423 protein-coding genes, 3 pseudogenes, 2 CRISPR repeat arrays and 3 riboswitches (2 of these 431 only partly in view) are annotated in these 461,373 nt (G+C 44.5%); of the genes and pseudogenes, 216 read left to right on the forward strand and 210 right to left on the reverse strand.

All coding sequences use genetic code 11. The features are described from left to right. The 4 genes from C9I99_RS02605 to C9I99_RS02620 all read left to right on the forward strand — a co-directional run. Nucleotides 1-1,355, forward strand: partial view of a glycogen/starch/alpha-glucan phosphorylase gene (locus C9I99_RS02605; protein WP_107347282.1) — the 3' portion only. It extends 1,105 nt beyond the left edge of the window; only the last 1,355 of its 2,460 coding nucleotides appear in the window; its start codon lies off the left edge, out of view; the stop codon is at nt 1,353-1,355. Nucleotides 1,356-1,438: 83 nt separating this feature from the next. Next, nucleotides 1,439-3,622 carry a 4-alpha-glucanotransferase gene (malQ, locus tag C9I99_RS02610; protein ID WP_107347283.1) on the forward strand — a complete coding sequence of 728 codons (2,184 nt, stop codon included), beginning with the start codon at nt 1,439-1,441 and terminating at the stop codon, nt 3,620-3,622. A gap of 16 nt (nt 3,623-3,638) precedes the next feature. Then, entirely contained in the window at nt 3,639-5,819 is a 2,181-nt protein-coding gene (glgB, locus tag C9I99_RS02615) for a 1,4-alpha-glucan branching protein GlgB (RefSeq protein ID WP_420849216.1), read from the forward strand. Nucleotides 5,820-6,049: 230 nt separating this feature from the next. Continuing rightward, on the forward strand, nt 6,050-7,633 hold the full coding sequence (locus tag C9I99_RS02620; RefSeq protein ID WP_243734290.1) for a methyl-accepting chemotaxis protein: 1,584 nt from the start codon (nt 6,050-6,052) through the stop codon (nt 7,631-7,633). A gap of 116 nt (nt 7,634-7,749) precedes the next feature. Here the strand turns inward: C9I99_RS02620 and C9I99_RS02625 are convergent, their stop codons facing one another. Both C9I99_RS02625 and C9I99_RS02630 read right to left on the reverse strand, forming a co-directional pair. Next, nucleotides 7,750-8,412, reverse strand: a complete 663-nt coding sequence (locus C9I99_RS02625; RefSeq protein ID WP_107347284.1) for an START domain-containing protein — start codon at nt 8,410-8,412, stop codon at nt 7,750-7,752. After that, complete coding sequence (locus tag C9I99_RS02630) at nt 8,412-9,593, reverse strand: glycosyltransferase family 2 protein (protein WP_244916297.1); 1,182 nt, start codon at nt 9,591-9,593, stop codon at nt 8,412-8,414. Before C9I99_RS02630 ends, C9I99_RS02625 begins: the two co-directional genes overlap by 1 nt. 308 nt (nt 9,594-9,901) lie before the next feature. On the opposite strand from C9I99_RS02630, the gene C9I99_RS02635 reads away from it, so the two are divergent. Beyond that, complete coding sequence (locus C9I99_RS02635) at nt 9,902-10,804, forward strand: hypothetical protein (RefSeq protein WP_243734293.1); 903 nt, start codon at nt 9,902-9,904, stop codon at nt 10,802-10,804. Nucleotides 10,805-10,898: 94 nt separating this feature from the next. Here the strand turns inward: C9I99_RS02635 and C9I99_RS02640 are convergent, their stop codons facing one another. Beyond that, nucleotides 10,899-12,548, reverse strand: coding sequence for an ABC-ATPase domain-containing protein (locus C9I99_RS02640; RefSeq protein WP_107347287.1), 1,650 nt, complete (start codon nt 12,546-12,548; stop codon nt 10,899-10,901). A 204-nt stretch (nt 12,549-12,752) separates the two neighbouring features. Between C9I99_RS02640 and C9I99_RS02645 the strand changes: the two genes are divergently transcribed. Continuing rightward, nucleotides 12,753-12,992 (forward strand): hypothetical protein, encoded by a 240-nt coding sequence (locus C9I99_RS02645; RefSeq protein ID WP_243734294.1) that lies wholly within the window; start codon nt 12,753-12,755, stop codon nt 12,990-12,992. Between the two features lie 51 nt (nt 12,993-13,043). Here the strand turns inward: C9I99_RS02645 and C9I99_RS02650 are convergent, their stop codons facing one another. Genes C9I99_RS02650 through C9I99_RS02660 form a run of 3 tightly spaced genes read right to left on the reverse strand, consistent with a single transcriptional unit; the run spans nt 13,044 to nt 15,374 of the window. Then, nucleotides 13,044-14,381, reverse strand: coding sequence for an ATP-binding protein (locus tag C9I99_RS02650; RefSeq protein ID WP_107347288.1), 1,338 nt, complete (start codon nt 14,379-14,381; stop codon nt 13,044-13,046). Then, nucleotides 14,371-15,030 (reverse strand): response regulator transcription factor, encoded by a 660-nt coding sequence (locus tag C9I99_RS02655; protein WP_107347289.1) that lies wholly within the window; start codon nt 15,028-15,030, stop codon nt 14,371-14,373. The genes C9I99_RS02650 and C9I99_RS02655 overlap by 11 nt, the downstream gene beginning before the upstream one ends. Continuing rightward, nucleotides 15,027-15,374, reverse strand: a complete 348-nt coding sequence (locus C9I99_RS02660; RefSeq protein WP_107347290.1) for a PepSY domain-containing protein — start codon at nt 15,372-15,374, stop codon at nt 15,027-15,029. Before C9I99_RS02660 ends, C9I99_RS02655 begins: the two co-directional genes overlap by 4 nt. A 264-nt stretch (nt 15,375-15,638) precedes the next feature. On the opposite strand from C9I99_RS02660, the gene C9I99_RS02665 reads away from it, so the two are divergent. Beyond that, nucleotides 15,639-17,525, forward strand: coding sequence for a methyl-accepting chemotaxis protein (locus C9I99_RS02665; RefSeq protein ID WP_107347291.1), 1,887 nt, complete (start codon nt 15,639-15,641; stop codon nt 17,523-17,525). A gap of 78 nt (nt 17,526-17,603) precedes the next feature. Here the strand turns inward: C9I99_RS02665 and C9I99_RS02670 are convergent, their stop codons facing one another. Beyond that, a complete protein-coding gene (locus C9I99_RS02670; RefSeq protein ID WP_208113346.1) occupies nt 17,604-19,232 on the reverse strand; it encodes an AMP-binding protein in 1,629 nt (542 codons plus the stop codon). A gap of 670 nt (nt 19,233-19,902) precedes the next feature. Here C9I99_RS02670 and C9I99_RS02675 point away from each other — a divergent pair. Both C9I99_RS02675 and C9I99_RS02680 read left to right on the forward strand, forming a co-directional pair. Further along, nucleotides 19,903-20,364 carry a TetR family transcriptional regulator gene (locus C9I99_RS02675; RefSeq protein WP_107347293.1) on the forward strand — a complete coding sequence of 154 codons (462 nt, stop codon included), beginning with the start codon at nt 19,903-19,905 and terminating at the stop codon, nt 20,362-20,364. A 109-nt stretch (nt 20,365-20,473) separates the two neighbouring features. Beyond that, entirely contained in the window at nt 20,474-20,665 is a 192-nt protein-coding gene (locus C9I99_RS02680; protein ID WP_107347294.1) for a hypothetical protein, read from the forward strand. Between the two features lie 79 nt (nt 20,666-20,744). On the opposite strand, the gene C9I99_RS02685 is transcribed toward C9I99_RS02680, so the two are convergent. The 4 genes from C9I99_RS02685 to C9I99_RS02700 all read right to left on the reverse strand — a co-directional run bounded on the left by C9I99_RS02685 (nt 20,745) and on the right by C9I99_RS02700 (nt 25,213). After that, on the reverse strand, nt 20,745-22,076 hold the full coding sequence (locus tag C9I99_RS02685) for an NCS2 family permease (protein WP_107347295.1): 1,332 nt from the start codon (nt 22,074-22,076) through the stop codon (nt 20,745-20,747). 40 nt (nt 22,077-22,116) lie between these two features. Next, nucleotides 22,117-23,217, reverse strand: a complete 1,101-nt coding sequence (locus C9I99_RS02690) for an adenosine deaminase family protein (protein ID WP_107347296.1) — start codon at nt 23,215-23,217, stop codon at nt 22,117-22,119. Nucleotides 23,218-23,383: 166 nt separating this feature from the next. Beyond that, nucleotides 23,384-24,304 carry a LysR family transcriptional regulator gene (locus C9I99_RS02695; protein ID WP_107347297.1) on the reverse strand — a complete coding sequence of 307 codons (921 nt, stop codon included), beginning with the start codon at nt 24,302-24,304 and terminating at the stop codon, nt 23,384-23,386. 117 nt (nt 24,305-24,421) lie between these two features. Beyond that, on the reverse strand, nt 24,422-25,213 hold the full coding sequence (locus tag C9I99_RS02700) for a M48 family metallopeptidase (protein ID WP_107347298.1): 792 nt from the start codon (nt 25,211-25,213) through the stop codon (nt 24,422-24,424). Between the two features lie 93 nt (nt 25,214-25,306). Between C9I99_RS02700 and C9I99_RS02705 the strand changes: the two genes are divergently transcribed. The 4 genes from C9I99_RS02705 to C9I99_RS02720 all read left to right on the forward strand — a co-directional run bounded on the left by C9I99_RS02705 (nt 25,307) and on the right by C9I99_RS02720 (nt 27,943). Then, complete coding sequence (locus C9I99_RS02705) at nt 25,307-25,744, forward strand: hotdog fold thioesterase (RefSeq protein ID WP_107347299.1); 438 nt, start codon at nt 25,307-25,309, stop codon at nt 25,742-25,744. Beyond that, the gene (locus C9I99_RS02710; RefSeq protein WP_107347300.1) at nt 25,741-25,974 is read left to right on the forward strand and encodes a DUF3389 domain-containing protein; all 234 of its coding nucleotides are present in this window, start codon (nt 25,741-25,743) and stop codon (nt 25,972-25,974) included. Before C9I99_RS02705 ends, C9I99_RS02710 begins: the two co-directional genes overlap by 4 nt. Nucleotides 25,975-26,246: 272 nt before the next feature. Then, nucleotides 26,247-27,155, forward strand: coding sequence for a phosphotransferase (locus C9I99_RS02715; protein ID WP_107347301.1), 909 nt, complete (start codon nt 26,247-26,249; stop codon nt 27,153-27,155). A gap of 152 nt (nt 27,156-27,307) precedes the next feature. Then, complete coding sequence (locus C9I99_RS02720; RefSeq protein WP_107347302.1) at nt 27,308-27,943, forward strand: putative ATP-dependent zinc protease; 636 nt, start codon at nt 27,308-27,310, stop codon at nt 27,941-27,943. Nucleotides 27,944-28,029: 86 nt separating this feature from the next. On the opposite strand, the gene C9I99_RS02725 is transcribed toward C9I99_RS02720, so the two are convergent. Then, complete coding sequence (locus C9I99_RS02725) at nt 28,030-28,851, reverse strand: DUF2797 domain-containing protein (protein ID WP_107347303.1); 822 nt, start codon at nt 28,849-28,851, stop codon at nt 28,030-28,032. Between the two features lie 303 nt (nt 28,852-29,154). Here C9I99_RS02725 and C9I99_RS02730 point away from each other — a divergent pair, with 303 nt between their 5' ends. Further along, nucleotides 29,155-30,801: a hypothetical protein gene (locus tag C9I99_RS02730; protein ID WP_107347304.1), complete on the forward strand. Its 1,647-nt coding sequence runs from the start codon at nt 29,155-29,157 to the stop codon at nt 30,799-30,801. Nucleotides 30,802-30,881: 80 nt separating this feature from the next. Here the strand turns inward: C9I99_RS02730 and C9I99_RS02735 are convergent, their stop codons facing one another. The 3 genes from C9I99_RS02735 to C9I99_RS02745 form a co-directional block, all read right to left on the reverse strand. After that, nucleotides 30,882-33,260, reverse strand: a complete 2,379-nt coding sequence (locus tag C9I99_RS02735) for a fatty acid cis/trans isomerase (RefSeq protein WP_107347305.1) — start codon at nt 33,258-33,260, stop codon at nt 30,882-30,884. A 281-nt stretch (nt 33,261-33,541) separates the two neighbouring features. Then, complete coding sequence (locus C9I99_RS02740; protein ID WP_166645354.1) at nt 33,542-34,816, reverse strand: winged helix-turn-helix domain-containing protein; 1,275 nt, start codon at nt 34,814-34,816, stop codon at nt 33,542-33,544. A gap of 198 nt (nt 34,817-35,014) precedes the next feature. Next, nucleotides 35,015-35,467, reverse strand: coding sequence for a DUF3069 domain-containing protein (locus C9I99_RS02745; RefSeq protein ID WP_107347307.1), 453 nt, complete (start codon nt 35,465-35,467; stop codon nt 35,015-35,017). Between the two features lie 338 nt (nt 35,468-35,805). Here C9I99_RS02745 and C9I99_RS02750 point away from each other — a divergent pair, with 338 nt between their 5' ends. The 5 genes from C9I99_RS02750 (at nt 35,806) to C9I99_RS02770 (ending at nt 39,557) form a co-directional block, all read left to right on the forward strand. Next, nucleotides 35,806-36,753 carry a GGDEF domain-containing response regulator gene (locus C9I99_RS02750; RefSeq protein WP_107347308.1) on the forward strand — a complete coding sequence of 316 codons (948 nt, stop codon included), beginning with the start codon at nt 35,806-35,808 and terminating at the stop codon, nt 36,751-36,753. 250 nt (nt 36,754-37,003) lie between these two features. Then, entirely contained in the window at nt 37,004-37,675 is a 672-nt protein-coding gene (locus tag C9I99_RS02755) for a YceH family protein (protein WP_107347309.1), read from the forward strand. 69 nt (nt 37,676-37,744) lie between these two features. Further along, complete coding sequence (locus C9I99_RS02760; protein WP_420849218.1) at nt 37,745-38,077, forward strand: GIY-YIG nuclease family protein; 333 nt, start codon at nt 37,745-37,747, stop codon at nt 38,075-38,077. Between the two features lie 177 nt (nt 38,078-38,254). Further along, nucleotides 38,255-38,794: a YaeQ family protein gene (locus C9I99_RS02765; protein ID WP_107347310.1), complete on the forward strand. Its 540-nt coding sequence runs from the start codon at nt 38,255-38,257 to the stop codon at nt 38,792-38,794. A 118-nt stretch (nt 38,795-38,912) separates the two neighbouring features. Beyond that, entirely contained in the window at nt 38,913-39,557 is a 645-nt protein-coding gene (locus tag C9I99_RS02770) for a YdcF family protein (RefSeq protein WP_107347311.1), read from the forward strand. A 68-nt stretch (nt 39,558-39,625) separates the two neighbouring features. On the opposite strand, the gene tenA is transcribed toward C9I99_RS02770, so the two are convergent. The 6 genes from tenA to C9I99_RS27380 all read right to left on the reverse strand — a co-directional run bounded on the left by tenA (nt 39,626) and on the right by C9I99_RS27380 (nt 44,707). Next, complete coding sequence (gene tenA, locus C9I99_RS02775) at nt 39,626-40,291, reverse strand: thiaminase II (RefSeq protein ID WP_107347312.1); 666 nt, start codon at nt 40,289-40,291, stop codon at nt 39,626-39,628. Nucleotides 40,292-40,322: 31 nt separating this feature from the next. Continuing rightward, complete coding sequence (locus tag C9I99_RS02780) at nt 40,323-41,282, reverse strand: ABC transporter substrate-binding protein (protein ID WP_107347313.1); 960 nt, start codon at nt 41,280-41,282, stop codon at nt 40,323-40,325. A gap of 50 nt (nt 41,283-41,332) precedes the next feature. Beyond that, on the reverse strand, nt 41,333-42,169 hold the full coding sequence (locus C9I99_RS02785; RefSeq protein ID WP_243734295.1) for an ABC transporter permease: 837 nt from the start codon (nt 42,167-42,169) through the stop codon (nt 41,333-41,335). Next, a complete protein-coding gene (locus C9I99_RS02790; RefSeq protein ID WP_107347833.1) occupies nt 42,162-42,932 on the reverse strand; it encodes an ABC transporter ATP-binding protein in 771 nt (256 codons plus the stop codon). The genes C9I99_RS02785 and C9I99_RS02790 overlap by 8 nt, the downstream gene beginning before the upstream one ends. A gap of 20 nt (nt 42,933-42,952) precedes the next feature. Next, a complete protein-coding gene (thiD, locus tag C9I99_RS02795) occupies nt 42,953-43,780 on the reverse strand; it encodes a bifunctional hydroxymethylpyrimidine kinase/phosphomethylpyrimidine kinase (protein WP_107347314.1) in 828 nt (275 codons plus the stop codon). 60 nt (nt 43,781-43,840) lie between these two features. Further along, nucleotides 43,841-43,937, reverse strand: a riboswitch (TPP riboswitch). A 197-nt stretch (nt 43,938-44,134) separates the two neighbouring features. Further along, on the reverse strand, nt 44,135-44,707 hold the full coding sequence (locus C9I99_RS27380) for a PhnA domain-containing protein (RefSeq protein WP_107347315.1): 573 nt from the start codon (nt 44,705-44,707) through the stop codon (nt 44,135-44,137). 254 nt (nt 44,708-44,961) lie between these two features. On the opposite strand from C9I99_RS27380, the gene C9I99_RS02805 reads away from it, so the two are divergent. Both C9I99_RS02805 and C9I99_RS02810 read left to right on the forward strand, forming a co-directional pair. Next, the gene (locus C9I99_RS02805) at nt 44,962-45,459 is read left to right on the forward strand and encodes a hypothetical protein (RefSeq protein ID WP_107347316.1); all 498 of its coding nucleotides are present in this window, start codon (nt 44,962-44,964) and stop codon (nt 45,457-45,459) included. A gap of 215 nt (nt 45,460-45,674) precedes the next feature. Then, on the forward strand, nt 45,675-46,895 hold the full coding sequence (locus tag C9I99_RS02810; protein ID WP_107347317.1) for a S1 family peptidase: 1,221 nt from the start codon (nt 45,675-45,677) through the stop codon (nt 46,893-46,895). Between the two features lie 93 nt (nt 46,896-46,988). Here the strand turns inward: C9I99_RS02810 and C9I99_RS02815 are convergent, their stop codons facing one another. After that, complete coding sequence (locus C9I99_RS02815; RefSeq protein ID WP_107347318.1) at nt 46,989-48,275, reverse strand: cytosine deaminase; 1,287 nt, start codon at nt 48,273-48,275, stop codon at nt 46,989-46,991. Between the two features lie 11 nt (nt 48,276-48,286). Beyond that, a complete protein-coding gene (codB, locus tag C9I99_RS02820) occupies nt 48,287-49,528 on the reverse strand; it encodes a cytosine permease (RefSeq protein ID WP_107347319.1) in 1,242 nt (413 codons plus the stop codon). An 809-nt stretch (nt 49,529-50,337) separates the two neighbouring features. On the opposite strand from codB, the gene C9I99_RS02825 reads away from it, so the two are divergent. After that, the gene (locus C9I99_RS02825) at nt 50,338-51,003 is read left to right on the forward strand and encodes a response regulator transcription factor (protein WP_107347320.1); all 666 of its coding nucleotides are present in this window, start codon (nt 50,338-50,340) and stop codon (nt 51,001-51,003) included. 40 nt (nt 51,004-51,043) lie between these two features. On the opposite strand, the gene C9I99_RS02830 is transcribed toward C9I99_RS02825, so the two are convergent. The 3 genes from C9I99_RS02830 to C9I99_RS02840 form a co-directional block, all read right to left on the reverse strand. Next, nucleotides 51,044-51,307 carry an Lpp/OprI family alanine-zipper lipoprotein gene (locus C9I99_RS02830; protein WP_036821101.1) on the reverse strand — a complete coding sequence of 88 codons (264 nt, stop codon included), beginning with the start codon at nt 51,305-51,307 and terminating at the stop codon, nt 51,044-51,046. A gap of 177 nt (nt 51,308-51,484) precedes the next feature. After that, nucleotides 51,485-52,078 (reverse strand): SCO family protein, encoded by a 594-nt coding sequence (locus C9I99_RS02835; protein WP_107347321.1) that lies wholly within the window; start codon nt 52,076-52,078, stop codon nt 51,485-51,487. Beyond that, nucleotides 52,075-52,335 (reverse strand): hypothetical protein, encoded by a 261-nt coding sequence (locus tag C9I99_RS02840; protein ID WP_107347322.1) that lies wholly within the window; start codon nt 52,333-52,335, stop codon nt 52,075-52,077. The genes C9I99_RS02835 and C9I99_RS02840 overlap by 4 nt, the downstream gene beginning before the upstream one ends. A gap of 552 nt (nt 52,336-52,887) precedes the next feature. Between C9I99_RS02840 and ansB the strand changes: the two genes are divergently transcribed. Continuing rightward, nucleotides 52,888-53,949, forward strand: a complete 1,062-nt coding sequence (gene ansB, locus C9I99_RS02845; protein WP_107347323.1) for an L-asparaginase 2 — start codon at nt 52,888-52,890, stop codon at nt 53,947-53,949. 187 nt (nt 53,950-54,136) lie between these two features. On the opposite strand, the gene C9I99_RS02850 is transcribed toward ansB, so the two are convergent. After that, the gene (locus C9I99_RS02850) at nt 54,137-55,048 is read right to left on the reverse strand and encodes a polyprenyl-phosphate transporter (RefSeq protein WP_107347324.1); all 912 of its coding nucleotides are present in this window, start codon (nt 55,046-55,048) and stop codon (nt 54,137-54,139) included. Nucleotides 55,049-55,209: 161 nt separating this feature from the next. Between C9I99_RS02850 and C9I99_RS02855 the strand changes: the two genes are divergently transcribed. Further along, on the forward strand, nt 55,210-55,647 hold the full coding sequence (locus C9I99_RS02855) for a GtrA family protein (protein WP_208113337.1): 438 nt from the start codon (nt 55,210-55,212) through the stop codon (nt 55,645-55,647). On the opposite strand, the gene C9I99_RS02860 is transcribed toward C9I99_RS02855, so the two are convergent. Together C9I99_RS02860 and C9I99_RS02865 are read right to left on the reverse strand one after the other, a co-directional pair. Continuing rightward, nucleotides 55,634-56,902, reverse strand: a complete 1,269-nt coding sequence (locus C9I99_RS02860; protein ID WP_243734296.1) for a sensor histidine kinase — start codon at nt 56,900-56,902, stop codon at nt 55,634-55,636. The genes C9I99_RS02855 and C9I99_RS02860 overlap by 14 nt on opposite strands. Before the next feature lie 2 nt (nt 56,903-56,904). Then, the gene (locus C9I99_RS02865; RefSeq protein ID WP_107347325.1) at nt 56,905-57,579 is read right to left on the reverse strand and encodes a response regulator transcription factor; all 675 of its coding nucleotides are present in this window, start codon (nt 57,577-57,579) and stop codon (nt 56,905-56,907) included. Between the two features lie 168 nt (nt 57,580-57,747). On the opposite strand from C9I99_RS02865, the gene C9I99_RS02870 reads away from it, so the two are divergent. The 4 genes from C9I99_RS02870 (at nt 57,748) to C9I99_RS02885 (ending at nt 61,215) form a co-directional block, all read left to right on the forward strand. After that, nucleotides 57,748-58,767 carry a glycosyltransferase family 2 protein gene (locus C9I99_RS02870; RefSeq protein WP_107347326.1) on the forward strand — a complete coding sequence of 340 codons (1,020 nt, stop codon included), beginning with the start codon at nt 57,748-57,750 and terminating at the stop codon, nt 58,765-58,767. Beyond that, nucleotides 58,764-60,200 (forward strand): ArnT family glycosyltransferase, encoded by a 1,437-nt coding sequence (locus C9I99_RS02875; RefSeq protein ID WP_107347327.1) that lies wholly within the window; start codon nt 58,764-58,766, stop codon nt 60,198-60,200. Before C9I99_RS02870 ends, C9I99_RS02875 begins: the two co-directional genes overlap by 4 nt. Nucleotides 60,201-60,366: 166 nt before the next feature. After that, on the forward strand, nt 60,367-60,618 hold the full coding sequence (locus C9I99_RS02880) for a hypothetical protein (protein ID WP_107347328.1): 252 nt from the start codon (nt 60,367-60,369) through the stop codon (nt 60,616-60,618). Nucleotides 60,619-60,816: 198 nt separating this feature from the next. After that, the gene (locus C9I99_RS02885; protein WP_107347836.1) at nt 60,817-61,215 is read left to right on the forward strand and encodes a VOC family protein; all 399 of its coding nucleotides are present in this window, start codon (nt 60,817-60,819) and stop codon (nt 61,213-61,215) included. Between the two features lie 73 nt (nt 61,216-61,288). Here C9I99_RS02885 and C9I99_RS27125 read toward each other — a convergent pair whose 3' ends face one another. Together C9I99_RS27125 and C9I99_RS02890 are read right to left on the reverse strand one after the other, a co-directional pair. Further along, nucleotides 61,289-61,459, reverse strand: coding sequence for a hypothetical protein (locus tag C9I99_RS27125; RefSeq protein ID WP_166645355.1), 171 nt, complete (start codon nt 61,457-61,459; stop codon nt 61,289-61,291). Between the two features lie 282 nt (nt 61,460-61,741). Continuing rightward, complete coding sequence (locus tag C9I99_RS02890) at nt 61,742-62,053, reverse strand: DUF3081 family protein (RefSeq protein WP_107347329.1); 312 nt, start codon at nt 62,051-62,053, stop codon at nt 61,742-61,744. Between the two features lie 267 nt (nt 62,054-62,320). Here C9I99_RS02890 and C9I99_RS02895 point away from each other — a divergent pair, with 267 nt between their 5' ends. Next, on the forward strand, nt 62,321-63,499 hold the full coding sequence (locus C9I99_RS02895) for an amino acid aminotransferase (RefSeq protein ID WP_107347330.1): 1,179 nt from the start codon (nt 62,321-62,323) through the stop codon (nt 63,497-63,499). A gap of 99 nt (nt 63,500-63,598) precedes the next feature. Here C9I99_RS02895 and C9I99_RS02900 read toward each other — a convergent pair whose 3' ends face one another. From C9I99_RS02900 to C9I99_RS02910, 3 genes are all read right to left on the reverse strand, one after another. After that, a complete protein-coding gene (locus tag C9I99_RS02900) occupies nt 63,599-64,402 on the reverse strand; it encodes an alpha/beta fold hydrolase (RefSeq protein ID WP_107347331.1) in 804 nt (267 codons plus the stop codon). Nucleotides 64,403-64,675: 273 nt separating this feature from the next. Beyond that, entirely contained in the window at nt 64,676-65,047 is a 372-nt protein-coding gene (locus C9I99_RS02905) for a YgiW/YdeI family stress tolerance OB fold protein (protein WP_166645365.1), read from the reverse strand. A 95-nt stretch (nt 65,048-65,142) separates the two neighbouring features. Continuing rightward, nucleotides 65,143-65,979, reverse strand: coding sequence for a CPBP family intramembrane glutamic endopeptidase (locus tag C9I99_RS02910; RefSeq protein WP_107347837.1), 837 nt, complete (start codon nt 65,977-65,979; stop codon nt 65,143-65,145). A gap of 100 nt (nt 65,980-66,079) precedes the next feature. On the opposite strand from C9I99_RS02910, the gene cobU reads away from it, so the two are divergent. From cobU to C9I99_RS02930, 4 genes are all read left to right on the forward strand, one after another. Then, nucleotides 66,080-66,601 carry a bifunctional adenosylcobinamide kinase/adenosylcobinamide-phosphate guanylyltransferase gene (gene cobU, locus C9I99_RS02915; RefSeq protein WP_107347333.1) on the forward strand — a complete coding sequence of 174 codons (522 nt, stop codon included), beginning with the start codon at nt 66,080-66,082 and terminating at the stop codon, nt 66,599-66,601. Then, nucleotides 66,602-67,225, forward strand: a complete 624-nt coding sequence (locus C9I99_RS02920) for a histidine phosphatase family protein (protein ID WP_107347334.1) — start codon at nt 66,602-66,604, stop codon at nt 67,223-67,225. It begins immediately after the preceding gene. 10 nt (nt 67,226-67,235) lie between these two features. Next, nucleotides 67,236-68,723, forward strand: a complete 1,488-nt coding sequence (locus C9I99_RS02925) for a cobyric acid synthase (RefSeq protein WP_107347335.1) — start codon at nt 67,236-67,238, stop codon at nt 68,721-68,723. A 67-nt stretch (nt 68,724-68,790) separates the two neighbouring features. Next, nucleotides 68,791-69,324 carry a GNAT family N-acetyltransferase gene (locus C9I99_RS02930; RefSeq protein ID WP_166645356.1) on the forward strand — a complete coding sequence of 178 codons (534 nt, stop codon included), beginning with the start codon at nt 68,791-68,793 and terminating at the stop codon, nt 69,322-69,324. A 72-nt stretch (nt 69,325-69,396) separates the two neighbouring features. Here C9I99_RS02930 and C9I99_RS02935 read toward each other — a convergent pair whose 3' ends face one another. The 4 genes from C9I99_RS02935 to C9I99_RS02950 form a co-directional block, all read right to left on the reverse strand. After that, a complete protein-coding gene (locus C9I99_RS02935) occupies nt 69,397-70,290 on the reverse strand; it encodes an amino acid ABC transporter permease (RefSeq protein ID WP_107347337.1) in 894 nt (297 codons plus the stop codon). A 27-nt stretch (nt 70,291-70,317) separates the two neighbouring features. Continuing rightward, nucleotides 70,318-71,094, reverse strand: coding sequence for a transporter substrate-binding domain-containing protein (locus C9I99_RS02940; RefSeq protein ID WP_420849219.1), 777 nt, complete (start codon nt 71,092-71,094; stop codon nt 70,318-70,320). A gap of 100 nt (nt 71,095-71,194) precedes the next feature. Further along, nucleotides 71,195-72,025 carry an amino acid ABC transporter permease gene (locus tag C9I99_RS02945; protein WP_107347339.1) on the reverse strand — a complete coding sequence of 277 codons (831 nt, stop codon included), beginning with the start codon at nt 72,023-72,025 and terminating at the stop codon, nt 71,195-71,197. A gap of 10 nt (nt 72,026-72,035) precedes the next feature. Next, nucleotides 72,036-72,773, reverse strand: coding sequence for an amino acid ABC transporter ATP-binding protein (locus tag C9I99_RS02950; RefSeq protein WP_107347340.1), 738 nt, complete (start codon nt 72,771-72,773; stop codon nt 72,036-72,038). Between the two features lie 289 nt (nt 72,774-73,062). Between C9I99_RS02950 and aroG the strand changes: the two genes are divergently transcribed. Then, complete coding sequence (gene aroG / locus C9I99_RS02955) at nt 73,063-74,115, forward strand: 3-deoxy-7-phosphoheptulonate synthase AroG (RefSeq protein ID WP_107347341.1); 1,053 nt, start codon at nt 73,063-73,065, stop codon at nt 74,113-74,115. 57 nt (nt 74,116-74,172) lie between these two features. Here the strand turns inward: aroG and C9I99_RS02960 are convergent, their stop codons facing one another. The 14 genes from C9I99_RS02960 to C9I99_RS03030 form a co-directional block, all read right to left on the reverse strand. Further along, nucleotides 74,173-75,264 (reverse strand): tetratricopeptide repeat protein, encoded by a 1,092-nt coding sequence (locus C9I99_RS02960; protein ID WP_107347342.1) that lies wholly within the window; start codon nt 75,262-75,264, stop codon nt 74,173-74,175. Between the two features lie 22 nt (nt 75,265-75,286). Further along, nucleotides 75,287-76,252: a type II secretion system F family protein gene (locus C9I99_RS02965; protein WP_107347343.1), complete on the reverse strand. Its 966-nt coding sequence runs from the start codon at nt 76,250-76,252 to the stop codon at nt 75,287-75,289. 1 nt (nt 76,253) lies between these two features. After that, complete coding sequence (locus tag C9I99_RS02970; protein ID WP_107347344.1) at nt 76,254-77,225, reverse strand: type II secretion system F family protein; 972 nt, start codon at nt 77,223-77,225, stop codon at nt 76,254-76,256. Further along, a complete protein-coding gene (locus C9I99_RS02975) occupies nt 77,225-78,601 on the reverse strand; it encodes a TadA family conjugal transfer-associated ATPase (protein ID WP_107347345.1) in 1,377 nt (458 codons plus the stop codon). Before C9I99_RS02975 ends, C9I99_RS02970 begins: the two co-directional genes overlap by 1 nt. A gap of 2 nt (nt 78,602-78,603) precedes the next feature. Then, nucleotides 78,604-79,839, reverse strand: coding sequence for a CpaE/TadZ family protein (locus C9I99_RS02980; protein ID WP_107347346.1), 1,236 nt, complete (start codon nt 79,837-79,839; stop codon nt 78,604-78,606). Nucleotides 79,840-79,847: 8 nt separating this feature from the next. Continuing rightward, nucleotides 79,848-80,339, reverse strand: a complete 492-nt coding sequence (locus tag C9I99_RS02985) for a TadE/TadG family type IV pilus assembly protein (RefSeq protein ID WP_243734298.1) — start codon at nt 80,337-80,339, stop codon at nt 79,848-79,850. Further along, complete coding sequence (locus C9I99_RS02990) at nt 80,336-80,782, reverse strand: TadE/TadG family type IV pilus assembly protein (protein ID WP_243734299.1); 447 nt, start codon at nt 80,780-80,782, stop codon at nt 80,336-80,338. The genes C9I99_RS02985 and C9I99_RS02990 overlap by 4 nt, the downstream gene beginning before the upstream one ends. Further along, nucleotides 80,779-82,080, reverse strand: coding sequence for a pilus assembly protein TadG-related protein (locus C9I99_RS02995; RefSeq protein ID WP_107347348.1), 1,302 nt, complete (start codon nt 82,078-82,080; stop codon nt 80,779-80,781). Before C9I99_RS02995 ends, C9I99_RS02990 begins: the two co-directional genes overlap by 4 nt. 292 nt (nt 82,081-82,372) lie before the next feature. After that, nucleotides 82,373-83,842, reverse strand: coding sequence for a type II and III secretion system protein family protein (locus C9I99_RS03005; protein ID WP_107347350.1), 1,470 nt, complete (start codon nt 83,840-83,842; stop codon nt 82,373-82,375). A gap of 26 nt (nt 83,843-83,868) precedes the next feature. Continuing rightward, the gene (cpaB, locus tag C9I99_RS03010; protein ID WP_107347351.1) at nt 83,869-84,639 is read right to left on the reverse strand and encodes a Flp pilus assembly protein CpaB; all 771 of its coding nucleotides are present in this window, start codon (nt 84,637-84,639) and stop codon (nt 83,869-83,871) included. Next, nucleotides 84,632-85,951, reverse strand: coding sequence for an AAA family ATPase (locus tag C9I99_RS03015; protein ID WP_107347352.1), 1,320 nt, complete (start codon nt 85,949-85,951; stop codon nt 84,632-84,634). Before C9I99_RS03015 ends, cpaB begins: the two co-directional genes overlap by 8 nt. 22 nt (nt 85,952-85,973) lie before the next feature. Continuing rightward, nucleotides 85,974-86,480, reverse strand: a complete 507-nt coding sequence (locus C9I99_RS03020; RefSeq protein ID WP_107347353.1) for a prepilin peptidase — start codon at nt 86,478-86,480, stop codon at nt 85,974-85,976. Nucleotides 86,481-86,488: 8 nt separating this feature from the next. Beyond that, nucleotides 86,489-86,698, reverse strand: coding sequence for a Flp family type IVb pilin (locus C9I99_RS03025; RefSeq protein ID WP_107347354.1), 210 nt, complete (start codon nt 86,696-86,698; stop codon nt 86,489-86,491). A gap of 285 nt (nt 86,699-86,983) precedes the next feature. Beyond that, nucleotides 86,984-87,505 carry a DUF4136 domain-containing protein gene (locus C9I99_RS03030; protein ID WP_107347355.1) on the reverse strand — a complete coding sequence of 174 codons (522 nt, stop codon included), beginning with the start codon at nt 87,503-87,505 and terminating at the stop codon, nt 86,984-86,986. A 492-nt stretch (nt 87,506-87,997) separates the two neighbouring features. Between C9I99_RS03030 and C9I99_RS03040 the strand changes: the two genes are divergently transcribed. The 4 genes from C9I99_RS03040 (at nt 87,998) to C9I99_RS03055 (ending at nt 90,320) form a co-directional block, all read left to right on the forward strand. Beyond that, nucleotides 87,998-88,489, forward strand: coding sequence for a hypothetical protein (locus C9I99_RS03040; RefSeq protein ID WP_107347357.1), 492 nt, complete (start codon nt 87,998-88,000; stop codon nt 88,487-88,489). 77 nt (nt 88,490-88,566) lie between these two features. Then, nucleotides 88,567-89,373, forward strand: a complete 807-nt coding sequence (locus C9I99_RS03045; RefSeq protein ID WP_107347358.1) for a crotonase/enoyl-CoA hydratase family protein — start codon at nt 88,567-88,569, stop codon at nt 89,371-89,373. Nucleotides 89,374-89,413: 40 nt separating this feature from the next. After that, nucleotides 89,414-89,998 carry a rhomboid family intramembrane serine protease gene (locus C9I99_RS03050; protein WP_107347359.1) on the forward strand — a complete coding sequence of 195 codons (585 nt, stop codon included), beginning with the start codon at nt 89,414-89,416 and terminating at the stop codon, nt 89,996-89,998. Beyond that, nucleotides 89,982-90,320 (forward strand): DUF1840 domain-containing protein, encoded by a 339-nt coding sequence (locus tag C9I99_RS03055; protein WP_107347360.1) that lies wholly within the window; start codon nt 89,982-89,984, stop codon nt 90,318-90,320. The genes C9I99_RS03050 and C9I99_RS03055 overlap by 17 nt, the downstream gene beginning before the upstream one ends. Nucleotides 90,321-90,329: 9 nt before the next feature. Here C9I99_RS03055 and C9I99_RS03060 read toward each other — a convergent pair whose 3' ends face one another. The 5 genes from C9I99_RS03060 to C9I99_RS03080 form a co-directional block, all read right to left on the reverse strand. Then, a complete protein-coding gene (locus C9I99_RS03060) occupies nt 90,330-90,977 on the reverse strand; it encodes a DJ-1/PfpI family protein (RefSeq protein WP_107347361.1) in 648 nt (215 codons plus the stop codon). Nucleotides 90,978-91,102: 125 nt separating this feature from the next. Next, entirely contained in the window at nt 91,103-91,453 is a 351-nt protein-coding gene (locus C9I99_RS03065; RefSeq protein ID WP_107347362.1) for a putative quinol monooxygenase, read from the reverse strand. A gap of 143 nt (nt 91,454-91,596) precedes the next feature. Continuing rightward, nucleotides 91,597-93,507 (reverse strand): bifunctional metallophosphatase/5'-nucleotidase, encoded by a 1,911-nt coding sequence (locus C9I99_RS03070; protein ID WP_107347363.1) that lies wholly within the window; start codon nt 93,505-93,507, stop codon nt 91,597-91,599. A gap of 184 nt (nt 93,508-93,691) precedes the next feature. After that, a complete protein-coding gene (locus C9I99_RS03075; protein ID WP_107347839.1) occupies nt 93,692-94,816 on the reverse strand; it encodes an endonuclease/exonuclease/phosphatase family protein in 1,125 nt (374 codons plus the stop codon). A gap of 219 nt (nt 94,817-95,035) precedes the next feature. After that, nucleotides 95,036-96,304, reverse strand: coding sequence for an O-acetylhomoserine aminocarboxypropyltransferase/cysteine synthase family protein (locus C9I99_RS03080; RefSeq protein WP_107347364.1), 1,269 nt, complete (start codon nt 96,302-96,304; stop codon nt 95,036-95,038). A gap of 217 nt (nt 96,305-96,521) precedes the next feature. On the opposite strand from C9I99_RS03080, the gene C9I99_RS03085 reads away from it, so the two are divergent. Together C9I99_RS03085 and C9I99_RS03090 are read left to right on the forward strand one after the other, a co-directional pair. Next, nucleotides 96,522-97,766: an anaerobic sulfatase maturase gene (locus C9I99_RS03085; protein ID WP_107347365.1), complete on the forward strand. Its 1,245-nt coding sequence runs from the start codon at nt 96,522-96,524 to the stop codon at nt 97,764-97,766. A 14-nt stretch (nt 97,767-97,780) separates the two neighbouring features. Beyond that, nucleotides 97,781-99,277 carry a sulfatase family protein gene (locus C9I99_RS03090; protein WP_107347366.1) on the forward strand — a complete coding sequence of 499 codons (1,497 nt, stop codon included), beginning with the start codon at nt 97,781-97,783 and terminating at the stop codon, nt 99,275-99,277. A gap of 60 nt (nt 99,278-99,337) precedes the next feature. On the opposite strand, the gene C9I99_RS03095 is transcribed toward C9I99_RS03090, so the two are convergent. Then, entirely contained in the window at nt 99,338-100,009 is a 672-nt protein-coding gene (locus tag C9I99_RS03095; protein WP_107347367.1) for a Crp/Fnr family transcriptional regulator, read from the reverse strand. Nucleotides 100,010-100,330: 321 nt separating this feature from the next. Between C9I99_RS03095 and C9I99_RS03100 the strand changes: the two genes are divergently transcribed. After that, nucleotides 100,331-101,950, forward strand: coding sequence for a peptide ABC transporter substrate-binding protein (locus tag C9I99_RS03100; RefSeq protein WP_208113339.1), 1,620 nt, complete (start codon nt 100,331-100,333; stop codon nt 101,948-101,950). A gap of 57 nt (nt 101,951-102,007) precedes the next feature. Here the strand turns inward: C9I99_RS03100 and rodA are convergent, their stop codons facing one another. Further along, nucleotides 102,008-103,090 carry a rod shape-determining protein RodA gene (gene rodA / locus C9I99_RS03105; RefSeq protein ID WP_107347369.1) on the reverse strand — a complete coding sequence of 361 codons (1,083 nt, stop codon included), beginning with the start codon at nt 103,088-103,090 and terminating at the stop codon, nt 102,008-102,010. A gap of 84 nt (nt 103,091-103,174) precedes the next feature. Continuing rightward, nucleotides 103,175-103,648 carry a hypothetical protein gene (locus tag C9I99_RS03110; protein ID WP_107347370.1) on the reverse strand — a complete coding sequence of 158 codons (474 nt, stop codon included), beginning with the start codon at nt 103,646-103,648 and terminating at the stop codon, nt 103,175-103,177. 235 nt (nt 103,649-103,883) lie between these two features. Between C9I99_RS03110 and C9I99_RS03115 the strand changes: the two genes are divergently transcribed. Together C9I99_RS03115 and C9I99_RS03120 are read left to right on the forward strand one after the other, a co-directional pair. Beyond that, on the forward strand, nt 103,884-104,357 hold the full coding sequence (locus tag C9I99_RS03115) for an outer membrane lipoprotein (protein WP_107347371.1): 474 nt from the start codon (nt 103,884-103,886) through the stop codon (nt 104,355-104,357). An 89-nt stretch (nt 104,358-104,446) separates the two neighbouring features. Then, complete coding sequence (locus C9I99_RS03120; RefSeq protein ID WP_107347372.1) at nt 104,447-105,109, forward strand: alpha/beta hydrolase; 663 nt, start codon at nt 104,447-104,449, stop codon at nt 105,107-105,109. Nucleotides 105,110-105,192: 83 nt separating this feature from the next. Here C9I99_RS03120 and C9I99_RS03125 read toward each other — a convergent pair whose 3' ends face one another. The 4 genes from C9I99_RS03125 to C9I99_RS27130 all read right to left on the reverse strand — a co-directional run bounded on the left by C9I99_RS03125 (nt 105,193) and on the right by C9I99_RS27130 (nt 107,129). Next, complete coding sequence (locus C9I99_RS03125) at nt 105,193-105,819, reverse strand: 3'-5' exonuclease (protein ID WP_107347373.1); 627 nt, start codon at nt 105,817-105,819, stop codon at nt 105,193-105,195. A gap of 51 nt (nt 105,820-105,870) precedes the next feature. Continuing rightward, nucleotides 105,871-106,293, reverse strand: a complete 423-nt coding sequence (locus tag C9I99_RS03130) for a DUF3859 domain-containing protein (protein WP_107347374.1) — start codon at nt 106,291-106,293, stop codon at nt 105,871-105,873. A 130-nt stretch (nt 106,294-106,423) separates the two neighbouring features. Beyond that, on the reverse strand, nt 106,424-106,846 hold the full coding sequence (locus C9I99_RS03135; protein WP_107347375.1) for an Hsp20/alpha crystallin family protein: 423 nt from the start codon (nt 106,844-106,846) through the stop codon (nt 106,424-106,426). 106 nt (nt 106,847-106,952) lie between these two features. Continuing rightward, nucleotides 106,953-107,129, reverse strand: coding sequence for a hypothetical protein (locus C9I99_RS27130; RefSeq protein ID WP_166645357.1), 177 nt, complete (start codon nt 107,127-107,129; stop codon nt 106,953-106,955). Between the two features lie 77 nt (nt 107,130-107,206). Here C9I99_RS27130 and C9I99_RS03140 point away from each other — a divergent pair, with 77 nt between their 5' ends. Further along, on the forward strand, nt 107,207-107,656 hold the full coding sequence (locus C9I99_RS03140) for an AraC family transcriptional regulator (RefSeq protein ID WP_107347376.1): 450 nt from the start codon (nt 107,207-107,209) through the stop codon (nt 107,654-107,656). 452 nt (nt 107,657-108,108) lie between these two features. Then, entirely contained in the window at nt 108,109-109,278 is a 1,170-nt protein-coding gene (locus C9I99_RS03145; RefSeq protein ID WP_107347377.1) for a sodium:proton antiporter, read from the forward strand. Between the two features lie 141 nt (nt 109,279-109,419). On the opposite strand, the gene C9I99_RS03150 is transcribed toward C9I99_RS03145, so the two are convergent. Beyond that, on the reverse strand, nt 109,420-110,805 hold the full coding sequence (locus tag C9I99_RS03150; protein WP_107347378.1) for an MATE family efflux transporter: 1,386 nt from the start codon (nt 110,803-110,805) through the stop codon (nt 109,420-109,422). An 83-nt stretch (nt 110,806-110,888) separates the two neighbouring features. Between C9I99_RS03150 and C9I99_RS03155 the strand changes: the two genes are divergently transcribed. Continuing rightward, the gene (locus C9I99_RS03155) at nt 110,889-111,791 is read left to right on the forward strand and encodes an AraC family transcriptional regulator (RefSeq protein ID WP_107347379.1); all 903 of its coding nucleotides are present in this window, start codon (nt 110,889-110,891) and stop codon (nt 111,789-111,791) included. Between the two features lie 90 nt (nt 111,792-111,881). On the opposite strand, the gene C9I99_RS03160 is transcribed toward C9I99_RS03155, so the two are convergent. Further along, complete coding sequence (locus C9I99_RS03160; RefSeq protein ID WP_107347380.1) at nt 111,882-112,232, reverse strand: hypothetical protein; 351 nt, start codon at nt 112,230-112,232, stop codon at nt 111,882-111,884. Nucleotides 112,233-112,671: 439 nt separating this feature from the next. Between C9I99_RS03160 and C9I99_RS03165 the strand changes: the two genes are divergently transcribed. The 13 genes from C9I99_RS03165 (at nt 112,672) to C9I99_RS03225 (ending at nt 124,745) form a co-directional block, all read left to right on the forward strand. Further along, nucleotides 112,672-114,702 carry an alpha-amylase family glycosyl hydrolase gene (locus tag C9I99_RS03165; protein ID WP_243734300.1) on the forward strand — a complete coding sequence of 677 codons (2,031 nt, stop codon included), beginning with the start codon at nt 112,672-112,674 and terminating at the stop codon, nt 114,700-114,702. Between the two features lie 111 nt (nt 114,703-114,813). Then, nucleotides 114,814-115,134, forward strand: a complete 321-nt coding sequence (cutA, locus tag C9I99_RS03170; RefSeq protein WP_107347381.1) for a divalent-cation tolerance protein CutA — start codon at nt 114,814-114,816, stop codon at nt 115,132-115,134. Between the two features lie 105 nt (nt 115,135-115,239). Next, on the forward strand, nt 115,240-116,187 hold the full coding sequence (locus tag C9I99_RS03175; RefSeq protein ID WP_107347382.1) for a YbgA family protein: 948 nt from the start codon (nt 115,240-115,242) through the stop codon (nt 116,185-116,187). Then, the gene (locus C9I99_RS03180) at nt 116,177-116,998 is read left to right on the forward strand and encodes a MerR family transcriptional regulator (protein WP_107347383.1); all 822 of its coding nucleotides are present in this window, start codon (nt 116,177-116,179) and stop codon (nt 116,996-116,998) included. The genes C9I99_RS03175 and C9I99_RS03180 overlap by 11 nt, the downstream gene beginning before the upstream one ends. Then, nucleotides 116,985-118,427, forward strand: coding sequence for a deoxyribodipyrimidine photo-lyase (gene phrB, locus C9I99_RS03185; protein WP_107347384.1), 1,443 nt, complete (start codon nt 116,985-116,987; stop codon nt 118,425-118,427). Before C9I99_RS03180 ends, phrB begins: the two co-directional genes overlap by 14 nt. Nucleotides 118,428-118,474: 47 nt before the next feature. Next, a complete protein-coding gene (locus C9I99_RS03190) occupies nt 118,475-118,906 on the forward strand; it encodes a nuclear transport factor 2 family protein (protein WP_243734301.1) in 432 nt (143 codons plus the stop codon). 2 nt (nt 118,907-118,908) lie between these two features. After that, complete coding sequence (locus C9I99_RS03195) at nt 118,909-119,649, forward strand: SDR family NAD(P)-dependent oxidoreductase (RefSeq protein ID WP_243734325.1); 741 nt, start codon at nt 118,909-118,911, stop codon at nt 119,647-119,649. Beyond that, nucleotides 119,646-120,983: an NAD(P)/FAD-dependent oxidoreductase gene (locus tag C9I99_RS03200; protein ID WP_107347386.1), complete on the forward strand. Its 1,338-nt coding sequence runs from the start codon at nt 119,646-119,648 to the stop codon at nt 120,981-120,983. The genes C9I99_RS03195 and C9I99_RS03200 overlap by 4 nt, the downstream gene beginning before the upstream one ends. Beyond that, nucleotides 120,983-121,831, forward strand: coding sequence for a DUF1365 domain-containing protein (locus tag C9I99_RS03205; protein ID WP_107347842.1), 849 nt, complete (start codon nt 120,983-120,985; stop codon nt 121,829-121,831). The genes C9I99_RS03200 and C9I99_RS03205 overlap by 1 nt, the downstream gene beginning before the upstream one ends. Nucleotides 121,832-121,838: 7 nt before the next feature. Then, on the forward strand, nt 121,839-123,077 hold the full coding sequence (locus C9I99_RS03210; RefSeq protein WP_107347387.1) for an SAM-dependent methyltransferase: 1,239 nt from the start codon (nt 121,839-121,841) through the stop codon (nt 123,075-123,077). Between the two features lie 53 nt (nt 123,078-123,130). Further along, on the forward strand, nt 123,131-123,625 hold the full coding sequence (locus C9I99_RS03215) for a DUF2878 family protein (RefSeq protein WP_166645358.1): 495 nt from the start codon (nt 123,131-123,133) through the stop codon (nt 123,623-123,625). Between the two features lie 54 nt (nt 123,626-123,679). Further along, complete coding sequence (locus C9I99_RS03220; protein ID WP_107347389.1) at nt 123,680-124,201, forward strand: chalcone isomerase family protein; 522 nt, start codon at nt 123,680-123,682, stop codon at nt 124,199-124,201. A gap of 10 nt (nt 124,202-124,211) precedes the next feature. Further along, nucleotides 124,212-124,745 (forward strand): DUF3833 domain-containing protein, encoded by a 534-nt coding sequence (locus C9I99_RS03225; protein ID WP_243734303.1) that lies wholly within the window; start codon nt 124,212-124,214, stop codon nt 124,743-124,745. Nucleotides 124,746-124,834: 89 nt separating this feature from the next. Here the strand turns inward: C9I99_RS03225 and C9I99_RS03230 are convergent, their stop codons facing one another. Next, nucleotides 124,835-126,544: a DUF2813 domain-containing protein gene (locus C9I99_RS03230; RefSeq protein ID WP_107347390.1), complete on the reverse strand. Its 1,710-nt coding sequence runs from the start codon at nt 126,542-126,544 to the stop codon at nt 124,835-124,837. Between the two features lie 226 nt (nt 126,545-126,770). Here C9I99_RS03230 and C9I99_RS03235 point away from each other — a divergent pair, with 226 nt between their 5' ends. Then, nucleotides 126,771-127,163: a VOC family protein gene (locus C9I99_RS03235; RefSeq protein ID WP_107347391.1), complete on the forward strand. Its 393-nt coding sequence runs from the start codon at nt 126,771-126,773 to the stop codon at nt 127,161-127,163. 44 nt (nt 127,164-127,207) lie between these two features. On the opposite strand, the gene C9I99_RS03240 is transcribed toward C9I99_RS03235, so the two are convergent. Next, entirely contained in the window at nt 127,208-127,948 is a 741-nt protein-coding gene (locus C9I99_RS03240) for a YeeE/YedE thiosulfate transporter family protein (protein ID WP_338069653.1), read from the reverse strand. Nucleotides 127,949-128,314: 366 nt separating this feature from the next. Between C9I99_RS03240 and C9I99_RS03245 the strand changes: the two genes are divergently transcribed. Next, nucleotides 128,315-130,078, forward strand: a complete 1,764-nt coding sequence (locus tag C9I99_RS03245) for a bifunctional metallophosphatase/5'-nucleotidase (protein WP_107347393.1) — start codon at nt 128,315-128,317, stop codon at nt 130,076-130,078. Between the two features lie 377 nt (nt 130,079-130,455). On the opposite strand, the gene ribB is transcribed toward C9I99_RS03245, so the two are convergent. Together ribB and C9I99_RS03255 are read right to left on the reverse strand one after the other, a co-directional pair. Next, entirely contained in the window at nt 130,456-131,133 is a 678-nt protein-coding gene (ribB, locus tag C9I99_RS03250; protein WP_107347394.1) for a 3,4-dihydroxy-2-butanone-4-phosphate synthase, read from the reverse strand. A gap of 158 nt (nt 131,134-131,291) precedes the next feature. Further along, nucleotides 131,292-131,464, reverse strand: a riboswitch (FMN riboswitch). Between the two features lie 93 nt (nt 131,465-131,557). Beyond that, nucleotides 131,558-132,502 (reverse strand): hypothetical protein, encoded by a 945-nt coding sequence (locus C9I99_RS03255; protein WP_107347395.1) that lies wholly within the window; start codon nt 132,500-132,502, stop codon nt 131,558-131,560. Nucleotides 132,503-132,772: 270 nt separating this feature from the next. Between C9I99_RS03255 and C9I99_RS03260 the strand changes: the two genes are divergently transcribed. The 10 genes from C9I99_RS03260 (at nt 132,773) to C9I99_RS03305 (ending at nt 142,442) form a co-directional block, all read left to right on the forward strand. Then, the gene (locus tag C9I99_RS03260; protein WP_107347396.1) at nt 132,773-132,964 is read left to right on the forward strand and encodes a hypothetical protein; all 192 of its coding nucleotides are present in this window, start codon (nt 132,773-132,775) and stop codon (nt 132,962-132,964) included. A 312-nt stretch (nt 132,965-133,276) separates the two neighbouring features. Beyond that, nucleotides 133,277-133,558 carry an HlyU family transcriptional regulator gene (locus tag C9I99_RS03265; RefSeq protein WP_107347844.1) on the forward strand — a complete coding sequence of 94 codons (282 nt, stop codon included), beginning with the start codon at nt 133,277-133,279 and terminating at the stop codon, nt 133,556-133,558. 442 nt (nt 133,559-134,000) lie between these two features. Beyond that, nucleotides 134,001-135,557: a Re/Si-specific NAD(P)(+) transhydrogenase subunit alpha gene (gene pntA, locus C9I99_RS03270; protein ID WP_107347397.1), complete on the forward strand. Its 1,557-nt coding sequence runs from the start codon at nt 134,001-134,003 to the stop codon at nt 135,555-135,557. Between the two features lie 10 nt (nt 135,558-135,567). Next, nucleotides 135,568-136,944: a Re/Si-specific NAD(P)(+) transhydrogenase subunit beta gene (pntB, locus tag C9I99_RS03275; protein ID WP_107347398.1), complete on the forward strand. Its 1,377-nt coding sequence runs from the start codon at nt 135,568-135,570 to the stop codon at nt 136,942-136,944. Between the two features lie 265 nt (nt 136,945-137,209). Beyond that, on the forward strand, nt 137,210-138,649 hold the full coding sequence (gene vxrA, locus C9I99_RS03280) for a sensor histidine kinase VxrA (protein ID WP_107347399.1): 1,440 nt from the start codon (nt 137,210-137,212) through the stop codon (nt 138,647-138,649). After that, nucleotides 138,624-139,286: a response regulator transcription factor gene (locus C9I99_RS03285; RefSeq protein WP_107347400.1), complete on the forward strand. Its 663-nt coding sequence runs from the start codon at nt 138,624-138,626 to the stop codon at nt 139,284-139,286. Before vxrA ends, C9I99_RS03285 begins: the two co-directional genes overlap by 26 nt. Nucleotides 139,287-139,327: 41 nt before the next feature. After that, nucleotides 139,328-140,155, forward strand: a complete 828-nt coding sequence (locus tag C9I99_RS03290) for a DUF2861 family protein (protein ID WP_275937909.1) — start codon at nt 139,328-139,330, stop codon at nt 140,153-140,155. Nucleotides 140,156-140,257: 102 nt separating this feature from the next. Next, nucleotides 140,258-141,487: an NnrS family protein gene (locus tag C9I99_RS03295; RefSeq protein ID WP_243734305.1), complete on the forward strand. Its 1,230-nt coding sequence runs from the start codon at nt 140,258-140,260 to the stop codon at nt 141,485-141,487. Between the two features lie 67 nt (nt 141,488-141,554). Next, complete coding sequence (locus C9I99_RS03300; RefSeq protein ID WP_107347402.1) at nt 141,555-141,725, forward strand: YoaH family protein; 171 nt, start codon at nt 141,555-141,557, stop codon at nt 141,723-141,725. Between the two features lie 201 nt (nt 141,726-141,926). Further along, a complete protein-coding gene (locus tag C9I99_RS03305; protein WP_107347403.1) occupies nt 141,927-142,442 on the forward strand; it encodes an HD domain-containing protein in 516 nt (171 codons plus the stop codon). A gap of 68 nt (nt 142,443-142,510) precedes the next feature. On the opposite strand, the gene nadE is transcribed toward C9I99_RS03305, so the two are convergent. Further along, nucleotides 142,511-143,347 (reverse strand): ammonia-dependent NAD(+) synthetase, encoded by an 837-nt coding sequence (gene nadE / locus C9I99_RS03310; RefSeq protein WP_107347404.1) that lies wholly within the window; start codon nt 143,345-143,347, stop codon nt 142,511-142,513. A gap of 182 nt (nt 143,348-143,529) precedes the next feature. Here nadE and C9I99_RS03315 point away from each other — a divergent pair, with 182 nt between their 5' ends. Both C9I99_RS03315 and C9I99_RS03320 read left to right on the forward strand, forming a co-directional pair. Beyond that, nucleotides 143,530-144,051 carry a nicotinate-nicotinamide nucleotide adenylyltransferase gene (locus C9I99_RS03315; protein WP_107347405.1) on the forward strand — a complete coding sequence of 174 codons (522 nt, stop codon included), beginning with the start codon at nt 143,530-143,532 and terminating at the stop codon, nt 144,049-144,051. 50 nt (nt 144,052-144,101) lie between these two features. Next, nucleotides 144,102-144,563, forward strand: a complete 462-nt coding sequence (locus C9I99_RS03320; protein ID WP_107347406.1) for a hypothetical protein — start codon at nt 144,102-144,104, stop codon at nt 144,561-144,563. 4 nt (nt 144,564-144,567) lie between these two features. Here C9I99_RS03320 and C9I99_RS03325 read toward each other — a convergent pair whose 3' ends face one another. Then, nucleotides 144,568-145,209 (reverse strand): hypothetical protein, encoded by a 642-nt coding sequence (locus C9I99_RS03325; RefSeq protein WP_107347407.1) that lies wholly within the window; start codon nt 145,207-145,209, stop codon nt 144,568-144,570. A 236-nt stretch (nt 145,210-145,445) separates the two neighbouring features. Between C9I99_RS03325 and C9I99_RS03330 the strand changes: the two genes are divergently transcribed. After that, complete coding sequence (locus C9I99_RS03330; RefSeq protein ID WP_107347846.1) at nt 145,446-146,825, forward strand: sensor histidine kinase; 1,380 nt, start codon at nt 145,446-145,448, stop codon at nt 146,823-146,825. A gap of 32 nt (nt 146,826-146,857) precedes the next feature. Here the strand turns inward: C9I99_RS03330 and C9I99_RS03335 are convergent, their stop codons facing one another. Continuing rightward, nucleotides 146,858-147,334 (reverse strand): hypothetical protein, encoded by a 477-nt coding sequence (locus C9I99_RS03335; RefSeq protein ID WP_243734306.1) that lies wholly within the window; start codon nt 147,332-147,334, stop codon nt 146,858-146,860. 241 nt (nt 147,335-147,575) lie between these two features. Between C9I99_RS03335 and C9I99_RS03340 the strand changes: the two genes are divergently transcribed. The 11 genes from C9I99_RS03340 (at nt 147,576) to C9I99_RS03390 (ending at nt 159,178) form a co-directional block, all read left to right on the forward strand. Next, nucleotides 147,576-149,669 (forward strand): TonB-dependent siderophore receptor, encoded by a 2,094-nt coding sequence (locus tag C9I99_RS03340; protein WP_107347408.1) that lies wholly within the window; start codon nt 147,576-147,578, stop codon nt 149,667-149,669. Nucleotides 149,670-149,863: 194 nt separating this feature from the next. Then, the gene (locus C9I99_RS03345; RefSeq protein ID WP_107347409.1) at nt 149,864-150,625 is read left to right on the forward strand and encodes a DUF3450 domain-containing protein; all 762 of its coding nucleotides are present in this window, start codon (nt 149,864-149,866) and stop codon (nt 150,623-150,625) included. Between the two features lies 1 nt (nt 150,626). Next, nucleotides 150,627-151,973: a MotA/TolQ/ExbB proton channel family protein gene (locus tag C9I99_RS03350; protein ID WP_107347410.1), complete on the forward strand. Its 1,347-nt coding sequence runs from the start codon at nt 150,627-150,629 to the stop codon at nt 151,971-151,973. Beyond that, nucleotides 151,973-152,533, forward strand: coding sequence for a MotA/TolQ/ExbB proton channel family protein (locus C9I99_RS03355; RefSeq protein WP_107347411.1), 561 nt, complete (start codon nt 151,973-151,975; stop codon nt 152,531-152,533). The genes C9I99_RS03350 and C9I99_RS03355 overlap by 1 nt, the downstream gene beginning before the upstream one ends. Beyond that, the gene (locus tag C9I99_RS03360; protein ID WP_107347412.1) at nt 152,533-152,937 is read left to right on the forward strand and encodes an ExbD/TolR family protein; all 405 of its coding nucleotides are present in this window, start codon (nt 152,533-152,535) and stop codon (nt 152,935-152,937) included. Before C9I99_RS03355 ends, C9I99_RS03360 begins: the two co-directional genes overlap by 1 nt. Next, nucleotides 152,937-153,554 (forward strand): energy transducer TonB, encoded by a 618-nt coding sequence (locus tag C9I99_RS03365; protein ID WP_107347413.1) that lies wholly within the window; start codon nt 152,937-152,939, stop codon nt 153,552-153,554. The genes C9I99_RS03360 and C9I99_RS03365 overlap by 1 nt, the downstream gene beginning before the upstream one ends. Further along, nucleotides 153,551-154,729 (forward strand): tetratricopeptide repeat protein, encoded by a 1,179-nt coding sequence (locus tag C9I99_RS03370; RefSeq protein ID WP_107347414.1) that lies wholly within the window; start codon nt 153,551-153,553, stop codon nt 154,727-154,729. The genes C9I99_RS03365 and C9I99_RS03370 overlap by 4 nt, the downstream gene beginning before the upstream one ends. Before the next feature lie 346 nt (nt 154,730-155,075). Continuing rightward, a complete protein-coding gene (fusA, locus tag C9I99_RS03375) occupies nt 155,076-157,091 on the forward strand; it encodes an elongation factor G (protein ID WP_107347415.1) in 2,016 nt (671 codons plus the stop codon). 136 nt (nt 157,092-157,227) lie between these two features. Continuing rightward, nucleotides 157,228-157,758, forward strand: coding sequence for a GNAT family N-acetyltransferase (locus C9I99_RS03380; RefSeq protein WP_107347416.1), 531 nt, complete (start codon nt 157,228-157,230; stop codon nt 157,756-157,758). A gap of 120 nt (nt 157,759-157,878) precedes the next feature. Continuing rightward, nucleotides 157,879-158,064: a hypothetical protein gene (locus C9I99_RS03385; RefSeq protein ID WP_133638210.1), complete on the forward strand. Its 186-nt coding sequence runs from the start codon at nt 157,879-157,881 to the stop codon at nt 158,062-158,064. A 280-nt stretch (nt 158,065-158,344) separates the two neighbouring features. Further along, on the forward strand, nt 158,345-159,178 hold the full coding sequence (locus C9I99_RS03390; protein ID WP_107347418.1) for an alpha/beta hydrolase family protein: 834 nt from the start codon (nt 158,345-158,347) through the stop codon (nt 159,176-159,178). A 73-nt stretch (nt 159,179-159,251) separates the two neighbouring features. Here the strand turns inward: C9I99_RS03390 and C9I99_RS03395 are convergent, their stop codons facing one another. Then, nucleotides 159,252-160,040 (reverse strand): class I SAM-dependent DNA methyltransferase, encoded by a 789-nt coding sequence (locus C9I99_RS03395; protein WP_275937906.1) that lies wholly within the window; start codon nt 160,038-160,040, stop codon nt 159,252-159,254. Nucleotides 160,041-160,413: 373 nt separating this feature from the next. Here C9I99_RS03395 and C9I99_RS03405 point away from each other — a divergent pair, with 373 nt between their 5' ends. Beyond that, nucleotides 160,414-162,177 (forward strand): ABC transporter ATP-binding protein, encoded by a 1,764-nt coding sequence (locus C9I99_RS03405; RefSeq protein WP_107347420.1) that lies wholly within the window; start codon nt 160,414-160,416, stop codon nt 162,175-162,177. Beyond that, nucleotides 162,171-163,955, forward strand: coding sequence for an ABC transporter ATP-binding protein (locus C9I99_RS03410; RefSeq protein ID WP_107347421.1), 1,785 nt, complete (start codon nt 162,171-162,173; stop codon nt 163,953-163,955). The genes C9I99_RS03405 and C9I99_RS03410 overlap by 7 nt, the downstream gene beginning before the upstream one ends. Nucleotides 163,956-164,044: 89 nt before the next feature. Here the strand turns inward: C9I99_RS03410 and C9I99_RS03415 are convergent, their stop codons facing one another. The 3 genes from C9I99_RS03415 to C9I99_RS03425 form a co-directional block, all read right to left on the reverse strand. Beyond that, complete coding sequence (locus C9I99_RS03415; RefSeq protein WP_107347422.1) at nt 164,045-165,649, reverse strand: ABC-F family ATPase; 1,605 nt, start codon at nt 165,647-165,649, stop codon at nt 164,045-164,047. 321 nt (nt 165,650-165,970) lie between these two features. Further along, complete coding sequence (locus C9I99_RS03420; RefSeq protein ID WP_107347423.1) at nt 165,971-166,771, reverse strand: Cof-type HAD-IIB family hydrolase; 801 nt, start codon at nt 166,769-166,771, stop codon at nt 165,971-165,973. Between the two features lie 146 nt (nt 166,772-166,917). Further along, nucleotides 166,918-168,153 (reverse strand): SGNH/GDSL hydrolase family protein, encoded by a 1,236-nt coding sequence (locus C9I99_RS03425; RefSeq protein ID WP_107347424.1) that lies wholly within the window; start codon nt 168,151-168,153, stop codon nt 166,918-166,920. 973 nt (nt 168,154-169,126) lie between these two features. Between C9I99_RS03425 and C9I99_RS03430 the strand changes: the two genes are divergently transcribed. From C9I99_RS03430 to C9I99_RS03470, 9 genes are all read left to right on the forward strand, one after another. Continuing rightward, nucleotides 169,127-169,753 (forward strand): PepSY-associated TM helix domain-containing protein, encoded by a 627-nt coding sequence (locus C9I99_RS03430; RefSeq protein WP_107347425.1) that lies wholly within the window; start codon nt 169,127-169,129, stop codon nt 169,751-169,753. A 24-nt stretch (nt 169,754-169,777) separates the two neighbouring features. After that, a complete protein-coding gene (locus C9I99_RS03435) occupies nt 169,778-170,299 on the forward strand; it encodes a DUF2271 domain-containing protein (RefSeq protein ID WP_107347426.1) in 522 nt (173 codons plus the stop codon). A 42-nt stretch (nt 170,300-170,341) separates the two neighbouring features. After that, a complete protein-coding gene (locus C9I99_RS03440; protein ID WP_107347427.1) occupies nt 170,342-171,178 on the forward strand; it encodes a DUF4198 domain-containing protein in 837 nt (278 codons plus the stop codon). A gap of 77 nt (nt 171,179-171,255) precedes the next feature. After that, on the forward strand, nt 171,256-171,585 hold the full coding sequence (locus tag C9I99_RS03445; protein ID WP_107347428.1) for a hypothetical protein: 330 nt from the start codon (nt 171,256-171,258) through the stop codon (nt 171,583-171,585). After that, nucleotides 171,582-172,199, forward strand: coding sequence for a DUF6162 family protein (locus C9I99_RS03450; protein ID WP_243734307.1), 618 nt, complete (start codon nt 171,582-171,584; stop codon nt 172,197-172,199). Before C9I99_RS03445 ends, C9I99_RS03450 begins: the two co-directional genes overlap by 4 nt. Nucleotides 172,200-172,240: 41 nt before the next feature. Then, nucleotides 172,241-173,161, forward strand: coding sequence for a metal ABC transporter solute-binding protein, Zn/Mn family (locus C9I99_RS03455; protein ID WP_208113340.1), 921 nt, complete (start codon nt 172,241-172,243; stop codon nt 173,159-173,161). Further along, the gene (locus tag C9I99_RS03460; protein WP_107347430.1) at nt 173,161-173,913 is read left to right on the forward strand and encodes a metal ABC transporter ATP-binding protein; all 753 of its coding nucleotides are present in this window, start codon (nt 173,161-173,163) and stop codon (nt 173,911-173,913) included. The genes C9I99_RS03455 and C9I99_RS03460 overlap by 1 nt, the downstream gene beginning before the upstream one ends. Next, nucleotides 173,913-174,788 (forward strand): metal ABC transporter permease, encoded by an 876-nt coding sequence (locus tag C9I99_RS03465; protein WP_107347850.1) that lies wholly within the window; start codon nt 173,913-173,915, stop codon nt 174,786-174,788. Before C9I99_RS03460 ends, C9I99_RS03465 begins: the two co-directional genes overlap by 1 nt. A gap of 5 nt (nt 174,789-174,793) precedes the next feature. Beyond that, entirely contained in the window at nt 174,794-175,690 is an 897-nt protein-coding gene (locus tag C9I99_RS03470) for a metal ABC transporter solute-binding protein, Zn/Mn family (RefSeq protein WP_243734308.1), read from the forward strand. A gap of 73 nt (nt 175,691-175,763) precedes the next feature. On the opposite strand, the gene C9I99_RS03475 is transcribed toward C9I99_RS03470, so the two are convergent. After that, entirely contained in the window at nt 175,764-176,849 is a 1,086-nt protein-coding gene (locus C9I99_RS03475; protein ID WP_107347431.1) for a hypothetical protein, read from the reverse strand. A 313-nt stretch (nt 176,850-177,162) separates the two neighbouring features. On the opposite strand from C9I99_RS03475, the gene C9I99_RS03480 reads away from it, so the two are divergent. Then, a complete protein-coding gene (locus tag C9I99_RS03480; protein WP_244916298.1) occupies nt 177,163-177,447 on the forward strand; it encodes a hypothetical protein in 285 nt (94 codons plus the stop codon). A gap of 191 nt (nt 177,448-177,638) precedes the next feature. On the opposite strand, the gene C9I99_RS03485 is transcribed toward C9I99_RS03480, so the two are convergent. The 5 genes from C9I99_RS03485 to C9I99_RS03505 are packed head-to-tail and all read right to left on the reverse strand — an operon-like array spanning nt 177,639 to nt 182,639. Next, nucleotides 177,639-178,568: a hydroxymethylglutaryl-CoA lyase gene (locus tag C9I99_RS03485; RefSeq protein ID WP_107347433.1), complete on the reverse strand. Its 930-nt coding sequence runs from the start codon at nt 178,566-178,568 to the stop codon at nt 177,639-177,641. Beyond that, nucleotides 178,561-179,403, reverse strand: a complete 843-nt coding sequence (locus C9I99_RS03490) for an enoyl-CoA hydratase-related protein (RefSeq protein ID WP_208113341.1) — start codon at nt 179,401-179,403, stop codon at nt 178,561-178,563. Before C9I99_RS03490 ends, C9I99_RS03485 begins: the two co-directional genes overlap by 8 nt. Nucleotides 179,404-179,431: 28 nt before the next feature. After that, complete coding sequence (locus C9I99_RS03495) at nt 179,432-181,036, reverse strand: carboxyl transferase domain-containing protein (RefSeq protein ID WP_107347434.1); 1,605 nt, start codon at nt 181,034-181,036, stop codon at nt 179,432-179,434. 9 nt (nt 181,037-181,045) lie between these two features. After that, nucleotides 181,046-182,215 carry an isovaleryl-CoA dehydrogenase gene (locus tag C9I99_RS03500; protein ID WP_107347435.1) on the reverse strand — a complete coding sequence of 390 codons (1,170 nt, stop codon included), beginning with the start codon at nt 182,213-182,215 and terminating at the stop codon, nt 181,046-181,048. A 31-nt stretch (nt 182,216-182,246) separates the two neighbouring features. Continuing rightward, complete coding sequence (locus C9I99_RS03505) at nt 182,247-182,639, reverse strand: MerR family transcriptional regulator (RefSeq protein ID WP_107347436.1); 393 nt, start codon at nt 182,637-182,639, stop codon at nt 182,247-182,249. A gap of 167 nt (nt 182,640-182,806) precedes the next feature. Here C9I99_RS03505 and C9I99_RS03510 point away from each other — a divergent pair, with 167 nt between their 5' ends. The 7 genes from C9I99_RS03510 to C9I99_RS03540 are packed head-to-tail and all read left to right on the forward strand — an operon-like array spanning nt 182,807 to nt 190,450. Beyond that, nucleotides 182,807-184,009, forward strand: coding sequence for a thiolase family protein (locus C9I99_RS03510; RefSeq protein ID WP_107347437.1), 1,203 nt, complete (start codon nt 182,807-182,809; stop codon nt 184,007-184,009). A gap of 13 nt (nt 184,010-184,022) precedes the next feature. Continuing rightward, the gene (locus C9I99_RS03515) at nt 184,023-185,531 is read left to right on the forward strand and encodes a CoA-acylating methylmalonate-semialdehyde dehydrogenase (protein ID WP_107347438.1); all 1,509 of its coding nucleotides are present in this window, start codon (nt 184,023-184,025) and stop codon (nt 185,529-185,531) included. Between the two features lie 30 nt (nt 185,532-185,561). After that, nucleotides 185,562-186,722 carry an acyl-CoA dehydrogenase family protein gene (locus tag C9I99_RS03520; RefSeq protein WP_107347439.1) on the forward strand — a complete coding sequence of 387 codons (1,161 nt, stop codon included), beginning with the start codon at nt 185,562-185,564 and terminating at the stop codon, nt 186,720-186,722. A gap of 25 nt (nt 186,723-186,747) precedes the next feature. Further along, on the forward strand, nt 186,748-187,530 hold the full coding sequence (locus C9I99_RS03525; protein ID WP_107347440.1) for an enoyl-CoA hydratase: 783 nt from the start codon (nt 186,748-186,750) through the stop codon (nt 187,528-187,530). A 45-nt stretch (nt 187,531-187,575) separates the two neighbouring features. Then, nucleotides 187,576-188,757, forward strand: a complete 1,182-nt coding sequence (locus C9I99_RS03530) for an enoyl-CoA hydratase/isomerase family protein (protein WP_107347441.1) — start codon at nt 187,576-187,578, stop codon at nt 188,755-188,757. Next, the gene (mmsB, locus tag C9I99_RS03535; RefSeq protein WP_107347442.1) at nt 188,754-189,659 is read left to right on the forward strand and encodes a 3-hydroxyisobutyrate dehydrogenase; all 906 of its coding nucleotides are present in this window, start codon (nt 188,754-188,756) and stop codon (nt 189,657-189,659) included. Before C9I99_RS03530 ends, mmsB begins: the two co-directional genes overlap by 4 nt. A gap of 32 nt (nt 189,660-189,691) precedes the next feature. Continuing rightward, nucleotides 189,692-190,450, forward strand: a complete 759-nt coding sequence (locus C9I99_RS03540; protein WP_107347443.1) for an SDR family oxidoreductase — start codon at nt 189,692-189,694, stop codon at nt 190,448-190,450. 327 nt (nt 190,451-190,777) lie between these two features. On the opposite strand, the gene C9I99_RS03550 is transcribed toward C9I99_RS03540, so the two are convergent. Then, entirely contained in the window at nt 190,778-192,796 is a 2,019-nt protein-coding gene (locus C9I99_RS03550) for an alkyl/aryl-sulfatase (protein WP_107347445.1), read from the reverse strand. 118 nt (nt 192,797-192,914) lie between these two features. On the opposite strand from C9I99_RS03550, the gene C9I99_RS03555 reads away from it, so the two are divergent. Beyond that, the gene (locus tag C9I99_RS03555) at nt 192,915-193,817 is read left to right on the forward strand and encodes a LysR family transcriptional regulator (RefSeq protein WP_107347446.1); all 903 of its coding nucleotides are present in this window, start codon (nt 192,915-192,917) and stop codon (nt 193,815-193,817) included. 40 nt (nt 193,818-193,857) lie between these two features. Here the strand turns inward: C9I99_RS03555 and C9I99_RS03560 are convergent, their stop codons facing one another. The 3 genes from C9I99_RS03560 to C9I99_RS03570 all read right to left on the reverse strand — a co-directional run bounded on the left by C9I99_RS03560 (nt 193,858) and on the right by C9I99_RS03570 (nt 196,587). Then, a complete protein-coding gene (locus tag C9I99_RS03560) occupies nt 193,858-194,409 on the reverse strand; it encodes an NUDIX hydrolase (protein WP_243734309.1) in 552 nt (183 codons plus the stop codon). Between the two features lie 2 nt (nt 194,410-194,411). Continuing rightward, complete coding sequence (locus C9I99_RS03565) at nt 194,412-195,461, reverse strand: GGDEF domain-containing protein (protein ID WP_107347447.1); 1,050 nt, start codon at nt 195,459-195,461, stop codon at nt 194,412-194,414. A gap of 148 nt (nt 195,462-195,609) precedes the next feature. Beyond that, nucleotides 195,610-196,587, reverse strand: a complete 978-nt coding sequence (locus tag C9I99_RS03570) for an alpha/beta fold hydrolase (protein WP_243734310.1) — start codon at nt 196,585-196,587, stop codon at nt 195,610-195,612. A 149-nt stretch (nt 196,588-196,736) separates the two neighbouring features. Here C9I99_RS03570 and galE point away from each other — a divergent pair, with 149 nt between their 5' ends. Next, nucleotides 196,737-197,753 (forward strand): UDP-glucose 4-epimerase GalE, encoded by a 1,017-nt coding sequence (galE, locus tag C9I99_RS03575; protein ID WP_107347449.1) that lies wholly within the window; start codon nt 196,737-196,739, stop codon nt 197,751-197,753. A gap of 105 nt (nt 197,754-197,858) precedes the next feature. Here galE and C9I99_RS03580 read toward each other — a convergent pair whose 3' ends face one another. Beyond that, complete coding sequence (locus C9I99_RS03580; protein WP_107347450.1) at nt 197,859-198,470, reverse strand: DUF2238 domain-containing protein; 612 nt, start codon at nt 198,468-198,470, stop codon at nt 197,859-197,861. A 290-nt stretch (nt 198,471-198,760) separates the two neighbouring features. On the opposite strand from C9I99_RS03580, the gene C9I99_RS03585 reads away from it, so the two are divergent. Beyond that, on the forward strand, nt 198,761-200,101 hold the full coding sequence (locus tag C9I99_RS03585) for a DEAD/DEAH box helicase (protein WP_107347451.1): 1,341 nt from the start codon (nt 198,761-198,763) through the stop codon (nt 200,099-200,101). Between the two features lie 79 nt (nt 200,102-200,180). Here the strand turns inward: C9I99_RS03585 and C9I99_RS03590 are convergent, their stop codons facing one another. The 3 genes from C9I99_RS03590 to pdhA are packed head-to-tail and all read right to left on the reverse strand — an operon-like array spanning nt 200,181 to nt 203,390. Then, complete coding sequence (locus C9I99_RS03590) at nt 200,181-201,329, reverse strand: dihydrolipoamide acetyltransferase family protein (protein ID WP_107347452.1); 1,149 nt, start codon at nt 201,327-201,329, stop codon at nt 200,181-200,183. Next, nucleotides 201,326-202,309, reverse strand: a complete 984-nt coding sequence (locus C9I99_RS03595; RefSeq protein WP_107347453.1) for an alpha-ketoacid dehydrogenase subunit beta — start codon at nt 202,307-202,309, stop codon at nt 201,326-201,328. The genes C9I99_RS03590 and C9I99_RS03595 overlap by 4 nt, the downstream gene beginning before the upstream one ends. Continuing rightward, the gene (pdhA, locus tag C9I99_RS03600) at nt 202,302-203,390 is read right to left on the reverse strand and encodes a pyruvate dehydrogenase (acetyl-transferring) E1 component subunit alpha (RefSeq protein WP_107347454.1); all 1,089 of its coding nucleotides are present in this window, start codon (nt 203,388-203,390) and stop codon (nt 202,302-202,304) included. The genes C9I99_RS03595 and pdhA overlap by 8 nt, the downstream gene beginning before the upstream one ends. Nucleotides 203,391-203,782: 392 nt before the next feature. Between pdhA and C9I99_RS03605 the strand changes: the two genes are divergently transcribed. The 3 genes from C9I99_RS03605 (at nt 203,783) to C9I99_RS03615 (ending at nt 205,805) form a co-directional block, all read left to right on the forward strand. Beyond that, a complete protein-coding gene (locus tag C9I99_RS03605) occupies nt 203,783-204,235 on the forward strand; it encodes a hypothetical protein (protein WP_243734311.1) in 453 nt (150 codons plus the stop codon). 93 nt (nt 204,236-204,328) lie between these two features. After that, the gene (gene trxC / locus C9I99_RS03610) at nt 204,329-204,763 is read left to right on the forward strand and encodes a thioredoxin TrxC (RefSeq protein WP_107347455.1); all 435 of its coding nucleotides are present in this window, start codon (nt 204,329-204,331) and stop codon (nt 204,761-204,763) included. A gap of 127 nt (nt 204,764-204,890) precedes the next feature. Next, nucleotides 204,891-205,805, forward strand: coding sequence for a cation diffusion facilitator family transporter (locus C9I99_RS03615; RefSeq protein WP_107347456.1), 915 nt, complete (start codon nt 204,891-204,893; stop codon nt 205,803-205,805). A gap of 773 nt (nt 205,806-206,578) precedes the next feature. On the opposite strand, the gene nagZ is transcribed toward C9I99_RS03615, so the two are convergent. Continuing rightward, the gene (gene nagZ, locus C9I99_RS03620) at nt 206,579-207,583 is read right to left on the reverse strand and encodes a beta-N-acetylhexosaminidase (protein WP_107347457.1); all 1,005 of its coding nucleotides are present in this window, start codon (nt 207,581-207,583) and stop codon (nt 206,579-206,581) included. A 376-nt stretch (nt 207,584-207,959) separates the two neighbouring features. Here nagZ and C9I99_RS03625 point away from each other — a divergent pair, with 376 nt between their 5' ends. After that, nucleotides 207,960-208,439: a DUF1097 domain-containing protein gene (locus C9I99_RS03625; RefSeq protein WP_107347458.1), complete on the forward strand. Its 480-nt coding sequence runs from the start codon at nt 207,960-207,962 to the stop codon at nt 208,437-208,439. Between the two features lie 57 nt (nt 208,440-208,496). Here the strand turns inward: C9I99_RS03625 and C9I99_RS03630 are convergent, their stop codons facing one another. After that, nucleotides 208,497-209,447 carry a precorrin-2 dehydrogenase/sirohydrochlorin ferrochelatase family protein gene (locus C9I99_RS03630; RefSeq protein ID WP_107347459.1) on the reverse strand — a complete coding sequence of 317 codons (951 nt, stop codon included), beginning with the start codon at nt 209,445-209,447 and terminating at the stop codon, nt 208,497-208,499. A 334-nt stretch (nt 209,448-209,781) separates the two neighbouring features. Here C9I99_RS03630 and C9I99_RS03635 point away from each other — a divergent pair, with 334 nt between their 5' ends. Together C9I99_RS03635 and C9I99_RS03640 are read left to right on the forward strand one after the other, a co-directional pair. Beyond that, nucleotides 209,782-210,903, forward strand: a complete 1,122-nt coding sequence (locus C9I99_RS03635; protein ID WP_107347460.1) for an efflux RND transporter periplasmic adaptor subunit — start codon at nt 209,782-209,784, stop codon at nt 210,901-210,903. Nucleotides 210,904-210,905: 2 nt separating this feature from the next. Further along, nucleotides 210,906-214,058: an efflux RND transporter permease subunit gene (locus C9I99_RS03640; protein ID WP_107347461.1), complete on the forward strand. Its 3,153-nt coding sequence runs from the start codon at nt 210,906-210,908 to the stop codon at nt 214,056-214,058. A gap of 106 nt (nt 214,059-214,164) precedes the next feature. Here C9I99_RS03640 and C9I99_RS03645 read toward each other — a convergent pair whose 3' ends face one another. Further along, nucleotides 214,165-215,316, reverse strand: coding sequence for a S1 family peptidase (locus C9I99_RS03645; RefSeq protein WP_166645359.1), 1,152 nt, complete (start codon nt 215,314-215,316; stop codon nt 214,165-214,167). 299 nt (nt 215,317-215,615) lie between these two features. Next, on the reverse strand, nt 215,616-216,710 hold the full coding sequence (locus C9I99_RS03650; protein ID WP_107347463.1) for a S1 family peptidase: 1,095 nt from the start codon (nt 216,708-216,710) through the stop codon (nt 215,616-215,618). Nucleotides 216,711-217,044: 334 nt separating this feature from the next. On the opposite strand from C9I99_RS03650, the gene C9I99_RS03655 reads away from it, so the two are divergent. Then, the gene (locus C9I99_RS03655; protein WP_107347464.1) at nt 217,045-217,869 is read left to right on the forward strand and encodes a DUF5718 family protein; all 825 of its coding nucleotides are present in this window, start codon (nt 217,045-217,047) and stop codon (nt 217,867-217,869) included. Between the two features lie 70 nt (nt 217,870-217,939). Here the strand turns inward: C9I99_RS03655 and C9I99_RS03660 are convergent, their stop codons facing one another. After that, nucleotides 217,940-218,932, reverse strand: a complete 993-nt coding sequence (locus C9I99_RS03660) for a lipid A deacylase LpxR family protein (protein WP_107347465.1) — start codon at nt 218,930-218,932, stop codon at nt 217,940-217,942. A gap of 219 nt (nt 218,933-219,151) precedes the next feature. On the opposite strand from C9I99_RS03660, the gene C9I99_RS03665 reads away from it, so the two are divergent. Next, a complete protein-coding gene (locus tag C9I99_RS03665) occupies nt 219,152-220,003 on the forward strand; it encodes a sulfurtransferase (RefSeq protein WP_107347466.1) in 852 nt (283 codons plus the stop codon). Between the two features lie 94 nt (nt 220,004-220,097). On the opposite strand, the gene C9I99_RS03670 is transcribed toward C9I99_RS03665, so the two are convergent. Next, nucleotides 220,098-220,916 carry a phosphate ABC transporter substrate-binding protein gene (locus C9I99_RS03670; RefSeq protein ID WP_107347467.1) on the reverse strand — a complete coding sequence of 273 codons (819 nt, stop codon included), beginning with the start codon at nt 220,914-220,916 and terminating at the stop codon, nt 220,098-220,100. A gap of 104 nt (nt 220,917-221,020) precedes the next feature. Continuing rightward, a complete protein-coding gene (locus C9I99_RS03675) occupies nt 221,021-221,890 on the reverse strand; it encodes a GGDEF domain-containing protein (RefSeq protein WP_107347468.1) in 870 nt (289 codons plus the stop codon). 524 nt (nt 221,891-222,414) lie between these two features. Here C9I99_RS03675 and C9I99_RS03680 point away from each other — a divergent pair. Continuing rightward, nucleotides 222,415-224,070: an ATPase RavA domain-containing protein gene (locus tag C9I99_RS03680; protein WP_107347469.1), complete on the forward strand. Its 1,656-nt coding sequence runs from the start codon at nt 222,415-222,417 to the stop codon at nt 224,068-224,070. 14 nt (nt 224,071-224,084) lie between these two features. Further along, nucleotides 224,085-225,533, forward strand: coding sequence for an ATPase RavA stimulator ViaA (gene viaA / locus C9I99_RS03685; protein WP_107347470.1), 1,449 nt, complete (start codon nt 224,085-224,087; stop codon nt 225,531-225,533). A gap of 120 nt (nt 225,534-225,653) precedes the next feature. Here the strand turns inward: viaA and C9I99_RS03690 are convergent, their stop codons facing one another. Further along, nucleotides 225,654-226,748: a transporter substrate-binding domain-containing protein gene (locus tag C9I99_RS03690; protein WP_107347471.1), complete on the reverse strand. Its 1,095-nt coding sequence runs from the start codon at nt 226,746-226,748 to the stop codon at nt 225,654-225,656. A 286-nt stretch (nt 226,749-227,034) separates the two neighbouring features. On the opposite strand from C9I99_RS03690, the gene C9I99_RS03695 reads away from it, so the two are divergent. Further along, entirely contained in the window at nt 227,035-228,441 is a 1,407-nt protein-coding gene (locus C9I99_RS03695; RefSeq protein WP_107347472.1) for an NfeD family protein, read from the forward strand. A 72-nt stretch (nt 228,442-228,513) separates the two neighbouring features. Next, the gene (locus tag C9I99_RS03700; protein WP_107347473.1) at nt 228,514-229,287 is read left to right on the forward strand and encodes a slipin family protein; all 774 of its coding nucleotides are present in this window, start codon (nt 228,514-228,516) and stop codon (nt 229,285-229,287) included. Between the two features lie 68 nt (nt 229,288-229,355). Here C9I99_RS03700 and pelG read toward each other — a convergent pair whose 3' ends face one another. From pelG to C9I99_RS03735, 7 genes are read right to left on the reverse strand one after another with little or no spacing between them, the layout of a single operon-like run. Next, on the reverse strand, nt 229,356-230,726 hold the full coding sequence (pelG, locus tag C9I99_RS03705) for an exopolysaccharide Pel transporter PelG (RefSeq protein ID WP_107347474.1): 1,371 nt from the start codon (nt 230,724-230,726) through the stop codon (nt 229,356-229,358). Then, entirely contained in the window at nt 230,707-232,257 is a 1,551-nt protein-coding gene (gene pelF, locus C9I99_RS03710; RefSeq protein WP_107347475.1) for a GT4 family glycosyltransferase PelF, read from the reverse strand. Before pelF ends, pelG begins: the two co-directional genes overlap by 20 nt. Continuing rightward, nucleotides 232,254-233,222: a tetratricopeptide repeat protein gene (locus C9I99_RS03715; RefSeq protein WP_107347476.1), complete on the reverse strand. Its 969-nt coding sequence runs from the start codon at nt 233,220-233,222 to the stop codon at nt 232,254-232,256. Before C9I99_RS03715 ends, pelF begins: the two co-directional genes overlap by 4 nt. Beyond that, complete coding sequence (locus C9I99_RS03720) at nt 233,185-234,531, reverse strand: PelD GGDEF domain-containing protein (protein WP_107347477.1); 1,347 nt, start codon at nt 234,529-234,531, stop codon at nt 233,185-233,187. The genes C9I99_RS03715 and C9I99_RS03720 overlap by 38 nt, the downstream gene beginning before the upstream one ends. Nucleotides 234,532-234,576: 45 nt before the next feature. Continuing rightward, nucleotides 234,577-235,107, reverse strand: a complete 531-nt coding sequence (locus C9I99_RS03725; RefSeq protein WP_107347478.1) for a hypothetical protein — start codon at nt 235,105-235,107, stop codon at nt 234,577-234,579. A 28-nt stretch (nt 235,108-235,135) separates the two neighbouring features. Then, on the reverse strand, nt 235,136-238,645 hold the full coding sequence (locus tag C9I99_RS03730; RefSeq protein ID WP_107347479.1) for a tetratricopeptide repeat protein: 3,510 nt from the start codon (nt 238,643-238,645) through the stop codon (nt 235,136-235,138). 22 nt (nt 238,646-238,667) lie between these two features. Beyond that, entirely contained in the window at nt 238,668-241,400 is a 2,733-nt protein-coding gene (locus C9I99_RS03735; protein WP_243734314.1) for an endo alpha-1,4 polygalactosaminidase, read from the reverse strand. Nucleotides 241,401-241,672: 272 nt separating this feature from the next. On the opposite strand from C9I99_RS03735, the gene rlmF reads away from it, so the two are divergent. Continuing rightward, nucleotides 241,673-242,677: a 23S rRNA (adenine(1618)-N(6))-methyltransferase RlmF gene (rlmF, locus tag C9I99_RS03740; RefSeq protein ID WP_107347480.1), complete on the forward strand. Its 1,005-nt coding sequence runs from the start codon at nt 241,673-241,675 to the stop codon at nt 242,675-242,677. 59 nt (nt 242,678-242,736) lie between these two features. Here rlmF and C9I99_RS03745 read toward each other — a convergent pair whose 3' ends face one another. Then, a complete protein-coding gene (locus tag C9I99_RS03745; protein ID WP_107347856.1) occupies nt 242,737-244,368 on the reverse strand; it encodes an electron transfer flavoprotein-ubiquinone oxidoreductase in 1,632 nt (543 codons plus the stop codon). A 153-nt stretch (nt 244,369-244,521) separates the two neighbouring features. On the opposite strand from C9I99_RS03745, the gene C9I99_RS03750 reads away from it, so the two are divergent. Together C9I99_RS03750 and C9I99_RS03755 are read left to right on the forward strand one after the other, a co-directional pair. After that, nucleotides 244,522-245,295, forward strand: coding sequence for an electron transfer flavoprotein subunit beta/FixA family protein (locus tag C9I99_RS03750; RefSeq protein ID WP_107347481.1), 774 nt, complete (start codon nt 244,522-244,524; stop codon nt 245,293-245,295). Next, a complete protein-coding gene (locus C9I99_RS03755; RefSeq protein WP_107347482.1) occupies nt 245,295-246,224 on the forward strand; it encodes an electron transfer flavoprotein subunit alpha/FixB family protein in 930 nt (309 codons plus the stop codon). The genes C9I99_RS03750 and C9I99_RS03755 overlap by 1 nt, the downstream gene beginning before the upstream one ends. A 54-nt stretch (nt 246,225-246,278) precedes the next feature. Here the strand turns inward: C9I99_RS03755 and C9I99_RS03760 are convergent, their stop codons facing one another. Then, nucleotides 246,279-247,241 carry a LysR family transcriptional regulator gene (locus tag C9I99_RS03760; protein WP_107347483.1) on the reverse strand — a complete coding sequence of 321 codons (963 nt, stop codon included), beginning with the start codon at nt 247,239-247,241 and terminating at the stop codon, nt 246,279-246,281. Between the two features lie 307 nt (nt 247,242-247,548). On the opposite strand from C9I99_RS03760, the gene C9I99_RS03765 reads away from it, so the two are divergent. The 3 genes from C9I99_RS03765 to C9I99_RS03775 all read left to right on the forward strand — a co-directional run bounded on the left by C9I99_RS03765 (nt 247,549) and on the right by C9I99_RS03775 (nt 249,849). Continuing rightward, nucleotides 247,549-248,925 carry an MATE family efflux transporter gene (locus C9I99_RS03765; RefSeq protein ID WP_107347484.1) on the forward strand — a complete coding sequence of 459 codons (1,377 nt, stop codon included), beginning with the start codon at nt 247,549-247,551 and terminating at the stop codon, nt 248,923-248,925. Between the two features lie 123 nt (nt 248,926-249,048). Next, nucleotides 249,049-249,318, forward strand: a complete 270-nt coding sequence (locus C9I99_RS03770; RefSeq protein ID WP_107347485.1) for a type II toxin-antitoxin system TacA family antitoxin — start codon at nt 249,049-249,051, stop codon at nt 249,316-249,318. Continuing rightward, complete coding sequence (locus C9I99_RS03775) at nt 249,319-249,849, forward strand: GNAT family N-acetyltransferase (protein ID WP_107347486.1); 531 nt, start codon at nt 249,319-249,321, stop codon at nt 249,847-249,849. Between the two features lie 61 nt (nt 249,850-249,910). Here the strand turns inward: C9I99_RS03775 and C9I99_RS03780 are convergent, their stop codons facing one another. Continuing rightward, nucleotides 249,911-250,321 (reverse strand): SPOR domain-containing protein, encoded by a 411-nt coding sequence (locus C9I99_RS03780; RefSeq protein WP_107347487.1) that lies wholly within the window; start codon nt 250,319-250,321, stop codon nt 249,911-249,913. A 336-nt stretch (nt 250,322-250,657) separates the two neighbouring features. On the opposite strand from C9I99_RS03780, the gene C9I99_RS03785 reads away from it, so the two are divergent. Together C9I99_RS03785 and C9I99_RS03790 are read left to right on the forward strand one after the other, a co-directional pair. Then, a complete protein-coding gene (locus C9I99_RS03785) occupies nt 250,658-251,041 on the forward strand; it encodes a LexA family protein (protein ID WP_107347488.1) in 384 nt (127 codons plus the stop codon). Nucleotides 251,042-251,044: 3 nt separating this feature from the next. Beyond that, nucleotides 251,045-252,346: a Y-family DNA polymerase gene (locus tag C9I99_RS03790; protein ID WP_107347489.1), complete on the forward strand. Its 1,302-nt coding sequence runs from the start codon at nt 251,045-251,047 to the stop codon at nt 252,344-252,346. A gap of 485 nt (nt 252,347-252,831) precedes the next feature. On the opposite strand, the gene C9I99_RS03800 is transcribed toward C9I99_RS03790, so the two are convergent. The 4 genes from C9I99_RS03800 to C9I99_RS03815 all read right to left on the reverse strand — a co-directional run bounded on the left by C9I99_RS03800 (nt 252,832) and on the right by C9I99_RS03815 (nt 257,892). Beyond that, the gene (locus C9I99_RS03800; protein WP_107347491.1) at nt 252,832-253,782 is read right to left on the reverse strand and encodes a YeiH family protein; all 951 of its coding nucleotides are present in this window, start codon (nt 253,780-253,782) and stop codon (nt 252,832-252,834) included. Between the two features lie 119 nt (nt 253,783-253,901). Next, complete coding sequence (locus C9I99_RS03805) at nt 253,902-254,225, reverse strand: YdbL family probable chaperone protein (protein WP_107347492.1); 324 nt, start codon at nt 254,223-254,225, stop codon at nt 253,902-253,904. 18 nt (nt 254,226-254,243) lie between these two features. After that, the gene (locus C9I99_RS03810; protein ID WP_107347493.1) at nt 254,244-254,459 is read right to left on the reverse strand and encodes a YnbE family lipoprotein; all 216 of its coding nucleotides are present in this window, start codon (nt 254,457-254,459) and stop codon (nt 254,244-254,246) included. A gap of 106 nt (nt 254,460-254,565) precedes the next feature. Then, nucleotides 254,566-257,892, reverse strand: a complete 3,327-nt coding sequence (locus tag C9I99_RS03815) for an intermembrane phospholipid transport protein YdbH family protein (RefSeq protein WP_107347494.1) — start codon at nt 257,890-257,892, stop codon at nt 254,566-254,568. Between the two features lie 389 nt (nt 257,893-258,281). On the opposite strand from C9I99_RS03815, the gene C9I99_RS03820 reads away from it, so the two are divergent. Next, complete coding sequence (locus C9I99_RS03820) at nt 258,282-259,559, forward strand: NRAMP family divalent metal transporter (RefSeq protein ID WP_107347495.1); 1,278 nt, start codon at nt 258,282-258,284, stop codon at nt 259,557-259,559. A 145-nt stretch (nt 259,560-259,704) separates the two neighbouring features. Here C9I99_RS03820 and C9I99_RS03825 read toward each other — a convergent pair whose 3' ends face one another. Further along, a complete protein-coding gene (locus C9I99_RS03825) occupies nt 259,705-260,064 on the reverse strand; it encodes a hypothetical protein (protein WP_107347496.1) in 360 nt (119 codons plus the stop codon). A gap of 445 nt (nt 260,065-260,509) precedes the next feature. On the opposite strand from C9I99_RS03825, the gene C9I99_RS03830 reads away from it, so the two are divergent. After that, complete coding sequence (locus tag C9I99_RS03830; protein WP_107347497.1) at nt 260,510-261,406, forward strand: LysR family transcriptional regulator; 897 nt, start codon at nt 260,510-260,512, stop codon at nt 261,404-261,406. A 36-nt stretch (nt 261,407-261,442) separates the two neighbouring features. Here C9I99_RS03830 and C9I99_RS03835 read toward each other — a convergent pair whose 3' ends face one another. Continuing rightward, on the reverse strand, nt 261,443-264,136 hold the full coding sequence (locus C9I99_RS03835; RefSeq protein ID WP_107347498.1) for a bifunctional acetate--CoA ligase family protein/GNAT family N-acetyltransferase: 2,694 nt from the start codon (nt 264,134-264,136) through the stop codon (nt 261,443-261,445). 164 nt (nt 264,137-264,300) lie between these two features. Beyond that, the gene (locus tag C9I99_RS03840) at nt 264,301-264,810 is read right to left on the reverse strand and encodes a DUF2301 domain-containing membrane protein (protein ID WP_107347499.1); all 510 of its coding nucleotides are present in this window, start codon (nt 264,808-264,810) and stop codon (nt 264,301-264,303) included. Nucleotides 264,811-265,014: 204 nt separating this feature from the next. Between C9I99_RS03840 and C9I99_RS03845 the strand changes: the two genes are divergently transcribed. From C9I99_RS03845 to C9I99_RS03870, 6 genes are all read left to right on the forward strand, one after another. After that, the gene (locus C9I99_RS03845) at nt 265,015-265,545 is read left to right on the forward strand and encodes an SPOR domain-containing protein (protein WP_107347857.1); all 531 of its coding nucleotides are present in this window, start codon (nt 265,015-265,017) and stop codon (nt 265,543-265,545) included. A 189-nt stretch (nt 265,546-265,734) separates the two neighbouring features. Further along, entirely contained in the window at nt 265,735-266,091 is a 357-nt protein-coding gene (locus C9I99_RS03850) for an ArsR/SmtB family transcription factor (protein WP_107347500.1), read from the forward strand. 64 nt (nt 266,092-266,155) lie between these two features. Continuing rightward, nucleotides 266,156-267,187: an ACR3 family arsenite efflux transporter gene (arsB, locus tag C9I99_RS03855; protein ID WP_107347501.1), complete on the forward strand. Its 1,032-nt coding sequence runs from the start codon at nt 266,156-266,158 to the stop codon at nt 267,185-267,187. A gap of 213 nt (nt 267,188-267,400) precedes the next feature. Beyond that, complete coding sequence (locus C9I99_RS03860; protein WP_107347502.1) at nt 267,401-268,393, forward strand: D-alanine--D-alanine ligase; 993 nt, start codon at nt 267,401-267,403, stop codon at nt 268,391-268,393. 138 nt (nt 268,394-268,531) lie between these two features. Beyond that, on the forward strand, nt 268,532-268,705 hold the full coding sequence (locus C9I99_RS27650; RefSeq protein WP_107347503.1) for a YhfG family protein: 174 nt from the start codon (nt 268,532-268,534) through the stop codon (nt 268,703-268,705). Then, nucleotides 268,695-269,333 carry a putative adenosine monophosphate-protein transferase Fic gene (locus C9I99_RS03870; RefSeq protein WP_107347504.1) on the forward strand — a complete coding sequence of 213 codons (639 nt, stop codon included), beginning with the start codon at nt 268,695-268,697 and terminating at the stop codon, nt 269,331-269,333. Before C9I99_RS27650 ends, C9I99_RS03870 begins: the two co-directional genes overlap by 11 nt. Before the next feature lie 81 nt (nt 269,334-269,414). On the opposite strand, the gene C9I99_RS03875 is transcribed toward C9I99_RS03870, so the two are convergent. After that, nucleotides 269,415-270,386, reverse strand: coding sequence for a tyrosine-type recombinase/integrase (locus C9I99_RS03875; RefSeq protein ID WP_107347505.1), 972 nt, complete (start codon nt 270,384-270,386; stop codon nt 269,415-269,417). A gap of 168 nt (nt 270,387-270,554) precedes the next feature. Here C9I99_RS03875 and C9I99_RS03880 point away from each other — a divergent pair, with 168 nt between their 5' ends. Then, the gene (locus C9I99_RS03880) at nt 270,555-270,935 is read left to right on the forward strand and encodes a DUF3319 domain-containing protein (protein WP_243734315.1); all 381 of its coding nucleotides are present in this window, start codon (nt 270,555-270,557) and stop codon (nt 270,933-270,935) included. Nucleotides 270,936-271,022: 87 nt separating this feature from the next. Here C9I99_RS03880 and C9I99_RS03885 read toward each other — a convergent pair whose 3' ends face one another. Beyond that, nucleotides 271,023-271,514, reverse strand: coding sequence for an ATP-dependent zinc protease family protein (locus tag C9I99_RS03885; protein WP_107347506.1), 492 nt, complete (start codon nt 271,512-271,514; stop codon nt 271,023-271,025). Between the two features lie 117 nt (nt 271,515-271,631). Continuing rightward, the gene (locus C9I99_RS03890; RefSeq protein WP_107347507.1) at nt 271,632-272,237 is read right to left on the reverse strand and encodes an HAD family hydrolase; all 606 of its coding nucleotides are present in this window, start codon (nt 272,235-272,237) and stop codon (nt 271,632-271,634) included. A gap of 117 nt (nt 272,238-272,354) precedes the next feature. Between C9I99_RS03890 and yciH the strand changes: the two genes are divergently transcribed. The 3 genes from yciH to C9I99_RS03905 all read left to right on the forward strand — a co-directional run bounded on the left by yciH (nt 272,355) and on the right by C9I99_RS03905 (nt 275,105). Beyond that, nucleotides 272,355-272,678, forward strand: a complete 324-nt coding sequence (gene yciH, locus C9I99_RS03895; RefSeq protein WP_107347508.1) for a stress response translation initiation inhibitor YciH — start codon at nt 272,355-272,357, stop codon at nt 272,676-272,678. Nucleotides 272,679-273,090: 412 nt separating this feature from the next. Then, nucleotides 273,091-274,443 carry an ISNCY family transposase gene (locus C9I99_RS03900; protein WP_107347859.1) on the forward strand — a complete coding sequence of 451 codons (1,353 nt, stop codon included), beginning with the start codon at nt 273,091-273,093 and terminating at the stop codon, nt 274,441-274,443. Nucleotides 274,444-274,661: 218 nt separating this feature from the next. Continuing rightward, on the forward strand, nt 274,662-275,105 hold the full coding sequence (locus C9I99_RS03905) for a helix-turn-helix domain-containing protein (protein ID WP_243734616.1): 444 nt from the start codon (nt 274,662-274,664) through the stop codon (nt 275,103-275,105). Nucleotides 275,106-275,132: 27 nt separating this feature from the next. Here C9I99_RS03905 and C9I99_RS03910 read toward each other — a convergent pair whose 3' ends face one another. The 4 genes and pseudogenes from C9I99_RS03910 to C9I99_RS27135 all read right to left on the reverse strand — a co-directional run bounded on the left by C9I99_RS03910 (nt 275,133) and on the right by C9I99_RS27135 (nt 277,483). Beyond that, nucleotides 275,133-276,161, reverse strand: coding sequence for a glycerophosphodiester phosphodiesterase family protein (locus C9I99_RS03910; RefSeq protein ID WP_107347509.1), 1,029 nt, complete (start codon nt 276,159-276,161; stop codon nt 275,133-275,135). Nucleotides 276,162-276,523: 362 nt separating this feature from the next. Further along, nucleotides 276,524-277,026, reverse strand: a pseudogene (locus C9I99_RS03915) (ATP-binding protein); the annotation flags it as partial. A gap of 87 nt (nt 277,027-277,113) precedes the next feature. Next, the gene (locus tag C9I99_RS03920) at nt 277,114-277,362 is read right to left on the reverse strand and encodes a hypothetical protein (RefSeq protein ID WP_133638247.1); all 249 of its coding nucleotides are present in this window, start codon (nt 277,360-277,362) and stop codon (nt 277,114-277,116) included. Beyond that, the gene (locus C9I99_RS27135) at nt 277,340-277,483 is read right to left on the reverse strand and encodes a hypothetical protein (protein ID WP_166645444.1); all 144 of its coding nucleotides are present in this window, start codon (nt 277,481-277,483) and stop codon (nt 277,340-277,342) included. The genes C9I99_RS03920 and C9I99_RS27135 overlap by 23 nt, the downstream gene beginning before the upstream one ends. 482 nt (nt 277,484-277,965) lie before the next feature. Here C9I99_RS27135 and C9I99_RS03930 point away from each other — a divergent pair, with 482 nt between their 5' ends. From C9I99_RS03930 to C9I99_RS03935, 3 genes are all read left to right on the forward strand, one after another. Next, the gene (locus tag C9I99_RS03930) at nt 277,966-280,038 is read left to right on the forward strand and encodes an alkyl/aryl-sulfatase (RefSeq protein WP_107347511.1); all 2,073 of its coding nucleotides are present in this window, start codon (nt 277,966-277,968) and stop codon (nt 280,036-280,038) included. A 259-nt stretch (nt 280,039-280,297) separates the two neighbouring features. Then, nucleotides 280,298-280,450: a hypothetical protein gene (locus tag C9I99_RS27140; RefSeq protein WP_166645452.1), complete on the forward strand. Its 153-nt coding sequence runs from the start codon at nt 280,298-280,300 to the stop codon at nt 280,448-280,450. Between the two features lie 147 nt (nt 280,451-280,597). After that, entirely contained in the window at nt 280,598-280,954 is a 357-nt protein-coding gene (locus C9I99_RS03935; RefSeq protein ID WP_107347512.1) for a TraR/DksA family transcriptional regulator, read from the forward strand. 20 nt (nt 280,955-280,974) lie between these two features. On the opposite strand, the gene C9I99_RS03940 is transcribed toward C9I99_RS03935, so the two are convergent. Then, on the reverse strand, nt 280,975-281,439 hold the full coding sequence (locus tag C9I99_RS03940; protein ID WP_107347513.1) for an NUDIX hydrolase: 465 nt from the start codon (nt 281,437-281,439) through the stop codon (nt 280,975-280,977). A gap of 348 nt (nt 281,440-281,787) precedes the next feature. Here C9I99_RS03940 and rpoS point away from each other — a divergent pair, with 348 nt between their 5' ends. The 3 genes from rpoS (at nt 281,788) to C9I99_RS03955 (ending at nt 283,704) form a co-directional block, all read left to right on the forward strand. Then, nucleotides 281,788-282,663 carry an RNA polymerase sigma factor RpoS gene (rpoS, locus tag C9I99_RS03945; protein ID WP_107347514.1) on the forward strand — a complete coding sequence of 292 codons (876 nt, stop codon included), beginning with the start codon at nt 281,788-281,790 and terminating at the stop codon, nt 282,661-282,663. Nucleotides 282,664-282,839: 176 nt separating this feature from the next. After that, entirely contained in the window at nt 282,840-283,067 is a 228-nt protein-coding gene (locus tag C9I99_RS03950) for a hypothetical protein (RefSeq protein ID WP_107347515.1), read from the forward strand. Nucleotides 283,068-283,167: 100 nt separating this feature from the next. Next, entirely contained in the window at nt 283,168-283,704 is a 537-nt protein-coding gene (locus tag C9I99_RS03955) for a YceB family lipoprotein (RefSeq protein ID WP_243734615.1), read from the forward strand. 41 nt (nt 283,705-283,745) lie between these two features. On the opposite strand, the gene C9I99_RS03960 is transcribed toward C9I99_RS03955, so the two are convergent. Together C9I99_RS03960 and chrA are read right to left on the reverse strand one after the other, a co-directional pair. Then, nucleotides 283,746-284,051, reverse strand: a complete 306-nt coding sequence (locus tag C9I99_RS03960; protein ID WP_107347516.1) for a hypothetical protein — start codon at nt 284,049-284,051, stop codon at nt 283,746-283,748. A 202-nt stretch (nt 284,052-284,253) separates the two neighbouring features. Continuing rightward, nucleotides 284,254-285,399, reverse strand: a complete 1,146-nt coding sequence (gene chrA, locus C9I99_RS03965; RefSeq protein ID WP_107347517.1) for a chromate efflux transporter — start codon at nt 285,397-285,399, stop codon at nt 284,254-284,256. Between the two features lie 344 nt (nt 285,400-285,743). Between chrA and C9I99_RS03970 the strand changes: the two genes are divergently transcribed. After that, the gene (locus C9I99_RS03970) at nt 285,744-286,670 is read left to right on the forward strand and encodes a LysR family transcriptional regulator (RefSeq protein ID WP_107347861.1); all 927 of its coding nucleotides are present in this window, start codon (nt 285,744-285,746) and stop codon (nt 286,668-286,670) included. A gap of 89 nt (nt 286,671-286,759) precedes the next feature. Then, nucleotides 286,760-287,320, forward strand: coding sequence for an OmpA family protein (locus C9I99_RS03975; RefSeq protein ID WP_107347518.1), 561 nt, complete (start codon nt 286,760-286,762; stop codon nt 287,318-287,320). Between the two features lie 55 nt (nt 287,321-287,375). On the opposite strand, the gene C9I99_RS03980 is transcribed toward C9I99_RS03975, so the two are convergent. Continuing rightward, nucleotides 287,376-288,485 carry a 1-acyl-sn-glycerol-3-phosphate acyltransferase gene (locus C9I99_RS03980; protein WP_107347519.1) on the reverse strand — a complete coding sequence of 370 codons (1,110 nt, stop codon included), beginning with the start codon at nt 288,483-288,485 and terminating at the stop codon, nt 287,376-287,378. Between the two features lie 272 nt (nt 288,486-288,757). Between C9I99_RS03980 and C9I99_RS03985 the strand changes: the two genes are divergently transcribed. Continuing rightward, nucleotides 288,758-289,441, forward strand: coding sequence for an AraC family ligand binding domain-containing protein (locus C9I99_RS03985; RefSeq protein ID WP_107347520.1), 684 nt, complete (start codon nt 288,758-288,760; stop codon nt 289,439-289,441). Between the two features lie 83 nt (nt 289,442-289,524). Here C9I99_RS03985 and C9I99_RS03990 read toward each other — a convergent pair whose 3' ends face one another. The 4 genes from C9I99_RS03990 to C9I99_RS04005 all read right to left on the reverse strand — a co-directional run bounded on the left by C9I99_RS03990 (nt 289,525) and on the right by C9I99_RS04005 (nt 293,330). Further along, on the reverse strand, nt 289,525-290,427 hold the full coding sequence (locus tag C9I99_RS03990) for a L,D-transpeptidase family protein (RefSeq protein WP_107347521.1): 903 nt from the start codon (nt 290,425-290,427) through the stop codon (nt 289,525-289,527). Nucleotides 290,428-290,687: 260 nt separating this feature from the next. Next, nucleotides 290,688-291,821, reverse strand: coding sequence for an acyl-CoA desaturase (locus C9I99_RS03995; RefSeq protein ID WP_107347522.1), 1,134 nt, complete (start codon nt 291,819-291,821; stop codon nt 290,688-290,690). Between the two features lie 168 nt (nt 291,822-291,989). Continuing rightward, a complete protein-coding gene (locus C9I99_RS04000) occupies nt 291,990-292,475 on the reverse strand; it encodes an acyl-CoA thioesterase (protein ID WP_107347523.1) in 486 nt (161 codons plus the stop codon). A gap of 177 nt (nt 292,476-292,652) precedes the next feature. Further along, nucleotides 292,653-293,330 carry a hypothetical protein gene (locus C9I99_RS04005; RefSeq protein ID WP_133638246.1) on the reverse strand — a complete coding sequence of 226 codons (678 nt, stop codon included), beginning with the start codon at nt 293,328-293,330 and terminating at the stop codon, nt 292,653-292,655. A gap of 270 nt (nt 293,331-293,600) precedes the next feature. Here C9I99_RS04005 and C9I99_RS04010 point away from each other — a divergent pair, with 270 nt between their 5' ends. From C9I99_RS04010 to C9I99_RS04020, 3 genes are all read left to right on the forward strand, one after another. Beyond that, on the forward strand, nt 293,601-294,449 hold the full coding sequence (locus tag C9I99_RS04010) for a lipase family protein (RefSeq protein WP_107347525.1): 849 nt from the start codon (nt 293,601-293,603) through the stop codon (nt 294,447-294,449). An 83-nt stretch (nt 294,450-294,532) separates the two neighbouring features. Then, nucleotides 294,533-295,261, forward strand: a complete 729-nt coding sequence (locus C9I99_RS04015; protein WP_107347526.1) for a nitroreductase family protein — start codon at nt 294,533-294,535, stop codon at nt 295,259-295,261. A gap of 90 nt (nt 295,262-295,351) precedes the next feature. After that, nucleotides 295,352-295,852: a hypothetical protein gene (locus C9I99_RS04020; RefSeq protein ID WP_107347527.1), complete on the forward strand. Its 501-nt coding sequence runs from the start codon at nt 295,352-295,354 to the stop codon at nt 295,850-295,852. Nucleotides 295,853-295,957: 105 nt separating this feature from the next. Here C9I99_RS04020 and C9I99_RS04025 read toward each other — a convergent pair whose 3' ends face one another. The 8 genes from C9I99_RS04025 to C9I99_RS04060 all read right to left on the reverse strand — a co-directional run bounded on the left by C9I99_RS04025 (nt 295,958) and on the right by C9I99_RS04060 (nt 303,468). After that, on the reverse strand, nt 295,958-296,770 hold the full coding sequence (locus C9I99_RS04025; protein WP_107347528.1) for an alpha/beta fold hydrolase: 813 nt from the start codon (nt 296,768-296,770) through the stop codon (nt 295,958-295,960). 36 nt (nt 296,771-296,806) lie between these two features. Beyond that, entirely contained in the window at nt 296,807-298,177 is a 1,371-nt protein-coding gene (locus C9I99_RS04030; protein WP_420849243.1) for an MATE family efflux transporter, read from the reverse strand. A gap of 106 nt (nt 298,178-298,283) precedes the next feature. Then, complete coding sequence (locus C9I99_RS04035) at nt 298,284-298,862, reverse strand: nucleoside triphosphate pyrophosphohydrolase family protein (protein WP_107347529.1); 579 nt, start codon at nt 298,860-298,862, stop codon at nt 298,284-298,286. Between the two features lie 103 nt (nt 298,863-298,965). Beyond that, nucleotides 298,966-299,322: a YibL family ribosome-associated protein gene (locus tag C9I99_RS04040; protein WP_107347530.1), complete on the reverse strand. Its 357-nt coding sequence runs from the start codon at nt 299,320-299,322 to the stop codon at nt 298,966-298,968. A gap of 493 nt (nt 299,323-299,815) precedes the next feature. Beyond that, complete coding sequence (locus C9I99_RS04045; protein ID WP_107347531.1) at nt 299,816-300,601, reverse strand: HAD family hydrolase; 786 nt, start codon at nt 300,599-300,601, stop codon at nt 299,816-299,818. Between the two features lie 25 nt (nt 300,602-300,626). Beyond that, nucleotides 300,627-301,910 carry a TRAP transporter large permease gene (locus C9I99_RS04050; protein ID WP_107347532.1) on the reverse strand — a complete coding sequence of 428 codons (1,284 nt, stop codon included), beginning with the start codon at nt 301,908-301,910 and terminating at the stop codon, nt 300,627-300,629. Nucleotides 301,911-301,924: 14 nt separating this feature from the next. Then, nucleotides 301,925-302,383, reverse strand: a complete 459-nt coding sequence (locus C9I99_RS04055; protein ID WP_107347533.1) for a TRAP transporter small permease — start codon at nt 302,381-302,383, stop codon at nt 301,925-301,927. A 65-nt stretch (nt 302,384-302,448) separates the two neighbouring features. Further along, nucleotides 302,449-303,468, reverse strand: coding sequence for a C4-dicarboxylate TRAP transporter substrate-binding protein (locus tag C9I99_RS04060; protein ID WP_107347534.1), 1,020 nt, complete (start codon nt 303,466-303,468; stop codon nt 302,449-302,451). A 271-nt stretch (nt 303,469-303,739) separates the two neighbouring features. On the opposite strand from C9I99_RS04060, the gene C9I99_RS04065 reads away from it, so the two are divergent. From C9I99_RS04065 to C9I99_RS04075, 3 genes are all read left to right on the forward strand, one after another. Continuing rightward, complete coding sequence (locus C9I99_RS04065) at nt 303,740-304,444, forward strand: glycerophosphodiester phosphodiesterase family protein (protein WP_107347535.1); 705 nt, start codon at nt 303,740-303,742, stop codon at nt 304,442-304,444. 32 nt (nt 304,445-304,476) lie between these two features. Then, nucleotides 304,477-305,223: a DeoR/GlpR family DNA-binding transcription regulator gene (locus C9I99_RS04070; RefSeq protein ID WP_107347536.1), complete on the forward strand. Its 747-nt coding sequence runs from the start codon at nt 304,477-304,479 to the stop codon at nt 305,221-305,223. A 200-nt stretch (nt 305,224-305,423) separates the two neighbouring features. After that, nucleotides 305,424-306,719 carry a DEAD/DEAH box helicase gene (locus tag C9I99_RS04075; protein ID WP_107347537.1) on the forward strand — a complete coding sequence of 432 codons (1,296 nt, stop codon included), beginning with the start codon at nt 305,424-305,426 and terminating at the stop codon, nt 306,717-306,719. 79 nt (nt 306,720-306,798) lie between these two features. Here C9I99_RS04075 and C9I99_RS04080 read toward each other — a convergent pair whose 3' ends face one another. Next, nucleotides 306,799-307,695 (reverse strand): PfkB family carbohydrate kinase, encoded by an 897-nt coding sequence (locus C9I99_RS04080; protein WP_243734609.1) that lies wholly within the window; start codon nt 307,693-307,695, stop codon nt 306,799-306,801. Nucleotides 307,696-307,869: 174 nt separating this feature from the next. Next, a complete protein-coding gene (locus C9I99_RS04085; protein ID WP_107347539.1) occupies nt 307,870-309,720 on the reverse strand; it encodes a beta-ketoacyl synthase in 1,851 nt (616 codons plus the stop codon). Between the two features lie 156 nt (nt 309,721-309,876). Between C9I99_RS04085 and C9I99_RS04090 the strand changes: the two genes are divergently transcribed. Together C9I99_RS04090 and C9I99_RS26985 are read left to right on the forward strand one after the other, a co-directional pair. Beyond that, nucleotides 309,877-310,854, forward strand: a complete 978-nt coding sequence (locus C9I99_RS04090) for a GlxA family transcriptional regulator (protein WP_107347540.1) — start codon at nt 309,877-309,879, stop codon at nt 310,852-310,854. A gap of 99 nt (nt 310,855-310,953) precedes the next feature. Then, complete coding sequence (locus C9I99_RS26985) at nt 310,954-311,466, forward strand: hypothetical protein (RefSeq protein WP_133638245.1); 513 nt, start codon at nt 310,954-310,956, stop codon at nt 311,464-311,466. Nucleotides 311,467-311,543: 77 nt separating this feature from the next. Here C9I99_RS26985 and C9I99_RS04100 read toward each other — a convergent pair whose 3' ends face one another. From C9I99_RS04100 to C9I99_RS04110, 3 genes are all read right to left on the reverse strand, one after another. Beyond that, nucleotides 311,544-311,813, reverse strand: coding sequence for a hypothetical protein (locus C9I99_RS04100; protein ID WP_107347542.1), 270 nt, complete (start codon nt 311,811-311,813; stop codon nt 311,544-311,546). Nucleotides 311,814-311,978: 165 nt separating this feature from the next. Further along, nucleotides 311,979-315,293: a pullulanase-type alpha-1,6-glucosidase gene (gene pulA, locus C9I99_RS04105; RefSeq protein WP_107347543.1), complete on the reverse strand. Its 3,315-nt coding sequence runs from the start codon at nt 315,291-315,293 to the stop codon at nt 311,979-311,981. A 347-nt stretch (nt 315,294-315,640) separates the two neighbouring features. Then, entirely contained in the window at nt 315,641-316,864 is a 1,224-nt protein-coding gene (locus C9I99_RS04110) for an autotransporter outer membrane beta-barrel domain-containing protein (protein ID WP_107347544.1), read from the reverse strand. Between the two features lie 318 nt (nt 316,865-317,182). Here C9I99_RS04110 and C9I99_RS04115 point away from each other — a divergent pair, with 318 nt between their 5' ends. Further along, a complete protein-coding gene (locus tag C9I99_RS04115) occupies nt 317,183-318,508 on the forward strand; it encodes a winged helix-turn-helix domain-containing protein (protein WP_107347545.1) in 1,326 nt (441 codons plus the stop codon). A 136-nt stretch (nt 318,509-318,644) separates the two neighbouring features. Continuing rightward, nucleotides 318,645-318,932 carry a hypothetical protein gene (locus C9I99_RS04120; RefSeq protein ID WP_133638244.1) on the forward strand — a complete coding sequence of 96 codons (288 nt, stop codon included), beginning with the start codon at nt 318,645-318,647 and terminating at the stop codon, nt 318,930-318,932. Between the two features lie 79 nt (nt 318,933-319,011). Here the strand turns inward: C9I99_RS04120 and C9I99_RS27385 are convergent. From C9I99_RS27385 to C9I99_RS04135, 3 genes and pseudogenes are all read right to left on the reverse strand, one after another. Then, nucleotides 319,012-319,107, reverse strand: a pseudogene (locus C9I99_RS27385) (peptidylprolyl isomerase); the annotation flags it as partial. 31 nt (nt 319,108-319,138) lie between these two features. Beyond that, the gene (locus C9I99_RS04130) at nt 319,139-319,642 is read right to left on the reverse strand and encodes a hypothetical protein (protein ID WP_107347548.1); all 504 of its coding nucleotides are present in this window, start codon (nt 319,640-319,642) and stop codon (nt 319,139-319,141) included. A 31-nt stretch (nt 319,643-319,673) separates the two neighbouring features. After that, on the reverse strand, nt 319,674-320,174 hold the full coding sequence (locus C9I99_RS04135) for a hypothetical protein (RefSeq protein ID WP_107347549.1): 501 nt from the start codon (nt 320,172-320,174) through the stop codon (nt 319,674-319,676). Between the two features lie 170 nt (nt 320,175-320,344). On the opposite strand from C9I99_RS04135, the gene C9I99_RS04140 reads away from it, so the two are divergent. Together C9I99_RS04140 and C9I99_RS04145 are read left to right on the forward strand one after the other, a co-directional pair. Continuing rightward, a complete protein-coding gene (locus C9I99_RS04140) occupies nt 320,345-320,926 on the forward strand; it encodes a class I SAM-dependent methyltransferase (RefSeq protein WP_166645455.1) in 582 nt (193 codons plus the stop codon). Beyond that, entirely contained in the window at nt 320,926-321,924 is a 999-nt protein-coding gene (locus C9I99_RS04145) for an HNH endonuclease (RefSeq protein WP_107347551.1), read from the forward strand. The genes C9I99_RS04140 and C9I99_RS04145 overlap by 1 nt, the downstream gene beginning before the upstream one ends. Before the next feature lie 20 nt (nt 321,925-321,944). On the opposite strand, the gene C9I99_RS04150 is transcribed toward C9I99_RS04145, so the two are convergent. From C9I99_RS04150 to C9I99_RS04160, 3 genes are all read right to left on the reverse strand, one after another. Further along, nucleotides 321,945-322,730, reverse strand: coding sequence for a 3'-5' exonuclease (locus C9I99_RS04150; RefSeq protein WP_483407022.1), 786 nt, complete (start codon nt 322,728-322,730; stop codon nt 321,945-321,947). Continuing rightward, nucleotides 322,723-323,955, reverse strand: coding sequence for a UvrD-helicase domain-containing protein (locus tag C9I99_RS04155; RefSeq protein WP_107347553.1), 1,233 nt, complete (start codon nt 323,953-323,955; stop codon nt 322,723-322,725). The genes C9I99_RS04150 and C9I99_RS04155 overlap by 8 nt, the downstream gene beginning before the upstream one ends. A gap of 116 nt (nt 323,956-324,071) precedes the next feature. Beyond that, the gene (locus tag C9I99_RS04160) at nt 324,072-326,111 is read right to left on the reverse strand and encodes a hypothetical protein (RefSeq protein WP_107347554.1); all 2,040 of its coding nucleotides are present in this window, start codon (nt 326,109-326,111) and stop codon (nt 324,072-324,074) included. Nucleotides 326,112-326,312: 201 nt separating this feature from the next. Between C9I99_RS04160 and C9I99_RS04165 the strand changes: the two genes are divergently transcribed. Next, entirely contained in the window at nt 326,313-327,587 is a 1,275-nt protein-coding gene (locus C9I99_RS04165) for a phospholipase D-like domain-containing protein (protein WP_107347555.1), read from the forward strand. Between the two features lie 77 nt (nt 327,588-327,664). Here the strand turns inward: C9I99_RS04165 and C9I99_RS04170 are convergent, their stop codons facing one another. Beyond that, entirely contained in the window at nt 327,665-327,943 is a 279-nt protein-coding gene (locus C9I99_RS04170) for a peptidylprolyl isomerase (protein ID WP_107347556.1), read from the reverse strand. 265 nt (nt 327,944-328,208) lie between these two features. Here C9I99_RS04170 and C9I99_RS04175 point away from each other — a divergent pair, with 265 nt between their 5' ends. Beyond that, nucleotides 328,209-328,751: a hypothetical protein gene (locus C9I99_RS04175; RefSeq protein ID WP_107347557.1), complete on the forward strand. Its 543-nt coding sequence runs from the start codon at nt 328,209-328,211 to the stop codon at nt 328,749-328,751. Between the two features lie 175 nt (nt 328,752-328,926). Here the strand turns inward: C9I99_RS04175 and C9I99_RS04180 are convergent, their stop codons facing one another. From C9I99_RS04180 to C9I99_RS04200, 5 genes are all read right to left on the reverse strand, one after another. Next, complete coding sequence (locus tag C9I99_RS04180) at nt 328,927-329,484, reverse strand: hypothetical protein (protein WP_107347558.1); 558 nt, start codon at nt 329,482-329,484, stop codon at nt 328,927-328,929. A 194-nt stretch (nt 329,485-329,678) separates the two neighbouring features. Beyond that, on the reverse strand, nt 329,679-330,224 hold the full coding sequence (locus C9I99_RS04185) for a putative periplasmic lipoprotein (protein WP_107347559.1): 546 nt from the start codon (nt 330,222-330,224) through the stop codon (nt 329,679-329,681). Nucleotides 330,225-330,230: 6 nt separating this feature from the next. Next, nucleotides 330,231-330,533, reverse strand: a complete 303-nt coding sequence (locus tag C9I99_RS04190) for a hypothetical protein (RefSeq protein WP_107347560.1) — start codon at nt 330,531-330,533, stop codon at nt 330,231-330,233. Between the two features lie 263 nt (nt 330,534-330,796). After that, complete coding sequence (locus C9I99_RS04195; protein WP_107347561.1) at nt 330,797-331,402, reverse strand: hypothetical protein; 606 nt, start codon at nt 331,400-331,402, stop codon at nt 330,797-330,799. 312 nt (nt 331,403-331,714) lie between these two features. Further along, on the reverse strand, nt 331,715-332,119 hold the full coding sequence (locus C9I99_RS04200; RefSeq protein ID WP_107347562.1) for a hypothetical protein: 405 nt from the start codon (nt 332,117-332,119) through the stop codon (nt 331,715-331,717). 330 nt (nt 332,120-332,449) lie between these two features. Between C9I99_RS04200 and C9I99_RS04205 the strand changes: the two genes are divergently transcribed. The 16 genes from C9I99_RS04205 to C9I99_RS04270 all read left to right on the forward strand — a co-directional run bounded on the left by C9I99_RS04205 (nt 332,450) and on the right by C9I99_RS04270 (nt 345,021). Continuing rightward, nucleotides 332,450-332,674 (forward strand): hypothetical protein, encoded by a 225-nt coding sequence (locus C9I99_RS04205; protein ID WP_107347563.1) that lies wholly within the window; start codon nt 332,450-332,452, stop codon nt 332,672-332,674. A gap of 2 nt (nt 332,675-332,676) precedes the next feature. After that, a complete protein-coding gene (locus C9I99_RS26990) occupies nt 332,677-332,868 on the forward strand; it encodes a hypothetical protein (protein ID WP_133638243.1) in 192 nt (63 codons plus the stop codon). A gap of 79 nt (nt 332,869-332,947) precedes the next feature. Next, nucleotides 332,948-333,430: a hypothetical protein gene (locus C9I99_RS04210; protein ID WP_133638242.1), complete on the forward strand. Its 483-nt coding sequence runs from the start codon at nt 332,948-332,950 to the stop codon at nt 333,428-333,430. 738 nt (nt 333,431-334,168) lie between these two features. Continuing rightward, nucleotides 334,169-335,041 (forward strand): hypothetical protein, encoded by an 873-nt coding sequence (locus C9I99_RS04215; RefSeq protein ID WP_107347565.1) that lies wholly within the window; start codon nt 334,169-334,171, stop codon nt 335,039-335,041. A gap of 112 nt (nt 335,042-335,153) precedes the next feature. Further along, on the forward strand, nt 335,154-335,540 hold the full coding sequence (locus C9I99_RS04220) for a hypothetical protein (protein WP_107347566.1): 387 nt from the start codon (nt 335,154-335,156) through the stop codon (nt 335,538-335,540). Then, nucleotides 335,540-335,758 carry a hypothetical protein gene (locus C9I99_RS04225; protein WP_107347567.1) on the forward strand — a complete coding sequence of 73 codons (219 nt, stop codon included), beginning with the start codon at nt 335,540-335,542 and terminating at the stop codon, nt 335,756-335,758. The genes C9I99_RS04220 and C9I99_RS04225 overlap by 1 nt, the downstream gene beginning before the upstream one ends. A gap of 118 nt (nt 335,759-335,876) precedes the next feature. Next, nucleotides 335,877-336,269 carry a hypothetical protein gene (locus C9I99_RS04230; protein ID WP_107347568.1) on the forward strand — a complete coding sequence of 131 codons (393 nt, stop codon included), beginning with the start codon at nt 335,877-335,879 and terminating at the stop codon, nt 336,267-336,269. Nucleotides 336,270-336,277: 8 nt separating this feature from the next. Further along, complete coding sequence (locus C9I99_RS04235; protein WP_107347569.1) at nt 336,278-336,607, forward strand: hypothetical protein; 330 nt, start codon at nt 336,278-336,280, stop codon at nt 336,605-336,607. A gap of 113 nt (nt 336,608-336,720) precedes the next feature. Next, nucleotides 336,721-337,035: a hypothetical protein gene (locus C9I99_RS04240; protein ID WP_107347570.1), complete on the forward strand. Its 315-nt coding sequence runs from the start codon at nt 336,721-336,723 to the stop codon at nt 337,033-337,035. 1,680 nt (nt 337,036-338,715) lie between these two features. Continuing rightward, nucleotides 338,716-338,847 (forward strand): hypothetical protein, encoded by a 132-nt coding sequence (locus C9I99_RS27515; protein WP_275937927.1) that lies wholly within the window; start codon nt 338,716-338,718, stop codon nt 338,845-338,847. Nucleotides 338,848-339,944: 1,097 nt separating this feature from the next. After that, a complete protein-coding gene (locus C9I99_RS04245) occupies nt 339,945-340,940 on the forward strand; it encodes a hypothetical protein (RefSeq protein ID WP_107347571.1) in 996 nt (331 codons plus the stop codon). A gap of 316 nt (nt 340,941-341,256) precedes the next feature. Continuing rightward, nucleotides 341,257-341,814, forward strand: coding sequence for a tyrosine-type recombinase/integrase (locus C9I99_RS04250; protein WP_107347572.1), 558 nt, complete (start codon nt 341,257-341,259; stop codon nt 341,812-341,814). A 457-nt stretch (nt 341,815-342,271) separates the two neighbouring features. Beyond that, a complete protein-coding gene (locus C9I99_RS04255; RefSeq protein ID WP_107347573.1) occupies nt 342,272-342,550 on the forward strand; it encodes a hypothetical protein in 279 nt (92 codons plus the stop codon). Between the two features lie 18 nt (nt 342,551-342,568). After that, nucleotides 342,569-343,117: an ABC-three component system protein gene (locus tag C9I99_RS04260; RefSeq protein WP_107347574.1), complete on the forward strand. Its 549-nt coding sequence runs from the start codon at nt 342,569-342,571 to the stop codon at nt 343,115-343,117. Continuing rightward, entirely contained in the window at nt 343,104-343,358 is a 255-nt protein-coding gene (locus C9I99_RS04265; RefSeq protein WP_107347575.1) for an ABC-three component system middle component 6, read from the forward strand. Before C9I99_RS04260 ends, C9I99_RS04265 begins: the two co-directional genes overlap by 14 nt. After that, a complete protein-coding gene (locus C9I99_RS04270) occupies nt 343,327-345,021 on the forward strand; it encodes a DUF2326 domain-containing protein (protein WP_107347576.1) in 1,695 nt (564 codons plus the stop codon). The genes C9I99_RS04265 and C9I99_RS04270 overlap by 32 nt, the downstream gene beginning before the upstream one ends. A gap of 65 nt (nt 345,022-345,086) precedes the next feature. Here C9I99_RS04270 and C9I99_RS04275 read toward each other — a convergent pair whose 3' ends face one another. Both C9I99_RS04275 and C9I99_RS04280 read right to left on the reverse strand, forming a co-directional pair. After that, nucleotides 345,087-345,353, reverse strand: a complete 267-nt coding sequence (locus C9I99_RS04275) for a hypothetical protein (protein ID WP_107347577.1) — start codon at nt 345,351-345,353, stop codon at nt 345,087-345,089. 90 nt (nt 345,354-345,443) lie between these two features. Further along, a complete protein-coding gene (locus C9I99_RS04280) occupies nt 345,444-345,926 on the reverse strand; it encodes a hypothetical protein (RefSeq protein ID WP_107347578.1) in 483 nt (160 codons plus the stop codon). A 204-nt stretch (nt 345,927-346,130) separates the two neighbouring features. Between C9I99_RS04280 and C9I99_RS27520 the strand changes: the two genes are divergently transcribed. Then, a complete protein-coding gene (locus tag C9I99_RS27520) occupies nt 346,131-346,265 on the forward strand; it encodes a hypothetical protein (protein WP_275937926.1) in 135 nt (44 codons plus the stop codon). Nucleotides 346,266-346,299: 34 nt separating this feature from the next. On the opposite strand, the gene C9I99_RS04285 is transcribed toward C9I99_RS27520, so the two are convergent. From C9I99_RS04285 to C9I99_RS04295, 3 genes are all read right to left on the reverse strand, one after another. Further along, nucleotides 346,300-347,817, reverse strand: coding sequence for a recombinase family protein (locus C9I99_RS04285; protein WP_107347579.1), 1,518 nt, complete (start codon nt 347,815-347,817; stop codon nt 346,300-346,302). An 87-nt stretch (nt 347,818-347,904) separates the two neighbouring features. Then, entirely contained in the window at nt 347,905-348,120 is a 216-nt protein-coding gene (locus tag C9I99_RS04290; RefSeq protein ID WP_107347580.1) for a peptidylprolyl isomerase, read from the reverse strand. Nucleotides 348,121-348,294: 174 nt separating this feature from the next. Continuing rightward, entirely contained in the window at nt 348,295-348,984 is a 690-nt protein-coding gene (locus C9I99_RS04295; protein WP_107347581.1) for a VC0807 family protein, read from the reverse strand. Nucleotides 348,985-349,212: 228 nt separating this feature from the next. On the opposite strand from C9I99_RS04295, the gene C9I99_RS04300 reads away from it, so the two are divergent. Beyond that, nucleotides 349,213-350,757, forward strand: coding sequence for a glutamate synthase-related protein (locus C9I99_RS04300; protein ID WP_107347582.1), 1,545 nt, complete (start codon nt 349,213-349,215; stop codon nt 350,755-350,757). A 78-nt stretch (nt 350,758-350,835) separates the two neighbouring features. Next, nucleotides 350,836-351,375: a hydrolase gene (locus tag C9I99_RS04305; RefSeq protein WP_107347583.1), complete on the forward strand. Its 540-nt coding sequence runs from the start codon at nt 350,836-350,838 to the stop codon at nt 351,373-351,375. Nucleotides 351,376-351,444: 69 nt separating this feature from the next. On the opposite strand, the gene C9I99_RS04310 is transcribed toward C9I99_RS04305, so the two are convergent. Both C9I99_RS04310 and C9I99_RS04315 read right to left on the reverse strand, forming a co-directional pair. Continuing rightward, a complete protein-coding gene (locus tag C9I99_RS04310) occupies nt 351,445-352,206 on the reverse strand; it encodes a DmsC/YnfH family molybdoenzyme membrane anchor subunit (protein WP_107347584.1) in 762 nt (253 codons plus the stop codon). 149 nt (nt 352,207-352,355) lie between these two features. Beyond that, a complete protein-coding gene (locus tag C9I99_RS04315) occupies nt 352,356-353,759 on the reverse strand; it encodes an MDR family MFS transporter (protein WP_107347585.1) in 1,404 nt (467 codons plus the stop codon). 236 nt (nt 353,760-353,995) lie between these two features. Between C9I99_RS04315 and nagA the strand changes: the two genes are divergently transcribed. Further along, nucleotides 353,996-355,120, forward strand: a complete 1,125-nt coding sequence (gene nagA / locus C9I99_RS04320) for an N-acetylglucosamine-6-phosphate deacetylase (protein WP_107347586.1) — start codon at nt 353,996-353,998, stop codon at nt 355,118-355,120. 125 nt (nt 355,121-355,245) lie between these two features. After that, a complete protein-coding gene (locus C9I99_RS04325; RefSeq protein WP_107347863.1) occupies nt 355,246-356,127 on the forward strand; it encodes a LysR family transcriptional regulator in 882 nt (293 codons plus the stop codon). Nucleotides 356,128-356,210: 83 nt separating this feature from the next. On the opposite strand, the gene C9I99_RS04330 is transcribed toward C9I99_RS04325, so the two are convergent. Next, nucleotides 356,211-356,513 (reverse strand): hypothetical protein, encoded by a 303-nt coding sequence (locus tag C9I99_RS04330; RefSeq protein ID WP_107347587.1) that lies wholly within the window; start codon nt 356,511-356,513, stop codon nt 356,211-356,213. 315 nt (nt 356,514-356,828) lie between these two features. Between C9I99_RS04330 and ltaE the strand changes: the two genes are divergently transcribed. Next, the gene (ltaE, locus tag C9I99_RS04335) at nt 356,829-357,833 is read left to right on the forward strand and encodes a low-specificity L-threonine aldolase (RefSeq protein ID WP_166645454.1); all 1,005 of its coding nucleotides are present in this window, start codon (nt 356,829-356,831) and stop codon (nt 357,831-357,833) included. Nucleotides 357,834-357,903: 70 nt separating this feature from the next. On the opposite strand, the gene C9I99_RS04340 is transcribed toward ltaE, so the two are convergent. Then, on the reverse strand, nt 357,904-358,557 hold the full coding sequence (locus tag C9I99_RS04340; protein ID WP_107347589.1) for a hypothetical protein: 654 nt from the start codon (nt 358,555-358,557) through the stop codon (nt 357,904-357,906). 193 nt (nt 358,558-358,750) lie between these two features. Then, nucleotides 358,751-360,139, reverse strand: a complete 1,389-nt coding sequence (nhaD, locus tag C9I99_RS04345) for a sodium:proton antiporter NhaD (protein ID WP_243734624.1) — start codon at nt 360,137-360,139, stop codon at nt 358,751-358,753. 379 nt (nt 360,140-360,518) lie between these two features. Between nhaD and C9I99_RS04350 the strand changes: the two genes are divergently transcribed. Both C9I99_RS04350 and C9I99_RS04355 read left to right on the forward strand, forming a co-directional pair. Continuing rightward, the gene (locus C9I99_RS04350) at nt 360,519-360,989 is read left to right on the forward strand and encodes a hypothetical protein (RefSeq protein ID WP_107347591.1); all 471 of its coding nucleotides are present in this window, start codon (nt 360,519-360,521) and stop codon (nt 360,987-360,989) included. 164 nt (nt 360,990-361,153) lie between these two features. Next, nucleotides 361,154-362,368, forward strand: a complete 1,215-nt coding sequence (locus tag C9I99_RS04355) for a D-alanyl-D-alanine carboxypeptidase family protein (RefSeq protein ID WP_107347592.1) — start codon at nt 361,154-361,156, stop codon at nt 362,366-362,368. 350 nt (nt 362,369-362,718) lie between these two features. On the opposite strand, the gene C9I99_RS04360 is transcribed toward C9I99_RS04355, so the two are convergent. The 3 genes from C9I99_RS04360 to fdhF form a co-directional block, all read right to left on the reverse strand. After that, the gene (locus tag C9I99_RS04360; protein WP_107347593.1) at nt 362,719-364,431 is read right to left on the reverse strand and encodes an SgrR family transcriptional regulator; all 1,713 of its coding nucleotides are present in this window, start codon (nt 364,429-364,431) and stop codon (nt 362,719-362,721) included. Between the two features lie 252 nt (nt 364,432-364,683). Further along, entirely contained in the window at nt 364,684-365,049 is a 366-nt protein-coding gene (locus C9I99_RS04365; protein WP_107347594.1) for an NADH:ubiquinone oxidoreductase, read from the reverse strand. A 459-nt stretch (nt 365,050-365,508) separates the two neighbouring features. Continuing rightward, on the reverse strand, nt 365,509-369,663 hold the full coding sequence (gene fdhF, locus C9I99_RS04370) for a formate dehydrogenase subunit alpha (protein WP_107347595.1): 4,155 nt from the start codon (nt 369,661-369,663) through the stop codon (nt 365,509-365,511). A 350-nt stretch (nt 369,664-370,013) separates the two neighbouring features. On the opposite strand from fdhF, the gene C9I99_RS04375 reads away from it, so the two are divergent. Beyond that, nucleotides 370,014-370,952 carry a chemotaxis protein CheV gene (locus C9I99_RS04375; RefSeq protein ID WP_107347596.1) on the forward strand — a complete coding sequence of 313 codons (939 nt, stop codon included), beginning with the start codon at nt 370,014-370,016 and terminating at the stop codon, nt 370,950-370,952. A 216-nt stretch (nt 370,953-371,168) separates the two neighbouring features. On the opposite strand, the gene C9I99_RS04380 is transcribed toward C9I99_RS04375, so the two are convergent. Both C9I99_RS04380 and pdsO read right to left on the reverse strand, forming a co-directional pair. Beyond that, entirely contained in the window at nt 371,169-371,414 is a 246-nt protein-coding gene (locus C9I99_RS04380) for a hypothetical protein (RefSeq protein WP_107347597.1), read from the reverse strand. A gap of 11 nt (nt 371,415-371,425) precedes the next feature. Next, on the reverse strand, nt 371,426-372,193 hold the full coding sequence (pdsO, locus tag C9I99_RS04385; protein ID WP_107347598.1) for a sortase-associated OmpA-like protein PdsO: 768 nt from the start codon (nt 372,191-372,193) through the stop codon (nt 371,426-371,428). Nucleotides 372,194-372,418: 225 nt separating this feature from the next. Here pdsO and pdsR point away from each other — a divergent pair, with 225 nt between their 5' ends. Together pdsR and pdsS are read left to right on the forward strand one after the other, a co-directional pair. Further along, a complete protein-coding gene (gene pdsR, locus C9I99_RS04390) occupies nt 372,419-373,105 on the forward strand; it encodes a proteobacterial dedicated sortase system response regulator (RefSeq protein WP_107347599.1) in 687 nt (228 codons plus the stop codon). Continuing rightward, entirely contained in the window at nt 373,105-375,336 is a 2,232-nt protein-coding gene (gene pdsS / locus C9I99_RS04395; protein ID WP_107347600.1) for a proteobacterial dedicated sortase system histidine kinase, read from the forward strand. The genes pdsR and pdsS overlap by 1 nt, the downstream gene beginning before the upstream one ends. A 534-nt stretch (nt 375,337-375,870) precedes the next feature. On the opposite strand, the gene C9I99_RS04400 is transcribed toward pdsS, so the two are convergent. The 3 genes from C9I99_RS04400 to C9I99_RS04410 form a co-directional block, all read right to left on the reverse strand. Then, nucleotides 375,871-376,170 carry a hypothetical protein gene (locus tag C9I99_RS04400; protein WP_133638241.1) on the reverse strand — a complete coding sequence of 100 codons (300 nt, stop codon included), beginning with the start codon at nt 376,168-376,170 and terminating at the stop codon, nt 375,871-375,873. A gap of 160 nt (nt 376,171-376,330) precedes the next feature. Then, nucleotides 376,331-377,449 (reverse strand): glycine cleavage system aminomethyltransferase GcvT, encoded by a 1,119-nt coding sequence (gcvT, locus tag C9I99_RS04405; protein ID WP_107347602.1) that lies wholly within the window; start codon nt 377,447-377,449, stop codon nt 376,331-376,333. 354 nt (nt 377,450-377,803) lie between these two features. Continuing rightward, complete coding sequence (locus C9I99_RS04410) at nt 377,804-378,439, reverse strand: helix-turn-helix domain-containing protein (RefSeq protein ID WP_107347603.1); 636 nt, start codon at nt 378,437-378,439, stop codon at nt 377,804-377,806. Between the two features lie 568 nt (nt 378,440-379,007). Here C9I99_RS04410 and C9I99_RS04415 point away from each other — a divergent pair. The 4 genes from C9I99_RS04415 to C9I99_RS04430 all read left to right on the forward strand — a co-directional run bounded on the left by C9I99_RS04415 (nt 379,008) and on the right by C9I99_RS04430 (nt 384,781). Further along, a complete protein-coding gene (locus C9I99_RS04415) occupies nt 379,008-380,303 on the forward strand; it encodes a serine hydroxymethyltransferase (protein WP_107347604.1) in 1,296 nt (431 codons plus the stop codon). A 111-nt stretch (nt 380,304-380,414) separates the two neighbouring features. Then, on the forward strand, nt 380,415-380,795 hold the full coding sequence (gcvH, locus tag C9I99_RS04420) for a glycine cleavage system protein GcvH (RefSeq protein ID WP_107347605.1): 381 nt from the start codon (nt 380,415-380,417) through the stop codon (nt 380,793-380,795). A 126-nt stretch (nt 380,796-380,921) separates the two neighbouring features. Further along, nucleotides 380,922-383,801 (forward strand): aminomethyl-transferring glycine dehydrogenase, encoded by a 2,880-nt coding sequence (gcvP, locus tag C9I99_RS04425; protein WP_107347606.1) that lies wholly within the window; start codon nt 380,922-380,924, stop codon nt 383,799-383,801. Nucleotides 383,802-384,034: 233 nt separating this feature from the next. Then, a complete protein-coding gene (locus tag C9I99_RS04430; RefSeq protein WP_107347607.1) occupies nt 384,035-384,781 on the forward strand; it encodes an RluA family pseudouridine synthase in 747 nt (248 codons plus the stop codon). A 439-nt stretch (nt 384,782-385,220) separates the two neighbouring features. Here the strand turns inward: C9I99_RS04430 and C9I99_RS26995 are convergent, their stop codons facing one another. From C9I99_RS26995 to C9I99_RS04450, 5 genes are all read right to left on the reverse strand, one after another. Further along, nucleotides 385,221-385,385 (reverse strand): hypothetical protein, encoded by a 165-nt coding sequence (locus C9I99_RS26995; protein ID WP_243734607.1) that lies wholly within the window; start codon nt 385,383-385,385, stop codon nt 385,221-385,223. 21 nt (nt 385,386-385,406) lie between these two features. Continuing rightward, nucleotides 385,407-386,504 (reverse strand): alkene reductase, encoded by a 1,098-nt coding sequence (locus tag C9I99_RS04435; protein WP_107347864.1) that lies wholly within the window; start codon nt 386,502-386,504, stop codon nt 385,407-385,409. 25 nt (nt 386,505-386,529) lie between these two features. Beyond that, nucleotides 386,530-387,159, reverse strand: coding sequence for a GrxB family glutaredoxin (locus C9I99_RS04440; RefSeq protein WP_107347608.1), 630 nt, complete (start codon nt 387,157-387,159; stop codon nt 386,530-386,532). A 96-nt stretch (nt 387,160-387,255) separates the two neighbouring features. Beyond that, complete coding sequence (locus C9I99_RS04445) at nt 387,256-388,443, reverse strand: MFS transporter (protein ID WP_107347609.1); 1,188 nt, start codon at nt 388,441-388,443, stop codon at nt 387,256-387,258. Nucleotides 388,444-388,517: 74 nt separating this feature from the next. Then, entirely contained in the window at nt 388,518-389,186 is a 669-nt protein-coding gene (locus tag C9I99_RS04450; protein ID WP_107347610.1) for an SDR family oxidoreductase, read from the reverse strand. A gap of 119 nt (nt 389,187-389,305) precedes the next feature. On the opposite strand from C9I99_RS04450, the gene C9I99_RS04455 reads away from it, so the two are divergent. Then, nucleotides 389,306-390,229 (forward strand): LysR family transcriptional regulator, encoded by a 924-nt coding sequence (locus C9I99_RS04455; protein ID WP_107347611.1) that lies wholly within the window; start codon nt 389,306-389,308, stop codon nt 390,227-390,229. Nucleotides 390,230-390,553: 324 nt separating this feature from the next. On the opposite strand, the gene C9I99_RS04460 is transcribed toward C9I99_RS04455, so the two are convergent. Further along, entirely contained in the window at nt 390,554-392,074 is a 1,521-nt protein-coding gene (locus C9I99_RS04460) for an ISNCY family transposase (RefSeq protein ID WP_107347612.1), read from the reverse strand. A gap of 302 nt (nt 392,075-392,376) precedes the next feature. Here C9I99_RS04460 and C9I99_RS04465 point away from each other — a divergent pair. Continuing rightward, nucleotides 392,377-392,469, forward strand: a pseudogene (locus C9I99_RS04465) (TetR/AcrR family transcriptional regulator); the annotation flags it as partial. Between the two features lie 29 nt (nt 392,470-392,498). Here the strand turns inward: C9I99_RS04465 and C9I99_RS04470 are convergent. Then, nucleotides 392,499-393,404: a LysR family transcriptional regulator gene (locus C9I99_RS04470; protein WP_107347613.1), complete on the reverse strand. Its 906-nt coding sequence runs from the start codon at nt 393,402-393,404 to the stop codon at nt 392,499-392,501. 156 nt (nt 393,405-393,560) lie between these two features. Here C9I99_RS04470 and C9I99_RS04475 point away from each other — a divergent pair, with 156 nt between their 5' ends. Continuing rightward, nucleotides 393,561-393,866, forward strand: a complete 306-nt coding sequence (locus C9I99_RS04475) for a monooxygenase (RefSeq protein ID WP_107347614.1) — start codon at nt 393,561-393,563, stop codon at nt 393,864-393,866. 62 nt (nt 393,867-393,928) lie between these two features. Beyond that, nucleotides 393,929-394,303: a hypothetical protein gene (locus C9I99_RS04480; protein WP_107347615.1), complete on the forward strand. Its 375-nt coding sequence runs from the start codon at nt 393,929-393,931 to the stop codon at nt 394,301-394,303. Nucleotides 394,304-394,653: 350 nt separating this feature from the next. On the opposite strand, the gene C9I99_RS04485 is transcribed toward C9I99_RS04480, so the two are convergent. Then, the gene (locus tag C9I99_RS04485; RefSeq protein ID WP_107347616.1) at nt 394,654-397,701 is read right to left on the reverse strand and encodes an efflux RND transporter permease subunit; all 3,048 of its coding nucleotides are present in this window, start codon (nt 397,699-397,701) and stop codon (nt 394,654-394,656) included. After that, nucleotides 397,701-398,771 (reverse strand): efflux RND transporter periplasmic adaptor subunit, encoded by a 1,071-nt coding sequence (locus tag C9I99_RS04490; protein WP_107347865.1) that lies wholly within the window; start codon nt 398,769-398,771, stop codon nt 397,701-397,703. Before C9I99_RS04490 ends, C9I99_RS04485 begins: the two co-directional genes overlap by 1 nt. A 205-nt stretch (nt 398,772-398,976) precedes the next feature. On the opposite strand from C9I99_RS04490, the gene C9I99_RS04495 reads away from it, so the two are divergent. Beyond that, complete coding sequence (locus C9I99_RS04495) at nt 398,977-399,573, forward strand: TetR/AcrR family transcriptional regulator (RefSeq protein ID WP_107347617.1); 597 nt, start codon at nt 398,977-398,979, stop codon at nt 399,571-399,573. Between the two features lie 122 nt (nt 399,574-399,695). Here the strand turns inward: C9I99_RS04495 and acnA are convergent, their stop codons facing one another. From acnA to C9I99_RS04530, 7 genes are all read right to left on the reverse strand, one after another. After that, nucleotides 399,696-402,389, reverse strand: coding sequence for an aconitate hydratase AcnA (gene acnA / locus C9I99_RS04500; RefSeq protein ID WP_107347618.1), 2,694 nt, complete (start codon nt 402,387-402,389; stop codon nt 399,696-399,698). 61 nt (nt 402,390-402,450) lie between these two features. Then, nucleotides 402,451-403,803, reverse strand: a complete 1,353-nt coding sequence (nhaA, locus tag C9I99_RS04505; protein ID WP_107347619.1) for a Na+/H+ antiporter NhaA — start codon at nt 403,801-403,803, stop codon at nt 402,451-402,453. Between the two features lie 2 nt (nt 403,804-403,805). Beyond that, nucleotides 403,806-404,795, reverse strand: coding sequence for a protease modulator HflC (hflC, locus tag C9I99_RS04510; RefSeq protein WP_107347620.1), 990 nt, complete (start codon nt 404,793-404,795; stop codon nt 403,806-403,808). Beyond that, nucleotides 404,792-405,865: an FtsH protease activity modulator HflK gene (gene hflK / locus C9I99_RS04515; protein WP_107347621.1), complete on the reverse strand. Its 1,074-nt coding sequence runs from the start codon at nt 405,863-405,865 to the stop codon at nt 404,792-404,794. Before hflK ends, hflC begins: the two co-directional genes overlap by 4 nt. A gap of 220 nt (nt 405,866-406,085) precedes the next feature. After that, the gene (locus tag C9I99_RS04520) at nt 406,086-406,346 is read right to left on the reverse strand and encodes a hypothetical protein (protein WP_107347622.1); all 261 of its coding nucleotides are present in this window, start codon (nt 406,344-406,346) and stop codon (nt 406,086-406,088) included. Nucleotides 406,347-406,593: 247 nt separating this feature from the next. Then, a complete protein-coding gene (locus C9I99_RS04525) occupies nt 406,594-407,127 on the reverse strand; it encodes a thioesterase family protein (RefSeq protein WP_107347623.1) in 534 nt (177 codons plus the stop codon). Between the two features lie 236 nt (nt 407,128-407,363). After that, on the reverse strand, nt 407,364-408,896 hold the full coding sequence (locus C9I99_RS04530; RefSeq protein WP_107347624.1) for a phospholipase D family protein: 1,533 nt from the start codon (nt 408,894-408,896) through the stop codon (nt 407,364-407,366). 318 nt (nt 408,897-409,214) lie between these two features. On the opposite strand from C9I99_RS04530, the gene C9I99_RS04535 reads away from it, so the two are divergent. Continuing rightward, a complete protein-coding gene (locus C9I99_RS04535; protein ID WP_107347866.1) occupies nt 409,215-410,249 on the forward strand; it encodes a lactonase family protein in 1,035 nt (344 codons plus the stop codon). Nucleotides 410,250-410,317: 68 nt separating this feature from the next. Here C9I99_RS04535 and C9I99_RS04540 read toward each other — a convergent pair whose 3' ends face one another. After that, on the reverse strand, nt 410,318-410,965 hold the full coding sequence (locus C9I99_RS04540) for an HAD family hydrolase (protein ID WP_107347867.1): 648 nt from the start codon (nt 410,963-410,965) through the stop codon (nt 410,318-410,320). A gap of 278 nt (nt 410,966-411,243) precedes the next feature. On the opposite strand from C9I99_RS04540, the gene trmY reads away from it, so the two are divergent. After that, a complete protein-coding gene (trmY, locus tag C9I99_RS04545; RefSeq protein WP_107347625.1) occupies nt 411,244-411,840 on the forward strand; it encodes a tRNA (pseudouridine(54)-N(1))-methyltransferase TrmY in 597 nt (198 codons plus the stop codon). Nucleotides 411,841-411,974: 134 nt separating this feature from the next. On the opposite strand, the gene C9I99_RS04550 is transcribed toward trmY, so the two are convergent. The 3 genes from C9I99_RS04550 to C9I99_RS04560 all read right to left on the reverse strand — a co-directional run bounded on the left by C9I99_RS04550 (nt 411,975) and on the right by C9I99_RS04560 (nt 414,861). Further along, nucleotides 411,975-412,454, reverse strand: coding sequence for a peptide-methionine (S)-S-oxide reductase (locus C9I99_RS04550; RefSeq protein ID WP_107347626.1), 480 nt, complete (start codon nt 412,452-412,454; stop codon nt 411,975-411,977). Nucleotides 412,455-412,567: 113 nt separating this feature from the next. Then, entirely contained in the window at nt 412,568-413,812 is a 1,245-nt protein-coding gene (locus C9I99_RS04555; RefSeq protein ID WP_107347627.1) for a DEAD/DEAH box helicase, read from the reverse strand. Nucleotides 413,813-413,931: 119 nt separating this feature from the next. Continuing rightward, nucleotides 413,932-414,861: a putative 2-dehydropantoate 2-reductase gene (locus C9I99_RS04560; RefSeq protein WP_107347628.1), complete on the reverse strand. Its 930-nt coding sequence runs from the start codon at nt 414,859-414,861 to the stop codon at nt 413,932-413,934. A 161-nt stretch (nt 414,862-415,022) separates the two neighbouring features. Here C9I99_RS04560 and C9I99_RS04565 point away from each other — a divergent pair, with 161 nt between their 5' ends. Continuing rightward, nucleotides 415,023-415,274 carry a hypothetical protein gene (locus tag C9I99_RS04565; protein WP_107347629.1) on the forward strand — a complete coding sequence of 84 codons (252 nt, stop codon included), beginning with the start codon at nt 415,023-415,025 and terminating at the stop codon, nt 415,272-415,274. A gap of 51 nt (nt 415,275-415,325) precedes the next feature. On the opposite strand, the gene C9I99_RS04570 is transcribed toward C9I99_RS04565, so the two are convergent. The 5 genes from C9I99_RS04570 to C9I99_RS04595 all read right to left on the reverse strand — a co-directional run bounded on the left by C9I99_RS04570 (nt 415,326) and on the right by C9I99_RS04595 (nt 421,922). Next, a complete protein-coding gene (locus tag C9I99_RS04570) occupies nt 415,326-415,796 on the reverse strand; it encodes an OsmC family protein (protein WP_107347630.1) in 471 nt (156 codons plus the stop codon). 587 nt (nt 415,797-416,383) lie between these two features. Continuing rightward, nucleotides 416,384-417,971: a CRISPR direct-repeat array (repeat unit 28 nt; unit sequence TTTCTAAGCCGCTTATGTAGCGGTGAAC). Nucleotides 417,972-418,100: 129 nt separating this feature from the next. Then, nucleotides 418,101-418,658, reverse strand: a complete 558-nt coding sequence (cas6f, locus tag C9I99_RS04580; RefSeq protein WP_107347632.1) for a type I-F CRISPR-associated endoribonuclease Cas6/Csy4 — start codon at nt 418,656-418,658, stop codon at nt 418,101-418,103. Further along, nucleotides 418,636-419,670, reverse strand: coding sequence for a type I-F CRISPR-associated protein Csy3 (gene csy3 / locus C9I99_RS04585; RefSeq protein ID WP_107347633.1), 1,035 nt, complete (start codon nt 419,668-419,670; stop codon nt 418,636-418,638). Before csy3 (C9I99_RS04585) ends, cas6f (C9I99_RS04580) begins: the two co-directional genes overlap by 23 nt. After that, on the reverse strand, nt 419,663-420,778 hold the full coding sequence (locus C9I99_RS04590; RefSeq protein ID WP_107347634.1) for a type I-F CRISPR-associated protein Csy2: 1,116 nt from the start codon (nt 420,776-420,778) through the stop codon (nt 419,663-419,665). The genes csy3 (C9I99_RS04585) and C9I99_RS04590 overlap by 8 nt, the downstream gene beginning before the upstream one ends. Next, nucleotides 420,771-421,922, reverse strand: coding sequence for a hypothetical protein (locus C9I99_RS04595; protein WP_107347635.1), 1,152 nt, complete (start codon nt 421,920-421,922; stop codon nt 420,771-420,773). The genes C9I99_RS04590 and C9I99_RS04595 overlap by 8 nt, the downstream gene beginning before the upstream one ends. A 142-nt stretch (nt 421,923-422,064) precedes the next feature. On the opposite strand from C9I99_RS04595, the gene C9I99_RS04600 reads away from it, so the two are divergent. The 8 genes from C9I99_RS04600 to cas6f (C9I99_RS04635) all read left to right on the forward strand — a co-directional run bounded on the left by C9I99_RS04600 (nt 422,065) and on the right by cas6f (C9I99_RS04635) (nt 434,316). Continuing rightward, nucleotides 422,065-422,868: a WYL domain-containing protein gene (locus tag C9I99_RS04600; protein ID WP_107347636.1), complete on the forward strand. Its 804-nt coding sequence runs from the start codon at nt 422,065-422,067 to the stop codon at nt 422,866-422,868. A 2-nt stretch (nt 422,869-422,870) separates the two neighbouring features. After that, entirely contained in the window at nt 422,871-425,585 is a 2,715-nt protein-coding gene (locus tag C9I99_RS04605) for a P-loop NTPase family protein (RefSeq protein WP_107347637.1), read from the forward strand. Between the two features lie 643 nt (nt 425,586-426,228). Further along, on the forward strand, nt 426,229-427,203 hold the full coding sequence (gene cas1f / locus C9I99_RS04610; protein ID WP_107347638.1) for a type I-F CRISPR-associated endonuclease Cas1f: 975 nt from the start codon (nt 426,229-426,231) through the stop codon (nt 427,201-427,203). After that, a complete protein-coding gene (cas3f, locus tag C9I99_RS04615) occupies nt 427,200-430,505 on the forward strand; it encodes a type I-F CRISPR-associated helicase Cas3f (protein ID WP_107347639.1) in 3,306 nt (1,101 codons plus the stop codon). The genes cas1f and cas3f overlap by 4 nt, the downstream gene beginning before the upstream one ends. A 35-nt stretch (nt 430,506-430,540) precedes the next feature. After that, nucleotides 430,541-431,824, forward strand: a complete 1,284-nt coding sequence (csy1, locus tag C9I99_RS04620) for a type I-F CRISPR-associated protein Csy1 (protein WP_107347640.1) — start codon at nt 430,541-430,543, stop codon at nt 431,822-431,824. Further along, complete coding sequence (csy2, locus tag C9I99_RS04625) at nt 431,824-432,756, forward strand: type I-F CRISPR-associated protein Csy2 (RefSeq protein ID WP_166645450.1); 933 nt, start codon at nt 431,824-431,826, stop codon at nt 432,754-432,756. The genes csy1 and csy2 overlap by 1 nt, the downstream gene beginning before the upstream one ends. A gap of 16 nt (nt 432,757-432,772) precedes the next feature. Next, on the forward strand, nt 432,773-433,759 hold the full coding sequence (csy3, locus tag C9I99_RS04630) for a type I-F CRISPR-associated protein Csy3 (RefSeq protein ID WP_107347642.1): 987 nt from the start codon (nt 432,773-432,775) through the stop codon (nt 433,757-433,759). A gap of 2 nt (nt 433,760-433,761) precedes the next feature. Next, nucleotides 433,762-434,316 (forward strand): type I-F CRISPR-associated endoribonuclease Cas6/Csy4, encoded by a 555-nt coding sequence (gene cas6f, locus C9I99_RS04635; protein ID WP_107347643.1) that lies wholly within the window; start codon nt 433,762-433,764, stop codon nt 434,314-434,316. A 137-nt stretch (nt 434,317-434,453) separates the two neighbouring features. Further along, nucleotides 434,454-435,862: a CRISPR direct-repeat array (repeat unit 28 nt; unit sequence CTTCACTGCCGCACAGGCAGCTTAGAAA). 1,451 nt (nt 435,863-437,313) lie between these two features. On the opposite strand, the gene C9I99_RS04640 is transcribed toward cas6f (C9I99_RS04635), so the two are convergent. Beyond that, nucleotides 437,314-438,183, reverse strand: coding sequence for a VirK/YbjX family protein (locus C9I99_RS04640; RefSeq protein WP_107347644.1), 870 nt, complete (start codon nt 438,181-438,183; stop codon nt 437,314-437,316). Between the two features lie 240 nt (nt 438,184-438,423). Between C9I99_RS04640 and C9I99_RS04645 the strand changes: the two genes are divergently transcribed. Further along, a complete protein-coding gene (locus C9I99_RS04645) occupies nt 438,424-439,425 on the forward strand; it encodes a helix-turn-helix domain-containing protein (protein WP_107347645.1) in 1,002 nt (333 codons plus the stop codon). Here the strand turns inward: C9I99_RS04645 and C9I99_RS04650 are convergent. Both C9I99_RS04650 and C9I99_RS04655 read right to left on the reverse strand, forming a co-directional pair. Continuing rightward, entirely contained in the window at nt 439,422-440,474 is a 1,053-nt protein-coding gene (locus tag C9I99_RS04650) for a DUF2955 domain-containing protein (protein WP_107347646.1), read from the reverse strand. The two genes, C9I99_RS04645 and C9I99_RS04650, sit on opposite strands and share 4 nt — an antisense overlap. Nucleotides 440,475-440,494: 20 nt before the next feature. Beyond that, nucleotides 440,495-441,655 carry an HlyD family secretion protein gene (locus tag C9I99_RS04655; RefSeq protein ID WP_107347647.1) on the reverse strand — a complete coding sequence of 387 codons (1,161 nt, stop codon included), beginning with the start codon at nt 441,653-441,655 and terminating at the stop codon, nt 440,495-440,497. Between the two features lie 295 nt (nt 441,656-441,950). Between C9I99_RS04655 and C9I99_RS04660 the strand changes: the two genes are divergently transcribed. Together C9I99_RS04660 and C9I99_RS04665 are read left to right on the forward strand one after the other, a co-directional pair. Further along, nucleotides 441,951-442,859: a GGDEF domain-containing protein gene (locus tag C9I99_RS04660; protein WP_107347648.1), complete on the forward strand. Its 909-nt coding sequence runs from the start codon at nt 441,951-441,953 to the stop codon at nt 442,857-442,859. Between the two features lie 164 nt (nt 442,860-443,023). Then, nucleotides 443,024-443,299: a hypothetical protein gene (locus C9I99_RS04665; RefSeq protein ID WP_107347649.1), complete on the forward strand. Its 276-nt coding sequence runs from the start codon at nt 443,024-443,026 to the stop codon at nt 443,297-443,299. Between the two features lie 57 nt (nt 443,300-443,356). Here C9I99_RS04665 and C9I99_RS04670 read toward each other — a convergent pair whose 3' ends face one another. From C9I99_RS04670 to C9I99_RS04685, 4 genes are all read right to left on the reverse strand, one after another. Then, entirely contained in the window at nt 443,357-447,523 is a 4,167-nt protein-coding gene (locus tag C9I99_RS04670; RefSeq protein WP_107347650.1) for a hypothetical protein, read from the reverse strand. 246 nt (nt 447,524-447,769) lie between these two features. Then, entirely contained in the window at nt 447,770-449,329 is a 1,560-nt protein-coding gene (locus C9I99_RS04675; protein WP_166645449.1) for a methyl-accepting chemotaxis protein, read from the reverse strand. Nucleotides 449,330-449,559: 230 nt separating this feature from the next. Continuing rightward, nucleotides 449,560-450,324: a metal-dependent hydrolase gene (locus tag C9I99_RS04680; RefSeq protein ID WP_107347652.1), complete on the reverse strand. Its 765-nt coding sequence runs from the start codon at nt 450,322-450,324 to the stop codon at nt 449,560-449,562. A 237-nt stretch (nt 450,325-450,561) separates the two neighbouring features. Continuing rightward, nucleotides 450,562-451,062 carry a GNAT family N-acetyltransferase gene (locus C9I99_RS04685; RefSeq protein WP_107347653.1) on the reverse strand — a complete coding sequence of 167 codons (501 nt, stop codon included), beginning with the start codon at nt 451,060-451,062 and terminating at the stop codon, nt 450,562-450,564. Nucleotides 451,063-451,219: 157 nt separating this feature from the next. Between C9I99_RS04685 and C9I99_RS04690 the strand changes: the two genes are divergently transcribed. From C9I99_RS04690 to C9I99_RS04700, 3 genes are all read left to right on the forward strand, one after another. After that, the gene (locus C9I99_RS04690; RefSeq protein ID WP_107347654.1) at nt 451,220-451,966 is read left to right on the forward strand and encodes a helix-turn-helix transcriptional regulator; all 747 of its coding nucleotides are present in this window, start codon (nt 451,220-451,222) and stop codon (nt 451,964-451,966) included. A 152-nt stretch (nt 451,967-452,118) separates the two neighbouring features. Then, nucleotides 452,119-453,999, forward strand: a complete 1,881-nt coding sequence (locus C9I99_RS04695) for a DUF294 nucleotidyltransferase-like domain-containing protein (RefSeq protein WP_107347655.1) — start codon at nt 452,119-452,121, stop codon at nt 453,997-453,999. Nucleotides 454,000-454,007: 8 nt separating this feature from the next. Then, nucleotides 454,008-454,751 (forward strand): 3'-5' exonuclease, encoded by a 744-nt coding sequence (locus C9I99_RS04700; protein WP_107347868.1) that lies wholly within the window; start codon nt 454,008-454,010, stop codon nt 454,749-454,751. 73 nt (nt 454,752-454,824) lie between these two features. Here C9I99_RS04700 and C9I99_RS04705 read toward each other — a convergent pair whose 3' ends face one another. After that, entirely contained in the window at nt 454,825-456,399 is a 1,575-nt protein-coding gene (locus C9I99_RS04705; protein WP_107347656.1) for a BCCT family transporter, read from the reverse strand. A 468-nt stretch (nt 456,400-456,867) separates the two neighbouring features. Further along, nucleotides 456,868-458,199, reverse strand: coding sequence for an NCS2 family permease (locus C9I99_RS04710; RefSeq protein WP_243734605.1), 1,332 nt, complete (start codon nt 458,197-458,199; stop codon nt 456,868-456,870). Between the two features lie 85 nt (nt 458,200-458,284). Then, nucleotides 458,285-458,384: riboswitch (purine riboswitch) on the reverse strand. Nucleotides 458,385-458,613: 229 nt separating this feature from the next. Between C9I99_RS04710 and C9I99_RS04715 the strand changes: the two genes are divergently transcribed. After that, the gene (locus tag C9I99_RS04715; protein WP_107347657.1) at nt 458,614-460,500 is read left to right on the forward strand and encodes a PhoX family protein; all 1,887 of its coding nucleotides are present in this window, start codon (nt 458,614-458,616) and stop codon (nt 460,498-460,500) included. A 76-nt stretch (nt 460,501-460,576) separates the two neighbouring features. On the opposite strand, the gene C9I99_RS04720 is transcribed toward C9I99_RS04715, so the two are convergent. Continuing rightward, the gene (locus C9I99_RS04720; protein WP_107347658.1) at nt 460,577-461,107 is read right to left on the reverse strand and encodes a peptide-methionine (S)-S-oxide reductase; all 531 of its coding nucleotides are present in this window, start codon (nt 461,105-461,107) and stop codon (nt 460,577-460,579) included. 25 nt (nt 461,108-461,132) lie between these two features. Next, nucleotides 461,133-461,373 carry the end of a patatin-like phospholipase family protein gene (locus C9I99_RS04725; RefSeq protein WP_107347659.1) on the reverse strand. It continues 602 nt past the right edge of the window, so only the last 241 of its 843 coding nucleotides appear in the window; its start codon lies beyond the right edge, outside the window; its stop codon occupies nt 461,133-461,135.

Below are 461,373 nucleotides of genomic sequence, written 5' to 3' on the forward strand. Positions count from 1 at the left end.
CATTGGAAACGTGGAGTGAAGCGCTGATCCATCAGATGCTGCCTCGTCACATGGAAATCATTTTTGAAATCAACCACCGCTTCATGAAGCAGGTTGAGCAAACTTGGCCGAGCAACAACGAAGTGAAGCGCAAGCTGTCGATTATTCAGGAAGGCCCACAACGCATGGTTCGTATGGCTAACTTGTGTGTGGTCAGTACCTACGCAGTCAACGGTGTAGCCGCTCTTCACTCTGAGTTGGTGAAACGTGATCTGTTCCCTGAGTTCAATGAGATTTTCCCAGGCCGTTTGACCAATGTAACGAACGGTGTAACACCGCGTCGTTGGATCAAATACTGTAACCCAGGCCTTTCTGCGCTGATCAGCGAGAAGGTGGGTAATGACTGGCCGGCAAACCTAGAGAAAATCGCTGGCTTAGAGAAATTCGCTGACGATGCAGCCTTCCAGAAGCGCTACATGGCCGTGAAGAAAGAAAACAAGCAGCGTTTGGCTGATTGGGTCGAAGAGAACATGGGTATCGAATTAGATACTGATGCCATCTTTGATATCCAAATCAAGCGTTTGCACGAATACAAGCGTCAGCACTTGAATTTGCTAAATATTCTGGCGCTGTACCACCGCTTGCTGAACGACCCAACGTTCGACATGCACCCACGTGTGTTCTTCTTCGGCGCGAAAGCGGCTCCGGGTTACGCACTGGCTAAAGACATTATCTTCGCCATCAACAAAGTGGCTGAGAAAGTGAATAACGACCCACGCCTTGGCGGCAAGTTGAAAGTGGTATTCATCCCTGACTACCGCGTGAGCTTGGCCGAAATCTTATTCCCGGCGGCTGATGTTTCCGAGCAGATCTCAACTGCAGGTAAAGAAGCATCGGGTACGGGTAATATGAAGTTCGCGATGAACGGTGCATTGACCATCGGTACGATGGACGGCGCTAACGTCGAAATGCGCGAAGAAGTGGGTGACGAAAATATCTTCATCTTTGGCCTGTTGGTCGATGAAGTACAAAAACTGAAACAAGAGGGTTACGACCCTTACCGTTACTACCATGCTGATAGCCTTCTGCGCGCAGCACTGGATTTGTTAGAGACTGATGAATTCACACCAGGTAACCCTGGCCAGCTGGCGGCAATTCGCCACAACCTGCTGGAAGGCGGTGACCCATACCTGGTACTGGCTGATTTTGCCGATTACGTGAAGACGCAAGAGAAAATCGATGCGGAATACCGTGACCAGAAGACATGGGCTCGTAAAGCCATTCTGAACACGGCACTGATGAGCAAGTTCAGTTCAGACCGTAGTATTCGAGACTACGCTAACAACATCTGGAAACTAGAGCCAGTTTCACTGTAACGGCTTTAGGCTGTAAAAGTACGAATTGATATCAGCAAAACTTTAACATCGTAGCGGCCGCAAGGCCGCTAACGGAGAGAACGATGAAAGACGATCAAGTATTAAAACAAGTTGCTGACATGGTAGGCATTGCCGATAACTATGTCAGTGCTTGGGGAGATGAAGCGCAAGTTGACAGCGATACAATCCGTCGCCTGCTGGCAGCGCTAGGTTACGACACCAAAAATGATGAAGCTTTGCTCGAATCAGCAAACAAGAAACTTCGCCCAGATGTGCTGGCACCAGTTAAGGTGATACGCAGTGGTGAGCCTATGCATATTGAAATGCACTTGGGTCAAAGCGCGCGTATCAGCGATTTTAGCTGGCGTTTGGCAACCGAACAGGGTGAAGTGCTCGAAGGTTGGTTGCAGTCTCAGCTTGTGTCCGACGAGCGTGCAGAAGGTGGCACCTTGGTGTTTGCTCTGCCAGATGATTTGGCATGGGGTTACCACAAGCTAGAGGTGTTCCGTAAGCGTCGTAAATCTCCATTTGAAATGACTTTGATCGTTGCTCCACAGTCTTGTTACAAGCAGGATGACCTGAATAGCAACAAGAAACTCTGGGGTACCAGCGTTCAGCTGTATTCAATTCGTACTAATCACAACTGGGGCATTGGTGACTTTGGCGACCTGAAACAATTGGTTGCTGACGTGGCTAGCCGTGGTGGTGATTTTGTGGGTTTGAACCCAATTCACTCCTTATTCCCCGCTAACCCAGAAGGTGCGAGCCCATATAGCCCCTCTTCTCGTCGTTGGCTGAACCTGATGTATATTGATGTGAGCTCTGTTACCGAGTTTGCGCAGTGTGATGAAGCACAACAGCTTGTTGGCAGCCCTGAATTCCAACAGCGACTCAGTGAAGCACGTAATACCAACTGGGTAAACTACAGTGAAGTATCATGCCTGAAAATGGCCGTTCTTCCATTGCTGTTCAAAACCTTCAGCGAGCGCCATCTTGAGAAGAACACAGCACGTGCCCAGCAGTTCCTACAGTTTGTTGAAGATGGTGGTGAAAGCCTGCTTCACCAAGCCGCTTTCGATGCGCTACATGCTGAGTTGAAAAAAGCAGATGATAATACTTGGGGCTGGCCTGTCTTCCCTGAAGAGTATCGTCACTTCGATAATGCCGCTGTTCAGACGTTTATTAAGAAAAACTACGTTCAGGTGCAATTGTTCATGTACCTACAGTGGTTGGCTGATGCTCAATTGGCTGAAGTGAATGAACTTGCTGAAGAAAAAGGCATGGTCATCGGCCTGTACCGCGACTTAGCGGTAGGGGTGTGTGATTCAGGCTCTGAAACTTGGGCGGATCACGGTGCACTTTGTCAGGACGTTAGCGTGGGCGCGCCGCCTGATATTCTTGGTCCACTAGGCCAGAACTGGGGTCTGCCACCGTTGAACCCTGAGGTACTCAAAGAACGCGCCTATGAGCCGTTTATCCAGCTACTACGTTCAAACATGCGTAGCTGTGGCGCACTTCGTATTGACCACGTGCTTGGCCTGCTACGTCTTTGGTGGATTCCAAAGGGTGAGTCTGCGCAAGATGGTGCTTATATGTACTATCCGGTTGAAGACATGATGTCTATTCTGGCGTTGGAAAGCCATCGCTACCAATGTACGGTGATTGGCGAAGATCTTGGCACCGTGCCAGATGAAATTGTTGATAAATTGGCCACTGCAGGTATTCATTCGTATAAAGTCTTTTTCTTCGAAACGGCAGAAGACGGAGGTTTTTATTCACCGAAGCACTATGCCGACCAATCGATGTCAGCGCTCTGTACGCATGATATGCCAACACTTCGTGGCTTCTGGCACTGCGATGACCTGAAGATGGGTGAAGAGCTTGGCTTGTATCCGAACCAAGAACAATTGGCTGGTTTGTTTGATAGTCGTGCTGAAAGCAAACAAAAAATCCTTGATAGTTTGGCTTGGCATGGTTATCTTCCTGAAGGGGTTGGGCATAACGCTGCATATGTGCCGATGGATCAGCAATTAAGCGAAGCCATGCAACTCCACCTAGCTGCCGGCTCTAGCGCGCTATTGAGCCTACAGCTGGAAGATTGGCTAGAAATGGATAAGCCAGTCAATATTCCGGGCACCGTTGATGAGTATCCTAACTGGCGTCGAAAGCTTTCGACCACGTTGGACGATATCTTCACTCGCCAGAATATTGTTGACCTGACTCGTCGTTTAACCGAAGCACGAGCAGAAGCATCAAAAAATAAGTAATATCAGGAGTAATGCGTTGGACACACCTACAGTGACCCGCAGTGATAAGGAATATTTGCAGCTCGAGAGAGCTGCATCTTCAGATCCATTTTCATTTTTAGGCCCTCAATATCAGTCGAATGACATCGCACTTCGCGTGTACGTGCCAGGCGCTGATTCTGTTGAAGCAATAACTGAAAACGGTGAACGTTTTACCCTCGCACGTGAAGCCGATAGCGGTTTTGTGCTTGAGGGTGATTTCGATTTTACCACTGCACTATATCAACTTGTCGTTAAATGGCCGCAAGGCGAACAAACGATTTACGATCCTTACCAATTCCATAATTTGATTCAGTCAGGTGAAGCACTGGCAGACCCATCACGGATGCACAGTGAAATGGGTGCGCAGCTCGTCACACTGAATCGAGGCAATTCATCTGTCTCTGGTGTACGTTTTCTTGTCTTTGCACCTAATGCCTCAGCAGTAAGTGTCGTTGGCCACTTCAATGCGTGGGATGGTCGTCGCCATCCAATGCAGCGCCTGGATGATGGTTTATGGGGGCTGTTTATTCCTGAACTTAAGGAAGGCACCCTTTATAAGTTTGAGTTGAAAGACAGTGCAGGCGAGGGACTACCTCATAAAGCGGACCCGTGGGGGTATCAATCAGAGCAATACCCATCATTTGCGTCCAAAGTTTATGACCAAGCTCACTATGCGTGGCAAGATAGTACATGGCAAAACCGCCCGGTAACCGCCAAGCATCAACAAGCATTGTCGTTCTATGAGTTACATGCGGGCTCATGGCGTAAAAACGATAAAGGCGAGTTCCTTAACTATCGTGAACTTGCTGAAGAGCTGATCCCTTACCTGAGTGATATGGGATATACCCATATTGAGCTGATGCCCGTATCTGAGCACCCGTTCTATGGTTCATGGGGTTACCAGCCAATCGGTCTATTTGCACCAACGAGTCGTTTCGGCTCACCAGATGACTTCAAATACTTCGTTGACCAGTGCCACCAAGCTAACATCGGCGTGGTATTGGATTGGGTTCCTGCCCACTTCCCATCAGATGATCACGGCCTGGCGAATTTCGATGGAACGGCATTGTTTAACGATCCGGATCCTCGTCGTGGTTGGCACCAAGATTGGAAGAGCTACATCTATGATTACGGCCGTGATCATGTCCGCCGCTTCCTCGTATCGAATGCCTTGTTCTGGTTCGAGCATTACCATATTGATGGTTTGCGTGTAGATGCTGTTGCATCAATGCTGTATCTGGATTATTCCCGTGAGCATGATCAGTGGATCCCTAACCATGAAGGTGGCAATGTTAACTTCGATGCGGTGAGCTTGCTGCGTTGGGTCAACGAGGAAGTGTACCGCCATTATCCGAATGCCATGACCATTGCTGAAGAGTCAACGGCCTACCCAGGCGTGACAAAGCCGACTGATATGGGCGGTTTGGGTTTCGGCTTCAAGTGGAACATGGGCTGGATGCACGATAGCCTTTCCTATATCCAGGAAGAGCCTGTACATCGTAGTTACCATCACAATACCATTACTTTCCCAATGGTATATGCATTCAGTGAAAACTACGTATTGTCTCTATCACATGATGAAGTTGTTTACGGCAAAGGCTCGCTACTTGACAAAATGCCAGGTGACGAATGGCAGAAAACGGCCAACTTGCGTGCATTCATGGGGTATATGTATGGCCAGCCGGGTAAGAAGCTGAACTTTATGGGTGCAGAAATTGCCCAGAGTGCAGAGTGGTGTCACGATGGTCAGCTAGAGTGGCATTGGCTTCAGTACCCGCGTCATAGTGGTATGCAGGCAGTCGTTAAAGACTTGAACGCATTGTATACCTCTGAGCCTGCAATGTACGAGCAAGACTGCGACCCTGCTGGTTTTGAGTGGCGTGTTCAGGATGATGCTGGTAATAGCATTTTGGCTCATGAGCGTATTGCGCTTAATGGCGACAAAGTACTTATTGTCAGTAACTTTACCCCGGTACCTCGAGAAGGATATCTGCTGGGTGTGCCTGCTGCTGGTGAATATGAGCTAATACTCAATACCGATGATGGAAAATACTGGGGCAGCAATGCACCCGTGAAAGCATCTATCGCGACACAGAAAGTGGCTAGCCACGGGCTTGGGCAATCTATCGCTATTGATTTGCCGCCTCTGGCAACAGTGTTCTATCGCTTCAAATAATGAATAAGCAACTCAGACTTAAAACCCGCATTTTTGCGGGTTTTTTTGTCTGGCCATAACGGAGTAGCCTCATTGTATCAAGACCTAATTCTTTGATGTTTCTTGGTTATTTAATATAAATCAATTTGGTGTTTTGGGATAAATGTCACAATAAAGGTTGTTTTAAGCAATAAATTGCTCTTCTGGGCTTTTTTCAAATATAACCTGTATAAAAATGACAAGTGGCAATAATGACAGCGAAAAATATGCGATTTGAGAATACGCCGAGCCAAGGGAAGGAAATCGAATATTCAGCCTCATTGAACTTGATTTCCACGACAGATCCCAGCAGCACCATTACCTATGCCAATAATACCTTTTGTGATGTTGCTGGCTATAGCAGTCAAGAGCTGATCGATAACCCCCATAACATTGTTCGACATCCAGATATGCCTAAAGCGGCGTTTGCACAGCTTTGGCAGTATGTGAAAGCCGGCAAGAGTTGGATGGGGTTGGTCAAAAACAAGTGTAAGGATGGTAATTACTATTGGGTTTCTGCGTTTGTCACTCCCATTGTGAACAGCGAGGGCAAGGTTATTGAATACCAGTCGGTACGCAGTAAGCCAAACAAGGAAGAGATTAAACGGGCGGAAACGACATATAAAGCACTCAGCGAAGGCAAGCACAGTGGCAACCGTTTTCGCTTGAATGTTGGCGCTGTATTGAATTGCATCTTAGTCATTAGTGGCTTATTGGCTATGTATGAAGCGATAGCCTCGTCTTCCACGATTACGATGCTCGTCAGTGCCATGTTATTCATCGGGTTAATTGTCAACCGGTATACACAAAAGCGCCTGGCTACTGTGAAGGCGCTTGCCTGTGAAGCTTACGATAATGTACTTATGGAGCCCATATACACCGGTAAATTTGATGATTACTCTGGTATTGAGCTGGCATTAAGAATGAGGCACGGTGAATTGCGCGCCATTGTCGCGCGAGCCAGTGAAACCTCTGCGGATATTCTTCTTTCGGCAGAAGATGAATTTGCCAACACCCAGCAAATTAAAACCAATCTGCAGCAGCAGACCCTTTCGACAGAACAAATCGGGGTGGCAATCGATCAGATGTCATCAACCGTTAAAGAAGTCGCTGAAAATGCAACGAATGCCTCTGAAATGACGGTAAAGGCACAACAGGTTGCTAACAGCGGGCAGATGAGGGTTGAGGAAACAATCATATCAGTCAATACATTGCATAAAGAGTTAGATGACTCTAAGCGGGTGATCAACGCTTTGTCTGAGAGTAGCCGTCAGATCGAAGGCATTCTGGATGTCATTGGTACTATCGCTGATCAAACTAATTTGTTGGCACTCAATGCAGCCATTGAAGCTGCTCGTGCTGGTGAAGCTGGACGAGGTTTTGCCGTTGTCGCGGATGAAGTACGCTCATTGGCGCAGAAGACACAGTCTTCCACTGGAGAAATTCACCAGATGATCACTCAGCTGCAAGATATCGCGGGCCAGGCAGTGGCTGCGGTAGACCGTGGTGGTGAGCAGTCTGAACATTGTCGTCAGCAGGCGTTGGCTATGGGGGAGCAGCTCAAAGAAATCAATCAGGTGCTGGATGTCGTGACTGATAGCAGCCACCAGATTGCGGCAGCGGTAGAGCAGCAAGTGGGCGTTAGCGTTGACATTGCGGAACATATTCAGAAAATCAGTCAATTTGCCAGCGAGACAGAGAACTCCAGTAATACCTCTGTAGAAAATACCCGCATGCTAGTGGAGCGTTTGGAAGGTTTGGAAAGGTTGATGAATCAATTTCAGCGAGAGCGTTAGCGAATCGAGTAACAGGCCCCCTTAGTGAAGGGGGCTTATGTAACGCTTGATAACCATCGCGGCCTTAAGTTTTGCGTCTAGTTGGCTTTATCGCAAGAACAGCTCAAGCAGCGTGATTAATGAAAGTTAACAATATGAGGGTAATGTATATTGTGGTAGGCCTCGCGCTCTACCATTTTTTTTAGTCCAAGTAGAGAGTTGTACGGCTGAGAGACGGATACTAGGTTGATTAGCCATGCGGGCAGGTTGCCTCCGGGATCAGTAAGAACCTGGTAGTGGATATTCGTAACCGACTCACTGACAGGAGTGAACACCCAGCGACTGGTTAAGCTTTTCACTCTGACAACACCAGCTTTAAGTGGCAGGTAGTCTGGAATGCCTTGCTGTTGCAGGGTAACGACCAATGTGTCTGGGTTTTGGGTTGTTTTGTTTAGGACTACAGCATCACGATCCGCTACCGGCCACGGTGCTTTACTCAGTGTTACCGTAATGGTTTCTGATTCACTAATCACTTTTTCCGTATGCATTTCGTCAACATTTTCAACCCACTCAATGCCTGAAGGAGTATCTGCAAATACCGCAATAATGGTGCTGAGGTTGGCGTTGATGGTCGTTTGCGCCATAAACTCTTTAAAGTCGCTGCCTTCAATTGACCGGTTATATACTTGTATGCCATTGCGGTCTCGAACGTTCTTCCATGGTGCTTCTTGTGCAAAGGCCTGAGCCGAGATAGCTTGAACAGAAACGAGCGCAAGTAGCAAAAATAAAACCTTTTTCATTATTCGACCACTCGTCCTTTCCAAGAGATGGATTTTTGCTTTGCAAGACGGAAAGAGTTGAGCACTAGCAGGCCTTGTAAGGAAATGCCAAACGGAACAAAAGCAGCGTAAATGATGGGTACAAATAACTGAGTTGCGAGCACGGCATAAGTAATCAGTAATACGATCTGCATTAGCAGATTGATCCCAATGGTGAACAGGGCGATTTGAGAGGGATCGCTGCTGTATGACAGCCACGACAGGAGAAGCAATACTGGTGTCGACCATGCAATAAAGAGGGATTTTCCAAGTAATGCTAACGCTTGTGAAAAGCAGTTTACCTCTACGATTCGGTTCATGTTTTTAGAAAAACCGTGCCAGATCTCTTCCGCACTGGTGTACATGCGTGTGCTCATAAGATTATCTGCAAATGCCCAGAAAATCTTAAAGCCGCGTTCTTTCATAGCTTTGGCAAAGGCAAGATCTTCAGAGATCTCAGAGGCGACAACGGTATGCCCATCTACGGCTTGATATGCGCTGGTTTTAAACAGCATTGCTTGTCCATTGGCTATGGCTTCTTCTTTGTCAGGATCGTTTGACTCATGAAACTTCATAAAAGAGGCGATCGATAAAAACAGACCCGGTAAAAGAGTTTTCTCAGCGGCTGAAACCATGAGTTGCCGAGGGTTAAAAGAGAGAAGATCAATCTCTTTTGCTAATGTGAAATCCATAATGCTTTTCAGCATACTTTTATCTGACTGGGTATCGGCATCAATAAAGAAGATATACTCCCCACTGGCTTGTAGGGCACCAGCCATGCAGGCATTACTTTTGCCTATCCACCCTTTAGGTAGTGGGCGACCAGTAATGCATCGTGCATTAAATACGCTCTGTGACATCATCTGCTGGGCAACTTGGCGAGTTTTATCTTCAGAGAAGTCATCGACAACAATTATCTCAAGCTTGTCTGCTGGATAGTCTTGCTCGAGGATGCTGCCAAGTGACACTTTTAGGTTATGTTCTTCGTTACGGGCAGGGATCACAACGGTAACGCTCGGCCAATCATCGCGTGAATACTGTCCTCGCTTTATGTGCACCCTATGCTGGGCCAAAATGCCTAATTTTATTAGAAAAACGAAAACCCCTATGAGCGAGAGGATAGTTAAAGCGAGTAACACCATAAATGAAACCTGTTTGTGCAATGTTATTATGACCAACGGTTTATAATATATGTTAATGCTGAACTTCAATTGACTGGTGTTTAATTAGTGTGAAATAAATTGCCGGATAATTATGCATTAGCAATGGGTCTGCAGCTGAAAATTCAAACATTAATATTATATAGTAATGAAAAATAAAGAGTTATGACTAGAAGATATTCTATGCACGAGTGATCTTACTTTCAATTGAATTTTGTTCAATTAAGTGTCTGTTAAGTATTGGAGTGTCATTATATATAAGTGAAGAAGTAACCATGGACGGTGTTGTAATTGTTAACTGAGATATAATTTTGAAAACACAAGCTTTACTGCTAATGAGCCTTTTTGTTGCACCGCAGACTTTTGGTCAGGATTCCTTTTTCCCTATATGGGGTGATGAAGCAGAGAAGCGTGGTTATACACTCCCCAAACCTTATGGTTTCTCTTTATCATATATGGATATGAGCAACCCTATTACAGTCAACAGTATTAATTTAACTGGTCATCCAGTGTTAGAGGCGTTGGATGTAGACGCTAAACAAGCGGATTTTAGCGGTTCAAATATTACGTTGCGTGGCGATGTGTGGATTTTTCCATTCCTGAATGTTTACGGCATTCTAGGCTATACCCAAGGCACCAGCAAAGCAAAGATTAACTCGGTTAGTTGCGATTCAAGCGGCTTTGGAATATTGGATTCTAATAGATACCTGTGTTCACTAATTGATCGCCTTGGCGACAACTTGCCTGATAATACCATGTTTGAGCTGGATATGGACGGTGGAACCTATGGTGTAGGTACCACACTGGCTGGTGGTGTAGGGAACTGGTTTGCCTTGGTTGATATGAATTACACTTATACAAGCATTTCAGCAATTGATGGCAATATCAAAACATTTGTTGCAGCACCTCGTGTCGGCCACCGTTGGGAGTACGATGGTGGTCGCGAGCTCCGGGTATTCGTTGGTGCGATGTACCAAGATGTTCAGCAATACTTGTCTGGTGATCTGAAAAGCCTAGGGCTACCGTCAGCACTCGATAAAATCATTGATGAGCTTGCACCAGACGGCAAGTTTGAAGTGAGCCAAAGTTCTGATGAAAAGTGGAATGGGGTCGTTGGTTTTCAGTATGCCTTTAACCGCGATTGGGAAGTATTAGCAGAAGCGGGATTTGGCCCTCGTGAAACATTATTCTTTGCCGCTAGTCGTCGATTCTAAATGGACTCATTGAATTGATAGCTTTTATTCCGCAGAATAACCAAAAAAAACGATGAGGTTGCCCTCATCGTTTTTTATGCATATCTACTACTGATTAATTAAATTCAGTTTTACGCATTCGGTTAAGAACCGCCATTACCTCTATAACGCGAGGTTTAGCGATGTCACCGTAGTTTGGCATACTACGGAACCATTCATCACTGGCAAGCATCTGAGCAAAGGCTTTGCTAGGTGCTTTTTCCCATCCTTTACCTTGGGCAATTTGGAACCACAACCAACCGATAGCATGCAATTGGCTTGAATCCGCAACCTGTTCTAGTGCTTTAAGATCGATAAGCTCACGGCCAAAGCGCATAGATGTTTTATCTTTGACTTGAATTCGGAATTTACCGTCTTCTAGCTGTGCTTTCAGGCCGGCACGGTTTAGCTTACGTGTGCGCGGACGGGTGATTTCGGTGCTGCCTTCAAGCTGACGGCGGGTAGGGTGGGATTTAACCACTTCTTTCGCCTTTTCCGTGACATCGATCGCCTGGTAGTTGTGCATTTGGATGACAGTGTCTGCAACGTCCAAATAGTCACCAGAGCCACCCATAACAAGCAATACAGAGACATTAAGCTGGTCACGTAGCAGCGAAATACGGTCAACTAATGGCGTGATTGGTTCATCGTTTTTTGTAATCAATGCTTGCATGCGCTCATCGCGGATCATGAAGTTTGATGCCGATGTATCTTCATCAATAAGCAGCGCATTGGAGCCAGACTCAATCGATTCTTGTAGCCATGATGCCTGTGACGTTGAGCCGGATGCGTTCTGGGTTGAGAACATGCTGGTGTCTTTACCCATTGGCAGGTTGCTGATGTATGGTGTCAGATCGACGTTATGTACACAGCGACCGTCTTCGGCGCGGATTTTAGATGCCGATTCGTCAGTAACGATATATTCACGACCATCACCCGGAATGTGATCGTAAACAGAGTTTTCGATTGCATTCAACAGGGTTGATTTACCGTGGAAGCCACCACCGACAATCATGGTAATGCCTTTAGGGACACCCATGCCGCGAACTTTTCCGCGGTGTGGCGCTTCAAGTTCAACGGCCAGGTTTTCTGGGCTGATAAATGGAATGGCATCGGCCAAAGGTGAATCGCTGTTACCCGCCAAACGAGGAAGTACGCTGTCATCGGCAACAAAGGCCATCAAGCCTTTATCAGCAAGTTGTTTACGCAGGGCGACCTGATCTTCAACCGTTTCACAGTGACGTTTTAACTCATCTATCGGCAACTCACGGGCGATAGTGGCACGGCGAATGATCTTCGGCATCGTGAACGTTAGCAGGTTAGCGGTTTTTTTAGCAATAATGGTACGGCCGTCTGAAGGTAGGTTGACGCGAAAGCGCAACTCCAGAGCATCATCATCGAATACCACGGCGGTACGGTCTAGAACAGTTTGTCCCGGACGGTCAATTTGAATCTCATTGATCTGCTGTGCCAATTCGGCAAATTGACGAGCAATGAAATCACGAGCCGCACGTTGGTAGTCAGGAGACTGTTCTTTTAACCACTCAAGATCGGTCAACGACCATTTACGGCGTGCTCGTACACGAGACGCAGGTGCAAACGGGTCTGATTGAGTGATGTCAATGAAGAAATCGAAGTCAACGAAGTGGTACTCACCGCGCAAACTGGAATAGCTGCGGTAATTATGACGGTCAATTTTATGTAGTTTTGCTTCGAGTAATTGCATGTCGCCTCGATACCTTCGTTAGAAATTCCGGGTGCGGGATTCTACACCAAACGCCTTGAATAAGCATACAAACTTTACTGTTAACGGCATTTATTTCTTAAATAAGCTGCCCGGTGAAAATGTAACCCTCTACCTTGGTCTAATTGAGCTATTGATGTGAATAGCATTAAATCAGAGTGTAGATGATGAAAAAGGGAACACACCATGCTGCAGATATCAATGACAGTTGCCGAGTACTTACTGATTTTGGCAGGATTAGCGATGGTCGTAAATGGGATTATTATATACGGACGCCGGACAAGTGACTGGACTGGCGTGTTGAAGATGTTTTACAACCGTATAGGTATGGCTGTCGAGGAGTTCAAATGGTACCGGCTGGGGGTTGCATCTTTGATACTCGGGGTGATTATCAGGATTGTGAATCTAACGCTTTGGCCCGCCTAAGGCTGCTGGACACTGGCGAGCGGGTGCTCGCCAGATAAATCTTGGTTGATGTCATTGTCTCGGTTTAGGTAGCGTGATTGAAGCTCTCAACCCACCTAACGGGCTGCGACTTAACGTTAATTCACCGCGATAGCTGTGAGCCAGCTCACTGACTATGTTCAACCCGAGGCCTGTTCCAGGTGTTGTTTCATCAAGCCTAACACCACGCTTAACTGCGCTTTGATAGGCATCATCGTCAATACCCGGTCCATCATCTTCTATTACCAGTAACAGATTCTCTGTCGTTTGTTCCGGTTGGTGGACACGTATCAAGCCTTTCGCCCATTTGTAGCTGTTCTCTATTAAATTCCCTAAAATTTCGTCGAGATCGCGCTTTTCAATCGCGACCAATAAATCACTGTCTAGCTCGTTAACAAGCACAACGCCACGATCGGCATAGACTTTATCCATTGCCATGGAAATTGCATCGACTCGGGCGGAGGGGGCTGTTTTGGCTGACAAGATATTGCTCGCGCCGGCCATTCTTGCTCGCCCTAAGTGGTAGTCGATATGTTGCTGGAGCTGTTGCAGCGAGGGCTGTAGTCGCGACTGCTCCTGTTTATTGAGGTGAGTGACTTCGTTATTGAGTACGGCAATCGGTGTCTTGAGTGCGTGCGACAGGTTGCCGGCATGATTACGTGCTCTATCAAGTAACTCTTGATAATGGAACAGGAGGGCATTGAGGTCGTCAACCACGGGGCGAATTTCAGCAGGATAGATCCCGCTCAGTTCTGATGTTTGCCCCTCGCGCACCTCTTTTAAGTTTTGTTGCAAGCGGCGCAGAGGCCAGAGTGACCAGCTAACCTGTAGCCAGATCAAAAAGAGAATGCCGCCTGCCATAACCAGTAATATTAACCACAGACCGCTGGTCAGCTGGGTCAGCGTTTTCAATAGCCGCTCTTGGTTAATGGCGACAGTGAGGGTGACGGGCTCATCAATCTCGGGCAATAGGATATTGCGATTAAGCACCAGCAGTGATTGCTTATTAGGACCGACAAAACCTGACTCTTTATCGCCAGAAATACGAGTATCCCACAAAGAACGAGAGCGTAGCTCTTTGTTCTCAACATTCACACTCCAATATAACCCGCTATAGGGTTGCTGGAATCGTGGATTGGATAATGTTTTTAGTGGGATCAAATTGCCACTATTATCCACATCAATCTGGGCCGTTAATTCGTCAAGGTAGATATAAAGTTGATGTTTCTCTTGGTCGACCAGGTAGGTTTTGATGAGTGACGGCACCAGATAACCTGCGGCAAGAGTTATCGCTAGTAGCCAAACAGCCGCGGCAATAAGCAAGCGGCTGCGAAGGCTGGGTAGAGGCGTTTGCGGTGCTCTAATCGGCATTGATACGATATCCAAGCCCTCTTACCGTTTTGATTACGTCACCACCGACTTTACGGCGAATACGACCAATGAACACCTCAATGGTATTAGAGTCCCGGTCAAAGTCTTGCTTATATATATGTTCAACAAGCTCAGTGCGAGAGATGACTTTATCGGCATTGTGCATCATGTAGGAGAGCACTTTAAATTCCAGAGCGGTAAGGTCGATATTTTCACTATTGTGCATCACCTTAGAGGTACGGGTATCGAGACTTAGTCCACCGATCTGAATCACTGGTGAGGCATTTCCCGTTGAACGGCGCACTTGAGCGCGTAAACGGGCAACAAGCTCGATCATCTGAAATGGCTTTGTTAGGTAGTCATCAGCGCCAGCATTAAGGCCGTCAACACGCTGCGTGAGTTCGTTACGAGCACTGAGGATTATTACCGGACAAGTAACGTTTTCATCACGAATACCCCTAAGCACGGTCAGCCCATCTAACTTGGGCAAGCCTAAGTCGAGGATTATCCCATCCCAAGGCTCCGAGGTGGCGCGGTATAAAGCATCAATCCCATCAGAGGACAGTTCGGCGACCCAGCCACTTTGTTCTAAACCTGCAACAATCTGTTCGCCTAGGGCCTGTTCATCTTCAACGACGAGTATTTTCATTGGTCTACCTTGATAATGTTTTCAAGACCCCTGCCTTTTATTTCAAGAATTGTGAGAGTTTGAGCGTCATACTTAACTCTGACAATATTATTGTTAGGGTCAATAAGCTTTAATTCATATATCCAAATGTTGTCATCTTCTTCCAACTCGACGTGAATAATGCGGCCACGGAGTTGCGCATTTACCTTAGATTGTAGAGACGAGAACGGTTGTACCTGCCCTTGTTGAACGGCCCGCATGACGTCGTCATGATCTTCATCAATTTCCAATTCAACATTTGCAAGTGCTGTAGAGGTGAAAAGGAGAAGCGACAAGATATATATGTATTTGCTTTTTCTATTCATACATTAAATTGTAACTGATTGTACATGAACCGAACATGAATATTGCTTTGCGATGTGCAACTGCCTAACGATTGACCGAAGTATTATATAGAGTCTATACAATGTGGTTGAATTAATGAGTATATTTCTTTCTTAAGATATCTCACGCATATGTCGTTGATTATACAAAATGAAATTTATAGTTTTTAGTGGCAGATCATGAAAAAAAGCGTGCTACAGATTATAATCCTCCACCAAAATCTGTTTCAAAATTAAAGGGAAGTTATGCAGTTATCCTTAAAAGCAAAACTGTTGTTATCGAGTTTTGCTGCCATTTCCATTACCGCTATTGCCCTTGGCGGTTTCTCCTACCAGTCAATGAAAAACCATGCTTGGCAGTCAATTGAAAGTGAAAGCCGAAATACATCCGTCGCAGTAACCAAAGGTATCGGTGATTGGCTGGATAATAAGCAGGCAGCAGTAAAGGCGGTCGCTAAAACCATGGCAACCAATAATACGCCAGATATTGTCGAGCACCTTAAGCAAATGCATGTATCGGGTGGTTTTAGTCTGAGCTTTTATGGCAATCAGCTGGGGGATATGTACCGTCAGGACCCATCTCTTAACCGTGCTGGTTACGATCCTCGAGAAAGAGGTTGGTATAAAGAGGCTTCTGCGGCGAGGACACAGGTTGTAACGGCGCCGTACATGAGCCACACCATGCAAACCTTGGTGGTGACCTTAGCAGAGCCTGTCATGCAAGCTGGACAACTACAAGGCGTTGCCGGTGCGGATTTGGCTCTGGGGGATTTGATGCGTGATGTACTGAATATACCGGTGCTAGGCGACGGCTATGCCATGTTGCTAGATATGAGCAACCAGGTTGTTGTTGCTCACCCGAACCCCGACATGCAGCTGAAACCGATTTCGGAGCTAGGGTTAACTGTCTCGTCTCTTCGCAATGAGATGAATGGTAATGGCTTTTTCCTAAGCGACTTTGACGGACGTGAGCGAGCCGTTGCAATTCATGCGGTGCCAAATTCTGGTTGGGCACTGGTCATGGTAATGGATAAGTCGGTACTGGAAGCACCCATTCGGGATATGTTAGTTGATGAGCTGCTTATCGGGCTTGTGATCCTTATCGTGGTGTGTGGCTTGATCAGCCTCTTATTGACAAAACAACTGAGTGAATTGAAGAAGGTATCGGTAGCCTTAGCTGATATAGCCCATGGTGAAGGAGACTTAACGGCTCGTATACCTGTTAATAGCCAAGATGAAGTCGGGTTGTTAGCCGAAAACTTTAACCAGTTCGTGTCGCATCAGCATCTAATGGCGACAAAGTTGCGTGATATTGCTATTGAGCTTAATCGAAATGCGGCTGATTCAGCTGCAGCGTCAACTCAGCGCAGCCATAACATTCGCCAGCAGCAAGATGAAATTACCATGGTGGCAACGGCTGTGACTGAAATGGCGAGTGCAACACAGGAAATTGCCGGTAATGCTGAGAATACAGCGAAAACGGCAGAGCAGGCGGTATCTTTGGCTGGTAGTGGCCATGAGAAAGTCGGGCAAAGCCAGCAGTCAATTGGTAACCTAGCCAGCGAAGTGACCAGCGCTGCTGCCATTATTGAAGATCTTAATGGGCATGCCCTTAAAATTAGCACCATTCTATCAACGATCCGCGAGATTGCTGAGCAAACCAATTTATTGGCGCTCAATGCAGCTATTGAAGCGGCACGTGCAGGAGAACAAGGTCGAGGTTTTGCAGTGGTTGCCGATGAAGTGCGTGTACTTTCTCAGCGTACGCATACTTCGACAGAAGAAATTCAAAGTATGATCGAGGCGCTTCAGTCGACGACCCATAATGCAGTGACAGTGATGAACGATAGCCATCAGTTAGCTGATACCAGCGTTCAAGATGTCGATGCCGCGGGTGAAAGTATCAATAGTATTGCCAGCGAGATTAATGTGATCAGTGATATGGCGACACAGATTGCCTCGGCAGCCGAGGAACAATCAAGTGTTACCGCAGAGATCAGCCGTAATACCGAAGGGGTCCAGGAGGTCGCCAACCAAATGGCTCAAGAGGCGATGGAAGCTGCTCGCCAAGCTGGCACACTTAAGGAGCTCGCTGGCCAATTAGAAAAAGAAGTACAGCGCTATAAGCTATGATTTATAAGCTCTGAGCTATAGGCTAAAATAATAAGCCCCCGCGAAGGCGGGGGCTGTTTTATAAGGGGAGGGCTGAAATTACTCTTCCCATTGCACGAGTTGATCTTTCGGCCAGTTAGCACCGATGTCATGGTATTTCTTCTCAAGCAGGTGACGCTTGATCTTAAGTGTTGGCGTCAAGATATTATTCTCCACACTCCAAGGGTCTTTAATCATCAGGACACCTTTGATTTTGGCGTGAGATTCCAACTCTTGGTTGATGGTATCAATAACACGTTGAGCAGTGCGCGCATAGCGTTGGCGGTCAAAGTTAGGGAAGTCGTGCGGTACGGCAAGTAAGATTGGCGCCGGCATGCCTGAACCGACCACACACATCATTTCAATGTTGGCAAGTTCGAAGATTCGTTTTTCAATAGGGACTGGTGAGACAAACTTCCCTTTCGCCGTTTTGAAGGTATCGTTTTTGCGGCCTTGAATCGTTAGGTAGCCTTCCTCATCCATGAAGCCGATATCACCGGTGTGGAGCCAACCATCATCATCAAACATCTCTTTGGTAGCATCTTCGTTTTTGTAGTAACCCGAAAATAATCCCATGCCGCGTACTAAGATTTCTTCATCGGCTGAAACCTTGATTTCTACTCCTGGACCAGAGTTACCGACAGTACCGATCTTATCACTACGGAACGGATGGTTAAGGGTGCTGTAAGCAAAGCTTTCGGTCATCCCCCAAGCTTCGGTAATGTTGAGACCAATGCTCTCATACCAGCGAAGTAGAGCAGGAGAGACGGGTGCCGAGCCACAGCCCAGTACTCGTGCTTTGTTGAGGCCAAGACCATCGGCAAGCTTGCGTTTGATAACGCCAGAAATGAATGGAATTTTCAGTAATAAGTTGAGTTTGGCTTGCGGGAGTTTTTCCAAGATTCGCTGTTGGAAAAGGGTCCACAGACGAGGAACCGAGATAAAGAGGGTCGGGCGATGCATTCTTACATCATCGATGAAAGTATCTAGGGACTCAGGGAAGGCAACTTGCATTCCAGACATCACAGAAGAGCCAAATATATAGACTCGCTCGGTAATATGGGCAAGCGGAAGATAAGAAAACAGACGCTCGCCTTCTTGCATACCGATATGATCCACAAGACGCTGTGCAGCCCATGCAAATGAGCCGTAACTTAACATCGCACCTTTAGGCAGGCCGGATGTACCTGAGGTATACACGATAGACATTAAATCATCTTGTTGATGGTCTGGCCGCTCTTGTGATGGCTTATGTTGAGAAAGCAGGGTGTTGAAGTCGTGATCACATTTAGGTGCCGATGGATAGTTAAAACTGATGGAGAGAATTTCAGGGTGCTTCTCCATTATCGCAAGGGCCGCTTTGCTATCATCTAGCTTACCGATGAGAACTGCTTTTGATTCACTGTGTGTTAAACAGTGCTCAATGGTTTCTGGGCCCGCCGTTGGGAAAATAGGCACGCTGATGTAGCTACCTAGCATGAGTGCTAGGTCTGAAATGAACCATTCAGCACAGTTTTTCGACATGATGGCGATACGATCACCAGGTTTGTAACCTTGGGCACGAAGGGCGCTGACAAGTCTCAGTGCTTTGTCAGCTACCTCTGCATATGTAAAGTCAACAAATTGTCGGTTGATGATCTGGCGAAGATACACATCATCTGCGCGTTCTTCTGCCCATTTGAGAATCATTTCGGTTGGCAGTGGTTGAGTCATCAGAGTATCCCTTAAGCGATCCGATTGCAGAGGTAGAGTCATACTTCGATCCTTCCGTGTTATGGTTTTGTTAAAATAATGCTATTTTTACTGTTTGGTCAAGCGGTTATTTACGTTAAACCGATTCTGTAAAAACATCCAATGTACAAAAAAACGTAAAAAATAATTAGTTTTCAAAGATTAAAATAGAACAAAATTCAAACAGGTGTATATTTTTTTTAATGTTACTGATCTGTTCTTAAATTCCTGTTTCTATTACAATGCTGTCACTTTTATGCTATTGGCGAAGGTATTCATGATGTTTAAGGGGGAAGCGCCAGTTCAAACTATTGTCTCTGCTCACTTTTTCGTTTTAATCAGCCAAAAATGGAGCGTAACGTGGTCATTTGAACTGCCTGTTGATTTTCAGTATGTAAACACGGGTTGTAATTATCATTTAATCACGTGTTTTAACTTGAAACTGGCAGTAAAACGGTAATATTATCAATTAACGGAATGATATCCCGTATTGTGCGACTCGTTATTCGTCTGTATAACAAAGGGGCATCAATCGGATTTCAACACATTTGCTTATATGGTTACATAGTCCGTTTGGGAATTCGGCGGGTCTTTGGGTGATCAAATAGAATCATAGAGTCAAAGCATTATGCCAAAGCGTAGTAAAGAAGATACTGAAATTACCATCCAAACAATTATGGATGCGGTGGTGGATCAAATTTTGACGTTGGGATATGACAAAATGTCGTACACCACATTGAGCAAGCAAACAGGGATATCTCGTACGGGTATCAGTCATCACTTCCCTAAAAAGCAAGATTTCGCTATTGCGCTTGATGGGCGTATTTTTCAGATTTTTGTAGAAAAGCTTGATCTAGATAATGGTCTGGCTGGGTTTACGAGTAGCTGGATTGCGGCGTTGGATGATGAAAAATTTAAGGCGACGCTACGATTGCTATTTCATCATATTGCCTCCTCAGAAACGACCAGTGAATTTGCTAAGCGTGGCATTGATAGGCTATATGATCTATGCCTTGAGCGCTATGGTGAAGAAAGCCAGAAAGAGCTTGAGTGGTTGTTGGGTAAGTCTCTCATCAGCCTTGTACGCTAATGATGCTCAGAATTGAAACAGCTTCTGCGGAAGCTGTTTTTATTACCGATATATAATTTATAGAGGCAGGATTTGCCTCATATGTTTAGTTTGCGAAGAGAAGGTAGAGATGTTGAAATATATCGTGCTGGCTTTGGTTGGTTTGGGAATTTATATCGGTGTGACCTACAAAGATCAAATTGAGGATCTTACCGATTCTCGTTCATTTGAGGACGTCCAAGATGTGTTTGAAGATATGTCTGATAAAGCATCGGATACTGTTAGCAACTTAAGCGGCAAGCTCGAAGAATTAAAGATCTAGACAGCTACTTTAACGACGATTCTTTGTTTAGAAAAGGCCAGCCCTGGTGAAGTGTTGGCCTTTGTCTTGCTGTGCTTTATTAATGTGAAGAGATGATGTAGAAGTAGTAAATCATTGATGAGGCAATCAAATAGACTGACCAGTGATCTTCTTTATATCGCCCGGTTGCCAATTTCAGGAAGGCATATACTAGCATTGCTGCCGCAATACCGTTACCAGCGTTGAAGCTGAAGACACTCATTACGACACAGACGAATGCCGGTAGGTACTCAGTGATATCATCATAGTTGATTTTCTTCATTGAGCTCATCATGGCAATACCGATATACATCAACACGGGAGCGGTGGCAGCGGTTGGTATCATACCCGCTAGTGGAGCAAGGAATAATGTTAGACAAAAACAACCCGCTGTGACCAAGGCTGTGAAGCCTGTTCGACCGCCAGACTCAACACCTGCAGAGCTTTCGACATATGTTGTCATAACTGGGCATGAAAATAGTGCACCAAATGTTGTGGCACTAGAATCGACGTGAAAGTTCTTTTCGATGCCCGGCAAGTTGCCGTCTTTATCTAGATATCCTGCCTGTGCCCCTATGCCCAGCATAGCGCCAAGCGTTGAGAAAAAGTCTGGAATAAAGAATGCTAGCAGGAACGGCAGATAAGCTGGGCTCAATGCGCCTAATACATCAAGCTGGAATGTCATGTCGGCAATGCTGCCCGGCATGCTGAAGAAGTTATCTGGTATAGACGTTATCCCAAAAGCTAGGCTAAGAAGGGTAGTGAGAATCACGGCTAGGATGATACCGCCTTGGATTTTTCTAGATACAAAAAAGAGCACCATGAAAAAACCCAGCACAGCGGTAATCACTTCAATAGAGGCAAGATCGCCGAAAATAAGTACGTTTTTACGAGGGTCGGCAATGACAACACCCGCCTGCTTGAATCCCAGTAGAGCAATAAATAGACCAATGCCGACACCCACCGAGACTTTTACGCTGTGAGGGATAATACGAACGACAAAGTCACGAACACCAAGAAAAGAGACCAGCATAAACAGTACACCACTGACAAATACAATGCCGGCGGCAATACTGAGTGGGACGTCATTACCCAATAGGGTGAATGAAAAGATAGCCACGCTGCCAAGTCCAGGGCCTAGCACAAAAGGTCGATTGGTGTATAGAGCCATGGCGATAGTAGTGATCACCGTCATTAGTACTGTGACGGTGAGTGCACTCTCAAACGGAATACCGCCTTTGCTCATCATTCCCGGTACGACTGCTACCATATAGGCCATTGTCGCAAACGTTGTTAGGCCTGCGATGATCTCAGTTTTGAGATTGGTATTATTACCTTTAAAGTCAAACCACTTTGCAATGCTCAAAGCTGGCTTGTCAGTTACAGTTTCCATGGATTCTCTCTACATGTCTTTTTAATAAATAATGGGTTGATTAACGTCGATAGCAAACTTTCATGTCCGGCGCGATAGTTGGCTCTGCTAACAAGTTCGCTCTTAAAGCGTCAAACTCATGGCTCCATTCTGCTAGCCATTGTTGTTTGGTCTCATCGGGCATCCAGCTGGCTTCAATGCTGTTGATCATCATTTGTTTTAAGCTGCCAATATCGAAACCGAAATCCTCGACCATTACCCTGTAACAATTTGCACTGGTAGTATTGTGAATGTGCCAGTCATCGGTACAAGGGATGATATTTATCCCGGCTTTTGCCATGGCCCTTATCGGGTGATGCTGGCACCAATCTTGGTGACTAGGCCATTGCTTGAAGTAATACGTGTTGGATGGAATGACAGTAAAAGGGATACCTCTTTGGGCATATTTTTGGGTCAGGGCCGGATTATCAATAATGGTGTAGCCGTGATCAATGCGATCAACGTCGATTAGCTCAATGCCTGTCTCAACATTTCGCCAGTGCAAACCAAATTCGGAACAATGGGCCGTGAGTTTGTAGCCGTGCAGTTTGGCTAAGCGGTATGCTTTCCAGAATTTCTCAACCGGTGCATCATGTTCTTTGTAATCAATACCTATTCCGAGAACATAAGGGTGAGGGCTATCAATCATCTCATTAACCATTGCAACCGCATCTTCAGGTGACTTTTCTCGGTTGATGGAAGGAATGAGTCGGATAACAATACCTAGCTCATTGTAGGCATTGTCGATAGCGTCAGCTAATGCCGTATTGACATCAGCGTAGCTCAGCACGGTATCTGATGGGTTCCAAAACGTTTCAATGTACTTTACCCCGCAAGCATGAGCGTCCTCGGCGACTTCTCTCATGACTCTGGCATAGTCGCTTGGTTCCTGCATTAACTGGTATAGAAAGGTAAGCGCTTCAATACCACCTTTAACGATGCCGGTTTCCTTTTGATGAGCGCGGTAATAAGCCTTTGCTTCAAGTTCTGACAGCGCGATCTGGTATTTGTCTGCAAACGACAACATGGTTTCCAGCCTGACGCCTCCAAGCAGATGATAATGGAGATCGGCTTTAGGAAAGCGGTGATAAAACTCGGTGAGTGTTATAGGCGTTGATTTCACAGTGACCTCATTTACGCAAACGATTGCTTTTGGCGGCAGTATCACCCTGAATAGGCGTAAAGTGAAATGCAATTTTCGGTATGCTAGTGCCGTTTCGGCACTAGGTTAGCGGTGAATAACGTATTTGGCTCTATACTCAGCACTAGTCGGCACTGGGTATAGCCCGCTATGCGGGTTGCCAGGGACGGTTGACTTGCCAACCTGTTTTAACGTTTTGCTGCAAATACGCCCAGAGCTTCTGAGCATCATGGCGCAGCGGGGCAGAGTTTCGATATAGTCTGATTTGATAGGGCAGTCTAAATTGCTCTGGGGCGATGGCAATGAGTTGGCCGGAGTTAAGCTCCTGACGAATTTGAGCATCTGGAAGCCAAGCTAATCCTTTTCCTCTTAAGGCCATGTCTTTGTGAAGCTGACACATTGAGCTTTCGAATACCGGATAGGTGTTGAACGTTTCAAACTGAGGCTGGTACTGTTCAATAAGTCTCGCGCTGTAGGATTCGGCACTGTATTTCAGGATAGGGCTGGCTTGCTCAAAGGGGTTGTATAGCGCTTTGCCCTGATGGTCAGTGGCAGAGACAAGAAGAAAATCGCCATGCCCGATGCATAAGTTTTGAAAGGGTGGCTGTAGCAGTGACAAGATTTCAAAGCCCAGTAAAAAATCGCAGTTTGACTCGGTTAACGACTCAATAGCAAAATCTACCCGGAGTATATCAATAGAAAAGTGCACTACATGCTGTTGGCTGACGTATTCCGTTAAGTCTAAAAGGGTAGGCGAAGATAATGAGTGCGGCGTAGCGATACGTATCGGATTCTGGAGTGGCTGCTCGATACCGTTGAGCATTTTTACCCCATCTTCCATCTGTGACACCATGTTTTGTGCAATAGATCTAAATTGCCGGCCTGCTGAAGTCAGGCTTATCGGTGTCGTTGTCCGGTCAATGAGTGAGTGGCCGATCGCTTTTTCTAACGCTCGGATATGTCGACCAAACGCGGGTTGAGTAATATGTCGGGCTTCAGCTGCGCGGGAGAAATGTTGCATTTCAGCCAGCATTAGGAAGTCTTCGAGCCATTTAGTATCTAAGTTCATTTACTCTGCATTTTGTGGTGGCCAATCTAATTGGGTTAAAGACAAATAGGATATAAGGCACCCCAAAGGGTGCGCTATATACCCAAGTGATTGAGGCTTGATGCCACTTGGGTATACTTATATCTTACATTGAGGCTTGGGGACATTAAAGCTAGGTAGTCTTGCGATTTCTGCCCGTAAGTCATCAATCCGGGTTGAATGAGAAGGGTGGGTCGATAGCAGCTCGGGAGGCTGGTTACCACCAGATGCTTTTGCCATATTCTTCCACAGGTTGATACTCTCATAGGGATCAAACCCCGCTTCAGCCATCATCCTCAAACCAATAATATCCGACTCCGATTCTTGCGCACGGCCATAAGGCATTAATACACCATATTGGACGCCAAGGCCCAAACCTGCCATCGCCGCATCGTGGTAGTTTGTCCCGCCAATCGCAGCACTGGATATTTGCATCCCCATGTTGGCGAGTTGAGAGCGGGAAAGCCTTTCGTTGCTGTGCTGGGCAAGGACATGACCTATTTCATGGCCGATCACTGTTGCTAGCTGATCTTGATTCGTCGCCACCTTGAGTAGGCCGGTGTATACCCCAATCTTGCCACCGGGTAGGGCAAAGGCATTGACCTGCTCGCTGTCAAACACGACCACCTCCCATTGCCCTGTTGCTTGAGAGGCACCTAAACGGCTCGTTAATGCATTAGTCACGCATTGAACATATTGATTGGTTTTGCTATCGGTATAGATCGTTTCTTGCTCTTTTAAGGCATCAAAGGATTGTGCTCCGAGCTGAGACATATCCTGTTCAGAGAAGAGCAATACCTGCTGCCTACCCGTTGGTGAGCTGCTGCAAGCTGTGAGTGCAATCGCTGAGGTGATAAAACCAGCAATGGCTAGTGGTTGAAAGCGATTCATCCAAGACTCCTTTCATTTTATGTATAAACCGGAATAGCGGAATTATACAGTTGCTGTATCATTCTCTCCAAATAAGATTGTTTGGATAACGTGATGAGTATTTGGAAAAAATCCTTCACTCTTGAAAGTTTAAATGAGACTTCGGCAAATACGCTAGTCGAGCATCTAGGTATTGAGTATTCGGCATTTGATCACACTAGTTTGTCTGCTGTAATGCCCGTTGAACCCAGGACCCATCAGCCGCTCGGCATGCTGCATGGCGGTGCTTCTGTCGTTTTGGCTGAAACCTTGGGCTCGTTGGCGGCGAATATGTGTGTCGATGAGGGGAAATATTGTGTCGGACTCGATATCAATGCCAACCACTTGCGAGCAATGAGAAGCGGCCATGTTATCGGGAAAGCTTCACCTATACATCTAGGGACAACAACTCAGGTATGGCAAATTGATATTACCGATCCCCGAGGCCGTATGGTTTGTACTAGTCGCCTGACAATAGCAGTAATGAAACATAAAAAAGCGGTGGATAAATGACAATTGTTTTTTCAGCCGGGCGCATCATTGCCAACCAACATGAAGTTGTCGTCCGATTAGACGGTGTTGCACGTGTATCATTACAGGCTACCGCAGATGACATTACACTGCTTGGAAATGGCGCGAATGTGATCACAGCAATGGGATCTGGGGTTAACTGGTCTTTTCGACTCGACTCAGAGCAGCAGCTTGAAGAGTTGGCGGATGTGCTTGGCATTGCCATTCAATGAATCGCTTGATAGGGGCGGTTGACCTGCAAGCCGCCGCCTGTCTATTGCCCTAGAGTTATGCGTAATCAAATCGTTTAAAGTTATTGTGCTGTACACTTTGTTTGTCGTCTTTCGGCCAAAAGTATTATTTGTGAGAGCTTGAACTCATTATTGATCATGATGCCCCCCAAATGGCTATTAACAGGTTATGGTACTACATGGTAAAGCTAATATTATTCATATAAAAACATTGCTTTAGCCGATAAAGTTAATGAGCGAGAAAGGAAGCCAGATTGAATAGATTGCAGCTAAAAAGGATTGCAGAGTTTAGTTATAAAACAATGTTTCGACAGGCTCCACAAGTCAGTGAAATACATGAAACATTTTATGGTTGGGTTGTTTTCTTGGCATCAGACAATGCCAAGGTTGTTGTTAAATTTACACGAGAAATAGGGCGGTTAGCAAAAGAAGTAGAGGGACTGGAACGTTTGCGTCAAGCGTTGCCTTGTCCTGTCCCTGAGGTCGTGTTTTTTGGCCGGGAAGAAGGTTTTGATTTCATTATGCTGGAGTGGCTGCAAGGAATATCAGCACATCAAATCCCTAATGAAAAGCATGCCATTAAGCGGTTTTCAGATAACTACCTTGAGCTACTACACACGTTGCATAGTATCTCTGAACCCAGAGGGTTCGAGCTAGAACGTGAGCGGTTTGACCCAAGCTTTACCAAGGCTTTTTGTCACTGGATGGAGCCGGTTTACCGCTATGTTGTCAGTGATGCATCCCCGTTTACACCTATTCAAAAGCAAGCGTACCGCTCCCTCTGGGAGCGGCGAGATAACATTTTGTCTGAAGCCTTGCCGGAACCCTCCTTGATCCACGATGACTGCCACGTCGGTAATATTCTGGTTGATCCAAAATCTTTTGAAGTCTCTGCCATTCTTGACCCGTGCGATGTTGGCTTCAAACACCGCGAAATGGATATCTTCCATTTGTTTGATGTGAGGCCAGAAATGCAGTTAGCTGAACGTTATCAGCAAGATGTGCCCCTACAGCCGGGTTTTGAATTAAGACGTTGGTATTTTAGTTTGTGGGATGATGCTAAACATAGTCGGAATATCGGGTGGTATGATGAGGCATGGATTCAGAATAAACTGTCTCAGTTCGATCATATTGTTAACGCTGAGTATGGCTCTGTTATATAGTGTGTTCTAGCGTTATGGCTGAATCTGTTTTTTGAGGATGCCATTAATTAAGCATACTATGATGTATCCAAGTATCTTGAGCCCACTTGGGTGTATATTAACAATAAGTAATTGGTCGTAAAGTATGTCTTGATGTTGTAGGGATGAATTTAATGAAAAAATCGGCTATATATATTGCGCTATTATTGCTGGTGGGTTGTGCTCAGCAACCCGATCGGCAGACAGAGCCAAAACCTGAACCAGACATCGGGGGAGGGAATATAGAGCAACCTGTAATCCCCCCGGTTGTTGATACAGCGAAGCCAGTCACCCCAGATCCTATTCCTGAGCCCGAGGTTAAACCGCTACCTGAGCCAGAAGCAAAGCCTGAACCGAAGCCTCAACCCGCAGTGACAAAAACCGATGATGGCAAGCTGATTTTAGGTAATGAAGAGTGGCTGTGGATTTCACAAGCACAACAGCATATTCGGGCGAAGGTTGATGGTGGTAAGTCGATTTCATCGATTGGGGTCAGCCATATACAGGCTTTTGAGCGTGATGGTAAAGACTGGGTGAAATTCAAGGCGGGTGGTAAAGAGGTAGAGCTACCGGTCGAGCGTTGGCTTAAGTCGAACAAAAACGAAACTCCCCAAGCGGTTGTTAAGCTAAGGGCGAAACTTGGCGAACTGAATGAGCTGACTGAGTTTGCGCTTAGCGCAGGAAAAGGAATAGTGTTGGGAGTGAACTTTATCCGAGATGTTGCTGTGGTAGATAGCAGCCGGAAATTCATTCAACCCAAGGCAAAATAACGCCCAGAGTCGAGTCTCAGGGGGATAGGTCCAAACGGCTACTGTCACACGATGTGTGACAGTTGCCGTTGCGTCATATTGGGGTATTAGCCTTCAGCTGTTTCCACTAAGACTTCATAGCTGGTGAACTTTCGAATGTTTATTACACCGGTATCGAAAATCAGGTACTGGCCTTTAATCCCCATGAGAGTCCCTTTCACAACAGGCTCTTTGTCAAAGTTGTGCGACGCTATTTTTTTGGGGTATTCATTCACAGGATATTGGATAGCAACGATAGCTTCTTCTAGCTTCTCGACGGCGTCTTCTCCGTATAACGCAAGCAACTCATTAAGACGTTGTTCTATCTCAGGCAGTAGACGTTTCGCTTCGCTTTGTAGGGCCATGTCGGCATTATCGCCTTTTAACATGGTACGCCAATTCGTTTTATCAGCCACTAATTCAGCCAGTGCAATTTCTGCTAGTCCAGAAATCTGACGTGTTTTTACTTTCAGGATTGGTAATGCTTGCGTCGCACCTTGATCAATCCAACGCGTTGGTAATTGGGTATGACGAGTAATGCCCACTTTGAGTCCTGAAGTATTAGACAGGTACACATAATGAGGTACCATACAATTGGACTCGCCCCACTCAGGCTCACGACACGTTCCTTTGGCATAGTGGCAAGTTTCTGGCTTCATGATACACATGTCACAGCGGGCTAGTTTTTTCATACATGGAAAACAGTGGCCTTGTGAGTAGCTTTTCTTTGTTTTCTTACCGCAGGCATCGCAATAAATATTACCTGTGTGCGTCAGCTTAAGGTGCTTTCCAATCAGAGGATTAAGAGGTAATAACTTATCGCCAACGGGAAGTTGATATTCAACGACGTCACCGAGTTGAGATTTCATTTTACTGAGTGTTCCTAGCATGACTTTGCTCTTTGTTATGTTATGTCTCTATCATAACATTTGTCGAATATAAGTGCTTGTTCACGTGTCGCTTGGGCGACAATAAAGCTAGCATTGATTAATTTAATATAAGATGATTTACCGTCTGCAATATATTCTATCTAGCCCGCACATAGTTGTTTGCATGTGTAATTTTTAACACATGTCTATTGCTGTTTGAACGATTATTTAGATGTGCCTCGTAAGGTGTATGAAATTGAATGGGGTGGCATTATTTTGCCTGTAGGATCTGATTGTTTTCATAAAGTTTAATAGGGTGTCGCTATGAAATTATGCAAGGTTGCATTAGCTGTTTCTACCGCTGTTTTACTTTCTGCCTGCGGTGGAGGTGGTGATGGCTCTGAAAAATCAGATATAAATACAGGTACAACCCCTCCGCCAGAAACGGAAGTCGATTTAAGTACACTTAATAGTTGTATGGAAAGCTTGGCTCAGTATTCATTTGACTCTTCAACACCTGTTAATGCTCGGAGTAATGCATTTCTCTACCATGTATCTAGGCTGAACCATGGTGACGATACGAAACAGGAATACAAGCAGTCAGAGGTTGATGTTGGTGAGCGGGTTGGTCTTCCAAATGGTCTTTTGCCAGATACGAAAGTGAGGGTAACTCAGGTGTCAAGTGCATCAGCAGAAGCACCGGCAGATTCATGGAACCCAAGTTTTGAACATTCTTATGTTAACGCCGATAATCAGCAATATATAGGCAGCCAAGATGTATTTAGTCGCTGGTGGTCAGCAAACATTGATTCAAATAAACCCAGTGATTTAAAACTGGGTGAAGTCACACAGTACTGGGTTGATAGGGTTGACCAGTTTTCGCCTGTACAGCCAATCCGGCATGAGAATTTATATGCGACCTACAAAGGTATGGAAACAATTGATACTGTACTTGGCCAAAGAGATGTTTGTGTCGTTGAATATTCTTCACAACTTACTTTAGTCAATAATGCTCTCGAAGAACCCGAAGATGCTATCTATGTCGTTGAGAATAGTACTGAATATATTGACAAAGACAATATTGTACAGTTATCCATCCGTAATTACAGTGAATACGACCCTGCCGATCTTGATACTGTTACTTGGGGGTACAGTGATTACCGAAAAGAATTAATTGGCCTTGTATATGAAGACCAATTAGTTGGTGTTGACCCTGAAAATTATCTCGTACCTGAAGGTGGATCCGCCACGATGGATCAGTGCTTGGCAACTTTGCCAGATAGTGATTACGTAGCTTCAGCGAATGAACAAATACAGTATCTGATGACAAGAGGAAGAGGGGAGGGAGAGGGCTTTGTTATACAAGATGCTATCTATACTTTAACGCCTAACAGTGCGAAAGGTGTGAGTTGGAGAGGACGTGATAACCTCAATGCGTCAACGTTGCACGGTGCTTTTATGGATTACTCTGACCCTAGTGCACCTCCATATTACGAGTTTACAGAAACATACTACGATACACCGGATGAAGGCGTAATGGTGGGCTTTGAAGCAACCGAGAATGGATTTGATTATATCGCTTGGGGGGCTGAGCATATCCTTTCGGAAAGGCAATCGGCAACAAGTGGTTATTATATGCCTGAAGTGAGGCTGAGCCATGGAGAGTTGTTGAATGCGACACCACAACTGGATAACTTTAAGCAGGTCACGAGTACGGTTTTTGTTGGGTCTGAGTCATTAGTAGATCATACAACAGGTGAAACAGTACTCGCGTGTAAAGAGTATCGACGCTGGGAAGCGAACTATTATACAGAGACGGGGGAGATTGCCTTAGATGTTGATGGCATGCCCGTAACTGAGTTTAGCGAAGAAGAAAGTTACTATGACAACCGTGGCCTGATTGAGCGTCATCGCGAGACCCAATTATGGAATAGTGAAAGCTGGACTCGGGCTAAAATTATTACACATTAATGGTTTAACTCAATCTTCGTCTTACAACCTTGGATAAGGTCTAGCCATATGGCTAGACCTTATTTTTCTATTGGATTAATTTACCGATTTTCAATCCGGTTATAGTCAAGCAGTCCGGCTTCGATCGGAAACGTTTGTTGGTTTATTTCATTCAACTTGTCACTGAATACCCAGAACTCTGGGCTGGTCCGACGAACGCCATACTGGTCGAGGAATAGACGATAATCGTCTTCTGTCTCAATTGTACTGATTTGATTTGCCGCAGAGACTAAATCAGCCTCCTTTAGGTGCCAGAATGCTCTTGGGTAGCTTCCTAATAGACCACGAACCAAGGTGACAGTATCTTGGTCATATAGACGGTTGGATTCTTCATTGAACAGGCTGGAAATGCTTTTGTGTGCACTATTGCGGATCAGGGTAAAGAGTTCTGCCTGTTGATCGGGCTGAGTCGGTTCGACCATGATAAAAGTAATCTCAGGCAATAAGCTAGCTTGCGTTCCACTTATACGGTTCAATCTATTCAATGCCAGTGAGCTATTTCCGGTGAAGGATGACTGAGTGATATCGTAACGGTCAGGTAAAACGATTTCTAACTTCTTTTGCAACATGCCAAAAAGCTCACTTTTGGGGTGAGTTGTTTGGTAATTGATACCTGTCGGCTGATCAAATTCGTTGATCTCTCCTTGAAGGTAATCACTAAGGTGTTTGTTGGCTCCCTGGTACCAATAAGCCAATTCTCGGTGGCGTGAATCGGCCGGAAGTAAAGAGAGGAAGTTTGACTCACCCTCCATACGTAAGAAGTCCATATACATGCGTGTGACCAGTTGATGACCAAAGTTGCCGTAAACATCAAAGCCTGCAACCAATAGGTAATGAATACGTTCTAGTAGTGAATAGTCAATTACCCAAGCTGTTTTCGGCTGACTTCCAACAAGTCCCTTAGTGACCGTCGCGCTGTCAAAGTGGCGGAACACGGTGAGGCTGGCATTGTCGTTGTAGTCGTCACCGTCCCAGATGAGATCTGTGGTTAGGTGTTCACCGTTTTCGAACGCACTATTGAGAAAAGCATTCTTTGCTTTAAGGAAACGACCTTGCTGCTTGGAATAAGAAATCCAATTGGTGAGTGGTAGGGTGTTGCTTTCATTTTCTGCCGGTAACCTAAGGTTCTCTGCCTGTGATGCATAAAGCTCATCGACGGCAGGTGTATTGGCCATCGCTGGGTCGACAAAGAAGACCCAGAAATGGTCGTTGATGACATTCAGTGCGAGTTGTCCACGGCATACCGGTCCTTTGATAAAGCCCATGATGGTATTTTGGGCGTTGTCGATCATAAAGCGGTATCGACTATCAACCGGTATTTGCTTAAATGCAATGAGAGGGTTTGCAGCTACATCGGGGTGGTAGCTCGGTAGTGATGTCACTTCATATTTGGGTTCGATAAACAGGGTGTTGAAGCGCGCCAATTTGGCATGGTTAAGCGCGTATGGCATATGGGTTTTATCGACGATGGTCTCCCTCACTGGTTGGAAGCGATAGTAAACACGATCAACACCGGGGTCATCATAAGGACGTCGAGTAGCAATAAGGTCAATCGGTTTACCCGGTGCAGTGCGAGAGCGAACCAGGTTAAAAAAAGTTGGTTGCGGCTCATCAGAAAAGTAGAGATGAGAAACAAAGAGGTGCTCATAAATATAGCGGCTGGCAAGTTGCCGCTTTAGGCTATTTTCATTAAGAAATGCTTCCCAGCCAGCAACCTTTTCCAAGGTCTTTGCGTTTGGCAGCGGCGCGGTTGCCATCAGGGCACCATTGGCAAGCCACGCCATCAGGACTTGGTTTTCTTTATCGCTTATCTGCGGCAGGCCATAAGGCATCCCCCATTCTGGGTAGTTTTGCTCAAAGCTGGTCATTTCCTCGATGGTCGGGCACTGCTGATCGCGGTCTAGCGAAAAGTCCCAATCCGCTGGATTAAGTACTTCTTGCTCTGGAAGAGGGTGCGCTTGTTTAAGCTTTAACATGCGGGCTATGACACCGGCCTGGGTATTAGCTTCTTCAGTTTGGATTCGTTCATTCAGTACGGGATTGAAGCCTTTTTCCCGCCATTCACTGGTTGACTGGGCATCAATAAACATACGTGTGGTATTGGCCGCGAGTAGACGAGTGCCTTGATACACTTTCTCTTTACTGGCACCACGGTCAATGCCTTCTGCAGAAGACATTTTTAACTGACAAGGCGCATCATAACAAGCATGGCAAACAACGCAGCGGCTCTCGATGATCGGTTTGACTTTATCGATATAGTGGCTTGCTATGGGTGACGATGCTGCGGCTATTCTTTCCTGCGGTTGTGGCTTTCCAAAAAGTTGATCCAAGTTAAGTCCTGCATAGACGGCACAGCCGGAGAGGAAAAGTAGCAGGACAAAAAGCCATATTCGTTTAAAGTGTTTGTTTTTTAATATCATTTATATTTTATCTTGTTATTTGCACAACAAAGTCTTTGTGCACTTATCGCTAATGTTTCAGTTAAGTCTATCAAAATACTGGCATGACATGGAAAAGCTATACTCGCTTCTGAGTACGTACCATTAGTGAGGGCAAGTAATGCGCTTCTTTATACCGAAGTCGGTTCCATTTATTCTATTAAAAAGTCAATATAAACCAATTGGTATTATTAACAGTTAGAGCTTAACTCTTAAAATCACATTCTAAAGCGCTGGATGCACAGGTTTGAGCAGTGAGACCATTATCTCACCGCTTGTCGTTTGTAGTTAAATATTTTTGCATCTTTATCACTGTTATGGACCCAAAAAATGCCCACATGATCATTCAGCACTAAATCAATATAAGGCTGCTGATAAAGCAAATAGTTATAGCTCACACTTTTACTGAGGAATTGTTCTTTGAGTTTATTTTCTATAGTAAGTGCCGTCGACAAGCGTTCAGTGATGAACTCATTTGCTTGATATGCCCAATGGTACATAATCGGTTTGAGTTCTATTTTGGAGATAAACGGTGACTCATTCTCAACCACGGTTAATGTCGCTGAACTGATCGACAACGCATGGTGATAGCCGGTTTGCTCCTCAGAGATAAAGTTTAAGTAGGAGAAATTAAACGTATTTTCCTCATCTCTGGTAATGTAGTGATACACCACTTGTGAGTCTATCCCTGAGTTGTCAAGGAAGTTCAAGTAGACTTGCGATGTCGGTTCACGGGCAAGATCTGTTTGAATAATTGGATAAGGGCGTGAAAGAGGTAACTCCTTTAACACTTCTTTAGTGAACGTTACCCAACCATCGATGCTAATTTGGTATGAGAAATCAGTTTCTGGCAAACATTGCTTATTTTCGTCGATACGACACCAAGCAATAGAGTAGGAATCAGCGCCTTTGTATGCGTAAAGCTTAATGTTTGTTAAATCTGTTGTGTTGTCCAATTGGACATAAAGCTGACGAAGTTCATCAAGCTTGGTTTGGAGGTCGACTATGCCTTCTTCATTGATTGAGATGAGTGTTACGGTGCTATTTTGTAGCATGGTGGTTCGGGTGACGTAATGGGTCTCGTCTGGATATTTGTACCCTGTAAGCCATAGGTAACCCCCTACCAGTAAAACAATAACGGTGAGCAAAGCGATAGAAAAGTACGGCAAGAAAGGAGCCGTTGTCATTCTGGCTGTTGAGGTCGATAAGCCTGAATATTTTTCGATGCTGACTTGTGTGATTTGATAGCCAACACGGGGTAGGGTTTCGATGATTTCGCCTTTGGTTTTTTCTTGAATTTTTACTCGAAGGCTTCGGATAGCTTGAAATAGAGACGCTTCAGATACCACACGATCAGGCCAGCCGGCCTTAAGCAAGTCGTCTTTTGTCACCGGGCAGTTCACATGCTCAATAAGATAGAGCAGGATGTACTGTTCAGAGAGGTTGAGTTTTTGACTGGTAGTGTCTGACTTAATCATTCCCAGAGCGGGGATGAAATTAAGCCCATTAATGAATTTGAACTGCTTCTGGCCAGGCATTGGTACCTCAGAACCCATCTCTTATTGGATATTGTAGTGGTTGATTGGCGTTTAAGGTTTTAAGGGAGGACGCCCGATTGATTCAAGACACTTATTTTATCATGAAAAAAGTAAATGGTACGTGAACGATGGAGCTAAATAAGGAGGGTACAAAGACCCTCCCTGATATCAAACAATACTGAGTTGTCAGTAAAGTGTTTATTTCTTGAAAATTTCCAGAAACTCACGCTTCATCGGCGGGTTTCGACGGGCTTTTTTCAATTGTTTGCCCATATCTTTAACGCAGTTGTGAAGCACTCTATCAAGCGTCACGGCTTTATAGTCGGTGTACTCTTCTTCAGTCATATCTGAAGGCTTTTCTGTTTCTTGCATTTCACCAAGGAAGTCTATACCTGAGTAACTCTGGCTTAGAGCAACCAACGCGTGGAACTGCTCGAAGTTATCTAGTACATTTTGTGCGCTTGCTGGTAGTTGATCCCAAGCTTCACGTGAACTTGGTTCAGACGCTTTGTAAACGTTAATTAGCATGTCAAGAAGCTCTTCTGGTACTTCTTCAAACTCAACAACTTGACGTAGTTCTGGTGAGCAATCGTCAAGAGTGAACTTCACTTCTTCAATGGTTTGATCTTCTTTTTTCTCGATGTCAGACATAGCTAATTCCTAAAGCATGAATTGTTTAAGGGAGGGAATCCTAAAGCCCTCTATCTAAAAGTCAACAGATATACCTAAGCTACTTAAAGTAACTTGGGTATAAGATAGCGTAATAACCGTGGCAGTCACGTTAAATCGCTCACGTTTAAATCTATTTAGGCCGTTTGGTTTGTAAAAGCCTTATAGAGGGATAAAAGGGCATATGCTCTTGTTTGAACTTAGAGGGCGATAATGATTGCCTAACATGTTGTACAAAGTTATCGAAGATAACGAAATGGCGAGTTATTTTGTGCTATAAATAGGTTAAGGAATAGTCAATATATCAATAGGATGCTTAAATGGAAGCGATGCGGATATTACTGGTTGATGATGTGCATCTTGAAAGAATGCAACTGGCTATGCGGTTACAGAGACTGGGACATGTTGTTGAAGCCGTCGCTTCAGGTCATGAGGCCATAGAAAAATATCCGCTGTTTGATCCTGATTTGCTATTGCTTGATGTCAGTATGCCGGATATGAGTGGTACTGAAGTGGCAGAGCAGATTCGAATCAAACATCCTGAGTGGGTGCCGATTATCTTTCTTAGCGGTCATGATGAGCCAGAGATGATTGCTAAAGCCATTGATATGGGCGGGGATGACTACATTGTAAAGCCGGTAAATAAGATAGTGCTGGCGGCAAAATTAAAAGCGATGCAGCGTATAGCCCATATGCGTCATCAACTTAAAGATACCTCCAAAAGCCTTGAGCTAGCGAATGAGAAGCTATCACAGCAGGTCAATGAAGATGGCCTTACCAAATTGGCGAACCGTCGCTACCTTGATGTGAAACTCGCAGAGTTTATCTCTTGGCATGGTCGAAACAATTTTCCATTTACTCTCATCATGCTAGATGTCGATCACTTCAAGTTGTTTAACGATCATTATGGTCACCTTGAAGGGGACCGATGCTTGCAAGCTGTTTCGTCTGAGCTCAAGAAAAACTTCAGCCGAGCCGGGGAACTTGCGGCACGTTACGGTGGTGAAGAATTCGTTATCGCCCTGAGTAATTGTGACAAAACACATGCGGTACGTGAATGTGAGCGGCTTAAAGAATGTATACAGCAGCTTGCAATCCCCCACTCAAAATCATCAACGGCTGAAATCGTTACCGTTAGCCAGGGAATGGTATCTTGGGTGCCAACGGGCCTGGAGACCGTAGAAAACATGTACCAAATTGTTGACCGTGTACTTTATAAAGCTAAGGAGCAAGGCCGGAACCGATTTGTTGCTGCTGAATTTACCTAGGCCCTGAAGCCTTCTTCTCTCCTTATTCTTTGACCTAGTTAACACTTTGTACTTTACCATGCGTCATTTGGCTGTTTTACGGCCAAATAACCTTATCATCGCTTGCTGTAACTAACCGCAATGATAATCTGCGGCTAAGCAGTATAAACTCTCTTGAGTAGCAGTGAATCCGTGGTATCGATGCAGGCTTGTTATCGTCTATGCTCAATGGAATTTGTATTGTAAATAAGAAAAAAGGTGAGGGAAGATCATGGATATTTGCTTTTCGCAAACAGAAGCGCGTGTGTTAGGTTGCATGCTTGAGAAAGAGGTGACTACACCTGATCAGTACCCATTAACACTGAATGCATTGACGACAGCTTGTAATCAAAAGAGCAACCGTGAACCTGTGATGTCACTAGATGACGCCACGGTGCAAGATACGGTAGAGGCATTAAAAGCTAAGCGAGTTATTCAAGAAGTTACCGCTGGAACAGGTAGCCGTGTTGCAAAGTACCAGCATCGCTTCTGCAATACTGAGTTCAGTACCTTCCAATTCAGCCAGCAAGAAAAAGCGATTCTTTGTGTAATGTTGCTGCGCGGTGCTCAGTCTCCGGGCGAACTACGCACACGTACCAACCGACTTTGCAGCTTTTCTGATGTGAGGGAAGTTGAGTCAGTACTCGATAAACTATCAGAGCACCCTAAAGGGCCGTTTGTTGTGAAGTTGCCGAAAGAGTCGGGGAAACGCGACTTTCGTTATATGCACTTGCTTAGTGGTGAGGTAGATATCGAAGCCTTGCAACAGCAAAGCCAGAAGGTTGCTTCAGGATCGCCTTCTTCGCCAACATCAGAGCGTTTGACGGCATTGGAAGACGAGGTGGTAGAGCTCAAAAAAGAAGTACAAGAACTAAAAGAGCTGCTTGAATCTTTGACCTCATAAGTGTTCAATAGCATCTGCTTAACTTCAGCCCAGCAATCGCTGGGCTTTTTTGTAAAGGTACTCAAAAGCATGACCGATAAGCAGAGCGATCAGCCTATGAATATCGATAATACATCGAAGAAAGTTGGCAATTGGTCGGTCTATTTAATTAGGACGGCAGCAAATCAATTGTATTGTGGTGTCACAACAGATGTTGAAAGGCGGTTTAATGAGCACCAGTCTTCCAAGCGGGGGGCTAAATTCTTAAAAGGAAAGGGGCCATTGCAGCTTGTCTGGTCGGAGTGTGTTGGCGACAAGCGATCAGCGATGCAGCTTGAATATCGTATCAAGCGGTTACCTAAGCGAACCAAGGAGCAGATAGTCGCACGAAGTGTCAGTGTTTTTAGCTTGGTTAAAGAATGAACTACAGCAGGCTATGCCACGTATAAATGTATATTAATTGTGGTTTTTTAACTTTTATATGCCTCTTCAGCGACTTTTGGGCGTTTGTTAGTCAATTGAAATTGAACCTTCTCTTGGTTCAAACTACACTGCGCTTATCATTTTTATATTATTTTTTTATTTTCCCAGGACATTCTTATGGCACTTAAAGCCACTATTTACAAAGCCCAGTTCAATGTTGCGGATCTTGACCGTCATGTGTATATCGATAAGCAGCATACACTGGCGTGCCATCCATCAGAAACGTTGCAACGCCTGATGCTTCGACTGGTTGCATGGGGTTTCAATGCGGATGAGGATCTGCAGTTTACTAAAGGGCTCTGTGAAGCTGATGAGCCAGCATTGTGGAAGAAAAGCCTGACTGATGACATCGAGCTTTGGGTTGACTTGGGGTTGCCGGATGAGAAGCGATTGAAGAAAGCCGCTCATAAAGCAAAAAAGGTTATCATTGTGGCATATGGTGATCATGCGGCACCGGTGTGGTGGAAGCAGAATCAGGCCAAAGTCAGCCAGTACGGTAATATTTCCGTGGTATTCTTCAATGATGAGACCCTAGCAGAGCTTGAGGGCATGGTTGAACGTTCAATGAACCTTCAATTAACGATTGAAGCAGAGCAGGGGTGGCTAATGTTGGGTGACAAGAGCTGCACCCTGACTCCGGAATGGTGGTTGCGCTAATCTGTTTCGCTGGAAAGTGATGGCTGTCACCCAATAGTCATCGAACGCCTTCATGATATCCTTACTTGCTGTCTGTTTATCAGGCAGCTTCTCGCCTTTCAGCAATAAGGAGATTGCAATGCCATCAAATGTGCATGCTTTAGCAACAAAAGTGTGGAACTATCATCACCTTAACCACACACTCTTCCCTAGTGATTGTATCTTTGTATTGTGTAGCAACGATATTCGAGTGGCAGAACATGCGGCAAAATTGTTTCTCGATGGCTTCGCTCCATATATCGTATTTTCTGGTGGCGAAGGTGAGTTAACGCGAGGTATGTTTAAAGGCTCTGAAGCCGAAGCATTTGCTGAAGTGGCGTTGGATATGGGTGTACCAGAGCAAGCGATATTAGTTGAGCCTCAATCGACAAATACGGGCGAGAATGTTCAGTTCACCCGTGCATTACTTGAAACTAAGGGCTTAAACCCAAAGAGTCTGATTATTGTTCAAAAGCCATTTATGGAAAGACGCGCCTATGCAACTTTTCAGCAGAACTGGCCGGGTAAAAAGGTAGCGGTTACCTCTCCGAAAATTGACTTTGATGAATACCCAAACGAGACATTGTCGTACAGCGATATGATTAATGTCATGTTAGGCGATTTACAGCGGATCAAAGTATACCCGACCTATGGATATTCTGTAGAACAAGAGATCCCAGATGAAGTGTGGCAAGCATTTGAACAGTTAGTCGAACTAGGCTTTAGGGAGCATCTATTGGCCTAAACTCTGGATAGAGCTTTTGATGAATGGTGAGAAAGCCCTGTCTAAAAGCAGGGCTTTTTTTGTTTTATCTATTTTGCGGCATTCAGACCTTGTTGCCAGAAGGCGACTTCCATACGGGTTGCCGTTTTGAAAATCTCGCACAAACGTTGTCCACGTTGGCTGTGTAGCGGTATTTCTTCTAGCATGTTGTCAAGTCTGCGGATTGTCGCATCAACAGCCGTTTGGAAATCTTCACCACTATATAGCTCAATCCAACTCCTGTACGGGTTACCTTCTAAGAGTGTATGCTGCCAGCTGGCAAGGCGTTTGCCAATCACGGCGTAGCCAATTGCACAAGGTGCCAGTGCAACGAACAGGTCAGTACGGTCACCTGCCATCCCGGTATCCAATACATAGCGCGTATAACTGACAGTGCCGAAATCCTCAGACTCTCCCTCCATATCGGCTTCGGTTAATCCCCATGTTGAGCAGTACTCTACATGGTGTGACATCTCCGTTTCTAGCAGAGCGGTGAGGCTAGGTAAGGGCTCACGCATTTCTTCAAGAGTGGTTGATTTAAAAATCGCCAAAGCATAAGCGCGTGCATAATGTTTGAGGAATAGAAAATCTTGTTTGAGATAGTGCAAATAAGCATGCTTGTTCAGCGATGACATCGCTAACTGGTTAACGAAATCATGCTCGGTATAATCATTCCAGTCTTGCTGGCAGTCGCTGATCAGGTCTTGGTAGTTCATGGTGTGTCCTTAGAGCGTAAATATATAATGCTTAAAATGTCAGCACGTAGTCTTTGGCATTTGGCAGCGTTTTTATGATGTTGTGCTGCTTCATAAATTCAGCATATTCGTCATAGCGTTTTAGCTCTACGGCACCAGGACGTAGGGCAAAGCGGGTCAACGTATCTTCCCAGGCTCGGCGGTTCAGATCGTTATTTAAGGTATCAGGTGAGTAAGCGGCGAATTCTTTCCATGCTTGCTCAGGGTGGTTGATTAGATAGACCGTAGCTTTTTCGATGGCAGTGTTGAACTTGTTAATGGTTTCAGGGTTGTACTTATGCTTGTTTGCAACAAAAATCAGCTCATCATAGGGTGGTACGCCATGCTCTTCTGGGAAGAACGCTGTTGCGTTATAGCCTTCGATTGCTAACTGGTTAAGCTCGAAGTTACGTAGACCACCCCAAATAGCATCCACTTTCCCTGAGGCTAGCGAAGAAGATAACGCCCAGCCAACATTGATAATCTTTACGCTGTCCATGTCAACGCCTTCAGAGCGGAGCATGGTTCCGATAGTGGCGTCTTCGTTACCGCCAATTGCTACACCGATATTTTTTCCTTTCAAATCGGCCAGTGACTTAATATCTGATTTATCCAGCACAATCAGTGAGTTTAATGGACCTGAAATTAACGTTGCTGAGCGTACCAGAGGTAGCTCCGCCGCGATGCTGGAAATCAATGTGCTTTGGTATGATACTGCCAGGTCAATACGACCGGCAGCGACTAATTTATCGGGGACGCTAGGGTCCGCCGGCTCTTGAATTTGGACATCCAAGCCTTGTTCAGCAAACCATCCTTTTTCTTTGGCAAGGATTATCGGGCCATGGTTGGGGTTTACGAACCAGTCCAGCATCAGGGTTACTTTCTCTGTAGCTGAAGCGCTGAAAGAAGCGAGCAATAACGCTGTAGCAGCAATAAGTTGCGGTTTACTTACTTTAAACAAAGTGGATTTCATTCTATGTCCTTGTTGATGAGCGGAGAAAGCGTTCCGTTTTTCGGATCCCGCTATTGGCTTTGCCATGGAATGGCTTTTTTTAATAAAAGGTCGGTAATGAAGTACAGGCTGATTGAGAAAAAAGCCAAGATAAACAAAGCAGCGAACATCTCATCGACAAACATTCGAGCATTGGCTTGTAGCATCAAATATCCCAGCCCTTCACTAGAGCCCACCCATTCACCAATCACAGCCCCGATGGGGGCGACGACGACTGCAACTCGTATACCCGATGCTAAAGCGGGTAACGCAGCAGGCAGGCGAATTTGCCACAGCTGTTGCCAAGGCGTTGCCCCCATGGTGGTTGCCAAGTCTAAATAGCCTTTAGGTGTGTGACGAAGGCCGTCATAGCAACAGGTGGTGACGGGGAAAAAGATGATCAAAGCGGCCATGACAATTTTGGATGCCATACCATAACCTAGCCAAAGCATCAGAATAGGAGCGATGGCAAAAACCGGTATGGCTTGGCTGGTGATTAAAATCGGTAATAACCAGCGTCTTAAAGGCTCGAAGATAAGCATTTGAAGGGCGAAAAATAGCCCCATCGCCAAACCGAGAAGCAGGCCAAAGAGCACTTCGGTTCCAGTCACTAGTGTATGGTGCCAAAGTACATCTGCACGTTCGACAAGTTTGGTGAGGACGGCAACAGGCCCAGGCAGAATAAAGGCGGGAAGCTCAAAAATGACGACGCTGGCTTGCCATAACCCCATGATAATCGTAACGCTAACTAAAAAGCGTAATATCTGCTTCGCGACAAGAGACTGAACGCCTTTACTCGCTTGTAGATTAGCCGCATGTTGATCCAGCAAAGGGTTCTGCAATTTGGACGACATGGATTGATCAGACATAGTCACTCTCCAGTTCGTTGATGATCCCTTGCTGCAGGGATGCGATCTCACCATCAAACTGTCGAGGTGGAGTATTCGACGGTGCTGGCAATGGTTTAATTGATGCTGGAGAGCCTGTCATCATGTAAATGTAATGGCCAAGGCGAAGCGCCTCTTGGGGATCATGGGTGATTAATAAGACAGTCTTACCTGCAAGCAGGGTTGCAGATAATGACTGTAATTTATGGCGCGTAACCGCGTCTAATGCAGAGAAAGGCTCATCCATTAACACCAAGGGTTTGTCTTGCATCAAGGTACGAGCAAGCGCCACACGCTGACGCATACCACCAGACAGTTGGCTGGGCATCGCATCTGATTTATCCGCGAGGCCTACCGCTTCGAGTAGTACTGCCGCCTTTTGTTTATCGGCTTTTTTTGACGAACCAAAGCGGGTACTCAAGCAGACATTGTCGACGACATTTAGCCATGGCAACAGCAGATCTTGCTGCGCCATGTAGGCAAGGTTGCCATCAAGTGGCAATGCATTGCTGGAAGTGATACGGCCATGCCAAGTCACATTATCTTCGAGTAAACCGGCAAGATGACGAAGCAGGGTCGTTTTACCACAGCCACTTTTACCCAGCAGGCAGGTCCATTTTCCTGCTGGTAACGTAACATCGAGCTGTTTGAACAGTGGGTGCTCTGCATCATTATATTGAAGCGTTAGTTGCTCAACATTGACGGTCATCCCAACAACTTTGTCAGCGGTAAGAGTGTTATTCATTACTTGTTTAGCTTCCATGCTTATTCAGGTTTGAAATGGCCTGCAAAGAAATGGTTTACTGGTCCGTGTCCTGAGCCGATCTGTAGCTCATCTGCATGCTCGATAGCCTGGGTGATGTAGCTTTTCGCACATCGAACCGCTTGCTCTAGCGGGTACTCTTGGGCAAGGAAAGAAGCGGTGGCTGCTGATAGTGTGCATCCGGTACCGTGGGTGTTGCGAGTCGCAATACGTGGTGTGCTCATGCGAATGACGTCAGTCTCGAGAATGAGTAGATCGGTACTGAAGGCGTCTTTTTCGAGATGGCCACCTTTGAGCAGGGTTGAGCGGGCCCCGATAGCACGCAGTGCTGAAATCATGTCAGACATTTGCTGTTCAGTTTCAGGGAGGTCTGCGCCGATAAGAGCTGCAGCTTCCGGAAGGTTAGGGGTGATGACATCGGCAAGAGGCAGCAACTCTGATTTAAGCGTTGAGATGGCATCTTGCTCCAGCAAAAGATCACCACTTGTCGCTACCATTACCGGGTCGATGACCAAGTACTTTGGCTGGTATTGACGTATCTTTCTGGCCACCATATGGATGATATTGGCATCGCTCAACATACCAATTTTGACTGCCTTAACATCAAGATCAGAAAAAACAGCATCCAGTTGTTGTTCGACAAAGGCAGGATCAATACCCAGAATGCCGGTTACACCTTGGGTGTTTTGTGCTGTTAAGGCGGTGATTACCGAGCAAGCATAACCGCCAGTGGCTGAAATAGCTTTAATATCGGCCTGAATACCAGCACCACCACCACTGTCAGAACCAGCGATAGTAAGGGTAATGGGGGTTTTTGATGAAATTGGCATAGTTACCTCTATTAAAGACGTAAGGTAGCCAATGCCATCGAACCTTGAAAGGTACGAGAAGGGGCAGTGCAGCTAGTTCCCTACGCCATTATTAAATGGATCAGGTTCAACGGGTCCCACTACGTGGTCTCAGCGCTCGGCTCCCCGACTAACGGACTAAATTTTAAAAAGAGTCAATATGAATATTGACCTCTTAAAAGCAGTTTTCTGGCTTAAATGCCTGAATATAAGGCTAATCTAAACATGTTTTTTGCGATAGGGCAAATGTGTTTGGAATAAAATGAGGGGGGGAGGAGGAGAAAAATGACAGAATGAAGAGGAAGAAGGGCAGCCAAGGTATGGCTGCCAATCGAATTACATTTTTTTGCAGTATGCAGCGATGATAACCATATTAGTACCAGCCGCTTTACCTGAAACGTGCAACGGGTTGTCGGTTAGGCGGATACCACGTACCGCGGTACCTTGTTTGATCACAAGGTTTGAGCCTTTTACTGGTAGATCTTTAATGATTGTAACGTTGTCACCAGCCTGAAGAGGTGTGCCGTTCACGTCAACGGTTTTAATCGCGTCAAGCTCAGCAAGGGCAATGCCTTTCTCTGCCCATTCGATCATGTCTTCTTCCATGTACAACATATCGAGTAAATCTTGCGCCCAAGTTTCTGAGGAAAGACGCTTTAGCAAACGGTAAGCCATGACCTGAACCGCAGGCTCTTGGCTCCACATGCTGTCGTTAAGGCAACGCCAGTGGTTTTGATCCAGAGTTTCAGCATCTTCGATTTCTGTACGACAAGTACCACATACCATCACACAGCTACCAGCTGTTTGATCAGGAGACGCTGGTACTTCATAAACGCTCAGGTTGTCTTCTGAACTACATAGTTCACATTTAGCGCCAGAGCGCTCTTTAACGATCGATTCAATGCTCATAGGAATATTCCATGGAAGTGTAATGGTGGATGTAACCATACAGGTGATTGTTCTGTTTATTATGCCACTTAAATCTGAGAAGAAAAGGAATCAAGATCAAGATCACATTATTTCACTTAATTACGAGTAAAAAACAGGCATTCAGAAAGTCGAAAGTGAATTTAATGCAATAAATATATATGAGTTGTTATTGTTTTGCGACTAAGATCAAAGAGCATATACAATGGCTTATAGAAATAATGATGGAATTATCTATGAATAAAGTATTTTTTTTACTACCGATACTGGCACTTTTAGGTTGTGACGATGAAGATGTGGTCAATACTGTTTCGGGTAATGCTGAAGTCTTTGCGATCACCGGCGCTGAGATAAATATGGCGGGTGAAGATGCAAAATATATTCAGATAGATAGCATAGAAAATAACTATAACATCACCTTGCCGGATGAGTTTCCAAGCGGTTCGGAAGCAACCTTAACGAGCAAGCTTGGTACATTGGCAATTGATATCGAAGATACCGACTGCGGTATTATTGATACTACTGGTGAGGTGTGTTTGGGGGCGGGGAGCTCTACGGTGTGTGTACCGGATGATGTTAGCAAACTTGGTATAAAACTCTTTACGATCGATATGGGAGATGTTAAACGCGCCTATGATAATGGCTTCTATCCGAAGCTAGCAGCCGAGCTACTGGGTGACACATTTACTGATTTTGATATTGAGCGTGTCAGCTGTTCGAGCATAGGACTGTAGGTCGAACACGTTACTGTATTATTAGTGGAGCTATTAAAAGCGGGCCGGTCTCGTTTCTAATATTTATACATAGCTAAAACTCTTGAGTTGCTGTTGCATGATTACGGATTCGTTTCTTTACATGCATCGCAAAAGATATTTTTGATATCAACGTTGTGTAATTATTTTTGTTAGCGTAATCAGAAGCATAAAATTACATCGCAGAGTTGATTAAAATGAAAAAGCAGTGGTTTAAAGGACTAGCCTTGGTCCCTTTGTTTGTCGCAGGGGGAGGTTTTGCATCGGATATATCAAGTTATGTTGTCGGTGGTAAACCGGTTAAGCCAAGTGAGGATTATTCATGGATGGCTTCGGTGAGAAATACGACCCAGGATACGTCTCATTTTTGCGGTGGCAGCGTTGTTAACGAAAATTGGGTATTAACGGCGGCACATTGTGTCGTGCAGCCACAGGCTAGCGGAAAATACGGTGTTGTACCTCCTAATGAGTTAGCCGTAATGGTCGGCAGTCTCACCACCGAGGTCACCGAGCTAGCCCATCTTTATCCAGTAACTCATGTCGTTGTCTACCCGAAATATTCGCCAGATCCGGAGATTAAAGTCACGATCGGAAGCGATGGTTCAACCTCGATCGAAGTGCTTAGTCTCGCGCTGGATAACGATATCGCATTGCTCCGGATAAAAGGGAGTTTTCCAAGTGATGCAATTTCACCGGTAACGCTGGCAACCAGTGATATGGCCAGTGATATTCAGAATCTGCTTGATGAGCAATGGGATGATACGATAAGACCTGAAAATGTACTGGTATCAGGCTGGGGCTCGACGAATAAAGACGGAACCGGCATTGCTGATAGGTTGATGGCCGCTAAGCTTTCGTTTTTACCAACGACAGAGTGTTTTAACCGGTTAGAGTTAGGTAACGATGCTCATTATATCTTAGACAGCCCTGCCAACCAGACCAAGGTCTGTGCTTTGCCGCCTGATCTTGTATTCGACCAAGATGGTAATTCCGAAGGTTACGGGCCGGACTCATGTAAAGGGGATAGCGGAGGCCCGTTATTGGCAAAAGATCCCGATGATCGTTGGGTGCAGATTGGTGTGGTGAGCGGAGGCCCTCTGGGCAGTCCACTATGCGGGGCGTACCTTAGGCCGGGTTTCTATGCGCGGGTCGGCACATATTATGACTGGATAGAGCAAACTGTTGGTACCATACCTGATGCGCCGATATCAAATCCCGACTTTATTGGCGACGCCGACTCCGACGGTTCAGGTAGCGGCTCTGGCAAAGAGGACGAGGTTAATAAAGACTGCAATCCGAATGTTGAAGGGATCAGTCCCAATAACTGTGCCCTTAAGAAAAGCGGTGGCGGTAGTACTACGCTCGTCTGGCTTGGTGTGTTACTTGGCTTGGCCTTGTTGAGAAGGTCGAGAATTTAGAAAGGCTCTATGAAGGTAGGGCAGTAAGAAAGACTGTTTTTAGATAAAACAAACTGCCACCCCAGCTTGAGCAAAGCGGGGTGGCTGCTTTCGTCAACGGCGGAAAGTGACCGGCTCCTGGCCGTTACCTAGTTCTATGTGGGTAACAGCCGGTTGCGTTTCTGCAATCACTTTACCTGCTCTGACTGAGTAACGAACAGGTACCTGGCGGCGCACTGCATCAAAGCCGTTTTCAGCAGGAAGGATAAGCAAGTTACCCGGTTTGCCTAGTTCGATACCGTAGCGGTTTTGGATATTAAGCGTTGTGGCAGAGTTGGTGCTAATCAAGTCCAGAGATTGGTTGATTTGGTCGTAACCCATCACTTGGCAAACATGTAGCCCCATATGCAGGACCTGCATCATGTTGGCAGTACCGAGTGGATACCATGGGTCAAAAACATCATCATGGCCAAAGCAGACGTTGATATCTGATGCCAGCATTTCTTTTACTCGGGTCACACCGCGACGTTTTGGGTAGTCATCAAAGCGGCCCTGCAGGTGAATGTTGACCAGTGGATTAGCAACAAAGCTGATACCAGACATTTTCAGAAGTCGGAACAATCGAGACGCGTAGGCACCGTTGTATGAGTGCATGGCTGTGGTGTGGCTAGCCGTTACCTTCTCACCCATTTCGAATTTATGCGCCAGTGCGGCCAGGGTTTCCACAAAGCGTGATTGCTCATCATCGATTTCATCACAATGAACGTCAATAAGGCAATCGTACTTACGCGCCAATTCGAACACATAGTGCAGAGACTCTACGCCATATTCGCGGGTAAACTCGAAATGCGGGATTGCGCCGATGACGTCCGCTCCCAGTTTGACCGCTTCTTCCAGCAGTTCCTTACCGTTAGGGTAGGACAAAATACCTTCTTGCGGAAAAGCCACAATCTGAATATCAACCCACTCTTTCATTTCTTCACGCACTTCAAGCATGGCCTTGAGTGCGATAAGTGTTGGGTCGGATACATCAACATGAGTACGTACATGCTGTACACCATTAGCGATTTGCCATTTTAGTGTCTGTTTGGCGCGTGTTTTCACATCCTCAATAGAAAGCATGGACTTACGTTCCGCCCAGCGCTCGATACCCTCGAACAAGGTACCTGATATGTTCCAGCTAGGCTCACCCGCAGTTTGGGTTGTATCTAAATGGATATGAGGCTCACAGAACGGTGCTACAGCCATGCCGCCTTCACCGTCAAGGACATGGCCAGTAAAGTCAATCTGCTCATTCATTGGTATGATTGAGTGAAATATACCGTCGTTAATCAGAATCTGATGCAGGCCATCCTTGCCTTTGAGAGTGATGTTTTTTATTAGCATATTTGAGGTTTGCATCTTAATTGTCCTTACACGTTGCTTACACAAGCATTGGCTTCGCGATTTAGCACCGGATTGAGAATAAGGTAACTGATAGCGCCACCTAGTACCGCATTGATTGGAACTACGCCAGGCAAGAGATGGCCGGCTGCGACACCAACAGCAACACCGATAATTGCGGCCCAGTTTACTGTTTTGAATTCGGCATTTGCGAAATCCTTGTAACGATGACGGTTTTTCAAGAAATCTGCAATGATAATCCCGCCAATAGGAGGGATAGCCGCCGACAAGAAGGTTAACCAACCAACAAAGTTATTGTATAGCCAAAGTGCGCACAGAGTACCAATTAGACCGTTAGCCATTGAAAGGTACTTACTCGGTAAGCCCGTTACGTTTGAGAAACCAAGGCCAGAAGCATAAAGCGCATTATCGTTGGTCGTCCAGATGTTTAAGCCAAGAACAATAACCGCAGGAATGAGTAATCCTTGTGCGATCATCACTTCAGAGATATCGGACTGGCCGGTTGCTGCAGCACCAGCAGCTCCGAAGATGAACATCAGAGAATTACCGATAAAAAAGGCTGTCATGGTCACCATGACGGCGCCCATGGGTCTTTTACCAAAGCGAACAAAATCGGCAGTCAGCGTACCTGCTGAAACGAAGGAGCCAACAACCAATGCCAGTGCTGTCGAAAATTCGATAGGGTTTTCAGGTGTAATGGCTTTAAGGCCGTCGATGCCTCCGGTACTGCCGACTGCTTCGAAGACAGAGTAACCACCAAGAAGAGCAATAGCGGGTACCGCAATAGCAGAGAGTATCATTAGCGCCGCGATACCAAAGTAAACGGTCGCTGTCATCAACAGGCCAGAGATCAGAATAAGAATATTGGTGTCTATGCCTGTCGCTTTATGAACTGGAATCGCGAACATGGCAACACCAACGCCGAACCAACCGACCTGTGTACCGCCAAGAAGTAAAGAAGGAAGCCAGGAGCCTTTAGAGCCAAAAGAGAATCGAGCAAGAAGGTGGGTAGATAGACCAGATGAAGCGCCGATGTAGCCGAGAAATGAAGTGTAAATACCGAGGATTAAGTTACCAATAAGAACAGCGAGGAAGAAGTCATCATAGGAGAGTCCGGTTCCCAATGTGCCTCCTGTCCACATACTGGCTGAAAAGAAGGTCAGACCTAACATCACCATTGTAAGTGAAGCCACTCCTTTGCGTGCCTCCTGCGGCACAGCCCCTAGACTGTAATTGTTATCTCCAGCCATTGATACACCTCAAACGTCATTAAAATAATAGTTCTGTTTTACAGTTAAACGGCGCGTATTTTAGTGGATAAAATACTGCTGTCAATTGTATTTTTTCGCTCCTTTGTTTTTTTAAGTTTGGTGCTGTTATTTTTAATTAATAATCAGTGACTTACCATTTGTTGCTTTCATTCGTATTAAGCTTGGCAAACGTTTTTATGGGGGTGTGGTTATGTATAAGGTGGAGGAAATAAAGGTTATATTCTAATTGTCTAGGTTGTGTGTGTTTTTGGAGTGTGTGAAAGATTGTAGAGAGTATGAAAACGATTTCTTTTGATGTTTGGTAACTATGTTCGGCTTCTATATTAGTTATTTATACTTTGCTGCTGAGTTTGATGTGATAAATAAGCATTTGATGCTTTTTGTTTTGTTAGAGTGCCATTTTTAGTGCTAATTGTGGGTTTTTTTTTGGGGGGGGGAAGGGCCGTTATATTTCCGGTTTGATGTGAGAGTGGATAATGGCTTGGACGCTGTGGATAACTTTATTATCCACAAAACTTGTGAGTAACTCTGTGGGAAATGGTTGAGAGCTAATACTCATGCTGGCTACGGTAAAGTCAATACCTCGATTCATGAAAAAAACACAAAAAAGTCATGAAAAATAGAGCTTTTTGATATGGCTCAATTTCGCTATTGCGCTATAGAAAATAGGGCTGCTAGGTGATTTGGACCTATTTAACGAATGCTGGCTTAATTATGCTCTTGATTGGGAGGAGAAGAGGAATGATAATGCTATTAAATGATAATGATTATAATTAGTGTAATGTATTGTGTCTAAGATCCTTGTTGTAGATGATGATATTGTTCTTTGTGAGTTACTCCAGGAAGTACTTGAGGAAGAAGGGTATGATGTTCATTGTGAGTATTGTGGAAATACAGGCCTTGCCTACCTTCAGGAACAGCCAGTAGATCTGGTGCTTTTAGATGTCATGTTACCGAATATAGATGGCATGCAGATGGCGCGTAGAATATGCCAACGTTTTGCGACGCCAATAATTATGCTAACGGCTCTGGGGGATGAGTCTTCATTGCTTGATGGCCTACAAGCAGGGGCCGATCATTATATGGCGAAACCATTTAAAGCCCCCGAGTTGCTCGCTCGAATTAAATCAACAATGCGACGGGTCGGCCTAGAAAAGCAGCGGGGAGTTCATTGCACTACTGATATTAGTATTATGGAACACCTACGGCGAATACCTTTCACTGGGACCGAAAGTGAGTTGTTGGAGTACCTTGTCAAACATAATGGAATAGTTGTATCAAAAGCGGAACTGCAAAAATCGGTACTAAGGAAAGAATTGAGCCCTTTTGATCGGAATCTTGACATGCATATAAGTAACATTCGTCGCAAAATAGTTCAATCAGGGTTACCAAAACAACATATAAAAACGGTAAGAGGGAAAGGGTATAGCTTTTTGGAAGTGGTTAGGGCCTAAAGAAAATAAAGAGTGGCGCGAGAAGCACCACTCTTTAGATCTATTTACTATAGGAACTAGCAATATTGTCAATACGCTGGTTAGCTCGCATTGCTTCCTGGTATGCCGCGTCAGATGCCGCACGAGCATCGTTAACTGCACCAGCCATTTGATCTTGCTGGCTTTGTAATGCGCCTACCTGATCAGAGAGCATATCAACTTTATTGGTTAGTTGCTGCATTTGGTCAACTTCATCTGAGCTAGAGCAACCGATAAGTGTTGCGCTCAGAATAATACCGGTAAGGATAGATAATGAACGGTTCATTTTTCTTTCTTCTCCTTTGTTTGCCACTACAGACTGTTTGTTAAAAGTTCCAGTCGGCAAATTCATTATGGCAGATGTTGCGCAAATTGCTGCTTAAAGTGAAGAAAGAGTGATATTTTTTTCTCTCAAAGATGAGAAAACCCGCCTGGACGGGTTTATTTGCGCGGAATACACTATTTATACAGGTACCTTATCTTTTGCAAGAATTCGGTTGATAGCGTCGATTAAAATATTCGGGTTCAGGGTATGTTGTACTTTTTCAACTAAGGTGCCATCAGCATGAAGGAAATAAAAGTAAGAGCTGTGATCTACCGCATATTCTAATGCCGAACCTTCTAGTTCAGTTCGCATGTATAACACGCCATATTTTTCAGCTAATGCTTTCGTCTGATCAGCATTTCCTGTCATTCCTATAATTTTTTTATGGAAGTACTGAGCATATTGCGCACTCTTTTCTGGCGTGTCCCGCTCTGGATCTAACGTGATAAAAATAGGCCAAAGCTTGCTTGTTTTTTGATCATCTATCTGTTTCAAGGCCGCAGACAATACCGCCAGCGACGTTGGACATACGTCTGGGCAGTGGGTGTAACCGAAGTAGATAACACGGATTCGCTGATCATTAAGGTCATACAAATCTATCTGTTCTTTGCCACTTCTCAGAAGATTGATAGGTTCACTGCTTTGTCCAGCAGGAGAGTGGCGATCAACAATCACGCTAGTAATAAGCCCTGCAGTCAAGGCTAATGCGAGTATCATCCATTGATATTTCACTTTATCATCCTTATAGAAACATAGATTGGTTGTTGTGAGCTGAAAGGAGTGGCCGTGATTTTACCTTGCCATATCATTTCATCAGATACACAGAACGGCAATAATAACTCTTCAGAAAAGTGGTCACTACCAGCTTGGCGTTTTAAATTCAGCCGATATACTCCCATTAGCATATCCTTTCCTTCTAAGGTTAGTTCAATAGTATCGGCTTCTCGCGGTAAAGATGGCCACTCAACGTGTATTTTGGTGGCTTCCATTGGTCTGATCGTCGCTCTATCCAGTACGACTCTTCGCCCTTCTGTTTCACAAGAGGTATTGCTCAATGAGCAATGCTCGGGTGGGAAGGTGTTATCTAAGTAAGTAGATAGCTCAACCCCTGTGTTTTTGAGTTCAGGGTAGATGAAGCGGAAAAAAAGGTAACTCGCCCAAAAAACGAGCAGAGCAAGGAACACATATCTGTAACGTTTTCTGCGTATCACAGTCGATCTCATCTGTATAATTTGCAAGGATTTGTGAATGTTATCACTGAGTAGGTTAATAAAATTAGACGGATGTTGAAATTGTGAGGGGAGTAATACTGATGAAAGGCTGTCTAGGTGGATGGTTGTTAATGATGTGATTGGCTATTAGCAACTGTATGTAAGGTTTAGAAAATCAGTTAACTTATTGAGCGCAGTCGCAAAATGTGTAGTTGAGATCACTTTTTTGATGTTATAAAAGGTGATGTATACCACAAAAGTAATATCAATTTAGAATAGTATCTTATTCATTGACTTAATAATGAAATAAAAATCCATAAGGTGTTAGCAATGAAGAAGAATGCTGTTTCTGTATGTATGTTTTTAGCAGGTATGTCTCTAAGCTCAATGAGTTTTGCTGGTGATTTACCCAATATTCAGATCTTAGCAACAGGTGGCACAATTGCCGGTGCGGGTCAGTCTAGTACTGAATCAAATTATACGTCCGGTAAAGTTGGCGTTGAAGCATTGATCGAAGCTGTACCAGAGATGACAAAGCTAGCTGATATTTCCGGTGAGCAAGTTGTAAGTATTGGCTCGCAAGATATGAATGATGAAGTGTGGCTGACATTGTCTAAGCGCGTCAATGAACTGCTAGCAAAAGACGATGTTGATGGGATCGTCATTACCCATGGTACTGATACTATGGAAGAAACAGCCTATTTTCTCGATCTGACTGTAAAGAGTGACAAGCCTGTCGTACTTGTCGGTGCAATGCGACCTTCAACGGCAATGAGCGCAGATGGTCCAGTGAACCTGTACAACGCCGTTGTTACAGCGACAGATCCTGAATCGACTGGCCGTGGTGTGTTAGTTTCCATGAATGATACGGTATTTGATGCACGCGACGTCACTAAAACCAATACAACAGCCGTTAATACCTTCCAATCGCCAAATACAGGTGCATTGGGTTACATCCACAATGGTGATGTAAAGTATCAGCGTAGTCCTGAGCGCATGCATACAACAGAAACTGTTTTTGATATTTCCAAGGTTGAGAGCTTACCGAAGGTGGGTATTGTATATAACTATGCCAATGCAACAGCGTTACCGGTAAAAGCCATGATGGAAGCGAATTATGATGGCATCGTCAGCGCTGGGGTGGGTAACGGTAACATGTACCATACCATTTTTGATGAACTAGCAAAGGCAAGTAAAGATGGAACCATGGTTGTGCGTAGTTCGCGTACGCCTTCAGGTTCGACAACCTTGGATGCAGAAGTGGATGATGATAAATATGGATTCGTAGCGGCTGGTTCTCTAAACCCTCAGAAGGCCCGTATTCTTCTGATGCTTTCTCTGACACAAACCCAGGATTATCAAGACGTTCAGAAGATGTTCCAGCACTACTAATTACTGTCTTGTGAACCAATGAAAATACGGTAGTAAACTCGTTGTAGTAAGTATCGTCATTGTCAAAAGCCGCCCATTCGTAGGCGGCTTTTTTGTAAGTGCTACAACTGCTTATAAAAAAAGCACCTTTAGTCAAATAAGCTAAAGATGCTTTCCATATTGCGGTTATTGTTTCGTTAGAAAATGATTATTTATCAGCGACTTTTTCAAGGCCCCACACAATGCCGATTCCCAGTAACATGGCAGCAACGGCATAGCCAAGTAGAGCGGGTTGCCCTGTGACATGTTCAAAACTGAAAGGCGATAAGTTCTGCTCAATCAGTGGAACTTGCTCGCCGCTGGAGTTGGTTCTCCAAGTCAATGTTTCTTTCCAAGGCCAAATCTTACTTAGGGTGCCAAGCATTAACCCTGTTAGGAATGTGAGTGCGATATCGCGGTAGTTTCGCAATACCCACGACAAGATGTGCGAAAAGGTAAGAAGACCAATGACACAGCCACAAGCAAACAAGCCCAAAGTGACAATATCCAGAGATTTAGCTGCAGCAAGAATCGGTGTGTACATACCCAGTAGCAACAAAATGAAGCTGCCGGATATGCCTGGCAAGATCATTGCACAGATAGCAATAGAACCGGCAAGTAGGATGTTAATGTAAGTTGGCTCAAGCGTAAGCGGATGAAGAACAGTAATGCCGTAGGCGAAAAGCGCGCCGGCAATAACAGCGATGATCCGTGATGCCCCCCAGTGAGTGATCTGTTTGAACATATGGATCACTGAGATAATAATTAAGCCAAAGAAAAATGACCACAGTGGGATAGGGTGTGTATGAAGCATCCAGGTAATGACTCTAGCAAGAGTAAAAATGCTAGTCAGGATCCCCGAGAGCAGCAGGATCAGGAAAGTACCGTTAATGTGATCGAAGGCTGCCTTGAAGCCTTCGCTACGCCAAAGGCCAATCAAGCTTGGGTTAACGCGTCGAATACTTTCAAGAAGCGTGTCATAAATGCCTGTAATAAATGCGATTGTTCCGCCAGAGACTCCTGGTACGACATCAGCCGCTCCCATAGCCATCCCTTTTAGGAAGGTAAACACTTTGCTCATAGTTTTCCGTTAGTTACCGATGAGAATTAAACTGGCGCTATTATACCTACAATGAGTGAAAAAAAAGTGTTTTCCTATTGCTGCCAATTGAAATTAGACTTTTTTTTGACCTTACCATTGCTAACCTGAGTTCGTAGTCGGTGGCTTTGGAGTTAAAATAAGTGAGTTCATTGAAAAATATACACTTTTTAAGGTTTGCTCTCGTTGGGGGCTGTGGGTTTCTGATCGATGTTGCTGCTACGTATTTGCTCTCTCACTTTGTTATTGTTGAGGTGGCAAGAGGGAGTGCGTTTTGGGTCGCGGCAAGTTCTAACTGGTGGTTAAATCGGCAGTTTACTTTTGAACGTGTACGGCAAGAGCGCCCTGTTAAGCAGTGGATGAAGTTTTTGAGCGCATCAAGCATAGGTTTTTTACCAAACTGGAGCTGCTACTGGTTTTTGCTCAATAGCGGTGTTGAACAGGCCATCTCGTCATTGATACCGGTTGATACTGCAATATGGTGGCCATATATCGCAATGATCCCTGGGATTTTGTTAGGGATGGTGGTTAACTTTACGCTATCTAAGCGTTGGGTTTTCCGTGTTTCTACAGCGAGATAGTTGCGGTGCAGCCTTGATGCTGATTGGTTTGGTGGCTGAGTTGCCATTGATATTTACGACAGATATCAGCGGCAATCAATAGTCCTAAACCATACCCTTGTTTAGTGTTGGCACTGTTCTCCAGCCCCATCCCCGTATCTTCTACAGAGAGCGAGGTTGGCGTCATGCGAATGATGACATGGCCTTGTTCGGTATAAGCAAATGCATTTTTGATTAGGTTGCCCATTAGAATTTTGAATGCATTCTCCGGCATCTTAATATCTATTGGCCCTGATGATTCAACATGCCACCTGACAGACTTACCAGACAGTAACGAAGAGTGAGCCTCGGCAATATCCTGAATATCTTTTGGGGTAACTTGCCTGGTCGACACCTTATCAAGATCTTCCTCTTGGGTCAGCGACAGTAAGGTCGTGACGAAGTCATTCATTTCTGTACTTGCTTGTTGTAAGCGCAATTGTTGCTTGGCTATGAACATTGGATCATTTGAGTGGCCAAGTAGGGATATTGCACCTTTCATGACCATAAGAGGAGTTCGTAGTTCATGGCTGGCGTAGCGATTAAATGACCGTTCGCGATCGAGCAGTGCCTGTATTTGGGTGACATAAAGGTTGAAGCTATCCACCAGTTGAAGGACTTCACGTGATGTGATCCCTGCTGGGGGAGTAATCGGAGACAGATCATTGGCATTGCGCGAATCAATATCGTTGGCCAGCTGAGTCAATGGATTGGTCAAGCGATCGGACGCTTTGAATACGACAGCAAAACTAATAACAAGTAGCAGGATAGAAATCCCGAGTTGCTTTAACTGGTTCAGGAAGATCTGCTCTTCGCTGACCTCATAAATATCGTCGTAAAAAAGTAAGTAAAGTTCTTTGTTTTGACCGCCAATACTCAGCGTGGTCACCAGCGCAAAATACTCTGTTTCGTCTGAATCCGTCGCTTTCAGCTCAAATGTTTTCTCTCTGGGTGAACTGTCGGTGATAGTAATTTGCGAAGGGAGCAATTGCGTATCCAGATATGCATGGGTGAATGGTGGAATAGCGAAATGATCGATGTCAGATTGATCTTGCAGCACTTCTTCTGCGACTGCTTTAGCATGCAGTAGCCTATTGGTCGCATTGATATACTCGAAGTCTTCCAGCGTTGCATCAAGCAGTGAAAAGTGCAGGGTAATGATAGCGAAGGCGATAACCGAGAAGTAGGTAACGGTGAGCTGCTTGGCGCTTTTCACTTTGGTCAGATGCCGTTTCACTGTTAATCCTCATCAACCAATTGATAGCCCACTTTGGGGACATTTTTGATATACGCGCGTTTAAAGGGTTTATCAATTTGATGGCGCAGTTGATAAATATGGCTTCTGAGCACATTTCCTTCTGGTTCATTGTCACCCCAAAGGGCAGAGATTAATTCCTGCTTGCTAACGACTTTTGGGGCTTTGATCATCAATAGCTTGAGGATAGTAAACAACGTTGGGTTGAGGGCAAAGCTGCAGTTGCCGCGTTCAACAGTATGGGTGCTTAGATTAAGTGTCATTTCGCCGAAGCTTAGTTGATTCAAGGCCGTCTCGCCCAAACGACGACGGGTGAGGGCTTTAATTCTGGCTTCCAATATATCCAGATCGAATGGCTTGACCAAGTAGTCATCGGCACCGTGCGAGAAACCTTCTAACGTATCTTCACGGGTATCCCTTGCTGTCAGCATCAGGATTGGGGTATCAATGCCACGCTCTCTTAGCTGTTGGCATACTTCAAAACCGTCCATTTTAGGCAGCATGACATCGAGAATGATCAGATCATAATGTTCAGTACTTCCAAGCTCAAAACCATGTTGCCCATTGTTGGCATAGTCAAGTGTGTAGCCTTTGATTTCGAAGAAATCAAAAATGACGCCAGCAATTTCTTGGTGATCTTCAACCAGTAGTAACTTCATGCAGGTACCCGAATACAAATGGAAAATTATGTAAAGGTACTGAGAGCACCTTTTTTGACACTTTACCATGACACGGATGGTGTGAAAAAAGTGTCAATGACCTTTTTCTGACATGGCTTTCAATAACCTATGACGCATTACTCTTGTTATGCCATGTTGAGGTTAGCTATGTCCTCCATTACTGTTTTGTCCCAACACAGAGAGCGCCAGCCATATTTCCGGCATCATCCCCCTTTTCTGTCAGTCATTATTCCGATGTATAACGAAGAAGAGGTACTCGAGACTTGTCACCAACGAGTGTGTAACGTGCTTGATGGCTTGGGTAAGCACTGTGAAATCATTTACGTTGATGACGGTAGTTCTGATACAAGCTGGCAAATTGCAAGCCAGTTTAACAGTCAATATCACAGCATTAAATCGATCCGTTTAAGCCGTAATTTTGGCAAAGAAGCAGCGATGAGTGCAGGGCTAAGTGCTGTAAAGGGGGAGGCGGCAATATTGATAGATGCGGATCTACAAGATCCCCCTGAACTGATCCCTGATATGGTTGCGCAATGGCAGGCTGGTTTTGATGTCGTTGACATGCAACGTAGCCGCCGACTGGGTGAAGGGTGGCTAAAGCGTTTCACCGCAGCTGCCTTTTATCAAGTCATCAACCGACTCAGTGATATTCCTATTCCCGAAAATGTCGGCGACTTTAGACTGATTAGCCGCCGTGTCATTGATGAAATTAACAAGCTACCAGAGCGAACTCGGTTTATGAAAGGTTTGTTTGCGTGGCCTGGTTTTAAACGGGTGACACTGCAATTTGACCGGGACCCGCGTCTTGCTGGTGAGACGAAATGGAATTATCGAAAACTTATTCATTTGGCTTTTGAAGGTATTACTTCATTCAGTACCCGCCCTTTGCGTATTGCCACCGTTGCTGGGTTGTTGACATCATTCTCGGCTTTGCTTTTAGCGGTGGTCGTATTGGCTAAAACGTTGATTTGGGGTGACCCGGTGGCAGGGTACCCCTCTATGATGATTGTCGTTTTGCTTGTTGGTGGTGTGCAGCTACTTTCTATTGGTTTGATGGGGGAGTATGTGGGCCGTCTCTTTATAGAAGCGAAGCAGAGGCCTTTGTTTATGGTGATGGACGAAAATCAAACATCGCCAACATTCGCAGCCGGAGAAGTGCAGGCATGAGCAAACGTCAATTATCCAAATTAACGTTAACCCAGTTCGCCATGTTACTGACTGTTGGTACTGTATTGGTCCGGTTAGCGACTCTGGGCTTTTATCCGCTGATGGATACCACTGAAGCACGTTACGGTGAAATGGCTCGAATCATGTTTGAGACCGGTAATTGGGTCACACCCATGTTTGATTATAACGTCCCGTTTTGGGGCAAACCGCCACTTTTTACTTGGTTAAGTGCTGGTGGGTTTGAGTTGATGGGGGTGAATGAATTTGCTGCCCGAGTACCTCACCTCGTTGTTGGAGTGCTCGTTCTTGCTCTCACATGGTTGCTGGCTGCCAAAATACGTCAAAAGCATGAGGCATGGCTAGCGACCGCCATTCTCTCAACTACAACAGCGTTTATTGTGATATCTGGAGCGGTAATGACAGACACGGCCCTGACATTAGCCGTCACCTTGAGCATGGTCAGCTTTTGGTTAAGCTGGGAAAAAGGCAGCAAGCTGTGGGGATATTTGTTCTTTGTCGGTTTGGCGATTGGCATGTTGGCAAAGGGGCCATTAACGATGGTGCTGGTTGGTATCAGTCTGGTGATGTGGCTTGCTCAGGAGCAAAGGTGGCGCCGTATTCCAAGTTGTTTGCCATGGAAAGGGGGGAGCATTGTTTTTCTGATCATCTCATTGCCATGGTATCTATTGGCGGAATGGAAAAGCCCAGGATTTTTGAACTATTTCATTATCGGCGAGCACATTAAGCGCTTTGTTGTGAGTGGTTGGCAAGGTGATTTATACGGTTCAGCACATGATGAGGTTAGAGGCACTATCTGGTTGTTCTGGTTTTTAGCCGCATTGCCGTGGGCTCCAATCTTAATGTATCAGGTCTCACGCTTTTTCCGAACTGGAGAGGAAGGTGTACAAAGTACCAATGGCTATATGGACTACCTATGGTGTTGGATGCTATCACCAATGCTGTTGTTCACCATGGCGGGAAATATCTTACCCAGTTATGTGATGCCAGGTTTGCCTGCGTTAGGTTTGTTGGTTGCGGGATATCATAGTCAGCAAAAACTCTCTGATAACGTGTTTAAGGTTGGCTTAGTAACGCCAGTTTTGCTGATTATCACGGCGTTTTTACTCGGTTATAACTTAACGGGAAAAGAGTCAGAAAAAGTACTGCTATCACAGTGGGCCGAGCAAGCAGAGAAGGATAATAGTGAACTAATTTATATCAAAAAAAGGCCATTCTCCGCGCAATTTTATTCAGAGGGAAAAGCGAAGCTTTATCAAGACCCATTAACGGGCCTATTTAGTGAGCCAACGGAAGATACTTTTTTTGTTTTAGAAAAAGGACAGCTACCATCAGATTTCTTATGGGATAAATCGCGCTGTGAACTGCGAGCTGAGTCCAATAAGCGGCAGCTAGTGCATTGTAAGGCCAGTTAAAAATCACCCTGCGCGGGTACGTTAAGGGTGAATGATAGATATTTAACTAGAGTAAAGATTGTGATGCCGAAAGGTGGTTGTTTTTTAAACTGTGACATGTGAAGAAAATCCCTTAAATAATTTATGGAATTATGGCTTCAGTGAAATACAAAGATGGAGTCTGATTATGTACCGTGATTTATTGCAAATCCCTGCAGAGCATCAGTTTGTCCGTACAGACATGAAGTGGGATATAGGGAAAAAGCAGGATATTGATACATTCTGGTATGACGAGAAAAGCCCCGGAGGTAAAGTTGTCGCAAAATATATTGTGAAAGTGATTAAGTATATCTACCCCCCCAAGAAGTCGGACATCAGTTTTCAAAAGTACTCAGCAGATGCTTTATCGTTATTAGCTGCTGGAGACTTAGGAGACTGAGGAGCTTTGAAAGTCGTATCATCTGCCACTTATTTGATGTAGGCGCACGGTTGTGATGAGGTGTTTGATCACGTTTGGTGCTTAGTAAAATGTGATTAATATCATGGATTGTGTGCCGTCATTATAAACGTAGTTGAATAAGATGTGTCTCAGGAATACACTAGCCTCGAAGCAAGTTAAATGGAGTTAAATTTCAAGATGATACCGCAAGATTCGACATTGAGAGTGGTCAGACCAACAGACAATGTTCCCCAAATTGCAGCCATGTACCGTCAGGCGCTGGGTTTCGATTTACTGAAGCAATTTGACGACTACCAAGGTTTTGATGGTGTCGTTCTGGGACATAAGCAGCACCCATATCATATCGAGTTTGTTCACAAAATTGGTTCTGAAGTGGGTCAGGCTCCTAGCCATGAACACTTATTAGTCTTTTATGTTGATTGCAGCCAGGCTTGGGAACGCGCATGTCGTAATATGATTGATGCTGGTTTTTCGGTTGTGGAGTCGAGTAATCCATATTGGGAGCAGGTCGGGAAAACGTTTGAAGATCTCGATGGCTATCGTGTTGTGCTGCAGAATCGAGATTGGGAAAGATAATTTCTAATGCTAGCCAGCATGTATAAAGCTCAAGTTGGAAAACTTGAGCTTTTTTAATGCTTTTTTTTTGGAACTAATGCTCTTGGCTAGCTAATGATTCATAGGCCGATTTAAACATTAATGTAAATCCTGCCTGCGTAAGATCCTTTGCTGAGATATCAGCCTTGTTTAGCCGACGGTAGCATTCATCCAATGCGAGAAGAACGGTATCTACTTGATTGCTTTCTAGCTGTTGTAATTGCATGACATTATTCCTATCAAGATAGCGTGCCAATGAGATGCTGTCGAACCTTCGGAATTCCTCTTGAGTATATCGCTGTGAAGGTGAATGAATTCTGAATGGCTTGTTCGTTTTCTGATCAGTGGCAATAGAGTAATATATTCATAATAGTTAGCATGAGTTAGCTATCTGTCATGAGATTGTCAGGGGGATGTCAAAATCAAATCGATAGAGTAAAGCGAGAAGCAGCGCAACTTCAGGGGGAAAGGAAATTGCGCCTTATAAAGTGGATTTATTCGGGGGGGGTTAATAGTTCTTGTCAATCTCTTCCAGTTTATGAATAAACTCCTGTATTTGCACTTCGTTATTGTTGTGGAACTCGGTGGTGGTTTGGTTGATCACCGATTCTGGATCTTCGTTCATGGTATGGAAGTGGTAGGTATTGTGGAAGTTAATATCCAAGGTGACTTTATCATCAGCCAAACTGACGCTATAGCCGTCAGGAGACTCAGTACATTTTATATCATCTAGCTGACTGCCAAACTCTATAGTCTGGCCTTGGCTTTTAATTTTCTCATAGACGCTGAGCAGGGTACGTACATCGACTCTGTTTTTCATCTTGACCTCCATCATGGACTAAAGGTGCAGGTTTTGTATCAAACAAGATAAGTATACAAAACGAAGTTTTCCTACCTTAAATTTAGGCGTTTGTAGTCAGTCTGCAATATAAGTCATAAAAGGGTTAATCTAGATCAAAAATTGACATCGATAGGCTTCACATTATTGAATTTTAAAGAAAATGAAAATGTTGCAAATTCATGATGACGGAATGGAATTGAAGTGGTAGCGTGAAAGGCATGAACGACAACTAAATGGAATTTTATCATGTTTAAGCAACTTGCCGAGGCGCAGTTAGATCCTATCCTATCGCTTTCTCTTGCTTACCGCGACGATCCTCGAGATGACAAGGTTGACCTTGGTATTGGCGTGTATCGTAACAGTCAGGGGGAGACCCCTATCATGAAGGCGGTACAGTTAGCGCAGCAGCAAGTACAGGCTAGCCAGAAAACGAAAGCATATGTTGGCCTTGCCGGTAACGAGCAGTTCAACCAGTCTATGATGGATCTGCTTTTAACTGGCACGTCTGCCAAGCCAAGGGCGGCTGCAGTGCAAACCCCTGGCGCCAGTGGTGCACTGCGTATGCTAGCTGACTTGATTCACCTTGCTGAGCCTGAGACGACAGTATGGATCTCGAATCCGAGCTACGTAAACCATAAGCCCGTGATGGAAGCTGCGGGACTGAAAGTTCGATACTACCCATACTTCGACACCGTCACAAAACAGGTCAACAGTGAGGCAATGCTACAAGAATTGGCCAAGGCAGGGCCTAAAGATGTCGTTTTGCTGCACGGTTGCTGTCATAACCCAACGGGGGCTGACATATCTTTTGCTGCTTGGCAGGCCATCACTGAACTGGCCAATAAAAATGGCTTCATGCCATTTGTTGATATTGCTTATCAAGGTTTTGGCGATGGGCTGGAACAAGATGCTGCGGGCTTGCAATATATGGCTGACAATATCGAAGAGATGGTGATTGCAACATCCTGCTCGAAGAATTTCGGCTTGTACCGGGAGCGTACCGGTGCAGCAATCTTAGTTGGTGATACCCTACAGGAAGCGCAGAAAGCGAAAGGACGAATTCTTAACCTTGCGCGTTCAACTTACACAATGCCACCTGATCACGGTGCAGCTTTGGTTTCGACCATTCTCAGTGATACATCCTTGACACAAACTTGGAAACAAGAGTTAAGTGAAATGCAACAGCGCTTGCTGGCACTTCGTGCTGGTTTAGTGTCTGAAGTTCAGGCGTTGGGAACCAGTCAATTCGACTTTATTCAGCAGCATAAAGGGATGTTTTCAGTAACGGGTTTAACCCCCGAGCAAATCACACGTCTGCGCGACGATTATGCTATTTATGCGGTAGGTGATGGCCGTATCAATATCGCAGGCTTGCAAGAGCAGCATCTAGGTTACGTGGCCCAAGCGCTTGTAGCGGTATCGTAATGGCGCTTAATTGCCTTCATGGCTATTTTGAAAACACAAAAAGGCCAGTCATACTGGCCTTTTTATCATTGCTTGAATTGGCGAGCACTGTTAACCGTGCTATGCCGCCATCATATGGCGCTGAATAAACTCAATAGAATGCTGGTTGAATTCGTCAGGGCGTTCAACATTACAAACGTGGCCACAGTTTTCAAATTCTGTCAGGTAGCTATGCTCATGTTTGTTGACCATTTCCTTCACCGGCTTGATGAACATATAGTCATTGCCGCCCATTAAATAAAGTGTCGGTATGGGGAGTTCTTTTTCCTTGAAGCATTTCATCAAGGGGTTGACGTCTGTTGCCAATTTAAACCAACGCTTGAATTCCTTTTGGCACAACTTTTTTGCGTCGTTAACAAACATTAACCGCGATTCTTTTTGCGCTCTCTGTGGCATAACGACATAGGCAAATAGTTTATACAGCCACATATAAGGGATGAAATGCTTGCACATGTTGCCTGCTGAAATTAACACTTGAGATCGTGTATTCAGGCGTGTAACAGCACCACCTAGCACCATGGTTTTCACTCTTTCTGGTGCCAGCTCAGCCAAGCTGCGAATAATGATTGTGCCCAGAGAGATCCCGACGAAGTGGGCAGACTGGATCTTAAGGTGATTTAAGACCTGTACGATGTCTGCTGTTACTGTTTTAAAGGTGTAAGGGTTTTTGATCATGTCCTGAAACATGTTGTTTGAGCGACCATGTCCTCTTAGATCGAGGAGGAGCAGGTTGAAATGCTGTTTGTAAGCTTTAATCTGTTTAAACCAGATGGATGAACTGCCACCGGCACCATGAACAAATACAACCCAATCTTTGCTGGTTGGGTGAAGGTAAGTTTTATGAAACAACAAAGTATCTGACATGTATCGACTCATTTTTAATTTCAGCTGGCATTATAGCATGGGCCACTTAAGACTTTGCTCCGATGTGTGACGCTTTGTAACTTTAAGGCTTAAGGTGAATTCAAGTTATTGATTGTGAGTTGAATGATAAATATTGAAAATACAATATTGTGACTTCCATCACGCATTGGCTTGGGTGTCGGTGCCCTATTGTACGACAAACAGCAAAAATCGGCATAACCAAGAGTGATGCCGATTGTTGTGTTTCTCATTTTGTATGGCTATGTGCTTCGCTTACAGAATCAGAATGCGATCCACTTCAATTTCAGGGGTGTTACCACCTTCATATTCACCATATAGACGCAGTCTTGTTGTGGCATTGATAGCGGATGGCATGCTGATATCGTCATCAATTTCAACTTGGATCTCTTTGGTACCGTCGCTGAAAATGAAAGTGTCTGCATTGATTTGCTTAATCAGTGTCCCTTCGACGATCGCTTTTTTCTCGGTAAACAGACTGGTGTCATTTAGCAGTTCCGCAATAGTAACCGTTTCTACTGGGCCAGAATAATTCAGCGTAGTTTCAATCTTGTTATGGTCCCCAGCAAAAGCCGCCGCTGGTAAAATGATAGCGGCAGTGGCAATAGCAATAACGGTGTTTTTAATCATAATTCGGTCTCCTTGTGTTGATGATTCTATTAAACAACACAGGTTCTGAATTAGTGATGAGCGGGCGATTCAGAAACGGTTCATATAACCAATTAGTTTGCCATTGGATAGGTGAACAACAAAAGATGTAGCAAGTTGAAAGTAAAATGAATCGCAACAGCAAATGCGAGTCGGCCAGTCCAATAGTATGTCAACCCATAAAGCAGCCCGGCAAGTGTCGCAATGGCGATGAAAAATATACCGCCTGCAAAGTGAGCCAAACCAAAAAGAAGGCTGGTAACGGTGATACCGACTATGGGGGTTAAGCGTTCAATCAAGCGCTGCTGGATATATCCCCGAAATAGCGCTTCTTCAGCTACGCAGGTAAACAACAAGTTGTTGATGACGAAAATCCAAGTCCAAGTTGGTAGCGAGATTTCTGGTTTAACAATTCCTGTACTCCAAGCGAGAAGAGGCAGTGAAGCAAACAGCAGGGCAAGAACAATTAACTGTGGCCTCGCTATCGATGTGGCTTGTTTGAGCATACTCGGAACGAGTAAAAATAACCCGAAGACAATCAGTGGTTTGTCCAGGTTTAAATACATCGTAAAGGGAATGCTATTTGAGCCGGAGAAGACCTTGTCGAGTACCAAGAGGTTACTAAATCCGGGGATCAGGTGAAGTACCAAGGCGGCAGCCCAGATAATAACGAAACCATGGCAAATCGCCTTGTACATCCCCGTTAGACGTTGACTCTGCTTAGCAACGACGAGTCCAAGGACGACGATGCTAAGTGCTAGGGGAGAAATACGAGCGAAAGACAAGGCAGTGGCAGCGGTCAAACTCAGTAATGTTGGCCACATTTTGGGTTTGAAAAATAACGATAAAACGGTACTTGCAAGAAGTAGCCAAACAAGGCCATCCGGCCATAGGTCATTAAGGTGAAACATAGTATTGTAAGCTGAAATGAGCGTTATAATGATAAAATTGAACATCATGGTAACGAAAAAATGCCATGTTTTCATTGTGATAATGGATAAAGGTTAATGAATGGCAACTGAGTTAGTACTGGGGGGAGCACGATCGGGAAAAAGTCGTTACGCCGAATCTGTCGCCCAAGCAAGTGAAAAGCCGATCACCTATATTGCGACAGCAACTGCCGGAGATGAAGAGATGGCAGAGCGTATTGAGCGTCATCGGCAGGATCGCCCTTGTGCGTGGACGGTCATTGAAGAACCGACCGCTTTGGCACAAGCCATTATTGATTCATCGACTCCCGATAACTGTTTGTTGGTCGATTGCCTGACTCTGTGGTTAACCAACTGCTTATTCAATCAGGATCTCAGTATTGACTGGCAGCATCAGAAAGCTGAGCTGCTTGATGCGCTCAACAAGGTGGAAGGGGACGTTGTGTTAGTCAGTAATGAAGTTGGGCAGGGGATTGTACCTATGGGGCAGATGTCGAGACGTTTTGTCGACGAAAGTGGTTGGCTGCATCAAGCCATTGCAAAACAAGTTGATAGAGTGACATTCGTTACAGCAGGGATCCCGCAGTATTTGAAGGGGGCATGAATGGTTAAATGTACAAAGACAAGAATCGATATTTTGCGTCATGGACTGCCTGAGGGTCATGATTGTCTGAGGGGGCATACCGATTTTCCGATCACCCCGACAGGCATGTCGCAAATGACGAAGGCTGTAAAAGGGCTTGACGATATCGAACAAGTAATTGCTTCTCCTTTGCAGCGATGCAGTGAGTTTGCCAATCAATTTTCCCAGCAGTTCACCTTACCTTATCAGCAGCTTAATCACTGGAAGGAAATGAATTTTGGGGACTGGGATGGGAAAAGCCACGACACCCTGTGGCAACAATACGGCTCGTTGTTAGAAACCTATTGGCAGAACCCATGGTTATCGACCCCGCATGGCGGGGAAACGCTGAAAGCGTTTGACCGTCGTATTCAACAAGCATGGGATCAATTGTTAGATAACTATTTAGGCCAGAAAATATTACTCGTGACCCATGCTGGAGTGATGAAGCAACTCATGCGTATCCTATTGGAGATGCCAGAGAACACAAATTACCTTCACCGTATCGATTTACCTTATGCAGCCCGTTATCGCGTCACGGTGACGACAGATGAAAATGGAATCCATTGGCCACAGATCCAGTGGCCAGTAGAACAGCAGTATTGAGCGAGGAAAAATGCAATCAACAACAAAAGCCCTGATGGTTCAAGGTACAACGTCTGATGCCGGTAAGAGTGTTTTAGCCGCCGGCTTGTGTCGGGTACTGGCTCGAAAAAATATTAAAGTCGCCCCATTCAAATCGCAGAATATGGCGCTAAACAGTGCGGTAACCAAAGATGGTGGCGAGATAGGTCGCGCGCAAGCAGTACAGGCGCAGGCTGCAATGATTGAGCCGACGGTTCATATGAATCCGGTGCTGTTAAAACCGAATACCGATGTTGGTGCGCAGGTCATTGTTCAGGGCAAGGCTTTGGCTGATATGGATGCGGTCGGGTACCACAACTACAAAAAAGTGGTGCTAGGGCCGATCATGGAATCTTTCGACATTCTGCAGCAAGAATATCAAACCGTCATTATCGAAGGGGCTGGCAGTCCGGCCGAGATTAACTTGCGTGAAAATGATGTTGCTAATATGGGGTTTGCCGAAGAAGCTGATGTGCCGGTGATCATTGTCGCTGATATCGACCGTGGCGGCGTGTTTGCTCACCTTTATGGCACGTTGGCCCTGTTATCAGACACAGAACAAGCCCGGGTAAAAGGTTTTGTTATTAATCGCTTCCGGGGTGACATTAAATTGCTGGAGTCTGGCTTGGATTGGCTGGAGCAGAAAACCGGTAAACCAGTATTAGGAGTGTTACCTTATCTGCACGGCCTGATGCTAGAGGCTGAAGATGCGATTGACATTCAGCAGGTGGATGCTGAGGGTGAACAATTGCGGGTTTCAGTACCCGTGTTAACCCGTGTCAGCAACCATACTGACTTCGATCCTTTGCGTATGCACCCACAAGTAAATATGCAATTTATCGGTAAAGGGCAGCAAATTCCGCCATCTGATCTTATCATTATTCCAGGGACTAAAAGTGTTCGCAGTGATTTGGACTACCTCAGGGAGCAAGGTTGGGACCAACAAATCGCCCGTCATCTTCGCTTAGGCGGTAAGGTGATGGGTATTTGTGGTGGTTACCAGATGCTGGGGGAATCCATCGCTGACCTTGATGGTATCGAAGGAGAGCCGGGTACAAGCCGGGGGCTTGGGTACTTATCTGTTTCGACAGTATTAGCCCCTCATAAACAGCTGAAGCAAGTTACAGGCAATCTGACAATGCCAGAGCAGAACAGTGTTGCTGTCAGAGGCTATGAAATCCATGCTGGTGTGACTGACGGTGTTGATCAAGATGCCCCAATTTGCCTAGCAGGTAACAAAGATGGCAAGTTTGGTATTGATAATCAGGTGTTTGGTACTTACTTGCACGGTATTTTTGAGCAACAAGAAGCCTGTGATGCTATTTTAAAATGGGCCGGTCTTGCTTCAACGTGTGCACCGGATTTTGATTTGCTCCGTGAGCAAGGTATCGACCGAGTTGCAGATATGCTTGAGGAGTGCATGGATTTTGAAACGTTATGGCCGGAATGGTCAGAACGATTTAGCAAGAAGGGGAGCTAAATTCTCCTTTGGTTAGTCACTGAGCCTAGGACGACATACGACTTAGGCTCTGATAAGAGGGATGAATATGATTTTAGATGTGTCGCCGAGTATTAAAACTCAACGTCTTTATACCAGGCCCTGGGACGAAGACGATCTTGCTGGTTTGTACCGGATAATGTCCAATCAATCTGTTCATACCTTTACGGAAGAGGAGGCTTGGTCTGAAGAAAGAGCGAGGCATGAGTTACAGAAATACCATGTTGACTCTGCAACGGAGTATGGTCGTCGAGGTTACTTTAACTGCCCGCTCATCTTATCTGACTGCAATACCTTGATTGGCCGAGTGGGGTTGCATCCCTATGGTGAAAATGAATCAACCGCCGAAATTGAATGGGTGATTTGTGAGGACCATTGGCATCAAGGCTATGCCACTGAAATTGGACGAGCAATTTTAGAATACGGTCTTCGCGAAGCGGGATTTCACAGTATTATCGGTTTTACTTGTATCCGTAATATGTCAGCACGCCAGGTCATGAAAAAAATAGGGATGGAGCACATTGGAGACAGAGAGCATCACAATAGAAAGCTCAGTGTATTTCAAATTAAGAGGGAGCCATAAGTCGGCTCCCTCTTGTTTTCTGTGGGTTGATTCGGTGCTTATTTTACTGCCTGATGCGAATTTTCGTAGAGGTTATCTTATCTGGTAATGTCTTTGAGAGTGCTTTTCAAGAGAGCTGAATAACACCGAGAGACCAAAACATAGGATGAGATAACCAGCACCAACCAACAGCCAAATTTCGAAAATTAGCCCCGAGGAGTTGGCGATTTCACTGCCGACAAAGGTTAACTCCTGAATGGAGATCAGCGAGATAATGGATGAATCCTTAACCAAAGAAATAAATTGGCCAGCCAGCGGCGGTACGATACCGCTTAAAGCTTGGGGGAAAATAATAAACCGGAAGCGGTCTAATCGTGACAGGCCAAGTGAGTCAGCGGCCTCCCACTGTCCCTTGGCTATCGCATCGATCCCCGAGCGGACAATTTCAGCGATGTAAGCTGCGGCAATAAGCCCGACACAGAGGATCCCTGAGAACAGGTTCTCCCACAGTTTGGCGGGACCAAATAAAAAAGATTGCCAAGGGTTGATCTTGGCTGGGGTATTTCTTAAAACGTTTTCTAACCCCAACGCCGGGATCAACTGACTTGAAATGAAAAAGTAAAAGATAAAGACAAAAACCAGCGGTGGAATGTTCCTGACTAACTGGATATATGCCTGCGCCGGTAGCCGCAAGAAGAACCACGTTGAACGGCGGGCTAACCCAAGTACTAATCCGAGTAAACCGGCAAAGAACATACCCCATAGACTCAGGCGCAAAGTGGCCAATAATCCTTGAAAGAAGTAGGGCAGTTCACCATTGCGACCGGGTGTCATAACGAGAGTAAAAGCCTTGTCCCAATTCCACTGATAATGTATTCCTGCGGATGAACGGTACCAAAGCCAGCTGATAGCGGCGACAATCAACAGGATTAATACGCCATCCAGCTTGTTCAGTTTTAGTCTTGCCGGGATGTTGATTCCCGGCATGATTTGGCTCTTTGTTTGCGACAACACTTATTGTCCTTGTGCGATTTGGTTTTCCCAATCGAGGGTCGTGAACCAATAATCATGACGCTCTTTCAGCCAACCGTCTTCGGTACGTAATAAAATCCAGTTGTTGAAGAAATTAAGCAAGTCAAATTCACCATGGCGGATAGCGAAGGCTTCAGAACCCCGGCTCAAACGTTCATTAAAAGGAATATACAGCTTGTCGCTGTACTGAATTGCCATGTGTTCAGGTTTAGGCGATGAGGCAAGAGCAGCATGGGCGTTACCATTTAACACCTCTTGGAATGCCTGTGCCTCATCATCAAACTGGCGTAATTTTGCCTTCGGGAAGTACTTTTTCGCGGTTTGCACGGTAAAAGCGCCACGGCGTACGGCTAGGGTAACACTGCGTTTGTTATAGTCTTCAAAACTTGATTTATCCTCGGCTAGATCTTTGTGAGCGGCAAGCTGAACACCAGAATGGGCATATGGGCTGGTAAAAAGAACGCTCATATTTCGCTCTGGCGTAATAGATAATCCGCCGATAATAACATCGAATTTACCTGCTAGCAGAGCCGGAATAATGCCATCCCATGCCGTTGGAATAAACTCGACTTTTAATCCAGCATCTTTGGCCAAACGGCGGGCAACATCGACTTCAAAACCAACGAGTTCGCCTTGCTTGTCTCTCATAGCCCAAGGGACGAAAGTCGAGAGACCCACTCTTAGTGTTCCGCGTTCTTTGATTTCAACAAGTGCGCTTTTGTCAGCAGCCGTCGAGACAGTGGCCATGGTCAGCGCCATAACAGCAATCAATGCTGATAGTAATCGTTTCATGCTTCCTTTCTCCTTGTGCTTAATGTTCCATTAAGCAATCTATTGCATTGTTTTAAGGGTAATTGGGTTAATGTGACGGTGTATTCAGTCGGTGAGCCAGCCACGCCGCCAGGCCAGACAGAGTCAGGGTAACAACAAGATAAATACCTGCAACGGTAAACCAAACTTCAAAAGGCATCGCAGTGTCAGCGACGATATTCCGCCCTTCGGTAGTAAGGTCGAATATGGCCATCACACTAACAATCGAAGAGTTTTTGACCAGAGAAACCGCTTCATTGGTCAATGGCGGCAAAATGCGTTTAATCACTTGCGGTAAGATAATAAACCGATAGCTATCTATGGTGGATAACCCTAGGCTATCACTGGCTTCGAACTGCCCTCGTTCGATATTGGTTAAACCCGCGCGGAAAATCTCTGCCGTGTAAGCGCCTTGGAAAAGGGACAGGGCTAATACAGCAGTCGTAAATCTCTCGAGGCCAAGGACTGGACCGAAAACGAAATACAGTAAATAGATTTGAACTAGCAAGGGCGTGTTTCGAATCAGCTCGATATAAACCCTGGCAATGCCTCGGCCAACGACAGAATTGGATAGGCGAAGTAACGCGGTTATTAAGCCAATGGCTAACGTAAAAAATAAACTCACGGCCGAGATGTTCAAAGTGACCGTGAGTCCTTCTAATAATTCTGCAGGGAACCATTGGCCATCCTCAACGAACCAGAGGTATTGTGGAATGCGGTACCATTGCCAGCGGTAGTTCATCGCATCCGCCCCAGTATCGAGTAACCACATTATGAAGAAAGCGACGAGGCCAACTTGTAATATCCCCGAAATAAAAGGCTTGGATATGCGACCTATAACGCGAAACCAGCGTGATGAATCAACAACATTCTGAACCATAGTTAAGCCCTTAATAACTTAGGATCTGCTCAAGGAAAAGCTGGGTTCTCGGGTGTTGGGGCGTATCGAACAATTGTGCTGGTGGGGCGATCTCTACAATTTCGCCTTCATCCATAAAAACTACGCGATCTGCCACTTTTCTGGCAAAACCCATTTCATGGGTGACACAAATCATGGTCATGCCTTCCTCGGCCAGTTCAGTCATCACATCCAGTACTTCACGGATCATTTCTGGATCGAGTGCCGATGTTGGTTCATCAAACAGCAGAATATCAGGCTTCATACACAGCGAACGGGCGATAGCCACGCGTTGCTGTTGTCCACCAGATAACTGTGATGGGTATTTATCAGCCTGGTGAGCAATGTCAACCCGTGCCAGATACTCCATCGCCAATTGATCAGCATCTTGCTTACTCATCTTTCGCCTACGCCTAGGGGCTAATGTGAGGTTTTCTCGGACTGTCATATGGGGAAATAAATTGAAGTGTTGGAAGACCATGCCAACGTCGCCACGTATTCGCTTGAGGTGCTGTGCATCAAGTGGATGACCCGCAACACTGAGCTGGCCTTCATTGAATTGCTCTAGGCCGTTGATACACCTGATCAGAGTCGATTTACCCGAGCCTGATGGGCCACATATGACGAGTCTTTCCCCGCGAGGAATGTCCAAATTGATATTCTTTAGTGCCTGGAAATCTCCATACCACTTATTGATGTTATGAAACGAAATAACAGTTTCTTTGGTCATCCTGACCGCTCCAAGGAGAAGGTGTATAGAACCTATGTTATTGCTTTGTAATGTGGAATTCAAAGAGATGAAGGGATTATTGGTATATAAGTGTGAAATCATACCTGTTACGCATCTCGTTGATTATTAAGTGACCGATCTGAAAAAAAAATTACCAAATTGACCAATTAGCGTTTGCACTACCCATAAAAGACAGATAAGTTAAAGTCAATTGGATTTGAAATATACTGTCAACAAAGATTGTAATTATAACTTTACGGTTGGCAGGCGCGTAAATTAGGAAGTAACCATGCATAAAACCGATGATGTTCGCATTAGCGAAATTAAAGAACTTCTCCCTCCAGTTGCAGTACTGGAGCGTTTCCCAGCAACTGAAAGTGCGTCAGAAACGGTATACCAATCTCGACAGTCAATTCATAACATCTTAAATGACGAAGATGATCGTTTATTGGTGATTGTTGGCCCATGCTCTATTCACGACACAAAAGCGGCGTTGGAATATGGCCAGAGACTAAAAACACTTCGAGAAGAGTTGAAAGGTGAACTTGAAGTCGTTATGCGTGTTTACTTCGAAAAACCCCGTACAACAGTAGGTTGGAAAGGCCTAATTAACGACCCGTATATGGATAACAGCTTCCAGCTTAATGATGGCCTGCGTATGGGGCGTAAGCTACTGCTTGATCTAACTGATATGGGCGTACCGACAGCCGGTGAATTCCTGGATATGATCACGCCACAGTATATGGGGGATCTAATTAGCTGGGGAGCAATTGGTGCACGTACCACTGAGTCTCAGGTTCACCGTGAGTTGGCATCAGGTCTTTCATGTCCTGTTGGTTTCAAGAACGGTACGGATGGCAATATCAAAATTGCAACTGATGCTATTGGCTCCGCAAGCGCACCTCACCACTTCCTGTCGGTAACTAAATATGGCCACTCGGCGATTGTTTCGACTGCCGGTAATGAAGATTGCCATATTATTCTGCGTGGTGGTAAAGAGCCGAACTACAGCAAAGAACACGTGAATGGAATTACAGAACAGCTTGAAAAAGCGGGTCTGCGTCAAAAAGTGATGATTGACTTCAGTCACGCAAATAGCCTTAAACAGTACCAGCGTCAGCTACTGGTTTCAGAAGAGGTTGGTAGCCAAGTAGCAGCAGGTAATACAGCGATCTTCGGTGTTATGATCGAAAGCCATCTTGTCGAAGGTCGTCAGGATATCGTTGATGGCCAAGAGCCAACCTATGGCCAGAGTATTACAGACGCATGTATCGGTTTCGGTGATACCGAGAAGGTACTTCGTCAACTTGCAGAAGATGTGAAAAAGCGCCGAGCTAAATAATAACCGATAGTTAAATGATTAAGAGCCTGATTTTGATCAGGCTCTTTCTATTTCAAACTAGTGGGTAGTATTGGTAATTGAATAAACTGTTGTTTGAGTTTGTTTATTATCTCTGTACTTAGACAGTTTTACTGCCGGTGCTGTAATTTGAAGTTTTTCAGCACGCTTTAAATTTTCCTGCGCCTTTGCATAAAAAATCGGACTCGTATTGATTGCTCGTTCAAGATAGTCTATTGAACTTTCATAGTCACCTTCAAGCATTGCAAAATAACCAACATCATTTAAGGCCTTTTCTCTTGGCATCACTCGTGATAAAGCATCAACAGCATCTTCATAGCGTTTAGACTTAATATAAGTAAGTCCTAGGTTTGACCACGCTCGTTTATTGTTTGGGTAGAGTGTGGTTGTTCTTCTATTTATTATCTCTGCTTGTTTAAGGTTACCGTCGAGATAATATGAATAGCCTAAGTTAGTGAGTGTCTTTTCAGAGCGGCTATTTTGCCTTAGAGCGGTGAGATAAATCTGCTGTGCTGATTTATGCTTAGCATCAAGATCTGCAATAATCCCCAAACCAACATACGCATAGAGAGGGGAGTTGTCATCGATTAACAACCGTTGGGAAAACAAATCCCGATTTGGATCCCAGTCTTTTTTTCCTTGTCTTTTTTGATCCATCTTCACGGCTCGGAGAAGTTGCTTTTTGGCATTATCTTGTTCTCCTAGCTTGAGTTCAACTATTCCAATAGAAGAGGCATATTGAACATTATCCTTATTAATCATTGCAGCTCGAGAATACGCAAGCTTTGCGAGTTTATAATTTTGCCTTTGTTGATGTATGTAGCCTATTTTATAGAATGCTTGATCAGCGTGTTTTTGTGTTGGAAAGCTCAAGGCACGAATATACTCATAAAGAGCTAAATCCGAGTCATTTGCAAGATACGCTTTGTCACCCCGCAAAATGGCTTCTTTTGCATTCTCTGGAGGGAAATCACCGGTAAGCCCGAGTGTGGATTTTCCATCATAAAGTTCATGGTTAAACTCTACATTGTTATTGGTCGATACCGCATCAGTACTTGAGCAGCCTACAATGAGTGATGATACTATCGAAAAAAAAACTAATTTTTTATTGAGAAAATTTATTGCGCTCATTATTTTACTTCCTTTTATGCGGCTATCGGCCTGCAAACATGTCCAGTACTTTTACGATAGCAGGGCCTACTGCAACGGCAAAGAAACCAGGCCAAATGCAGGTAACTAAGGGGAAAATCATTTTTGTTCCTATTTTTGCTGCTTCTTCTTCTGCTTTTTGCATACGTCTATCTCGAAACTCAACAGCATATTCACGTAAGGTATCACCCATGCTGGAGCCGAGTTTAACCGATTGGGTGATTATACTGACCAGACCTTGGAGTTCGCTCAGTCCTGTCCGCTCAATAAATTGGTTGAGACCAACAGGAATAGAAATACCGATACGGGCTTTCTGGCAAACGAGTTGTAATTCTTGGCTTAATTCAGGAGAGATAGAGTCAATTTCTTTTGCTACGCGATTGAGTGCTGCTTGAAAGCCAAGGCCAGCTTCTGATGCTACAACAAGTAAATCAAGGGCGTCTGGGAATGCATTTCTTAAAGCTTTTGTGCGTCTTTCCGCAAGCTTGCTGAGGACGATATTAGGGATGAATGATGCGGTACCCACTGCTAATAGGGTATAAACAACAACTTTTTGCGATGTGAGCTCAGGAAAAAAATTGGTAGCAATAACTGCACAGATTAACGCAATTAAAGTTAAAATTATCTTGATGGCGTAGTAAGAGGTTAATGCAGATGTTTTTTCAAACCCTGCATGCATTAGTAATTGCTTGGTGTTTATTTGTTCAGTTTTAGACTTAGGTGTTACATACTTCTCTATTGACTCTAGGGTTTTATCTATCTTTTTATGACCGGAAGACTGGCGATGAGCATGATCCGGGCCTGAAATCGTATGTAAGCGTTGTTTAAGCGGGTTAGACAGGTTATAGATTAAGATTCCGATACTAGCAGTAAAGGCGACAGCACTTAAAAAAGCAAACCCTAAAACAATCCATTTAGTAAGATCTGCGTTATCAAAGTAGGTGCTTAATACACTAATGATATAATCCATATCACACCTCAATACGCAGTAGTTTTCTGATCCAAAATAGGCCAAGTGTCATAAGTACCGCAGTAACTGTTAATACAGTTTGCCCTCGTTCTGACTCTAGAAGTGGCGCTATATAATCAGGATTACTTAAGTACAATATAATGAAAAGTACGAATGGCACCATCATTAATACCCAGGCTGACATACGTCCTTCTGCTGAAAGGGTTTTGACTTTCCGCATTAATCGAAATCGACTTCTGATGACACCAGATATTTTGTCGAGGGTTTCAGCAAGGTTGCCACCTGTTTCTTTTTGAATGGTTACAGCACTGTTAAATGCTAGAACGCTAACCGTAGGATTCCGTTTTGCCAAATTTGCGAGAGCAACTTTTAAATCAACCCCATAGTTTAGCTCTACGAATGTCTTTCCAAATTCCACTGAGATTGGTGGTGACATTTCTTCACTGACCGTTTTCATTACTTCAGTAAATGGATAACCGACTAACAATGCACGTTTCATGACATCTAGGGCTTCGACGAATTGCTCTTCAAAAAGGTGTAACCTTTTTTCGGATTTATGGCGTAAAAATAAGATAAAACCTGCAAATATAATAAGCGGTGCTGCTGCTGTTAATTTAATACTCAGTGTTAGTAACAGAGTGCCTATCATTGACAAAAGCATAGCCGCAGTGAGACATATCCCGACTTTATAGGCTTTCCAGTTCAGACCTGCGAGCTCGATTTTCTCGCCTAAGTATTCACCCACAGCATTATTCTCTAACCAGCGCTCGGTTGGTGATAATTTATCGAGATAGCTTTTTCTCAGCAATGAGTGTTGATGACTTTTACCCGATTCAGCAATGATTTCTAGCTGTTTTTTTAACAATCTACTTCGGTTAGCTCTCGTGCCAGATGTTGAGATTAGGATGGTTTGCGAAATGACAACGACCGCAACAAATAAGATGATTAAGTATAGCTGTAGATTCTGCTCCATTAGAAACCACCACTATTGTCAGATGTAAAGTATGAATATGGAATTTCGATTCCCATATGCTTGAAAGTATCCATGAAAGAGGGGACATTTCCTGTTGCATGATAATGACCAATGACATTGCCATTTTCGTCAATGCCTTGACGTGTATAGCAAAATAGCTCAGTTAATGTAATGACATCGCCTTCCATGGCATTAACCTCAACGATACTGGTAATCCTACGTTTACCATCTTCCATACGCCGTAATTGGACAACAATGTTTAGTGCAGAAGCAATTTGCGAGCGTACATTTTTGGTGGGCATATTCCACCCAGCCATTGCAAACATGTTCTCAATACGGCCTAAGGCATCTCGCGGTGTATTGGCGTGGATTGTTGTCATTGACCCATCATGACCGGTATTCATTGCCGCAAGCATATCGACGGCTTCACCACCACGAACCTCACCGACGACGATACGATCTGGTCGCATACGCAATGAATTGATAACTAACTCCCTTTGCGTGATTGCTCCTCTCCCTTCAATATTCGGAGGGCGGGTTTCTAACCGAACGACATGGGGCTGCTGTAGTTGTAGCTCAGCAGAGTCTTCGATGGTCACAATTCTTTCGTTTTTTGGGATGAAAGACGAACATATATTGAGTGTTGTCGTTTTACCAGAACCGGTTCCTCCGGAGATAAGAATATTCAAACGGCCTTTGACTATTGCCTGTAAAAAATGGGCCATTTCTTCGTTAAGGGAGCCATAATTTAGCAATTGTTCAATTTGAAGCTTATCAACGGCAAACTTTCGGATTGATAAAGAAGGGCCATCTATAGCAAGCGGGGGAATGATGGCATTCACTCGAGAACCGTCTTTTAGTCTGGCGTCAACCATAGGTGAGCTTTCATCAACACGCCTACCGACTTGGGAGACTATTCGGTCAATAACATTTAAAAGGTGCTGGTCATCACGAAATGTAGAGCTTACAGGTTCAAGTTTACCTTTACGTTCAACATAAATCTGACTACTGGAATTGACAAGAATATCTGATATAGACTTTTCTTTTAGGAGTGGCTCAAGTGGACCTAAGCCTAATATTTCATCGCCGATTTCTTCTATAACCCGCTTGCGTCCTTCTGCGTTAAGGGGAACATCTTGATCAAGCATTAGCATACTCGACATCTCAGCGATTTGCTCATGGGCCTGTTCGATGGGTAAACTATCTAAAAGGGCTAAGTCGAGGGTATTATAAAGCTCTCTGATAATACGTTCTTTTATTACTTGCTCTTCTGGGTTTGCGGGGGCAATATGTAACTTTACTTCATCTGCATTATTGGTTGAATGCGGTAATGATGTAGGTGCTTGTGCCGTATCCACTCCCTTTTTTTTAAACATAACTAACTCCTTAGAAATGCAAATAAACGTTTAAAGCCTTTTTCCTGCTCAATTTCATGTCCCGTGATCACATTAACAATGTTTCTGAGCACCTTAACAATTGGCTTTTTCTCGAAGTGTGTTGCCAATAACTCGCCTAAGTTTGTAGATGCACTTACAGAAAGGTAATCATTAGGAACGAGGATGATATCGTCAACATGTAGAGATTTTTTAATCTCTTCTGGCTTTATGTCAATACTGTTTGAGTATCGATTAACAATGATCTTTATTTGATGCTGGTTGAAACCAAACATATGCTTTAACTGTTTGATAAGAACAGAAGCTTCCTGAATAGCGGGAATATTTTGTTGGACAACAATAAAAACGTTCTCGGCGTTGGAAACGGCTGGAAGAGTACTGTTTTCAAGCCCTCTAGATAAATCAATGATAATATGATCGAAATTGTTTGTGACATGCTCTAGGAATTCACGAAAGGAATCAGCTTTGAACTCAGGTATTGAATCAGATAAATGTTCCGAGCGGTTTGGTATGAACCTTAACCCAGATTCATGTTTACTCAGCATTCCAGATAACGCGTATTCATCTAAAGAGTCAACCTGGGTAAGTGCTTCACTCAACGTATATTTAGGGTAGGTTGAAAGTAGTCCCGAAGATGAGCCAAATTGTGCATCTGGATCAATGAGTACAACCGATTCATTTTGAAGAGCGATAATATGGGCAATCGATGTTGATAGTATGGATGCGCCCATACCGCCTTTGGCATTGATGAAAATACTCGTTTTTCCGTGCTTTCTGTTTGCTGATTTTATTTCGGCACATTTTATAATGATTTGATCGAGTTCAGATTCATCAAAAGGGATGGTTAATACATCTTTTATTTCAAACTTTAATGCGTTTCGAAGTATTTCTGTGGTTGCATTGTTCGTGATGAGTATGATCGGAATGGTTTTTGAAATTCCCTCTTTAATAAGGGTTGTGGTCTTATTCCATTCGGATTTTTCATCGATAATAATGATGTCTGGGGTTTTTATTCTGGATGCATCGTGGCATATGGCATTAAATTCTATTCGAGATAGAGAAGTAAAAGTGACATTACTCCATTGAGTAAAGTAATCACTCAATGGTTTTGAAAATTCTTCATTATCACTGATTAGCCACCCGCTAACTGAAACGCTAAGAGGGGGCTTCATACAAGATGATAAAATGTCATTTTCTGATAGGTAGTTAGTTGTATCCATATTTCACCTTAGCAATCAGTAAACCCTGTTCGTGTGACGCCGAGGCTTTCTCTCGGTAAAATTGTCTTAAATTCTGGTGCAGTAAACGTTATATCAAATGTTGCTAAAGGAATTATTAGCGCTATCTGATAACTATTAATTGATGCTTGTACATATTTAATTTGACTACTTAATGTAGTATCGGTCAAGTCGCCAGTAATTATGTTTCCTAGATTGTCAAGATAGTGAAGTCTAATGTTTGTACTTGTGAAGTTAGGCAAAGGAACGCCATTAATAATGGCAGAAGTTATGGTTTGTTGCTGTTCATAACTTGTAATCTGACAAACTGTTGCCAGTCGAGCTGTTCGTCGTGTTGTTTCATTTAGAACATGCCATGTAAATAGCAGTCGACCAAATTCAATGATCGAGAAAATCAGAATAAAAAAGAAAGTGGAAACGATAGTAAACTCTACTAAAGTTGCGCCCTTATTAAGACGCTTAGAGGCTTGAATGTTCATCATAGTACCCTCATTGAGTAACTTGATGTCAGTGTAAAACCTAGGTCGATATCATTACTGTTATAGAATCCAGGAATAAAGCTCAATACTGGTTGATAGGGGTAGTTAATCTCAACTTTTATATTGTTTCCAACCAAAGTGAAATTAATATGTGAAGTCTCCAAGTTGGTTATAAGCGTGCTAGTACCTCCGCCAATCACGCCATATATTGCTAAATTTTTAGCCTTGGTTACATCTTCTGCCTGTAAGGTTGGGGTTGCTGAGCCTTTAGCTACTTCTGCTGACAAGTATCTAGCACTGTCTCTGCTCAATTTTTCTAATTCAGCATATGTGTAAAAAGCTCTACCTAACTCCATGATAGAAAACAACAACAACAGGAATAGAGGGAGTAAAATGGTAAACTCAACCATAGCAAGGCCATTTTGTTTAAACGCTATCTTCATCATGAATCCTCGCTATCAGGATCATCAAATAGAACAATCGTATAAGGCCCATTTTGGTTGGGAGTTAAACTTGGATCTCCGCTGTTGTTTCGACACTCATCAATAAATTCACCGATGATCCAAGAGTTCTGACCTTGTCCATTAGCACCTATTAATGAGGTCTCGCTAACTGGTTGTGTTAAAAAGAAGCATCCTAGCCCTTTTAAAGGTACTGTCGCCCTACCGTTACCATTTCCTGCAGTAATGCTATCACAATCTATAATTGGAACAGTAATTACACGCCGATTAAAACCAGCGCTCTGGCAGGATGACGATTCAAGACATTCTTCATAGTCAGGTAAGTCTGTGTCTTTAAGGTTGCTATATGCTGTCAAGTAATCGTTATGGCTGAATACAGCATCAATGCCTCTATCAACAATGTACTGAGTACCTTCATTGTTTAAAGTGACATTAGCTGGTGCTTCAATATTTGAAACTATGTCTGGGGGAAACTCTGTACTGTTGCCGTTACCGTTGCCGTTATAGCCATCAAATCTCGTGTCTAAATCCGTTGTGCGTCCTACCATATTACCGGGTTCAGTTGTTACAGTATTCTCACCAAGAGAAATACAACTGTTATATTTTCCTGCTAACGCTTCACCATATTTGTCAGCACCATTTTGGGTACTTCCATTGATATCAGTTAAAGCCAATGGCATAAAGTTACCAGGGCCAATTTGAGAGAGGTCAGTCGTTGAAGACTTTAAAACGTGTAATTTGTCCGGCTCGAAACCAAAAATATTTCCACTGTTTGTACTGTTACCTGCACATACACTAAGAGGTACAATATTACACGACCGTCCTAAACTTGAGCTAGGCCCTGCAACAGCAGAAGCTCGCGTAGAAAGGTCTACGCTAAAAATAGTGACAAGAAAATCAGGGATATCGACATTTTCAATTCTAATCCTTACATAAGTAGAATCAGCCGTTGCTGTACTTGTATCAAAGGGGAGGATTTCGGAAAACTCAACGGTAATATTATTATCAGTTAATGTAATCGCACTATATCCATCGTACCCTAAATTTTCATTTATTGTTGCTTTACCAGCAGTAATAGCTGCAGTTTGATCACCTCCAAGGTCTATTGCTTTAGCTGCGCTGAGAGCTGCTGCATCAGCTAAATTCTGCAATTTGCTTTTGGATAAAATTAGGTTACCAATATCTAAGGCTAATGCTCCTGCACCAATTAGTACAACCATAGCGAGTGTTGCAAAGACTACAACGACACCTCTTTGTTTGCCTGGTACGCTATATGCTCTCATGGTTTTATTCCTTATTTAGCTTCTATAATCAATCACCTATTCCGGATATTATGTCTTTGTTTTTTATTTTCTTCTGCTCGTTACCTTTCTGTTCAAGGTTAAATGACTTTGTGGCTTTTTTACCACTGAAAGTCGGGGAGCCCTGGGGGACTCTATTTTCTGCTAGTGGGTCAACCGTCTGTAGTCTTACCATTTGGTGCAAACTATTCCCCCATGTTGCGTTATCTGCAGAGCAAGTTACGCTAAAAAGCAATAAGCTAAGAGTAATCAGTTTTGATTTCATCATGTCCCCCTATAAACTGTGGCCAAATTGACCTTCAGAACCTGAACTGGGTGATAGTGTTACTGCTGATGTATTGCTGGTTGGTGAATATGACGTTGAATCTTTACTCTTCTTGAGCTCACTCATGCGGCCAAGTAGATAAAACTCCCAATCATTAGGCTCAACAAATGAATCTGTTGGCAGAGTAAGATCTTGACGACGCACAGGTTTGGCAAGCCGGGGGGTCACTAGAATTACCAACTCAGTCTCACCTTTACGGAATGACTGACTACGGAATAATTGGCCAATTACCGGTAAGTCGCCCAAACCAGGTAGCTTATCAACTACATCTGAGACACTTTCATTGAGTAAACCGGCAATACCGATTGTTTGTCCGTTACCTAATTCAACCGTGGTTTTCGCACTGCGTTTTGATAGCGCTGGGACGAAAAATTGCGAAGCTGTACCACCTGGAGAAACTGTGACTGCATTATTATTGGTAATTTCGCTGACTTCGATGTTGAGTGCTAAATTAATGCTGTCAGGAGAAGATACAGTTGGGACAAACTGCAGACCCACACCAAATTCTTTGAACTCGATAGTGATATTCTCGTCATTGGGAACTGGAATTGGAAACTCCCCGCCAGATAGAAATTCTGCGGTTTCACCGCTTAACGCCGTTAATGTTGGCTCGGCCAATATTTTTGCCAGACCATTGGTTTTGGCGATACTAAAAGCAGCACTGAATAGGGTGCTACCACTTAAGTAACTGGCAAATAGACCGTTATCCTCAATGTTTAGCGGAGCAGTGATGATTTCAGTAATGATGTCTCCAGCATCATTAATGGGAGGGACAGCAGGAATACTTGCGCCTCCATTGACCGTACCCCATGTCCAGTTACTATTATTACGGGCGAATACAAAGTTGGAGTCGAACTCCCTAATCAGCGAACGCTGAACTTCTGCAACCGTGACTTCAAGCATAATTTGGTGTGAACCACCGACATTCATCAAGTTAATAATGCCAATGTCATCACCGGTGAAGGTATTGGCTATCTCTTCTGCCATAACTATTTTTTCAGCGCTGGACACATCGCCACTGAGTACCAGTTTGTTTTGACTGGTATAAACAGAAATTTTCTCTTGTGGCATGAATTCGTAAAGCTTGGCTTTCAAGGCATTTAAGTCATGGGTCACTTCAACATCCAAAACCGTAATCAGGCGACCCCGAGAATCCCAGATAATCACATTTGTTGTCCCCAGTTTTTTGCCTAAGACATAAATCTTGTTCGAGCGCAGGATAAGAATATCTGCCACATTAGGATTACCAACGGATATCTTTTTGGCACTTCCTGGGATTTCAATTAATCGTGACTTGTTCTGAGGGACGGCTACCGATTGTGTTCTCGCAGCAAAGCATTCACTACTAATTAAGAAAGTAAACAAAAGTATAGCCCCGATACATATTGGGCTAAAAAACGGTTTTTGATTGCTGTCCATATCTATCACTCCCTGTGAAAAACCGACTAAATGCGTACATTTACACGGCTAGTATCAGTGCCTTTAATGATGGTGACACTCTCTGTGGTTTTTCTATATACCCTTGGTTTTTCTTCAGGATCATTAGGGTTACGAAGGGAGAGTTGTAACTCGCCTTTCGATTTGGCCGTAATTAATGATTCCACTTGTTTGGGTGTCAGTTCTAACGTGACGGCTCGAACAATGATGGGTTTAGACTCATCTGTTCTTGCTGTCTGGTCAACGGCTAGGATCTTTACTTTTTTAAGTACAGTTTGTGCTCTGCTTACTTTTTGTTGTGCATAGATAACATCGACAAAATCACCGGGTAAGAGAAAACCGGCCACACCGATAACGTCATTGACCCGAATGGTTACTGCGCGCATGTTCGGTGAAATCAATGCTGCCAGCGTAGTTCCTTCGCCGGGAGAAACCAGCCGTTCATTACGTAAAATATCTCCGGAGAAGATTTCATTTCGGGCAAGTTTACCAATCACATCTGATATCTGCGGGTAACCCGTATTTTTAACTAACTCTTCTGGATAATATTCAAGTTTGAGGTGTTTAGCTTCAAGTGGTGTACCTAAAGGGATGTTTTGTAATGCAACCACGCGTGCAACCCTTGGTTCTTCTTTTATCACCTCAATTGTTTCAGGTTCAACGGCCACTGGTGTAATGGCCGCTTGTTTTTTCTCAATCCAGTTGTTGGCAAGCAGCAGTGCGCCAAATCCCATACAAACAGATACGGAGAGCATTAGTAGGATTTTACCTTTACTCATAGGACGTTACCTCTTCTTGCTCATCATTGACAAAATAGCACTCCCAGACCGTTTGTATTAGCTCCGGGGTGATAATAGGTTGCTGTTGATGAAAATTAATTTGATTGCTGCACATGGCAACTAAGTCGCGGGGATAGCAAGGAAGCAGTGGCACATTACAAGGGCGATGAAGGCTGTAAAATACGTAATCGAGCGTTTTGGGATGCGATTCAAGACCGTGTTTTTGGCATTGTTCGTGCCAAAGGGTTGTGTAGTTTTCTTCTGAAATAGGCCCAAAGTTGATTTTATACCCAATTCGCCTCAAGAATGCATCGTCTGCAAGCTTGGCAGGATGTATGTTTGATGAAAACACCAATACCTGTTCAAAAGGAATTTCAAAGTGGTCTCCTGAACTGAGAGATAAATAATCGATTTTTTCTTCGAGAGGAATAATCCAGCGGTTTAAAATGGCATCCACAGAGACCTTCTGCCGACCCAAGTCATCAATCAGTAAGATACCATTATTGGCTTTCATTTGTAGTGGCGCCCGATTCACTTGATGTGTTGGATCTTTAGTTACTTCAAGCATGTCGCTGGTAAGTTCGCCACCGACGACTACCTCTGGCCGTTGACATAAAACCAATCGATTATCATAGCCATTATTGAGAAGTAATGTGTTCTGTTGAGCTTTGACAGGGTTGTGGATTATAGGATCAAACACCTGAATAATTTGACTACCCACACTAACGGCATAAGGAATGTACACGGGCGTATCAAATAATCGAACTAAGCGGCGTGATACATAGGTTTTTCCTGTACCAGGTAGACCGTAAATGAAAATAGCACGGCCAGAATTCAAAGCAGGCCCAACGGTGCCTACAATATTGTCGGGTAAAATGAGATCGTTTAGGCCGTTTCTTAGAATTTCTGGGGTTATCTGTACATCTTTAGTCGTTTGACTTAGGACCAGTTGATTATAGTGTTCAATTGAAATAGGGGCAGGCCCGAGATAGCCATCACGTTGAAGTTCATAGTGTGCAATATTGCGGCCCTTGATGGTTAGTCCATACCGTAGGCTTGATGAAAAGCGCCCATCAGATCGCACTTCTACAAGCGCTTCTGCTTTTTGTTTTTGCAAGATTGAATCAATAATATTACCTGAAAGGCCAATGGTTTTTGCTAGGGTAGCTACATCCGCATCAGTGATTTGAGACAGATGTTTCAGGATCAGAGTTTCTAGTTGACGAGCAGGAATTCCCATTTGTTCTATTGACTTGGGCTTACTTGCAATGCTATCAATTGGATTACTTTGTGTTGATTGCATCATTGACATGTTAAGTACTCCCAGTAATTAATCAGAACAAATAGAACTCGCAATATGCAGTGGCTAACAGAATGGCACCGCCCATCGGGACAGCGCCGGCAGCAACGGTGTTTGATTCTGGTTTCAAGTAAAACCCTAGCCGAAATGAGTCATACCAACGAGATAGCATTGGGTATAACTCGCCGTAGCAAGCGAGCCTGCTTGCAGATAACAACCCAGAAAATGCTATTGAAAACGCAATTAGAAGGAAAATATCTACCGGACCGTAAATTATGCCCAGAGATGCCAATAATTTAGCATCTCCGGCACCAAAAAGGCCTTTAATATGTAGGAAAATACATGTCATAAAACCAACAAGTAAACCTAATATGGCATCGGCCAATGACAGGTTAGAAATAAAACCCAATCCAAAAACATTTAGGACAGTTTGAGATATTCCAATCAATAAGATAGCTAGGACGCAATAATTTGGTATTTTATTGTGTACAACATCATAAAGAGCGGAATAAAACAGTATTGTTGTAATTGGAATGTCCATAACTTCTACTATTTTGTAGCGGTATATGTGTTAGCTTGATTTTGTGTGTCAAGTTCACCGCCGACACCCGTAATGGATTTATTAACTTCAGTGCCAAGATAGTCGAAAGCGGCTACTACACCTGCAGCTACTAGAGCACCAGCTACTGCATATTCAACCGTCGTCAATCCTTCTTCGTCATGATAAAAATCAACTAGGAATTGTTTAAATGACTTCATGGTGTAACTCCCTGATACAAAGTGATTGTCAAATTTTTGTCTACCGACACTGTAAATTTAGTAAGTAGGTTCAGAAAATCAAAAATATATTTACTTTTTTTTGTGGTATTTTTTTAATCTTATGGTAGAAGCATTTTAAGCCATTGAAAGTATTTAGGTTGTTGAGGTTTTTAATACCGGATGATGTCTCATTTTTGATTCTTTTTGTTGTTTTTACTTACTGCCTTGCAAATTGTACAGTATTTGTCTAGTTGCTATTAATATTTATGTTTAAACGAGGTGGGATTATTGATGGGGTGGGTATTCTTTAAACATTTCATTGATTTGGGTATCAATGAATGTTTTTCGAGATGATGGGGTCATGGTTTCGGTGAGCTTACGTTGAGAGGTGGACCGCCAAATAATATTGTTAGTTTTTGTGTCAATGAGTTCAACAATCATTTTACCGTATCTTAATTCTTTGATTTGAGTTGGCGTTGAATAAGCAACGCCGACACTGCGATGTCTATACCCAAATCCAAAAGTTGTACCGTAGCTTTGAAAATCACTTTGTTCGATAATCGAGTGTCTAACTAATAAGTCACCATTTTTCTCCACGCCGGTGAGACCTTTAGTATACAGTTGGGTGGTAATCGCATTTTTAATTCTGTTATCGTCTAAGGTTGTTACTTGTGTTGTTGAAAAGGGAGCAAATTCATAGGTTTTATAGTTTTTGTAATTTACAGCAGAGTTATAATCAGTCACAACATCTTTCGTGCATGCTGATAGGAGTAGAATAAAAAGTAAGTATCTTAAATGCTTAACCATGTTAACACCTACATAATTAGAGTTATAAATTGCTGAAAGAATGATATCTATTGTTCGCTAATGATGACGCCATCGTTGAACTCAACAGAAAGAGGTGAGATTTTTTTTAATCTATTTTGGAGTTGACAACTATGAGGGAACTGGCAGTAAATCTCGTACTCTTTGTGTAAGCCATTGTCTAGAAAAGCATCCAGCACTTCTGTTGTGTCAGCGATTAATAATCTTGAATGAGGCTCTAAGTACATATCTGACTCTCATCATATTTTTGACGTTATTCGTTCAAGCATAGCTTAGTGAAATGTATTTGAGCATTGAGGAGACACCGGAAAATCAGTGTAGCCCTTAGCCCAATAACGATCAGGTCTTTCCCATCAAGATTTATTCGCTGCAATTGAGATAGAGGTAAATGCAAATCCTCACTATGCTTTATAAACAGATTAAAGACTTAACCTACTGACAATTAACGTTTCAATGTTAAGTAAAGGTGAGGATATGGGCAAAATAGGTATGGCACTGATTGGTTGTATGTTAGTGAGTGCCTGTAGTGGCCAGCGACATTTAAAACCCTCCGTTGATGAAAGCAAAGATATCGCGAGCCTTTCTTCGCAATATGTTAACGCAACGCGAGGAGGCGGATGGGACTTTACTTCACTGATCCCCGGAAAGGTTTATCACCCGCGTGATGGTTACATTCATTATCAGCGTTTATGGTGCTTGGACGAAGGTAAAGGGTCAATAGAAGGCTTCCGGAGGTTTATCGCTGACGTTTGTGATAGTAAAGGCGGTGAGATGGCTGAAGACTGGTGTATCTCTGGTAGCCATACATACCCTTTATTCAAGGCAACGATAGAGCCAACAGGGACCAAGTGTACTGGCGGGGATGTCGCAGCAAGTGTGGATACCATTGAGCCTATTTCATCTTCGACGGCGTTTGAGTGGCGATTAATTGCGGAGAAAAAAGGCTTTGAGCCAGTCATAAAATGAACCACTAATGAGGTGCTTTGTTGAATTTGTGTTAATGTTCATGGTGTAACTGGACAGACCACATTAAAGGAGTGCTTATGTCATGGACACGTTTGCTAGTTGAAGAAGAAAACGGCGTTGTCACTGTTGTGCTAAATAGACCTGATAAGTGTAATGCGTTGGATATGCCGCTTTTCCGCGAGCTTGACAAGGTGAGCCGTGATCTTCGTAAGCGAAAAGATATTCGAGCTGTTATTGTTCGTGGGGCTGGCGGCAATTTCAGTAGTGGGCTTGACGTCAAAAGTGTCGTGACATCGCGGTCGAATGCGCTCTCTTTGCTGGCTAAATGGTTACCTGGCAATGCGAATATGGCCCAGCGAGTATCGAGAAATTGGCGGAAAATACCTTGCCCTGTGATTGCTGTTTTAGAAGGTAAATGCTGGGGTGGGGGGATGCAGATAGTCTTGGGGGCCGACTTTCGTATCGCATCGCCAGATGCTGAGCTCTCAATTATGGAAATACGCTGGGGATTGATGCCAGATATGGCCGGTTTGTTGTCACTTCGTGAAGTGGTACCGAAGGATGTGGCAATGCGATTGACGATGACGGGTGAAATCTTGGAAGCTGATGAGGCTAATGCACTGAATCTGATCAGCGAAGTGGTAGAAGAGCCGATGGTTCGAGCGCATGCTTTGTGTCAGTCAATTATCAATGGCTCACCCGATGCCATTGCTGCAGTTAAATTGACAACAAATCGTTGCTGGCACAGCTCTGAGCGTCGTTTGTTAGCCAGTGAAACCTTAAACCAAATTAGACTCCTTTGTGGTAAAAACTTCACTATTGCGGGTAAGCGTCAGCGCAAAAAGGTCGAGATTGACTACAAATCAAGGCAGTCATTTTGGTAGTATGTCTTTTACGGTAGATCATATTTAATGGTTGTAAAACATGAAGCTGGATCAGAAAGATAGAGACTCACTAACGTTTATTGCGACTGTTGTGGTGCTAATCACGATTGTCCATATTTTGAACGTGATTACGGCTGGCTATCTTTCTGACTTTGGCTTGTTACCTCGTCACTTTACGGGGTTTACTGGTATTGTTGCCTATCCGTTTCTCCATGGCTCATGGGGACACCTAATTAGTAATATCCTTTCTTTTTCTGTATTGGCTTTTCTTGTTTCCCGAACAGGATTAGCGCGCTTGATCGCTATCTTTATGATGAGCTGGGTGGGCAGTGGGTTAGGTGTCTGGTTTTTTGGCCGAATGCATTACCATATTGGTTTGAGTGGCATCATTTATGGTCTGTGGGCCTATTTATTGATATATGCCATTATGTATCGCAGCGTAAAATCGATTGCGATTGCTATTTTAGTAATGTTTTTCTACGGCTCTATGATTTGGGGATTTCTACCGACACGAGAGTGGATCAGTTATGAAAGCCATTTATTCGGAGCGATATCAGGGGGGATCGCAGGATATCTTTATGCTCGGCGCGATAGAGGAGGGAGGAATAATGTTAGTGACGTTTAAGTGTAAGGTGCATGGAAATGTAGTGATGTTTGGTGACATTGCGAAACAGTTACTGAAGTTCATGGGATATTGCGAAAATATTCCAGGTGCGCTGGATCCAAAAGATATTGACGATGCGTTATTTAAGCTTACCGCAGAAATAAATCGACTGCGTCAGCTAGAGGTTCAGGCTTCGGATGCTGAAGCGGTTGATGTCGATGATGTGGCAGATCTTGATATGGAGCCAGTAGTGGGTCTTCATACACGGGCTACTCCATTGATCGAAATGCTACAAGCGGCGAAAGCGGCAAATTGCCATGTGATGTGGCAAGAAGGGTGTTGAGTTTATATTTTATTCTACGATGTGAAGCGGTGCGAATGGGTCGTCTTCAGAATCATTGATCCAAAGATATTCCATTGTAATAGCCAGTTTTCTGGCTGTTTCTTCATTGATGTAAGTTTCAATCACAGCAATGAACATATCCAAGCATGCAGTTTGGCCTGATGAGGTAAACACGCGTTGATCTTGAGTCCAACGTGCGACAGGTTCCCAATTAACCTGTTTTCCAAATTGAGTAACCCAGTGATAATGCTGTTTGTTAGTGGTTGCTGTATGGCCTTTAAGTAGTCCAGCCTGTGCCAACAGGGCTGAGCCAAGGCATGATGAGCAAAGCAGAGTGTCGTGGCGATTTTGTTTCGTTAGCCATTCCAGCAATTGTTCATCATTGATGACTTTTTCTATACCGTTGCCGCCAGGTACATAGAGGATGTCATAAGCCAGCAACGCCTGATAGCTCAGGTCTACATTGAGTGGGATACCTTGTTGGCTTGTCATCATCTCACCGTTATCCGAGAGCAGCAGAATCTCGAATTTTTCAGGTAAAGCATCGAACAGTGAAATAGCCGCTGAGACCTGAAGCAAATCAAAGCCTTCAAATAACAAAATCGCTAATGTATCGCGAGAGGGTACATCCGGTTGTTGATGTTCTGACATAGACATATAGGGAATTTGGGTTGCCTTAACCTAAGCGTAGCTTTGAGTTTTGCCGGAAGTGTTCGCAAGATTGCGTATCCGGCATGATCATTGAGTGTGTTAGCTTATATAGAGATCTATACGTTGCTGAATTACCCCAACTCAGGCGCATCAAAGTCTACTGGCTCATCACTATAAATACACACATTCCACTTTTCAGCCGCACCGCTTTCTGCCTCGCAATGAGCGGCAAAGAAAGCTTGAATTTCTTTTCTTTGGCAGTGCGCTTCGAACGCTGCCATATCTGACCAGATTTCATTGAAGGCAATAGGAAAAGATTCACCCTCTGCAAAAGGACTTTTTACTTGTCGGGTAACGATATATTGAAGACATCCATCCTCACGCAGTGTATTGGGTTCGAGAGCTTGTAGAACAGCAAATAACTCTTGCTCTCGACCTTCTTTCGGCAAAAACTGGGCAATACAATAAACTTTCTTTGACATGGGATTTCCTTATTTGGATTTAATCCTAATTCATACAGTGGCATATGATTGATATGTCAAATTTAGTGGTATTGGAGCCATATGTCTACAGGAAGTTAAAGCCCCTCGCTGTGGAGGGGCTTGATGCTTAGTGGGATAAAGCGTTAGATGTTATTCAGTGCTTTGACAATAATGATATTGCGCTCAATCTCTTCAGCTTTATGTGCTGCCACGTCACCTTTTAGTAATTGCTGTTGCGCGTCGATAAAGGCCTCAGCATTCTTTTCAGAATCAAACATCAATGCTTTAACATTGATAGAAGCGACATTGGTGTAACGGCCGTCTTCACTGGTTGGGACGGAGATTTGACCTTCGTTAATCAGCGCCTTGACGATCTCACGCTCTTTTTCGTAGCCTTCTAAGCCGGATAGTGCCCAGCGGTGCATTGGCTTACCTTCGTACTGTCCGTGTTTTACTTCAGTTAAGTAACGAATAGTCAGGTTACGAATGGTACCCGCTTCTTCACCGTACGCTTCCTCAGTATCGAACAACACTGGGAAAGACTGGCCTTCCAACACGCCACCCGCTTTTGTTAGGTGGCCCATTCGATAGCTATTCATACCCAAGCGGATCGGAGTTGTGTCCGTAACAGGAGTACCGTCTGCAAACTGAAGGGCTGTGATACGCTTTCCCTGAGGTTGGGTCAGATCGATGGTGTAGGTTACACCAGCGAAAAAGTCATTGGTGGAGTACTTCGATGCTCGACGCTCTGGGTTGAAGCTGTAAGTCACATCACCCGGCGTTACGCTGTTAAAGTAGCCTGCTGACCATTCCATGTAGGTTTTCAGCTCTTTACCTGTCATTTCATAAACCGTGATTTCGCCACCCGCATATTGGTAGTTGTAAGCGATATCTTTGGCTTTGATTGTTCCTACATCAAGTTCAGCCTTGTCATTGTCGATTTGAAGTGCAATGACATTCGCCTTAGGCGCGTAGTGCATGCTGGCTTCTTGGTACAGAGTACTGATCCCAGTGTCTTGGATATGTACCTGTGGGATGCCTTTAATTTCGTTTTCAGGGACAAGGTCAACGCCCGTTAGTTCGGCAACAACACGGTTGGCTTGCTCACGAAGTCTTTTATGGTAAGGAGAGTACAACTCATCCATCTTGTCATCGGAATTGATGCCATTGATCTTGTAAGTAAAGCTGTCTTTGTTTACCAACGTAAATTGGCCATTCTTTTCTTCGAACTGCAGGTCAATACGAGAAAGGGCGCGGCCATATTTATCTGGTTCAGTAATAATAACGCCATTCACAACGGCTTTGTCGATGCGGGTATGCATGTGGCCTGCAACAATTGCATCTAGCTCAGGGTTATCGTTAGCGATATCGGTCACACCTGTGGCTTCGATGTTGTTTTCGTTATCCAAACCCATATGGGCAACAAGAACGATGGCATCGACTTTGTCATCAATCTGTTTGATGACTTTTTTTACTTCCAGTGACGGGTTCGTGAAGTGAACACCTTCCAAGCGATTAGTGCCTTCGGCAAACACTTGTGTCATTGGGGTATCCATACCGATAACGCCAATTTTAATGCCTTGTCTTTCTATGATGGTATGGGCTGGAAGGAACGGGTTGCCATCTGGTCGCTTGATATTGCCGCCTAACGATGTGCCTTCAAATTGTGTTAGTGAGCGATTGAGTACTTTGAGGCCAAAATCGAATTCATGGTTACCCAATACCCACACGTCATAGCTCATTTCATTAAAGCCGAGCATCATCGGATCAACAGGTTCATCCTTAAACGTTTCTACAAAGTTGCCCTGGATGGTATCGCCGGCATCAACCAAAATGACATTGTCGTTTTGGTCGCGAACTTCTTTAACTTTGGTGGCGATTTGGCTCAGACTGCCGCGGGTGTTTGCTTTATCGCTAGCGTAATCCCATGCCATGAAATGTCCGTGAATGTCAGACGTACCTAGGATAGTGACATCAACAATATCGCCATCAGCGGCGAATGTGTGGCCGCTTAATGCGAAAAGAATGGTCGAGGCTAAATAATGTTTTTTCATGTTAACTTATGATTTTTATTAATAAAGTGGTGTGATGCTAAAGGTTTATTGCTTTCGTTTTTGCAGTATTGATCACTTTATTGCTTGTTGAGTGTATCGATTTGCATGTCATTGTGAGGGGTGTCTTACAATCTGTCGCTTAGTTGAACGAAATGCGCGGCTTTAACCCGTTAGCTATGCATTGCTATTGCCGGACGCGAAGCGTGATCATCACAATGGCATGATCCGTGCTATGGCTATCGATATCATAAGACGAGTTGATGAGGTGGCGGTCATAAAGGTGGTAGTCATAGACTTCCGCCATGCTTTCATTGAAGCTTGGATCGAATTCGCCACTTAGTAAAATGTAATCGAGTACCATGCCTTTTGCACCGTAATAGAAGGTATACGGTGCTGGACGTTTTGTGGCTGCAGGTAAGACGAGATCAGCGATATTATCAACTGAACCATTCTGCTGGTAGTCGATGTTCTCACGGTGGCAGAGGCTTGACTGAAACAGTTGCCAACTGTGTTGCAGACGATAGCACTGTGAAATTGATCGTGAAAGGTCATCTTTTATTTGCCTTGCTCCATAAGACAGCAAATGATGCAAAACACTGGTCTCTAATTCATCATTAAAGTCGCCCATTAACATGACGGGATATCCGGATTCACTTTTACGTGACCATATGGCATTGATCAGATGCGCAGCTTCGGCGCTTCTCTGTTGGGTGGAGGCCCATTGGCCAAGCACTTCTGAACGTAAAACCTCAACGGTTTTTTGATAATCAGAAACGTCAGGAGTATTTTTCTGAGAGAAACCTTCATCGGCAATAGCTCGTTTGGATTTGAAGTGCACTACATAACAGTCACACGGGCCTATTTGTGGCAGTTGAATTGTTGCTCTTAGTGGTTTGCGGCTAAATTCAAAGCTGTTATTGAGTCTAAGTGGTGCATTGAGCTGAGTATCTTCTATGACTGCATGAACCTCAGTAATGGGGAAGCGCGAAGCAATGGCAACAACCGGGCTATCGTAAATGTAGTCACCCTCAACGTTCGGCGAATCGACAACGCCGAAGTAGGGGTAACCGGCGCTCTGGGTGAGCGCTTTTAATGATTCAGCAGAGAAGACTTCCTGAAAGCCAATCACATCAGGTTGGTGCTCAGATAGGTAGGCTAGAATCCAAGCTTGTTTTTTATCCCATTGTTCTTGTGTGTAGATGTTTTCGAAGTCATAAAAGGCATCGGGTGGGGCGAGGTAATTACATAAATTAAAGGTGGCAATTTTTATTGTGGGTTGGGTGTCATTGGTATCGACTGAATTGTGCAAGTTGCTTTCCACATGATCTATTCTCTTCTAAACATGATATACCCAAGTCAATTCAAGATGTAGTTTCAGCGAGAATTAAAAAGCTTCTAGGCAATGCGATTTTTCAAATATCTAGTGGCTCAGCACTGAAAAACAAAGGCTAAACCTGCAAAAAGTCCAAAATTGCAGAGTTTAGCCCTTCTATTGATAGTTAGTTTTGTAAGTTGGCTAGGTTACAGGTTATGCATTTAATGCCTGTTCTAGATCCTCAATAATATCGTCGATGTGCTCAATGCCTACAGAAAGACGGATCATCTCTGGGCTAACACCCGCTTGCGCTTGTTCACTTTCACTGAGTTGCCGGTGAGTGGTAGACGCTGGGTGACAGGCAAGCGATTTTGCATCACCAATATTGACTAAGCGTTTAAAGATTTTTAGGCCATCGTAGAAGCGCACGCCAGCTTCATAACCATCTTTTAAGCCGAATGACAGAATGGCCGAGGGTTTACCCTTCATATATTTCTCTGCCAGCGGGTAATAAGGTGAGTCGGACAAACCGGCATAACTTACCCAGCTCACTTTATCGTGTTGTTTTAGGTACTCAGCAACTTTCAGTGCGTTCTCGGTATGGCGCTCCATACGTAGTGGTAGGGTTTCTAATCCCTGCAGCAACATAAACGCATTCATTGGTGATAAAGCCGAACCGGTATTTCGCAGTGGTACAGTACGGGCTCTTCCAATAAAGGCTGCTTCGCCAAAAGCTTCGGTGTAGACAACACCGTGATAAGATGCTTCAGGCTGGTTAAATACGGGGAAACGTTCCTTGAACTTGGCCCAAGGGAACTTACCGGAATCCACAATCATCCCGCCTAATGTTGTGCCATGGCCGCCAACATATTTGGTCAGGGAGTGAACCACGATATCGGCACCGAACTCAATGGGTTTACATAAGGCCGGAGTCGCAACGGTGTTATCGACAATGACAGGTACACCTTGCTGATGAGCGAGCTCTGCAATTTTTTCCAAATCAACGATATTCCCAGCAGGGTTACCAATGCTCTCGCAGTAAACCGCTTTCGTATTCTCATCGATCAGCGCGGCTAGGCTCTCAGGTTTATCGTCAGGTGCAAACCGAACTTCAATCCCTTGTTTTGGCAACATATGGGCAAACAGCGTGTAAGTGCCGCCGTAGAGTTGAGGCGTAGAAATGATGTTATCGCCTGCTTCAGCAAGGGTTTGGACGGCATAGTTGATAGCCGCACTACCAGCACTGACGGCAAGGCCAGCAATGCCCCCTTCAAGCGCGGCCATACGTTTTTCCAATACATCATTGGTCGGGTTCATGATGCGGGTGTAGATGTTTCCCGGAACGGCAAGGTTAAAGAGGTCGGCACCATGCTGTGCATCATCAAACTCATAGGCGACGGTTTGATAGATTGGGGTCGCGACAGATTTTGTTGTTGGGCAGGTTTCGTATCCACTGTGTATCGAGAGTGTTTCGTCTTTCATACTGTAAGTCCTGTTTCTTCCATGATTAGCGGTGGAGCAGGAAAAAGTATGGCAAATGTTGAATAACTTTACTGCGAAGCTGCACATTAAAACCAAGAAAGTCGTCGAAAATCACATAATAAAAAGAGATTCATCGTTTTGGACAAATGTCCTATTTCTCTTTTTTGAACTTGCCTAACATCCGCTCGCAAACGATTAAACTCGCTGGTGGCTGCGGATGAATATACAAACTTGGAACCCTTCAGGCTGTCATGTAATGGCAAAACCGACAGGCTCAAAATGCAATATTGATTGCTTGTATTGCTTCTATTTAGAAAAAGAAAAACTCTACCCTGAGCGCGGTCAAGACTGGATGATGGGAGAAGTAACCTTAGATGCATATATCCAGCAGCAGATAGACGCTCAAAGTGGTAGCGAAGTCGTCTTTGCTTGGCAAGGCGGTGAACCGACATTACGTGGCCTTGCGTTTTTTGAACAAGCGGTACTGTTGCAGCAAAAGTATGGTAAGGGTAGGAAGGTGATTAATACCTTTCAAACCAACGGTATTTTGATTGATGATAAATGGTGTGCTTTTTTTAAACAGCATGATTTTCTGATTGGTATCTCTATTGATGGTCCTGCTGAACTGCATGATGTTTATCGAAAAAACCGCGCAGGAAAACCCACCCACGTTAAAGTTGAAGCTGCAATCTTGTTATTCAAACAATACAAGGTTGAATTTAATACCCTAACGGTGGTGAGCAAAACGAATGTTCACCAAGCCCTCACTGTTTATCGCTACCTAAAGCAATTAGGCAGCCAGCATATGCAATTTATTCCGTTGGTCGAAAGAAAAGCGACTGAACATACAGCCAATGGATTAACTCTGATTAACCCAGAAAGCAAAGTTTCAGGGGAGCTTTGTGACTGGTCAGTGGAGCCAAAGGCGTTTGGTGAGTTTCTTATTCAAATATTCCATGAGTGGGTTAGGTTAGATATTGGTAATGTCTATATTCAGATGTTTGAAAATACCTTCGCGCTGACGTGCGATCAACCGGCTCAAATATGTGTCTTTTCACCCCAGTGTGGCAGTGCTTTTGCCCTTGAGGCGAATGGTGATGTATATAGCTGCGATCACTACGTTTACCCTGAATATAAGCTGGGGAATATAAACGAAACAACAATCACGCAAATGAACAATAGTGAGAGTAATCGACTGTTCGGTTTGGCCAAATCGGACACGCTTTCCGGCGATTGCCGCCGATGTGAATTTCGTTCCCTCTGCCATGGCGGTTGCCCTAAGCATCGCTTTGCCATCTCGTCATCCGGGAAGCCGGATCAAAATTACCTTTGCGCAGGCTATAAAGCGTTTTTTCACTATTCGTCCCCCTATATGGCGTTAATGAAAAAGCTATATCTGAATCAGTATCCGCCTGCAGCAATCATGCAAATTATCCAAAAGAAAGAATCTCAACAGCAGTAAATGGAGTACGTGCCATGTTTAAACTAAGTGCCATTGCCAAAGGGTGTGCTTTGGCGGCGTTGTCTTGTTCGCCTTTTGTGCAAGCAACAGAAAATGTGAGTACAAATGACCAGCCAAATATCATTGTGATTATGGCTGATGATCTTGGTCAGTGGGCGACTAGCTTTCGTAACAACGATATTATCGAAACCCCTAATCTGGACTATTTAGCAGAGAATGGTGTTCGTTTCGAAAACGGTATGACACCAGCCCCGGTCAGTTCAGCTGCTCGTGCATCGTTTCATACTGGAAAAATGCCGTCACAGCATGGGGTCTATGACTTCTTGGCTGAAGATCCGAAATTCGATGCGGATTGGCTTGATGGAGAGAAACTTCTTTCTGAGCGAATGAAAGACGAGGGCTATCGTACAGCCTTGATGGGTAAGTGGCATGCGACGACTGACAGCAAAGATCCTATTCGAGGTTTTGACCGTTGGTTGAGCTACGATGCGCTGGAAGCGGGGTGGAAAAATCAGTACTTGCATTCGGGTACGGTGCTGTTCTCCAGTGATGGCGAGAACTTGGAGTACACGGGCATTCAAGCGCAATTCTTAACGGATGAAACGCTGAAGTTTATCGATCAGGATAGTGAGCAACCTTTCTTTGTAAGTTTAAACTATGTAGAGCCTCACTTTCCGTTCGAAGGACTTCCAGAGCGCTTGGTAACCAAATACCGCGGCATTGCACACAAGGTCGTGGCATTTGGTGGTAACTCTGTGCTCGAGCATATGAGTGATTACACGTTGGTGCCGGATAACCACGAAGAAACCTTGGCACAATACCTAGCGGCAGTGACCTTGTTGGATGATCAACTGGGTAAGTTGATTGATGGTCTTGAAGGGCGTGATTTACTCGACAACACTGTGATTGCATTCGTTTCTGATCATGGCCTGTTGATGGGACAATACGGTTTATACGGTAAGGTCAATGCGTCTTTCCCATACAATTATTACGAAGAGACCGTACGGATTCCGTTTGTTGTTTCAGGCCCAGAAAAGTATGTAAGGCCGAAGCAAGTGCGTGGTGAGTTTGTCGACCTGATTGATCTGCATGCTACCGTACTGGACCTAGCAGCAGGCGAGAAGCAGTCTTATGACGCCGGCTATGGGCCGGGTAAAACATTGCTACCCATGCTTAAAGGTGAGCGTGTACGTGGTTGGCGCGAATACCAATTTGCAGAGCGTGGTAATTCAAGAATGATCTCTAATGGCCATTGGAAACTTGTTCGCTATTATCCGAACCCGGAAGTGAATAAAGAGCCAGAAGATCATTGGTATGATCTAAGCAACCCGATGGGAGAGCGTTACTTGTCTGAACCACCACGAGAAGAGTTACGCGTGAAGATGATTGCTGATCTCGACGCATTCTTCGAACAATACTCAAGTGATAAATATAATGGCTTGAAGATGTGGGAGCAGGCTTACCCTAACTTCACAACGGAAGATATGCTGAAGCACGAACGCTGGAACTAATTGTTTTAGCCGTAAATACTTAACTGCTGGTCGATAGGTAATAGCAAACCTTTCGGCCAGCTATTTGTCAATTTCCATTTCTAAAATCTCTTCTAAGAGCGCACGATTGATAACTTGAATATAGTTTCTGCCTACCTCAATAGCGCCATCAACTTGCAGTTGTTTGATAATGCGGTTGTAGACGCGAATGCTAGTGCCTAACCGTTCAGATTCCAGTGTCTTATTGATATAGAGCTTTTCACCCGGTTGTTGTTCGTCAAAAGATAGCAACTCATCAATTACGCAATATTTAATCGTGTGAAGGATATTTCGTGTCATTTTTTCGACCGATAAATACCACTTCGATGTAATGTGCTTAAAAACAAACTTGGCCAGTTCAGGCGTCTGATAAATCAGCTGGGTAAACTGTTTAGTATCAAGAAGGTAGCCAGTGCACATGCTGTTTGCGCAGACAGTATAGAAGCAGGTTTTTTCTGAAAAAAGCTCCATCAAGCCAAGAAAGCCATTGTGTTTATAGGTACCAAGCTGAAATCGCCGGCCGTGTACGGTTTGGCGATGCAAAGAGATTTCACCATCCAAAATAAATAATAACTGCTCTACGTGTTGCCCCTGAGTCATCAGGGTTTGATCTTTGTCGAAGTGAGCAGGCTTGAGGGTGATACTGTCTTGATGCCGGCTCAGGTAGTCAATTAAAGTCTTAGTGTCATAGACATCTTCAGAGGTAACAAGCATAGTGATGAGTATTCTGTGTGAGGGATAGATGAGTGACGTTTCAAAACAATAGAAAAGTCACGCGAATAAATGTCAGAAAAGTATACTGTAAACCAATCGTTTTTTAGTATTCGTTTTTGTCTTTTTTAATACCGAACAACGATTGTTCCAAGTTTGCATATCAAGCTATTTCCTTATTGATTTGAAGGGCAATATAGCGTTTTATCAATAGACCCAAGTCAGTTGGGTACAAGTAACTCTGACAACGACAACAGGAAGTAGTATACCCAAGTGGCTAAAAGGTACTTGGATATATAAATCAATTATAAAAAGGACTTTGTAGTGAAGAAGTATGTTCTTTCCGCCGCTATTAGCGCTGCACTTGCTTTTCCTTCGTTTTACCTGAGCGCAGCTGATGTTCCCACTGGTGTTGAACTCGCACAAGCCCAACAATTAGTCAGGGCTAACGGTGCCGAGCCCGATACTGTCGACCCTGGTTTTGTCAGCTCCGGTAGCCCCGGTGATGTGATCGTCAATGATCTTTTCGAAGGCTTGGTGATCGAGAACCTCAATGGTGAAACGGTACCGGGTCAGGCGGAGTCTTGGTCTATCTCTGAAGACGGTAAAACGGTGACTTTTGTTTTACGTGATGGGCTTAAGTGGTCTGACGGTACACCTTTAATTGCCAATGACTTTGTCTATGCTTGGCAGCGTGCTGTCGATAGTGAAACGGGAAACAGTACAGGCTTTAATTTCCAAACCGCCAATGTCGTTAATGCCGATGAAATTGTCGCTGGAGACAAATTACCTTCTGAGTTAGGGGTGAAGGCGCAAGATGCGCGTACTTTAGTGGTATCGCTGACCCAGCCAACACCATACTTTATCAGCATGATGAGTATTAAAACCTTTTTCCCAGTGCCGCAAGCAACGGTAGAAAAGCATGGTGATAGTTGGACCCGCGCCGAGCATTTTGTCTCCAATGGTGCTTACACGCTGAAACAGTGGGTACCGAATGAAAAGGTCGAAGTGGTTAGAAATCGCCAATATCGTGATGATGATAAAACGGTGATTGAAGGTGTTACCTATCTGGCTTTGTCATCACAAAATGCTGAGCTAACCCGCTACCAAGCCGGTGAGATCCACATGACCAACCGGGTCCAGCTTGAGTATTACCAGAAACTGATGAAAGAGAGCCCTGAGCAAATTCAAGCCCTGCGTCTTCTTGGCTCCTATGTTTATGCATTTAATACTCGCGTTGAGCCTTTTGATAATGCAGATGTACGCCGGGCATTGAGTATGGTCATTGATCGTGAACTGCTGGTGGAGAAGGTGACAGGCCAAGGCGAACCCGCAGCATACGCCGTCGTACCGGATATTATTGCGGGTTACGAAAGTGCTGTACCTTCGTTTAAAGCGGATGATAGCAAGGTGCGCCTGAATGCGGCCAAAGCTTTGCTAGCAGAGGCGGGTTTTAGCCAAAGTAAACCACTCACCATCAAGCTGACTTATAACACCAGTGAAAACCACAAGAAAATTGCATTGGCAATCGCATCGATGTGGAAGCCTCTGGGTGTAAAAGTGCAGCTTAACAATATGGAGTGGAATGCGTACCTGTCAGCTAAAACGACGGGTGATTTCACCTTGGCTCGTTCTTATGCTTTCGGCGATTTTGCGGAGCCATCAGCGGTGCTCGGTAGCTTCCAGTGTGGCCATGTGAGCAATGAAACCGGATTCTGTAACAGCCAATTTGATGACTTGCTGGCGAAGGCGGCAAGCGCCTCTGAGCAGTCAGATCGTTATCAGCTGTATCATCAGGCAGAAGTTATTCTAAATGATGCCGCACCGGTGATCCCGCTTTATCACTATAACCATACGCGGTTGGTAAAAGCGGATTTGAAAGGCTTCCCTGTCAATAACCCTAAGGGTAACATTTACGCCAAGGATATGTATTTCGTTAAGTAATCCAAGGTTGAAAAAGCGCGGCATTGGCCGCGCTTTTATATCTCATCAAGAGCACCTCTATTTGCTCTTGTAAGGCTTATACAGGCACAACGACATGATAATGCCAAAGCACACACCTTGGGTGATCATCGCGGTACCGCCATAGCTAAAGAAGGGCAGTGGACTGCCCATTACAGGTAGCACACCGCTTACCATGCCCATATTGATAAATGCATACAGGAAGAAACTCAGTGACAACGCACCGCTTACTAGACGGTTGAATGTCGATTCACACTGACAAGCCAGCCAGATCACTCGACCGGTAATAAACAGGTATAAACCCAGCAAGATTAGCGTGCCGATGAATCCCCATTCTTCCGCATAGGTAGAAAAGATAAAATCAGTATGGCTTTCAGGAATAAAGCCAAGATGTCCTTGAGTGGCATTTGTCCACCCTTTGCCCCTGATACCACCAGAGCCAATCGCAATAAGGGACTGGATGATTTGATACCCGGCACCGAGTGGGTCCGATTCAGGGTCAAGAAACTGGGTCACTCGTTTCTTCTGGTATGCTTCCATGACGAAAATCCACAGCAGAGGAACGGCTGTGGCGATACCCCCAAGAAATGAGCCGATGATCTTCCAACTCATTCCCGCAAAATACAATACGAATAGCGCGTAGATAATTGTGAAGATAGCGCCATCAAGATCAGGCTGAATAAAAATCAGTCCTGCTGGAACACCCGTGACAAGAAGACACAGGCCGATTTTCTTTAGATCAGGGCGGCCGGCGTCAACAACCAACAGCCAGGCTACCATCATTGGAATAGCGACTTTGACCAATTCTGAAGGCTGGAAACGGATAGGACCAATTGCTAACCAGCGCTGAGAGCCATTGGTACTGTCGCCCATCACAATAACACCAAGCAGTAAGACGACCGCCAAGCCGTAAAGGTATGGTGCTGAATGCTGGTATTTTATGGGTGGAATGGCGGACATGATCACCAAACAAGCTAATGCAATTAAGGCACGGATAAGGTGTCGTTCGAGCATTGGTTCACTGAAGCCGCTAGCACTCCATACGGTGAGAGAGCCAAGTAGAATCAGCAAGGTAATGGCGATTAGCAGTGGATAATCAATTCTAGGTCTGTAGTTAAGCATATTTTTATGATTCGCAAGCAATAACAATTAGCGCATTGCAAAAGCAGATGCGCGTAGCGGTTGCAGTGAACCGCTGGTGAAATATCAGGTGTCGTTAGGCTTGAATCGTTGATGCTCAACGATGGCTCGGTATTGTATATTTGCTTCTTTCCACCCCCCTAGGCGGTGGTCAACTTTCAACATCATATAGGCGGACAATGGCAAAGTGGTGGCCGTCATCGCAATCATGAACCATTGTCTGACGAGTTGACGACGATGCGAATGTTGAACCGCATATTCGACAGGTTGCTCTCGTTGTTGAAGCTCTAACTGCCGCTGAGACGAAGGTGGTGAACTGAGCGTTATCCAGCCAATGGGCTCATGTTTATGGAGCGAGGAGAAATACCATTCCTCTTCATCATCCAACCTTTGATCTGATAATTCAATAATAAGCGCTAAGTGATAGCGACTGTGCTCAAAACCGGGCTGGAAAAGAAAGCTGATGTAGGTCGAGAGAGAGACAAGCGATAGCCCGAAGATCAGTGTAATGAACCTGGGTAGTGAAAGAGGTGTTTTCATTGCCTGTGTCTAAGCCAAAGCGGTTGAGGGCTTTCTAATCTCCGAGTGAGAGTAAATTATAGTGTTAGTGAAAAAATGCAATGGTTTTTGATAGCGCAACGATTTAAACACATCTGGTTGCTGGATATTTATCCATTTTTCAAGCTCATTAGACGCATACGTTGTGACACTACTTGGGTATAAAGTTGTTACCACTATACTTAAGTCAGGTTCCTACGTGACATAAGGTGTCAGTATGAAGAAATTGTTATATCCGCTTGTATTGTTGGTTAGCTTATTGGGTTTGGGGTTGGTGGGGTGCTCAAGCAATCCGTATGGCGATTCCTATGGCGTAGCTGACACACGAACAATCCAGCAGGTTCGAACTGGCGTTATCGTAAGAACGGAGCCTGTGACGATTGAAGGCGAAGGTCAAGCAGTTGGGGCCATCGCAGGTGCGGCAGTGGGTGGTATTCTGGGGTCAAAAATAGGTGGCGGTTCCGGCTCTGACATTGCAGCCATTGGTGGTGGTGTGCTGGGTGGTTATGCCGGTAGTAAAGCTGCTGAAGGGGTGACAAAGCGAAATGGTGTGAACCTGACGATAAAAATGGATGATACCGGTGAGACTATCGCGATTGTTCAAGAAGCAAACCCGAATATGATGTTCACCGTTGGTCAGAGGGTGCGAGTCAATGTTGATGGCCGAACGGCACGAGTCGTTCCTGAATAAACCCCTGAAATAAGCCACTTAAGTGAATAGCTGCTTAAGTGGCTTTACTATAAACTCATGTAATCAATTCATTGCAGGATGCAGGCTCAATGACACAACATTTATCTTCCGTAATTGTCGAACCCAATGAAACACCCAATGCTTCCGTTATCTGGCTCCATGGCCTTGGTGCCAATGGACATGACTTTGAAGCGATCCTTCCCGAGTTAAACCTACCGCCGGAAGCCGCAATCCGTTTTATCTTTCCGCACTCCCCGTCTATTCCTGTCACGATTAATGGCGGCATGGTGATGCCTGCGTGGTACGACATCCTTGAGATGGGGGCTGGGCGTAAATTGAATACAGAACAACTGTTGGACTCTGCTCGTGCTGTATCCAAGCTGGTGGATCATGAAATCGCCAGTGGAATTAGCAGTGACAGGGTGATCTTGGCTGGTTTCTCCCAAGGTGGGGCAGTCGCCTATCAAGTTGCACTGACTTATCCCGAGCCGTTGGCTGGGCTATTAGCGTTATCCACTTATTTTCCGACAGCGGATGATATTGAAATTAGCACCGCCAATAAGCAACTTGATATTGAGGTCATGCATGGCAGCTATGATCCCGTTGTCTTACCTACAATGGGTAAAGATGCCGTTGAGGCGTTGAAGCAGCAGGGCTTTACACCAAATTGGCGAGAATACCCGATGGAGCATCAGGTTTGTTATCCACAAATCAATGATATATCCAAATGGCTTCAGGCAAAATTACTGTAATAAAGGCTTTAAGTTGGGAAGGGATACCCAAGTTACTTTACTTGGGCATCTAAATGAAGATGGGTGACGGCGGTCTGCGTGAGTTAGGCTGCGAGCTTTTTAAATAAAGCGGGGATTGCCGCTTTGCTGGTTTTGCTCAATTTACGCATCGTATCAAAAGAAACTGTTTGCAGGTTAGTTTGCGTTTTTACTTCACTCACCAAACGCTGCCAGAGTCTAGCCGTCATTTCGGCATCGGCTAGCGCTCGGTGAAAAGTACCATTGTTTTCAATGTTAAGCTCGTTAACTAAAGTCCCTAACTTATGGTTAGGGACATCCTGATAAAGACGTCGCGCCAATAACATTGAACAGACAAAGCTGCCGCTGTACTGGCGGTTTAGCATTTCAAGTTCGGCATCCAGAAAACGTTGGTCGAAAGACGCATTGTGGGCAATGAGGTTATAACCTTGAATGAAGTCAGCAAATTCATCCATGACTGCATGGCAGCTTGGCGCTGACTCTAACATTTTGTTGGTGATGCCCGTGTAGCCTTCGATAAAGCTGCTGACACGAAAGCCAGGGTTCATTAGTTGCTGGAACTGATCGATCACAATGCCATTTTGAATTTTTACTGCACCAATTTCGATAGCGCGGTCGCCCATATTTGGCGAAAGGCCTGTTGTCTCAAAGTCGAGTACGATAACAGTATCTGCTGAGTGTTGTGTATACATTAGAAACCTAAGAAATTAGTGTGTGTTACGTGTACTGCTTTTACTTGGATATCAGTATCCACGTTTCTTCCAAAAGTCAGCTTCGTCTTTGGCGTAAAGGTTAAACGTCTTCTCAGCCACAACCTTACTACCAAGTTCGATTGTCATGCGCCATTTACCGATTTTATTTGCTATCGGTGCCCAAATGGTATCACCTAAGTAAAAATCCCAGTCATTTGTTCTGACATGTAATTCACCATCAAACGGCTCCAATTCCTCACCGTCCTCATCGGTAATACCCGGATGATAAATACAGTAGCGGATCTTCTCGCCACGGGCTTTCTTAATATTGACAGTGAAGCCGAATTCGATGTCAATGTCTGCAGGCACATCGGTGGTGAAGGTCTTGATTTTGGGCAGGTGCTTCGATTCCGCATCCCAGGTCGTATGGATACCATACGTCTCGATACTGACAACAGGTTTTGATTTGGCCATGAGGTAAAGAACAGCGTTGCTAAAGGAAAATGCATTATAAGGCTTAGAGAGAGATGTTTCATTCCAAATTGTGTTAAGAAAAAAGAGGCTAGCTAAGCGAGCCTCTTACTTTGTCTCTCGAAGAGCGCTATTAATTGATCTCAATATTGGTACTATCGGAAGATGTTCCTTCTAGTTTAGGAACTACAATTGTGAGGACGCCATCAGTAAAGTGTGCTTGTACGTCTTCTTGCTGGATATTGTGGCCCAGATAGAAGCTGCGCAGTAATCTTCCTTCATAGCGCTCCTTGCGAATGACTTTGCCATCTTTCTCTTCTTGGTCGTCTTTTTTGGTTACCGCTTCAATAGTCAGCGAGCCATTGGATAACTGTACAGAGATATCACTTTTATTGACTCCCGGTAAGTCCGCAGTAATTTCAAAGTTCTTCTCTTGTTCTACGATGTTGATTCGCGGTGAGTAGACATCGGCATCGAGTCTATGCCTCAACGTAGGGAAGTTGTGATCAAACATATGTGAGAAGTCGAACCATGAATCTCGAGGTACCAAGCTCATAACTGCCTCCGACTGATTGCCTAACTTTCGTTATTATTGTAGTCAAGTCGCTTGAGCTCGGCTAGATAAGTGAATTTGGCTTGATATGTATCAACTCATAAGAGGGCTAATCCCCTCCGTCACCATCCCCGTCATGGTTGCCTCCTGAGGGGGAATCATCCCCAGGGCTTCCTTTGGCATATCGGTCTAGTTCTTCAGATTCCTCATCAGGTATCTGCTGATCAACGACATTATCCTGATTGGGGTGGGTGGGGTTAAAGATATTCTTGAGCCATTCAAACATAGGCTAACCTTATTGAGAACCAGTGCGGTTTTAATGAAATTACATTATTAATACTAGTTCGTTGTGCAGGTAATGAGATGAAAAGTGAACATATAGCCAAAACCCATTTAGCCTATCTCAGGGTCATTGGACCTTATGGTGAAAACTATGAGCCTGCTGTTGATCGGCTATACCGCTGGGCTGGAGAGAACGACTTGCAAGGTGGGCAGTGCTTGTTTATCTATCATGATGATCCTGAAAAAACTGAGTCGTCACAGTGTCGAACGGACATCTGTTTGACGGTGCCATCTGGCACGGTTGTAAGCGGTGATATCGCTATACAGGTTTTGCCTGCAGGTAAATACTGTACACGTCGAGAAATAGTCCGGCATCAATCAGAGTATCCAGATCACTGGCAATCCCTTAAAAATGAAGTAAAAAACGCCGGATTTGAGAGTGAAGAGCGGCCATGTTTCGAGCTGTATCATAGTTATGATATTGAAACACATGTTGCAGACGTCGGCTTTTACTTAGCAGTTAAAGGCTAAAGATGCAGTCTTGATGTGGCGTTATTAATTCGTGTTACAAGGTGTGAGTTTTTGATTTGAATCAGTAAAGGCTGTATATGTTTATTGATAAGTGTAAATAAGTGCTTCATTTGATGGTTAAATATTTTCTATTATCGGTTAGACAGAAAAGACTTGAAGAAAAACCCGAGTTAAGGTTATTATTTACACATACAAAATCTCATCCTGATTTTTACTGTTTTACTCAAAATCCAGCATTATCCCTCTCTTAATGTATTTCATAATGTAAATCGCTGAAATAAATACTTAATGTTAATTGCTATTATAAATACATTCCTTATTTTTATTACAGTATCATACTTTTTTATACGTTAAATAAAACACCGCAATAAGTTTAATCAATATATTCATACTCAAGAATAAAATATAAAAGACGTTTGTAGAATGAAGGTTACTCTTAATAAGGTGTCAATGTGAAAAAAGTCATACTCTATTCAATCTTACTTTTGGTTGGCTTGTTCCTATCACAATTACTCCCGCTCTATATCGAAGGCTACGGTGCCTGGCAGCCAATGCTTATGGTTGTAACGATGTCGGCACTGGCTTACATCATGATTAATGTAGGGCGTGAGTTTGAGATAGATAAAAACAACTTGAAGCAGTACAGCTGGGACTACGTAGTGGCAATGACTACGGCAACATTTCCTTGGATTGCTGTTGTTCTGTATTTTATCTTTGTGCTGATGCCAAGTGACTTATGGTTCAATGCCGACGCATGGAAAGAAACCCTTGTAATTGGTCGCTTTGCTGCACCTACATCTGCGGGGGTACTATTTGCCATGCTTGCTGCTGCTGGTCTCGGTGCAACATGGATGTTCAAAAAGGCACGTGTATTAGCCATTTTTGATGATCTCGATACTGTTCTGCTGATGATTCCACTGACAATATTGGTGGTAGGTTGGCGTCCGGCTTTAGGCTTAACCCTAATACTGATGCTTGCACTGTTGGTTATCGGTTATAAGTATCTGCATAAGTGGAACATTCCTTCCTCTGCGGGCACGATTGTTGGCTATTCAGTCCTTATTGCTGGTCTTTGTGAGGTCTTTTACATCTCAACGGGTATTCACTTTGAGGTACTGCTTCCAGCCTTTGTGCTTGGTTGTATGATGAAGTCTCAGCACGAATCAACGAAAGATGCAAAAGTGTCAACGGTCGTTGCTGCTAGCTTCATGGTACTGGTTGGTTTGAGCCTACCTCAGATTTTCGGCGGTATTACCCCTGCAGATAACTCAAGTATTACTACTGCGATGCCTGCGATGGAGATGAGTGAAATTGCCTTCCACGTGATCATGATTTCTATCGTGTCGAATATTGGCAAGATGTTTCCGTTATTTTGCTACCGCAACGAAGCAACAGTAAAAGAACGTTTGGCTCTATCTATTGGTATGTGGCCGCGCGGTGAAGTTGGTGCTGGTGTATTGATGATCAGCATCGGTTATGGATTTGGTGGACCTATTGTGACAATCAGTATGCTGTCATTGGCATTGAACTTAGTGCTGACAGGATTCTTCATCATGATGGTACGTAGTTTGATTTTAAGCCCTGAAGAAAGAGGAGGCGTACATGAAAAAACGCGAGCTTAAGTTATTGGCAGCGGTAATCTCTATATTTTTACTTTCACTCGTTGTGGGTAGAGCTGCAGCCTAAAATATAGCTTAGATTTGATTGTAACTGGCTACGTCTCTCAATAGACGTAGCCAGTTTTTTTATATGGAGGTTAGTTATTAGGCTGTTGCTGGTTGAGGTTGAACAGTGAGGTTGTTTAGCCAGCGCCGTTTCATGTAACGGTTAAAGCATAATGATAATTTAACGGTTTCTTCAGCCAGTAAGGCTAAATATACCCAGCCAAAGGACCACTCACCAATAAATGCACCATAGGCAGTAAAGGGAATACCGATCATCCACATCGCGATGAAATCCATTCTTAAACAAAATAGGTTTTCCCCGCCAGTACGCAAAATACCGTTAATGATGATCATATTAAGCATTCTTAAGGTAATACCCAGGCTAATGACATACATAGCAGGCTGAGCCAGCGGTATTAAGTCCTCTTGGTTAAGGTTCAACCAAGATAGAACGAACTGATGGTTTAGATAAAGACATAGACCCATACCCATACCAATGATCAGGACAAACTTCAGGAAGAAGACCGTCATCGCTTGGGCCTTTTCAAACTCATCTCGTCCTAACGACTGCCCGATCAATACCGAGCAAGCGACGGATATCCCCATAAATACCGAATATAACAGTGACTCAAACGGACCTATCATGCTGAATACCGCCAACTCAGTCGTACCCATACGACCAAAAATAATTTGATAGGTCAGGGTGCCCAGTGCCCACAGAAGCGCGTTTAGAGACTGAGGGATCGCAATTTTACGGTAAGTCATCCACAGTGTTTGGTGATTACGAATAGCCCGGCTGACAATGAGCCAATGCTGGCGGTAAACCAGTACGGTACACATCATTAAAACCTGTGCGAATCGAGCAATCGTTGTTGCTAACGCGGCACCAGCAACGCCCATTGCTGGTATGCCTAACCCGCCTTTGATCAATAGGAAATTTAGCGTTATGTTCAACGCAATGGTAATGGCACCCAGAATAAGTGGTAGCATGGCATCATCACTAGCACGCAAGCTCGATTCCAGTGTAATGATGACATGTGTCAGGATCAGAACAGGAAAGCTATACCAGAGGTACTGACTACCTTGCATGATCACATCTAGATCATTCGTTTGAAGCTGCATGATCTGCGGAGCAAAAACAGTGATGACAAACGTAACGGGTACCATGATGGCAGCACCTAATTTCATGGCTTGAAATGTTACCGTTTTTGCATGAACACTGTCTTTTTTCCCCCAATATTGGGAAACTAAGATGCCATTGGCAGAAGCGAGGCCCGCCATGATCATAATGGCGACGAAGTGCCATTTCGACGCAATACCAACAGCCGCTGTGGCTGATTGGCCGAAATCGCTCACCATCAATACATCGGCAAGAGCGAGAATTGCCACTAAGGCACTTTGAATGGCAACGGGAAAAGCCAGCTTTGCTATACGAGCAAAGAGGTCGTTTGGCAGTGCTGTTTGTGTTTTTTTAATTGTTGTCATCGTCAGTCTCCGAATCATACCAATTAGAAATAGGTCGGCTTGGTAATGGACGGCAACTATAGCGAACCAGAAAATGGAGTGACATGTTAGAAAATACAGAAAACCTGTGCGAATCTGTCACTGTGGGTTTTGCCATGGTGCAACCCAAAACAGATTGGAATGAAGAGGTTTATCTCGCTCAAGCCTGTAAAGAGCGCTTTCTTACTCAGTCTGATCTACCTGAGTTGAATGACAGCGGTTTTTTTATGGCCGGACTGGCAGAGTTGGAGGAAGGGTATGAAATTGAACGGGTTGTTACAACCAATCACACCATACTGTTAACACAGGAAGGCATGGGGCTGCTAACTCTTACAGACAGGCAATATTATTTACTGCCTAATACTCTGACTGTTTTGCCGGCTGGTTTGCCATTTCGGTTTGAGCTGGCGGATAAAAAGAAAGGTTGGAAAATGGCTTGGGTACTGCTTAAGCCTGGAGAAAAATGGTTGCCATTGGTGGCTAATGGCCAGCGAGTAGAGCATACCCCAATCTGTGAGCAAGTGTGGTCTGTTATGAATTTACTGCACAGCGAAATTGGCGGAAGGGCGAGTTACAGAAAGCTATTTGCTAGCGAACTCTCTCGGTTGATGCTGGGTAGTGCGAATTTAGCGCCATCTAATTCGGTTTTGCGTGTTCAAAGTGTATTTAATGATATTGAATCACAACTTCACCTAAACTGGACTGTGAAAGGCATTGCTAAGCAGTGTTTTCTAAGTACTGAGCAGCTAAATAGGATCATAAAGCAGCTTTATCATTGTTCAACACAACAGCGCTTGATTCAGCTCCGCATGGAAAAAGCGGTAGACTTACTTCACTATCAAGAATGGACGATTGGTATGGTTGCCCAACGATTAGGTTATCAAGATCCATTCAACTTCACTCATCGTTTTCGCCAATATCATGGCTGTTCACCAAGGGAATACCGCAAGCGGTTGTTTGCAGGCTAATGACGCTTTCAGAAGTATGGCGCTTCAGAGTCGTAAAAGGTCTTATCGGCGTGAGCGATTATTCGCCGATAAGACACGGATGTACGTCGATTAACTACGTTTAGGCTGCTGGTAAGTACGACCTGCAGCTTGATAAACGTCTTTTGTTTTTACATCGAACATGTCGAGGAAGAACCAAGCAACAAACTTGATGACATCATCACCTACATTCATGATCCACTCAACATATTCTTCTTGCTCGCCTTCATCATTTTCTTGTAGCGAAACATGGTAGATGCGTTGTTCACCGTCGATTTCAGCCAGATTAAATTGACCGGTCAGTGATGCTGCAGCTTCAGCAATCTCTGTATCCTCATTGGCTTTAAGTGCCTCAAGAATCTGTGGAACAGAGTCCAATTCGCAAAGAGCTTTAACCAGCGTTTCAAATTGGTCGTGTTGCATGATTTAGTACCTATCATTAAGCAAAAATTGATTGCGCGTATTGTATCAGTGTAAATCAGATGGAAGACAAGTTTATGATGACACGTTGAATGAGTGCTGTTTTTTTAATCGCTTTTGCTTGGCTCTATATTCATTTTAATATTTGGGCGTTCATTCACGAACATCGTACTCCATACAATAGGTGACATGAAAATTCGCCCTTGCTAACAGTATGTGGTTTAGAAAGTTGCTAGAGGCGCTGCGTAATTTTGCTTTGCATCTCGTTTTGTAGAGCGATTATGTCCTTTATATCTCACTATTACCTCCGGTTTTTACTGCTATATTCCTCAATCACTCCTACGCCCCTTATCTACGCCTCCCAAATAAATGGGGGGGAGGGTATCGGTCATTCAAAGATATGAATAATAGAAAAAACAATAAATAAATTTGGAGACTCGTTGTGAAAAGGAACTTACGCTCTTTCCTCGCTGTGGCTATCGCTGCGTCTTTAGCTGCCTGTAATAGTGCAGATAATATTGGTGATGTTACTGACGTAAACTCAAATACCTACCTGTGCGATAGCACTTTGATGACGAAGGCCGATGACCTACGTATTTACCAAATCATGGTTGAGAGCTTTGTTAACGGTGATGATGCAATAGGGCATGGGACGGGCTATGGTACGAGCCACCATAAAGGTGATCTACAAGGCATCATAGATTCACTGGATTACATCGAGTCACTGGGTGTTAATGCGATATGGCTAACGCCAATCTTTGATTCTATCCCTGCTGATGGGCAAGACCACTGGGCTGATAGATTGGATGCAACCGGTTACTTTACCAGTAACTATTTTGCTGTCGACCCCCGCTTTGGCACTATGGAACAGGCGAAAGAGCTGGTTGAAAAAGCGCATAAAAAGGGGCTTTACGTCTTATTCGATGGGGTGTTTGGTCACCATAAAGACAATGTTGTGCCTTCGCCGCAAGGACGTCTACCTGTTGGTGATAGTAACCCCGTAAGTTATCCCGAGAGCCTGGCATTTTATCAAGAAGTCGCTACCTATTGGATTGAAGAGCTAAAAATTGATGGTTGGCGTCTAGACCAAGCTTATCAAGTGCCAACCGAAGCTTGGACTGCTATTCGATCTAGTGTTGATGAAGCATCGAAGTCTGTCACCTATGTTAACGCCAAAGGCGAGACGGTAAACCCGTTAGGCTACATGGTGGCAGAAATTTGGAATAACGAGAATTACATCAAGGAAACCGGTTACGGTGTAGAAGGGGCCCCTGCGCTGTGTTCAGCCTTCGATTTCCCTGTTCGCTATCGGGTTGTAGAGACGTTTGCCGCCAACGAAAATGGTATTGGTAGCAAAGGCGGCAAATGGCTGGATGAAGGGATGAACTTGCACAGTTTGTATCCTTCCCATGCTCAGCCCAACTTAATGCTTGGTAATCACGATTTGGTTCGCTTCGGTGATTTGTTGCAGCGAGGTAGTATTGCCTCGCCGGAGCAGGCTGAATATTGGGATAGGCACAAAGCAGCATTGTCCTTCCAAGCTGCATATACAGGGCCTATTACTCTGTACTATGGCGAAGAGATCGGCGATGAGCTAGAAGGTTACGCACAAAAAGTAGAGCAAGATTGTGCCGTTCAAGGGCTCTGTGATGACCATGTTGCCCGCACCAGTGCCAATATTGAGGGTATTACCGCTGATCTCAATGCCAAGCAAAGGGATTTGAAACAGTATGTCTCTCAACTAATGAAGCTGAGAGCGACCCATCCAGCTCTTAGCCGTGGTGAACGTATCAATATCGTTGCGAACGAAACGGTATATGTTGACCATAAACAAGCTGATGACGACGTTTTAGTTTATATGGTCAGCACAACTTCAGATCAAGATACTGTGGTATTGAAAGCCAGCGAGATTGCCTCAGAAGGTCAGCTGGTGGATTTAATGACAGGTAAAGTATATAGCCCTATTAATGGCGAGTATAAAATTAGCCTTTCACCTTTTGAAGCGAAGTTCTTGTCGATAGAGCAGCCTTCAGCGACTGGATTGACGAAAGTAGCCAATGTGGCTGCGACTTCTTCACTGATGGGAGAGGGTTTTATGGCTCAATGTGATAACCCTGCCGTGGAAGGTGCTGGACCAGTTGGTAAAACCTTGTATGTTGTCGGAGACTTTGTTGATGCTGGCTGGAAGCACAAAGCTAATCGCGCCTACAGTTATGTAGGTGACAATACGTATCAAGTTGTTGTCGATGAAAAGGCCGGTGCGTTTAGAATGCAATATGCGAGTCAGGACTGGTCGCCACAATTCACCGCTGATGGACTTGAGTTAACGCCAGGAAAGACCACCAACCTCAAGCGCGGTGGCTATGGTAAAGACACCGCCGTGACTCTACCTGAAGCCGGGAAATATGTCTGGAGCCTCAAGTTTACTGACAGCGGTGAGCCAGCACAATTAATGGTCTCTAAGTGTCCGTAATGTAAGAATTTAGATTCTTACTCGGATGCTGATAAACAAGAGGGGGCTTCATGCTCCCTCTTTTGTTATTGTTTTAAAGCGATATTTGAAGGTGAATAGGTAGAGGTGAAAATGAGTGACAAATGTGTGGTGATGACAACGTTTTCTGACGATGAGGTGGGTTCGAAGATTATTCATTCATTGATAGAGAAACGCTTGGCGGCATGTGTGCAAGTTCAGTCGATCGAAAGCTACTATCACTGGCAGGGGAAAGTGAATAAAGACCAAGAAAAGTTAGTTATCATCAAAACGACATTGGCACTGTACCGACAGGTTGAAGCCGATATTTTAGCTAACCATGATTACGATACCCCAGAAATTATTCAATTGCCGATTACAGCTGGGTATAGCGATTATCTACAGTGGATTGAGAGTGAATGTAAAGCGACCTGAGGGTGCAACTGACTGCACTTATACAAAAAAAATATTTGTATAATTGATCTATTCTACTACTCTTCCTTGTACAAGAGGTTAGTTTTGTACAAGGTAGGGACAGTCATGCAAATACCAGTTGGTATCAGCGCCTGCGTCTTGGGCGAGAAAGTCAGATTTGATGGCGGGCATAAATTAAACCGCTTTATGGTCGATGAGTTATCCAAATATCTTACTTTAAAACCGGTTTGTCCCGAAGTGGGTATTGGGATGTCTGTACCGCGTCCAGCTATCCGCTTACTTCAACTGCCTAGTGAAGACATACGTTTAGTTGACAGCAAGAATCAAGAAGTCGACTACACCGATAAAATGATTGCTTTTGCTAAGCAAAAGGTATCGCAATTCGATGATTTGTGTGGCTATGTAGTCTGTGCCAAATCGCCAACTTGTGGCATGGAGCGAGTTAAGCTCCATATTCCGAACAATAATACCATCCCAGGTGGCTCCGTCGGTATCTACACTCGTGAGCTAATGGCAAATATGCCTTGGCTACCGATTGAAGAAGACGGCCGTTTGAACGATCCTGTTCTTAGAGAAAACTTTGTTTTTCGCATTTTCGCCTTGAATGACTTTTATCATTCAGTGCGTGACCAACTTTCTGCCAATGCCATTGTAAAATTTCACTCCCGTTACAAGCTGGTGCTTATGGCCCACAACCCAAGTGCCTATAAAGCACTGGGTAGTATGGTTGCTCATATTAGCGAATGGGACATTAATGAGTTCTATCTTGAGTATCGCTTGCAATTTATGGCTGCAATTAAAGAGCGGGCCTCGAGAAAGAATAAAACCAATGTGCTAATGCATCTGCAAGGTTATTTCAAACGTTCTCTTACCAAAGAACAGAAGCAAGAATTATCAGAGTTAATCATGAGTTATAAAGAGGGTCACCAGCCAATTCTTGCACCAATGGCATTGATTAAACATTACTTAAGGGAATACCCGGATCCGTATCTGCAACTACAAACTTTTATTGACCCGTATCCGGAAGACTTGAAGTTACGCTATGGACTCTGAAAAAAAATATTTTGCAATTAAAGACGTTTCTGAAATCACCGGTGTCAACTCGGTAACCCTTAGAGCTTGGCAGAGACGTTACGGGTTACTATGCCCAATGAGAACAGATAAAGGACACCGCCTGTATTCCGAACATGACATCAGCACAATAAAAGAAATCGTTGAATGGCTGGATAAGGGCGTTGCTATAGGGAAAGTAAAGCCTATGCTTGGCAAACTTTCCCCAAGTATTGATGATGATCAAAATGAAAGCCAGAAAGCGATAGGTAATATTCTCTCTGCTTTGGCGCAATTAGATGCGATGTCATTAGATAGGCAGCTTATACAGCTGATGAAAGAGTACCCGATCAAGGTGTTTGAAAACAAAATTGCACGTGTCGTTATTCATGAAATACAGCAAGTAGACAACCCCTTAGTTGATATTCAAAGTGTGATTTGGATAAGTGTGCTTCAGGAACGTTGTTTGTCATTGGTTGCGGCCTCACGAAAGCGCAATAAAAAAACATGCATTCTGATGAGCTTTGATGAGCAGCCGACTTCCCGGTTCTGGTTACAAGCGGTAGAGTTATCCGAGGTGGGTTACAACGTCACTATGCTGCCGAGATTAAAAGGCAAACTGACACCATTGACCCCGCTGCTAAATTCATGGGCCGAGAAGAAAATAGTTTTAGAGGGCGAAAAAAAATTACCTCAGGATGTTGTCAGCCAGTTAGAACAGTTATTAAGTACGACAGAGTCAGAGCTATCAATGATAGGAAGCGTAAACACTATTCATCCTGAATTAATGGAGTGGCAACATGAGTCAGCGTAAACAGGTAGGATTAGTTTGGTTTCGCTCTGATTTGCGTATCGTCGACAATACGGCTTTATTCGAAGCAGCAACACGATGCGATCAGCTGATTGGCTTATATGTCTCCACGCCGATGCAATGGCATGAACACCATATTGCACCTATTCAAGTGGATTTAATCCGCCGTCGTTTACCGATACTGCGTGATCAACTCGCTAGCATTGGGATCCCGTTTGTTTTTAAAGAAGTTGCAGATTTTAAACAGATCCCACAGGCCATTTTGGATACTGTTAAAGATCACGGTATTTCGCATGTCTTTTGTAATAAGCAATATGAGTGGAATGAATTGCAACGTGATGACAATACGGGTCATCAACTTGCAGAACAACAGGTAAAATTCAGTGCATTTGATGATTGCTGTGTCATAGCACCAGGTAAGGTTCTAACCAAAAAAGGTGAAGCCTTCAAGGTCTTCACGCCGTTTAGAAAAGAGTGGCTAAATCTGTTTAGGGGGCTTGCACCATCACCTTTGCCAATGCCTGACTCTCTAAATTACCCATTTGAAAAACTCGAACAAAGTGATATATCAATAACTTACCCGCCGGCTGACAGTATGAGGTGGCCTGTTGAGGAAGAGACTATCCGTCAGCGATTGGTAACATTCTGCTATGAGAAGGTGGAGGATTACCATCAGCACCGAGATATACCGTCAATCGATGGTACGAGTTGCTTGTCTCCCTATTTGGCCTTGGGCATGCTGTCTCCACGACAGTGTTTAGCTGTACTGTTGGCCGTCAGCCCAATGTGCATGGATGAGCCGGAGGGCGGCGCATTTAGCTGGTTAAATGAAATTATTTGGCGAGAGTTCTACCGTCATTTATTAGTGGCGTATCCGAGTTTATGCCGGGGACAACCATTCCAGCAATGGACCCAAAATGTGAAATGGCAGCCATCTAGCGAGTTGTTATCGGCATGGCAGCATGGCTTGACGGGTTACCCAATTGTTGATGCCGCAATGCGCCAACTGAAACAAACAGGCTGGATGCATAATCGATTAAGGATGATTACGGCGAGCTTTCTTACCAAAGACTTATTAATCCATTGGCAAGCCGGTGAACAGTGGTTTATGTCCCAGTTAGTGGATGGCGATTTTGCGTCAAATAATGGAGGTTGGCAGTGGGCGGCCTCGACAGGAACTGATGCACAACCGTACTTTAGGGTATTTAATCCAACAACTCAGGGTGAACGTTTTGATCCAAAAGGGGAATTTATCCGTACTTGGTTGTATGAATTAAAAGACGTACCGGATAAATATATCCATCAGCCACATCTCTGGCCTGATAGCGGGAAATTAAACTATCCCAAGCCTATTGTTGATCATAAACAGGCAAGGTTGTTGGCAATAGCGTCATTTAAAACAGCGAAAGATGAATATAACCCATTAATTTGAATGATCACACGATGATCTGAAGCTGGATGTTGAATTCGGGAGTAACTATGGATGAGCACACGGTTGAGTTAACAGACAAGTTCGTTGCTATTTATCAGAACCTTGATAAGCAAGATCTGTCAGTACTTCAAGATATCTATCATTATGACATTGTCTTTGAAGACCCTGCTCATCGTATCGAAGGTTGGTCTCAGCTTTCTCATTATTTTACCCGGTTATTCGATGCCGTTGAATATTGTCGGTTTGATATTTCAGATCATATCTGCCAAGGCGATACCGCTTACGTGCAATGGATTATGACATTTAAGCACTCAAAACTTCAGTCAGGAAATGAACGGTTGGTTCATGGCTGTTCAAGGCTGAAATTCGCTGATGGGAAAGTCATACGCCATCGAGATTATTTCGATATGGGGGAGATGATTTATGAAGGGATCCCTGTGCTAGGCTCGATTGTTCGCCACCTAAAAGCGAGGCTGTGATCATGGCAATGAGTAAACAAGTACTGATTACTGGGGCGAGCTCGGGTATCGGTAAGCAACTCGCTATCGATTACGCCAATGAAGGCTGGAAGGTAGTGGGTTGTGGGCAAAATGCAGAGCGATTACGAGCATTGAGCGATGCGAATGCCAATATCAATACTGTTAGTTTTGATGTCACAAACAATGCTGATGTTCATGAAAAACTAGACGCATTAACGGACGTTCCACAGCTGATTATTCTTAACGCTGGGACGTGTGAATACATTGAGCATGGTCAGATTGATGTGGAGCTATTTCGTCGCGTATATGAAGTTAACATCTTTGGTTTGCTCAACTGTATTGAGGCACTGCAGTCATCATTCGATGAAAATACACACCTCGTTATAGTTGGATCGACGGCATCGTATATTCCGTTGCCTAGAGCAGAAGCCTACGGTTCATCAAAAGCTGCTGTGGCATATATTGCTAATACGCTAGCAGTTGATTTAGCGAAAAAAGGGGTAGCGGTCAGCCTAGTGAGTCCAGGCTTTGTAAAAACACCATTGACTGATAAAAATGACTTTGCGATGCCAATGTTGATGACTCCTGAGTTTGCCTCAGAAAAAATTCGGCAGGGTATTGCAGCAGGAAAAAAAGAAATTCACTTTCCGCTTAAATTTAGTTTGTTCTTGAAGTTTATCGCTTTATTACCCATCAGGTTGCAATTGGCTACCGTGAAATGTATGACAGGGAAAACCACATGAAAATAGCAATTATTGGTAGTGGAATATCAGGTTTAACTTGTGCACATTACTTAGATAAGCATCATGATATCACTGTTTTTGAAGCCAATGACTATATTGGTGGTCACACTGCCACCGTCGATGTTGAGGTTGCCAGTGGCCAATATGCCATTGATACGGGTTTTATTGTATTCAACGACAGAACATATCCGAAGTTTGAGCGCCTGCTTAGTGAAATAGGGGTGTGTGGTGAACCGACAGAGATGAGTTTCAGTGTTAATAATGCGCTAAATGGGCTCGAATATAATGGCCACCACCTGATGTCGATGTTTGCACAAAAAACAAACATCCTAAACCCAACATTCTATCGGTTTATCTTCGATATCCTTCGTTTTAATAAGCTGGCAAAAGAGGTCGATTTAGTAACGGAAACGAGCCAAACCTTAGGTGAATTTTTAAGTGCGCATAAGTTTAATTCATATTTTTGTGAAAATTATATTCTTCCTATGGGGGCCGCTATATGGTCGTCGACGCTGTCAGATATGCGCCAATTTCCATTCACCTTCTTTGTGAGGTTTTTTCGAAACCATGGTTTGTTGGACGTCAGCAATCGGCCGCAATGGTATGTGATCCCTGGAGGGTCGCGTGAATACGTGAAGCATCTCATCATTCCTTTCAAAGATAAGATACGACGGGCATGCCCGGTTACCTCAGTCAAGCGAACGCATGGGAAAGTTGCCGTAACAGCTAATGGTATCAGTGAGATCTTCGAACAGGTCATATTTGCCTGTCATAGCGATCAAGCCCTGAACATGCTCGTTGATTCCACGGAGGCTGAAAACAAAATATTGGGCGAACTGAAATACCAAAAAAATGATGTTGTGCTTCACACCGATGAGTCGTTATTGCCTAAGCGCAAGGCGGCATGGGCATCTTGGAATTATCACTTGGGTAATAATGAGAATGGTCAATGGGAAGATAAGCAGACAACGCTAACGTACAACATGAATATTTTGCAAGGTATTGAATCACCAGAAACATTTTGCGTGACATTAAATCAAACAGACCAAATTGCACCGGAAAAAATCTTACGTAAATTCGTTTATTCACATCCGGTATTTTCTACCGAAAGTATCAAAGCCCAGCAGTGCCGAGAGCAGATCAATGGCGTAGATAGCACATGGTACTGCGGAGCATATTGGTACAACGGGTTCCATGAAGATGGCGTGCGCAGTGCTTTAGATGTTGTTGAATCAATCGCAAAGCAGGCACTTGGTCAAAGTCAACAATTACCCGAACACGCAAATAAAGCCAATGGAAAGGTTGAATCTGTGGTTAGGAGCGAGGGAGCATGATGCGTAGCGGCATATTTTCTGGTGTTGTTAGGCATCGTCGATTTACGCCGGTGTCACATCAGTTTCAATACCCAATGTTCATGCCTCTGATTAACCTTGATGAACTTGCGCAGCTTGAAAAGTGTGTATTTGGCTTTGGCCGCCACTGGTATCACTTCGCTCGATTCAAGGTTTCTGATTATTTGAGGGAGTCAGAACAGGTTCAGGCATCTGTGGGCGCAGACATGGCAGGACAAGCAGAGGCGTTGAAATCAGCGGTGTTTGAAAAGTTGCATGAGCTTACCAATGAGTCAATGAGCGGTGATGTTTTCATGCTTTGTCAGTTGCGCTATGCCGGGTGCTATTTCAGCCCATTAAACATGTATTACGTGTTCGATGATGAGGGTAAATGGCGCTGGGTGTTGGCCGAAGTGAGCAATACCCCCTGGAATGAAAAGCATTACTATGCATTACCCGCTGTGGGCCAGTGGGATAAACAACACTGGCATGAGAAAAAAGCCTTTCATGTTTCCCCGTTCAACCCCATGACGCAGCATTACTATTGGAAATTAAAGGAGCCGTCTTCAAAAGTCTTTCTTCATTTAGATATTCATGACAGGAAAAGTGACAACAAGGTGCTGGATGCAACAATGTCACTGAAGCGATTCCCAATGACGTCATCGGCTCTTTGGCGGCACATCGCACAAACGCCGATTCAAACCGTGAAAGTCGTTTTTGGTATTTATTGGCAGGCATTGCGTTTGTGGCTTAAGAAAGTGCCATTTCATTCGCACCCGGTAAACATCCAGTCTCAGTCTGCGGTAAATGAAAACAAGCATTTTCCTCCATCATCAGACCATAAGGAGTAGAGGCATCATGTTGAATAGTGAAGTTAGCCAAGGAGCCTTGGCTCTAACAGGTGCAGACCGCGTTGCGAGGAAAATCATTTATAGCTTTTTGGATCAACTAAGCGGTTGCGGCTTGATGGTGTCAGAGGTCAATGGTGATACCCAACAATTTGGAGATAGAGCTGCAGAGTTGCAAGCACAATTGATCGTCAAGCACCAAGGGTTTTATAAGCGGATTTTAGATGGCGGAAGTATCGCTGCAGGTGAAGCCTATATGGACGGTTGGTGGGACTCACCTGATTTAACACAGGTTGTTCGGGTATTGGCAAGAAATATGCCGATCCTTGACAACATTGAGTCAAAGGTAGGTTGGATAACCGCAGTAAAAGACAAGTGGCTCCACTACACAAGACGAAACAGCAAGCAGTCTTCGAAAAAGAATATTCTTGCTCATTATGATCTTGGTAATGACTTCTACCGTACTTTTTTAGATGAAAACATGCTTTATTCGGCAGCCATCTACGAGAGTGATGAGACAAGCCTTTATCAAGCCCAGTTCAACAAAATGGATCGTTTGTGCAAGCAGCTCGATCTTAAGCCTGAAGATCATTTGTTGGAAATAGGAACCGGCTGGGGTGCATTGGCTGTCCATGCTGCTAAGTATTATGGCTGTAAGGTAACAACGACAACGATTTCTGATGCACAGCACCAATGGGCGAAGCAGCGGATTGAACAAGAAGGCCTTAGCAACAGAGTAACATTGTTGCTTGATGATTACAGAGACCTGACAGGTAAATACGATAAGATCGTATCGGTTGAGATGATAGAAGCTGTGGGTAAAGAGTATTTGACCACTTACATCAAGAAGTGTCAGTCGCTACTCAAAGATGATGGCTTACTTGCTATACAAGCGATCACAATGACTGACCAACGATATGATAGTTATAGTAAAGGTGTTGATTTTATACAGAAATATATATTTCCTGGCGGGTTTTTACCGTCAGTTACGGTGCTATCACAACACCTAACGCAGCATACAGATTTTGTTATTCGTGATTTGAAAGATATGGGAATGGACTACGCGAGAACCTTGTCAGATTGGCATAAAGGCTTCAATGAGAACATTGATCTATATATGCAACAGGGTTTTGACGAGCGATTTATTCGAATGTGGCGTTACTACCTTTGTTATTGTGAAGGTGGTTTCCTTGAGAGAAGTATTAGCACTGTCCAGCTGGTTGCGAGTCGAGGCGGGTGGCGATTCTGACATAGGATTAGTCGCCAACAGCAATGCAATACTGGACAGCAAAGGTGATTAGAATGTCTGGTAAAAAGCTAATATTGGTAGGCCTGCTATTTAATGTTTATTGGCTAATAGCGGTGTTAGGACAACAGGTTTATGTGTGGGTACTTGTGCTTCTTTTTTCGGCCTGCTGGTGGACATTTCCATCGGTTGGGCGGTATGCCTTTGCTATCGCTGGCAGCGGAATATTGATGGATGGGGCTCTCAGTTTTTCTAATGTTCTGGACTTCCAAGGTGTATTGATACCAATTTGGCTGATGATGCTGTGGTTAGGTTTTGGAGCATTTGTCTGGTTTATGAGAGAGACGATAGCCAAACATTCCGCTGTGTTTATTGGTTTGCTTGGAGGCGGTGGCGGAGCCATGAGTTACTTCGCGGGTCATCGTCTTCAGGCAGTGCAATGGCCATTAGGCGTTGAACTCACATTAATGATTTTGTTTGTGAGTTGGTTTGTTCTCTCAATGACGATCGTTTTGATGATAAAGCGGCAAGTGTTGTGTGAAGCAACATAACTTTCTACCTCAATCTACTTTTTTCAGGTTATCTGATGCCTAAAAGGGGGATATATGAAACAGATATACTCCAACTTTATTCGTACCGTTATTGCTGTTGGCTCCCTGTGTTTCTATTCATTCAGCGTTAATGCTTCGACACCATGGCAGGCTTGGCCTGCGGTCGGTGATGCACGATTAACGTGGGGGCCGTGGGTGATTTATGATTCAGAACTACGCTCACCTGATGGTGTATATCAGGGGGAGGGAGACCACCTCGCACTCGTTATCCGGTATCACCGTAATATTGATAGTGAAGATCTGATTGAGGCGACTGACGACCAGTGGCGTCACCTTGGGATCAGTTCATCGAAACGAAGCCGATGGACAAACCAGTTGGAGCAGATATGGCCTGATGTGAAGAAAGGAGACCGATTGATCTTTGTTATGGAGGGTAACCAAGGGGCTTTCTTCCAAGGTAATCGTCGAATTGGTGTATTGCAGGATTTCGAAATGTCGCAGTCATTTCTTTATATTTGGCTATCGCCTAATACGGCATATCCAGAAATCCGGCAGCAGTTAATTGGCAAACGTTAGGCTAGAAGTCATGAATTTGATTAAAAAAATGGTGTGGGGTGCAATGTGTTTGTTTGGGCTGCTAGGCTGCAGCGCTTCCATCAACGATTATCAGAATACCAGGCCTATTTTTAACGTATTCAGTTATTTTGAGGGCGATGTTACGGCATGGGGAATGTTGCAAGATAGGAGTGGAAAACAAACAAGGCGCTTTACTGTCGATATCAAAGGGACTGTTGCGAACGACACATTGACACTCGAAGAAGACTTTGTCTTTGATGATGGAGAAATACAGCGACGTGTATGGATGATTACTCAACAGCCTGATGGTACATATACAGGTCGGGCAGATGATGTTGTTGGCGAAGCAAAAGGCGTTGCTTTGGGCAACACATTACACTGGCAATATGTACTGCGTGTTCCTGTCGAAAACACAACCTATGACATTACCTTCAATGACTGGATGTATTTGCAAGACGATAAACACTTATTTAATACAGCAAAAATGACTAAGTGGGGGTTTTCGGTAGGTACGGTGACACTGTTCTTTGAAAAGCAAAACTGAGTCTCACCAAGTACGCACTTTCCAAACTTAGCTACAGTATATTAATTCTTGCTAACTGACTCTGCATCTTGACGTCGCTGGGGGAGGCTTTAGTTTTGCCCTCGCGACATAGCAACAATACGTTTAAGGATCCAACGAAGTAACAAAGGAATATTTTCAATATTCTCTTGTTCAATGTAGTTTATCATTGCCAAGGCAATATCAGGCTTGGCATGGCGTTTCAACGCTCGTTGAATAATTTTCTTCGGGGTTATAGGTGTGTCTATTGCAATGTTTGCTAACTCGCGAAATAGCGTTTCGAAGCCGTTGAAAAACAGAAAGTGTTCGATATCCCGCTTGGGTAGCACGGTTAGCCGATGACGTTCTGCTTCATTGCCTAAAATGCTCCGTACAGCATCTGCATATTTTTTTCCTGCCATATCTCCATCAGCAACCATATGCCATTCAATACCAAAACGGCGAGCCACTTTAATGAGTGGCTTTAACCCACTCTGTGCAAACTCGATGATCTGTACTCCTTCTGCAGCGAGGTTATAGCCACATATCCTTGCCAGTTCATTAAACAGCCAAACCTCTGTTTCTCCTTCTACCAGTAGCCATGCGCGGGCGAAGAGAGCGCTAGGGCGATGAACGCGTAGGTGGAAAGTAACACGCCGCTCTTCGTCTCGATTAAGGCGGTGATCAGTAATGGAGTAAACTTTGGTTTTACCAGGCTTCCTGATGAGTTTGCTCACGTTTTCTAACGGTACAACGGAGCAAAGATCTGGACTGTTTGTGGTGAGTATTTTTTGCATCGGCATTTTACTGATAAATGTCCATGCTTGGTGAAGAATCGTTGGGTGCAATCGACCCTCTGGATCTTCAAAGATCATGATAGGTCTTGAAATACGTTTCAGTTCAACGGGGCCTCTTGCTCGAATAAATGCATTAAGTAGTCCCATCAAGACTAATCGACTTTGCTTAGTGGTTTCGGGCTCTGTGAGTTGTTCCAGAGGGTTAATTGCGTATTGAGCCCGCTCAGGGAAGTGAGCCCGATCGAAATTTGGACTATGGTAATGTGGCGTGAAAGCAAAGTAATGGTCAACCAGAGTACGTAGTGCATTGATGCTGCTTTTAATTTCAGCTTGGCTGACATGGCCGGGTTTGGTCATTAAGCGCCGGCATGTATTATCGAGCCTTCGCTGGATCCGAGCGTTGTCATCATTGCGCCGTTCTATGTTGCTGTTGCCGTTGCTCCCGTTGCTCCCGTTGCTCCCGTTATTTCCGTTACCTGACGTTGAGGAGTTGTTTGGTCGGTATTCTCGTAGCCGGCGGGCATCACGTATTCTTACAATAGGGTGTAATACCATTAATTGTTTTGCGAGTTTTTCACTATCTTTACAATCAATGGGTTCCCCTTGTTTGTTGAGGAATCGACGTTGTGTCGTAATTTTGTCAGCTTTAACGCTACTGGTTATTTGATAGATTAGCTCCATGCATTGCTCTTTGCCTGTTTTCACCCAGACCGGAGAAAAAGCTTTGTAACGTCTTGCCTTATGTTCTCCTGGGTAATCTTCCTGCCAATGAAGGATGATATTAAGATGATTCATCTTGGCATGGCCAGCACTGTAATCGACATGAAAGTCATCAAACTGAAAGGTATGAAAGGTTGCGTCTGGTGAAAGGGCGATGTCGAGCGAATCCAGTAAAGAGGACTTACCCCAAGCATTTTCACCGATGAGTACAGTGAGCTCTTCGAATGGCAGTGATAATCGCTTAATACCGCGAAAGCCTGAAATTTCAATGCGTTTTAACTGCATAGCCACCTCAATAGATGAATAGGAACAAACAAAGACGTTTTATCGTTTGTTAACCCTATACGTTAAGCCTATCTCATCAGACGCTGAACTGGCGATGTATTTGTCACAATATTGAAAATTTAACTATTTGAAAGGGAAAGGGAAACTGCTTGTTGTCTGGTTATCATGTTGTTATAGTCAGTGACCAATAACAATACTAACTAATTGATTATCAAGGATATGTTAGATGGCTAAAATAATTCACTCAATGGTACGTGTCGGCGATTTAGATAAATCATTGAAATTCTACAAAGAAGCATTGGATTTGGATGTCGCCGAGCGTCTGGACTTTGAAGGCTTTAGTTTGGTTTACCTTCGAAATGATGAAAACGATATGGAACTTGAGCTTACGTGGAATGAAGGTACCGAAAGCTATACGCATGGTAGCGGCTACGGTCACATTGCCGTCGCGGTTGATGAGCTGGAATCAGAGCATCAGAAACTGACGCAGCTCGGCTATGAGCCTGCGGACATTAAAGAGTTTTTCCGTGAAGACCAACTGTTGGCTAAGTTTTTCTTTGTGCAGGATCCTGATGGCTACAAAATTGAATTTTTGCAACGTCATGGACGCTATCAATAATTAAACGTTAACGGCTTCACCGCCATTATCAAGATAAAACCACGCTATTTCGGCGTGGTTTTTTTGCTTATTCGTTTATAAAATTTCCGGAACGCCAGGCCTGTCGCTATACCTATGATGATAAATAGTGTGGCAACCGCACCTGATGGAGAAAATGCAGGTAAGGCGATGAGTAGCTGTGAATCATTTCCACCTAGGGCCAGTGAAGCGCCAAGCCCCATGATGATACCTGCAAATAAATGGGCAAGAAGCTGTTTGGTACGAAACTGGAAAGCTCTCAGTGACAGTCTGTTCTTAGAGCCAAACGCCATCCCCGCGACTAAACCGGTAATAATGAAATATCGATCAAGCGCTGGCCAGTTGCCCGAATTATTGTGATAAAAGCGATAGGAAAGATCTTTCAATAATTGGCTTGGGGACCATTGTGGTTCGATAAGGGTTAAGAGGCTTGCAGTGACTCCAAAGAACATCACGCCGAACATCAACATTCGTCGCTCCGTTGAGGTTTGAATGGTAGTGATAAATAGCATCAACAAGAGAGGGATCAGAATGGATAATATAGGGGTATCTATCGCGTCAAGTGGCAGGTAACTAATCGGTGGGGTTAAGGTCGGCAGTAATAACCAGCCAGCGATCCAACCAAAAATTGTTGCCAACATATAAAAATGGCCACTTGCCAGCTTGGAGATGGTTGAAATTGAACAACCTTTGTTTAACGCGGCACCTAGGCCAAATAAAAGCCCACCCAGTAAGAAATGAACAGTGCCATCAAAGCGATTGGCCAAGAACGGGACCCAATCCTTTCCAGTGATGGGTACAATGAGCCAATACCAGAAGCCGCAGCATACTATGGCCAATAGAAAAGCGGGACGGCGGGCAATTAATTCGTGTACGCCGCGTACCATACACAGGCCCGTTCTCTGAGCGAGAAAGCCGACTAGGATGGCAAGAAAGATTGCGACTATCGATAGCACCACTATCATCCGCCTGTCATGAATTTGATATAGCTTTAAATATAATACGGAATGCCAAATGTGATCATATCGACACTGTTCGGTGTAACCAATAAACAATTATTTATAAAAATCTGAGATTGAACGGGTTTTGAGATAAGATAGTGTTTCCCTATCTGTGGAGGCCTACAACGCTTTATGACACAACATCATCGCTCGGCAAAGATAACCATTGCCCACATTAATGATACCCACTCACACTTTGAGCCATCGACCATTGCTTTGCAGATCCCTTTGGATGCGACTGAGCCGCCAATGCCGGTCTTTGCGAGCTGTGGTGGTTTCTCTCGGGTATCCTCTGCGGTGAGAGAGGTAAAGAAACAGGCGCTATTACAAGGCCGTGAATTTATGTTTGTCCATGCAGGTGATTGCTTTCAAGGAACGTTGTTCTTTTCGCTGTATAAAGGGGTTGCTAACGCTGATCTTCTTAATGCAATCCAGGTAGAAGCGATGGTGCTTGGTAACCATGAGCTCGATATGGGCAACCAGATGGTCGCTGATTTCATGGATCTTACTCACTTCCCATTGCTGGCAGGGAACTGGGACTTATCTAAAGAACATCAATGTAAGCCAAATCCACTGTCGCCTAAACCCAATGTATTGGCCTATGACAACGAAAATGAGCATGCTAAATATCTCGTTAAAGATGTTGATGGCGAGCCAGTCGCCATGTTTGGGTTAGCGATTGAAAACATGGCGGGCATTGCCAATCCTGATCCCGACACGCATTTCCTCAATGTTTCGTTGGTGGCACAGAGGACAGTTGAGGTGATTCGCCACGCGGGGATCAATAAAATTGTTGTTCTTAGTCACCTCGGTTATGAACGTGATTTAGAGTTAGCGGAGCAGATTGACGGTATCGGTGCGATCATTGGCGGGCACACCCACACCATGCAAGGTGATTTTAGTAATATTGGCTTCAGTGTTTCTGATGAGTATGCGATACAGGTTAATGGAACCTGTGTGGTTCAAGCGGGCTGTAACGCGTTAGCCTTGGGTCAACTAGAGCTCGACTTCAATCCAGATGGCTCGGTTGCTAAAGTTTCAGGTAAAAATCAATTGTTGCTGGGTCGACAATTTACCGTAGATGCTAGCCGCAGTGAGCATCTAGACGACTCTACTCACCAGATGGTGAAAGACTACCTTTATGCACAAGGTAACGTCCGTTTCTGTGTTAAAGACCCGCATATCGAGAACTTGCTGAATCAAAACTACCGACCGGCGGTAAGGCAGCTTCAGACCAAACAAGTCGCTGTGCTGACAGAGCCTCTGCGTCATATTCGGGTGCCAGACCAAAAAGGCCCGAGTCAAATAGCACCGCTTGTGGTTGATAGTTTCGTGTGGTCTTCAAGACAACGTGGTCATGCCGTGGATTTCGGTATTCATAATGCGGGTGGGGTGAGGGCATCACTGCATGCCGGACCAATTACTGCCGCAGATATATCAGGCCGCTTGTTGCCCTTTGCAATTGGTTTGATGGTCTATGAAGTCAATGGTGATCAACTACGCGCTGCGCTTGAAGGGGCCATTAATAATGCCATTGATAATGGTGTGGAAGGTACGGGGAGTGGTAGCTTCCCATATACTTCTCGTTTGAAATATACCTACCGTTGTTGTGCCCCCGAAGGACAGCGGATTGAGGAATTAAAACTGTACAGAAACAGCGCCTGGGAGGATGTTCAAGACGCGTCGGTCTACTTGTCAGTGTCTTCTGGTTACACGGCAACAGGAAAAGAAGGTTATGGCGCACTGCTAAATACCAAAGCTGAACCGATTCCTTTGAATATTACGATGGCTGATGCCTTTGAAGAATACGCAAGAAGCCGAGAGTCATTCGGGGCGTTTGAACAGACAATGATTAACTTTATACCGTGTGGCTGTGAACAAGAACATGTTGCCTAGATAGTGCTCGGCAACTTAGCATAGACACTTTATAAATCCGGTAGGTCACTTACCGGATTTTTTTATTTCATAAAAACGACGTTGTTGATAATGAGATATTGGTTACAGATTATATTTGGCAGGGGAATCTTATCGCGCCCTTATGGTCACAAAGATGGGTTGCATATATCTACGATGCATTGTGAATGAGAATTGATTTAATCTGGAGTCATGGATGAATAAAGACTGGGGTGATGTCGCGATGATAGTGGGGTGGGTATCAGCATGGGGAGTATTGATACATTTCATGCCATCAGCAGGGATGTAAGAATTAGATGATGTTGCCGAGCATCGTTAATGCTCGGCAATTTCAGAAGATACTTATGTGTGCTTTTAGGTTAAGCCGTTAGCGTCTCAACGGATTCAGAGTTGGCGACTTCTTTCGCCAAACGATAAGCCGCGAGATCTTCAATAGTCAGCACTGGCATGTTGTGTCGTTTGCCGAACTCAATGACTTCAGGCAGGCGCGCCATTGTACCGTCGGGGTTTGTTAGTTCACAAAGTACACCGAAAGGCTTCATTCCTGATAAGCGCATCAGATCGACAGTTGCTTCGGTATGGCCGCGACGAGCTAATACGCCTTCTGGGTTCGCTTTCAATGGGAAAACGTGTCCAGGACGACTGAGGTCAGCAGGGACGGCATTATCAGCAATCGCTGCTTGAATCGTCGTTACACGATCCGCGGCTGACACTCCGGTTGTAACACCTTTGGCCGCTTCGATTGTTACGGTGAAGCCTGTTTGGTTTGCACTGGTGTTGTTTTCAACCATCATCGGTAGTTCAAGCTGTTTAACGCGCTCATCAGTTAAGCACAAGCAAACAATACCAGAACACTCACGGATCATCAGTGCCATCTGCTCGCTGGTTAATGTTTCTGCTGCAAAAATGATATCGCCTTCGTTTTCACGATCTTCATCGTCAACAACCAGTACGCCATGACCTTGGCGGATAGCTTCGAGACCAGCTTCAACACGTTCGAACGCTGAGCCAAATGGGGTAAGTAGAGACTGATTCATGGTAAGGAACTCCTAAAATAAAAATTACCAGAATCAGGGCATGGAAAGTCAGCAAGCACAGTCACACAAGTAACTGGCAAGAAAAGATATACAGCGTCACTGAAAAGTGGCGATACTGCATAAAAGATCCTCGTCCATTTGATAGACAAGTACTGTACTGAGATCCTCTTTCATCCGGACTATAACCGTCGGCTCTGGAATGGAAGGCAATGCCTGTCTGGACCAGATCTGCTGACCTTACCCCATGAAAATAATTGGAATAAGCGCTCGCGGGCTTTCCTTATTAAGGACTACCGCCGGTGGGGAATTTCACCCCGCCCTGAGAATTCTTTTGCACTATAAGGAAAAGAAAAAATACGTGCAAGACGATAAGACCTATTTATTTGATAATTTTGACATCAGGCATTCAACCGTGCACCAAATGCTATTTTGTGTTGTCGGTTTGAGGTGAAAGGTGACGAGTTGTAATGTAGTTGTTTATCAACCTTACAAATAAAGGCAATGCGTAAGTCGGGATCTGTAACGCACCCAGTAGAATAAGAAAATCTGGACCTAAAGACGCACCAGCAACGGTAAAAGTTAATAGTACATTTCGATTTGATGAAGTGATAGCTGCCAGCAGTGCAATATCTTTACCTTGGCGTAGGTAAAATAAAAGGCTGGAAATAAAAAATAAGAAGCAAACACAAAAAGAGATAAAGATGTAGTTTATCGCATGAGATGGATTGCTATTAAAAGCATCCCTTAATGGACCAACAAGGCCAAATGGAAAAGCAAAAACCAAAAGAATGGTGAATTGGGATAACTTGTTGTGAACACGGGTTAAGGTTGGGCGAGGGACAAAATGGTAGACCAAAGCAGAACATGCCATAGGACAGACGATGAAAACAATTAAGCGTATGAGATAGCTAGTCATGTCCAATGAAAACTCATCGTGTTGAAATATAAGCAGGTTTATATATAGCACAACTGGCATTAACAGTGTGGTTGCAATGGTCATTGCCATTGCTGTCAACGCATTGAGCCCAATAGAGCGAGCAATAGCGGGGGTCGCAAATAAAGACCCTGTCGCTGACACGGCTGCAATGGCGACGAGCAAAGAATCAGAAGCGTTAAATAAAATCGCGAGCGAACATGATATCACCGTCATCACAACGCTGTGCAGTAGCGTGTAAATCCAACAGCTTTTCTTGTTTAACACTTTCAATAAGGTTTTTTGCTCGATGCCAATAAGTGTAAATAGCATGAGAAAGAACAATACATAAGGTAAAGCAGGAAAGACCGCCAGTGAAGCCTCTGGCCATAAAAGACCAGTAAAGGTTGCTACTATAAGTAAGACCGATGAATGTTTAGAGATAAAGAACAGCATCGCAAAATTCCATAATAACTGCGTGTTGATTTATTGTTACGGGAAAAGGCGTGAATGTGCAAGGGAATAGGTCAATAAGCAAAAATTATTCAATTAATGTTTGTTTATTCATAAATAATACATGGTTTTTCAGCTGCAACACTGTCGACTTAACAATTGGTTAACGCATTATAAAAACTAATCTTTTTGGCGAAATTTTGTCATTTTTGATTGCGATCTGATCAGCATAAACTGAGCACAGTTGATTAAAAATACTCACGAGAGGCAATCATGGCACAGGCAATGAACTTTGACACCATCGCAAACCCAACCGCAATGGACAAAAAAGCCTATGCGGTAACTTTCAAAGGATTGATTGCACACGCATTTGATATTGTATTTGGTCGTAATGAAACACCCAAGCAATACAATGTTAGTGACCTACCAGTACACATTCAAAAAGATATTGGTATGTATCGTTAAGTTAACGGACAACGGTTAGAAAAGTATACTAAAGCGCTGGTTAACCAGCGCTTTTTTGTATCTTGGTGGTTGCGGATTTTTGCTTTCATGCTTGGTGATGTATTGAGGCGTGATTTAACGGGAAAGACGATTATCTAAGCTAATCTGAATGCTGTATGAAACAATCTGTTGTGATGGTTAATCTGCAAGCGCTTGCCAGAAGGATAAGCGCTCAAGGAATAGATCTCTAAGAATTTAATGTCGCTTTCATTTTTTTTTATTAGATTATGGCATCATGTCACTGTATCAAAGCAATTTTTGGAGATAATTGAAGTGGGATTTTTCTCAAAGTTATTTGGATTTAGTAAACAAGAAACGAAAACTGCTGATGTTGAGCCGATTGATTATGACGGTTATTTGATTTACCCAGAACCAAAGGCTGAAGGGGGACAGTTTCGTATAGCAGGTCGCATTTGCAAAGACTTCGGCGATGACGTGAAAACGCACGTATTTGTCCGATCTGATCTGTTATCTTCCAAAGCGGATGCTGAGTCATTCATGATAAATAAGGCGAAGATGTTTATCGATCAAACTGGCGACAAGATGTTCGGTTAACTTTTTCTCTGGCCTGCTAGCAACCTCTACCACTAGCAGGCATTCCCAATAGGTAGGGAGAGCTGAAACAAAGGTATGTAGTGCAACACGCATCAGGGAAAGGTGTTTGTTTTTATACTCTTCAACGGACTAACCTCATTTCCTTGTTGTTTTAAACGACAATAACACTATTCAGGTTGCTGATAATGGATGTTTATGAAGTCAAACTGAGAAAAGTTAGTGATTTATGCATTGTTGAGTGCATGCATTATTAATTTTATTTGTGGTTTGACCTCTGTCCAGGTGTTGTAAACGTTATTTTCTTTCTGTTAGAAGGTAACATTTGTTATGTATAACAACGCTTATGTAATTTAATTTTGTATTTCGACTACAAATTGCTTGATATTATGTTCGTGGTTGGATAAAAAATTGTTACTTATTTGCCGTAATTTAGGGATTAATAATGCAAATTGGTGTACCTAAGGAAATACTCGCCAATGAAACGCGAGTCGCTGCGACGCCGAAAACGGTTGAACAGTTGTTAAAAATGGGGTTTAGCGTCGCTGTTGAGACAAATGCGGGTATTCTTGCAAGTTTCGACGATGCTGCTTTTGAAGCTGCAGGAGCGACAATCGTATCAACCGAAGAGGTATGGTCTTCTGATTTGATTTTTAAGGTTAATGCGCCTCAAGTTAATGAAAATACTGGTGTCGATGAGTTCGAACTCATGAAAGATGGCGCGAGTATTGTGAGTTTCATTTGGCCTGCTCAAAACGCAGAATTACTCGATAAACTGTCTACCAAAAATATTAATGTGATGGCGATGGACTCGGTTCCTCGCATTTCGCGTGCTCAGGCATTGGATGCGTTGAGCTCAATGGCTAACATTGCTGGATATCGTGCTGTTGTTGAGTCAGCGCATGAGTTTGGTCGTTTCTTTACTGGCCAGATTACAGCAGCAGGTAAAGTACCACCTGCCAAAGTGCTCGTGGCGGGTGCTGGTGTAGCAGGTCTTGCTGCTATCGGTGCTGCAGGAAGCTTGGGGGCGATTGTTAGGGCCTTTGATGTTCGACCTGAGGTAAAAGAACAGGTTGAATCAATGGGTGCTGAGTTCTTAGAAGTGGACTACAAAGAAGACACTTCAACGGGCGATGGCTATGCCAAAGAGATGTCTGATGAGTTCAACAAGGCTGCTGAGCGTTTGTACGCAGAACAAGCCAAAGATGTCGATATTATAATAACGACAGCTCTTATTCCTGGACGTCCTGCACCTAAATTGATCACCAAAGAAATGGTAGATTCAATGAAGGCGGGTAGTGTGGTTGTTGATCTTGCTGCGGCAAATGGCGGTAACTGTGCGTACACCGAGGCGGATAAAGTTGTCACCACCGCAAATGGTGTGAAGATCATTGGTTATACCGACATGGTAGGTCGTCTTCCGACTCAATCATCTCAGCTGTATGGCACAAACCTCGTCAACCTTGTAAAGCTTTTATGCAAAGAAAAAGACGGCAACATTGATATCGACTTTGACGATGAAGTGCTACGCGGACTCACGGTGATCAAAGAGGGCGAGATTACCTGGCCGGCGCCACCAATCAAAGTCTCTGCTGCTCCCCAGCAGCAAGCTCAGCCGGTTCAGGCCCCAGTTGAGAAAGTGGAAGAGCCTACATCTCCAGTGAAAAAATATGGCCTTATGGCTGCAGGTATCGCCGCTTTTGGCTGGTTAGCGAACTATGCTCCCCCTGAGTTCCTTTCTCACTTTACGGTATTTGTTTTGGCCTGTGTTGTGGGCTATTACGTGGTATGGAATGTTACCCATGCACTTCATACGCCCTTGATGTCAGTCACTAATGCTATTTCAGGCATTATTATCGTTGGTGCATTGTTACAGATTGGTCAAGGGATAGGAGTCGTCACTTTCCTTTCGTTTATTGCCGTCTTAATCGCGAGTATCAATATCTTCGGTGGATTCACCGTTACCAAGCGCATGCTTGAAATGTTCCGTAAAGATAAATAAGGAGTAACACATGTCTGCAGGAATCGTACAAGCGGCATACATTGTTGCTGCGGTACTATTTATCATGTCTTTGGCGGGTCTTTCTAAGCAAGAAACTGCACGTGCTGGTAACTATTACGGTATTGCCGGTATGGCAATCGCTTTAATCGCAACAATCTTTGGCCCTGATGCTCAAGGAACTGGCTGGGTTATCCTTGCCATGATCATCGGTGGCGCAATTGGTATCTACTACGCTAAGAAAGTTGAAATGACCCAGATGCCTGAGCTGGTGGCAATCCTTCACAGTTTTGTGGGTATGGCAGCAGTTTTGGTGGGTTTCAATACTTACCTTGATCACGGTGAATTAACAGGTGCACTGTTAAACATCCACCTTGTTGAAGTCTTCCTTGGTGTGTTCATTGGTGCGGTAACATTTACCGGTTCTGTTGTGGCTTTCGGTAAGCTAAGTGGATCAATGTCATCTAAAGCTCTCATGTTGCCACATCGTCACAAGTTAAATCTTGCGGCAATTGTTGTGTCATTCTTGCTAATGCTGGCGTTTGTTAAAGCTGAAGGTTCGATGTTCGCATTGATTGTTGTTACATTGATCGCCTTTGCCTTTGGTTACCATTTGGTTGCTTCTATTGGTGGCGCGGATATGCCCGTTGTTGTTTCAATGCTGAACTCGTACTCGGGTTGGGCAGCGGCAGCAGCAGGTTTCATGTTAGCTAATGACTTGTTGATTGTTACCGGTGCATTGGTTGGTTCTTCTGGTGCAATTCTGTCTTACATTATGTGTAAAGCGATGAACCGTTCATTTATCAGTGTTATCGCTGGTGGATTCGGTAGTGATGGTGCGGCACCAACTGAAGATGTTGATCATGGTGAACACCAAGAAGCGTCTGCAGAAGAAGTGGCGGAAATGCTGAAAGATGCACGCTCTGTCATTATCACTCCTGGATATGGTATGGCAGTCGCTCAAGCACAGTATCCTGTTCATGAAATCACTGACAAATTGCGCAAGAGGGGTGTAAATGTACGTTTTGGCATTCACCCTGTTGCAGGCCGATTGCCGGGTCATATGAACGTACTGCTTGCTGAAGCAAAAGTACCCTATGACATCGTACTGGAAATGGACGAGATCAATGATGACTTCGGTGAAACGGATGTTGTCTTGGTGATCGGTGCCAACGATACGGTTAACCCAGCAGCAATGGAAGATCCAAACAGTCCAATTGCAGGTATGCCTGTATTGGAAGTATGGAACTCAAAGCATGTTATCGTATTCAAGCGTTCGATGAACACAGGCTATGCAGGTGTGCAGAACCCATTGTTCTTCAAAGAAAACTCGCAGATGCTGTTTGGTGATGCAAAAGAATCTTGTAATAAGATCCTTGAGCATCTCTAACCTAAAAGCGGTAATAATTTGTTGTATATGATAAGGGGAGCCAAGGGCTCCCTTTTTATATATTGGCGTAAACAGAGGTCTCTTTTGGTATGCTCAATCGCTATAATTGATTGTTAGCATTAACCAAATAGCGATAAAATTAAGTTTTCACGTGTAAAGGCCGTTCTTCTATCGGTAATGTTTACATGATTTGAATGCACATTTATCCATCAGGCTAATGACAAAACCCTGACAAACTGGCAAAGCGGGGTGATAGACTTCACGTATGAAAAAATTCGTCTTACTGTTCTCACTGCTTGTCGTCGGCACCAATTCCGCATTTGCAGAAAACTTACCCGAGCGCTTAAATGGCGTTCGAGCGGAGCTATTAGCCAGTGATTCAGTCGCGACTTACGATTTCAGAAAGCTACAGGGCCAGTTTCCAACGCAGTTATTGCTACCGTCTTCGTTGTTACCTCAGTCGGCTACGTACCCGCTGAAATCCTTGCAGCGCTTATATAACAATTCATTGACTTGTAAAGGACCTTGGCCTGTTACACCGCTGTTGACTCAGCCGTTGGTTTTTACTCGTGCGATTTGTAATAACACGGTGTTACCGATCGGTTGGTTTGCGAGGGCCGGGTATATTCATCCGGGTGGTGGTAGTTATGCGTCAAGGTACTTGATTAAACATCCGGATCTTGTCGGTAAGCTGGGGGATTTCCTTCATATTCAAGAGCGAGATTTAGCGCCGACAAACTCAGTTTTGGGGCGGTTGCAGCGGATGAGCCGGGATGAAATTCAGGTATATATTGCTGGTGCGGAAGTATTCATATCTAATGGTGAGCTATGGATCCGTAACGGTAACGAATATCATGTATATGACCAACCCAAATGGTCTCCGATCCTTAGTCAGTTTGATGTGAACTTCACCCGTTTGAATACAACCAGCTTCTGTATACTCAAAAACGGTAATATTTGTTGGGAAGAAGAAGACAAATCACATCTGACTTTCTACCTTTTAGTGAGCTTGTTGGTAATCAATATTAGTTTGCTGTTTGGTTGGGGATTTTATCGATGGCGTATCCGTCGAAGGGCGATGCAGGAACGAATGTTGGTCCTTCAAATTCTCACACATGAATTGCGTACACCCATTGCAAGTTTGGCGATGACAGTTGAAGGGTTTCGTAGACATTTTGATGCACTACCAGAAACCTTATATGATGAGTTTAGGCGATTGACCGAGGATTCTCGTCGCTTAAGACAACTTGCAGAGGCAAGTAAAGATTACTTACAGGCGAACCAACAAGAGCTCAGTGTACAACATGTTGATTCGTTTAATGAATGGGTTGAGTATCTGAGTGAGCCGTATGAAGTCACCCTTGAGCTCGCAGAGGATCGCCCTGTAGATGTAAATATATATTGGTTGGGCACTTGTATCGACAACCTGTTGTCTAATGCCCATAAGTATGGCGTTAAGCCAGTAAAATTAACATCATCGTATTCGAACGGAAAACTTATTGTTAGCGTTTCAGATAACGGTCAGCTCGGTGAAAAAGACTGGGCACGATTAAGAAAGCCATTTGTCAGCGAACGCGGGCTAGGGCTTGGGCTGACAATCGTGGAATCGATGATCCGAAGAATGGGAGGGCGAATGAAGTTAGTTGGCCCTCCGACAACTTTTATATTGGAGATACCGTGTGAATCAAACTCTGCTTCTGGTTGAAGATGACCGCAACCTTGCTGATGGTTTACTCGAGAGCTTGAGAGGGGCTGGTTACCACTGCCTCTATGCTGATTGTGCGTCTAATGTTGCTGAGCACTGGGCTCAAGCCGATTTAGTCGTACTTGACCGTCAGTTGCCTGAAGGGGACTCCCTCAGCTACCTGAGTGATTGGTTGAAGATAAAACATGTGCCAGTGATCCTGCTTACCGCTATGGTCTCTGTTACCGATAAAGTCATTGGGCTCGACTCGGGTGCCAAAGATTACCTTACCAAGCCGTTTGCCGAAGAAGAACTGTTGGCTAGAATTCGCCTTCACCTGCGCTCTGGTGCGCCTGAAGCGATGCCGAGTAATACCGTGACTGTCGGTGATATTACGATTGACTTGGATAGCCGGGAAGTTAACCAATCGGGTGACGCCGTCACATTGACGCGGACTGAATTTGAGCTGTTAGTATTCTTGGCTAAAAACGCTGGACGTGTATTTACACGCGATGAGTTGCTTGATCAGGTATGGGGATACAATCATTACCCAACAACGCGAACTGTGGATACGCATATTCTACAGCTGCGTCAGAAACTGCCTGGTATTGAGATCGAGACTCTGCGTGGTGTCGGTTACCGCATGAAGTCTGCGTAAGCCGGATGTCCAACTTTTCTACCTCCTGTTTATTACTGGTTATGCATTCGGCGCTTTGGGCGCCGAATGTACTTGCCAACTGGTTTGTGTCACAAGATGTGTTTACCATGGCGCATCAAAAGTTGCTCGAGGGTAAAACCAACGAGAGCTTTGGCGCGATGGTACAAGCTTGGCAGCAGTCACCCAATATTGAACACCAAAATAACCTTAATAATTTGCTTCAGCTTGCAATCACTGAAGACTGTGGGCGTAGCCTTGATGCAACCGCATTACCCCCCTGGTTATCGAGTTTGGTAATTCAGCGTGAAATGGTGCAGAACCAAAACCAGGTACTGCCTCGTTTGGCAATCACTGGCACCTCCGAGCAGCGGATCACCAGCATCGATTTTATTCGATGGCCTGAGCAATCTGTGCTTTCTGCAACGCCAAAAACGGGGAAAGGCGGTTATTTTTCAATTGAAACCAAGCGGCTAGAAAAGGCGAGTAGTGAAGGTTTGTACCAGATGATCATCAGTGCCGATGGTGAACAAAGTTATAAGACCTGGGTGCTGCTAACTCGTCCTCTGGCTAAACAGCGGATAGGGTGGGTTGATAGCCAGAATTGGCGTATAGAAAGAAATGGTTTGCCGGATAAAGCCTGTCCTTCACCTGTGCTTTCAATGAATATCTACGATCTCAACGATACGTCTTGGACTCCGCTCTGGACGGAAAATGTCGATGGCAAATTGCCAACAACACTGCCAGATATTGATTTGCCTGACGGACGATACTGGTTGAGTGTCGGTATCATTCATAGCCGCTGGCAGGGGGAAATAGCGATCCGTGATATTCAAAGTATCACTAGACCAGTAGAACATTCTGAAATGTAGACTTAGCTTTATACTATTGATTTTTAATGGCTGTTCTAGGGCCATTTAATTAATAATAAAAGATGTATTTTCATTGCAACTTTAAAGGTGTATTATTTATGCATGTTTAAAGTGGGTGATGAAACCATGATGCAAATTTTAGATAGCGAAAAAGAGCAAAAAATCCTCCCTTTGTTTCGCTTAGCATTCCGTCCTTTTTTCTTAGCTGCCAGTATGCTCTCTGTTGTCTCGATGTTACTGTGGGGGCTTTTCTGGGCTGGCAATGTCTCAGTGGCAAGCTATATGTATAGCAACCCTGTTTGGTGGCATAGTCATGAAATGCTGTTTGGCTTCACGGGTGCGATTATTATCGGGTTCCTGCTGACTGCTGTTCAAAATTGGACCGGTAACCCCGGTGTCAGGGGCTGGAAACTTGCCGTTATTTTTGTATTTTGGCTTGCAGCTCGGCTGGGTATGTTTACAAGTACGCCAAACATCGCCTGGATGATTGTGGACTTGGTTTGGATGCCTCTGGCTGCAGGGTTTCTTGCCTATCCGATTATCATTCGTCGGCAATGGAATAATTTGTTTTTTGCACCTCTGATTGTACTGATGACGGTGCTGAACGGATTGTTCCATTTCGTTGCCTTGGGGCTAAGTGACATTCCATTACGCGCAGTCTCGTTTGCTACAGTAATGGTTATCAGTGTTATCGTCCTTGTCGTCGGTGGCAGGGTGATCCCATTTTTCACCTGGCGTGGCACGCAGACGGAACAAATTACACGGATAAAATGGTTGGAACTTGGGGCGCTGGTGCCAAGTTGGTTGCTGCTGATTAATGTGCTGTTGCCTGTACCGAGCCACATTTCTGACGTGACTTTGCCTGCATTGCTCGCTGTGACTGGGATCATGCATCTCATTCGCTTTGTACGTTGGCGCAGTCTGTCAACGTTTCGTGTACCATTGCTATGGCTGTTACACTTTGCCTATTTAGCCATGACGATTGGGATGCTGCTACTTGCTCTTCACTATTCGTTAGGGAGCGTAAGTTATAGCATCGCACTCCATACCCTTACTGTTGGTGGTATTGGCTGCATGATCCTAGCCATGATTGCCCGTGTATCGTTGGGCCATACTGGGCGTGCATTGCAAATTAAACCGATCATAGTGGTTGCCTTCGTTGCTTTGGTGTTAGCGACACTTGCTCGTACATTACTGATTGCCTTGCAACCTACGCTAACTATTCAGGCATATATTATTTCTGCTGGGCTATGGGCGTTGGCTTTTGCCATTTTCACCACTGCCTATTTCCCGATCTTATCTAGAGCACGTGTAGATGGCCGTCCGGGTTAAATTACAGGTGACAATATCAGCGTAAGTCAATAAACTATGTGCTCAATTATTTCGGGTAAAATGAATTATGTTTAACAATGGTCCGACACTGACTCACGCACAGCAACAAGAAGCAGCCGATAAGATCCATGAGCTGATGGCTCAAGGGATCAGCAGTGGTGAAGCGATCATGATGGTCGCCAATGCAATCCGTGAAGCTGAAGCGAAAAAAGCCGAGTCGGAAAGCGATCAGGAATAATTTGTCTTATCCCTGAAACGAATATTTGAAACGGGTGCCATTTGGCGCCCGTTTTTTCATCAAATCGTGCAATAAATCTCATTTGTTTATTCCCAATTGAGTAAAATCTAATGTTGAAAGAGTAAATTACGCCCTCGTATTCATTTTGGCCTTATTTTGATTGGGGGTGGTCGTTGTCAGGTTTAGATGAAGGAGGGAAGGATGAATAACCGTTACCTCAAGGCACGTACTTTGGCCCGAGCCAAACACAAAGATCAATTGTACGGTGACGTTCCATATTATATCCATCTCGATGCTGTATCTCGCTTAGCCAGCCCGTTTGGTACTGATGCGATGATTGTCGCGCAACTGCATGATGTACTTGAAGACACTGAAACATCAATAGATGAGCTGGTCGCTGATTTTGGCTTTCTTGTTGCTGATGCAGTTAGCTACATGACAGATGACAAGTTAGAAAACCGCCAAGATAGAAAACATCATGTTAATCAGCGGTTGGCGACACTGGATACAGTTGAGGAAGCGGCGAGGGTAGCACTAATCGTAAAAGCCTGTGATCGCTTAGCAAATGTACGGGCGAGTTTGTATAGTAACCATCATTACTATCAACTTTATAAAGAAGAACACCATGCATTCAAGCAAGCCGTATACCGCAAGGGGTTGTGTGAAGCGATTTGGTGGGAGCTCGATAACTTATTACGCTTTTCTGAAGCATCTTAAAAAAGGGCTCAGTAATGAGCCCTTTTTCCATTTTCAGTCTACGGCGAAGCGAGAGGCAAGTACGTCACTTACTCTTCGTCGTAAATTGTCGGGATCGGTTGACGCTTGTGCTGTGTAGCTTTGTAAATCCCAACTAATCGATCGGCAACTGACGGCTCAATCGCTTTACCCTCAAGGAAGTCATCGATTTGCTCATAGCTGATATTTAGTGCATCTTCGTCTGCTTTTTGCGGTGCAAGCTCTTCCAGATCTGCTGTTGGTACTTTAACAACAAGTTGTTCAGGTGCCCCCAGTTTTGCTGCCACTTGGCGAACTTGGCGCTTGTTTAGACCAAATAACGGAGCAAGATCGCAAGCACCATCACCAAATTTGGTGTAGAACCCGGTAATATTCTCTGCTGAGTGGTCTGTACCCAATACAAGTCCGCCGACTAAGCCGGCAATTTCATATTGTGCAATCATACGGGTACGGGCTTTAACATTTCCTTTCACAAAGTCGATAGCACCTTGGCTCTCAGGAATCAGGCCGGTACCATCCAGTGCCAACAGAGTACTCGCATGGGTACCATCTACGCCGTCTTTGATGTTTACGCTAACGGAATGGCTAGGCTTGATAAATGACAATGCGAGCTGAGCCTCATCTTCATCTTTTTGCTCGCCATAAGGTAAACGTACGGCAATGAATTGATAGTCACTGGTTTGCTCGGCAGTATTCAAACCTTCAACGGCGAGTTGTGCAAGTCGGCCTAGTGTGGTTGAGTCAACCCCACCGCTAATACCCAAAACCAGTGATTTGCATCCTGATTGCTTGAGTTTCTCCTGAATGAACGCAATTCGACGCTCAATTTCAAAGTCCGTATCAATTTCTGGTAATACGCGCATTTCATCGCGGATTAACTGTTCCATAATGAATCAATCCTCAGGGACTTGCCCAGTTTGTAACCATATAGCGTTATTTAATGCAAAAAAATGATGAAATGCATTAAACCTTTTGCAAAATATGCGATAACTCTATTCAAGGATCAATCTTCTTACGCTAAATAAGCAAAATAATCAGTAAATCGGAACAAAAAAAGGACATTCCAGCCATGACAGCATCAATTGCCATTTTCGGTAGTGCGTTTAACCCACCGAGTCTTGGCCATAAGTCAGTCATCGAACGTTTAACGCATTTTGATAAAGTTATTCTACTTCCTAGCTACAGCCATGCTTGGGGCAAGCAGATGTTAGACTATGACGCCCGTTGTAATCTGGTTGAAGCTTTCATCGAAGACTTGGCGCAGGATAACCTCGAACTATCAACCTTAGAACGCGATATGGCAATAGGTGATGAGGCAATCACGACTTTTGCGGTGCTTGAAGCTTTTGAAGGTATCTACCCGGGGGTAAATTTGACGTTTGTCGTTGGCCCGGATAACTTTCTCAATTTTGGAAAATTCTACAAAGCTGATGAGATTACTCAGCGCTGGCAGGTGCTTGCGTGCCCTGAAACAGTGAAGGTACGCAGTACGCAAATTCGTGAGCATATTGTCAATAGTCGTGAAGTATCACATTTAACAACCCGTAAAGTTGCTAAAATGATTGGTGATAATGAGTGGTATGCCAAGTAAGCATTCTAGGGTGTTAGTTATATTGTGGTGAGTTCGTTTAAGTAGTAATCATGATTGTGTTGAATTTATCTGCCGGACTGTTGTTTTCAACAATATATTTTAATACTTCGATGTGTAACTCTGTCGTTGAATGCTCTCCACTTGACATATATGAAACTCATCGCCATATCGAGACATCATCAGCACCGGTTATCAGTGAATGGAGAACGGTAGAGCAACCCAAAGAGAGCTTTTGGGATAACTGGGCTCGACAACTCGACTCCCCATTTTTATCTTCGAATGTATCATCAAGCTTTTATGGATTGGGTGTTTGGATGCCTGATAAATTTGCTGACGATGATTTTCTGGACGTGGAAGAAGTCAAAGAACTAATAAAAAAATACGGCCTACAAATGAGTTTTGGTATTGGCGGAGAAAACGGTCAATCACCAAGGCTAAGGTTTGACTATCGTTGGCACGAGGACCGTAACCTCGAAGATGTTTTTATCCAGGTCGAAATCCCTTTTCAGTAACCTGTCAGTCAACGTCATTATCAATAACCTTAGAGGCGAGTTTATTCGCTTCATAACCTTCTAATTCGGCGTTATAGAAACTGAGTGCTTGAATTGCAGGGAAGCGCTTAGCCATCAACGGCTGATCCCTTTCTGCGGCATAACTATGATGGACGATAGCGAAACCACTGGGATACGGGGTATTCCAGAGTCGACTGTTCGCAACCAAGCTTGAGGTGATGAACTGTCCGATATAAGTGACTCTGGCAGCGGTTACGTTAAAGAAAATGCCGAGGTTATCATTGGATTTCGAATGAACAGTCTTGCGTCCATTCGTCCCTTTGAATATCACCTGATGGATTTCATATCGGCCTTCCGGCAATGCGGTTACAAAAATTTGGCCTTTGTCTGTACTTGATTGAAAATCCGATTTTGTCGTATTGGGAGTCGATACAAGGATATGCTCTGATTGACCAACAGGACGAATAAACAGGGTAGTAATGATCCCTTCACCGGTGGATGGCCATTCTGTCGTAACGCCAAGGCTTCCAGCAAGATACCCTTTTGCTGCGGTTGTATTAGCGATACTGTCAGGGACATTTAGGTTTATCCCTGAGCTGCAGCCCCAAATGAACAAACAACATATCAACATAGTGAAGCGTTTCATCTCTTGCGTCCTTGCAAATGTACGTGTCTATTACTTTTCGATATATCAAAAGTAATTAAACATCATACTTAGTAAATAAGACAGTTGTGTAAACTAAATTTGTTAATTTGATACCTGAATTTAGTTAAATATGGTGCAATCTTACCTTGTTTGCTTCATTTTGGGATTTGCCCCGAAAGTACTCAATAATGTGTGTTGCTTATGTTACTCTAGCAAAAAATGCCACGTTATTAGTAATGAGTCGTATTGTTATTCATAAAATAAAGTCTGCTTTTTGTCTCGGCGATCGAGACGGTCTAGCCTTCAAACTGTATTCTTCCTTTGCCGTTAGCCTATTTGTTATTCTGCTTTTGCAAAATCTTGCTGAAGCCGCGATGATCAGGGTGCTGTTACATATCCCTGAAAAGATCAAAACGGAAATGGTCGAGTTGGCTTATCAAGCGGAAGTGAATATTAACGAAGGTGATATGGATGAATTGGCTGATTGGGAGCGGGGACAAAAGTACTACCTATTTGTCTTAAACGATGAACAGTATGCGATTAGTGGCCGCGACATGCACCCACATTTTGCGTTCAAACTGCAATATGCCAGAGATATCGATACTGTCTTTGATAATGAGGTTAACCAGCCGATTATAGCGATTCCGCTGCAGACTGGGCATACGTTAGTTATACAGTTCCCCCATAATCATCACCCAGCTCGTTACTTTACCTATTACTTCACCATTATAAAGGTTGTAATCGCTGGCCTGATATTAGGGGTGCTGTCTCTGCTGCTAGCGAGGTATTTACAAAAGCCGCTTGATAAGCTTCAAGGCGCTAGCCATCGTCTAGCCGAAGGTGATTTCTCTGTAAGGGTCAGTCATGAGGTCGGTGATACAGTGACGGAGTTTACTTCGCTGGCTAACAGCTTCGACCATATGACCCGTCGAATAGATGCGTTGTCAGAAAAACAAAAATGCCTGATCAGAGATGTGTCACATGAGCTAAAAACGCCTTTAGCGCGACACGATTTGGCATTACATCTGCTTAGAAGAAAACTACCTCAAGAGCATCATTGTTTGTTAGACCGTCTAGAGCGGGAATCAAACGAGATGAATGAGTTGGTTAGTGAGATCCTTGAGTACAGCAGGCTTGAAAATGCCAGCTACCAGCTAAGGTTGGCCCCGACGGATTTATCCACTCTCTGTGTGCTGCAAGTCGATAAGATGCAGGATAGTTTAGTCGGAAAGCAGTCGCTACGATTCACCGGTGATAACGTTGAACAGCTAGCATTGGTTGATAACAGCCTGACATTACGAATATTGAATAACTTGATCGGTAATGCCATCAAGTATGCAGGGGAGCAGGCACAAATCAGCGTGTCAATCAGGGCAGTGAAAGGTGCTGGGCTTGAGCTCTGGGTTGAAGATACTGGAAACGGCATATCAGCAAAACATTTAGCGTCGATATTTAACCCGTTTACCCGAATACAATCGTCACGGGAGAAGCAATCCGGTGGTTACGGGTTGGGGCTTGCCATTGTAAAGGAAGCGGTAAGCATTATGAATGGCAGCGTGAGTGCCGAAAATTACTCTGGAGGATTTCGAGTCAAGGTTCAGTTGCCAGAGGCGTAAGAAAAGCCCGATGATATACATCGGGCTTAGGGCTATTTCTTTAGACGTTCAGTATTGATAACGTTCTTGAATTTACCGGCTTTGCTAAAGATGTAATTCACATCAGGCGGAAAATCTTTATTGCTCTTGGCATGCTTCATCATGTCGAAGACGGTGAATTCAGTCATGATAGCGTATTGATATTCTTTGAAGTCGCCTTCAGCTTGTAGAGTTGGATCATAGTACTTATCACCTTTACGGATAATAGCATGATCAATCACTTCTTCATCACAGCGATAGCCAAGCACGTAGCGATCACCTTTACCGTAGATGACATTCATATAGCTGTTGTAAAAACATTCACCCTCAGCAGATGTACATGATTCAAGCACATCCTCGTCCATAGCAGAAACGGTGACAATACGCATTTTGTCTGCATTTAGGTTAAGGGCTGTCAGTTGCTGACGAACGTTATCTAGGTTTACTTCTGTCACTTCAAATGTACCGATAATTTTAAAAAAACATCGCATTATACCTGCCTGCCATGAAAATGACACATTTGCTGCATCGTTATACCCAAGTTACCTCAAGGTGCAGGCTTGACGTAAGTTTAGACGCCGTTACGAATGCAAAGAATGTAAATTAACTGCAAATGGTAATTGTTATCACTTATATTCCTCCCAGCACAAAAATGCATGTGGGTACAACAAAGACGCCGAATAGAAATCAATAACAGGGCGCTGTATCTCAAACGATTTGGAGTAACGGAATATGTTTAACAAGAGTCAGTTGACTTTACTTATTGGTGCCATCCTAGCAGCACCTGTTGTCTATGCCCAAGCGCACACAGCGACAACTGATGTCGATGAGCACATGGTCGTAACAGGCCGTGACTACGGTTACAAGGCTGATACCAATACTACTGCTATGCGCATTGAAGCGAGCCAGCTTGAAACCGCAGGCCAGGTATCTGTAATCGATGAGCAGTTGATTGACGAGCAGCGTGCAAGTTCACTAGATGAAGTGCTGCAGAACGATTCGAGTGTTTCTATCGGCGACAAAACCCGTAACCGTGTGACATATTCTTTGCGTGGCTTTGAAATACAGAGCGGTAGTGGTTTCCTGCGTGACGGAAAGCAGCATTGGTCTCATTATCGTCAGCCAATCGAGCTATTAGAGCGAGTGGAAGTCGTTAAAGGGCCTTCAGGCCTACTGTATGGTAAGTCTGCTCCGGGTGGCCTGATCAATATGGTTTCAAAGAAACCGACTTACGAAACACAAGTTAACGTGAGCCAGGATATCGGTTCGGACAATGAATCACGTACCGTTGTTGATGTAAGCGGGGCACTGAATGAAGCGCAAACACTGCGTGCCCGTGCGGTTGTTTCCCAGCAGACCTATGACAACTGGCGCCACTACACCGATGGCAGCACCGCATCGACAGAGCGTTTTGTCGGTGGATTGTTTGTTGATTATGACGTTAATGACAATGTGACGGTATCTGCGCATTACGACAAGACTCGTGATAAAGGCAGTGTAGACTCAGGCGCATACGTTAAAGACGGCAACGTTGTTCTAGGGAGTGAACACACATGGGATGCCCAGTGGTCAGAAATTGAAAACAATGTCGAAAACTACGGTGTTGATGTTGTCGCACAGCTTAATGATGTTTGGCGTCTGTCAGCAAGCTACAACCACCAGAACTTCCTGCGTCACGATACAGAAAGCTTTTCAAAGCCAGAAACTTACAACCCAGAAACCGGAACATTTGACTACCAGGGCTACGATCGCCTAGATGACTGGCAGTATGATACGGCTTACGTAGACTTTGTTGGTGAGTTCTCTGCTCTTGGTGTTGATCATCAGTTGTTGGTTGGTGCTAACTGGTTGGGCTATTACTATTTGGGCAAAACCGATTCTATCAAAGGCCTTACGGCTGAAGTTGGCAAGCCACTTGAGAAACCAGATGGCTTGAGCTATAGAAATGCTGGCCCTAAGGATCCAACGGAGCGTGACTCTTACGGCTTCTATATCCAAGATATGGTAACGTTCAATGACCAGTGGCAAGCGTTAGCGGGATTACGTTATGACCGTGAAGAAACCAAAGGTAGCGATCTTGTAGAAGATGCGATTACACCAAAAGTGGCTGTGATTTATCACCCGCAAAGTAATGGTTCCATTTATGCCTCATACTCTGAAAGCTTTGAACCACAAGGCGAAGTAACAAGTGGTCGAGGGAAAGTTTATCGCAATGATGGCGAGCATCTGAAGCCTCGAAGTGGTAAGCAGTATGAAATGGGTACCAAGTGGGAACTGTTTGACGAGCGCCTGTTTGTCACCGGTGCAGTGTTTGATATTGCGCTAGAAGATGTCGCCCTTGATATTGAAAACTCTGACGGTACGTACACCAAAACACAAGGCGGTGAGCAAGTACACCGTGGTGCTGAGTTCGCTATGCAAGGCTACCTGACAGAGCGCTTCTCGCTGCACGGTAATGCGATGTATCTTGATGCGGAATACAAGAGCCACGAACAATACCAAGGTAACCGTCCAGCTGATGTCCCAGAGTTTGGTGCGACAGTGTGGTCTCGATATGCGTTTGAGAACAACACCAATGTTAACCTTGGTCTGACATACGTCGGTGAGCGCTACGGTGATGATGCCAACACGTTTAAGAAAGACGCATATACACGTGTAGATATGGGAGTATCACATACCATCCATTATGATCAGAACTTAGACTTTATTGCTCGATTCAATGTAGAGAATGTATTTGATACTGATTATATGATGGGCGGTGATAATACCAACGTAACCCTAGGTGAAGGCCGCAACTACATGGCGACGTTACAAGTACGTTACTAATTGATTAATAAAGGGGGAGGGCCGCGTGCTTTCCCCTTTGCTGTTATATTAATTAATGTAAATTCAAATGATATCGATTTTCATTTGATATATATTGATTCCTGCTCACCGACTAGCACTCGGTGATTATATTTGTTTTTGGTATAGCCTTCATTTTTGAAGATTTTTAATTTTTATTAGTGCATTGAATTTAAATGAATATTAAGAAAACTAGCCTAGCATTACTGGTGCTTGGCCTTATCGGTGGTGCCCAGGCCAGTACGTTGGGTGAAGCGCGACATCTTGAAAGCTCGATGAACAAAGCGTCGGCGAGTAGTCAGGAAAAAATTGATCGTAGCGCGGAGTCGACGCTATCGATGAAAGCCGAGATTGAGCAACTGCAAGAAGAAGTACAGAACTTGCAGGTTTATCGTGATCACCTAGCCAATTTGGTTGATAGCCAGAACCAGGAAAAAGCCAGCCTTAATCAGCAAATTGAAGGAATTAAAGATACCCGCCAAGGTGTGGTACCTCTGATGTACAGCATGCTGAATGGTTTGAAACACAATGTTGCAGTGGATAAACCTATTCGCAAAGAGCAGCGCCTTGCGCGTATTGAAAAGCTTGAAAAAATGATGATTCAGGCAGATATCAGTGATGCAGAAAAATACCGCCGAATCCTAGAAGCCTACCAAATCGAACTTGATTACGGTACCAAGATGGGCATCTATCAGGGGACGATGGCCCTTGAAACGGGTGCGATTGAAGCGGATATGCTTTACCTTGGCCGTGTTTCACTTGTTGCCCGTAGCCTTGACGGTACCCACTATTGGTCTTGGAATGAAAAAGAGTCGCTATGGCAATCGCTTGAACATAGCTACGCTGCGGATATCAATAAGGCATTTGCCATTGCGTCCAAGCAAGCAGCCCCAAGCCTAATTACCTTGCCAGTTTCAGTTGACGTGGAGACGAAGTAACATGAAAATCAAAGCGTTAGTGGCAGCATTGTGCCTATTTTCAGTCCCTGTTGTTTCTGCCCAAGTTGTTTCTACTCATACGGCATTGGTTCAAGATACCCGCCAAGAGATGAAGGTTCAGCAGCAACATAATGTTGAGCGTGAGCAGGGTTTCAAGATGACCGAGCAACAGTTTAAAGCGCAACGTGATGCGCTACTCAAGCAACGTCAGCAGCTTCAAACAGAAACAGACCAGCTAAGTACGACTTTCAGCAAAAACGAAAACGAACTGGCGACGCTTGAAGAGCAACTCCGACTAGAAACCGGTAGCTTGGGGGAATTATTCGGTGTCGTTCGTCAGGCGGCTAAAGATCTCGACGCTGAAATGGGTTTCTCGGTTACCGGCGTTGACCGCAACGAATATCGCACAGTTATCGACAGTATCGTCGAAGCAAGAACACTGCCTTCGCTGGATGAATTGAAAGGTCTATGGAAGGGGCTTGAAGAACAGATCTCCGCGAGCCGTGAATTACGTGCAGTATCGGTACCGTTTATCGATGGCCAGGGTAAACGTGCCAATGTTGATGCATACCGTTTAGGCAGCCTTGGCTTGATTGGTGAACAGGGGTACCTTGCATGGGATGGTAAGCGAGAAACGGCAAAACCTTATCTAAAGCAGCCGCAAAATGGTCCTATCAGCAATCAATTTTCGCAGCTTGAACACAGTGGTATTCAAGCAATGGTGGTTGACCCATCTCGCGGTATCATGCTTGAGCAGCTAGCCAATGCGCCCGCGCTGAAAGATCGTATCGAACACGGCGGCGTGGTCGGTAAGATCATCCTTGGCCTACTGGCGATTGGTCTGAGTATCGGCTTATTCCGCGGTGCTAAACTGTTCGCGATTCGCCAGCAGATCAAAAAGCAGCTTAAGGTACCGGGAAATCCAGGTGATAACCCACTGGGTCGTGTGCTTAACGTTTATAGCAAAGAGCAAAATCGTAGTGTGGAAGCGCTTGAACTTCGTCTACTTGAAGCGATTGTAGACGAACAGCAAGGTCTGGAGAAAGGGCTTTCTATGCTGAAACTGCTCGCAGCCCTTGCTCCGATGTTAGGTCTACTGGGTACGGTTACCGGTATGATCGAGACTTTCCAGGTGATCACCCAGTTTGGTAATGGTGATCCAACCGTCATGGCTGGTGGTATTTCTATGGCGCTGGTGACAACCGTGCTGGGCCTGGTCGCGGCGATGCCGTTACTTCTTGCCCATAACATGTTGACCACCCAGGCGGATACTATCCGTACGATCCTAGAAAAACAGGGTATAAGTCTAGTCGCTGAGCAAGCTGAAAAATCAGGAATTACCGCATAATGGAAAGCAATCTGTATGAAGTGCCGCTAGTGCAAGCTTCATTCTTTGATGCTTGGAAATTTTCGCTTGAGACCTTTATGAACCAAGGCGGTCAGGTACTCTGGTGGCTGGCTGCGGTAGTGATGTTTTGTTGGATCTTAGTGATAGAGCGGGTGTTGTACCTGCTCATTACCTACCCAAAACAGCGCCAGCTTTGGCTGGAAAAATGGCAATTAAGGGATGACCATTCATCTTGGTATGCACGCTCAATGCGAGATGGTTGGTTGAGCCAAGCACATATTGCACTGAATCAAAATCTTAATTTGATTAAGGTCCTTGTCGCAATTTGTCCAATGCTAGGCCTGCTAGGCACCGTTACCGGCATGATTTCGGTATTTGATGTGATGGCTACTCAAGGCAGTAGCCAACCAAGGTTGATGGCGTCGGGGATTTCCTTAGCGACGTTACCGACAATGGCGGGTATGGTCGCTGCATTGTCGGGAATGTTTGTGCATTCTCGTTTATCCAAGTCCTGCCACAAGCGCGAAATTAAGTTAGAAAAATTATTGAGGAGTCAGTAATGAGACTGAGTCGTCCTTCTTCAGCTCGTGAGGATGCCCAGGTAGACTTGACGTCTATGTTGGATATTGTATTTATCATGTTGATTTTCTTCATTGTAACCAGCTCGTTTGTCCGTGAATCCGGAGTTGAAGTTAATCGCCCGCAAGCCAGTAATGTTGTCAGCCAAAAAGATGCGGGTATCTTTATTGCTATCACCTCAGCCAATGACGTGTACATCGACAAACGTGTTGTTGATGTCGAACGTGTACAGGCAACGCTAGAGCACCTGTTGCTTGAACAACCTGAAGCATCCTTGGTGATCCAAGCTGATGAACATGCTTATAACGGTACGGTTGTTAGAGTGATGGATGCCGCTAAAGGAGCGGGTGTACAGAAAATAGCGTTGGCAGCGGAGAGGCGCTAATGCTGCGTGTACTTATAGCAATTCCCGCGGCTTTCATGATGGCCTTAGGTCTGTTCACTTTTATGGCGTGGATGGTAGATAACGGCAATCAACGGCCTGAAGCAGAAAAGCAACTGCTAGCGTTTGATATGGTTATGGTGGAGCAGGAGCGTGAAGCACAGCGCCGTCAACGTACCGTGCCAGAGAAGCCTGAAACACCGGAACCCCCACCGAAGGCGATGCCTAAAGCATCGAATCAGGCCGTGACCAATACGGTTAGCCCGTCAATGCCAAGCCTTAATCTAGATGCTTCTGTATCTGGCTTGGCGATCAATGCACCGACGTTTTCTGATTTTGGCGCGAACCAGCAAGCGATGCCTTTGTATCGTTTTGAACCTAAATACCCGGCTCGCGCGATGAAGCAGGGCGCGGAAGGTTATGTTGTATTGTCCTTTACCATTGATCCGCAAGGACGTCCAACGGATGTCAGTGTGCTTGATGCCAAGCCTCGTCGTTTGTTTGAACGCGAAGCGATGAGGGCGTTAAGAAAATGGAAGTACCAGCCTAAGGTTGTTGACGGCAAGTCGATTGCTCAGGTCGGTCAAACGGTTAGATTGGAGTTTAAGATAGAGAAATGATCAAAAAATTGACATTAATTGCCGCTTTATCGCTTCCTCTGGGCCTGATTGCTGAACCTGCGGTATCTGCTGAACTGTCACAGTACACGGCAGGTCGAGTACAGCGAGCTCATAACCTTCAGCAAGATGAGAAACTTGATGAAGCGATTGGGCTGCTGGAGGGATTAACCCCATCCCGTGATTACGATAAAGCTTACGTGCAGCGTATGCTGGGTGTGTTTTACTGGCAGCAGAATAACATCACGAAAGCAATATCGAGTTTGACAGAGGCCGTTAATTCGGGATTGCTGCAGGATGAGCAAGCCTGGATCACTCAGCGTATGCTGGCGGATATTTTGCTATCAAGCGAGGAGTTCAAGCAGGCACTGCCGCATTACTATGCATTAACTGAAAATATCCCAGAAAATCAGAAGGCGGATGAGTTGTGGTTACGCATCGCTCAATCACATTACCAGATCTCTGAGTGGAAAAAGACGATTTCGGCGATAAATACTTATGCCAAATACGCTGGCGAAATGGGTGTTGAGCCACTGACTATCAAGTTAGGTGCTCAGCTTCAGTTGCAACAGTGGAAGGCGGCCTTGCCGACCCTAGAAGCGTTGATTGTGCTGGAACCCAATAAACTGGTTTGGTGGCAACAGACAGCCGGTGTTCAATTGCGCTTGGGGCAGTCAAAATCTGCGTTGGATACATTAGCATTAGCGCGCAGACAAGGTGTTGAGCTTTCTCAGCAAGATTTGAAAACTCTCGCTCAGCTTTATGCCCAGCGCGGTATACCGGAAAGAGCCGCGATCCTGTATTCGCAACTAGAAGGGGCTGAGTCTGATGTTGAGCTGGTGGTTTTGCAGGCGCAATATTGGCAAATAGCCAAAGAGTGGGATAAATCTATCGCTATTTGGCAGCAAGCGGCGAAGCTGGATAACCAATACCGGTGGCAGCTTGCTCAGCTATTACTGCAGCAAGGTTATTACCAACAGGCGATTACCGAATTGGATAAGGTGTCAGGCAATAAGCACGGTGCCGATGTGGCCTTGGCCAAGGTACGCGCTCATTACAAACTGAATAACGTTGAGAAAGCGATAATCTTTGCCAAACAGGCGGATAATATTGAATCAAGCTCTGTATCGAAGAGTTGGATTAAATACCTCTCTCAAAAGCGAGAAATGTCGAGTTAGACTAAGAGCTGCAGTTGTCTAAGGCCACGGTTGTGATGTCATTAACACGTTTGTTGGATGTCACAAATGTGGCCTTTTTTTGTAACATAAATTCGACAATTGCCGCCTATATGAAATAACTCACATTAAAAAGAAGCCAATGCGTGCAAGCTATTCGTGACGATGAAAAGCCATTTTGGGGTTATACCCAAGTTACTTGGGTATACTCTTAATATTATTCTTGCGGCGATTTGGGCCTGTGCTTATGGACGTACCCATCCGAAAATTGACCTGGAAGACGATAAGGCGGGAAACCGCCATATATGCAGATAAATAGCGCTTGTCTTTCTGAAATTCGGAGGCTGATATGTCCATGAATGAAATCCGCAATATCGCAATAGTAGGCCAAAGTGGGGTGGGTAAAACGACCTTAATAGAACGCCTTCTGTTCGAATCAGAATGCTCTACACACTTAGGCAGTGTTAAGGTGGGTGACACTGTCACTGATTTTGATGAACAATCCATCCATTATCAACACAGTATTGAAGCAACGCCAGTCGCGCTTTGCTGGAAAAAACACCGCATGAATGTGGTTGATACCCCTGGTTTACCTGAGCTATTAGGGCGTACCTTGAGTATCTATCCAGCGGTAGAAACCACGGCCTTAGTCCTTGATGCCAATATCCCGTTAACCCAAGTGTCTGACAAAATTTACTCTTTTGCCAAGCTGCAGAAGAAGTGCCAGATGATTGTTATTAATAAGGTCGATCTCAATCCGGATAAAATTCCGCAGATTATCCAGCAGATCCAATCACACTTTGGTCAAGAATGTCTGCCTATCAACCTACCTTCCGCTGACGGTAAATCGATAGTTGATTGTTATTTTTCTCCAGACTATGACGCTGCAACACTTTGGGATAGCGTGGAATCAGTGCATGAGCAGCTTATCGACCAGGTTATTGAAGTCGATGAGAAACTCATGGAGTTGTATTTAGAACAGGGTTCATCGTTAACGCCTAAGCAACTACACGATCCCTTTGAAGAAGCCTTACGTACCGGGCATGTGATCCCGATTTGTTTCGTCTCCGCTGACACCGGGCAAGGTATTTCATTACTCCTTCAAACGCTAGCTGAAATTATGCCCATGCCATCGGAAGGCAACCCGCCGATGCTGGAGAAGAACAATCAGCAAATTCGGGTTGATTGCGAAAAGCTCGATCATACTGTTGCCCATGTTTACAAAGTCAGTGTTGATCCTTACCTCGGTAAACTGGCTTATTTAAGAGTGTTCCAAGGTGAGATAAACGCGGGATCTCAGCTCTATATTGGTGAGAACAGCAAAGCATTCAAAGTGGGGCATTTGTACCAATTACAAGGCAAGAAGCGTATTGAGATCGCAAATGCCCGCGCGGGTGATTTCTGTGTACTGGCCAAGGTTGATGATTTGAATTTTGATTCGGTGGTTCATGACTCGCATGATGAAGATGATGTAACCATGCGTACGTTAGACTTCCCAGCGCCAATGTACAGCTTGGCCATTCAAACTGCCAAAAGAGGGGATGAGCAGAAACTGTCGGAAGTTCTTCATAAAATTGCCGCTGAAGATCCTTCCTTGCGGCTTGAGCATCGTACGCGTACTAATGAAACAGTTTTGAGTGGACAAGGTGAATTCCATTTAAAAATGGCCCTCGAGAAAATGGCTTCGGTTTATAAACTCAATGTTAATACGGAACAGCCGAGTATTGAGTACTTTGAGACCATCACCCAACAGGCTGAAGGGCATTACCGTCATAAAAAGCAAAGTGGTGGTGCTGGACAGTTTGGTGAAGTCCAATTAAAAGTCAGGCCGCTAGAGCGCGGGGAAGGTTTTCAATTCGTCAATAAAGTGGTAGGCGGGGCGATACCGACGTCGTTAATTCCTGCGGTTGAAAAAGGTATCCGCCAAGCGGTAGAAGAAGGCGCAATTTCACGCAATCCAATCCATGATATTGAAGTGACCGTCTATGACGGCAAGTATCACTCGGTTGATTCAAAAGAAATTGCTTTTGTCATTGCGGGCAAGAAAGCGTTTTTGGATGCGGTGAATAATGCCAACCCGATCGTACTGGAACCGATTGTGGAGCTAAAATTGCAGATCCCAACCGTTTCGGTCGGTGATATTAGTGGTGATTTGGCGGCCAATCGCGGCGTGATCTTAGGTACTGAGTCTAAAGAAAATAATTTCACTTCACTGCAAGCAAGGATCCCACAAAATGAGCTTGTGGACTATTCCCAGCGTTTAAGAGCCATGACCGGTGGAGAAGGGAGTTTTAGCATGGTGTTGAGCCATTATGAGCCCGCGCCTAATACGGTACAGAAAAAGGTATGTCGTGCCGCAGAATAAACAAGTTACCGACTCACGACAATAATGCTGTTGTGAATTTGGATTGAAAATAGGCTCCTGATATCAGGAGCCTACTTATTGATGGGCTGCAACTGGTTTGTTATCTTAATCCAAATTATTTAGTCAGGGGATGCTCATGGAGACGGAAAGGTTAGAGCTGTTACCACCTTCACTGGAAAGAGCATCATTGATGCTAGAAGCCATTCAAGAAAGTCATAATGAGCTAGGGGTATATTTACCTTGGGTTCCACATGCACTAACCGATGAGGCTTCGATTGAAAATACTAAGCAAGCGATACAAAACTTCGAGGCTTATGAAGGCGAGCTTCGATATTCCATCATAGAAAAGGCGTCAGGAAAGCTGCTCGGTGCTATTGGCCTGATTATTAAAGACAAAGCAGTGCCATATTTTGAAATAGGGTATTGGCTAAGAACGTCTGCTTATGGTTACGGCTACATGACAGAGGCCGTTAACCGGTTAACAGACTATGCATTACAAGAGTTGCATGCCAACCGGCTTGAAATAACAGTGGCGGAGACAAATTATCCAAGCCGAGCAGTTGCCGAGCGTTGTGGCTATGAATTTGAATGCCTGAAGAAAAATGAACGTCGTCTTCCTTCTGGAGAACTGTGTCACACCGTGATTTATAGCAAAACCTCGGCTTAGTGCTATGTTGCTAACCAACGCTATATCGCTAGCAATGACGGGGTAAAAACAAGCGGACACTTAAGTTACTTATTGCCAGGTCGTTTATATCTTAGAGAATTAATGATGTTAGGGGGTTGCATGTCTCTTGGAGTAAACCTGTCAGTCGATGACAAACAAAAGCTCGTATCAGAACTTAAGATGGTTGTAACTAATCGTTTTCCGAACCGGGAAGTGAAAATAATAAAGCAAACTCAGCAGCAAGGAACAGTTTCGCTGCACTTTGAAGTGAACGATGGCGATCTTATCAAAATTGACCTGCCGTAGAAGTCTCTTGTTGAAACGCATCTCCATGGTAGATTACTGATTAGTATGCATATCTACCATGGAGTTTTGATGAACCTGACTACGGCGCAGCTAAATACGATTCCCTGATATTGACGTGCAGGCAGAATTGCAGCTACTTTGGCATGCGTTGGTTAAATTTGGATAATTAGATCAAGAGCATAATACTGTTATCTCAGTGTGAAAATGTGCCTGCATGCTCACAAACCGTTTAGGTATTGCTGTGTTTATCATATGAGCAACTATTGGTTTGGAGTATGTAATGAATAATCGTCTAGCTTTAGGTTGCATCATGCTTTGCGTTTCAACCCACTCATTTGCTAACGACTATGGTGAAAGTGTTAAGGTTCCTTTTGCCGATAATAGCCTGCCTGGTAAAAGCAACATCAGCCTGGAAGCAACAGTGTATAAACCTGCGGGAAAAGGGCCTTTCCCTACCGTCATTTTTAACCATGGCTCAACGGGGCCGTATGTTATTCCCCAAGATTACACTATTAATCCTTGGGGCTTCGGGAGGTATTTAGTCAGTAAGAATATTGCGCTAATCATACCGATGAGAAGGGGGCGCGGTAAGTCCGAGGGAAGCTATAACGAGTTATATACTTGTGATCGTGAAGGCATTAATAAAGGTGTGGACTATGCGGTGAAATCCGTTGACGCAACCTACACTTATCTAATGAATCAGCCATGGGTTGACAAAGAAAAGGTGCTACTCTCCGGTAATTCTCGGGGCGGGATCCTTTCTTTGGTATATGCCTCAGAGCATCCAGAAGCATTTTCTGGTGTTATCAATTTTTCAGGTGGTTGGGTGGGGGATGTCTGCAACAACAATTCCCAGTCGAAAAATATCGAGATTTTTGAAGATGTTGCCAAGAAACTGAAAATACCTACATTGTTTATTTATGGCCATAATGACCCCTATTATTCAGATACCACTATTGAAAGCTTCGTCACCGCTTACGAGCAGGCGGGTGGGCAGGTCTACTTCAAGTTTTATCAGCTAGGCGCTGACGTTTCTGGTCATGATGTTTTCTACAATTACGGCCATTTATGGTCGTATGTTGTCGACAACTATTTAATTGAAGCTTTCAAGTAACTACATATTTTTTGTAATAGAAGAGCCGCAGGTAATGAGATTATCACTACGGCCTGAATGAGTTGCAGATACGTTATGCTGCTAATCCTTGTCCTGCAAGCTCAGTGCTCCCACGCTTAACGCAAGCAAAGAAGGCATTACCCGACGTGTTATTGAGTGGGATAATTTTTTCGTAGTCATGGTCGAACATGTATACGTCAAAATACGGTGATAGCAATTGGCGCATTTGCTCGAAGCTAACCGCAACCATCGGATGTTCATCTATCCACCGAAGGGTTTCGTCACCGTTGTGTTTCTCGATGCTCAGCTTCAGCGATTGACGTTCACCGTCACCTGGGTAATGCCAGCCAGAAGCAAAGACAAAGTCTTCACCGTCGTGCTGTGCGCTATGGCGAACGAATGAGCGGTTATCGATCATGTTCTTCTCAACCACATTAAAGCAAAACATGCCGCCATCACGCAGTGCAGAATGGGCACTGGCAATACAGCCTTTCAGCTTCTCAATGTCGCCACTGTAGTGGATAGAATAGAGAAAACAGGTGATTAAATCGAGTTTGGACTCGACGGTAAAGCCACACATGTCTTGTTGGATAAAGCTTGCTTCTGGGCAGCGTAGTTTGGCCTGATCAAGCATTGGCTGATTGAGATCTAACCCTTGGCTCTGATAACCATTGTCAACTAAGTGGCGAATGTGAGGCCCGGTTCCACATGCCAAATCAAGGTGACGTTTGCCTTCATTGCCGAATAACTGGTGCAACCGACGTACATAGGTACTTTGCGCCTGATAGTCGATATCAGCACACATCAAGTCATAGTAGCCTGATAGGTCGGTGTATAAAGCATTGGAGGACGTTATTGTCACTGGCATTTACCTGAAAGCATAAAGGCTGCGCAGGATAAGGCCAGTCACATTGATAGGAAAACAAATTATATTGCACGTATCGATGAAGGTTATAAATCGATGCGTGGTGTCATTTGGCTTTGATAAGTGTACACTTATCAAAGTCACTCAATATATGGGCTTACCTTGAAAGAGAGCACGAGCAAGTACCAGTGTGGAAGCAGGGGCGGATCCAGGCCGGGCTGTGGGCGCAAACCGGGTGTAAAAACACGGCCAGTACGTCTACCTGAATGGCTACTGGAAGCACTCGAAGATATCGATGATCCCCGCCACTGTATTGTTAAAGCTTGCATTGAACATTACGGCATTGAACCTCCCCGACAGACAGAGTCACATGACTAAAAAACAGTTTTTCGCGCATTTTCTGCGTATGAATCGCAAGTCTTATATGCTGGCGATCGTTTTCATATTTCTCGTCAACTGGCTTCAAGTAGAAATACCGCGTTATATTCAATTAGCGATTGATTTGATTGATGGCGCATCGTTAGTAGACCAGCAACAGCTTAAAACGTATGTTGGGATCGTGGTGATCATGGCTGTGTCTATGATCGTGGTGCGTATTTTGTCGCGTATTTATGCCCTTAATCCCGGTCGTATCACCGAGGCTGCACTAAAAAACATACTTCTGCAAAAGCTTAACCGTCTGCCAAATAGCTTTCATGACAAGTTTGCCTCGGGGAAGCTCATTTCAATTATGAATAATGATCTAAGTGGTGTCAGGTTACTGTTTGGGTTAGGTTTTCTGCAATTCTTCAATGCCTTGCTTGCCCTGTCGCTCACACCGCTATGGATGTGGCGCATTTCACCAGAATTAACGCTGTACTCAGTTGTACCGATTTCGATTGCGTTTGTTATTTTCCGTATTGGCTTTAAGCGTATGAAAGCACTTCATATGGAGCATATGCATCGGTTACAGGCCCTATCGGCCCAGCTAATGAGTTACCTAGCCGGTATCGATCTGATCAAAAGCCAGCAGATGTCGCCCTGGGTGAAATCGGAAATTGAAAAGCTTAATCGACAATTGCTTCACTGCAGAATGCAGATCACGCGTATTCAGGTGTTTTTTATGCCTGTTCTCGATTACGCCAATGACCTGATGAAAGTGCTTATCCTTGGGGTGGGTGGGTATATGCTGATGAACCAGCAACTTACGCTTGGTGAAATAACCGCTTTTCTTACCTACTCGGTATTACTTGCGATGCCTCTCATGCAGCTTGGTCGAATTGCGACTATCTATCAGCGCGGTATGGTCGGGATAACCAGCGTACAGACGATTTTGAATGCAGACATACCAGAGCAGGATACGAAGCCGCTTTCTCAACCAGATATTGAAAGCCTGCAAGGAAAAACACTCTCAGTCCGAAACCTGAGTTTCCGTTACCCTGGAGAGGATCGCATTATTCTCGATGACATTAGTTTCGATATTCCACCAGGCAAAAAAGTCGGTGTATTGGGCAGTATCGGGGCCGGTAAAACAACACTGGTTAATTGTCTTAATCACCACCTTGATGTGCCCGTACGCTCGGTTTTTCTTGGCGATAAAGACGTGACGACTTTTGCTCGCAGTGATTTGCGCCGCTTCATCAAAACCGTGACTCAGGACCCTTATCTATTCTCGGCAACGGTGGAAGAGAATATCCGTTTTGGCAGCCGTGCTGCTGGTATTTCGAAAGAGCAGGTCGATGACGTTCTTGAGTTGAGTCAACTGGCCAGTGATGTATCGCGTCTTGAGCAGGGCGATCAAACGCTTGTGGGTGAAAAAGGGATCATGCTGTCCGGTGGTCAGAAACAGCGTTTAAGTATTGCCCGCGCACTGCTTCAACCTTGCGACCTGATCATTATGGATAATGTGCTTTCGGCAGTTGATTACGAAACCGAACGGAAGATCCTAGAAGGCCTGTTTGGTCAGTTGAGCACACAGTCTGTACTGGTGGTATCACACCGTGTTAATGCGCTTGAATATATGGATGAGATTATTGTACTCCATGAAGGAAAGGTCATTGCCAAAGGTAACCATGCCTCGTTATTGCAAACGTGCCCCTACTATTACGAAACATGGCAATTGCAGCAAAATGAAGCGGAGACTGAAGCATGTTGAAAGGTGTTGATGTTAAATACTTAAAGCACTTTTTCACATTTGCTAAAAAGTACAAAAGGTCTGCGTTACTTGGCATAGCGATGCTGCCGCTGTCGGTGATCACCAGTCTGTTGTTCCCCTGGCTGATTATAAAGGTGATTGACGTTCATCTCTCTCAGGGAAGCATGGACGGATTACTGCTGCATATCTTCTACCTGCTTGCCGTGCTCGTAGTAAGCTATGTGGTCGATACCACCTATTCGTACCAACTGCGTAAAACCGGCCAGCATACGATTACAGATATGCGAACGGTGTTATTTGAGCGTGTATTGAAATTGCCCCGCAGCTATTTTGACAATACACCGACCGGAGTAACACTATCTCGTTTAACAAGTGATTTGGAAACCATTGGTGAGTCATTTGTGCAATCTACTGTTGGCCTGGTGAAAGACTCGATAAACACCATTGCGCTGCTGATCATGATGTTTTTTATTGATTGGCAGTTAACACTGATTGTATTGGTCATCATGCCGCCTGTGATGTATCTCACTCGGTATGTTCGAAATCGTCTACGGGCAACGTATTTGGTGACCCGTTCAGCATTGGCGCGTGGCATTGGTTTCTTGCAGGAAGTGTTAATTGGCGTAAAAACAGTTCAGCTCTATCGCGCGGAGGAGGAAGTTGAGACTAAGTACAGAGGTTATACTGACGAGTTTTTAAAAGCTCAAATGAAAGCGAATAAATATGATGCCATTTTATTTGCCTTTATTTCCGGTGTTACTTCAATCACTATCGCGTTGATGATCTGGTATGGCTCCGGGCAGGTAATGCAAAACGCTTTAACCTTGGGTGTATTGATCGCATTTATCAACACGCTGGAAAAAGTCTTTGTGCCTATCCGGGATTTCACCTCTCAGATTGCATCTATCCAAAGTTCGTTTGCCGCTTTTGACCACATTGAAGAACTGTTTGTTGAGCCAATGGAAGAAGAAGGGCGTCAATTACAGCCTAGTGATAAAGTGAAACAACCGTTGTGTGAGTTTGTCAGCCTGGAGTTTAAAAACGTTAGTTTCCGTTACAAAGAGGGTTCCCCTTACGTACTGAAAAATGTGTCATTTGCATTAGGCAAAGGTCATCAGATCGCGCTGGTGGGCTCAACGGGATCGGGCAAGTCGACTATTTTACGCTTGCTCTCTAAAACGTATCAGGGGTACGAAGGTAGCATACTGTTAAACGGGATAGAGCTTTCTGAAATTTCGATTGAAGACACCGCCCATCTATTCTCCTTGATGATGCAGGATGTTTACCTGTTTGAGGAGAGCATTGAGTTTAATATTGCGTTGGGTAAGCCTGCGATCTCACGTGAACAGGTTGAGCAGGCATCACGCTATGTTTTTGCTGATAAGTTCATTGAGCAATTGCCTCAAAGCTATGATTTCCGTTTGGATAAAAATGGCTCAAACCTTTCAGTCGGTCAGACCCAGCTGATTTCGTTTGCTCGTGCGGTTGCGCAGGGCGGTCAGGTGATGATGCTGGATGAAGCCACAAGTTCTGTTGACTCCATTACCGAGGATCTGATCCAAAAAGCGATGCAGCGCCTGTTTAAAGAGAAAACGGTTATCGCCATTGCCCATCGCCTGAGTACGGTGCGTCACTCGGATATGATTTTGGTGCTAGAAAGAGGTGAAATCGTTGAGCGGGGTAATCATCAAGAGCTAATTGCGCATAACGGTATTTATGCGGGTTTGCTTAGCGAGTCTATCGCGCAGGTGCCTGAGCAGGATGTGAAGACTGCTTAAGTGATATCTGAGCATCAAGTTCTCAGTCGTCACGTCATCAATAGTAAACGGCCTCAATAACGAGGCCGTTTATCTTTAAGCCGTAATGCTTATGCGACGCTTAACATTTTCTGTTGATGTGCAAGGTACTCATCATAAGTGCCTTGGAAGTTAACAAGTTTCTTGTCTTTCACATCAATAATTGACGTTGCAAGAGATGATACAAACTCGCGGTCATGGCTGACAAAAATTAGTGTACCTTCATATTTTTTCAAAGCGTTGTTCAGTGCTTCAATGGCTTCCATGTCCATGTGGTTCGTTGGTTCATCCATCACAAGCACATTGACGTCTTGCATCATTAACTTACCAAACAGTAAGCGGTTCTTTTCACCACCAGAACAATTCTTTGCTTTTTTGTTGGCATCATCAGCTGTGAACAGTAGACGACCTAAAATACCTCGTACCATCAAATCGTCATGTTTCGCTGTACGCCACTGTGAAATCCAATCGAAGATACTTAAATCGTTATCGAAATCCGCTGTACTATCCTGTGGACAGTAACCAATAGACGCATTTTCAGACCACTTAACAATGCCGTGGTTTTGTTCTAACTCGTTGACTAGGCAGCGAAGGAATGTTGTCTTACCCACGCCATTTTCACCTATTACCGCTAAACGAGTTCCCGCTTCTAGAAGTAAATTACCCTTTTCGAACAGGAGTTCATCATCAAAAGCGTGACCTAAATCTTGTAGCTCAAGTGCTTGGCGGTGCAGCTTCTTGCCTTCACCAAAATCAATAGACGGGCTAATACGACTAGATGATTTAACTTCATCTAGCTTGATTTTATCCAGCTTCTTCGCACGAGAACTTGCTTGTTTAGCTTTAGATGCATTGGCACCAAAGCGGTTAACGAAATCTTGAAGTTCGCTAATCTCAGCCGCCTTTTTAGCATTTCCTGCAAGCAATTGTTCGCGGATCAAACCTGATGCCTCAAGGAAGTATTCGTAGTTACCAGGGTAAATACGTAATTCACCGTAGTCGATGTCCGCCATGTGGGTACATACTGAGTTCAAGAAGTGTCGGTCATGCGAAATGATGATCATTGTACACTTACGCTGATTCAGCTCTTCAGCAAGCCAGTTAATCGTATGAATATCCAAGTTGTTGGTTGGCTCATCTAACAACAAGATATCAGGGTTGGCGAACAGTGCTTGCGCCAGTAGCACACGAAGTTTCCAACCTGGCGCGACCTGCTGCATGAGGCCGAAATGGAATTCTTCTTCGATACCCGCTTGAAGTAAAATGTCGCCAGCACGGCTTTCCGCTGTGTAGCCGTCCATTTCTGCGAACTCACTTTCAAGTTCAGCGACTTTCATGCCATCTTCTTCACTCATCTCTGGTAGTGAGTAAATACGGTCGCGCTCTTTTTTAATCTCCCATAGCTTACGGTCACCCATAATAACTACGTCGATCACGTTGTGTTGCTCGAAAGCAAACTGGTCTTGACTCAGTACGCCAAGTTTTAGTCCGGGTGTAATAGAGACATTGCCAGAGCTCGGCGTTAGTGCGCCACTCAGTATTTTCATGAACGTTGATTTACCACATCCATTGGCTCCGATTAAGCCGTAACGGTTACCGTTACCGAACTTAGCAGAAATGTTTTCAAATAAAGGCTCGGCGCCGAATTGCATAGTGATGTTAGCGGTTGAGATCAAAGAAGTATTCCTAGGTATAAGATGAGCTAATTGCTTAGTCAGATATGCCAAATCAACAGAAATGAAAGCACGAATTAATAGCTGGCGGATTATACAGATAAATTGAACAAATAACAGATGTGAGAGATAAGTCACAGAAGGTGATTGTGTTGGATGAAGCATTAAGAGGATGATCAGCTAAGCTAATTCTCCATTTTAAGTTTGGGCGGCTCTAACAAAACGCTCCCAATAGGGAGCGTTTTGTTACCTTAAGCTTTCATTCATGGCACTGGAGTCGTCACTTCAAGAGCAAGGCGGCTAAACGCTCGCGCTATATCAGGCTTAATCGAGTAACTCACGTTTGATCACGGTCATCACGCCAGCGTCACGATGGCTAGGTGCTGAAAACCGAGCGATTTGTTTAACCTTAGGGTGGGCGTTGTCCATGGCGTAAGAGTGATAGCTCGCTTTGAGCATTTCCAAATCATTGAGGTAATCACCAAAACTCATCGTCTGCTCATGGCTAAACCCCAGCGTGTTTTGCAAGTGTTCAATTGCCGCTCCCTTAGAGGCTTCGGCATTCATCACATCGAGCCAGATTTTTGCGCTCACCACCACTTGATGGCTTTGACCAAACGCGCTGTCAAAACTTGGGAATACACGCTCTTCAGTGCCATCAAAATGACAAATGGCAACTTTAATAAAGTCATCATCGACAGCTAAAAGGTCGTCAACATACTGGCAACGGTGGTAGTACTTAGCGAACTCTTCTAGCGCTTGTGGATCTTGGGTTTCAATATAAGCCGATTGTGTACCACACAAGACGATATTTGTTCCTTCGATTGCTCGTGCCTGCTTAATAATCGCTTCAATAGAGGGTTTGTCGATTTCACAACGATACAACTCTTCGCCTTGGTGCATCACCATGGTGCCATTTTCAGCGATAAACATCATACGATCGTTAATGGGAGCGAACGTCTCCATCAAGCTGTAATACTGACGACCCGATGCGGCAGCGAAAATAATATCACGCTGCTCTAATTGCTGGTAAACCGAATAGAAGTCTTCGGGTAGCTGGCTGTTGTGGTCGAGCAGAGTCCCGTCCATATCGGCAGCAATAAATTTGATGTCTTTACTTGGCATAGTTGACCGTGTAGTTAGCAAAAGATGTGTATCAAGCATGATAAATTACATCAGTCACTATTCTCTGCAAGTGATTTCCATCAAGCGAAGAGTAACTATGGACAATATTACCCGGTCTTGACCGGGTATTATTGCTTTGAGATAGGCTAGAAACTGTACTGATTCATCACGCCAGCCAGGATCTTGTCAGCGATATACTTATGCGTCGCCGTTGTTGGATGGGTGACACCCCAGAATACATACTTGTCAGAACCGTGGTAGGCACAGTCATTGGTCAAGCTATGGCTGTAAAGATAATCCATCGAGTTACTGCGATTGATGTTCAAGCACGCGTCTTTGGCGTTTTCAAATCCATGGGCGTTGGGTTCTGTGGTTAAGTCATTAAACATCTGCGCAGCATCCACTAGGGCGACATTTATCCCTTTATCTTGATAGTACTGAGCCTGTTCGCGGATATAGATGTTGAACAGTTTGATCTTTGCGCGGACTTTCTCAATCTCATCTTGTGTTGAGTATTTAAATTGTGGTGCTTTGGTTGCATCCGGTAAAGTAAACAGCATGATATTCTGCGCGCCAGCATCAGTCAGGCGGATAAGTGCGCTGCTGAAGTCTGCTTTCACTTCAGAGACTTCACGGTCATAGTTCATAAAGTCGTTCAGGCCAAACTCTAGAGTAAATAAAGTGCGCTCTGGTCGATAGTTTTTTGCCATCTTCATATAGGTCAGGTAAGAGGTTACCTGTTCAGTCACACCGGTTAGGGCCACGTATTGATTGGTACCTGCAGCGCCACCTACTGCCCAGTTATAAAGAGGGATGCCTTTGTCGCGTGCCAGGTATTCGGTCCATACTAATCCATTAGAGAAGCGGCCTAAAAACCATGAGTTACGGTTAGGGAACAGCCACTGTGAAGCATTAAACATGTTGCCGGTATCGGACAAGCTATCACCCAAAGCAACCATTTTGTTGATGGTGTCCGGCTGGAAAACGGAATCGTTGGTCCAAATTGAGTGGTTAAAGGAAGCTCGGTTATCTGCCGCATAGTAGCTCATATCAGCCGTTTCATGCCCTGTGCCCAGTGTCGCGTTACAGCGTTCGGCAATTTTCTCCTGGCTTGTGTCGGTATAGAACATGTTTTTAAATGAAACTGATGACCACCAGTATCCGCTAAGGGTGAAATAGTCCCCGTTTTCATCTAGCGCCCACTCCCAAGTAGTGGCAGGGTCGTCATGATTATAATGGAGACGGTACCAGCAGCGAACGTAAGTATAAGTCTGGTCAGCCTGAATATTGCTGACTTGGGCTGAAGTAATGGCTTCGGGGGTGAGCGGTTCTGAAGCGTATGCCGTCATCGGCAATAGCAAAGTAAGGAGTAATTTCTTCATCGTATTTTTCTTCTAGTTAATGACGTCTATTCTATTAACCATTTGATTAATAGAATCATTATTAGATATTTCCCAATCGGAGTTGGTGGCGTTATTTTGCATTTGAATAGGTTTGGGTCAATTGCTTTGTTTAGGTAATGTATTAACTTGGTATAGGGATCGCTTTATAAACAAAAAAGGAAAAATAACGTTGTCAATAAAGCCTTCACAGTCAGTCTCTGTATTATTGCCATAACCTCTCAAAGCAATCACTGTTATCCACATTCAGGTCAGTGTTTGTTAGTTATACCGACCTGCAACACGTGGGGTATTAGCTGTTATCAACAAAATCTGGGGACAATCTTAGCTGAACCAAGTTTTACGACTTAACGGTTTGACGTTCTTAGACTTGGTCAGAGAGGGGGAGGGTGTAGTGATACGGTGAAATTGGCCACGGTTTTAGAGTGTTCCAATACAAATACATTTATTCATAAGAAAAACTTATCAGATGAAAGACTGTTAGAATTTTAACCCTAAGAAGGTTTTGTCCAGAACCTTCACAGTTGGCACTTCTTAACTCTGAAGTGTCCAAATGAGAGTTTCGTTTAAGGTAGTAGCTCTAGTTTTCAACTTTTTGAAAGACTGTGCATCCCCAGTGACAGTGTAACTTGATTTTTGGTATGATTTTTATCAATTACCACCACCGAAGCCTAAATTACCTGTCTTGAAAAAGCCTGTTTAGTATAACTATGATTTTTAGACCGTTAAAAACTTAAATTTCTGATTATAAATAAATTAAATACCTTGTGTGCTGCTCAGCCTTCCAGACGTCCTTCCGCGTTTCTGATCACTTTTCCGCGCTTATGCCTTCCTAGCCAACACAGTACCTTCCACGCCATCCTTACATTCGTAAACAATGTAAATTTAATGCCAATGAAAACGATTATCAATTATGTTATGCAGCATAAGATAGTCACTATACATTGAATTGATCATGCTACTCAAAAGTAAAGCGGTTCAACTTTGGGCTCGACGATTACATATTTATGTGTCTATGGCTTTGCTGCTTGTTGTGCTCTTTTTCTCGGTAACAGGCATCACGCTCAACCGTCCTGAATTGTTTGTGAAAAGTCAGCCAAGGGTAGAGACGCTTACCTTATCGTTACCTGATTCGTTGTTTGAAAGCCCCGACGCATTCGTGCCAACTGAAGCAGCATTGTTGGTTTACTTGAAGGCGAGGGCAGATATGTCCGGGACACCTTCTGCAATGGAAGTCTTTACCGAGGTCGAAGATGGCGAATTAATCGAAGGCGAAATTGCGCTTGATTACAAAGGGCCGGGCTATAACGCAACGGTATTTATCGACCTGCTGCACAAAGAAGCGGAGATCGAAAAAAATCACTATGGCGTGGTTGCTGTTTTAAATGATCTCCATAAAGGCAGAAACAGTGGTGAGATCTGGAAAGGGTTTATCGATATCACCGCTTTGTTGATGATCTTTTTTGTACTGACCGGTGTTTGCTTATTGCTGCCAAAAAAGAAAACGTTGAATACATCAATGAAATGGATGGCTTTGGGCTCTTTTATTACGCTTTTCATTTTTATTTTTGCTGTGCCTTAACAGGCTTTATGACAAGGAACACCCATGAATGCTTTTGCTACATCGATAGCGGGGATCACCCTGGCGCTACCGATTGCATTTACGGCTATCGCCAAACCTATCCCAGAGTCGGCATCAATGGACGTTGAGTTTCAACTGCCAAAGATCGATACCGCTATGTATGCACGTCCATACGTTGCGGTATGGATTGAAGATGACCGCCGTAAGCCGGTTCGTACCATGCAATTGTGGGTGGGTAAAGATGAATGGCTTAAGGATTTACGCAGTTGGTGGCGTAAGGTTGGACGCTATGATCGTGAATTGGTCGATGCGGTAACATCGGCGACAAGGCCCGCAGGCGAGTACCGTTTCGTATGGGACGGGCTTGATGATGCAGGTAACCGGGTAGAGCAGGGTGAATACACCTTCTATGTTGAGGTTGTACGCGAGCACGGTGGCCGAAACTACTTACGTCAAAAAATGTCATTGTCAGACTCCAGTTTCACTCACCACATAAAGCCGACTGAAGAAACCGGTGATATCCGCCTTCAGTACTCAGTGAAATAACCTATTTTCGCTATCAGATTTAACGCTATCAGAGAATCAAAGATGATTAAACGTTCGCAATTGAAAGCGGCGACAGTAGCTTGCGCACTGTTGGCTGGAATGGCTGTCAGTGCCACGGCTAATGCTCACCCTCGTTGGATTTTACCTTCACATTTTACGGTTTCTAAAGAAGGTGGTGATTGGCTGACTTTTGACGTGACCGCGTCACACGGTACGTTTGTGTTCGATAAACCTGCGGGCAGTGAAACGGGGCAGATCGTGATGCCAGACGGCCGTATTCAGTACCCTTCGTATGTCACCAAGGGCAAGCGTCGCTCAGTGTTTGACTTCTACTTTGAAGAAGATGGTACCCACAAGGTACGCGTAAATAACGTTCCTTCTTACTACACCCAATATAAAGCCGGTCGTCGCGATACGGTGAAGTGGGTCAAGGCGCATAAAGCCGAACGTGACGAAGTGTTGCCTAAGAAGTCACGTGATGTGATCACCCAGATCAGTTATACCCGTGCTGAAACTTACGTGACGGTGGGTAAGCCTACAGAAAAAGCGTTTGAAATTGAAGGTAAGTACCTCGAGCTTGTGCCTGTTACGCACCCTGCGGATATTGTTGAAGGTGAAGAGGTCACATTCCAGTTTTTCTTCAATGGTGAGCCACAACAGGGTGTTACCGCTGAAATTACCCGTGAAGGCACCCTTTACCGCAACCACCAAGAGCAAATTGATGTCGTCAGTGATGATCAAGGGTTGGTGAGCTTTGTCCCTGAGCATGCTGGTCGCTGGTTGATGAAAGCCAACTACAAAGGTGATCTTGAAAACAATGCGCTGGCTGATCGTGCAAGCGTGAATGTTCATCTGACATTTGAAGCGGTTTTGCAATAACAGTCAGTAACCCTGGTAGTAAAAAACTATTGGTGGCCTGCATAAAAAGCAGGCCAGTTTCTAGTGAGGAGGTTGTAATGAAAAATTTCTCGAAATCCGTTTTCCTTGGCGCTGTAGCAGTGGTTGGATTCGTGAGTGTGGGGACTGCCCATGCGCATTTCCCGTTGATGAGTTGCTGGTTAGCAGCCGACAAGGTGATTTGTCAGGCGGGTTACAGTGACGGCAGTGAAGCGGTTGATTATGCCGTGGAGATGTTTGATTACGACGACAACTTGATGGAGCGAGCGATGACAGATAAGCGTTCGATTGCCGAATTCACAATGCCTGAAGATGATTTCTACTTGGTGTTTGATGCGGGGCATGAAAGTCCTGTGGAAGTTGATGTTGTCGAGATTGAAGAGAAATGATCACTGAGTCAGTAAAATCAGATGACGGTGGCACGGAAGGTCAGTGGGTGGCACTGGCTATTGCCGTGATTTTGGCCGTGGCTTACTTTGCATTGCCTTACCACCAGTCCGGCGGTAGTAAGCAAGAATTGCCTGCTCATCAGGTATCGGTCAAGGATTTGGATCCCGAAGATTTAGCGATGGTTGCGGAGCTGAGGCTTGCTCATGAGGAAATTCGTAATCTACGTCAGGATAATCAAGACAATCTTGATGAGTCAGCTAAGCAAATCAGTAACCATTTCTGGCCATCGATTGAAGAGCTAGCATCACTGTGGTTAGCCCCTTTTGTGAAAGATAAGAGCTGGGAACACAAAGGCCGACACTATTGGCAGCATCTATCCAATGGCGTGTACCTAGGTGTGCCACAACGTCCAGGCACGGCTAAGCCTTTACTCCTTATCAGTCAACATGTTGAACCCGTGATTTGGTTTAACCCTACATCTGATCTGACATCTGACTCGACGTTTGAAAACCGTGCCTTTGAAAGACCGGCAACCTTCTCTTCTTCGGCTCTCATTGATGCTGGTTGGATTCAAGTTTCTTTCGATGAAAATGCCCAGCACCATTTGCATTAAGAATCATGCGCATTAATCCCGACAGACTATTTGGAATTAAAATGAAAACAATAAAATATACCCTCAACGGGCTATTAACCGCTGCATTGATGCTGACTGCATCGACTCATGCTTTTGCGACGGAAAAATTAAATATTGGTATTACGCTGCAGCCTTACTATAGCTATGTCAAAGCCGTTGTTGGGGATAAGGCCAATATTATTCCTTTGGTGGATGCCGGTTTTAATCCGCATAACTACCAACCTCAACCCAATGACTTGCGCCGTTTGAAGCAAATGGACGTGATTGTGGTGAATGGCATTGGCCATGATGATTTCGCGCTGAAAGTGATTGCGGCTGCAAACCGAAGTGATTTGGTTGTGATAGAAGCGAATAACGATGTTCCTCTGCTGCCGGCAATGGGCCAATCAGTAGGTGATGGCGCGGTTAACCCTCACTCTTTTGTTGGGCTTTCGACGACTATCCAGAAGGTTTATACCATCGCTAATGAGTTGTCGAAGCTGGATCCTGAAAACGCCCGTCTCTATCGCGCCAATGCCCGTAAGTATTCTATCGCTTTTCGCAAGATGAAGCATGAGGCCATGGTAACGCTGGGTGACTTGGATACCAGCGGCATGGTTGTTGCCACAACTCATAACGCCTATGGCTACTTGTTACAAGAGTTTGGTGTTGATGTTGCTGCAGTGATTGAGCCTGCCCATGGTGTAGAGCCAAGCGCAAGCCAACTACAGGAAACGATCGCGAAGATCCGTCAGTCTGGTATTGATGTGCTGTTTTATGAATTGAATATGCCTAACCGCTATGTCGACACCATTGAGGAAGCGACGGGTGTTCGACTCTATCGCTTTTCACACATGACGCATGGGCCTTATGAGGCAGGCAAGGTAGAGAAGGAAATGAAAGAAAACCTCGATACCTTAATCGAAGCCATGCAGTTTGTTGCGAAAAGAAAGGTGAGCTGATGATAGGGCCAAGCATTTCGCTGCAAAACGTCAATTTGCAGTACGGTGAAAATCAAATTCTTCATGCTATCAGTCATGAGTTCGCCGCTGGTCAATGTCATGTCGTAATGGGGCCAAATGGGGGAGGTAAAACGTCACTACTGCGCTCTATTCTTGGTCTGACGCCTTTTACCGGTAATATCAATATTCATTGGGCTGATAGAAAAGGCAAGGTGGGTTATGTACCACAAAAAGCCGTGTTTGAATCAAGCCTACCGCTAACCGTCATGGATTTTATATTGCTGAACCAAAGCCGCACTCCGTTGTTTTGGTCCCGCTGGCGTAACTTGTCCAAGCAACGTGGCTTTGCGCTTGAGCAGTTGGATCGTGTTGGCATGGCTGAACGTGCGGATCGTCGGATGGGGCAGCTATCAGGGGGCGAGCAACAGCGGGTTCTGTTTGCTCAGGCCTTGTTAGATAACCCTGATTTATTGGTATTGGATGAGCCCACAACGGGGATGGATGAGCTAGGGGTTCGCTATCTGGAGTCGCTTATTTTAGATCTGGTATCAGAAGGCAAAACGCTATTGGCTGTTCATCATGATGTTTCTGCAGTCAGGCGTCTAGGAGCCAACGTTCATGTTGTTAATCGCCAATTGATTGATAGCGGTCCGGTTGAAGATGTTTTGACCCCAGAAAAAGTGGAAAGGCTGTTTAATCATTACTCAACAAAAGTCAGTGATGACATGTTCAAACAAGGTAAAGCGGCATGATGGATTCAATTCGCCAGTTAGCATTGCAAGGTGTTGAAGCGGGTTGGCTAAGCGACAGTTTCTCTTATGCTTTTCTGGTCAATGCGGTTGTGGCGGCGTTGTTGGTCGGCCCATTGCTGGGTGGACTGGGAACACTGGTTATCGCCAAGCGACTCGCGTTCTTTTCTGAGGCTGTCGGTCATGCGGCATTAACTGGTATTGCCCTAGGTGTGTTACTGGGTGAGCCACCGGAAAACCCGATCATCGGTTTGTTCTGTTTCTGTATGGTGTTTGCCTTATTACTCCATTTTGTCAGAAACCGTACCAATGTGCCTTACGATACCTTAGTGGGTGTTTTCTTGGCGTTGGCACTCGCTGTGGGTGCTGCATTGCTGATGTATGTCGCGCGTAAGATCAATATCCATATGCTGGAGAATGTTCTGTTCGGTTCTATTTTGACGGTGACCGATCAAGATATCCTGATCCTTGGGCTCAGTTGTTTACTTATCATATTGGTACTGATCCCAACCTTTAATCGTATATTACTGACCTGTATTAGCCCTGATATTGCCAGAGTGCGTGGCCATGCTACCCATTTTTACGATTACCTGTTTGTTATGATGATCACCTTGGTCACGATTGCATCGGTGAAAATTATTGGTGCTGTACTTGTGGGGGCGCTGTTGCTAATACCAGGTGCTACTGCACGTTTGATGACTAAGAATATGGGTGATTTTGTCCTCGTATCTGCTCTTCTTGCAACGGTCAGTTGCTTGGTCGGTACGATTTTACCGATGGAACTAGAAGTGCCGGTTCCTTCTGGCGCTGCGATTATTATTGTTTCCGCTTTCTTCTTTCTTGTCGCGACCTGCCATCGCATTGCTCGAAGGGGGTAGAACAAATGAGTATTAAAATGAATAAACACGCTAAGCAGATCATTCGGTTAATCGGACTGTTCTCGCTACTGATATTATCGGCAGTTACTCAGGCCAAAGATATTCTGACTTCAACGCCAGTGGCCTATATGCTGGCGTCTGAGTTAACCAAAAATACAGGGCTAGAAACCCAATACTTGCCGCCAAAGCGATATGGCATGATGCGTTTGCCGAATTGGTTTAGCAGTAAAGGCGCTGAAACCACTATTGAGGCGGCGAAAAGTGCGACTGCAGTGATCACTATTGGTGCTGTCTGGCCGCAGGACCCTTTATATGTACACGCACGTCAAGGCAATATCCAGATTGTCGAAATTGATGCTTCGCAATCTATTTCGCCAAGGGCGCAGGGAGTGGCTGCGCTTCGATTGGAAAGTGGGCTTATTTCCCCCTATGCGTGGCTTAATCCATCAAACCTAACCCGGATGGCAGCGATTGTGAGTCAAGATTTGCAACGCCTATGGCCTGACCAGGCAGAGACGATCTCACTGAATCAGCAACAGCTTATGATTCGTATTCGTAAGCTAATCAATCACCAGCAAACACGCTTGTTTGATGCTGAGGTAGATTCGGTAATACTGCTTTCTCAAGAGCTTGAGGATTTTGCCTCGGGCAATCAATTATTTGTTGTCGGACGTTATACCAAACCAGAACTGGATTGGACGGAAAATGAAAAGCGTACGTTTCTTGAAACGCTTAAAGATGATCAAAGCGTATGGGTTCTGACATCTCGTCAGTTGAGTAAAAAGATGTTAGCTCAATTGCCTAACCCTGAGCGTGTGCTGACCATCGACAGTATTGACCGCTGGGGCAGGGAAGGAATGCATACCGAAAATCCGCTTTCACGTTGGGAAATCAAGTTATAGGTTCACGCCGAAAGAGACTAAACCGTATTTATAAGAACTCAGTAAGTTGATGTAGACTTACTGCGTTCTTGCTTTAATTCGTTGGATTAGGTATTTTTCTAGCTAACCTATCTATTCCGCCTTCTGCCGTGAAAAACAATTCGATCTCAAGCATAATGCCTGGGTTGACTTTATATTGATATCTGTCCTGAAAATCTAACTCTGGAGTGAGTGTCATATAAAGCCAATCACTATAAAGACGATGTTTCCAAGCTAATGATATCCATGAATTGGTAATCGAATAATTGGGTGTAGAGTCAGCACTGATGCCAAGAGAATATTGCAGTAAATTATCTTGGCCTATTCTGTCAAATATTTCAGCTTGTTGAACAAACTCCCAATTATCATCTGTATCTAAATATTGTGCAGATGAGCTGAGCTTTAGAATTGTACTTGGGTCTTCTTGCGAGGAAAAATAGAAATTGACTGAGGTAAGTGCACCAGGCCCTTTGGAGTCGTAATAAAAAATCTCTTGCTTAATACGGCTTGTCCATGTGTGGCTTAACCTATCAATCCGCCTCAAGTCTGCTCTAGCAAAGGGGTCAAGAGGAAGCTTGATCTTTAAACCTAGATCGAGGTTTGTTCGCCACTTTCCCCATTGCTGGCCTTGTAACTGTACTCCACCGACTGCGCCAGACAAACTGCCGTCAGAACCATTTGAGATACCACGCTGTTTATCTTCAAGCCTGTCAAAGTCATCAGGATCAGTATCGAGGATCAGTTTCCAGTTTTTTTCAGTATGAGGAAGATCGAGTTTCAATTTTACACTGGCATCTAAGTCCAAATGATCACGGTGTGTATATCTACTTTTTAGTTTTAGTCGAAGGTAGCTTCGGTTGGTGATTGGTAGTTCTTCATCATTCTTACCAATGTAGTGATCGAGTGAGCTGCTGTAGTCATGGATGGTATCTGAAATAGAATCCTGTGTATCTTCTACCCAGTCTTGAAAGTTATCTTCATCGTTTATATCAGAGTACAGCCTGTCATAATAGATATCATACGGCTCCTCTTTTACTTCCATTGTCATTCCAAAGAAAGGGATAAAGAGTAGAAGTATGATGGCTGACCCAATTGATACTGCTTTGAGCATACATTCAAAGGGAGTTAAATCACGCCACATCTTACTTCTCCCATCACCACATGAAATAGTAACTCATTGATATATGACTAAGTGTAGACCGAGTAATTCTTGAATACATATAAAGGAGACGGATTTATGAAAATGAGATCTATTTCTAAAAAATTAAAATAAAATTTATTAGAATAATCATCTATACACTGTTCGATTTTAATTTAACTTAACTAAAACATCAATTTAGTAGATAGAATAATTTGTTACACATGATTTTCTGGTATGTGAAAAATACTTTCTTCATCAACTACACTTATCATGTCTAGGTTGATTAACACTCGTGGTTAAATATTTGGAGAAAATGATGGATAGTGTTGATTTAGAAGGGATAAAAAGGGATGTATCACACAAAGTCGTCGATATTTTCGAATCATTCGAAGAGCACAACAATCGCTTACCGACTTTGGAAGAATTTAGGCTACTTTTCAATAATGAAGCAGATCAATTTATTGGACCTACAGATACGCTTAACGTGAAGCCGGGTAGTGTCATGCACTCAAGGCTACAAGAGCGAGAGCAAAAAATGTGGCGTGCAGTCAACGAGCTGGAGGCGGAGCAACGTTTCCTGCGTTCAGAAACTTACTAATGATTTAATTAATACCCAAGTTGCATGGGTATAGCACATCGGCGTACGAAAAGAAGTGATGAGGGTAGAATGTAGTTCATAATGAGTTAGTGGTAATTACCTTTTCTCGGGTAGTTACCACTCTTTTTAAATATGTATAAATCATTCTGTTATTTGCTGACGTTGTTATTCGTTATTGAAGCTGCTTTTCTTTACTGAAGGTATTTCGCTTTCAGTGCTAAAGAAACATTCGATCGTGGTGATATATTGAGTGCTTGGCAAATCATCCATCCCGCTTCAGCTAACATATTAAGGTTAATACCGGTTTCTATGCCCAACTGGTGACATAGATAGACCACATCTTCGGTGGCGACATTTCCACTCGCCCCTGGTGCATAGGGGCACCCGCCTAGCCCTGCAACACTGGCATCAATCGTATCAATTCCCATCGATAAAGCTTGATAGATATTGGGCAATGCCTGACCCCATGTGTTGTGGAAATGCACGGCAATTTGATGGCGAGGGATGTGGTTAATAACAGTGTCTAACAAGTTTGCGACTTTCAACGGTGTACCGGTACCGATTGTGTCTCCAAGAGAAACTTGATAACAGCCCATATCAATTAGCGTATTAGTAACGTGCATCACTTGGTTTGCTTCAGTTGGGCCATCATAAGGGCAATCAATCACACAAGATAGATAGCCTCTCACTGGTATATTGTGGAGTAGAGCCAAAGCCATTACAGGTTCAAAACGTTTAAGACTATCGCTGATAGAACAATTGATATTGTGTTGGCTAAAACCTTCAGAGGCCGAGGCAAATATCGCCACTTCATTGGCTTGCGCACTTAATGCCATTTCGAAGCCTTGAATATTGGGAGTAAGCGCAGAGTAGGTGATAGTGTTATCCCGTTCGAGTGCACGCATGACGTTTAACGAGTCAGCCATTTGAGGTACCCGTTTGGCAGAGACAAAAGACCCCGTTTCAATATGGCTAAGCCCTGATTGTGAGAGTAGGTTGATAAAATCAACTTTGGTTTGGGTTGGTAGGGCGGTTTCGTTTTGCAAGCCATCACGCGGACCCACTTCATAGAGAGTCACGGAGGTAGGAAAATCACTGGAATGATCTGGCCGTCTAATCATGATCTGTTATCCAATTAGGTTTACGCTTTTCCAAAAATGCGTTCAAACCTTCTTGCCCTTCAGCAGAAACACGCAATTTTGCAATGATCTCACTGGTTTTCTTCCTTAGCGAAGAATCAATAGCTTCTGACTCACACAGGTGGCAAAGGGCTTTAGCTTCTCGAACGGCATTGGGGCTGTTTTTTGTAATGTGACGAATGAAATGTTGGAGGTGCTCATCGAATGATTGAATGGTTGGCACCAGAGTATGGATGATATTGAGCTTTTGTGCATGCTCGGCACTGATAAGCTCCGCTGTTAGCATATAACGCCTTGTTTGCCGTTGGCCGATAGTGCGGCAAACATACGGACCTATGGTTGCTGGCGCTAACCCGAGTTTGACTTCACTCAAGCAAAATTGACAATCTTGCGTGGCGATAGCGATATCACAGCAGCAAATCAAGCCAAGCGCGCCGCCGAAAGCTGCTCCCTGAACCACGGCGATGGTAGGAACAGGGAAGGAGTCTAGTTGATGGAGTAGGTCGGCAAGTTTTTCAGCATCCTCTATGTTTTCTTCCATGGTGTAGTTTGCGAGAGATTGCATCCAATTGAGATCTGCCCCTGCACTAAAATGACTGCCGTTTGCCCGCAGGATCAATGCTCTTATTTTGGAATTGGCTCGGGAAATGTGCAGTATATTGAGCAAAATCGAAATACAGTGACTGTCGAAGGCATTTTTTTTATCGGGACGATTTAGCGTAATCGTTGCAACGCCGTTGTCATCGAGATGAAATAGCACGTCTTTGCTTTCAATACTCAGATTATTGTTACCATGTTCCTTGGTGAGCCGATTCATACTGTTACCTCACTGTCCATGTTGTGCCTCACATTCGAAATATGCCAAACGTACTGTCAGTTTTCGGTGCTCTTTGGCAAGCATGGAGCGCAGTGCCGACAATATGTCGTGTGTCACGAGGATCGATGATGCCATCGTCCCAAAGCCTTGCGCTGGCATAGTAGGGTGAGCCTTGCTCCTCATATAAATCACGAATAGGCTGCTTGAACGCCTCTTCCTCTGCGGCAGTCCACTGTTCACCCTGTCGCTTTTTGTTGTCACGGTTTACTTGTGCTAAGACACCAGCGGCTTGTTCCCCACCCATTACCGAGATCCGCGCGTTGGGCCACATCCACATCATGGTTGGGCTGTAGGCACGGCCACACATTCCGTAATTTCCCGCTCCGTAAGAGCCACCGATAATGACGGTAAATTTAGGAACATCGGCACAAGCAACCGCCATCACCATCTTAGCGCCGTGTTTGGCTATCCCTTCCGATTCGTATTTTTTCCCTACCATAAAACCAGTAATGTTCTGCAGGAACAAAAGAGGAACGTTTCTTTTGCAGCATAATTCGATGAAGTGCGCGCCTTTTTGGGCTGACTCAGAAAACAAGATGCCGTTATTGGCAACGATGCCGACCTGTTGGCCGTAGACCTTGGCAAAGCCACATACCAGTGTGGTCCCATAAAGCGCTTTAAATTCATCAAATTCAGAATTATCGACAATCCTAGCAATGACTTCTCGGATATTAAACGGCGTGCGTAAATCGGTGCCGACAATGCCAAATAACTCCTCAGCAGGGTATTGAGGAGCCGGCGAGTTATGGCTTAATGGTTCAAATGATGGAAGGGCACAGCTTTTTAAGGCCTGTCTTGCTAATTCAATCGCATGCTGTTCATCATTAGCGAAATAATCCGCTACACCTGATATTTTGCAATGAACATAAGCACCGCCCAGTTCTTCTGCCGTTACCACTTCGCCTGTCGCTGCTTTAACAAGTGGGGGACCTGCTAAGAAAATGGTCCCTTGTTCTTTGATAATAATAGAGACATCAGCCATTGCCGGTACGTAGGCACCACCGGCTGTGCAGGATCCCATCACCACCGCAATTTGCGGGATCCCTTTGGCCGACATTCTGGCTTGGTTATAAAAAATGCGGCCGAAATGATCCCGATCGGGAAATACATCGGCTTGATGAGGAAGGTTGGCTCCACCTGAGTCGACGAGATAAATGCAGGGTAGGTGGCAGCGTTCAGCGATCTCTTGTGCCCGAAGATGTTTTTTCACCGTCAGTGGGTAGTAGGTGCCGCCTTTAACGGATGGGTCGTTGGCAACGATCATGCATTCGATCCCTTCTACCCGCCCGATACCTGCCACAACACCCGCGCATGGTATCGATTCCGTGTAAACGTCCCAAGCGGCAAATTGGCCTATTTCAAGAAATTCACTGTCATGATCGACTAGGGCTTGAATTCTGGATCTTACCGGTTGTTTACCTTTCTCTTGCTGTTTTTTATGTGATTTGGCTCCACCACCGAGCTTGATGGTTTCAACGTATGTCTGCAGTTGATCGACAATAGCGGCCATATTTTTGAAGTTATTAGAATAAAAGTTATCGTCACGATTGACTGTAGACTTGAGTATCGCCATCGTCTTTCCCTATTTGGATTCTTCAAAAAGCTCACGGCCAATCAACATTCTGCGTATTTCTGATGTCCCTGCGCCGATTTCGTAGAGTTTGGCATCACGCAATAAACGACCAGCAGGAAATTCGTTGATGTAGCCGTTTCCACCCAACAGTTGAATGGCGTCCAGTGCCAATTGGGTGGCGACTTCTGCTGCATATAAAATGACACCGGCTGCATCTTTGCGGGTTGCTTCACCCCGATCACAGGCCTTGGCGACGGTATAGACATAAGCACGAGCGGCATTGGTGCGGGTATACATGTCAGCGACTTTGGCTTGGACGAGTTGGAACTCGCCAATAGAGCGGCCGAATTGCTTTCTGTCATGAACGTAGGGCACAACGAGGTCAAGACAGGCTCTCATGATCCCCAATGGCCCGGCGGCCAGAACAACCCGTTCATAGTCCAGGCCACTCATGAGAACTTGTATGCCTTGGTTTAGCTCTCCCAGCAAGTTCGCTGCCGGTACAGCACAATCAATAAATACAAGCTCACAGGTATTGGAGCCGCGCATGCCGAGTTTATCGAGTTTCTGAGCATGGCTAAAACCGGGAAATTGCTTCTCAACAATAAACGCAGAGATGCCATGTGAACCTTTGTCGGGGGCCGTTTTGGCATACACAATCACTGTGTCGGCATCAGGACCATTGGTGATCCACATCTTGCTGCCGTTAAGCAGATAATGATCGCCTTGGTTCTCCGCTTTGAGTTGCATGCTGACAACGTCGGATCCTGCATTGGGTTCGCTCATAGCCAGTGCACCGATATGCTCACCACTCACCAGCTTAGGAAGATACTTGGCTTTTTGCTTGTCTGTACCATGGCGATAGATTTGATTGACACAGAGATTGGAATGAGCACCATAACTCAGGCCGACAGAAGCGGATGCACGGCTGATTTCTTCCATGGCGACAACATGGGCGAGGTAGCCCATGTCAGCACCGCCATATTCCTCGCTGACAGTGACGCCCAGTAACCCCATTTCCCCCATCAACAGCCATAAGTGGTTGGGAAATTGATTATTTCTATCTATGTCTGCAGCAAGAGGGAGGACCGCTTGCTCAGCAAAACCATTAACCTGCTCACGCAGCATGTCAATAGTCTCTCCTAGGCCATAATTTAAAGGGGTGAAGCTGTCTTTCATAAGCGCTCCATGAGACAGAGTGAAAGTGAGATTAGGGCTCTGGTTGATTATCTGAAGCCTCAATATTCAAAGCTTGGTGGCATTTATTTTTGGCGATTTGTAGTTCGGTCATGATGACATTGATATCTTCAAGCTGGCGTTTGAGTGCGGCTTGTTTGGTATCAATGATGATCAGCATCTTGTTCAGTTGCGTTGCGCTTTGGTTGGTATCGTATAGGTCGAAAAGCTCACGGATTTCGGCCAGTGAAAAGCCAAGCCTTTTACCGCGTAAGATAAGCTTGAGCCTGATCTTATCTCGTCGATGATAAACACGGGTACTGCCTTGTCTTTTGGGCTGCAGTAACCCTACATCCTCATAGAAACGGATGCTTCGGGTGGTGATGTCAAACTCTTTGGCCATTTCACTTATTTTGAACGTTTCCACCTTGCTTTGCCCCCCAACGTGACCGTACAGCAATGGTTAGGTCATGGCTTTAATGCTGCAATGTGTGCCAAGTGTGTTTCTTAACGTTTACGTAAATGTTAGTGCTATGCTTACGTAAACGTCAAGAAATCGCCTGCAGAGATAGAGCATACCAAGAGGGCTTTGTTATGAGTAAGGAAGTGTGGGTCATCGCAGCAAACCGAACACCTATCGGTAGTTTTCAAGGAGAGCTATCGTCACTGAGTGCTTCCGAGCTGGGTAGTGTTGCCATTAAAGGCGCATTACAGCATTCCGGGCTTTCGGCAGAAATGATTGATGAAGTATTGATGGGGCATGTGTTGCTGGCTGGCTGTGGTCAAGCCCCGGCAAGGCAAGCTGCGTTAAAAGCCGGCATACCTGAAAACATTGGTTGTACCACCATTAATAAAGTGTGTGGCTCTGGCATGAAGAGCGTGATGTTAGGCCATGATGCAATTTTGGTTGGCACCGACCAGACAGTGGTGGCTGGTGGGATGGAGAGCATGAGTAATGCGCCATACTTGCAGAGTAAGATCCGTTCTGGCTTGCGATTAGGCCATAGCACCTTACACGATCATATGTTTCTAGATGGCCTACAGGATGCTTATGAAGGGGACTTAATGGGTGTCTATGCCCAGAAAGTTGCCGACGAACGCCATTACACGCGTCAAAGCATGGACAAGTGGGCAGTTAAGTCAGTAGAACGCGCGTTGATTGCTCAAGAGCAAGGTTGGTTTGATAGTGAAATTATACCGGTTAAGGTGGCCAACCCTAAAGGGGATGTTGTCGTTAGCCGAGATGAACACCCCAACGAAATTAACCTGACGAAACTACCGGTACTGCGGCCTGCATTTGTCGAGGGAGGCACAGTGACCGCGGGGAATTCCAGTTCAATATCGGACGGGGCTGCGGCGCTTATATTAATGGAAGCTCAACTTGCCAAGCAGCAAGGCCACAAGCCATTAGCTGTGATTACCGCACATTCCAGCCATGCTCGCCAACCGGCAGAATTTACGGTCGCCCCTCTGTATGCGATTCGACAACTACTGGACAAGCTCGCATGGTCGCCTGATCAGGTAGACAGCTGGGAAATTAACGAAGCATTTGCTGTTGTCACGCAAATCGCAACCAAAGAGTTAGGGATTGATCCCGAACGCGTTAACCCTGACGGTGGGGCGTGCGCCTTGGGACACCCCATTGGTGCCAGCGGGGCAAGGATTATTGTGACACTGATACACCGTCTTAATCGATTACACCAGAGCATTGGGCGTCCTGTACGTGGTATCGCTGCTTGTTGTATCGGTGGGGGGGAAGCCACAGCCATCGCGGTTGAAGTGGGTAACACGGATTAAGCAAGGAGATGATATGAACGATACAAATCCTATTTCTCCTGTGCCGCTGTATATTGATGGAGAATATAAACAATCATCCGCGCAGCAATGGATAGAGGTGACAAATCCGGCAACCAATGCGGTCATTGCCACCGTTCCCTGTGCGACCGAGCTTGAATTAGAAGCTGCCATTGCCAGTGCCGCAGAAATATTCAAGCATTGGCGGGAAGTCCCGGTTCCAGAGCGTGCACGTCTAATGCTCTCGTATCAGCAAATATTAAAAGATCACCATGATGAATTGGCAGAATTACTGTCTAGCGAAACCGGGAAGAACTTTGCTGATGCCAAAGGGGATGTGTGGCGTGGAATCGAGGTAGTCGAGCAAGCCGCTAATATTGCGAGCTTGATGATGGGGGAAACGGTAGAAAATGTTGCCAGTGACATAGACAGTTATTCGCTGATCCAACCGCTTGGCGTATGCTGCGGCATTACGCCGTTTAACTTTCCGGCCATGATCCCTTTATGGATGTTTCCAATGGCGATTGCTGCCGGTAATACTTTCGTCCTTAAGCCTTCCGAGCAAGTGCCATTGACCGCGATGCGTTTGGCTGAGTTGTTTGAGCAAGCCGGCGCACCGAGAGGGGTACTGCAGATAGTCCATGGTGGCAAAGAGCAAGTGGATTACCTGTTAGCCCACCAAACGATCCGCACCATTTCTTTTGTTGGCTCAGTGCCAGTGGCGAAGCATATTTACCAAACGGGTACCCATAATTTAAAGCGTGTCCAAGCGTTTGCCGGGGCTAAAAATCATATGGTAGTGATGCCTGATGCCAATATGGGGCAAGTGGTGAACCACCTTGTGGGCTCATCGGTTGGTGCCGCTGGCCAGCGCTGTATGGCGATATCAGTGGCGGTGCTGGTGGGCAAGGCCAACGAGATTATTCCTGCACTCAGAACGGCGATGGAAAAGGTAAAGCCAGGTCCGTCAGATGACAGCAAAGCAGCCTATGGCCCCCTGATAAGCCCTGCCGCGAAACAACGGGTGTTGCAGTTGATTGAGCAAGGCAAACAGCAAGGCGCGATCTGTGAGGTCGATGGCTCAAGTTGTACCGTCGAAGGGTATCCGAACGGTAACTGGTTAGGACCGACTCTGTTCAGCGGTGCAACCACCGATATGGCGATTTATCAGCAGGAGATCTTTGGTCCGGTATTGGTATGTATGGCAGTTGATACGCTGGATGAGGCGATCACACTCATCAATAACAATCCTTATGGTAACGGCACATCTATCTTCACAGCGTGTGGAGCGGCAGCAAGAAAGTTCCAGCATCGTATTCAAGTAGGGCAAGTCGGGATAAATGTCCCCATTCCCGTTCCATTACCGTTTTTCTCTTTTACCGGATGGCGTGGCAGCTTTTATGGCGACTTACATGCTTATGGCAAGCAAGCGGTACGATTTTATACCGAAACCAAAACCGTCACGGCGCGCTGGTTTGATGAAGATATTCCTGATGGGCCGAATATGACCATACATCTGCGGTAATTGTTCATAGACCTTTTATAAGGAGCTGATATGGATTTCTCTTTGACAGAAGACCAACGCGCCTTTGCGGATGCCGCGACCCAGTTTGCAAATGACAAGCTTGCCCCCAATGCTGCTAAATGGGATGAAAACCAGATATTTCCTAAAGATGTATTGAAAGAAGCGGGTGAAATGGGCTTTTTGAGCCTGTATGTCCCGGAGCCGCAAGGGGGCTTGGGACTACCTAGACTTGATGCTTCTATTATTTTTGAACAATTAGCAATGGGGTGCACGTCAACGACCGCATATATGACTATTCATAATATGGTCGCGTGGATGATAGCGAATTTTGCTAAAGATGAAGTGAAAGAGCAGTTTTGTCCTTTGCTAGTGAGTGGTGAGAGCTTGGGATCATATTGTCTAACTGAAGCCAATGCCGGCTCTGACGCTGCATCCTTGACGACGACCGCAATCAAGCAAGGCGATGAATACATTATCAGTGGGGCGAAAGCCTTCATCTCTGGTGCCGGGGATACGGATGTACTGGTTGTGATGGCAAGAACCGATCAACACCTCAAAGGGGCATCAGGTATATCAGCCTTTGTAGTGCCTGCAGAGGCGAACGGGATCAGTTATGGCCGAAAAGAGCCTAAAATGGGGTGGAATAGCCAGCCGACCAGAGCGGTTACTTTCGATGATGTGCGTGTACCTTCAAGTTATTTACTGGGCAACGAAGGAGACGGTTTTAAGTTTGCCATGAAGGGATTAGATGGCGGACGGATAAATATTGCCACATGTTCTTTAGGTACAGCACAGCAAGCATTGGAAATGGCGCGCCAATATGTTGATGAACGTAAGCAATTTGGACAAAAGCTGGCAGATTTCCAATCCGTTCAATTCAAGCTCGCTGATATGACCACCGAATTGGTCGCTGCAAGGCAATTGGTTCGCTATGCCGCTTTTCAATTGGATCAGCAAACGCCAGAAGCTACAGCGTATTGTGCAATGGCTAAGCGGTTTGCAACCGATGTGGGTTTCAAAGTCTGTGATCAGGCGCTGCAGTTATATGGTGGCTATGGTTATATCAAAGAGTATCCGTTAGAGCGTTATTTTCGTGATGTCAGAGTCCATCAAATTCTAGAGGGGACCAATGAGATCATGCGGTTGATCATTGCCAGGCGGATTCTCAGCGAAGGCAGTCGCCTGCTGTAACCACCATTTACCTGAGGGGAGCCTCATGTCACAAACTAAAGCCATTGACGTCGCTTTGGATGGTCACACAGCGGTGTTGACCATGAATAACCCTCCTGCGAATACCTGGACAGAAAACAGTTTAAGACTCCTGCGCGACACCGTACTCAAACTTAATGAAGACAAGAATGTCTATGCACTGGTGATCACCGGTCAGGGAGAAAAGTTCTTCTCTGCTGGTGCCGATTTGAATGTGTTTGCCGATGGAGATAAAGCGGTTGCTCTTGGCATGGCACAGGCATTTGGTGAAGCTTTTGAGACACTTAGTCAATTTCGAGGTGTATCGATTGCCGCCATTAATGGATATGCAATGGGCGGTGGTTTAGAGGTAGCGCTGGCGTGCGATATACGTATCGCAGAAGCGCATGCGAGTTTGGCATTACCCGAGGCAAAAGTTGGGTTGTTACCTTGTGCTGGCGGTACTCAGAACCTGACTTGGTTGGTAGGGGAAGGATGGGCAAAACGCATCATATTATGTGGTGAAAGAGTGACGGCGTCACAAGCGTTAGACATTGGCTTGGTTGAGCATGTTGTCGCTTCAGGACAATCATTGGAAAATGCAAAGCAGTTGGCAAGTGAGGTTGCCAATCAATCGCCATCATCAGTCGCAGCGTGTAAAGCCTTGATACAAAACTGCCGTCACTCGCCTTTGAACCACGGTCTCATTAAGGAACGCGAGCTATTTATGAAGCTGTTTGATACCGAAGATCAAACCGAAGGGGTTAAGGCTTTTTTAGAAAAGCGCCGCCCAGAATGGAAAAATCGCTAAGCAAGTTTGAGGCTTGATCATAATAGCTAATTTGAGGGGAAGAGGATGTCAGGCTTGATCAATATCAGTGAACTAGATTGCGGCGGTGGATTGAAATTCGGCATTGCCGAATTAAACAATCCTGACTCTTTAAATGCGTTGACCTATGAAATGCTGGTGGTGCTCAACGAGGCCATGAAGCATTGGCAAGACGATAATCATGTTGTCGGTGTGGTGATCCACGGTGCTGGGGAGAAAGCCTTCTGTGCCGGAGGGGATGTCAGGGCGATGTATCACGTTATGCATGAAACAGCATCCTCGGAGTCCTCTGATAGCACCAGTCATGCGATGGGGTATTTAACCGACTATTTCACCATCGAATACGAAACTGATTATCTCATTCATACATACTCCAAGCCCGTGATTGTGTGGGGGCAGGGAATTGTCATGGGCGGTGGCATTGGGCTGTATATCGGTGCAAGTCACCGTATTACAACGCCAGCGACAAAGCTAGCGATGCCGGAAATCAGTATTGGCTTGTACCCTGATGTTGGCGGTACGTGGTTCCTTAATCATTTGCCACAAGGTGTGGGGCTGTTTCTCGGTTTAACCGGAGCGACTGTTAATGCAACCGATGCCCTTGCGTTATCTATGACTGAGCATATTTTGTTGCCCCAGCAAAAAGCACTGATGTTTGAAAAGTTTCAGCAGGTTAATTGGGACGATGTCGAACCCCATCAGGGCGTGACGGAATTATTGGATAGTTTGGGTAATGAGGCTAAATATTCCCACCCACAAAATGTACTGTTACCGCACCTGCAAGCTATTCAAACGGCTTGCCAATATGGCTCGTTGCAAGAGGTGTATGAGCAAATCCAAGCCATGGCCGAGCCCGTAGATGAAAGCGAAGGTAAATGGCTACGAAGGGCAAAGCAAACGTTAAGAGAAGGAAGCCCTGTAACCGCCCATATCTGTTATCGCCAGTTAACGCAATTTCACTATGAATCGCTAGCCGATTGCTTTCGTTTAGAGCTTACCCTGTCAGTTCGCTGTGGTGAACTGGGTGAATTTTATGAAGGTGTAAAGGCGCGTTTGATAGAGAAAACCAACCAGCCAAAATGGCTATTCTCAGATATAGCCAGTGTCGATCAAGCGGTGATTGATACTTTGTTTACTCCGCTGTGGGCAGACAATGAGCACCCCTTGCAGTTATTGGGTATCAACAACTTACACGAAGGAGATGGGTGATGAAAATCGCTTTTATTGGTCTCGGTAATATGGGGCATCCAATGGTATTGAACTTGCTCAAAGCCGGTTGTCATGTCTCTGTTTATGATATTAACACTGCGGCTGCAAACGCATTGAAATCAGCGGGGGCGACCGTTGCGAACTCAATGGATGAATGCGTAAAAGGTGCTGAAACGGTGATGACAATGTTACCGGCCGGGGAACATGTTAGGGCTGTTTACCTTGGTGATCATCAAGGTGGCGTGGGCTTGCTTAAAATGATTGATGCGGGCACGTTTCTTATCGACTCATCAACCATCGATCCCGCTTCAGCAAAGTTGGTTGCACAGGAAGCGCATTCGCAAAGTTTTGAGTTTGTTGATGCGCCCGTTTCTGGTGGGGTAGCAGGTGCACAAGCTGGCACGCTGACATTTATTGTTGGTGGTACCGATTCGGGGTTTAAACAAGCTCAGGCAGTGTTACAGCATGTGGGTAAGAATATTTTCCATGCTGGCAAAGCCGGTGATGGCCAAATGGCGAAGATCTGCAATAACCTGATGTTGGGCATTATCATGTCCGGCACGTGTGAGGCGCTGAGCTTGGGCATGGACAATGGCTTAGATCCTAAAGTGTTGTCAGAAATCATGCTGCAAAGCTCAGGACGTAACTGGGCGCTGGAGCTTTACAACCCATGCCCAGGAATTATGGAAAAAGCACCAGCCTCGAACCAGTATCAACCCGGCTTTATGGCCAAGTTAATGTTGAAAGACTTAGGGCTTGGGTTGGAAGCGGCAACGAATAGTCAGTCACCGATCCCGATGGGGACGCTAGCCCGCAACTTATATGCTTTCCATAACGCTGAAGGAAATGAATGTCGGGATTTCTCAAGTTTGTTTGAGTTTTACCGTAAGCAATCTAAGTGATCTCTATTGTAGCGACTATTGTTGGGGGATTTATGGATTTAAAACAAAGCGTCATTGCCATTACAGGGGCTGGACAGGGGCTAGGGCAAATGATGGCGATCAGCCTCGCTCAGGCGGGCGCAGAACTGGCGTTGATCGATTTGAACGAAGAAGGACTTCATCAAACCAAACAGCAGTGCCAAATGTACAGTACCAAGACGTTAACCTATCTGGCAGATGTGACTCATGAGCAACAAGTTGTCGCGGTATTTGAAAACATAATGGACGATTTCGGTCAGCTAAACGGCTTAATCAACAATGCGGGTGTACTCAGGGATGGCCTATTGGTTAAGACGAAAGATGACGCAGTAGAGAAAATGACGCTCGAACAATTTTCGACAGTGATGGATGTGAACGTCACTGGGACATTTCTGTGCGGCAGAGAAGCCGCTGCCAATATGGTTTCAGCCGGCAATCATGGAGCGATTATTAATATTTCCAGTGTGGCCCGCGCGGGTAACATCGGACAAACCAATTATGCCGCATCCAAAGCTGCGGTCGCGACCATGGCTGTCTGTTGGGCCAAAGAATTGGCACGCTATGGGATTAGGGCTGCCGCGATTGCCCCTGGTGTAGTAGAAACAGCAATGGCAAAACAGCTTAAACCTGAGGCAATTGAAAGACTAAAATCAATGATCCCAGTAGGCCGAATTGGAGAGGCTAGCGAGATTGCCCATGCGGTAAAGTATATCTTCGAGAACGATTATTTTACCGGGCGTGTACTTGAGGTTGACGGCGGTATGCGTATGTAACACATACCATTAGCACCACATACTATTCGTATGTACCCAGAGACTTAATTACCGTAGAAGAACACAAATAAAGCCATACCACCACCAGCAACGAACATAAGCATTGCAACGATAGAAGCGAATTTATTAAGAAAAGAAAAGAGTTTATCCATGGCTGATAGCGTCACGTAAATGGGTTTGGCAGCAAGATGCCACAGTTAGCAGTAAAATGCGATAGGGCGCTTGGCTTCTTAATGCTTTTTTACAATTGTGAAGGTGAATGATGTGCCCCCTAAATTTTAATAAAAAAAGCCCCGCGTTATCGCGGGGCACTTTGTTTATTCGGACTTACTTTGTAGGCATTGGCAAAATTTCAAACATGCCGTCAAAGTCATCCAGAGCACCGGCTAGCTGTTGTAGCAACTGGCCGTTACCTTCAACTTTTGCTTCACCCGACTTGACTAACGCTTCTAGCGTTGTATTACCCAGTACAATCTGAGTTAAGTCTTCTTTGGTGATGGTGAGTGTCACGTCCGTACTCGGAAGTTCCTGTACCTGAATATTGGACATATTTGAATTTGATACTTCTCCATAGTATTTTTCATTCAAATCAGGGTGTACCACACTAAAGTTGAAGTTTAACCCTGCTTGCTCGACTTTCTCTGCATTTAGTTTTACCGCTACAAAGTCGAGGAACATGCCCGTTGGTGTATTGGCAATAACATCTGGAGACGCTAGCTTGATTGAAGGCTGTATGTCACCAGTACGTAGCTCTACAGCACCTTGAAGGTAAGAGTTACGCCACGCCATTGTTTCAGACTGATAGCCTTGCTGTTCAAAGCTGTCTGCAAGTGCGAAACGGTAATCGATGTTATTCGGGTCACATTGCACGAGGTCGTTAAACAGCTGTGATGCTTGTTGGTATTCACCTTTTTCGAAATGAACCATACCTGCCTTATACAGCGCTTCTTCACCAGCGGCTTCTACATACACACATGATTTATCTTTGGTTTGTAGCGGGTTTGTATTGACCGGATTCAAGTCGTGATAACCTAAATATAAGTTCACTACCGCTCGTGCATTGTGGCTATACGAGCCGTGGTAACCGTTTGTATGCCATGTATCAAACTGTGATTGGGGAATAAGCTTCTCAATTTCACGGCCAACGTCATTGATAGAAACGCCGTGGTTAGCTAGTCGCATTGACTGATTATGGATAAAGCCATAATTGTCTCTTTGCAATGTCATATACTCTGAAATTTCGTTCAGATCAGTGGTTGGATCATTCCATACTGGTGCAGAGTGCGCAGCATGAATGTTGTCGACTAGCCCAGTGTCGACAAAGCGTAGCTTGAGTTCAGTTAGGTATTTTGTCCAGATTAATGAGTCACGTACTTTTGCACCGCGGAACGTATAAATGTTATGCATACCATCGTAAGTCAGCTCTGCGGTATTCAAAGAGCGGTATTCAGGTACATAAAGTACTATTTCAGCGGGTGCTTCAGCGCCTGGCATATTAATCGCTAGGAAGTCCAAGCCATCAATAGTAATAAGCTTTTCTCGTTCTTGGATTTCATGGGTTGGTGCAACCAGCGTCACTTGTCCGCGAGAGGTACCTAAACCTAAAGCATTATCAACAATACCTTTGGTGTTGTTATCAAGAGTGGTGCCATACTGGTAGTTTGCACGACGACTCATAGCTGTACCGGCAATCACATTCTCATCAGCAAGCTCTTTGATAAAGTCTTTCGGTGCGTAAATTTGAGCGTCATCAGCAAAGTCATCCGACTCAGCAATTGCTCGTGAGCCCCCGAAGTGGTCTGCATGCATATGTGAGTAAATCATACCCGTGATTTTGTGGTCGCCATTAACTGCGGGTAGGTGCATTTTTGCAAATTCCCAAGAGGCAGCCGCAGCTTCTTTGGACAACAGAGGGTCATGAATCACATAGCCGTTATCGGTGCGATAGATAGTCATATTCGACAGATCAGCGCCACGGATTTGGTATACACCGTCGGTGACTTTATACAATCCACCCGCCGCGTAATTGAGCATTCCTTGACGCCAGAGTGACGGATTCACTGAATCTGGCAACTCGTCGAGGCTCATCCCTGACATATACTGGAATCGGTTTTTAAGCTCGCCTGCTTCATGAGTCCCGAACTCTGCAATCAGTCCTTTTTGCGTACGCTCAAATGCGGATGAGTCATGCCATGGCAATTGTTTGGCTAATTCGGCATTAGCATTAAGTGTATGTTCGCTGGCTGGCTTTCCTTGATAACTCTCTAAGCTTGCATAATCAGCACTAGCGTTGAAAGAAACGATGATCGCGAGTGATAGAATTGAAGGTGCAAAACGGGTCTTCATTGGGAGCCTCATTGTTTTCAGTATTGGGTACAGAGCCAATATACGCGCTTGACACATAACGAAGAATGCATGAAAGTGTATATAAGACATCATGGTTTGTTATGTATTAAGGGCGTTAATGTTCAACAATATGGATTTGAATCTTCTGAAAGTGTTTGTCGCCGTTTATCGTCATCGTTCAATAACGTTGGCGGCAGAAGAGATAGGAATGACACAACCGGGTGTTAGTGGGCTTCTCAAGCGCCTGCATCATCAACTTGACGTACAACTATTTGTTCGCTCAGGCCGTGGCATAGTCCCCACACATCAAGCCCGAGAGTTAATGCGGCAGGTTGAGCCGGCACTTATTCAAATTCAAAATGCACTTGAGGGAATTGAATCGTTTTCAACCGACCATGATCGGCGATTTGTCATATATGCTTCCGAGCCGGCCATGTTAATGTTATTGCCTAAAATAGAAGCGGATGATTCACTTGGTAACGTCAAAATAGAGCTTCATCCGACGTTTTCTAGCGAGGAAAAGCTCATCAATAGCCTTAATCAGCAAAGAGTGGATTTGGCCATCGATTTCGCGAACTATTCCGCCCCGTCGTTTTTGTTTGAGCACCTATTTGAAGATGAGCTTTGTATTATTGTACGTAAGCACCATCCAAGGATTGATGACGCCATATCATTGGAGCAATACTATCAAGAGAAGCACATTACATTGAAGCTACGCAGAGAGGATGCTTACCTTGCCGACTACTTTACCGAAGAGAGTTTGGACGAGCGTCATATCGCTGCGGAATGCGACTCTTTGCTTTCTCAGATGTCTATGATTTCTAACAGCGACTGTGTAGCCGTGATGTCCAGACGTTTAGCCAGAATGTTTGCCGAAAAGTTAGATATTAAGATGCTCGAAGCGCCTTTTACCAGTATCCCTATTCGTTATCGCATAATGACTCATAACCGAATGAAGCAAAGCCCTTCTAATCAATGGCTGCGGCAAAAGCTCAAGTCATATTTTCCGCACTCTGAGTGAATAGCCTGAGCATTCATTAACCCACACTGTCACTGTGTGATTATTTGTCTTCGGTGTGAGCGAAGTTTGTGGATGTTAGGTGACCCAGAACCTGCACTTTGAGGAACGCCGCTAGCGTTTTGGCGTCTTTGATCTCATTCAGCGCGACCTTGCGAAGAAACTCAGCAGGAGTCAGTTTTATAACTTCAATCACTTCATCTTCATCGCATTGGGCTTGGCAAGGCTTAAGGTCCGTTGCCAGAAACAGATACTGCACCTCGTCACAGAATCCAGGAACAGGAAACAGCTCCCCCAAGTTATGCCAGTGGCGTGCACTCAGTTGGGTTTCTTCTGCTAACTCGCGTTGGGCGCAGCCAAGAATATCTTCATTGCTTTCTAGGGTGCCTGCTGGAAATTCCAATATCCAATCCTTGATGGCAGGCCGGTATTGGTTAAGCATCACCAGATCACCCGCTTTGTCGATAGGAACGATAATCACCGCTCCGGGGTGTTTAACGGTTGTAAACTCAACCTCCCTTCCATCGGGAAGGGTGTGCTGTGACTGTTCGACAGAGAAACATTTCCATTGGCAAAGGGTTGTTGTAGTCATCATTTTTATCCAATCGCAATTTGATCTTTGCCCCAATTTTTCGCTCGAAGCAGGGCGCTGTCAGCTTTGATGTAATCAAGGCTGAAGTTCTGGTATTCGACTAACGTTAGGCCGATACTGACGGTGACCGAAAGGTGCTTTCCGCACTCCAATTCTAGCTGCCATTTTTTGATGTCTTGTATAATTTTCAGGGCGTTGAGTTCAGCGTTGGCTTGTGAAGTGTCAGGTAACAGCAAACAAAACTCACCACTTCCCATGCGGGCCAGACTGTCGCCGACGCGTAGGTGTTGGTTCAAGTGTTGCGACACCATAATAAGCACTTGATCGCCAACCTCTAATCCATACCTGTCATTGATGTCTTTTAGGTTGTCAATATCAATGAGAAGCAATGATAAATCTTTCAAGTAACGATTACATCGGTAAGCTTGGTGGATATATTGCTCCTCTAGACCCTTACGGTTTAGTTGTCCGGTGAGAAAATCTTTCTTGGCGGTGACTTTTACTCGGTTAATGGCTTCGTTTCGGTGTTGGGCCAGTAAGTAGGCCATCACCAAAACCATGGTATAGGCGCTGATATTTTGCAGGGCTTCGTTAATTTGAAGGTGCTTTTGGATATATTCATCGGCACTCATTGCGACGTAATACAATCCAAAAAGTAGGCTATACCAATATGCATACTGATGCCTCAGGGTGAAAAAGCACAGTAATGGTATGGTGAGGGCAATGGTGTTATTTAATAAATTTGGCCCGTCGGTGTAAAACCCGTGAATGCAATTGGTAGTGGTATATACAATAAAAACCCAGATAAGGATTCGAGGGCTATCGGTACGTTTATTGACCGATGTCAGGCATTGGCACAGTAGTGCCCCTAACAGGGCTTGGCTGGTTAACCAAAGTGAACTTGTTGCCACGAAATAAGAAAAAGCAATGATGAGATAAATGATGCCGGCAACAGGAAAGAGAATGGACAACTGCCTTTTTAGCGTTTCCTTACTAAGTTCAATATAGGCATGATTGTCTGATTGTAACTGGTGGCTCTTAAAAACCATATTCATGGTAGAAGGTTATCCCTAAAGCAAATATCCAGCCAATACGCAACGTCGCGCATTGACTGGAGTAGCTTAATCCAAGGTGAGAACCTTGTCTAATTTTCTTGCGAAAAAAATGTAATTAAATAATCCGTGATACTCAAGCATTGCCAATTTAACTAATGAATATTTTCAATAGCTTAGTTACGGTTTCTGGCTGTTCGTTAGTGACACCATGTGCTGTTTCAGGTAACACTATGATGGCGGAGTTCAGGTGCTGACTTAGCGCAATCCCATTTTTCAGCGGGAAGATTTTATCGCTATCACCCCAAATAAGCATTGTTGGCGGGAATACAGCTGTGTTTGCCTTTGCAATATTCTCACGATCAACAACAAGAGACTGTATTAAAAGCTCTTTTTCTTTTTTAAAAGGAGAAAAATAGCCGCTGTAGATCTGATTGGCGACAAAATCAGGCATACTTTTAGGTTCATAGAATACATTGTCAAACAGTCGCCTTACTTCCTGGCTGTTCGTTGGTACGAAAAGCTGCTCTGGCTTTTCAACACCGGCACGAAGACATAGTTCTTCAAGATCGGTGTCGCTGAACAGTGGACCCGGGCTAGCAATGATTACACCTTTGTTTACTCGATCAGGCTTCATCATCATGTTGTAGGCAATAAAGCCACCATAGGAGATGCCAGCGACGTTGACGTTTTCGATCTCAAGGGCATCAAGCAGCTGCCACATTGTCTCGGTTTGCGTTGTTAGGTTAGGGGGGCCCATGCTATAAGACTCACCAAACCAAGCTAAATCGGGTGCGATAACTTGATAATGTTTGCTCAACTCAAGCATCTCGTCTTTCCAGGTTGCGACCGCCGTTCCGCCAAATCCATGGATCAGCAATAAAGGCTCACCTGTTCCGCCGACCCAATATTTAAGCTGACCACCTTCTTTGAGGTTAAGGATATGCTCCTGGTAACCTTTGGCGTACAGCTGGTCATGATCATGTTTTTCTTTCCATTGAACTAATTCACACCCGTTAAGCACAAGAAGGGTGAGAAATAAGGCAATGAATTTAGCCGGTTGGCGGCTGAACAGGTAGTGCATGAGAATTTCTCCATTCCCAGAAATAAAAACGCCAATATTATACACTGTTTTATTTGTGTTGGCAGTAGACAGATTATTGCTCTCAATTTATAGGTTTACTGTGATCGTTACTTTATTTTCCAGTGAGTTATGTTACTTTATGGCCAGATTAACTAAAATTGTTTGAGTAATTCCTCACTCAAAGGGAGATAAGCATGCGAGTTCTCGTCACCGGTGGTATGGGCTACATTGGCAGCCACACTTGTGTTCAGATGATTGAAGCGGGTATGACACCTATTATTGTTGACAACCTATACAACAGTAAGAAGTCTGTGTTGGCAAGAATTGAAAAACTGACAGGTGCTACGCCTGCATTTTATCAAGGCGATATTCGTGATCGTGCTTTTCTTGATAAGGTATTAGCGGAAAATGAGATCGAATCGGTCATTCACTTTGCTGGCCTTAAAGCTGTGGGTGAGTCAGTAGAAAAGCCGCTTGAGTACTATGACAACAACGTTCACGGTACCTTGGTTTTGGTTGAAGCGATGCGTGCCGCAGGTGTTAATAGCCTGATTTTCAGTTCATCTGCAACGGTTTACGGCGATCCGGCAAGCGTGCCGATTACCGAAGACTTCCCAACCAGCGCAACTAACCCTTATGGTCGTAGTAAATTAATGGTTGAAGAGTGTCTGACGGACATTCAAAAAGCCCACCCAGAAATGAGCATTACGCTACTGCGTTACTTTAACCCTGTTGGTTCACACCAAAGTGGTGAGATGGGTGAAGATCCGCAAGGGATCCCTAATAACTTGATGCCATTTATCTCGCAGGTTGCTGTAGGCCGACGTGAATTCCTATCTGTATTCGGTGATGACTACCCAACAGTGGATGGTACTGGTGTACGCGATTATATTCACGTACTTGATTTGGCCGATGGTCATTTGGCTGCGCTAAATTATAAGGGTAAAGAAGCTGGCCTGCATATCTACAACCTAGGTACAGGCAATGGCTTTAGTGTATTGCAAATGGTGAATGCTTTTGCCAAGTCTGCCGGTGTTGATGTTGCTTATAAAATTGCCCCTCGTCGTGCGGGTGACATTGCTGAGTGCTGGGCTGATCCTGCGAAAGCTAAATCTGAATTGCATTGGGAAGCGACGCGTACGATCGATGATATGACTTCAGATACGTGGCGTTGGCAGTCTGCTAACCCAACGGGTTACCCAGATTTGTAATCAAGCCAGTGAATTTGTTTTAAGTATGAATAAGCCCGCAATCGTGCGGGCTTTGTTTTGAACATTTTTAAAGCGTTCATTTACCTGCTGATTGCGAGGCTAGCTTCAAGATACACTTTCCCGCTGATATGGCTTGATGATATGAAAAAGTATCAAACTGGTGAACGCACCTAATGTATCTGCGAACATATCTTTTTGTGCATCCCAAATATCGCCTTGGCTACCAAGGAACTCAATACCGGCATCACCGCCTGCTAGAGATGCATACCACCATTCGATGATCTCGTACCCAGCGGCAATAGCCATAATGGTTGCGAGTGCAAATAATGTGGCTACGAGCGGTTTACAGTATTGTTTGCGAACGATGAACTCGGCAATAGGGTAGGCATAAAGGCCGATTGAAAAGTGTGCTATGCGGTCGAAGTTGTTCCGCTGAGAACCGGTCAATTCGGTAAACCAATCGAAAGGAACGTTGGCGAATGTATAATGGGCACCAATAGTGTGAAGCGACATCCATATAGCAATAAGGATATAAGCGGTGTTAGAAAATTGGAAAAAACGATAGGTCATTAGCAAGGGCGCTAATATCGATACAACAGGAATAATTTCGGCTAACCATACATCAGGAAACTGAGGATCAAGACCTGACCAAATAATAATCAGGGTCACAATAATGAAGGCTGTAACAGGGACAGTATGGCTGCGAATTTGTGTCATTAATTCAAGATCCTACATCATTCTTATGCATATAGGTTAGCATAACAAAGATGTCTATTACTGAACACACCCATCGTTTTCTACCGGTGCGTTGATTAGGTGTTTGATTTAGTTGTTCAGGAAGTACGTTATCTTCATGAAAAGCCATTAAATCTGTATCAATTAGGTGCTAGCAAACTGAAATGTGGTATAATGCCCAGCTAACCAAATTTAGAGCTGTGTGATTACTGTCACATAGGCTCGTACTGTATTATTCTTGCTCATAGTTGGGCAATTACCGGAGCATCACTTTGCAATTTAACGATCTTGGATTAGACCAGCGCCTACTTAAAAGACTTAACCACTTGGCGTTCGATAAACCAACTGAAATTCAAAAAGCAGCAATCCCTGTTGGCATTCTAGGCAAAGATATCTTGGCCTCGTCCAAAACAGGTTCTGGTAAAACACTGGCCTTTTTGTTGCCAGCTATGCAGCGCATGTATCGTAGCAAGCCATTTACTCGCCGTGACCCACGTGTTTTGGTATTAACTCCAACTCGTGAATTAGCAAAACAAGTTTTTGCACAATTACGTACTTTAAACGCGGGTACGCCGTACGATGGTGCGTTGATTGTGGGTGGCGAGAACTTTAACGACCAAGTTAAAGAACTACGTAAAGATCCAATGTTTGTGATTGCAACCCCAGGACGTTTGGCTGACCATCTTGAACATCGCAGTACCCACCTTGATGGTTTGGAAATGCTGATCCTAGATGAAGCTGACCGTATGTTGGATCTCGGCTTTGAAGATCAACTTCGCCGCATTCATGAAGCTGCCAACCACCGTCGCCGCCAGACAATGATGTTTTCAGCAACGCTTGACCACACAGATGTTGTTAGCGTTGCCAGCGATATGCTGAATGCACCAAAACGTCTCTCTATTGGCCACTCAGCAGAAGAGCACACTGATATTACTCAGCGTTTCTTCCTTTGTGATCACCTAGATCACAAGCAAGCATTGCTAGATAAGGTTCTGGAAACTGAAAACTATAACCAGTTGATTATCTTCACTGCAACCCGTGCTGACACCGATCGTCTAACCAAAGAGTTGAACGAGCGTAAATTAAAAGCGGTTGCGTTGAGTGGTGATATGAACCAGACCCAACGTAATGCGATCATGAGTCAGTTCGAACGTGACTGTCACAAGATCCTTGTTACCACTGATGTTGCATCTCGTGGTTTGGATATCGAAAAAGTCTCTCATGTGATTAACTTCGATATGCCAAAGCATGCAGAAGAATACGTGCACCGTATTGGTCGTACTGGCCGTGCCGGTAACAAAGGCGATGCGATATCACTTGTTGGCCCTAAAGACTGGAAGAGCTTCAAAAACGTAGAAGCTTTCCTTCAGCAGACAATCAGCTTTACGACTTTTGAAGGTCTTGAAGGTAAGTTCAAAGGCTTGAAGCCAGCACCGAAGAAGAAATTTGTTAAGAAGAAGCCGACTTCCGATAAGCCTGCAGCGAAGAAGCAGCAAGCTAAGCCTAAGGCCAAGAAGAAGGTTGATAAGCGTTTCTACGACAACGTGGCTGTTGGTGATAGTGTCTTTATTCCTAAGAAGAAAAAGCCGGTTAGCCCGTCTTCTGAAGACTAACAGCAATGTTTGAGTATCAATGAAAAATGCCAGTCCGTGACTGGCATTTTTTTTGCTTAAGTCTAAGAGTTGAACCTATTTACAGTGCGGGACGTTGAAGGTGATTGACTAACACCTTCATGAACCTAGCCGCTTCACCACCGGTACAGGCTCGGTGATCAAATGTCATGGAGATCGGCAGGGCTTTAACCGATTTCACCTCTCCTTGCTCAAGCACCACTTTTTCAATGATGCGTCCCGCACCAACGATGGCAACCTGTGGTGGCGTAACAACGGGTGTGGCAAAAATACCGGCAATAGCACCGAAGTTGGATAACGTGATCGTCGCATGTTGGAGTTGCTCACGACCAATTTTCCGCTCACGGATACCGGTAACCGTTTTATCTACCCATTGCCTTATCCCTTTGGTGCTGAACTCATCCGCGTGACGTAAAACCGGCACATATAGACCATGTTTACTATCCACAGCAATACCAATATTCACCGTGTGATGTAGACAACGGGTCATCGTTTCCGCATCGAACCACGCGTTGAGCGCAGGTTCTTTTTGACATGCTTCGACGATTGCTTGAACAAGCCGGCAGGTGATGTCTTGTTCGGCGGCCCATGCTGCAAGACTCGCCTCTTCGGTAATCGTAACTGCAGCAATAGTATGGTGGGATTCAGACATCGCGCTAACCATCGTTCGGCGTGCGCCTTTTAAAACTTCAGTTCCTGGTAATTGTTTATCGCAGGCATTGTAAACATCGCTATCAAGAATGACACCATCAGGACCGCTGCCTTTAATCGCGCTCAAATCTACCCCCAGTTTTTGAGCAAGGCGTCTGGCCGATGGCATTGCACTAAGAGGTTGATCTGCTTCTTGATGTTGAGCGCTTCCAACCCAGAATTCGTCGACATTGATATCATGGCTTTCTTGGGCCACCGTTCCGACAACCGTGGCGGCATCCTTCTGCGGTGACGTGCTTTTTTCATTTACTGTAGCTGATGTGGCTGATTCCTCGATTTCCAGTAACAGGCTACCGATCCCAATGACATCACCGGCGTTGCCATGGCGGTTAATAATTTTACCGCTATAGGGGGCAGGGACTTCGACCGTTGCTTTTGCTGTTTCCACCGTTAAAACAACTTGGTCAACGTCGACGTAATCGCCAATATTGACATGCCATTGGACAATCTCTGATTCAGCTAATCCTTCACCTAAGTCGGGCAAATTAAATGTTTTCATTTCCACCCCTCAACCAGCGTCTTCGCTGCATCAGTAATGTCATCTTTCTGAATCATGAAGTAATCTTCATTGCGGTAGTAGGGCATAATGGTATCTGTCCCCGTTACGCGTTTCGGTGGCGCTTTTAGCAAGCACATCGCTTGCTCAGAGACTCGTGCAATGATTTCCGCCCCAACACCGCATGTCTTGCATGCCTCGTGAACAATGAGTAGTCGTCCCGTTTTTTCAAGAGACTTGATAATTGACGCCATATCGATGGGCTTGATGGTTGCCAAGTCGATGACCTCAGCTTCGATACCCATTTCAGACAGTGCTTGGGCGGCTTGCAGTGACTCGACAACACATGCACCCCATGTCACCAAGGTGAGATCGCGTCCCTTTCTTAGTGTGAAGCAAGTATTAAGAGGGAGGGCTTCACCGTTATCGATAACCGTGGATTTCACTGTGCGGTAAATACGTTTTGGTTCAAAAAACATGATGGGGTCATTGCTTCTGATGGCGGCGAGTAGCAAGCCATAAGCTCGTTGTGGGGAAGACGGAATAACAACGCTTATACCCGGAATATGGGCAAATAGCGCTTCCACACTTTCAGAGTGATGCTCTGGTGCATGGATCCCCCCACCGAATGGGGCGCGGAAGACCGCAGGGCAGGTCAGGCGGCCACGTGTACGATTGCGTATTCTTGCAGCATGGCAGATCAGATGTTCCATAGCAGGGAAGACAAACCCCTGAAACTGAAACTCTGCGACCGGTCGCAATCCTTGTGTCGCCATACCCACCGCGATCCCCCCGATAAGGGCTTCAGCCAAAGGAGAATCAATAACGCGTTTACAGCCATATTTCTCCTTCAGTCCAACCGTGGCACGAAATACCCCGCCGTTGTCACCGACATCTTCACCTAAAACCACGACGCTAGGGTCATGGGCCATCTCGTAATGCAACGCCATGTTAACCGCATCTAGGAGGGTAATCTCAGCCATGGTGACCTCCTTGCATACGCATCGCCTTGTTAATGATCAGATCTCGCTGACTCAGTAACTCTTCGTTAAGTTGCTCATAGAGAAAATCGAAAGCCGACTCTGGTGGTTGGGGTGAAGTTGCTTGGTATTTTTGGACGACTTTTTCTATCACTTCTTTGCAGTGGGTTTGCCAATTGAGATCATCTTGTTCAGACCAAACGCCTTGTTCGATAAGAAAAGCTTTCAGTCGCTTGACCGGTTCGTATTGCCAAGCCTGCTGAAGTTCATCCTCGCTGCGATATCGGGATGCATCATCGGCCGTTGTGTGGTCGCTAAGCCGGTAACTCACTGCTTCTATCAGGGTTGCTCCCTTGCCTTTGCGGGCGTGCTCTAATGACTTGGCAACAACATCAAATACAGCGACAACATCATTACCATCAACAGTTATGCCATCGATACCCGCACCTTTCGCCTTGTCAGAGAGCAGTTCTGCACCGCACTGAATCGAACGCGGTACTGAAATTGCCCATTGATTGTTGTTGATGACAAAAACCAGCGGGATATTCCAAGCACCTGCGCAATTCAATGATTCAAGGAAGTCACCTTTAGACGTTGCACCGTCGCCGCATGTGACGAGAGCGACTTGATGGTTGCCTTGAATTTTCAGTGCCGCAGCAACACCAACAGCATGAGTACATTGGGTGGCAATGGGGACGCAGAAGGGGAGATCTCGGCAGTGACTGTCATCGGGAGAAAAGTCACTACCGCGCTCATCACCGCCCCAATATTGAAGGTTTTTTTCCATTCCAATTCCACGGGCCCACAAGGCCGGAAGATCACGATAGTAGGGAATGAAGACATCGGATTTTTGTAAAGCTCGGCCTATAGCAATGCCTATTGCCTCAGACCCAAGGTGTGAAGGATACGTACCTAGTTTCCCCGTACGTTGAAGAGCGACAGCCTTGTTATCATATGTACGGGTTAATACCATGTCGCAATAGAAGCCCTTCAGGGTTGTAAGATCAGCCCATTCAGGGAGCGGGTTAACCAACTTACCGCGATGATCGATGAAACGGTGCATCGGCATAGCCAGAACATTCATCGTTAGCTCCTTCTGGTGCTGCCTCAAAAGAGGCGGACAGCAAATTGAAGAACGTGCCTAAGAAAGAATGAGAAATAGAATCGTTGGTGTATTCGACAGCGTTCAATAGTACTAAGTGTAATCAAATTGTTAACATTCGCTGCTGCTCGGATTTTATTGCTTAGTAAACTTATCGGTACACTTGATAGGTTTGTCAGTAGAGAGAATTCGAGAGTAATGTTTTAGAGTTAAGACCTAGTGCTCGTTATTTTCACAATACATAGGCTATCGCACATACTTACCAATGTTGGAATACAGTTTATCTCGCTGCACACGATGTTCATGCAGTACACGATATTCATTACCGTAATAGTGTATTGAAGTTTGGTAACCTTCTTTGTGAGGGCGTATAAATGAAATGGTACAGCAACTTAGCCGTGGTGGTCGTAATGTCGGCCTGTTCATCGCAAGCCAATGTTAGCGAAATAGCCCAGCAAAAGACGCAATACATCGCTGATGAGTGCTACGAAAACGAAGGAAGCTCACTCAATGAGGCTTTTAAAACCTTTATGTCAGATAGACAGGAGGAGCTAGGTGGGTTGCGTAAATCATTGAGTGATGAAAATTACGAACAGCTTGATTATGCATTGAGTCATTTCGTGACTTATTGGGACCAGTTACAGACTGAACGTAACCAGGCCTGTGAACAGCATGCGACCTGTGAATTTATCCAATTTAAAACCCCTGAACTGCAGAGTAATAATGACTTTTGCGATGGTACCGATTTCGAGTACAGCGTGAGTCGAGCGAAGATAATCAACTTCTATAGCGATATAGAGCGGCTAGAATTACAGAAGTCCCCTTAGCTTTTCACCGTCGTTAATTGAGTCGATCGGCTATAATGTATTTGATTATAATCTTTGCTAGTATCCGCTGTTTTATACGAAGAAGATAATCAAATGGCAGCCTTTTCTGTTCAATGTTCCCATTGCCGTCAAAGCGCGAGTTTACTGCCTCAGTCACTATCAAATACCGTTAAGTGTCCTCATTGCGGTAAACATATCTTAGATGGTCATCCGGTTGACGCTGATAGCAAGTCACTGGATAAATTGGTTTATTCCCCTATACCGGTGATCGTTGTTTTTTGGAATGACAACTGTGCCCCCTGTAAGGCGTTCAAACCGATTGTTGCTAAAATAGCTAAAGAGCGGGCGGGAAAACTTCGTGTGGTCTTTGTTAACGTAAGCAAAAACATGGGTTTATCATCAAAATACCGATTGCGTGGAGTACCTACGACTATTGCCTTTAAAAAGGGGCGGCAGCAAGCAGTTTTGAACTCTGCTTTACGCAAAAATGAATTTGCTAAGTGGTTGTCTGAGTCATTATCAATTTGATCACAAAAGCGTAACTGTGGTAAAGGTATAGTAATCAACGAGCAAACAGACTGTATATAACAGACGAATAGCTGTTTGTTTGCATTCATAATCATTGCAATTTAATTAACAGTATAAGGAGGATTTTATGGCTACTAGCCGTAAAATTAGTAAAGAACGTTTAGCACTGAAGTTATCCCTAGCGGGTACTATCCTGTTGTCTTCGCTAGGCATAGGCTACGGGTTGTATGTTGGATCCAATGCCATTCTACTCGATGGAATGTTCTCTTTACTCAGTATGGGAATGACAGGTTTAAGCCTGTATACCGCTTACCTCGTTTCTAAGCCAGATGATAAGCATTTCCAATTTGGCTATGCGCACATTGAACCGTTAATTAACGTCGTCAATGGCTTGCTCATCTTACTCACATGTGTTTTTGGTTTAATTAGTGGTGTGCAAACCATTGTCAACGGTGGACACGATATCGTCCTCGAGCATGCTATTTTCTATGCTGTGCTTTCGACTATTTGCTGTTTTTCTATCTATTTTACTGAAACTTATATTGCTAAAGCGGAGCAATCTGAGTTGGTTAAAGTTGACTCTCAGGAGTGGCTTATTGATGGGATCCTGAGTGCGTCGATTTTGGTTGGGTTTATTGTCGTGATGATCCTCGATCATTATGGTTTTTCACAGTGGAACCGTTATGTTGATCCTATCTTGGTTTCTACTTTATCGCTTGCTGCTGCTGTGCTGCCGATTAAGGTGTTACGTCGTAACCTAAGAGAAGTGTTACTTGTTGCTCCCCAAGATGATGTGCAGGATAACGTCGACCGCGTTATAGCCAAGCTATCAAAACAGTATCATTTTGATGATTATACTCATCATTTTGCAAAAACAGGCCGGCAGTATGACCTTGAAGTCAACATCCTTGTTAAGGACGATACCTATTGGACGACCAAGCGACAAGATCAGATAAGATTGATTTTGTGGGAAGCGTTATCTGATGAACTTGGCGATACTTGGTTATCAGTGAGCTTTACCGGGCAGGCAAGGTGGCTCTGAGGCCATATAAAACAGAATGACAAACTAAAAAGGGTATTTACGACCCTTTTTACCTCCAAAATTGATGTCTTTAATTATTATCATAGTTATGTATCCAAAGCACTTAGGTATAAGTTTATCTAATCTGATTTGGGGATTAATCTAGTGATAAAAACGCTGGTTATTATTGACTTTTATCTGCAAAATATTCATTGATTCATCGGTTGCCTGATGAATCAATGAGCAGCGTGCTGGCGGTTTCATTGCGTATCACTTAACGTTATGTTTTTTATAATTAATAGTATGGAGTGTGTTGATAGAAGATATAAGGTTTTTCATGCAATTAGGACGAATATTATGCAAAGTTTTTAGTGCATTTTTTGCGCTGTTGGGGTATCTTGTCCACAGTCTAAAAATTGCTTCTATCTCTAGTGGTAATCTTTAGACTTACAGGCAGCATTCCGATGCTTAACGTACTCACACATATTGATAAATCATAGGCTTATGTGATTATGGAAACATTACTGGTTATCGCCTTCATCGTTGGTGCTTTCTACATTATCTGCAGAGAAAAGAAGAAATGCACCAAAGAAGTTGATCACTCTCGTGACTCTTTGTAATTACGACTTTTATTAGAGTGATCTGCTGGATTAACTGTTGTACCAGTACTATTGCAATTTAAGTGATTGGATACGTAGTATAAATCGCCCTTTTAATATTCTTTGACTCTTCATGAGAGAATATTATGGGCGATTTTTTATTGATAGCGACTGACTATCGTCCGCTGTCTGTCGTTAAGCTTGCTTCTCCATCCACTGCTCGCGAAGGCGTGCGATACGTTTTGCCGTTTCTTGCCATTTTGATGTATTAATTAAGTCTCTATATTCACCGGTTGGCTTTTTACATAGCGACTCTAAAGAAGGGACCTGTGTCTGGGGGAGTCCATCTAACGCCTCGATAGCACCTTCGCGGTTATTACAAAGCATCACCATATCGCACCCTGCACGCTGAGCTGCAATGGCCCGTTCACTATAGCTGCCAAGTACATCGGCACCTTTCATATTGAGATCATCAGAAAACACGACCCCTTTGAAGCCCATTTCCTCACGGAGAATATGCTTTAGCCAGTATTCAGATCCACTAGCTGGTGATGAATCATAATGATCAAATATTACATGGGCTGGCATCATAGCATCGAGTAGGTTGTTATCGATCAAAGACTGAAATACCGTCATATCGTGCTCTTTTATCATATCGCGTGAGTCGATAGGGGTTTCGAGGTGTGAGTCAGCGATAACGCCGCCATGGCCTGGAAAGTGTTTTCCTGTTGCTGCCATTCCTGCCAGTTTCATTCCCTTGATAAACTCGGAAGCATAGTGAATAACTTGCTGGGGATCATCTGAAAAAGCCCTGTCACCAATTGCTTTGCAGTCAAACCCGAGATCCAATACAGGAGCAAGGCTGAGGTCTATATCCATTGCAAGCAACTCGGCGGCCATTAGCCAACCACCATCATAAGCCAAGGCTTTTCCTTCTTTGCTTTGAGCAAAGGCTTTTGCTGGTGGGAGTAATGTGAACTCCTCGCGGAATCGTTGTACACGTCCGCCTTCTTGATCTACAGCAATAAGAAGAGGGCGCTTCGCGGTATTACGAATATCTTTGGTCAGCGCGCGCAATTGCTCACGATCATGGTAGTTTCGTGAGAAAAAAATGATTCCACCGACGGTAGGGTGTTGGATGATCTCGCGATCTTCTGCATCTAGCTCATAGCCAGTCACATCAAGCATCAGAGGGCCCATGAATTCTCCTTACGGAATTTATCTTGTAATAACAAACAGATAATTATGCCTTATATTGAAGGAATAGGATAATGAACACGCTTAATTATAGAGAGATTTAACCAATTATTGGCAATCGAACAAGGCTTGATGATAAGTAAAGTAGTGATTCATTGTTTATCACTGTAAACATTGAGTTGTGTAATGGATTTCATCAAGATTATGAAATCTATCGAAACTGAATTAAGTTATTGAATATAAATAATTTAAAATTGGTGGATTACATGTGCGCACTGCAATGATATTTTGTTGCAGTGAAAGTGTGATGTTGGGCACTTTAATGCTAGGTGTTGTCCCTTACACTGTTTCCTTGATTGTCCAATTAGGAAAGTGAAAGATGTCAACTTTGGTCGCAATTGCTATTACAACTGGAATTCTATCAGGTATTTGGGGGTGGGTTGCTGTCTCCCTCGGATTACTAAGCTGGGCTGGTTTCCTCGGTTGTACAGCATACTTCGCTTCCCCTAAAGATGGTGTTAAGGGCTTGCTACTCAGCTTGGCAACAACAATGAGTGGTGTGTTCTGGGCAATGGTTATTATCCATCTTTCTACTGAGGTAGGCATTGAGATCATTGGTTACGTTATTACGGCCGTTGTTGCTTTCTTTATGTGTTTTCAAGCGAAACAAACATGGCTTAGCTTTATTCCAGGGACGTTTATTGGCTCTTGTGCCACATTTGCCTCGGGTGGAGACTGGAAGGTTGTCGTTCCATCGTTAGTGCTTGGTATTATTTTTGGCTATTCAATGAAAGCTTCGGGTTTGTGGTTGCAACAGAAATTGGCCAAACCTGAAGGAACCCTTGCGCCAGCAGAGTAAAGCCGAATTATTGAATCGAAGAAAAAGCCGCAATTTGCGGCTTTTTTGTAGGCGGGATCAAAGGCAAGGAATATAGAGGCCAGAGAAAGATTGCTCAAGGGGCTTCAATACTTCGGTTGCTTTATCTTTTGGGGCGAGGATGCAGACTCGCAACCCTTCGTCGAGCATGCATTGCACTTGTGACGTCAGATTACCAGTATCGTTGTAGGGCTCACGATCGGCGTCCCTTCGGCACAAATCGACAAAGTCATCATCAGCACCGGCATCGCTAGGGTAGAGAACATATTCTGCCTGTTGCATCAAACGCAGCGCCTTTAAGGTGAGCAGTTCGGTATCAGCCCCCGTTTCTATCAGGTACAAGGCGGCCTGTGCCTTGTTTATATCTGCCTGATTAATTAATTGTACAAAGACACGCTCTAGACACTCATCCCTTTGTGCCTGCTCAACCTCGGGATGGCGGAAAAAGCGTTCCCAAAACTTACGCCTTTCATCAACGGTTGCAAAATGTTGTTTAATCCGCTCTCGTTGCGCTCCGGCGTAACGGGCTAATAATGATAGGTTATGCGGTAGTTGTGTCTCGAGTTTCTCCCTCAGGTACCGAACTAATACAGGAGATGCCCCACCACTGGATACGGCAACTTGAATAGGGCTCCTGTCAATAATGGATGGAGTGATGAAGTCACAGTAATCTTTATCATCGACAACATTAATCCAGATTCCCAGCTTTGTGGCATCCTGGTGGACCTGATGATTAAGGGAGGAATTATTGGTTGTTGCCCAAACTTGATAGCTGCCTTGAAGATCACATTTTTCGTAACACTTATTTTTCCAGCGAATATCTCCACTGTTTGATAATGCAGCTAAGTAATTGTGCAGCTTTGGGGAAATAACAGTAATGATGGCGCCTGCTTTTCGCAGTAAGTCCACTTTTCTGCACGCGACGTCACCACCGCCTACTACTGTTACTTTTTTCTGTTTTACTGAGAGGAAAATCGGGAAATAGTCCATATTATATATTCTTTATAGGTATATGCTCTGCCGCTAAGCCTCTGACTTGTCGTCATATCTTTTTCTAGTTACTATGAAAACACAGTTTTACAAGCTTTGAAATAATTTGAAACACTTGCTTGGTGAAAATATTTCATTACTTATGACTGTTCAGCTTGGATTAAAGGCATAATGCTACTTTATGCAAACTATAATGATATTTTTTTGAAACTTTAAATAACCTTCAAGTCACTAAAAATTAAGCAAAATGATTGTTCGTTTGTTGATAGTTTCAGTGATTGAATATAACAAACTTTAAGCGTACTTTTTACATAAATTTAAGATGGTCGGCAATATGAATAAAAAACTTATGATTGCGACACTGATAAGCTCAAGCCTGCTTGTTGGTTGTGGCGATAAGTTGTCTGGTCCTGCAGGGGGAATGGCTCCTCTAGTCGCGGTACAGCCAGTAACTGTGATTGATTATCAACAGGGGAAACAGTTTGTAGGAAGAACTGAAGCGATTGAAGATGTGGCTATCACAGCTCAAGTTTCAGGCTACCTTAAAGCGCGTTCGTTCAATGAAGGAGAGGTTGTTGAAAAAGGGCAGGTCCTTTTTGAAATTGAACCTGCAGCCTATGAAGCTCGAGTAGCAAGTGCAGCGGCTTCTATTGCACAAGCTGAAGCTACGTTAAAGCGTGCTGACTTAGATTGGAAACGTGGTCAAAATTTGTTGCCAAAAGGCAGTATCAGCCAGTCTGAATACGATCGTCTTACGGCAGAAAAACTGAGCGCTGAAGCACAGCTTAAAGCGGCAGGTGCCCAGTTGAAATCAGCACAAGTTGATTTGTCTTTCACTAAAATTACCGCACCATTTACCGGCCGCATCAGTGATAGTAAGGCCAGTATCGGTGACCTTGTTTCGCCAAACTCTGGTGTGCTGACAACACTCGTTAGCCTTGACCCTATGCAAGCTTCTTTTAACGTGAGTGAGCGCGAGCGTCTGAATCTAGGTATTGATAGCCTTGACGGTGCGGGTAGAGGCCAAAGTGATGTTGAAGTTGTCCTTACGCTAACCAACGGTAAAGAGTACGGCGAACTTGGCCAAGTTGACTTCATTGGTAACCGTATTGACCTTAAAACCGGTACGATTGCAATGCGTGCAAGTTTTGCCAACCCAGAGCAATCCTTGCTTCCTGGTCAGCATGTTCAAGTATTCCTGCGTGAAAAAGAGCCTGTAAAGCGTATCGTGATCCCACGTCGTGCTGTTCAAAGTGACTTGGAAGGTGACTTTGTCATGGTACTGGCGGATGAAAATGTTGCCGAACGCCGTAATGTGGTTTTAGGACCTCAAACCGAACATGGGATCATCATCGCCGAAGGCATTGACAGCGAAGATGTTATTATGACTAAAGGTCTTCAGCGTGTTCGTAATGGTGTAACAGTACGACTTGAAGAAACAGGGGCGCAAGAGTAATCATGCTAAGTCGCTTTTTTATCCAGCGCCCTAAGTTTGCGCTGGTTATATCAATTATTCTAACGCTGGCGGGGGCGATTGCCGTCCTGAATCTGCCTGTGGCGGAATACCCTAAAATCAGTCCGCCATCTGTTGGCGTGACAGCTTACTATTCTGGTGCTAGTGCAGAAACAGTAGAAGAGGCGATTGCCGATCCGATTGAAGCGTCAGTCAACGGCGTTGAAAACATGATTTACATGTCTTCAAAAAGTGCGAACGATGGTTCGTATAGCCTGAATGTGACGTTTGATATCGGTACTGACCCTGACATGGCTCAGGTTAACGTTCAAAACCGTGTGTCTCAGATTGAGTCTAAATTACCTGCAGAAGTGCGTATGGTGGGTGTGACGGTTAAGAAGCGCTCCCCTGACTTGCTGATGGTACTTAACTTCTATTCGCCTGAAGGCCGTTATGATGACCAGTTCCTGATCAACTACATTAACCTTAATGTGAAAGATCAGCTGGCGCGTGTGACTGGTATCAGTGAGGTTAATGTTATTGGTGGCGGTGAATACGCAATGCGTGTTTGGCTAAACCCAGAGAAAATGGCCAACCTGAATCTGACCACCTCTGATATTAATGCCGCTTTATCTGAGCAGAATGTTCAGGTTGCAGCCGGCCAAGTCGGTGCGGCACCATACAACAACCCTCAAGAAGTTCAGTTTAACCTGGTTACTAAAGGTCGACTGCAAACCGTAGAAGAGTTCGAAGATGTCGTTCTTCGTGCGAACAATGACGGTTCAATGGTATACCTGAAGGATGTTGCTCGCGTTGAGCTGGGTAAGAAATTCTACAGCGGTAACGGCATGTTTCGTGGTCAGGCAGCCTCAATTGTCGCGCTGAACCTTCAGTCTGATGCTAACGCATTGGAAAGTGGTCAGGCGGTAATGGATTTGCTGGAGCGCATGAGCGCGGATTTCCCTGAGGGCATGGAGTACGAGACCAGTTACGATACAACTTTGTTTGTTGCTGAGTCTATCAAAGGCGTTGTTGTTACTCTGATTCAGGCAATCTTGCTGGTAATCGCTGTAACCTATATGTTCCTTGGCAGTGTACGTTCGACATTGATCCCGGTTGTTGCTATTCCTGTCTCGCTTATCGGTACTTTCGCCATCATGTTGGCTGCTGGGTTTACCATTAACACGGTGACGCTGTTTGGTCTTATCTTGGCTATCGGTATCGTGGTGGATGATGCGATTTTGGTTATCGAACAGGTCGATACCAACATGAAGCGTGACCCAAGCCTGACACCGGCTAAAGCAACCTTGATCGCGATGAAAGAGGTTACGGGTCCGATTGTGACGTCTACGATGGTACTGCTGGCAGTATTCATTCCAGTTGCAATGTTGCCTGGGATAACCGGTATTATGTATCGTCAGTTTGCCTTGACGATCTGTATCTCGGTTGTGATCTCATCGGTCAATGCATTGACGCTTTCACCGGCACTGTGTTCGTTAGTCCTTAAGCAAGGTGGTGGTAATACCGCACGTTGGTTCGAAATCTTTAACCGTGGCCTTGATAAGGTGACGTTAAAGTATGGCTCGATCGCAGGCTTCATGGTGCGTAAAGTCGCGTTGCTTGTTACTTTCTTTGTACTTGCAGTCGGTGCCGTTACTTTCCTATCGAAAACAACGTCAACTGCATTTGTACCGACTGAAGATAAAGGTATCTTGCTGGTTAACGTTCAGCTGCCGGACTCCGCATCTCTGTCTCGTACTGAAGAAACCACTAAAAAGCTACAGGCAATCCTTGCTGATGAGCCGGGTATTGAGGGGATTACCGTTGCAAACGGTTATGCATTCCTAACAGGTGCCGCAGCGTCAAACGGTGCATCTTTGTTCATCAAATTGAAAGATTGGGATGAACGAAATGCAATGGACGGAGAGCATTCATCTTTTGCCATTTCGAATCGTGTTAATGGTCGAGCTGCGATGGAGCTGCCAGAAGCGATTGTTTTTGCAATGGGTGCACCAGCGGTACCGGGTATGGGTGCTGCGGATGGCTTCGAATTTGTCCTTGAGGATACCTTGGGTCGAAGTCGAACCGATTTGGCTAATGTCATGGGTGAAATGATTCAGGTAGCAAACCAGCAACCTGAAATCCAGTTTACCTTCAGTACATTCCGTGCCAACGTGCCTCACTATTACATTGATGTCGACCGAGTGAAAGCGAAGCAACTCGGTATTCCGTTGACGGAAATCTTCCAAACGCTACAGGGTAACCTGGGGTCAATGTACGTTAATGACTTTACGATGTACGGTAAGAATTTCCGCGTAACGGTTCAGGCTGACAGTGATTACCGTGATAGCTTAGATGCGTTGGAGCGATTCCATGTACGTTCATCATCAGGTGAAATGATCCCGCTAAGTACGATCACGTCTGTAAAGCAGGTATTTGAACCTGATGTGGCATGGCGTTACAACATGTACCGCTCAGCGGTTATTCAAGGTAGTCCAGCGCCGGGTTACTCAAGTGGTGATGCAATCGCAGCCATGGAGCGTGTTGCTGCTGAGGTCTTACCTCAAGGCTATCAGTATGAGTGGACGGGTATGGCTTACCAAGAAGTTAAAGCGGGTAACCAAGCCATTTACGCCTTTGCACTAGCACTTGTATTTATCTACCTGTTTATGGTGGCGCAGTACGAGAGCTGGAGTATTCCGCTGGCCATTATCCTTGTTGTGCCTGTGGCGACATTAGGTTCATTCTTGGCACTGGCTATAACGGGGACACCGCTGAACTTGTATGCTCAGATCGGTTTGGTTCTTTTGATTGCGCTGGCAGCGAAGAACGCTATCTTGATTGTCGAATTCGCCAAGATTGAGCGTGAAGAGAAAGAACTGGATATTGAACAAGCGGCTGTTCGTGGTGGTAAGCTACGCTTCCGTGCGGTAAATATGACCTCTTGGTCGTTTATCTTGGGTATTCTGCCATTGATCTTCGCAAGCGGTGCCGGCCATATCAGCCAGAACTCGCTAGGTATTTCACTGACCGGTGGTCTACTGTGTGTATTGTTAGCCGGTACTTTCCTTATCCCAGGATTCTTTGCTCTGGTACAGCGTCGTCGTGAGAAATTCCACGGTGGTTCAACCAAGTTGATTCCTCTGGATGATGAATAACTTGCTCGTGGAACACTGAGTGAAGTTCAAACTAAAAAGCTCCCATTGATGGGAGCTTTTTTTATGGTTCAACTATGACAATTTAAATTGTCTGGTCAATAATCGATTAACAAGCTTTACGTCGGAGAAGGGCAAGTGCCGCCAAACTGAATAACCCTGAGATTGGCAAGCTACCACCGCCACCTGAGCCGCCTTTGTTGGTTCCGCCGTTACCACCTTTACTATCAGGTTTGTCTTCTTTAACTTTTTCAAATGGATCGACATTGAACGTTGACGTTTTGACCTCACTTAAAGTCAACCCCGTCTTTGCTTCGATCCAGTTGTAATAGCTGGAAAGTTCAGTGTATAAGCCATTCGATTGAGCTGCAGTGTGACCTGCTTGCTTGTACTCACAACTAGGACCATTACTGGTGACACCGATGACACGAAGACCTAAATCAGAGTCGCTAGAATAACTTTGGTTCTGCCAAACTAATGGGCCTCCAGAATCACCACGACATACGTCTTTCTTTATGTCTGGGCTGTTACTATCAGCACAGATGAAGTGGGATTCATCTTTGTCGAACTCGTACTTTGTATTGCACTGAGTGATCGGAATGCCACCAAGCTTGACAATTCTTAAGTTATTAGGAGACTCGTAATCAGGTTCTGTGCTTCCCCAACCAGAAGTTATAAGATTGGCTTTGGAGTAGGCGCCAGTATTCCAAGTATTTTGAAAGTCCTGATTAATATTAACTTGCTCTTCAGGAGTTGCGATTTTGATAGGTTTAGCTAATCCATTTTCTAGAAATGAACGATTAACCCTCAATAAAGCGATATCATTATCAGCTTTAAAGATCGGCTCAACTTTACCCACGTAACCTTCGTGGTAAATCTTTTCAACAATGGTGAACTTGAATTTTGGGTCAATGTTTTTTGCGTTCTGAGTCGTATTTTTAATTGTATTGGTACCAGCAATCAAAGTATTACCAATAAAAGCAACAGGGCTAAGATCATTATTGACGACACAGTGTGCGGCAGTTACAGCCCAAAATTCGCTGATAATAACAGCACCACAAGCCGACATTGCTGCTGAGTAATCGCTGCTATCAGCCTCTGCTAACATGGAAGCTTGCCAAGGGGCGATTAAGCTATTGGATAAGGTGGTAGCATCTTCACCATTTAAGACTCGTGCCTGGATCTGAGGATCACGTGCGTGTGCAGACAAACTGATGGTGCAGGCTGCGGCCAAGACGATTGGGGTTAATTGGATTTTCATAATGTCCTTGTGTGTTGCTTTGCTGTCATGCCGAGAGTATTTAATCAGCAATTGAACGCTGTTTTTATCGCGAGGCATGTTAATCGATTTTTTTTATAAATCCAATCAAAAAAATGCTTTGTTTGATGGTTTTGCTGTAACTATAAATCGATTCAATAGGTTAGCGGGGGAGTCATTATTGGTAAGTAAGATGATCTGGTAAAAAAAAGCCCCTATCGGTAATCGTTGAGGGGCTCTATTCATAATTTTGCCACGTTAAGAGTTAAGCTGAATCAACTGGCTAGCGCTTAATGAATGTCTTAATCGCGTAGTCGGCGGCGTAGAATACCAAGTACAGCTAGTCCGAATAACCCTGAGAGAGGCAAGCTACCACCGCCTGAACCACCGGAGCTGGTACCTGTCTTGCTCTCTGGATCACTGACTTTAGCAAATGGGTCAGTGCTAAAACTTGGTGTAGTTTGTGATGCTAGATCTAACCCCGTTTTGGCTTCGATCCAGTTATAGTAATAAGCGAGTTCAGTATAAAGACCATTTTTTTGTGAATCAGTATCACCACGGTCTTTTAAATGGCAGTATGGACCATTGCTCGTTACGCCAATAACCCTAAGGCCGAAGTCATCATCGCTGACTTTTTCCTGTACCTGCCAGACTAATGGCCCACCTGAGTCACCACGGCATACGTCTTTTTTAATTGCCGGGTTGTTGCTGTCAGCGCAAACAAAGTGTGAACTTTCACTGAGCGGGTAGTCAGCATTACAATCAGTCATTGGAATGCCGCCTAATTTAACGACCATTAATTCATTAGGTTGTTCAAAATTTGGTTCAGTGTAACCCCATCCGGAGGCGATGAGGTTCGCTTTTGAATAGCCGCTTGGGTTCCAACTATTGGCGAACTGGGTATTAGCCGCCTCTTGCTCTTGCTGGGTGGCCACTTTAATCGGTTTAGCCACGTCAAGCATCGAACGGTCGACTTTTAACAACGCGATATCATCATCTAGCGCGGGGCTGCTCAAGTACCCACGGTGAACAATTTTTTCTGTTATCGTGAATTTAAATTTGTCATCGATATCGTCCGCAGTACCACTCTGGTTTTTGACTATATTTGTGCCTGCTATCAGTGTGTTACTCATAAAAGGCTCGATGCAATGCGCAGCGGTAATAGCCCAAAAATCACTGATAACAACAGCTCCACAACCTGATGTGATATAAGTGCCATCGTTTAGTTGTGGCTCAGTTAGGAAAGCGGCCTGCCATGGTAAAAGCAAATCAGATGAAAGTTTACTTGCTTCTTCACCGTTCAATACACGTGTTTGAATATTGGATTCATCAGCGAAACTAGGAGCAACGGACAAGCAAGCCAACGCGACAGCAACGGGGGTATATTTTAATTTCATATCATCCTTTTTCTTGTTTTTTTGAGCTAAATAAAAAAGTTGGCCATCGATAGATGGACGGTGTTAAACACATCGGCCAACAATGCTCTTGCTAGTAAATGTACATTGTTTTTATGAAAGGTATGGTAAAGACAGTGATTAATATTTCCAGTCAAAAAAGTGCTATGTGTGACGAGGTTACCAATTATTCACTGGGTCAATGCATTTTTGGGTTTTTATTGGTAAGGGGTGAATGTTGATCTAATGCAAAGCCTTGAGATCTTCTGATCGTTATTATTGTAGTAGCACGTTATACTGCAATCTGATATTGAGTATTAACAAAGAGTTGCAGTATATGACTTATAAGCATGTCATTGGCTTTGGTGTTGCAGGCAATTTTGCTGGCCACTTAGAGCAAGCTGGTGAAGACAAAGATTTCTTAGCGGTAGAAGTTAAAGAAGCGGTACAGCCAAAAGCGATTTTTCCTTTTTATGTACCATCAGAGAAGGCTGGGTTCCTTTCTACTTACCCATTGTCATCTGATACCATTATCCCCCCAAACGATGCTGATAACCTGCAAATTGAACCTGAAGTGGCATTGATTTGTGATATTGAATATCAAGACAAAAAGGTTGTTGCGATTAAGCCGCATGGTTTCGCTGCATATAATGATTGCTCTATTCGCAAGCCGAATGCAAAGAAAATCAGTGAGAAGAAAAACTGGGGAGTGGAGACCAAAGGGATTTCATCACACGTGATTGAAATCGATCACCTTCGTGAAGGCGGCAAGTTGGATAACTTCCGTATTGCTAGCTTCCATAAGCGAGGCGACACCATTTCGCGCTACGGTGAAGACAGTCCTGTAATCGGTTATAGCTATTTCCACGAAAAGCTACTGAACTGGATTGTTGATCGTATGAACCATCAGCAAGATGTTGGCCCAACAGAAAACATTGCTGATTTTCTGGAAAGTGCAGGTTACCCATCACAGGCTGTGATCAGCATTGGTGCGACTCGCTACACTGAGTTTGGTGAATCGACATTCCTGAAATCAGGGGATACCAGTATGGTCGTTGTTTACGATGGTACAGTTTACAGCCCTGAGGAAATCACAGTGATGGCAGAAAAGCAGTTGTTTGCCGAGCAGGGTATTTCTGCCTTGGTTCAGTCTGTCGCTTAAGCCAATGAAAAAGCACTGTGAAAACAGTGCTTTTTCTACTTTTACGTTACAGGGTCGCGTACTGGTTATCTTATAGTCGCCAGAACAACTCTAATGAGCCATTTGAATTTGAGCGGTGCTTATTTTCTTTAAACTCTGGTGTATTGGTTGCAAAGCTCAGGCTAACTCCCCATTTGGGCTGATAGTATACGCCGCCAAAAACGGCTGTTGCTTGCCAATGTTCAACGTTAGTATCGGGTACTTCACTTGGTCGGTCACCGTCAATGGTAATATCGTTGAGGCGATAACGCCCTTCGATGCCGGTAAATAGGAAATACCCAGAACGACTTGAAGATAGCACGCCAATATCAACGAAATTGCCTGGTGAGAACCCTGTTGTACCAAAGTTGCTAGCCAAATCATTACCCCAGCGAGCAACACCACCTACAGCAACTTCACTCTGGTAATTACCAACATTTATTCTACCAACACCACTTAAATCGTAGTCATCCATTAAGTAAGCTTGGTTGCGGGTAAGCAATCGGTGGCCTTGATACCCGAGATTGAAGACGAGTGTATTTTTAATCTGGTAATCCCAACCCATCGGCTCATCGGAGCCAACGATCTCATGAATGAATTTTTGACCTTGTTCAGCGAACGAATTGGGGCCAATGACTCCGAGCATCAGGCTGAACTTATCGACGAAGGTCGGTGTGTATTGATAGGCACTAGATTCTAAAAAGAGTAGGCCGGCATAGGGACGTTCATTTTCCGGTGGTTCAATAGACTCAATATCCTCAGGGGTCCACATCTGTTGCCCGAGTGTTAAACTCCAACCTTGTTTCGTTCCTTCTTTAAGGGGTAGGTATTGACTAAACTGGCGGATAGGCGTTGGTGCGGTTTCTGCTAAATTTGATGAGAAGGGTGAATTGTACTCAAGAAAAATACCATTGGTGTAATTCTGGTCGGTACCGACAATGCCGTCATTGTCCATGGAAAACGAAAAGCTGCCTGAATTGTATGCGAAGGTACTGGGAGCGAACGCAGAAAGACAAGCCAAAAGTACGGGTGGAAATTGTTTCATTGGTAATCCTTTGGTACAACAAGGAGGATGAAAGTCTACAGTGAATGCGCTAGGCATATTTTTAGTTGTTATGATTAAACCGAGACTAAATCAAACTGTGTACACAAACATGTTCATCCATTAATGCGTTCATCATATCGAAAGGAAGAGATTTATCGCTAGTGTTTTTAATTAATAAGCGTAAATCTTTGTGAATATCCGGCTTTATAAGGAAAAGGAATGTCAACGCTCAAAATCACATCGCCATTAGTATCGGCTTCTTGGCTAGCCGAACATCTTTCGGAACCTGAACTGGTCGTGCTTGATGCAACTTGGTTTTTGCCTGATTCTGGTAGGGATGCGCAAAAGGAATGGCAAGAAAAGCGCATACCGAATGCGCGCTTTTTTGATTTCGATAAACGAATTGCACATCCTGCAGCGTCGTTTCCACATATGCTGCCAGAGCCTGAGCACTTCGCGAGAGAGGTTGAGCTATTAGGTATCTCAAGTCAAAGTAAGATTGTCGTTTATGATAGCCAAGGTATATTTTCTGCACCTCGTGTTTGGTGGATGTTCCGAGTCATGGGACATTCTCAAGTCGCTGTTCTCGACGGGGGACTTCCGGCTTGGGAAGTAGCGTCTCAGCCTATTGAAAGTGGTTCACCTACAACGTTCTCCTCTGGAGAGTTTAGAGCGGAATACCAACCTCATTGGGTGATCGATGGTGACGGTTTGCTTGAAAAGCTCAATTCGCCAGATATCCAGGTTTTAGATGCGAGGGCGGCCGCGAGGTTTTATGGCACCCAGCCCGAGCCGAGGAAAGGGGTTAGAAGTGGTCATATGCCTAGCGCTAAGAGCCTGCCTTTTGGCCAGCTACTTAAGGATGGACACTTTTTACCACCAGAACAATTGAAGAAGCGGTTTGATGCAGTCAGTGATATCGATCAACGGTTAATTTTTAGCTGTGGCTCTGGCGTTACGGCTTGTATTTTAGCGCTAGCAGCAGAGTTGTCTGGGCGAGAGAGGATCACTGTATATGATGGGTCGTGGACTGAATGGGGGGCAACCAACAAATACCCCGTTGTTTTATAATACATATCACTAAAATCCGCCTTGGTTATACAGGCACAGTACGCATGTACTGTGCCTTTTACGCTAACATCTATACCAATCCGATTAGCTTATGCTAGTCGATGACAGATACGTATCCACGTTGTTCAATTAGGCTTTGGCCCGATATTGACAGTACATAATCAACAAACTTCTGTGCATCGTCGTTTATCTGTTTTTCTTTATATAGCATCAAGAAAGGACGGGAGATTTTGTATTTGCCTGACTCAAGGTTGTCGAGAGACGGTGACACACCTTCAAAGTCGAGAGCTTTGATAGAATCGTCGACAGAGCCCAGCGAGACATAGCCCAGTGCGTGTCTGTTACGTGAAACTAAACTCTTAACCGTACCATTGGTATTGACGATCAGCACTTGAGGGTTGATATCCGAAACGGTTTGGCCTTTAATCTTCTGGGTTAGCCCCATAAACTCTTCAAAAGAAAAACGTGAACCTGACGCGTTTTCACGGCTAACAACCGCAATTTCCAGGTCCGACCCGCCGACTTCTTTCCAGTTGCTTATCTCACCGTGGTAGATTTTTTCGACCTGATCTTTAGTGAGGTTATCGACAGGGTTTTCTTTATGTACTACCAGTGCAATACCGTCATGGGCGATGGTCACTGTCGAGATATCTGGGGTGATCTCGTCGGGCTTCAGATAGCGGGAACTCATTCCTAAGTCAGCGACATTTTGTTTTACGGCACTGATCCCAGCCGAAGAGCCAATGCCCTGTACTTCAATCTGTGTTTCTCCGTGGTTACTCGAATAGGTTTCAGCCAAAATCTCAACGATATGGCTTGCAGACGTTGAGCCGGTGACCGTGACCCTTTCTTTCGCTTGAACTGAAAAAGTCAGGCTAGCAATAAGGGCGCAAAGAGTTGTTCTGGTAAGCATTTTATTCTCCAAAGTACACCAGAAAAGGTTGGCGCCAATCTTATTACGGCTTTATGACACTAATGTGAAAAAGTACAGGGTAAGAGAAGGGAAGTGAACAACCCCTATGCGTATACTGGTCGCTTGTTTAGCTTTTCTTGATACATTGCCTTGTCGGCTTTGGCCAGAATTGAGTCAGGATCACTCAGGTTACCGGGATAATATGGGGACAAGCCAATACTGATATCTATCTTGTAGGCTTTTCGGGTGGGAGAGGAAACATCATATAACTCATCGATCCAGGCTTGGCAAATATCAGGGTTATCTGATGGCAGCAATACAACAAATTCATCCCCACCGATACGGTAAATATGGCTGCCAGTTGGCACGGTTTTGGTTAGGTATTCAGCAATAGTCGTCAGCAGCTTATCACCGCATTGATGGCTGAAGGTGTCATTTACTTGCTTGAAGTTATCAAGATCTATGTAGGCCAATATACCGCGCTTGGTATTGATCGCCATCTCATCAAAGCGGCGAAATAACGCACGGCGATTATTAAGGCCGGTAAGATCATCTTCAAGGGCTAACTGGCTGAGACTTACTTCTAGTGTTTGTGACACTTCAACTTGTCGGTGAAGTTCTGATATTAATGTACGGTGAATATCGAGCATTTTTACAAAGCAGAAGCAAATCAGAAAAACGCCGATATGCATAAAGATGTCGTCACTTGAGTCAATTAACCAATGATCGTTTAGCTCGGGTATTTCATCAAGTAAATCGGCCGTTACGCCAAGTGCATAAGTACCCAATGCTAATTTCATCCACCCACGAATTTTCTGATCCATATCTTCACGTAGCAACATGATGATGAGAACCAACGTTAGCACAGAAACGATAATATCGAGTTTGCCGCTTGAAGGGACGAGCGCAGATAGCAGTACACCAATACAAACCACAATGGTCATTCGTGTAGGTAATTGAGACAGTGGGCTCATAATGAGTATTTATAATCGCGTGAAGGCCATTTTCATTATCTTTGCAGAGTCGTTCAACACTCACAAAGGGTTTTATTGAATAGGGGAAAAACTTAAATTGCAGTCGGATCTTTCATTATTATAGGTGATGCCAATGAGTTGTATTTGACCCTTTTGTCAGGAGTATCGAATGGCGTCATCGGTTCTGGCACTTAGCGTACGTATATTCAGTGTTAGAAACAAATTAAAGACCATGTTGAGACAACCTTTTTGTTTCTTGTCTATTAAGAAATCAATCCAGATACATAATATTTGAGTTTCTATGCGGTTTATTAGTTTTTTGTTCGTCACTACATATTGTTTGTGTTAACTCGATCTCATTTCTGGAAACAAAGATTGACCTCTGGTAGCCAGCCAAACTCTTTGATATATAAAGAGTGTAACGAAATATTTCAATTTACAATATTGTAACATTTGGTGGTTTGTGTCTATCCTCAGTATAAGTACGAAAGTACAGGGATATGGCAACTTAAGAGGTCGGAAATATGCTGACAATGGCAAGAAGAGCGCAGCCTAATAAAGCGCTTGTTTCTGAAAGGATTCAGAAACTAATCAAAGCGTTATCAAATGGCGTATATGAAAGAGAAGAAACGATTAAGTTATGTCTTCTCGCCGCGCTTGCTGGTGAGAGTGTGTTTCTATTGGGGCCTCCCGGTATTGCAAAAAGCTTGATTGCAAAGCGATTGATTCAGGCTTTCGATAACAGCCAGTTTTTCGACTATCTAATGACCCGTTTTTCGACGCCAGAAGAAGTCTTTGGCCCACTTTCTATTCAGGAACTTAAAGATAACGGCAAGTATGTACGGTTAGTTGATGGTTATCTGCCAACCGCCCAAGTGGTGTTCCTTGATGAAATTTGGAAGGCCGGACCGGCGATTCTTAATACCTTATTGACAGTAGTAAATGAGCGAACCTTCAAGAATGGCCAAGATGTTCTGCCTGTGCCTATGCGTCTGTTGATAACAGCGTCTAACGAATTACCCGAAGAAGACAGTGGCTTAGAGGCTCTGTATGACAGGATGCTGGTGAGGGTGTTTGTTAATCGTATTCAGGAAAAGCAAAATTTTAAAGCGATGTTGATGGGGGAAGGCCCGACCATACAGGAGCTAGAACCCGGCCTGGCAATCACTGATGAAGAGTACGATGATTGGCAGCTGCATATTGAAGACATCAAGCTCTCTGAAGATATTTTCGAGAAGGTGTATCAGCTCAAAACCATGATTGAGCAGCGTGCAGAAGGCGTTGAAACGGTTGATGAGCATGAAAGCGAACTGTACATCTCTGATCGGCGCTGGAAGAAATCTGTTCGGTTATTGAAAGCCAGTGCCTTCTACAACGGACGAGATGCTATTAATCCTCTTGATTTACTGTTACTGCAAGATTGTATGTGGCATAGCCCAGAGTCTCGAAATGTAATCAGGGAAATTGTTAGCGACTTTGCCATTGAGAAGGCATTTAACCAGGAATCAGCTCAAATCAATGCTGCTGATGCACAATCGATTATTGATGACGTTAATGCCGATGTGGCCACTGAACTGGCCGTGAATTTGAGCCGTGAAAGCATGATGCGTAAAGAATGGTTCAAATGCGATCTCAGTGGTGCAAAACGGTATACCGTAAATCATAATCCACGAATGATCAAATTGGTGATGTTGCAACATAACCCCTCTGTTTCCGAACAAGAGAAAGGTGACAGCCGGTGGGTTTATATTGACGGTGATGATTTCGAGAAAAAAATCAAGACCGGTCAATGTGATATTTATGGCTTTGTAAATAAGAATACACATCTGTGCCGACTGCAGTTCGAGGTGAATGCCCAGCTTCAACTGGTTATTAAAGATATTGCTAATCGATCGGTGTTGGTGGGTATTGCTGGTGACAATGGGATTTCTCAGGTGCAACAAGAGCACTGGGTTGCTATGGCAGAAAAAGCGTCCTTAAAAGTGTTGGATGCGGAGCATAACCTTAAGATTTCTCGCAGTAGCTTCCACGGCGCTCTACCACATAACTTTATCGACCCTCAATTACCTGAGCGAATTGAGCAGAGTTTATCGCAAGCAACGGATTCGGTGCATGACCTGAAAGTAATGGTTGATAAAAGTGTATTCCGTATTAGTCGCTTGACTGAATACTTTGCTTAGCGGGAGTGTAGGTTATGCCGGTTTCTGAAGGTATAAATCTGGCGATGATGCTATCTGAATCCGGCATCATCGATAATGCAGTGCATGAACTGATGATGCATCAGCAGTTAATTGTTGCTGCGGAAGCTAACCCAGGCATTAAATCTGCGATGAAGAAGCAGATCATGAAGTGGCGAGGTCATGTGCAAAAACGGATGACCAATGTCAGTGTTGAAGAGCGCTTTCATCAAGAGATAGAGCTTTATCAGCAGGTATGCCAATGGGAGGCTGGTTATTTCTTTGATCACGTTGATAACGTAGTTAAACAACTAGAAGGCTACTCGGCTTTCTATTTTAAAGCGAAAACGTTGATAGAGCGGGAACATCAAAAGCACAACCCGATGTTCCAGAGCTATTTTTGTAGTCAGTGGCATAAGTACCTAACGCTTGCGCTGACAGAAGCCCAGCAAATTGAACTTGAGCAGCATAAAGAAAAACTGTTGGCAGATTTGTACCAGCGTATTGAAACCATGCAGCATATGGAGTCGGTGACAGAAGCCGGTGATGAGAAGAAAGCCGGCCGTTTATGGGACATGGCTAAAGCTAAGTTGACCAAAAGTGATGTCAGCACCCTAAAAGAGATGGCACATTTTCTGAAAAAGAATAGCGGCTTGAAAGAGATCGCTGAAAAGCTGGGTCGGATGGCCAATGAAGTGGATGATCCCAATAAAGAGCGGGTGCGCTCTGAAGATTTGAAAATGGTCGAAGAACAAAGTGATAGCGTTACGGATGACATTGTCGGCATCCATGAAAGTGACGACTTGTCTAAATTGCTTCCGAATGAAGCGATGTTCTTGGCCTATCCAGAGTTGGAGGTTGTATTTTATAAACATTTAGTCGATAAGCGGCTGTTAAACTACAAGATGCAAGGTGCACAGCGAAAACTACGCCGGGTGAAGGCGTATAAGCGTCAAACCAAGCAGGTTGAGCAAGACAAAGGTCCATTCATAGTCTGCATTGATGCATCAGGATCAATGAATGGATTTCCTGAGCAATGTGCTAAAGCATTGGCGTACGGCTTGATGCAAATTGCTTTAGCTGAGGATAGGGACTGTTACGTTATTATGTTCTCAACGCAACAGATAACCTATGAGTTGACTAAGCAAGATGGATTGAGTGAGGTGCTTAATTTTCTCTCTTATTCATTCCACGGCGGGACTGATTTAGGGCCAGTGCTTGATCAGTCGATAGAGCTAATGCTGGGGGGGAAATATAAGAATGCCGATTTGATCGTATTGTCCGATTTTATCGCACCGTCTCAGCCAGAAGAAATGATGAAACGAATTACAAAGCTAAAAGAAAGCCGAAATCGTTTTCATGCTGTCAGCTTATCGAAATATGGAAATCCCGAACTAATGACTATTTTTGATCATTGCTGGTCATATCACCCCTCTAAACTCGGGCGATTGCTGAAGTGGACATAAAGCACCAGATTAATTATGGTACTTGGCCATAGAGTGTAATCTGATTGTTGAAAAAATAATAGGTTTATAGTTGTCTTGGCTTGGGCGCTCATATGAGCGCCATTTTTTTATTGTCATATTTCATTTATCGGCAAAGTATTTATTGAGGGTTTGTCGCCAGCCCGGACTTTGGCGAATTTTGAGTAGCGCCCGGTTGAGCTTTTCTCGGTGAGGGCTGTTATTTTCTAACACTAAACCGTAGTTCTGCTTTTCAAACTGATATGGCAGAACTGACAGTGATTCATAATTTCCCAACTCTTTGGCTTTTTTAATCAAATATTTTAATACTGCATCATCTGCAACGATGGCTTCCACCTGTTCATTGTTCAGTGCTTCTAATAAATCATTGGTTGATTCAAAACTCTGATGGACAATACTGTGGCTGGTCAAAAATAAGGACGAGGTTGACTCCGCTTTGGCACCGACTCGGAGTTTCGCTAAATCGTTGGGTCCTTTGATATCACTGTTTAATAAACCAAGGGTAAAGGTACTGGCTAAAATTGCAGTAATGCTAGCAATGAAGAAGGTGGTAAATATCGCCAATAAAACGGTTAGTACGCGCCCTGTCAGCGTTTTAAATTCATAGTAATTGAACGGCCCTTTAGTGATAAACAGTAAACCAAGAATAAACCCTTCAACCAGTTGTGATTTTTTGGAGCGCATTGAATATAGTTTATCATTGACACGGTGTTCCAATAAGTAATAGATACCTCCCACAAATCCTGCAGTTATAAAGGCAAAGCTAAGCACGAACCATAGTTTTTTATTCGTAAAAATATTTTTAATCGATGATAAGTATCCTTGTTGCTTCACCGCTATAGCGAGGTGAGTCTCATAAAATGAATGAGAAAAATCGAGAATCTCTTCACGCTCTGGAGTGATTGAAATACATGAAACACCGATATTGAGCGCTTTGGTACTGACTTGATCCAAAAGCTCTCCCAGCTCATGATGGCTTATTTTATACTTTACGCCGAGCTCGACGGCAATTTGCTCCCATAAGTAGATGCTCAACCCAGATGGCACATCTGTTTCGCTTTCGATGACAAAGGGGGGACAATGGTAACTGCCTACTTTTACATGGTCATCGTTAGAGGCGTAGGCCACCTTGGAGGCTGCAAACAGGTAAGGGAAATACAGGCATGTGAATAATAAAATGCGGTGTATTGTTCTCATAGGGTGGCCATACTCCAGCTTAGGGTTACAAGCGAGTCATGAGTTAAGTATAAACATCATGGAATTTTCACAACCCTGTAATCAAAACCTTCTCATTGTGTTCAATGACAAGAGTGAATCCTGTCAACAATCCTTGCCATTTTTGAGAGCCCAGCAGAGAAGTTGCATAGTTAATGAAGTCAATGAGCTATGCTTATTAGCAAATTGGTTATTACCTTGATGGCACTAGTGCTGGGCTGAAAAGAACGGTGAACCGTGTTTTTAGTTAGCTTGGCGAGGAGCATGTATGAAAGTGTTGGCTATTCTAGCGGCACTCAGCATTTGGTTTTTTAGTCAGCCGGCGTTGGCGCAAAATGTATGGGTGATTGAAATTTCCGGCGGTATCGGGCCTGCAACCAGTGATTATATATCACGAGAAATCGAACAAGCGCACAAAGAGCAAGCCAGCTTCATTGTATTGAAAGTGGACACCCCCGGAGGTCTTGATACCTCTATGCGTGAGATTATCCGTGCGATTACAACCTCACCATTACCTGTTGCGACGTGGGTCGGCCCCGCTGGTGCTCGAGCAGCAAGTGCAGGGACATATATCCTCCTTGCTAGCCATGTCGCTGCGATGGCACCGGGTACGAACCTTGGCGCTGCTACACCTGTGTCACTTACCGCACCTGGAGGAAAAGATCCTGATGATTCGGGTGGTAATCCATTTGCTCCAAGACAAGACAAAGACAAAGAAACAGATTCTGACAGTGAAAAAGATGCTGGCAAGGAAAGCGATGGTGCTGATAGTGAGAAAGTTACTGCCAAAACCGCGATGGAAAAAAAAGTAATCAATGATGCACGAGCATACATCCGGGGCTTGGCAAAGCTGCATGGCCGAAATGAAGAGTGGGCAGAAACCGCCGTTACAGAAGCCGCCAGTATTGATGCTGAGAAAGCACTAGAGCTTAATGTTATTGATTTTCTAGCGTCAGATTTAGATAGCCTGATCACTCAGTCGAATGGACGTACGGTGATCGTTAATGGGCTTGAAGCCAAAATTGAATTGGCGAATGTCGCGTATATTGAGCGAGAGCAGGATTGGCGGTTTAAGTTGCTATCGGTTATCACCAACCCCAATGTTGCATACATATTGATGCTCATTGGGATCTATGGCTTGTTGCTTGAGTTCTATAATCCCGGGGTTGGGCTTCCCGGGGTATTAGGTGGAATTTGCTTATTACTGGCGATGTATTCTTTGCAGATGCTGCCGGTGAGCTATGCCGGTCTGGCTTTGCTGCTGTTGGGGATAGCGCTTATGGTTGCAGAAGCTTTCAGCCCCAGTTTTGGCATTCTTGGGCTTGGAGGGATAGTCGCCTTTGCGCTTGGCTCAGTCATGTTGATGGATACAGAAACACCGGGATACCAAATTGCCATTCCATTGATTGTTGGCCTGACAGTGGTATCGGCATTGTTTACCTTTGTCATTCTGACCTTGCTGCTCAAAACAAGGCGTAAGCCTGTCACTACCGGTGTTGAAGTCTTACTGGGTCAAGAGGCTATTGTAGTGAGCGGTTTCCCTGGTAGTGGCCGCGTGCTGGTGGATGGAGAAATTTGGCAGGCAAATTGCGACGCTGCATTGGTGAAAGGTGATAGGGTAACCGTAGTGCAAATACATGGCCTTTGTCTGGAAGTAAACCAACAGGCGAAATGAATCCAATGTGCTGGTATACCCAAGTGATTTCAAGGTGCTTGGGTATATAACCTTTTTATAAGGACCAATAATATGATCACATACTCATTAGCAACGATAATTGTATTGGTGTTCGTACTCATAGTTAGCATGTTTAAAGTGCTCCGAGAGTATGAACGTGCCGTTGTCTTTCTACTTGGGCGCTTTTACCAAGTGAAAGGACCTGGCCTAATCATCATCATTCCGGTTATTCAGCAAATGGTTCGGGTCGATTTGCGAACGATTGTATTGGATGTTCCTACACAAGACTTAATTACCCGCGATAACGTATCAGTTAAAGTCAATGCGGTTGTGTACTTCCGGGTTGTTGAGCCGAAAATGGCGATCAATAATGTGGAAAACTACCTCGAAGCTACAAGTCAGCTTTCTCAAACAACGCTACGTTCAGTGCTTGGTCAGCATGAACTCGATGAGTTGTTGTCAGCCCGTGAAGAGTTGAATAAAGATCTACAAGTGATCTTGGATCAGCATACTGACAACTGGGGGATAAAAATAGCTAATGTTGAGATCAAACATGTCGATCTTGATGAGAGTATGGTTCGCGCTCTTGCTCGCCAAGCAGAGGCAGAACGTTCACGCCGGGCTAAAGTGATTCATGCGACGGGTGAGCTTGAAGCATCGGCTAAATTACGGGAAGCGGCAGAAGTGCTCAATCGGTCACCTAATGCGGTTCAGTTGCGTTATATGCAGACATTAACTGAAATAGCTAACGATAGAACAGCCACTATTGTCTTTCCTATGCCTATTAATCTGGTTGAAAAATTAACCGATGCCATGGCGGCAGGTAAGAAAAAAGAAGATCAATAAACAGACTGAACAAGACTAACTGATAAGCCTTCTTGCTAGCAGGGGAAGGTTATCAGTCGTTTTTACTGTTAGCGCTGTAACATGAATGTTTGGTATTCAAGATCGTCGAACTGGCTATCAAGCATAATAAGTCCAATGATAGTTGTGACCAGCATGGTTACGGCGAAACCATAACCATAGAATACAGGGCCAAGGTTGATACTGACATGTGCTAATACAAAGTTTCCCACTGCCATTAATAATGTCAGAAAGAGTGCAGAATAGCGTTTATCCAAATAATACATCACATTGAGGATAGACATGACTAAGACTTGCAGACTGACTCCAACCAAGTCGACATAGAGAAGGTGCAAGTAGGACAGGTCAATATTCAAAAAATTTAATATATCTTCTGCCCAAAGGATCAATAATGCCAGGGTTAGCCCCTGCACTTTGAAGATTTCATAGATGCTTTGCTGGCACGCCAGTACCATCTTGTCTTTAAGGTGGTGGATTGAATCTAATGTCGCTCCTTCACGAACGGCGTTATAGAACTTAAGACAAGTATCGGCAAAATCCGTTTCCATTCGCAGCATGAAAACCGCCATTCCTGGCACAATAGCCAAGTAAGCAATGAATATAGGAAGGTCATAGATATAGGATGCTCTGAAAACGTCGATAACCTGATGTGAGGTTTCATCACGGAACCAGAAGACAAATTTATCTAACCAGACACCGAGGTTGTAGAGAAAACCACATAAAATGAGCGAGAAGAAGGTCTTTTTGTGATTTAAAAAGTCGAAAGATATCAGCTTATTGGCCGGAAAGTCGCGAATGATATGATATAGGAATGCAAAAGTCAGGATGGCTTGGCAAAAGCCAAAGATCATCAGCAGACCAAGTAGGCCAAATGGTGGCAAGAATATGGTTAAGATCACCATTAGACCATAGCTAAACATCATGGTGAAAAAGATCCGGTAGTACTCTTTCATCCCGCTGAGAAATATGATGATTAGCCATTGGTTACACAGCAAAATAAAGGCCGTAAAGATCGCTATTTTTTCTGCCGGGCTGATCGTGTTACTGATGGCAAGAACCGCACCGCTGATAATGGCTCCAATGATACTGGTCACCAGCATCGAGCCTAATAGGTTCGGTACTATGTGATGATCGTGTTCAGCGAACAATAAATCAGAGATAAAACGAGTCAGTAATAATTGGAATAATCCACTGATAATCAAAGAGCCAGCCATCAGATAGGTAACAAGTACCAGAAACTGAGCAATGACATAGCTGGGGAATACCACTCCAATGCTCATTATACCAATGGTCAGCAAAGCCAAAATAGATAAAACCCAAGGCCCAGAGCCAATAAGCCCTGCCAAGCCATACGCTTCAAGCATGGATAGTAATGAGTTTTTCTTGAGGATTTTCCTTAATTCAAATCCGATGCCGGCCACTGATTGCCTCCTTGTATAAGCTACGATAAGCACCGTACATGATGGGCTCGTCGTAATAGCGTTTAACTCTTATTCGACCGTTGTCACCGGCTTGTAGCCATTTTCTTCTATCGCCGAGCACATTGATGATAGCATGAGCACCTTCGGTCGGGCTGGCAATGGGAATAATTTCGCCGGCAGAGCCGATAGCGGCATCCTCACCTTCGGCACCATCGATGATCTCACGGCAGGCCCCAACTTCTGTTGCAATACATGGGATCCCGGCAGCCATGGCTTCGAGCAATACCAGAGGTTGAGCCTCACTGATAGAGGTCAGCATCATTACACCGAGTGCCGGCATGATTTCAGCCACATTTTTATTGCCTAGCATTTTAACGCGGCCTTTCAAGTCTAAACTTTCGATAAGCAGTTCACACTCTCGTACATATTCTTTGTCTTCTTCCATTGGGCCAATAATCCAACCTTCCAGTTTGGGTAGGGTCTCGATGGCTCCGCGCATGGTTCGAATAAAAGTCTTGATGTCTTTGATGGGTACCACACGGCCGACGAGGCCGACCACCATAGGAGGGGTGTCTGGTCGGCGATGATAGGCATCTTCGAAGCGCTTCGTATTGATGCCATTGACAATCACGCGGGTTTTATCTTTTGGCGCTCCGTCGGTGTGCTGTCGCTGCCTGTTCCCTTCAAACAAAGCAACAATATGATCGGCTTGATGATAAGCAGAAAGTCCCAATTGTTCGAAAAATTGAATCCACGTTTTGCGGGTTGAATGCATGCCCTTATGTATTGAAATGTCAATTTGGCTGTGGTGGTCCTTAATCCAGGTTGCTTGGGAAAGGTCAATTTTCCGTTCTTTGGTATAAATACCGTGCTCGGTCAAAATAAATGGGGTTTGGGTTTTTTCCCGGCTCAAGGCTCCTAAGAAACCGGCGTAGCCTGTTGAGACGCTATGAAATAGCTTCGCTTTTGGGAGGTTTTGCGATATGCGGGATAAGACAAATAGGGGCTGGTAAATATTGCGATATGTCCAAAAAAAATCGACAAATGACTGCCTTGGCGATGACTCTATATATCTTTCAGTCAGTACTTCCCATGACGCTCGACTGTAAAGAAAATCGATAAGAGTGAGTTTGTTATCAGTATCAAGAAATTCAGATACTTCCGAGAGTAATTGACTGGGAATGGGTTCGCCTTTACTTTCGAAGTACGAGAGAAAGTGATTCCATACACTGAATAAGTGCTTCTTACCGGATCGCGCTGAAGGCTTAAGTTGCCTCTTATCTAATAAAAGGTAATGAACTTCAAACCCTACAACGTTCTCAGGAAACTCATAGGCTGGCTCATCATAAAAATCAGGGTGACCGCCGAGAAAAATTAAATGGAATCGATACTCCGGTAAGCCGCTGATAATTTGGTGGACCCAACTAGAGACGCCACCTCGGACATACGGGTAAGTCCCTTCTAGAAGTAGACATATGTCCACGTCTTCGTTGCTGTTGAAGTAAGGTTTTCGGCTGTTAAACCATCTCATCCCCAATACTCCTTTATCTGACTCAATTTGTTACCTTTCTGCTCGGGGAAGTAAGCTATATACTCTCGGGCGGTTTGGAAGTCACCCGTGATATAAGATGCTTCCGCCAGGTAAGGTGCGACTTGCTTGAATAATATACCTTCGTCCATTGCTGCTTTTAGTACCGGAACCGCTTCGGCAGGGCGTTGTCGCTCGAGTAGCACCCGGCCGAGAAGGAGGTTAGCTGAAGCCGATGGTTTGATACTGTTGGATTGGTTGAGATAATTCTCAGCTTGTTCTAGGTAGTGGTTACGTAAAATGCCTTCGGCAATACCGAGATAGCATAACTCCCAATATTGCTGTGCAATGTCAGATGCTTTTGCAGCAGAAGGCTGATATTCAAACTGTTTTTTAGACAACGAGATGGTTTCATTGATTTGTGTTTCGATGTTTTCTAGGCTGGCGTAGGCAAGCAAGCGCACATCGTCGGTCAAGTCTTTCAATGCGAGTTGCAATAGCGGGACAGCTTGCTGGCGCGGTAAGTTTCGGATCGCACTAACGGCCAGTAACCGACGATCTGGATCTTGGTTGTGGAGTAAAATTTCTCTTAATGCGCCTATACCAAACTGGGTGTTAATCACGTCTCCGGGGTTCTGTGGTAGCTCACTCTTTTCACATTCCTGCCACGTAATATTGGACTTTTCTCTTGGCAAGTAAAGCGCAATCAATAGAGAGCAGCTTGTACCGATCATGCCAACAACCGGTAATAGGTAGTTGAAGATAAAAAGAAATGAAAACGAGCTGATTACCGGTGTTTTGTATTTTTTCGGTAGTATTAGCCAGCAGAGAGCTGAAAAGCTCAAGCATGACATAGCGTGGACACTGGCGAACGCAAGCCACATACTTAGCGTCATATTCTGGGTTGTTATGATGTAAATACCAGAGCTCTCAAATGCTATGGTCTGAAGAAGTAGCCATGTCTTCATCGTATGCTCCAAGCTCATCCATTAGCTTTCTTATCTCAGTCCTGTTAGTCGACATAGAAAATGGACCAAGGATATCTATGTCTTTGGCTCCCTCGCCAAGTTGATCTTTTAACAGTTCTTGGAGCCTGACAATATATTGCTGGGCATCATAGGCTGTTGTAAGTGGTAGTAATACTGCCAGCGCGGCATTGCCTTGTGCCGTCTTGCATGACCAGTAAACATCAGCTCCCCGGCGGTAACTGATCGTATTATCAAGCACGTGATGGTGTCTGCCATCACTATCGATACAAACAACCACTGAACTATCGGCACCGTAATAGCGTTTGTTGTAACTGGCGCGCTTGAGGTAAGCGATAAATAAATCACTTTGGTGTGGGCGTAATATTGAGGTGATGATTTCATCACTCAACAAATCTGCGGCATAGTTGCCAACTAACGAAAGCAGTGCAACGTTAGCTGGTGTGAGCATAAAAAACTTGGCGTTCTCGGCAATGATAGCCGCCTGCAGTACTCCTCGCGTATCGACAAGTGGAATGCACAATTGGTAACGTGATTGGTGGGCTTGATTTGCGTCTAGTTTTGCCGGTGAAAGTAGCTTTTGGTTTTTAAGCATATCGTTCAGCATAGGATCTGAGCGCTCTAAACGATGAGAGTCCCCAACGCTAGCCACAGCGTTCTGATTGATCTTACCATTGGTGACTTTATAGATCCCTGCAACCTCAATCCCGCCAATATCAGCCATCAAGTTGAGGTAGGGTTGCCCAAGGTACTTCAATCGGTGTTCAGGATGTTTGGCGGCAATTTTATGCAACTCGCTGATACTGGCTCGCAGGCTAACGGTTTGACCGGCGCTACGTTGCTCGAGTTGGTCATGTGATACTTTCAGCAGGTGATAGTTTTGGGTAAAGCTATCAAGCTTCTGTGTCATGTATTGATGGTCAAGGATGTGTTTTTGGTTAATATTGTGCCAATAATCGTGAAATTCACCGGCTATCATAGCCACCATTATTGTGCCTACAGCTATGGACAGAGGATAGTAGCTCAGCATACCCGACGCATTCATGATAGAAGCAAGGCCCGCGGTTGTTACCAGTGCACAGACAAAGCCTTTGGTAAAGCCATAACGAAGGGCGATGAGTAAAGGGCCCAAAAGGGGCCAGAAAAAGTTATTTTCCGTTGAATTTGGGGCTAAGGAGCCAGACTCAACCCAAATGTAGATAGAGATGATGGCGAAGATCAGTGTTTCGAGCCATACATAGCTGTTTTTTGAGAACCCAAGAAAGGTTTTATTTCTGTTTTTATTATTCATATCAAACAACCATTGCCTTCGAACCTATATACATCAACCTTACACTTATTGGCTATCTCGTGCTGCGACATTTAAGCCGCTAAGTAATTCTTCAATGACGATATGCCCGGTGCCACTGACACTTTCACGCCCCCAGCCGCCACGGCTGCCCGAAGCTTGCCAGTAAGTTTTACCACTCTTTGCAGACTTGATTTCTAGCGTGATGCCAACAGCTGGCTCACCGTCAAGTCCACTTTTGTAATGCCATTCTTCAACAGAACCGGTGATTATATAGTCAACAGGTTGGGTTGCCAGCCATGCGTTGGCTTGCTTCTGTTTTGCAGAGTCATCGAGAATGCTTTGTAGATCATTGACAGCCGATGCTGGGTATTTCACGGTAACAATTCCTTTTGCAAACAGCTGTGAACTTAGAATCTGTTCGGCTTTTTCAGCTGCAAGAGGGGTGCTTGTATGGTTATACATAGGCATGATTGCCCAGCGGCTATCAGCCGGGAAAGTATTGCTGTCAGTGACTTGATAACTACTGCAACCACTCAGTATTAAGAGGCTGGCTAAAGTGAGTATCTTTTTCATCATGCTCATCCTTGTAAAAATTCGTTTGAAGTTAAAAGCCGTAGTAGTAACCCAGTGTCACTTTCAACGATTCGTCACCATTTCTGTCTTGGCTTTGCCAGTCTGTACTGAAGTAGAGCTCATCATTACCAAACACACGCCAGCCCAAACCAGCACTTAGGGTGACATCCACTTGTGAACTGGAGAAGTTGTATCCAAGCGAGCTGTCAAACCAATATCTTGGTGAGGGCACGGTTGCGCCGGGCTGGCCTGGTTCGCCGTGCCAAACGCGCTGGCCAATTCCCACTCGCTGGTAACTGTCTTCGATAAAGTCGCCACTTGTCAGTGGTGTTACTTCATTATGCCAACGGTTGATCCCGTTCAATGTGTCATCACTGAGATTGACATCCTGCATGGTGACATCAGCGTAGATTTGCCAAGCAGGATCGGCAAAGAAAAACTGCTCGGCAGCACGTAAGCTGAGATCCCAGCCTTGTCCTATCTCATCGTCAAAGCGGGTCGAGAGATCGTGTAGGTTGAATTGAAACGTCAACGATTCTCTTGCGGTTGGCTGGTACGCAAAGTTGAAGCCAAGAAAATTATCTTGCCCAGCAATATTGAGTAATTCACTGGCCTCTATATGGCTGTTGAGGCCGAACCTGATCCCGAGGCGTAAGTCGTCGTCGACAGCGTATTGGTATTCACCATTAAGCCCTAGTCGTTGATCGCCGACACCATCGGCTAAATCGATGCCTAACGCCCAATAGCTTTCACTCATCTGGTATTGGTAGCGGCCCCGCAAACGGAATTCATCTTCAATATCGGTATTGGACAGTTGGTCAGGAGAGCCTGACCGTTGGCTATCCAGCCCTAGGCGCCAGTTGCCATGATAATGAGGGGAGTAATAATCAAGACTGGAACGGTCGACATCCCAATGAGTGATCTGTGTGTGCTGGGCTCGGATACTATGCGTTTTCGCAGGATGTTGGGTCACATGAATACGGCGAAGTTGGTTCTCTGCTGTTTTATCTGCCATTTGACCAATGTTAGTCTGACCTTGTTGCCATGCTTTCTGGTGTTCACCAACAAATTGCAGCGCGATGTTTTCATCTGCTTTTGGCAAGTTGACCGCACGAGATAAAATCGCCTCAACTTTTGCCCGATCTTTTTTCTGTAGAGCGAGAGAAAGTTGCTGCCATTCTGGAATTTGATAGCGACCAAGCGCTGTGCGCTGATGCCAGAACAGTATTTTCTCGCCTTGATTGCGTGCCAAATAGTCGGCGAATAGTTCACCGACGTTATTGTCCGTTGGCTTGGTCAGGGTATTTTCTTCTATCATTTGGCTGGCGATCAGCTCGCCAACAAATAGCCTTACTAATGACCGGTAGCTAATGTCACCATCGGGTAATGCCAGTAATTCTGCTGACTGCTTGTCGAGCAAGTAACGACGCAATTGATAGGCCTTTTCACCATTACCTTGCTGTTCGAGTAACTGGGCATAATTGAGCAAAACAGAAGGCTCAGGACTATCATTGTCGAGCAATAGCTGGCGATACCAAATATCAGCCTCATGATTCAATCCAAGTTGTTGGCTTGCGGTGGCGAAGGCTAGCCAAAGGTCACGGTCAGTTGCTAATACTGGCTTATAGCGGCGGTATACTTGGTCGAGTGTGTGGAGATCGCCCTCGTTGACTGCAAACCATATCAAATTACCGACAGCCGACGAGTTTGTGGGGGCCAACTGTAAAATACTAAAGTACAGTTGCTTAGCTTTATCTGGTTCTTCTTGCCACTCTGCCAACAATGCTTGATATGACAGCATTTCAATATGTTGGTTAAACGAAGGGTTCTGCTTGGCGATTTCAATCAGTTGCTCAAGCTGTTTAGTATCTTTATTTTGTGCAGCGTGCCGAACGGCAGCTAGGAGTAACTGAGTATTATTGTTTTTGTCATATAAGGTAAGCAGTTGCGGTATTTTTTCTTCATCTAGTGGCGACAATATATTGATATAACGGTATACATCAATGTTTGAACTGGCTCGCGATGCCAACTCTGTTTGTGACGTCATTGATAGGGCTCGGTTGTTGGTCTCCCAAGCCAAAGAAGAAACCGCTTCAAGGTAGTCCTCATCAGCCTCCACCCAATCGGTTGGGTTGACCAGTGTGTTTAGAGCCAGTTTAGGCTGATTTAACATGATATGGGCATTGGAAATACGTAACGCTTCGGTGACGTTCAGTGGCCGTTTATTCTGTAGCAGGTTACCGTAACGGATCACAGACTTGTGATCGCTGCGGTAACTGTATAAACGAGTAACGTGACTAAGGAGTTGAGTATCATTCGGGCGCTTGGCAAGTAGGGCAAGCAAGCTCTGAAATGCGGCGGATGTACCTTCACCTTTTTCAAGTGCGTTGAGCCATTGGGTGTACTCTGCTTGGTAGATATAGTTGTGTGTGGCCAACTGCTTGAAAAATTTACCTTCATTTAAGATGTCGCCCAATGCTCTTGATTCATCGATACCAGCACGAATATTTTTAGCACTCGGATTAAGCGACGCCAGTTCAATGCTGACTGACAGTGCTTTTTCTAGCTTGCTTTGCCAGCGATAAATCTGATGAAGCAATACATAATCAGATTGGTTTGGTGCGATGGCGATAGCCTCAAGCAGCAATTGTTCGGCCAGATTGAGATCACCAAGAGCTATCGCAATTCGTGCCGTTTGGGTATATAGCTCTACTGTTGGCTCAATGGTTAAGAGATGGCGGGAAAGAGCCAGGACAATATCAAGGTTTCCTATCTGCGTAGAATGCGCTATTCCTGTAGTGAGAAAGTCGGTGTTGTTGTAAAGCGGTCCTCTGTAGCTGTTAAAAAAATATCGACTTAGCTGGGGTTGGGCGCTTTTTAACATTAAATCAAATAGTTTCTCGGCGTTTTCAAGATCGTCAAATTCACGAAACGCATCAAGCTGGACTTTAAGTGACTTATCGTAATCCTCACTTTGCAAGGCAAGAGAAATCAGCTCGTTATAAGAGGTTTCGCCACTTTGCTGGTGGGGGTAAAGGTAATCGAACCCTTTATCCGGCATTGATAATGAAATTGCCGTATCAGCAAACTGGCGGGCAAGTTCTGCTTCCGGGACATAATCAATTCTGTTCAATAGATCTAACAACGCCGTTTGGGCTTGTTGTTTAGCCTCTGGCTCATCTTGATACGTTTGTTCTAAGAGCAGAGCAAGATATTGGCTAAGGGCATCCCAATCGTTGTTACCTTCGGTTGTTATTAGAATACTTTCTAGCAGCTCGGCCGCATCGGTTAATTTTCCTGTAGCGGCATAGTTATTTACGATTTGTTTAATTATCTCGCGGTTATTCGGGTCATCGCTGTATAGTTGTTGCAAAAAGGCCAGTGATACGTCAGGTGATGAGGAGCGGGCAATAAGTTGTATGAGCATAGATTTATTTGGCGCAACAAGCCACAACGCCCATAAAGACGTAGCAGTTAACACCACGAGGGTGAATTTGTTGATGAGCCTTATTCTTGGCTTTTTGTTCTTGTCTTTCGCCATCGCTAATCAAGACTCCTTTGCGTTACAGCATTTGGCACTGAATAGTGCCCGTTAGCTTACCTGTTTCGTGGCTTGCTAATTCTATTTTCCCTTCTCCGCGTTTTTTTATGGTCAAATGAGGACCATCAATGCGTTTACAGTTATTGGCCCCTCTCACTACCATTTTAAATGGCATATGTGTAAACACAGCCCAATCAATGACGTTGTTCGTTATTTTCCAATTTACCAGTGTACCATTTGTACTTTCGAGGTGAACTGCACTGTCTGGTGAATGGTTTGTTCTAAAGCGGGTCTTAGGCTGTTTAAGAATCATAAATTTGCCATCAGGCCCTGAATTCCACCCCGCAAACTCGTTACCGCTTGGGTAGCCCAAGACATCAGGTAGCCGGATACTGGCGACCCCAGTACTCGCAATTTGCCATTGACCATCCAGTGTACGGGCGAGCCCCGTTTCATAAAGTGCTCGCGCTCTGTGGGCATATTCACTCAAGTATAAAGGGGTGCTTTGTTGCTTTAGCGCCCAGTCATAGACTTTCTTTAAACTATTGAGTGAAGCAGGGTATGCGCCAGAGTACATATGATAATAAATACTAATACTTTTTAACCGACGTGGGCTGCCTAATATTTCAAACGTTTCAACCGCTCGGCTATAACCGTCGTGATGTTCAGTCCAAAGGTTTGTATAGCGGTTTTCGTTAAGTACTGGGGCATAAACCTGTACGGCGGAAGGGTACCATGCAATTGTTGGGGAGATTTGGGTGAAGTTGTTGTTCCCACGGACTACGTAGGTGTTGCCACCATTCACATTCAGAACATCTGCCTGTTCCGCAATAGCGAGGATCTCTTCTGTTGGGTCGGCATTGCCTGACCATAAAATCAGCTCGGCTCTTTTGTTTTTTGGGGCGAGCTTTTTGTCTATGTAGTTGATAGAACCTAAAATTTCGTTGTAGTAATCAACGGTATAATTTGGAATAGGTAAGTTGTTACCATATTGCTTCGTTTTGATGTCGGCTGAAAAGTCCCAGAAGAAAGGGTGACTAAACGTATGAGAAGCGATTTCGACATTAGGTAAACGGAATATTTCCCGAGCGATGGCTTCCATTTTGTCACTTTGTTCCGGATAAAGACCGCGCTTACCCACTTCACCTTCGATTACTGAGATAGTTTGTGGGATGTCATATTGTGTGAAGATATGATCATTGAGTACTTCGGCAGTATAGGGTTTACCCGGGAACCATGCCTTAGAGGGAAAACCATCGCCATCAACGTGGCTGGTTAATATTCGTAACCCTGATTCGGTTGTTGCATCTGCAGCGGGAATATCAGGCAATGGAAAGACTGCGTTAATGAGCCGGAAAGGGTCCAGAATCCAAGTTTCAGTGTTGTTAGCAAGCGCCATGACGGGAAAGGGAGCCAATGCGGCTCCTCCCCATGGCGCTTTGAACAGTGCTGTGGTGGTTTGGCCGGCTTCGTTACCAAAGGTAATTTCACTGCTCACGCCGATCTGTGTAGGGTGCCACATTGTGTGTTTTTCAAATTGGCTAAATGAAGCAGGGTAAAACTGTTGAGTCCAGTTATGACCTTGTTGTTGAGTGATGTTACCCGACATTTCCCCTTTATTGGCAATGCCCAGTTTAGCTAAGACAGATTGCTTACTCGGTAGCGAGTTGAGGAATAAAATTGGACGCTTACCAATAAGCGTATCAAGCCAGTTTTGTAAGGCCGGTACTTGTTGGTAACTGTTTTCTTCAAGCCAAAAAAAGAAACCGGCATAACGACTAATATCAATGTTACTGAAATCAGTGGTTCGAATATCTAAACATTCCGGGACATAACCCTTATATTCAATCGGCATCGACATCATACGGTGACATTGCGATGTGGTCATGCGGCCAAATTGACTGTCATAAAAGCCGAGAACCCGTTTTGCAATCGGTTCAATGGTGCTGACACCGAACTCATACAGTAAACCGTCACTGATATAAGGTGTGTAACCTTCGTTGATCAGGCGCTTGGCTGCTTGCTTCTGGGCATTCCTGTCACTGGCTGGTAAATAGTCGATGACAATGGCTTCAACGCCAACGTGTTTGATATCTTCAAGTTTGCCTGTTAGCCATTGGCGGTCAGATTCAGATACCAATTGATAGCTACCTGCTACTGGGTCGTAACTGTTATACATCGACTCGGCGGCCAGCGCATACGGTTGGAAATTTAGCTGGTCGAGTATTTCGAAACCACGGTTGAATATCAGAAGAGGTTTGGCCGGAAGTGCATGTAATGCATCAAGGATGTTAGCAAGGGCTGTTTGCTGCTTGGTTGTTTCGTCAGGTGATTCGGCAAAAAGAGTATAGCTATCTAGTGTATCGAGGAAAATACCGTCAAAGCCTCGCCCCATAAGACTGCTTGCTTGCTTGGTGAGGTGTTCTTGCCACTCACTTGCAGATAAATCCATCACATGGCTAGACCAATTTTGATTGATGAGCGGTGAGTGTCCTGCAAGGTTTTCGGGTAATGCTTCACCGTCATACTCGCCAACACTGAGGTAGGCGAAAACCAGTGTGTCTGCTTTTTGCAGAGTCTTAATGTGTTTATCGGTAATTAAGTCTGGGGTGACAACCACACGATCGTAGTTGACAAGCTCTCGAACTGAATCAATCTTGTTGTAGTAAAATGCAACAGACTGACCTGCGTTTAGTGACTGAATAGGCAGCAGTAATATGGTGATAATGAACAATGTGCGCTTGATAATATTCACGTACCACCTCTTTCCTTAGTCGCTCGCAGTCCCAATGAACATTGTTAATGCATACCATGTAATAGTAAAGTTTAGATTGTGAGAATGTATAGTTTTTGTTTAAGTTGTCACAGGGTTTTTCAAGAGGCAGGCGGGGATTGACGTTTTAGTCAGGGTTTTTGTATGAAAAGCAACCAGCGCAAAGGCTGTAATGGTTTCATGGTCGGCTAGATTCAAGTAGGATACATCTTTTTTCGGCCTTAGGCCGAGTAATACTCTATATAGAAAACGATATGGCACAAAAACATAAGCAGAAAGCGCCGAGTAAGGGGCTGCACCCACGAAACCCTCATCGAGCCCGTTATGATTTTGACAAGCTAATTCATAGTTGTCCGGAATTATCACCGTTTGTAGAAACGAACCCCTACGGCGATTTGTCGGTCAATTTTAGCAACCCTGATGCAGTCAAAATGCTTAACCGTGCCTTGCTTAGCCATTTTTACTCGGTTCCATTTTGGGATATTCCTGCTGGTTTTCTTTGTCCGCCGATTCCTGGAAGAGCTGATTACTTGCATTATATTGCCGATCTTTTGGCTGATGCTAACGGTGGCAAGATCCCGAAAGGGAAAGCGATAAAAGGTATAGATATCGGAGCCGGTGCAAACTGTGTTTATCCAATCATTGGTCACCGTGTATATGGCTGGCAGTTTACGGCCGCTGATATCGACCCAATTGCGGTCAAATCGGCCAAATTTATTGTTGATTCTAATCCGTCATTGAAAGGCGGCATACAATGCCGTTTACAGAAAAACCCTGACCATATTTTTACCGGTATGATAAATGATAACGATTTATTTGATTTCACTTTATGCAACCCTCCATTCCATAGTTCTCTAGCAGAAGCCATGGCAGGCAGTCAACGTAAGGTAAAAAACCTTGCTGCCAACTCGCAAAAGAAAGGCACACAGTATCGTGAACAGGCAATGAAAGGAAACAAGCCTGTGCTGAACTTTGGCGGACAAAAGGCTGAATTATGGTGCCCTGGTGGTGAGGCTGCTTTTATTAGGCGTATGATCGACCAGAGTGTCGATAAAGCCAGTCAGTGTTTTTGGTTTACCACGTTGGTGTCGAAGAAAGACAACCTTTCGCTGATTTATAAGCAGCTAAAAAAGGTTGGGGCGGTCGAGGTTAAAACGATAGACATGGCGCAGGGACAGAAACTCACTCGTGTCGTGGCGTGGACGTTCCTCTCTTCCGAACAGCAAGCGCTGTGGCGTAAAACGCGTTGGTCCAAATAGAGCTTATAGGCTTGTAACGTAACCTTCTTGGTTGCAAACGAAGTGCTTTTTGGTTTGCGTTACATGTTTGGATAATTAGGTCCGCCACTGCCTTCTGGGGGTGTCCAGGTAATATTCTGGGAAGGATCTTTGATGTCACAGGCTTTACAATGTATGCAGTTGGCGGCATTGATTTGAAATGTCGCTTTACCATCTTTTTCTATCACCTCATAAACGCCTGCAGGGCAATATCGTTGGCTAGGTTCCGCATAGCGCTCAAGGTGTAAATTTATCGGAATAGAGTCATCAGCCAAATGTAAATGGCAGGGCTGATTCTCTTCATGTTGCGTGCCAGATAAGAATACTGAAGACAGTTTATCGAAGCTTAACATGCCATCTGGCTTTGGGTAGTGAATTGGCTGGTGGTTGGCTATCGGTTCGAGGCATTCATGATCAGGTTGTTCGTCCCTCAGCGTCCATTTGAAGGTCTTACGTAACCATTTTTGCTCGATAGAGGACAAGGCCCCGCCAAGCAAGTTTCCAAAGCGGTGGATTTCTGCCCCGACGTTTCGTGACTCATGCAGTTCGTCATGTAACCAAGATTGGCTAAAGATTTTGTCATAGCCCGGTGTTGTCTGATGAAAGCCTTGTTCCAATTCATAAAAGACAGATTCAGCGGCGATCATGCCGGACTTCATACCGGTATGGCTCCCTTTGATTTTCGCCATATTTAAAGTACCTGCATCACAACCAATCAGCACGCCACCTGGAAACTGTTGTCTGGGCAAGGAAGATAGTCCACCTTTTGTGATTGCTCTTGCACCATATGCAACACGCTGGCCGCCGGTTAAGTGCTGACTAAATAGAGGATGATGTTTTAGTTGCTGAAACTCATCAAAGGGACTTAAGTAGGGGTGATGATAGTTCAGGTCAACAATCAGCCCGACTGCGACTTGATTATTTTCAAGGTGGTATAGAAAACTACCTCCGTTGGTGCCAGTTTGACTCAGCGGCCAACCGATGCCGTGGATAACATGACCAGGACGATGGTGCTCTGCCGGGATCTCCCATAATTCTTTAAGCCCTAAAGCGTAATGTTGGGGTTGCTTACCGTGGTCGAGATGGAACTGTTCAATGAGCTGTTTACCCAGGTGTCCTCGAGATCCTTCGGCGAAAATCGTGTACTTTGCTTCCAGTTCAATACCAGGTTCAAAAGTGGATTTTTTTCCCCCTTGTTTATCAAACCCCATATCTTTGGTGATGACTCCCGCCACCATGCCCTGACTATTGTAGAGGATGTCACTGGCAGGAAAGCCTGGAAAAATATCTACCCCTAAGTCTTCAGCCTGCTTAGCCAACCAACGGCAGAGATTGCCCAAACTGATAACAAAGTTGCCGATGTTCTGTAAGGTTTCGGGTATCAATGGCTCAGCCACGGTAATGTAGTTGAACTCATTGGTGATATAGCAAAATTTATCATCGGACACTGCAGTGTGTAGCGGCGCACCCATGCGTTCCCAGTCAGGAAAAAGTTCATCCAGCGCTTTGTGTTCGAATAAGGCACCAGAGAGAATATGGCTTCCGATTTCAGCGCCTTTTTCCACAACACAAACTGACAAGGGGTGATCATTTTCACTGGCAAGCTGCATCAGGCGACAGGCTGCAGATAATCCGGCAGGGCCAGCACCGACAATGACAACATCAAACGACATGCTTTCTCTTTGCTGCTCTGAACTCATGTTCTAATCCCTAACTGTACTGCGCTTGGTTAAAATATAGTCCAGTTGACGTAAACGTAAACTCAACTAGGCTCAAAGAATACGTCAATTACGGGTTTAGCCGCCTGGTTTGATAAGGATGTGCCTGTGAAAGTGTATGTTGCGATTAAGCGTGTCATTGATCCTTATATTAAGGTAAGGGTGAAAAGTGATGGGTCAGGTGTTGAAACCGCCAATGTCAAAATGTCCATGAACCCATTCTGCGAAATTGCGGTAGAGGAAGCGATTCGCCTCCGTGAGGCTGGTCATGCTGATGAAGTCGTCGTCGTCTCTGCTGGTGAGGCCGCTTGCCAAGAACAATTACGAACCGCCTTGGCGTTGGGGGCTGACCGAGCAATACATATTGAAACCGATGCTGTGGTTGAACCTTTGTCCGTTGCGAAATTACTCGCTGCGTTGGTCAAACAAGACCAACCAGAGCTGTTTATATTAGGCAAGCAATCTATAGATACCGATAATAATCAGGTTGCGCAAATGCTCTCGGCTCTGTTGGGCTACTCACAGGGGACATTTGCTTCAAATGTGACTATTGAAAGTGACGTTGTCACTAATGGGGTGAGACAAGCAATAATTGTGACGCGAGAAGTCGATGGAGGACTTGAGACGCTTCGCCTAACGTTGCCTGCGATACTGAGCACTGATTTGCGGTTAAACGAACCACGTTATGCATCTCTCCCCAATATCATGAAAGCAAAGAAAAAGCCGCTTGATGTCCTTACTCCTGAGACGCTAGGGGTAACGATAAAGAATCATCAAGACGTTATTGAGATATTAACGCCAACGCCGCGTGCTGCCGGTGTAAAAGTCGACTCTGTGACCGAGCTTGTCGATAAACTCAAAAACAGTGCAAAGGTGATCTGATGACGATTTTAATAATTGCAGAGCATGATAATCATCGCTTGGGTGGGGAAATACTCAAGTCCGTCGGGGCGGTATCGACTTTAAAGCTAAACATTGATGTGCTGGTTATAGGGAGTCAATGCCAGTCGGTAACCGAAGAAGCATCGAGGATCGACGGTATCAGTCGAGTCCTTGTAGCAGATGATCCCAACTATAAAGATCAGCTGGCTGAAAATAGCGCATTATTGATCGCCGAGATTGCAACGGATTACAGCCATATTGTCGCATCGGCAACAACGTTTGGTAAAAACCTTCTGCCTCGGGTTGCTGCATTGTTGGATGTGGGGATGCTGTCTGATGTTGTTATCATTGAAAGTGAAGATACAGTGATCAGGCCAATATATGCCGGTAATGCACTCGCGCGGGTCCGCAGCAGTGATAGTAAATTGTTGATGACCCTTCGTGGTTCGGCATTTGATGCAGCATCTTTGGGTGAGACTCAAGCGGAACAAAAAGCGCTAGATATCGTTATCGGTAATGATTGGAGTGAGCTTGTTGAAAGACAGGCATCTGAAAGTGAAAGACCCGAATTATCGGCTGCGCGAGTCGTTGTTTCGGGAGGCAGAGCGCTTGGTAGCAAAGAGAATTTTGCGTTAATCGAACAGCTCGCAGATAAACTCGATGGAGCAATAGGGGCCTCTAGGGCTGCGGTGGATGCTGGATATATTTCCAATGATTATCAGGTTGGGCAAACCGGTAAGATTGTCGCACCGGAACTGTACATTGCAGTAGGTATTTCAGGGGCCATTCAACATCTTGCAGGGATGAAAGATGCCAAGGTCATTGTGGCGATCAATAGCGATCCCGAAGCACCAATCTTTGAAATTGCTGACTATGGGTTAGTTGGCGACCTGTTTGATATTTTACCTGAGCTAATTGACTCGGTATAAGCATATAACTTTACAGCCAGCGCCTTAACGAGACTTGAGCATTGTTGTTAGCCATTAATCAATAATTTCCCAGCCGTGCCGTTCCGCCATGTGGGTCAGTGCGGCCATGTCTTTTTTCTCCTCTTGAACCATCCAGTCGACAAATCGAGTGACGGTGTCACCTTTGCTGACAGTTTGATAGTAATATTGCCAAGTACTGTTGGTCACGATGGTCGCTGAGTTCGGCAGCTTCAAATAACCTTGCTGAAGTTCATGCACGACAAGCATGAGATCCGTAATCGTTACCCCCTGGCCTGCGAAGCAGGATGTTAAAGCCATATCCAATGTGTTGAACGTTAGCCCATCTTTACTGATTTGGTCTGGCCGATTGTTGCGAGTGAGCCATTCGTGCCAGTCACATTGATCTGGCGTTGGATGCAATCGTGGGTAGTTGGTGATGAGCTCATCGACTGAGATTGGCTGCTCGGTCTTGGTTAACAGCTCAGAATATACAGGGGCGAGATATTCTTTTCTGAGGAACGTGGGCATATTGCTGCTTCTACTGATTTCAGGGACGTTGTATATCGCAATATCACAGTCATCCTCCTCTAACTGCAACAGCTCATTGCTGTGCCCCATGCTTGAAGACAAGACGATATTGATATCTGGGTTGAGTGATTTAAAGGAATGCAAACGAGGGATAAGCCAACGGACCGCAAAGCTCATAGCAACCTGTATCCTCAAGGTATCGGTTTCCTTTGCTTTCAACTGACGGAGAGTTTGGTTCAATTCACTGTATTGTCGGGTGAGCAATAACGCGACTTCTTTTCCTTGCTGAGAAAGTTCGAGTGAGCGGTGATGGCGAATAAACAATGCAAACCCAAGTTGCTCTTCTAACTGCCTGATTTGACGGCTGACTGCACTTTGCGTCACATTGAGTTCGTCGGCCGCCAGGGTAAAACTTAAGTGACGAGCTGATGCTTCGAAAACCCGTAATCCATTTAAGGAAGGAGGGAGTAGGCTGTGTCTTTTCTTCATCGACGGCTCCTTTGGCGTAGAAAGTCCAGGTTGAATGTTATTCGCATGAGTTTTATGAATGCAAAGGTACTATAAATGTCGTTTGAAACACAAACCGGAAGGTTTTACATTAACGATATTCAAGTCACTTCAAGCGGCTTGGGATCTCATCTCAGTCCTGAATCCCGCAACTTGAATGAATATGTTGTATATCAGTAGTTTGATGGTTGGTCTCATTTTCTGCCTACTTTCCTCAAAGAGGCACCCCTTTTCCATCGCTGCTGAAATCCCTGTCTGTTTAGCAATGCTTTAGTGTTTGTGGTGGAAAATGAAAAAACTGATCAGCTTAGCTGTGCCGCTAATTATTTCTCAGCTGGTTGCGCAATTGTTGGTGTTTACCGATGTTTGGATGATGGCGCAGATGAGTATTATTGCCATTGCTGGTGGTGGCCTGGGCGCTGCTGTGTATTCGATCATATTTACTATTGCGGGTAGTACGGTAGGTTGTGTGGCGAATTTGATTGCTATCGCTTATGGCAAAAGGCTGAAAGACACAGAGAAAGGTGATGCGGACGTCAGCATTTCACTCAAGAGCGGCCTGCTCCTTTCCGTTATTCTGACGCTGACCTTATTACCGCTTTTCTTTCTGATGGATGGCTTGTTGCTTAAAGCCAATCAGGATCCAGAGGCCGTTGTCCTAGCGGTTGATTATCTCGATGCGCTTAAATGGGCGATGCTACCAACATTGGTTTTGCTTGTTTTGCGCAGTTTGGTAAGCGCATTCGGTGATACCCGCTCGGTAATGGTGATGTCTATCGTCACTGTCATCTTGAATGTGCCATTAAGTTATTTAATGGCATTCCATTGGCAGATGGGGTTGGCCGGTTTAGGTTATGGCACAGCGTTAGCCGCCTTTATCGTCATGCTAGGTTATGGCTATTGGGTCTTTACCCGTAACAAATACCGTCAGTACAACCCGTTTATCAACTGGCAGGAGTATCGTTTAGGCATCCTCGTCCCCTTGTTGGCGATTGGTGTGCCTATCATGATTGCGACCTTGATGGAGCATGCGTTATTTTCTACCGCCGTAATATTAGCGGGTACATTGGGCGCGGTGTCACTGGCTATTCATCAAATTGCCATGCAGTGCCTAAACCTGTCATGGAATGTGGCATTTGGTTTATCACAAGCGGCTTCAATTTTGGTGAGCCAACATGTCGGCCAGCAAGAGCCCGAGATGGTCAAGCGTTATGCAAAACAGGGGCTGTTATTAGTTACAGTTACCAGTGCCGTTTTTGGGGTCTTATTGATCTCAAATCCTGAATTTCTTACCGTTATCTTCAATGTGGAAGGGGATGCTCTGGCTGAAGAGTTGGTTGCTGCACTGCCGAGTGTGATGATCATGGTTGCTGCTTGTTTTGTTGTCGATGCTTGGCAACTGGCTGCGATTAGCATCTTACGTGGAATGAAAGTGGTAAAAGCCCCAACCGTCACAACAGCGATTGGGTATTGGCTCATTGGCCTTCCGGCAGCCTGGGTATTGATGTACATCTTCGGCTTGGAGGGCGTCTGGGGTGGCTTAGCCGTTGGACTTGCAGCGACAGGGTTAATGTTGTTGTTCATCTTGCTACGTGAACTCCGTAAGCTAGAGGGACAATATGAAGACAATCATGCCGAACAAAAGTCAGCAGTGATGTCATCCTAAGCGCTGTAGCCGTTATGTGCTTATAGGTAATTCGTACGGAAGCTTTCCGTACGAATTGCCGTTCTGACAATGAAAGGTTATACTTTGTTTGTACGGAACACTTCCGTATAGAAGGAGGTTAACATGGCAACAGCGCGTTTAGACTTGCGTTTAGATGAAGAAATTAAAGCCAAAGCCGAAAAGGCCTCAGCATTATTGGGGTTGAAGAGTTTGACTGAATATGTGGTTCGTCTTATGGATGAAGATGCCAGCCAAGTGATCGCACAGCATGAAAGTATCACCCTTGAGAGTGATGCGTTTGATCGATTTGTCGAAGCATGTGATAAGGCGAAGTCACCGAATAAAGCATTGCGCGATGCAGTTAATTTTGCAGATGAGAAGGGCTTTAAGTAAGTGAGTTGGTCCAAAGAATTTATCGAGCTTGATAAAAGGTTGCATGACCGTGCATCGTTTGATTGTGGAGAACCGGAACTCAACACATTTATACAGACCCAAGCGGCGAAGCATATGCAGGCAGGTATTAGCCGAACAATGGTACTACCTGCCGTACTTCCGCTCCCAAACCAAAAACTACCGATTTGTGCTTTCTATAGCATTGCGCCAAGCTCTATCTGCCGCGATACATTACCTGCAGCAATGGCAAAAAAGCTCCCCAAGTATCCTATCCCCGTATTTCTGTTAGCTCAACTTGCCGTTCATCATGAATATCATGGTCACGGTTTGGGGAAGGTGAGTCTTGTTAGGGCGTTAAAATACTTATGGCAAGTTAATGCGCATATGAGAGCTTACGCTATAGTGGTGGATTGTTTGAGCCCAGACGCTAAGTCTTTTTATACTAAATATGGTTTTGAAGTACTGTGTGAGTACAACGGCCGAGTCAGGATGTTTATTCCGATGAAAACCGTCGGCCAGTTGTTCGATTGAGGCCTGTTCGTTGACGTTTGAATATATTTTAAAAGCCGGAGTTTTGCTCCGGCTTTTTTGATCAACGTAAACGGAATACATCCGTTTGTTTGTCGTTTTGCACTTCGGCAAAACTGCGGATGAAAGGACCTTGTTGGCGGACGGCTTCAGGAAGACGGTCGATTACAGACTTGGCTTCTTCTTTTGTTTCGAAATCCCCGTATATCACCGCATACCAGCGACCACTCTGGCTTTTCTTCCAGTTGACCCAAATCGGCTGCTGGCCCTGGATATGGTTAATGTAGTTTCTAACATCAGCCTGGCGCTCTTCAGTCAGAGCCAGTACTTGGATTGTGAAGCGCTCAGGGTTGAGATGGCCATAGGCTTCTTCAGTGGTCATCTGGCCAATGCATTGGCTATCAGTGTGTGTGTTTTCAGTGGTCGAACAACCGGCCAGCAGAAGTACTGCGAGTATTGCAAAAATCTTTTGCATCTAAAAACTCCTTGGTTAATAACCGTCATACCCAAGCAACTTGGGTATATTTTATTTTTTATAAACGACAATTTTATCAACATTGATGAGTGTTTGTTTGACATTACTTGACCTGAAGAGTGTGTTTGTCGAAGAACACAGCAAAAGTTGTTGGAAAAATAATCGCTGCATGGGTAAAGGCCAGCACATTACTGCTAGGTATTTGAAATTGTATAGAAAGTAACTTATTTGATGGCTCAATCTTCAGTTACTTCAAAAGTTAGAACTAAGGTGTGACTATTCTAGCGACTTTTTATTATACTGTATATATATACAGTTATTTTGGGAGCAATGGCGATGAGGGTATTTCCTTACTTTATCGAAGGTGTGAAATGTGGTTTCCCGTCACCGGCTGATGGCCATCAAGAAGAGCTTGATTTAGAGAGTTATTTGATTCGAAATCCCAATGCAACTTTTTTTCTAAAGGCATCCGGTGATTCAATGGTAGGGGCAGGGATCCACGACGGTGATCTACTGGTCGTCGATCGGGCAGAGCCCGTTGTTCCTGGACGAATTGTGATTGCCCGTATTTACGATGAGTTTACTTGCAAGCGATTGATGCGCCATGAGCAAGCGTGGTGGCTAGTTGCGGAAAATCCCAATTTTAAACCATTCCCAATGCCTGAAGATTCAGAAATCTTTGGGGTGGTGACACGCAATGTTCACAACCTGCTGGAGTAAGTCATGGCGGCATTAGACGGATATCGTGATCAGGTTTGGGCGCTTGTTGATGCGAAAAGCTTCTATTGTGCCTGTGAGCAAATTTTCGACCCGAAATTGGTCAATAAACCCCTTGTTGTCCTTTCGAATAATGATGGTTGTTGCGTCGCTCTTTCACCACAGGCTAAGGCGTTAGGGATCAAGCGAGGCGCGCCTTGGTTCAAGATTGAACGGGAGGCGCGAAAAATGGGGGTGGAGGTCCGCAGTTCCAACTATACCCTTTATGCTGATATGAGCCGTCGTTTTATCGAAGAACTACACCACTTTTCTCCTCATGTAGAGCAGTACTCCATTGATGAGGCATTTATACGATTAGATGGCTTTAAGCTGGATGGTTTGACCCAGAAAGGTCAAGACATTCGAGATACCGTCTACAGCCACCTGGGACTGCCTGTAAGGGTCGGGATTGGTGCAAGCCCAACATTGGCTAAGTTGGCTAACCATGCTGCAAAGCAGTTCGAACAGCGGGTTGAAGGCGTTATTCAAATTGATAATGAAGAGCGACGCCGTTGGCTATTGGAGCGTTGTACGGTGCAAGAGATATGGGGGATCGGTGCAAAGACGGCAACCCGCTTGCATACCAGTGGTATTACGAATGCGCTTGAACTCTCGGAGCAAAGCCCTGCTGATATGCGGCGTTTGTGGAATGTGGGGCTGGCCAGAACCGTACTTGAGCTACAAGGGGTAGCGTGTATAGAGCCTGGCGATATAGACGAAAAGCGCAAGCAGATATTATCCAGTCGTAGTTTCGGTACGGATTTGACGGATCTAAGCGATTTAAAAGCAGCGCTTGCTTTTCATTGCCAACGTGCCGGTGAAAAACTTCGCCGCCAGCAGAGTCAGGCCAGTGTCGTCAGCGTCTTTCTTCGGACAAACCGCTATAAAGATTTACCGCAGCATAATATAAGCTGTGCAAAAGAGTTAATGTGCCCCAGCCAGGATAGCTATCGATTTCTCGATACTGCTATAGCGCTGCTGAAGTCGGTTTATCGTCCGGGATATGCCTACCAGAAGATCGGCGTGATCTTAGAGGGCTTAACCGATGCCAACAATGATCAGTTTCAATTTGATATGTTCGACAGTAGTGCATTGGAAGAGGTGAAACGACGAGACCTGATGGCCATCACCGATCAGATGAACGCCAAATTTAAAAACGGCGTCAAGCCGGCTTCTGTGATTGGTTCCACTAACTGGCACATGCGCCAAGCATTTCGTTCCAATCGCTGGACAACGCGGCTGGATGAGTTGCAGGTGGCAAAGTGTTGAAGGTCTGAACATACCGCCTGGGTGAATATATAACAAAACCGAATGTCATAGAGTGAAAGCGAATTTCTGAATTCAGACAATTAGTTAATAATTACCTGTATCTCCTTATGTTGTGATAGATAGAGGTTATGGATGTTTGTTTGGATAGGGATTGTGAGTGGCACTCTAATCGCCTCATCGTTTACCTCGGGGCTGATAAGTGCTGTTTTAGACTTCGTCGCTTTCATCATTATTATGTGCCTTGGAGCTCGGCGCTTAAAACAGAAGAATCAACGAAATAGCCCAAGAGAGAGTAAGGCTCATGTGAAGCCCGCGAAGGGAAGTGCAGAATTTAAAGAGGAACTAAAGCATATCAAGAACGAGTCTGACCGAATAAGCATTACACCGTAACGTATTCTAAAATAAGCCCGCTATTTCCTCACATAACGATGTTGGGAAATGGCAGGCTTATAGTCATTGCAGAACGTGACTCTCGAAAGAGAGGGTTAGCTTAAAAACTGGATGTAAGCCAACGATCCACCACCGATAGAGACCCAAAGCAATACACCAAGCAGCAGCGGTTGGAAACCTGCAGCCCGCAACTTTTGGATTGTGATGCCAGAGCCAATCAAAAATAGGCACACCACTAATACACGTTTAGACAGCGAAAATACCGCACTGTAAAAAGGCTGGAAGTCAGGAAGCAAGTAGGCGACTAAAATAGCTAAGCAGTAAAATAAGATGAAGAAAGGTATACCAATTTTTTTGCTGTTACCTTTGAACATTAAGGCGCTGAGGAATGCAATTGGAATAATCCACAGAGCACGGGCAAGCTTCAGTGTCGTCGCTGTTTTCAACGCTTCATCGCCATAGGCTCCAGCGGCTCCCACAACCGATGACGTGTCATGGATGGCAATTGCAGCCCATGTACCAAACGCATGCTGACTCATTTCAAAGTAATGACCGATCACCGGGAAGATAAACAAGGCAATAGCATTAAGGACAAACACGGTCGCCAGTGCCAGTGATGTTTGATCGTCTTTCGCGTTGATGGCCGGTGCCACAGCTGCAATTGCACTCCCACCACAAATCGCCGTACCCGATGCAATCAGATGGCCTGTCTTTTGCTCAATGCGTAGCAACTTAGTCAATGCGTAACCCAACACCAACGTACAGAAGATAGACGCCACGATGAGACCGAAACCTTGCTTACTGGCTTGGATAGCTTGATCAAGCTGGATACCAAAACCTAAACCAATAATGGAGTATGAAAGGAGTTTTTTGGTTAAGGCGGCTAGATTGAACTGGGTAGGCACAATCCCGAAAGTGGCGAGGGTAAAGCCAAGAACCAAGGCGATAGGCGAGCTAACAACCGGTAGCAGGCACAGCAACGCCGCTGCGATGAAAACACCGTCTTTTGGGGCCAGTTTGATGAAATTAGGTTGAACTGTAGACATTACTTTAAGGTATGAACAAAACGTGGCAGGAGTATATGTCTAAAGTGGTATAAGGATAATTATAATCTTCTTATTCCGGGGTTAAGAAATGCTTAACCAATGGTGTGGCGGCATTGAACTTATTTTTTGACCCACTTACCCGATGGGTCTTGGTAGTAGTTACCAGACTCGGTTTTCTCTATCGCTTTTTTGTGGGCGATATGACCAACTTCTTTGACCGTTAAGCCATGGGAGACCGAAATTTTTTTGAATGTGTTTGTTCGCCGTTTATTGACTTCAGCAACTAAACGTCTGACATCGTTGGATGGACGAGCGGTGATAGGAGCAATTAGCCCAGTATTTGCTTCACCAACAAGACCTTGGTCCTTGGCCTGCTGTAGGTTGAGAGCAAGTGCACTAAAAGCGATGAAGAAAGATAGAACGAAGAGCAGTATTCGTGTCATGGCATACTCCCTGCCGCCTTAAAAGACATCATCATCATTAAATAGCTCATCGATTTCCTTATCAACTTTTATACGAATCTCGTGCTCTATTTTGACATTCAAATTAACTTCTATTGGCTTTTCTGAGGCGGTAACCTGTACCGTCGGAGTGCAGCCTGATAGTGCCGTAAGAGACATTACCGAAAACAGGGTGATAAATAATGGTATATAAAACAGCTTAAGTTGGATATCCATTGGTTACAACCTTTTGTGGACCTCATACCTACGAGACTGCCTACTAGCAGCATAAAATCGATAGGTACGTCCAGCCATGTGATTTGTTAAATTCAAGCGCAAAAAGCTACTTATCCACACCAATCTGCTTTAAGAACATATTTTCCAACTTTGTTGAATTAATCATATTCAGTGTTTTTATCAAAGCCGGAATGTTTTCTTCTAAACTGAGGTTCAGATTAATCGGGCGTCCGGATAAAACATCAGGGTTTCGCCCTTTGAAATGTGATCTGGCACTCAATTGTCCTTCTTTAGAATAGTCTAGATTAACGATTAATGAATGGTAGTTATAATTTTTGAGAATCTTACTCACCACGAGCAAGCTACTCTCACCGGCAGCCTCAACATTCTGATCAATGGCAGATCCTTCCTTGTATTTGAGGATCCCGCCAGGATAGCGCGCATGGAGTTTCCCTGCCTTAATAACCGGAGTTTGATCTTCGAACCCCAAAGGTAATATGCCATCAACAACCCCCGTCATCTCAATATCTTTTGCTTCAATGGCCTCAATGAGATTGGCTAATTTCAAGCCGTGAACACGGATCGGCGTAGTCGGGATATCGGAAAGGGAGCGACTGGTCACATTGTGTAGGCTAACGTCTCCCCCCAAGACATAAGCTTTGGCTCTATGCAGGGTGTAAAACGGTTGCTGGGTATCGAATTCAAGCAAGGCATAAAGGTTTTCCAGTAATATTCCAGTATGTAAGTAACTGACATGTAAGCTGATGGGCTGACGTGAGCGTATTCCTTGATTAGAGATATCGATAGCAAACGACACATTGAGGTCTGCATAATGTGTATTATGGATATACCCGCTTAAGTTATTTGTATATAACCCAAGTTGACCTGACCACTGATTGTCTTTGACTGTGAGTTTTGCGTCAAAGCCTAATGAACCAGCAGTGATATCATGATCGATGGGCAGCTTAGGGAGATAATATTTCTTCAGTGATTGCTGACTGGAAAAAGGAATATCATTACGGTGTAACTCAATGTTTGCTTGCTGCAGTGGCAGTAAGTAATCGACGGTATAGACGAATAATTTGGTATGACGTTTATTTGAAACACTGCCTTTGAATCTGGATCTATTTGGACCGACGTTTACTACACCTTCTGTCATTAATTCGGGCAGGCGCTGGTTATTTTGGTTCAATGACAGATGGATCTGATAACCGGCACTTAACTCAAATTCGATAGGGTGTTCAGGCGGTAAATCGATAGTGAATTGTAAGTTGGACAAAAAGGATGTGAGCTGTCCGCTATAGCGCTGTACCGGTAATTGGTTAGTATTTTTATTCCGGCGGATAGCGGCTATCTCTGCTTCAGAAATCTGTTCAGCAGTAATCAGTTTTAGAGCCGCGAGGTTGCTGGCATTGATTGTTATAGGGTGATTGTCATTGGTTGTAATGGAAAGCCTTGTCATTTTGTCTTGCCTGAAATCTTGGACAAGGTTTATTTGTTTGGCTTTAATGAGCACTTCATCTGCATCCGCTTCAATCCACTCGCCATGATGTTGATAGAGTAGTTGTTCGATACTGAGCTGGGTATCAACGAGTTTCAAATCAATATGATCATCCACCCATTTACCGACCAGTGTTGATGCCATTTGGCTATTTGTCATGGCGAGCTCTGGCACTGGAAATAATTGTGGAATGCGCGCATTGATGGCACTTTTTGCGTGACACTGTAGCGAATCGTCGTCACTGAAAAAGGGAACCAGGCACTGAAGCGTAGAGAAAGTGAGTTGCATATCATAGCCTAGCTTGTGGTTGTAAAAACGGAGCTCTTCACTGTTTCTATCTAACCCCACAGCAATATTGCCATTTCGGTATTCTGCGTTAAAAGTCAGCACGCCATCGGTGTTGAGGTCTAGAAGTGCAAGGGAAGACGCGGACGGCTTTGATCGGCTAGGGCTGAGTGCGGCATGTTGGAAGGCAAAGCGGTTGAGTTCAACACTTACCTTTTCCGGTAAAGCGACCTCAATGGCATAGCTGGCATGTTCAACATCGCGGAAATGAAAGGGGTCATTAGCCCCAGCATTAGGCGGTGTTGCAGTCTTGAATGACAAGGCTGTTTGCTTGGCCGAGATAATGATCGGTTTGGTGAGTTCAGCACTCGGGATATCGTATAGCTTGAGCCGGTCGGTGAGATCGCGTGTTCGTTTAAACTTGGCTTCGCAGCGGAATACTTTCGGTAAAGGGCTTATGAAATTAATATCGGCTTTGCAGTCAAGTTCATTTCCTTTCGGGCCGATAACAATGCCTTTAAAATTTGCATCTTCAAGAGAACGATGTTTGATCAGCACATCGATGTCGTAGGGCTCGTCAGGACCCAATGCTTGGCCTTTCAAATGCAGCTTGGCTTGTTTGTCGGGCCGCTTTTCCCTAGACCGAGGGGTATCCAATACCAGCTTGGCATTCATGATCAGGTTGCCATAGGTGAAATGACTGACTTTCAGATGCTTGATAGGTAACAAAGCCAAATTGGCTATTGCATGACCGAGGTGCAGTCCTTCATGGGTGTCGTCAGGCTTGTCTAGAAATTCTGGTAGTTCTACCGGCTGGGCAAAGCGTAGCTCTTTGGCCAATAATCTCATGCTTGTCGTTGGTTGGCTAAGATCAACCGTAAGGGCAATGTCATTACCTTGCTGCTGAAAGCTGTCGAGCAATATTTGCCATTGCGGGGTGAGCCTGTCTATGTGAACGGCTAATGGCATTTTGTCCTTTTGCCAGCTGAGAGAAAAGTGTCCTTTGTTGAGCGTGATGGGGTAGATATTCTGACCTATGTCCTGTGGAAGGAAGAGGTTGAGTTCTGCAGCATCAATAATACCCGTTAAGGTAATGAATGGGTCAGTGGTCAGAACTAGCTGCAAGTCATTGACCTGCTGTGGGACCTTTGTGCCAGCAGTGCTTTCTACCACAACAGAAGCCTGCTGACTGTGGGCACTAAAGACATACGGGGCGGATAAATCGGTTAAGTTAAATGTGATGTCTTTGAATGTAATGGCACCCAAAGACAGCCCCTGGGATTTAATCGCACCTTGTATACTAGGCGCCAAGCGAACGACGGTGTGGGGTGACAGCAGGCGCCATGATGAAGTAGAAATGGCACTCTGATCATTGGAAAAGTGCTCCAGAGACAATTGCCTGATGGTGATTGCGGTTTTATTGACGGAAATGGACAGTTCATCAATTTGGACGCGTTTGCCGATATGGATACCAGAGATCGCATTGATTTCGATTCCCTTTGAAGCGAGCCAAGGGGGGATGAATACGGCAAGTAGAACGACGGAGATGACAACAAAGAACAAGCCATAGGTACACATACGGACATACCGGTAGCGAGTCGGTTTTGATGGTGAAGTATTATTATTTTTGCCTACAGCGTGATTCATATAACAATTAATACTCTACCTAACAAAATGTTTTATGACTTTTATAAGCATAAACGCTGTGCTGGAAACTGTGATAAATATTGTATAAATCAAACACTTCTAGTTTAAATAAGTTGTGGTTTATTCTACTGTGTGTCTCCTTTGCAGCCTGCTTAGAATAAAATTTTGTATTTTATTGAAGTTGCTGAATTTCTGTGATTTTTTTATTGTTTTTTTGCGTGGTTTTGCCTGATAACAAGAACGTGTAAAGGTGTGTTATTGAAGCATATGCCTGGTTTTTGCTTGTGGGTTGGTTTAATCATCTTATAGGTGCATTGGGATAGGTTGATTGTTTGTGACAAAACTGAGACAAAATGAGGCCTAATTAAACAAATCATCAGGATGTGATTATGTCAGAAACCTCTCCAATACCGCCTTCCTCCACTAAATCAATCCCATTGAGCAAATTGATTCGCTTATTAGGGCCTGGTGTGATGATGGCAACGGCAGCCGTCGGCGGCTCACACTTAGTCGCGTCAACCAAGGCGGGGGCGATATATGGTTGGCAACTCGCGGCTTTGATTCTGCTGGTAAACCTTTTGAAGTACCCATTTTTCAGAGCCGGCGTGCAATACACCATGGGAACGGGCAAAAGCCTAGTCCAGGGCTATGATGGAATGGGGAGAGGCTATCTGTGGGTGTTTACCGGATTAAGCCTGATCTCGGGGGTGGTCAACACGGCCGCGTTATTACTTTTCAGTGCCAGTCTATTGGGCTATTTCTTGCCGTTCAGTCTGTCACTGCCTATCTTATCTGGCATTGTCGTTATTGCTTGTTTGGTGATATTAATCGCCGGACATTATAAGGCGTTAGATGGCCTATCTAAGGTCATCATGACGGTGTTGGTCATCGCGACTTTATCGGCAGTCCTCATTGCTGCGGGTAAAGGCAGTGTGGCCCCCGCTGACTTTGAAGCGCCGTCTGCTTGGTCAATCGCCTCTATCGGCTTTATTGTGGTCATGATGGGGTGGATGCCAGCACCGATTGAAATTTCGTGTCTAACGTCGCTGTGGCTAAAAAGCCAATGTAAGGAGCAGCAAGTCTCACCGCAGTCGGCACTGTTTGATTTCAATGTGGGATATATCGGTACGGCGATTCTTGCGATTGTTTTTCTTTCTCTTGGGGCATTGGTATTGCATGGCAACGGTACGGAGTTGAAAGCATCGGGTATTGGCTTCTCGCATCAATTAGTCAGTATGTATGCGTCAACCATTGGTGAATGGTCACGTTACCTTATTGCTATTGTGGCTTTCTTTGCCATTTTTGGTAGTACCATCACCGTCATTGATGGTTATGCCCGTGCTCTGGCTGAGGCCCAATCATTATTGCTGTCAAAACCTGTCGGTCAACGAGCTTTCCATCATGGTTGGATGCTGCTTATTGCCGTAGCAGCCATGGGGATTATTGTGTTCTTTAGTTCAGCGTTAATGCCAATGCTTGATTTTGCGATGGTTATGGCTTTTATGACCACTCCGATTTTTGCCTTGCTTAACTATAAGCTAGTTTCAAAAACTGACTTGCCGGTAGCTTTGCAATGGTCCAAGAAAATGAAGCTGCTATCGTGGGTGGGGTTAACGTATCTGTTCGGCTTCCTAGCCGTGTTTATCTGGTGGAAGTGGCTAATGTAAAAAGAACCGGATACAGACAGGACGTAGGTATCCGGCAGATTCCATGTTGACGAAGGGGGAGTACCCTGAAAAGGCATTCAGCCCCCAGTTATTGTTATTAAAATTTGATTGACTGCGTTCACTTTACATGTGGTGCTGTATGCTATTACCCAGCAAGAACAGGGTCAGCCGCAGCTTCATTTATTGCTTTCGAATGTATGGTTGGGTGTTTTTTCTTAGGGACGGTTAACTCATGATTAATCTGCTCAATCCCTTCAATAAGTGCATTATGCACAACCTCCGTTTGCCCAGCCTCTAGAGCGTGTAATGCTCGAAATAATGTTTTTTGCAGTTCAGTGACTTGTTTAGTCGCGTAGTCGAGTTCTATTGACCCCAAAGAGATAAGATCGTTAACTTGTTTTGCGGAACCCGCAGAAGAGACTGACAGTTGTTGAGCGATAATTTGCGAAGAACATAGTTTCAAATACGAGAGGGTTTGGCTTAGTGACTGTGAGGCTTTGTCCATTCGAGAACTCCTTGAAAAATCATCATACCCAAGGGCTTAAAGGCAATAATGATGTCCGTTATTGATAAGTGGTGGAATGAGAAAAATGGTTAAGTGGTTGTAACGTTACCTTTAAATATAATCTAGGTCAGTGTGAGGGCGAAGAGTTTGGCTCAGATCAAATTGAGCGTAAACAAGGCGTTGAATCATAGTGGTTTTAGTCGTTTTTATGATTAAGTTATCACATTGGTATGAAATTTTACGGGGTATATACAAAAGATTTTGAATGATTATGCTGTAGCGTGAATGGAACGTGTTATTGAATGATCACCTTCGACTCTTGCACGGTAATCAGGGAATTAACGGATTTAGCAAAAATTGAAGGTGACGATGAATGACATAGATGTGTATGCTAACGACTACATTAACAAGGCGATTATAATGACCATTTTAACAAGGAGGAACGGTGAATAAGCTATTGTCTTTTGAAGCTTTGATGGTACTAGATGCTATTGAGCGACGAGGTAGTTTTGCTGCAGCATCGGAAGAGTTAGGCAGAGCGCCTTCATCTTTGAGTTATCAGGTTCAGAAGCTTGAGCAAGATCTGGACTTGGTGATATTTGACCGTTCTGGCCATAAAGCGGTGTTTACCAAAGCAGGGTATCTTCTACTTGAAAGAGGTCGTTTGTTATTAACCGCAGCTGATGAAATGATTGCAGATGCCAGTGCATTGGCCCATGGCTGGGAGCTGGATATTACGATTGCTTACGATGGCTTAGTTAAAGTGGATACCTTGTTTCCGCTGGTGGAAGGACTCGCTCAGCAGAGTAAAACACGTGTTCGCTTCCAGGAAGAAATACTGGCGGGCTGTTGGGAAGCGTTAGCGCAAGACAGAGCAGATATTCTTATCGCTCCAGCACCGACGGTTGCACCACCGGAAGTCAAAATTCAAACATTAGGCACATTAGATACTATTTGGGTTGCACACCCTGATCATCCTATTCACAAGCATAAATACCCACTTGATCCGGTCATTCGCAAACAATACCGAGGCATAGCCGTAGCCGACACGGCACGAAATTTACCGCCTATTACTTATAACATTCTTGATGATCAGCCATTACTGACTGTGGGTTCAATGCATGACAAGTTAAATGCGTTGAAAGCTGGATTAGGCATTGCGACCATGTCTTACAGTTATGCGAAAGAAGCCATTGAAAGTGGGGAGCTGGTGGTTATTGGTGATGATCCCGTTAATGAACTTGAGTTGGTCCTAGCATGGAATCGAAGCCGTATGGGGAAAGCCAAATCTTGGTGTATCCAACATATTGCTTCACTGTGGAAAAAGCAGACTAGCCACTAACCATTATCGGTTGCTAGTCTGCCTAATTGTTGACAGCTATTGCTTAAGTGGCAACAACATTTCGACAATGCCATCTTCCATTTGAATATCGATTTCAAAGCCGACTTTTTGAGCTAGCATGATCATCCCTCGGTTAGAAGGCATGGTCATACCGGTGATGCGCTTTAGTCCAGCTTCACGGCAATAGCGAATGATCTTACTCATTAAGATACTGCCTAGACCGACACCTTTAAGATCCGAACGCACGAGAATGGCAAACTCGGCTTCGATATTTTCAGGGTCGGACAGAGCGCGCGTAACCCCGATAATGGTGCCTTTCACCTCGCCATGGTCATTCGTTGTTTCTCTAACCGCGACAAACGCCATTTCACGGTCGTAATCTATCTGGGTAAAGTTTGCCAGCGCTTCGTGATTGAACTCTCCAACATCAGAGAAAAAGCGTTTGTAGAGATCTTCAACCGATACCTTGGCGATAAACTCGGCATGCTGCGGTTCATCTTCTGGCAAGATCGGGCGGAGTAAGATCCGATCACCATTTTTCAAGGTGACGTTTTCTTCAAGCTCTTTCGGGTATGGCCGAATAGCCAGTCGCTCTTGGCGATTGCCACTGAAGTGACGGAGAGTCATCGAGGCATCAATGACCGTCATCTCATTACCTGCAGCCAGTAGCGGATGAATGTGAAACGACTCAATCTCTGGGCAATCGATGATCAGCTGAGACGTTTTGACCAGCAGGCGGCATAGTGCAGGGATATCAATTTTCTCCGGCAAATTACGCTGGGTAATTTTCCCTGTTTTGATCGCATTGATCACCATATATCGGGCTAGGGCCATATTTAACGGCGGGATACCCACCGAGGCATTCTTGTGAATATCCCAATCACCCACATCTTCACCCAATAAAATCACCGGCCCAAAGACATTATCATTATGCACGGATAACCTAAGCTCCTGTGCGCCGGCACGCTTCGCCATTCGTTGTACCAAGAGTCCATCAATTCTTGCATGAGGATAATCCAATGACACACGATCAAGGATCGCTTGTGCACCGTTAGCCACTTCGTCTGCGGTACGTAGATAAAGCAAAACGCCGTGAATTTCTGACTTATGGGGAATATCAGGCGAGCGTAACTTTACGGCTACGGGGTAGCCAATTTGGTTGGCAATGTGCGCGGCTTCAGCGGGATCGCAGGCGATCCAGGTGGGCAGGGTATTAAAGCCATAGGATTCCAGTACCGGCCTAACATCGTGTGTTTCTAATTGGGTGACGCCTTGTGCTAGAAGATGGTTAACAACATCATGTACGTGTCTTGGGTTGGCTTTGGTCTCACCAAATGACACCGGGGTTTCCATTAACTGCTTTTGGTTACGTCGGTATTCCACCAAATGCATGAAAGCAGATACGGCACTTTCGGGGGTTCGGTATGCGGGGTAGCCCGCTTCGGTGAAAATTTTACGGGAAACAACGGCCTCATCTTCACCTGCCCAATTGGTCAGTATATTGAATTTTCGGGTACGAGGGTGGGCATTGAGAACCTCAACTAATCGGCGAGCTGTTTCGTTGCCTGTCGCAATCGCGGAAGGTGAGTGCATGATTAACAACGCATCAAAGTCATCACTATCAAGAAGAATTTTGACCGCTTCTTCGTAACGACCAATATCGGCATCACCAATGATGTCGATTGGGTTTGCCTTCGACCAGCATGACGGCAAAATAGCCGACAATTTGCTGGTGGTTTCTTCACTTAATTGCGCAAGTTTTCCGCCACGATCGGCTAACGCATCAACCGCCATGATCGCCGGACCACCGCCATTGGTTAAAATAGCTAATCGTTCTCCACGCAATGGAACGGAGTGGGCGAGGGTTTCGACTGCTGCGAAAAGTTCATGGGTATTATTTACCCTTAGCATACCCGATCGCCGTATGGCTGCGTCATAGACGGCATCCAGTCCGGCAGGTGAGCCCGTGTGTAAGACTGCAGCGGCACTACCGGCAGGTGTTCTTCCGCTTTTCACTACCAGGATCCGTCGGTTGCGCGCTGCTGCCCGAGCTGCCGACATAAACCGTCGCGCGTCTTTCACCGAGTCAATATAAAGCAGTATGGCTTCCGTCTTGCTGTCTCGACATAAGTTATCCAGTAATTCGGCGAAATTGATATCACAGGCATCGCCGAGGGAAAGAAAAGTGGAAAAGCCGACGTTCTTGTTTTTTGCCCAGTCCAGAATGGTGGTACATACTGCTGCCGATTGGGAAATGAAGGCGATATTGCCTTTATTCGCGGCGATCGGAGAAAAGGAGGCGTTAAGATTTATCCAAGGCAGAATCAGCCCCATGCTATTGGGCCCAACCAAGCGCATATCAAACTGGCGAGCAACATCGAACATTCGTTGCTCTTCAGTTTTATTTTCACTCACGATATTGGCCATGCCGGCAGCTAATACAATCGCGACTTTTACGCCCTTTTCACCTAACTGGCGAATAATGTCGACATTGCGATGGGCATTGGTGCACACGATAGCTAAATCGGGAATGCGTGGCAGACTTTCAATCGTTGGATAGGCCAGAACGCCAGCAACCGCATCGTATTTGGGGGTGACAGGCATGATGGGACCATGAAAAGAGCCAGATAACAGGTTACGAATGACCACATTCCCTGCTCGGTTTGGGTTATCAGAGGCACCGACCACGGCAATTGACTTGGGTTTTAGCAGTTTGTCTAATCCGTCCATATCACACTCATTCTCGCAATGCTTTTCACTGAGTGTAACCAAAGCAACATCGAGTTTCTGGCTAAAGTGTGGGAGCTGTGATCAATGCCTAATATCAATGGATTAGGGGGAGGAGTGAGGGTGGCAGGTCCTTTGCCACGTGAATTAATTGTCGGCGTTGAGAATTAAATTTGGTACTTGGACTTATCGCCGATATCGTAATGCATTGGCATGCGCCATTTAGAAAATGCGGCAACAGCAAGTAGAATTGCCCCTGTCATACTAAATGCAATACTGATTTGTGTTTGACCAAACACCATGCAAAACCAATAGCCGGCTAAGGCCAGAGGGGTTAACAACAGAGGCTTTAATTGAAAGCAGAAATACTCTTTAATGGCTAGCGCACTGAATGAAAATAATGCTGCACCGAGGGCCAATGGTGACCAAAGATCTATCAATAGCCAAACAACAGCGAAAAGTGCACTTCCAAGGATTAACCAACGAAAGCGTTTGTCATAGATATGTACCGTGGTCGTCGCAAGAATTGCGGCAATGACAAGTGCCGTTGTACCCACATCAATTTCCCAAGCCAGAATAGACATTATACCGGCAGCGGCCGTAAGAGCTGAGCGATACAGGATCACGGTTAACTTATCCAGATTATCCAAGTCACTCTTAATATGAGGATCGGCCATGTTGAACTCCAATAGAACGAAAGAAAGCAGTTATATACTCAAGTAACGTCAAGATCCTGATGAATCGAAAGTTACTTAGCTATATTTTACCTCTAATTCCTGTGATGAAGGGCAGAGAGTTATTGATCTAACGTAAACTTAAGCTTGAATGGTGGAATTTCCAACGGCAGAATGAGACTAGATTTTTTGTTTGGCAGAGAAATAATGAAAAAACTAGCCATGTTGGCCGTAGTTACGGCGGTGTCTGGGTGCGCTTCAGATTCTGGAAATACGGAGATTATCACTTCATCCAAAGAAGAAATATATCTTCAGGAGCAAGTGGCATCAGAAACCCTGACTAAATTGGAAGAGGATACCATTCCCAACAACGACAGAGCAGATCAAGCAACGGCGACAGACGTTATAAAGAAAGCCGCTGAAGAAGATAAAGCTACAGGTACAGAACAACAGCTGTCGAAGTCTGGTTATTCGATACAAGTCTTGGCGCTAAGCCATAATAAAGGCTTCGTGTCGTACATGAATAAACTACCATCAGACCAACCGGTTTGGACGAATAAGAAGCAACTCAACGGCGTACCTTGGTATACCTTGCTATACGGAAATTTTGATACCAAAGAGCAAGCCCGTAAGGCTCTTGAGGCATTACCAAGGAATGTTAAAGCGTATGGACCTTTCATTCGTGACTTGGATGAAGTGAAAGCTTCTCCAACACCGAAGTTGACACGTTTGAACTAGCATCGACAAGTCACAAACATCAAAGCAGCCTACTGGCTGCTTTTTTTATGTTAATGAGTGAACTGGGTTGGAACTCAACACTTGAGTTGATGCTCTCCAGCGGTAAATGACTTGTCTTTTCGCTATATTTCGATATTTCAAGTAATATTGAATCTTGATTAATTCAATTCTTCTTGTAATATTGAACTTATGAACAGAGATGAAGCGACAACAATTTTTGACTCACTGTCTTCAGGTGTCCGGCTTGATGCTTGGCGCTTGCTCGTCAAAGCGGGTAATGAAGGCAAAGTAGCAGGGGAGATGGCAAAGGAGATGGGGGTTGCCCCCAATTCATTATCATTTCATTTAAAGGCGATGTTGCATGCGGGTTTGGTGTCCGTAGAACAGCAAGGAAGGTTCCAACGATATCGTGCAAACATACCCGTCATGATGGCGTTAATTGCGTATTTGACTGAAGAGTGCTGCGGTGATGATACCGAAGCAAGCTGTCATCCAAGTCAGGCTAGCAGCATGTGTAGTACAGCAAAGAGTCAGGTAAATCCATAAATTGGGTTTGATCATTTTTTCTTATTTAAACAACTATTTTCAATAGTGAATAGAGGGTCCCATAATGGGTATTTTCGAACGTTTCCTCAGTGTCTGGGTTGGGCTGGGTATGTTGGCCGGTCTAGCCGGTGGCGTATTGTTTCCTGATTTATTTACCTTCCTGGGCAACTTACAGTATGCACAAATTAACATGGTCATTGCCGTGCTAATTTGGCTGATGATCTACCCAATGATGATGCAGGTCGACTTTTCATCAATTAAAACACTTCATCGTCGTCCAAAGGGGTTGGTTGTGACGCTCGTTGTGAATTGGCTAATCAAGCCTTTCACGATGGCTTTGCTCGCTATTTTCTTCATTCGTTACCTGTTTGGCGGGTGGATTTCACCATCTCTCGGTGATGAGTATATTGCTGGTATGGTTTTACTTGGTGTGGCACCTTGTACAGCAATGGTCTTTGTGTGGAGTCAATTGACTAAGGGTGACGCCAACTATACCGTTGTGCAGGTCGCTATTAATGACCTGATCATGGTGGTCGCTTTTGCACCTATTGCCGCCTTGTTACTGGGTGTCACGGATATCACAGTACCGTGGGACACGCTGCTTCTATCTGTCAGCTTGTTTGTTGTCATACCGCTGATTGCGGGCGCAATCACACGCCACTACCTGCATAGAAAAGGCAGTAAGCAAGATAAGTTGGATAAACTCGCAGCGACGCTGAAACCTCTTTCAATTTTTGGCTTAGTCGGGACAGTGATTTTACTGTTTGGCTTTCAAGCGCAAACCATTATCGAAAACCCTGTTGATATTGTCCTGATTGCGATTCCATTGCTTATTCAAACATATTTGATTTTTGCTGTGGCCTACGTTTGGATGAAAAAATGGAAGCAGCCACATAACGTTGCGGCACCAGGGGCGATGATTGGAGCGTCAAATTTCTTTGAACTTGCCGTGGCCGTTGCTATTAGCTTGTTCGGTATTCATTCAGGGGCTGCTTTAGCAACCGTCGTCGGTGTGCTGGTTGAGGTGCCGGTTATGTTGTCCCTTGTTGCATACGCGAATAAAACGCGCAACCAGTTTGCGGTAGAAGTGCCATAACCATTACACTGAACGAAACCCACAATCTTACATGATTAGGTTGTGGGTTTTGTGCTGTTTGCAAACCAATATCATTCGCCGTGATTGATTTTTGGCTTTAATGACTGCTAATTGTTAAAAAACTGAAAGAAATAGCCATAAAGAGAGATATGAGGTGCAATAGTCACCTTTTTTTTATTACTATTAAGGAAGAACTTTAGACAAGGGATGATAATGAGCTCAATCCACGTTTTATTACTCTGTGGCGGTGGAAGTGCCGAACACGAAGTCTCTCTAGTATCTGCAAATTATATTGAACAGCAGCTCAAGCAGATTGACGACATTACCTATACCCGTTTAGAAATGAACACCGATGGTTGGTTTAATCATCAAGGCCAGCTTTGTCATCTAACCCTTGATCGCACTTTGCATCAGGGTGAAGCACAGCAGACCGTTGACTACGTTATTCCGTGTGTCCATGGCTTCCCTGGTGAAACCGGCGATTTACAGTCATTCCTTGATATGGCCAAATTACCGTATCTGGGTTGTGGCGCGGAAGCGAGTACCAATTGCTTTAATAAAATTACGACTAAGCTATGGTTTGATGCGCTAGGTATCCCAAATACGCCTTATGTTTTTCTCAGTGAAAACTCTGAAGAGTCGTATATTCAGGCAGCAGATGCTTTTGATAAGTGGGGTAAGGTGTTCGTAAAGGCAGCCAGCCAAGGTTCATCGGTAGGTTGTTACCGTGTCACTGAAAAAGAAGCATTGGCAGATGCTGTGAATGCGGCTTTTGGTTACTCTGAGCAAGTGCTGATTGAAAAAGCCATTAAGCCACGTGAATTAGAAATCTCTTCGTACGAATACAATGGTGAACTAATCATTACCAAGCCTGGCGAAGTCTCCTGTCCTGATGATCAGTTCTATACCTACGAAGAAAAGTACAGTGCTGATAGTCATTCAACGACGGCCGTTGAAGCCACTAACCTGACAGAGGCCCAAATCGAAGACATTCGCGAGTATGCTCGTAAAGCATTTGTACATATGAAGCTTAAGGATTTGTCCCGTATTGACTTTTTCTTGGGTGAAGATGGCGAAATTCTTCTAAATGAAATCAATACCTTCCCAGGCATGACGCCAATTTCTATGTTCCCTAAGATGCTTGAACATCACGGGCACACCTTCAAAGGTTTCCTAGAACAAGCAATAATGAATGCAGTGAAGTAATTTAAAAGCCGGGATTTTACCCGGCTTTTTTCATTCTACAGTATACCTAAGTAACGTTACGGTGCTTGGATGCAAACTGGCTATACTTCAGGTAGAGCACGCCAGCAAAGATAACAATTATGAGGCGACACGTATTTAATGTTAACGGATGACCAAAAAAGACAACGCTTTAAGCAGTTGCAAAGGAAGAACTATCGAGCCAGTTTACGACTAGAAGGTATCCACTTGGATCCTGAAGAGAGTAAAAGTAATAATGACGGCTTAGCTGAAGTTGAACATATTAATGAGCTGAAAGGACAATATGCCAGATAGATACGGGGTTGATAGAGACCCAGATTGTTATCCAAACAGTACAGTACTGATTAATTTGCTCAATATTCGCAACGAGGATGAACTTGAGGCGGCTGAGCGAGATTTCACACGCGTACGAGCGAGTCACTTTGAGCCAGACTTTAATAATTTCACTTTCGATTACCTCAAACAAATCCACCACATTCTATTTCAAGATCTCTATCCATGGGCAGGGATACAACGCACGGTTGATATAACCAAGGGCGAGACCCGTTTTTGCCATTGGGAAAATATTGAACGTGAATCAAATAAGTTATTAAATGCGTTAGCTGGTCAAGACCACCTACGTAACTTAGACCTTAATGATTTCATTGATAAAATAGCTTTTTTCTATTGTGAGCTGAATGTTATCCACCCGTTTAGAGAAGGGAATGGGCGGGTACAACGAATATTTTTTGAAATCCTCGCGATTAATGCTGGCTATGAAATTTGCTGGGAAGGGATCACTCTGAATGAATGGGTCGAGGCCAATCAAGCCGGTTACTTTGGCAATATGGAGTTGTTACACGCACTTTTTGAACGAATTACAACTCCGATTAATTTAACAGTGGGCTATAGCGAACATTGGAGTGACGAACCCAAGCGCTAATCATGTGTAAGCGAGCGGCTAGTGCACTATAATTCTATAGGTCGTTATTAATATATACAGCCTATCGATAACCTTAAATAACTACTTCTCCCAAGGCTTCGTTTTAATGAACTTACTAACCTCTTTATCATGTCGATCAGTATTACCGACATACTGGGCAGGCATAGCAGGGCTTTTCCAGCGGCCTTGTTCTTGAATATCGATGATGGACATACCGGCATCGGATAAATCTTTTGCAGCACCTACGCGAGGAGACTGGCCGGAAAATAGGGAGGTGTCGCCCAAACCTAACTCATCACTGGCACGGCGGAAAATACGATATATCGATGAATGATCTAACGGTTTGTCTCCGATATTGCTATGTCGGTCAATGCGTCTGAACACAAACCCCTCTGAAATCATGCCAATAACGAGCCAGCGTTGTAACGCTTTAGACGCAATGGAGCTTAATGAAATCGTCGTTGAACCAACCTCTAAATCTATCAAACCTGAACTATGGATGTATAAATTCTCAGCACAAAGAGCTGCGAGTTCGCTACGTTTCAACATGGCTTCAAACATCACTGCCCATATTGCCAAATCTCTGATATCTTTCGGTTTTGTAGATGATTCGAAACTATCTAGCAGCTGCTGTAGATGCTCATCACGAAAGGGGGCAGCATTGTGAGAGTCGTCATGTTTATCTAGTTGCTGCTTTTTCATGGCGAGTCGTATTTCAGCTTTCGCACAGGGATCGCTTAAGTTATGACAGCGATGAATTAGCGATATAGTGACAATGTAACGTTTTAGGCTGGCTAATTTCCGAGTCTTTGCCATTTGCTCAATATAGCGGTGTACGGTATTTGGCTTAGCAGGCAGCGAAGGGATGTGTTCTGAACGACAGAAAGCGATAAAGTTATTCCAGTCATTTTTAAAAGAGATAAGAGTATTCGAAGCGTACATGCTATGGGTCAAGACATCGAGCAATGCTGTCGATTCCAAAGGGTGACGAAAGCGTTGAATACTTGATGAGCACTCAGCTTCATTTTGAATCGGTGGAATGACTTTAGCCATGATATACCCTCTAGTGCACTATAATTTATTATCTTTAAGATTGTAATATAAAACATGACGTACTTCATATATAATTGCGATTTTTTACAATTATGAGCCTTATAAGCAGACAACAAAGAGTTTGATGCTTATATTTACAATATACAGGTAATAATGATAAGGCTCATTATGGCTCAAGTAAACGAGGCAGAAATGAAGAAAAGACTGTTCCATCGAGGCCACAATATTGAAAATGCCTCAGGAGCACCAGATGGCTGGAAAACAACCATCAATGGAAACACCGTTATCAGTAAACTCACTCTCATTAAGAAAAGTATTGATTGGTGGTATGACATGCAAACGTTCATGCCGCCAGAAAAATTTGTTGCCGCAGGTTCTAATCAGAGAATTAATCAAAAAATCGAACTCTATAAAGGCTTCAAACTAATCAATGATAACGGAGAGCCTAATGGTTGGTATGTTATCCTTGGTACGAAACTGCTGAAAGGATCGCCAGCTGCGATTAAAAAGCACTTAGACGCTGTAATAGCTAAAATGCAAAAAAAATAATACAGCCAAAACTAGACACGAAATAGTCGCCAAACAAAAACGCCCAGAGTAGGGCGTCTTTGTTCTTTTCCAGTTAGCTCATAGAGACTAGTCATTTTCATCGAGCTTCTCTACATCGACCAGGTAATCACCTTCGAGCCAGTTACGTCCAATCAACAATTTATATTCAAGCTTGCTTCTATCACGAAGGTTAACGGCAACGGTTTTATGCTGACCGTTCCATCCTAGATCCATTTCTACCGAATAACGACGCTCAACACCTTGAGCATTACGGATTTTACTCACTTTTACGATTTTACCTTTGTATTGAGCTTCTTCGCCGTTTTCATTTTGTGAGACGAACTCGATGGTATGGCCGAGATGATCGCGCATATTTTCACTGTCACTTTCATCACCGATTACTTTGATGTCCTTTGCATGAATTGAAGTCGTTGCAGCACCGGTATCAATGCGAGCAAGGTAATCCATACCTAAATCATAGACTTTAATCGTCTCTACTTGACCTACAATCGATTTCGAATCGTCGCTTTTTGACTCAGCCATGGAAAGATTGGAACCCATAACAGAGAATAACAACATTGCTGGGATAAATAATCTTTTCACGAAAACTCCTGACTATGTTAGGTAGAAACTGAGGGCAATATGCCATTTTCTAAATGAACGTTAAATGAATTTCATCGTAATTTGCTAAAAATTCTAGTTAATTTGCAGCAAATTACGAATATCTGAACAGCTTTTATTGGGTGATGTAAAGCGAAAGACCTTAAAACCAAGTGCTTTGGCCGCATCTACATTTTTTTGCTGATCGTCGATAAAAAGCGATTCTGCGGGGTCAATATCAAATCGCTGGCAAAGTAATTCAAAAAACTCTGGTTCAGGCTTAATGGTTAGCTCTTTGCCTGAAACTAATCCACCATCGAATAATTGATATAAGCCATGGTGCTCATTTAATTTTTCAAAAAAAGCACTACTCATATTTGTCAAAAAGTAAGCTGAGTAGTTGAGGCTAAGAACTTGATTGACTAAATCGAAAGTATCGTCGATGAGCTTTAGACTTTCTTGGATATGCTCGAAAAAATCTTCCATTCTGGACTCAGGCAAGTTTACGCGGGCAGCACAGCGCGGAATCGCTTCAGCCATTAACATTGTACCGCGATCCAGCGATATCCAGTCTGGGTGCTGAAGCACATGTTCAAGCAAACGGGCTTGCTCATCTTCTGAGTCTGTAAAGGTAGAGACGATTTTTGCAGGATTCCATTCAAACAGAACTGCACCAAAATCAAAAATTACGTTTTTAATCATATCTGTTTCCGTTACAGTACCTAATATTGATATTATTGTGGTTCAGGTGATGAGTAAATGAGAACTCACATGGCATTACCTGGTTCACAGATCCAAGAAATTTAATGAGATAATCCCATGAACGACAACAGCCGCTTGGTATTTTCAACAGAAACAGGCCGCATTAAAGAAGACAAGCCAACTCAACAGCGTCCAACGGGCGATGGCATTGTTCGTATTCAGCGCCAAACTAAAGGCCGCAAAGGAAAAGGCGTGTGCATTGTTTCGGGCCTGGACCTTGAAGACGCGCAACTGAAGTTACTTGCCGCTGAGCTTAAAAAAGTATGTGGTTGTGGTGGCTCGGTTAAAGATGGCAACATCGAAATCCAGGGTGATAAACGTGACGTAATCAAAGCAGCGCTTGAGAAAAAAGGACACACCGTAAAGTTAGCTGGCGGTTAATGCGATTGAAAATCCACGAATAACAATAAGCCCTGAGCATTGCTTGGGGCTTTTTATTAGATAATTTTCACGATAGCAAACTGACACACGCATATCTTGCGCAAGGCATTTTGCTATTATGCAAATTATCTACTTTATGGTAAATAAGCATTACTGTTAAATGGCACGAAGTGACACTGTAATTAAAGAGCGAAAATAAAAGCCTCGTGCAAAGAGTAGGTTAGAATCAAGGTTGAATAGAAACAAGCGAACGTTAGTTATATACCTTATTTAACATAATATACATAATACGTACTGAGGTTGTAAGATCTAGTTAGAAATGTCAGGTTTGAGCCAGATTGAAATGTCATGTTGTTCTAACTTCAAAACACGCTTTCTTTGCCGTGTTTGGAGCCCTTGGATGCTATTGACCATGACTGACAATGAATTACTGAGAATCAAACTAATCCAAGACATCTGTGATAAACGGATCACCGGTGTCGAAGCTGCCCGCTTGCTTAAACTGAGTCCTCGCCAAGTTTATCGTTTGGTCAAACGCTTCGTTGAATTAGGTGCTGCTGGTCTAGTGTCATTAAAGCGTGGCCAACCTGGTAATCATCGTCATGATGAGCAATTAAAATTACAGGCACTAGCTTTGCTCCATCAGCAATACGAAGATTTTGGCCCGACGTTGGCTCATGAAAAACTCTCTGAGCTTCATGATATCCATGTTTCCGTTGAAACCTTACGCCAATGGATGATTGCCGATGGTCTCTGGGTTCCCCATGCCAAACGTAAACCGCGTATCTATCAACCTCGTCACCGGCGTGATTGCCCTGGAGAACTGGTTCAAATTGACGGCTCCCATCATGACTGGTTCGAAGGTCGCAGCCCCAAATGCTGCTTGCTGGTTTATATTGATGATGCCACTGGCCGCTTGATGAACCTGCGCTTCAGCGAAACCGAATCAGCCTTCGATTATATGGTTGCTACTCGCGAATACCTTGAACAGCACGGCAAACCCACCGCGTTCTATAGTGACCGGCATGCGGTTTTCCATGTCAGCAAGCGCGATGCCCACACTGAACGACTCACCCAGTTTGGTCGTGTACTGAATGATCTCAATATCGAGCTGATCTGTGCCAACAGTTCACAAGCCAAGGGCCGCGTTGAGCGCGCGAATAAAACGTTACAGGATCGCTTAGTCAAGGAAATGCGCCTGCAAGGCATTGATACGATTGAACAAGCCAATGCATGGCTCCCCGACTTTATCGCGGATTTCAACCGTCGTTTTGCCAAGCCTCCGCGGTATCCAAAAGACATGCATCGGCCATTACGGGAATCAGCTGAAGAGCTAAATGATATTTTTGCCTGGCAAGAGCTACGTAAGCTCTCCAAATCACTGACTTTTCAATATGATAAGGTTGTCTATCTCATTGACCCAACAGAAGAAAACCAGCGATTGGTCAATCAGGTCGTTAAGGTATTAGACCGTCCAGATGGCACCATCGCCATTCAATACGGCCACCGTAAGCTGACCTTCAGAGTTTTCGATAAGTTGGCAGATGTAGACCAAGGCAAAGTCGTCGACAACAAACGACTGGGCGCCGTGCTCAAGTTTGCTCAGGACAAACAGCAGGAATTCGAGCAGCAACAGAAACGTTCCCGCAGCAAGAAGGCCCCGAAACGCACAGCCCAGCAGCGGGCTATCAGGCAGCTAGAAGCCATCAACCCGGTATTAGTCCACCCAGAGCAATTCAAAGCCAGCAACAGGAGAAAGCCATGACATCCCTACTCCACAGCCACTGATTAGCAATGATGAACTACCTTGGAAAGAGACAGTTTAATCTGGGAAAACTCACTGACATTTTAAAGTGGGATAAACAGAGGTTGTAGCCACAAAGCTAAAGTGTCTCTTTTCTACAAAGTGAAAATGTCCTGTTTTTCCTATGTTGATCTGACTCTGTCTGGTCTGTATGAGATGAACTGAAGATGTTGTTAACCATGAATGATAAAGAGATTTTACGTCTGACTGCTATCCGTGATGTGTGTGAACACCGTATTCGTCGTTCCGATGCAGCACGTATCCTTTCACTCAGCGTTCGCCAGGTACAACGTTTAGTGACTCGTTTTCGTGATTCCGGTGCCGCTGGCCTTGTCCATCAACGCCGAGGCAAACCGTCTTCGAATAAAATCAACGATAGCATTCGTTACCATTGCTTGAGTTTGCTCAATCAAAAATACCCTGACTTTGGTCCAACGTTAGCCCACGAAAAACTTACCGAACATCATGATATTTCAGTCTCACTGGAGACTTTGCGCCAATGGATGATTGCCGATGGTCTCTGGGTTCCCCATGCCAAACGTAAACCGCGTATCTATCAACCTCGTCACCGGCGTTTTGGTTTTAAGGCCAGCACAAAAAAGCCCGCAAAGGTTATAGATTAGCGGGCTATAAATAATGTGGTTTAAAGCTTATTTATACGCCTTACGATAGCCGTTTTCTTCAAGCCATTGCATCGCGAACTCGGGCTCATCAGTTTGAAACATTGTTACACCTTTATCAGCCCAAAACCCAAATACTTCTGATGGAAGATTAGCATATACAGCCATTTCATCACCACGACCACCGGAACGCATTCCAGCCATTTCTCGGTAAGTATATAAAGTGTTAATCCACATATGTGCATTATGCTTTTCTGCTAATTTACGGGCTTCATCACTAAATAATACCCCACCATCTTTCGTGATTTTACCATCAGGAGCATGATAGTTACGTAGCTGAATCGCTGAAGGCTGGAATTCTTTAAGAGAAGCCTCTACTACATTTAAATCAACATGTGAATCATATAAGTTTGGCAAAAAATGAGCATCTGTAACTCCTAGTCCAGCGACCATAGCCGTTGCATCATTGCGCTGCTTTTCATCATTTTGGTTAACTGTAGCTAGAAGCTGGTGTTCCACTTCCGCTTTTTTAGCCATAGCAAACATTTCAGGGAAATATTCAACACCAATTTTGTTATCTAGGTTCAGAAGGATCTCACCTTTGATGGCTTGGAAGATCTCTTCAAGGGTAAGGATTTTATCTTCTGTAACTACTCGGTTTTGTCCTAAGTTATCAGTAATAACCAAATTACACTTCTGTAATTCTTCCCATAGTTTTTTAGCAACTTCACCAGTACAAGTCGTCGTACGATCTAAGGTCTCATCGTGCATACCAATGAATACGCCATCTTTAGTCTGACGAATATCTTGCTCAATGGCCTCAATGCCTAACTCAATAGCTTTTTGGATAGATGTTAATGAACCTTCAGCATATACCGGCTCTCCATCCTTTATCCATAAACCACGGTGCGCGACTATCATGATATGATCACGATGATCATTAGCATTTTCTAGGCGTTCTATGATTTTATCTACATGTGAAGTATTGGCTAAAGCTCCAAATGAGCTCATAGTAATTGCTGCAATTAATAAGCTCTTGGAAAAATTTTTGAGTTTCATTCTTACTATACACCTTATGATTATCACGTTGTTTTACGCAGCGAATAATCATTGATAGTAGCTTAGCATTCAACTCGATATAATCATATTTGGTATACCAATCACATGTAAATCTATTTGCATAGAACACTTAAATAGATGTAAACACTTATTTTGTAAATTAATTATTTATCTTGTAACCAACAACCTCGATATCAATCAACTGGTCAACCAAAAAATTCATATATTTTTCGATGAAAAACATTTATTTCAGCGACATTTTTATGCTTAGCTTAATATAGCCCTAATAGATCCTTAACAGCCTGCAACAAACTCAAGCACACCTAATTTTATATTTCACCAGTCGGTACTCCATCTTCTGCCGCGCTATCATCGGCTTTTTGCATCATGACACAAGCGAACTGACAGTTATCAATGATGGTTTTCGATACCTCCTGCCCACGCTGAAACATGTTGATGGAGTGAAGGCCAAACTTACGCCCTAGCCTCAATATTTTGCCGTGGTAGCCAGTGGCCTTGCCTGCGGTGTTGGTATGTTCAGCCACTTCTTCGCAGATCACCTTTAATGGTTTCTTGTGCTTGCCGTTTCCCATGCCCCACACCACCATGCAGAACTTGTCGAAATCTTCCTCGATGCTTTTCTACATAAGGTTTCGTGATTTGGATAGTACGCAATCTTAAAGCCTTGGTTGGTTTTACGTCCTGCGATCATCGCGGCGGCAAAGGCTTTCAACGTGGCATAGCTACGAACCTTACGCCCGGCCAATAGCCCTTCATAATCCCCAATCGGATCAAAGATGGCGACTTGGTCGGTGGGCTTGATAAACAGCTTTTTAGCTGAGGAGGTTTTCCCGCAGCCAGACATACCAACCACATAGACATGATGATTACTCAGCGCATTGTTTTGGTTGATAGGTTGTAGTTTCAAGCGGCCTCCTGCTGCTGTTGATCATCATTGGCAGCTTGCTTGGCCTTTTTTTTTGGCAAGTTCAGCATCTTTAATCTTGAGGCTACGCACCTGCATATAGCTAGACAGCCCAAGTATCCCAATGGCAGCGACAGCCATGATTTCATCCATATACTTAGCTAGCCACGGTGGCGGATTACCACCGTATTTCACGATAAGCGGTGCTATTTTTTGTGTTACGTTTTCAGCTTGTTGTGGATCAAATTCAAAGTTATGGTGCACCATGGTTTTCATGGTTTGCTCGATAGTCATCATTGGCCGGACACTCGGCTACCCAGATGTAATGGAATGGATCGGCAATGCCATCGAGTTCAAACGGTTCACCATCAACATCAATCCCCATCGAAACAACCACAAGGTAAATCCTAATCAGCCGGAAAATTTCCGACTAAATCCGGTTGAGATAGGAACTCAGCCCAATTGAAGCGGCGGCCCACCCCCTTTATTGTTTCTAGCTCAGCATCGGCTTCGAGTTCTAAAGCCTTTTGGGTTAACTCTGACTCGACTTCAAAAAGAGCGCACTTAATAAATGGAAATAGCTTGGAGTTACATTGCGGGGACATGTATAAAATTTAATTACGTCAATCAGGCTACCACTTAGTATCCAAAATTGAAGATGATGTCATCATTGTGACCGTCTTAGCCGTTGGCAAGTGCGAACGGAGCGAGTGCATACAAAACTACGATTTACTTGTTTACGATTGGTAAAGGCTCTTGAATAGCCCCGGTCGTTAATAACAAATCTTTTATTGGTTAGTATTTGTAATGCATCATGTTAACATGTTGTTTTTCTGCGTTTTGATTGTGTTACTTTTATAATGATGGAGCAATAATAATATGAAACTACACCCTTTGTTTATAGCATGTGGCGGCCTTCTTTGTGCTCAATCTGTGGCAGCGGCTCAGCAGCACCCGCATGAACACATTAACTCAGAAGCCTTGAGAAGCGTTAGGGGTAACTTAGCTACCGAGCATACAATCAAAGCGAATCAAGATTTTGCGAAAGGGTTGAACTTCAATGATGTAGAAGTGTTTAGAAATAATGACAGGGGTCTTATTGTCGAGCTAGACGAAACGACCTCAACGCCTCTTCGTTATCGTTTTTCAGGGCTACACCAAGGCGAATCGGTTGCGCACTTATCTCCTGATTCCGTTAACCCTTCTTTATGGCGACAAGCTCAAGCAAATTTTTCTGCTAATGGTCTATACAAAGTTAAAGACGACATTTATCAGGTTCGCGGCGTCGACCTATCATCAGCAACTTTCATTCGCTCGAAGAGTGGGTGGATTGTTTATGACGTACTTATGCAAGATAAGCCTATGGTTCTCGCTCTTGATTTTTTCTTGAGCAATGTTCCAGACGGTGGCGATCTTCCAATTGTCGCAATGATTTACTCTCACTCCCATGCTGACCACTTTGGGGGCTCTAGAGCCGTTTTAGAGCGATTCCCAGATGTTAAAGTGTATGCGCCTCATAATTTCATTAAAGAAACCATAGATGAAAACGTGCTAGCGGGTAATGCAATGTCCCGTCGAGCTGGTTACCAATACGGAGCAACGCTAGGAGCTTCGGCTCAAGGTGTCGTTGATGCTGCACTAGCTAACGGCTATTCAGTTGGTGAAGGTTACCAAGTCACCATGGTTCCCCCTCATGAAACATTACCTTCTGGTGAATCGGAAAAATTCCATGAACGTGTAATTGATGGTGTTCAGTTTGTATTTATGGATACCGCAGGAACAGAAGCGCCTTCTGGAAACGTGGCATACTTACCAGCTCATAACACTCTATGGACCGGTGAAATGGTTTACCAAGGGATGCATAACATCTACACGCTGCGTGGCGCTAAGGTTCGTGATGCGCTTAAGTGGTCAAAAGACATTAACGAAATGATCCACGCTTGGGGGGGTGAAGTTGCTTACTTAATGGGATCTCACTCAGCGCCTATTTGGGGCAACGAGAATATTGTTGAGTACCTAAAGCTGCAGCGTGATAACTATGGCTTTGTTCATAACCAAACGTTACGCTTAGCGAATAACGGAATGGGTATTCAAGACATAGGCGCTACAATTAATGATGAGCTTCCAGCGTCTCTTCGTGAAGTGTGGCACACTAATGGCTATCACGGTACTTACTCACACAATGCAAGAGCCGTTTACAACATGTACTTGGGTTACTTTGATATGAACCCTGCAAACCTTAACCCTCTACCAGTACAGGAAGAATCAGAGCTATTTACTGAAGCATTTGGTGGCTGTAAGAAGGCAACAGAGTTTGCAAAGGCTAAGTTTGATGAAGGTCACTACCGCTTTGTGTCTTCAATGATGGACAAAGTTGTCAGAACGTGTCCAGAGGATAAAGCCGCTAGACGACTACTTGCTAACTCTTTCGAGCAGCAAGGCTATCAGGCAGAGGGGGCTGGCTGGCGTAATGTGTTCTTAACTGGCGCTCAAGAACTAAGAGTCGGCACTATGTCGGGTACTGCTAAATCCGCATCTCCTGATCTCATTTCTCAAATGACGGTTTCTAACCTTCTAGATTACTTAGCAGTTAGAGTTGTAGCCAAAGAAGCAGAAGGTAAAGATTTTACTATAGCTATACACTTACCTGATATCGAAGAGAATCATCTGTTAGAGCTATCACATGGTAACTTGAGCAACATAATGGTAAACAACAAGCCAGAGGCTGGTACTCAGCTTACAATCAAAAAAGGCGATATCGTGGCCGTCCAGCTAGGCGAAGTTACTTTTGATGAACTATTAAGTTCGGGTAAAGCGACTCTATCAGGCGATAAGTCAGCACTAAAAACCCTAACAGATATCATGGTTAATTTTGATGACAGTTTTGAGATTGTACCAAGACCAGGTGTAGGTCAAACGGTTGATGCTCATTTCTACAAACCGCTGAAATAACAAATCTGTCTCGCAGTCTAAAAGCCCTCTCTTAGTGAGGGCTTTTCTATATATTAGCGCCGGAGTTACTTCTTCGGTATGAAACTATTAAGGTAGCAAACACTATGAGCGAGAAAGCATGAAAAATACAAAGGGCTTTGAAATCATAAAAATACTTCATCGTATCAAGCAGAAAGTCGATTAGTTGAAGACCGAGAATTCTGCTTTAATAGCACCATAGATAAGTCAAACTAAATTGTTAATAAACAAGGTGTTATAAATGTTTTCAATAGACGATCGTGTAGTAGCGACTAAAGGTGTCGATCTTGGTGAGATGGTTGTTGCTGGCCTAAGCAGTGGCGGCTTTTGGGTTCACGTTAAAGTCGATGGTATTGCACTGACTTACCCTGCTCGTGATCTTAAGAAAGCATAATTGTTGCTCTCCAATATGCCATTAAGGTAGCCTCGGCTACCTTTTTTCGTTCCTGATGTTACAAACTATACTTCTTCTAGGCCACTATACTGTGTCAGCGAGAAGCACTCTATACTTATGCATTGTGCCTTTCATTTGGAGAAGCTTATGACCATTACTTATCATCCGGACTCCGATTTAGACGACGCAAAGATCAAACTACTTCACGACGAACTTCTCGATAAACGTCAACACTTCCGTGATGAAATCACCAAACTCAGCCACCTCATCGCTAAAAAAGAAGATTGCTCGGTTACCGATGTTGCCGAAGCCGCTAACATGCGCGAAGAGGCCGACAGAGCAATGGGCCTTGTGGACCAGTATACTGAAACGCTAGCTCAAATTGAAAAGGCCCTATCTCACATGGAACATGGTACTTATGGGGTAAGCGACAAAACCGGTAACCCAATTCCCTTCGAACGCTTGAAAATCATTCCTTGGACTTCCACATGTACAGATGACTAAAACTTATCATTGAGACCATTCTACACTTGCAGGCTATCCGTGGGTATTCGTAGCAATGACGATGGTGTTTCAAGAATGAAGTACTGCCAGACATGCTGATAAAATTTCCGCTGATTAGGATATGGAACGAGACGGATTGCCTCTTCCAATGAACACCAACAGTGATCTGTATGCTCTTGATTAAGCGCTACATTTGCCTCTGAGTCACAAAAAGCGACAAAGCCCGTAGCAATGAAAATTTGGTCAGCTTGTGGGTAATAAAACTGCTGCAAATAATCGGCATGATATAACTGAGTTACTGGCAGGCGTGTTTCTTCCTTGAGTTCACGAAGGAATGCTTGCCATGCCTGCTCACCCTGCTCTATCTTGCCTGCGACATTGCACCAGTACCCTTCATTGGTTCTTTTTAGCAGTAACATTTTAAATTGTTGTTCTTGCTTTGTTAAAACAACACCAGATACTAGGCTTGTATTAAGCTTCATCATCCCCCCCACTAGAAACAATCAGCAACAGTTATAACGCTTTGTTTACCATGTACCGCATCAATACAAGGCATAGAAACGTTAAACATCGCTGTACATCATACTGATTATATGAACAATAATATGAATATATTCTACCCAGTACATTCAAAACAAAAGCATTATCTAGCTATCATTTTTTTGTCGATTCAAATGACTTTGTCAACATCACTTTGCAACACAATCTCTCTTTTATATAGAAAACCACGATACCTCAATAGTATATGCACAAGGTTCATGATAATGTGTTAATGTAACAAATAAAAACAAACATATAACATTTAGTCGAATTGTCATTGTTAGGGGTAAGATATGGATATCAAATCACAAGAAATAAATGGTTTCGATGCTGATGTTATTCATCTGTATCTGCAAGAAATCGCTCATAAATCGTTACTCACCAAAGAAGAAGAAGTCCTCTACAGCCGGAAGTGCTTACGAGGCGATAAATTTGCGAAGGCAACGATGATTGAAAGTAACTTGCGTCTGGTAGTCAGTATTGCCAAAAAGTACCGTAACAGTGGCATGTCTCTGAGTGACTTAATCGATGAAGGTAATATTGGTTTAATGACCGCTGTTGAAAAATTCGACCCTGAGCGTGGATTCAGATTTTCAACCTACGCAACATGGTGGATTAAACAAACTATTGAGCGTTCTATCCATAATCAAGCACGTACTATTAGGCTGCCGGTGCACGTATCAAAAGAGATAAACACCATTCTAAGAACACACAAACAGTTAATGAAAACCACAAATCAAGAGCCAAGTCAGGAAGACATCGCAGCAAAATTAGAGCGCTCAGTTGAAGATATCTCAAATGTTCTTGCTTATGATGCACCGGTTGTATCTATTGATCAGCAGATCTCAGACGACTCAGGATCACAAACTATTTCAGCATTTATCGCAGACAATGGTGGTGAAAAGCCAGAGAACGAGCTCGACCGCCAAGATATCAGCAAGTTAGCGATTAATATGCTCGAAAGTCTAAATGCAAGAGACCGCGAAATTCTATGTCGTCGATTTGGTCTATTAGGATATGAAGCTCAAACGCTTCAACAAGTTGCCGATGAAGTTGGCCTAACCCGTGAACGTATTCGCCAATTGCAGGTAAGCTCGTTGAAAAAGCTGAAGAATACCTTGAGTCGTGAAAATTACGATCTTGAATTGCTTTTTGCTGAAACTGCATAAATTATTTATGATCATATCGCTAAGCCCTTCCTCCTGGAGGGCTTAGTCGTTTTATGTAACTTTTATACCCATCATTTCATTTTTATTTGATGGGCGCCCAAACCATGCGGACCTCGTGTATCAACCACATTAAATTGTATTTACATTGACTTCTGTGCCAAATCAGGAGTCTCAACATGTTAAATCGCCCCACACAAATATCACTTCTCGCTATATTTATTATTTTGTTTACCGCGGTAACACATGCCGCCCCCAGTACAAAGAAAGAGAAATGTGAAAAAATTAATGACAAGATAACCAAGATACAGGAGAAAATGCGCTACGGTTATACCGTAAAACAAGGTGTAAAATACCATAAGCAATTGAATAAACTCTATAAAAAGCAATTTGAGGCTTGCTTTTAAATAGCCATTTTTATAACAAGCGGTCTCGTATGTGAGCCGTAGGAATGCTCTGGCTCTGATAATCTTTAGAGATAGTTATTATTTGCCTGAGGCGCTCATTTTGAAAATATTTTATGCCCTATGTATTACATTTATTTTATCTTCGTGTGCTAGTTACAGTGTCACCGAACAAGATATACAAAAATATCTTGATGATAGAAGCGGCTTTGAAAGAACGGTGGGGATCAAAGGGCTGGCACATGCGAATATAAAATTCGAGAATGTCAAAATTGGTATTGGTCGGGTAGCCAATGACCGGATTAACTTGGATGCAGATTCAAATGCCCTGATCTCAGTACAGGGGCAAAGCCCACAACAGCTACAGATAAAAGTGAACTTCAGTGCCGTGCCCTACTACGATAAAGAAGAAGGAGCTATCTTCCTTAATGACCTAAACGTTGAAGATATCGAAATCCAGCCAAGCGCACTAAACTTGCCAAGTAAACAACTATTGTCACCGATAATTGAAATGGTTGGTCAATATTTATTAACAAGGCCGGTATATCGCTTGAGTGATCAAGACTTCAAACAGTCTATGTTGAAAACGGCAAGACCAGAACTTCTAATTAAAAACCATGAGCTTGTTATCCAAATCTAACTCGGATCAGAGAGCATCGCTAACAATTGAAGCTGATGCCCTCAACTACGGGGCCTCGCCCCTTTAGATTGCTCTAGGAAATTTGTTCCAGCTGCTTCATCAATGATATGAATTGCCCTTTCCGTTTCAAACGCTTTACGCATTGCTTCCGCAGCATAATTTTTGATTGTTGCTTCATGCGAGCTAACAAACACAAAGATAAATAAGCCTAGACCGAATATTGCGGCAAGTATTGCTATGGTGGTTCTTTGTACAATACGCTTCTCAGCTTCTCGCAATTCCCTTTCAAGTATTTCAAGGACATCATAATTCGTAAGGTTTGGCCTTATTTTTCTCTGATTTTTCATATATTTATTTTGACCAATAAGGTGCAGTTAATTTGAAGCTACTTTAGCAATCTATTCTTAACTTTACCTTAATCAACGTAATACATTGCTATAGCACATTGTTTTATTAAAGATTTGATTATTCCATCTACAAATTAATAGTTATAGTGCGCTAGATTTCAAAAAAACACAGCCCGTAGACTGTGTTCGTAATAACTCACGGTCAAATTATCAACTGATACCCTATAAATAGAAGGATTAAAACCCAAACAGGTATATTCCGATACTTCAGCAGATAGAAACCGATTAACACTGCAACGACATCAAAGATCGACCCAATCGAGGTTGAGATAACCGGTTTGATAAACGCGCTCCCAAGCAGACCTACGACACAAGCATTCACCAATAGAATCGATTCCTGCAGACGTTGATGTTTAAACAAAGCCCCCCAGGCAGGCAAGAAAGCAAACAATAATAAACTACCCGGCAAAAATACCGCGACTGTCGCAAGCAGGCTTCCCATCACTGGATTATCAACGATTGCAGATGCGCCCAAATAACTCGCCATGGTAAACATTGGGCCAGGTACTAATTGCGCAGATGCATAAGCACTTAGAAAAGTGTCCGATTCCACCATCCCTTCCATCATCGGCTCAAGTAAAGGAAGCACAACGTGTCCTCCACCAAATACGAAGCTGCCGGCTTGATAGAATACATTGAAGAGAGTTAATAATTCGGACTGGCCAGCAATCAGTGGTAACCCAATCAGCAAAATAGCAAACACCGCAAGAATACCAAGATTTGGCTTTATAACGGGTTGGCTGGCCATGGCTAGATTACGGTGCTTTTGCGAAGAAAGAATAAAACCCAAACAAGCCGCAAGTAAGATCGGAACAATTTGACCTAGCAAGCCTGACGTCACAAACACACTCAACGCTGTCGCAACAGCAACCACTGCTGTCAGTTTACTGGTAATATTTTTTTTGACCATCCCCCACATTGCATCAGCAACAACAACGACAGCCAACAATTTTGCCGCCTGAATAACTGTGTCGATAAGAGCCACATCATTGTATTGCTGGTTACCGATAGCCAAAAAAGTCAGCAACAAGAAAGAGGGGAAAGTAAAACCGACGAATGCCGCAACGGCACCTAAATACCCTGCTTTCTTAAAACCAATGTACATGCCAAGCTGGCTGCTGGCTGGGCCAGGTAAAAACTGACATAACGCAACGGCATGAGTGAAGTCTTGATCGGTAAGCCACTTCTTGTTCTGTACGAACTCACGCTGGAAATAACCGATATGGGCAGCAGGACCACCGAAACTATAAAGACCTAGCAGAAAAAACTGCCACATAACTTTGAACATAAAACCTCCTAATGAGGCCACGATACTATCGTCAGATTGGCAATTAATAAAATCGTTCTATTTAATCCCCTCCATCAATTGAATTAATTATACAGTTGAATATTCAGACGATAGCACTATTGCTAACCCGCATACCCATATCTCAAATCGTTTACCACTGCTTACCATTGTCCACACTGGTAAACAATAAGCGCTAACCTATGATTTAAAAGGCTTTTTAAATTTATGTTTTCACTCATTTCCGGCTCTGCGACTTTCCCCAGCTTGGTGAGCGATTCACAAGCTTTCTCCCGCATTCTGTTCAGTGGTATAATTCCTTCGTTAACATGAAGTTGGTCTTAGCTATGCTTGAAAATCTGCAACAAATGGTGATCCTTGCGACTGTCGGCCATGAACAAAATTTCACACGGGCAGCGGAGCGCCTTGGAATATCGAAATCTCAGGTCAGCAAACAAATTCGCTTTTTGGAAGAGCGACTTGGCTGTCAGCTTGTACAGCGAAGTACCCGTACGGTCGCTTTAACAGAAATAGGCCTTCAATACGCGGAATATGGTCAACAGCTTCTTGATACCGTCAACGAAGCTGAAGCGCTTGTTGCAGGTTACCGTAATGAAATTAAGGGTGTGTTACGCATTGGCATTGCACAGTCTTTCGGTAATTCCCATATCACCTCTGCACTGGCTGAGTTTCAAAAAGAACACCCAGGGTTGGAATTAGAGGTTAGCTTGTTTGACCACCGCCCTAACCTTCTTGAGGAAGGTTTTGATTGCTGGGTAGCTATCCACGAACACCCACCAGAAGGCATGGTTGCCCGTCGACTAGCAGACTGCCATTTTGCGGTTGTCGCGTCACCGGACTACATCCAAGAGCATGGCACGCCCAAGGTTCCTGGAGAATTACGCCAACACAACTGCATTACCTACCAGAGCCGTGAGAGAAAATATACAAACTGGGAATTCACCAAAGACGGTGTGAGACAAGCCATTCGTGCGCGTGGTAATTATCGTATAGATAATGCACCCGCTGTTCTTGATGCTGCGTTGTCTGGCTTGGGTATCGCATACCTGGCGACCTATCTCATTACTGATGAGCTTGAAACGGGCAAATTGATACAGCTTCTTCCTGAGTGGAAAGCAGACGTAGAGCTACCGATTTATGCCGTCTATCCACGTCGTAAATACCTCGCGCCTAAAGTTCGTTCGTTCATCGATTTCATGGCTGAACGTATGTCTGTTCCGCCCTATCGAACACCTAACCCTGCTGCACGTTGATCTACCTCGATATCTTATTTTCGCAGTTGTGATTCATTACAGATCAGCTAAACCTAACATATATGACTTCATAATTAGGTTTAGTTGGTTTGAACACTCTAGCCCCCATTATCACATCAATCTTTTCACGCATCACGCTAACGGCGTTTGTTGTGCTGGCTTTAGGCTGTGGCAATGGAAGTGACAATGTCACTAGCACATCGTCAACCCCGGCATCTGGCAGTAATGAAAATGTGGTTCCAAATGCTCAGATATTGTTAACCGAACTCCCCGAACTACGTACCACAGTTTATTTCGATGCCGAGAGTTATGATTTAACTGCCGAAGGTCAACTGCTGTTAGATCCTATCGCAGTCCGGTTACGTCAACATCCAGATAGCTATGTCATTGTTGTTGGCCACGGCGATGATTTTCCGAATGAAGAAGATAACGTCGGACTTTCTTATGAACGTGCCTTTACGATAGCCATATACATATCGTCAGTCTTTGGTGTTGAAGAGGAGCGCATTCAAATCGTCTCTGCTGGCAGCACAGAGCCGTTGAGCTCTGGCAATCGAGCGGTTGACAAACAACGCAACAAACGGGTTGAGGTGCTCTCTCCTAAGTCGATAGTACGCACCTTGAGTCCCGTCAATGATGCGAAATTTTAATTCGGTCTGAGCAGCGTAGAGGTATAAAAAAAGCAGCCCGCAGGCTGCTTTTTTATTAAAGGTGTTTTTTCTGGGCGGGGATCGCGTACATTTGCTTGAGAATAGTGATGACACCATCAGGCAAGTCAGAAAACTTCTCGTTGAAGCGTGCAACTTCGGCATCATTCACAGAGCTATCGGCTATATCTGCTGCGATATAGTTAGCAGGGAATAAGTGGTAATTAGTGGTGATCTGACGATCAATTTCTTGCGCTAATAATTCAGGTGTGTCAAAGCCAGTACCAATCGCATCGCCAAAGCTAACATGGATACGGCGTTTTTGACCTACGATACCTTGGATGATACTTTCGATATCTTCAAGCTCACCTTTCTCATAGCTGCCTTCAGTTTGCTTCTGGTAAAGCTCTTTAGCCTTCGCTATATCGCACGGATCATTTTCGTAAGAAATAGCAACAGGGACAATGTTTAGCTTCGCCATGTAATCAGAAAATTCGACTTTCTGCTTACGACCATCCATGTAGAACATTTTTAGGATTGCTGGATCTGTCTTATCATTGCCATCTTTCGCTCGTCCTTCTTTTTGCGCAATCCAGATGGAGTTCCCGGTATCTAAAGAGTGAGAAATATAGTTAGAAAGTAATCCTAACGTTTTCATCATTTCGCGTGGACCTTTGGCTGAACGCTTAACAATGAAACTTTTGTTCAAGCGCATTAGCTCAGTCGCACAAGGTTTCTTGAGCAGGTTATCACCAATAGCAATGCGAACAGTATTGAAGTTGTTATTAAACAAACACCAGTTCACCATCGCTGGATCCATCGCAATATCTCTGTGGTTAGACACAAAGAGATAAGACTGCTTCGGGTCAAGCTTATCAAGGCCAGTAAAAGTGACACCGTCACAGGAGTGATCAATCGTCGCATGCATATACTTAGCAATTTGACGTTGAACATCATCCACTGTCTTGATGTTTGACCACTTGTTAATCAGAAAGTGTTTAATTAGCGGTGTAAGCAGCCAGCCGAATACGCCTGATAGCTGTGGGAAACGGTAATTAAGAATGGCGTTTATGAATTCTTTATCGTTAACCAGACGCGTAATAGCCCCACTGACTTCATCGTCATTGTACGGGCGAATTTCTTTGTATATATCGTTATTAGACTGCACTGTAATGCTTCATAAGTTGAAAAACTGCGACATTTTACGCAGATTTAAGTGATTTACCCAATGACATCCCCCCAAGAACGTGATGGTTGGAGGTCTTACCAGATTAAATTGCATTAATTTCAACCACTTTACCTGCTTGATACTGCAATGTCTGCCTAACCGCTAACATTTCTAGCCAAAAAAACACCATTTATCTGTTAAAATCCCCCGATCAGTTGACGCTTGCAACAAAAGCGAACAACATGTGTCAGCGAAATTGCTAGAGATTAACTATGAAACAGGCTATAGAATATTCACTGCATCAAGATACTTTTCTGGACGTCGGTTCTAGAAAAAAAAGTCATACTGCCTATATGATTATCATGACATCGGGATGTGCATTTATCCGTTTAGGCAAAGCTGAATATACAGTGAATGCCGGAAGTGGTTTTTTCATCCCATTCGATTGCCTCCACGCTGTCACCATGATGCCGGGATCTTCGTACAGTAAAGTCGAGTTCTCCCCTCGCCTGACAATGGCTATTTGTCGTGAAGCTGGATTCTTTCGAACGACACCTCTCATCAGTGCGCTTTCCAAAGAGCTCAATAAATGGTTAAACATGGGTAATGAGATCACGTTGGAAGGTGAGACTGGCAACTTACTCAAAGTATTGGCGGATCAAGTTGCTAAGCTGAAGGTCAATAGTAAATCAACTAGCCCAGGGTTAAGCGGTCATCACCAACTTTGCCTAACGTCGCTACTTAAAGGTGACAAGGTAATGGATGGTAAGGCTCTTGAGGCAATTGCTGACTATACTGGCTTCTCAACCAAAGAAATTGAATCTTGTGTACTGATGCGTGAGGCGCTTAAATTATCTCGCTCTGGTCGCAAGATCCCGCAAATCGCCGAAGCCCTGAATACCTCACCAGAAATGGTTTCCTCTTTAGCCCTTCCCGTACTGGGTAAAGCGCTATAAAAAAAGCCACCGACGGGTGGCTTTTAACTCTCTAAATCCTTTGACTTGACCTTGGGCGCCAAATCTATGTGTGCGCTGATATGCTAGTTCAGTCTTAGTGGTACGCCGGACTGTTTTAGCAGTGCAACTTCAAGGTTTTGGTAACCTTCATCGCTTCCAGCTACTTCGGCCAATAGGCTGTCAGGTGCCTTCACACTCTTGAACTCACCCATTTGCTTTTCACTTCTGGATAACGGTTCATGAACTTCGACGTATAGGCTGCCATCAGGCTCTACCGTATGTTTCAATGGCTGATTGATGATCTGCACCCGAGTCCCACGCGACACTTGGCTAAACAACCATTCAACATCCCATGGGTTCATTCGTATACAACCGGAGCTAACCCGCATGCCGATCCCGAAATCTTTATTGGTACCGTGGATCAAATACTGTCCGCTGCCGTATGCAAGCCTCATCGCATACTCACCAAGAGGATTTTCAGGACCTGCAGGTACGACTGCCGGTAACTCAATATTGTGCTTTTCACGGTATTCCTTACGAATATTAGCCGTTGGCGTCCACGTTGGACCTTCCGTCATTTGGCTAATGCTGGTCGTCATTTTGGGGGTTTCACGCCCGATACGACCAATCCCGATTGGGAATACATACATTTTGTCGCTGTTCTTAGGGAAGTAATACAACCTTAGCTCGGCAAGGTTAATCACTATCCCGAGGCGTTTTGCATTAGGCAAGACCAACTGCATTGGTATGGTCAATAACGAACCTGGTGTCGGCAAAAAAGGATCAACACCGGGATTCGCGGCCATCAACTGCAACAATCCAACATTGTATCTATTGGCAATATCAAGCAGGCTGTCTCCTTTGATGACCTGGTAGTATTCCATGACGCCTACTAGCTTACTGTCGTCATCAGGTTTTTGATATTCAACCGCTTGAACTGAGCACGACATTACACCCGCGAGTAGCATTAATAACAAGCGTCTCACACCAGTACCTCCATCTTTACATCCCCTAATTATGGCAAATCTCATTGAACGCTATCTTACGAATAACAGCGTTTGCGAAAATGAGACATTATTCGACGATTTTACGGGTGACCATGTCCTTTTGCGTCAACAAAACGTCAATGATTTCTCGAAAGCTTAACTTGTGACCACTGATTAAGTCAAAAAAGGCGAGGAAACTCCTCGCCTTTTGCTATCTATTCCCAAATCGTTTCAAATTGCTTGGGTATATGTGTTAATAATCAAACATATTGCGCCGTAAGCTGATGCCATGAACGCTGCTGTTCTTCGAGTCTTTGCTTCATCGCTTTATATTGCTGCAAAAACTCAAAGCTTTCATAGTGCTTGAGTAACTTCTTCTTCTTAAGCTCTAGCAAGCGCTTTTTAGCGTCGTAATAGTCTGCGATCTTTTGCAAGAGCTGTTCGTACTCTTCATCCAACCTTGCTAGTTTCAGCTCTGTGCTTTGACTGGCTAGGTTAGTCATTAGTTTTTTCTGCACCCGGTTATGCAACATTCTGGCTTTAGCCTTCTCGATACGGTCCTCGGGGCTGATCCGTAAATTCTTCGTTGCCCCAACCCATGACAAGGATTTGATTAACCACTTTGTCGGATCAAACTGCCACCAGCGAATACCGTTACGATAATCATTTTCAAAGATATGATGAAAGTTATGGTAACCCTCCCCAAAAGTCAGGAATGCCAATAAACCATTGTCACGGGCGGTATTCTTTTCCGTGTAAGGTTGTGAGCCCCAGATATGTGCCAGCGAATTAATGAAGAATGTTGTGTGGTGGCTCAGTACCAACCTGACAACACCGACTAACAGTAGCGCTCCCCAAATGTCTCCATGCACAAAACCAAACAGCAATGGAATACCGATGTTGGTCAAAATTGCTAACGGTACATAGAATTTGTGCTGCCACATAACGATCTTGTCTTTTTGCAAATCACGGCAGTTGGAATAATCACTATAACGGCTGGCTTGGTACTCCCTCAGCATCCAACCTATGTGGCTATAGAAAAATCCCATTTTTGCGGAGTAAGGGTCTTTATCGTTATTGTCGACATAACGGTGGTGTATACGATGATCTGATGACCAGTGTAGAATACTGTTCTGTAAGGCAAATGCGCCACCGATGGCAAATATGAACCTAACAACAGCATTCGCTTCATAGGTTTTATGCGACCAAAGCCGATGATAACCGGCGGTGATCGACATACCACAGAAAGAAAAGGCAATAAGCAGCATTAACCATTGCGCACCATCAAAGCCGACAAAATAGCCATATAACGGTGTCGCAACTACTGCAACAAGAAAAGTAAGGGCAAATATCGCAACGTTTAGCCACAACACGGGAGGTTTGGTCGAGGTCATCCTTTAGATCCTATCCATTGAGCGTACAACTGTAAGCTAGAATAGCTTTGATAACCATATGCGTCAATTGGTTAAACATTTTGCAACAAAAAAAAGCCACCATAAATGATGACTTTTAGATAAAAACTGGGCTGTTTTGTTTCGTCGTTGAAGTGCAGAACTAGCCGATCACTTTATAAACTTCACATGTGCTTCCATTTCTGCACCAATTTCTTTGCGCATATTCATTAAGCGAATCGCTGACTCTCTTAGTGATTTGTCTTCTTCCGTTTCTGGTAGCCATTCTGGTACTTCAGCTGACTGGCCATTCTCATCCACCGCAACCATGATTACGATGCAATGCGTAGTCAGTTGGTTATTCAATTTCTTAGGATCGCTGGCTTGGACATCTATTGCAATATGCATAGACGATCGGCCGATATAAATAACCTTGGCAGTTACCTCGACCAAATTACCAACATGGATAGGTTTAACAAAGCGAATACCACCAGCATAAGCCGTTATACAATACATACCGCTCCAACCTGCCGAGCATGCGTATGCCGCCAAGTCTATCCATTTCATGACGGCGCCGCCGTGCACCTTCCCCCCAAAATTAACGTCGCCCGGTTCAGCCAAGAACCTCAGTGTTACTTCACGCTGCCTGTTACTCATACCGACTCCTACTAAAGGCAATGGCTGCATTTTATGTAAAGCATTATTAACAAAAACACCACAACAATCCCATAGATAGTTCACGTATTGCGTAATTGACTCAACAAAAGGTACATAATGGAAAAAGCGCCATCAGGCGCTTTCTAACAATATGAAGATAAAGTGGAGAATATCGCGTTACGAATCTTGTCCGACCGAGTCTAGTTGAGACTGTAACTGCGCGATCTGTTGTTTAAGATCTGCATTTTTCCCAATCAATGCTTGGTTTTCCTTCATGGCCTGCACTTTTTCAGATTCAAGTTGAGTTACCTGCTCTTCAAGTTGTTTGCTGGTTTCGTTACTCAACTCTAAATCAGCTTTCACTTTACGTGCATTTCGCTGTGCCGTTTGTTTTGCCCTATTCGCTTTGGTGACTTCAGCCTGATGGGCAACAACCGTTTGGTTCAATTCATTCAACTGGGTTTCTTGTTCTGCCACTCTCTCAGAGAGCTCGTTCTCTTTGGCTTTGGCTTCTTCAAGCTCTTCAGCAAGCCTACCGGCCGAGCTTGTTGGTAACCCTGCTAATGCATTCCATTGATCGGCCATATTTTTTGTCATTTGATCCATAAGATCAAAGGGAAAGCATAACGACTTTTGTTGATCTTCACGATAAACAAGCTGCTTATCCATTTCTTCGATTAATTTAAGGCTTTGCTGATAACTGTGCTCAAGCATTTGCTTAGTACTATCAACTGTCATTGTTTCAATAGCCTTTCCTGCGAGCATCATGTTTTGAAAGTGCCTAGCAAGCGTTTCAGGCTGAGTCGCTTCGGTGAGCTTCATCAAAGGGTGTGTATTAATGTCATATTCCATCATGTGTTACCTGCCATGTATCTATATTTACTAGTTAAAAAAGTATGAAAAACCAGCCATCTATTCTTATAGCAAATTGCACGCACATTGAACAAACATTAAGCACCTCATTTCATAAATGTTTGATCTGCACGCAATGATTTATCCATCTTACAAGGCATGCATGACAGTTTTTATTTCACATCGTGATCACCATCAAACCACATTCATATTCGAATTGTCACATATTTACGCTATATGTTTTATCTATCATAAGGACAGGATCAGCATTGAATGAAACCTCTGAAGCGATACCAATACGAACGCTATGCCATTCTTTGTAGCCTTGCTTACCCTCCAACATTCAATCACACCCTGTACGGTTTCGACAAAAATGGTCGCCATGAAGTAACTGACCGCTGGGGACGCAGCATCGTCCGCATTCTGTGGGGGGAAAGAAATGAAGTCGTTGTCGTATTCAAGGGATCGCAGAGTATCTGGGATTGGCTTATTAACCTGGCCTTCTTCCCGAAAAAAATTCGCGCGGGTGATCAATTTTGTCATGTGCACTGGGGGTACTATTCACTGCTTGAGCAAAGTAGCAAAACCAATACCGTTAAACCTAGCCCACACTTAAGTGATGCCATAAATACCGAATTCGTGCAGGCGTGTGAGCAGAACATCAACCAAACTGCTTTGACGCTATATCAACAGATCGAGTCGGTCCTGCTTCCTCTTATAGCCCAAGGAAAACGGATCACCTTTACGGGCCACTCTTCCGGCGGCGCGATGGCCATATTGGTTGCTCATCGTCTATACCAACACCAGCCCACCGCTGTTAAGCGTATTGTCACGTTTGGCCAACCGGCAGCCGGTTTCTGGAACTTTAAGAAACATTACCCTTTGGCAAAACGAACGTACCGAATTTGCTGCGACTTGGATATTGTGACCTTTCTACCACCAATCCCATTCATGTTCTGGCATGTCGGGAAAGTCCTCTGGCTGCACAATGGTAAGATTTACGAAGACACGCCGACATTGTGGCGGCTATATCTTTCTATCATCAGTTGGGTGCTAAGGCCCATAACCTATCACTACATGAATAAATACATAAGAAACAAAGATTTCTTTGATAAGCACTAAAACATTCTGTGATGGTTATATGGGCGTTCAACTAAAACAGGTATAGTTACTGTAGGTTTTCAACTTAAGTCACAGCCCCTAACATGTCTGAATCAACTACTGTCTTTACTGATCTTATCCATTCACGCCGTTCAGTTCGAAAATATGACCAATCAGCCCCGTTTGATCAACAAGCGGTTTCACGCGCGCTGGAGTTAGCAATACTGTCACCCAATAGCTCCAACATGCAGTTGTGGGAATTCCACCGCGTTGCCAGTGAAGAAAAACGAAACCAACTCGCTCAATACTGCATGGGTCAAAATGCAGCTAAAACCGCCAATGAATTAGTTGCCTTCGTCGTTACTCCACACAAATGGAAAGGCCGGGCGGAAATGAATGCAGCCACTATTCGCGGTGCGTTTGAAGGGCGTGAAGATGCGACAGCAAAGCGTGCATTGAAGTATTATGAAAAGCTGATCCCGTTTGTCTATAACAATGATCGCTTTGGGATCTTCGGGCTTGGCAGAAAAATCATTAGTGCTTTTATCGGTATGAAGAAACCGATGGTCAGAGAAGTCAGCAAGGCTGACTTGCGTGTCTGTTTACACAAAAGCAGTTCACTGGCCGCGATGACTTTCATGACGGCAATGCGGGCTGAAGGCTACGATACCTGCCCTATGGAAGGGTTTGATTCCAAACGAGCTAAAGCACTGCTCGGATTACATAAAGACGCTGAAATTACCATGATTGTCAGCTGCGGCACACGCTCGGAGGAAGGTATTTATAGCGAAAGACACCGCATCGCTAACGATGAGGTTATAATCAGTCATTAATTGAGCAAATAAATCGCAAGCCATACCCTCACCGTTTCTTTTGGGGTATGGTGTTGGTAATCAAAGCAAAATAAACGGTCAGTAGTCTAGATGGAACAGCTCATCGAACGAAAAAGCCGGTGGATGGCAAGCCATATCACCGATGCGGAGTTTCCAACCCCTCTCAGTGAAAAAGGTCTTGCCTTATATCAGGATACCCAAGCCGCTGTAGAGTTTGGTCTCTACCCCGCTAGCGATTCCTCCAGTGCTGACTTACTAACGATCTACCCGGTGGACTGTCATCCACTCACTATCCGATACGCGCTGGTCCTTGCCAATCGCTGGCAGAACGAAGCAGACAAAGAAGCCGTTATTGAATACCTCACTCAAATCATGTTTGAAGATGACTCGCCAGCACAACTGTTTGTTGGATTCTTCAAAGGCAAACCCGCTGCCTGTGGAATGGTTTTTCAGGATAATGAGCACGGTTCGCTGATCTGCGATATTGCGGCGCTTCCACTTGCTAATCAGCAACAATTGATCAGTGAGATGCAACAAGCTCTCGCAAGCAAAGCATCAAACCAGCCTGTTTATAGCGAGCAGATTGGTTGATTTCTATTTTCAGTTGTTAATTGAATAGCCGACTAATAAACAAGAGCCAGTCATTCAGTGACTGGCTCTTTTGTCTTTATCGAATAGATGCTTCAAGCTAGAGGGTTATTGAGCATGATGCTTGGCAAGAAATACAGATAGCTTCTCGGTGACAACGTCAGCTTGCTCAAGGTTACTGATATGACCAGCATTTGGGATCAATACAAACTCACTGCCGGTGATACCATCATGCATTAATTGAGATTCAAGAACCGGCCTCATTTTATCCTGAGCCCCAACCATGATCAGTGTTGGCAGCGCAAACATTTCAGCGTCTTCAAACATGTCTCGTCGACCAAACACCATTCTGCCAGCTTTAGCCAAAGCCAACGCTTGTTCTTTACCCGCCGCCAGCAATTGCTCACGGAAATGCACACGAACAGGGTGCTCTTTCTCTAAAGTTGCAAACTGACGCTCATCAAAGAACTCAACGGTTGCCATTGGTAACGCAGATTGCGCTTCAATCTCTGCCAAGTGTGCAAAATATTGAGTATGGACGACTTCTGGCTCAAGCCCTACAAAGGTATCCATCAGAACAAGGCTGCGAACCCGTGCCGGCGCATTGATCACCAACTCTGTTGCCCACATAGCACCTGATGATAGCCCGATAAGAGAAACGTCATCGATCTCTAGGTGATCGAGTAGGCAAAGTACATCATTGGCGTAATCTTTCAAACTACGTGTTGTCTCGGGCGCTGATGACGACCCCCCATGGCCCCAGAAGTCTGGGACAATACAACGGTATGACTGACTTAGAACTTCCACTTGCGGCGCCCACATCGTGCTGTCCCACAAATAACTATGACCGAATACAAGAACGGGCCCTTCACCGATATCCTGATAATGCATAGTCTGGTCATTAAGAGTAAATTTATTCATTAAATATGTTCCATATTATTGTTTTAGTGATTAAATTTAGCATGTTGTACGATGAGAAAATTTAAACTCCACGGCTCGCATACCTCGCTGATAACACTGCCAAGCAACAACGCCAGCCAGCACATTGCCTATCATGGCACCAATAAAGAGCCCCTGAATACCACCGTACTCTGCCCCAAGCCAAAGCAGAGGTAAAAAACAGACAAACAAGCGCAGGGCTGAAATAACTAATGCTCGCATTGGCATGGTAAGCGCATTACAAATTGACACCATCAACATACAGACACCAAGCGGGCCAAGGCTAAGAGGTACCCAGGTTAAATGAAGCGACAAAATATCACCGACCGCTGATTCACTCGTGAGTAATGACGTCAACGGCGAAATACTGAGATACAAGATAACCGCGATCGCGAGCTGCCACACCAATACAAACTTCACCGAGAGTGAAACCAAGGACTTAATCTTGTTGATTTCCCCTTTCCCCAGCCAACGACCCACCATTGGCGGCATCGACATGGTCAATGCCAATATAATCACAATGGAAAAGAACTCAAGCCGAGAGCCTAATGCCCATGCTGCAACGGTAGCAGCGCCGAATCCCGCGACCAATTTTGTAGCCAGCATCGATGACAAAGGCGGCAACAGCTGACTCAGCATCGCTGGGGCCATGATGTTCACAAGCTCTTTAACTGAAGCAAAGATATCCAAGCCTTTCCAGTCGAAGCTCAACCAATGACGCTGTACCACTTTGGGATATACGGCAATCATTCCGATACTGAAAGCAACAACCGTTGCCCAAGCAGCACCCACCAGCCCCATATCGAGAGTGAAAATAAACAATGGGTCTAATACCATGTTAAGCAAGCTAGTTACTACCATCATGATACCAGGAAGCATTGTATTGCCATTAGCTCGACATAAACTATAAGCAAAGTACAGCATTGCCCCGCACCAGGAACTGGCCAACCATGCAGGCCAGTAGCTGTCTACAACAGGATAGACGTCTGCCGGTGCACTGAGTAATTGCAAAATACCATATCGCGACAACCAGATAAGAAGACAGATTAACAGTACGCTGATCGCACCGGTGATCACCACCAGCCCACCAAGTTGCTTGGCTCGCAGGTAATCGCCACTTCCCAAGACGCGTGAGATAAGTGACGTTGTCGCAATGCCTAACCCAACTTGAAGACCAATGATCACCATTTGCATTGGAAGGGTGAAACCTTGTGCAGCCAAGGGCAATACGCCGAGTTGACCAATAAAAGCACTATCTACCAGCTGGAAACTCATCAGAGAAAGCACGCCAAATAGCATCGGCCAAGTCATATCAAATAACTGCCGACCAAGTGACGTATCAGAAGAGAGCTGTTGCTGTGGTTTTGAAGGCGTAGATTTAGAAGGCATAGGTTGAGTGTCTTTTTCTTAATGACTACAGGCTAAATACAAAAAAACTCGGTAGAGAGAATGCTTTGTTCTCACCTTACCGAGCTATTAACACAACAAACTAGGGTTACGCTGTCACTAACTTGACGAGATCAGCTGGACGGTAATATACCGATTTTAGGACTTTGCCTTGGCGAACAAGCTTACCGCCGAGATCAACATCTTTCGCACATTTGGCAATAATAAACTCGCCCTTTTGGCTACCGACGATCTCGACACCTTGTTCGGCATAGAAGGCCTTGGTTTCTTCGAACTCTGCTTCGTTACGGCACACCTTGCTCATGTTGCTCGAATGCACTTCGTCCCAGCAAGATACAAAGTCAAAGCCTAAACGCGTAGCAATCTGAAGTAGCAAGTCGATAAGGTAGCTGATACCAATATTAGACTCTACTTTTTCATCACCGAGGTGAACCAAACGCCCCATTAGGACATAAACCGAGTCAACAATCGCATCGGCTTGCTCAACCAGTGAGTCAGCCTCGGCCAATTCTGTTAACTCTTCTACCGCCAATGATGTGTGTAATGCATCAGCCTGTTCGTTCAAACTGGAAGGCGACTCAATATCCAAGTCAAAAGTATTACGAAATTCGCGGATATCACGGTAAAGGTGATCGAACAGTGCTTGATCCAAAACAGACAGCTTCATGCAACTTTCCTTTAAGTCAAATCAACACTGAGGAATTAGCCATTCCCCAGTCAGTAACGAATCAGCCGTTGGGCACGACTGATTATTCAGAATACGCTTTTAATTAAAAAGCTTTTGGCGCGTAACCCGTAACAACGCTAAGGCCCATTTCACGGCCAAGTGCTGTCATAGGGTGAACAACAACTAAGCCCTTAACTGATTTCTTCAGTTTGCCCATATCGGCCTGCTCAGCTTTTGTCAGTGGACGATTGAAAGCCAGTGACTTCACATCCGAGCCTTGTTTGTTAAGTGCATGCTTAGTGCGGCCCTTAACTTTATTAATCTTTTTGGTAATGGTCTCGATTTCTTGTGTCGCCTGACCAGCAATCGCCTGATCACCGCGCTCTTCTGCCCCAGCCAACTTACGGCGAAGTTTGTCTAAACGGTTATTTAGACTCTGAAGCTCTTGATTTAAATTCATGTAGTTACCTTATTTTACGTCACAATATCCCGTAACCTGATGTCGGGATAAATTGCTTGACCGACAATTATATAACAACCGTCACACTTTGGTCGAAGGTTCTCAAAAAAAATATCATTGATATAGCGTGATTGATGAGAACAATGAACGGCACCAGAAACAGACAACTCACTTCATCTGCTGCAATTATGATACACATTGCATTGCATCGCGGGCCTGAATTTGATTTCATGGCAACCTACAGCGTCAATAAATTGAATGGCAAGTCAATAAACAGTCGGTAAGGGTAAGCGTAAGGATATGTGTGTACATTGTGGAACTAATCAACAGAGACTAAGAGTTAAACGAAGTTTTATCGAGCGGTACATAACCCATAAAAACCAATATAAGTTCTACTGCCCGATCTGTAAGCGTAAAGCGTTTGTTGCTATTGGCGACAAATGATAAATGCAGTTAATTGATAAAACAGGCCGTACGGCCTGCTTATATATGTTTACTTAAGAGCCAGTAACTGGTCTGCAAACTCTGCGAAACCAAACCCGCCAGGTTTTGACATAACGATCTGGGGTTTGAATTGTAGCAGGTCCCAGTAATGCTTGATGTTCGCGACCCCAACGCTCATCGGCAGCAGCTCAAACATATATTGATCGTTCATTGAATCCCCCACGTAACACGCAGTTTGTTGAATCAATTGATCGGTCAACCCCTTTTCTTTAAGAAATGCAGTCGCGGTTGCTTTTTTCGAGTGTTCGCCATACCACGCATTGATATGAATCGAGCTTGCCGTTGCATTAGCACCAAGGGCATGAATACGGCCCACAATATCATCAACTATCTGGCTCTCAACCTTAGGTCGGTTTTGACCGATATCAATCGCTACCTCACAAACCCGATACGCCTGATCCAAGGTCAAGTTCAAATCAGGGTAATCAATAAGAATCGCTTCAACTTCATTTTTAAGGCGTTGCTGCGCGCGTCTGATCTCGTTGATGGGCGTGCTTGAGCGTAGTGTCAGGTAACCGTCTATTTTTTCCATGATCACCGCACCGTTCTCTGCCAATACGGCATCTACCGGCCAAAGCTGTGCTATATGATCGCCCCAGCCCGCACAAGCCCCTGTAACTGCAACCACCTTCTTGCCAGCATCACGCAGTTGTTGCAAAGCAATCAGCGTCTCTGGCGGTAGTTGCCCTTGCCAAGTCAGGGTATCGTCGACATCCGTCAGGACCCAGTCGATGTTGCTCCATTCTGGTGATAAGCGCATCACATCCGAATTCATATAAACCTCAAAAATATCGTTCTTGTTACAGCATATTCGGCAAGAACATCACCAAACTTTCTGAAAATGTCAGCAGCATCAATACAGCGAATAACGCCAACAGCAGCGGTAAAACTTCCCGAACAAAGTCCACCATCTTCACTTTCAGGATGGAGCACACCGTGAACATCATTGAACCAAAGGGAGGCGTTACCCCTCCTATCATAATGTTTACAATAATAATGATACCGAAGTGAACAGGATTAACCCCCACATTCAACACCGCGGGAAGTAACAAAGGTGTCAAGATGATCATGGCTGCTCCGCCTTCGATGAACATACCAACAACAAGGAGCAATGTGTTGATGAGCAACAGCAGAATGTATTTATTGTCCGTTAACTCAATCAAGCCTGAGGCTACATTGTGGGGAATTTGCTCCAGCGTCATGTAATAGCCAAAGACCATCGCACCAATGATGATAAACATCACGCTACTGGTTCCTTGTACTGTTTCACGCAATATCATTGGAAAATGACGAAACTCTAGCTGGCGATATATAAAAATGCCAATGATAGAACATAGCAATACGGCTATTGCACCGGCTTCCGTCGGGGTAAATAAACCAAAGCGCATACCGAGAATAATGCCAAATGGGATCAACAACGCAGGGATCGCTTTTAAGAAATACTGCCAACGCTCTTTTGCCGATGCCGCCTCTGTTCTAGATGGCTTATAGTTCCGCTTTCTTGCAATAAAGGCAATAGTCACCATCAAAGAAATCGCCATCAAGAATGCAGGTACATAGCCCGCAATAAACATCTGGTGTACTGATACATTCGCCAGCAAAGCAAAAATAATCAGGTTAATACCCGGCGGAATAACCGGACTGATACTGGATGAGGCTGCGGTGACTGCGGCTGTAAATGGCAGATCATAACCACGCTTGGTCATCTCTGGAGCCAAAATTTTCGACTGCATTGCCGCATCGGCATTGGCTGATCCCGAAATACCGCCCATCAAGGTGCTCAATGCGACATTAACCTGCGCTAACCCTCCGGTTTTATGCCCAATGATTGCATCGGCAAACGCCAGCAAACTCCGACTGATCCCGGCATAGTTCATCACCGACCCCACCATAATAAAGAAGGGGATCGCCAAGAGCGGGAAAGATTCAGTAGAACTGATAAAACGCTGCATCACCAAGGTGACGGGAATCGAATGATTCAAAAATAAAAAATACACCATCGCTGATGCAATCAACGAGAAGGCAATGGGGATGTTCAATAGAAAAAGAACAAATAGAATACCAATAGGTAGATAGCTTTCCACAAAATAACCTATGACTAACCACGCTTAAACGTGTTGATATCTTCGATAATAAATTTCACGGTGTGTATCGCCATCAAACAAAAGCTGATAAACAACACACCATTAATGGTGAAATACGACATTCCCATCACTGGGGTGACTTTGTTTGACAGCATCATGTACTGGTAGCTCAGTACAGCCATCAACACATTCAGCGCCAGCAGGAACACAGACACCATCAATCTGAACGGATGCTTGGCCTTGTGCGGTAGCATAGCCACAACCACATCAACCCCCATGTGCAATTTGTGCTTGTAGCAAGAGCTAATGCCCAAATATACCGCCCAAATGAAACACACAACGGAGAGCTCTTCACTCCACGGCACAACAAAGCCAAACCCATAACGCAAGACCACATTCACGATAACAACCAGTACCGTGATGCTAATGGCAATTGAGGCCAGTATTTCTTCTAAGTTACGTATCAAAAACACATCTTTCTCCAAAGCAGATAGAGAGCTGCTAGTGCCTTTACGTCAATGGCAGCTCTCGCTTGTCACTACTGCTTATCTTGATTCGCTCGAATCGCCGCCAGTTTATTCATGATGGTCGCGTGAACACCTTCGCTCCATGTCGGGAACTGGTTGTACACATCCGCTGTCAACTGGTTGAACTCGGCTGAATTGACGTCGTTAAAAGTAACACCTAGATCTTCAAGTTTTTCTGTGTACTCTTTATCCAGCTTAATCAGCTCAGCGGTATTAGACTCGGCACCTGCATCCAGCTCTTCCATAATGATCTGCTGCTGCTCTGGGGTGAACTTGTCCCATACTGATGGCGAGATATAAATGCCCACCGTACCCAGGAAGTGCTTGGTCAAAGACATGTTCTTCGCAACTTCATAAATCTTGGTTGAGTACATGGTTAGGATTGAACCTTCAAGGCCATCAACAACGCCCTGCTGAACACCGGCATAGGTTTCAGGGAAAGGGAGTGCGGCTGGCGCTGCACCCATTGATTGCAGCGTACTGATGAATAACTGGCTCTGCGGTACACGGATACGCATACCTTTCATGTCTTCCGCGTTGACAATTTCTTTGTTACTGATCATATGACGGAAGCCGAACATGTAGTCAGCACTCAGGACTTTGATGCCCTTTCCTTCAGCCTGTGCTTTCAAACCGGCAACATAGTCGGTTTTCATCATGGCAAGATATTCATCGTAAGTGTTGTACAGCATAGGACCCGCCAGAGCTGCAAAATCAGGAACGTAATCACCTAGGTAGCTAAGATCTTCAACCGCAATCCAGTTGGCGCCATTGACTACCTGCTCAAGGTTATCCTTATAAACAGGAAGCTGACCGCCAGGGAATACTTTGATGTTCACCGAGCCATCAGTGCGCTCACGGATCACATCAGTCGCTTTGATCAGCTCCTGCGTTAACAACTCGTTTTGTGAAAATACCAAGCTCATGTTCAGATCAATCGGAGCCGTTGTATCAGCTGTTTGATTATCAGATTCACCGCAGCCAACCAATAGTGCCGTCGCCGTCAAAACAGTTCCTAGTAGCTTTTTCATATCCTTTAGCCTTCAATATGTATTATTAGGGGAAAAACGATTCACGGCAGGAGTATGAAATGCAAACATTACATTCATATGAACATTAAATATTCCTATTTTGACATTCATACGAAAAAATAATCACTCGAATACTTCCAGTAGGTTAGACTTATCATTATCCATTTACCTGAACAATTACGACTCAGTCGCGTGTCATAATGCGGTAACATAAGCAACATAATGTTATGTTAATATTCAAATGAACATATATATTCATCGCAGGCATTTTATGATCACAGGTCACCGCGGCGCTGCCGCCCTTGCCCCTGAAAATACCCTTGTTAGTATCAGAAAAGCGGCTGAAGCTGGCGTCAGCTGGGTTGAAATTGACACCCAGCTGTGTGCCGATAGCATTCCGGTTGTCATCCATGACGAAACGGTCAACCGCTGCACCAACGGCAAAGGAAAAATTGCTGATTTGAATCTTGCTGAACTAAAAGAGCTTGATGCCGGTAGCTGGTTCCACTCCAATTTTGCGGGCGAGCGTATCCCCACCCTTGCTGAAGCCTTTAACACTTGTCTCGACTTGGATTTGACGCTGAATCTTGAGCTCAAAATCCATCATGATGAGCAAATTGAGCCATTAGTTAATGCTGTGATTGCTTTGATCAAAAAAATGGATTTCCCGATTGATAAGTTGCTTTTTTCCAGCTTCCAAAAACGCGCACTCGTACTCTGCCAGCAACAAATGCCGGATGTACGTCGTGGATTTATCTGTGAAGTGTGGAATGGCTATAGCTTAACTTCAATAGAGGCGATCCAACCTTACAGTGTTCATATCGACCATCGCATTTTGACGCCAGCCATTGCTCAAAACATTAAAGATGCTGGGTATGTATTAAAGATCTGGACGCTGAACAAAGCAGAGAAGGCACAGCACTTCTTCAATATGGGTGTCGATAGCATCATCACCGATGCACCGGATAAATTCTAAATCGTATCAGGATGTACAATACAGGGAATACCGTGGAACTAAATCACCGCCAACAACAGATCCTCACCACGATTCGGACTGAAGGTGAAGTACAAATTGATCGCCTTTCCGAGCAGTATGCGGTCACGACACAGACCATTCGCCGGGATGTGAATTATCTCTGCGAACAAGGATTAGCACGCCGAGTCCATGGCGGGGTCAGCCTTCCTGCCGCAATGACAAATACCAGCTACCGACATCGTTCAGAGGTGGAAGCCAAAGCCAAAGATGCTCTCACGTCCCATATTGCGGCCTGTATACCGGATGGCTCAACAGTGATGATAGGTATCGGAACAACCCTTGCCCACCTCGCCCAGCACTTATTGTCAAAGCCGTCATTACGGGTGATTACCAATAACTTGCAAGTTGCGCAGATCCTCGAAGCCAACAAGTACATCGAAATCTACCTTGCTGGCGGCCAACTCCGCCGTGAACACCAAGATATCATGGGCAGCAGTACGGTCGATTTTTTCAATAGCTTCGAGGCTGACATTGGCATCTGCGGTTGTGCCGGCGTCACCGCGAGCCACTATGTGATGGAACATGAAAGTATCGAAGCTGATATTTCAAAAGCCATTATCAGAAACAGCCGCCAACCGTGGTTGGTTGCAGACGCCAGCAAATGGGGGCGATGTGTCGCAATGAAAGTGGCGCCAATGAAGCAGTTCGATAAAATATTTACCAATAATACTCAGTTACCTACTGATTTACCGATCCACATTGCGACAACCAATGAGTAAGCAAACGGTATAACGACACCCTAAAGGCTGCAGAATTCCTCCAGCAGCCTTTGCTCCCACGCCATAAGCATGCCTAACCGGCAACAAATGCCCAATTTAGCACCATTTAATCCAAATTAGTCCCCACATCTGACTATTATTGCTCTATAATCACCGACCATATTTTTGTCAGGCTCAGCCGTCTGCTTTAGGAAAGAAGAATGTCATTTGCATCACAAAATTTTTCTCAGGACATTGTCCGTGCACTTACCGAGTGCGGCTATGAGAAATTAACCCCAATCCAGCAACAAGCGATCCCACACGCTCGTCGCGGATCCGATATTCTTGCCAATGCCCAAACAGGTACCGGTAAAACAGCCGCTTTTTCTCTACCTATCATTCAGCAGATCTTGGATAAACCTAAATCACGCAGCCGTTTCAATACACGCGCACTGATTCTGGCACCAACCCGTGAGCTAGTGGCTCAGATCGCTAAAAATATCGAAGACTACACCAAATACACCGATATCTCGGTTGCTGCTGTATATGGCGGTACCAAGATGTCTTCTCAAGAGAAGAAGCTTGAACCCGGTGTCGATATTCTGGTTGCAACCCCAGGCCGTTTGCTTGAACACATGGAACTTAACAATGTGACGCTAGCAAACCTTGAGTTCTTAGTGTTCGATGAAGCTGACCGTATGCTAGATATGGGCTTTATCACTGATATCCGCCGTATCATGGGCGATATCCGCAACCAGCCACAAACCATGCTGTTCTCTGCGACCTTCTCTGCTCAGATGAACAAGCTGGCTGGCGAGATCACACGTAAACCAAAACGTATTTCTGTTAGCCCAGAAAATGCAACAGCCGACACTGTTGCTCACGTGGTATACCCAGTCGACCAAGAACGTAAGCGTGAATTGCTATCTGAACTGATTGGCAAGAAGAACTGGAAGCAAGTACTGGTATTCGTTAACTACAAAGAAACCGCTAACGAACTCGTCAAAGAGCTTAAGCTCGATGGTATCAAAGCCGTACTATGCCATGGTGACAAAGCGCAGAGTGCCCGTCGTCGTGCCCTTGATGAGTTCAAAGAAGGTAAAGCGCGTGTCATGGTTGCTACCGAAGTCGCAGCTCGTGGTCTGGATATCCAAGGCCTACCGCACGTTGTGAACTTCGACATGCCTTTCCTTGCTGAAGACTATGTTCACCGTATTGGCCGTACCGGCCGTGCTGGCCTTCAAGGACACGCTGTGTCTTTCGTCAGCCGTGATGAAGAGTTGACACTTCAGCAGGTAGAAAACCTGATTAAACAGCGTATTCAACGTGTCCAACTTACAGGTTACGAGCCAAAGAGCCGTGATGCGCTATTGAACAAAATCCACAACAAAGCGGCATACCGTGACCGCCAAGGCCGTACCAATAACCCGGCGGCTGATCAGTCGGATGCAGAACGTCGCGCGCGCTTGCGCCGTGCGGTCTTGAACAAGTCTAAAGTGACTAAACTGAAAAAGTAATTCTGTTTTTAAACACGAATAACCAAAGGGTTAGCTGATCGCTAACCCTTTTTCGTTTTGTACTCAGCTGATTGTCAGGCTACTTGGTAAGGAATGCTTGAAACTCATCACCAGGCACCGAACTGGCCGTCGCGACCGCTATAGCAGCCCACTGAGCTCCAACCGTCATTGACTCGGTAATCGATAACTCTGCCAGCAACCCATTAATCACCCCGGCGGCAAAGGCGTCCCCCGCACCTGTTGTATCAACGACGTCGGCTGCAACGGCAGATACACATTCTTGCCCCGACTCACAATAGGCAGTGGCTCCCTTCTCTCCATCCGTGACGATAAAATATTTTAACGACTTTCCAGCAATAGACTGTGCATACTGGAAAGGTGCAGCGTAACAGCTCGCCGTTACTTTGCCAGAAGCTAATATATGAGCATCTAAATCGGATTGGGATGTAATGAGTACGTGGCATGGCCGCTGGCTATCGCTTTTGGGAAGCTGGGCAACGACTAACACTGCATGTCGTTTACCATTGGCTTGTTCAGCGTGGGGCTGTTGCGTCAGGGCGGCCTTAGCCCATTGCTCGACACCTTCAGCGCTGGAGTTGATATAAATGCTATTCCAACGAGAAAAATCTGGCGCAGGTCCAAGGGAAAATGCAGGGCGCTCTGGGCGAATAATGGTACGCTCACCATCCGGTGTCATCAAAAGCATTAACTCAGGAGTTGCGATATCGTTACGCTGTAACAAAGAGCAATTCAGCCCCTTTAAACTGGCCTCTGCCAGTAGCCAATCGGCGGTTTCATCACGGCCAACTTGACTTACCAGTGCGACATGGTGCCCTGCGTAAACCAATGCTAACCCAGAATTTGCGCCGCCACCGCCTAAACGCCGACCAAGATCTTGATAATGATGCCTGCCACCCACTTGTAATGATTCTTTTAACTGCAAAACCCGATCACAGTTTAGATTTGCAACCAACATAACATTTGCCAATGTTTAAGACTCCCTAATCTCAAAGATATCAATATCTATCTAAACAAAGACGCATCCACACAGATACTTATACCGAATGAATATAAAGCTACCATAAAAAAACCGCAGTGTAAGAACTGCGGTTTATATCCGTTAACTCTCCCCTGCTGAGGGAATTAACACTTAGCTATAATCAGCGTAAGGGTTCTTCGTCGCTAAAGGAATCGATGAAGCAAACTCAGACAGCTTGATAGACTCGGGCGTCAACTCAATTGAGGTCTCATCCATTACGCTGTCACCGAATTGGTAACGGATAGCCTCTTCTCCCAAGCACGCAGCCTTGTCATTCACGACAGCTTGTTGAGATACCGCTTCATTTTTACGGCTGTAAGCAGACATCACATTGTTACTGTATTTCTTCGACAGCATTGCCATTGTCTGTTGAGGAGATAAAACCAACCCCGATGCATTGTTGCCACCAAAACCTTTGGCATTGAGGATCACCGCTTTATAGTCTTCACCATTCTCTCCCGCGAAATAGTGATCAGTGAGGATATTTAAATTGGACTGATGCACATCGTCGGCGATATGGTCGATCGTTTTGATCCCAGGGATCCAACCGTATCGCCATACACCCAACGATGCGATTAGCTGATCCCCCGGCGCGGCACTCATCGAGTGGCCAACATAAGACTTAATCGCGGTGACCGGCCAGTTATCAATACTGAACGTTTTCGCAACTTCATTAAGGATATGACTCTCAGTCACTCGGTTCTGTGGCGTTCCGGTACCGTGTGCCTGAACATAAGTCTGCTTGACGCCTTCAGGCCCTAGGATAGCTTTCGCCAAAGCTGTCGCTTTCGCAACAGTGACATAGTTACCCACCCCTGGCGCAGAAATCGATTTCTTGTTGGCATCGGCATTAATAAAGACATCGGCAACCGAACCATACACCGTTGCACCCAGCTCTAACGCTAGTTCGTCATCCATCAATACAACAAACTGTGCGGATTCAGCCATCGTGAAGCCTGCGTTGGAGGAGAACGGACGACAAGCACGGCGATTATCAACCGTTTCGCTATTATCTAATGCATTCAGCTGAGCATCTTCAGCCAACGCCCCCATAACTCGGAAGCCTTCCATTATTTCGGCAACAACCGGCGCCTCAGCATTACCGACAATCGCTACTCGAGATTTACCCTGTTGGATATCCAGCAAGCCTTGGCGCAAGTTATACAAGAATGTGGCACAAGCCCCCATGCTGGTACCTGTGGTACCAATACTGTTAATGACATAACCATTGATAAAATCAGCAGGCATTTCGGCCAACGAAAGCGCCATCATTTTCGAGCTAACACGACCGCCAATCAGCGGGGCTGCTAACAAGCCCGATAACGAGTTATCATCGACCTGAGCAAGTGCACTGCCAGCGTAGACGGAAACTTGATCAGGTTTGATATGCTTCAGCACCTCATCCCAATCCATGCCCAGCGAGTTGAGTGCATCTGAGGCACCATACACAGTCAATGTCAGGCCGCGCGGGTGAAAACGCGAGTTGTATAGCTTTGCCGGATCAAAACCGGTAGGGATATTACCGCCGCTCGTCACAGGGAATGACACTCGGTCTTCCAGCAAGGCATTTAGCTCGCCAGTCACCGTGATTGTCACTTTGCTACCCTGCTCTTCCACCTGCCAGTTATCAGGAATACGCGTGGGTAATTTTGACTTACGCAATGTAAAGCTAATGGTTTCCTGTCCACCATTCAAAGCGGCTTTATATTGGTATCGCAAGCTATTAGGATCGAAAGATTCAATGCGTCGGACCAGTGTGCCCGCTTTGATCGCTTCAATTATTTCAGGATCAACGGCTGAGCCTCCAGAGATGCCCATACGCTGTGCGAGGTCTTGCCAGGTCGATGCCATATCATGGTCACTAAGGACGTCGGCGACCATGCGCTTATAACTATGAAAACCTGAACTACGACCTGCGGCATTTATACCACCGAAGCCTACAATTAGCGGTAACTTAGACATCCTAAACCTGCTCTCAAAATTTTAGTCAGCATAGATTACCAATTTACACTGTTCATTCACCTGATATTTGTGCCAATATATGCGACAAACAGGCCAAAGTAATTTTCAATTACTCAGTACCATCGTTTTCTGTAACGGATAATTACCCAAATAATCATGAAAATAGGTTTCCTTCTCTACGAAAGAGCACTCATTACAGGCATATCCCTTGCTGCCGAGATGCTGAGTACAGCAGCCAGCCTCAGGCCGCGTACACAACAACGGAACGAGCCATTTTCCATCAAGCTGATCGCCCCAAAACTGGCTCCGACTAAAGTGACTGCCGGGCTTAAGTTACAGCCCGATATGACCTACGATGACCGGCAAACATTCGATATCTTGATCCTCCCTCCCATGTGGGGAAATCCACAACAATCAATTCGACATTCACCTGAAATTATCCCGTGGCTCAAAAACCAATACCAAAAAGGGGCTAAACTGGTTGCAACGGGGACCGGCGTTGCCTGGCTAGCAGAAACGGGCCTACTCAATGGGCAAGTCGCCACTACCCATTGGTATTTTTTCGATACTTTTTCTAATCGCTATCCAAAAGTTATCTTAAATCGCCAAGCATCTATCACCGCAGCTGATGGGATGTACTGTACAACCAGTATCAACTCACAATCAGAAATGATCTTGTACTTGATCACTGAGTATTTCGGACAAAAAACAGCCCAGACCATAGAGACGCACTTTGGTCACGAAATAACAAAATCAACCCAGCAGCCCTTTTATCAAATTGGCGGCCAGCTCCAGTTTGATGAGTCCATCGCACTCGCTCAAGACTGGATGAAACGGAATCTAGCGAAAGCGATAACCGCACAAAGTGTCGCTGATCATTGCGATGTACCGCTACGATCCTTTAATCGAAAGTTCAAAGATCAAGTCGGTGAAACACCCCATCAACACCTTCAGCGCTTAAGGATGGATGCCGCCCAGCAATTGTTGCGCGATTTTGGCATGTCAGTCCAAGATGTTGCCGAACAGGTGGGATACAAAGATGCCCATCACTTTTCAACCCGGTTTCAACAGAACTTCAGTATGAGTCCCAGCCAATACCGTAGAATGGTGAAAACCAAGATCTATAACCCTTAGTTAACAGATAAAAAGATTTTGATGTTTGTAGCTGATTTAAGACAGGGGGTAGACAGCAGAAATCACTATGCTTGAAGGAATGTTTTCAAGGGCCGTTGTATGAAGTACCTCTTTTTCATTTTCTTCTTTGTTATAAACTTCGCCAGTCGCGATGTCAGCGCCAAGCTCCAACCCACCAGCAGTACACTCAATAACGAAGGTATGTGCCGGCTCGACATCTACCATCTCACTAAAAGCCAGCAAAATACGTTTGTGCCTGACCTTCAGATTGCGGTCATTACGAATAACACCATGCGGCATCGTTATGTTGATCTCAAAACAGACATAGACCATCCGACCGGATTTGAAAACATTCACTACTACCGCTCTGGTAGCCCAGTTGAAGTGTTTACCGCTAACTGGAGAAACAATGGCAATAAGCATACGGTTGGACGCTTTGTCATGCTAGGTGGCACCAGCGACAGACAAGCATTCGATGTTTTCGCCACACTGGTTAAGGAAGACAGAGGCCACTTCGAGTTACGTGGTAACAAAAAGAAGTATCGATTCAACGCAAAAGAGCAGGACGTAACTGACTTTCTGTCCTGCGTTAAAAACCATTATCGCCCTTAATCATTACCGACCCAAACTATTGTCCACAAATAAAAAACGCCAGCTTAAAAGCTGGCGTTCAGTTATTCGTCTTTATTTCATGCTAACGACTGTTTTGAGCCGTGAGGTGCTGATTGGGTAATATCTTCGTATTCACCATCAATCGTTGAGCCACTCTGTGCTTGCTGATGCATTTGGCCATAGCCTTGCTGTTTGAGTGCCTCTTCATAGGCCGCATTGATTTTCTTTTTGATAAATGGTCGTGCAATCAGTGCACCTAACCCAACGAACAGCCCAATGACAGCTGCGAATGTCACCGTGATAAAACCCAGTACTAGAGCAAAAATGCTGGTAAGTGTATTCTTCATCGCTAACCTGCTTATCTATCGTCTTTTCATGCTTCGCAGTGTATAGCATTAAAAATGAACCAATGATGAACAGTGTGTTTATCTTTGCCAATCCCCTTTTCTTACTGGGTGGAAAATAAAAAAAGCCCTCAATATTGAGGGCTTTACGTCAGAACTTATTTTCAATTATTTCTTAGATACTGGGATACCTTGCCCTCGAACCCCCTCTTTGCGAGGGATTTCGAACACTGCAGGCGTCCATGCTGGCACCTTCGCCACAACCCCATTAGCTGCATCAACAACACTTGCCTGTGATGCCAAAGCCGATGTGTGATAAGGACTTAGCGTCAAATCCGTCACCCAATTAATGTCCTGCGCTTTGTCAGTCGCGTTAATAACAATCACGAGGCCGTCGAGGTTACTGTCGCGATCTGTCCCGGAGGCTGTACCGTTATCAATAGACATTACAATCAAGCCAGGTGTTTGAGCACTACCGGTGTTATGGAAATCAACACGCTTATTCACCTCTTCACCCGTCCCTAATGTGATCAACGGGTAAGACTTACGAAGCAAGGCCAGTTCTTTGAAATACTCAACCATTGCGGTCATATCCGCTTGAGTTGGTTTAGCATTGGCTCCGGCGGAAGAGATCACCTCGTCAATCAACGCATAGTTGTCACCATCTTTGTCTTTACGCGGTAGACCTTTATCCCAATTGTTGTCATTGAGGGTGAAATCAACCAAGTTATACCAATCACCTGAGTCGTAAGAGTCACGCTGCATGGATTTCGAACGAAGCAGTTCTGAACCCATATGGGTGAACGGCATGCCTTGACCCAGCATCGCTGTTGCAATGGAAACCGCCTGCATTCTCACACGTTCGCCAACGGTTACATCGTAACCAATCTTATATTGGTTGTTATCCCACAATGTCTGGTTATCGTGCTTCGATACGTAGTTTTGGATCTCGGTAGGATTAACCGCATAGCCTGCAGGTTGCTTGTTGTAATCCAACTCATCACCACGAATTGTTTCGCCTTTTGAATCGACAAACCTAAAGTCCTTCAGGTTACCTGCCATGCCTAAGCGCGTCAGATCTGCAAGGTGTAAAGCGACCTCTTTGGTTACATCACTAATCTCGTTTGGCTGGACAAAAGCACCGTTACCAAACCCTTGTGTTTTACGGATCCCTTCTTTGCTATCAAAAGGACTACCGCCACGAACAGCATCACGCAAGCGGTCTGAGAAGCTACCGATCCCGGTTCCACCAAGGTTTGGCTGGGTGGCCTGGACAAACAGTGCGTCATTCTCAACTTCACCGAAGTTCCAACCTTCGCCATAGAAGTAAGTATTCGGATCGACTTTCTGTACTTCAAGTAACGAGCGCTGCATTTGATCCAGTGGATGGTGGCCCATCAAGTCGAAGCGGAATGAATCAATCTTATAATCGCGTGACCACACCACCAGCGAATCACTGATCATTTTTTCAAACATCGCACGCTCTGGTGCCGTGTTCGAACAACACGTCGTGTTCTCTACGTTACCAGTCACTGGGTTCAAGCGTTGGTAATACCATGGTACAAGCTTATCAAGTACCGAGGTACGGGCTTCAGGGCCTGCTGAGTTGGTGTGGTTATACACCACATCCATCACCACATTCATACCAATATCATTTTTGACAGCCATGACCGCTTCACGCAATTCTTTGATTCGCTGTGGGCCGTCTGGATTCGTCGAGTAAGAGCCTTCTGGTACCGTGTAATGGAATGGGTCATAACCCCAGTTAAAGCCATCGGCATCTGACACAAAACGGTTCAACGCCTGCACGACAGGGTTTGCTTCAGAGTCGTCTTGTTTTACTTCTTCTAGGGCTTGAGCAATCGTCATATCTGAAGCGCAATACTTAGAAAACGGAGACGATTTCACTGCCGCATTAACGTCACAGAGCTTGCTGAATGGTTCTTCAATATTCGCGGCTTCATTCGGGTTTTCATTGATAGTGGCTATATCAAAGATAGGCAGCAGATGAAGGTGCGTAACCCCACTTTCACTCAATGATTTTAAATGATTGACCGGTACAGTGTCCGGCTGACTAAAGGCAATAAACTTACCGCGAGCATTCGCCGCTGTTGATTCATCCTGTGCAGAAAAGTCACGTACATGTGATTCATAAATCACAAACTGTGCAGGGTTAGATTGATCGATCGGTCTTTTAAGATCATCCCACCCTTGTGGCTTAAGATCTGGATCATCAAGATCAATCACTTGACTGTACTCAGAATTCATCGACAAGCTTAATGAGTACGGGTCGGTAACCTGGTAACTTTCAACTTTCCCTGAAACCGGATGGAAAACATCCACTAAGTAACGGAAATAAGTGCCACTCGGTGCCTTGTCGGTTTCTAGCGACCACACCCCAGAGGCTTCATCGTAATTCATCTGAAGGCGGCCAAGTTCTTCTTTGTTGTCATCAAAAAGGACAGTAACAACATTCTGAGCCGATGGAGCCCATACATTGAACTGGGTCGCGTTACCGTCAATCACTGCCCCTAATGCGATATCCGCAGCAGCAGCGGCAAACAGCTGATCGAAGGCGCCAGCCGGTTGTACTTTAGTACCGTTAAGCACTAGCCCTTCTTCATCAACCGCAATAGCAGCCAACTCAGCTTTGATCACCGGACGCATATCAATGGAATTATCAATTGTGTATGCACGCTTATTTGCCAAATGCGGGAATTTGGCCTTCACATCAGCACTCAGGACTGTCGGTTCCAAGACGATATATTCAGCGTCATATTTGTTTTCGCTATTTGGACCAAACCCACCCTCAAGCTGAACATACAGGCGCACTTCATCGGCCGATTCCGCCCCATCCCAAATAAATGTGTGGCCTTCAACTAAATGCGCCTCTGCATTGGCAACACCAAACAGCAGTACGTAGGCATCACCACGGTCGTCATAAGCCTGAGTGCTCCCCGCAACATAAGAAGCTGTTCTGTCTTTGATTTCATTGAAATCAATTTTGGCATCACTGCCAGACAAGTTACTCAGACTCTCATCGCGAATGATGAAGTTAATACAATCCGTGCTGCCGCTCTTTAACGGTAGCTTCCAATAAGGGCCAAACTCATCGACACCCACAGGTGCTATAGACTTATCATCCCAACCAGAGCTTTCTTTCGCAGCTCTATCACAGGCGTCATTATTCCAGACGTGAAGGCTGTAGTTGTTGTAGCTTGACAACGATTTAGCATGGCTATTTTTCGCCACCATATAAATCACAGCTTCGTCCGCACCGGCTTTAATCGGCTCTTCTACCGAACCACTTTGAGGTAGAAAAGCGGTAGGGCCATCGGTTTCTGGCAGTTCAATATCAATCGCCGGTGGATTCGTTGTATCAAACTTACCATCAGCAGACGATGAGCTATTACAGCCGACAATAACAAATGCAGAACACAGTGGAATCACGGCTTTTGCAACCGTTGATAGTTTAAAGTTCACGAGATTTTTCCCTTTATACTCATAATTTTATGGGGGGAAGTATAAAATTTGAGTTTTAATTATGGCGTGAACAATACTGAACCTATGGCTCAGCATACTGTGACCGAAAGCACTAAAATGTAGTTTATTAACAACGCTTCATATTCTTTTGGGCTATATATCACTGTTTGTACAGCGTGAATAATATGCAGCCGCTGCTATTTAAACCCGCAAAGTAACAAAATGTAACCCACCGACTTTACAACAAGTTCTCACGAAACATCGCCATAGGTATATTTAGGGCAAACAAAGCCCGGCATTGGCCGGGCGGATAATTTGTCAACATGTGCTGCCGTGACAATAAAGGGTTAATCAAGTGCCATACTCAGTCCAACAGAGATGGTATAGGCTGATAAATCATCATGCCATATCAGTTGACTTGCTTCAGCATACCCATACCAGTCTTTACTCAAAGCCCCTGATATACCAAAGTGTACGCGGCCGTAAACGTCATCGTCTGATTCAATCACAATCGGTAAGATACTGCCTGAATAGTTTGATTTAAGCTGTGAAATGATCCGCTCTTTACCACTGGCAATATCGTAATGAAGGTACCCTTTCGCATAAGGTTGGAACACACCAAAAGGCGTTCTAAAAGGGTGAGAGATACTCATACCGGTGATCAGCATGGTTGATTCTAACGCATCAACATCTTCAATCTTCGAAAAGAGATAACTTGAATTGTTCAATGACAACCTTTCTTCATAACGGTCGGTATCTGACAAGGTATATTGCAAGCTGCTTTCAAACGCCACATTCAAATAGTTGTAATCAAAAATATACCCCGCTCCCAGCGAGAAAACCCAAATATCAGAGTCTGCTTCGTTGGTGTTGCTCACAACAGGATCGGTATATAACGTTACTCTTCGCTCTATGTCGGTATCCATTACCGCATAGCTCGCATTAAAGTCGATAAACCAAGCATCTTTGAAATAGGTAAAATACCCCGACGCTATCAAGCCATCAATTTCGGTATCACTGCCTTCAGACAATGGTTTGTAAAATGGCAATCCCAACGTAAGACCGAATAAGTATTGGTTCTGGAACAGGTAATCACCACCTAGGGTCAATGAATAACCACTGTGATCCTGCTCTACCGATTTGTTAAGCGATGCATTATCTACAAGGGCAGTATTATCAACCCGTATATAGCCAGCAACTTGTGAGTGGTAACCGTCGCCAAACACACTGGTGTCTGACAACGCTTTCTCTGGTAAACCCGGAGGAGTGTATACCGATAGAGGGTCATTGCTATATAAAGGTACATAGCCGTAGGAAGAGCGGCTAGCGTGCCTAACTCCGACCGACTTTGCATGACTATTTAATGATCGGTATTTCTTATCAACTTTATCACCGCGGACATGGCTTGCCATGCCTTTAATTTCTGCCATTGCTGTATCAACTTCCGCTGAAAACTTTTTCGCAAATGCCCCATCAAATAGATCAGAACCTTGAGCATTAGTAGCCGTTACAGAAAATACGATACAGATTATGGGCATGCAGAAAGTTGCCCTTACGACTAACGCAATCATATTGCCCCCAAAACTTTCACGCCACTTAATTTTCTAAGCTCTACGATGTGGCTTATAGTTATGAGTGTAGATAACCGCTAGGGACTAAGAGCACGAATTGCCCTGTCGTCGCAAAAACTATACAAACCTCTTTTTTTAATATTGAAAATTTTCTAATTCGAATAATTTTATCTGTGCAAGAAAGTAAAATAATACTAACAGTGTAGTCGTCAAACTTGATATGTGGCAAAATCATCAAACTATAGAATTACTTACACCTTAAAATTAAACGGTCCTTCACCTTTACATTACGACAACATATGACACTGAGCGCAATTCATGTCTAAGAAAGTTAAAGCTTCGGCTCACATAGCACAGATTTCGGATAGCTTTTTCTTCGACTGCCAAAAAAAAACACTATTCACTATATTGGGTATTGTTTCTCTCAATCGTGCAGAGAAAGAAGTGCTTTTTCGCCTCGTCAGCCAAACGCCAAATATCCTTAACAAGGAAACGCTTCTATCTGCAGGCTGGGCAAGAAAAGAAGTGGCTGAAACCTCACTATTTCAAACAATCCGCACCCTAAGAATAAAACTCAAGGAGGAAAAAGTCGGTCAGTATATTGAACTTATCCCTCGCATGGGCTACCGCGTCAATATACAGCGTCAACTTACAGCTGATGAATACCATGCCCTTACCAACACACCCAAACTAAAAAGCAAAACCAATTCCAGGGTTAGATTAACCTTCGTTCTAACCCTCGCTCTAGCGGCTTGTACGGTATTGATAGGGTTCTTAGCCAGTAGTAAACCCACTGACTATAAATACAAACTCGTTAATGATAAAAAAAACAACACCATTGTTTTTCTGTCAATGAACCAAGATGATTTCGACTACCTGCTAAAGGCAACGGATATATTCATTACGCCAGGCAACCTCAGTAATAAGCTGATGTTTATCCATAAATTAGACAATGAATTTTCGATTGCGATTTGCGATAAAACCCCTGAAGGCTGTGATATCGACACAGCACATGCGATCAGCTTTAACCATTCACAGTTGAGCACAATATGGGATCTGCTTGGTAATTACTTACCTAAAGTACCACCTCTAGCTGCAATGAATGTGTTAAAAGACAATACTGCTATCCAGTCTGGGGTTAAGTCCTATAACATTTTCCTTGAAAAGGGTGATTTCACAACTCACCTTTCACACCACTTCGTCAATCTGGTCGACGAAGCAACATGGCTGTTCACAACAATCAATTACCGGCCAAATGCCGACCAGAGCGCGTTTATCGCGGCTTCATTTCGTGGTGGTCGTTCAATCATGAACAAGCACAGCAAAATGCCATTTCTGATCACCATTAATAACTATCCAGAATATTTTTACTGGGTACTCAGCCCTTCAGACAAAAAACAACTCGGTATCAAACCACCGACTCAGCAAGAAATTAACACTAACGATTTCAACATTGAAGTCGATGAATACACGAGCTATCTCCTATACCGACAAAGTCAATTGCAACTTTGGTTATCAGAAGGCTACGGCTTTCACTGGTTCAACAAAGATGGAAATAATCCCCATGTATTCAGCTTACTGATGGAGGGAGATAAACGCTCTGCACTTCCCATCGAGTTCGAGCAGTCAACAGCACACCATTAAGATCAACGCAACAACAAGCACATCAGTCTCACTTTTTTGTGGCCAATAGACCAAGATAAGTGATTGCGAATCGCGCCAGATGTAAATAACATGTTAAAGTGTTCATCTATAAAGACCATGGATGGGAGGCAAGCTAATGATACTCAGACAAGCGATTTATCACTTCTTCTACCACTTGAGAGTGTTTTTCAACTTAACTTTCAAGCCATTACTCGGCCTTATTGCTGTCGGTATGGTTACTTCAATCCTACTGCTACTGTCAGCCAAAACCCAACTAGCCGGTACCTTGATCTTCGTCGGTTGTATAGCAACCGCACTGTGGATCACGCTTATTCATTGCTATTATTCGGCAATTTTAAACTGGTCTGATACGCGCAAGGAAGACGCTTCGGTCATTGAGTTCCCAAATAAGCCGCTAAAATAGTCGTGTAATTCAGATACTAAAATGCCCACTTAATATTACCTCGCAACTTAAGTGGGCATTCAAAATCATTTGTCGCTGATCAGGTACGCCACAGCACCTTCACGATATGCCAGCCGAATTTGGTTTTCACAAGCTGAGGTGTAATCGTCTCACCTTGGAAGACCGCTTTATCAAACTGAGTATGTGTTATAACCCGTTTATCTGAGCTATTGAACCCCTGCTCGATCATGAACAGTTGGAATCTTCGCTTTCAAATCACGAGTTAAGACTAATAAGTTCTTACAAGGAAGCTCAATCGAAGCATAGTCGCCTGATTTATGGGCTTGACTACATGTCGTAGCATAGTCACGTAAGCATTCGACTATAGATCTGTCCACTGTTCCATCTACTTTGTTGGCGAGATTCGTCACCTCGACGCTCATCTGTTCTAAATTCCTGCTGCCTGAGGAAATGTATGCCTTGGGATAAAGTAGTCTCATACGCTCACTCAATTCGTCACTTGAGTTTGCAGGAACCTCACCATCTGCGAGATCAAAGTATGAACGTTCTTCTTTGTGAAGCCATTGAGCACACTGTACATGCCTCTCAAGAACCTCTTCAACTTCGTTGTAGTAAGGTAAAAAGAAGTCCTTATGATTCTTCTCCTTATCCCTAAGCTTCTGCTTAACCCAAGAAATAATACGTCCAAAGGTACTTACTTCTGATGCCATTTGACTACCATAATGAGTGACTTAATGCAGATTACTGAATAGCGCTCTTGCTATGAACAGTCGGAATCTTCCCTTTCAAATCTCGCACCAATTTCAAAAGATTCTTAGATTGATCGACTAGGAAATGATACTCGCCAAGTTCATCCGCCTCTGCAAGATTTCTTGAATAATCCTTGAGGCTATCAATCAAGGCTGGATCCACAGCATCATCAATTCGGGCAACCAAGTTGATCACGTCAACTCGCATTTGCTCAAGTGACTTACCATTAGCAATTTGAGCTGCATTCTTATGTACCCATTCATTATGAGCTTGAGTTTCACGAAAAGATTCTTCGATCTGCTCCTCAGTGAAACCAGTATAAGTATGACATTCATCGCCTAACCAATTGATAACTTGTACGTGCTCAACCACTAGTTTTTCAGCTTCTTCGTAGTAAGGTGCATAATAAGCCTTTAGATTATGTTCCTTTTGGCGTAATTTACTTAATAACCAACCACCAAGCCTAGATAACACACCTATCTCAGCTGCCATAAACACCTCATTATTTACTCAATAACCTAGCTAAAGCAGGGTTATTTTCAATCCTGCATCTAACTACCTAACTTAACTATGTTTTTGCTAATCAAGTATGCCGTATTACCTATGGCAGTTGAATCATTTTCTTTCAAAATAATGTACTATGGGCAAAACTATCAGTCACGATCGATATGAACTACTACAACGAAAACGCAAAAGAATTCTTTGACGGTACAATTGATGTTGATATGAGTACTTTGTACCAAAAATTTGTTCCTCTACTTCCTAATAAAGGCCATATACTCGATGCAGGTTGTGGCTCAGGTCGTGATACTAAAGCCTTTATCCAAAAAGGCTTTTCCGTTTATGGTATTGATGCGAGCGAAGACCTATCTAAACTTGCAGAAGAACTGACAGGTCAAAGAGTAGAAGTAACTCGATTCCAAGATTTCCAATCAGATAGTCTCTTTGATGGCGTTTGGGCATGTGCTTCTCTTCTACATGTTCCGATGTCTGAGCTGTCGCTTTCATTTAGTAATCTAGCAGCCCCATTGAAAGCAAATGGCATCTTCTATTGTTCATTCAAATATGGAAATGATGAGGTGCAGCGTAATGGTCGAAACTTTACCAACCTCAACGAGTTGCTCCTTGAGCAAGTTATCAGTGGTTCAACTTTGAAGGTACTTAAAACTTGGTGTACTTCAGACTTGCGTAAAGGTCGTGAGAATGAAAAGTGGCTCAATGCTATCTTAGTAAAGGAAAGCTGATGGACTTCACTAACGAAGACTTCTTCAAAGGAATCATTTTGTTTGGCTTAAATAATGCCACCTACAAAATGGGTTTAGCCCAAACACTTCTAAAAGCATCACGGAGCAAACAGAATGTGATTTATTGGGGTGATCTTGCAGAAAGTTACTTTGACTCATACCTCACAAGGCTTGAGACTAACCCTATGCCACAGCAAGGTAATCCTAATCGCCTTACGAAAATGGAGCGAATTGTAAAGGAGTTCCAATTAGGAGTAACCAATCGCAATGAGGCAATCAAGAAGGTTGCTGACACTGCATTCGAAGACGTTGTACCTAGATTCCAAACTATTGGGACTGACAAGCGCATTGTAGCTGACTATTTCTATGAGATTGATACTAATAACAAACTAGTCCTCAAAGATACATTGTTAAACTTTGAAGAAGATCAACTAGACACTCTAGATAGTGAAATTATGGCTCGGTGGGGTCTACTGGAAGGTGCGTTCAGCATCAATCAATCAGACTTTAAACTAGCAAATGACATTCGTGAGATTTACCTAAAGGATGGGTATGATCGCAAAGCACTAACGAACAACATCCCTTTCCTATCAGGTTACCAAGGTAATACATGTTTCTATTGTGGTGAGCCTATGGGTTCAGATATTCACGTCGATCATGTGCTGCCACGGCAAGTAGTTAGCCACGATGAAATATGGAATTTAGTCCTTGCGCACAAAGACTGTAACTTGCTGAAATCAGATAGGTTAGTTGGTAAGCATTTTATTGAAAAGCTAATCAAGCGAAATGAAAACATCATGGGTAGTAACCACCCATGGAAAGCTCAGATAAGTAATGATCTCGGTACAACGCCTAGAAGAAGAGCAATGTCTCTACAACGTCACTATGACAATGTGAAAACTGTACTTGGTCAGTATTATTGGGGAGGTACTGAGTCTTATAACCCAGCAACCGACCCATTTTTCAGGCGACTAATCACTGTCTTGAACAATAAGTGATGAGCGAGAACGTAGGACTGTTAACGAACAGGAATACGTTCTTTGTTTTTGAGTTTGCCTTTAAGTGCAGGTGGTAGTTTACCTCTGTACTTACATGACTTTTCGTCTTCCTCACCTTTATACCCATCGCAAGCGACAAATAATGAGTACTTCCCTGTCCTTGCGACCTTTGGTGATTTACAACGTGGGCATAGTTGAAACTTACTCTTACATGTCAGGCACTCTGCATGTTTGGCTTTCTTGATTGCTAGACCATCACACTCGTGACAATCAACAGCTTCAGTCAAACATCCTAAACCAGTCGAACATACATAGACTCCACGCTCTCCACTCTTTGGCTTCATATAGCCCGTTTTACACTTAGGACACTTACGAGCCGCTAGCTTTTCCTTCGTAAAGTTGTCTGAGATAACCTCAAGGTCATACCCTTGACTCAGTAGTTCAAGAACAAACTCAGATGGCTCTTTTGGGTCCGCGACAAGGTAACACCTTTTCTTAGAACGAGTTATGGCTACATAGAATAATCTACGCTCTTCAGCATGAGGGAAACTGTCAATTGTTGGCATCAAAGCACTAACAATCTCATTCTCCTTCCTCTCAGTTGGGAAGCCAAAGTACCCTTGATTGAGATCTAAGATAAAGCAATAGTCAGCCTCAAGCCCCTTTGAACCATGTAATGTCCAAAAATCCATCTTGGAAAATCCGTTTCGCTTAGTAAAGCGTTTAGCAGCAGCATCCTTTGTTTTCCTATAGCGAGATAGAATTCCAACAGAAGCATTAGGATCTTCTTCATAGATTTTACGTATCTCTCACATGAAAATCTGGATTGTAAGGGTAACCAACATCACACCCAGTCTGATTCGCATAGTTTGGTTCATACATATAGTTAATGCCGTTTCTAAACAGCCAGTTACCAATCAAAACTTCTTGATAACCTTTAACTTCCACACCATTCAGGGTTATGTACTTCTTCCCTTTAAGTGCTTCCTGATGCGCCTCTTCTGATTCGGATAGTAATGGGTTGTATGCGTAATACACAGTGTCGATGAAAGCATTAAGATTTTCGTCACTCTCTTCGATAAACGTAACCAGCCAGTTGTTTATAAACTCAAGCCTAGCTCCATCCTTAACCAGCCTACTCATTCTCAACTTTCTAAACTCTTCAACAGACATGTTTTGAGCTTGGGCAATGATCTGATAGCCACGGCTATGGAATGTGGAAATTTGCTTATCTAGGTTGAAGTTGATGTTGGCAGCTTTAAGACGCTCCTTGGATCTCTCCTTCAACTCTTCAGCGGCTTTACTACCATAAGCAAGTACCATGACCTCTTCAGGCTTCGCTAACTGTCGTTGAATGATATCAGTCGTTTTAGCAACCATTACCGAAGTCTTACCTGTACCAGCTGCTGCTAGTACCATATTGAAATCATCATCTTGAACGACAGATAAACGTTGCTCTTCTGTTAGAGGATTACTCTCAATAGTGTCATAGAAAGACTGGCGTGAACTGAGGACTTTCTGAACGTGGTGGTCTCGTAAGAACTCAGCCGAGTTCGATATAGGGTAAAACTCAGATAACTTCTTCATCTTCCTGAATGGTTCATCAGGTACATGTTGCTTCCAAGACTCATTGTTCCGATTGAAGAGAAGTACCATAGGCTCGATGATGCTCTGAAGCTCATGAACCTTTGATTCTCTTAGATACCTTCTATTTACGAACTTGGAGAATTCAGAATAGGTATTGTGAATCCTTGACTCGATCATCTTACTAATCGCAAGGTTGATAGCATCGAAGTGTGGTCTTGATTTGAAGTGGCTTAGGCCACCAACTTGGATAACTCCATCATCAGTTGTTATCTCAAGTCGATGACCCAAAAGAGATCGCTCAATCGTGCAGAAACCTAATATGTCAGAGTAATCAACAGTTCTAGTAGACGACTTGTACTCTATCACCAGAGACTTATCGTCATAGACAACACTCTGACACTTACCTAATAGATTGAACCTCGATTTTACGATCTTCTGTGACATTCAAATATCCTATAGCTATCTGGTCGCAATAATGCCACAGATCAGATATCCAATGAACATTAAGTCACTAGATACACAAGGGGCTTTGTTCAATAACTAATCAAACAGCCCCTTTGTCACATACCAACTTTCACGCCTGCAACTTCGACATCAAAATCAGCGGACTTGATAATAGGAAAATCGTGCTCTCGATCTAGGATAGTTATTGGATCAATATCTTTGAGTACCAGATAATCTTTGAAAACCTTGTACGAATCTTCAGTCATGTATGGGAATTTGTTTTCATTATATTCAAAAGAATCTGCATCTTCGTTTATCTGCGGAGGGTTCAAAGCATATTTCTGAAAGTTTGATGTCATTTCTTCTAGGTTACTGTAAAGCTGCAACCACGCAATGGTCTTGGTTCTCTGCTTCGAAGCTAAACTGAATAGCCTCACTTTGTCAGATGTAAAATACGCTTTAAGTATTTTCTCATCAATCACAGGCACACCATCAAACTCATGGCCAACGAAGATTCTACCACTGTTAAGGATGCACTGAGCAAATTTGTAATCTGTGCTTGCATCATAGTCCCAACCTAAAAACTCAAAGGCTGCTTGTAGATTATCTTGTAAAAACTTTGTCTTCCTAACAACCTGCTCCCCTGCATGAGCAAGAGTATCAGCAGTATTGTATTTAGATATTTCAGAGTCAGTTGTGACAATAGACTTTGAATCACCAACGATTATTAAATCGCCAACTCGAGTCAGTAAATCAATCTCTTCCTCACCTCCACCGACTTTAACAGTATCACTAACCGCTTTGTCGAAGTCGGTTACTAAAGGGTTGTTAGATAAAGCATCATTAAGCTCTTGGATAACAGTTTCTTCGTATGTATATCCTTTATCACGAAGGTTTAGTCCGAAGTCAGTAGCCCATCTTTCGAAAACTCGGATCACAGACGGAGAGCATAAAGCACTGACAAGAATCGCATATTCGTTTTTGCTGGTCTTGATTAGAGGCTGACACCACAAATCACTCGTAGGTGAAGCTTTAATAGTCATAAACTCAAGGATAGCGTCTACCTTGTCTGCTGTAAGGCCAGTTGCATCACATAAAGCTCTCTTCAAAGAGAACACTGGTACCGTAGGACAGAACTCATTGAGTTTGCTTATATTGAATACACTGTCGTTTTCAGGAAATTTTTCTTTCAAAGTATTCGCCATGAGCATCACACAACGAAATACATCTAACCCTTCTTTCAAAGAGAAACCTTTACCATAGTCATTAGTAAACCATTCCTTTGGAAAATGAGATTGAAGTTCTAACTCTTTGATTCGCCATTCTGTATTAGCAGTAATCAACACATCCCCAACAATTTTGATTTCCTGCACGTATGCAACACGCTTCTTATTAACACGCTTCATCATCACAAGTTTATCGCCAAGAAACTTGGAGCGAATCGATGGGTTTAAAGCCATTACCGTATTTTGACCAGAAAGACGATTGTTTCTATTTGCGCTACTTAGAAACGAAATCTCATACGGTGAATATGGTTGCTTGATCGAATATACTTTGTGCTCTTCGTCCAACTCGATCAGATGATAATCAGACCATAAAATACATTGCCAAAGATGTAAGTATGTCCAGTAGAGCTGTGAAAGCCCTGACTCTTGGTTAACAAACGATATTTCATCAATCGGGTTTTCAGAAACTGGTAGCTTTTCACCCTTTTCTATTTTTCCTAAACAACCTCTAATCGCCAGCTGATAACCATCAACAGCTATATGTGCAACTTCGGCAAGACTGTGCTTATCACCTGTAACATTAGTTTCAATCATAGCTGCTTGAAGATTTGCTGTGGCTTCACGCATAGCAACTTTAAAAGCGACTGCTGTAGTTCTGTTTGATGAGGCAACATAAGATAACATTAGCTTCTCATACGTTGTCTTTGGTGCTTGAGTGTAAAGCTCAGCCAGTTTCCCACGAACCTCAGTCAACAGACTATCGATGATAATTCCAGCTTTATATACCTTCTGGTCTCTTGCTGAAGCATTACCCTCAAATTTTGCCCACTCTTTGTTCCATTTATCAACACAAAAGCGTTTATCGTTAGGAGCTTTAATTTTCCCCTTCATCACGCGATAAGTAAAAGTACCTTGAACTACATCACTCATGTTCTCTAAATCCTAAAACTATCAACGAAAGCATGATACCAACCCAAAACAAATCAGTAAAATCAAGAAGATAATTAAAAATGAAAAAAATTGCGAAATCTCAAATTACATAATTGTTTTTCAAAATCATTGATATCTGATAGATAAAACCTGTCATTTTAATGGCATGATGTACGAAGGTTATTTTGTGGGATAAGAACGATGGATCTGTATACAAATAGAATTTCTAAAAATGACTTCATCAAGCACGGTATCGTTGAACATGTTGAAGATGGTATGGATATTTTTATTGCATCAGCCTTCTTCACTGAGTCAAGCGTGATTGATGATCTTCTATCCAAAGGATGCCATGTAAGGATCGTTGTTCGTCTCGGCTTCCCTACTTCTCCTAATGCTCTTGATAAGCTACTAAACCATAAAAACGTAGAAGCTCGATTCTATACAAGCAATTCATTTCATCCGAAGCTTTACATTTTTGGTGACAAAACAATCCTTGTTGGTTCAGCTAACCTAACTAGTTCTGCGATTCTTTCAAACCAAGAAGTTATGGTTGGAATTGATTCTGAAGACGTTCGGTTTGCAGAGCTTCAAGAACTATTCGGTGATTACTGGGATGAAGCTGAGGTACTTACCAAAGATGCCATTAAAAAGTATCGAAGCATCTATAACAAGTTCTCTCAAGTAAACAAGCTGATCAAAGGCATTGATGATGCTGTCACTGAAACTATGGGTGACGTGAACTTCTCAAACATAAACCGTGGTAAGAAGAAAACTAGCAAGAAGTCTATATTCTTGGATTCATATAGAAAGTCCTACCAAGAAGCCGTAACTGCTTTCAGACGAATTGAAGAGATCTATAACAACTTCGATAGAAAAGTGGATGCTGAACTAATACCACAACGTCTTGAGATCGATTCATTCTTCAGTTTTGTCCGTGATTTCTACGCAACACAAGATACTTGGAAGCATCAACCTATTGGTTGGGACGACCATCAAAAAGCTAGAGCCAGGTCATTAATAGACGAATGGTTAACGACCACGTGGGAACACTTTGAGGATCGAATTGTTCCAACAAACTACCCTCTCATCAAACGAGTATTAGGTTCCAAGGAGTCTATTAAAACAGCGTCTATGGAAGAGATAGTGGATGCTCTATGTGTTTTACATTCCTTCCATGACAGGTTCCGGTTCTATAAAGGTGGGCTTGGAACTCTAAAAGAGACATTCATTGCGAATAACGAAGAGCATCATGTTAAGAACACTCTAACGTACCTTCTATTTGGTTCTGGTGATGCTGTTGGGCGAATGGCTGACTGTATCTATGATAGCGAGTACAAATTGAATGAGTTTGGTAAGTCTAACGTTCAAGAACTAATAGGATGGATTAACAAAGAAGAACTGCCCGTTATCAACGGTAGGACGACTAAAGTATTGAGATACTTTGGGAATGATATCCGTCAAATCAGTGAATCATAAGAAAGCCCGCTAAGTTACGGGCTCTCATCATCAACCTATAAACACTACTTAACTGCACCAATACAGTTGAGTAGTGATTAGGTTCTCCACAGTACTTTGATGATGTGCCAACCGAATTTGGTTTTCACTAGCTGTGGAGTGATAGTTTCACCTTTGAAGACTGCGCGATCGAATGCTGGAACCATCTGGCCTTGTTTGAATTCGCCTAGATCACCACCCTTCTTCCCTGATGGGCATGTACTGTGCTTACGAGCAAGGTCAGCAAATTTCTTACCTTGCTTCAGTTGCTTCATAATGTCTTCTGCTTTGTCTTTGTGCTTCACCAGAATGTGAAGGGCGTGTGCTGTTCTTGCCATTGTTACATTTCAAGATAGGAAAATTTGGTGCGGATAGTATCACACCAAAGAAAGGTTTGGGATGTTACCACATTAATATACCCATTCAGGAATCACTCAACTCCAATAAACACTCACCAATTCGATATGCGGTGATGAATCTCGAGCAAATTTATTCGAATGCAAATTCGAATTACTTGACAATTTATCCGAATCCATATACGATATAAATGTTCCTCGAAGTCATTAGCATTTCCGCTGATGGCGTACAAAGAGGAGCAAAAATATGTTTTACAACGACACACTGAAATTGCTAGACGATGCTAAATGGTATGTGGACAATCATCTATTTGTGTTTTTTGCTGGTGGTCCAGTATATGAGCCGAAGGATTATTCAGATTGCGTACTGGTAGATATGGTGGTTTTTGGTGATGATGATCGGATTCAATTAGCAATTGATCTCGATAACCGTAAAGTCTACTCAACAATGTTTCATTGTGAATTGGACTACTCAATCATCAAAAAGCACTTTGATTCTGAATTCGATTTGGATAAAGTCATCGAGTACTTTAAATGGTTCGTTAAGGAAGGTTGCAGTACTCAGTCTTGGGAAGAGTTTGATATGCGACTTCTATATGAACCTATCCATCAAGGGTTTTATGAATTAGAAATCGACCAAGCCATTTATGTTAGGTATGGGCTGTTGGAATGGTACTTTAGTACGAACCATGGTTTGATATTTAATAAACAACGTATGCATAAGAAGGTGGAAGTATCCGGTTTAGATATTATAAGCCAGAAACTTCAGTCAACTGGCCTATCTGGGTAATCAGATAGAGGAAGGATATACTGGCAAGGAAGCCAAACATATTCCACATAACTGTTTAGAAATTGATGTGTCTAGGTGAAAATTATTACCACCTTCAATCGTTGTCACTAATAATTATTTTCTATATCATTTTATCTCTGGAGTTTGGTGATATATCCCTAATAAAACAATTTGATTAGACTACCACAACCTTAATGCCAGTATTCTTCACGAACCCTTTCATCCTTTTTAATCTCACCTCAGACACTCTACCCTTAACTTGAACCGAAGACTTAGCTTGTTTGAACCAAGTGGCACGCTTCTTCAATGTAGAAAAAGCAACCCAAGTACTTCCACCATCATTACTGACCATCACTGCCCCATTACTTCCACCTACATTACATCGTGTAGAAAATTGTTTCTGATCAGTGTCAGAATTGTTGCTTTTAACATAGTGTGATGCCGCCTCGTCTTGTTTACTGTAAGGGACTACGGACGTGTAATGACTAGGGATAGCTAACACATCAACTGGCAAAAACATTACTGACTTGCCTTGCTCTTCTACTATCGTATTTGCAAGTTGTCGGACCCTGTTAGCTCCATATTCCTTAGAAGGAAACTTATTCACCTTTCTCCCAATTCCTAAAAACTCAATAAACTTATTATGAATAGCCACCAGCTCCTTTAGGGATGTAGAGCGTTCAGATAATATGGTTTCTATCCCATTGGCTTGCTCAATTAATTCGTCAGTCATACTGTTGTTCCAATAGATAATAACGTATCAGTATGCTACCGCTGAACATGGTGCTCTCGAAACAATAATCCTGAGGAAAATTTATCTACATTAAGAATGCATATAGGTAGGAAGTTACCTCGAACGAGGTATGAATTTTAATAACTCGGAACTATTCACTCCGAGCTATTTCTTGAAATGATAAGTTCAATTAACTAAGCAGGAAACCAGCCGATAGGACACATCATACCTTGAAACGTCTTGATCTCAGGTTGAATGAATGCACCTATTTTCTTGCAGTTAACAGTCCCACCAAAGCTAGAGATACTACTCTCAGTTCTTGGTGCTGATGCCTTTGCCTTCTGAATTTCATGAGCACGCTGTTGGTTAGTTTGTACTTGATTGTAGTGGCTTTGGGCTTCGTTCAAGGTTCTAACTAAAACAGGTTTCTGATAATGGCAAGTACCTTTCACATCAGCACCGTTAGCAATATTCTGATTCACGACAGAACGAATTCCTATCAGCTCAGTATCGATAGACGCTTGGTTAATTTTCCACGTACCAAGGTTGTAGTTAATAGCCGACTGATAGCTAGTGTGCTCCTCTAGAGAATAGAACCCGTTGTTGTAACACACTTCAGTAGTAACCCATTGGTTCAGTAAAGTGCTCTGAACATTAGCAGGGATCGGATTTAGTTCTGGTGTAGATTGACAGCCAGCAATACTTAGAGCAGATAAGGCTAGAATTGCTATTTTCTTCATTTTTCCTTATACCTCAAGCACACTAATTGGCTTCGAAAGATTGAGCTTCACAAACCCCTTATCCCCAACCACCTTGAACGTCTCAGGGATGATCTCATACACAACACTATCCTTGGTGACTTCCCAAGATACGTTGTTATTGTCACTCCAACCGTTAGAACGGATTAGGAAGTAGAATTCACGTTTACGACCAACCACAGAATCACACTCCATAACGTGATCGTAACGAAGCCTCTCACGGAAATTAGGGCACTCTAACCACACAATCTCGGTGTAACCGCCACTGATAGCGTCACCACTTCCTAACATCACAACATTCCCTTTCCTGGTGAAGTAATCCCAACAACGAGCATCAGGTCTTCCAGTTGAAAGGGCTGGAAGAGTTGCCCCTATTGAGTCAAGGAAAGTAGTTTTGTTCACGGCATACACCTCAATTAGTATTGAATACGGTTAAATTGTATACCGAATACAGATTCGAATAAACGATTATTTCGAATTCATTTTCGAATTAAGTATTGACAAGCCCCTCAATATTAAAGGGGCTTGCATATTACTTATTGATATTAAATGAGTTAAAAGGCATTAGAAGCCATACAACCAGCCACCTTTGCAAATACTGAATCATAGTGATTCTTGCTCCCCCAAAAGATATCTGAAATCCAAGTTTGAACACCATACACCCCACTGAAGCCACTATTACCAATCGAACCAGTATCGGATTGAGCGCCATCCAAGTTATAAAATTTCATCTTCAGCACCCCGTCCTCATACTTTGCAGCAATGTCATGCTTTAGGCTGTATGAAACGATCCCACCATATGTGAATACATTCTTCACTTGCTCAGTCATCACAACCACATCACCATTCGAATACATATTCTTGGATGCACCTTGCTTATCCGTGGTATCGAACGCATACACATTACCTGTCAATGGACCCGTTTTATATGAGCTACCACTAAACGAAACAACCTGACTCTGAACATTCATTGACATACACATGCCCAGGTCATTATTGCCTTCAACTGGTGAAGATAAGGTGTATGTTTGCATCAGTTTGCTCATACCCTCGCCCGTGTAAGTTGCATTCTGAGGTAGAACAGCGTCATCAACAGGAGCAAGGCCAGCACAGCCAGATAATATTGAGACAAAAAGAGAAGCGGTGATTAGTTTATTCATGACAATTACCATCTTGATTGAATTTTAGTGACAGCGTCACAATGCACTTCAAGTTTGCCGTGACTATGAGATAGTCAAAACAAAAACCATATTCGTTCATGACCAGTCACCAGGCGAATAACTAACTGTTCGATATAACGAAGGAATTTCATGTTCCTTTGACGTATGTTGTGGTAATTGAGTGTCACTAAGTGGCAATAAATAATGATAAAACTGTGTTTATGGGTAGTGTATAAGTAGAGAGAGTTTGGGTGGTGCTAAACTACTGATTTTATTATGTTAGCACCAAGCATGGATGGGTTAAACAGTAGTCTAATCTATCAGTATAAAAATATTCTGCATGAACAGCTCTTCAGCCTTCCCTTCTTCCCATGCATCTAGGCAGTGCCCTCGCATCAGGTGGAATGCTGTTGACCAATACGCACAAAGCTCTTCCGACTTCTCATAGTAGTAATGGCATAACTGGTTAGTCAGCATCAGATTTGCGTAAAGTACTGCATAGCTGAGTGGCAGCTCAGTATCTAAATAGTTCCCCGATAATCTAACTGTGGTTTCTTCATCGTAGCTGATCAGGTAGAAACAACCTTGGATTCGCGTCCAATAAAATTTCCCCCCCTTGTAACCCTCACAATGCTTACCTAGGAAATTGTAAAGGTTCTGCTCATATAGAACAGCAGACTTCCCAATAGTGTTGATAGCCTCTTTGCTGGTGCGCATTGACTCCCTATCGGAAGGCTCATGTATGAAGTGCGACACAGTTATGTGTTTGACTGGTATCATTTTAAACCCCTGTGTTTATAACCAGCATATTGTTACGTAATTCGCACCCTCTCGAAAGAATGTTCTAAGTACCTGAAGAAAATAGACATTTTGGTAATGTATACCTAATAGGGAGGAGAAACCCGATAATGGTTAACCAATAGGGTAAGGAGTAAGAATCAATAACCCTTCCGTATAAGGGAGGAGAAACCTCAAAACGGAACTCTATTAGGGAAGGATATTTAATTGTGTACCCCGCCAACAATATAATCAAAAGGAGGCAATATAATGCCTAGAAAAGTCAAAGACCCAATAACTGGAAAACTATCTCGCCAAGACCGTTCAGCATGGACTAACTATCGACGTGAGTTAGAAGCAAACGGAACAATTGGCATGAGTACAACTGAAGAACAACTTCTTCACTACCGAAGGGAAGCTGTTCTAAAACGGCGAATGGCACACAAAGCTCGTATCCAGAAAGAGATGGAAAGACTTGAAGGATTGGAGGCTTGATAATGACATCCAGAGAAAGGCGTTCACTCAGACGAGAGCTAAAACGCCAAGGTCTATCTGAAGAAGAAATTCAGATAATTATTAATAACACCGTCGCTGAAACACGCGATGAGGCTCGTAATGAGCTAACTTCGGGTCTAACCCGTAAGGAAAGACGTCATGTCGAAAAGCGCCACAAACGCAAGAATAAGTAATCGCAAGTTGATTGAGTTCGTGAAGTCTAATCGGAATAAACGAACTGAAGTTCAAAGACAACTCAAATCGGGGCAAGGTATGATTCACGCATATGACCTAGAAGACCTCTTAGATGAAGAGGCATCGTTACAATCCAAAATAATGGAAGCTATGAGGTTAATGAACCCATTCGAGAAGAAGCTAGTTTCCAAACATGGTGTAACATTCATTCCACTAGATTTCAGCCAGAAGAAGATGACGATGCCAGACCTTATGGGGTTGGAAGAATCATACTTCTTCAGCACTGCTAAATGGAAGACATTCAATGACAAGAAGATGTTATTGAATCTGAAGTCGAAGAAGTTCAAAGATTTCTTCTCGTTCCTTAAACAACAGATAGACCGCAACAAGGACAGAACAGGTAAGCACGACAAGTGTGAAATCAGAATTGGTGGATTCAAAGAATCGCCAAGAGGAGCATTCATTCAAGATACTATGGTTGTAGAGTACACCCAATCAGGTAGAACAGTGAGAATCGTGATGATTGGACCATACATTTTCACCGATGAAGTTGAAAGCTAATGGCGCTTTTGCGTTTTTACAAGGGCGCTTTTGCGGTTGACGAAACGTGCTCAGAAACATCCGCAAAAGCGCCTTTACTTTGACATGAAACACTTTTGCAATAAGTATTTAGCACGAATGAGCCGTTCAAAAACGCAACTTACAAAGTAGTGAATTTAACTGACCGTAATTCGTGAACCGTTACTAACGTTTGCTATCGCACCAAAGCTAGCAACCAAAACGCGAACGCTCTATCTTCTACTCACATCAACGCGTGCCGAAGGCGCAAGAGGCGCACGCCCTACCTCTTAGCGTATGCGTTCAAGACCGTATTCATAAGCTAGATTAGGGTGATCAAATATCGTCGAACGGTACGACGCTCTCCTATCAGTTATAAAACTTCTCGCGTAATCCATGTGATGTCTGCTGCGTTCCTTGCAGAGCATCCCATAAATCACACTCGGTCAATAGACACATAAAGCTCGTACCTCGCTTCATGTGAAGTTCTATTAACTAACGTTTATGTTGGTTGAGTTTGTTGAGGGTAAAGCAGCATGTTCACAAACCCAACGGGATGATCGAGCGCAGCGAGGTTATCACCAGTCTAAAAATATAAAACCCTATCCCAAAGGGTATCTAATCAACTCTCCTATTCAGCTTGTCTATCAGATTGCACACTACCCTCGTTTCCTTTATCGAGAGTTTGTGGGTTGTGTGATGGGGCATTCTGGTAGGCAACCTAAATAGAAAGGAAACACTATGTTATCTGAACAAACACTATCCCTGCTCAAACTGCAATCAGGGAACGCAACCGCTATTTACTTAGCAGTCACCCCAAACCCAGATGGAAAAATATTTCAGTACCACGAAGTAAACGGAATCGCCGTAACGGTGCTAGACACAATTACACAACAAGAAGCTGGTTCATTAGATAATCTTCTATCACTCCGTAACTTCATCATTGACCAAATCCAGTCAAAGGATACAACGGTCGTCCCTGACTCTTCTATTTTCAGCATGGTCCATTCATCACTACGGTTGTTTAAATCACAGCATGAGTATGAGTTAATCCAACTCATGAAATCGCATATCCCATCAATCAGTGGCTATCCGCTTTGTTGGAGTGCTGCTAGAGACTACTCAGGTGCATCTAAATTCTGTCGCCCAGCAAAAGATCATGAAGAACAAATCGAACGTTGGAAGCAAGCTAAGAAACTAGAACGCACTGAAAAGAAGAAAGCTATCCCAGAAGACTCCTTCAAGCACGTAGCTATCAAGACTACATCTACTGTTGGTGATAAGCCTGAAGATCAAAATATTGGAGGGTTAGACTTTAGCGTTCTGGGTGGTAAGCCACCTGTAATTGAGTTGGTCCCAGAAAAGCCAACCATCGTTGAAGACCAACCGTCATTTGATATCAGCAAGTTCAACGCTGAGTTTGAACGCCTTGCTAACGTTTTCAACGTTGATATCGATAGTGCTGCATTAACAGAGATCATCAGGCTCTCATCAAATGGAACAAACGAAGAAGAGTTTGATACTGAGTTTAAACGTCTAACGAGCATCTTCGGTATTGATGTAAACCTTCCACTAAATGAAATCATTACGCTCTCGCTAAAGCAAGCCTGCTAATTAGCTCTATAGAAGAATCTAAGGGCTCTAACTACCGACTGATACAGCCGCTAGGGTAACAACCATACCCTTTCTGTATTTCCTTAAAACTGACAAAAAGAAAGGAACAACTATGCCTTCTATCACTATTGTCCTAACTATCCTGGTGGCTGTACTTGTGCTGCTTACATTAGCTATTGGCTTCACTCTTCAATGCTCACGAAAACGAACACAATCAAAGGAGCTCGATTTGAAAAATTACCTGATGCCGGCATTTCATAAACACGGCTTTATTCAGAATGACACTAACCCTGATTTGATGGATTACAAGGATCTCTACTCAATCAATATCTCTTCATTTCCTCTCGTAACTCTATTTGCTGATTTTGGTGATGGTATGGAACAGGCAGGTGAACCAATCCCTATCGTTGAAGATGGTGCTACACCCGAAGAATCCGCACAGCTATTAGATGAGTTTATTGGTGGGTTGGTTTCAATGCATCAAAAGGAAGTTGAATAATGGGAGTGTTAAATGCTGACCTCAGCCCCGACTACGTTGATCACATGAAGAACATAGCTCCTCATGACAAAGAACCAGCAGGAGCTAATGAACTTCGTCGTCGTAATATGCAAGCCACCAGAGACCGTGTTGGAAAAACATACCAAGAAGCTTTACGTATGGAGCAGGCATTGGAAGCTAAAACACATGCTGAAGACAAGAAGCGTCTAAGTACCTAATTTCATCATTATCCATACCTATGTCTAAACACGATTTTAACTGGTTTTAACTCACTGATTTTATTAGCTGTAGTTAGACCTCAATTCAATACCAAACACAACATAATTAGGAGTCTGTATGTCAGGCAACAAAGACAAGCCTTGGCTGTTCAGCAAGGGCGATCCTCGTGCGTCCAAAGCTGGCAAAAAGGGCTCACGAAAAGGCGTACCAAATGGTAAGACGCGTCAAACCATGACTGTGAAGGAAATATACACCTCACGCAAACGAGATCCGTTAACACCACTAATGAAACGAGAAGAAGCACTAGAAAAGAAGCTATCTGAGACTGGTGAACTATCAGATAACGAGTGGAAGGAGTATCAGGCGATCCCTGAGCGAATGGTTAAACTACAGAAAATGTTAAACGAGCCAACCAAGCAAATCATTGAATCCTCAAATAACGCTGATGAAGATGGAATCATTAAAGGTTCAGCACTGGATGACATCCTCTGTGAAGATTTAGAAGAATAAGGAACAATATGACAAATAGAAAAGATACTGACGGGGAAATTATACTCACCCCAAAAGAACAAAAGAAAGCGAAGGAGTTGCTCAATTCGTACGGTGCTGACCCCTTGGGAGCTCTCGCTACTATTCTAGGTGATTACCAAACAAGATTAGAAGCTGGTGAACGGCTATCTGCTGAAGAACTAGAGCATATGGAAAAATTAGCTCTCAAGCTACTACCCTATCAGCACTCTCGTGAAGCAGTGATACAACGCAAAGAAGAGGCCAAACCTATGGATGAGGACTCAGGTATCGTCAAGGATTCAGCATTAGATAACATTCTTACGGACTTGGAAAACTAGATTTCAGACTAACTGTTCCTATCTAATTACTGACGTTCTAGGCAAACTATTGTAAACGCCCATAGCTGTTTCAGTTGTGGGCGTTGTTGTATTTTAATGAGGAGAATGAAGCTTTGAAGAAGAGTCGTAATCAAGTAGAACGCAAAAGTAAGCGTCAAATAGACCAGTATCTACCAATAACCATCCGTATTCACTACACGGAAGATGAAGAAGATACGAATGGATTCTACCGTGACCATACCCTTGATGTAGGTATCGAGATTGATACTGTTCTAACTACATTCATGCACTTGGGTAAAAAGCGTCTCCTTCAGCTCATCAAAGGTGATTCCAACCGTATTGGTATATTTGAAGTGGTGCAGCGCACAATAGAAATGGAGCTGCCTGAGCCTACGCAACCAAACACTTCAGCATTGTCACTGTTTTGATAACAATGAATTCGATATTCGTATCCATAAAGTATAATTTCTAACTAAATAGCTGAGAGTCACCATTATGCTATAGCATACTCTTGCGGGGTGATTCTTGGCTATTTTAGCTATAACCCTCAAACATTCGGCAATACCTTACCTTTGTAACCATAACGAACAGTCGTTTGGCCTTTTTAGTATAATCCTAGGGGTTTACGGGTCATTCATTGTTCCAACCTAAATTAATTCCCCCCATCCCTTATATGTCATAGTTATAAAGCATTTTAATTAAATGTTTGCATTGGAGACACACTGATCCACCTCTATTGATATCAACCCAGTATCTCTATTTACTAACAATATAGTATTGGTGATGGGTGATAACCTTAGTAAATAACTAAACCATACCCCCGATGATAGCTGGACTTTGTTCAAGTATTAGCAATGAATGATAGTACTAACCAATCAGCCATATAACGGTTCACTAGCTTTTAAGTATGTTTAAAATGAAAACAGCGAATATGATAAGTAGAGTTGTGAGTAGTAAAGTAGAGCGCCAACTCATAGTTCATTATTAGACGGCTTCATTCTGGACACTGTTATACCGCTATTCCCACTCCCCATTAAATTCTGGGAGTCACATCCAGATTCGCCAGTTACCACATTTTCCTACCAAGACAAAAATAAAAACGTGTTTTGCACCTTCACCTCTTCTTCTTTCCTGCTCTCTCACACTCTCCTACTAACTTCAAGTGCGCTCCCATCAATCAACTCATGTACAGCCCCATGTTTAACATCCACGGGAAAACAACACCCGAAGATTCTATTATCTATGCAATATCAAATTAAAACACAATTTTCAGAGTTATTGATATAACGTTCCATTCCTTCTCCACGTAATTCACACATCACTTCATGGTTACTCAATCGTTTCTCTAGATGACCACATTGTGAACTTTCCTCCCCCCCAATTTCCATAGAACACGTATAGCAAGACCCAAATTTAAACGAATTTGTACATATCTAAATACCCTCAACACACCATCAATATACTGCTCTGCTTGTTCTTCTAAATACCTCTATTTATAAGGCATCAACGCTCATTCAACCCTCTCAATTCATATTGTAATAATCACTCAATTCAATAGCTGTTCAATACTCATTGTATATGGTCATCAATTAGCTCTATTTGACAGTAATATCTCTCATCATCCTTTTTCTTGTGTTGTTACTTCACAATTCCACCACTCGAAAGAGGTATATTCACCTCTATATAGTGTCTATTTTCAATTCGAGCCACTAGAGGGACTACATTTAGGTGGCTGATTAAACACAATTACTATTCAAAATCTGTTCTAAGGAAAATGTTTATACATCCATAGGGCTGCACGAATAGATATTACCCGCTTCAAAGCAAGCTGTTGATATTGCTGAAATAGTTCAATTTTAATAGATTCATAGCTAGTGTAGATTAACTCCGTTTCCATAGTGTTTCGCCTATGGAGTATAGAATTGTGTTATGCGGGTATGAACTAGAGAGTCATTGGCCTGAATAGACTAGACACCAAAACACAATAACTATTAGATAATTGAGAACCCTATCAGGTGTTAATGAGAACAACGTTCAGACTGATGTTTCGCATTGCACAGCACTAAGTATGATTGCTTCATCAACTAAGCAACTAAAGGTATTTGGCTATGAATACAATGGGTGACTTCTGCCCTCACTGCGATCATATCATCGTGTGGGACTACAACTTACAAAAGGAGTGTCAGGTCTGTGGTGAGGATGTCAATGAAGAGATTGAAGATGACAGTGATGAGGGTTAAAGCACATCAAAATCCGAACGCAGAAAATAGGATTTCCGGAGATTTTTATAGTTAGAGGTGAAGTAACATACAAACCCATGAGATAGAAAACAGCTCTGTAGGTATGAGCTAATACTCAATTCAACCATACTCGCTATAAACTCACGGCGAAACAAAAGTATCTATCTATCTCAGATGGATAGATGTTTCGTTTCTGTCTAGTGTAGGTATCATTGAAGGTATAGTCAGGTAACGAAAGGCAGAGAAAACGAGGAGTGCACACTACGTGGAGCGCTACCAATAAAATCCTTCTGTTCTATCGTAGATGTACTGACCCGCTTCCAAGAAGACTTAAAAGGCTGTTCAGGGGCACCATCCCATAATCCTATAGTAACTCATCACACCATACTCTCTACTTACCCTCCAACAACTATCACCCTTAGCGTACATTTATTGTACCGCGACTAGATCAAGGCGAAAGGAGTATTCATTTGGAATAGAGAGAAAATGACTACATTCCATGAGACATACCTACCCTCTAGAAAGAACTTATTTTTGGTTCGTTTTTTATCCTATTGCTCTTCTATTTTATCTATTTAAGGCTATCACCAACATACCCACCATAATTCGTACAGAAGAACCCACGTTACAAGATCTTCATCGTCATACCTATCTCAACAGGTATCACTCACTCTGATAACAGCACCAATGACCTTGTGGCTTGGCCTTCTGGGATAGCTAAAAAATACAATACGCTTGATCTAGATCATGAATGCAGGAGTTAGTAGCTCTGGGGGCTCTATGTGCTACTTGTTATTGATAAACAAGACGATAGCAAGTTAACTTTATGTTAATGTTAAATATTTTGGGCGGATCTCTGTCTAATGATAGATGAATAGTATATTCATCATCATAAAAGTCAATTGATAATTTAATTAACAATATATCAACACTAAATTTTCCTTTAATCCTCTGAATTAATTTGTTTTTATTGCGCCCCTAACAAATTCCTTGACACAGAATTTGTTCATTTATTAACGATGTTATTTATATGTTTTTCTAAATCTACGTCTGTAGTTTTTAAGAAAAATAGAAAACTTTAAATTTGGAGTTTGTAGATGATTGTAACTGAAGAATTGCAATACTCATTGTACGCTAGCCAACGTGAGTTGGATGGTTACCGAGAACGGTATGGTGTTGATATGTCGCAATATTTTGATAAACGTGGCGAATGTACGTTTATACTACCAACGTATGCGGATCTTGAGACTGGGCAGATTTATCTGGGAATTAAACAATTACTTGAAGAATTGCTTGGCTATCATCGAAATGGTCACCACCTCTACATGTATGATGACAATGTAACTAGGTTCTCGCCAAAGTTAGAGCAGGCTCACCCTGAGGGTGTAAAAATTCGTGAAATCATTCCAAGCCACGCAGCGAAATTACTCTCTGACGAAGAACGAGAGGTGCTGAGCAAGGAGGTGAGAATTCGAAATCCGCGCACTGGTAAAAACGTTACTGTTTTAGACATTTCGGCAATGAGTACTATTTGTCTAATGCACGATTTTGGATTGCGGTCAGATCAATTACGAGTTAAATCTCAAATCGAAACAGCTATTCTGATGCAAAAGTTAAATGCTCAGATGAACAAAGAATCAATAGCGCTAAAATTCAGGGCAATTTTCGATGTAAGTAACCTAACTCCTGAAGAAGAAGTCTGCTTGTACGGGAAACCGAAGGCGACAATTCGTCCTCAAAAACTCTTCAGTGAAGAAGTATATAAGACGTTTGCGAGGCTGCGCGGAAAGGATCATGATATTAAAGATGGTGACCGCTACAAGAAAAATGCCCCTGTCATGAATGATTTGAAAAGGCTTGCATACGGATACTTATCTCCGACTGCACGTAAACAATTGAAACACAATACAGGGTCTAATGTTCGTCTTGGAAATTGTTTAAATCAGCACGCGCTCGGTATTACATCGTTCAATGTCTACAAAGCCGCTGAGACCGCAGAGCTTTACTACGAGCGCGGTGAGCATGACAAATTCTTCTCTGAATATGATCAACATATTAAACAAATAGCCTTCCAGCCATTACTAGACGACTAGTGGTGTCTTAGAAAACCATCAATTGCAGGGCGGACAAATACCGTCCTGCTTTGATCATTGTGTTATTTAACATCATTCAAAGTATCAGTTTATCATATAGTTTCGTATCACTAATTTTGTACTCAATGATGTTATCCATTCTCTAACCAACAACTCATTTCGTTAGCTCTCCTTCCCATACATAATAGTTCTAATTGCTAAAACGTAGTTATGTTATTTAGCCAAGTCGGGTTTTATCGTGGTTGCGTTTATTCTAGGTAGCCCTATTTGGCATAAATGAGGCTTGTAAGAAATATCGTAATTAGGAGTCTAGAAGATGAAGTCAGTAGTTCAGCCAGTAAAAGACCCAACTGATATCGCATTGGTCAAGAAGCTGCTCACCAAACATCATGGTCAGATGTACACAGACGTTTGGGAGTTCGGTATCAATACTGCCCTTCGTGTATCAGACATCCTATCTATCAAGTATGAAGATATAAGGAACGATAGGATTGCACTGAAAGAGAAGAAGACGCGCAAGTATAAGGATATCAAGTTAGTGCCTAAGTTGATGGATATCGTTGCTAGGCGTCGTACAGAGAACCCTAATCATGTCTACCTATTCCAAAGCAGCAGTAACCGAGCTAAGTCAATGACTCGCCCACTATCTAAAACAAGCGTATACAACTCACTATCTGCGGTCGGTGAGATAGTTGGTGTCCATATGGGAACTCACTCGATGAGGAAGACCAGAGGCTATCATGTATACAACCAGACGAAGGATATTGGCCTGGTCATGGATATGCTAAACCACTCATCCGAAAGGGAAACACTGCGCTACATAGGTATCAATCAAGAAGTTCATGATAAGTTGGCTGAAGAAATAGTGCTGTAGTCCAGAAGGATATTCATTTCGATTCTAGCCAGTAACGGTACAATTGATGTTAAGTTTGGGTGGTAATGGAGGTCACTAAAAACTTGAACCTGTGGTGGTATACGCTGCACTATCTTGTCTAAACTATGGTGCGAACAACCGTTTAAGATTCCTTGGGAACGCCATAATGCACACGCCAGAGAACTAGATTGGTGTATTTATTGGTAGCAATCCAAGTGTTGTGGATATGGTGATTACCTTGCCCAGAATTCAGGTCCCATAACTTTACCAACAATACTACCCGTTCTAGATCATAACGAAACAGCTACCAAATAATAGGCAATTTTGTCTCTCCCATTTCCCCAAATCATGACACATCATGTCAAAACGCTTGATTTAAAACACAAATCTAGATATCTCGTATAGAAAACCCTACAAAACCTCTATAAAATCACGCTTTTTAACGGCATGAAATTATATGAATGAGTTGGTAGCTTGGTTTTCCAGCCCTCTAGCAGTGGCAATTGCTTGGTTTTGCACGGTTGTAGGTTTCATCTATTCACTATTACAACGCAACGAAAAGAACAAGTTCAAGGTTAAGTGTGAAAAGCTTGAAGCCAATAACTACAAGCTGGAACAGCAAATTATTAGCATTCAGAACACCAGCACTCATGGCAACCAGCAAGACGTCAAACAAGAAGGCACTACCAACATCAATACAGGTGTATTGAATGGTGACCTCAATCTCAATCAATGAGATAGGTAAAATAAGGTTATGGCAGATACATTAGTCCAAATCAAAGAGGTGCACGGAGATGTTAATAATGCGGAGCCTCCTGAGTCCAAGGTAGACTCTATCATCAATGACGTCATTAGTGAGATATCACAGGCACGAGTCACTGTTAACATAAAGGATCGTACATTCCCCTCCAAAGTTGACAGCAAAATTAAACATAACCAACTGAAGAGAAACAGAAGTATTGTGCTTCAGTACAAAAGCTATTCATCACATATCGAATCTGCATATAGCACAGTCGAGAAGCATGTTGTTAATGGCAAACAAACAGCGTTGCTGATTCTGAATGAAATGTATGCAACCGCATTAGCAAAGTTCAACATAGATGTTTGGGAACCAGACATGGCGGTGATTCAGCAACATGCTGACGAAATAATCGATGATGTTAAAACTCAGCTAACCAAATTCCTCTACAAGTCTGCAAACATCACTTTTACCAAAGAGCAGTTGGCTGTTGGTGTCAATGTGGTGCTCGCCCACGCTTTTGTTGAATGCTATGTGCTGGAGAACCCTAATGATACTGACTAAAGGTGCTAACCCAGAAATCAATGTCGTCTACATTGGAGCATTCGTACTAAAACATCTTCATGAATCGCGAGGTCACAAAATGAAAATTACTCGCTTGATGAAACTAGGGGAAAGAGAACTATCTATCTCCATCGACCACATGATCCTAACGCTAGACTGGCTATACGCTATTTCTGCTATCAAACATAATAACGATGAGGTTTCCATCAATGAAACTACTCAAGCTAACAACAAAGGTTGATGGAAGTGTAATTCGAGAAATCGAATTCAATGACACTCTAAACATCATCACGAACGAGAGAAATTCGGACTTATCAGGCAACCAAATCGGTAAATCGGTTCCTGGTCGAATTATCGACTTCTTATTAGATGGTTCGATCAACCCTATATACATTGATGAAGAATTTGATACTGCTGAGCCAAGTATTCAAAAGTTGTTGGGTGAACATATAGTCACCTCTTCCCTTTCTTACATTGGGCTAGATGGCAGTACTACAGAGATAAAACGAAACCTTGCAATAGGAAGCTCTGATTCAATTTATTATGTCAACGGCGAAGTTAAGAGTAAGAAAGAGTACAACAGCCATATCTTGAATACGATGTTCAATGTGTATTCTGACAAGCCTACCCTTAGAAAGTTAGCTCCTAAGTTTCTGAGAACAGATACATATCGAATGACAAAAACAGTCAAATTCAATGATGATAAGTTTAAAATATCTCAAGCAGATAGAAACACATTGTTCTTGTACCTGTTTAACTTTGGCGACACAGAGATTCTGAGTAAAATCCAGAGCATTAAAACCTTCCTCAGCAACTATGGGAAGAAGCTCAAATCATTTAATGGCATCATTAGAGATGACAAGATTGTTAGCACCATAAAAAGCACGCAACGTGAACTTACTAAGCTAGAAAAATCTCTACTTCTGAGCGAAAACAATACAGACAAGCTCGTAATTATCGATGAAATCAATGATATTGATAATGAACAAAATAGATTATCTGACCAGATTCTATCGTTAGAGCTCAAAGTGAGTAACATCAAGAAGACTCAGGAACTGCTTGAGGGTAACAAGAACCATCACCTGCTTAGTGAGCTAGAAACCATCTATAACTATGCATCAGTTAAGTTAGGTTCCGTCCTCAATGACTATGATAACGTTCTTAAATTTCATAATCATTTGATCGAAACAAAAACTGAATTTGTTACTGATGGCCTAGAGAAACTGGAAGATCAACTACTTAAAAGCACATCTAAACTCAAGAAGTTAGAACAAACAAAGTCTTCGCTATTTCAGGAACTAAAATCTAAGAAGAAAATTGAAGAAATCTCTGAATCTGTCAAGACTATTGGGGAGCTAAACAAAAAGCTAATCCAGTTAAATGCTATCGTCGAGAAGAAAGATAGCATAGAAGGTAAAATAAATGATGAAACTGCAAAGCTAGAAAGACTTTCTGAAAGGTTGGCTGCGGAACTTCAAAATGTTCACACATTCGAAACAGAGTTTAAGAAGCATTTCAAAGATTACACCAAGACATTCTATGGTGTCGAATATAACTTCAACCTTAACTTAGACATTACAAATGGTAACTGCCAACCTACTGTAGATGAAATTCAGTCAAACAATGATGGTGGTTTAAAGCGGCTTGAAGCAATCACATTTGACTTGTCATATATCAAAGCAGTTGATTCGTTAGACCTATTAAGACCAACGTTTGTTGTACACGACTCTATAGACGAGGTTGATATAAAACATATACGTCAGTTATTCGATGAATCGATAAAGCTGTCAGGTCAGCAAGTGGTTTCTATGTTGGTGAGCCAACTAGAAGATAGTGATTATGAGAAGTACAAGGACTATATAGTTTTGGAACTTTCTCAAGAGGATAAGTATTTCAAAGTCTAAGGTTCACCCACCATCAAACGAAAAAGCTAGCCATTCGAACGGTGGCTAGTTTTTCACATTTTGCACTACTGGCCTACCATTCGTTCACTTAACTCAATAGCAGCCTTCGATTGAGATACGACCAACACCACACTTTCATTTAAACACTTCTCTATTGCTTCCTTGCGGCGCTCACTGAGTTTACCTGCATACTTAACAGAACCCTCGGCAACTGAGCCAAGCCATTCTCTTCGTTCTGCAGCCGTCATCTTTCCATATGAAGCCCACTCTTTCCCATCAATGGAAAGAGCTAGACCGTTAGTTTCTTCAAGTGAGACAAGTTTTATAGCCATTGTTGATTCCTCTATTTGATTCGATTACGACAACAACTGTAAGCGATCTAGATAGAATCGAAAGAAGTTTTCTAACGTATCCTTAAGGGCTTAACCCTTTGGTGTGCTGTCTATTTTACTCAGAGCAATCTCAATAACACTTAAACCCATTAACTCGTTAAGAGATTTTCGTCCCTCTTCCCCCAGCTCAGCCTCTATAGCTGCAATTAAACCCAGTAAACCTTTTCCTGCGAGTTCACCAAGATTATCGGCAGTCGTTATATGACCAACGAGTAAACTCAAGATATTTCTAAAACCTGAATCATTGAGGGCAGTCATCCAACTATCTCTAAATGCGGAGAGGTTTGACATATCTAGTTTACTCATAAAGTAAGGAGCTACCTTACCTGTTAGAGCTTCAGGTATCGTGTGTGTTTTATGGTAACTCTGTAAAGTAGACTGCCTGATGCCCGTCTCTTCAGCAATGTTATAGAATGTTAGTGAACCAAATCCTTCCCTGAGAAATAACTCAAAGATTTTTTGGTTAATAAACTCTAATTTTTCCTGACGTTCCTTAGCTGATATTCTTGCCATGATAATGATATTTGTAGCTTACGATATTCTCATCATCTTATTCGTATCAGTATTTGAATACAATCAATATTGGCTGGTATTTCATTAATCAGCCAACATACATAAACGCATGTAAATCAATGATATTTATACAGTTCATTCGTCAAATGTGGTAAAATAAAGGCTGAAATTAAGCCAGCCAACACACTATCGGAGACGCATAGCATGAAGAAGAAAATGAGTATTGAGATCTTTGGCTTTGAAGTTAACCTTTCAATTAAACCTTTGAATATAAAGGAAAAATCAGAAAATGTTCGTTTAAACAAGCCCCAAACCGATGTCAATAAGTGGTTGTTTTAACTGATAAAATTCCATATTTAACAACTACTTATAATCACTTATTTTCATATTCATCCCACGGTTCAGGCTTCATGTTATCGTATGATTTCTTGATACCGACCATAACAGCATAACTTAGCTTAATCTTATCTCCCGACTTGTAATGGATAGTACATTCATCATCATCCAATACAACTTTCTCAAGAATTGAAGCCAAGATAGCATTCACCTTGAACTTACCTTCCTCAGACTCAAAATCGAAGTCTAAGTCGAAATCATTACTGACCTTCTTATTCATCAAATCCTGAAGCTCTAGGTTACAGTCTGCTATTTGATTGTTGATTGATTCTATTTCTCTACCTGCTTGCTCTCTACTCGCTTCATCAGGTAAGTAACGCAATGTACCGATAACATTAAGTCGCTCAGTTTCCAACTGCTCAATCTGGTGCTTCTTGGAGTCAATATCCCTCAAGTTAACACCCCCACCCTTTAATCCTTTAGCAACTACCAGGTGCATATATCTATTAAAGGCATCAAAGATATCTTCAGCTATCAAGTAAGTGTGGTCGCAATCTTTGAAGCTAGCGCGACCTCTACATCGCAACCACTTATTTGTTAGCGTCATTGGCCGTTCACATTTAGGGCAACGCATCAAACCACGTAAAGGATTAGCTATCTTGCTCCGCTTCCCTCCAGTGGTTTTTCTAAATGACATTTGCACTGCATTAAAGTCTTCTTCAGATACAATCGCTGGGTAGTAATCTTTGATCACTTGATTTGTTGGATGGCGTTCTTGCCTACCATCATCTGTATAAACAACAGATGATTTCCTCAACCAACCCATTACCCGTTCGTTCTTCAGATATTTCCTCACTGTAGCAACGTTAAACAATCTACCTGATGACGTCTTGATACCTTGCTTCCTCAACTCCCTAACGATTGAGTCAGCCCCCATACCATCAAGTTTCATTCTGAAGAGTTTCCTGACTACTTGTGCTTTTTCCTCTAACACAACATATTCAGTTTTATCATCAGTTAGCTTTAGCCAATATGGACACATCTTAGATTTGGTTTTACCAAAATTACGTTGGTGAGCAGCCCTAATACGATCAGCTTTTTGTTTAGACTCTTGGTGAGCCAAATCCATCATAACTGTAAGTTGGATATCGTAGCCTAGCTCAAACTTATCATCCCATTTAAAAACCTTGTCACCGAACTTAGCCACAGCAATGTTGATTTTTAGCTCCTTTAGCTTTCGCCAAAGTTCACGCTGCTCATCAACAGACCTTCTTGAAATACGGTCTATTGCTTCCACCAGCAACAATGCGTTTTCAGGGATTTCACCACGCTCACAACGAGTAATAAAATCACCTAGTGCGCCTGATGTGAGGTTATGGCCTTTATATGCTGACCGCCCATCGTCAGAGATAGATTCTTGGAGGTGATACTCAGGGTGCTTTGATAACCAATCTAGTGCCAATGATTTCTGACGGTCTAGGCCAGTCTTCTCGACTTGAACCTCTAAACTAACTCGACTGTAGATATAGCAAGGAATGGAAGAAGGGTTTGTCACGGCTTACTCTCTGTGGTCACTTTTACACCACAATTATACCGTATCTGAATTCGAATAAAAGAATAAAACTGAAAGGAAGGAGTGTTTTTAAGGAGTTAAAACGTTAACTACGTTTTCGAATTGCGGAACCATCTGGCCTTTACGGAATTCACCCAAGTCACCCCCCTTTTTACCAGATGGGCATGTACTGTGTTTGCGTGCAAGGTCTGCGAATTTCTTACCTTGCTTTAGCTGCTTCATAATATCTTCAGCTTGTTCTTTATGCTTCACCAAGATGTGAAGCGCATGGGCTGTTTGTGCCATGGGGTACCTCATTATTTCTATGCTGCTAAAAAGCAGCACCAATCAATCCAATTCGCTTTCACCTGAAAGCATTTGGACAGAACTATACACGTCAATGGCGCTTCCACCAACTCTGGGCATTTCTAGACACAAAAAAGCCAGCATTGCTGCTGGCTTTGTTATCCGAACGTATCGTTATTGTTCGGCTTTGAGGATTTCAGCCGTTTCCAATTGAGTCATTTGGCGGATTTGGCGCCACATGTAAAAGAAAATCCCCATCATCATCAGCATTGATGGAATCGCAATAGCAGGATAGCTCACCAAGGTCAGGCGACCCAGCTCTTCATTAAAGGCTTGTGTGCCTGAAGGGCTAGTAACAATCATTTTTGCCAAAACGTAATTCATCGCAGATGAGAAAGCGAAGGTACCGGCAAAAAGGTAATTTGATGTGAGCAGGCGACGCTCAAAGTCACCCTTTCGGCCAAACTCGTTAAGTTTCTCGTTGATCAGTGGCAGATTCAATACGGTATCGTTGAAAAGCATCTTGCTCACAACCGGGTACTTGGTGAACGTAGAAGCAAAAACACCAACGCCAATAAGACCTGGAATCAAGGCTTCTTTTACCGCTAACCACTTAGGGTCAAGCTGAAGCAACCCGATACCACCGGTAAGCAACACACTGATAAAACCCAACAGCGAGATAAAATTAAACTTTTTGTACTTAATCAGCTCATAGCCACCCAGTACAACCGGAAAAGCTAAGGCCACAACCAGTGCGCCAACAGAGCCAAGGTATTCGTCACCACTTAGCTTCATCAATACGACTGAAGGCACGATAACGTTGAAAATCAAATCATTAAAAGGACTAGCTTTCTTTTCCGTCATAATATTTTACAAAGTTATTTAAACGTAAACATCTTCATTGTTCCGTGAAATGGCCCTGCTGTAAAGTAGTCGACCGTTACAAAAGGTTAAATCGCCTGAATGAAATAAGCAAAATTCATCAACATCCTATTGAGCATAACACATTCAGCTTCATGCCGGATGATGCAAACACACCTATCCTCACCCATACTTTGCACACATTCTTTGCCTGTGAATGGGGAGTCTTACATGAGTAAACCTGTGGTTGCCGATACCAAGCCGGTAAAAGTCACATTAGAAAAAGGCCAAACGTACTACTTCTGCACATGTGGCCGATCTACAAAACAGCCTTTCTGCGACGGTTCACATCAAACCACCGATTTCAAACCAAAAAGTTTCAATGCTGAAAAAGACGGCGATGCTTTTCTCTGTGCGTGTAAGCATACGGCTAACGCCCCATTTTGCGACGGTAGCCACAAACAGTTCAACGCCGAAGACATAGGTAAGGAAGGTCCAGGCACCGCGACCAGTAGCGATGAACTGCCAGTAGCAAAAGCCACGAAAGAAGAGCCCAATGTCGAGTTTATCCATCAGCTAGCCCACGAGGGCCTCAAAAACCTTGGGCATCATGGTGCAATGACGGCGATGGGTGTGCCGCGCTACCAACTACCTGACTGGGATGATATCCAAATCATGGTCGCCCAAATGGCTAAGAAGCCTCTGATGGATGATGCAAAGGTCGGCACTGAATTAGTGATTGGGCCAAAGGCCAAAAAACCGCTGGTACTCAATATACCGCTGTTTGTATCAGACATGAGTTTCGGTGCGCTCTCAGAAGAAGCCAAAACCGCCCTTGCGATGGGTGCGGAGTTGGTCGGTACCGGAATTTGCTCTGGGGAAGGCGGCATGCTCGCAGAGGAGCAGCAAGCTAACAGCCGCTATTTTTATGAACTGGCCAGTGCCATGTTTGGCTATCATGAAGGTTTGCTGAAAAAAATCCAGGCCTTCCACTTCAAAGGCGGCCAAGGTGCTAAAACCGGTACTGGCGGTCATTTACCCGCCATCAAAAACACAGGCAAAATTGCAAAAACCCGATGCCTTGAAGAAGGTACCGATGCTATATCTCCTCCGACATTTAAAGATCTCAAAACACCCCGTGACTTTGCGGCATTCGCCGACAATATCAGGGTGATCACCGGTGGGATCCCAATTGGTTTCAAACTCAGCGCCAATCATATAGAAAGGGATATGGGGTTTGCTTTAGAAGCTGGTGCCGATTACATCATTCTCGATGGACGTGGAGGGGGAACGGGTGCTGCCCCGAAAATCTTTCGTGATCATATCAGTGTACCCACTATCCCTGCCCTTGCTCGGGCAAGGTACTTCCTTGACAAGCAAGGTATGTCAGGCGAGGTTACGCTAATCATTACTGGAGGGTTACGAACCCCTACTGACTTTATCAAAGCGATGGCCCTTGGCGCTGATGGGATTGCCCTTGCCAACAGCGCAATGCAGGCCATAGGCTGCGTCGGGGCCAGGATTTGCAACACCAACAACTGCCCTGCGGGCATTGCCACTCAAAACCCTGAACTGCGTAAAAAGCTCGATCCAAATCGTGCCGCCACCCAACTGGCAAACTTCTTCACAGCATCCACCGAATTAATGCAAGTGATGGCACGAGCATGTGGTCACCATCACCTGAACCAATTTAACCAAGATGATTTGGCGACTTGGAGTGAACAGATGGCGCAGCTAGCGGGGATTGAGTACTCCGGTTTTAAGCAACGCGAGTAGAAAAATTGCGAACGTTGCATTTTCAATTAAGCGTAAATTCCTATATGGTAAACACTCAACTAATGATTGGATATTCATATGCTTACAACAAACGATACTGCACTGGTGATAGTTGATGTCCAAGGCAAACTTGCGCAAATCATGGACAGCAAGGAAACACTTTTTAAAAATTTAGAAACCGTTGTCAAAGGCGCTAAGATTCTGGATATCCCAATCATCTGGGTAGAGCAGATCCCGCACAAATTAGGCCCAACCATCCCGCAAATTTCTGACCATTTGCATGATCATACCCCTATCGCCAAAAACAGTTTCAGTTGCTACCGCGATACGCAGTTTGTCGAAGCCTTGTCAGCGTCAGGCTGCAAGAACATCGTGGTGGTGGGTATCGAAGCCCATATTTGTGTGTATCAAACAGTACGCCAATTGCTTGAAGCTGACTACCATGTTGAAGTGGTCGCTGATGCTGTCTCTTCACGCAATCCAACCAACAAACAGATTGCCTTGGACAAGATGCAGCAATTTGGTGCCTCGTTAACAACAGCTGAAATGCTGATTTTCGAGCTTCAAGAAATCGCTGAAGGCGAACGATTCAGAGACATTCTCAACGTCGTCAAGTAGTTGGATAAAAAACGCGATGCTATGCACCGCGTTTTTATTGGATCAGTGTGCTTTCACTATGCCGCTCGCTTAATATCCCACACCCGCAAAATATGAGGAAACCACACTCAGCGCCAATGCAAATGTCATGACACCCAAAACCGGTTTGCTTTTCGTCACCAGCGGCATTGACCAAACACCAACAACGGCCAGTAACAAACCCAAGCTGATCACCTGTGAGACAAACGGCATAACGGCACCAGTAGCCTCAATCTGACGAGATAATTCACCGAGTTGTGGAAACCCTGTAAGCAGACAGATAACCGCTATAATCGTACCAAGACGCGGTAATACCGTGTTGAGTTCTTCAACTTTGTGCTGTGCTCTTACAAGGCAAGCATGCGCAAGTAAGGTGCCACCACAAAGTGTCGTCGCTAAAAAGTGCGAAGCAATCAACCAATGCTCACTTCTCACCGCCAAGCCATGAATGAGATAACTCCCCCCGATGACAATGGCTAATACCAAACAGCACTTTCGAATAAAATCCGAACCTATCAACGCTTTTTCTGCGAACCAATAAAGTAGTGCAGATGCAAAAAACGTGATTGATAAAAGCGCTTCAGCACCAATACGGTATCCATCTGCTACATCAGCAAGCATCAGGTTCCATTCTCTGAGCAAAAGAGCACTGAATAACATTAACCATAACACCAGCATCGCCTTATGTAGGCGATCAGCTTGACCAAAACACAGTTTGCCACTCAATAACACCATGCCAAGAACAATGAATGCTCCAATCGACATTTGGGTCAACACACTTGAAAGAATAAATGGCCACTCAAACCAAGCCATAACTCACCTCGTCGTCATTCTCTCTGACGAATTTAAAAACGTAAGGCGGCGTATTTTGCCTGACAGCAATAATTTGTCCACAAAAAAGCCCAGCTAACAGGTTAGCTGGGCTAATTATTCCCTCAGGACTTGCCGCTCTGCTATTCGGCTTACTCCGATTTGTATGAGCGTTTCGGCTTGGCCACACCAGATGACAACGGCTGAGCTTTCAAACAAGCAATGGTCACCAACAAAGACACGATGGCGACGACCACCAATCCGCCATAGGTCACGTTGAAGCCTTCAGCTAAAGCTCCCGGGTCAAACTGCGACAACCCATCAGCACTTCCCTCACCTACATGCACCGGCACTTTGAGGTGAAACAGGGCCGCACAGAATGCAACGCCGAGTGCGCCGCCAAACTCACGACCGTAACCAAACATCGATAGGCCAATCCCACGGTCATGAGGAGGCAATACATTTTGCACTACCACATTCAAGCTCGGTAATGTCAATCCAAGTCCTAGACCGGCAAAAGCCAAAGCAACCGTCATTGTTAGGCCTTTATATAAAAGAAAAACAGCCACCACTGACATGCCAAAGCCAAGAACGGTCAAAGACTTATAAAGCCCTGTTTTAGCAATTCGTTTACCTCCAAGGTAGGCCCCGCTAGTGATACTCATCATAAAGACCATCATGATCAATCCACTGTCCGACGCACTCATTCCATGCTGCCATTGCATTTGAAGCGGTAGATACACCAGTATGGCAAACATCAACAGTTGTGAACACATGATCAACAACACACTGATCAAGTAGCCCGGAAGACGAAATATCCGCGCTGGTATGATCGGATCTGAAACATGTTTTTCCACAATGAGAAACAACACCAATGAGATACCAAGAGCGGCGAATAAACTGGCTTGACTGATCATAATGTCTGGTGACATCAACAACAGCAACAAAGTTGTAATCGTCATCAGCAAGCCCGCACCCGCCCAATCAAAGCGGCTGTCACGCCCTTTACTCAGGTGCTTGAGATTTGTATTAATCATCCAAAGTGCCAATGCCCCTAAAGGAAGGTTGATCCAAAATACCCACCGCCAGCTTAAATGTTCGGCAAAATAGCCCCCCAATAAAGGCCCCGCGATACTCGACGCCGCATACACCGCAGAGATATAGCCTTGGTATTTACCGACCTCTCTGGCCGGAATACAATCGGCAATGACCGTAAAGGCCAATGCAATAAGGCCACCACCACCGATCCCCTGCAGCACCCGTGCCGAAATAAGCGTTGGCAAATCTTGCGCCATGGCGCACGCAACCGAACCGAGTAAAAACAAAACAACACTGATGTTCAGCATTTTTACCCGACCGAAAATATCACTGAGCTTGCCATATACGGGTAACACCGCAGTAGCTGCCAACAAATATGCGGTAACAACCCATGTTAAAGCCTGTCCGGCACCAAGATCTTCACCGATAATCGGCAAAGGCGTGGTCACAATACTTTTTTCTAGTGATCCCAACGCAATAACCAATGCTACGCTGGTAAAAATTGTTTTCGGCGACATAAAATCTCCTATGAATGCGCGACAAGGATAATTCAAACAATGCATTTCGAAAACAGAAGATTGAGAGGCATCGGATCTCAGTAATGATGATCAATCTCCCTAGGCATTGACAAATAGCAAGTATTCCTCTAACTTATTTTTTAAACAAAATTAAGTTAGCCTTTTTTGCTCAAATTTGCTTATTTGCAGGGTTACGCTTTCACTTATTCTAAATAGATTCAAAAGTTGGGATGCCTATGTACGCAATCACAAATATCAATGTCTTCAATGGCCAAGATACTCTTGAAAAGCAAGCCATTATTGTAAATGGTGATACGATTGAATCAATTGTTTCAATGCAAGATGCCAACCTGCCTGAAACGGTTTACGATGGCCAAGGAGCCACTGCCACGGCAGGCTTTATTGATCTTCAGCTAAATGGTTGCGGTGGTGTTATGCTGAATGTCGACATTTCAAAGCAAACGCTCGACACCATCAACCGCACCAATATCCAAAATGGTACAACCCAGTACCTGCCAACACTGATCACAAGCCAGCATGAAACTATGTGCCAAGCGGTCGAACTTGTCGCTGGAATTGCAGCTCCACAAAATGAAGGGATCATCGGATTACACCTTGAAGGCCCATTTATTAGCAAAGAAAAAAAAGGAGCTCACAATGAAAGTCATATCCGCATTCTGGACGAACTGACCGCTCACTACCTTGCTGATAATGCCAAACACATCTCTGTCATTACACTTGCTCCAGAAAACACATCACAAACGGTTATCGATACGCTCAACAACGCTGGCATCACCGTGTCACTTGGCCATACCAATGCCAACTACCAGCAGTTGACGAGTAAAAGCCATTTGAAGATGGCAACCCACCTATACAATGCAATGACCCCTCTCGGCTCACGTGAGCCCGGCGCTGTTGGTTATATTTTTGATAAAAAGCCGCATGCGGGCATTATCGTCGATGGTATCCACTCATCTTATGCATCAGTACGTATTGCCCACCAGCAACTTGGTGAAAAACTCTTTATGGTCACCGATGCTGTCGCACCAGCGGGAACTGATATGACCGAGTATGACATGGCCGGCACCACAGCCTATGTCACCGACGGTAAATGCCACTATGCGGATGGTACAATTGCAGGAGCCGCCATTACGATGATCGAAGGCGTTAAGAACCTTATCCGGCATGTCGGCCTGAGTAGAGAGGAGGCTCTACGGATGGCTAGCCTTTACCCAGCGAAGGCCATTGGTATCGATAGCCAATACGGTCGCCTACTGCCTGGTTATAAAGCCAATATTACGTTGCTAACCGATCACAACGAGGTGTGTTCGGTTTATCAAATGGGGATGAAGCGCTTTTAATATCATCTCATTAAAATAGCGCCTCGGCTTCAAGCGGATATTTACATCCTCGGTATCCGCTTGACGCGATTCACCCTCAAATGGTACTAATCACTCATACATACCTAACCAGTACTTTATTAGCCATGTTAAACACCCAATGGCTCCACACCTTTATCACCTTGGTTGAAATTGGCCATTTCACACAAACAGCAGACAAGCTATTTATGACTCAACCGGGGGTCAGCCAACATATTAAAAAACTCGAAGAGCAAGCAGGTACCCCTTTGATCAAACGGATCGGCAAGCGGTTTGAGTTAACACCGGCAGGTCAGCAGTTATACCAATATGGCTTGAGGCGACAGGACGATGAAAAGCAGTTGTTAGGCCAATTGTTAGCTGATGACCCATTCTCTGGCGAGTGCCATTTGGCCTGCTCTGGTTCACTTGCAATGTTTCTCTACCCTCACTTCCTTAGCCACCAGAAAAACCATCAAGCTATCAGTATTCATTTGGAATCAGCGCCCAATCAACGAATTTTAGAAGGGATTAAGGGTGGCCAATTTGATATCGGTATCATTACCCATGCCGTGGCTGATCAATACTTCAACCAAACCAAAATAGGGCAAGAAGCCTTATGCGTTGTCGTACCCGCAGACTACCCTGATGCGAAATTAGATAAAGAGTCATTGTACTCTCTGGGGTTTATCAACCACCCGGACGGGAAGCACTACTTACAGCAAGTCCACCAAGCCAATTACGGCGACAGCCATTTTGACTTCCGGAAAATGAAAATAACTGGCTACATAAACCAACTCAATCAAATTTTGCTCCCTGTCTCAAAAGGCCTTGGCTTTACCGTATTACCAGAAAAAGCGGTCGATCACTTCAGCTATCCAGACAAAATAAAAACATTAGCCGTGCCGAATACCGTTAGCCAAGAATTGTATTTGATCCGGAAGCAGCACAGGCCCTTACCAAAGCGCTATATTCACATTATTGATACGATCACCAAGCTTCTGGAATAAAGTGGAAAAAATCCTGCTTAACAAGCAGGATTAAATAAGTCATCGTTACGCCCAATGTTCACGCCCTATTCAAGGGCAGAGCGCTATAGATCTCGCATCAGGATTTCATATTCTTCTTCAGCAAGCTCTATCAATTTGGCGAGCTCACGCGCATCATCACTCGATAGAGATAAGTGCCATTGTACATCATCTCTTTCAAGCTGATTTTTGCAAATGAGTTCCGTTTTTTTACCTTCAGAATAGAAATACAGTTGATCAAACTCTCCACTCAGATGACTATTCTGCTCCAAAATATTCACTTCAAGCTCTCCAACAGGACTTATTGTCACATCCGCGTGAAGTTTTGAATCTCCAGGTAAAATGAAATGCCTATGCTCAGCCAACATATGACAGCCTCCTATCTGACTTACGCCATGATTCTCCCGCGTCAGCGAACTCACAAATGTAAGTCGCTGAACAACGCTGCATGCAGCGTCCCCAGTCTCTTCACTAATAAGTCTAGTTAAAACAGTAACAGTCAAATGAAAATTCACGAAAGGATAACAATTATTCATTCATTTTTTTGCTCGGTATCAAATTTTCGTGATTTGAACAAAATCATGGCACGGTTTTCTATCCTCTACGTCCGGTTTCTGGCAAAGTCGTATACCCATGCTAAATGAATGCTGGACTAAACCGTAAATACCAAGGAAGTACCCATGATTGATTTTCGTTCTGATACAGTAACCCGCCCTACTCAAGCCATGCGCCAAGCAATGGCTAATGCCCCTGTCGGCGATGATGTATATGGTGATGATCCAACCGTCAACGATCTAGAGCAATGGGCTGCAGAGCGACATGGGTTTGAATGTGCACTCTTTTGTAGTTCAGGTACCCAGGCCAATTTACTTTCACTGATGGCACACTGTGAACGCGGAGATGAATATCTATGCGGGCAGCAGGCACATAATTACATGTTTGAAGGTGGTGGTGCTGCCGTGCTGGGCTCTATTCAGCCACAACCAATTGAAAATGAAAAAGACGGAACAATCCCCTTCACGAAGCTGTCAGCTGCAATCAAACCTGACGATGCCCACTTCGCAAGAACCCGCTTGTTAAGCCTTGAAAACACCATCAATGGTAAGGTGCTTCCTCTCTCCTACATGGCAGAGGCGCGTGAGTTTGTTAACCAGCACAACTTAAAACTGCATTTAGACGGAGCACGAGTTTACAATGCCGCGACCGCTTTGAATGTCGATATCAAGGCGATCAGCCAGTACTTTGATTCAATGACGGTTTGCTTATCCAAAGGTTTAGGTGCCCCAATTGGCTCATTGGTACTAGGTGACAAAGCCTTCATTGCAAAAGTGCGTCGCTGGCGAAAAGTGCTTGGTGGTGGAATGCGTCAGGCTGGTATTCTAGCCGCGGCGGCAAAGATCGCCTTAACCGAACATGTGGCACGATTAGCCGATGATCATGCAAATGCCAAAAAGCTGGCTGAAGGGTTAAACCGCCTACCTGGCTTTAAGGTTAATACCGATGTTGTCCAAACTAATATTGTCTTTGCTAAAGTCGATCCAAGCATTGACCAACAGCAACTTGCCACTGCGCTGAAAGAAAAAGGCATCATCATCACGCCAGGCAATCCAATGCGACTCGTCACCCATATCGATATTAGCAGTCAAGATATCGACACCTTTCTATTGGAGCTTGAAGCCGCACTATAGCGACTAATCCCAACGAATAAAGCGCCGATTGGACAAGTCCAATCGGCGCTTTTACGATATCGGCATCCAATTAGAAACGATAGCCCAGGCTCACTGATGATAACCCATGTTCAACCTTAATATCGTCATCATTCAAACGTGTTGGTACCACGACTCTTAGGCCTAACTCCCAATTCTTATAATTAACAACAGCACCTAGGTGAGAATTAAAGCCGATACCAGATGAGTCGAACTTCTCTTGGCTATTATCTGCATTCTTCAATTTGCCGTCAGCATTGAGATAATGCACGCCCGCTCCTAACTCGACTCGCCAACTTTTACATGACGAGCACAGCTTGCGGTTTCCCCACTGATAGAACAGTACTGGTTTGAAACTAACGGAATACCCTTTGTAATCGCCACCTACAAATTGATCATCATCGCCGTCATCGTAGTCTAAATCAAAATAACTCGCAGAAAGCTCTGTGTGATAACCCCAACGGCTCGATTCTGAAAAATAGTAAGGTGACTGTATGAGCGAGACAACAGGGGTAACAGAGTTTGACGAGTTAAAGGGGACGTCATTAAACTGCCCTTTTTTTGTAATATCAACACTGCCGGTTGACTTGGCAATCCCCAGTTTTACACCAGGAACCCTAAACAGAGTTTCTAAGTCCATTGCATGGGCAAAAGAACCCACAGAAAGCACAATTGTGCCCACAATTAAACATCCGTATTTTTTCATGCGCCGTTCCTATGACTGCTACAGCTTATATTTCTCAGTTAAGCACGACAATTGCCCAAAAAAAAGCCCAGCAATTGCTGGGCTTACATTTCATTATTCTTTAGTGATGTTCCACACACTTTCTGCTTACAGCAACACAGCTAGTCGACTGTTTTTTAGCCATCTTTTTTTAGAACACGCAACTCAAATCAGCTTAAAAGAGGTGGTTATTCAATAACAAATGGCAAACAATGCTCGCCACATACCCCAAGGCAATGACCGGCATCCATTTCAAATGGCCGAAGAATGTATATTTACCATGGGCTGCGCCCATCAAGGCAACACCTGCGGCAGAGCCAATAGAGAGCAAGCTACCACCAACACCAGCGGTCAATGTAACTAACAGCCAGTTACCCAATGAGAGTTCGGGCTGCATCGTCAATACCGCAAACATAACAGGAATATTATCCACTATTGCTGACAGTATCCCGACCATGACGTTTGCCCATACTGGGTTCCACTGGGTATACATCACCTCTGATACCAAACCAAGGTAACCCAACAAACTCAACCCGCCTACGCACATTACTACACCGTAGAAAAACAGTAGCGTATCCCACTCGGCATGAGAAACACGCTTGAACACGTCGAAGGGCACAACAGAGCCTATCCGCTTTAACGCTTCATCGTCTTTATTGGCAATGGCAAGCGCTTTTTTCTTCTCCAGCGAGCGCGGCAAAGTCTTGCGGAGGTAAAAACCGAAGAACTGCAAATACGCCAACCCCATCATCATGCCAATAACTGGCGGGAAGTGAACCAGCGCATGGAAAGCGACAGCAGTAGCAATCGTCAAAATGAACAAAAAGACAATACGCCTCGCCCCTCGTTTCAATTCAACGTATTCACTGGCGGTATTGGGTCTTGTCTTTGGCACGAAGAATGACATGATAGCCGCAGGAATAACGTAGTTGACCAATGACGGAATAAAGAGGTCGAAGAACTGAGTAAAACTAACCAGCCCAGTTTGCCAAACCATTAACGTGGTAATATCACCAAATGGGCTAAAAGCCCCGCCAGCATTTGCTGCCACCACGATATTAATACAGGCGATGTTGATAAAACGCAGGTTACTCCCCCCCACCTTCATAACAACAGCGCACATCAACAATGCCGTGGTCAAGTTATCGGCGATGGGTGAAATCACGAACGATAAAAAGCCGGTAAGCCAGAACAAACTCCTGAAATTAAACCCTTTACCCACCATCCAAGCTTGCAGCGAATCGAACAAGCGCCGCTCTTCCATGGCACTGATATAAGTCATTGCAACCAACAAGAACAACAGTAACTCGGCGTACTCCAGTAAGTTATGCTCTAACGCCGCCTTTGCTAATTCAATTTGCCCCTGTTGCTGATAAACAAAACCAATCATTAGCCATATTAAACCTGCGGCTAATAAAACGGGCTTTGACTTCCTCAATTGCAGGTATTCCTCACCCATTACCAAGCAATAAGCGAGACCAAAAATAATGAGTGATGCATAACCGACAGTCGACTGAGTTAAATCTGTGCCTGGTGCCGCGGCAAAAGCACTGCCCCCTGCCATTAGGGCTGCAGCGATCCCCCCAAACAGCATACTTCCTCGTAACAGTTTCATTCGCTACTCAACTCCCTGAGTGATTACACTAGCGTTAGTGTATATATTCCTTGTGATTATTTACGTGAAGCAATCTAATTTGTTAACAGCAATTACAACACACAATTAACACCATGTGAACATGCGTAGCGAAAATCCACCCCCTTCACGGTGACTCTGTGACCAGTCGCATTTATTTGCTTTTACGATTAATTTTGTAAAACCCACCAAACGTAAACCAAACTACTCTATGACTACTGATAAAATCAGACCTGTATGCACTTTCCAACAGCCTACGGGCTTGAATTAGCTAATATCAATTCGCTGAATGGAATGAGGAAAACATGGCATGAAAACAATCACGCATTGGTTGGAAGAACTTAAGAGTGTCGCCCTCAGCGCAAGCTGGGACGAAGCCGCCAATGCCCGTTTACTGAATGAAGCGCCTTCTTCACTATTTGGTCGTGTCGTTAACCCAACACAAAGTGAAGCTGTTGCTTATTGGTTAGATGTTTGCTGCCGATTAAGTGCGTACCACCAACACGCTGGAAATGTTGACCTTGCGTTCCGATACCAACAATTTAGTTACAGCAAGATACAGGCGCTCGCATCAGAGCCGAATCAAGACACCGCCATCCAACGCTGGTGTATCAAAAAACTGGAGCGCATGGTTGTTAGCATGCTGGAGTTCTGCCAGCAACAACCCCACCCTGCCTGGCAGAATGAAAGTAAACACCTTATCGAATCACATGTTCATTTTATGCAGATGTTATCGCACCAGAATCTATCGCTAGGGCCTGTGATCAAAAAAATACATTAACGTCTGATCCCTGAATTTGTGGTCACCATCCAACATCAACAGGCTATCTCAGTATTGAGATGACAATAAAAAAAGTCATAAGACTGATCTCAAGTTAATCTTGTATTGAGATTATTTACTATTCTAATAAGTGCAACAGTACAGTAGACACGGGGTTTATTCCGATGACACGTCCATCCTTTAGTAAATATTGCCGACGATTGTTTTTTAGCGTTATTGCGCTTGCTGTAATTTCGCCGGGTTACGCCGAAATTCATCCAACACCACCTGAGATCGCGGCACCGTCATGGATTTTAATGAGTTACGATACCGGTCAGGTCATTGCTGGGGATAACATCCATGCTCCACACGCCCCCGCCAGTCTCGTGAAAATCATGACAAGCTATGTCGTTGGCCAAGAAATCAAATCAGGTCATATAGCCTCAGACGACATGGTTGTGATCAGTGAAAATGCATGGGGGAAGAAATTTCCCGGCTCATCAAAAATGTTTCTCAATGTGGGTGACCAAGTCTCGGTCGATGATTTAAATCGAGGTGTCATTATTTCATCAGGTAATGATGCGACTGTGGCCCTTGCTGAACATGTTGCCGGTCATCAACCTGCTTTTATCGAGATGATGAACCGTTATGCTGAAAAAGTCGGGATGAAAGATACCTTTTTCACCAACCCACATGGACTGGATTCAGAAGAACAGCAGATAACGGCTTATGATATGGCGTTGCTAACAAAAGCGCTGATTAGTGATTTGCCCAACATGTACGCGTTGTTCAAAGAGAAATCATTCACCTTTGGCAAAATCAAACAAGGCAATCGTAATGCCTTACTGTGGGACACCACTATCAAGGTGGATGGCGTGAAAACGGGGTACACCCAAAATGCAGGATACAGCCTCGTATCTTCTGCCGAACTAAATGGACAGCGATTGATTGCCGTCGTCTTAGGGACAAAAAGTGCAACTGTCCGTCGTAATGAAAGTAAAAAACTCTTAACTTGGGGATTTCGTTTTTACCAAGATATCGAGCCTAATTTCAGTAAAGATGAATTGCTACCTTTGCGTGTTTGGTATGGCAGCCCATCAACTGTCGATGTTGTTATCGGCTCAGGGGGAAAAGTCACCATTCCTCGTCGCCAAAGGAAGAATGTTGAATACTCTATCCTCTATGACAACTTAGAAGCGCCGATCTCAAAAGATCAGGAAGTGGGTAAAGTTGTTTGGTATATCGATGATGAAGTCATTGCTGAAAAGCCCCTATTAGCCACGCAACAAGTTGATAAAGCGCCTTGGTATAAGTCAATGATTGATGTGGTATGGCGACCTATAAACCGGTGGTTCAGTGATCAGAATGAAGCACTGAAAGCCACGGCAAATCAAACCTAACTCAGAGTTAATGATGTCGGGCATAACGTCAAACAAAGAGCAGGCAATTTGCCTGCTCTTTGTTAGTCGATGAGCTTATTCATCATCGTCAATATCTTCAGACTCAAACCAGTCATCAAATTCAATATCATCTTGGTTCTCGTCCCACAACGCGTCTTCGATTAGCTCGATATTATTAGGGTCAAACTCAAACATTGTGATTCTCCATGCCAATTTTACGAACATATCGTGCCTGTTATCAATTTCTGATAGAGAGCAAGATATGGTTCTTTTGTACTTAACACGGGTGTCAGAACGATGAATGAAGCGTGTTAAAAATATGAACTTTCATTTACATGAAACCGGGTAACCTAACGCGTACTATCGTCAAGCTCAGGCTTCATCCATACCGACTTGAAATCGAACCAGCCCATAGAATTGGATTGCATGCCTTGAACCGCCCCAGAGTCATCAACACCAAGCCAGTTGTGAAAAAGCGGCATGATCTGACCAAACTCAACAAGCTTGGCACCGATGTGCTGGCAAGGCGAAGTCTGTTCGATATTTGCCCGCCATCGCAATATCTCTTGCTCCAGTTGCTTGAACTCCTCTTCCGGCATGGCTCGGGCGATATGATCAAAATTGAAGAACCATGATAACAACGCATCATCACGGTAGTTCATCAGACTCATTCCTCCCAACCAAAGATCAATTTTCTGGCAATGTTTACCAAGAGCAATTTCAGTCGTGGTTAGCTCAAGCATTTTCAGCTTAATGCCATCTTCAGCTAATAACTCTTTAATAGCGTTGGCAACGTGTGGGTAAACCGGGTGCTGACAAGCAAAAGCAATGGTTAGGGTACGTTTCGACGGCGGTTCGTGCACTGGTGCAGTATGTAACGGTACATGGGTCCACCCCGGCAAAATGCCATAAGCATTGGTTAAACGGAAATCACCAATCTGATCTTTATTTAGCCGCTGCAACAGCTGCAAAGCGGTCAAGCGCCCTTGCAAATATCGTAACCATTGTGGATCTGCAGGCAACCCACTAATTCGGTTAAACAGAAGGAAGTTACATCCCTCATCCAATTTCAAACGGGTGGAGACACTCACGCCCCCCAGTTGACTAGCATCTGCTGCTGGTTGCAAGTAACACGATGCAACTTCAGATAGCATCCAAATGTCCACAATATCAATTAACGCCCTGAAGCCGAAGTAGTGATCAGAAGCTTCCAGCTTAAAGCGCTTACTGTCATTTTGAATGACTTTATAAGGGCCGGTGCCTATTGGAAACAGTACATTGGGGTTGTCCATATCTGCATCGGCCGGCTGGATCATGGCAATAAGGTTTGTAAGCAAATCAGGAAAGCGCTGATCATCAGCAGTCAGGTAAAAGTCGATGGTATTGGTAAAAGGGGCATTGATTTCACGGATATGACTAAACAGCCTATGCTGCTTAACCTGGTTGAACGTGGCAATAATATCGTTGCTGCTCAGCAGGCGGCCATCATGGAATCGCACTGAAGGCCGAATATAAAAGCGCCAGTGGCGTGGATTTAATGCTTCCCAATGGTGAGCCAAATCACCTTCCACTTCCTCTTTTTCCTCGTTTATTCGAGTCAGTCCATTGAATACCTGCCTAACCAAATGCTGCTCAGAACGGCGTAAAGGCTGGAGCGGATTGAGGTTGCTGAAGGCACGATAATAAGGCAAGCGAACAATTTGTTTGCCATGTGCCGTGGTGTGGCCAAGCTGTTCTTGGATGATCTGGGCAAGCTTGTCAGCGTTGTGTTCAAGGGCTTCAAGAGCGGGTTCTAGCTTTCCTTCAGCCACCAATTTTCTCGCATGCATTAACTGCAATTCATTGTCTGTACTACAAAATGCCAACCGCGATTGCTTTCCCCGTCCAACCGCAGGCTCCCAATTGATCCAGCCTTTATCTACCATTTTGTTGATAACCATCCGAACATTTCGCCGGGTACAAAATAGTACTTCAGCAATATCCTGAAGGTTAGTATCGGCATCGTGGCCAGAGAAATGGTTATACAATCGCTGAAATTGGATTTTAAGCCGTTGACCGCTCATAAAAGAGGAACCTATTTTTATTGTTTCTTCTGTTTTAGGTTTCCTATTTTAGCGTAAAAATAGTGACGTACCCAAGCGGTACTTGGCGGCATAGAACAAGTTATTTTCTACTAAGTAGACCCCCAAAAAATAGCGCCTGAGTGAGTCTATGCCGCCCCCCCTTCTTAAAAGTCACCGGTCTTAAGTGCAGCCGATAAACTCCAGGCACAAAAAAACGGGCATTAAGCCCGTTTTCAGCGTCAAGTAAAATGCTTAAGCTGTTTCTGTCGTTAGTGCCGTCGTACGAGACAGTTGGAATTCGCGCCACATTGAATACAGATAAGTAACAACGATTGAGAAGAACAGATAAGATAGCGAGAACACAAATGGCGAATTGATGAGATTTGATTCAAGTCCCCACATCACACCAGCAATTGTAACGCCAATTTTAGCCATCAGGCCCATCAACAACATTAACAATGCGAGTTGCGGGTAGCGGGTAGAACAACGAAATGCCAGCCAATACCCAGCACCTACAGCCACTGAAGCCACCCCGAAGCCTACGAGAAACGAGTGAAAATGCTCACCAGAAAGTACACCAGCAACGGCAGACAATAAAAAAATCAAACCGAACTTCATAAACACCTCTTTTATAAGAAAGTTAAAAATGCGTCCTTTCGATGTGCTTTAAGCTAACAGGGATATTTTCCCACTTTCCGAGCAAAATGCATACACCTCAGCGCTTAGCAGCACATTCACCTTCACTTTAACTTTCAGCATTTTACATTTTGTAACACCATAAACCACTCACACTATTGATGATAATACACCCTTGTAAACAACTTGTTAAGATTTAATTAAAGTGTAAGAAATCGTGTCAATCCGGTATTTTTAATCAATTAAACCCAAAATTCCGCGTCCCAATCGTAAAACCTTAGAATTCAATTTTGAGATTAATGCCAATAACAAGATTAAATATGGAATTTAATCTTCCACTTATGCTGCTTTCGATTCTGTGATCGACATAAAAAAACACCCAGTAAAACTGGGTGTTTAATATTTTATACAGCGTTATCGCCAAATGACTAGAAAGATAAACTACTCTACTACCTCTAGCATTTTTTCTACTCTTACAGCCGCTACTTTAAACTCAGGGATCTTCGCATAAGGATCTGTCGCTGCAACTGTTAGCTTATTCGCCGCTGATTCCGCAAAGTGGAACGGCACAAAAACGACATTTGGTTGAATACGCTTGGTGACAAATGCTGGCGCATCAATGGAGCCGCGTCGAGTTGACAAGGTCAGCATCTCACCATTTGACACACCTAACCGCTCAGCATCAAACACAGAGATCATAACTCTTGGCCCAGCAAGGTTATCCAGCCCTTTTGTCTTACGCGTCATCGTTCCGGTATGGAACTGCTCCAACAATCGGCCTGTCGAGAGCACCATTGGATACTCCTCATCCGGTAGCTCAGCGGCATACAAGAAAGGTACTGCTACCATTTCAGCCTTGTTACCCCGAACAAAGTTCTCTTGGTGCATGATACGGGTACCTGGATGGTTTTCATCACGGCATGGCCACTGTAGGCCATCTTTACCAACACGGTCCCAAGTAATACCTGCATATTGAGGTGTTAGGGCATTTATCTCTGCGGTAATGTCTTCAACTGACTGATAAGCCCAGTCACTCCCCATCGCGTTAGCAATATTCTGGATGATCAACCAATCTTCCATCGCCTGTCCCGGTGCCTTAACAGCAGGATTCAAGCGCTGAACACGACGTTCAGTATTGGTAAAGTGACCTGTTTTCTCAGCAAATGAATAAGCAGGAAGAACCACATCGGCAAGTTGAGCAGTTTCAGTCATGAAAATATCTTGTACAACCAAGAAGTCTAGCTTTTCAATGGCTTCCAGCACGTGTTTCTGATCTGGATCACTCAGTACTGGGTTCTCACCCATTACGTACAAGCCGCGTACTTCTTTCTTACAAGCAGCATCGATAATCTCTGTGAGTGTCAGGCCAAGCTCAGCAGATAAATCAGGACGATCCCATGCTTTAGCAAACTTGGCATGAGCATCTTTGTTGGTGACCTTCTGATACCCCGGGAAGTCCCAAGGCAGTGCACCCATATCACAAGCACCTTGAACATTCGATTGACCACGAAGCGGGTTGATACCGCCCCCTTCAATGCCAATGTTGCCACACAGCAACTGCAAGTTCGCAATTGAACGTACGTTATCGTGTCCCGTCGTATGCTGAGTAATACCCATTGAATAGTAAATAGCCGTACGTTTGGCTGTACCAATTGTCTCTGCCAACTTGAGCAAATCAGCTTGCTTAACACCGGTAACCAGTTCAACTTTCTCCGGAGAATAAGCATCACTCATCACCTCAGCTTTGAGTGTTTCATAACCCTCAACACGCTGCTCAATGTAGCTCTGATCTTGCCAGCCGTTTAGGATGATTTGCTGCATGATGCCATTCAACAACATCACGTCAGTCCCTGGACGGTGCGCAACATAAAGCTCAGAATGGTCGGCAATATCCACTTTCTTCGGATCGGCTACCACCAAGCGGGCAGTCCCTTTGCGAAGAGCCTGCTTGATATGTGACGCAATGATTGGGTGAGCAGATGTCGTATCCGAACCAATGATAAAGATCAGATCAGAATGGGCAATACTCGGGATATCGTTGGTCATTGCCCCACTACCCAGCGAAGCCTCTAGCCCTGTTACGGTTGTGGAGTGGCACAAACGGGCACAGTGATCGACGTTGTTAGTACCAAACTCACGACGAATAAACTTCTGGAAAGCAAAGTTATCTTCATTGGTGGTTTTCGCTGACGAAAAACCAGCCAGTGCATTACCACCCGACTCTTTTTTGATTGATGAGAACTTATCAGCAATAAGAGAAATGGCTTCTTCCCAGCTGGCAGGCTGAAGTTCACCCTCTTTACGAATCAATGGCTGGCTCAAACGCTCATCGCTTTGTACAAAGTCGAAACCAAAGCGTCCTTTCACGCAAAGCATACCTTGGTTTACTGGCGAGTTTTTCGCACCTTGTACGTAGCGGATCTTATCGGTTAGTTCGTCCACATACATGGTGACCTTACAGCCCACACCACAATAAGTACAAATGGTATCAACGGGCTTAAGCATCTCGATGCGGCCCTGCGACTTATCGCGAGAATCCGTTAGCGCCCCCGTCGGACAAACCTGTACACAAGCGCCACACTGCACACAGTTTGAATCGCCCATGCTATAACCTTTATCAAAGCCGGGACGGCACTCTGGTCGCTTGGCGCTATTGCCATCAGCATCTTTCAAGAAACCCAGTGCACCATGAACGGCTTGTTCGTTACAGATGTCGACACACTGACCACAGCTAATACAGCGGTTTGCATCAAAAACAATGAATTCCGAGCTATCGTCAACAGCAAACTTCTGACAGTCGGACATATCCAAGTCATCTTTTTCGACCTGATATTCAGTCGCGAAGTCACGCAATTTACAGTCGGTATTTGCCTGACAACCACATTCTAAGCAACGGGCAGCTTCACGCATCGCTTCTTCGTTAACAAAACCCGTTTCCACTTCAGCAAAGCTAAGTTCACGCTGTTCACTGGTAAGCTCAGGCATGATAGAGCGCATGGCCTTCTGGATCCCTTCAAATTGCTTGGGATCAACCTGGTTCACCTTGGCTGCTTTTTGCGAGTTATATGGCTTAACTGGGATATGTTCCATATCGCCATTGAAGAAACGATCAATCGCTTCAGCTGCAACACGGCCATCAGCTACCGCTTCAATCGCTGTGGCAGGGCCACGACGGAAATCACCGATACTAAAGATATTCTCCACACCGGAGTGCATGGTATCGTCACTTGACTCAAGCGTTAGCCAGCGGGTAACAGGAAGCTCGATGTTATCATTGTCCAAGAACGACAGATCTGGCTTTTGCGATACCGCTGAGATTACCGTGTCAAAATGCTCGACAAAGTACTCACCCGTTGCTTCTGGGCGACGACGGCCAGAAGCATCAGGTTCACCAAGGGCCATTTTCTCAAGCTTTACATCTGTCACCCGACCATTGCTATCTGCCATGTTTTCAACTGGGTTGGTCAAGAAGTGGAATTTCACCCCTTCATGTTCAGCTTCGACAATTTCATAATCTTCCGCTGGCATTTCATCGCGGGTACGACGGTAGATCAGCGTGGTATCAGCACCGTCACGTACGGCAGTACGGGCACAGTCAATAGCCGTGTTACCACCACCAATTACAGCAACTTTCTTACCGGTGGTGTAATTTTGAGTCGTGACGTAATCTTTTAGGTAATCAACACCAAGGTAGCAACCATCTTGATCACTACCCGGATAATTCATTTCAACCGCTTGGGATGCACCAACAGCGAGACATACAGCGTCGTACTGTTTGGTCAACTCTGACAACAGGAAGTCTTTACCCAAGGTTGTATTGGTTTCAACCTGCATGCCGTTACGGCAGATAAGCTCAATCTCTTTATCAAGGATGGCTTTTGGCAAACGGTACTCAGGAATACCGTAACGTAACCAGCCACCAGCTTCAGGCATAGACTCGAATACAGTGACGTTGTAACCTTCGTTACTGAGGTAATAACCACAGCTCAACCCGCCAGGACCACTACCGATAACCGCCACGTTCTTGCCTTTATCGGCTTTACGTGGTGGGACATATTGCTCTTGGGCTTCCAAGTCAATATCTGCGGCATGACGCTTTAACTGGCGGATCGCAATAGGCTCATCGACAATACCGCGGCGACATTCTGTCTCACAAAAAGCCGGACAAACACGACCAATAGACAACGGCATTGGCAAGGTGCGCTTAATCACCTCTACGGCTTTCTGGTGGTCGTTTTGGGAAATGTGATACAGGTAAGACTGAATATCGACACCAGCAGGACAAGCAGTTTGGCAAGGTGCCTCACAGTCTGCGTAGTGATCTGACATAATGCGATTTAGTGACTCACGGCGGCGCTCTGAAAGCACATCGCTTTGCGTGGTGATGACCATCTCAGGTGCAGCTGTCACTTCACAGGCACGCTGAATACCTTGGCCTTCAATATCTACCACACATAAATCACATGGTACTTTCTCGCCATTTTTATTTAGCCCACACAAAGATGGGATCTCAATCTTGAACTGTTGAGCGAGTTCAAGAATTGACAATTGACCGTCAGTAGCCAGAACCTGACCGTCTATCGTGACATTACTCATAGTTGCCTCTTTCTGTTGCTGGCACTGTGCCTTTATGGTGAGTTTCAAGGCTCTTTATATCGCTAACTTCTTGTTCATGGGGAGAAGCAGCACAGCGCTCAGGATGATAACCAGTAGAATTGTTGATTTAGGTTTAGTCGATCATCTTTTTTAGTTATTAGGTCAGATTATCTGGCTACAGCATCAAATTCCTTGATTTGAAACATTTTGGATATTTATTTTGGAAAAAATTTATTGAAAAGCGATATGTAGTAGCTTTTTTCTGCTAGCCTACTGGCTTACTTAGACAACAACATGTCAATAAGGTAATATGTTGATAAACATAACATTACAGATTCATTGAACGCTTAATGACCACCATACTCGACTCAGTTGACCAACGGACTAACCTTGTTGGTGAAAATCGCCTAGAGCTCCTCATCTTCCGGCTCCATACCGCGCAGTTATTTGCCATTAATGTGTTCAAAGTAAAAGAGGTCGTTAAACTGCCTCGGTTGACTCAGCTTCCGGGTTCTCACCCGAATATCAGCGGTATTGCCAGCATTCGTGGTGTTTCGATTCCTGTTATCAATTTGCGCAAAGCAATTGGTATGAAGCAGAGTGAATCACACGAAGAGTGCAACATTATCATCACGGAATACAACCGCTCGGTGCAGGCGTTTTTGGTGGGCCAAGTGATGAACATCATGAATATGACCTGGCAAGACATTCAACCACCACCGAGGCAAGTCGGCAAAAATAATTACCTGACAGCCATTACTAAGGTCAAAAAAGATAACGCAGAGCGCTTGGTCAGTATCATTGATGTCGAGAAGGTATTGGCTGAAATCGTTGACTACGACACCCAAATATCACAGGAAGTTTTGGACCCGTCGCTCTTAAACCACTTCCATGGTCGAAAAGTTCTTATCGTTGATGATTCTTCGACGGCGCGAGGCCAAATCCGTGAAACGCTGTCCCAACTCGGGCTTGAGGTCATTGAGGCGCATAACGGATTGCATGCACTGAACATGTTAAAAAGCTGGTGTGACAAAGGGATCGATCTTAACAACGAATTACTGATGATGTTTACCGATGCTGAAATGCCAGAAATGGATGGCTATAAGTTAACTCATGAAATTCGAAATGACCCGAGGATGCGTGACCTTCATATTGCTCTCAACACATCACTCAGCGGTAATTTCAATGAAGCGATGGTGAAGAAGGTCGGCTGTAACCGTTTCATTTCTAAATTCCAGCCGGATCTACTTGTTGAAGTCGTACAAGAAAGATTGAAAGCACTCCTTTAGCAGCAGATGCTCGCCCACATTAGGGCGAGCATAGGGACAACATGCCACTATTTACTCCATTACCTTCTAGACCAATCCTGCGACTTCCCATACAAACCACCGCAATAGACGTTTCACCGATGTCATTACTCAGCAATAAATCAGGCTGAAGTGCAACAGTGACACTTTCATTAGCAGTTCGAACCAAACGATCTCACTCATTCCCTCTGCCCCACATTACTGCCTATTATGTTGCTGCTCATCTACTTGGTACTGTTTTGTGTAGATATGCTGATCCGTATCGACCGGTTGCCAATTTTCATCCCAAGCATAGAGTGTTTCACCACCTAAGATATCTATCTTCTGTGCCGAGATATCATCAGCCCTAACCGTCAACTGCACAGTCAATAGCAAGGTGATGAGGAAGGAAAGCACCCAGCTTGGTGCCTCCTCTTTAATTGTTTTCTTTTGATTCTCAGTCATTTCCCACCCTCTTAGTGGCTCTGTGCCGTACTGACATTGTCACTTGCGCTGCGCAATGTCACTCGACGGTCGAAGAAGTCACCTTCAAAGTTTTGTTCATTCTTCAGTGGCTCCTGATCACCATACGCAGCAGCATAAAGCTGAACACTCTCTACACCCTGTGATTCCAGGTAATCACGTACCGCTTCCACACGTTGCTCAGACAAACTTAAGTTACGCTCCGTGCTACCACGTCGGTCAGAATAACCCGCGAGTTCCCAGTGAATATCTGGTGCCTGCTTCATGATTTCGGCAATCTCATCCAACTGAGCTTTGAAGAGCGGTTCAATTTCAGCTGAGCCTGTTCTAAAGTGCACGTTCATTTCCAATGCCAAATCCAACTGGCGCTCTTTGTGGTTCATCAAGTCATATTTGTCTTGCTCAAGGCGGGCAATCTCAATTTGCGCTTGGTTATATTTTTGGCTGATACGTTCAAGTTCACTATTACGGGCGAACAGTTCACCCAACTCTTCATCTTGTGCTTGAATTTGGCTGTCTTGCCCAACAGCGGTACCAACAATACCACCTACCATGGCTCCGACGACGGCCCCGATAGGACCACCAACAATGGCACCAAGCGCGGCACCCGAGCCTAAACCGATGAGTGATTCTTGCTCACCGACGCGGTAGGTGTCGTTGGTATTGCTATTGCTCATACTGTCATTTGCTGTAGCGGCAGGAGAAACCAGTGATGCCATTAGCGTTGTTGCGATCAATGTTGAAATTAGTTGCTTTTTCATTGTGATGTCCTCATCGATGTAATTCGTTTTGATGAGGTGATTAAAGCAAGCCGATCTGGCAAATCTGGGCGCAAAAAAAGGCAATGTCATGATCAATTGTGGCAAAAAAATGGCAATTGCTCCGATTCCGCCTGCAAGCCTTTTCTATCAGCTAGATTGTTGTATAGTCAGCTTCATGAACACGCTGTACGACGACTAAGTCTTGAAAAAAATAGGTACTAGGTCATGAAAAAAATTGTCATTGTCGAAGATGAAAGAGCCATCCGTGAAAACTACATCGATGTACTAAAAAAACACGGTTACGATGTACTAGGCTATGACAACCGTCCTGATGCCCAAGCTGCTTTTGAATCAGACCTGCCAGATTTGGCCATTATCGATATCGGCTTGCAGGAGGAAATAGATGGTGGTTTTACGTTATGCCAATCACTCAGGGCACTATCACCCACCTTGCCAATTATTTTTCTCACCGCAAGAGACAGCGACTTCGACACAGTATGTGGTTTGCGTATGGGTGCCGATGATTACCTGACCAAAGATGTCAGTCTTCCACATTTAATAGCCCGTATTGCGGCGCTGTTCCGCCGCAGCGATCTTATGCTGCAACCCACTGAGAAAGTAGAGCTTATTCAGCACGGTGCGCTATCCATCGACAAAAACAAAATGCAGGTATTTTGGCAGGAAAACCTTGTTGAGTTAACCGTCACCGAATTTTGGATGGTATACGCGCTGGCTAAGCGTCCGGGCCATGTTAAAAGTCGACACGATCTCATGGACGAAGCCCAAGTGGTTGTCGATGACAGTACGATCACCTCCCATATCAAGCGGATCCGTAAAAAATTCATGCAGTTCGATAACACGTTTGACTGTATCAACACCGTATATGGCATGGGCTACCGCTGGGGGGCTTAATGCAAAAAATAACATGGCGAAAGATACCATCACCCCGCTTAAAACGGCTAAAGCTAACCTTTGGCCTACGTACCAAAATAACGTTAATAGCCTGCTTATTGCTGACATTGCCTTGGATTGGCTATAACTATATCCTCGAAATGGAAAAGCTCTTGCGCCAGGGCCAAGAGCAAACCTTAGTGGGAACTGCAAGGGCTGTCGCCACTGCGCTTAATGAACGCCCCAACCTATTTAGCGACCAAGCCAGTTTCTTGCAATCAGTGCAAAAAGGCCGTGATCTTTATGCGTACGAACTCGGCTCGGCAATAAAACTCGACGGTCAACTTAATGACTGGTCCGGTTATTCCGAACAAGTTGTGCATTACGGCAGAGAATACGTCCAGTTCAGTCGCCGGCCTTATCAACGCAGTAGCCTTCACTTCAACCATATGGTCGGAAAATACGATGGCTATTTGTATGCCTTGTTTGAAGTCAAAGACAACAAACCCGTCATGCGTCGCAGAGGTTCAGCAAGGGTTGATAGGAACGATCATCTGATCATCGCCATAACGACACCCAACGGTGAATTTCATCGCTATGTAATTTCCGTCTATGAAGACGGATGGTTCAATGCCTGGCGGATCAATGGGGACATTACTCAGCCAGCCGACTTAGAACTAGAAAGCCAGATTCAAGGGTATTGGCATACCACTGACAATGGCTACAACATTGAATTACGCCTTCCTCTGAACATGCTGGGCAGCAAGTTGGGGTTTGCGTTTTATGATGTCAATAACACCAGCAACCGAGAAATCGACACGATTATTGGTACCTCAAACACCAACCAACTGAGCAAACTGGGTACCGTACTCATTCCCTCTCCAGAGATTGAGAATATCCTCAAAGGGATGGGACATACCAGTTCGCGCATTTGGGTTATAGATAGACACCAGCGGATCTTAGCTCAAACCGGTGATATTCAAGAGTCCAACGGTGTGTGGTCATCATCCGTCAAATATGGCGATGAAACAGACTCTTGGTGGACTACGCTAGAACAAAAATGGCTTCACCCGCTGTATTATCGCTATTTGATAAAGGAACCAACCGCATTTCACGATACGCTCAAAGATGCGGCCAACGTTAAGGGTGTACACATATCACAAGCCCTACAGGGCCGAGGATATTCACTCTGGCGTCGTTCAAATGACGGAAAGGCAATGATTTTAGCGGCAGCCTACCCCATTTGGTTAGATGACAACGTAATGGGGGCCGTTGTCGCTGAAGAATCAACCATCGGTATTCAAACGTTACGAAACCGCGCCCTTGAAAAATTACTCAATGCACTCATCGCCATTATTGTGGTTGGTACGCTAACACTGTTTTTGTTTGCCTCCAATATATCAAGGAGGGTGAGAAAACTGCGTAACGAAGCTGAACACGCCATTGATAGCCAAGGAAAAATTCAGCACACCATTACGGCATCAACAGAAAGTGATGAAATTGGCGACTTAAGCCGGAGCTTGGCGGGCATGGTCAGTCGACTGAGTCAGTATAACCATTACCTAGAAAACCTCTCGTCGCGCTTGTCCCACGAATTGCGTACACCGGTTGCCGTTGTTCGTTCTTCTATCGAAAACCTGTCGATGCAAGAACAAGATGAAGATTCTAAACGCTACATTGAACGCGCTCATGAGGGCATCCAACGTCTGAACACCATTCTGTCGAGCATGACTGAAGCCACCCGTATAGAACAAAGTCTGCAGGGTGCAGAAAAGGAAGTTTTCCCTCTCAATGAGCTGGTTGAAGGCTGTATGCAAGGGTATCAGATGGCCTATAAGAACCATCGCTTCAACGTCGATACAGGCAACGCACCTGTCATGGTTGATGGTGCACCGGATTATCTAGCACAGATGCTCGACAAACTGATTTCAAACGCTGTTGACTTTAGCCTGGATGAGCAACCCATCGAGGTGACACTGTCACAAGTGGCTTCTCAAGCTTGCTTGATAGTCAGTAATAAAGGCCCGTTGCTTCCGGACGATATGAATGATCAGCTACTGAACTCTATGGTTTCTGTTCGAACTCAAAGCCAACAAAGTAAACCTCACTTAGGGCTTGGGTTGTTCATTGCACGCTTGATCACTGATTATCATCAAGGAAAGATTCTGCTTAGAAATCGAGAAGATAAACAGGGTGTTGAAGTTTGCGTCACGCTTGCTGTTGCGACGCTAGAAGGAGCATCAAAAAGCTAGGCCATAACCGCAGCGGTAAACAAACCTATTGCCGCTGCTATTGCTACGATCGCTAACAGAATCTCGAATAACATTTCTCGCATATTTAATTGCTCACGAACAAACAATGGAAACTTAGTCAAATATTGCCGCATAACCATAAAACTCATAAGGATAAATAAAAGCAGAATTGATTCATCAAAGTAATGAAGAATAAAACAGCTGTCATTAGTTAATTAATTTACCCTAGTTATATTACGCCTCTCGGCTAAATATAAGCTGAACAGTTAAATGACGGAACATTGATTTTTCTGTTCCCAAAAAACAGAAAAAAACACAAGGCATTGTTTTTAAAAACTTAAATCAAACCGACATCAGTACAATCAAAATAGTGCGAATAGCGCCAGTAAAAAACACAAATAAATCACACACCCAGACAGCTTTCATTCAGCAAGCCTTAAGTCAAAAATTAGAGTTCACAAACACTTTCAATCAATCGAAAAAAATAATTTATAGCGTCAACAATTAATATCTATCAACACAACAATTAAAACCTTAATTTTTTTCAATCAATACCTCACTGTTATTCTTCTCTTTCGACCAAGCTTTGTTGTTCACACCATTCGCCTTAGCAAACATTTCCTGCTCTTTTTGCTCTATGGCTTTGTATTGGTTTTCACAGACAGAACGCGTGACCTGGTCTGTACCATAAGAAGTCATGCAACGTTCCATATACTCATCGAACCCCATTAGGAAAGATTCAGCCGAGACACTAAAGGAGGTCGCCATCATCAAAGCAACAAAACAGACTGGAATCTTGTGGAAATAAGCCTCGTGGACGTTACAATTCTTCATATCAACCTCAGCTGTATTGGCAGCGCTATACCTATAGCAAAGATGATTTCTGAGTATTTTTCCAACCAGACTTTGAGACAAAAAAAGGAGCCTGCTAGGCTCCTTCATTAATCGATTAAAAACTATCGCTACATCAATTGATTACTGATATAGCCATTAGTTAGCCACGGTAATAGTTTTGTGGAACAAATGGCATTTTTTCGACTGTCATCGGTAATTTTTTTCCTCGAACTTCAGCGAAAATTTCAGTACCAATAACAGCAAGATCCGTTTGAACGTAACCCATTGCTACTGGTGCTCCTTTTGTTGGGCCAAAAGTACCTGACGTAACGATACCGATTTCATTGTCATCGACATCAAATAGCTTGCTGCCTTCGCGCACAGGGGCTTTCGATTTACCCACCAAACCAATTCGCTTGCGAACAACGTCTTTGGTTTTGATCTGCTCAAGAATAATATCAGCACCAGGGAAACCGCCTGCACGCTCACCGTCTGCACGGCGAGGCTTGCTAATACCCCAGAGCAGGCTACCTTCTACCGGTGTCGTTGTTGAATCGATATCATGACCGTATAAGCATAAACCACACTCAAGACGGAGTGAATCACGTGCGCCAAGGCCAATCCATTCCACTTCATCTTGACCCAATAATTCGCGAGCCAGCTCTTCAGCGTTGTTGGCAGGCACAGAGATCTCATAGCCGTCTTCACCGGTGTAGCCTGATCGGCTTACCAAACACTCAACGCCTAATAGCTCAACCTTGGCCGCATCCATGAAGACCATGTCACTAACAGCAGGGTTTAAGCGTGCCAATACCGCAGCGGCTTTCGGCCCTTGCAGCGCTAACAGAGCTCGGTCCTCAATGATTTCCATTGTGACGTTTTCAGGTAGGTGAGCTTGGATGTGTGCGATGTCTTGATCTTTACATGCAGCGTTAACAACAACGAACAAGTGATCACCAAAGTTGGTCACCATCAAATCGTCGAGAATACCCCCCTGCTCATTAGTAAAGAAAGCGTAGCGCTGTTTGCCTGCCGGAAGGTCAATAATGTCAACAGGAACTAGCGACTCTATTACTTTTGCAGCATCTTCACCATGTAGGCGCAATTGCCCCATGTGTGACACATCAAAAAGACCAGCCGACTCACGGCAATGGATATGTTCTTTACGTACACCCAACGCATACTGAACGGGCATATCATAGCCAGCAAAAGGAACCATCTTGGCGCCCATTTCAATGTGTAGTGCGTGCAGTGGTGTTACCAGTAATTCTTGTGACATACGATTTTACTCCATACACCGCGAGCAAAGCGGCGATACTCCATATCAGCTGTTACAACCATGTTAGACATGGTTTCTTATAGTAAACAAAGTTTCCTATCATTCAATCGTGCTACATCACACATTTGGATCACAGGCAAAAGTTTCTAAAATTAACATTTCCTCAAAGTAAGAAGAGGCTATGCCTTAGCCTCTTCTTGCTACTTGCGGCATACCAATTGTTAAAACCATCAATAGCTTTAACAATCAGGACTTCGGTATGTATTTCTCGCGATGCCCATTCAACAAAGCTCAAGCAAAAGATAGTTAATGGACTAAACAAATATTGCCTACCCCCTCAGGTTACACCGTCACCTACGAGGCGGTAACCCACAATATCAAGGCATCATCGTCACTGACAGAAGTCAGCATGTGCCCCATATTGGCATCGTAATATACTGAGTCACCTGGATTTAATGTGACCGGCTCATAAAACTCAGAATAGAATGTGATATCACCTTCCAGTACCAACAAAAACTCTTCTCCGTCATGGCGGATCCAATCGCCGTAGTCTTCAAAAGCCCGTGCTCTCACCTTTGACTTAAAAGGCATCATTTTTTTGTTGGTTAGCTGTGTTGCCAGAAGTTCATGTTCATAAGTCGTTGTCGGATGCGGCTTACCTTGCTCGTTTCGAGTAATATCCCTGCGACCCGTTGCTTTCAACTGCTTAGGAGGTGCGAAAAGTTGTGGAATATCAATCTCTAATCCACCAGCCAGTTTTTGCATCGCCTGAAAAGTGGGTGAGATTTGCTCGTTTTCAATTTTTGACAACGTCGAGCGAGCCAGTCCGGTACGCTTGCTTGCCTCTTCAAGAGTCAGGCCATGAGAAACCCTAATCTCCTTGAGCCTCTTTCCTAATTTCATTGGCTCAATTTTGTCTGCTTTTTCAGACTCGAACTCTTTTACGACGGTCATTGATGGGTATACATCAACCTGCTGTTCGTCACTCATTACTTCCCTCCCTGGTAACGACGTTCATTTCATTCTGGCATAGCGGTGGGGAAACATAAAAGCGCATCGGCAATAAAAATATGACCAATGCATCATATTTGAAATTTAGTTTCCAAAAGGAAACAGGCTATTTTTCAAGCAAACCATTCAATAGATTTTGCTCTATTAAGTACACACTCATCCGAAGTACACACATAGTTGTAAATGTGTTGTAGAACGTCTCAACCCCTTACCCCATAAGGATTGACATACAATTTTAACCTTTCCGCCACACTTAAGATGACGTATTCTTTAGAAAAACGTTAACACAATATTAGAAATTTAATTTGCAAAAGGCAAACGTTTGCGTAAAATTATGAGCATTAAAATACATGAAGTTCCACTATTGGAAATAATCGTTTAATCGGCTATCTATAGTAAGGCATGTTATGTAGTTGTTAGGTTGTCACGCTGCTCAATGCTTATGACGATACATACAACGTATAACAAGGACTATCCATAACAACGATATACGCTTTGGCTCAGAACAAGGAATACCTTTAAGAGCGCGATTAGAGGATAACGTGAAATGAAAGCTGCATACCAAAACCATGATTTAGACGTCTTCTTCTCAACCCACCTTGCAGAGGTTGATGGTGCTGTAAACGCTGGCATTACTGCCGAATTGACACGCCAGAACCAGCAGATTGAACTGATTGCATCCGAGAACATTGTGTCTAAAGCGGTCATGCAAGCCCAAGGCAGTTGTCTAACCAACAAATATGCCGAAGGTTATGCAGGACGTCGTTACTACGGTGGTTGTGAACATGTCGACGAAGTAGAACGCATCGCCATTGCTCGCGCCAAGCAGCTTTTCCAGTGTGAGTACGTGAATGTCCAGCCTCACTCAGGCGCACAAGCCAACGGTGCCGTGATGCTGGCCCTGCTTCAACCAGGTGACACTATCTTAGGTATGTCACTAGATGCGGGAGGCCACCTAACCCACGGTGCACGCCCTGCTCTATCTGGCAAGTGGTTTGATGCTGTTCAATATGGTGTCGACAAAGAGACTTGCGAAATTGATTACGAGCAAGTGCGTCAGATTGCTATCGAAAGCCAGCCAAAAATGATCATTGCTGGTGGCTCGGCTATTCCTCGCCAGATTGATTTTGCCAAGTTCCGTGCCATTGCCGATGAAGTTGGCGCATACCTGATGGTGGATATGGCCCATATCGCTGGCCTTATCGCTGCTGGCGAGCACCCTAGCCCCATTCCTCATGCCCACGTTATTACGACAACGACACACAAAACGTTGCGAGGTCCGCGTGGCGGCATGATCTTGACCAACCACGAAGACATTAATAAAAAGATTAATTCAGCTGTTTTCCCTGGCCTTCAAGGCGGCCCGCTAATGCACGTTATCGCGGGTAAGGCTGTGGCACTCGGTGAAGCACTAGAACCAGAATTTAAGTTATATATCAAGAATGTGATCAACAACGCGAAAGTCTTGGCGGAAGTCCTGCAAGCTCGCGGTTGCGACATTGTAACTAACGGTACCGACACCCACCTGATGCTTGTAGACCTGCGCCCGAAAGGCCTAAAAGGTAACCAAGCAGAAGAAGCACTTGAGCGTGCCGGCATCACATGTAACAAAAACGGTATACCTTTCGATCCTGAGAAACCGATGGTGACATCCGGTATTCGCTTGGGTACACCAGCAGGCACAAGCCGAGGCTTTGGTGCCGATGAATTTAAACAAATTGGTCAATGGATTGGCGATGTGCTTGACGGTTTGGCAGTAAATCCCGAGGACAACAGCGCCGTGGAACAGACAGTGAAGCAACAAGTTCAGAAGCTTTGCAGCCGCTTCCCTCTTTACCAATAAGTTAATAAGTAAATCTGTTTTTTGACCTCGTTTTTTGACATAGCGGCCGGCAATGACCGGCCACTGAAACAACTAATAAAATCTGCGGAAAGATTGCGCAAGGAGTTTTAAATGGAAAATACACTGAAGTTCGCTGAAAGCCACGAGTGGGTTCGAGACAATGGTGACGGTACTATCACTATGGGGATCTCAAACCATGCTCAGGGCCTTCTAGGTGATGTTGTATTTGTTGACCTACCAGAAGTTGGCGACTCTACAGAGGCTGGCGAGTCTTTCTCTCTTGTTGAGTCAGTCAAAGCCGCATCTGATATCTACGCACCGGTTACAGGCGAGATTGTTGAAATCAACGAAGAGCTGGAAGACAGCCCAGAGCTTGTAAACGAAGAACCGTACGAAGGCGGCTGGATTGCTAAAATCAAGGTTCAGGATGTAGAGGAACTCTCCAACCTGATCGACGGTGAAAAATACCTCGCGACCATCGACGAAGACTAATTGAGTCGGGCTTTCAGGTGAAATAACCTGAAGGCCCTCATCATATGTAATAGCTCAACTACTCGATGACCATAAACTATTGCAATACGCTCAATGCAATAGGTAGTAACTGTTCAGGAAAGAACCATGACCGACATGACTCTTCTAAATGCATTAAGTGACGATATGGAATTTGCAGGTCGTCACAATGGACCGGATTCGGCACAACAAAAAATCATGCTGGAAACTATCGGCGTATCAAGCGTTGATCAGCTAATCGATGAAACGGTTCCGGCAGCAATTCGCCTACCAGAGCCTATGCAGCTCGACCTGCCACAAAGCGAAGCGGATATGCTGGCCTCACTGAAAGCGATTGCCAGCAAGAATATCATTAACCGCAGCTATATCGGTCAGGGTTACTACAACACCTATACTCCAAACGTTATTCTACGCAACATACTGGAAAACCCAGGTTGGTACACCGCTTATACGCCTTACCAACCGGAAATATCTCAAGGCCGCCTTGAATCACTGCTTAACTATCAGCAGATGATCATGGATCTGACCGGTATGGAGCTGGCTAACGCTTCCCTTCTTGACGAAGCTACCGCCGCTGCCGAAGCCATGACCTTGTGTCAGCGTGCGAGCAAGAATAAAAGCAAGGCGTTTTTCGTTTCTAACGACTTGCACCCACAGACCGTTGATGTGGTCCTGACTCGTGCCGGTTACATTGGTATTGAAATCATCCGCGGTGATATTCAAGATCTTGACCAGCATGATGTTTTCGGTGCCTTGGTTCAGTACCCGGGAACAACGGGTAATATTCAAGATCTCACTAGCATTATTGAAGCCGCGCATACCAAAAAAACCTTGGTTGCTGTCGCTTCTGATCTGCTAGCACTGACCCTGCTTAAAGCGCCAGGTGAAATGGGCGCAGATGTTGTTATTGGCTCAGCTCAGCGCTTCGGCGTACCGATGGGCTTTGGTGGTCCACACGCTGGCTTTATGGCAACAAAAGACAAGCATAAGCGTACTATGCCTGGCCGTGTTATCGGCGTTTCTAAAGACTCCCGTGACAACCAAGCACTCCGCATGGCGATGCAGACCCGTGAACAGCATATCCGTCGTGAAAAAGCGACATCAAACATCTGTACCGCTCAAGCACTGCTTGCCAACATGGCTGCGTTTTATGCGCTTTACCATGGCCCTGAGGGTCTGCGTAAAATCGGTCGTCGTGTACACCACCTAACAGCGATTCTTGCTGCAGGTCTGCGTAATTCTGGCATTGAATTAGGAAACGAGAGCTTCTTCGATACCCTAACGTTAAACACTGGCAAGAAAACAAGTGAGTTCTACAGCAAGGCACTGGATGCAGGCATTAACCTACGCAAGTATGATGCGCAGCTTAGTATCAGTATTGACGAAACCACAAAAGTAGCCGACATCGAAGATCTACTGGCTATCTTTAGTGGTGATGGACTGAAAGCCTCAATGTTCACGGCAGATATCGCCAGTGACGAATTTGCCGCAATTCCAGAAAGCTGCCGTCGTACTAGCCAGTACCTGACTCACCCCGTCTTTAACCAGTACCACAGTGAAACGCTGATGATGCGTTACATGAAGAAGCTGGAAAACAAGGATTATTCACTGACCCACGGTATGATCCCGCTGGGCAGCTGTACCATGAAATTGAATGCTGCCGCTGAGATGATTCCGGTCACATGGCCAGAGTTTGGAGCTCTGCACCCCTTCGCACCAGCAGACCAAGCCAAAGGTTACGCAGAGCTGGCAGATAACCTGTCTAAGATGCTGTGTGAAATCACCGGCTACGATGCGTTCTCGCTACAGCCTAACTCAGGTGCCCAAGGCGAATATGCCGGTCTTATTGCTATCCAGCGTTACCATGAAGCCAATGGCGACGCACACCGCAATGTCTGCTTGATCCCAAGCTCAGCCCACGGTACTAACCCAGCATCTGCTGCCATGGTGTCGATGAAAGTTGTAGTTGTGGGTTGTGATGACCAAGGCAACATCGATGTAGAAGATCTAAAAGCGAAGATCGAAAAACACCGCGATAACCTGTCTTGCATCATGATCACCTACCCGTCTACTCACGGTGTTTATGAAGAGGCCGTACAGGAAGTGTGTGAGCTTGTGCATGAGGCTGGCGGTCAAGTATACCTAGACGGTGCCAACATGAACGCACAGGTAGGCCTAACGAGTCCTGGCTTCATTGGCTCTGACGTTTCTCACCTGAACCTGCACAAGACCTTCTGTATTCCACACGGTGGTGGCGGTCCGGGTATGGGGCCTATCGGTGTTAAATCTCACCTTGCCCCATTCCTACCAGGCCATGTTGAGAACACGGAAGCAGAACAACCTCAGTACGCGGTTTCTGCAGCCGATCTGGGGTCAGCGTCTATCCTGCCAATCTCTTACGCCTATATCGCGATGATGGGTGAAGCAGGCCTAACAGAAGCAACTAAACTGGCGATTCTGAATGCTAACTACGTGATGGAGCGTCTACGTCCACACTACCCGGTGCTATACCGTGGCACTCATGGCCGTATTGCGCACGAATGTATTATTGACATCCGCCCAATCAAAGAAGCGTCAGGCATTTCTGAAGAAGATGTTGCCAAACGTCTGATGGACTACGGTTTCCACGCGCCAACCATGTCGTTCCCCGTTGCGGGCACGCTAATGATTGAACCAACCGAATCAGAAGACATTGCCGAGCTAAACCGCTTCTGCGACGCGATGATTGCCATCCGCCATGAAATCGCCCGAGTACAGGACGGCGAGTGGGATCTAAAAGACAACCCACTGGTTAACGCCCCACACACCCAAGCTGACATGATGGATGCTGAGTGGAACCGCAGCTACAGCCGTGAGCTTGCTTGCTTCCCATCGACACAAACCAAAGACTCGAAGTACTGGCCAACCGTGAACCGCGTTGATAACGTGTTCGGTGACCGAAACTTGGTATGTTCGTGCCCAAGCATCGAGAACTATATTGAAGACTAGGGTTAATGACCATGTCATATCAAGTTGGATAACAGCTTAGATTAGGACAGAAGAACAAAAGCGAACCATTAGGTTCGCTTTTTTATTTTCAATTTTTTGCTTATATGAAGAGAGGCTGAGACGTTCCAGATAATTTCTGCCATTGCAAAGCAACCAGTTTACCGACAAAGTAGTGGCCAACTTAACTCATCTATTATATAAACCTACCCTCTTTAGTACATCAGGACCCTTAAATGTCTAAATCTGACTCTGCAACGAGTGAAATAATTGATAATTTTGTGGCACCTGAGTGTCTGGCTAGGGTAGAGATCCTTTATCAAGATAATGATATTTTATTGATTAATAAGCCGAGTGGTTTGTTAAGTTTATCGGGTAAAAACCCGCTTAATTGGGATTCAGTGCATTATCGTTTAGTTAACGGTCAAGCCGCTACCCAGACTAAAAAAGCAACGCCTGCTTTTGTGGATGCTAAATTGCCACATCGACTAGATTTAGGGACTTCTGGCGTTATGGTGGTGGGACTTAACCATGCTGCATCTAAGAGTCTGAATAAACAGTTTCAAGCACGTACAGTACAAAAACGTTATCTGGCTATGTTAGCAGGATGGGTTGAAGCTGACGGTGGCCAAATATCTGCCCCCATTGCTAAAGATAAGGCTTTGTTTCCGCGTGTAAAGATTTGCCACTGTACGGGTAAAAGTGCCACTAGTGACTATCAGGTAATTAGTCGCTTTAGTAACCCTCCTAGAACTTTAGTGCAATACACCCCCATTACAGGTCGCACCCATCAATTGCGGATCCATAGCCTTGAATTTGGCCACCCTATTTTAGGTTGTGATCTTTATAACAGCCCAGATCTCAGCAACTACCCTGAACCGAATGACATATCACAGCGCTTAATGCTCCATGCCAGCGATATTTACTTCACTCACCCAGTCACAGGCGAGCCTATCCATGGTCATAGCCCAAATCCATTTTAAGTGATAAATGTCACATCTATACTTGTTTCGAGCTTGTGCGCTCAAATCTTCAGTCTTCCGAACTTTTGCGCAAATGAGATAACGTACCTTTTAAACTTATACGTTTTTTCCAGCTCTATGACAGTGTGACTTCTACGGCTCCGTTACGTTTAATTACAATACGACAGAATCGCTTGGTGATCACACTGTGTTACACATCCACGTCAGCACACCTCTGGACATTTCCGTGTAAAATTTTTTGCTCCAATTTTCCTATTCCCTATTTCCTATTTCCTATTTCCTATGAGAAAAAGTATCTTGAAACCCGGTAATGCCATATTCTCAATTGGGGAGATCAAAATTGTAGAAGCTTTTGTCTTGTGACCTTGTATCAGAATAGCTCTCGTCCAGAATAGTCATGACAGATAAAGCCTGCAATTCAATTACAGGCTTTTAAAAATCAGTTGAATCGGTAGTTAAGCCCTGCACTCAGACTGTCTTCATCAATATGGCCCTGATTCGACTTCATCCCGAATGAGTGATTGTAGTTACTGACAACCTGAGCTTGAGATACAGTTGGTAGTACGGCGATCATTGCAATGGTAAGCAATTTTATTTGTTTCATGTTTTTATCTCCAATGGCTAATTAAACTTCTTTGAATGTTGGATAATCAATGTAGCCATGTTCGTTACCACCAAACAGAGTTGCGCCATCCAGGTCAGCGAGTTCATAGTCGTTCACCAAGCGTGAAACTAAGTCTGGATTCGACACGAATGGACGACCGAAGGCGACTAGGTCAGCGTAACCTTTGTTTAGCACTTCATCTGCGCGCTCTTGCGTGTAGCTACCCGCGACAATGATTGTGTTGGTGAAAATTTCACGCAACTCAATACGGAAGCTTTCAGGGATCACTGGTGCATCATCCCAATCCGCTTCTGATAAGTGCATGTAAGCGATATCACGAGCTTGTAGTTCTTTCGATGCTTCAAGGATTGTTGGAACGATATCTGGGCAATCCATGTCTTTAAATGTGATGAACGGAGCAAGACGCACACCAACCTTATCCGCACCGATTGTTTCAATCACGGCATCAACAACTTCAAGGAGGAAGCGGATACGGTTCTCACGAGTGCCACCATAGTTATCAGTACGCTTGTTTGAGTTTGTACGAAGGAACTGATCGATGAGGTAGCCATTACCACCATGGATCTCAACGCCATCAAAGCCTGCTTCTACAGCCCGTTTGGCAGAGTAGGCAAAGTCTTTAACTACGCGATCAATATCCGCCTGAGTCATCTCACGAGGTTGAATGCAATTAACCATATTGCCGTTACCGTTGTCATCAGAGATCCAAACCTTAGTCTCAACGGGAGCTAAAGCAGAAGGTGCGATAGGTCGTTCACCTTTTTGGAAGGTTGGGTGAGAAACACGACCTACATGCCATAGCTGGCAGAACATAGCTGCACCTTGGTCATGTGCTGCTTTCGTGACTGGTTGCCAACCTTTTACTTGTTCGTCAGTGTAAGCACCAGGAGTGAATGAGTAACCTTGAGAGTCATCTGAAATCTGTGTCGCTTCAGAGATGATTAAACCAGCAGTAGCCCGTTGTTTGTAGTACGTAGCCATCATTTCATTTGGTACGTTCCCCGGTTGACTTGTACGAGCGCGAGTCATTGGCGCCATTACGACACGGTTTTGTAAATCCAAGTCTTTTAGGTTTGTTTTTTGGAATAGTTTGCTCATCAGTGTTTTCATGATAATTGTCATCTTATTTTAGTAGTTTAACATTTGTTTTTTTGCTTACTGACTCCATCCATTCCTTAACGGATAGATCCCAGTTGATTTCTGGTGCGCAGAAGAAACCACGGAGAATAGAGAAGACAATTGCCTCATCGACTAACTTCATGCGCTTATCAGAACCAAGATGAAGAACATCACCGGCTTTGCGAATCAATGCTTCAACTTCTTCAGCGATTACTGACGTGTCGGCAAGCAGCGCATCAAAGTTCAAAGCTTCAGTTTCTTTTTTGCTTCGCCATGCTTTCTTTGATGAATCAGTAGAAAACTCTTTCAGATCCATTAATGACCAGCGTGGATAGCCAACTTTCTGAAGCGGTGAAAATGCAGAGCGTTGCCAATCAAGTACAGCTTGCGATGGAATATTTGTTTCTACTGAATCTGCAAGGTTTAAGAAGTGATTGATGATATCCAAGCTTTCTACAATGGCTTCACCATCGCCTTTTACGAAAACTGGAACTTGCTTGTTACCAATGATGTCTGTTGTTGTTTTGTCATCATCATAATCAATAGTCACAACATCAATAGCCAGGTTAAGCATACCGGCAACGAAGCGAACTCGGGCACTGAATGGGCAATGTTCATAGATATAAAGTTTCATAATCTTTCCTGGGTAAGTCGTCTTTAGGTCTTATCAAAAGCATTTATCCACAATATCCTTTGATAAAAGGCCCAGCTTGTGGGCCATTTCTGTCTATTAGCTAGCTAAGCTAGGGGTTAATTTATCCTGTGAATTCTCACGGCGGTTTGCTTTAGCGATGAGCAGTAAGCCTATTATTGGGACAATTACTGCTGCGTAAGGGATCATGCCGGCACCCATTTGGCTATCAAGTACCATGCCGCCAAGGAAGCCACCAAATGCATTTGCTAAGTTGAATGCTGAGATATTAGCGGTTGCTGCTAGTTCCTGACCTTCCCCACCATGGTTCATGACTCGGAGCTGCATCGCCGGTACGTTTGCAAATGATGCAATACCGAAAACGAAAGCTGCTGCTACAAACAAGATCTTGTTGTCAACGACCAGGCCAACAACAATCAGTGAAGCAATCATTGCGACAGCCCAGAACATGGATGCTTTGCTAAGGTTCTTGTCTGAAGAACGACCGCCAAGTGTGTTACCAATGATGAGACCAACTCCAACAATAACTAGAATCCAAGCAACTGCATCTTCACCGTAACCAGTAATGTGCATAGCAATGGGGGCAATGTATCCATATAGCGTCATGAAGCCAGACCATGCAAAGGAAGTGATTGCTAAGCTAATTAGTAACATTGGGTTTTTAAATGCCATAAGCTGAGCTTTAATGTTCTTCGCTTCACCGTGACCCGTTGATTTGATAGAAGTCAGGATTGAAACCATCGCTACTGCACCGAACGCGGCAACAGTAAGGAATGTGTTGTGCCACCCGAACTGCAAGCTGATCCAAGTGCCAGCGGGAACACCAAGTACATTGGCAAGAGTAAGACCTGCGAACATCTGACCAACAGCGCGACCAGCCATTTTTTCTGATACCAGGTTGGTAGCAACGACAGCGCCAATACCATAGAACGGGCCTTGAACCAGGCCAGAAATGACACGGCTAACTAATAGTAAGTGGTAGTTTGGCGCGAAAGCTGACAGTACATTACCAATGATGAACAGTGCCATCAGTCCAGTCAGTACCGCTTTTTTATTAAAACGGGCTAAATAAATGGTTAAGATCGGGCCGCCAACTACAATTGCTAACGCGTAAGCACTGATTAAGTAACCCGCCTGGCCTTCAGTGATTGATAATGATGTTGCTATCTGAGGAAGAATACCCGCGATAACAAATTCTGCTGTGCCAATTGCGAATGCGGCTAGTGTTAATATCCAAACTTGGAATGGCATCTTTTCTTGGTTCATGTTTGATTATCTCTCGTTTTACGGCGGTATTAATGGGCGCAGAGTTGTATACCCATAAGTAGCATTTTTATGTATCAGCTAACTAAAGCACCACCATCAACATCGATGATTGAACCCGTCATGTATTGGTTAGTGATAGCCATGAAGTAAGCCTGCGCAACATCTAAAGCCTCGCCAACTTTACCGGCTGGTAAATTACTCTTAGCACGTTCGTACATAGCATTGCGGACAATTTCATCCATATTCTTATAGGCGGTTGTCATCGTTAGACCTGGGCTTACAGCGTTAACTCGAATAGGTGATAACTCTTTAGCAAGAACCTTTGTCACAGCTTCTAGAGCGGCATTAATTGCTGTCTTTGTGTAAGTGTTGGCAACAACTTTGCGTGAAAGCATGCCTGTTGTTAGCGTAATGGAACCATTAGGCTTCATGTAACGCACAGCATGCTTAGTTGCATTGATTGAACCCCAGAACTTAGTATCGAAAGCTACTTTTGCATCTTCGATGGCTACATCAGTAACCTTGCCTGCTGGAGCGTATGAGCCAGCGGTAATGACAAGGTGATCGAAAGCACCAATTGATTCGAAGTAACAATGCACTGCCTTCTCATCACTGATATCAAGGCCCGTCTGGCGACTCGCAACATGGACAATGTTTTCGCCATTATCAAAATATTTTGCGACAGCTTCACCGATACCTGATGTGCCGCCGATAATTACGTAAGTTATTTTTTCCTGGCTCATAGTTCGTTCCGCTTTGTTATTTCCCGTTGATGATTGCCATTATATTCATTCGTTTTATTTTGATAATTGGGTAAAATACGAATTCATTATTCGATTAAGCTGAATAGCAGAAGGGAAAGGTGGATAAATTTTCTGATATGGCAATGTTCGTGAGTATTGTGAAACACCAGGGACTGGCAGCAGCGGGGCGTGAGCTTGGCCTATCTCCAGCCACAATGACGGCAAGACTCCAGGCGCTTGAAGAAAGGTATGGTGTGAAGCTTCTCAATCGGAGCACAAGGCATGTGTCACTGACAGACTCTGGTGAGCTTTATTACAAAGCCTGTATTGATATATTGGATAATGTCGATGAGGTAGAGAATCTTATCCAGAATGGTGTGAAAGAGGTTAAAGGCTCATTAAAGATCGTCGCGCCAAAAGATATTGGTAAACAATATATTCTTCCTATATTGAATGAGTTCTCTGAACTGTACCCAGATGTCGTACCATATCTATATTTGAACGATCACATATCCAACATTGCTGAATCTGGTATGGATATTGTTATTCGGTATGGAGAGCTTGCTGATAGCAGTTTGATATTACGACGACTGTCACCAAGCCGACGAGTGCTATGTGCATCGCCTGAGTACCTTGCAAAGCATGGGACACCATTAAAGCCACAGGACTTAGTTAATCATGATTGCCTGGTAATGCTTAGCAGCAATGAGGAACTAAAGACATGGCATTTCCAGGAACAAGACAAGAAGAGATCAATCACAGTTGTACCTAAGCGATTCTCAGATGATGGTGAGGTTATTAGGCGCTGGGCATTAGAGGGGGCAGGGATAGCACTTAAATCGATTCTAGACGTACAAGCTGACATTAATAACCTACGTCTTGTCACCGTGCTCAACGGATACATGAAGAACTTCAATACATCGACGTCAGTATCAAGCGCAGACTTGAATGTTGTGTATATCAGTAAGAAGTACCAGCCAAAACGAATCCGGCTATTCTTGGATTTTCTTTTTGAAAGATTCAACGATTTAGTTGAAAAGTAAAAAAAATCGGAGATAGGCTTTCTACATGCACATTTAGTATGCAAAAAAATGAAGGTCTATCACTAACAGACCTTTTGATGTCTGATGCTTCGTAAAAGCGATAATAAAATGTATCACAAACCAACATTAACAGCCTGTGAATGAGCAATAGCACTAAGTGGAAATGGGGCAAAATCGTTCCAGATGATGAGTGTCCAGATGATGAGTGTCCAGATGATGACAGTGTCCAGATGATGAGTGTCATTACTGAGGGAACATGACGGGATAAATACCAACCGATTCTGTCATGCTCCTATATTCTAGTTCTCATGTTACTCACTTGCCTTACACGTCGATATTCATCGACTGTGATTTTTTAATCCTAAGTTCTCTAGTGTTGAGTTTTTCTTCCTTCCAGATGTTTTTAATCGTGCCGATACTCACGATGATGTCGTGCTGTTTTAACTCCTTCATTAGTTGCATTAATGTCGCATGAGGGTTCAGTAGCGTCAGCTCGATAATCTTGTCTTCTGCGTGCTCTGGTATGCGATTCTTACTGCGCTTGAGGGGCTTATTGATGCGCTTTAACCCTATAGGCCCTTCCTCAGCCATTATTTTCTGATAGGTGTAAAGGGATTGGCGGGAGCAACCAAGGATACGGGCGGCTTTAGATATACTTCCAAGTTGTTCAACGAGCTCTAATGCTTCTATTTTCCGCTGAACCTCTTTGCCATATTCACTGCATTTGCGGGGCTCAGCGAGTTCCGTTATATCGAGCCTACGGTGGCCAAAATAGGCAGAGAATGTACCGTCGAACTGACAACGGATTTCTACCTGCTGGTTTACTATCGAATAACGGACGGGCGAGTCGATGACGTACATTTTGTTATCAAAGCTGAACGTGTGATCTCGCCGTATCTTGCGGTACTCTTTTTGCACACAGATCGTGTTGAGATCTAAATCATCAGGCAAACGCTTAAAGGCCGAGCGTACGCTTTTCGGCTCAACCATAACGTTTCTTGCCCAGTAGTTTGGAATGAACTCTTCCTGTAGATACCGGTTAGCACTTGCCATATCCGTGACCTTGTTTAGTCGAAGTTCAGGCACAAGCCGATCTTGGAAGGTATCGAAGGATCGCTCTATACGTCCCTTACCTTGGGGGGAGTTTGCGAAGATAATTTCTATACCGAGCTCCTCACAAGCACGCTGCATTTGCGAGAAGTTGCTGCGTTTGGGGCCGCCGAAGATACCGGCCCTATCAACATACAGCGTCTTGAACACGCCACGCTTTTCGATATATGCCCGCATTACTTTCATGCACCCTTCCGTGGTTTCAGACGGGAAAAACTCAGCATGGATATCACTGGTGGCATCATCAACGATGGCAATCAGGCAAGACCGTTCATCACCGAACCAGCGATGGGGGCTGCCATCCATTTGCAACATGAGCCCAGCCGATTCCATACGCTCACGGTACTTTCGGACTCGGCTTCTGCGTCGCTTGGCACGCTTCACGTGATGGATATCATGGGCCCACGACCGCAGGGTTTCACGTTTAATTGAGAGTCCTTCATTCTTCGCCAGGAGCTCTGAGAGGTGCTGCAAGTTGAAGTCGTAATACTTGGTCTGGATGAGGTTTTGCACCTCTTTCTTGAGCGACTCTGGGATTTTATTCACGGGAGCACGGCCTTTGTTGCCATGAATAACGAATTGAATGCCTTCTTTCCGATAACGGTTCAAGTAACGCTCGATTGTTCTGCGTGACTTGCTGAGCAAGGTTGCAGCGCTATTGATACTCATTCTGCCGTCGATAACTTTGGCAATAATATCGACAGTGAACTGGGATTTGGAATCCATGTAGAACATCCTTAGCACCTTCTAAAGCTCCATTAATTACTTTAAAAGGTACGCTAATTGAGTTCCGTCAAATTCCCTCGGTAGTTATTGCAATGACAAAGTCGCTTGGTAATTAAGGTACGACAGAATCGCTTGGTGATCACAGTGTCCAGATGATGAGCCTGGCATGAAGTTGGACAAAAGAGAGCCAGTTACATTACTAAATTAGAGAACAACGGATTATCTAGGGTATTGCAAAACCACTAATCTGGAAGCCAAATTTCGTTAACTATTACATTACATCACATTACACAAGAACAACGTTGAAACTCTTCGGACACGATAGCGGCGAGTTGGAGGAAGAAAGGCTTCACTACACTGGTGAATGTGTCGTGCTATTCTTGAACGGCAACCCGCCTCGCTAGTTTCAGATCGAACTTGATTTGGATGTTGATCAGGAGATAGAAGGTAAGGGAGAGGCAGACTCAAGAAGCAATTCATAAAAACGTTTTGTAGCAGGCCCCGTTTTTACCCCTTTAGGTAAAGTCAGATGCAATGGAACCTGATAGCCACTGCCATTTTCCACATTCAGCACAGTCAGTTTCTCACTGCCTCGGCTATCAACAATATGCTTAGGCAGCCTGCAATAACCCACACCCTGCTCTACCGCACCAAAGGCATGGTCGAAATTATCAACCGTAATGCGCTGACTCGACTTCAACCAGCCCACATCTTTTTTCTCGCCCAGCTTTTCAACCGAGCCTAAATCTCTCACCACAATTTGTGGTAGCGACGAGAGCTGATTGAGCGATATAGACGTCGCCCTAGTTAACGGATGCGAACTCGCCACAACAGGCTCCATCTTGGTAAAACCAAAGGCTTCCGCAGGATAATTGGTTATGGGTAGATTAATGATGGCAACATCGGCCAGTTCTTGAGTGACCATTTCAGTGGTCTTCGATAGCGATGTTTCTACCACTTGTATCGATGTACTGTTGTTCTCTGCCAGAAAATGAGCCATCGGCTTATAAAGGCGCTCAAGACAGCACAAATGATCAACTGCGACCACTATTTCAGACTCAACCCCCTTTGCTAACTGCTCACTGATCAGCTCAAGTTCTCGCGCTTGTTCCAGCATGCTGCTAGCCCTGCGCAATAACGCTTTACCGTCTTCAGATAACACCGCTCTGCGACCTTCAACCTGAACCAACGACACACCCAGTTGATCTTCCAGTTTTCTCAACGAATAGATCAGCGTGGTATGGCTCTTATTCAGTTGCAATGCCGCAGCCTGAATGCTTCCAGCACGATCTATCTCATGGAGTGTTTGCCATTGGTCGAGGGTGGTCTTTAATCTCATTGGTCTAAAATCCTGACAATTAATGGCAATATTATGAACTTTTCTGTCTATTTTTTAAAGGTAATATCTATCTAAACAGGCAATCAAGCCTCCTATGTTTTGCGATATGACCATGAGCCTCAGCGCAATACCAAGTATCTGTTTGGAGAAATAACCATGAAATTATTACAAGTCGATTTTGAATTTAACGGCCCATTTGGCGAAGATATGTCGAACGCACTCGTTGACCTAGCAAAGTCTATCAACAATGAACCAGGTATGATCTGGAAAATCTGGACAGAAAACCAAGCCGAAAAACTGGGTGGTGGCGTCTACCTTTTTGAAGACCAACTCAGTGCAGAGACTTACCTAGCAATGCATAGCGCACGCTTAAAAGAGATGGGCGTGGATGAAGTTCGCGGCGTGATTTTTGACGTGAACCAGCCATTAACTACCATTAATAAAGGCCCAATCAACGACTAATTCAACCGTTCATTCCTGAGTGAAAATAGAAATAGCGAAAGGCACGAGAGAGACCAAATGTTATGCACAATAAAACGTTTTTAAGCCTACACGGCATCATATACGCAGGGTTTGCCTTAGCGCTGTTTTTCTTACCCACTGTCTTATGGCCAATGTACGGCGTAGAGATCAATGATAAATACGCGTATTTTCTCTCTCAGCACACCAGTATCTTTCTTGGCGGCATCGCAGCGATAACTTGGTTATTACGAGATATTGAAGCGGGAATCAGCGCCAAAAAGCTCATCCTAGGTCTGGTTGTCACCAATATGCTTGGGGCGATCATCACACTGTATGCGGCTTTCACAGGTATCTTTGTTGGCTTTGGTTGGAGTGATCCTGCGTTTTTCCTTTCACTATCGGTACTGAGCGTGTTGCAGGTTCGTAAGCAAGTTTAAACGGTTATTCAGTTCGGATAGCACAAACAAAAAGCACTCGGTATATGCCGAGTGTTTTCGCATTCAACCATTTTATCAAGACCAAAGTTAAGTTCACTAAATAAGAGGTAACCTTGATGTCTGGCTTTGGCCTTTTAGCTCTCTTACTTAGGTGGTGCGTAAAGCCTGAACTTTATAGACATTACATGTATAAGAAAACTTAGGTCAAACCTCATACCGTAACTCGTGATGTAAATCGAACGAAACTCATTTCGGGGCACAAATAAGTCAAACTGAGGCTGACTTGAAGATAAAAAAGGCGAACCGGATGGTTCGCCTTTCGTTTTCTTGTCGCTACTATTTAAACTGGTTTAGCTCTCCACCCTAACCTTAAAAAATAGGGCGTAAAACAACGGAATAACCACCAGAGTTAAAACCGTTGCAAACAACAAGCCGAACATAATGGTCACAGCCATACTCTTAAAAAACGGGTCAATAAGCAGTGGTGCCACACCCAAGATTGTCGTCAGTGCACCGAGCAGCACCGGCCTAGCCCTGCTTGTAGCCGCATCGATGATCGCTAAATAAGGCGTTTTACCTTGCCCAATCTCCATGTCAGCCTGATCAACAAGGACAATTGCGTTTTTGACCATCATACCGATTAAGCTTAAGAAGCCGAGGATTGCCATAAACTCAAACGGAGTCTGGAAGACAATCAAACCTATAGCGACCCCAATAACCGCAAGTGGCGCAGTGAGCCAAATGACCAAGGGCTGACGGATGGCATTAAACATAAAGATCACCGATAGGATCATTGCGGCAAAGCCATAAGGCGCTGAAATCACAAGACCTTCGTTGGCATCTTTTGACGCTTTATACTCCCCATACCAAATAAGCTCATAACCCGGCGGTAAATCAATGGCCTCAATGTGAGTTCGCACACCATTGAACGCATCCGCCGTCAACACGCCTGGAGCTGGATCACCTTGTACCAAAATGGTTGGCATACGGTTGATACGACGTAAAATTGCATCTTGCCACTGAACATTCACCGAATCGACCAATTGGCTCACTGGAATAAAACCACCAGACGTTGAACTATAAACCTCGGTGTTTTCAACCGCACGTTGATGATTACGCTCATTTTCTGGCGAACGAACAACAATCGGGATTAAGTCATCTCCTTCACGGTATACACCCACATTTTGACCTGACAGCGTTTGTGCAATGGCTTGGTTGATCTCTTGTGTCGTTAATCCAAAGCGCTGAGCCTTTTCTGAAGAATATACCGGCCGCAACACAGGTACTTGCTCACGCCAGTCATCTTGTATCGCGATAATATTGCTATCGGCATGCATTATCGCTTTTGCTTGTTCGGCTAATTGGCGCAAAACATGGCTGTCTGGGCCTTTGAACCCGGCTTCAATTTTCTTGCCTCCGCCGCGGCCCAACATAAATTTCCAAACTTTTATCGACGCATCCGGGTACTTAGCGGCCAACTCACGTTGCAACTCAACTAACAAGGGTGCGATCTTGGTGTAATCATCGATATCAATCAACAACTGGCCATAACTGCTATTACGTGCTTCCGGCGCATACGTAAGCATAAAGCGAAGGCCACCACCACCAATAAAGCTGCTGATGTTTGTCACCCCTTCTTTAGCACTCACATCTTGCTCAATATTGGCGACCAATTGCTCTGTTCGCCGAATATCGGAACCTTGAGGCAAATAAACATCAACCACAAACTGCGGCCGTTGCGACTCAGGCATAAATCCAGGTGGAACATACCGTAAGCTGTAAACCGCCGACGCTAGTAACACTAAAAGCATCAACACGGTAGAGATGCGATGTTGTAATACCCACATTAATACCGTTTTGTACACGGCCATCATCCGACTGGTACTAGCCTTCCCTTTCACCGCATTAACTCTTAAAAAGTCATAACACAACATTGGTGTCACGGTAACGGCAAAGACCCAGCTCAAGAGCATGGAATAAAGAATGACCCAAAACAGCGAGCCGGCATATTCCCCCATATCTGACGGTGACAGTCCAATCGCACTGAAGGCAAAAATACCCACGACAGTACCCCCCAGCAATGGCCATTTGGTCGCATCGACAACCTCTGACACTATCAGCTCTTTGTCTTGATCCGGTTCTTGTTGCAGGCGAACCAAAATACCATCCGTAACCACAATCGCATTATCCACCAGCATACCCAGGGCGATAATCAAAGCACCCAATGAAATACGCTGCATCGCAATGTCTTCGATAAGCATGATACACAGTGTGCCCGCGACGGTAAGCAACAGCACAAAGCCGATGATTAAGCCTGACCGCAGCCCCATAAACAGCAGTAAGACGACAAAAACAATTGCAACGGCGGCAATTAAGTTATCAATGAAGTTTGCGACCGAATCACGAACCGAATCAGACTGCATTGAGATAACGTGCAATTCCATCCCTATCGGGCGCTGACTCTCAAGTTCGGCCAATCGTTCTTTTACCGCATCCCCCATATCAACGACATTGCCACCGGTAACATTCGAGATACCAAGCCCCACGGCACGCTGACCGTTGTAACGCATGAGCATACTTGCCGGCTCTTGATACCCACGCGTGACTTTGGCGATGTCGCCAAGGCGCATGACGGTATTGTCCTGCCCGACACCAACCTGCAAATTTCGCAAATCATCAAAGGTACGGATGTTGGACACGGGAATAACGGGAATACGCATCTCTGACGTGTCAATAGCACCGGCGACTGTGACAAGGTTTTGCTTCTGCAGTACTTGGAATACCTGCTGAGCCGATACACCAAATGACGCTAGACGCTCACTGGAGATCTCAACAAAAATCGTTTCCTGACGTTCAGCCAACGTTGCTGTTTTCGCGACACCCGGCACGAGCACCAACTCACGGCGCAGACCATCGACATAATCTTGAAGTTGTTTGTCGCTAAAACCGTCACCTGTTACGGCAAAAAACAGCGCATACACATCGGCAAAGTCGTCATTCACTATCGAAGGCCCGGCTCCCGGCGGCAATTGGCGCTGAGCATCAGCTACCTTGCGCCGTAGCTTGTCCCATACCTGCTGTAACTCCGCACCGCTTTTTGCGAACTCAAGCTTAATTTCGACCGTCACTTCAGACATGCCCTGCTTCGAGACCGACTTTACCTCCTTCAGTTCCTGTAAGGACTGGACAGCCCCTTCAATAACATCAGTAACTTCATCTGAGACTTCTTGCGCAGTAGCACCTGAATAAGCGGTATTAATCACAGCCTGACGAATAATAAATTCAGGATCTTCAAATCGCCCCAACTTCAAATAGCTAATATAGCCACCTATCAGTATCAGGCCGATGAGAACCCATACACTGGTGCGCTTAGCAAGCGTATAACGAGCAATATTCATCACTTGTCCTCGTTATGTCCATTGCTCATGGGGCGGATTTCCATGCCGTCCTCTAAGCTTGCAGTACCCGCAACAACCACTTGTTCACCGGTAGTCAAATTTGCGGTGATCACGATGCGGTCACGACTTAGCGCACCAACCTCGACATAGCGCTTGCTAACAGTGTTATCAGCTGACACGACCCAAACAAATTGTTTACCTTGGTTATCAGGCACAATAGCAACAATGGGCAAGGTGAACGTTGAGTTTTGGTAGTGCCCACCAGATTCAACGGGGATCACTTTCACTGTCATTCCCGGTAAGACTCGATACCCTTGTAGATCACTGAAACCTAATACCACCGGATAAGTTTGACTGATCGGATCGGCCTGAGTGGCGAACGTTTTCAATGAAAGATCAAATAAATGGTTTGGGATGGCGCTAATTTCCGCTTTCGCTTCAGTACCACTCACATTCGATAGCATGACACTATCTGGGATGTGAATTACCACCTCCAAATTATCGATGTTGTGCAAGGTAAACACCGGGTTATTGGCTTGTACCTGCACGAAATTATCAACAAAACGACGACCGATAATGCCATCGAATGGCGCTGTGATACGTGTGTAGTCCAACTGACGCTGTGCTTCGTCCCGACGGTTTTTCGCCAAACCATAGCGAGTTGTGATCTCATCTAATTGGCTTTTCGAAATCGCTTTGCTCTTGTCATATATCGCTTTAGCACGCAGGTATTCTGCTTCTGTGTTTTTCAGTTCGATTTTCGACGAAGCAAGTGCTGTTGCTGCATCTCGTTCATCAAGACGAGCCAACAACTGTCCTTTTCGTACACGGTCGCCTTCGCTGACAAGCAACTCTGTCAATCGGCCACCAATTCGGAAAGAAAGATCAGCACGCTCAGCGGCACGGACAACGCCATTAAAACTAAGGCTATCGCTCCGTGTAGATGAGACAACTTCTATCAGTGCCGGCCTGACTATAGGCTCGGCAACCGAAGAAACAACTTCCTGCCCGCAACCAACCAACGATACGCTCGCTACCGACAAGCCGACAGCTACTGCTAACAACTTCATCGCGCGTCCCGAAACGACTTTGTGCGTGTTTTTCACAGCATTCTCCAAATAGGAAAGTCAAGAATACGCCCCGAAAACGGAGCGTTTAAAATCTGTACAACGAATTCGGCGGATTCTAGTGCAGGATAAACACAAAGTAAACCCGTGAGTTTACCTTATGGCAATACGTTGCTAAACTCAGTGAAAACCATCACGGAATGAATAGATGACACGTTCAGAACAAAAAAGGTTAGCCATCATTAAGGCAGCAAAGCAGGAGTTTATTGAGAATGGTTTTTTGGCGGCCAACATGAATAATATCTGCCGATCCGCCGAGGTTTCTAAGCGAACCCTTTACCGTCACTTTGAAAGTAAAGAGTTATTATTTGAGGCGGTACTCACTGACATTAAAGAAAAGTCGGCAGAGCAAGAGCAATACTTGTTCGATGCGAACCAACCGCTTGATGAACAACTCCGCACGATCACTCATTTAGAAGTGAAGATAATTTACGAAACCTATGGTATTGAACTGTCTCGCACTATCCTTATGGAGTTTTTCCGACAACCTGAACTCGCGAAATCAATCACGCAACGTTTGTACCATACACAAGCTGTAAGCCATTGGTTTGAGCAGGCTATGAAAGCTGAAAAGCTATTTGCAACAGACGTGCAGACAATAACCAGTGTTTACGTCAGCCTGTTGCAGGGTCAGCTTTTTTGGCCGCAGGTATTAGATATATTGCCACTACCTGCTGGCGATGAATTAGAGTTGAAAATCAATACCATTGTGACCACGGTACTGCGCGCTTTTTCCAAGCCATAACGTGGTTGGACTCAACGAAAAATCAAGAGTAACCGTGGCGTCATGAACCGATCGGTGGCCTCGGCAACATTGATGTTGGCGATCTGAAAGCGAATGTACCAACACGTAAACTCACAATTACGTCAAATAAACCTATTGGCAATATAACGTAGCACGCCCCCTGCGTTGAAATAATCCAGTTCTCGCTGGTTATCAATTCTGAGTATGGCCGATATTTGTAACGTTGAACCATCAATATCCCTCAGCACGATATTGATATCTTGCCGTGGGTGAAGTTCGTGTTTTAAAGCGATTGAAACGCTTTCTCGACCACTAAGCAACTGGACACTGCCCCTATCTTGAGAGGCAATTTGCAGCGGTAAAACGCCCATCCCCACAAGATTACTGCGATGAATTCTTTCGAAAGACTCTGCTATTACCGCTTTTACATTCTGCAACAGACACCCTTTGGCGGCCCAATCTCGACTCGATCCTGTACCGTATTCTTTACCCGCAAAAACCACTAACGGTATGTCATCAGCGATGGCCTGTTGACTCGCGTCATATACCGTGATCACCGATGGCAGCTCTGCTATAGGCAAACCGTCACCATGATGTGAGTCGATCGAGCCATAATAGCGAGTTACTCCTCCAATCTCCGGTATCACCATTTTGTTCTGTATTCGCCGATTGGCAAACGTGCCGCGCACCATCACTTCATGATTCCCTCTACGCGCACCATAGCTATTAAAATCAGCTTGAGACACATGATGAGAGCGTAGATAAAGCCCTGCCGGACTTTGCGCTGCAATCTGGCCAGCAGGAGAAATATGGTCGGTGGTAATGGAGTCACCAAGAATAGCCAATATCCGAGCAGATTGAACCGGTTTGTGATTGCTTTCCCGCTCAAAGAAAGGCGGACGCTGAATGTACGTTGACGCAGGATCCCACGGATAGCAGATGCTATTCTTCATCGTTAAGCTTTGCCAATGGTTATCCCCTTTCTCTATATCTTTGTAACTTAGCCTGAACTGATGTTGTGTGACTTGGCGTAAAGCATGATCGATCATTGCATCCGTTGGCCATAAGTCGCGTAAGTAAATGTCTTCTCCCTCATCATTGGTTGCAATGGGGTCTTTTTGCAAATCAATCCGCGTATGGCCGACCAGCGCAAAGGCAATAACAAGTGGCGGAGATGCCAGCCAGTTGAGACTCACGGCGGGGTGTATGCGTCCCTCAAAATTACGGTTGCCCGAGAGCACTGCGCAAACGCTCAATTGTTGTTGCTCGATGTCAGCCTCAAGCTCACCGTTAAGTGGTCCAGAATTACCGATGCAAGTTGTGCAACCAAACCCGATACGTTGGAAACCCAAACCATCAAGGTAGACTTGCAACCCGGTATCATCCAAGTATCGTGCAACTGCCTGAGAGCCTGGCGCCAAAGATGTCTTCACATAAGATGGTACCGACAACCCTTTCTCTACGGCAGCTTTTGCGAGCAGGCCTGCGGTTAACATAACAGTAGGATTGGAGGTGTTGGTGCAGGAGGTGATTGCCGCAATCACAACATCCCCATTTGTTAAGGTATGAGGTGATTCACCACGACATTTGTCGTCAGTGACTTTCTGCCCCATTAATTCAATGTGCGCTTGTGTTACGTGTTTTATCGCGCTCAGCGCGAGGCGATCCTGGGGGCGTTTGGGGCCTGCCATTGAAGCTTCAATCACTGACAAATCAATGTGCACGGTTTCCGCGTAATTCGGACTTAGCGTATCTGTGTCATACCATAACCCCTGCGCCATCGCGTAGGCTCGCACCCTTTCGATTAATGAGAGCGGGCGGTTGGTAAGCTGCAAATACGCAATGACTTTTTCATCCACCGGAAAGATCCCGCAGTTAGCGCCATACTCCGGTGCCATATTCGATAAGGTCGCCCGATCTGCGACAGTCAGGTTTAAGACGCCTGAGCCATAAAATTCAACATATTTGCCAACAACGCCGTACGCTCTCAACCGCTCAGTAATGGTTAACACCAGATCAGTGGCGGTGATCCCTTCTTTTAATTTCCCCTCAAGTTGAACACCGACAATATGGGGAAGATTTAAACTGACCGGCTGACCAAGCATCGCCGCCTCAGCTTCTATCCCGCCGACACCCCACCCCAGCACACCCAGCCCGTTAATCATAGTGGTGTGACTATCTGTACCAACCAGTGAATCGGGGATTAGTACCCCCTGCTCATCCCGTACGACCTGAGCTAAATATTCCAGATTGACCTGATGACAAATCCCTCGCCCAGGGGGAATAACCGTTAGATTATCAAAGGCACTTTGCGCCCATTTCAAGAACTGATATCGCTCCTGATTTCGTCGCATTTCCTGTTGCCGATTAATGTTTAATGCCGAATGCTGGCCGGCTTTATCCGCAATGACTGAATGGTCGATGACCAAATCGACATCACACATTGGATTAATTTTCTGCGGATCACCGCCAGCTTGAAAGATCGCATCCCGCATTGCCGCCAGATCAACCAATGCCGGTACACCGGTATAATCTTGCATCAGCACACGACTGGGATAAAAAGACAGTTCAATGTCATCATCTGCGTTATTGTTTTTTGCACAAAGCGCCGAGACAATGGCCGAAGTAGTGGCATGATCGTCATAGTGCCGCATCACATTTTCAAGAAACAACCGGGTAACCAGCGGCAAATGAGACAAGTCTATTTGATAATCATTGGCCAGCATTTTCAATGACCAATAAGCATATTCTTTGCCATTCAAAGTGAGTGACTGCAGATAGCGTTGACGCCATGCATGTTCGTTATCGGGGATCATCGTCGTTTCCTCTGTAACCGCACAATCAAAGCGGCGGTTTCGTTACTCAGGCTATGCAAGACTATGCCTCACCTTGATTGTTCTGAGCATCCCGCTTCAAAAGCCAACTTAACAATGCTATCCCCATCAATGCAGAAAATACCGACGCCGATAAAATACCGAGTTTAGCGGCGTTGACTAACGCGGGACTCAAAGCCAAATGGGCAATAAAGAGCGACATCGTAAAGCCAATTCCGGCAAGCATCCCGCCCGCAAGTATATATGGCCAACGGAGATCTGGCGGACGTATCGCCACGCCAGTACAGATTGCTAATCCACTGAATAAAATAATACCTACCGGCTTTCCTATAACGAGCCCCACAACAACCGCGACGTACAAAGAACCAGACATTTCGGAAAAAGAAAACGGAACCCCAGCATTAGCAAAAGCAAATAATGGCATCACCACAAACCCTATCCATGGATGAAGTAACATTTCCAACCGCTCCACCGGGGAAAGTCCTTCGCGGGCAGCAGCCTCAGCAGTTTTTAACACTTTGCGGTCAATACTAAAAACACCACGCTGACTTGGCGATGGCACCACACATTCCATTATCGTCAGTAAACGCGCTTCGCTAACCCAACGTTCCGTTGGCGTCATCAGCCCTAATATCACCCCAGTCACAGTGGGATGCACACCGGAGGCATCAACCGTAAGCCAAATAAGGGCGCCAATTAGCAAGTACACGACAATACTTCGTATTCCAAGCATCCCCATGATTTTGACAACCACAAACCCTATCACCGATAGCCCAATATAAGGGAAATGAATGTCTTCCCCGTAACCGACGGCCACAACAACAATGGCGCCGATGTCATCGATAATCGCAAGTGAAAGCATAAATATCCGCAAGCTTTTCGGTATTCGAGGGCCAAGCAGGATAAGGCAAGCAATGACAAATGCGGTATCTGTTGCCATCACGATTCCCCAGCCATTCTGTCCAGGCTGCCCCGACTGAAGAGCCAGATAGAGTAATGCAGGAATCAACATCCCTCCCACAGCCCCTGCTATAGACAACATCGCTAAACGCGGTTTTTTCAATTCTCCCAATACAATTTCACGCTTAAGCTCCAGTGCGACCAAAAAGAAAAACAATGTCATCAATGCATCGTTAATCCACTCTCGAAGCGATCGCGTAAACTCAACCTCTCCCGCCGATATCCCTATCGGTGTGTCCCATAGCGATAAGAATTCCTCCGCCCAAAGGGAGTTAGACAGCACTAAAGCGGTAATCGTGAAAAATAACAGTACTGCGCCTGCTGCGGCTTCAATACGTAGAAATCGCGTTATCGGCTGTGTTAACCAATCAACATATTCTTTGGGCAACTGGGTGGGATGCCCCCGTTCATGGGGTCGAAAGGCCGTTTTTTTCATTGTTATTCCGGCGTCAGTTTAATTGCTTCCGCTGGGTGTACCCCCTTGAGATATTTAAATAAGTCACTATCAGTCGACAATATTAACGTAGTATTCTCTGTCATGATCGACCGGTAGGCTTGCATGGTGCGTGTAAACTCATACAAGCTCACCGCTTGTGGATTTTGATTATATGCCCGAGCATAAATCTCTGCCGCTTTTGCGTCAGCCAAACCTCTTATTTCTTCTACCTGACGATATGCTTCTGATTGAATTTTATTTAAATCCCGTACTCGATTACCTCGAATTCTGGCAGCCTCACCATTACCTTCAGATAGAAATCTCTCGGCGATCTGACGACGTTCACTGATCATACGGTCATAAATTTTTGGCCTCACACTTGCGTTGTAGTTAATACGCTTAAAGCGGATATCCAACAACTCAATACCAAAGACGCGAACTTTGTCTGCTGCGGCGGAAAATATTTCATTTTCTACCACCTGCCGCCCTTTTTGGATCGGCACTAAATTACCCAGCGTTAAATCACGTTCAGGTTCAATCAACAGTACATCACGTAAAGGTTGTCGATGTTGAGTGGTACGAATAATTTCAATCAATTCATGTTTCGCCACCGCATTACGGGTTTCACTGCCTAAAATGTCATCCAATCGAGACTGCGCACTCCGCTCATCACGCAAACGAAGAAAGTACTGTAACGGATCCGTTATCCGCCAACGCGCAAACAAATCGACCGATATATACAGTTTATCTTTTGTCGGCATATCGGAGGGATCCCCATCCCACTCCAGTACCCGTTTATCGATGGCATTAACATCTTGTATAAATGGGATTTTCACATTGAGCCCCGCTTCCGTTATCGGCTCTCCCACCGGTTTACCAAACTGAGTAATAATGACCTGTTCAACCTCACTCACCGTATAGAGTGACCCCTTCACAGCAAGCGCAATGAAAACGATAATGACAAGTACAATCACAGACCTGAATTTTTTCATGGTGACTCGCCTAGTTTTTCTTGAACGGCTTTGAGATCTAGAAAAGGTAAAATGCTGCGGGTTTGTTCATCAATGATGATTTTGGACTGAATGGAGGGCAAAATTGCCTGCATGGTTTCAATATATATCCGTCGACGTGTCACGTCCGGTGCTTTGCTGTACTGGATTAACAAAGCAGTAAACCGGGCAGCATCACCTTCTGCTTCATTGATTCTTTTCAGTCGATACCCATCCGCTTCACGGATCCGCTGATCCTTCTCCCCTTCAGCCAGCGGGATGACTTTGTTGTAATCCCTCCGCGCCTCATTAATGAGTTTTTCTTTTTCTTGCTGAGCCTGATTAACTTCGTTAAACGATTCCTGAACGGGTTTGGGCGGATTAATATTTTTGAGTTGAACCTGATCAATATTAATTCCCATTACATATTTCGTGGCAAGTAACTGCATCTTAACGAGTGCTTCTGATTCAATCTCTTGCCGACCAATGGTAATAACTTCGTCAACGGTGCGATCACCGACGACCTCTCTCATGACAGACTCGGAGACATCACGAAGGGTAGCGCTAGGGTCACGAACCTCGAACAAAAACTTAATGGGCTCGGCAATGCGATATTGCACTACCCACTCTACCAACGCGGCATTTAAATCACCGGTGACCATCTGTGTTTCAAGTTCACCATCACTATCATCTGTGTTTTGGTAAGGGTCATTTGCCCCTGGCGTAATAAAGCCAAACTCTTGTTTTAATTGACGCTTAACAGGAACAATCGTCGCAATATCAACACCAAGCGGTAGTTTGAAATGTAAACCTGGCGGTATTACTGAATGAAATTTACCAAATCGTTGCACGACGGCTACGGAATCACTAGGCACAGTGTAGACAGCCTGCCAGAAACTCACCGCTGCTATCACAAAAAAAACGAGCCCAGCTACGCTTCTCAGATCGCTACGGGGAAGCAACTGCTTTATTGTTCTAGCACGTTTTTTAATAAGATTACCAATATGGGCAGGCGATTGTACTTCTTGTCCTGACGGGGTGCCAGGAGAGGGGAAGTCATTGGGCTCTGGCATGACATTTGCCTTCAATAATTTGGCAAGAAAATATCTTCCATGTAGAGTTTGGTTTGCTTTGAGTGATTTATCAAGTTAGTGGGGGAAATAAAGATAGAATATCTGTAATTCCCAATCAGCGTATCATCAGCTGTAATTAATTTTAATGACACAGCACACTTTATTAACTCAGAATTATATACGTCAATAAAGAATAATTTGCACTTCAACAATATGCATTTCACGCTTCTATATGTTCACTCCATATTTTCCTAATAATTAAATTATTTCTTTTACGCTCATAACCTACAGCACAGCAACATCTCTTACCTTGATAGATACCTTTTACGACAAGATTACTGGAGGTTTTACTTCCCCCTCCTAAATCGTAAACTTTTAATGTTCCTTCAAAGCCAGCTTTTTTTAATTGTGCAGTGATTCTCTCCTGCTCTTCATTTTTAGTCACATGGCTAAGCATATAATAAACAACTATATTTCCCATTATTTCCCTTTATGCAGCTATGTTCAGAAATATTTCTCGCTACATAAGAGTAAGTTTAGGTGAATTTAAACGCAGTACGCGTGATAAAATCAAATAAACCTAGACAGTATCTGCATGGGAGAGCTACTTTCAGGCCATGCCTAGCGCCACCACTTACATTCGACAACATTAACCAATAATATAAATTTTGGCAGAAACTAGTTTGCTGCTATTTAAATCAGCTCTCCGCACTTTCCTCCGATTTAGTTTATTGACCGATCGGTGGCCAAGGCCTGTGCTGCTCAGAATCAATCCACTCAGTAACCCATTGAGGTAAAATTGGCGTTTCAACCTGTTCGCCCATTGCTTCAAGTAATTGAAGAGGTGAAACCAAGCCACTTTTAGAGGTCACACCGGCTCGAATCAAGACAGAGGAGCACGGCTTTCCATCGACCCACATAGATTGCTCGACATACAACCACTTGTCGTCCCAACCTACGCACTGTGTGTACATTTTCACTTTGTGAAGCATATGAATACGTTTGCGATAGCGCACTGAGCTACCAGCGACGACTAAAGCCCAACGCTTTCTTGCCAATACCTTCATCAACCCACACCGAATACCCAGCTCAGTCCGACCCAAATCATAAAGGGTGAGCACGCGGCCATTGTTCATTTCATTAAAAATATCGAGGTCCCATGGATGACATGAGAATGATATTTCATTTTTATCCGTAATATGAACCGGAGAGTTGCGCTTGGCTTGCCACAATACTTTTGCTAAACGTATAAACGGGTACATAATCAGCTCTTCCTTAAACTGTTATTTCTTTTCTAAGTGTCCAATGCTTAATGTAACAGTAATGATGGCATTTGTTACAAAAAAGTAGAGCAAAAAATCTAAGCTCAAGAAATTATTACCAAACTTGGGCTATAGGCCCATCACTGATGGGTAACAGCAATCAAATGGTATACCAATATGCCAACGCATAGTCGTGGCCGTTGGCAATCTTAGGTAAGTTAACTTGAACAATTAGTTCATAAGTATTTTTCTATCGGGAAGAACTGCAAAAAACGAGATTGAAGTCGTTCCCAGCGACCTGCTTCTGGTTCGCTGTCCCAGCTCTCCATACCGGAATACCAACGGATGTCACCGTTATCCAGGTTAAGCCGCCAGCTATTATCTTCGCTCATCGCCCTCTCGATATCATCAGCCAGACCTTTAGCGATACGCTCATCTTCAATCACCAGAATCGACTCTGTATTAAGGTAGGTTGAGCGTAAGTTGAAGTTAAAAGAGCCAATAACTGCCACTTTTCGGTCAAAAACAACAGACTTTGCATGAAGGCCGTAGGCTGTAGTTGGGGCGCACTTTGACTCGTCTCGCGTAGACTCCACACACAATTGCGCCTCTGGTTTTAACTCAAACAGCTGGATGCCATGATCAAGCATGTCGTGTCGCCGGCCCGCATAACCAGAATGATTAGTCACGAGATCATTAGAGACCATTGAATTGGTGAGTGCTTTTACCTGAATACCATCATTGATTAATAGCGCCAGCATACCAAGCTGGCGATCATCAAATATCAAATAGGCCGATTCCACTACAATTTCTTGCTGAGACAAATGAGAGAGCTTAGCTAAGAACCTAGCCGTCTCTTTTGGCTTGTTGGTGTTATCAACATCAACAGGTATGGGCTGATCAGAAATATAACGCGCTTCAACCCAAGTCATCTCATCCATCAAGTCTTTAAGGAAGGTATTTGCGACGTCACTTCCCTCCGGTAATGAAGGGTAAGACTTGGAACTAGGAGCAACAATGTTATCTAGCTTAGGCAATTCTGTTGTGGCTTCCCCTCCCAACAAACTGACAGGGTATGCCCAACGACTCCCCCAATACTCCCCAAAATTCGCTTGAATATCAGTAACCACAGATCCTATCACCAGCACATCTCGGTCACGGAAATTAATTTCATCTGAAAGATCAAAGTATTCATCACCAATATTACGCCCGCCCACAATCGACATAGCACCATCAACAGTAAAGGACTTATTGTGCATACGACGGTTTAAGCGATCAAAATCCCCTAAAAAGTTTAGCCACTTGGTTACACCACGACGGGTAGGAATTGGGTTGAAGATGCGGATCTGTATATGAGGATGTGAATCAAGTGCCGTCAGCAAATCCTCTCGTTCGTCGAGATTGATATCATCGAGCATGATACGGACTTTCACACCGCGATCTGCAGCCGCGATGATACGTTTGGCTAGGTATTTACCCGAATTGTCTGAGTTCCATATGTAATACTGTATATCGATGCTGTGTTCAGCACTCTCGATAAGTGCCAGTCGCTGAGCCAGTGCATCCCAGCCAGTATCCTGTAGCAGAACAGCACTCGTTCCTTGTTTAGATTGCTCCGGCCGAGCGGTGTCAACCAAATCTGACAATGTACTACTCAATGCCGGGACTGACGGCTCAGTTGGGTGCTCAATTTCCTTGGGAAGGGACGCACAGCCGTTAAGAATTGCAACGGCGAACATGATGGCACTAATGCGTTGGAGCACTTGCATTTATTAGACTTCCTATTTACTTCGAGTAACCAGTTCTGGTTCTATCTATCCATAAAAATTTAGTATATCAAACTAGCCAGCTAACATCGCTATTGAGTTATTACTCTACCCCCATAATCCCTCTAATACGCTACCGCCAAGCTCACAGCAAAGTCTCATCGGAAGATGAATTGCCAGCAGTGCAAGTAACGCACTGGATTTGCATTTGTAGCAGACAACCTCCTCACAGTTTAACTAATTGATTGGCATAAAAGATTGCTGTCTGAATGGCTACACGGCATGGTAACGGCAGGTTTTATTTTTCTTTCAGGCTTCATCATGACAACGTTAAACCACCTGCACTTCTATGTTGGTACTTACACCGACACACCAAGTACTAGCGAAGGCATTGCTCACATCACCCTAGACCCCATGACCGGTGAGATTACCCGCCAGAACGAGCTCGTATCATTACGTAATCCCTCTTATCTCACCACGACGAGCAAAGGACTTTACAGCTTTAGTGAAATCTCACAACAAGAAGGCGCAGCTCTGCAATTCTCTTCGCGCATGGGGAATATCTATCTTCCCATTGCGGGGGATTTTCCTTGTCATCTCGATATAAAAAACCCCTATCTCGCCGTGGCGAATTATGGTTCTGGAAATGTAGTGGTTTATCTAATAGACGAAGATGGCCGACCATTGCAGGCTATTGCTGACTTATACGAAGGGGGGAACGGGCCAAACAAAGATCGTCAGCTCTCCCCTCATGCGCATCAAGTGACCTTCCTTAAACATTCGAATCAATTAGCTATCGTCGATCTTGGTTCTGATCGTATTCGGTTTTATGACTGTGACACAAAGAGTGGCAAACACACATTCACGCTCGGGCAAAGCATCGCTATGCCTGCTGGCTCGGGGCCCCGGCATCTAGTATTCAACCAATACGAAACACATGCCTATGTGGTCTGTGAATTATCTGAAACGCTCGTTGTACTCACTAAAACTGACGGCATTTGGGCGATCACGCATCAATGCGAACTATTAAGTAATGCTGAAAATGGCGAGGCCGCATCAGCTGTTCGCCTTTCTGCCGATGAGAGGTTCTTATACGTCTCTTGTCGCGCTCAAAACAAGATCTGTGCGTTTGATGTCTCCAGTGAAGAGCCAGTCATACTTGATGTTTATGACTGTCAGGGGCAGTTCCCGAGAGACTTTGCCATATCTGAAAACGGACAATGGCTCATCGTAGCCAATCAGCATTCGAATACTATCGCCAGCTTTAAGCGCAGTGTAGAGACGGGAGAAATAACACCAACGGGATATCAATGCAGCGTTGATGCACCAGTGTGTTTAGCGGAAGTGACTCATTGAAGTATTCGCTATCGTAGGGAAAGAATAAGCAAATAGAATATGCCTCTGTGGATTCACAGAGGCATTAATTATGCCGTTTTCAGCTTGGCAAGTACTTCGTGAAGCGAAGGCACAATCGCATGACCGAACTGGCGTACTTCGTCACACGGTTCAACCAAATCAGGGATCTGAAACGTCATCATGTTGGCTGCAACAGCCGATCTGACACCATTGTTCGAATCTTCAAAGGCCAGACAATGTTGAGGTTCAACATTTAAGCGGCTAGCCGCCAGTTGGTAGATCTCTGGATGAGGTTTGCCATTCGCCACTTCACAACCGGTTGTGAGGTTATCAATGTACTTCGCCAAACCAGCCAGCTCTAATTTTTTCGTGGCAACTTCATGAGCGGTAGACGTCGCGACAGCAATCGGTGTGCCCTGCGCTTTCAACCACTCCAATAGCTCAATCACGCCTTCTTTTAAGGGGATCGCCTGATGTTTTACCACTGCATTATAACGCGTGCGCCATTCATCATGCAGGCGGTCTAAGTCATCGCCATAGGCTTTACGAAAGATGACGTCAATGCTCGCAGCATTACAACCAATAATAGAAAGATAAACATCTTCATGGAATGGCAGATTTTGTACTGCACAAGCTTCTTTAAAGATACGCATACAAACGCGCTCAGTATCGAGAAGCAAGCCATCCATGTCGAAAATAGCAGCTTGATAATTCATTACTTCACAGACTTTTTGGTGGAGACAACGCATTTTGACACAATGCACGATGATTTAGCTATAAAAACGGATATGGAAACGACTCTCTGCCCTATTTCCGTCTAAGTCGAGTTTGGCCCTTTTACCACCAGTTGCAGCGCCAAAGGCCCTTCGCACGCATAATTTCAGTTACATAGTCCAACAAAGGTGCGATAATCCCGCAACTCCGTATTCCGACAGTCAGTCGGTACACAAAGAACTGTGATTCAAAAGTAACTTAATCAGTAGGACATCCTTCAATGCGCGCCTTTGTATTACGAGCCAGATCCGCTCCTACCGACAGCCAGCAACTACTGGCTTCAGTTGGCCAAGAAGCTCACACCGAAATTTTGGCCCATACCCTAATGAATTCTATCTTTGTGGCGCAATCGCACCGCGAAGATGTCATCGTACACTTGGTACTGGAAAGTACACAGGATTTCTCTCGTACCGTTACCTTTGTAGCCAATGAGATGACCAACATTGGTGGCTTTCATGAGCAGGCATTGCTAGCCAAGGTGGCCAAAGCATTGGACGCTTCTCGAGGAATGACCAAAGAGCAAGAGCGTCAAGTTGAACCGGGGATCACCGTTCAAACCAAGAGCTTTGAAAAGTTAGTAAAAGAACTCGCTGAAGATTACCAGCTATATATGATGGACAAGAAAGGCGCGTCAATTCGCGAACAAGAATTCAGCGGCAACGTCTGTTTCTTGTTGACCGATCATATCCCAATGCCGAAGAAAACCTATAAGAGCCTAGAGCGTCTTGGTACCCAGAAGATCAGCCTTGGACCAAAGATGATTTTTGCTTCACAGTGTGTCGTACTGATCCACAACGAGCTGGATCTTTGCGAATAACCAACGGTTATAGCTTGAAGAAAATGAGTTATCGAAAAGCCTGGACTGGAGCCTACGAATAATAATGGTTTCAACCCAGGCTTTTTATTTAATGTCGCTACCAGATATCAAATCACAAATCCGTTATTTATCAATTAGTCAGCTTGCTTATACTTGTGCAACAGATCTAACGGAATATGGCAATAGTCATTGGGATAACGCGTTAATCGATCTTGATGCTCTTCATCGCTTTTGACGTAATTAGATAGCGGCATCACTTCAACAGCGATACGCTCTTTGTCTTTTTGCGTGTCAAGATACTCTCGGACCTGAACAAGGTGCGATGGATTCTGGCTATACACTCCCGTACGGTACTTTGGCCCCACGTCAGCGCCTTGCTTGTTGATACTGTATGGGTCGATGATTTCAAAGAAAAATGCCATTAGTTGTTTTATTGTCACGACTTCGGCATCAAATTGGATCAAGACACATTCAGCATAACCATCGTAATCACTTTGTGTGGTATGGGTCGTGCCGTTCGCACGACCGGCCTCAGTGAATGTCACACCGGGAAGATGTTTCATGAATTCCTGAACGCCCCACAGGCAGCCGCCAGCAAAGTAAATCTTTTCCATTTCAGTCTCCTGAGTTTTTATTATGATTTAATTACAGAGAACTCAATAGCAAGAACTCGATGCCAACAAGATAGCGAAGATTACCTTGCTATCCTTGGCATTTTAAACGGTGATTACTCGCCACTTTTCCGCTTTGGCTTAAACTGCTTAATGCTCTTCTTCGCTTGACTACGGCGGTTGGCTTTTTTGTCGCGCGGCGGGCGTTTTCGCTCAGTACTGGATACCTGCTCGGCAGGCTTATCCGTGACTGGAAACCCATCCAGTTCGGCAGTCTCCATCGAGCGGCCTGTTAGTTGGCGAATAGACATCAGCGCCTCGGCTTCGCCATGACAAACTAAGGAAATGGCTAAACCATTTTGGCCTGCACGAGCAGTCCTGCCAACTCGGTGTACATAGACTGGCGCATTCTCGGGAAGATCCGCATTGATCACCACAGGTAGCGCATCAACATGTATGCCACGGGAAAGCAGATCGGTCGTGATCAACACTCGGGTTTCAAGCGATTTGAAATCAGCAAGGGTGTGTTCCCGTGCCGACTGATCTTTATCACCATGCAAAGCTGCAACGCTGATACCAGCTTTATTCAAACGCTTAGCCAGGGTGTCTGCCGCTTTTTTCTCGCTCACAAAGACAAGTACTTGCTGCCAGTTGTTTTGCTTCAACAGAGCAATCAAGGCTTGAGGTTTACTCCCCTTGTTAACCAAATAAAGCTGCTCTTTGATTTCGTCAACCACACTGTTCTGCAGGTTAGCTGCAATGCGCTCCGGCTGATACATCACCCCTAGCGCAGCCGCTTCCAGTGTTTCAGGCAAGGTTGCAGAGAACAACAACGTCTGTCGTGCGGCAGGAGCAAAAGAGATGATCTTCTGTACATCGGGCCAAAAACCCATTTCCAACAGTCTATCAGCCTCATCAAGTACCAGGAGTTTCAAAGACTTCAGCGACACAATCTCTTTGCTGAGGAAATCCAGTAAACGCCCAGGTGTCGCAACAAGCACTTGAGCACCCGATCCCAGTTCTTCCTTTTGCATGTCAGCAGAGACACCGCCACATAACATGGTGACTTTAAGGCCGAGTTTGTTAGCGACTTGCTGTAAAGAGGTCGTGACCTGTGAGGCTAACTCACGGGTTGGCACCAAAACTAAACTTTGGATCTCATTTTGCTCAGCATCGACCTTCTGCAACATCGGCAAACCAAAAGCGAAGGTTTTACCACTTCCCGTTTGCGCCAACGCCAACACATCTTTCCCCTTGATAATGGTAGGGATTGCGAGTCGCTGTATGTCTGTTGGAGTGGTAAGTTGGCTTGGCAATGCGCTCAATACCACCGTATTTAATTGCAACGAAGCAAAAGTCATGGGCATTAACTGTCACGATTGAAAAATGGATGCGCAGTCTACCAGTCCATCCAAAGATTTTATAGGGACTTGATGCACTTACTCGCCTAACCTTGCAAGTAAACACAGCATGATTCGCGCTAATCTGCCGTTAGCCGATTAATAAAGCACAGCTGATGATATAAAGCTTCAGTCTTTGGCATATCAACGCCCTGCTCTGCCGCCATCTCCAATACATTTTTGTACATATACTGCAATTCCATCTCACGGCTATTACGCCTGTCCAATAGCATACTGGTCAAATACGGTTTCATCTTGGCGGTATTGTTCAACATAGTATCGATTAGGCTTGGATCAAGGGATGACCCCATCGCTTCAGCAGCAATACACACCTCTTGCATGATTGCTTTTACCAGTGCGACCGTTTCACTACAGGCCATGATTTGCGCAGTATCGGTATCCAACACAGCTGATAGCCCATTGTAGGGCACATTCCACAATAGCTTTTTCCAGCGGGCATCAAGAATGCTACTTTCAACATCCACTTCAACCCCACAGCACTGAAAGTCATCAGCAACGCTGGTTAACGCGGGCATACCCGATTCGCCATATACCCCTAATGTTAACCGCCCGTAATCGAGATGGTGTATATGACCCGGCCCGACTTTGTTCGAGCAGATAAAGCACAGTCCACCTGCGGTATAGTCGAGAGCAAGTTGATTGGTGAGCGTCTGCTCGGCACCGATTCCATTTTGCAATAAAAGAACAAGCGTGTCCGGTTTAAGCAAGGGACGAATTAATTCTTCAAGCTGATGATTCTGTGTGGTTTTCAGTGCCACTATCACAACATCGGCTTTCGGCATTGTGTGGCTGGTGTTGTACGCCTTGATTGTATCGGCTGGTATTGAATAGTCACCGTAATGGGACTCAACCTTTAACCCATGCTCACTAACGAATTGATAATCTCTGTTGAGCAGGAAGTGGACATCGTATCCGCCATGGTGCAATCGCGCACCGTAATATCCACCAATCGCACCGGTTCCAATGACTGCGTAGGTTTTATGATCCATTCCTTTAGGTCCCCTGATCCATGCATCACGATATTCTTAATATACCCTACCAAATTTTCTTAGGTCGGATTTATATTAAGCAACTAAATCAGCAAAAATTCAATTTCGCTGTTAACCGCTGTAAAATAGGGAAAGGACAACAGTAAGAATAAGATGAAATTATGATCAATGAAAATGATGTTATCACTAACCTAGACGAACTAGAGGCATTTCTGCTTTCAGTAGAAAACGGTGGTATGGGCCTAACAAACGTTGCTGGGATTGCTCTAGCAACCAACAATGCAGATGGTCGCCACTTTGTTGCAGTACTTGATGATAAACATCAACTTTTGCTTGGCCGCTGGGTAACTGACGACGTATACGAAAACGGCAAAGATCTTGTGCGTAATGGCCCCAAGAAACCGCTTCACTAAGATTTAAGCCATAAAACATAATGCCACCACACAATTTACTGGTGGCATTATTTAACATTCGATTATATCAACAGTGATCGTGGTTTTGACCGAGTTGGCAATAAAGCAGTTTTCATGCGCTACATGATGCATTTTTTCCAACACGTCTCTTGAAGGTACTCTTGACCCAGAAAATTGAATTGCAGGCCTTAGTGTTACTTTCGTGATTGAGCTTCTGCCTCCCCCCTCTTCCTCCAGCATTCCAAACGCTTCATCATTGTATTTATCAACTATGTACTTACGCTTTGCTGCAATCGTTAAGAAAGCCATCATATGACAGCTTGATAATGCTGCAATAAATGCTTCTTCTGGATCGACATAATCAGGCGTTGAACATGGTTGTGGGACAATATGATGGGAAGCCGATGCAGTTATAGTTTCACCACCATCAAAGCGCCATTGGTGACTTCGGTGAAATTGATTATCAATAAATGGCTCATGCTGACTACGTCGCCAAGATATTTCAGATCCAAACTCTATCATAAACACCGCGCTCCTTTACATTAACGCCACCCCAAACAAGCATACTGGCAACATTCCGGCAATTAATATTAATTAATATACTAATTCAGCATTTTGAATCGTTTATTTGTGAAACCAATCACATCATGTTTGGTACAGCTTTATATCGCTATGATATCTTTTGCATAGGAGCACAATAGCTCACTCACACATAGCATTATAGAAAAATCCGCAGAGATACTGATCTTAGGATGTGGTTTATATGAGGTTGATTTATGGATCAAGCGGACAGTCTACGAAGCCTTTTTGCCAAACAGTCGGCAAGAGAGAAGCTGATACAATGTAGGGATAAGTTACGTAGTGCAATTAAAATGGGAAACTATGAAGAAGTACAATTATTAACGGAAGAGCTAGAACATGCCCTATCGCATTTCGAAGCCAGTCTTGAAGACGATGCCCGTGATCTTCCCTAGTGTTTCCAATTTATCAATAATTCGACATAGAGACATAGAGACATAGAGACATACTATGATCATTCCCCTACCTGTAAGTTGCTATGTCATTGTAGCGGTGAACCGAGGCAATCCCCGAGAAAAACGTGGTGCGCATTTCTAAGCCGCTTATGTAGCGGTGAACGATCGGCAAATCATCTTCAATCTTGCTCGCGATTTCTAAGCCGCTTATGTAGCGGTGAACACTTTCGACACGCCCGAAGTAACCGAGCAACATTTCTAAGCCGCTTATGTAGCGGTGAACTATGCATTTACATTATGTTATCGACGCGGGTTTTTCTAAGCCGCTTATGTAGCGGTGAACAGGAGGAACATTACGTCCACCTTCGCACCCGTTTTCTAAGCCGCTTATGTAGCGGTGAACATGTAGCCAGCCTCATAAGCCTTGTTGCCTTGTTTCTAAGCCGCTTATGTAGCGGTGAACGCCTCGGCTTTCTCTTCCTCGCCCTGCTCCTTTTTCTAAGCCGCTTATGTAGCGGTGAACACTACAGACCACGGCGCGATTAATTCCGCTATTTTCTAAGCCGCTTATGTAGCGGTGAACATGGTTTGGCTTTAACTGTAGGCGGTGTCGCTTTTCTAAGCCGCTTATGTAGCGGTGAACGGGAACGGGGATAATGACACTATCTATATGGATTTCTAAGCCGCTTATGTAGCGGTGAACGTATCTTAGAAAGTGGCGGTGAAATTATCGGCTTTCTAAGCCGCTTATGTAGCGGTGAACAAAGCCGTGTCCGGTGACAGTCCTCGATGCGATTTCTAAGCCGCTTATGTAGCGGTGAACAGATTAATGAATTATTCCGAAAAGCTGAGGCTTTTCTAAGCCGCTTATGTAGCGGTGAACGTTCGTTAGGGTTATTGATAAACTCGAACCAGTTTCTAAGCCGCTTATGTAGCGGTGAACTGAGTAGGCAGCTGGTAGAACTCGTTACTCATTTTCTAAGCCGCTTATGTAGCGGTGAACAGCTGCTGGCCGTGTTTGCCGAGTTTGAGCGCTTTCTAAGCCGCTTATGTAGCGGTGAACCTGATTCTTTTGAGCGCTACTATCAGGAAACTTTTCTAAGCCGCTTATGTAGCGGTGAACTTCAACGCTACAGCTTTAGTCTCTTTACAAAATTTCTAAGCCGCTTATGTAGCGGTGAACAAGACCAGCCACATTGCTATTGGCCGTGTCTTTTTCTAAGCCGCTTATGTAGCGGTGAACGAAGATTTTCAGCGCCTTGCGGTACATCTCGCTTTCTAAGCCGCTTATGTAGCGGTGAACAAGTTCTACAATGTTATTTGCTTCCGGTACTATTTCTAAGCCGCTTATGTAGCGGTGAACTCAACTAGAATTTCGTGGTGGCGGTCGGAGCTTTTCTAAGCCGCTTATGTAGCGGTGAACGTAGAATCCGTTTAGCCTTAGCGAGAATGTACTTTCTAAGCCGCTTATGTAGCGGTGAACGCGCTCTAGTGGTTTTCCTAATTTCACTATTTTTTCTAAGCCGCTTATGTAGCGGTGAACTTCTGCTGCCCCCTGAATTATTTTGGCAATAATTTCTAAGCCGCTTATGTAGCGGTGAACATTGTTAGTGATTAAAGTAATGGCGCAACTAGTTTCTAAGCCGCTTATGTAGCGGTGAACGACAAGATGCTCGCGGTATCCGGCCTGGATGTTTTCTAAGCCGCTTATGTAGCGGTGAACTGAAACCAAAATGATAAAAAGTATATTAAGACATACACTTACACCAATAACATCGAAAAAACCCTTTTTTATCGAGCTTTAATTCACACTTTAACAATCAATCACTTACATGTGAGCTAAAAAAAAGGGTTAAACATAGGGCAACGCAATTTTATTCGCGCTACTTCCCAGACCATACCCATTTGGTGTGAAAGGCGTTTTACCGTCCACTTCTATCATCAAAATTGGGATCAAAAAAGTTTTCTTGTTGCCATTACTAGTCACCTTTAAGTGAGGTAACTGCTTTGCCTTTAAGAGTCGTTTCTCTCGCCTGTGGGGCTTGCCCTCGTTACTCCGTAGGTTAGGTACTCGATAACGTTCATAACTGACATAGGGGCCTTTAAAGTCTTCGGGCACGGTATTAATCGGACTCACATCCGTGTAGTCTCGAAAAAAGAAATGATGCTGCATCTGAGTTAGCAGCATATCCATCAAAACTCGGTCAATCCCGAACACCCGAATAATGTCGCCAAGAAACTGACCTCGGTACTCGGGAAAAGCCAGGGCAAAGCTGTGTTTAGGGGCATCAGCAAAGATATCGTGCAATCGAGACACAACATCGTTGCGGAGTTCAGGAACTGACATCTCCTCTGGCGTGACTACCCGAATGTCAATGTAATGAAAATTAGTCTTTTTTGGATAAAGCATAGACCCCTCCTCGCACTAGGCAACCAATGAAATACATGCCCTCAGGGGTATTCGGATCTAATTCACCGCATTGCTTCATTAAGCTGTATGCATCAATACCCGACGATTTTCCGCCTTTACGATAAAAGCATTGATCATCCAAGTTAGCACCAAATTGTTCAATTGCTATGGGCCGGATGTGGGGGTCATCACTGTACCAGGTATCGATTGTTCGAATTGCATTTGCAATTTTTTGGTCTCGCAGTGCAGCATCACCGACGACAAACATTTCACCGTGATTCTCCTGCAGTGGGCGCCTATTAAGTACGTACAGGCTTTTTGATTTCACTCCTTTGGCGCCTTTTTGTTTGTCGATATAATTCTGGCTGGGAAATACCTCAATAGAACCTTGAACCCTTGGTGTTAATAACGCGGTAACTTTGATCTCATCTTCATTGATGCCCTGCAGTTGTTGAAAAATAATGGCAGCCAGTGCTTTTTCTTCTGCTACGTATACGTCAAAGTCATTTAGTGGAATGGCCAGAGCATTCGAGGCTCCAAGGTTTTGCTCACCCACTGACACAGAGATCTTCACTGACTTGGCCGTCATTCGATTTCGCCACAACCAGCGACCATTGAAGATATTACGTGCATAACGGTGCGCAATCTCCGCAAGTCCTTCGCTGCGGTTGGATTCCTGAAGAAATTTTTTTAAGCTAGCCTTTAACTCCTGACTATTGGTACCCGCAACTTTGCTAAGGACGCTGTCTATGGGTAGGAAAGACAGTTGAAACACAACCTCATAGGCTAGTGCGTTAGGGTCCAGCTTAGCTGAATCAATGCGCTGTGGGTTGGCAAGGCTATTGAATCCGTTAGTATCAAGTTTTTTGTTGTCTACGCCAATCACGGTGTGATTGATTACTTCCACAGGCGTTCGACGATCCGAAGGCAGCACATTAAAAAACTGACCATCAGTAACCACATAACCGCGCTGAGTCGCTAGGACCTCTGGTAATTTTGCTAATTTACTCATGTTCCACCTGTGTCGTTAAAATGAATGTGTGGTTGTCTCGCCAGTGCCCCTGCCAAAAAGGCAGTTCGGCATCGACGGTTTGGCGAATTGAACGGTACTGAACTAGACCCAGTAATGGCTCTGCAAAAGCATGGTTGTACCCTGCTCGCGCATTGGTTCTCTGTGTTGGTTCATTGATAAGCGCATATCCCAAAGAGGTAGCGCTCAACCAATTAAACGTCGCAATACATTCTTCTATCGGAACGAGACACGGTTCAAATTTTTCCGATAATGTGCCGGCTTTGAATAATTTATTGCATAGCTTCTTTTTGAGCTGAGACAAGTACTTTAAGGGAGGTTGGGGTTTCCAATCATCATGATCATACGAAAGCTGCATGGCATCAAGAAAATCCAAAGCCTCAGAAAACGTCTTCGCAATGTCATTCGTTAGGTTGGCATTTATATCTGTGTCAGCTTGAACTTCGATCCAATGAAAATGGGACTGTTTCACGGCGTCAATCGCAGCAGCGGTGATTTGCTCGCTGTAAATGTGTAGATAATCAAGTAGTGCATGGTCAGTGTTAAACCCACTGCCTGCAATCAAATCTGATTTATCCATAACTGCAAAACCAGACCCTAAATGTGTTTTAACGTCAGTCAATGAGTCATGAAAACTGACGCCACTGTATCGCTGAATGTGGCCACCAGCGAACCGTCCCCCACGTAAAAAACTAATTATTTGGCGTTCATCCAAGTCATGTTCGTTATCAAGCCTTAATACAAGGCTGATCGTTTCATGTCGGGTAACGCTAGGTTGAAGAGACAGGCTAATATTGGTGCCATTTTTGATCGTAGAAGCATAGTCTGCACTATTGATAAAGCTGGCTCCACGACGCTGTATAGGCAATGCTTTGCCATATTGGTCATAATCAGCCTGAAGTGATGCGTCATGATGGATAAGCGCCACACCTCTAAAATCTTCAACGCCATACTGACTCAATCGACATATGGCGTGCGCTACCCCAACAGCAGCACTGACACTGGGACCGTTAGTAACCAGATAATGCGTCAGGGCATTCACGTTGTTGACTTCAAGTCGCTTGATAAGCAAATAAGAGTATTTACTCATTGATCTGCTCCTTCAACGCTATGACCAATTCACGCTGCTCATCTTCACGTAGTGCCAAATACTGATCGTTAATACGTGCGACATGCATTACGTGCTGCACGATGCAGCGCGCCATCTCGTGGTAAAGTGATTCATTTAACTCAGGGGCAAGACAATAGACCCGACTCACCTCTTTCAATGATCGCCATTGTGAATCGAAAACAGGCATCTCATCCAAAACACTCTGCACCTGATCCCGGGCGTAACGTAAGCGTACAAGGTAGTGTTCAACGACTATTAAAAACTGGTTAAAGTGCCGCTGGCGATAATGAATACTTTGTTGGCTGTCAGTAAGTCGCTCAATATACAGTGCCCGATAATCGATAAAAGCCTTCAGATCCGTTTGGTTGATGTTCATTGAAACGCCATTGAACGCCCACCCAAGCGCTTTGCGCAGTTCATCATTTTCGATGGGCGCTTTGATACGTATGGGAGACGTTAGGTAATTAACCAGTCCTCCAGCGTTTTGGCTATTACTTCCCCCAATCGAACGTTGGAGCCGGTTATACTGTCCTGCATGATAAAGACCTGTATTATTAGCCGTTTGATAGAAATGCTCAGCCAAACCGGCTGATTGCAAAGGGGTAATTGCCAAGTAAGCATCGCCTTCTTGATGAACCAACACTTGCGGCAGTCGCGCGTTGAGCTTATCGAACCCGATTTCCTGATAATCTGCTACTTGGCTAAGTAAGCTAGGCACAACATGTTTGGTGTCACGCTGCAGTTCTGCCGTCTGCTTAAGACGAGTAAGCTCATCTTTCTTCTGCTTTATCCGCTCTTTATTTTTAGCATTATGAATTAATGACGCAATGTCATCCTCAACACTGGCGATTTTAGCGTCAATATCATTATGTCGATGAGAGCGAAAGTGTTTATATGGTTTGGCTTCCGTTCCCCCGTTTTGACAGTAATCTCGCCATATCTCTGCCTTCTCCGCTCGGGCACTTTGCAAACAAACATAAGGAAGCTCTCGTCTCTGATTGTCAGATATACGGATCCCCCCTTTAATGTTCGAGTTAAATAACTTGAAGGAGAAATCAACCAGCTGAGAATGTGCAGATGCATATTCCTCTGCTGAAAGGCAATTATTCTTTTTGCTGGCCATTCCCGCTCCCTTTACTTATCTAACTGAACAATAAATGTACTAACATAGAATAGTTCAGTGAAAGCATTATGCATCCCGAAAATATTCGAATTTCGAACATAATTCTTATTAACTTGAAAAAAGTTCATTAAAGGTACCTATCATGAAAGAGCGAACTGATGAGGTGTTGAGGTGGGTTGTTATTCGGGCGTTTCGATGGGGGGAAGTCCGGCGGGCCGACCTGCAAAGGGCTTTTCCGGATATCGGTAATACCCAAGCAAGTCAGCAGCTTTCACTCTCTGTTGCGCTTAAGCCTGAATTGCTCCGGCGTGAGGGGCGTAAGATCGTGAAAAGACCTGGTGCTAAACCACCCCACTATGTCGGGGACACTCAGTTAGCGCGGGATCTGGTTGAACGAGGTAATGATTTCAAGGCGCTGGGTATAGACATAGAAGTACGTCATCGCCCTTCTCATCCCTGCACACCGATTCAGCCAGGCGCATTGATGCTGATTGCTAAACGTATGTCGCAGCAGTTGTGTGTGGACATTCATTACGTCGGTCTAAAAGTTAGGGACGAAGGGAGTATTCGTACGGTATATCCGCAGCAGTTTGAAGTTCATGGAGAAGATATTTATCTGATGGCTAACGACTTGTCGAGTCCGGGTAAACTACTGAAATCTTTTCATGTCTCCCGAATCGTCAGTGCTGAAAAATCCGATCGACGCAGACCTAGTCATTTACCTGGCTTGATGGACAATGACGCTGAGGTACGCTTTCAGGCAAAACTGAATCCAGCCGCTAGCGAGCCGCAAAAACAGGTCATCCGACACCAGCTGAATCTAAACGGCACTGACCAAGTAAGTATCTCGCCTCGATTTATTCCGGATTTTAAGAAGAGGTCATGTGCACCAGAGGCTCAAACAACCTTTATTTGGCCACTGCTGACAGACTTGAAGGAGATTTAGAGATGCAACTCCTGATCAGTCAAATGGCTAGACTTGCTGGCCAGACCCATGACCTTGGTAAAGGCACCGCACTGTTTCAAAAAAAACTCAATATCAACAATAAAAACCCCTCTTGGCCATCCCAAGATCCAATTCGCCATGAATGGGTTTCCGTGGAGATAATCAACCACCTCGAAGCACTTCGAAATGGCCAAGCACTGCCGACATTGTTGGCACAATGGAATAACATCGACAATCTTTTAGGGTCAACAAAACAACCGATAACAGATTTAGGTACGGTGTTAAAATGTGTGGTTGCAACCCACCACTCTCTACTCAGTGCTGATAGTCAAAGATGGCCCACTGCCGACGGCTTTCTAAAGGGCTGGAAAAGACATGAACAAGAGACTGACTTTCACCAAGTTCCATCTCAATACTTGGCGTTAGTTCATCAGCTTGATGCCATGCAGCAACATGATGAGTTGGACCTAAACAACACGTTATCGCCTCATGCCGCAAGGGCAGTCATATTACTGAGCCGTTTCTACCTCATCATGGCTGATCATCTGGTGTCGTCTCAGCATATTTGCGAGCATGCCGAGGTTTACGCGAACACCATTAAAGGTCATCAAGCGAATCAAAGCCTCACTTATCACCTAAAGCATGTTGGTGACATGGCGTATCAACTTGGCCAACACCTTTCATCATTACAACTGCCGGGTGTATCAGCCGATTCACGCAAGGCGATTGGCCAACCCGCTCCTGTAAGCAGCCGATTTGAGTGGCAAAATGAAGCGGCAGATCTACTGTCATCCTTAAACAAACAGACACCAACATTGGTGATTAATTCAGGTAGCACGGGTTCAGGAAAAACACGTATGAATGCTCGTGCATTGCTATCGCTATGTGCAGAGGAGGACTCTTTTAGGTTTACGACCTTATTGGGATTGAGAAGCCTCACCTTGCAGACCGGGGAGGTGTTTAAGTGTGAGCTTGAAATGACCAATGCTGATATATCGACAATCATTGGCGATAAAACAGTCAAGAAAATGAAGTCAGGGCTGCAGCGAGATGACGTTCACGATGATTCAACTGGCATGGATGACAAAGAATTTGATGCCATCAGCAATCAAGATTTCCAAATCCCACGTATTTTATCTGAATACTGTGTTACAAAACCCAAATCGGTCCCACTGCTCATCCCACCTTGCCTTGTTTCCACTGTTGACTATCTCATCGCTGCAGGAGAACCACACAAACAAGGTATGCATGTTCAGGCGTTACTGCGAGTAATGCATAGTGATGTGATCATTGATGAGATTGACGACTACGACCCCAAAGCCTTTGTCGCCCTCTGTCGCCTTGTTGAAGTCGCAATCATGCTTGGGCGAAATGTGGTGTGCTCCAGTGCGACATTACCACCAGTGATGGTAACGCAATTGGCTGCAGCCTATCGTTCAGGATTGGCTATGTATTCCGCATTACAATCGACCACCTGTCAGCACCAGGTGGTGATAATTAGCGACTATATCAAACCCCTTGTCGATAATGATGAAAACAGCGACATTGGGGGTTTATATGCAAATTACATGCTTCGTGCCGAACGCCAATGGCTGACTTTGTCTGACCAGACAAAATCAGTAAAAGTGACGCCAAAGATCACTGGTCGTCAATCCTTAGCTGACTGTCTAGTGTCATCGATTCAACACTTACATCAACACCATGGCTGGAAAAGTGCGTGTCAGCAAAAAACCGTGTCAGTTGGGCTAATTAGAATTGCTAACATCAAGCATATCCCGATGATAACCTCTATGGTCCATGACATGGTCCCAACAGCGTTAGTAGCGACTTATCATAGTCAGGACTTATTAGTTCAGCGTTCATTGAAAGAACAAATGCTGGATGAGCTGCTTACGAGAAAAACAGGTCGCGATACAATCTCCCACCCTTACCTGGAGCAACTGATTACCACCCACCCCAGCGAACACTTGCAGCTGGTGTTGATAGCCAGTCCGGTAGAAGAAGTGGGACGCGATCATGATTTCGATTGGGCCATTATTGAGCCATCTAGCGTGCATAGCATGGTACAAACCGCAGGCAGAGTGAACCGCCATAGACGAAAACCGGTGTCGGCCCCCAATATCATCTTCCTAGAACGCAATCTCAAATGTGTTCTCCAAGGCGACTGTGATATTAACGCCCACTACAAATTTCCGGGGCTTGAATCTAAAGAACACCGGTTTCCATCACACTCATTACTTAAGTTGTTACCTGAGCATCAACTGGATAAATTCAGTGCCTTTTTACGGTTTGCTGATAACCCAATGACAGCATGCGAAGATAATCACATCTCTGATGTGATTAAAGATCCAATCTCATTGTTGACACTGCAAAGGCGCAACAAGGTTGCTTGGCTCACCTCAGGTCTCTATGTGGATTATCCGCTGCGAGAAAAGGACTGCAAACGTTATTTCGAATTAAGCGATGTATTTACTTTGACCGAGTGGTGTTTCAATGAAAAGGGGATCTGGGCCTCTAAACCCTTCACAGCCGTTGAGTTTGTGCCGAAGCTTGAGCGTGCATGGTTAACTTGGGACTTTGATAGCCTTATTCACCATTGCAAGAAAGCCAATATTCCCACTGAGATGGGGATGCGTGTATCTTTATCAGCAACAATAGAGCGAGATTTTAAACTGACTTACAGCCCCACAATGGCATTTCAGTTTGCAAAAAATTGATAGAAAGCGGTAGATGCGAGGATTTCGTTCAATGAAAAACCTTGCTTGCTAGAAACGTCCTTATTCGGCGCAGTCAGGTAAGCAGGGTTTTTAAGCATCAATTCCTAGCAGAACGACAGCAAGGGCAAGGGCGAGCGCTTATTCACTGATATTGGAGCCAACATCCTCACCTCAGCCCAGCCCAGCCCAGCCCAGCCCAGCCCAGCCCAGCAACTTTACATGACCATAACTCATGATAAATAAATTATGTAGTGTGTCACTAAGTTCTAAGTATTTGCCACCAAGAGCTCAGACCTTAATTAGTAAAAGTGAATTACAATCACTACTATCTCGATAACCCTTCCGGCAAGATAACCTCAAAATACGACTTAACATCTCTCACCACAAGGCAAGAACTAACCGGTATCCAACGCAAGGTTATAGTCAGCACAGTAATATCATTTTTTGAGTCAATTCAAGGTTTGAATAAAACAAATTGATACCAGTTGCATACTAGTGATACCTTAATTTATTAGTTCTACTACGCTTTGAAGGCCAATTAGATACGTTTTTAATTTGTAGCACTACTAACCGTGTCCCTCATTCAAATAAAAGGCTATCTCAATCATTATTCAACACTCAGCGCAGGTAAAAGGAAGTAATCATGAAACGCATGTTTTCTCCGAGCGATATGAAAACGGTCTTACACTCAAAACGTGCAAATCTCTATTACCTGCAACACTGCCGAGTATTAGTTAATGGCGGCCGCGTTGAATATGTAACAGACCAAGGCAAAGAAAGCTTATACTGGAATATTCCGATTGCTAACACCACCGCAATCTTATTAGGTACAGGCACCTCGGTGACACAATCAGCAATGCGAGAGTTTGCAAAAGCGGGGGTCTTAGTTGGCTTTTGCGGTGGCGGTGGTACACCCTTGTTTTCGGGTAATGAAGTAGAAGTCGATGTCGCCTGGCTGACACCTCAATCAGAATACCGTCCAACTGAATACCTACAGAAGTGGGTCAGCTTCTGGTTTGATGACAATAAGCGATTAGCAGCAGCAAAACAATTTCAACTTGCGCGATTAGCCATGATTAAGAAGTACTGGCTATCAGCAAATGTGCAAAGACAATTTCCAGCCCCTGAGACCCAACTGCTCCCCGTGTTAGAGCGATTTGAGCGTACACTTGCCGATTGCAGAATAACTCAAGACGTGCTGCTGCTTGAAGCGTCAACCACAAAAATACTCTACAAACTAGCATGCCAAGCGGTTAGCTATGGTGATTTCACTCGTTCAGAACGCGGAAACAGTAACGATACGGCTAATCAGTTTTTAGATCACGGTAACTATCTCGCTTATGGGCTTGCCGCAACAGCGTGTTGGGTGATTGGACTACCGCACGGCTTAGCGGTTTTACATGGTAAAACACGTCGTGGTGGTTTGGTCTTTGACGTTGCTGATATTGTGAAAGATGCCCTGATATTACCTCAAGCCTTTATTGCCGCAATGGCAGGCGATGATGAACAAGAGTTTCGTCAGCGGTGCCTCAACCAGCTTCGCTCAGGGAATGCATTAGATGTAATGATTGATACATTACAAACAACGGCTGAACAGTGTGCGAAGAGGATGGAATGAACATTTTGTTGATTTCTGAATGCAGCAAACAAGCACTCGTTGAAACACGTCGTGTATTGGATCAATTTGGCGAGCGAAAAGGACAGCGTTGCTGGCAAACGCCAATCACCTACGAAGGAATGAAGACCCTGCGCATGTTACTGAAAACGAGCGCGCGTAAAAACACTGCCGTCGCTTGCTATCGCATTTACGGTAAGAATCACACTGAGTTAATGTGGGTGGTGGGTAAACGCAGCAAATTTAATTTAGAAGGAACAGTGCCAACCAATCGTACCCAGCGCGACATTATTCGTGCAGGTGATGAAAGCAACATGCACAGTAATCAGGCCATTGCTTTGATGGCAAGTATTGCAGGACTATTTCACGACTTTGGTAAAGCCAATGCGTTGTTTCAAGCAAAGTTACGTGGCAAAGGTGATGGGTATGAGCCTTACCGCCATGAGTGGATATCGATGCAACTTTTCTTGGCTTTTGTTGCGAACCGCGATGACAAAACTTGGCTTAACGCTTTGTGCAACTTAACAGCGAATGGCGACGAAACCTTTCTCAAAAATGTTGAATTAAGTGAACGTGTCGTATTTGCCGAAATTGCGACTTACAGCCCCCTTGCGGCAGCGATTGCTTGGCTGATAATGTCGCATCACCGTCTGCCTCAGCAGCAGAATTCAGATTCCGTGAGCCCTGAAATCCATGCTGCAGAACGCTGGTTCAATCAAGGGATCGGGGTGGAATGGAACGCTGTCAATCACCTCAAATTCACCGAAGTAGAAAAACAACAGTGCAATAAATTTCCGTTTGGTTTGCCCTTCCAAAGTCGTACTTGGCGAGCTAAAGCGACCTCGTTGGCAACACGAGCATTGCAATTACCTAGCTTGGGTGAGTATGCGCGTTTAAAACTAGCTTACCCAATGCATGTCGCGCGTATGGTGCTTATGTTGGCTGATCATACTTATTCATCAGATGTCGCACATGAGTACTGGCAAGACCCTGACTATCAGGCGTATGCTAATACCAACCGCAAAACCAAAACCCTCAAACAAAAGCTCGATGAGCATTGCGTGGGTGTTGCCCACAATGCCTACCGACTCGCAAAAGTATTGCCGAGCTTGCGCAGTACGTTACCTACGCTGATCCGCCATCCCAAGCTGAAAAAGCGCGTTAGTCACCCTAGGTTTCGCTGGCAAAATCGTGCTTATGAAGTGTTAACTGTTGAGAAGCATCGCGCGCAGGAAAAGGGCTTGTTTGCTGTTTTAGCAAGTTCGACAGGGACAGGTAAAACCATTGCAAGCGCTAAGATGGCCTATGCGCTCGGTGACCAACAACAAGGGTGCCGTTTTAATATCGCGTTGGGGCTTCGTACACTTACACTGCAAACAGGAGATGCGTTGAAAGAGACTCTGAGTCTCGACAACGATGATATCGCCGTGACTATTGGCTCGCAAGCTGTCAAAGACCTCTACGACCACAATAAAAAAGGCGTTGATGCAACAAAAGAATCGACCTCAACATTCACTGGTAGTGAATCCCAACAGATGTTTGACGATGACTATGTCAAATATGATGGTGAATTAGACAATACCTATTTAAACCGATGGCTCAAAGATGACAGCCGCGCCAATCTGCATAAATTAATCAGTGCGCCAATTTCAGTAAGCACCATTGACCGCCTTATTCCCGCAACTGAAGGTGTGCGAGGTGGGCGTCAAATTGGCCCCATGTTGCGCTTAATGACTAGTGATCTAATTCTTGATGAACCCGATGACTTCGATATTGCTGATTTACCAGCACTTTGTCGGTTAGTCTATTGGGCGGGTTTGTTAGGCTCACGCGTCATCCTGTCTTCAGCAACACTACCACCAGCATTGGTATGCGACCTATTCGATGCCTACTTGCATGGGCGAACACAATTTAATGCAGCAAACGGTTTCACGCAAAATAATACCGTTGTAGCAGCATGGGTTGATGAATTTAATGCAACTAGTGATCTTATTGCCGACAAAAAAACCTTTCAACAACGACATAGTGAATTTGTTAACGGGCGGGTTAAACAACTTGTCCAGGCCAGCGAACCACTGCATCGCGGGAGACTGATAAAACTAGAAAATGAAAATGCTAACCCGGTAGATGCATTCGCACGAGCCATACTGCACCACTCACAACAACTCGCGCGTCACCATCACACCATACACGGAGGTAAAACGTTTTCAGCAGGTTTAGTACGAATGGCCAATATTGAACCCATGCTGGCTGTAGCTAATACGCTATTTTCACTTTCACCAGAGACTGACACTCGTATTCACTATTGCGTTTATCACAGCCAGCACCCCTTGTTGGTGCGTTCTGCGCTTGAACATGAACTCGATAGTCTACTCAAAAGAGCCCCCCAAAGGCCAATTACAGACCACCCAAAAGTAAAACAGATGATGTCTCGCTATCCTGAAAAACACCATTTGTTTGTAGTGCTGGCAACACCCGTAGCTGAAGTTGGTCGAGACCACGATTATGACTGGGCAATAGCAGAACCAAGTTCAATGCGCTCAATCATTCAGTTATCGGGACGAGTACAACGCCACCGTCGCATTATACCTAAAGTAGAAAATATCCTTGTTTTAAATAAGAATTTTAAGGCCTGTCAAAACCAATGTCCTGCCTATTACAAACCTGGGTTTGAGTCAGAGAATACCTACCTTACCAATACAGCTAAACCACATACCGAAAAACAATGGCTGAAGCTACCAAACCATGATCTAACCGATCCGTCACTACTTCCAAATGACGCCTTTGGCGTCATTAGTGCTGCACCAAGAGTCCAACAGCCAGAAGTTTTATATCGCAAAGAAACGATGTGTACTGATAGTTTCATTGCTTTAGAGCACTTGGCCTTAAACTTCAACTTACGTGATAAAGGTCGAGTGTGGTGGGCATCGGAATATGCTCACCTGTTTGGTGAAATCCAACGTCAAACTCAGTTTCGCAAAAGCACACCGAGCATCGAGTACATTGTCGATGTTGACGAGAATTACGAATCAATAGCGCTGCTGGAATGGGATGACTTAAGCGAGGAATTCATTGATTCAGATAAAGTACAGCTGGCTCCATCACCGATACAAGCAGAAGGGATCAGTGCGTTTGGAGAAAGCAACCTCTTGCAGCTGTTAGAACAGCTGACCGATGAGAGCGAGATAGAGCTTAAAAGTTCACAATGCCGTTACAGCACAATCAACTTGAGAGAGTTAACAGGGAAAAAGTGGCTTTATTCTCCGTTACTGGGCTTTTTTGAGGGAAAGTATTTCACACCTTAACATCACGTTTTCAATTTTCGCTACAAGGAGGTGGCATGCCATCATTATTAACCAGGCGGATTGTTGCTTACATCGCAGAACGAAAGGCAACGAAACAAGAAACGCTCGATAAAGAAATAAGCAAAGCCGACAATGATAACGAAGCACTTACTTTGCTATCCAAAAAGCAAGTCAAGTTGAACACCGACTTTACCGTCAGTGCATGGCTCGACAGTGCCGCCAAAAAAGCCGGACAGATCAGCATGGCAACCCATGCGGTGAAGTTTACCCATAGTGCAGCTAAGGGCAGCAATATTCTTGCAGAACAAATGGGTTGTCACGGTCGCTATCTTGATACCTTTTGCTTAGCTCAACCAGCAATTGATGCGGTAGGAAATGCAGCAGCATTAGATGTAGCTAAACTACTGCAACTGGCTGACGAAAATGACAAAACCTTGTTGGAGTACATCAAGCAAGGCCTATCCGAACCTTTAGCGACGTTGGCTGATAATAGCTCCCAGCTAGCAAGCTGGTTAGAAGGCTTTTCAGCCGCCATGCAAGACAATGCACCGAGTAGCCATCGCTTAAGTAAACAGGTTTACTTTCCTGTTACGGAAGATCCTTCAGGTTATCACCTTCTGGCCCCCTTATACTCATCGTCACTCTCTCAAGCCGTATATAGAGAGATCCAACATTCGCGTTTTAGCCAAGAAATGAAAGCCATCCGTGATGCACGTAAAGCAAACAACCCCTCTGAAGAGGAGTTGATTACTTACCCCAATGTGGCAATCACTATGGCTGGGGGGACGAAGCCACAAAATATATCTCAACTTAACTCAGCCCGTGGCGGCCTAACGTATCTGCTAGATGCCCGTGCCCCTGAATGGCAAAACCAAAGACCAAAGCTGAGTCAAACCGCATTGATATTTGAGCAATATCCAGTACGAATTGCCACTCGCCAGCTAATTTACTACCTCGCTTTATTTATTAAAGCCAACATGGACAAAACCAGCACCCTAGCTCATCGAGAAACACTAACTCAGAAAGTGGATGAAATTGCGGAAGCAGCCTTAAACGCAGTGCTGGTATGGCAAACCCTACCAGCAGGTTGGAGTGACGAATACACTCAATTATCAACCTTTTCCGCGCGATGGCTCGATCCCAATAACTCGAAGTGGCACGAGGATAATAGCGATTGGCGGGAGCCTTTGAGTGCGGAATTTGGCTTATGGCTAAAAGACAGTGTCATTAGAGCGGGACGCCGTGAGTTCTTATTAGGAGCAGGTGAAGTCAACGAATGGCGGCAGCAATTCAAACAATTGCTATGGGAGGTGAAATAATGGGTTATCTGGTTTTAAAAGGTGTAAGCATTGCCAATGCAAATGCTATCTCTGGCATTACGTGGGGGTTTCCAGCAATTAGCCACTTTCTAGGATTTATTCATGCGTTATCAAGAAAAGCAATAAACAGTGAGCATCAACTCACGTTAGCCGGCTGCGGCATTATCTGTCATCAACATCAAGTGCACTGCTATCGCAATACTCCTTATGAACCTTATGCCTTCGCACTAACTCGCAACCCGTTAACAAAAGAAGGCAAATCCGCTCCCATTGTCGAAGAAGGGCGCATGCATCTCACGGTATCGTTAATCATTGAATGTGATGGCCTAAATACAGCGAGCGATCAAACGAAAGCTAAGCAATTAAATTACCTCAAGCAGCTAGCACAACAGCACAAACTGGCCGGTGGTGTGATTACCAATATCGACGATTGTTATCAACTCGACCCGGCCCAGCATAAACGTGAGTTGCGCAAGCTACTGCCAGGCTTCATGTTGGCTGATGCCAGCCAGTGCCTAGCAGATCTCAATGCATCCATTCCCAATAATACGCTTCAAAATTGGCTCGACTTTTCAGCATTCAAATATGTATGTGAGGTCAACAAAAACGAAGAAGGTGAAGAGCAAGTAAGTTGGCAGCGCGCCGCCAAGCCATTTGCGGGCTACCTCGTTCCGGTGCAAATCGGCTATAAGAAAATCGCTCCAACGTTAGCGGCAGGCCAAGTTGCAAATGTGCGAGATACTCAATCACCAGTGAGCTTCGTGGAGTCAGTCTATAGCGTGGCAGAGTGGATTGGCAGTCCGAGCCGCATCAGCAACCTCAGCGACATTATTTGGCAATATCGTTACAGCGATCCTTTTTATGTCTGTCACACCACATCAGTGGTGGCAACGCAGTTTATGTCGAGCGATGACTTCGACGACGATTTTTAAGATTAAGGGGAAATTTATGACTAAATTAACGACACCTTCTGTATTGGCTTTCGAATCTAAACTCGCGTGCTCTGATGCCTTGATGTTCGCCGGTAATTGGCAACAGCGTGACAATGTTGGATCGTGGCAACCTGTGCCAGTATTTGAAAAATCAGTGCGCGGTACCATATCTAACCGTATCAAAGGCGCAAAAGCCAGTAAGATTGATGCCGAAGTAGAAAAAGCTAACCCACAAACAGTAGACAATGCGGCATTGCCTTTCGATGCCGATACGCTAAAACTGCAATTTACCTTGCGCGTATTGGGTGATTTGTCGACACCATCAACTTGTAACAACCCTGATTATCAAACAGCTTTGGCTTCTGTTATCTGCCATTACGTTGAAAGCAATGGTTTTAAAACAATTGCACATCGCTACGCGACTAATCTCGCCAATGGTCGCTTCTTATGGCGCAATCGTGTGGGGGCAGAGGCAGTGGAAGTGCGTATCTCGCACGAAGAAAAACAATGGGTATTTGATGCACACGAACTCAGCCTAAAAGCGTTTGACGCAAAAAATAAAGGCTTAACAGAAATTACCGCAGTTATTGAGCAAGGTTTGATGGGCGAAAAGGCAACACTTCTGAAAGTCGAAGCATTTAGCCAGCTGGGAGACGGGCAAACTGTATTCCCTTCACAAGAGCTGGTGATGAACTCAGGTAGCGGTGACAAAAGTAAGTACCTTTATCAACTGAACGGGCAAGCAGCTATGCACTCGCAGAAAGTGGGGAATGCATTACGCACCATCGACACATGGTATCCTCAGGCAGATGAATTTGGTCCTATTGCTATCGAACCTTATGGCAGTGTGACTAATCGCGGTGTAGCTTACCGTAAACCTAAAGCGAAAACCGACTTTTATAACCTGCTGGATAGCTGGTTACTAAAAGATAAGGCCCCGGGACTGGATCAACAGCACTACGTGATAGCAATGCTGATCCGTGGTGGTGTATTCGGGGAGTAACTATGAACTACTATCTGGATATTCAGCTTCAGCCTGATCTCGAAATATCAGCGCCTGCGTTGATGAATAACTTGTTCGCTATATTTCATCGCAGTACGGCGCAAGCTCTACCAGGCAAAATTGCAGTAAGTTTTCCAAGGTACCATCGTTCATTAGGAGATCTACTTCGGTTGCATGGCACTGATGTAAATTTGAACCAACTAATGGCATTACCATGGCTAAAAGGACTACGCGATTATATCAAGGTGAGTGCAGTACAAAAAGTGCCTGCCGACATCAAGGGATACCGAAGCATTTATCGTGTGCAAAAAAAATCGGTCAATAATCGCCGTAAGCGCTCGATTACCAAAGGCTGGTTGACGGAAGAGGAGGCGCTTCATTGTATTCCTGATGAAGGGCAACAGGAACTAAAACTACCCTTTCTGCAATTTAAGAGCTTATCTAGCCGCCAAAATATGCGGGTTTATGTGGCGTTAGGCGAGCTACTTTCTGAACCAAAGACGGGGCCAATAAACAGCTACGGTTTAAGTCGAGTAACAACTGTACCTTGGTTCTAATCTACTAAACCCTTTTTTTTACAACACCCATAAGTCACTGATTTTAAAATTGGCTTAAGATGAAGAAAAAAAAGGGTTTGCTCGCTGATTTCCTTATAAGCTCTTTAAAAATAGAATGTTAAACAGTATTATCTCCACTTCACTGCCGCACAGGCAGCTTAGAAATGTTATCTATCAAATTAAGGCTTTTTGCCTCGCTTCACTGCCGCACAGGCAGCTTAGAAAAACGCCGCTTCAAGCTGGCGACGACGCTGTTCCTTCACTGCCGCACAGGCAGCTTAGAAAAACATGAAATGAAAATCCCCGTAGACATTAACCTTCACTGCCGCACAGGCAGCTTAGAAATGATAGAAAAGAAATGTTTTGGCTGCTATGTCCTTCACTGCCGCACAGGCAGCTTAGAAACAGCAGGCGGTCAAAAGTTTATATATTCAAATCTTCACTGCCGCACAGGCAGCTTAGAAAAATGATTTCGCCAGCTAAATAAACGTCATGGTCTTCACTGCCGCACAGGCAGCTTAGAAAACTAATGTTAGCGGTCAAACGTCAATTAACGGCTTCACTGCCGCACAGGCAGCTTAGAAATCCACTTGCTTGCAAAGGTGCGCTACTGGTTACTTCACTGCCGCACAGGCAGCTTAGAAAGTAAGGGTTTACGGTGTATACTAATTACACACCTTCACTGCCGCACAGGCAGCTTAGAAATCCAGCTCGGCATAATGACCCGCCATATCGCTCTTCACTGCCGCACAGGCAGCTTAGAAAATGGCGCTACACGAGGTGATGGAGCTGGCCAATCTTCACTGCCGCACAGGCAGCTTAGAAATCGATCGAGACAATGGCGAACCAGCATTGAGGCTTCACTGCCGCACAGGCAGCTTAGAAAAATGTCTTTCTGTGACATTGGAATAACATTATCTTCACTGCCGCACAGGCAGCTTAGAAATCTTCTAAGCGGTCTATCTCAGCACGGGCCGCCTTCACTGCCGCACAGGCAGCTTAGAAATGATTAAACTTTGCTAGCTCCATAAGCGAGCTCTTCACTGCCGCACAGGCAGCTTAGAAACAGCGAAATTAAACTAACTATCGACCGTTTCCCTTCACTGCCGCACAGGCAGCTTAGAAATCAGAGCAAGCCCCATCCCTACAAGTTATCGACTTCACTGCCGCACAGGCAGCTTAGAAATTCAACATATTTCCCACTCCTGCGCTTAACGTCTTCACTGCCGCACAGGCAGCTTAGAAACAAGACTTGGTTAGCGTCGAGGGAAAGGTAGGCTTCACTGCCGCACAGGCAGCTTAGAAAACATATCAATTAGATTATTCATTGTTCCCTCACTTCACTGCCGCACAGGCAGCTTAGAAAATGCAACACCATGCTTAAAGTGGCCGTATTCTCTTCACTGCCGCACAGGCAGCTTAGAAAACCCGATTTGCTCTGTTCTAATTTCACTTTTTCTTCACTGCCGCACAGGCAGCTTAGAAAATCGAGAACAGGGCATAACTGGATAATGCTTCCTTCACTGCCGCACAGGCAGCTAGAAAAAACCTGTTTCAGCTCAATCTCCAATTCATACTTCCCCAGAGAGGCCTGCAACAAAGTACAAAGCAGAGAAAATGCTTCCAATGATCAAGGATACGTTACAACACCAATTGCGTGAATTGACCACATTATCACCCTATCGTCATATTCATCATAATTTGCTCAATGAGTTTCGCCTCCTGATCGAGAACAGCCCAGTAGATTCAAACGTTGCTTTATTTTGTAATGGAGGCTGGGGTCTGTAATTAATAGCCATTCAGTTGGATGAATTGATGGAGGGAAGGTGATTGAGGTCGCCCTTTTGACTCTGAAAGGCGCTGAGGGCTTCCGCCTGAAATACGGCCTAGACGGGATCTAGAGTATCATAAATGATGCTCTGGATGAGCTTGACTTGTATGTAGGCAAAGATCACTCTCCCTTGTACAGCCTGGGCATTGTTCTATCAAAAAATCTCCCGAAGGAACTATATGTTGTTTTATCTGAATAGCCACAACCAAACACACTGTCTAAAATGTGGTGGCCCAAACAATTATTTCAACGGTATTGCATGATATACAGAGCAAGGAACTTTGATACATCAGGCTGAATATTGGAACAGTTCTGCTTACCTCGTTTTGAGCGATTTATCTCCAAAAAAGAGATGCTAGAGCAGATGATTGGCTCCACGGAGCACATCTATAACAAATCAGGCGACTACGCATATATGGCTCATGGCTGTTTACACTGTACCGGAGTTCAATGCAATCACACTGGACGATATGAATATCCAACTGACAATAAACAAGCAATTCGGTTTGAAATGACTTACGACCCGGCCTTGTATTACGTCACCCCTAAGTGGTGCCTAAAAGACCGAGTTGGACCCATCCATTATGGTGAGGACTGACCCACACCCAAGAAAATTGAAGTAAGCGTGAATTTTAGTCAGTAATGCTTTGGTTAAATATCTATGATGCAGAAATGAGTTCCTACCATTCAAATCATCGATAGACGATATGTTACAACTTATTGGCAGGATGCTAGTTTAAAGCGATTAGAGCCATAAATTTTGTAAAGGATTTCTGGTGTGTTTTGCTGAGCTTCAACGTCGAGAGTTACCCAAGTTTACAATTTTCGCTTTTTTTGTCGTGAATATTGGGTGCGTGTACCACTCCCAAAGCCTATCAAGTATGGCTTTATACTCACTCATCCACCAAGGTAGAGTGTTTATGGTGGATATAATGCGAGTAGTATCCCAAAAGAATTGCAGGCAAGTAGAACATTGGGCTGACAGCTTTCCCGCACGAAAGCATCAATATAAATATCAGATACGTCACTAAGTAATCTACCCAGGCAATCTTAACAATATTCATATTCCAACCCTACTGTTCCTTATTCATGAATAGCAACTTACAGGCAATGAAATCTTTTACGTTACGTAACAGAGGGCAACCAATTCATACCGAACAATAAGGTTACATTATTGAAATGTTATCTAACTCTATTTTAAGCTCTTTATTGAGTTGATCGAGCCACGCATACCTTTCTCTATACATTTTCCGTTTAGGCCTTTTTACTAGCTCTATAGCCTTACGTTCACTGGTTATGGGTAATCGGTAATACCACTGATTATACTCGAAACCATTTTGTTCTAACCAAAGTTGGTCATAATTAAAATTTAGTTTTTTCTTATAGCGAGTATCGGAATACACGTGTGCAGAATTTTTAACTGCATAGCAATTTTTAATGCCATAGTAATTGATCAGTATTCGTAGCGCTTCTACGACAAATGCTTTAGGGCGAATACCATAAACAGTCTTGGTGAATCTCCGACTAAAATTGTCATGATCAACACTGCCCTGCACACCGCCAACATATACATCTCCACCATGTACCACGAAAGTAATAACATAACGTTTATTTCCAGTGCTATCACACAGTGCTAATGTCAGTTCCCCTTCACGACGGTAACTATCAAGAAATAACAGCTTGATTTCAAAGTGCTCTTCACCGATATCAAATGTATGTAAAGTCAGGCCATGCTGATAAATGGCTTGTCTTGCGACAGGTTTGATGTTGGCGTCCAACCACTCATGGTGGTTAACAACCACTTCAACAGCCTTCATTCGCGTTAAACCTGTCCTTAGGTACGGTCGCATGGCTTTAAGCGCAAACTCTGGCTGATTACGAAAAACCTGACGTCTTTCGCCATGCTTAAAGTTATCATTTAATCGCTTTAGCGGCTTACGGTGGATCAACCCTCGAAGAATGTACTTTGCGATACACTTAGGTTTATTGCGATAAGTCACTTTATAAGTACTGAAAGCATCACGGATCAAGTTCATTACACATACCAATAAAACAGTATTCTTTATAATCAAGGATAGGTTTCAAGTTATAGGGACTCAACACTCTCGATGTATCACTTTGTATAGCGATGTATTTAAGTAGGTATTTGTAATCTTTGAGCGTTAAAACATTTTATCTTCAATCAGTCAGCCTTGATCTAGATACTCTCCCCCCAGGGCCACTATAATAGTTAACGACAACTAGGTTTATTAATATTCAGTAGGAACAGGTGAAAAATGCAACAAGGTCAGTTGGTACCGCTAATTAAAACCATTAATGCCAGCACAATCATTGCTCTGATCACGCATTTTGAAAAAGACATTTACCCATTGCTTAGTGCGGCAGGTATCCCAGACGATATCTTACAGCAAAACCATGAGTACTTGCCTGAAGCGCCAATCAAAAACCTTTTAGGCATGATGGCTGAGCGGGCTGAACCTGAATTTTACGGTGAGTTGCTATGTACAGCTATCAGAGAATACTTCTTACCTAAAATGCTGTCGTACTTGGACCAACCAAGTACTATCGCAGAGGCCATTGAACAGATGAGGACAGCGGTATTACACGATTCACCCACCACCCAGTTACGTATCGAAATCTTCAACGACACGCCATGGCTTTGCCGCTATAAGCCGTTAGAGGATTCAGATGGCTACCTATGGTCTGAAATTTTTGCCATCCTGTTTCTTATCGAATTTATTCGCTATGCCAGCAAAAAGAACTGGTCGCCCGCTTATATAGCCATGCAATCCGATGGTGCCGACAAGTTATCACGTATATTGCAGTCTAAAGAAACCACGTTTTATACCAAGAGAAAGATCGCTGCCGTCGCCCTAAGTGATGAAATACTCAATTTACCCTACTACTCTGCAGCTAGCTTTACGGTGTCGGCTCCCTCAAGCATCTCTCCGAAAGAGATCTCCTATATCGAATCTATTTACCACGCGCTTGCCCCATATCTTTGTAAGCAGTCCATGACCATTACTGAGGCGGCAAAGATTTTAGGAACAACACCAAGAACGCTACAAAGAAGGCTTTCACAGGAACACACCAGCTTCAAACATATAAGAGAAAACATCATGCTTGCCACCGCCTGCAGGCTTATGGAAGAGAAAGCCTATTCACTGACTGATATCGCCGTAGAACTGGGTTATGCCGATATTGCGCATTTCTCACGCGCCTTTAGAAAGCTTACCGGCTTCCCACCCAAAGACTACCGAAAACAGTTTGTCAGTTAAGTGGGTTGCACCTGTGTGTTTTTGGACATAGGTGCATGTTTATCTGAGCAAACATTTTCTATCAAGGTCGCCGCACCTGTCATATAACCCGCCATTAATATCAACTGCCAAATACGGGTGTAGAAATTCATATCGATCAACTTGCTATCACTGGCAGCTACTGCACCGAATATCACCATTAGTGCTGAAAATACCCCTGCATAAATAGGGGCCTTCGCGGGCTCTCGATAAATTTTATTGGCAAAGCCCAAGGTAAAGAACAACATCATGGCGACCAAGAACGGGAACCATGGAACGGTAACCAGTAACTCATAGGCGATGATAGCCAGTAGACCGCCAATAATATTAGTTAACAGCAAAAATAGACTGAGTTTTACACTCTTGGGGGCAGTTAGCCGTAGCGACAATATTCCAATAAAAATCATGGTCAAAATCGCCCCGGTTACCTGGTAGAAATAACAAAATGCGATAACCGGAAAGCTGATTAGCAAGGCCTTATAGGACTCCTGCATTCTATTTTGTTTTTCTATACGTACTTGCTCTCGTGTTTTAACATCCACCGTTTTCACACTAGCCTCTACACGAGGTATGGCAGGAAAAAGCCAGTGCATAACACCAAAGACAACCACAGCCCCGCCACCAGTAACCATCAGTGCTTTACCAACCTGCAAAGCGATAGCAGGCTGCATTAACCCCAGGTAAGGTAGCAGTAAAGCTGAAATCATCAGCATCGTAGCGAAAAAGTTCCAATTAGGGTCTTGGAACAGGTAGTAGGCCCATAGCATCATTACTCCAACCAACGCCAGCATAATGAGAGGATATTCGGCCAAGCCGCTAATCACCGTAAGGGCAATCAGTACGGTCACTACCATGGATAATCCCAGCTCAGTCATAACCTGTTTATCAGCGATAGGCTTATCGACCAGCAGTTTGGCCACAAAGACCGGCATGATGTATGCCAGTGTCCAGTTCAAGCTATAAGCGAGGATCAACGACAACATGACGCCAATGACATAACGAAGAATATTTTGATTGAGCTCTGAACGCATCACTCTGACCTCTACCGATATTAGCGAATATATGAGAACCAAGTAATCACACGGATCCATACTTTACCGAACATATTCATTACGGAGCGTTCTTCGGTGTACATCATAATGTCGGCTTGCCCACCTACCCTCAAGCTTCCCTTGGGCATTGCCTGATCGAATCGGATCATCACAGGAAACCGTTGAGTTTGACGGAGCCATCCCGACTGATTAGCAACAGTAGCAAGCTGACCTGTTTGCTGGGTTTGCCCCCAGTTCACGCCGTAATCAATGCTACTTACCTCACCGGTAAACACTTCTCCCGGTACATTATCAAGCGCGATGTCCACTTTATCGCCCGCTTTAATATTACCCAGGCTGTTTTCACGGTAGTACGCCTCAACCCACCTTTCATCGCCAGAAACAAACGTCATCAGTGGCTGGCCTTTGTTGGCAAAAATCCCTTCATCGAGTTTGAAATTGGTGACTACACCTCTTGATGGTGCACGGATAATCGTTCGCTCCAAGTTCAGTTGAGCTTTTTGCAACGCTAGAATCGCAATTTGAATTTCTGTATTTTCGTCACCTATCGCACCCAGTTGCTTTTTGGCCTGATCAACCGAAGCTCTCGCTTGGTTTACTCGAGCACTTGCCTGTGCCAGAGCGGCATGGGTTTTATCTGCATCCGCTTGAGTTACGATGCCTTTTTTAACCATCGCAAACACTCTATTCGCCTGGCTACGTACATTCTGTTGATTGGCAATTGCATCACTCAACTGGGCCTGTGCCGATTCAACTGACGCGGTTTGTACCCCAACTTCCTTACCAGCTTTCTCTAGGTCCTCCTCGGCTTGCTTAAGTGCAATCACATAATCAGTACGGTCTAATTCTATTAGCGGTTGCCCAGCCTCAACAATATCATTGGGCTTGACATGCACCTTGGTAACCGGTCCGCTTACCAAAGGCGCCAAGGGAACAACGTTTGCCCGCACCCTCGCCATATCTGTCGTGGGTATCACCCGGTCAGAAATCAAATAGAACAGGAATAACCCTGCACATACCAGTAATACAAGGAAAGTAGCACGTCGTGGATCACTGGTTTTTTGTTTACTGTTTTCAATTGTGCTTTCTTCTTTGACTGTATTAGGGCTATCTGATTCCAATGCTGTGTGTTCTGCTGGTACTTTAGTTTGCTGGCTCATTACAACCTCATTGTAAACATACAATTAGTTAATAATTTTCTATGTCAGCATTGTAAGTTTTAACGCATAGAGTTCTTATCAATTCGCGCCACGAAGCATTTTTTTGCATTCGCCCTACCTACACATAACCAAAAGATGATAAGGTTCTGATTATCTGAACTAACTTGCTTATAAAACAGTATTTAGCTTGAACTTTTGGAAGCAGTGTCACATATTGTTTCTATTGATACTTTTATCAAGGTAGTGCTGACCCAATCAGGTCATACCATGGATGTAATCGGTAGTAGTAACTTAGATGATTGAATTTCCAAAGATACAGCTTGATCCTGACAACACATTTGCTTCTGATTTTGGCATACTGATCCACGACGAATTTAAAATTCTCTATGTGGATGAAAACCTATGCAACATCATTGGTGTTGGCAAACTTCCTGACAATATGTCACTGCCTAACTTGCTAAATTTGATTGTGGATGTGGACCCTGAACAAGCCTTAGCCCATCATCACCTTTTAATGGAAGGATCGGTAAGACCAAGGGTACTGACTTTCAAGGTCACTAAGCCTTCAGGAAAAGTCGCGCATGTACTGGTTGCGGAATCCATTGTGCAATGGCAAGGTGAAACGGCCATTCAACTGGCAATCATTGATATAACTGAAAAGTACAATGATTTTTACCAACTAGAGCAACAAGCGTCTATCGACTTTCTTTCTGGTCTAACCAATCGCAACCGTTTTGAAACCATACTCAGTAATGAGTTAAACAAAGCGCAGAAATTCAACTACCCATTATCATGTCTGTACATTGATATTGATGATTTTAAAGTCATTAATGACTCCTATGGCCACCAGACCGGCGATGACGTTATTCGTTTATTTGCCGATTGCTGTAAATCAAGTGTCCGCCAATCTGATTTTATCGGTCGCTGGGGCGGTGAAGAGTTTATCATTCTGCTTCCGCATACCTCGCATCAATTTGCCCTTTTATTGGCTGAGCGTTTACGTTGGCGTGTCAGCAAGCTCAGCATCACCATGCCAGATGGAGCGGTTAATTTCACTATCAGCATTGGGGTTAATACCCTGTGTGATAATGTTATATCTCCTGCGACTTTCTTGCACCAAGCTGATCAAGCACTCACCTATGCCAAGCGCCATGGCAAGGATCAAGTTGCATCATTTGAACAACTTACCACGCCACAAAAGTAGCCCGCTTTTCAATACAGGAACTTAACACCAAATGGTTTAACTCCGTTTTACCTATTTTGCATCAAGCATCAGCTTTCGCTTGCTGCTGGCGCGAATTGATAAATTCTTTTCGCTCGTTTTTTCTACACTTGAACGCGTCAAATAAACAACGAGGCGACAATAAAGTGAAAAGTCTTTGGAATAAAATTAAGTATTTTCTAACTACACCCTATGGTAAAGCTTACTTAGTATTTATTACCCTCACCAAGTTATATTTGGTGTACAAGTGGGCTTTGGATCATGTTAAAGACTTCGGCGGTGAAGTATTCGACTTTATTGGCGCATCAGTGCTTTACGGTGAAGCTCTAAGCGCCATCGTCTTTACTGTGCTTTGTGGCTACTACACAGTAAAAGCGGTGATAAATATATTCAAATCTCCACCAAAAACAGCGATCGCTTAATATATATAATAGAAATGGGAGCCGAGTTGGCTCCCATTTCTATATATTTCTCTTTCTCTAGTGTTTATCCACCAGCTCTAAGATATACCCCCAAACTTCTCCTTCTCCTTGATTTGGAGCGGGATTAGCCCACTCACCGGAGGTATCTACCCAGAATGACTTAATTACAAACTGAATACCGTCAGACTCAGTAATAGATAGAATCTCGTATGACCCTGTGTAACTAGGATGAGTCATCGTTAGGTGGACTTGCCCATCGACTAACTCCCAATTAAATGGGAAGTCGCCATCTTCAGGGTCAAGGAACGCTCCCGTGTTATCCGGATTGAAACGGATTGTCTCACCATCGTCATTAGCAATAAGCCAGGTTGTTTGTTGATCCGCACCTTTACCTACCAGCATGTCTTCAGTGAAATTCAACACTCGATTATCAGTCCATACCTGACATTGCTCGACTGCATCTTGGTACTCTTGCGCAGTCGCATAACTGGCAGGTTGATCTGCGACGCTATTCCAAGGTGTATCACCAATATCGCATAGTGGCAGAGGCTGGTTTTGCTCATACTCACGGAACACAAAACTCCAGACGTCTCGCTGTAATTGCTCGTCTTCTGGGTATTGTTCATACACAACAAAACTACTTTGATCGTCATAGTATTGTTGATGGGCCAATAGCATATACTCTTCCGGGTTGTTCACGTCCGGTGTCAGCTTTAGGAAACCCTCTTGAGTAATCATCCACTCCGTTCCCAGCTCCCCACGCCAATCACCAGCACGGATCCAATTAAATGTACCATTTTCATGGAACTGGTATGCCCGTGTATCACCGTCGCCTCGCACTCGTACATAAGTCATGCCAGCTAATGTGTTATTGAAATCATTCTCTATTGGGTGGTACCCACCGCATGTTTCAATCGCCTGATCAAAATCATCCAGACTCGCATTCTCCAGATCAACCGCACAACTGGTTATCATTGGTGGGTAAGTTGTTACCCGTGTCGCCCAAATATTAACCCGTTCTGCACCCTGGTCTTGCCACTGGCTGTATATTTTCACGCCGACATATTGCTCATCACTTCCTGTGAATGCAAAATAATCAATAGGGCCCCATTCATAGCGAATTTCGATAACACCGTCGCTATTCACGCTCCAGGTAAAGCCTGCAACGTTACCATCCGCAAATACAGTCTCACCCAGCCCTTGTTCATTAAAATGCCATTGTTGCAACTCTTGGCCATTAAACAGATAGTAAGACTGCCCAATAACCTCTTGATCCGTTATTCGAACGTAATAACACTCCTCTAGAGTGGCCACATAGTCTTGGTATTGTGGTTCACCAATAGGGACGCCGGCATCCCACTCGGTATTACCTTGATAACATATTCTGCCGTGTTGGTTGATGGCCGCTATGGCAGCATCCTGACTAAGGTAAAACTCCCCTAACCCGCTTTTCCAAGTTCCTGTGGATGTGTCGATTTCATCAGCACTGACCATCAATCGCCAATAGGCATCAAACCAGTTCCAAGGGTTATCTATATGCGGAACAGAAATTACCAGAGTGCCGCTTTGCGTATCATTCACTCGCCAATTAGGTTTGATACCATCATGGGTAAGCAGCAAAGGAACAAGTTGGTATTCACCACCCTGGACCGGTGTGAGTAAGTCATTATTCGTAACAACATGCCACTGCCGTGCCACTCCTGACTCATCATATTGGAATGACTCACTCAAGAGCATACCGTTATAGTCACTCAAGCCCGGTAGAACTGTGCTATCAATCTCATTAAGGCCGTAACCGCTATTTCTTAACGCCTCAACGATATTTGCTAGCGTACCTACCTGCTGTGAGCCCCATTCAGCAAAGCGGTGACCAACCCATAAGCCATTCTCTTGCTTGATAAAGATCTTATAGTCTTGTCCAATATCTGGCTCTTTAACGGTGAAATTATCTTCTGGCGCGCCAAAGTAACTATCAGGAACCGGAATATGGCTCCAATTAACGGCTTCGGTATATTCTAAGTCTGTTTTCTCCGTCCTTATTGCACTAAAGGAATTGAACATCACACCGTAAGGATTCTCCTCATCGGTTAATTTCCCTTCCTCCATTGACAGTAAATAGCGGTACCCGGTTATTGATTCTGTTTTTTGAACATCGTCAAATTCGGTGGTGACTTCATACCAATAATTACCGAGGGTATCTGTTTTGCCAGTGACAAAACTATATTGCGCATACTCTTCAAAATATGGCTGCTCTGGAGAAGCCCATATTGGTCGGAAGTGGCTAAAGGTATATTGCTGATCATTGAGCACGGAAAAGCCAATTAAGGTATTGATAACCCCATTCGCTTGCCAATCACGGGTGTCTTGATGGTCAATCACCACCCCATCAACAGCAGTGGAAATACCTTGATAGCCATAGTTCAGCTCACCACTTTTATCTCCGAATACCCAAGAGGCCAAGTCGAACTGCTCTAGCGTTGTGGTGGTTGTCACGGTACTTTGTTGTTGCTGGCTAGAAACTGTTAGATATTGTACGGCGTCAATACCCGTCATCATTTCATCAGCTATTTGCGATCTTAAATCAATATCATCAAAAACGCGATTATTACCGTTGCTTCCCCCTTCAGAAGCAGCATCAGATTCATCAATATATCGCCAATAACTTTCCTGGCTTTCTGAATATGTCCCAACATCGAACCATTGGCTTTCATATTGAACATTGCCATCAAGGTTATAGTCATAATAGCCAAAGCTTAACCGCTCAAAAGTACCATCAGTTTGATACAGTGCCTCGCTTTGCCATTCTCCAAATAACATGGCTGAGTCGGGGTCAGTATAGACAATGTTTTCAGTACGTCTGATATTGGCGTTATTAAGCATTTCTACAGTGATATCGTGACTAACCTGTAGCGTCTTAACATCCATCAAAATATCAACGAACACGGGTGAAGTGTAGGTATATTGAGTATCGATATCAGCAATGGACTTTTCCGGGTCATCGGGGTATTGATCACTATTATCACCAACATTATCAAAATCGCGGTCGGCCCATTCAGTGCTATCTAATGGGAATCTATCATCGACATCATCGACTGTATCACCATCATCATCAGTATCTGCGTTATTGCCGATGGTATCGCCATCAGTATCTAGCCATTCTGTCTTATCATGGGGAAATGCATCAACTTCATCGTTAACATCATCATTGTCATCGTCGGGGTCTTTATTATCACCCACTCCATCTAAATCGAAATCAGCCCATTCTGTCTTATCATCAGGAAATTTATCAGCCAGATTATCGCCATAGCCATCACCATCTGTGTCTTCCCATTCATCTTTATTATTTGGGAACTTATCGGCTAGGTTATCACCATAGTTATCGCCGTCTTTGTCTTCCCACTCTTTACTGTTATTGGGGAAGTCATCTTCTGAATCAGTGACACCGTCACGATCAGTATCCGCCTCAACTGATTTATTATCTTCACTGACAACACGATCAAAGTCATAGTCCTCAGGTAATACGTCCCCTCGGTCATCGATCAAGACTTGACCGACTTGGTTACCCTCTTCTATTGCTTTGGTCACTATTCCGTCGAGGCTATTCTCGTCAAGAACATCCTCACTTTCAGGCAGTACCCCAGCGGTCACAATCGACTTAGCGGACTGCTTAACCAATTTCACCGCAACAGTCGCACCGTTCAACTCGGTGTCTTCATAATCACTGGCGATTAGGTCGGGTTCAATACCAAACATCTGAGCAACATCAGATTTAGCGGCATCCTCCGTCATGCCGTCTTGGCGCATTTTGAAATCAACCATGGTCGTTAACGGCGACACAACTGAATTGCCGCCTGGTGCTGACATAACGAAATTCTTCGAAACCGTTGTTCCTGGGTTATCTAAGTCTATCGTTTCCTTCTGTATTGCCTTAACGACAATGGGATAAGAACCAGGTTCATCAATGCCGCTCACATCTAAGGTTGCTAAGCCATCCTTACTACGGACACTCGGCTCAACCCCTTGGTCAAATTGATAATCACGATCCATATCCAACCAAACGAAAGCATTATGCAAATATCCATCAATCGCCTTAATACTCATCGATGTTGTAGGCTCTGGTGTTGGCTCTGTAATATCGGTGATTGTGCTAGTGTCATCATTACAAGCCGCTATCATCAATAGGGTGCCCATCCCTACGGCGACAGCTATCGGGTGACGTTTCATACCTTCTTCCTTGTTATCCTCTACACAATGCCAATCCCAGATACAGTATTTCTGTGTTATTGAGGAATTAGCTACTGTGGTTATATAAAGGAAAGCATTTATTCGCATCACCCACATGGGGGATAGCGTTAACAACCAATACGAATAAATCGATCGTGATTGATATGCCTCAACAAAAGGTACGGCTAAAAATAAAAAAGGAAGCCGAAGCTTCCTTTTTACTCTCTGAGTGTGAGGGCGAAAGAATCAGTAGCGGAAAAAAGACAGCTGTTTACGTTGCTGCTCTGCTAGTTGTGATAACTCTTCACTCGCACTGGCACTTTGGCTGATACCAACCACACTTTGATTGACGAGCTCAGACATATTCACGACATTTTTGTTGATGTCCTGGGTCACCATCGACTGTTGCTCTGCTGCCGTCGCCACTTCGGTATTCATATCACCGATAGAGGTAATTGCATCTGTGATACCTTCGAATACCTCATTGGCGAGGCTCGTTAGCTCTTCTGACTCTTTCAACATCTGCAGTGATTGCTGCATACCATCATTGGCACTGGCCGACTGACGCTGAAGATCTTCGATGATCACCTGAATTTCTTGGGTAGACGCTTGAGTACGAGCAGCCAACATCCTTACTTCATCGGCAACGACAGCAAAGCCACGGCCAGACTCACCGGCACGCGCCGCTTCAATGGCTGCATTCAAAGCCAGCAGATTAGTCTGCTCTGAAATAGCCTGAATGACTTCAATAACTTTACTAACTTGTTCTGATTGTTCACGAAGATGCAATACCACATCCGCCGCCTCAGACATTTTCTCAGACGTGACTTTGTTTGACTGTTCACTTTGCGTGAACACATTGCGGCCTTCATCAACCATTTTCTGGCTTTGCTTCGCACAGGTATCCGCATCTTGCGCATTGCTACTTACATTATCCGCCGTGCTTGAAAGCTCATTAACCGCAGAAGCAACCTGTTCAATCTCAGCCATTTCCTGTTGAGCATTGGCTTGTGAGCTGCTCATCACCTCAGCCAACTCCGTAGAGGCGGCGGCAACTTCTTCACTGATACGGTTAAGGTGTGAGATCGTGTCTTGCACCTTCTCAATCGTATGGTTCAGATCACTACCCAGTTCGGCAATTTCATTCATTCCTGAAACATGTACCCGCTGTGTCAAATTACCTAGGGATAGTTGTTTTAATGTTTCACGAACATTCATAATCGGCTTAACGATACGGCCAGATAAGACCCACGCAATCACTAAGCCACTGACAACCATCACAAGCATGATGTACATAACGCTTTGCATCATTTGGCGGTACTCAGCATCGATTGCCGTGATTTCATCTGCAACATATTGATCAATGGCTAAGGTCATTTCATCAATAGATTGAATCAATTCGCTACCAACCTTTCTGAAGTCGGCGGCTAGCATTTCCGACTCTTGCAACGTCGCACCAATACTATTTTTTCGGGCAACAAATGGCTTTAATTCATTGCTTAAAAATCGCTCATAATTCGCCATTTTTGCTTTTACTGTGTATATATGCTGATTTAGACTTGGATTACGGGCTAATTGATCTAGCAATTGATTATTCAAATCAAATCCTTGCTTTACCGCTGTATCCAAATTCTGAAAAGCCGATGGTTCATAAAGCGCATAAATAGCACTAACACGTGCAGCGAAGCTGTTTTCAAGTAACTGCTGGGCTTGCGTTTTTTGCTCTAACGCAAACACAATCGTTTCACTGGTTTTCTCACGTTGCGAGCGGGATTCCTTCGTCACAACGGCAAAAGAGATTGCCATAATTACGCATATTAGCAAAACAGGAACAAGAACCTGCTTTCGGACAGAAATATTGTTAATAGTAAAATGCATGAATATAAATAAAAAATAAACTGTAATAAGAATACAACTTTACCACGAATTAGCGCTGGCATTTTGATTTTTATCAACATGACAACACCGTTAAATTATTGACACCAACCGTCAATAATTAGTACGTATTAATAACAATATTATGCATCCATTTTTTATTATCCTTGCTTCGAATTTTGGTCCATCGCCTCTCGTGTCGACGTAATTACTTCATCAAAAAATTGCATGACTTCATCTCTATTTAGCCAATCCGGTTTAAAACGAAATTCACTCCAATTGCTGACCTGCTGCCAGGTATTGTCTAAAGAGGGACCATGAAGGTATAAAATCGCTATCAACAGGCACTGTAATGCACTGATAAATGGATTCTTGGGTGAGAAGACTTTCAACGCCGATCCGAAAGATAATTTTAATCGGCGATTCGCCAAGTCTACGCTGTAAAGTTCATCGAGCGATAAATGTACAATACCACCAAAAAAGATGAAGCCACCTGATAGCCAAGCGGTGATATCGCTGTAACCTAGCAAGAACACTAACCAAACGGTAAAGAGTCCAGACAAAGCAATGAATGCCAGCGAATGGCAACAACCACGATGTACCGTGATTTTTTCTAACGATGATTTAAAATTATAGCGAATAGTTAAATAGCAAAACCCGCTATACACGATAAGCTCGAGCATCGATACCAATTGATAGATATGCCCGACAAAACTGAAGGTGATTAAACCACCGAATAAACGGAAAAGAGTACTCATTGACGTCGAATTGTCGGAATCGATATCCGGCAACAGGCCGCCAATCGTGCCTAGTAGCATTAACCATAATGCAGTGATCGGCACAATGTGCCCTGCTGAGAGCAGAGCAGTAGCCGCCAAACTACTCGTCAGCGCGGCTGTTCCAAGATGTGTATTGAAATTAGCCACTGTAATCACATATACAAGACAGTTCCACCACCCAATTACCGGGCATTATGCCCATATTCAATATTGTAATCTTAGTGCGTAACTGTCATTGTCTCGTTAACTGGATAAATAACCAGTATACTGTTTACAAGGCGATCACTGTACCAAAACACAGTAATTTAATGGTGAAAACTGTTCGCATGATCATTTTTTGGTCGCTTTTAACATCCAGCTGACACGTACTCATGCATCAAAGACCTATATATCAAGCGCTAACTGATAAAACGCCAAATCCAACCAGCGTTCAAATTTATAACCAGCACTTTTTATAATGCCCACTTCTTCAAAACCAAACTTTTGATGTAGCCGTAAACTAGCAATATTTTCCAAATCTATTGCACCGATTAATGAACGATAGCCTTGGCGGGAGGCAAGCACAATAATCGTTTTCATCAATTCCATCGCAACCCCTTTTCCTCTGAATTCACTAGAAACATAAATACTGTGTTCAACGGTAAATTGGAAAGCCGGTTGTTCTCTGAACTTTCCAAAAGAGGCAAAGCCCATTAGTCGGCCGAATTCGTCAAACGCCCCGACGACCGGATAATCACCTGCAGATTTTGCCTCAAACCACAGCGCCATCACTTCCATTGTTCGAGGTTCGTATTCATACAGTGCTGTGGTATTCAAAATGGCATCATTAAAAATATCTAGCATCTCATGGGCATGTTGGTCAAACGCGCAGTATTTAATATGCATTTCACTTCCTATCTTCCAGGTTATTTTGCTCAACCAAGCACCTTGGCGTTATTTGAATACAAAATTACCTATCAAGATCACAAGACGCTAGCTTTTTTTTGTAATCGTCAAATATGTCATTAAACCTTATATGAAAGATCACTAACAAAATAATGCTATGGATAAAGTCGATTCTTGGATACGAAGCCTTGTCGAAGCTGGCCAATCACCTTCAGATATTAGCCATGTAGTGGCCGATATCGGCCGTTCAGTCGGCGCCGATGTCAGTATAATATTTCTCGGCTCCAGCCCCAAAATATCAACAGGCAGCATATTTCATGCTGGCATTGAACAGCAACAGCTTGAATTTTATGGTCGCCACTCACAAAGTGATGAATACCTTCAGTATTATTCAAAACACAAACTACAAGGGAACATGGTTTCGTTGCAAAGCATGCTGCCAAATAACAAGATCAAGGATGAATGGTTTAGAGAAGTGATGGTTCCAACCTTAGCCGTGAAACATTCACTGAGCGGCTATTGCCGTTTGAATAAATCAGAGGTCCAAGTGCTGACTTTCCATCGCTATACCAGCCCTTTCTCACCTGAGAGCCATTCATATTTACAACGGTTTATGGATAAGCTTGTCCCCTGGTCACAGTATTATCTATCTCGCCAAAAGCTCCTTGACCAGTTTGGTTCACAACCCGTACAGCACGGTGATTTGATTCTGCCTCAGATCCTGACTCCGACGGAAAAGCAAGTTATCGAACTGCTTACCCAAGGGTATGATGGCAGTGAAATTACACAGTTAAGGGGGGTGTCAAAAGAAACGACGAAAACCCAGATTAAAAGCATTTTGCATAAGCTCGATTGCAAGCATCAAAATCATCTATTACACAAGCTCTATACTCAAACGCCATAACGTCGTAGCACGGACTCGCACTGGCGTAAAATTTGGCTTGCTAACCCTTTTTTTTCAATTATATAGTGATGGTTTTCACCTGCAGGTACAAACATTCTTTGCTTAATTAGGTATACTATTAGCCATTATCCAAAAGCATTACGGATCAAACGATGGAAGCCGAACAGCTGGAAATTCTCAATTTTATCAGCCAATACCCTCCTTTTAAGGTACTCCCGGAAGAGTCAGTAAAAGAAATCGCCCATAGCATTGAAGTGGCATATTACCGTGCCGACACGATGATCCTGAACTTCGGTGACGAAATTCATGACCTCTATATCATCAGAAGCGGTGCTGTAGAGATATACCGGCGTAAGGGAGAGCTGTATAACCGAATTGATGAAGGTGATTTGTTCGGTCAAATGGGGCTGTTGATGAACAACAGAGTCAGGATGCCGGCCCGAGCCATCGAAGATACTCTGGTGTATTGTATTCCTGAGGACATCTTCAACAAGTTGTGTGATGAACACGATACCTTTGCTGATTTCGTTGAGCTAGAAGATAGTGCCAGGCTACGTAACGTCGTCTCTACCCAAGCGAAAGAAAACGATCTCACCACGTCCAAGGTTCGCACCCTGCTCACCCGTGACCCTGTCACTACAAGTCGTGACGAAAGCATTCAAACTGCCGCAATCACCATGGCGGAAGAAAACATTTCGGCAATGCTCATTGTTGAACCCAGCGATAATGATGACGATGATGATTATGACCCGTTGGTCGGCATCATCACTGATCGCGATCTTTGCGCTCGAGTCATCGCCAAGGGATTAGATACCTCAGCACCAGTTTCCGAAGTCATGAGTACAGAGTTAATTTCGCTTGATTACAATGCGTATGTCTTTGAAGCCATGTTAACCATGCTTCGCTACAACGTGCACCATCTGCCGGTATTAAGAAACAAGCACCCAATTGGCATCATTGGCTTAACCGACATCGTGCGTTATGAATCACAGAACAGCCTGTTATTGGTGAGTACTATTTTCCAGCAACAAACTGTTGAAGAGTTGCAGATCGTCTCCGAAGAAGTTAAAAACTGTTTCGTGCGCATGGTTAATGAAGACGCGAATGCCCACATGATTGGCAGTGCTCTTTCGGTCATTGGCCGCAGTTTCAAGCAACGCCTAGCCGAATTAGCACAGGAAGAGCTTGGCCCGGCCCCAATCCCATTCTGCCTAATGGCAATGGGCTCGATGGCAAGGGACGAGCAATTGATTGTGACTGACCAAGATAATGCCTTGATCCTCGATGATAGCTACGATGAAGCCCTGCATGGCGAATACTTTGCGAAGTTCGCAAAGTTCGTTTGTGACGGCCTTGCCGCATGTGGTTACAGCTACTGTACCGGCGATATCATGGCGACCAATCCTGAGTGGCGAAAAACACGCTCACAATGGGAAGAATGTTTTGCCGATTGGATAGACAACCCTAAACCGCAAGCCCTGCTTAACAGCTCGATCTTCTTTGATTTGTCCGGAGTATGTGGTCGCGAGAAATGGGCAGAGCAGCTCAACAGTTTCGTTGTTCGGCGAGCACGTAAAAACAACCGCTTCTTGGCGTGTTTGGCCCGTAATGCAATCAGTCGAACCCCCCCTTTGGGTTTCTTCAAAGATTTCGTTATGGAAAAAGACGGCAGGCACAACAACTCTATCAACCTAAAGCGGCGAGGCACTGCCCCGCTGGCAGACCTGATCCGTGTTCATGCCCTTGCTGTCGGCTCTCGCTCGCAAAACTCATTCGAACGATTGGATGATGTAATAGAAGCAGGTATTTTACCTAAAGGCCGTGGACAGGATTTACGCGATGCCATGGAGCTGATCTACATGGTTCGTATCCGTCACCAGGCTTTGGATATTGAAGCGGGGATTGAAGCCGATAACAGTATCGAGCCAGAAAACATGTCTGACTTTGAGCGCCGTAACCTTAAGGCAGCATTCCAAATTCTGAGTAATGCTCAGAACTTCATTAAATTCCGTTACCAAGGTAACCGTCGGTGATAAGCAGTATGACAGTTAACAAACCCAAACCACACCGACAACTACTGAATACACGCAGTACACCGGATTGGCCAACGTTTTTCCAGACTCTTCTCGACAAGACTCGAGATGAAAGACTTAAAAACTTCTACTCTACGCCGATGATAAGTGGTGATACACCGCTTAGCGAAGTGCCCTTCGTCGCACTAGATTTCGAAACAACGGGGCTTGATCCCAAGAAAGACGAAATCATCAGTATTGGTCTCGTGCCATTCACTCTACAACGAATCCGATGTCGAGAATCTGCAGAATGGATGGTAAATCCTCATCGACCTCTAAACGAGGAATCGGTGATCATCCACGGTATTACCGACTCCGATGTAGAAAATGCCCCTGACCTTCTGAAAGTCTTAGAACGGGTGCTCAATGCCCTGGCCGGTAAAATTGTGGTGGTCCATTATCAAAAAATCGAACGTGAGTTTATGAATCAAGCTCTAATCAGCCGATTAGAAGAAGGCATACACTTCCCGGTCGTCGATACCATGGCAATAGAGATGGCAGTTCAACAGCGTTATAACGGTGGGCTCATCAATCGATTAAAAGGCAACCGACCAGGTTCAGTGAGGCTTGCGCGCTCGAGACAGCGTTACAGTCTTCCAGATTACGCCCCTCATCATGCAGTGACCGATGCCCTCGCCACAGCGGAGTTACTGCAAGCACAGATTGCCTATCACTTCACACCAGATACGCCTATTTCTGAAATCTGGCTATAACTTATTTCCCAATATCAAGCTATAAAAAAACGCCGTCATGTTGACGGCGTTTTTGTTTGAGCGAGAAACGTATTTATTTCTGATACTTCTCAGTGGTGAAGCCCATGATGAGGCTGACACACATTAGCAATAGAATGAATACGAACGGTAGTGCGGTTGAAATTGCACCCGCTTGAAGTGCTTCGATAGCTTCAGTACCACCCACGTAAAGTAGAACAGCAGCAACAGCACCCTCGATAAATGCCCAGAAGACGCGCTGTGGCATTGGTGAATCAATCTTACCACCAGCTGTGATGTTATCGATAACTAGCGAACCAGAATCCGAAGAGGTGATAAAGAACACCATAACCAAAATAATCGCGGTCACAGACAGCAAGTTGCTTAACGGCAAAGATTCAAACATTTCAAACATCGCCAGCGGCACTGAAGTCAGGCCGTTCTCACCAAGAATACCGATGCCGTTAATTACTTGATCAATGGCTTGTCCACCAAAAACTGACATCCACAGTGTCGTCACCAACGTAGGTACAATGAGTACGGCAACCATAAACTCACGGACAGTACGCCCCTTTGAGATTCGCGCAATAAACATGCCTACAAATGGAGACCAAGAAACCCACCAAGCCCAGTAGAAAACAGTCCAGCCATGCAACCATGCTTCATCTTCTCGGCCATGAGGGTTACTCAATGCAAAGAAGTTTTTCGCATAACCCGCAACGGTTGTCGGTACCGTACCCATTGAAATGGCGAAACCAGCAAGAGTAACAAATACCAACAATGCCAATGCGATAAGCATGTTGATATTACTTAGCAGCTTCACACCACCATCGATACCACGAGCAACAGAAATCACCGCAAGCAAGGTGACAATCGCGATAACAGCGATTTGCAGGCCAATACCACCAGAGATACCAAACACGTGCTCAATACCACTTGCAGCTTGCTGTGCACCTAAGCCAAGGGATGTTGCCAGACCAAACAAAGTGGCGATTACCGCGAAGATATCAATGACGTGACCAGGCCAGCCCCAAACACGATCACCAAGAATTGGGTAGAAGATAGAGCGAATCGATAGAGGTAGGCCTTTGTTGTAGGCAAAAAATGCCAGAGACAATGCTACAACACCATAAATAGCCCAAGGGTGCAGGCCCCAGTGATACATCGTTGCGCCCAAAGCAAGCTCAACGGCAGCCGGTGTATTCGGGTCAACATTAAGAGGAGTGCCATACCAGCCAGTGTAATAGGCCACAGGCTCAGCAACACTCCAGAACATCAAACCAATACCCATACCGGCAGCAAATAGCATCGCTAGCCATGACATACGCGAATAATCAGTTTCCGCGTCTTGACCACCGATACGGATTTTACCGAATGGAGAGAAGATAAGCCCCAGGCAAAAGATAACAAAAATATTGCCCGCCCAAAGGAACAAAGCATCAAAGTTGTTGATGATGCCGTTTTTAACGCCATCCAAAGCCGCTTTCGCTGACGTTGGATCACTAACGAGTACCGCAATGATGAATAGAACGATTAAGCCAGCACTTGTCCCGAATACAGGGTTATGGACATCAAACCCCCATTTCTGGATGTTATCCTGCCCTACCGTATAATCCGTATTATCTATGCTGTATCTATCAACTTTTTTCATTGTATTTCCCTAAACTGCACCGAAGCCATTCGGAAGCATTATCTGACCTATCAGTAAGATTAGCCTGATAGGCCAGATAATGTTTCAGTAAAGCCGCGCCGCAAAATAGTTAGCCCTGTAAATAATTAGATGATGTATAGATCAAACCATTTCCCCCCATAGAGTGTCAAGTTTTGCAATAAATCAATGGCTAAAGCACAAATTTTAGCCATAAAATGTCAGTTTTATGCTCACCGAAAGCATATTGTAACAAGCGATTTACTTTGTGAACTAACCATTATCGTGCCTTCATAAAGCATTTGCTTTGTCAGCCCGGCATGGCAATTGTAGATTATGGGTATTTCAAATACCGATTGATTGTCACTGGGGTTGTACCGAAGCGCTGTAAACAACATTGTGAAATCAATTGCGCTATTAACGCAAAAAGCGGCCCTGAGGCCGCTTTATACAATGTGCGTTGAGTCTGTATTAGATAAACAGCAGATAAGCGAGGAACATGGCAGCCAGAGAATAAATCACCGGGTGAACGTCTTTGCCTTTACCAGCAACAACCATAGAGAACGCATAGCTCACAAAGCCCATCGCCATACCGTTTGCCGGTGAGAAAGAAAGAACGGTAAACATAATAGTAAAGAAGGACGCGATTCTAACTTCAATAACATCCCAGCGTATTTTCGCGATTCGTCCAATCATGTAAATACCAACCACAACCATTGCTGGTGCAACCATGGCTGCGGAGAAAACGGAGAAGATTGGGTAGAAGAATAGTGAAGCAAAGAATAGGCCTGCAGCGACAACGGCACTCAAGCCGGTTTTCGCACCTTGAGACGAGGCAATACCTGACTCAGAGAATGCCGTTACCGAAGTTGTACCTAACACCGCACCAACGACCGTACCACCAGCATCAGCAACTAGCGCAGATTTTGCATTAGGCACTTTACCGTCTTTATCAATAATGCCCGCATCACGCCCTACTCCAACAATGGTGCTGAGACCATCAAAAAAGTCGACAATCAAGAAAACCAACACAACAAACACCAAATCAAATAGCTTTTCAGGTGTAAAGCCGGAAAAGTTGAATATTTGCCCAAACGTCGGTGCAATACTCGGCGGCAGAGAAACAAGCGAGTCAGGAATTGGGGCATTATTCGTTCCCATCACCACATCGGCAACCACGGTAAGTACGATAGCTGAAATGAAGGCAAAGAAGGTTGCAAGCTTGATGTTACGGATCATACAAGCCAGAGCGATGAAAATAGAGATGTAGGCAATCGCAACTTGTGGGTCACGGACATCACCAAGGCTAACGAGGATGATGGGATTAGAAACGATAATCCCGGCATTTTTCAGTCCAAGAAACGCAATAAACAAGCCAAGAGATACCGATATAGCCAGTTTAAGATCTTCAGGAATCGCTTCAATCAAACTTTTACGGATTGAAGTCATGCTAAGCATCAGGTAAATAATACCGGAAATGAAGATACCCAGTAGTGCCTCGTGCCAGACCAAAGCAATTGAACCGCTTAACAATAGGCCTTTGAAGAAGCCGTTCATACTCATACCCGGTGCTAGCATAACAGGGTAATTCCCCCAGATGCCCATCACCAGTGTTGCCAGACCAGATGCAATCGCGGTTGCTGTGAAAAGCGCACCCTTATCCATCCCAGGGATATCCCCTAAAATAGCGGGGTTAACTGCGAGGATGTAGCTCATCGCCAAAAAGGTAATAAAACCGGCATACATTTCTGTCGAAACAGTTGTCTTTCGCTCAGAAAGCTTAAATATCTTATCCAAATTCACAACAAATCCCTAAGGGTAAAAAGCAAAGGAAAGATATTATTAAATAGATACTTAGAGTAAGACACCTGAACCAAGGTGTATAACTAGCCGGCTACAGATACATTGTAGTTTCAGAAATAGGTCCTGAAGTAGAAACTTTTGGTCCGTCTCACCAAAAATATACAATTTAATAATTCTTGGGCGCGGATTTTAATGATCTAAGTTTCGAATTCAATGTTGTAATTTAAAATAAACGGCCAAAGACACATTTTGAAACAATTAAGAGCAAACGTTTGCGCCAAAGTCAAATAACCCCCTCCGTAGCGTAAAGTTACTTTCACCAAAGTTAAACATTTTGATCACAATCAATCGCTAGCATACAGCCAACAAAATGCATAACAGCCTTACAATGCGATAATAAAAAGGAAGCAATAAATGACCGTCAAGACGGATTATTCTCAACGAGCAGAACCAGAATTTAATCAAATCATCGAAAAAGGCCTGAATCGCCGCCAGTTTCTAAAAGCCACTTCAGCTGCAAGTACTGTTGCATTTTTCGGGGCCTCCCCGCTTTCTAGTGCCATTGCTGCACCAAAAGACAGCAAAGACCTGATTGGCTTTGAAGCAATTCCAGCCTCAACCGAAGATAAAGTGATTGTGGCAAAGGGCTATCAAGCAGATGTACTTATCTCTTGGGGTGATCCTTTATTCAGAGATGCTCCCGCCTTTAGCCAAAATGCAGATAGCAAAGCGCAAGCTCGCCAGTTTGGTGACAATAACGATGGCATGACCTTCTTCCAGATCAGCGATGATCGTGCTGTCCTGTCAGTCAATAATGAATACACCAACCATGAGTACCTGTTTGCCCATCAGGGTAAAGACATGTCTGCGGATGATGTGCTCAAGTCTCAGAATGCCCACGGCATCTCTGTCGTTGAATTGAAAAAGGTAAACGGCAAGTGGGAAGTCAATCTTGATGGGCGTTTAAACCGCCGCATCACAGCCAACACCGACATGGAGTTAACCGGCCCTGCCGCTGGTGATGACCAACTAAAAACGGCTGCGGATCCTAAAGGTACCAAAGTTCTTGGCACCTTCAACAACTGTGCAAATGGCGAAACGCCATGGGGCACTTACCTGACCTGCGAAGAAAACTTTAATGGTTTATTCGGCTCTAAAGAGCAACCCGCTTTAAACAGCAACTATACCCGTTACGGTATTAATACCAAGGGTGCAGGCTACGGTTGGCACACGCACGACGATCGTTTTGATTTGGCGAAAAACCCTAACGAACCTCATCGCCATGGCTGGGTCGTTGAGATCGACCCGATGAACCCGAACTCAACACCGAAAAAGCGTACTGCCCTTGGACGCTTCAAACATGAAAATGCGGCGTTAACCGTCAACAACGACGGCTATGTGGTGGTTTACTTGGGTGATGACGAGCGTGGCGAGCACCTCTACCGCTTTGTCTCTAAAAATAAATACGATGCCAACAATCCAAGTGCCAACCGTGACCTACTTGATGAAGGCACCCTGTACGTTGCCAAGTTCAACGCCAAAGACGGCGAGCTAAAAGGTAGCGGTGAATGGGTTGAACTGACGTTTGGTAAAAACGGGCTCACCAAAGAGAATGGCTTTAACAGCCAGGCAGAGGTCCTGATCTTTGCCCGCAAGGCGGCAACGCAAGTCGGTGCAACCACCATGGACCGTCCTGAATGGGTCGCAGTAAATCCAAAAAACCAACATGTATTCTGCACCTTGACCAACAACAAGTACCGTGGTGTTAAAGCGAATCAACCGGTTGACGCGGTAAACCCGCGACAAAAGAACCCGTATGGCCACATTGTACGCTGGATGCCATCCGGCAACGATCACACCTCAAGCAACTTCGACTGGGATCTGTACCTCATTGCAGGGAACCCGACTGTGCATGAAGGCCTGATGGCAGGTAGCGAGAATATAAATGCCGACAATATGTTCAACAGTCCTGATGGCATTGGCTTCGATAACGCCGGCCGCTTGTGGATCCAAACCGACGGAAAATATTCGAATACAGGGGATTTTGCCGGCATGGGTAACAACCAAATGCTGTGTGGTGACCCTGAAAGTGGTGAAGTACGCCGCTTCCTGACCGGGCCTATCGCTTGTGAAATTACCGGCCTGACGTTCAGTCCAGATCAGAAAACCATGTTCATCGGCGTCCAGCATCCAGGTGAAGATTTAGCGCCTTCTCACTTTCCTGATGGCGGTAACACTATCCCACGCTCTTCTGTCATTCGAATCACACGTACTGATGGCGGCATTATCGGCGCGGCTTAATATAAAAAGAACCATAACTCACTAGTTCTTATTAGCGGATCGTCAGATCCGCTTTTTTTCACTAACGGCTATCAGGTTAAGGCAGACCTTTACTCGCCTGCTCGATGATCTGCCTTTTATCAGCATTGACATAGTTACCAAATCGAGACAAAAGAATGTGTAGCTTAGGGGCAATTTGACCTTCGCAGAACGGCCGCTCAGGATGGTTGAAATAATACCCCTGTTTATCGTCCTCACAGGAAACAAACGACATCGCCTCCTCAACGCCTGTTACCAACGGCTCAGCGAAATCCTCTTGATGACGCGCTATCGCTTCAAGTACAACAGGCCTCTGTGACTCGGTATAGGTGTATATTGCAGATGGATAACGGCGACGGAGTGGGTGGTTTGAGGTCGCGTGATGAGTATGAAGGTGGGCGCCGACCAAAACGTGTACAGGGATAGTAAGCGGATCGTATTCAACCAGAACGGCCTCATAGCGATCTTTACCATTACCCGCACTCATCCAGCCTTGCTCGGCTGATATCACACCATCAAGGGATTGAAACACAGCTTCCATGCACCAATAACAACTCCCCGAAAAACCGAGCTGCAGTGTTTTCATCATATTGGCGATTCACCTTCAGTCTGTTTCACAAACGAAGTTTAGCTGCGGCAATGCCTTGTTCATAGCCCTTTTGTAATTTATGACTTTCGGTTGTGACTCGCCCAACCTCAAACTCTCTCGGCGGTACGATAACATTTATACGGCAGTCTTCAGGTGGGTTATCAATAAAATCAATGGCCTGATTATACGTTTCGGCACGTTTCATCATAGCCTCGGCCAAGCCAGGGCTATCGTTTAGAAGCTTTCTTACTAACCACTGACTTTTC

Source organism: Photobacterium lutimaris (genome assembly GCF_003025555.1).
Lineage (GTDB): Bacteria > Pseudomonadota > Gammaproteobacteria > Enterobacterales > Vibrionaceae > Photobacterium > Photobacterium lutimaris.

Excerpts from the sequence above, each read along its gene's own strand:
- C9I99_RS03385 (WP_133638210.1), top strand. The coding sequence starts at position 157,879 with ATGTCTCTTGGAGTAAACCTGTCAGTCGATGACAAACAAAAGCTCGTA.
- C9I99_RS04075 (WP_107347537.1), top strand. The coding sequence starts at position 305,424 with ATGTCATTTGCATCACAAAATTTTTCTCAGGACATTGTCCGTGCACTT.
- C9I99_RS03200 (WP_107347386.1), top strand. The coding sequence starts at position 119,646 with ATGAAAATAGCAATTATTGGTAGTGGAATATCAGGTTTAACTTGTGCA.
- C9I99_RS03180 (WP_107347383.1), top strand. The coding sequence starts at position 116,177 with ATGGACTCTGAAAAAAAATATTTTGCAATTAAAGACGTTTCTGAAATC.
- C9I99_RS04005 (WP_133638246.1), bottom strand. The coding sequence starts at position 293,330 with ATGATGGAATATGACATTAATACACACCCTTTGATGAAGCTCACCGAA.
- C9I99_RS04520 (WP_107347622.1), bottom strand. The coding sequence starts at position 406,346 with ATGGGAAATATAGTTGTTTATTATATGCTTAGCCATGTGACTAAAAAT.
- C9I99_RS03435 (WP_107347426.1), top strand. The coding sequence starts at position 169,778 with ATGAATGCTTTTGCTACATCGATAGCGGGGATCACCCTGGCGCTACCG.
- C9I99_RS04365 (WP_107347594.1), bottom strand. The coding sequence starts at position 365,049 with ATGAAGTTCGGTTTGATTTTTTTATTGTCTGCCGTTGCTGGTGTACTT.
- C9I99_RS03090 (WP_107347366.1), top strand. The coding sequence starts at position 97,781 with ATGTTTAAACTAAGTGCCATTGCCAAAGGGTGTGCTTTGGCGGCGTTG.
- C9I99_RS03770 (WP_107347485.1), top strand. The coding sequence starts at position 249,049 with ATGGCAACAGCGCGTTTAGACTTGCGTTTAGATGAAGAAATTAAAGCC.
- C9I99_RS03860 (WP_107347502.1), top strand. The coding sequence starts at position 267,401 with ATGAGCTCAATCCACGTTTTATTACTCTGTGGCGGTGGAAGTGCCGAA.
- hflK (WP_107347621.1), bottom strand. The coding sequence starts at position 405,865 with ATGCCAGAGCCCAATGACTTCCCCTCTCCTGGCACCCCGTCAGGACAA.
- C9I99_RS02695 (WP_107347297.1), bottom strand. The coding sequence starts at position 24,304 with ATGAACTTAGATACTAAATGGCTCGAAGACTTCCTAATGCTGGCTGAA.
- C9I99_RS03725 (WP_107347478.1), bottom strand. The coding sequence starts at position 235,107 with ATGATGAAAAAGATACTCACTTTAGCCAGCCTCTTAATACTGAGTGGT.
- C9I99_RS02900 (WP_107347331.1), bottom strand. The coding sequence starts at position 64,402 with ATGTCAGATACTTTGTTGTTTCATAAAACTTACCTTCACCCAACCAGC.
- C9I99_RS03695 (WP_107347472.1), top strand. The coding sequence starts at position 227,035 with ATGAAAGTGTTGGCTATTCTAGCGGCACTCAGCATTTGGTTTTTTAGT.
- C9I99_RS02810 (WP_107347317.1), top strand. The coding sequence starts at position 45,675 with ATGAAAAAGCAGTGGTTTAAAGGACTAGCCTTGGTCCCTTTGTTTGTC.
- thiD (WP_107347314.1), bottom strand. The coding sequence starts at position 43,780 with ATGCCAATTTCATCAAAAACCCCCATTACCCTTACTATCGCTGGTTCT.
- C9I99_RS03045 (WP_107347358.1), top strand. The coding sequence starts at position 88,567 with ATGTCATGGACACGTTTGCTAGTTGAAGAAGAAAACGGCGTTGTCACT.
- C9I99_RS03870 (WP_107347504.1), top strand. The coding sequence starts at position 268,695 with ATGCCAGATAGATACGGGGTTGATAGAGACCCAGATTGTTATCCAAAC.
- C9I99_RS03690 (WP_107347471.1), bottom strand. The coding sequence starts at position 226,748 with ATGAGAACAATACACCGCATTTTATTATTCACATGCCTGTATTTCCCT.
- hflC (WP_107347620.1), bottom strand. The coding sequence starts at position 404,795 with ATGAAAAAATTCAGGTCTGTGATTGTACTTGTCATTATCGTTTTCATT.
- C9I99_RS03765 (WP_107347484.1), top strand. The coding sequence starts at position 247,549 with ATGAAAAAACTGATCAGCTTAGCTGTGCCGCTAATTATTTCTCAGCTG.
- C9I99_RS03785 (WP_107347488.1), top strand. The coding sequence starts at position 250,658 with ATGAGGGTATTTCCTTACTTTATCGAAGGTGTGAAATGTGGTTTCCCG.
- C9I99_RS02790 (WP_107347833.1), bottom strand. The coding sequence starts at position 42,932 with ATGAATAACACTCTTACCGCTGACAAAGTTGTTGGGATGACCGTCAAT.
- nagA (WP_107347586.1), top strand. The coding sequence starts at position 353,996 with ATGTACGCAATCACAAATATCAATGTCTTCAATGGCCAAGATACTCTT.
- C9I99_RS03850 (WP_107347500.1), top strand. The coding sequence starts at position 265,735 with ATGAACAGAGATGAAGCGACAACAATTTTTGACTCACTGTCTTCAGGT.
- gcvH (WP_107347605.1), top strand. The coding sequence starts at position 380,415 with ATGGAAAATACACTGAAGTTCGCTGAAAGCCACGAGTGGGTTCGAGAC.
- C9I99_RS03450 (WP_243734307.1), top strand. The coding sequence starts at position 171,582 with ATGATCACTGAGTCAGTAAAATCAGATGACGGTGGCACGGAAGGTCAG.
- C9I99_RS02625 (WP_107347284.1), bottom strand. The coding sequence starts at position 8,412 with ATGAAAAAGGTTTTATTTTTGCTACTTGCGCTCGTTTCTGTTCAAGCT.
- C9I99_RS03835 (WP_107347498.1), bottom strand. The coding sequence starts at position 264,136 with ATGGACGGATTAGACAAACTGCTAAAACCCAAGTCAATTGCCGTGGTC.
- C9I99_RS03920 (WP_133638247.1), bottom strand. The coding sequence starts at position 277,362 with ATGAAAACCATGGTGCACCATAACTTTGAATTTGATCCACAACAAGCT.
- C9I99_RS03465 (WP_107347850.1), top strand. The coding sequence starts at position 173,913 with ATGGATTCAATTCGCCAGTTAGCATTGCAAGGTGTTGAAGCGGGTTGG.
- C9I99_RS03080 (WP_107347364.1), bottom strand. The coding sequence starts at position 96,304 with ATGAAAGACGAAACACTCTCGATACACAGTGGATACGAAACCTGCCCA.
- C9I99_RS03890 (WP_107347507.1), bottom strand. The coding sequence starts at position 272,237 with ATGATTAAAAACGTAATTTTTGATTTTGGTGCAGTTCTGTTTGAATGG.
- C9I99_RS04430 (WP_107347607.1), top strand. The coding sequence starts at position 384,035 with ATGTCTAAATCTGACTCTGCAACGAGTGAAATAATTGATAATTTTGTG.
- C9I99_RS02665 (WP_107347291.1), top strand. The coding sequence starts at position 15,639 with ATGCAGTTATCCTTAAAAGCAAAACTGTTGTTATCGAGTTTTGCTGCC.
- C9I99_RS03340 (WP_107347408.1), top strand. The coding sequence starts at position 147,576 with ATGTTTAACAAGAGTCAGTTGACTTTACTTATTGGTGCCATCCTAGCA.
- C9I99_RS04080 (WP_243734609.1), bottom strand. The coding sequence starts at position 307,695 with ATGTTGGTTGCAAATCTAAACTGTGATCGGGTTTTGCAGTTAAAAGAA.
- C9I99_RS04035 (WP_107347529.1), bottom strand. The coding sequence starts at position 298,862 with ATGAAGCTGTCTGTTTTGGATCAAGCACTGTTCGATCACCTTTACCGT.
- C9I99_RS04110 (WP_107347544.1), bottom strand. The coding sequence starts at position 316,864 with ATGATTGCGTTAGTCGTAAGGGCAACTTTCTGCATGCCCATAATCTGT.
- C9I99_RS03650 (WP_107347463.1), bottom strand. The coding sequence starts at position 216,710 with ATGAAATTAAAATATACCCCCGTTGCTGTCGCGTTGGCTTGCTTGTCC.
- C9I99_RS04030 (WP_420849243.1), bottom strand. The coding sequence starts at position 298,177 with ATGCCTTCTAAATCTACGCCTTCAAAACCACAGCAACAGCTCTCTTCT.
- C9I99_RS03905 (WP_243734616.1), top strand. The coding sequence starts at position 274,662 with ATGAATGATAAAGAGATTTTACGTCTGACTGCTATCCGTGATGTGTGT.
- C9I99_RS02990 (WP_243734299.1), bottom strand. The coding sequence starts at position 80,782 with ATGATGAAGATAGCGTTTAAACAAAATGGCCTTGCTATGGTTGAGTTT.
- csy2 (WP_166645450.1), top strand. The coding sequence starts at position 431,824 with ATGGGTTATCTGGTTTTAAAAGGTGTAAGCATTGCCAATGCAAATGCT.
- C9I99_RS04045 (WP_107347531.1), bottom strand. The coding sequence starts at position 300,601 with ATGAATTCGGATGTGATGCGCTTATCACCAGAATGGAGCAACATCGAC.
- C9I99_RS03825 (WP_107347496.1), bottom strand. The coding sequence starts at position 260,064 with ATGGACAAAGCCTCACAGTCACTAAGCCAAACCCTCTCGTATTTGAAA.
- C9I99_RS03840 (WP_107347499.1), bottom strand. The coding sequence starts at position 264,810 with ATGGCCGATCCTCATATTAAGAGTGACTTGGATAATCTGGATAAGTTA.
- C9I99_RS04330 (WP_107347587.1), bottom strand. The coding sequence starts at position 356,513 with ATGTTGGCTGAGCATAGGCATTTCATTTTACCTGGAGATTCAAAACTT.
- C9I99_RS02645 (WP_243734294.1), top strand. The coding sequence starts at position 12,753 with ATGCTGCAGATATCAATGACAGTTGCCGAGTACTTACTGATTTTGGCA.
- C9I99_RS04670 (WP_107347650.1), bottom strand. The coding sequence starts at position 447,523 with ATGAAACGTCACCCGATAGCTGTCGCCGTAGGGATGGGCACCCTATTG.
- C9I99_RS03350 (WP_107347410.1), top strand. The coding sequence starts at position 150,627 with ATGAAAATCAAAGCGTTAGTGGCAGCATTGTGCCTATTTTCAGTCCCT.
- C9I99_RS02965 (WP_107347343.1), bottom strand. The coding sequence starts at position 76,252 with ATGGATTATATCATTAGTGTATTAAGCACCTACTTTGATAACGCAGAT.
- C9I99_RS02880 (WP_107347328.1), top strand. The coding sequence starts at position 60,367 with ATGTACCGTGATTTATTGCAAATCCCTGCAGAGCATCAGTTTGTCCGT.
- C9I99_RS03155 (WP_107347379.1), top strand. The coding sequence starts at position 110,889 with ATGTTAGAAAATACAGAAAACCTGTGCGAATCTGTCACTGTGGGTTTT.
- C9I99_RS03935 (WP_107347512.1), top strand. The coding sequence starts at position 280,598 with ATGACCATTACTTATCATCCGGACTCCGATTTAGACGACGCAAAGATC.
- C9I99_RS03480 (WP_244916298.1), top strand. The coding sequence starts at position 177,163 with ATGATGGATAGTGTTGATTTAGAAGGGATAAAAAGGGATGTATCACAC.
- C9I99_RS03815 (WP_107347494.1), bottom strand. The coding sequence starts at position 257,892 with ATGAATCACGCTGTAGGCAAAAATAATAATACTTCACCATCAAAACCG.
- C9I99_RS03800 (WP_107347491.1), bottom strand. The coding sequence starts at position 253,782 with ATGTCTACAGTTCAACCTAATTTCATCAAACTGGCCCCAAAAGACGGT.
- C9I99_RS04255 (WP_107347573.1), top strand. The coding sequence starts at position 342,272 with ATGAATGAGTTGGTAGCTTGGTTTTCCAGCCCTCTAGCAGTGGCAATT.
- C9I99_RS04565 (WP_107347629.1), top strand. The coding sequence starts at position 415,023 with ATGATCAATGAAAATGATGTTATCACTAACCTAGACGAACTAGAGGCA.
- C9I99_RS04600 (WP_107347636.1), top strand. The coding sequence starts at position 422,065 with ATGAAAGAGCGAACTGATGAGGTGTTGAGGTGGGTTGTTATTCGGGCG.
- C9I99_RS02620 (WP_243734290.1), top strand. The coding sequence starts at position 6,050 with ATGACAGCGAAAAATATGCGATTTGAGAATACGCCGAGCCAAGGGAAG.
- C9I99_RS04230 (WP_107347568.1), top strand. The coding sequence starts at position 335,877 with ATGTCAGGCAACAAAGACAAGCCTTGGCTGTTCAGCAAGGGCGATCCT.
- C9I99_RS02920 (WP_107347334.1), top strand. The coding sequence starts at position 66,602 with ATGGTTAAATGTACAAAGACAAGAATCGATATTTTGCGTCATGGACTG.
- C9I99_RS02945 (WP_107347339.1), bottom strand. The coding sequence starts at position 72,025 with ATGGTTCAGAATGTTGTTGATTCATCACGCTGGTTTCGCGTTATAGGT.
- C9I99_RS03085 (WP_107347365.1), top strand. The coding sequence starts at position 96,522 with ATGAATATACAAACTTGGAACCCTTCAGGCTGTCATGTAATGGCAAAA.
- C9I99_RS04705 (WP_107347656.1), bottom strand. The coding sequence starts at position 456,399 with ATGAAAAAAGTTGATAGATACAGCATAGATAATACGGATTATACGGTA.
- C9I99_RS03680 (WP_107347469.1), top strand. The coding sequence starts at position 222,415 with ATGCTGACAATGGCAAGAAGAGCGCAGCCTAATAAAGCGCTTGTTTCT.
- C9I99_RS03225 (WP_243734303.1), top strand. The coding sequence starts at position 124,212 with ATGAATTTGATTAAAAAAATGGTGTGGGGTGCAATGTGTTTGTTTGGG.
- C9I99_RS03120 (WP_107347372.1), top strand. The coding sequence starts at position 104,447 with ATGACACAACATTTATCTTCCGTAATTGTCGAACCCAATGAAACACCC.
- C9I99_RS03540 (WP_107347443.1), top strand. The coding sequence starts at position 189,692 with ATGGATTTAAAACAAAGCGTCATTGCCATTACAGGGGCTGGACAGGGG.
- C9I99_RS04660 (WP_107347648.1), top strand. The coding sequence starts at position 441,951 with ATGATTGAATTTCCAAAGATACAGCTTGATCCTGACAACACATTTGCT.
- C9I99_RS02910 (WP_107347837.1), bottom strand. The coding sequence starts at position 65,979 with ATGTTTCACCTTAATGACCTATGGCCGGATGGCCTTGTTTGGCTACTT.
- C9I99_RS03910 (WP_107347509.1), bottom strand. The coding sequence starts at position 276,161 with ATGAAACTCAAAAATTTTTCCAAGAGCTTATTAATTGCAGCAATTACT.
- C9I99_RS02670 (WP_208113346.1), bottom strand. The coding sequence starts at position 19,232 with ATGATTCTCAAATGGGCAGAAGAACGCGCAGATGATGTGTATCTTCGC.
- C9I99_RS03070 (WP_107347363.1), bottom strand. The coding sequence starts at position 93,507 with ATGAAAAAACATTATTTAGCCTCGACCATTCTTTTCGCATTAAGCGGC.
- cas3f (WP_107347639.1), top strand. The coding sequence starts at position 427,200 with ATGAACATTTTGTTGATTTCTGAATGCAGCAAACAAGCACTCGTTGAA.
- C9I99_RS04315 (WP_107347585.1), bottom strand. The coding sequence starts at position 353,759 with ATGTCGCCGAAAACAATTTTTACCAGCGTAGCATTGGTTATTGCGTTG.
- C9I99_RS03970 (WP_107347861.1), top strand. The coding sequence starts at position 285,744 with ATGCTTGAAAATCTGCAACAAATGGTGATCCTTGCGACTGTCGGCCAT.
- C9I99_RS04650 (WP_107347646.1), bottom strand. The coding sequence starts at position 440,474 with ATGCGTTCAGAGCTCAATCAAAATATTCTTCGTTATGTCATTGGCGTC.
- C9I99_RS03295 (WP_243734305.1), top strand. The coding sequence starts at position 140,258 with ATGTTTAAAGTGGGTGATGAAACCATGATGCAAATTTTAGATAGCGAA.
- C9I99_RS03595 (WP_107347453.1), bottom strand. The coding sequence starts at position 202,309 with ATGGCTGAGATTACCCTCCTAGATGCGGTTAACATGGCGTTGCATTAC.
- C9I99_RS04605 (WP_107347637.1), top strand. The coding sequence starts at position 422,871 with ATGCAACTCCTGATCAGTCAAATGGCTAGACTTGCTGGCCAGACCCAT.
- C9I99_RS04645 (WP_107347645.1), top strand. The coding sequence starts at position 438,424 with ATGCAACAAGGTCAGTTGGTACCGCTAATTAAAACCATTAATGCCAGC.
- C9I99_RS04450 (WP_107347610.1), bottom strand. The coding sequence starts at position 389,186 with ATGAGCCAGGAAAAAATAACTTACGTAATTATCGGCGGCACATCAGGT.
- C9I99_RS04135 (WP_107347549.1), bottom strand. The coding sequence starts at position 320,174 with ATGGCAGCTGAGATAGGTGTGTTATCTAGGCTTGGTGGTTGGTTATTA.
- C9I99_RS03005 (WP_107347350.1), bottom strand. The coding sequence starts at position 83,842 with ATGGACAGCAATCAAAAACCGTTTTTTAGCCCAATATGTATCGGGGCT.
- C9I99_RS02720 (WP_107347302.1), top strand. The coding sequence starts at position 27,308 with ATGAAAAAATCGGCTATATATATTGCGCTATTATTGCTGGTGGGTTGT.
- C9I99_RS02960 (WP_107347342.1), bottom strand. The coding sequence starts at position 75,264 with ATGAGCGCAATAAATTTTCTCAATAAAAAATTAGTTTTTTTTTCGATA.
- C9I99_RS03345 (WP_107347409.1), top strand. The coding sequence starts at position 149,864 with ATGAATATTAAGAAAACTAGCCTAGCATTACTGGTGCTTGGCCTTATC.
- C9I99_RS04530 (WP_107347624.1), bottom strand. The coding sequence starts at position 408,896 with ATGCAAGTGCTCCAACGCATTAGTGCCATCATGTTCGCCGTTGCAATT.
- C9I99_RS03630 (WP_107347459.1), bottom strand. The coding sequence starts at position 209,447 with ATGGACTATTTCCCGATTTTCCTCTCAGTAAAACAGAAAAAAGTAACA.
- C9I99_RS03355 (WP_107347411.1), top strand. The coding sequence starts at position 151,973 with ATGGAAAGCAATCTGTATGAAGTGCCGCTAGTGCAAGCTTCATTCTTT.
- C9I99_RS02755 (WP_107347309.1), top strand. The coding sequence starts at position 37,004 with ATGGATATTTGCTTTTCGCAAACAGAAGCGCGTGTGTTAGGTTGCATG.
- C9I99_RS04060 (WP_107347534.1), bottom strand. The coding sequence starts at position 303,468 with ATGAAAAAGCTACTAGGAACTGTTTTGACGGCGACGGCACTATTGGTT.
- C9I99_RS04675 (WP_166645449.1), bottom strand. The coding sequence starts at position 449,329 with ATGGCAATCTCTTTTGCCGTTGTGACGAAGGAATCCCGCTCGCAACGT.
- C9I99_RS03790 (WP_107347489.1), top strand. The coding sequence starts at position 251,045 with ATGGCGGCATTAGACGGATATCGTGATCAGGTTTGGGCGCTTGTTGAT.
- C9I99_RS02765 (WP_107347310.1), top strand. The coding sequence starts at position 38,255 with ATGGCACTTAAAGCCACTATTTACAAAGCCCAGTTCAATGTTGCGGAT.
- C9I99_RS04550 (WP_107347626.1), bottom strand. The coding sequence starts at position 412,454 with ATGGAAAAGATTTACTTTGCTGGCGGCTGCCTGTGGGGCGTTCAGGAA.
- nhaA (WP_107347619.1), bottom strand. The coding sequence starts at position 403,803 with ATGAAAAAAACGGCCTTTCGACCCCATGAACGGGGGCATCCCACCCAG.
- C9I99_RS04460 (WP_107347612.1), bottom strand. The coding sequence starts at position 392,074 with ATGTTCTACATGGATTCCAAATCCCAGTTCACTGTCGATATTATTGCC.
- C9I99_RS03555 (WP_107347446.1), top strand. The coding sequence starts at position 192,915 with ATGTTCAACAATATGGATTTGAATCTTCTGAAAGTGTTTGTCGCCGTT.
- C9I99_RS04200 (WP_107347562.1), bottom strand. The coding sequence starts at position 332,119 with ATGCGCACCAGCAAAGAGGCTATCAACACTATTGGGAAGTCTGCTGTT.
- C9I99_RS03490 (WP_208113341.1), bottom strand. The coding sequence starts at position 179,403 with ATGAATCGGCTCACCAAGGAACATGGTAACAATAATCTGAGTATTGAA.
- C9I99_RS02850 (WP_107347324.1), bottom strand. The coding sequence starts at position 55,048 with ATGAGCAAAGTGTTTACCTTCCTAAAAGGGATGGCTATGGGAGCGGCT.
- C9I99_RS03360 (WP_107347412.1), top strand. The coding sequence starts at position 152,533 with ATGAGACTGAGTCGTCCTTCTTCAGCTCGTGAGGATGCCCAGGTAGAC.
- C9I99_RS04440 (WP_107347608.1), bottom strand. The coding sequence starts at position 387,159 with ATGAAACTTTATATCTATGAACATTGCCCATTCAGTGCCCGAGTTCGC.
- C9I99_RS03065 (WP_107347362.1), bottom strand. The coding sequence starts at position 91,453 with ATGTCAAAGAAAGTTTATTGTATTGCCCAGTTTTTGCCGAAAGAAGGT.
- C9I99_RS04155 (WP_107347553.1), bottom strand. The coding sequence starts at position 323,955 with ATGTCACAGAAGATCGTAAAATCGAGGTTCAATCTATTAGGTAAGTGT.
- C9I99_RS02970 (WP_107347344.1), bottom strand. The coding sequence starts at position 77,225 with ATGGAGCAGAATCTACAGCTATACTTAATCATCTTATTTGTTGCGGTC.
- C9I99_RS03015 (WP_107347352.1), bottom strand. The coding sequence starts at position 85,951 with ATGTCAATGATGCAATCAACACAAAGTAATCCAATTGATAGCATTGCA.
- C9I99_RS04435 (WP_107347864.1), bottom strand. The coding sequence starts at position 386,504 with ATGAGCAAACTATTCCAAAAAACAAACCTAAAAGACTTGGATTTACAA.
- C9I99_RS04480 (WP_107347615.1), top strand. The coding sequence starts at position 393,929 with ATGCACAATAAAACGTTTTTAAGCCTACACGGCATCATATACGCAGGG.
- C9I99_RS03135 (WP_107347375.1), bottom strand. The coding sequence starts at position 106,846 with ATGAGCTTGGTACCTCGAGATTCATGGTTCGACTTCTCACATATGTTT.
- C9I99_RS04065 (WP_107347535.1), top strand. The coding sequence starts at position 303,740 with ATGATCACAGGTCACCGCGGCGCTGCCGCCCTTGCCCCTGAAAATACC.
- C9I99_RS02830 (WP_036821101.1), bottom strand. The coding sequence starts at position 51,307 with ATGAACCGTTCATTATCTATCCTTACCGGTATTATTCTGAGCGCAACA.
- C9I99_RS04020 (WP_107347527.1), top strand. The coding sequence starts at position 295,352 with ATGGAACAGCTCATCGAACGAAAAAGCCGGTGGATGGCAAGCCATATC.
- C9I99_RS03565 (WP_107347447.1), bottom strand. The coding sequence starts at position 195,461 with ATGAATATGGTTTTTAAGAGCCACCAGTTACAATCAGACAATCATGCC.
- C9I99_RS03880 (WP_243734315.1), top strand. The coding sequence starts at position 270,555 with ATGGCTCAAGTAAACGAGGCAGAAATGAAGAAAAGACTGTTCCATCGA.
- C9I99_RS02650 (WP_107347288.1), bottom strand. The coding sequence starts at position 14,381 with ATGCCGATTAGAGCACCGCAAACGCCTCTACCCAGCCTTCGCAGCCGC.
- C9I99_RS04325 (WP_107347863.1), top strand. The coding sequence starts at position 355,246 with ATGTTAAACACCCAATGGCTCCACACCTTTATCACCTTGGTTGAAATT.
- C9I99_RS03330 (WP_107347846.1), top strand. The coding sequence starts at position 145,446 with ATGAGTCGTATTGTTATTCATAAAATAAAGTCTGCTTTTTGTCTCGGC.
- rodA (WP_107347369.1), bottom strand. The coding sequence starts at position 103,090 with ATGCTTAACTACAGACCTAGAATTGATTATCCACTGCTAATCGCCATT.
- tenA (WP_107347312.1), bottom strand. The coding sequence starts at position 40,291 with ATGAACTACCAAGACCTGATCAGCGACTGCCAGCAAGACTGGAATGAT.
- C9I99_RS03245 (WP_107347393.1), top strand. The coding sequence starts at position 128,315 with ATGACACAACATCATCGCTCGGCAAAGATAACCATTGCCCACATTAAT.
- rpoS (WP_107347514.1), top strand. The coding sequence starts at position 281,788 with ATGGATATCAAATCACAAGAAATAAATGGTTTCGATGCTGATGTTATT.
- C9I99_RS03445 (WP_107347428.1), top strand. The coding sequence starts at position 171,256 with ATGAAAAATTTCTCGAAATCCGTTTTCCTTGGCGCTGTAGCAGTGGTT.
- C9I99_RS04180 (WP_107347558.1), bottom strand. The coding sequence starts at position 329,484 with ATGACTGACGAATTAATTGAGCAAGCCAATGGGATAGAAACCATATTA.
- codB (WP_107347319.1), bottom strand. The coding sequence starts at position 49,528 with ATGGCTGGAGATAACAATTACAGTCTAGGGGCTGTGCCGCAGGAGGCA.
- C9I99_RS04445 (WP_107347609.1), bottom strand. The coding sequence starts at position 388,443 with ATGAACCAAGAAAAGATGCCATTCCAAGTTTGGATATTAACACTAGCC.
- C9I99_RS04410 (WP_107347603.1), bottom strand. The coding sequence starts at position 378,439 with ATGAGTGACGAACAGCAGGTTGATGTATACCCATCAATGACCGTCGTA.
- C9I99_RS04380 (WP_107347597.1), bottom strand. The coding sequence starts at position 371,414 with ATGACTGAGAATCAAAAGAAAACAATTAAAGAGGAGGCACCAAGCTGG.
- C9I99_RS04170 (WP_107347556.1), bottom strand. The coding sequence starts at position 327,943 with ATGGCAAGAACAGCACACGCCCTTCACATTCTGGTGAAGCACAAAGAC.
- C9I99_RS02680 (WP_107347294.1), top strand. The coding sequence starts at position 20,474 with ATGTTGAAATATATCGTGCTGGCTTTGGTTGGTTTGGGAATTTATATC.
- C9I99_RS03300 (WP_107347402.1), top strand. The coding sequence starts at position 141,555 with ATGTTTAACAATGGTCCGACACTGACTCACGCACAGCAACAAGAAGCA.
- C9I99_RS03230 (WP_107347390.1), bottom strand. The coding sequence starts at position 126,544 with ATGCAGTTAAAACGCATTGAAATTTCAGGCTTTCGCGGTATTAAGCGA.
- C9I99_RS02870 (WP_107347326.1), top strand. The coding sequence starts at position 57,748 with ATGTCCTCCATTACTGTTTTGTCCCAACACAGAGAGCGCCAGCCATAT.
- C9I99_RS03380 (WP_107347416.1), top strand. The coding sequence starts at position 157,228 with ATGGAGACGGAAAGGTTAGAGCTGTTACCACCTTCACTGGAAAGAGCA.
- C9I99_RS02675 (WP_107347293.1), top strand. The coding sequence starts at position 19,903 with ATGCCAAAGCGTAGTAAAGAAGATACTGAAATTACCATCCAAACAATT.
- C9I99_RS03150 (WP_107347378.1), bottom strand. The coding sequence starts at position 110,805 with ATGACAACAATTAAAAAAACACAAACAGCACTGCCAAACGACCTCTTT.
- C9I99_RS04590 (WP_107347634.1), bottom strand. The coding sequence starts at position 420,778 with ATGAGTAAATACTCTTATTTGCTTATCAAGCGACTTGAAGTCAACAAC.
- vxrA (WP_107347399.1), top strand. The coding sequence starts at position 137,210 with ATGAAAAAATTCGTCTTACTGTTCTCACTGCTTGTCGTCGGCACCAAT.
- C9I99_RS03215 (WP_166645358.1), top strand. The coding sequence starts at position 123,131 with ATGTCTGGTAAAAAGCTAATATTGGTAGGCCTGCTATTTAATGTTTAT.
- C9I99_RS02865 (WP_107347325.1), bottom strand. The coding sequence starts at position 57,579 with ATGAAGTTACTACTGGTTGAAGATCACCAAGAAATTGCTGGCGTCATT.
- C9I99_RS02815 (WP_107347318.1), bottom strand. The coding sequence starts at position 48,275 with ATGCAAACCTCAAATATGCTAATAAAAAACATCACTCTCAAAGGCAAG.
- C9I99_RS03140 (WP_107347376.1), top strand. The coding sequence starts at position 107,207 with ATGAAAAGTGAACATATAGCCAAAACCCATTTAGCCTATCTCAGGGTC.
- C9I99_RS04305 (WP_107347583.1), top strand. The coding sequence starts at position 350,836 with ATGCTTACAACAAACGATACTGCACTGGTGATAGTTGATGTCCAAGGC.
- C9I99_RS03510 (WP_107347437.1), top strand. The coding sequence starts at position 182,807 with ATGAGTAAGGAAGTGTGGGTCATCGCAGCAAACCGAACACCTATCGGT.
- C9I99_RS27140 (WP_166645452.1), top strand. The coding sequence starts at position 280,298 with ATGTTTTCAATAGACGATCGTGTAGTAGCGACTAAAGGTGTCGATCTT.
- C9I99_RS03645 (WP_166645359.1), bottom strand. The coding sequence starts at position 215,316 with ATGAAAATCCAATTAACCCCAATCGTCTTGGCCGCAGCCTGCACCATC.
- C9I99_RS03530 (WP_107347441.1), top strand. The coding sequence starts at position 187,576 with ATGTCAGGCTTGATCAATATCAGTGAACTAGATTGCGGCGGTGGATTG.
- C9I99_RS03040 (WP_107347357.1), top strand. The coding sequence starts at position 87,998 with ATGGGCAAAATAGGTATGGCACTGATTGGTTGTATGTTAGTGAGTGCC.
- C9I99_RS04205 (WP_107347563.1), top strand. The coding sequence starts at position 332,450 with ATGCCTAGAAAAGTCAAAGACCCAATAACTGGAAAACTATCTCGCCAA.
- C9I99_RS02660 (WP_107347290.1), bottom strand. The coding sequence starts at position 15,374 with ATGAATAGAAAAAGCAAATACATATATATCTTGTCGCTTCTCCTTTTC.
- C9I99_RS02935 (WP_107347337.1), bottom strand. The coding sequence starts at position 70,290 with ATGCCGGGAATCAACATCCCGGCAAGACTAAAACTGAACAAGCTGGAT.
- C9I99_RS04120 (WP_133638244.1), top strand. The coding sequence starts at position 318,645 with ATGATACTCAGACAAGCGATTTATCACTTCTTCTACCACTTGAGAGTG.
- C9I99_RS04235 (WP_107347569.1), top strand. The coding sequence starts at position 336,278 with ATGACAAATAGAAAAGATACTGACGGGGAAATTATACTCACCCCAAAA.
- C9I99_RS03810 (WP_107347493.1), bottom strand. The coding sequence starts at position 254,459 with ATGGATATCCAACTTAAGCTGTTTTATATACCATTATTTATCACCCTG.
- C9I99_RS03500 (WP_107347435.1), bottom strand. The coding sequence starts at position 182,215 with ATGAAAGACAGCTTCACCCCTTTAAATTATGGCCTAGGAGAGACTATT.
- C9I99_RS02980 (WP_107347346.1), bottom strand. The coding sequence starts at position 79,839 with ATGGATACAACTAACTACCTATCAGAAAATGACATTTTATCATCTTGT.
- C9I99_RS03520 (WP_107347439.1), top strand. The coding sequence starts at position 185,562 with ATGGATTTCTCTTTGACAGAAGACCAACGCGCCTTTGCGGATGCCGCG.
- C9I99_RS04225 (WP_107347567.1), top strand. The coding sequence starts at position 335,540 with ATGGGAGTGTTAAATGCTGACCTCAGCCCCGACTACGTTGATCACATG.
- C9I99_RS02805 (WP_107347316.1), top strand. The coding sequence starts at position 44,962 with ATGAATAAAGTATTTTTTTTACTACCGATACTGGCACTTTTAGGTTGT.
- C9I99_RS03625 (WP_107347458.1), top strand. The coding sequence starts at position 207,960 with ATGTCAACTTTGGTCGCAATTGCTATTACAACTGGAATTCTATCAGGT.
- C9I99_RS04485 (WP_107347616.1), bottom strand. The coding sequence starts at position 397,701 with ATGAATATTGCTCGTTATACGCTTGCTAAGCGCACCAGTGTATGGGTT.
- C9I99_RS02985 (WP_243734298.1), bottom strand. The coding sequence starts at position 80,339 with ATGATGAACATTCAAGCCTCTAAGCGTCTTAATAAGGGCGCAACTTTA.
- C9I99_RS02940 (WP_420849219.1), bottom strand. The coding sequence starts at position 71,094 with ATGGCGCTGACCATGGCCACTGTCTCGACGGCTGCTGACAAAAGCGCA.
- C9I99_RS02925 (WP_107347335.1), top strand. The coding sequence starts at position 67,236 with ATGCAATCAACAACAAAAGCCCTGATGGTTCAAGGTACAACGTCTGAT.
- pdhA (WP_107347454.1), bottom strand. The coding sequence starts at position 203,390 with ATGAATGTTCTGGCTATGCCGATGCACCGTTTCATCGATCATCGCGGT.
- C9I99_RS02885 (WP_107347836.1), top strand. The coding sequence starts at position 60,817 with ATGATACCGCAAGATTCGACATTGAGAGTGGTCAGACCAACAGACAAT.
- C9I99_RS04495 (WP_107347617.1), top strand. The coding sequence starts at position 398,977 with ATGACACGTTCAGAACAAAAAAGGTTAGCCATCATTAAGGCAGCAAAG.
- C9I99_RS03590 (WP_107347452.1), bottom strand. The coding sequence starts at position 201,329 with ATGAAAACATTTAATTTGCCCGACTTAGGTGAAGGATTAGCTGAATCA.
- C9I99_RS04185 (WP_107347559.1), bottom strand. The coding sequence starts at position 330,224 with ATGAAGAAAATAGCAATTCTAGCCTTATCTGCTCTAAGTATTGCTGGC.
- C9I99_RS03930 (WP_107347511.1), top strand. The coding sequence starts at position 277,966 with ATGAAACTACACCCTTTGTTTATAGCATGTGGCGGCCTTCTTTGTGCT.
- C9I99_RS04400 (WP_133638241.1), bottom strand. The coding sequence starts at position 376,170 with ATGAAGAATTGTAACGTCCACGAGGCTTATTTCCACAAGATTCCAGTC.
- C9I99_RS03495 (WP_107347434.1), bottom strand. The coding sequence starts at position 181,036 with ATGGCGATACTCAAGTCTACAGTCAATCGTGACGATAACTTTTATTCT.
- C9I99_RS04250 (WP_107347572.1), top strand. The coding sequence starts at position 341,257 with ATGAAGTCAGTAGTTCAGCCAGTAAAAGACCCAACTGATATCGCATTG.
- nadE (WP_107347404.1), bottom strand. The coding sequence starts at position 143,347 with ATGGAACAGTTAATCCGCGATGAAATGCGCGTATTACCAGAAATTGAT.
- C9I99_RS04215 (WP_107347565.1), top strand. The coding sequence starts at position 334,169 with ATGTTATCTGAACAAACACTATCCCTGCTCAAACTGCAATCAGGGAAC.
- C9I99_RS04165 (WP_107347555.1), top strand. The coding sequence starts at position 326,313 with ATGGATCTGTATACAAATAGAATTTCTAAAAATGACTTCATCAAGCAC.
- C9I99_RS02785 (WP_243734295.1), bottom strand. The coding sequence starts at position 42,169 with ATGTCTGATCAATCCATGTCGTCCAAATTGCAGAACCCTTTGCTGGAT.
- C9I99_RS04690 (WP_107347654.1), top strand. The coding sequence starts at position 451,220 with ATGGATAAAGTCGATTCTTGGATACGAAGCCTTGTCGAAGCTGGCCAA.
- C9I99_RS03095 (WP_107347367.1), bottom strand. The coding sequence starts at position 100,009 with ATGCTTGTTACCTCTGAAGATGTCTATGACACTAAGACTTTAATTGAC.
- C9I99_RS02750 (WP_107347308.1), top strand. The coding sequence starts at position 35,806 with ATGGAAGCGATGCGGATATTACTGGTTGATGATGTGCATCTTGAAAGA.
- C9I99_RS04720 (WP_107347658.1), bottom strand. The coding sequence starts at position 461,107 with ATGATGAAAACACTGCAGCTCGGTTTTTCGGGGAGTTGTTATTGGTGC.
- trxC (WP_107347455.1), top strand. The coding sequence starts at position 204,329 with ATGGCAGCCTTTTCTGTTCAATGTTCCCATTGCCGTCAAAGCGCGAGT.
- C9I99_RS04560 (WP_107347628.1), bottom strand. The coding sequence starts at position 414,861 with ATGGATCATAAAACCTACGCAGTCATTGGAACCGGTGCGATTGGTGGA.
- C9I99_RS03635 (WP_107347460.1), top strand. The coding sequence starts at position 209,782 with ATGAATAAAAAACTTATGATTGCGACACTGATAAGCTCAAGCCTGCTT.
- C9I99_RS04340 (WP_107347589.1), bottom strand. The coding sequence starts at position 358,557 with ATGAAAAAATACGGATGTTTAATTGTGGGCACAATTGTGCTTTCTGTG.
- C9I99_RS02780 (WP_107347313.1), bottom strand. The coding sequence starts at position 41,282 with ATGAAATCCACTTTGTTTAAAGTAAGTAAACCGCAACTTATTGCTGCT.
- C9I99_RS04695 (WP_107347655.1), top strand. The coding sequence starts at position 452,119 with ATGGAAGCCGAACAGCTGGAAATTCTCAATTTTATCAGCCAATACCCT.
- C9I99_RS02975 (WP_107347345.1), bottom strand. The coding sequence starts at position 78,601 with ATGTTTAAAAAAAAGGGAGTGGATACGGCACAAGCACCTACATCATTA.
- phrB (WP_107347384.1), top strand. The coding sequence starts at position 116,985 with ATGAGTCAGCGTAAACAGGTAGGATTAGTTTGGTTTCGCTCTGATTTG.
- C9I99_RS02770 (WP_107347311.1), top strand. The coding sequence starts at position 38,913 with ATGCCATCAAATGTGCATGCTTTAGCAACAAAAGTGTGGAACTATCAT.
- C9I99_RS04195 (WP_107347561.1), bottom strand. The coding sequence starts at position 331,402 with ATGAATAAACTAATCACCGCTTCTCTTTTTGTCTCAATATTATCTGGC.
- C9I99_RS04280 (WP_107347578.1), bottom strand. The coding sequence starts at position 345,926 with ATGGCAAGAATATCAGCTAAGGAACGTCAGGAAAAATTAGAGTTTATT.
- C9I99_RS04175 (WP_107347557.1), top strand. The coding sequence starts at position 328,209 with ATGTTTTACAACGACACACTGAAATTGCTAGACGATGCTAAATGGTAT.
- C9I99_RS03675 (WP_107347468.1), bottom strand. The coding sequence starts at position 221,890 with ATGAGCCCACTGTCTCAATTACCTACACGAATGACCATTGTGGTTTGT.
- C9I99_RS04000 (WP_107347523.1), bottom strand. The coding sequence starts at position 292,475 with ATGAGTAACAGGCAGCGTGAAGTAACACTGAGGTTCTTGGCTGAACCG.
- C9I99_RS02950 (WP_107347340.1), bottom strand. The coding sequence starts at position 72,773 with ATGACCAAAGAAACTGTTATTTCGTTTCATAACATCAATAAGTGGTAT.
- C9I99_RS04300 (WP_107347582.1), top strand. The coding sequence starts at position 349,213 with ATGAGTAAACCTGTGGTTGCCGATACCAAGCCGGTAAAAGTCACATTA.
- C9I99_RS03760 (WP_107347483.1), bottom strand. The coding sequence starts at position 247,241 with ATGAAGAAAAGACACAGCCTACTCCCTCCTTCCTTAAATGGATTACGG.
- pelF (WP_107347475.1), bottom strand. The coding sequence starts at position 232,257 with ATGAGATGGTTTAACAGCCGAAAACCTTACTTCAACAGCAACGAAGAC.
- C9I99_RS03515 (WP_107347438.1), top strand. The coding sequence starts at position 184,023 with ATGAACGATACAAATCCTATTTCTCCTGTGCCGCTGTATATTGATGGA.
- cpaB (WP_107347351.1), bottom strand. The coding sequence starts at position 84,639 with ATGAGTAAAGGTAAAATCCTACTAATGCTCTCCGTATCTGTTTGTATG.
- pntB (WP_107347398.1), top strand. The coding sequence starts at position 135,568 with ATGTCTGCAGGAATCGTACAAGCGGCATACATTGTTGCTGCGGTACTA.
- C9I99_RS03390 (WP_107347418.1), top strand. The coding sequence starts at position 158,345 with ATGAATAATCGTCTAGCTTTAGGTTGCATCATGCTTTGCGTTTCAACC.
- nagZ (WP_107347457.1), bottom strand. The coding sequence starts at position 207,583 with ATGGGCCCTCTGATGCTTGATGTGACTGGCTATGAGCTAGATGCAGAA.
- C9I99_RS03845 (WP_107347857.1), top strand. The coding sequence starts at position 265,015 with ATGAAAAAACTAGCCATGTTGGCCGTAGTTACGGCGGTGTCTGGGTGC.
- C9I99_RS03720 (WP_107347477.1), bottom strand. The coding sequence starts at position 234,531 with ATGAATAATAAAAACAGAAATAAAACCTTTCTTGGGTTCTCAAAAAAC.
- C9I99_RS03255 (WP_107347395.1), bottom strand. The coding sequence starts at position 132,502 with ATGCTGTTCTTTATCTCTAAACATTCATCGGTCTTACTTATAGTAGCA.
- pdsO (WP_107347598.1), bottom strand. The coding sequence starts at position 372,193 with ATGAAAAAGCAACTAATTTCAACATTGATCGCAACAACGCTAATGGCA.
- C9I99_RS04085 (WP_107347539.1), bottom strand. The coding sequence starts at position 309,720 with ATGTCTAAGTTACCGCTAATTGTAGGCTTCGGTGGTATAAATGCCGCA.
- C9I99_RS03455 (WP_208113340.1), top strand. The coding sequence starts at position 172,241 with ATGAAAACAATAAAATATACCCTCAACGGGCTATTAACCGCTGCATTG.
- C9I99_RS03425 (WP_107347424.1), bottom strand. The coding sequence starts at position 168,153 with ATGAAGAAATTACTCCTTACTTTGCTATTGCCGATGACGGCATACGCT.
- C9I99_RS03195 (WP_243734325.1), top strand. The coding sequence starts at position 118,909 with ATGGCAATGAGTAAACAAGTACTGATTACTGGGGCGAGCTCGGGTATC.
- csy3 (WP_107347642.1), top strand. The coding sequence starts at position 432,773 with ATGACTAAATTAACGACACCTTCTGTATTGGCTTTCGAATCTAAACTC.
- C9I99_RS02685 (WP_107347295.1), bottom strand. The coding sequence starts at position 22,076 with ATGGAAACTGTAACTGACAAGCCAGCTTTGAGCATTGCAAAGTGGTTT.
- galE (WP_107347449.1), top strand. The coding sequence starts at position 196,737 with ATGCGAGTTCTCGTCACCGGTGGTATGGGCTACATTGGCAGCCACACT.
- C9I99_RS03700 (WP_107347473.1), top strand. The coding sequence starts at position 228,514 with ATGATCACATACTCATTAGCAACGATAATTGTATTGGTGTTCGTACTC.
- C9I99_RS03410 (WP_107347421.1), top strand. The coding sequence starts at position 162,171 with ATGTTGAAAGGTGTTGATGTTAAATACTTAAAGCACTTTTTCACATTT.
- pntA (WP_107347397.1), top strand. The coding sequence starts at position 134,001 with ATGCAAATTGGTGTACCTAAGGAAATACTCGCCAATGAAACGCGAGTC.
- C9I99_RS02655 (WP_107347289.1), bottom strand. The coding sequence starts at position 15,030 with ATGAAAATACTCGTCGTTGAAGATGAACAGGCCCTAGGCGAACAGATT.
- yciH (WP_107347508.1), top strand. The coding sequence starts at position 272,355 with ATGAACGACAACAGCCGCTTGGTATTTTCAACAGAAACAGGCCGCATT.
- C9I99_RS26995 (WP_243734607.1), bottom strand. The coding sequence starts at position 385,385 with ATGAAACAAATAAAATTGCTTACCATTGCAATGATCGCCGTACTACCA.
- C9I99_RS02995 (WP_107347348.1), bottom strand. The coding sequence starts at position 82,080 with ATGAGAGCATATAGCGTACCAGGCAAACAAAGAGGTGTCGTTGTAGTC.
- C9I99_RS04275 (WP_107347577.1), bottom strand. The coding sequence starts at position 345,353 with ATGGCTATAAAACTTGTCTCACTTGAAGAAACTAACGGTCTAGCTCTT.
- C9I99_RS03325 (WP_107347407.1), bottom strand. The coding sequence starts at position 145,209 with ATGAAACGCTTCACTATGTTGATATGTTGTTTGTTCATTTGGGGCTGC.
- C9I99_RS03820 (WP_107347495.1), top strand. The coding sequence starts at position 258,282 with ATGTCAGAAACCTCTCCAATACCGCCTTCCTCCACTAAATCAATCCCA.
- C9I99_RS03320 (WP_107347406.1), top strand. The coding sequence starts at position 144,102 with ATGATTGTGTTGAATTTATCTGCCGGACTGTTGTTTTCAACAATATAT.
- C9I99_RS03030 (WP_107347355.1), bottom strand. The coding sequence starts at position 87,505 with ATGGTTAAGCATTTAAGATACTTACTTTTTATTCTACTCCTATCAGCA.
- C9I99_RS04350 (WP_107347591.1), top strand. The coding sequence starts at position 360,519 with ATGAAAACAATCACGCATTGGTTGGAAGAACTTAAGAGTGTCGCCCTC.
- C9I99_RS03125 (WP_107347373.1), bottom strand. The coding sequence starts at position 105,819 with ATGTATACACAACACTCAGCAGATACTGTTATCGTACTCGACTTTGAG.
- ribB (WP_107347394.1), bottom strand. The coding sequence starts at position 131,133 with ATGAATCAGTCTCTACTTACCCCATTTGGCTCAGCGTTCGAACGTGTT.
- C9I99_RS03960 (WP_107347516.1), bottom strand. The coding sequence starts at position 284,051 with ATGAAAAATCAGAGAAAAATAAGGCCAAACCTTACGAATTATGATGTC.
- C9I99_RS02875 (WP_107347327.1), top strand. The coding sequence starts at position 58,764 with ATGAGCAAACGTCAATTATCCAAATTAACGTTAACCCAGTTCGCCATG.
- C9I99_RS27650 (WP_107347503.1), top strand. The coding sequence starts at position 268,532 with ATGTTAACGGATGACCAAAAAAGACAACGCTTTAAGCAGTTGCAAAGG.
- C9I99_RS03485 (WP_107347433.1), bottom strand. The coding sequence starts at position 178,568 with ATGATTAGACGGCCAGATCATTCCAGTGATTTTCCTACCTCCGTGACT.
- C9I99_RS04715 (WP_107347657.1), top strand. The coding sequence starts at position 458,614 with ATGACCGTCAAGACGGATTATTCTCAACGAGCAGAACCAGAATTTAAT.
- C9I99_RS03525 (WP_107347440.1), top strand. The coding sequence starts at position 186,748 with ATGTCACAAACTAAAGCCATTGACGTCGCTTTGGATGGTCACACAGCG.
- C9I99_RS03550 (WP_107347445.1), bottom strand. The coding sequence starts at position 192,796 with ATGAAGACCCGTTTTGCACCTTCAATTCTATCACTCGCGATCATCGTT.
- C9I99_RS03115 (WP_107347371.1), top strand. The coding sequence starts at position 103,884 with ATGAAGAAATTGTTATATCCGCTTGTATTGTTGGTTAGCTTATTGGGT.
- C9I99_RS03875 (WP_107347505.1), bottom strand. The coding sequence starts at position 270,386 with ATGGCTAAAGTCATTCCACCGATTCAAAATGAAGCTGAGTGCTCATCA.
- C9I99_RS26990 (WP_133638243.1), top strand. The coding sequence starts at position 332,677 with ATGACATCCAGAGAAAGGCGTTCACTCAGACGAGAGCTAAAACGCCAA.
- C9I99_RS03050 (WP_107347359.1), top strand. The coding sequence starts at position 89,414 with ATGAAGCTGGATCAGAAAGATAGAGACTCACTAACGTTTATTGCGACT.
- C9I99_RS26985 (WP_133638245.1), top strand. The coding sequence starts at position 310,954 with ATGAAGTACCTCTTTTTCATTTTCTTCTTTGTTATAAACTTCGCCAGT.
- C9I99_RS03940 (WP_107347513.1), bottom strand. The coding sequence starts at position 281,439 with ATGATGAAGCTTAATACAAGCCTAGTATCTGGTGTTGTTTTAACAAAG.
- C9I99_RS04115 (WP_107347545.1), top strand. The coding sequence starts at position 317,183 with ATGTCTAAGAAAGTTAAAGCTTCGGCTCACATAGCACAGATTTCGGAT.
- C9I99_RS03560 (WP_243734309.1), bottom strand. The coding sequence starts at position 194,409 with ATGATGACTACAACAACCCTTTGCCAATGGAAATGTTTCTCTGTCGAA.
- C9I99_RS03950 (WP_107347515.1), top strand. The coding sequence starts at position 282,840 with ATGTTAAATCGCCCCACACAAATATCACTTCTCGCTATATTTATTATT.
- C9I99_RS04130 (WP_107347548.1), bottom strand. The coding sequence starts at position 319,642 with ATGGCATCAGAAGTAAGTACCTTTGGACGTATTATTTCTTGGGTTAAG.
- C9I99_RS03660 (WP_107347465.1), bottom strand. The coding sequence starts at position 218,932 with ATGAAACAATTTCCACCCGTACTTTTGGCTTGTCTTTCTGCGTTCGCT.
- C9I99_RS03730 (WP_107347479.1), bottom strand. The coding sequence starts at position 238,645 with ATGGCGAAAGACAAGAACAAAAAGCCAAGAATAAGGCTCATCAACAAA.
- C9I99_RS03315 (WP_107347405.1), top strand. The coding sequence starts at position 143,530 with ATGACAGCATCAATTGCCATTTTCGGTAGTGCGTTTAACCCACCGAGT.
- C9I99_RS03290 (WP_275937909.1), top strand. The coding sequence starts at position 139,328 with ATGCATTCGGCGCTTTGGGCGCCGAATGTACTTGCCAACTGGTTTGTG.
- C9I99_RS04025 (WP_107347528.1), bottom strand. The coding sequence starts at position 296,770 with ATGAATAAATTTACTCTTAATGACCAGACTATGCATTATCAGGATATC.
- csy3 (WP_107347633.1), bottom strand. The coding sequence starts at position 419,670 with ATGAGTAAATTAGCAAAATTACCAGAGGTCCTAGCGACTCAGCGCGGT.
- fdhF (WP_107347595.1), bottom strand. The coding sequence starts at position 369,663 with ATGAGTAATGTCACGATAGACGGTCAGGTTCTGGCTACTGACGGTCAA.
- C9I99_RS04265 (WP_107347575.1), top strand. The coding sequence starts at position 343,104 with ATGATACTGACTAAAGGTGCTAACCCAGAAATCAATGTCGTCTACATT.
- cas1f (WP_107347638.1), top strand. The coding sequence starts at position 426,229 with ATGAAACGCATGTTTTCTCCGAGCGATATGAAAACGGTCTTACACTCA.
- C9I99_RS03160 (WP_107347380.1), bottom strand. The coding sequence starts at position 112,232 with ATGCAACACGACCAATTTGAAACGCTGGTTAAAGCTCTTTGCGAATTG.
- arsB (WP_107347501.1), top strand. The coding sequence starts at position 266,156 with ATGGGTATTTTCGAACGTTTCCTCAGTGTCTGGGTTGGGCTGGGTATG.
- C9I99_RS04700 (WP_107347868.1), top strand. The coding sequence starts at position 454,008 with ATGACAGTTAACAAACCCAAACCACACCGACAACTACTGAATACACGC.
- C9I99_RS27520 (WP_275937926.1), top strand. The coding sequence starts at position 346,131 with ATGAAGAAGAAAATGAGTATTGAGATCTTTGGCTTTGAAGTTAACCTT.
- C9I99_RS03605 (WP_243734311.1), top strand. The coding sequence starts at position 203,783 with ATGAAATGGTACAGCAACTTAGCCGTGGTGGTCGTAATGTCGGCCTGT.
- C9I99_RS02760 (WP_420849218.1), top strand. The coding sequence starts at position 37,745 with ATGACCGATAAGCAGAGCGATCAGCCTATGAATATCGATAATACATCG.
- C9I99_RS03020 (WP_107347353.1), bottom strand. The coding sequence starts at position 86,480 with ATGGACATTCCAATTACAACAATACTGTTTTATTCCGCTCTTTATGAT.
- malQ (WP_107347283.1), top strand. The coding sequence starts at position 1,439 with ATGAAAGACGATCAAGTATTAAAACAAGTTGCTGACATGGTAGGCATT.
- C9I99_RS03640 (WP_107347461.1), top strand. The coding sequence starts at position 210,906 with ATGCTAAGTCGCTTTTTTATCCAGCGCCCTAAGTTTGCGCTGGTTATA.
- C9I99_RS03235 (WP_107347391.1), top strand. The coding sequence starts at position 126,771 with ATGGCTAAAATAATTCACTCAATGGTACGTGTCGGCGATTTAGATAAA.
- C9I99_RS04570 (WP_107347630.1), bottom strand. The coding sequence starts at position 415,796 with ATGATAGAGTTTGGATCTGAAATATCTTGGCGACGTAGTCAGCATGAG.
- C9I99_RS27125 (WP_166645355.1), bottom strand. The coding sequence starts at position 61,459 with ATGCAATTACAACAGCTAGAAAGCAATCAAGTAGATACCGTTCTTCTC.
- C9I99_RS04555 (WP_107347627.1), bottom strand. The coding sequence starts at position 413,812 with ATGACTTTTGCTTCGTTGCAATTAAATACGGTGGTATTGAGCGCATTG.
- C9I99_RS04040 (WP_107347530.1), bottom strand. The coding sequence starts at position 299,322 with ATGAATTTAAATCAAGAGCTTCAGAGTCTAAATAACCGTTTAGACAAA.
- cobU (WP_107347333.1), top strand. The coding sequence starts at position 66,080 with ATGGCAACTGAGTTAGTACTGGGGGGAGCACGATCGGGAAAAAGTCGT.
- C9I99_RS03430 (WP_107347425.1), top strand. The coding sequence starts at position 169,127 with ATGCTACTCAAAAGTAAAGCGGTTCAACTTTGGGCTCGACGATTACAT.
- C9I99_RS03460 (WP_107347430.1), top strand. The coding sequence starts at position 173,161 with ATGATAGGGCCAAGCATTTCGCTGCAAAACGTCAATTTGCAGTACGGT.
- C9I99_RS04310 (WP_107347584.1), bottom strand. The coding sequence starts at position 352,206 with ATGGCTTGGTTTGAGTGGCCATTTATTCTTTCAAGTGTGTTGACCCAA.
- C9I99_RS03900 (WP_107347859.1), top strand. The coding sequence starts at position 273,091 with ATGACTGACAATGAATTACTGAGAATCAAACTAATCCAAGACATCTGT.
- chrA (WP_107347517.1), bottom strand. The coding sequence starts at position 285,399 with ATGTTCAAAGTTATGTGGCAGTTTTTTCTGCTAGGTCTTTATAGTTTC.
- C9I99_RS03420 (WP_107347423.1), bottom strand. The coding sequence starts at position 166,771 with ATGCCAAGTAAAGACATCAAATTTATTGCTGCCGATATGGACGGGACT.
- C9I99_RS03475 (WP_107347431.1), bottom strand. The coding sequence starts at position 176,849 with ATGTGGCGTGATTTAACTCCCTTTGAATGTATGCTCAAAGCAGTATCA.
- C9I99_RS03780 (WP_107347487.1), bottom strand. The coding sequence starts at position 250,321 with ATGCAAAAGATTTTTGCAATACTCGCAGTACTTCTGCTGGCCGGTTGT.
- C9I99_RS03755 (WP_107347482.1), top strand. The coding sequence starts at position 245,295 with ATGACGATTTTAATAATTGCAGAGCATGATAATCATCGCTTGGGTGGG.
- ansB (WP_107347323.1), top strand. The coding sequence starts at position 52,888 with ATGAAGAAGAATGCTGTTTCTGTATGTATGTTTTTAGCAGGTATGTCT.
- C9I99_RS04295 (WP_107347581.1), bottom strand. The coding sequence starts at position 348,984 with ATGACGGAAAAGAAAGCTAGTCCTTTTAATGATTTGATTTTCAACGTT.
- nhaD (WP_243734624.1), bottom strand. The coding sequence starts at position 360,139 with ATGGCAGGGGGCAGTGCTTTTGCCGCGGCACCAGGCACAGATTTAACT.
- C9I99_RS03025 (WP_107347354.1), bottom strand. The coding sequence starts at position 86,698 with ATGAAGTCATTTAAACAATTCCTAGTTGATTTTTATCATGACGAAGAA.
- C9I99_RS04290 (WP_107347580.1), bottom strand. The coding sequence starts at position 348,120 with ATGGCACAAACAGCCCATGCGCTTCACATCTTGGTGAAGCATAAAGAA.
- C9I99_RS03470 (WP_243734308.1), top strand. The coding sequence starts at position 174,794 with ATGAGTATTAAAATGAATAAACACGCTAAGCAGATCATTCGGTTAATC.
- C9I99_RS04375 (WP_107347596.1), top strand. The coding sequence starts at position 370,014 with ATGACCACCATACTCGACTCAGTTGACCAACGGACTAACCTTGTTGGT.
- C9I99_RS03305 (WP_107347403.1), top strand. The coding sequence starts at position 141,927 with ATGAATAACCGTTACCTCAAGGCACGTACTTTGGCCCGAGCCAAACAC.
- C9I99_RS03805 (WP_107347492.1), bottom strand. The coding sequence starts at position 254,225 with ATGACACGAATACTGCTCTTCGTTCTATCTTTCTTCATCGCTTTTAGT.
- C9I99_RS03365 (WP_107347413.1), top strand. The coding sequence starts at position 152,937 with ATGCTGCGTGTACTTATAGCAATTCCCGCGGCTTTCATGATGGCCTTA.
- gcvP (WP_107347606.1), top strand. The coding sequence starts at position 380,922 with ATGACCGACATGACTCTTCTAAATGCATTAAGTGACGATATGGAATTT.
- C9I99_RS04190 (WP_107347560.1), bottom strand. The coding sequence starts at position 330,533 with ATGTTAGGAAGTGGTGACGCTATCAGTGGCGGTTACACCGAGATTGTG.
- C9I99_RS04015 (WP_107347526.1), top strand. The coding sequence starts at position 294,533 with ATGTCTGAATCAACTACTGTCTTTACTGATCTTATCCATTCACGCCGT.
- C9I99_RS02640 (WP_107347287.1), bottom strand. The coding sequence starts at position 12,548 with ATGCAATTACTCGAAGCAAAACTACATAAAATTGACCGTCATAATTAC.
- C9I99_RS03130 (WP_107347374.1), bottom strand. The coding sequence starts at position 106,293 with ATGGCCAAATCAAAACCTGTTGTCAGTATCGAGACGTATGGTATCCAT.
- cas6f (WP_107347632.1), bottom strand. The coding sequence starts at position 418,658 with ATGCTTTATCCAAAAAAGACTAATTTTCATTACATTGACATTCGGGTA.
- C9I99_RS04360 (WP_107347593.1), bottom strand. The coding sequence starts at position 364,431 with ATGAGCGGTCAACGGCTTAAAATCCAATTTCAGCGATTGTATAACCAT.
- cas6f (WP_107347643.1), top strand. The coding sequence starts at position 433,762 with ATGAACTACTATCTGGATATTCAGCTTCAGCCTGATCTCGAAATATCA.
- C9I99_RS03440 (WP_107347427.1), top strand. The coding sequence starts at position 170,342 with ATGATTAAACGTTCGCAATTGAAAGCGGCGACAGTAGCTTGCGCACTG.
- C9I99_RS02730 (WP_107347304.1), top strand. The coding sequence starts at position 29,155 with ATGAAATTATGCAAGGTTGCATTAGCTGTTTCTACCGCTGTTTTACTT.
- C9I99_RS04470 (WP_107347613.1), bottom strand. The coding sequence starts at position 393,404 with ATGAGATTAAAGACCACCCTCGACCAATGGCAAACACTCCATGAGATA.
- C9I99_RS02890 (WP_107347329.1), bottom strand. The coding sequence starts at position 62,053 with ATGAAAAACAGAGTCGATGTACGTACCCTGCTCAGCGTCTATGAGAAA.
- C9I99_RS03670 (WP_107347467.1), bottom strand. The coding sequence starts at position 220,916 with ATGCTTACCAGAACAACTCTTTGCGCCCTTATTGCTAGCCTGACTTTT.
- C9I99_RS03260 (WP_107347396.1), top strand. The coding sequence starts at position 132,773 with ATGGCACAGGCAATGAACTTTGACACCATCGCAAACCCAACCGCAATG.
- C9I99_RS04535 (WP_107347866.1), top strand. The coding sequence starts at position 409,215 with ATGACAACGTTAAACCACCTGCACTTCTATGTTGGTACTTACACCGAC.
- C9I99_RS02735 (WP_107347305.1), bottom strand. The coding sequence starts at position 33,260 with ATGATATTAAAAAACAAACACTTTAAACGAATATGGCTTTTTGTCCTG.
- C9I99_RS02700 (WP_107347298.1), bottom strand. The coding sequence starts at position 25,213 with ATGAATCGCTTTCAACCACTAGCCATTGCTGGTTTTATCACCTCAGCG.
- C9I99_RS03745 (WP_107347856.1), bottom strand. The coding sequence starts at position 244,368 with ATGTCGTTTGATGTTGTCATTGTCGGTGCTGGCCCTGCCGGATTATCT.
- viaA (WP_107347470.1), top strand. The coding sequence starts at position 224,085 with ATGCCGGTTTCTGAAGGTATAAATCTGGCGATGATGCTATCTGAATCC.
- csy1 (WP_107347640.1), top strand. The coding sequence starts at position 430,541 with ATGCCATCATTATTAACCAGGCGGATTGTTGCTTACATCGCAGAACGA.
- pdsS (WP_107347600.1), top strand. The coding sequence starts at position 373,105 with ATGCAAAAAATAACATGGCGAAAGATACCATCACCCCGCTTAAAACGG.
- aroG (WP_107347341.1), top strand. The coding sequence starts at position 73,063 with ATGCATAAAACCGATGATGTTCGCATTAGCGAAATTAAAGAACTTCTC.
- C9I99_RS02930 (WP_166645356.1), top strand. The coding sequence starts at position 68,791 with ATGATTTTAGATGTGTCGCCGAGTATTAAAACTCAACGTCTTTATACC.
- C9I99_RS03580 (WP_107347450.1), bottom strand. The coding sequence starts at position 198,470 with ATGACACAAATTCGCAGCCATACTGTCCCTGTTACAGCCTTCATTATT.
- C9I99_RS04415 (WP_107347604.1), top strand. The coding sequence starts at position 379,008 with ATGAAAGCTGCATACCAAAACCATGATTTAGACGTCTTCTTCTCAACC.
- C9I99_RS27130 (WP_166645357.1), bottom strand. The coding sequence starts at position 107,129 with ATGTTTGAATGGCTCAAGAATATCTTTAACCCCACCCACCCCAATCAG.
- C9I99_RS27515 (WP_275937927.1), top strand. The coding sequence starts at position 338,716 with ATGAATACAATGGGTGACTTCTGCCCTCACTGCGATCATATCATCGTG.
- C9I99_RS04220 (WP_107347566.1), top strand. The coding sequence starts at position 335,154 with ATGCCTTCTATCACTATTGTCCTAACTATCCTGGTGGCTGTACTTGTG.
- C9I99_RS03060 (WP_107347361.1), bottom strand. The coding sequence starts at position 90,977 with ATGTCTATGTCAGAACATCAACAACCGGATGTACCCTCTCGCGATACA.
- fusA (WP_107347415.1), top strand. The coding sequence starts at position 155,076 with ATGTCCATGAATGAAATCCGCAATATCGCAATAGTAGGCCAAAGTGGG.
- C9I99_RS04145 (WP_107347551.1), top strand. The coding sequence starts at position 320,926 with ATGGACTTCACTAACGAAGACTTCTTCAAAGGAATCATTTTGTTTGGC.
- C9I99_RS02705 (WP_107347299.1), top strand. The coding sequence starts at position 25,307 with ATGAGTATTTGGAAAAAATCCTTCACTCTTGAAAGTTTAAATGAGACT.
- C9I99_RS03335 (WP_243734306.1), bottom strand. The coding sequence starts at position 147,334 with ATGCGATGTTTTTTTAAAATTATCGGTACATTTGAAGTGACAGAAGTA.
- C9I99_RS27380 (WP_107347315.1), bottom strand. The coding sequence starts at position 44,707 with ATGAGCATTGAATCGATCGTTAAAGAGCGCTCTGGCGCTAAATGTGAA.
- C9I99_RS04475 (WP_107347614.1), top strand. The coding sequence starts at position 393,561 with ATGAAATTATTACAAGTCGATTTTGAATTTAACGGCCCATTTGGCGAA.
- C9I99_RS03995 (WP_107347522.1), bottom strand. The coding sequence starts at position 291,821 with ATGACCTCGACCAAACCTCCCGTGTTGTGGCTAAACGTTGCGATATTT.
- C9I99_RS02740 (WP_166645354.1), bottom strand. The coding sequence starts at position 34,816 with ATGCCTGGCCAGAAGCAGTTCAAATTCATTAATGGGCTTAATTTCATC.
- C9I99_RS02840 (WP_107347322.1), bottom strand. The coding sequence starts at position 52,335 with ATGGAAGCCACCAAAATACACGTTGAGTGGCCATCTTTACCGCGAGAA.
- C9I99_RS04540 (WP_107347867.1), bottom strand. The coding sequence starts at position 410,965 with ATGAATTATCAAGCTGCTATTTTCGACATGGATGGCTTGCTTCTCGAT.
- C9I99_RS03885 (WP_107347506.1), bottom strand. The coding sequence starts at position 271,514 with ATGTTGTTATTCTCTGTTATGGGTTCCAATCTTTCCATGGCTGAGTCA.
- C9I99_RS03655 (WP_107347464.1), top strand. The coding sequence starts at position 217,045 with ATGACTTATAAGCATGTCATTGGCTTTGGTGTTGCAGGCAATTTTGCT.
- C9I99_RS04525 (WP_107347623.1), bottom strand. The coding sequence starts at position 407,127 with ATGTACCCGTTTATACGTTTAGCAAAAGTATTGTGGCAAGCCAAGCGC.
- C9I99_RS04090 (WP_107347540.1), top strand. The coding sequence starts at position 309,877 with ATGAAAATAGGTTTCCTTCTCTACGAAAGAGCACTCATTACAGGCATA.
- C9I99_RS04210 (WP_133638242.1), top strand. The coding sequence starts at position 332,948 with ATGATTCACGCATATGACCTAGAAGACCTCTTAGATGAAGAGGCATCG.
- C9I99_RS03055 (WP_107347360.1), top strand. The coding sequence starts at position 89,982 with ATGTTAGTGACGTTTAAGTGTAAGGTGCATGGAAATGTAGTGATGTTT.
- cutA (WP_107347381.1), top strand. The coding sequence starts at position 114,814 with ATGAGTGACAAATGTGTGGTGATGACAACGTTTTCTGACGATGAGGTG.
- C9I99_RS04640 (WP_107347644.1), bottom strand. The coding sequence starts at position 438,183 with ATGAACTTGATCCGTGATGCTTTCAGTACTTATAAAGTGACTTATCGC.
- C9I99_RS04685 (WP_107347653.1), bottom strand. The coding sequence starts at position 451,062 with ATGCATATTAAATACTGCGCGTTTGACCAACATGCCCATGAGATGCTA.
- pdsR (WP_107347599.1), top strand. The coding sequence starts at position 372,419 with ATGAAAAAAATTGTCATTGTCGAAGATGAAAGAGCCATCCGTGAAAAC.
- acnA (WP_107347618.1), bottom strand. The coding sequence starts at position 402,389 with ATGATCCCCGATAACGAACATGCATGGCGTCAACGCTATCTGCAGTCA.
- C9I99_RS03615 (WP_107347456.1), top strand. The coding sequence starts at position 204,891 with ATGGCTACTAGCCGTAAAATTAGTAAAGAACGTTTAGCACTGAAGTTA.
- C9I99_RS03715 (WP_107347476.1), bottom strand. The coding sequence starts at position 233,222 with ATGAAGACATGGCTACTTCTTCAGACCATAGCATTTGAGAGCTCTGGT.
- C9I99_RS03665 (WP_107347466.1), top strand. The coding sequence starts at position 219,152 with ATGTCAACGCTCAAAATCACATCGCCATTAGTATCGGCTTCTTGGCTA.
- C9I99_RS03110 (WP_107347370.1), bottom strand. The coding sequence starts at position 103,648 with ATGAAAACACCTCTTTCACTACCCAGGTTCATTACACTGATCTTCGGG.
- gcvT (WP_107347602.1), bottom strand. The coding sequence starts at position 377,449 with ATGTCACAAGAATTACTGGTAACACCACTGCACGCACTACACATTGAA.
- C9I99_RS04100 (WP_107347542.1), bottom strand. The coding sequence starts at position 311,813 with ATGAAGAATACACTTACCAGCATTTTTGCTCTAGTACTGGGTTTTATC.
- C9I99_RS02725 (WP_107347303.1), bottom strand. The coding sequence starts at position 28,851 with ATGCTAGGAACACTCAGTAAAATGAAATCTCAACTCGGTGACGTCGTT.
- rlmF (WP_107347480.1), top strand. The coding sequence starts at position 241,673 with ATGGCACAAAAACATAAGCAGAAAGCGCCGAGTAAGGGGCTGCACCCA.
- C9I99_RS03190 (WP_243734301.1), top strand. The coding sequence starts at position 118,475 with ATGGATGAGCACACGGTTGAGTTAACAGACAAGTTCGTTGCTATTTAT.
- C9I99_RS02745 (WP_107347307.1), bottom strand. The coding sequence starts at position 35,467 with ATGTCTGACATCGAGAAAAAAGAAGATCAAACCATTGAAGAAGTGAAG.
- C9I99_RS03210 (WP_107347387.1), top strand. The coding sequence starts at position 121,839 with ATGTTGAATAGTGAAGTTAGCCAAGGAGCCTTGGCTCTAACAGGTGCA.
- C9I99_RS03175 (WP_107347382.1), top strand. The coding sequence starts at position 115,240 with ATGCAAATACCAGTTGGTATCAGCGCCTGCGTCTTGGGCGAGAAAGTC.
- C9I99_RS02710 (WP_107347300.1), top strand. The coding sequence starts at position 25,741 with ATGACAATTGTTTTTTCAGCCGGGCGCATCATTGCCAACCAACATGAA.
- C9I99_RS03220 (WP_107347389.1), top strand. The coding sequence starts at position 123,680 with ATGAAACAGATATACTCCAACTTTATTCGTACCGTTATTGCTGTTGGC.
- C9I99_RS03985 (WP_107347520.1), top strand. The coding sequence starts at position 288,758 with ATGAAACAGGCTATAGAATATTCACTGCATCAAGATACTTTTCTGGAC.
- C9I99_RS03205 (WP_107347842.1), top strand. The coding sequence starts at position 120,983 with ATGCGTAGCGGCATATTTTCTGGTGTTGTTAGGCATCGTCGATTTACG.
- C9I99_RS04490 (WP_107347865.1), bottom strand. The coding sequence starts at position 398,771 with ATGAAGTTGTTAGCAGTAGCTGTCGGCTTGTCGGTAGCGAGCGTATCG.
- C9I99_RS04245 (WP_107347571.1), top strand. The coding sequence starts at position 339,945 with ATGATTGTAACTGAAGAATTGCAATACTCATTGTACGCTAGCCAACGT.
- C9I99_RS03370 (WP_107347414.1), top strand. The coding sequence starts at position 153,551 with ATGATCAAAAAATTGACATTAATTGCCGCTTTATCGCTTCCTCTGGGC.
- C9I99_RS04270 (WP_107347576.1), top strand. The coding sequence starts at position 343,327 with ATGAAACTACTCAAGCTAACAACAAAGGTTGATGGAAGTGTAATTCGA.
- C9I99_RS04010 (WP_107347525.1), top strand. The coding sequence starts at position 293,601 with ATGAAACCTCTGAAGCGATACCAATACGAACGCTATGCCATTCTTTGT.
- C9I99_RS04355 (WP_107347592.1), top strand. The coding sequence starts at position 361,154 with ATGACACGTCCATCCTTTAGTAAATATTGCCGACGATTGTTTTTTAGC.
- C9I99_RS04655 (WP_107347647.1), bottom strand. The coding sequence starts at position 441,655 with ATGAGCCAGCAAACTAAAGTACCAGCAGAACACACAGCATTGGAATCA.
- C9I99_RS04160 (WP_107347554.1), bottom strand. The coding sequence starts at position 326,111 with ATGAGTGATGTAGTTCAAGGTACTTTTACTTATCGCGTGATGAAGGGG.
- C9I99_RS03405 (WP_107347420.1), top strand. The coding sequence starts at position 160,414 with ATGACTAAAAAACAGTTTTTCGCGCATTTTCTGCGTATGAATCGCAAG.
- trmY (WP_107347625.1), top strand. The coding sequence starts at position 411,244 with ATGCGCGCCTTTGTATTACGAGCCAGATCCGCTCCTACCGACAGCCAG.
- C9I99_RS04260 (WP_107347574.1), top strand. The coding sequence starts at position 342,569 with ATGGCAGATACATTAGTCCAAATCAAAGAGGTGCACGGAGATGTTAAT.
- C9I99_RS02895 (WP_107347330.1), top strand. The coding sequence starts at position 62,321 with ATGTTTAAGCAACTTGCCGAGGCGCAGTTAGATCCTATCCTATCGCTT.
- C9I99_RS04595 (WP_107347635.1), bottom strand. The coding sequence starts at position 421,922 with ATGGCCAGCAAAAAGAATAATTGCCTTTCAGCAGAGGAATATGCATCT.